At 44.4% G+C, this 461,373-nt stretch carries 363 protein-coding genes, 1 tRNA gene and 1 pseudogene (2 of these 365 cut by a window edge); 142 read left to right on the top strand and 223 right to left on the bottom strand.

Features of this window, described 5'->3' with window-relative positions:
* From yciH to L3V27_RS03455, 4 genes are all read right to left on the bottom strand, one after another.
* A protein-coding gene (gene yciH / locus L3V27_RS03470) for a stress response translation initiation inhibitor YciH (RefSeq protein WP_012842285.1) crosses the window boundary here: on the bottom strand, positions 1-92 show its 5' end (the start). It extends 220 nt beyond the left edge of the window; the window shows 92 of its 312 coding nt (coding positions 1-92); it begins with the start codon at positions 90-92; its stop codon lies off the left edge, out of view.
* Position 93: 1 nt separating this feature from the next.
* Entirely contained in the window at positions 94-480 is a 387-nt protein-coding gene (locus L3V27_RS03465; protein ID WP_237311034.1) for a DUF3319 domain-containing protein, read from the bottom strand.
* Between the two features lie 128 nt (positions 481-608).
* The gene (locus L3V27_RS03460; protein ID WP_047010388.1) at positions 609-1,598 is read right to left on the bottom strand and encodes a D-alanine--D-alanine ligase; all 990 of its coding nucleotides are present in this window, start codon (positions 1,596-1,598) and stop codon (positions 609-611) included.
* Between the two features lie 149 nt (positions 1,599-1,747).
* A complete protein-coding gene (locus L3V27_RS03455) occupies positions 1,748-2,317 on the bottom strand; it encodes an SPOR domain-containing protein (RefSeq protein WP_005390018.1) in 570 nt (189 codons plus the stop codon).
* 236 nt (positions 2,318-2,553) lie between these two features.
* On the opposite strand from L3V27_RS03455, the gene L3V27_RS03450 reads away from it, so the two are divergent.
* Positions 2,554-5,187, top strand: coding sequence for a bifunctional acetate--CoA ligase family protein/GNAT family N-acetyltransferase (locus L3V27_RS03450; protein ID WP_237311033.1), 2,634 nt, complete (start codon positions 2,554-2,556; stop codon positions 5,185-5,187).
* 76 nt (positions 5,188-5,263) lie between these two features.
* Here L3V27_RS03450 and L3V27_RS03445 read toward each other — a convergent pair whose 3' ends face one another.
* Entirely contained in the window at positions 5,264-6,151 is an 888-nt protein-coding gene (locus L3V27_RS03445; protein ID WP_005395465.1) for a LysR family transcriptional regulator, read from the bottom strand.
* Between the two features lie 232 nt (positions 6,152-6,383).
* Between L3V27_RS03445 and L3V27_RS03440 the strand changes: the two genes are divergently transcribed.
* Positions 6,384-8,522 carry a TonB-dependent hemoglobin/transferrin/lactoferrin family receptor gene (locus L3V27_RS03440; RefSeq protein ID WP_237311031.1) on the top strand — a complete coding sequence of 713 codons (2,139 nt, stop codon included), beginning with the start codon at positions 6,384-6,386 and terminating at the stop codon, positions 8,520-8,522.
* Between the two features lie 336 nt (positions 8,523-8,858).
* On the opposite strand, the gene galE is transcribed toward L3V27_RS03440, so the two are convergent.
* Together galE and L3V27_RS03430 are read right to left on the bottom strand one after the other, a co-directional pair.
* Positions 8,859-9,875, bottom strand: coding sequence for a UDP-glucose 4-epimerase GalE (gene galE / locus L3V27_RS03435; RefSeq protein WP_074190671.1), 1,017 nt, complete (start codon positions 9,873-9,875; stop codon positions 8,859-8,861).
* A gap of 54 nt (positions 9,876-9,929) precedes the next feature.
* Positions 9,930-11,888: a diguanylate cyclase gene (locus L3V27_RS03430; RefSeq protein WP_237311030.1), complete on the bottom strand. Its 1,959-nt coding sequence runs from the start codon at positions 11,886-11,888 to the stop codon at positions 9,930-9,932.
* A 319-nt stretch (positions 11,889-12,207) separates the two neighbouring features.
* Here L3V27_RS03430 and L3V27_RS03425 point away from each other — a divergent pair, with 319 nt between their 5' ends.
* The 3 genes from L3V27_RS03425 to L3V27_RS03415 are packed head-to-tail and all read left to right on the top strand — an operon-like array spanning position 12,208 to position 14,578.
* A complete protein-coding gene (locus tag L3V27_RS03425; protein ID WP_237311029.1) occupies positions 12,208-12,963 on the top strand; it encodes a 5-oxoprolinase subunit PxpA in 756 nt (251 codons plus the stop codon).
* Positions 12,963-13,646 carry an allophanate hydrolase subunit 1 gene (locus L3V27_RS03420; protein ID WP_237311028.1) on the top strand — a complete coding sequence of 228 codons (684 nt, stop codon included), beginning with the start codon at positions 12,963-12,965 and terminating at the stop codon, positions 13,644-13,646. The genes L3V27_RS03425 and L3V27_RS03420 overlap by 1 nt, the downstream gene beginning before the upstream one ends.
* The gene (locus tag L3V27_RS03415; protein ID WP_150916605.1) at positions 13,643-14,578 is read left to right on the top strand and encodes a biotin-dependent carboxyltransferase family protein; all 936 of its coding nucleotides are present in this window, start codon (positions 13,643-13,645) and stop codon (positions 14,576-14,578) included. The genes L3V27_RS03420 and L3V27_RS03415 overlap by 4 nt, the downstream gene beginning before the upstream one ends.
* Before the next feature lie 27 nt (positions 14,579-14,605).
* Here L3V27_RS03415 and L3V27_RS03410 read toward each other — a convergent pair whose 3' ends face one another.
* The 3 genes from L3V27_RS03410 to L3V27_RS03400 form a co-directional block, all read right to left on the bottom strand.
* Positions 14,606-16,045 (bottom strand): FAD-dependent oxidoreductase, encoded by a 1,440-nt coding sequence (locus L3V27_RS03410; RefSeq protein WP_237311027.1) that lies wholly within the window; start codon positions 16,043-16,045, stop codon positions 14,606-14,608.
* A 353-nt stretch (positions 16,046-16,398) separates the two neighbouring features.
* Complete coding sequence (locus L3V27_RS03405; RefSeq protein ID WP_237311026.1) at positions 16,399-18,855, bottom strand: FtsX-like permease family protein; 2,457 nt, start codon at positions 18,853-18,855, stop codon at positions 16,399-16,401.
* Entirely contained in the window at positions 18,855-19,547 is a 693-nt protein-coding gene (locus L3V27_RS03400) for an ABC transporter ATP-binding protein (protein ID WP_237311025.1), read from the bottom strand. Before L3V27_RS03400 ends, L3V27_RS03405 begins: the two co-directional genes overlap by 1 nt.
* On the opposite strand from L3V27_RS03400, the gene tesA reads away from it, so the two are divergent.
* The 4 genes from tesA (at position 19,546) to L3V27_RS03380 (ending at position 25,248) form a co-directional block, all read left to right on the top strand.
* Positions 19,546-20,148 (top strand): multifunctional acyl-CoA thioesterase I/protease I/lysophospholipase L1, encoded by a 603-nt coding sequence (gene tesA / locus L3V27_RS03395; protein WP_005395483.1) that lies wholly within the window; start codon positions 19,546-19,548, stop codon positions 20,146-20,148. The two genes, L3V27_RS03400 and tesA, sit on opposite strands and share 2 nt — an antisense overlap.
* A gap of 82 nt (positions 20,149-20,230) precedes the next feature.
* A complete protein-coding gene (gene fabV, locus L3V27_RS03390) occupies positions 20,231-21,430 on the top strand; it encodes an enoyl-ACP reductase FabV (RefSeq protein ID WP_237311024.1) in 1,200 nt (399 codons plus the stop codon).
* 180 nt (positions 21,431-21,610) lie between these two features.
* Positions 21,611-23,521: an EAL domain-containing protein gene (locus tag L3V27_RS03385; RefSeq protein WP_053808423.1), complete on the top strand. Its 1,911-nt coding sequence runs from the start codon at positions 21,611-21,613 to the stop codon at positions 23,519-23,521.
* 71 nt (positions 23,522-23,592) lie between these two features.
* A complete protein-coding gene (locus tag L3V27_RS03380; RefSeq protein ID WP_005395489.1) occupies positions 23,593-25,248 on the top strand; it encodes an ABC-ATPase domain-containing protein in 1,656 nt (551 codons plus the stop codon).
* Between the two features lie 86 nt (positions 25,249-25,334).
* Here the strand turns inward: L3V27_RS03380 and L3V27_RS03375 are convergent, their stop codons facing one another.
* Together L3V27_RS03375 and L3V27_RS03370 are read right to left on the bottom strand one after the other, a co-directional pair.
* Entirely contained in the window at positions 25,335-25,955 is a 621-nt protein-coding gene (locus L3V27_RS03375; RefSeq protein WP_012842300.1) for a DNA-J related domain-containing protein, read from the bottom strand.
* A 203-nt stretch (positions 25,956-26,158) separates the two neighbouring features.
* Complete coding sequence (locus L3V27_RS03370; RefSeq protein WP_005376329.1) at positions 26,159-26,998, bottom strand: 2OG-Fe(II) oxygenase family protein; 840 nt, start codon at positions 26,996-26,998, stop codon at positions 26,159-26,161.
* A gap of 242 nt (positions 26,999-27,240) precedes the next feature.
* On the opposite strand from L3V27_RS03370, the gene L3V27_RS03365 reads away from it, so the two are divergent.
* A complete protein-coding gene (locus L3V27_RS03365; protein ID WP_005395495.1) occupies positions 27,241-27,837 on the top strand; it encodes a DUF2238 domain-containing protein in 597 nt (198 codons plus the stop codon).
* Here L3V27_RS03365 and cutA read toward each other — a convergent pair.
* From cutA to L3V27_RS03340, 5 genes are all read right to left on the bottom strand, one after another.
* On the bottom strand, positions 27,799-28,131 hold the full coding sequence (gene cutA, locus L3V27_RS03360; RefSeq protein WP_031780471.1) for a divalent-cation tolerance protein CutA: 333 nt from the start codon (positions 28,129-28,131) through the stop codon (positions 27,799-27,801). The genes L3V27_RS03365 and cutA overlap by 39 nt on opposite strands.
* Before the next feature lie 14 nt (positions 28,132-28,145).
* Complete coding sequence (locus L3V27_RS03355; RefSeq protein WP_053349877.1) at positions 28,146-28,397, bottom strand: hypothetical protein; 252 nt, start codon at positions 28,395-28,397, stop codon at positions 28,146-28,148.
* The gene (locus L3V27_RS03350) at positions 28,381-30,090 is read right to left on the bottom strand and encodes an SgrR family transcriptional regulator (RefSeq protein WP_167427492.1); all 1,710 of its coding nucleotides are present in this window, start codon (positions 30,088-30,090) and stop codon (positions 28,381-28,383) included. The genes L3V27_RS03355 and L3V27_RS03350 overlap by 17 nt, the downstream gene beginning before the upstream one ends.
* Before the next feature lie 79 nt (positions 30,091-30,169).
* Positions 30,170-30,403, bottom strand: coding sequence for a DUF3389 domain-containing protein (locus L3V27_RS03345; protein ID WP_005395503.1), 234 nt, complete (start codon positions 30,401-30,403; stop codon positions 30,170-30,172).
* Between the two features lie 6 nt (positions 30,404-30,409).
* A complete protein-coding gene (locus L3V27_RS03340) occupies positions 30,410-30,844 on the bottom strand; it encodes a hotdog fold thioesterase (protein ID WP_012842307.1) in 435 nt (144 codons plus the stop codon).
* Between the two features lie 203 nt (positions 30,845-31,047).
* Here L3V27_RS03340 and L3V27_RS03335 point away from each other — a divergent pair, with 203 nt between their 5' ends.
* Positions 31,048-31,836 carry a M48 family metallopeptidase gene (locus L3V27_RS03335; protein ID WP_152814675.1) on the top strand — a complete coding sequence of 263 codons (789 nt, stop codon included), beginning with the start codon at positions 31,048-31,050 and terminating at the stop codon, positions 31,834-31,836.
* Between the two features lie 73 nt (positions 31,837-31,909).
* Here L3V27_RS03335 and L3V27_RS03330 read toward each other — a convergent pair whose 3' ends face one another.
* Positions 31,910-32,938, bottom strand: a complete 1,029-nt coding sequence (locus tag L3V27_RS03330; RefSeq protein WP_233059830.1) for a site-2 protease family protein — start codon at positions 32,936-32,938, stop codon at positions 31,910-31,912.
* Positions 32,939-33,361: 423 nt separating this feature from the next.
* On the opposite strand from L3V27_RS03330, the gene L3V27_RS03325 reads away from it, so the two are divergent.
* The 4 genes from L3V27_RS03325 to L3V27_RS03310 all read left to right on the top strand — a co-directional run bounded on the left by L3V27_RS03325 (position 33,362) and on the right by L3V27_RS03310 (position 38,226).
* Positions 33,362-34,606 carry an outer membrane protein transport protein gene (locus tag L3V27_RS03325; RefSeq protein ID WP_012842310.1) on the top strand — a complete coding sequence of 415 codons (1,245 nt, stop codon included), beginning with the start codon at positions 33,362-33,364 and terminating at the stop codon, positions 34,604-34,606.
* Between the two features lie 20 nt (positions 34,607-34,626).
* Complete coding sequence (locus L3V27_RS03320) at positions 34,627-37,035, top strand: VolA/Pla-1 family phospholipase (protein WP_012842311.1); 2,409 nt, start codon at positions 34,627-34,629, stop codon at positions 37,033-37,035.
* A gap of 134 nt (positions 37,036-37,169) precedes the next feature.
* On the top strand, positions 37,170-37,379 hold the full coding sequence (locus L3V27_RS03315) for a YgdI/YgdR family lipoprotein (protein ID WP_041853072.1): 210 nt from the start codon (positions 37,170-37,172) through the stop codon (positions 37,377-37,379).
* A 289-nt stretch (positions 37,380-37,668) separates the two neighbouring features.
* On the top strand, positions 37,669-38,226 hold the full coding sequence (locus tag L3V27_RS03310; RefSeq protein WP_005395511.1) for an alkylphosphonate utilization protein: 558 nt from the start codon (positions 37,669-37,671) through the stop codon (positions 38,224-38,226).
* 191 nt (positions 38,227-38,417) lie between these two features.
* On the opposite strand, the gene L3V27_RS03305 is transcribed toward L3V27_RS03310, so the two are convergent.
* The 3 genes from L3V27_RS03305 to L3V27_RS03295 all read right to left on the bottom strand — a co-directional run bounded on the left by L3V27_RS03305 (position 38,418) and on the right by L3V27_RS03295 (position 42,274).
* A complete protein-coding gene (locus L3V27_RS03305; protein ID WP_005376351.1) occupies positions 38,418-38,609 on the bottom strand; it encodes a hypothetical protein in 192 nt (63 codons plus the stop codon).
* Between the two features lie 278 nt (positions 38,610-38,887).
* Positions 38,888-39,907 (bottom strand): TerC family protein, encoded by a 1,020-nt coding sequence (locus tag L3V27_RS03300; RefSeq protein ID WP_104970688.1) that lies wholly within the window; start codon positions 39,905-39,907, stop codon positions 38,888-38,890.
* Positions 39,908-40,531: 624 nt separating this feature from the next.
* On the bottom strand, positions 40,532-42,274 hold the full coding sequence (locus tag L3V27_RS03295) for a bifunctional UDP-sugar hydrolase/5'-nucleotidase (RefSeq protein WP_237311023.1): 1,743 nt from the start codon (positions 42,272-42,274) through the stop codon (positions 40,532-40,534).
* A 271-nt stretch (positions 42,275-42,545) separates the two neighbouring features.
* On the opposite strand from L3V27_RS03295, the gene L3V27_RS03290 reads away from it, so the two are divergent.
* Positions 42,546-44,180, top strand: a complete 1,635-nt coding sequence (locus tag L3V27_RS03290; RefSeq protein ID WP_012842315.1) for an ATP-dependent endonuclease — start codon at positions 42,546-42,548, stop codon at positions 44,178-44,180.
* A 151-nt stretch (positions 44,181-44,331) separates the two neighbouring features.
* On the opposite strand, the gene L3V27_RS03285 is transcribed toward L3V27_RS03290, so the two are convergent.
* Positions 44,332-44,814 (bottom strand): DUF1097 domain-containing protein, encoded by a 483-nt coding sequence (locus L3V27_RS03285; RefSeq protein WP_005395520.1) that lies wholly within the window; start codon positions 44,812-44,814, stop codon positions 44,332-44,334.
* A 434-nt stretch (positions 44,815-45,248) separates the two neighbouring features.
* Positions 45,249-46,154 (bottom strand): LysR substrate-binding domain-containing protein, encoded by a 906-nt coding sequence (locus L3V27_RS03280; protein WP_005395522.1) that lies wholly within the window; start codon positions 46,152-46,154, stop codon positions 45,249-45,251.
* A 304-nt stretch (positions 46,155-46,458) separates the two neighbouring features.
* Between L3V27_RS03280 and focA the strand changes: the two genes are divergently transcribed.
* Positions 46,459-47,910 (top strand): formate transporter FocA, encoded by a 1,452-nt coding sequence (gene focA / locus L3V27_RS03275; protein ID WP_237311022.1) that lies wholly within the window; start codon positions 46,459-46,461, stop codon positions 47,908-47,910.
* A gap of 138 nt (positions 47,911-48,048) precedes the next feature.
* Here the strand turns inward: focA and L3V27_RS03270 are convergent, their stop codons facing one another.
* From L3V27_RS03270 to L3V27_RS03260, 3 genes are all read right to left on the bottom strand, one after another.
* Positions 48,049-48,618, bottom strand: coding sequence for a YceI family protein (locus L3V27_RS03270; protein WP_005395526.1), 570 nt, complete (start codon positions 48,616-48,618; stop codon positions 48,049-48,051).
* Positions 48,615-49,154, bottom strand: a complete 540-nt coding sequence (locus tag L3V27_RS03265; RefSeq protein WP_048625024.1) for a cytochrome b — start codon at positions 49,152-49,154, stop codon at positions 48,615-48,617. The genes L3V27_RS03270 and L3V27_RS03265 overlap by 4 nt, the downstream gene beginning before the upstream one ends.
* Before the next feature lie 174 nt (positions 49,155-49,328).
* Positions 49,329-49,571 carry a DUF2164 domain-containing protein gene (locus L3V27_RS03260; protein ID WP_005395529.1) on the bottom strand — a complete coding sequence of 81 codons (243 nt, stop codon included), beginning with the start codon at positions 49,569-49,571 and terminating at the stop codon, positions 49,329-49,331.
* Between the two features lie 186 nt (positions 49,572-49,757).
* Between L3V27_RS03260 and L3V27_RS03255 the strand changes: the two genes are divergently transcribed.
* Complete coding sequence (locus L3V27_RS03255; RefSeq protein ID WP_005395531.1) at positions 49,758-50,390, top strand: hypothetical protein; 633 nt, start codon at positions 49,758-49,760, stop codon at positions 50,388-50,390.
* A gap of 186 nt (positions 50,391-50,576) precedes the next feature.
* Positions 50,577-51,365 carry an EAL domain-containing protein gene (locus tag L3V27_RS03250; RefSeq protein WP_237311021.1) on the top strand — a complete coding sequence of 263 codons (789 nt, stop codon included), beginning with the start codon at positions 50,577-50,579 and terminating at the stop codon, positions 51,363-51,365.
* Positions 51,366-51,392: 27 nt separating this feature from the next.
* On the opposite strand, the gene L3V27_RS03245 is transcribed toward L3V27_RS03250, so the two are convergent.
* Positions 51,393-52,652, bottom strand: a complete 1,260-nt coding sequence (locus L3V27_RS03245; protein ID WP_085343685.1) for a DEAD/DEAH box helicase — start codon at positions 52,650-52,652, stop codon at positions 51,393-51,395.
* 67 nt (positions 52,653-52,719) lie between these two features.
* Complete coding sequence (locus tag L3V27_RS03240) at positions 52,720-53,322, bottom strand: ACP phosphodiesterase (protein WP_124007870.1); 603 nt, start codon at positions 53,320-53,322, stop codon at positions 52,720-52,722.
* A gap of 568 nt (positions 53,323-53,890) precedes the next feature.
* Between L3V27_RS03240 and L3V27_RS03235 the strand changes: the two genes are divergently transcribed.
* Entirely contained in the window at positions 53,891-55,321 is a 1,431-nt protein-coding gene (locus tag L3V27_RS03235; RefSeq protein ID WP_237311020.1) for a methyl-accepting chemotaxis protein, read from the top strand.
* 428 nt (positions 55,322-55,749) lie between these two features.
* Here L3V27_RS03235 and L3V27_RS03230 read toward each other — a convergent pair whose 3' ends face one another.
* Positions 55,750-56,418, bottom strand: a complete 669-nt coding sequence (locus tag L3V27_RS03230) for an HAD-IA family hydrolase (RefSeq protein ID WP_005397612.1) — start codon at positions 56,416-56,418, stop codon at positions 55,750-55,752.
* A gap of 194 nt (positions 56,419-56,612) precedes the next feature.
* Positions 56,613-57,122, bottom strand: coding sequence for a hypothetical protein (locus L3V27_RS03225; RefSeq protein ID WP_006742250.1), 510 nt, complete (start codon positions 57,120-57,122; stop codon positions 56,613-56,615).
* Between the two features lie 262 nt (positions 57,123-57,384).
* Here L3V27_RS03225 and L3V27_RS03220 point away from each other — a divergent pair, with 262 nt between their 5' ends.
* The 4 genes from L3V27_RS03220 to glgC all read left to right on the top strand — a co-directional run bounded on the left by L3V27_RS03220 (position 57,385) and on the right by glgC (position 63,005).
* Positions 57,385-57,855 (top strand): CreA family protein, encoded by a 471-nt coding sequence (locus L3V27_RS03220; protein WP_005397614.1) that lies wholly within the window; start codon positions 57,385-57,387, stop codon positions 57,853-57,855.
* Between the two features lie 232 nt (positions 57,856-58,087).
* Complete coding sequence (locus L3V27_RS03215; RefSeq protein ID WP_048625017.1) at positions 58,088-59,392, top strand: inosine/guanosine kinase; 1,305 nt, start codon at positions 58,088-58,090, stop codon at positions 59,390-59,392.
* A 236-nt stretch (positions 59,393-59,628) separates the two neighbouring features.
* Positions 59,629-61,377, top strand: a complete 1,749-nt coding sequence (locus L3V27_RS03210) for a formate--tetrahydrofolate ligase (RefSeq protein ID WP_237311018.1) — start codon at positions 59,629-59,631, stop codon at positions 61,375-61,377.
* Positions 61,378-61,787: 410 nt separating this feature from the next.
* Complete coding sequence (gene glgC / locus L3V27_RS03205; RefSeq protein WP_046876075.1) at positions 61,788-63,005, top strand: glucose-1-phosphate adenylyltransferase; 1,218 nt, start codon at positions 61,788-61,790, stop codon at positions 63,003-63,005.
* A gap of 97 nt (positions 63,006-63,102) precedes the next feature.
* On the opposite strand, the gene L3V27_RS03200 is transcribed toward glgC, so the two are convergent.
* Both L3V27_RS03200 and L3V27_RS03195 read right to left on the bottom strand, forming a co-directional pair.
* Entirely contained in the window at positions 63,103-66,267 is a 3,165-nt protein-coding gene (locus L3V27_RS03200; RefSeq protein WP_237311016.1) for a glycosyl hydrolase family 18 protein, read from the bottom strand.
* Between the two features lie 277 nt (positions 66,268-66,544).
* Complete coding sequence (locus L3V27_RS03195; RefSeq protein ID WP_053808441.1) at positions 66,545-67,426, bottom strand: AraC family transcriptional regulator; 882 nt, start codon at positions 67,424-67,426, stop codon at positions 66,545-66,547.
* A gap of 206 nt (positions 67,427-67,632) precedes the next feature.
* Here L3V27_RS03195 and L3V27_RS03190 point away from each other — a divergent pair, with 206 nt between their 5' ends.
* From L3V27_RS03190 to L3V27_RS03160, 7 genes are all read left to right on the top strand, one after another.
* Complete coding sequence (locus L3V27_RS03190) at positions 67,633-68,781, top strand: iron-containing alcohol dehydrogenase (RefSeq protein WP_006742257.1); 1,149 nt, start codon at positions 67,633-67,635, stop codon at positions 68,779-68,781.
* A gap of 296 nt (positions 68,782-69,077) precedes the next feature.
* Positions 69,078-69,725 (top strand): lysoplasmalogenase, encoded by a 648-nt coding sequence (locus L3V27_RS03185; RefSeq protein WP_104972557.1) that lies wholly within the window; start codon positions 69,078-69,080, stop codon positions 69,723-69,725.
* A 170-nt stretch (positions 69,726-69,895) separates the two neighbouring features.
* On the top strand, positions 69,896-70,630 hold the full coding sequence (locus L3V27_RS03180) for an amino acid ABC transporter ATP-binding protein (RefSeq protein WP_237311014.1): 735 nt from the start codon (positions 69,896-69,898) through the stop codon (positions 70,628-70,630).
* Positions 70,630-71,427 (top strand): amino acid ABC transporter permease, encoded by a 798-nt coding sequence (locus L3V27_RS03175; RefSeq protein WP_237311012.1) that lies wholly within the window; start codon positions 70,630-70,632, stop codon positions 71,425-71,427. The genes L3V27_RS03180 and L3V27_RS03175 overlap by 1 nt, the downstream gene beginning before the upstream one ends.
* Positions 71,428-71,436: 9 nt before the next feature.
* Complete coding sequence (locus L3V27_RS03170) at positions 71,437-72,255, top strand: transporter substrate-binding domain-containing protein (protein ID WP_025795545.1); 819 nt, start codon at positions 71,437-71,439, stop codon at positions 72,253-72,255.
* 81 nt (positions 72,256-72,336) lie between these two features.
* Positions 72,337-73,257 carry an amino acid ABC transporter permease gene (locus L3V27_RS03165; RefSeq protein ID WP_237311011.1) on the top strand — a complete coding sequence of 307 codons (921 nt, stop codon included), beginning with the start codon at positions 72,337-72,339 and terminating at the stop codon, positions 73,255-73,257.
* A 92-nt stretch (positions 73,258-73,349) separates the two neighbouring features.
* Complete coding sequence (locus L3V27_RS03160; protein WP_005397994.1) at positions 73,350-74,168, top strand: EAL domain-containing protein; 819 nt, start codon at positions 73,350-73,352, stop codon at positions 74,166-74,168.
* Positions 74,169-74,271: 103 nt separating this feature from the next.
* Here L3V27_RS03160 and L3V27_RS03155 read toward each other — a convergent pair whose 3' ends face one another.
* On the bottom strand, positions 74,272-74,805 hold the full coding sequence (locus tag L3V27_RS03155) for an RNA-binding S4 domain-containing protein (RefSeq protein ID WP_237311009.1): 534 nt from the start codon (positions 74,803-74,805) through the stop codon (positions 74,272-74,274).
* 226 nt (positions 74,806-75,031) lie between these two features.
* Here L3V27_RS03155 and L3V27_RS03150 point away from each other — a divergent pair, with 226 nt between their 5' ends.
* The gene (locus tag L3V27_RS03150) at positions 75,032-75,985 is read left to right on the top strand and encodes an endonuclease/exonuclease/phosphatase family protein (protein ID WP_237311007.1); all 954 of its coding nucleotides are present in this window, start codon (positions 75,032-75,034) and stop codon (positions 75,983-75,985) included.
* A 9-nt stretch (positions 75,986-75,994) separates the two neighbouring features.
* Here L3V27_RS03150 and cra read toward each other — a convergent pair whose 3' ends face one another.
* Positions 75,995-76,975: a catabolite repressor/activator gene (gene cra / locus L3V27_RS03145; protein ID WP_161445010.1), complete on the bottom strand. Its 981-nt coding sequence runs from the start codon at positions 76,973-76,975 to the stop codon at positions 75,995-75,997.
* 374 nt (positions 76,976-77,349) lie between these two features.
* Here cra and fruB point away from each other — a divergent pair, with 374 nt between their 5' ends.
* Genes fruB through fruA form a run of 3 tightly spaced genes read left to right on the top strand, consistent with a single transcriptional unit; the run spans position 77,350 to position 81,222 of the window.
* On the top strand, positions 77,350-78,483 hold the full coding sequence (gene fruB, locus L3V27_RS03140) for a fused PTS fructose transporter subunit IIA/HPr protein (RefSeq protein WP_237311006.1): 1,134 nt from the start codon (positions 77,350-77,352) through the stop codon (positions 78,481-78,483).
* Between the two features lie 9 nt (positions 78,484-78,492).
* Positions 78,493-79,464, top strand: a complete 972-nt coding sequence (pfkB, locus tag L3V27_RS03135; protein ID WP_237311005.1) for a 1-phosphofructokinase — start codon at positions 78,493-78,495, stop codon at positions 79,462-79,464.
* An 18-nt stretch (positions 79,465-79,482) separates the two neighbouring features.
* Entirely contained in the window at positions 79,483-81,222 is a 1,740-nt protein-coding gene (gene fruA / locus L3V27_RS03130; RefSeq protein ID WP_237311004.1) for a PTS fructose transporter subunit IIBC, read from the top strand.
* Between the two features lie 82 nt (positions 81,223-81,304).
* Here the strand turns inward: fruA and L3V27_RS03125 are convergent, their stop codons facing one another.
* The 4 genes from L3V27_RS03125 to L3V27_RS03110 all read right to left on the bottom strand — a co-directional run bounded on the left by L3V27_RS03125 (position 81,305) and on the right by L3V27_RS03110 (position 87,387).
* Positions 81,305-82,018: a hypothetical protein gene (locus L3V27_RS03125; RefSeq protein WP_237311556.1), complete on the bottom strand. Its 714-nt coding sequence runs from the start codon at positions 82,016-82,018 to the stop codon at positions 81,305-81,307.
* Between the two features lie 175 nt (positions 82,019-82,193).
* Positions 82,194-85,253: an efflux RND transporter permease subunit gene (locus L3V27_RS03120; protein ID WP_176319396.1), complete on the bottom strand. Its 3,060-nt coding sequence runs from the start codon at positions 85,251-85,253 to the stop codon at positions 82,194-82,196.
* On the bottom strand, positions 85,253-86,314 hold the full coding sequence (locus L3V27_RS03115; protein WP_237311003.1) for an efflux RND transporter periplasmic adaptor subunit: 1,062 nt from the start codon (positions 86,312-86,314) through the stop codon (positions 85,253-85,255). Before L3V27_RS03115 ends, L3V27_RS03120 begins: the two co-directional genes overlap by 1 nt.
* A complete protein-coding gene (locus L3V27_RS03110; protein WP_074190630.1) occupies positions 86,314-87,387 on the bottom strand; it encodes an efflux RND transporter periplasmic adaptor subunit in 1,074 nt (357 codons plus the stop codon). The genes L3V27_RS03115 and L3V27_RS03110 overlap by 1 nt, the downstream gene beginning before the upstream one ends.
* A gap of 161 nt (positions 87,388-87,548) precedes the next feature.
* Between L3V27_RS03110 and vdeR the strand changes: the two genes are divergently transcribed.
* On the top strand, positions 87,549-88,277 hold the full coding sequence (vdeR, locus tag L3V27_RS03105) for an efflux transporter transcriptional repressor VdeR (RefSeq protein ID WP_006742273.1): 729 nt from the start codon (positions 87,549-87,551) through the stop codon (positions 88,275-88,277).
* 133 nt (positions 88,278-88,410) lie between these two features.
* Here vdeR and gcvT read toward each other — a convergent pair whose 3' ends face one another.
* Positions 88,411-89,529 carry a glycine cleavage system aminomethyltransferase GcvT gene (gcvT, locus tag L3V27_RS03100; protein WP_104970662.1) on the bottom strand — a complete coding sequence of 373 codons (1,119 nt, stop codon included), beginning with the start codon at positions 89,527-89,529 and terminating at the stop codon, positions 88,411-88,413.
* Positions 89,530-89,789: 260 nt separating this feature from the next.
* Entirely contained in the window at positions 89,790-90,413 is a 624-nt protein-coding gene (locus L3V27_RS03095; protein ID WP_164665596.1) for an XRE family transcriptional regulator, read from the bottom strand.
* A 377-nt stretch (positions 90,414-90,790) separates the two neighbouring features.
* Here L3V27_RS03095 and L3V27_RS03090 point away from each other — a divergent pair, with 377 nt between their 5' ends.
* The 3 genes from L3V27_RS03090 to gcvP all read left to right on the top strand — a co-directional run bounded on the left by L3V27_RS03090 (position 90,791) and on the right by gcvP (position 95,513).
* Positions 90,791-92,086 carry a serine hydroxymethyltransferase gene (locus L3V27_RS03090; RefSeq protein ID WP_237311002.1) on the top strand — a complete coding sequence of 432 codons (1,296 nt, stop codon included), beginning with the start codon at positions 90,791-90,793 and terminating at the stop codon, positions 92,084-92,086.
* A 53-nt stretch (positions 92,087-92,139) separates the two neighbouring features.
* On the top strand, positions 92,140-92,520 hold the full coding sequence (gene gcvH, locus L3V27_RS03085) for a glycine cleavage system protein GcvH (RefSeq protein ID WP_046876056.1): 381 nt from the start codon (positions 92,140-92,142) through the stop codon (positions 92,518-92,520).
* A 128-nt stretch (positions 92,521-92,648) separates the two neighbouring features.
* Positions 92,649-95,513: an aminomethyl-transferring glycine dehydrogenase gene (gene gcvP / locus L3V27_RS03080; protein ID WP_237309288.1), complete on the top strand. Its 2,865-nt coding sequence runs from the start codon at positions 92,649-92,651 to the stop codon at positions 95,511-95,513.
* Positions 95,514-95,629: 116 nt separating this feature from the next.
* On the opposite strand, the gene L3V27_RS03075 is transcribed toward gcvP, so the two are convergent.
* The 8 genes from L3V27_RS03075 to L3V27_RS03040 form a co-directional block, all read right to left on the bottom strand.
* A complete protein-coding gene (locus tag L3V27_RS03075) occupies positions 95,630-95,938 on the bottom strand; it encodes a hypothetical protein (RefSeq protein ID WP_237311001.1) in 309 nt (102 codons plus the stop codon).
* On the bottom strand, positions 95,938-97,095 hold the full coding sequence (hxsC, locus tag L3V27_RS03070) for a His-Xaa-Ser system radical SAM maturase HxsC (RefSeq protein ID WP_104025930.1): 1,158 nt from the start codon (positions 97,093-97,095) through the stop codon (positions 95,938-95,940). Before hxsC ends, L3V27_RS03075 begins: the two co-directional genes overlap by 1 nt.
* Before the next feature lie 2 nt (positions 97,096-97,097).
* Positions 97,098-98,561, bottom strand: coding sequence for a His-Xaa-Ser system radical SAM maturase HxsB (hxsB, locus tag L3V27_RS03065; protein ID WP_237311000.1), 1,464 nt, complete (start codon positions 98,559-98,561; stop codon positions 97,098-97,100).
* Entirely contained in the window at positions 98,554-98,787 is a 234-nt protein-coding gene (locus tag L3V27_RS03060) for a hypothetical protein (RefSeq protein WP_025523441.1), read from the bottom strand. Before L3V27_RS03060 ends, hxsB begins: the two co-directional genes overlap by 8 nt.
* A gap of 2 nt (positions 98,788-98,789) precedes the next feature.
* A complete protein-coding gene (gene hxsD, locus L3V27_RS03055) occupies positions 98,790-99,200 on the bottom strand; it encodes a His-Xaa-Ser system protein HxsD (protein WP_237310999.1) in 411 nt (136 codons plus the stop codon).
* A 585-nt stretch (positions 99,201-99,785) separates the two neighbouring features.
* Positions 99,786-100,280, bottom strand: a complete 495-nt coding sequence (locus L3V27_RS03050; protein WP_237310998.1) for a YcxB family protein — start codon at positions 100,278-100,280, stop codon at positions 99,786-99,788.
* 240 nt (positions 100,281-100,520) lie between these two features.
* Complete coding sequence (locus L3V27_RS03045) at positions 100,521-100,781, bottom strand: DUF5062 family protein (protein WP_005376453.1); 261 nt, start codon at positions 100,779-100,781, stop codon at positions 100,521-100,523.
* Between the two features lie 194 nt (positions 100,782-100,975).
* Positions 100,976-101,836, bottom strand: a complete 861-nt coding sequence (locus L3V27_RS03040; RefSeq protein WP_104972539.1) for an immunity 49 family protein — start codon at positions 101,834-101,836, stop codon at positions 100,976-100,978.
* 356 nt (positions 101,837-102,192) lie between these two features.
* Here L3V27_RS03040 and L3V27_RS03035 point away from each other — a divergent pair, with 356 nt between their 5' ends.
* From L3V27_RS03035 to L3V27_RS03025, 3 genes are all read left to right on the top strand, one after another.
* Positions 102,193-102,807, top strand: a complete 615-nt coding sequence (locus tag L3V27_RS03035) for a 3'-5' exonuclease (RefSeq protein WP_237310996.1) — start codon at positions 102,193-102,195, stop codon at positions 102,805-102,807.
* A 167-nt stretch (positions 102,808-102,974) separates the two neighbouring features.
* Positions 102,975-104,735 (top strand): ABC transporter ATP-binding protein/permease, encoded by a 1,761-nt coding sequence (locus tag L3V27_RS03030; RefSeq protein ID WP_237310994.1) that lies wholly within the window; start codon positions 102,975-102,977, stop codon positions 104,733-104,735.
* A gap of 501 nt (positions 104,736-105,236) precedes the next feature.
* Entirely contained in the window at positions 105,237-105,629 is a 393-nt protein-coding gene (locus tag L3V27_RS03025) for a hypothetical protein (RefSeq protein WP_104970657.1), read from the top strand.
* A 41-nt stretch (positions 105,630-105,670) separates the two neighbouring features.
* Here L3V27_RS03025 and L3V27_RS03020 read toward each other — a convergent pair whose 3' ends face one another.
* The 4 genes from L3V27_RS03020 to L3V27_RS03005 all read right to left on the bottom strand — a co-directional run bounded on the left by L3V27_RS03020 (position 105,671) and on the right by L3V27_RS03005 (position 109,326).
* Positions 105,671-106,675: a metal-dependent hydrolase gene (locus tag L3V27_RS03020; protein ID WP_237310992.1), complete on the bottom strand. Its 1,005-nt coding sequence runs from the start codon at positions 106,673-106,675 to the stop codon at positions 105,671-105,673.
* Between the two features lie 333 nt (positions 106,676-107,008).
* The gene (locus L3V27_RS03015; protein ID WP_005395188.1) at positions 107,009-107,467 is read right to left on the bottom strand and encodes a hypothetical protein; all 459 of its coding nucleotides are present in this window, start codon (positions 107,465-107,467) and stop codon (positions 107,009-107,011) included.
* Between the two features lie 94 nt (positions 107,468-107,561).
* Complete coding sequence (locus tag L3V27_RS03010) at positions 107,562-108,590, bottom strand: phospholipase A (protein ID WP_006742284.1); 1,029 nt, start codon at positions 108,588-108,590, stop codon at positions 107,562-107,564.
* Positions 108,591-108,822: 232 nt separating this feature from the next.
* Complete coding sequence (locus tag L3V27_RS03005) at positions 108,823-109,326, bottom strand: DUF2938 domain-containing protein (RefSeq protein WP_124007846.1); 504 nt, start codon at positions 109,324-109,326, stop codon at positions 108,823-108,825.
* Between the two features lie 84 nt (positions 109,327-109,410).
* On the opposite strand from L3V27_RS03005, the gene L3V27_RS03000 reads away from it, so the two are divergent.
* On the top strand, positions 109,411-109,818 hold the full coding sequence (locus tag L3V27_RS03000; protein ID WP_237310990.1) for a helix-turn-helix domain-containing protein: 408 nt from the start codon (positions 109,411-109,413) through the stop codon (positions 109,816-109,818).
* A gap of 64 nt (positions 109,819-109,882) precedes the next feature.
* On the opposite strand, the gene def is transcribed toward L3V27_RS03000, so the two are convergent.
* The 7 genes from def to L3V27_RS02965 form a co-directional block, all read right to left on the bottom strand.
* Positions 109,883-110,389, bottom strand: a complete 507-nt coding sequence (gene def / locus L3V27_RS02995) for a peptide deformylase (protein ID WP_006742287.1) — start codon at positions 110,387-110,389, stop codon at positions 109,883-109,885.
* A gap of 220 nt (positions 110,390-110,609) precedes the next feature.
* On the bottom strand, positions 110,610-111,068 hold the full coding sequence (locus L3V27_RS02990) for an ABZJ_00895 family protein (protein WP_029817912.1): 459 nt from the start codon (positions 111,066-111,068) through the stop codon (positions 110,610-110,612).
* Positions 111,069-111,099: 31 nt separating this feature from the next.
* Complete coding sequence (locus tag L3V27_RS02985) at positions 111,100-111,429, bottom strand: YceK/YidQ family lipoprotein (RefSeq protein ID WP_080253353.1); 330 nt, start codon at positions 111,427-111,429, stop codon at positions 111,100-111,102.
* Positions 111,430-111,745: 316 nt separating this feature from the next.
* Positions 111,746-111,997 carry a DUF2999 family protein gene (locus tag L3V27_RS02980; RefSeq protein ID WP_005395194.1) on the bottom strand — a complete coding sequence of 84 codons (252 nt, stop codon included), beginning with the start codon at positions 111,995-111,997 and terminating at the stop codon, positions 111,746-111,748.
* 100 nt (positions 111,998-112,097) lie between these two features.
* A complete protein-coding gene (locus L3V27_RS02975) occupies positions 112,098-113,543 on the bottom strand; it encodes an N-acylglucosamine 2-epimerase (protein WP_237310988.1) in 1,446 nt (481 codons plus the stop codon).
* Between the two features lie 113 nt (positions 113,544-113,656).
* The gene (locus tag L3V27_RS02970; RefSeq protein WP_025536841.1) at positions 113,657-114,193 is read right to left on the bottom strand and encodes an AAA family ATPase; all 537 of its coding nucleotides are present in this window, start codon (positions 114,191-114,193) and stop codon (positions 113,657-113,659) included.
* A gap of 293 nt (positions 114,194-114,486) precedes the next feature.
* Positions 114,487-115,830: a magnesium transporter gene (locus L3V27_RS02965; protein WP_237310986.1), complete on the bottom strand. Its 1,344-nt coding sequence runs from the start codon at positions 115,828-115,830 to the stop codon at positions 114,487-114,489.
* Positions 115,831-116,045: 215 nt separating this feature from the next.
* On the opposite strand from L3V27_RS02965, the gene L3V27_RS02960 reads away from it, so the two are divergent.
* Positions 116,046-116,921 carry a universal stress protein gene (locus L3V27_RS02960; protein ID WP_005395202.1) on the top strand — a complete coding sequence of 292 codons (876 nt, stop codon included), beginning with the start codon at positions 116,046-116,048 and terminating at the stop codon, positions 116,919-116,921.
* Between the two features lie 45 nt (positions 116,922-116,966).
* On the opposite strand, the gene L3V27_RS02955 is transcribed toward L3V27_RS02960, so the two are convergent.
* Complete coding sequence (locus L3V27_RS02955; RefSeq protein ID WP_005395204.1) at positions 116,967-117,356, bottom strand: MazG nucleotide pyrophosphohydrolase domain-containing protein; 390 nt, start codon at positions 117,354-117,356, stop codon at positions 116,967-116,969.
* Positions 117,357-117,382: 26 nt separating this feature from the next.
* Positions 117,383-117,811 carry a PaaI family thioesterase gene (locus L3V27_RS02950; RefSeq protein ID WP_134645626.1) on the bottom strand — a complete coding sequence of 143 codons (429 nt, stop codon included), beginning with the start codon at positions 117,809-117,811 and terminating at the stop codon, positions 117,383-117,385.
* A gap of 210 nt (positions 117,812-118,021) precedes the next feature.
* Between L3V27_RS02950 and gloA the strand changes: the two genes are divergently transcribed.
* Complete coding sequence (gloA, locus tag L3V27_RS02945) at positions 118,022-118,408, top strand: lactoylglutathione lyase (protein WP_237310984.1); 387 nt, start codon at positions 118,022-118,024, stop codon at positions 118,406-118,408.
* 11 nt (positions 118,409-118,419) lie between these two features.
* Entirely contained in the window at positions 118,420-119,520 is a 1,101-nt protein-coding gene (locus L3V27_RS02940; RefSeq protein WP_237310982.1) for an alkene reductase, read from the top strand.
* A gap of 118 nt (positions 119,521-119,638) precedes the next feature.
* Here L3V27_RS02940 and L3V27_RS02935 read toward each other — a convergent pair whose 3' ends face one another.
* The gene (locus tag L3V27_RS02935; RefSeq protein ID WP_048624982.1) at positions 119,639-119,914 is read right to left on the bottom strand and encodes a nitrogenase-stabilizing/protective protein NifW; all 276 of its coding nucleotides are present in this window, start codon (positions 119,912-119,914) and stop codon (positions 119,639-119,641) included.
* Between the two features lie 241 nt (positions 119,915-120,155).
* On the opposite strand from L3V27_RS02935, the gene L3V27_RS02930 reads away from it, so the two are divergent.
* Complete coding sequence (locus tag L3V27_RS02930) at positions 120,156-122,006, top strand: acyltransferase family protein (RefSeq protein WP_237310980.1); 1,851 nt, start codon at positions 120,156-120,158, stop codon at positions 122,004-122,006.
* Positions 122,007-122,085: 79 nt separating this feature from the next.
* Here the strand turns inward: L3V27_RS02930 and L3V27_RS02925 are convergent, their stop codons facing one another.
* The 4 genes from L3V27_RS02925 to L3V27_RS02910 form a co-directional block, all read right to left on the bottom strand.
* Positions 122,086-122,556: an RES family NAD+ phosphorylase gene (locus L3V27_RS02925; protein ID WP_005376497.1), complete on the bottom strand. Its 471-nt coding sequence runs from the start codon at positions 122,554-122,556 to the stop codon at positions 122,086-122,088.
* A gap of 1 nt (position 122,557) precedes the next feature.
* A complete protein-coding gene (locus L3V27_RS02920; protein WP_006742299.1) occupies positions 122,558-123,010 on the bottom strand; it encodes an antitoxin Xre/MbcA/ParS toxin-binding domain-containing protein in 453 nt (150 codons plus the stop codon).
* Between the two features lie 177 nt (positions 123,011-123,187).
* The gene (gene katG, locus L3V27_RS02915) at positions 123,188-125,359 is read right to left on the bottom strand and encodes a catalase/peroxidase HPI (RefSeq protein ID WP_046876036.1); all 2,172 of its coding nucleotides are present in this window, start codon (positions 125,357-125,359) and stop codon (positions 123,188-123,190) included.
* A gap of 185 nt (positions 125,360-125,544) precedes the next feature.
* Positions 125,545-127,086: a glutamate synthase-related protein gene (locus tag L3V27_RS02910; protein ID WP_237310979.1), complete on the bottom strand. Its 1,542-nt coding sequence runs from the start codon at positions 127,084-127,086 to the stop codon at positions 125,545-125,547.
* 157 nt (positions 127,087-127,243) lie between these two features.
* Here L3V27_RS02910 and L3V27_RS02905 point away from each other — a divergent pair, with 157 nt between their 5' ends.
* The gene (locus L3V27_RS02905) at positions 127,244-127,723 is read left to right on the top strand and encodes a YbaK/EbsC family protein (protein ID WP_006742302.1); all 480 of its coding nucleotides are present in this window, start codon (positions 127,244-127,246) and stop codon (positions 127,721-127,723) included.
* A 168-nt stretch (positions 127,724-127,891) separates the two neighbouring features.
* Here the strand turns inward: L3V27_RS02905 and L3V27_RS02900 are convergent, their stop codons facing one another.
* The 3 genes from L3V27_RS02900 to L3V27_RS02890 all read right to left on the bottom strand — a co-directional run bounded on the left by L3V27_RS02900 (position 127,892) and on the right by L3V27_RS02890 (position 130,575).
* Positions 127,892-129,304 (bottom strand): coniferyl aldehyde dehydrogenase, encoded by a 1,413-nt coding sequence (locus tag L3V27_RS02900; protein ID WP_237310977.1) that lies wholly within the window; start codon positions 129,302-129,304, stop codon positions 127,892-127,894.
* Between the two features lie 125 nt (positions 129,305-129,429).
* Positions 129,430-130,002, bottom strand: coding sequence for a GNAT family protein (locus L3V27_RS02895; RefSeq protein WP_054867401.1), 573 nt, complete (start codon positions 130,000-130,002; stop codon positions 129,430-129,432).
* A gap of 114 nt (positions 130,003-130,116) precedes the next feature.
* Positions 130,117-130,575 (bottom strand): NUDIX domain-containing protein, encoded by a 459-nt coding sequence (locus L3V27_RS02890; protein ID WP_237310976.1) that lies wholly within the window; start codon positions 130,573-130,575, stop codon positions 130,117-130,119.
* A gap of 184 nt (positions 130,576-130,759) precedes the next feature.
* On the opposite strand from L3V27_RS02890, the gene L3V27_RS02885 reads away from it, so the two are divergent.
* A complete protein-coding gene (locus L3V27_RS02885) occupies positions 130,760-131,665 on the top strand; it encodes a DMT family transporter (RefSeq protein ID WP_005395238.1) in 906 nt (301 codons plus the stop codon).
* Between the two features lie 82 nt (positions 131,666-131,747).
* Here L3V27_RS02885 and L3V27_RS02880 read toward each other — a convergent pair whose 3' ends face one another.
* On the bottom strand, positions 131,748-132,062 hold the full coding sequence (locus tag L3V27_RS02880) for a multidrug efflux SMR transporter (RefSeq protein WP_005395239.1): 315 nt from the start codon (positions 132,060-132,062) through the stop codon (positions 131,748-131,750).
* 150 nt (positions 132,063-132,212) lie between these two features.
* Entirely contained in the window at positions 132,213-134,318 is a 2,106-nt protein-coding gene (locus tag L3V27_RS02875) for a M4 family metallopeptidase (protein ID WP_237310974.1), read from the bottom strand.
* Positions 134,319-134,670: 352 nt separating this feature from the next.
* Here L3V27_RS02875 and L3V27_RS02870 point away from each other — a divergent pair, with 352 nt between their 5' ends.
* Complete coding sequence (locus L3V27_RS02870) at positions 134,671-136,035, top strand: endonuclease/exonuclease/phosphatase family protein (protein ID WP_104972519.1); 1,365 nt, start codon at positions 134,671-134,673, stop codon at positions 136,033-136,035.
* Between the two features lie 292 nt (positions 136,036-136,327).
* Here the strand turns inward: L3V27_RS02870 and L3V27_RS02865 are convergent, their stop codons facing one another.
* The 4 genes from L3V27_RS02865 to L3V27_RS02850 form a co-directional block, all read right to left on the bottom strand.
* Positions 136,328-136,861, bottom strand: coding sequence for a DNA mismatch repair protein (locus L3V27_RS02865; protein WP_237310972.1), 534 nt, complete (start codon positions 136,859-136,861; stop codon positions 136,328-136,330).
* Positions 136,855-137,241 carry an MAPEG family protein gene (locus L3V27_RS02860; protein WP_012842326.1) on the bottom strand — a complete coding sequence of 129 codons (387 nt, stop codon included), beginning with the start codon at positions 137,239-137,241 and terminating at the stop codon, positions 136,855-136,857. The genes L3V27_RS02865 and L3V27_RS02860 overlap by 7 nt, the downstream gene beginning before the upstream one ends.
* A gap of 207 nt (positions 137,242-137,448) precedes the next feature.
* Positions 137,449-138,354, bottom strand: coding sequence for an EamA family transporter RarD (rarD, locus tag L3V27_RS02855; RefSeq protein WP_005395245.1), 906 nt, complete (start codon positions 138,352-138,354; stop codon positions 137,449-137,451).
* A 101-nt stretch (positions 138,355-138,455) separates the two neighbouring features.
* The gene (locus L3V27_RS02850) at positions 138,456-139,178 is read right to left on the bottom strand and encodes a sulfite exporter TauE/SafE family protein (protein ID WP_237310971.1); all 723 of its coding nucleotides are present in this window, start codon (positions 139,176-139,178) and stop codon (positions 138,456-138,458) included.
* Positions 139,179-139,624: 446 nt separating this feature from the next.
* Here L3V27_RS02850 and L3V27_RS02845 point away from each other — a divergent pair, with 446 nt between their 5' ends.
* Positions 139,625-140,155: a prepilin-type N-terminal cleavage/methylation domain-containing protein gene (locus L3V27_RS02845; RefSeq protein WP_170892624.1), complete on the top strand. Its 531-nt coding sequence runs from the start codon at positions 139,625-139,627 to the stop codon at positions 140,153-140,155.
* A 48-nt stretch (positions 140,156-140,203) separates the two neighbouring features.
* Here the strand turns inward: L3V27_RS02845 and L3V27_RS02840 are convergent, their stop codons facing one another.
* Positions 140,204-141,184, bottom strand: a complete 981-nt coding sequence (locus tag L3V27_RS02840) for a chemotaxis protein (protein ID WP_025998672.1) — start codon at positions 141,182-141,184, stop codon at positions 140,204-140,206.
* Between the two features lie 478 nt (positions 141,185-141,662).
* On the opposite strand from L3V27_RS02840, the gene L3V27_RS02835 reads away from it, so the two are divergent.
* A complete protein-coding gene (locus L3V27_RS02835) occupies positions 141,663-142,271 on the top strand; it encodes a response regulator transcription factor (protein ID WP_005395257.1) in 609 nt (202 codons plus the stop codon).
* On the opposite strand, the gene L3V27_RS02830 is transcribed toward L3V27_RS02835, so the two are convergent.
* The 4 genes and pseudogenes from L3V27_RS02830 to L3V27_RS02815 all read right to left on the bottom strand — a co-directional run bounded on the left by L3V27_RS02830 (position 142,268) and on the right by L3V27_RS02815 (position 145,968).
* Positions 142,268-143,155 (bottom strand): LysR family transcriptional regulator, encoded by an 888-nt coding sequence (locus L3V27_RS02830; protein ID WP_046876026.1) that lies wholly within the window; start codon positions 143,153-143,155, stop codon positions 142,268-142,270. The genes L3V27_RS02835 and L3V27_RS02830 overlap by 4 nt on opposite strands.
* Before the next feature lie 136 nt (positions 143,156-143,291).
* Positions 143,292-144,653 carry a GGDEF domain-containing protein gene (locus L3V27_RS02825; protein WP_237310970.1) on the bottom strand — a complete coding sequence of 454 codons (1,362 nt, stop codon included), beginning with the start codon at positions 144,651-144,653 and terminating at the stop codon, positions 143,292-143,294.
* A 6-nt stretch (positions 144,654-144,659) separates the two neighbouring features.
* Positions 144,660-144,761: pseudogene (locus tag L3V27_RS02820) on the bottom strand (LuxR C-terminal-related transcriptional regulator); the annotation flags it as partial.
* Between the two features lie 19 nt (positions 144,762-144,780).
* Complete coding sequence (locus L3V27_RS02815) at positions 144,781-145,968, bottom strand: EAL domain-containing response regulator (protein WP_237310969.1); 1,188 nt, start codon at positions 145,966-145,968, stop codon at positions 144,781-144,783.
* 678 nt (positions 145,969-146,646) lie between these two features.
* Between L3V27_RS02815 and ylqF the strand changes: the two genes are divergently transcribed.
* Both ylqF and cqsA read left to right on the top strand, forming a co-directional pair.
* Positions 146,647-147,591 carry a ribosome biogenesis GTPase YlqF gene (gene ylqF / locus L3V27_RS02810; RefSeq protein ID WP_237310968.1) on the top strand — a complete coding sequence of 315 codons (945 nt, stop codon included), beginning with the start codon at positions 146,647-146,649 and terminating at the stop codon, positions 147,589-147,591.
* 340 nt (positions 147,592-147,931) lie between these two features.
* A complete protein-coding gene (gene cqsA, locus L3V27_RS02805; RefSeq protein ID WP_237310967.1) occupies positions 147,932-149,113 on the top strand; it encodes an alpha-hydroxyketone-type quorum-sensing autoinducer synthase in 1,182 nt (393 codons plus the stop codon).
* Between the two features lie 103 nt (positions 149,114-149,216).
* Here the strand turns inward: cqsA and L3V27_RS02800 are convergent, their stop codons facing one another.
* The gene (locus L3V27_RS02800) at positions 149,217-151,262 is read right to left on the bottom strand and encodes a hybrid sensor histidine kinase/response regulator (RefSeq protein ID WP_237310966.1); all 2,046 of its coding nucleotides are present in this window, start codon (positions 151,260-151,262) and stop codon (positions 149,217-149,219) included.
* Positions 151,263-151,629: 367 nt separating this feature from the next.
* On the opposite strand from L3V27_RS02800, the gene L3V27_RS02795 reads away from it, so the two are divergent.
* Positions 151,630-152,247, top strand: coding sequence for an HAD family phosphatase (locus L3V27_RS02795; protein WP_237310965.1), 618 nt, complete (start codon positions 151,630-151,632; stop codon positions 152,245-152,247).
* An 87-nt stretch (positions 152,248-152,334) separates the two neighbouring features.
* On the opposite strand, the gene L3V27_RS02790 is transcribed toward L3V27_RS02795, so the two are convergent.
* Positions 152,335-152,883 (bottom strand): GNAT family N-acetyltransferase, encoded by a 549-nt coding sequence (locus L3V27_RS02790; RefSeq protein ID WP_005398196.1) that lies wholly within the window; start codon positions 152,881-152,883, stop codon positions 152,335-152,337.
* A gap of 272 nt (positions 152,884-153,155) precedes the next feature.
* Between L3V27_RS02790 and L3V27_RS02785 the strand changes: the two genes are divergently transcribed.
* The 4 genes from L3V27_RS02785 (at position 153,156) to L3V27_RS02770 (ending at position 158,709) form a co-directional block, all read left to right on the top strand.
* The gene (locus L3V27_RS02785; RefSeq protein WP_005398197.1) at positions 153,156-154,280 is read left to right on the top strand and encodes a fatty acid desaturase; all 1,125 of its coding nucleotides are present in this window, start codon (positions 153,156-153,158) and stop codon (positions 154,278-154,280) included.
* A gap of 355 nt (positions 154,281-154,635) precedes the next feature.
* Positions 154,636-156,003 (top strand): anaerobic C4-dicarboxylate transporter DcuC, encoded by a 1,368-nt coding sequence (gene dcuC / locus L3V27_RS02780; protein WP_005398199.1) that lies wholly within the window; start codon positions 154,636-154,638, stop codon positions 156,001-156,003.
* Between the two features lie 226 nt (positions 156,004-156,229).
* A complete protein-coding gene (locus L3V27_RS02775) occupies positions 156,230-156,820 on the top strand; it encodes a LemA family protein (protein ID WP_005398201.1) in 591 nt (196 codons plus the stop codon).
* On the top strand, positions 156,820-158,709 hold the full coding sequence (locus L3V27_RS02770) for a M48 family metallopeptidase (RefSeq protein WP_182036134.1): 1,890 nt from the start codon (positions 156,820-156,822) through the stop codon (positions 158,707-158,709). Before L3V27_RS02775 ends, L3V27_RS02770 begins: the two co-directional genes overlap by 1 nt.
* 67 nt (positions 158,710-158,776) lie before the next feature.
* Here the strand turns inward: L3V27_RS02770 and L3V27_RS02765 are convergent, their stop codons facing one another.
* Positions 158,777-159,133 (bottom strand): NADH:ubiquinone oxidoreductase, encoded by a 357-nt coding sequence (locus L3V27_RS02765; RefSeq protein WP_237310964.1) that lies wholly within the window; start codon positions 159,131-159,133, stop codon positions 158,777-158,779.
* Between the two features lie 576 nt (positions 159,134-159,709).
* Here L3V27_RS02765 and L3V27_RS02760 point away from each other — a divergent pair.
* The 4 genes from L3V27_RS02760 to L3V27_RS02745 all read left to right on the top strand — a co-directional run bounded on the left by L3V27_RS02760 (position 159,710) and on the right by L3V27_RS02745 (position 163,787).
* Positions 159,710-160,942, top strand: coding sequence for an OFA family MFS transporter (locus L3V27_RS02760; protein ID WP_237311555.1), 1,233 nt, complete (start codon positions 159,710-159,712; stop codon positions 160,940-160,942).
* Between the two features lie 67 nt (positions 160,943-161,009).
* Positions 161,010-162,623 carry a VRR-NUC domain-containing protein gene (locus L3V27_RS02755; RefSeq protein WP_237310963.1) on the top strand — a complete coding sequence of 538 codons (1,614 nt, stop codon included), beginning with the start codon at positions 161,010-161,012 and terminating at the stop codon, positions 162,621-162,623.
* Between the two features lie 165 nt (positions 162,624-162,788).
* Positions 162,789-163,436 carry an AcfA family outer membrane beta-barrel protein gene (locus L3V27_RS02750; RefSeq protein ID WP_237310962.1) on the top strand — a complete coding sequence of 216 codons (648 nt, stop codon included), beginning with the start codon at positions 162,789-162,791 and terminating at the stop codon, positions 163,434-163,436.
* A 15-nt stretch (positions 163,437-163,451) separates the two neighbouring features.
* Positions 163,452-163,787, top strand: coding sequence for a NirD/YgiW/YdeI family stress tolerance protein (locus L3V27_RS02745; RefSeq protein WP_237310961.1), 336 nt, complete (start codon positions 163,452-163,454; stop codon positions 163,785-163,787).
* Positions 163,788-163,864: 77 nt separating this feature from the next.
* On the opposite strand, the gene yegS is transcribed toward L3V27_RS02745, so the two are convergent.
* The 11 genes from yegS to L3V27_RS02690 all read right to left on the bottom strand — a co-directional run bounded on the left by yegS (position 163,865) and on the right by L3V27_RS02690 (position 175,994).
* A complete protein-coding gene (gene yegS / locus L3V27_RS02740) occupies positions 163,865-164,767 on the bottom strand; it encodes a lipid kinase YegS (protein WP_006742800.1) in 903 nt (300 codons plus the stop codon).
* An 8-nt stretch (positions 164,768-164,775) separates the two neighbouring features.
* Positions 164,776-165,681: a LysR family transcriptional regulator gene (locus L3V27_RS02735; RefSeq protein WP_005398148.1), complete on the bottom strand. Its 906-nt coding sequence runs from the start codon at positions 165,679-165,681 to the stop codon at positions 164,776-164,778.
* A gap of 173 nt (positions 165,682-165,854) precedes the next feature.
* Complete coding sequence (locus L3V27_RS02730) at positions 165,855-166,280, bottom strand: bifunctional diaminohydroxyphosphoribosylaminopyrimidine deaminase/5-amino-6-(5-phosphoribosylamino)uracil reductase RibD (protein ID WP_053806013.1); 426 nt, start codon at positions 166,278-166,280, stop codon at positions 165,855-165,857.
* Positions 166,281-166,329: 49 nt separating this feature from the next.
* Entirely contained in the window at positions 166,330-167,646 is a 1,317-nt protein-coding gene (locus L3V27_RS02725; RefSeq protein WP_237310960.1) for a BatD family protein, read from the bottom strand.
* Entirely contained in the window at positions 167,643-169,373 is a 1,731-nt protein-coding gene (locus L3V27_RS02720) for a VWA domain-containing protein (RefSeq protein WP_237310959.1), read from the bottom strand. The genes L3V27_RS02725 and L3V27_RS02720 overlap by 4 nt, the downstream gene beginning before the upstream one ends.
* Positions 169,366-170,436: a VWA domain-containing protein gene (locus L3V27_RS02715; protein ID WP_140313344.1), complete on the bottom strand. Its 1,071-nt coding sequence runs from the start codon at positions 170,434-170,436 to the stop codon at positions 169,366-169,368. The genes L3V27_RS02720 and L3V27_RS02715 overlap by 8 nt, the downstream gene beginning before the upstream one ends.
* Positions 170,429-171,007, bottom strand: a complete 579-nt coding sequence (locus L3V27_RS02710; protein WP_237310958.1) for a DUF4381 domain-containing protein — start codon at positions 171,005-171,007, stop codon at positions 170,429-170,431. The genes L3V27_RS02715 and L3V27_RS02710 overlap by 8 nt, the downstream gene beginning before the upstream one ends.
* Complete coding sequence (locus tag L3V27_RS02705) at positions 171,008-171,970, bottom strand: DUF58 domain-containing protein (protein ID WP_021485282.1); 963 nt, start codon at positions 171,968-171,970, stop codon at positions 171,008-171,010.
* Between the two features lie 12 nt (positions 171,971-171,982).
* Positions 171,983-172,966 (bottom strand): MoxR family ATPase, encoded by a 984-nt coding sequence (locus tag L3V27_RS02700; protein ID WP_046875997.1) that lies wholly within the window; start codon positions 172,964-172,966, stop codon positions 171,983-171,985.
* An 85-nt stretch (positions 172,967-173,051) separates the two neighbouring features.
* Complete coding sequence (locus L3V27_RS02695) at positions 173,052-174,353, bottom strand: anaerobic sulfatase maturase (protein ID WP_237310956.1); 1,302 nt, start codon at positions 174,351-174,353, stop codon at positions 173,052-173,054.
* A 114-nt stretch (positions 174,354-174,467) separates the two neighbouring features.
* Positions 174,468-175,994, bottom strand: a complete 1,527-nt coding sequence (locus tag L3V27_RS02690; RefSeq protein ID WP_237310955.1) for an arylsulfatase — start codon at positions 175,992-175,994, stop codon at positions 174,468-174,470.
* Between the two features lie 140 nt (positions 175,995-176,134).
* On the opposite strand from L3V27_RS02690, the gene L3V27_RS02685 reads away from it, so the two are divergent.
* The gene (locus L3V27_RS02685) at positions 176,135-176,992 is read left to right on the top strand and encodes a LysR family transcriptional regulator (protein WP_005396661.1); all 858 of its coding nucleotides are present in this window, start codon (positions 176,135-176,137) and stop codon (positions 176,990-176,992) included.
* A 123-nt stretch (positions 176,993-177,115) separates the two neighbouring features.
* Here the strand turns inward: L3V27_RS02685 and L3V27_RS02680 are convergent, their stop codons facing one another.
* On the bottom strand, positions 177,116-178,663 hold the full coding sequence (locus L3V27_RS02680) for an arylsulfatase (RefSeq protein ID WP_046875994.1): 1,548 nt from the start codon (positions 178,661-178,663) through the stop codon (positions 177,116-177,118).
* Positions 178,664-178,993: 330 nt separating this feature from the next.
* On the opposite strand from L3V27_RS02680, the gene L3V27_RS02675 reads away from it, so the two are divergent.
* From L3V27_RS02675 to L3V27_RS02665, 3 genes are all read left to right on the top strand, one after another.
* Positions 178,994-179,365 carry a winged helix-turn-helix domain-containing protein gene (locus L3V27_RS02675; protein WP_237310952.1) on the top strand — a complete coding sequence of 124 codons (372 nt, stop codon included), beginning with the start codon at positions 178,994-178,996 and terminating at the stop codon, positions 179,363-179,365.
* An 89-nt stretch (positions 179,366-179,454) separates the two neighbouring features.
* A complete protein-coding gene (locus L3V27_RS02670; RefSeq protein WP_237310950.1) occupies positions 179,455-181,809 on the top strand; it encodes a fatty acid cis/trans isomerase in 2,355 nt (784 codons plus the stop codon).
* A gap of 18 nt (positions 181,810-181,827) precedes the next feature.
* Positions 181,828-182,019 carry a hypothetical protein gene (locus tag L3V27_RS02665; RefSeq protein WP_005376565.1) on the top strand — a complete coding sequence of 64 codons (192 nt, stop codon included), beginning with the start codon at positions 181,828-181,830 and terminating at the stop codon, positions 182,017-182,019.
* A 49-nt stretch (positions 182,020-182,068) separates the two neighbouring features.
* On the opposite strand, the gene torS is transcribed toward L3V27_RS02665, so the two are convergent.
* On the bottom strand, positions 182,069-185,032 hold the full coding sequence (gene torS, locus L3V27_RS02660; protein ID WP_237310948.1) for a TMAO reductase system sensor histidine kinase/response regulator TorS: 2,964 nt from the start codon (positions 185,030-185,032) through the stop codon (positions 182,069-182,071).
* A 43-nt stretch (positions 185,033-185,075) separates the two neighbouring features.
* Between torS and torT the strand changes: the two genes are divergently transcribed.
* Positions 185,076-186,125, top strand: a complete 1,050-nt coding sequence (gene torT / locus L3V27_RS02655; protein ID WP_080936816.1) for a TMAO reductase system periplasmic protein TorT — start codon at positions 185,076-185,078, stop codon at positions 186,123-186,125.
* A 64-nt stretch (positions 186,126-186,189) separates the two neighbouring features.
* Positions 186,190-186,645: a methylglyoxal synthase gene (locus L3V27_RS02650; RefSeq protein ID WP_005376571.1), complete on the top strand. Its 456-nt coding sequence runs from the start codon at positions 186,190-186,192 to the stop codon at positions 186,643-186,645.
* 77 nt (positions 186,646-186,722) lie between these two features.
* Here the strand turns inward: L3V27_RS02650 and helD are convergent, their stop codons facing one another.
* Positions 186,723-188,792 (bottom strand): DNA helicase IV, encoded by a 2,070-nt coding sequence (gene helD / locus L3V27_RS02645; protein ID WP_006742784.1) that lies wholly within the window; start codon positions 188,790-188,792, stop codon positions 186,723-186,725.
* 323 nt (positions 188,793-189,115) lie between these two features.
* Between helD and yccS the strand changes: the two genes are divergently transcribed.
* The 3 genes from yccS (at position 189,116) to L3V27_RS02630 (ending at position 192,067) form a co-directional block, all read left to right on the top strand.
* Positions 189,116-191,269 carry a YccS family putative transporter gene (gene yccS, locus L3V27_RS02640; RefSeq protein WP_005396670.1) on the top strand — a complete coding sequence of 718 codons (2,154 nt, stop codon included), beginning with the start codon at positions 189,116-189,118 and terminating at the stop codon, positions 191,267-191,269.
* A gap of 184 nt (positions 191,270-191,453) precedes the next feature.
* Complete coding sequence (locus tag L3V27_RS02635; protein ID WP_046875991.1) at positions 191,454-191,684, top strand: hypothetical protein; 231 nt, start codon at positions 191,454-191,456, stop codon at positions 191,682-191,684.
* A gap of 80 nt (positions 191,685-191,764) precedes the next feature.
* Positions 191,765-192,067, top strand: coding sequence for a hypothetical protein (locus L3V27_RS02630; RefSeq protein WP_237310947.1), 303 nt, complete (start codon positions 191,765-191,767; stop codon positions 192,065-192,067).
* Between the two features lie 159 nt (positions 192,068-192,226).
* On the opposite strand, the gene L3V27_RS02625 is transcribed toward L3V27_RS02630, so the two are convergent.
* On the bottom strand, positions 192,227-207,598 hold the full coding sequence (locus L3V27_RS02625; protein WP_237310945.1) for a retention module-containing protein: 15,372 nt from the start codon (positions 207,596-207,598) through the stop codon (positions 192,227-192,229).
* Positions 207,599-208,458: 860 nt separating this feature from the next.
* On the opposite strand from L3V27_RS02625, the gene L3V27_RS02620 reads away from it, so the two are divergent.
* A complete protein-coding gene (locus L3V27_RS02620) occupies positions 208,459-208,704 on the top strand; it encodes a YgjV family protein (RefSeq protein WP_005397186.1) in 246 nt (81 codons plus the stop codon).
* A 98-nt stretch (positions 208,705-208,802) separates the two neighbouring features.
* On the opposite strand, the gene L3V27_RS02615 is transcribed toward L3V27_RS02620, so the two are convergent.
* Both L3V27_RS02615 and L3V27_RS02610 read right to left on the bottom strand, forming a co-directional pair.
* Positions 208,803-209,084: a DUF2218 domain-containing protein gene (locus tag L3V27_RS02615; RefSeq protein WP_005397185.1), complete on the bottom strand. Its 282-nt coding sequence runs from the start codon at positions 209,082-209,084 to the stop codon at positions 208,803-208,805.
* Between the two features lie 42 nt (positions 209,085-209,126).
* On the bottom strand, positions 209,127-211,133 hold the full coding sequence (locus L3V27_RS02610) for a TonB-dependent siderophore receptor (protein ID WP_237310944.1): 2,007 nt from the start codon (positions 211,131-211,133) through the stop codon (positions 209,127-209,129).
* A gap of 116 nt (positions 211,134-211,249) precedes the next feature.
* On the opposite strand from L3V27_RS02610, the gene L3V27_RS02605 reads away from it, so the two are divergent.
* Both L3V27_RS02605 and cueR read left to right on the top strand, forming a co-directional pair.
* Positions 211,250-212,218 (top strand): AraC family transcriptional regulator, encoded by a 969-nt coding sequence (locus tag L3V27_RS02605; RefSeq protein WP_046875987.1) that lies wholly within the window; start codon positions 211,250-211,252, stop codon positions 212,216-212,218.
* An 87-nt stretch (positions 212,219-212,305) separates the two neighbouring features.
* Positions 212,306-212,692, top strand: coding sequence for a Cu(I)-responsive transcriptional regulator (gene cueR, locus L3V27_RS02600; RefSeq protein WP_012842332.1), 387 nt, complete (start codon positions 212,306-212,308; stop codon positions 212,690-212,692).
* Between the two features lie 54 nt (positions 212,693-212,746).
* Here cueR and vctC read toward each other — a convergent pair whose 3' ends face one another.
* The 13 genes from vctC to rbsD form a co-directional block, all read right to left on the bottom strand.
* Complete coding sequence (gene vctC / locus L3V27_RS02595) at positions 212,747-213,502, bottom strand: iron chelate ABC transporter ATP-binding protein VctC (protein WP_005397181.1); 756 nt, start codon at positions 213,500-213,502, stop codon at positions 212,747-212,749.
* 2 nt (positions 213,503-213,504) lie between these two features.
* Positions 213,505-214,455, bottom strand: coding sequence for an iron chelate uptake ABC transporter permease subunit VctG (gene vctG / locus L3V27_RS02590; RefSeq protein WP_005397178.1), 951 nt, complete (start codon positions 214,453-214,455; stop codon positions 213,505-213,507).
* Positions 214,448-215,383 carry an iron chelate uptake ABC transporter permease subunit VctD gene (vctD, locus tag L3V27_RS02585; RefSeq protein ID WP_041853077.1) on the bottom strand — a complete coding sequence of 312 codons (936 nt, stop codon included), beginning with the start codon at positions 215,381-215,383 and terminating at the stop codon, positions 214,448-214,450. Before vctD ends, vctG begins: the two co-directional genes overlap by 8 nt.
* A 22-nt stretch (positions 215,384-215,405) precedes the next feature.
* A complete protein-coding gene (locus L3V27_RS02580) occupies positions 215,406-216,314 on the bottom strand; it encodes a siderophore ABC transporter substrate-binding protein (RefSeq protein ID WP_048624947.1) in 909 nt (302 codons plus the stop codon).
* Between the two features lie 163 nt (positions 216,315-216,477).
* Complete coding sequence (locus L3V27_RS02575; RefSeq protein ID WP_006741007.1) at positions 216,478-217,158, bottom strand: Crp/Fnr family transcriptional regulator; 681 nt, start codon at positions 217,156-217,158, stop codon at positions 216,478-216,480.
* A 132-nt stretch (positions 217,159-217,290) separates the two neighbouring features.
* Positions 217,291-218,022: a nucleoside phosphorylase gene (locus tag L3V27_RS02570; RefSeq protein WP_164665543.1), complete on the bottom strand. Its 732-nt coding sequence runs from the start codon at positions 218,020-218,022 to the stop codon at positions 217,291-217,293.
* A 10-nt stretch (positions 218,023-218,032) separates the two neighbouring features.
* A complete protein-coding gene (gene pnuC, locus L3V27_RS02565; RefSeq protein ID WP_005397168.1) occupies positions 218,033-218,764 on the bottom strand; it encodes a nicotinamide riboside transporter PnuC in 732 nt (243 codons plus the stop codon).
* Positions 218,765-219,264: 500 nt separating this feature from the next.
* Positions 219,265-220,287 (bottom strand): substrate-binding domain-containing protein, encoded by a 1,023-nt coding sequence (locus tag L3V27_RS02560; RefSeq protein WP_161442513.1) that lies wholly within the window; start codon positions 220,285-220,287, stop codon positions 219,265-219,267.
* Between the two features lie 33 nt (positions 220,288-220,320).
* Positions 220,321-221,238 carry a ribokinase gene (rbsK, locus tag L3V27_RS02555; protein WP_005397162.1) on the bottom strand — a complete coding sequence of 306 codons (918 nt, stop codon included), beginning with the start codon at positions 221,236-221,238 and terminating at the stop codon, positions 220,321-220,323.
* A gap of 225 nt (positions 221,239-221,463) precedes the next feature.
* On the bottom strand, positions 221,464-222,342 hold the full coding sequence (gene rbsB, locus L3V27_RS02550; RefSeq protein ID WP_005397160.1) for a ribose ABC transporter substrate-binding protein RbsB: 879 nt from the start codon (positions 222,340-222,342) through the stop codon (positions 221,464-221,466).
* 77 nt (positions 222,343-222,419) lie between these two features.
* Positions 222,420-223,403 carry a ribose ABC transporter permease gene (gene rbsC, locus L3V27_RS02545; protein WP_006741011.1) on the bottom strand — a complete coding sequence of 328 codons (984 nt, stop codon included), beginning with the start codon at positions 223,401-223,403 and terminating at the stop codon, positions 222,420-222,422.
* Positions 223,400-224,905 carry a ribose ABC transporter ATP-binding protein RbsA gene (rbsA, locus tag L3V27_RS02540; protein ID WP_161442518.1) on the bottom strand — a complete coding sequence of 502 codons (1,506 nt, stop codon included), beginning with the start codon at positions 224,903-224,905 and terminating at the stop codon, positions 223,400-223,402. The genes rbsC and rbsA overlap by 4 nt, the downstream gene beginning before the upstream one ends.
* A gap of 23 nt (positions 224,906-224,928) precedes the next feature.
* On the bottom strand, positions 224,929-225,348 hold the full coding sequence (gene rbsD, locus L3V27_RS02535) for a D-ribose pyranase (protein ID WP_005397153.1): 420 nt from the start codon (positions 225,346-225,348) through the stop codon (positions 224,929-224,931).
* Positions 225,349-225,820: 472 nt separating this feature from the next.
* Between rbsD and L3V27_RS02530 the strand changes: the two genes are divergently transcribed.
* The 4 genes from L3V27_RS02530 (at position 225,821) to L3V27_RS02515 (ending at position 230,876) form a co-directional block, all read left to right on the top strand.
* Positions 225,821-228,187 (top strand): EAL domain-containing protein, encoded by a 2,367-nt coding sequence (locus L3V27_RS02530; protein ID WP_237310943.1) that lies wholly within the window; start codon positions 225,821-225,823, stop codon positions 228,185-228,187.
* Between the two features lie 843 nt (positions 228,188-229,030).
* Complete coding sequence (locus tag L3V27_RS02525) at positions 229,031-229,672, top strand: murein L,D-transpeptidase catalytic domain family protein (protein WP_237310942.1); 642 nt, start codon at positions 229,031-229,033, stop codon at positions 229,670-229,672.
* Positions 229,673-230,007: 335 nt separating this feature from the next.
* A complete protein-coding gene (locus tag L3V27_RS02520; RefSeq protein ID WP_005397143.1) occupies positions 230,008-230,466 on the top strand; it encodes a hypothetical protein in 459 nt (152 codons plus the stop codon).
* An 86-nt stretch (positions 230,467-230,552) separates the two neighbouring features.
* Positions 230,553-230,876 carry a hypothetical protein gene (locus tag L3V27_RS02515; protein ID WP_237310941.1) on the top strand — a complete coding sequence of 108 codons (324 nt, stop codon included), beginning with the start codon at positions 230,553-230,555 and terminating at the stop codon, positions 230,874-230,876.
* Positions 230,877-231,001: 125 nt separating this feature from the next.
* On the opposite strand, the gene L3V27_RS02510 is transcribed toward L3V27_RS02515, so the two are convergent.
* Together L3V27_RS02510 and L3V27_RS02505 are read right to left on the bottom strand one after the other, a co-directional pair.
* On the bottom strand, positions 231,002-231,682 hold the full coding sequence (locus L3V27_RS02510; protein ID WP_237310940.1) for a DedA family protein: 681 nt from the start codon (positions 231,680-231,682) through the stop codon (positions 231,002-231,004).
* A gap of 575 nt (positions 231,683-232,257) precedes the next feature.
* Complete coding sequence (locus L3V27_RS02505; RefSeq protein WP_074190566.1) at positions 232,258-232,776, bottom strand: DUF4136 domain-containing protein; 519 nt, start codon at positions 232,774-232,776, stop codon at positions 232,258-232,260.
* A gap of 371 nt (positions 232,777-233,147) precedes the next feature.
* Here L3V27_RS02505 and L3V27_RS02500 point away from each other — a divergent pair.
* A tRNA-Gly gene (locus tag L3V27_RS02500) sits at positions 233,148-233,222 on the top strand.
* Between the two features lie 17 nt (positions 233,223-233,239).
* Here L3V27_RS02500 and L3V27_RS02495 read toward each other — a convergent pair.
* A complete protein-coding gene (locus L3V27_RS02495) occupies positions 233,240-234,097 on the bottom strand; it encodes a sterol desaturase family protein (protein WP_237310939.1) in 858 nt (285 codons plus the stop codon).
* A gap of 7 nt (positions 234,098-234,104) precedes the next feature.
* Positions 234,105-235,115: a DUF2804 domain-containing protein gene (locus L3V27_RS02490; protein WP_237310937.1), complete on the bottom strand. Its 1,011-nt coding sequence runs from the start codon at positions 235,113-235,115 to the stop codon at positions 234,105-234,107.
* Between the two features lie 302 nt (positions 235,116-235,417).
* Here L3V27_RS02490 and gdhA point away from each other — a divergent pair, with 302 nt between their 5' ends.
* Positions 235,418-236,770 carry an NADP-specific glutamate dehydrogenase gene (gene gdhA, locus L3V27_RS02485; RefSeq protein ID WP_237310936.1) on the top strand — a complete coding sequence of 451 codons (1,353 nt, stop codon included), beginning with the start codon at positions 235,418-235,420 and terminating at the stop codon, positions 236,768-236,770.
* 75 nt (positions 236,771-236,845) lie between these two features.
* Here the strand turns inward: gdhA and L3V27_RS02480 are convergent, their stop codons facing one another.
* The 3 genes from L3V27_RS02480 to L3V27_RS02470 form a co-directional block, all read right to left on the bottom strand.
* A complete protein-coding gene (locus L3V27_RS02480) occupies positions 236,846-237,313 on the bottom strand; it encodes an OsmC family protein (protein WP_237310934.1) in 468 nt (155 codons plus the stop codon).
* A 98-nt stretch (positions 237,314-237,411) separates the two neighbouring features.
* Positions 237,412-239,769, bottom strand: a complete 2,358-nt coding sequence (locus L3V27_RS02475; protein WP_237310933.1) for an ATP-binding protein — start codon at positions 239,767-239,769, stop codon at positions 237,412-237,414.
* Positions 239,762-240,730, bottom strand: a complete 969-nt coding sequence (locus L3V27_RS02470; RefSeq protein ID WP_237310931.1) for a cytochrome c peroxidase — start codon at positions 240,728-240,730, stop codon at positions 239,762-239,764. Before L3V27_RS02470 ends, L3V27_RS02475 begins: the two co-directional genes overlap by 8 nt.
* 720 nt (positions 240,731-241,450) lie before the next feature.
* Here L3V27_RS02470 and L3V27_RS02465 point away from each other — a divergent pair.
* From L3V27_RS02465 to L3V27_RS02455, 3 genes are all read left to right on the top strand, one after another.
* Entirely contained in the window at positions 241,451-244,099 is a 2,649-nt protein-coding gene (locus L3V27_RS02465; RefSeq protein WP_237310929.1) for an EAL domain-containing protein, read from the top strand.
* A gap of 255 nt (positions 244,100-244,354) precedes the next feature.
* Positions 244,355-245,731, top strand: coding sequence for a nodulation protein NfeD (locus tag L3V27_RS02460; protein WP_237310927.1), 1,377 nt, complete (start codon positions 244,355-244,357; stop codon positions 245,729-245,731).
* Between the two features lie 10 nt (positions 245,732-245,741).
* Positions 245,742-246,524 carry a slipin family protein gene (locus tag L3V27_RS02455; protein WP_005373196.1) on the top strand — a complete coding sequence of 261 codons (783 nt, stop codon included), beginning with the start codon at positions 245,742-245,744 and terminating at the stop codon, positions 246,522-246,524.
* Positions 246,525-246,608: 84 nt separating this feature from the next.
* Here L3V27_RS02455 and L3V27_RS02450 read toward each other — a convergent pair whose 3' ends face one another.
* Complete coding sequence (locus L3V27_RS02450) at positions 246,609-247,013, bottom strand: globin (protein WP_005392547.1); 405 nt, start codon at positions 247,011-247,013, stop codon at positions 246,609-246,611.
* A 238-nt stretch (positions 247,014-247,251) separates the two neighbouring features.
* Between L3V27_RS02450 and L3V27_RS02445 the strand changes: the two genes are divergently transcribed.
* Complete coding sequence (locus tag L3V27_RS02445; protein ID WP_074190712.1) at positions 247,252-247,908, top strand: NAD(P)H-dependent oxidoreductase; 657 nt, start codon at positions 247,252-247,254, stop codon at positions 247,906-247,908.
* A 102-nt stretch (positions 247,909-248,010) separates the two neighbouring features.
* Here the strand turns inward: L3V27_RS02445 and choV are convergent, their stop codons facing one another.
* The 14 genes from choV to L3V27_RS02375 all read right to left on the bottom strand — a co-directional run bounded on the left by choV (position 248,011) and on the right by L3V27_RS02375 (position 265,711).
* Positions 248,011-249,189 carry a choline ABC transporter ATP-binding protein gene (gene choV, locus L3V27_RS02440; protein WP_237310926.1) on the bottom strand — a complete coding sequence of 393 codons (1,179 nt, stop codon included), beginning with the start codon at positions 249,187-249,189 and terminating at the stop codon, positions 248,011-248,013.
* Positions 249,190-249,191: 2 nt separating this feature from the next.
* A complete protein-coding gene (choW, locus tag L3V27_RS02435) occupies positions 249,192-250,034 on the bottom strand; it encodes a choline ABC transporter permease subunit (protein WP_005392552.1) in 843 nt (280 codons plus the stop codon).
* Positions 250,035-250,112: 78 nt separating this feature from the next.
* On the bottom strand, positions 250,113-251,051 hold the full coding sequence (locus tag L3V27_RS02430; RefSeq protein ID WP_005392553.1) for a choline ABC transporter substrate-binding protein: 939 nt from the start codon (positions 251,049-251,051) through the stop codon (positions 250,113-250,115).
* Positions 251,052-251,089: 38 nt separating this feature from the next.
* The gene (gene betA / locus L3V27_RS02425; protein WP_048624935.1) at positions 251,090-252,805 is read right to left on the bottom strand and encodes a choline dehydrogenase; all 1,716 of its coding nucleotides are present in this window, start codon (positions 252,803-252,805) and stop codon (positions 251,090-251,092) included.
* Positions 252,806-252,986: 181 nt separating this feature from the next.
* The gene (gene betB / locus L3V27_RS02420; RefSeq protein ID WP_237310925.1) at positions 252,987-254,447 is read right to left on the bottom strand and encodes a betaine-aldehyde dehydrogenase; all 1,461 of its coding nucleotides are present in this window, start codon (positions 254,445-254,447) and stop codon (positions 252,987-252,989) included.
* 18 nt (positions 254,448-254,465) lie between these two features.
* A complete protein-coding gene (betI, locus tag L3V27_RS02415) occupies positions 254,466-255,065 on the bottom strand; it encodes a transcriptional regulator BetI (protein ID WP_005392557.1) in 600 nt (199 codons plus the stop codon).
* 525 nt (positions 255,066-255,590) lie between these two features.
* On the bottom strand, positions 255,591-257,639 hold the full coding sequence (locus tag L3V27_RS02410; protein WP_237310924.1) for a tetratricopeptide repeat-containing diguanylate cyclase: 2,049 nt from the start codon (positions 257,637-257,639) through the stop codon (positions 255,591-255,593).
* A 429-nt stretch (positions 257,640-258,068) separates the two neighbouring features.
* A complete protein-coding gene (locus tag L3V27_RS02405; protein WP_085344422.1) occupies positions 258,069-258,827 on the bottom strand; it encodes an SDR family oxidoreductase in 759 nt (252 codons plus the stop codon).
* A 9-nt stretch (positions 258,828-258,836) separates the two neighbouring features.
* On the bottom strand, positions 258,837-259,733 hold the full coding sequence (gene mmsB, locus L3V27_RS02400) for a 3-hydroxyisobutyrate dehydrogenase (protein ID WP_047008234.1): 897 nt from the start codon (positions 259,731-259,733) through the stop codon (positions 258,837-258,839).
* A gap of 18 nt (positions 259,734-259,751) precedes the next feature.
* Entirely contained in the window at positions 259,752-260,882 is a 1,131-nt protein-coding gene (locus L3V27_RS02395) for an enoyl-CoA hydratase/isomerase family protein (RefSeq protein ID WP_237310923.1), read from the bottom strand.
* A 10-nt stretch (positions 260,883-260,892) separates the two neighbouring features.
* Entirely contained in the window at positions 260,893-261,669 is a 777-nt protein-coding gene (locus L3V27_RS02390; RefSeq protein WP_237310922.1) for an enoyl-CoA hydratase, read from the bottom strand.
* A gap of 49 nt (positions 261,670-261,718) precedes the next feature.
* A complete protein-coding gene (locus L3V27_RS02385; RefSeq protein ID WP_005382663.1) occupies positions 261,719-262,873 on the bottom strand; it encodes an acyl-CoA dehydrogenase family protein in 1,155 nt (384 codons plus the stop codon).
* 95 nt (positions 262,874-262,968) lie between these two features.
* Positions 262,969-264,462, bottom strand: a complete 1,494-nt coding sequence (locus L3V27_RS02380) for a CoA-acylating methylmalonate-semialdehyde dehydrogenase (RefSeq protein ID WP_237310921.1) — start codon at positions 264,460-264,462, stop codon at positions 262,969-262,971.
* Positions 264,463-264,532: 70 nt separating this feature from the next.
* A complete protein-coding gene (locus tag L3V27_RS02375; protein ID WP_145472831.1) occupies positions 264,533-265,711 on the bottom strand; it encodes a thiolase family protein in 1,179 nt (392 codons plus the stop codon).
* A gap of 209 nt (positions 265,712-265,920) precedes the next feature.
* On the opposite strand from L3V27_RS02375, the gene L3V27_RS02370 reads away from it, so the two are divergent.
* The 6 genes from L3V27_RS02370 (at position 265,921) to L3V27_RS02345 (ending at position 273,069) form a co-directional block, all read left to right on the top strand.
* On the top strand, positions 265,921-266,307 hold the full coding sequence (locus L3V27_RS02370) for a MerR family DNA-binding transcriptional regulator (protein WP_237310920.1): 387 nt from the start codon (positions 265,921-265,923) through the stop codon (positions 266,305-266,307).
* Positions 266,308-266,352: 45 nt separating this feature from the next.
* Entirely contained in the window at positions 266,353-267,522 is a 1,170-nt protein-coding gene (locus L3V27_RS02365) for an isovaleryl-CoA dehydrogenase (protein WP_047008228.1), read from the top strand.
* A gap of 113 nt (positions 267,523-267,635) precedes the next feature.
* Positions 267,636-269,243: a carboxyl transferase domain-containing protein gene (locus L3V27_RS02360; protein ID WP_237310918.1), complete on the top strand. Its 1,608-nt coding sequence runs from the start codon at positions 267,636-267,638 to the stop codon at positions 269,241-269,243.
* 107 nt (positions 269,244-269,350) lie between these two features.
* On the top strand, positions 269,351-270,133 hold the full coding sequence (locus L3V27_RS02355) for an enoyl-CoA hydratase/isomerase family protein (protein WP_237310916.1): 783 nt from the start codon (positions 269,351-269,353) through the stop codon (positions 270,131-270,133).
* Positions 270,126-272,186: an acetyl/propionyl/methylcrotonyl-CoA carboxylase subunit alpha gene (locus tag L3V27_RS02350; protein ID WP_237310914.1), complete on the top strand. Its 2,061-nt coding sequence runs from the start codon at positions 270,126-270,128 to the stop codon at positions 272,184-272,186. The genes L3V27_RS02355 and L3V27_RS02350 overlap by 8 nt, the downstream gene beginning before the upstream one ends.
* Positions 272,167-273,069: a hydroxymethylglutaryl-CoA lyase gene (locus L3V27_RS02345; RefSeq protein WP_237310912.1), complete on the top strand. Its 903-nt coding sequence runs from the start codon at positions 272,167-272,169 to the stop codon at positions 273,067-273,069. Before L3V27_RS02350 ends, L3V27_RS02345 begins: the two co-directional genes overlap by 20 nt.
* An 87-nt stretch (positions 273,070-273,156) precedes the next feature.
* Here the strand turns inward: L3V27_RS02345 and L3V27_RS02340 are convergent, their stop codons facing one another.
* Positions 273,157-275,778 carry an ATP-binding protein gene (locus tag L3V27_RS02340; protein ID WP_237310911.1) on the bottom strand — a complete coding sequence of 874 codons (2,622 nt, stop codon included), beginning with the start codon at positions 275,776-275,778 and terminating at the stop codon, positions 273,157-273,159.
* Positions 275,779-275,789: 11 nt separating this feature from the next.
* Positions 275,790-276,626 carry a phosphate/phosphite/phosphonate ABC transporter substrate-binding protein gene (locus L3V27_RS02335; protein ID WP_170901800.1) on the bottom strand — a complete coding sequence of 279 codons (837 nt, stop codon included), beginning with the start codon at positions 276,624-276,626 and terminating at the stop codon, positions 275,790-275,792.
* Positions 276,627-276,758: 132 nt separating this feature from the next.
* On the opposite strand from L3V27_RS02335, the gene L3V27_RS02330 reads away from it, so the two are divergent.
* On the top strand, positions 276,759-277,079 hold the full coding sequence (locus tag L3V27_RS02330) for a DUF1840 domain-containing protein (protein ID WP_005392576.1): 321 nt from the start codon (positions 276,759-276,761) through the stop codon (positions 277,077-277,079).
* A 248-nt stretch (positions 277,080-277,327) separates the two neighbouring features.
* Positions 277,328-277,876 carry a sugar O-acetyltransferase gene (locus tag L3V27_RS02325; RefSeq protein ID WP_237310907.1) on the top strand — a complete coding sequence of 183 codons (549 nt, stop codon included), beginning with the start codon at positions 277,328-277,330 and terminating at the stop codon, positions 277,874-277,876.
* Between the two features lie 9 nt (positions 277,877-277,885).
* Here the strand turns inward: L3V27_RS02325 and L3V27_RS02320 are convergent, their stop codons facing one another.
* Positions 277,886-279,319 (bottom strand): PLP-dependent aminotransferase family protein, encoded by a 1,434-nt coding sequence (locus L3V27_RS02320; RefSeq protein WP_275949289.1) that lies wholly within the window; start codon positions 279,317-279,319, stop codon positions 277,886-277,888.
* A 136-nt stretch (positions 279,320-279,455) separates the two neighbouring features.
* Here L3V27_RS02320 and L3V27_RS02315 point away from each other — a divergent pair, with 136 nt between their 5' ends.
* The 3 genes from L3V27_RS02315 to L3V27_RS02305 are packed head-to-tail and all read left to right on the top strand — an operon-like array spanning position 279,456 to position 282,005.
* Positions 279,456-280,820 carry a cytochrome ubiquinol oxidase subunit I gene (locus tag L3V27_RS02315; RefSeq protein ID WP_237310904.1) on the top strand — a complete coding sequence of 455 codons (1,365 nt, stop codon included), beginning with the start codon at positions 279,456-279,458 and terminating at the stop codon, positions 280,818-280,820.
* A 28-nt stretch (positions 280,821-280,848) separates the two neighbouring features.
* A complete protein-coding gene (gene cydB / locus L3V27_RS02310; protein WP_140376602.1) occupies positions 280,849-281,856 on the top strand; it encodes a cytochrome d ubiquinol oxidase subunit II in 1,008 nt (335 codons plus the stop codon).
* Positions 281,857-281,876: 20 nt separating this feature from the next.
* Entirely contained in the window at positions 281,877-282,005 is a 129-nt protein-coding gene (locus tag L3V27_RS02305; RefSeq protein ID WP_015313385.1) for a DUF2474 domain-containing protein, read from the top strand.
* A 70-nt stretch (positions 282,006-282,075) separates the two neighbouring features.
* Here L3V27_RS02305 and L3V27_RS02300 read toward each other — a convergent pair whose 3' ends face one another.
* The 4 genes from L3V27_RS02300 to L3V27_RS02290 all read right to left on the bottom strand — a co-directional run bounded on the left by L3V27_RS02300 (position 282,076) and on the right by L3V27_RS02290 (position 284,911).
* On the bottom strand, positions 282,076-282,831 hold the full coding sequence (locus L3V27_RS02300) for a PhzF family phenazine biosynthesis protein (RefSeq protein WP_237310903.1): 756 nt from the start codon (positions 282,829-282,831) through the stop codon (positions 282,076-282,078).
* Between the two features lie 141 nt (positions 282,832-282,972).
* Entirely contained in the window at positions 282,973-283,053 is an 81-nt protein-coding gene (locus L3V27_RS23405) for a hypothetical protein (protein WP_309474313.1), read from the bottom strand.
* Positions 283,054-283,243: 190 nt separating this feature from the next.
* A complete protein-coding gene (gene hxpB / locus L3V27_RS02295) occupies positions 283,244-283,900 on the bottom strand; it encodes a hexitol phosphatase HxpB (protein ID WP_193447200.1) in 657 nt (218 codons plus the stop codon).
* Positions 283,901-284,029: 129 nt separating this feature from the next.
* Positions 284,030-284,911, bottom strand: a complete 882-nt coding sequence (locus tag L3V27_RS02290) for a LysR family transcriptional regulator (RefSeq protein WP_237310901.1) — start codon at positions 284,909-284,911, stop codon at positions 284,030-284,032.
* Between the two features lie 97 nt (positions 284,912-285,008).
* Here L3V27_RS02290 and budA point away from each other — a divergent pair, with 97 nt between their 5' ends.
* The 3 genes from budA to L3V27_RS02275 are packed head-to-tail and all read left to right on the top strand — an operon-like array spanning position 285,009 to position 288,282.
* Entirely contained in the window at positions 285,009-285,794 is a 786-nt protein-coding gene (budA, locus tag L3V27_RS02285) for an acetolactate decarboxylase (RefSeq protein ID WP_170901808.1), read from the top strand.
* A gap of 29 nt (positions 285,795-285,823) precedes the next feature.
* On the top strand, positions 285,824-287,527 hold the full coding sequence (gene alsS, locus L3V27_RS02280) for an acetolactate synthase AlsS (RefSeq protein ID WP_237310900.1): 1,704 nt from the start codon (positions 285,824-285,826) through the stop codon (positions 287,525-287,527).
* Positions 287,524-288,282 carry an SDR family oxidoreductase gene (locus L3V27_RS02275; protein WP_005392589.1) on the top strand — a complete coding sequence of 253 codons (759 nt, stop codon included), beginning with the start codon at positions 287,524-287,526 and terminating at the stop codon, positions 288,280-288,282. Before alsS ends, L3V27_RS02275 begins: the two co-directional genes overlap by 4 nt.
* 91 nt (positions 288,283-288,373) lie before the next feature.
* On the opposite strand, the gene L3V27_RS02270 is transcribed toward L3V27_RS02275, so the two are convergent.
* The 10 genes from L3V27_RS02270 to L3V27_RS02225 form a co-directional block, all read right to left on the bottom strand.
* The gene (locus L3V27_RS02270; RefSeq protein WP_109169837.1) at positions 288,374-290,287 is read right to left on the bottom strand and encodes a BCCT family transporter; all 1,914 of its coding nucleotides are present in this window, start codon (positions 290,285-290,287) and stop codon (positions 288,374-288,376) included.
* Positions 290,288-290,437: 150 nt separating this feature from the next.
* The gene (locus L3V27_RS02265; protein ID WP_237310898.1) at positions 290,438-291,043 is read right to left on the bottom strand and encodes a methyltransferase domain-containing protein; all 606 of its coding nucleotides are present in this window, start codon (positions 291,041-291,043) and stop codon (positions 290,438-290,440) included.
* A 124-nt stretch (positions 291,044-291,167) separates the two neighbouring features.
* Complete coding sequence (locus L3V27_RS02260; protein ID WP_237310896.1) at positions 291,168-292,370, bottom strand: AMP-binding protein; 1,203 nt, start codon at positions 292,368-292,370, stop codon at positions 291,168-291,170.
* A 9-nt stretch (positions 292,371-292,379) separates the two neighbouring features.
* A complete protein-coding gene (locus L3V27_RS02255) occupies positions 292,380-293,201 on the bottom strand; it encodes an ABC transporter ATP-binding protein (protein ID WP_005392594.1) in 822 nt (273 codons plus the stop codon).
* Between the two features lie 80 nt (positions 293,202-293,281).
* On the bottom strand, positions 293,282-294,526 hold the full coding sequence (locus L3V27_RS02250) for an ABC transporter substrate-binding protein (RefSeq protein WP_006741059.1): 1,245 nt from the start codon (positions 294,524-294,526) through the stop codon (positions 293,282-293,284).
* 45 nt (positions 294,527-294,571) lie between these two features.
* The gene (locus tag L3V27_RS02245) at positions 294,572-295,639 is read right to left on the bottom strand and encodes a branched-chain amino acid ABC transporter permease (protein ID WP_104973556.1); all 1,068 of its coding nucleotides are present in this window, start codon (positions 295,637-295,639) and stop codon (positions 294,572-294,574) included.
* 11 nt (positions 295,640-295,650) lie between these two features.
* Positions 295,651-296,544 carry a branched-chain amino acid ABC transporter permease gene (locus tag L3V27_RS02240; RefSeq protein ID WP_005392598.1) on the bottom strand — a complete coding sequence of 298 codons (894 nt, stop codon included), beginning with the start codon at positions 296,542-296,544 and terminating at the stop codon, positions 295,651-295,653.
* Entirely contained in the window at positions 296,544-298,496 is a 1,953-nt protein-coding gene (locus L3V27_RS02235; RefSeq protein WP_182018650.1) for a long-chain fatty acid--CoA ligase, read from the bottom strand. Before L3V27_RS02235 ends, L3V27_RS02240 begins: the two co-directional genes overlap by 1 nt.
* The gene (locus L3V27_RS02230; RefSeq protein WP_005392600.1) at positions 298,496-299,296 is read right to left on the bottom strand and encodes an ABC transporter ATP-binding protein; all 801 of its coding nucleotides are present in this window, start codon (positions 299,294-299,296) and stop codon (positions 298,496-298,498) included. Before L3V27_RS02230 ends, L3V27_RS02235 begins: the two co-directional genes overlap by 1 nt.
* 241 nt (positions 299,297-299,537) lie before the next feature.
* Positions 299,538-301,175, bottom strand: coding sequence for an electron transfer flavoprotein-ubiquinone oxidoreductase (locus L3V27_RS02225; protein WP_237310894.1), 1,638 nt, complete (start codon positions 301,173-301,175; stop codon positions 299,538-299,540).
* A gap of 156 nt (positions 301,176-301,331) precedes the next feature.
* Between L3V27_RS02225 and L3V27_RS02220 the strand changes: the two genes are divergently transcribed.
* The 3 genes from L3V27_RS02220 to L3V27_RS02210 all read left to right on the top strand — a co-directional run bounded on the left by L3V27_RS02220 (position 301,332) and on the right by L3V27_RS02210 (position 305,102).
* The gene (locus L3V27_RS02220) at positions 301,332-302,084 is read left to right on the top strand and encodes an electron transfer flavoprotein subunit beta/FixA family protein (RefSeq protein ID WP_005386149.1); all 753 of its coding nucleotides are present in this window, start codon (positions 301,332-301,334) and stop codon (positions 302,082-302,084) included.
* Entirely contained in the window at positions 302,081-303,007 is a 927-nt protein-coding gene (locus tag L3V27_RS02215; RefSeq protein ID WP_237310892.1) for an FAD-binding protein, read from the top strand. Before L3V27_RS02220 ends, L3V27_RS02215 begins: the two co-directional genes overlap by 4 nt.
* Positions 303,008-303,095: 88 nt before the next feature.
* Complete coding sequence (locus tag L3V27_RS02210; RefSeq protein ID WP_237310890.1) at positions 303,096-305,102, top strand: acetoacetate--CoA ligase; 2,007 nt, start codon at positions 303,096-303,098, stop codon at positions 305,100-305,102.
* A 26-nt stretch (positions 305,103-305,128) separates the two neighbouring features.
* Here the strand turns inward: L3V27_RS02210 and mnhG are convergent, their stop codons facing one another.
* The 9 genes from mnhG to L3V27_RS02165 all read right to left on the bottom strand — a co-directional run bounded on the left by mnhG (position 305,129) and on the right by L3V27_RS02165 (position 313,201).
* On the bottom strand, positions 305,129-305,422 hold the full coding sequence (gene mnhG, locus L3V27_RS02205) for a monovalent cation/H(+) antiporter subunit G (RefSeq protein WP_054867462.1): 294 nt from the start codon (positions 305,420-305,422) through the stop codon (positions 305,129-305,131).
* Positions 305,422-305,700 carry a cation:proton antiporter gene (locus L3V27_RS02200; RefSeq protein WP_237310888.1) on the bottom strand — a complete coding sequence of 93 codons (279 nt, stop codon included), beginning with the start codon at positions 305,698-305,700 and terminating at the stop codon, positions 305,422-305,424. Before L3V27_RS02200 ends, mnhG begins: the two co-directional genes overlap by 1 nt.
* On the bottom strand, positions 305,693-306,169 hold the full coding sequence (locus tag L3V27_RS02195; protein ID WP_046875929.1) for a Na+/H+ antiporter subunit E: 477 nt from the start codon (positions 306,167-306,169) through the stop codon (positions 305,693-305,695). Before L3V27_RS02195 ends, L3V27_RS02200 begins: the two co-directional genes overlap by 8 nt.
* Complete coding sequence (locus L3V27_RS02190; protein WP_237310887.1) at positions 306,166-307,662, bottom strand: Na+/H+ antiporter subunit D; 1,497 nt, start codon at positions 307,660-307,662, stop codon at positions 306,166-306,168. Before L3V27_RS02190 ends, L3V27_RS02195 begins: the two co-directional genes overlap by 4 nt.
* Positions 307,659-308,012: a Na+/H+ antiporter subunit C gene (locus tag L3V27_RS02185; RefSeq protein ID WP_109169825.1), complete on the bottom strand. Its 354-nt coding sequence runs from the start codon at positions 308,010-308,012 to the stop codon at positions 307,659-307,661. The genes L3V27_RS02190 and L3V27_RS02185 overlap by 4 nt, the downstream gene beginning before the upstream one ends.
* Positions 308,012-310,681: a hydrogen gas-evolving membrane-bound hydrogenase subunit E gene (mbhE, locus tag L3V27_RS02180; RefSeq protein ID WP_237310885.1), complete on the bottom strand. Its 2,670-nt coding sequence runs from the start codon at positions 310,679-310,681 to the stop codon at positions 308,012-308,014. The genes L3V27_RS02185 and mbhE overlap by 1 nt, the downstream gene beginning before the upstream one ends.
* Positions 310,682-310,847: 166 nt before the next feature.
* Positions 310,848-311,039: a hypothetical protein gene (locus L3V27_RS02175; protein WP_005392611.1), complete on the bottom strand. Its 192-nt coding sequence runs from the start codon at positions 311,037-311,039 to the stop codon at positions 310,848-310,850.
* 110 nt (positions 311,040-311,149) lie between these two features.
* Positions 311,150-312,085: a universal stress protein gene (locus L3V27_RS02170; RefSeq protein ID WP_046875927.1), complete on the bottom strand. Its 936-nt coding sequence runs from the start codon at positions 312,083-312,085 to the stop codon at positions 311,150-311,152.
* A 396-nt stretch (positions 312,086-312,481) separates the two neighbouring features.
* Positions 312,482-313,201, bottom strand: a complete 720-nt coding sequence (locus L3V27_RS02165) for an SDR family oxidoreductase (RefSeq protein ID WP_237310884.1) — start codon at positions 313,199-313,201, stop codon at positions 312,482-312,484.
* Between the two features lie 135 nt (positions 313,202-313,336).
* Between L3V27_RS02165 and L3V27_RS02160 the strand changes: the two genes are divergently transcribed.
* Entirely contained in the window at positions 313,337-314,245 is a 909-nt protein-coding gene (locus tag L3V27_RS02160) for a LysR family transcriptional regulator (RefSeq protein WP_237310882.1), read from the top strand.
* Positions 314,246-314,335: 90 nt separating this feature from the next.
* Here the strand turns inward: L3V27_RS02160 and L3V27_RS02155 are convergent, their stop codons facing one another.
* Positions 314,336-315,109 (bottom strand): helix-turn-helix transcriptional regulator, encoded by a 774-nt coding sequence (locus L3V27_RS02155; protein ID WP_237310880.1) that lies wholly within the window; start codon positions 315,107-315,109, stop codon positions 314,336-314,338.
* Between the two features lie 99 nt (positions 315,110-315,208).
* On the opposite strand from L3V27_RS02155, the gene L3V27_RS02150 reads away from it, so the two are divergent.
* Positions 315,209-316,345 carry a multidrug effflux MFS transporter gene (locus tag L3V27_RS02150; RefSeq protein ID WP_237310878.1) on the top strand — a complete coding sequence of 379 codons (1,137 nt, stop codon included), beginning with the start codon at positions 315,209-315,211 and terminating at the stop codon, positions 316,343-316,345.
* A 116-nt stretch (positions 316,346-316,461) separates the two neighbouring features.
* Here the strand turns inward: L3V27_RS02150 and L3V27_RS02145 are convergent, their stop codons facing one another.
* The 11 genes from L3V27_RS02145 to L3V27_RS02095 form a co-directional block, all read right to left on the bottom strand.
* Positions 316,462-317,565, bottom strand: coding sequence for an alpha/beta hydrolase (locus L3V27_RS02145; RefSeq protein ID WP_104973548.1), 1,104 nt, complete (start codon positions 317,563-317,565; stop codon positions 316,462-316,464).
* Positions 317,566-317,788: 223 nt separating this feature from the next.
* Entirely contained in the window at positions 317,789-318,199 is a 411-nt protein-coding gene (locus tag L3V27_RS02140; RefSeq protein WP_006741077.1) for a hypothetical protein, read from the bottom strand.
* 248 nt (positions 318,200-318,447) lie between these two features.
* Complete coding sequence (locus L3V27_RS02135) at positions 318,448-318,933, bottom strand: hypothetical protein (protein ID WP_237310876.1); 486 nt, start codon at positions 318,931-318,933, stop codon at positions 318,448-318,450.
* 93 nt (positions 318,934-319,026) lie between these two features.
* Positions 319,027-319,638: a hypothetical protein gene (locus L3V27_RS02130; RefSeq protein WP_114323893.1), complete on the bottom strand. Its 612-nt coding sequence runs from the start codon at positions 319,636-319,638 to the stop codon at positions 319,027-319,029.
* Positions 319,631-321,856 (bottom strand): hypothetical protein, encoded by a 2,226-nt coding sequence (locus L3V27_RS02125; RefSeq protein ID WP_237310874.1) that lies wholly within the window; start codon positions 321,854-321,856, stop codon positions 319,631-319,633. Before L3V27_RS02125 ends, L3V27_RS02130 begins: the two co-directional genes overlap by 8 nt.
* Before the next feature lie 12 nt (positions 321,857-321,868).
* A complete protein-coding gene (locus L3V27_RS02120; protein WP_237310873.1) occupies positions 321,869-323,326 on the bottom strand; it encodes a DUF4150 domain-containing protein in 1,458 nt (485 codons plus the stop codon).
* Between the two features lie 148 nt (positions 323,327-323,474).
* The gene (icmH, locus tag L3V27_RS02115) at positions 323,475-324,266 is read right to left on the bottom strand and encodes a type IVB secretion system protein IcmH/DotU (RefSeq protein ID WP_006741083.1); all 792 of its coding nucleotides are present in this window, start codon (positions 324,264-324,266) and stop codon (positions 323,475-323,477) included.
* Positions 324,263-325,588, bottom strand: coding sequence for a type VI secretion system baseplate subunit TssK (tssK, locus tag L3V27_RS02110; protein ID WP_006741084.1), 1,326 nt, complete (start codon positions 325,586-325,588; stop codon positions 324,263-324,265). The genes icmH and tssK overlap by 4 nt, the downstream gene beginning before the upstream one ends.
* An 11-nt stretch (positions 325,589-325,599) precedes the next feature.
* The gene (tssJ, locus tag L3V27_RS02105; protein WP_005392625.1) at positions 325,600-326,100 is read right to left on the bottom strand and encodes a type VI secretion system lipoprotein TssJ; all 501 of its coding nucleotides are present in this window, start codon (positions 326,098-326,100) and stop codon (positions 325,600-325,602) included.
* Positions 326,093-327,592 carry an FHA domain-containing protein gene (locus L3V27_RS02100; protein ID WP_237310871.1) on the bottom strand — a complete coding sequence of 500 codons (1,500 nt, stop codon included), beginning with the start codon at positions 327,590-327,592 and terminating at the stop codon, positions 326,093-326,095. Before L3V27_RS02100 ends, tssJ begins: the two co-directional genes overlap by 8 nt.
* A gap of 9 nt (positions 327,593-327,601) precedes the next feature.
* A complete protein-coding gene (locus L3V27_RS02095; protein ID WP_237310869.1) occupies positions 327,602-328,201 on the bottom strand; it encodes a hypothetical protein in 600 nt (199 codons plus the stop codon).
* 538 nt (positions 328,202-328,739) lie between these two features.
* Here L3V27_RS02095 and L3V27_RS02090 point away from each other — a divergent pair.
* The 3 genes from L3V27_RS02090 to L3V27_RS02080 are packed head-to-tail and all read left to right on the top strand — an operon-like array spanning position 328,740 to position 333,954.
* Complete coding sequence (locus L3V27_RS02090; RefSeq protein ID WP_109169817.1) at positions 328,740-330,053, top strand: type VI secretion system ImpA family N-terminal domain-containing protein; 1,314 nt, start codon at positions 328,740-328,742, stop codon at positions 330,051-330,053.
* 27 nt (positions 330,054-330,080) lie between these two features.
* Positions 330,081-333,473, top strand: coding sequence for a type VI secretion system membrane subunit TssM (gene tssM / locus L3V27_RS02085; RefSeq protein ID WP_145534692.1), 3,393 nt, complete (start codon positions 330,081-330,083; stop codon positions 333,471-333,473).
* A gap of 28 nt (positions 333,474-333,501) precedes the next feature.
* On the top strand, positions 333,502-333,954 hold the full coding sequence (locus L3V27_RS02080; protein ID WP_005373369.1) for an Lrp/AsnC family transcriptional regulator: 453 nt from the start codon (positions 333,502-333,504) through the stop codon (positions 333,952-333,954).
* Between the two features lie 54 nt (positions 333,955-334,008).
* On the opposite strand, the gene tssG is transcribed toward L3V27_RS02080, so the two are convergent.
* From tssG to L3V27_RS02015, 13 genes are all read right to left on the bottom strand, one after another.
* Positions 334,009-335,007 carry a type VI secretion system baseplate subunit TssG gene (gene tssG, locus L3V27_RS02075; RefSeq protein WP_237310868.1) on the bottom strand — a complete coding sequence of 333 codons (999 nt, stop codon included), beginning with the start codon at positions 335,005-335,007 and terminating at the stop codon, positions 334,009-334,011.
* Positions 335,004-336,752, bottom strand: coding sequence for a type VI secretion system baseplate subunit TssF (gene tssF, locus L3V27_RS02070; RefSeq protein ID WP_237310866.1), 1,749 nt, complete (start codon positions 336,750-336,752; stop codon positions 335,004-335,006). The genes tssG and tssF overlap by 4 nt, the downstream gene beginning before the upstream one ends.
* Positions 336,753-336,762: 10 nt before the next feature.
* Positions 336,763-337,173 carry a type VI secretion system baseplate subunit TssE gene (gene tssE / locus L3V27_RS02065; RefSeq protein WP_005392634.1) on the bottom strand — a complete coding sequence of 137 codons (411 nt, stop codon included), beginning with the start codon at positions 337,171-337,173 and terminating at the stop codon, positions 336,763-336,765.
* 61 nt (positions 337,174-337,234) lie between these two features.
* The gene (gene tssC / locus L3V27_RS02060; protein ID WP_005392635.1) at positions 337,235-338,710 is read right to left on the bottom strand and encodes a type VI secretion system contractile sheath large subunit; all 1,476 of its coding nucleotides are present in this window, start codon (positions 338,708-338,710) and stop codon (positions 337,235-337,237) included.
* Positions 338,711-338,718: 8 nt separating this feature from the next.
* Positions 338,719-339,225: a type VI secretion system contractile sheath small subunit gene (tssB, locus tag L3V27_RS02055; protein WP_005392637.1), complete on the bottom strand. Its 507-nt coding sequence runs from the start codon at positions 339,223-339,225 to the stop codon at positions 338,719-338,721.
* 26 nt (positions 339,226-339,251) lie between these two features.
* Complete coding sequence (gene tssA / locus L3V27_RS02050) at positions 339,252-340,820, bottom strand: type VI secretion system protein TssA (RefSeq protein ID WP_237310865.1); 1,569 nt, start codon at positions 340,818-340,820, stop codon at positions 339,252-339,254.
* On the bottom strand, positions 340,807-342,807 hold the full coding sequence (locus L3V27_RS02045; RefSeq protein WP_237310863.1) for a protein kinase: 2,001 nt from the start codon (positions 342,805-342,807) through the stop codon (positions 340,807-340,809). Before L3V27_RS02045 ends, tssA begins: the two co-directional genes overlap by 14 nt.
* 237 nt (positions 342,808-343,044) lie before the next feature.
* Positions 343,045-343,989: a hypothetical protein gene (locus tag L3V27_RS02040; RefSeq protein WP_203347565.1), complete on the bottom strand. Its 945-nt coding sequence runs from the start codon at positions 343,987-343,989 to the stop codon at positions 343,045-343,047.
* Positions 343,982-344,974, bottom strand: coding sequence for a DUF2169 domain-containing protein (locus L3V27_RS02035; protein ID WP_170901837.1), 993 nt, complete (start codon positions 344,972-344,974; stop codon positions 343,982-343,984). The genes L3V27_RS02040 and L3V27_RS02035 overlap by 8 nt, the downstream gene beginning before the upstream one ends.
* A complete protein-coding gene (locus L3V27_RS02030) occupies positions 344,955-346,274 on the bottom strand; it encodes a hypothetical protein (protein ID WP_237310861.1) in 1,320 nt (439 codons plus the stop codon). The genes L3V27_RS02035 and L3V27_RS02030 overlap by 20 nt, the downstream gene beginning before the upstream one ends.
* 111 nt (positions 346,275-346,385) lie before the next feature.
* On the bottom strand, positions 346,386-346,868 hold the full coding sequence (locus L3V27_RS02025; RefSeq protein WP_005392644.1) for a hypothetical protein: 483 nt from the start codon (positions 346,866-346,868) through the stop codon (positions 346,386-346,388).
* Positions 346,869-346,870: 2 nt separating this feature from the next.
* Positions 346,871-348,949, bottom strand: coding sequence for a type VI secretion system tip protein VgrG (tssI, locus tag L3V27_RS02020; protein WP_237310859.1), 2,079 nt, complete (start codon positions 348,947-348,949; stop codon positions 346,871-346,873).
* A gap of 72 nt (positions 348,950-349,021) precedes the next feature.
* The gene (locus L3V27_RS02015) at positions 349,022-349,540 is read right to left on the bottom strand and encodes an Hcp family type VI secretion system effector (RefSeq protein ID WP_005373415.1); all 519 of its coding nucleotides are present in this window, start codon (positions 349,538-349,540) and stop codon (positions 349,022-349,024) included.
* Positions 349,541-349,996: 456 nt separating this feature from the next.
* On the opposite strand from L3V27_RS02015, the gene tssH reads away from it, so the two are divergent.
* Positions 349,997-352,675, top strand: coding sequence for a type VI secretion system ATPase TssH (tssH, locus tag L3V27_RS02010; RefSeq protein ID WP_150916887.1), 2,679 nt, complete (start codon positions 349,997-349,999; stop codon positions 352,673-352,675).
* Positions 352,662-354,293: a sigma-54-dependent Fis family transcriptional regulator gene (locus tag L3V27_RS02005; protein WP_237310857.1), complete on the top strand. Its 1,632-nt coding sequence runs from the start codon at positions 352,662-352,664 to the stop codon at positions 354,291-354,293. Before tssH ends, L3V27_RS02005 begins: the two co-directional genes overlap by 14 nt.
* 81 nt (positions 354,294-354,374) lie before the next feature.
* Here the strand turns inward: L3V27_RS02005 and L3V27_RS02000 are convergent, their stop codons facing one another.
* The 4 genes from L3V27_RS02000 to L3V27_RS01985 form a co-directional block, all read right to left on the bottom strand.
* Complete coding sequence (locus tag L3V27_RS02000) at positions 354,375-359,117, bottom strand: OmpA family protein (RefSeq protein WP_237310856.1); 4,743 nt, start codon at positions 359,115-359,117, stop codon at positions 354,375-354,377.
* Positions 359,114-360,238 (bottom strand): Tricorn protease domain-containing protein, encoded by a 1,125-nt coding sequence (locus tag L3V27_RS01995; protein WP_151515697.1) that lies wholly within the window; start codon positions 360,236-360,238, stop codon positions 359,114-359,116. Before L3V27_RS01995 ends, L3V27_RS02000 begins: the two co-directional genes overlap by 4 nt.
* Before the next feature lie 72 nt (positions 360,239-360,310).
* Positions 360,311-362,062: a hypothetical protein gene (locus L3V27_RS01990; protein WP_237310855.1), complete on the bottom strand. Its 1,752-nt coding sequence runs from the start codon at positions 362,060-362,062 to the stop codon at positions 360,311-360,313.
* A 767-nt stretch (positions 362,063-362,829) separates the two neighbouring features.
* Entirely contained in the window at positions 362,830-373,242 is a 10,413-nt protein-coding gene (locus L3V27_RS01985) for a tandem large repeat (protein WP_237310854.1), read from the bottom strand.
* Positions 373,243-373,623: 381 nt separating this feature from the next.
* Here L3V27_RS01985 and L3V27_RS01980 point away from each other — a divergent pair, with 381 nt between their 5' ends.
* Positions 373,624-374,601: a peptidoglycan DD-metalloendopeptidase family protein gene (locus L3V27_RS01980; RefSeq protein WP_237310853.1), complete on the top strand. Its 978-nt coding sequence runs from the start codon at positions 373,624-373,626 to the stop codon at positions 374,599-374,601.
* Positions 374,602-374,850: 249 nt separating this feature from the next.
* Here L3V27_RS01980 and L3V27_RS01975 read toward each other — a convergent pair whose 3' ends face one another.
* Positions 374,851-375,780 (bottom strand): LysR family transcriptional regulator, encoded by a 930-nt coding sequence (locus L3V27_RS01975; RefSeq protein ID WP_006741107.1) that lies wholly within the window; start codon positions 375,778-375,780, stop codon positions 374,851-374,853.
* 266 nt (positions 375,781-376,046) lie between these two features.
* Between L3V27_RS01975 and L3V27_RS01970 the strand changes: the two genes are divergently transcribed.
* Together L3V27_RS01970 and L3V27_RS01965 are read left to right on the top strand one after the other, a co-directional pair.
* Entirely contained in the window at positions 376,047-377,888 is a 1,842-nt protein-coding gene (locus L3V27_RS01970) for a 2-oxoacid:acceptor oxidoreductase subunit alpha (protein WP_237310852.1), read from the top strand.
* Entirely contained in the window at positions 377,878-378,876 is a 999-nt protein-coding gene (locus L3V27_RS01965; RefSeq protein ID WP_237310851.1) for a 2-oxoacid:ferredoxin oxidoreductase subunit beta, read from the top strand. The genes L3V27_RS01970 and L3V27_RS01965 overlap by 11 nt, the downstream gene beginning before the upstream one ends.
* A 183-nt stretch (positions 378,877-379,059) precedes the next feature.
* On the opposite strand, the gene L3V27_RS01960 is transcribed toward L3V27_RS01965, so the two are convergent.
* Positions 379,060-379,704 (bottom strand): CatB-related O-acetyltransferase, encoded by a 645-nt coding sequence (locus L3V27_RS01960; RefSeq protein ID WP_006741110.1) that lies wholly within the window; start codon positions 379,702-379,704, stop codon positions 379,060-379,062.
* 94 nt (positions 379,705-379,798) lie between these two features.
* Positions 379,799-380,950 carry a class C beta-lactamase gene (gene ampC / locus L3V27_RS01955; protein WP_237310850.1) on the bottom strand — a complete coding sequence of 384 codons (1,152 nt, stop codon included), beginning with the start codon at positions 380,948-380,950 and terminating at the stop codon, positions 379,799-379,801.
* Between the two features lie 359 nt (positions 380,951-381,309).
* On the opposite strand from ampC, the gene L3V27_RS01950 reads away from it, so the two are divergent.
* Positions 381,310-382,713: a PLP-dependent aminotransferase family protein gene (locus tag L3V27_RS01950; protein WP_237310849.1), complete on the top strand. Its 1,404-nt coding sequence runs from the start codon at positions 381,310-381,312 to the stop codon at positions 382,711-382,713.
* Positions 382,714-383,228: 515 nt separating this feature from the next.
* Here L3V27_RS01950 and L3V27_RS01945 read toward each other — a convergent pair.
* The 4 genes from L3V27_RS01945 to L3V27_RS01930 all read right to left on the bottom strand — a co-directional run bounded on the left by L3V27_RS01945 (position 383,229) and on the right by L3V27_RS01930 (position 394,988).
* Complete coding sequence (locus L3V27_RS01945) at positions 383,229-391,943, bottom strand: Ig-like domain-containing protein (RefSeq protein WP_237310848.1); 8,715 nt, start codon at positions 391,941-391,943, stop codon at positions 383,229-383,231.
* Positions 391,944-392,063: 120 nt separating this feature from the next.
* Positions 392,064-392,678: a tail fiber protein gene (locus tag L3V27_RS01940; RefSeq protein ID WP_065645138.1), complete on the bottom strand. Its 615-nt coding sequence runs from the start codon at positions 392,676-392,678 to the stop codon at positions 392,064-392,066.
* Positions 392,679-392,734: 56 nt separating this feature from the next.
* The gene (locus L3V27_RS01935) at positions 392,735-393,682 is read right to left on the bottom strand and encodes a formyltransferase family protein (RefSeq protein ID WP_237310847.1); all 948 of its coding nucleotides are present in this window, start codon (positions 393,680-393,682) and stop codon (positions 392,735-392,737) included.
* Between the two features lie 7 nt (positions 393,683-393,689).
* A complete protein-coding gene (locus L3V27_RS01930) occupies positions 393,690-394,988 on the bottom strand; it encodes a hypothetical protein (RefSeq protein ID WP_237310846.1) in 1,299 nt (432 codons plus the stop codon).
* A gap of 869 nt (positions 394,989-395,857) precedes the next feature.
* Between L3V27_RS01930 and L3V27_RS01925 the strand changes: the two genes are divergently transcribed.
* Positions 395,858-399,031 (top strand): AAA family ATPase, encoded by a 3,174-nt coding sequence (locus L3V27_RS01925; protein ID WP_237310845.1) that lies wholly within the window; start codon positions 395,858-395,860, stop codon positions 399,029-399,031.
* Between the two features lie 134 nt (positions 399,032-399,165).
* Here the strand turns inward: L3V27_RS01925 and L3V27_RS01920 are convergent, their stop codons facing one another.
* Complete coding sequence (locus tag L3V27_RS01920) at positions 399,166-399,639, bottom strand: DUF1842 domain-containing protein (RefSeq protein ID WP_053807898.1); 474 nt, start codon at positions 399,637-399,639, stop codon at positions 399,166-399,168.
* A 283-nt stretch (positions 399,640-399,922) separates the two neighbouring features.
* Between L3V27_RS01920 and L3V27_RS01915 the strand changes: the two genes are divergently transcribed.
* The 3 genes from L3V27_RS01915 to L3V27_RS01905 all read left to right on the top strand — a co-directional run bounded on the left by L3V27_RS01915 (position 399,923) and on the right by L3V27_RS01905 (position 403,781).
* A complete protein-coding gene (locus L3V27_RS01915) occupies positions 399,923-401,614 on the top strand; it encodes an FAD-dependent oxidoreductase (RefSeq protein WP_237310844.1) in 1,692 nt (563 codons plus the stop codon).
* A gap of 88 nt (positions 401,615-401,702) precedes the next feature.
* Positions 401,703-402,029 (top strand): hypothetical protein, encoded by a 327-nt coding sequence (locus L3V27_RS01910; RefSeq protein ID WP_237310843.1) that lies wholly within the window; start codon positions 401,703-401,705, stop codon positions 402,027-402,029.
* Positions 402,030-402,494: 465 nt separating this feature from the next.
* Entirely contained in the window at positions 402,495-403,781 is a 1,287-nt protein-coding gene (locus L3V27_RS01905; protein ID WP_237308795.1) for a linear amide C-N hydrolase, read from the top strand.
* 147 nt (positions 403,782-403,928) lie between these two features.
* On the opposite strand, the gene L3V27_RS01900 is transcribed toward L3V27_RS01905, so the two are convergent.
* The 5 genes from L3V27_RS01900 to L3V27_RS01880 all read right to left on the bottom strand — a co-directional run bounded on the left by L3V27_RS01900 (position 403,929) and on the right by L3V27_RS01880 (position 409,752).
* Positions 403,929-404,972, bottom strand: coding sequence for a GMP reductase (locus L3V27_RS01900; protein WP_005396079.1), 1,044 nt, complete (start codon positions 404,970-404,972; stop codon positions 403,929-403,931).
* Between the two features lie 435 nt (positions 404,973-405,407).
* Positions 405,408-406,949: an NAD(P)H-hydrate dehydratase gene (locus L3V27_RS01895; protein ID WP_237310842.1), complete on the bottom strand. Its 1,542-nt coding sequence runs from the start codon at positions 406,947-406,949 to the stop codon at positions 405,408-405,410.
* Between the two features lie 86 nt (positions 406,950-407,035).
* Positions 407,036-407,464 (bottom strand): PAS domain-containing protein, encoded by a 429-nt coding sequence (locus tag L3V27_RS01890; protein WP_237311551.1) that lies wholly within the window; start codon positions 407,462-407,464, stop codon positions 407,036-407,038.
* A gap of 8 nt (positions 407,465-407,472) precedes the next feature.
* Positions 407,473-408,477 carry a response regulator gene (locus L3V27_RS01885; protein WP_005396082.1) on the bottom strand — a complete coding sequence of 335 codons (1,005 nt, stop codon included), beginning with the start codon at positions 408,475-408,477 and terminating at the stop codon, positions 407,473-407,475.
* 366 nt (positions 408,478-408,843) lie between these two features.
* The gene (locus L3V27_RS01880; RefSeq protein ID WP_152815540.1) at positions 408,844-409,752 is read right to left on the bottom strand and encodes an aldo/keto reductase family oxidoreductase; all 909 of its coding nucleotides are present in this window, start codon (positions 409,750-409,752) and stop codon (positions 408,844-408,846) included.
* A 95-nt stretch (positions 409,753-409,847) separates the two neighbouring features.
* Here L3V27_RS01880 and L3V27_RS01875 point away from each other — a divergent pair, with 95 nt between their 5' ends.
* Positions 409,848-410,261, top strand: coding sequence for a helix-turn-helix transcriptional regulator (locus tag L3V27_RS01875; RefSeq protein WP_005396084.1), 414 nt, complete (start codon positions 409,848-409,850; stop codon positions 410,259-410,261).
* Here L3V27_RS01875 and L3V27_RS01870 read toward each other — a convergent pair.
* Positions 410,242-410,820 carry a hypothetical protein gene (locus L3V27_RS01870; protein WP_237310841.1) on the bottom strand — a complete coding sequence of 193 codons (579 nt, stop codon included), beginning with the start codon at positions 410,818-410,820 and terminating at the stop codon, positions 410,242-410,244. The genes L3V27_RS01875 and L3V27_RS01870 overlap by 20 nt on opposite strands.
* A 489-nt stretch (positions 410,821-411,309) precedes the next feature.
* On the opposite strand from L3V27_RS01870, the gene clcA reads away from it, so the two are divergent.
* On the top strand, positions 411,310-412,713 hold the full coding sequence (gene clcA / locus L3V27_RS01865; RefSeq protein ID WP_074190503.1) for a H(+)/Cl(-) exchange transporter ClcA: 1,404 nt from the start codon (positions 411,310-411,312) through the stop codon (positions 412,711-412,713).
* A 261-nt stretch (positions 412,714-412,974) separates the two neighbouring features.
* A complete protein-coding gene (locus tag L3V27_RS01860) occupies positions 412,975-413,922 on the top strand; it encodes a TDT family transporter (RefSeq protein ID WP_074190502.1) in 948 nt (315 codons plus the stop codon).
* A 46-nt stretch (positions 413,923-413,968) separates the two neighbouring features.
* On the opposite strand, the gene L3V27_RS01855 is transcribed toward L3V27_RS01860, so the two are convergent.
* A complete protein-coding gene (locus tag L3V27_RS01855) occupies positions 413,969-415,207 on the bottom strand; it encodes an NRAMP family divalent metal transporter (protein ID WP_237310840.1) in 1,239 nt (412 codons plus the stop codon).
* Positions 415,208-415,482: 275 nt separating this feature from the next.
* Positions 415,483-416,136: a GTP cyclohydrolase I FolE gene (gene folE, locus L3V27_RS01850; RefSeq protein WP_006741127.1), complete on the bottom strand. Its 654-nt coding sequence runs from the start codon at positions 416,134-416,136 to the stop codon at positions 415,483-415,485.
* A gap of 287 nt (positions 416,137-416,423) precedes the next feature.
* On the opposite strand from folE, the gene moeA reads away from it, so the two are divergent.
* The 7 genes from moeA to L3V27_RS01815 all read left to right on the top strand — a co-directional run bounded on the left by moeA (position 416,424) and on the right by L3V27_RS01815 (position 424,807).
* Entirely contained in the window at positions 416,424-417,659 is a 1,236-nt protein-coding gene (gene moeA / locus L3V27_RS01845; RefSeq protein WP_237310839.1) for a molybdopterin molybdotransferase MoeA, read from the top strand.
* Positions 417,660-417,668: 9 nt separating this feature from the next.
* Positions 417,669-418,418 (top strand): molybdopterin-synthase adenylyltransferase MoeB, encoded by a 750-nt coding sequence (gene moeB / locus L3V27_RS01840; protein WP_237310838.1) that lies wholly within the window; start codon positions 417,669-417,671, stop codon positions 418,416-418,418.
* Positions 418,419-418,603: 185 nt separating this feature from the next.
* A complete protein-coding gene (locus tag L3V27_RS01835; protein ID WP_237310836.1) occupies positions 418,604-420,715 on the top strand; it encodes an LruC domain-containing protein in 2,112 nt (703 codons plus the stop codon).
* Between the two features lie 10 nt (positions 420,716-420,725).
* Positions 420,726-421,187 (top strand): hypothetical protein, encoded by a 462-nt coding sequence (locus L3V27_RS01830; protein ID WP_237310835.1) that lies wholly within the window; start codon positions 420,726-420,728, stop codon positions 421,185-421,187.
* 140 nt (positions 421,188-421,327) lie between these two features.
* On the top strand, positions 421,328-421,624 hold the full coding sequence (locus tag L3V27_RS01825) for a hypothetical protein (protein ID WP_176319214.1): 297 nt from the start codon (positions 421,328-421,330) through the stop codon (positions 421,622-421,624).
* Between the two features lie 39 nt (positions 421,625-421,663).
* A complete protein-coding gene (locus L3V27_RS01820) occupies positions 421,664-422,494 on the top strand; it encodes a sulfurtransferase (RefSeq protein ID WP_176319213.1) in 831 nt (276 codons plus the stop codon).
* A gap of 21 nt (positions 422,495-422,515) precedes the next feature.
* A complete protein-coding gene (locus L3V27_RS01815) occupies positions 422,516-424,807 on the top strand; it encodes an EAL domain-containing protein (protein WP_237310834.1) in 2,292 nt (763 codons plus the stop codon).
* Between the two features lie 25 nt (positions 424,808-424,832).
* On the opposite strand, the gene L3V27_RS01810 is transcribed toward L3V27_RS01815, so the two are convergent.
* Both L3V27_RS01810 and L3V27_RS01805 read right to left on the bottom strand, forming a co-directional pair.
* Complete coding sequence (locus L3V27_RS01810; protein WP_047008135.1) at positions 424,833-426,125, bottom strand: glycoside hydrolase family 18 protein; 1,293 nt, start codon at positions 426,123-426,125, stop codon at positions 424,833-424,835.
* 131 nt (positions 426,126-426,256) lie between these two features.
* Positions 426,257-427,258 (bottom strand): sugar-binding transcriptional regulator, encoded by a 1,002-nt coding sequence (locus L3V27_RS01805; RefSeq protein WP_005396112.1) that lies wholly within the window; start codon positions 427,256-427,258, stop codon positions 426,257-426,259.
* Positions 427,259-427,724: 466 nt separating this feature from the next.
* Between L3V27_RS01805 and tal the strand changes: the two genes are divergently transcribed.
* Complete coding sequence (gene tal, locus L3V27_RS01800; RefSeq protein WP_005463537.1) at positions 427,725-428,675, top strand: transaldolase; 951 nt, start codon at positions 427,725-427,727, stop codon at positions 428,673-428,675.
* A 123-nt stretch (positions 428,676-428,798) separates the two neighbouring features.
* Complete coding sequence (gene tkt / locus L3V27_RS01795; RefSeq protein WP_109168979.1) at positions 428,799-430,790, top strand: transketolase; 1,992 nt, start codon at positions 428,799-428,801, stop codon at positions 430,788-430,790.
* A gap of 141 nt (positions 430,791-430,931) precedes the next feature.
* On the opposite strand, the gene L3V27_RS01790 is transcribed toward tkt, so the two are convergent.
* The 3 genes from L3V27_RS01790 to aroG form a co-directional block, all read right to left on the bottom strand.
* Positions 430,932-432,494, bottom strand: a complete 1,563-nt coding sequence (locus tag L3V27_RS01790) for a PAS domain-containing methyl-accepting chemotaxis protein (protein WP_048624841.1) — start codon at positions 432,492-432,494, stop codon at positions 430,932-430,934.
* 211 nt (positions 432,495-432,705) lie between these two features.
* Positions 432,706-433,878: an MFS transporter gene (locus L3V27_RS01785; RefSeq protein ID WP_237310833.1), complete on the bottom strand. Its 1,173-nt coding sequence runs from the start codon at positions 433,876-433,878 to the stop codon at positions 432,706-432,708.
* Positions 433,879-434,019: 141 nt separating this feature from the next.
* The gene (gene aroG, locus L3V27_RS01780) at positions 434,020-435,072 is read right to left on the bottom strand and encodes a 3-deoxy-7-phosphoheptulonate synthase AroG (RefSeq protein ID WP_005396134.1); all 1,053 of its coding nucleotides are present in this window, start codon (positions 435,070-435,072) and stop codon (positions 434,020-434,022) included.
* Positions 435,073-435,533: 461 nt separating this feature from the next.
* Between aroG and L3V27_RS01775 the strand changes: the two genes are divergently transcribed.
* Positions 435,534-436,526 (top strand): OmpA family protein, encoded by a 993-nt coding sequence (locus L3V27_RS01775; RefSeq protein ID WP_005396135.1) that lies wholly within the window; start codon positions 435,534-435,536, stop codon positions 436,524-436,526.
* Positions 436,527-436,613: 87 nt separating this feature from the next.
* Here the strand turns inward: L3V27_RS01775 and L3V27_RS01770 are convergent, their stop codons facing one another.
* Positions 436,614-437,216, bottom strand: a complete 603-nt coding sequence (locus L3V27_RS01770) for a beta-phosphoglucomutase family hydrolase (RefSeq protein WP_031780520.1) — start codon at positions 437,214-437,216, stop codon at positions 436,614-436,616.
* Between the two features lie 76 nt (positions 437,217-437,292).
* On the opposite strand from L3V27_RS01770, the gene arfB reads away from it, so the two are divergent.
* Both arfB and L3V27_RS01760 read left to right on the top strand, forming a co-directional pair.
* Entirely contained in the window at positions 437,293-437,706 is a 414-nt protein-coding gene (gene arfB, locus L3V27_RS01765; RefSeq protein WP_005396137.1) for an alternative ribosome rescue aminoacyl-tRNA hydrolase ArfB, read from the top strand.
* Between the two features lie 101 nt (positions 437,707-437,807).
* Positions 437,808-439,577: a methyl-accepting chemotaxis protein gene (locus L3V27_RS01760; RefSeq protein ID WP_237310832.1), complete on the top strand. Its 1,770-nt coding sequence runs from the start codon at positions 437,808-437,810 to the stop codon at positions 439,575-439,577.
* Positions 439,578-439,668: 91 nt separating this feature from the next.
* Here L3V27_RS01760 and vmeZ read toward each other — a convergent pair whose 3' ends face one another.
* A complete protein-coding gene (gene vmeZ, locus L3V27_RS01755; protein ID WP_237310831.1) occupies positions 439,669-442,821 on the bottom strand; it encodes a multidrug efflux RND transporter permease subunit VmeZ in 3,153 nt (1,050 codons plus the stop codon).
* Between the two features lie 8 nt (positions 442,822-442,829).
* Positions 442,830-443,957 (bottom strand): multidrug efflux RND transporter periplasmic adaptor subunit VmeY, encoded by a 1,128-nt coding sequence (vmeY, locus tag L3V27_RS01750; protein WP_005396140.1) that lies wholly within the window; start codon positions 443,955-443,957, stop codon positions 442,830-442,832.
* 418 nt (positions 443,958-444,375) lie between these two features.
* On the opposite strand from vmeY, the gene L3V27_RS01745 reads away from it, so the two are divergent.
* On the top strand, positions 444,376-444,840 hold the full coding sequence (locus tag L3V27_RS01745) for a cytidine/deoxycytidylate deaminase family protein (protein ID WP_005373515.1): 465 nt from the start codon (positions 444,376-444,378) through the stop codon (positions 444,838-444,840).
* An 87-nt stretch (positions 444,841-444,927) separates the two neighbouring features.
* Here the strand turns inward: L3V27_RS01745 and pepT are convergent, their stop codons facing one another.
* Positions 444,928-446,157 (bottom strand): peptidase T, encoded by a 1,230-nt coding sequence (gene pepT / locus L3V27_RS01740; protein ID WP_048624837.1) that lies wholly within the window; start codon positions 446,155-446,157, stop codon positions 444,928-444,930.
* A 170-nt stretch (positions 446,158-446,327) separates the two neighbouring features.
* The gene (locus tag L3V27_RS01735; protein WP_109168973.1) at positions 446,328-447,191 is read right to left on the bottom strand and encodes a DUF6279 family lipoprotein; all 864 of its coding nucleotides are present in this window, start codon (positions 447,189-447,191) and stop codon (positions 446,328-446,330) included.
* Between the two features lie 261 nt (positions 447,192-447,452).
* On the opposite strand from L3V27_RS01735, the gene L3V27_RS01730 reads away from it, so the two are divergent.
* Positions 447,453-447,626, top strand: coding sequence for a hypothetical protein (locus tag L3V27_RS01730; protein WP_005373524.1), 174 nt, complete (start codon positions 447,453-447,455; stop codon positions 447,624-447,626).
* Between the two features lie 89 nt (positions 447,627-447,715).
* Here L3V27_RS01730 and L3V27_RS01725 read toward each other — a convergent pair whose 3' ends face one another.
* On the bottom strand, positions 447,716-448,348 hold the full coding sequence (locus L3V27_RS01725) for a response regulator (RefSeq protein ID WP_005398453.1): 633 nt from the start codon (positions 448,346-448,348) through the stop codon (positions 447,716-447,718).
* Positions 448,335-450,071 (bottom strand): nitrate/nitrite two-component system sensor histidine kinase NarQ, encoded by a 1,737-nt coding sequence (narQ, locus tag L3V27_RS01720; RefSeq protein ID WP_048625157.1) that lies wholly within the window; start codon positions 450,069-450,071, stop codon positions 448,335-448,337. The genes L3V27_RS01725 and narQ overlap by 14 nt, the downstream gene beginning before the upstream one ends.
* A 247-nt stretch (positions 450,072-450,318) precedes the next feature.
* On the opposite strand from narQ, the gene napF reads away from it, so the two are divergent.
* From napF to L3V27_RS01690, 6 genes are all read left to right on the top strand, one after another.
* Positions 450,319-450,804: a ferredoxin-type protein NapF gene (napF, locus tag L3V27_RS01715; protein ID WP_225460949.1), complete on the top strand. Its 486-nt coding sequence runs from the start codon at positions 450,319-450,321 to the stop codon at positions 450,802-450,804.
* A 41-nt stretch (positions 450,805-450,845) separates the two neighbouring features.
* Entirely contained in the window at positions 450,846-451,154 is a 309-nt protein-coding gene (locus L3V27_RS01710; RefSeq protein WP_005398456.1) for a chaperone NapD, read from the top strand.
* Entirely contained in the window at positions 451,151-453,640 is a 2,490-nt protein-coding gene (gene napA, locus L3V27_RS01705) for a periplasmic nitrate reductase subunit alpha (protein WP_006741149.1), read from the top strand. Before L3V27_RS01710 ends, napA begins: the two co-directional genes overlap by 4 nt.
* Positions 453,641-453,718: 78 nt before the next feature.
* The gene (locus L3V27_RS01700; protein WP_031780699.1) at positions 453,719-454,174 is read left to right on the top strand and encodes a nitrate reductase cytochrome c-type subunit; all 456 of its coding nucleotides are present in this window, start codon (positions 453,719-453,721) and stop codon (positions 454,172-454,174) included.
* A 28-nt stretch (positions 454,175-454,202) separates the two neighbouring features.
* Positions 454,203-454,781, top strand: coding sequence for a NapC/NirT family cytochrome c (locus tag L3V27_RS01695; protein WP_005398274.1), 579 nt, complete (start codon positions 454,203-454,205; stop codon positions 454,779-454,781).
* Positions 454,782-454,792: 11 nt separating this feature from the next.
* Complete coding sequence (locus tag L3V27_RS01690) at positions 454,793-454,927, top strand: TIGR02808 family protein (protein ID WP_005373546.1); 135 nt, start codon at positions 454,793-454,795, stop codon at positions 454,925-454,927.
* A 203-nt stretch (positions 454,928-455,130) separates the two neighbouring features.
* On the opposite strand, the gene phaC is transcribed toward L3V27_RS01690, so the two are convergent.
* The 4 genes from phaC to L3V27_RS01670 form a co-directional block, all read right to left on the bottom strand.
* Positions 455,131-456,906, bottom strand: a complete 1,776-nt coding sequence (phaC, locus tag L3V27_RS01685) for a class I poly(R)-hydroxyalkanoic acid synthase (RefSeq protein ID WP_006741150.1) — start codon at positions 456,904-456,906, stop codon at positions 455,131-455,133.
* Between the two features lie 80 nt (positions 456,907-456,986).
* Positions 456,987-457,334, bottom strand: a complete 348-nt coding sequence (locus L3V27_RS01680; protein ID WP_005398278.1) for a phasin family protein — start codon at positions 457,332-457,334, stop codon at positions 456,987-456,989.
* A gap of 44 nt (positions 457,335-457,378) precedes the next feature.
* A complete protein-coding gene (locus tag L3V27_RS01675; protein ID WP_031780700.1) occupies positions 457,379-458,587 on the bottom strand; it encodes an acetyl-CoA C-acetyltransferase in 1,209 nt (402 codons plus the stop codon).
* 12 nt (positions 458,588-458,599) lie between these two features.
* The gene (locus L3V27_RS01670) at positions 458,600-459,340 is read right to left on the bottom strand and encodes an SDR family oxidoreductase (protein WP_005398281.1); all 741 of its coding nucleotides are present in this window, start codon (positions 459,338-459,340) and stop codon (positions 458,600-458,602) included.
* A gap of 995 nt (positions 459,341-460,335) precedes the next feature.
* On the opposite strand from L3V27_RS01670, the gene L3V27_RS01665 reads away from it, so the two are divergent.
* Positions 460,336-460,956, top strand: coding sequence for a LysE family translocator (locus tag L3V27_RS01665; RefSeq protein WP_041853084.1), 621 nt, complete (start codon positions 460,336-460,338; stop codon positions 460,954-460,956).
* A 16-nt stretch (positions 460,957-460,972) separates the two neighbouring features.
* A complete protein-coding gene (locus L3V27_RS01660; RefSeq protein WP_012842361.1) occupies positions 460,973-461,239 on the top strand; it encodes a hypothetical protein in 267 nt (88 codons plus the stop codon).
* A gap of 62 nt (positions 461,240-461,301) precedes the next feature.
* Here L3V27_RS01660 and secF read toward each other — a convergent pair whose 3' ends face one another.
* On the bottom strand, positions 461,302-461,373 hold the 3' portion of the coding sequence (secF, locus tag L3V27_RS01655) for a protein translocase subunit SecF (RefSeq protein WP_005397711.1). The gene runs 831 nt beyond the window's last position; the window shows 72 of its 903 coding nt (coding positions 832-903); the start codon falls outside the window, past its right edge — the gene reads right to left on this strand; the stop codon is at positions 461,302-461,304.

Below are 461,373 nucleotides of genomic sequence, written 5' to 3'. Positions count from 1 at the left end.
TGAATTCGTACAATACCGTCGCCTTTGGGGCGAGATGTTTTCTCTTCTTCCGGCTTAATTCGACCGGTTTCTGTTGAATATACCAGAGTCATTCTATTGTTTCTTTTGTTGTTGAGCTTGCATCGCTTTTTGCTTTGCAACTAAATAAGCTTCGATATGACGTTGAATAGCAGTTTTACTACCCTTAATCAGTTTACCATTAAACATACAGTACCAAGAGTTGGGCTGACCTGTATCATTTTGAATCGTATAACCGTTAAAGACTTCTGATTTTGCACCACCAACTTGCTGCGCTCTTTGTCCAAGGGCGGCAAACTCTTTGGGATCAATAATTGATGCGGTGTCGCACCACCAATCAATGCTTTTCTTTACCGCCGTCAAACTACCTTGTAAGACGTGGTTCTTGATTTTAACCTTCCAAATACTGCCATTTGGTCCGCCTGACTGCAGGTTAAAACCTCTATAGTTTGAAATCGCCATACCACTGAGTCATCTGTTTAATGCGTTGATATAATCATAATTGCTACTGAGCAATATTCAAATACGGCTTGAATAAACCTTGCTCTAGAAAACAATTTCTATCATAAAACGCGCCTCGATAACGTTAATCACTTTGCACTGTTTATACAATCTTCCAAGAACTCATGGAATTTGTGCCCGTTATTTTGAAGCATTTTAGGGAACATCGAGATCGGAGTCATACCTGGGAAGGTGTTTACTTCGTTTAAGTAAATCTCATCATCTTCCGTTAAGAAAAAGTCGATACGAGACAAATGGCGAAGATTCATTTGCTTAAATACCCTTTCAGATGCGTGCTGAATTGCATCTAATTGTGCTTGGGTTAGATTCTTCGCTTCAACTTCGGTGAGCGAGTGACTTGAACTGCTGTACTTTTCATCGTACGAGTAAAAAGCACCGTCAGGTGCAATAACCTCGCCTGGCTTCGTTATGTGCAGCTGGCCATTCATCTCATATGCAGCAACTTCAAGCTCTCGTGGTTTTACTGATTTTTCAACCAACACTTGGTCAGAAAACCCAAACGCATCATTTACTGCATTGGAAAGTTTATCTTTTTCTGTGACGCTGTAACATCCAACAGATGACCCTTGACGAGCGGCTTTGACAAAGACTTTTCCCCATTTTTCAAACGCTTTATGAGCTTGAGCATGAGCTTCTTCATCGTTGCGCGTTAAGAATAAGTATGGCGTATTGGGAATGCCGATAGCGTCGTACCAAAGCTTAGATGTGATTTTATTGAAGCTATTGCTACTTGCTTCTGGCCCGCAACCCAGGTAAGGAATGCCTGCGATTTCAAACAGAGATTGAATATCACCTGTCTCGCCTGGAAAACCATGTATACAAGGCACAATGAAATCGATGGTTTGATTAGATTCACTTGAGCACAACTGCTTGGTATTGAGATCTAAGTAAACCAACTCACCTTGGTTGGTCATCCAACCTTCGTTTTTTATTTCTACGCGTGTAACGTGAACGTCTTCAATAAGATTTAATTGTTGTTCGACAAAGTTTGCAGACAATAATGAAATCTCGTGCTCAGAAGAGCCGCCGCCGCATAGTAGAAGAATATTTTTAATCATGAATCAATCTTTCCGTGACCTACAAAAGATACTATTTATTATGATAAACCTTTGAAGTGTGACGTACAGTAATTTTAGTGTGAGGAATTTTGTTCGAGTAGGATTTGAACAAATAAATAAGGGAGCTATTCGCTCCCTTATTTGATGTGTTAGTTTAATTTGTTAAGCGTTGGGTAAGCTGAGTTTTTAATGGCGTCAATGCTTTTAACAAATGGTCTTAACTGCTGAAATTGAGCAGGCAAAGTCGAAATCGCTTGCTTGGCTTCCGCGCTTGTTGCGTAGTCTCCGTATAAAACTGAGAACCACTTAGTACCGTTGACGACTTTGTAGTTTTCCCAAATTGGCTGTCCGTTCTGTGGCAGCTTATTTGCAAACTGATCGACTTTCGCTTGGCTACCCACAGCCGCGACTTGAATGGTATAGCCGAATCGTTGAATGCCAGCTTGCTTTTTACTCGGTGGTACGATCTTAACTGGCTTCGCCTGCTCTTTTGGCGTTAGCTTGACTACTTTCTTCTCTTCAGGCTTTGCCGTCATTTTCACAACAGTTGGTTGTACGTCTTTTTCTACTACAGCGTTTTCAGACGCCATAATTGGCTTAGAGATACGATCTGATTTGTAGTCCTCTCGATAACTTTCAGAAGTTACGTCTGTGATGTAAGTTTCAGATGCACAAGCAGAAAGCAGGACTGACAAGCCGATGATTGCGATTTTTTTCATGAAGTAACAAATGCTCTGGATAAATATTACGATAAATCATGCCGATAGCAGGGCCGTTTATCAAGCATCAAATACAATAATCTGTGATTTTGATGTGATGAATAACACAAACTCCATAAGCATCGCCCACATTTTATGCAATGTCTGGTCTGAAGGCGTTTTATCAATAAATTATTCGTTTATGATTGATATGAAACCGATAGGCAAACGTTACTTGCAAACGGCTAGGAGTCAGCATGAATAAACTACATAAACTCTTTAAACCCAACTCTGTGGCCGTTATTGGTGCATCTCAAAAAGCATTGCGAGCAGGGCATGTCGTTATGCGTAACCTTCTACAAAGTGGATTTGGTGGCGCGATTATGCCAGTAACGCCGCGATACAAAGCGGTATCCGGAGTTATAGCCTACCCGGATGTGGCTTCCCTACCCTATACGCCAGATATTGCGATTTTATGTACGAACGTTTCACGTAATGAGCAACTGCTTAAAGAGTTAGATGAGAGAGGCACGCCGTTTGCGATTGTTATCTCTGATGACGCTCAGCCTTTAAATATTTCATCATTGAATATTCGAGTTTTAGGAGCGAACAGCTTAGGTATTATCTTGCCTTGGCACAAATTTAACTGCACGTTTTCTCCTGTTGCGGCTAAGCCCGGAAAAATTGCGTTCATCTCACAATCTGCGGCGGTTTGTACCACAGTGTTAGACTGGGCAAATGATAAGAATATTGGCTTTTCTTCGTTCATTTCGATTGGACGCGGACAGGATATCGATTTTGCAGATTTGCTTGATTACTTAAGTATGGATGGGAATACGGAAGCTATTCTGCTTTATGTGGATAACATCCAGGATGCTCGACGATTTATGTCTGCTGCGCGAGCTGCTTCACGTAACCGCCGTATATTGGTATTAAAAGCGGGCCGCTCTAAAGAGATGAATACTTTCGAACAGCAAGATGGTGATACGCTTGATGTAATTTACGATTCTGCCATCCGTCGAACTGGTATGTTACGAGTCAGCAATACGCATGAGCTCTTTGCTGCGGTAGAAACACTCACGCATTCTGTGCCACTTCGTGGGGAGCGTTTAGCGATCATCACCAATGGCGGCGGCCCTGCAGTTATGTCCGTTGATACTTTGATTGAACGTGGTGGTCAGCTCGCAACACTTGATGACGCTGCCATTGAGCAATTACAAACAGTACTCCCGTCCAACTGGCGCGCTCGAAATCCGATTGATCTTTCTGGAGACGCAACAAAAAAACGCTACATTGATACCATTAACGCACTGATGAATAACGACTGTGCAGATGCGATCTTGATAATGCATAGTCCTTCTGCGGTTTCCGACCCTCTTGAAACTGCTCAAGCTGTTATTGAGGCGATCAAGGCTCACCCTCGGCATAAGCATTTTAATATCTTGACCAACTGGTCAGGTGAACAAACGTCGAGAGAGGCACGACTGGCATTTACTCAAGCTGGCATTCCAACCTATCGAACGCCGGAAAGTGCGGTCGTTGCATACATGCACTTGGTTGAGTATCGACGAAACCAGAAGCAATTAATGGAAACGCCAACGACGGCTGAACCATTGCACTCTGGAAGTGTGAGTTCTGCAAAAGAATGGGTAAATGAACGACTACTGGATAAAAATACAGTCACCTTGGATACGCATCAAACCAGCCCATTATTTAAGCTGTTCGGGTTTAATGTTCTGCCAACATGGATTGCATCTGACGAAATTGAAGCCGTGCATATGGCAGAAAATATCGGATACCCTGTTGCGGTTAAGTTGCGATCTCCAGACATTCCTCATAAATCGGATGTACACGGTGTCGCCCTGAATTTAAGAAACAGTCGAGAAGTTTCCAACGCAGCGCTATCCATTCTAGATACCGTAAAGCTCAGTTACCCTTCTGCCAATGTACACGGTCTGTTGGTGCAAGGTATGGCAAAGCTCGGCAGCGCTGAAGAGCTACGGATTAGTATTGCAGTAGATAAGGTCTTTGGACCTGTGATCTTGCTTGGTCAAGGCGGCTCGGAGTGGAATATCGCCCAAGATGCCGTCGCTGCACTTCCTCCTTTGAACATGACGCTTGCGCGCTACCTTGTCGTTGTTGCCCTAAAGTCTGGAAAGATTCGCCTGCAGAAACACAAAGATGCGCTCGATATTAGTGAGTTGTCGAAATTCTTAGTTCGTATCTCCCAAATGGCGGTTGAGTTGCCAGAAATACAAAGACTGGATATCCATCCAGTATTAGTGTCGGGAAGCGATTTAACTATCCTCGATGCGGACATCACACTGTGTAAATACGAGGGAGATGCGCAAAAACGTCTGGCGATTCGTCCTTTCCCGGCAGAATTTGTCGAAACAGTGACGCTTCGAGATGGCCAACCTATCCTGCTTCGCCCTATCCTGCCTGAAGATGAGCCACTGCATGCTCAATTCATTAATAGCGTATCGAAAGAAGATCTGTATAAGCGTTTCTTTTCTGAGGTTGGTGAGTTCAACCATGAGGCTTTGGCAAACTTCACTCAAATCGACTACGACCGCGAAATGGCGTTTGTTGCGGTAGCGTTTAATACCGACGGACCGTCTATCATAGGCGTAGCCCGCGCATTGATTACCCCAGATAATAGTGATGCTGAGTTTGCTATTTTGGTTCGTTCAGATTTGAAAGGAAAAGGCTTAGGTAAAGTGCTGATGCAGAAAATTATCAGCTATTGCAAGATTAAAGGCACAAAGCAAATGTCTGGAATGACCATGCCTACAAACAGAGGGATGTTGATGTTAGCTCAAAACCTGGGATTTGAAGTCGATGTTCAGTTTGCCGATGGTACGGCAGATATGGTGCTTCCTTTAAATTGAAAAATAAAGCATTAGCGATAACTTTACTTCTTAGATTCGATAAGCAATGGGAACCTAAGAAGTAAAAGTTACGTTGTTACTTTAGTTTCCAATTCTTTTTCAAGTATTGAATACACCAGGATTTCGCCTCACCCATGGTATTTCGGCGCCATGCTAAGATAATATCCATCGGTTGCTCTTCTGTACCTTCGATTCGCTTCAATACGCCACTATCAATCAAAGGTTGTGCAATTTGGCTTGGTAACGTACCAATGCCTAAACCTGCAGTGAGCGCATCTACTTTTGCCGTAAAGTTGGTGACGGTCAAGCGAGGCTGTTTTTGAATGATATTAATTGAGAGCGCAGGTTGTTCGCGTGCAGTGTCTGCAATGGCAATAATTCGGTACTTTTCTCGCGCCGCCTCATCAAACTTACCACTACGCTTGTGAACATAGTGATCAGCTGCCGCTACCCAAAACATGCTCATTTTACCAATTTTTTCTGATTTGACTTCTTGAGGAAGTGTATCAAGTGATGGGCAAATCAGTAAATCCGCTCTACCTGTATTCAGCGATTCCCAGCTACCAGCCAAGATCTCTTCTTGCAGTCTGACTCGTGTTGAGCTGACTTCAGCCAATGCATCAACCATAGGGAAGAAATTGGATATAGGAATAATGCCATCAAAGGCAATGGTAATATCCAGTTCCCAGCCATTCGCCAATAACGTTGCATCATTCACTAACTTTTCACTGGCTTGTAAAATGGCTCGTCCTCTTTCAAGGATGAGCTTTCCTGCTTCAGTAAAATGGGCTTTGTGGCCAGAGCGATCGAAGATAATGATGTCTAAGTCTTGCTCGAGTTTCTGGATCTGATAGCTCAGTGATGACGGGGCTCTATCTAACTCATTCGCAGCAGCTGCAAAACTCCCTCTTCGGTCAATGGCATCCAGAATATGGAGCGCTTCTAACGTAATTGGACTCTGCACATGGCCTCTCTTAATGTGATTTTTGTCACATTGATTGTATTTGGATGATCTTATCAAGAACTAACGTTAAACAATATAACACACTGATAACTAAAGACTAGAAATGCTCATAACCTAAGAGTTCTACTCAAGATAAAACCACAAATGACAATGGTAATGATAGTAATTATTATTTAGATCCATTAATATCCCGTTTGTTGTTACCTATTATGGATCTAAGGTATTGAAGCCAATGTATAAAAAAACAATTTTGTCAGCCTCTATTCTGATTGCCCTTTCCCATACTGCTTATGCGGAAGAAGCTTCTCAGTTTGAAGAAGTCGTTGTGTCGGCCACCCGTACCAACCAAACCATAAACACTGTTGCGGCTTCTGTTGCTGTTGTATCAGAGAAAGAAATCGAAGAAAACATGGTAAAGGACTTGAATGATCTATTCGAGTATACGCCAGGAGTTACTGTTAATGGCACTCAACGCCAAGGCGTTCAAAGTATTAACATTCGCGGGACGGAAGGTAAACGAGTTAAAATATTAGTAGACGGTGCATCTCAACCAGGTGTATTCAGCGGTGGACCATATTCGTTTATCAATTCTAGTGCCGTTACCGTTGACCCTGATATGCTAAAGAGTGTCGAAATTGTTAAAGGTGCAGCTTCTAGCCTACATGGTAGTGATGCAATTGGCGGTGTTGTCGCATTCGAAACAAAAGATCCGAAGGATTTCCTCAAAGATGGTAAAGACTTTGGCGGTCAAGCAAAACTTTCTTATTCATCGGAAGATAACTCTTTTAGTGAGCACGTAGCTTTAGCAAAGCGTTTCGGTAATACAGAAGCACTTGTTGCCTTTACACGACGTGATGGTGCAGAGCTACAAAATTTCTCTAAGGCGCCTTACGATAACTATTCTGTGGACAACCAAGATTATTACAAAAACGATCTATTGGTAAAACTTCAATCTCAATTGAATGACGCTCATCGCTTGGAGTTCTTGGGAGAAGTTATTTACAATGAGACTGACTCAGAGATCGCACATAAAAGTTACAAAAACTTCAACGCTGAAGACACAACCAAGCAAAATCGCATTGGGCTCAAGCACATTTGGTTTGCAGATGCAGCTATCTCGGATACGATCACGTCCAAGCTTACATGGATTGGTAAAGAAGAAAACGGCGTGTCTAATCGCTTTATCGAAGCCAGCCCAGGTTATCCACCTTACGTACCGCCTAGTGGTGACAACCAACAGAAAAAAGATTACGAATATACTGAAGACAAATTTGAATTCGAAACTCAGTTAGATAAAGAGATTCAAAATCACTATATTGTTTACGGAATATCGTATAAACATAGTGACATCAGTAATACCAATCGCGAGTTGAATTCCGATCCCGGCACGCCAGATACCGTTTACGTTTACACGCCGGATGCAAAAGAAGAAAGCTTTGGTTTATTCTTGCAAGATGAAATTTCACTTCTTAATGACAAGCTAATTCTGACTCCAGGTGTGCGTTACGATTACTTCTCTACTAATCCTTCCAACACCTCTGAAGAGTCATTCGAGAAGTTTAGCGACTCTGCATTAACTGGTCGTTTAGGAGCAACTTACTCTATATCGCAACCTGGCACGATCTTCGCGCAAGTGAGCCAAGGGTTTCGAGCGCCATCGTTCGACGAGCTTTATTACACCTACGATAATCCGTCTCATGGCTATATTAACCGCCCTAACCCAAATTTAGGCTCTGAAAAGAGTGTATCTTATGAGCTTGGTTACCGTCATAACACTGTAGCGTCGGTAACTGAAGTGGCGTTCTACTACAGCGATTACAGTGACTTTATTGAGCAAACTTCATCAAATAATGGTGGTTTAACTGAATTCACAAATATCAATATTAATGAAGCAAATATTAAAGGGGTTGAGCTCTCTAACCGTCTTGATTGGCATGCTATTACCGGTCTTCCATCAGGCGTGACAACTCGTTTTGTTGCAGCATACACAGAAGGTGAAGATGGTGATGGTAACCCATTGAACAGCGTCAACCCATGGAATGCAGTGGCAGCGGTAAATTACGATTCACCAAATGCACTTTGGGGGACAAGCCTAAAAGTAAACTACACGGCTAAGAAATCGAACAGTGATATCAACTCTGATGGTGATAAAGGCGGAATCAAAGACCAAGTTGCTTTGCCGTCTGCGACAGTCGTTGACTTAACGGCGTACTACAAACCAATGAAAGATATAACCATTCATGCTGGTGTTATGAATCTGACGAATGAAGAATACCATCTTTGGAACGATGTTCGCGGTAAGACTGAGTTAAGTCGAGATAAAACGCAAGCTGAGCGTAATTACAACATTAGTGTTAAATACGAGTTCTAAAGCCTCCGAAAACACAAAAGCCAGCTTAATGCTGGCTTTTTTTATGGCTTTCATTTCAAAAATGTAAAGAAAAGTATGAAAAATGAAAGTTTACTGTTTTGCCATCTCTTTTTTCACCATTACTGCTGCTGCAATGATAAAAGTGATGATCAGACCGAGTTCCATGAACTACCCCAATAGCTATGAGAAAATTTATAACCCAAATTAAGAGTCGGACATAGTTTAACAGCTCTATATAGACTTGCTACCTTTTAACCAGTAATTTACGATTTTTTCCGATTTGGATCAAAAAAGACGCAATTATACGTCTTTTTGTTATTATTGTGTAAATCAAAATTAGGCGTCTGGATAACCTTGAGGGTTGTTAGATTGCCAACGCCATGTATCACCCGTCATTTCTTCTAGAGTGCGAGACGCTTTCCAACCTAACTCATTCATTGCTTTTGATGGATCAGCCCAGCACTCCGCAATATCGCCTGGACGACGTTCAACAAGTTGGTATGGAACATCTTTACCACTTGCGGTTTCAAACGCTTTCACCATTTCAAGCACACTGTAGCCATTGCCAGTGCCAAGGTTGTAGACATGAAGCCCAGCTTTGTTACCTACTTTTTCCAAAGCAGCGACGTGACCATCGGATAAGTCCATCACATGAATGTAGTCACGCACGCCGGTGCCATCTTTCGTTGGGTAGTCGCTACCGAATACAGAGAGGAACTCTCGGCGGCCCACCGCAACTTGAGAAACAAACGGCATTAGGTTATTTGGAATACCTTGAGGATCTTCACCTAACTCACCTGTTGGATGTGAACCTACAGGGTTAAAGTAACGAAGAAGTGTGATGCTCCAATCTGGATTCGCCTTTTGGAAGTCTGTTAAACACTCTTCCACCATTAATTTACTGCGTCCGTAAGGGTTAGTTGCGCTAGTTGGAAAGTCTTCTGTGATTGGAACAGATGCAGGATCGCCATAGACAGTTGCTGAGGAGCTAAATACCAACGATTTAACTCCAGCTTCGCGCATTGCATCAACCAATACCAAAGTGCCATTCACATTGTTGTCATAATACTCTAGGGGTTTTGCTACGGACTCACCGACGGCCTTTAAACCTGCAAAATGGATAACCGCTTCGATATCGTGCGATTTTAGAACCTCTACCATTGTCGATTTATCTCTGATATCGGCTTGAATGAAGGTTGGCTTTACGCCACATACCTTTTCAATGCGATCTAAGACCGTAGACTTACTGTTGTACAGGTTATCTAGAATCACTGGCGTCATACCAGCTTCGATCATTTGAATACATGTATGGCTACCAATATAGCCCATACCACCCGTAACAAGTACTTTCATTTTATCATTCCTTCTGACGCGAATGGGTTTAGTTTAAAGCTTTGACGTTACGATTTAAACTGTCTCCTGCAATTCGCATCCCATTAATATTGCTTGGCCTTTTCCGGCTTTTTTAGCTTGATACATTGCAGTATCTGCACTTTTTAACACTCGAGTGGCATCTCGCTCATTAACACCGACCAATTTTACGCCGATGCTAACGCCAACCTTGAGCGAGTTACCTTTGTACTCGATTGGTGTGCATACGCTTTCGAGCAGTTGTTCTGCAATTCGGGTGACGACTTTTTGGTTGGCAGGATTAACCAACATGACAAATTCATCACCCGAAAGTCTTGCGATTAAATCACTATGTCGAGTCGCAGATGTTAGACGCTCGGCTACTTTTTTCAGAACTTCATCACCTGCGTCATGGCCATAAGTATCATTAACCTCTTTAAAACCATCGAGATCGAGGTAAAGCACCGCAAATTCGTCACGTAAGTATCCCGACCGTTGTACTAATTCTTCCAACTCTAAATGGAACTTAGAGCGATTCGCTAACCCCGTTAGTGCATCGTGATGAGCTAAGTACTCAAGTCGTTCCATCTCTTTTGCACCAGAAAGATCGGTAAGAACAATGACTAGGTCGTAGAACCCATTGTCTTCACACTTAACGATACGATTAACCCTTGCAAACATCGGCACAAACTGGCCAAGATGGTTCTGTTCAATAACTTCCCCTTGCCATACCCCGTAGTTTTCTATCGATTCAATGATGCTAGGCATCATTTCCTGCAACTTGCGCCACTTAAGTGTTTGGATAAATGACTTCCCAATAAGCTGATCCATCTCTAGTCCAACTAACTTAGTGACCGCAGGGTTAGCCATTGTGATAACACCTCGATGATTAAGAACGATGAGGCCATCTTGGCTGCTCTCAAAAACACGCCCCGCAACACGCTGCCTGCTCATGGCCTCTTCAATTTCGGTGATATCTTGAATTGAAAACAATAAGTGTCCATGTGTGGACAAACGACGACTGGTTAAACTCAACTGCTGTTCGTTGTCTGCATTTTTGAGGTGAATGTCATCGCATTCTAACCCCCTACTTAGGATTTGGCTCAGCTCATTCGGTGTTTTCGTTTTAATTAGATCACGGATATTGGCATGCTCAAGTTCCTCTGACTTTTTTTGAAATATCTGCCGAGTCGCAGTATTACAGTAAATAACACGCCCGAAGTTGTCGGTAATAACTAATGCATGTTGAATAGATTCAATGACTTCTTCTGAAAACGCCCGCTTTTGTTCTAACATTTCTAATGAATGTTGCCGCTGTTTCTCGCGTGTTGTTAACTTGTTCATCATTTGATTGAAGGAATGTGCGAGTTCTCCAATTTCATCCTTGGAGTAATAGCGAACTTGAGTATCCGTATTTTGTCCGTGTGTCACACTCTCTATCGTATGACTCAGTTCTATAACAGGTTTGAGAACAAGCCTATCGATACTTATGTAAAAGATAGTGCCACTAGCGAACAGCAACAGAAGAAGTACAGCACCATCTCGAAGTAAAGATTGTTGGGCTTCTATGATTGGACGATGGGAAAGCGTAACCCTCATACTGCCAATGACACGACCATCGTGAATAATTGGCTCTAGAACATAAAGAAATTTGGCTGATAAGGCATAACCTAGCGCGTGTAACTTGCTTCTTTCAGTTTGATTAGGTACGGGAGCTGATACCCCACTTCCTTCAAGAACAACGAAAGGCTGATCATCTTGGTCGTAAAGTTTAACCCGCGTAACATTCGGCTGGTTTAAAAAGTTGATGAGAGTAGTTTGAGCTTTTTGCTTGTTCTTTGTCGTTAGCGCATCTTTAATTGAGAAAGAAACATTGTTAATCAACTTTCTCGTTTGTTCGACCAACTCATGCTTAGACGATTGGTATGCAGTATACGAGGTATAACCTTTTGAGATAACAAAGATAGCCGTTATAAAGACCAAAATTGGCCAAATAAGCTTTGCTCGTAATGACATATGTATTCCTGTCGCAGACAACCACTAAAAATGACAGAAGCGTTGTTATGCAATCTATTACCCATTAAGGGCGACAAGATTAACACGATGCCAATGCAAAATAACCTTAAATTCTCAAAAATTGGATGGAAAAGGAACGAAATACCTTAAAATTCGGATCAACTCAAATAACGGCAACATCTTTATGGACTAAAGTGATCTTTTTCGTCAGCCATCAGATCATAAACCTCGCTTTCATGATAGAAGAATGAAGTGAGTCACTGAACCTAGATGCATTTTCCTGCATCGTGAACCCATTGCTTGTGTAGAAATAAAACGTATGACATTGAATAAACAGCAACTTACATTGAACTGTGACATGGGTGAGAGCTTTGGCTCTTGGATTATGGGGGCAGACGAAGATGTTATGCCTCATGTTGATATGGCAAACATCGCGTGTGGTTTTCATGCTTCCGATCCTAATGTCATGCACGACACTATCACTCTCGCCAACGACAACGATGTTGATATTGGAGCACACCCGGGCTACGCCGACCTCCAAGGCTTTGGCAGGCGCAGTATAAACATGACGGGTGATGAAATTACTAACATGGTTATATACCAAGTAGGCGCGTTACGGGCACTTTGTCAGGCTCAATACACAGATATCAGCTATATAAAGCCTCATGGTGCGTTATACAACGACATGATGAAAAGTGATGCGATATTTAGATCAGTTGTAAAGGCGGCAGCTTTATTCAAAGTGCCGTTAATGATTCTAGCGTCACAGGAAAACGAAAAATACTTAGAAGTCGCAGATGATTATGACGTTCCCTTGCTGTTTGAAGCATTTGCAGACCGTTTGTATCAAGATGACGGATTACTTACACCTAGGACACAGCCTAATGCCGTGTTAAAGAATGAGCATGCGATACTTGAGCAAGTCCGTACGTTAGCAGACTCTGGGCGTGTCAAAACCGCTTCTGGCGGCTACATTTTACTGGAAGCCGATACGATTTGTGTTCATGGTGACAATGAAGAGTCGATCGCTCTGATCCAAAAGATCCGTCAAAGCCTATACGCGGGAGGAAATTAATGCATAAAGAGAAATTTAGTATCTCTTTGATCTCCGAGTGCAGTATTTTCATTAAGTTTGACGAGAGTATCTCTGAAAATGCGGTCGGAGAACTTGCTCGCAACATCAAAGACACTTTAGCGTCAATCATTATGAACGTGGTCCCCTCCTATCAAACCATCCTCATTGATTACTTGCCTTTTCGAATCAATGAAAAAGATTTAGTGCATAAACTGCATCAAATGATCAGTCAGTTTGATACTCAATCGCTCAGTCTTGTTCAACCTAACCACATTACTATTCCCGTATACTACTCCGAAGAAACCGCGCTAGATTTGCCCCGCTTTCAAGATCGTGGACTATCATTAGACGCGCTCATTTCCTTACATACTCAAGCCGAGTATGCGGTTTCAGCGATTGGTTTTGCTCCAGGTTTTGCATTCCTCTCCGATGTCGATACTCAATTACATATGCCAAGGTTAGCTACACCGAGAACGCGAGTACCAGCCGGAAGCGTGGGAATCGCAGACTTTAAAACGGCCGTCTATCCATCAGATAGTCCTGGCGGATGGAACATTATCGGTAGAAGCCCACTTCCGCTTTTCTCTGATACGCCACCTTTTATACCGTTTGAGGTAGGTGACAAGGTCACGTTTAATGCCATTTCCAAACAAAAGTTTATCGAGTTAGGAGGTGTTCTATGAGTTACGCTGGATTGCTGGTGGAAAAGTCAGGGCCACTTTCTTTGATTCAAGACTTTGGTCGTTTTGGCTTAGCGCATATTGGCGTGACTCAAGGTGGCCCCGTAGATGATTACGCCTACAGTTGGGCAAACCATTTACTTGGTAACGTAGTCAATTGTGCAGCGATTGAAATTACTTTGGGTAACGCTTGCTTTGTCGCACTACATAATTGCCATCTTGCAATATGTGGTGGTGATTTGAATGCAAAAGTAGATGGTGAGCCTATCTCAAATTGGTCTGACTTTACTTTGAAGAAGGGGCAGAAGCTGCAGTTCGGAGTCGCAAAAAATGGACTTCGATCCTATCTTGCGGTTAAAGGTGGGTTCGATATTGCTCAGCACTTAGGAAGTGCCTCTACAGTCACGAGAGAATCTCTTGGTGGTTATGACTCAAATGGTGGCGCTTTAAAAGCAGGCGATATTCTTCCCTTTTTTCCTCATAACTTACCGAAACACAAACCAAGGCTGATGACGTTTCGCTTTAAGCCGGATTACAACTTACCTATCAAGCTGAGAGTGATTGAAGGCTATCAAAATGAGGACTTTGATGAAGACGCTCGCCAAGCCTTTTATAGCTACGCATTCACCATATCCCCTGATTCAAATCGTATGGGCTATCGTCTTGAGGGGAACAAAATCAAACCGCCTTACGAAGGCGTACTGTCGGAAGGAATTGCGCTAGGATCGATTCAAGTTCCTAACGATGGTAATCCCATTGTGTTGCTCAACGATCACCAAACCATCGGTGGCTATCCTAAGTTTGGCTGTGTAGCACGTATTGACCTGCCAAGGTTGGCACAGGCGAAACCCGGGCAAAAAGTCAATTTTGTGAAAGGAGATAGACAAGGCTTGCAAGAAGTATGGTGCCAATGGGCTCAGTTTTTTGGATATTAGTACAACCTCTGAGCCCATACGTAACGGTTATGCAGGTATCCCATAACGCTCTGCTAATGCTTGCGGATAGTCTCGCTCTTGAGTGAGTTTAATCGCGTACTGCTCAATTTCTTGCTCAGACCAATGCACAGCGACTGGATGTTGGGATTCCACATTTTGGTTAGGTTCAATATCAAACCAGAACTGAAGCATTTTTTGCGCTGCAAGTAGTGTTGATGACGCTTTTACCACTTCTATCCGCGCGTAATGGTTGTCTTCAAAGGTCACATCGGCTGCCCTGAGTACCGGATCCGTTCCAGGAATTTGCTGGGCACCAAACAGGGCTTTTCCCCCTTTGATAGCAGAATGATAGTCGGGAATGAACTGCGCCATGTGTTTAATAGCATTATTGGTTCGTTCTTCTAAGACTTCTTCTCGCCAACCGTTACGTATCTTTGAAAGTAAAGGTACTGGCAGTTCAGGCTGAGCAGAAGATGGCGTACTCTCAACTAAGCCATCTTCAAATAGCGTAATTCCTTTCGTCATGCCGTGAAGCTGAAAATAACCATTACCATAGGGGGTCAGTTGAGCCATTCCTTTATCAGTTCCACGCGGTCCATGGAAAATAACTTCTGGCCACAGTTGTTGACAGTCTGCCCACTTGGTTACGTAAGCGGCTTTAAACTCAACTAACCTATCACGCTTGGCACCGATGGTATTGTCAATGGATCCTGTTTCAAAACCACATGCATTGACCAAGTAGTCACATGTCATAAGATAATCAATGCCATCTCGTTCGTAACCAAGTTGCCAGTGATTACCCATCCAGTCCGCTTGTTTGAGCGTTGCTTGTGTGCATACTGAGGCGTTTGGCAGAGCGTTCAACGTTAAGTTGGCAATTGCGGCAAGGCGAAAAACACTCCAGCCATATTCCTGAACCGCCACAACTGGGTACTTTAGCGCTTCTAGATCAGCATGTTGAGCAAAAGGAATACACCACTCATCAAAGGTTGCAGGGTGACTTGGTTGAGTACGTTGTGCGAGTGCTTCTAGATCCTCTTTTGAATACAATTTGTAGTATTCGCTTGGCTCACCAAGCACTTTGTTGCTTTGATCTTTATCAACGAGAGTTTGATACGCATTTTTCACCACCTCTAGTCGAGGAATCAGTGCGGATGGATCTCCACCATCAGAATAAGGGACTGCAATGATCGTCGGGCGAATATTCAGTGAAAGCGGATATAGACGAACGGTATCAATGGATTGTGCTAACAAATCTAAACATTGTTGCTCAGAAATCTCTCGATATAAGTTGCCACCTGCATGTAAATGGCAAATGGGCGGACCATTTACCAGTGATACGCCCTTCTCTATTACGGAAACTTTAAAACCCAGCTCCGCAAAATGAATTGCTGCTGTTGCACCTGCGACACCGCCACCAACAACAGCGATGTGCTTATCTTTGTAATTTGGAAACTCAGACTTCATTGCTTCACTAAAAATTTTATAAGGAAAATTCTTTACTAACGGTGGATTCTACTCGTGTTTGGGCTTGATTAAAATCACAAAAAGTTCATGGGTTTGCGAAATATCCAACTGCGCCTTTATGGTGCGTTAAAGTAGAAAAAAATTGCAAAAAAAGTACTTGACGACATGGTTAGAAAGACACTTTTTTATGCCTATGTGAATAACAATTTCACTGTAAGACCCATGGCGCAAAGCCTGCAGAAACACCCCACTTTTTACCCCATTTAGTTATCCCAAAAGTTATCCACTGTTTTTGTGGATAACTAAAATAAAAGTGTCATGGAGTGTTCCACATTTAATAACATTTGCAGTGATTAAGTGTTTACTGGCGTTAACAATCTTTTCAACAAACTCATTACGACAAGTGCCAACGTAACAAATGTTGCTAGTGGTAAAGCTATCCACAATTCGGGGTGAATTTGTGCGTTTAGATCGAAGCCATATGTCATTACCGCGGCAACACAAACTTCCGCAGCGAATACCGCAACACCGCTAGCTATCAACGCCATAATGCCGTATTCGGCCCACAGAGTTGTATTGATCCGTTTTTTACTTGAACCTAATGTGCGATACAAACGGATCTCCTGCTGACGTTGGGATAAGCTTAATCTCAATAGCGTAAAGATAAGTAGCAACCCCGCAACCACGCCTAAAAGAGCAAGAATAGTGATTGCCGATACGATTTGTTGAATCAAATCCTGGATTTTTTCGCCCATGGTACGAATATCTAAAACAGAGACCGTTGGGTGAGCACGTGACATTGACGTCAACAACGCTTCATTTCCTTCATCAATTCTATAACTGATGAGGTAAGAACCTGGTAGATTAGCCATAACGTCGGATGAGAAAATAAAGTAAAAGTTAGGCTTCATATCACGCCATTCAACATAACGAATGGTATCTACTACCGCATCGTAGTTCTGGCTATTAATAACAAAGCGCAGTTTGTCACCAAGTTCGATGCCCAAGTCATTTGCTACATCGGCTTCTACGGAGACACTCCCCTTATTTGTCCATTCACCCGCAAGCACATCATTATACTCTGGCAGGCTGTTTCCCCACGTAAGGTTCAATTCACGACGTATTGCGTCAGAGCCTTCTCCTTCATATTCAATCTCTTTGACGTTTTGACCATTAATCTCTGTCAATCGACCACGAATAATTGGATAAGCTTGTGACCGTGTAACACCATTTTTATCTAAGGTTTCTAGGTAGCTATCGAGTTCGTAATCACCAATATTTAATGCAAAGACATTTGGTGCGTCTGCAGGTAAGGTTCTCTCCCAATCCGCGAGAATATCGCTGCGCACAAGCCAGATAATAGATAGCAGCATCAAAGACAACGCCAAAGCACCAAACTGCAGGCCACTGGTTACTGGCGTGCGGTTGATACGACTCAACGCAAGCTTCATGGCAGGTTGTGTTGAAATACGCGCAAACAATTTTGTGAGTGCGACGCTCACTGCAGCAAGCACTACAAAAAGTACTGCAATACCAATAAGAACAATCCAAACTAAGGTATTATCAGCATAAAGCAAAAGTAATGGGAGGACGGGAACTAGAACAAGCAACATTCGCTTCCAAGAACGTTGAGCTTTGCCCTGCTGTAGCACTTCTAAGGCTGGAGTTTTAATCAAACCTAGCAATGGTATGCCAAGGGCAGGAACGGTGATCAGGACTGCTGAGATAAACGACACTAGATAAGGAGTGACGCCGTAACTAGGTAGTGGCTCTGGTAATAAGTCTTTGAGTGGAATGCGCAATAAGTACTCCAGCCCACTCCCCAACAATAACCCAACGACACTGGCGCTAATGAGCAGGATTGTGACTTGAATAAACAGCCATTTTTCAATCCATCGTCGACTTGCGCCAAGGCTTTTTAGCATCACAATGGTTTGTGTTCGACTATTCACATAGTTTTGGCAAGTAAGAACCAATGTTGTCGCCGCCATAATGATGACAATCGCAACCGTTAGAGACAAATACTGCGTCGTTCGTTCAAAGACCTCATTGCTACGACTGGCAGTATCTTGCGTGCGCCAGCGATCACTAGGAGAAAGAACAGTATCTTCTTGCAGGCCTTTTAGCGTTTTATCATCGGCTTGTAGAAACAGACGGTATTGAACTCGACTCCCGACTTGAATTGCTCCTGTTTTCTCAACGTCTTTTTGATGGATGTATGCAGAAGGCATTTGCTGAAATGGGTTAAAGCTTAACCCAGGTTCCATCAGCACTGCACCTGAAACCGTAAAATCGGCATCGCCTATAGTGACGCTGTCACCCGACTTGACGTCTAGTTGAGCCATAATCCGCTCATCAAGCCAGAGTTGGTTCTCTTTAACGCGACCGGATGGGTTGTTGTTTAGTACCAGTTCTCCTATTAAAGGGTAATTGTCGTCTACTGCCCTTACGGAAATCAACTGCATACCATTGTCGCTAAATGCCATCGTGGCAAATCGTGTCATCGTCGAACGTTCTAGGTTTTCAGTCGAGGATAACAACGTGTCAGGTATAGGATTAGCAGACACAAACACCGCATCCGCTGTCAATGCATCCTTCCCCTGTTTGACGATCACCTGCTCCATTCGCTCCGCTAATGCAGAAAGCGCAAAGATGCTCGCAATCACAAGAATAAGAGCAACGCTAATAGGCCAAAGGTTCCCCTGTCTTATTTCGCCGAAACTCCAACGTATTAGGCTTTTGTTTGACGAGTGTTTTATTGCACTGCTTCTTTCTGTCGATGTTGCTTCGCTTGATGATACTGCAGACATTACACCTCCTCCTTAAGCTCACCCGCCTCCATACGATAAATACGGTCACATCGACTTGCTAGGTGACCATCGTGTGTAACTAATATCAGCGTTGTTCCATGCTGCTCATTAAGATCGAATAGCAGCTCAATCACTTTGTCTGCGGTTTGATGGTCAAGATTGCCGGTAGGCTCGTCGGCGAACAACAGTTCAGGCTTTGTCATAAAGGCACGTGCTAGCGCGACACGTTGTTGTTCACCACCAGATAATTGACTTGGTAGATGATCGACACGTTTTTCCAATCCAACAGCAGCTAATAATTCGGCGGCTCTTGCTTCATCTTCGGCTTCACCACGTAAAAGACAAGGAAGCGTGACATTGCGTAATGCACTCAAGCTCGGGATTAATAAGAAACTTTGGAAAACAAAACCTAGAGAGTCAGCGCGAATTTTTGCGCGAGCTTCATCGTCAAGTTTTGATAACTCATGACCTAACAAGGTAATTTCACCTGATGTTGGTGTATCAAGGCCAGCTAACAACGTCATCAACGTTGACTTACCCGCACCGGAAGTACCGACGATGGCGATTTTTTCTCCTTTCCTGATGTCAACATTTACATCTTTGAGGATTGTTAATTGCTCTTGATTAGTAGAGACTTGTTTAGAAACCAAATTGGCTTGAACAATAGGTGCATTAAGTACAGGTGTTTGCATGATTCGTATACTTTCCTTAGTTCTATTTTTTTGTTTTTCCGCTACTGCACATGCGAGCGAAAAGCTACTTGTCTTAGGTGATAGCCTGAGCGCGGGCTATCAGATGCCGATCGAAAAGAGTTGGCCTAGCTTACTCCCTGATGCCTTGTCAGAACATGGTCAAGATGTAACAGTTATTAATGCCAGCATTTCTGGCGATACCACAGGCAACGGCTTAGCTCGATTACCACAGCTGCTAACCCAGCACAGCCCTGATATGGTGCTCATTGAGTTAGGTGCCAACGATGGCCTAAGAGGTTTCCCTCCTAAACTTATTACGTCGAATCTCTCAAAAATGATTACCATGATAAAAGATTCAGGTGCGGACGTTGTCATGATGCAAATTCGAGTGCCACCTAATTATGGTAAGCGCTATAGCGATATGTTTTACGATATCTACCCTAAGCTTGCACAACATCAACAAGTTACCTTGATGCCATTCTTCTTGGAGCATGTGGTTATCAAACCCGAGTGGATGATGGATGATGGCCTTCACCCAAAGCCTGATGCACAGCCTTGGATTGCTGACTTTGTTGCTCAAGAATTAATTAAACATCTCTAATTTTAATGGTCTAGCTCAATAAGTTTTACTTAACTTTACGTTAATCTATTTTCAATTCCACTCATCGAGGATAGATAACAACATGCGAATAGACCCTTTAATTCAAGGTGTTGTTGCTCGCTCTGCTCACCCATACGGGTGTCATGCATCCATTAAAGAGCAAATTGAATACGTAAAACACGCCCCGCAGATCAAAAGCGGTCCAAAACGGGTTTTGATTATTGGTGCTTCCTCTGGTTTCGGGTTAGCGGCTCGTATTGCCCTCACCTTCGGAGGTGCTAAAGCTGATACCATTGGTGTCTCCTTTGAGCGCGGGCCTTCAGACAAAGGCGTTGGAAGTGCGGGTTGGTATAACAACATCTTTTTTAAACAAGAAGCAAATCACGCGGGGCGTACCGCTATCAATATTGTTGGTGACGCATTCTCTGACTCTGTCCGTAATCAAGTGATTGAAGCCATTGAAACGTACTTTGAAGGTGAAGTTGATTTAGTCATCTATAGCTTAGCGACGGGTGTTCGACCTAAACCAGAGTCTGATGAGTTTTGGCGCAGCGTAATTAAGCCTATTGGTGAGCCTGTCACTGGCGCTTCAATTATGCTGGAAAACGATCAGTGGGTAGAAACCACTTTAACTCCAGCAACAGAGGAAGAGGCCGAAGCCACTATCAAAGTGATGGGCGGTGAAGACTGGGAAAGCTGGATTGATACACTGATTAATAACGACTCGATTGCACAAGGCTGCAAAACCATCGCGTTTTCTTACATGGGACCAGACGTTACGCACCCTATCTATCTCGATGGTACGTTAGGTCGAGCGAAAATAGATTTACACCAAACAAGTCACTCGTTAAATCTAAAACTTGCCAACTTTGACGGCGGTGCTTACGCAACCGTGTGTAAGGCGTTGGTGACAAAAGCCAGTGTGTTCATTCCTGCGCTAAGTCCCTACCTATTAGCGCTTTATCGAGTGATGAAGGAAAAAGGTACTCACGAACGTTGTATTGAACAAATGCAGCGACTGTTTACCACCAAGTTATACGATCAAGATAAAGTGCCTGTTGACGGCGAACGCTTAATCCGAATAGACGACTTAGAGCTTGACCCGCAAGTACAACAAGAAGTCCATGCTCTTTTAGAGCAAATGAACGCCAATAACTTTAAAGAGATTGGTGATTACCATGGCTTTAAAGGTGAGTTTATGAAGCTAAATGGCTTTAACTTTGAAGACGTCGACTATTCGCAAGACATTTCTATTGAGTCGCTAAAATCGCTTCAACCGTAATGCTTGTTATCTGTTTCAAGTATGAGATATGTGATAACTATTCCTAGTCCTGAACACTTTTCAGGACTTTTTTTTGTTTCAAGCCCCAGCCACCCTATACTTAATTAAAAACCGAGAACAAGATAGAGCAGTCTACATTTTAAATTCACAGGAAGTGAAACCACGTAAAGGATGACCTATATGGGGAGATTGCAAACATTAGATTATGAAATCCCTGAGTCTATGCAAAAAAGCTGGCAGGAAATCGTCAACTTACTGGCTCAAATAACGCACGTACCCACCACATTAATCATGCGTATCCATCCAGATCGTATTGAAGTCAACACATCCAGTGAAACTCAAGGTAACCCCTATCGTACCGGCGATGCTGAACTGCTCGGCAACGGTTTGTATTGTGAGCATGTCATTGAGCATAAGAGCGAACTCATGGTTCCTAATGCGCTCGAGGATGAAGAATGGTGCAATAACCCTGACATCAAACTAGGCATGATATCTTATTGCGGTTTACCGTTATTCTGGCCAAACGGAGAGACGTTTGGAACCATCTGCATGCTTGATTCCAAGAAGAATGAATACAGCGACACTTACCGTCAATTGCTCGGAACTTTCAAAGACTCAATCGAAGCGCAGCTCTCCGTCGTGTATCAGCAACACAAACTCCAGCGTCTTAATAATGAACTCAAAAATCGAGTTGAGAACCGTACTACGGACCTAGCGCAGTTGAGTTACTCCCTAACAAAAGAGATTGATCGTCGTAAGGCCGCAGAAAAACAAGTGAGCTACCAAAAAACACACGATCAGGGAACCGGATTCTTAAACCGCGCAGCACTGGAAAGTGTTGTCGGAGAGACACTCGGAACGTTGGATCATAGTCAGCAATCACTGCTCGTGATAAACATTGGCTTTAGTAATGCTCGCAGTATCCAAACCCGTTATGGCTTTGAGGCCTTTGACGAGATATTAAAAGAATTTCGGTATCGCCTTGGTAAACGAGAATCGAGTTATTTTGTTACCGGAAGGCCAAGCTCGAATGACCTTGTATTACTCATTTGGGGCAACGATATTGATATGAAATTGCGTAAGCTACTGGATGATATCACCAATATTGGCTTGGGAAGCTTTTATATTAAAGACACAGAGGTTCACCTCAACTCTTATATTGGTGTTGTACAAGCCCACCAAACCAGCAATGCCAAACAACTTCTTCAAAATGCATGCTATGCCATGCTGCTGTGTAAAGAGTCTGGCGAAGCGTATAGTTATTTTTGTGAAAGTCATTCGAATGAGCTAAACAACCACAATCAATTGGAAAGCTACTTGTTGCAAGCGGTAAGAAATGACGACCTGATGCTATACTTTCAGCCCAAAGTTCATCCCCATACTCACAAATGGATTGGCGCAGAAGCATTGCTGCGCTGGAGACACCCAATACTGGGCGACGTCTCTAACGAAGCATTAATACATATGGCCGAACAAAATGGGCTTATTTTTGAAGTTGGCTCTTTTGTTCTTCGTACCGCGATAGACAAAGCTAAACAGTGGTCGGAGTTAATTGATAATTTCAAAATTGCCGTTAACGTCTCTCCAATTCAATTACAAAACGTGAACTTTGCGGAGCAAGTGCAACACCTACTCGAATCCTTCCATTTACCAGCACACTTTCTCGAACTCGAGGTGACGGAGAGCGCTTTAATTGCCGATGAAATCGTAGCACGCACAACGCTAAACAAATTGCACGAACTAGGCGTGACGTTGTCACTAGATGACTTTGGTACTGGGTACGCCTCTTTCAGCTATTTGAAGAAATACCCATTTGATGCCATCAAGATTGATAAGAGCTTTGTCCAGCAAATGGAAAAGTCGGACGATGATCGTGCGATCATTTGCTCTATCATACACATAGCTAAAAAACTGGACCTCCAAGTGGTTATTGAGGGCATTGAATCCCCCCAACAAGAGCAGTTTCTTATTGGTGAGGGTTGTGATATTGGGCAAGGCTTTCTCTATGGTAAACCGATGCCTTGTAATGAATTTGAGCAAAGTTTGTTTAATCAGCGTCTTTCAGGCGGACAATACGCCTACTCTTCCTAAGCATTCTCTTTACTAAGGTGGCGGTGGTTTCTATAATCGTCGCCCGCTTCTATTAAAAGGCCAATATCTTCATGGATCAGTTGACTGCCACGCTTAAGAAAATTGAAAAGCAGAACTACCGCGCTTATCAGCAAATCAAAGGTCAATACGACTTCACTGATTTCACTTTGTTCATCGATCACGTACAAGGAGATCCGTATGCTTCCGCGTCACGTTTTCGTGCAACTCGCGCCTGGTCCTTGACTGGTCTGGAATGGTTGAAAGACGAGTCCCCTGCTTTTCAACGAGCAGCACGTGATTTTATTGCGCGCAGTTTTGAGCAGTTTGCTAAACAAGAAAACTCCGTATCCATTTCATTGAATGGCCAAACTGTGTTGGATAGCACCGCAGTATTGTTTACCGAGGAAGGTATTGAACTGCGTTTTCGAGTTAACTTGCCTGCTGAAGGTCGTTCAGTGTTGGGGAAAAAAGCCAACAACATACTGACTTTCCATTTGCCTAAGTTTATCCGTCGAGCGACCTTAGAACGTGAACTCGACAAAGCAGCATTGATTGAGCATTGCCAAGTTGTTGAAGACCAAGACGCCCTGCGTGCACAGTTGGAAGCCAATAACCTAGTTGCGTTTGTCGCAAATGGCAGCATTCTTCCTCGAATTGCTGGCAACTGTGATCTCCCAATGAAAGAGGCGGTTGAGTTCAAGGCCCCTGAATCGCTGCAAGTGACTTTACATGCACCAAACAAAGGCCATGTCACGGGATTAGGGATTCCAAAGGGCATTACGCTAATCGTTGGTGGCGGTTTCCACGGTAAATCTACCTTACTGAATGCGATTGAGCGTTCGATTTACGACCATATTCCAGGAGATGGTCGTGAATACATCGTAGCTGATGACAAGGCAATGAAGATCCGCGCCGAAGATGGTCGATGCGTGCATCATTTGAACCTGTCGAATTACATCAACCATTTGCCAATGGGTAAAGATACAGCGGACTTTTCGACTCAAGATGCATCAGGCTCAACATCACAAGCCGCTTGGCTTCAAGAGTCTATTGAAGCGGGTGCGAGCACGTTATTGATTGATGAAGACACCTCTGCGACGAACTTCATGATTCGAGATGAACGTATGCAGGCATTGGTGGCAAAAGGTGATGAACCAATTACCCCTCTTGTCGATCGCATTGGTCAATTGCGAGATGATCTCGATATCTCTACCATTATCGTTATGGGTGGTTCAGGCGACTACTTAGACGTTGCCGACACTGTCATTCAGATGCACGACTACCAAGCGGTTGATGTGACAGAAAAAGCGAAAGAAGTGATCGCTCAGCACCCTACTCAACGTCATAACGAATCGGAAGAACGCTTACAAACCTTCCCGCCTCGCGCCCTGAATCGCGTTGCTTTGATGAATATTCTCACTGACGGTAAATTCCGTGTGAATGCGAAAGGCAAAGAGTCACTTCGATTTGGCAAAGAGTTTACTGACCTTAGCGCTTTGGAACAGATTGAGTCCGCTGATGAAGTCAACACGATTGGCTGGTTATGGTTCCAAATCGCTCAGCTTCCAGGCTGGTGTAATCATCCAGCGAAGGAAATTGAAGAAATGCTGTCTGGTGAGTGGCATGCATCGCTCCCTAAGCAAGGGGACTTAGCCAAACCACGCACACTAGACGTAATGGCTGCGCTTAACCGCATGAGAAAATCTCAGTTTAAGCCATCATGCTAGTTTTGATACGCTGATTGAGACAATCCAATGAAAAAAGGCAGCTAATAGTTAGCTGCCTTCCTTCCTTTATCTTTATTCATACCGAATCATTCGTTTCTCAGTACATTCCACGCTTCACAAAGAATTCTAAACCTTTCTGCATCACCATTCTCTCTATCTGGGTGCCAACGAAGCGCGAGCTTTCGCCACTGCTTTCTAATTTCTGCTGGTGTTGCATCAGGGTTAAGCTCAAACAGTGAGAGTGCTTTTGTTTTATCCACACTGACTGTAGACGAACCACCAATGAATTTTTGATAAGTGGTCCAAAATTCATTCAACAATCGACGCACTTCATCTTCGTCCGCTTCGTAGTTGCGCCAATCCAGATAATATTCACGCAAAGGATCGTTAATATCAACGATATGCCTCGAAGCTTCTAACGAAGACATCAGTTGGATATTCATCGCTTCAACTTGAAGCCAGGCATCTGGGTAAAGCGTTTCTTGCAGTTGGTATAGCGCGTTCATGATTAAGAAATTTCGTTTGAATAAATCCTTATCAGGAGAATCATCCAATTTCGAAATGTAGCCCTGTTCACTCAACTTGCTTGCTAAGGTGTGAACTTTCCAATCGGAAGGCTGCTTTCTAAGAATTTCTAGCATTGGCCAAAGCAACGGGTTTTCTATTGCGTGAGTCTCAATACTACTGACCGTGCGTTGTCCTTCCATTCATCCTCTCTGTTTTTAATATTGAAGCATCACACTAATCTCAGAGAAAGCTGGTCATCTGTACTGGTAAAAATGCTTGCTGACGCATATTTCAGGCCTAATTTCTGTGGCACCGAATTAAGCGTGGGTATCATTTTGTACCATAAACAACAAAAGGCCGATAGTCATCAACCATCGGCCTTTGTAAGGAGATCACGTAAAGGTTAAATAACCCCTAGTTCACGTAAACGTTCCATAAGGTAGCTATGTGCGGTGTAGCGCTCAGACAAAACCACTTCTGGCTTTGGATGCAAGAACAACGGCAATGAAATACGCGACTTTTCTTGACGGCCACCCGTTGGGTTAATTACCCGGTGAGTCGTTGAAGGAAAGTAACCGCCCGACGCTTCTTGAAGCATATCACCAATGTTGATGATTAAGTTTCCGAAGTCACATGGTACATCTATCCAATCACCTTCTTTGCTCTTTACTTGTAGTCCAGGCTCATTAGCAGCAGGCAAAACCGTTAACAGGTTAATGTCTTCATGCGCAGCAGCACGAATAGCGCCAGGCTCTTCTTCGCCTGTCATCGGTGGGTAGTGAAGAACGCGTAGTAATGTTTTGTCGCTGTTATTGATCATTTCTGACAACGCGATAGAGAACTTCTCTTGAACGTCCTTAGGTGCGTACGCTTCAACCCAGCCTAATAGCTCCTGAGCAAATGCATTCGCCCGCTCATAGTACTCTAAGATTTCAGCTTTAAGTTGCTCTGGGATCTGGCCCCAAGGGTAAACATGAAAGTACTCTTTGATGTCTTTCACTTTGTGCCCTTTCGCTACTTCAGACACAGAAGGTGGGAAGTAGCCATCTTGGGTGTCTACGTTAAAGTGAAAATCATTCTTTTGATCTGAACAGAAAAACTCATGCCAGTTTTTGTAAATTGACTCTACAAGCTCTTGTGGAATCGGGTGGTTTTTCAACACACCGAACCCTGTTTCGCGCAGAGAGGTAACGAACTGTTGAGCAGCATCGTCAGCAAGATAATCGACAGTTTCCAGTTTCATGGCTTTACTTCTTTTTTATTAGACTGAATCACGGATTCTATGGATGGGCATGTTGTAAATCAAACTTTAATGAAAAGTGCACGCGCAAACGTTTTAATGTTGAGCAGTTTGGCAATAAATCAACATTTTCAGTGATCAAAAACACCATCAAAATAACAATTGCACACCGTTCAATTAAGTGTAATCATTACCCAAGTCTATGGAGTCCCACTGTAAGATAAATTGAAGGATCAAGTAACTCTATGAAAAGCACCTCGACACTCTTAGGATTGACGATTTTTTATGCCATCGTGTTTTTATTTTCTGCGTTAGAACCTAACTCACGTGCCGTTTGGTTTGCGGAGATTATCCCAGCAATTGGTATTCTTGTTGCTATTTGGGCAATCTCGATTCGCTATCAATTCAGTAATACGGCTTACTTTTTAATGTTCATCTGGCTCTGTTTGCACACTATCGGAGCGAAATATACGTTTTCCGAAGTACCATTTGACTGGTTTAACGACATGATTGGTTCAGATAGAAACAACTTTGATCGCGTTGCGCACTTTTCGATTGGCCTTTATGCGTATCCGATAGCTGAATACTTGATACACAAGAATAAGTTCAACAAAACGTTCTCTTGCTGGTTTGCTTTGTTTGCGATCATGTCGCTTGCAGCAGGCTATGAGATTATCGAATGGTGGTATGCAGAATTGGCTGGCGGCGATGAAGGAATCGCCTTTCTGGGCTCGCAAGGTGACATATGGGACGCCCAGAAAGATATGTTGTGCGACACCGTTGGTGCAGCGTTGTCGCTGTTTTTAATGTCGGCTCAGCGTCGATTCTCTCAGCCACTCTAAATAAGGGTTAAACCCATCAACAATTGGAACCTGTACGATCTGTGCTACTTCATATTCGTGCAGGTTTTCTATTTTCTCTTCCACCAATTCATAGAGCTCTCGACGAGTTTTAATCACCAGCAACCATTCGTTGTCAGTACAAATCTCCCCTTTCCACACATAGTGACTTTCAATAGGCATCGTTTGAATACACGCGGCTAATTGGGCATCTAGCAAACCTTTAATGATCTGATCTCGATTTTTTTCGTTGCTGGTTGTGCTTAACACCATGCAGTAGTCATGTTTTATACTCATTTTCTAGCCCTTCATTATTTCATTGTCACTTTGCCGCCAATCATTTTGTAAGCGGGCGTTCCTCTCACTAGGGTATCTCTTGCAAACTCTTGCCCGCAACTGGGACAGATGCATGGGGTTTGTGTGAAATCGTCAACAATGCGCTCTTTGAAGCATTTGACCAGTGCGCCTTTTCCGCCTTTACGGTACTTGAATAGTTGAGTTTTACACTTTGAGCAATAGATATCGACAGTTTTCGTCGGCTGTTTCTTATTCGGTTTCGCCATGATTATTTTCTATATCAGGTTTTACCCATACGTTATTAAAGTCAAACCAACCTAAGGCATTACACTTTGCATTTTGTAAGGCACCGCTGTGGTCTTTATTGACACCCAACCAGCAGTGAAACATCGGAATCACCTGACAACTTTTTACCAACTGACGTCCTAGCTCACGTGCAGGGAAGTCTGGATAAACACCAGCACGCCACTGATCAACGAGCTTCGCCCATTCGCTAAAATCGTAACCAGAACTGAATTTCTCAATATCACTGTAATCCAGAAGCCAGCCAGCCAACGCGTCATTTCGATTCGTTGCAATGCCCATGGCTTTCACCCAAATATCCACTTCCTCCGGTGCGGGCGGTTGAGAATCATAACGAATAAACTCGACCTCTATACCGTGCGGTTTTAAGAGTGTCTTGATGGCCTTGGCAACTACTGGAAACATCGGATGCTTTTTCTGATACGCCACGTAAATCACCTTATCAGCCTGCGGCACGGTTCCCGCCTCTGCTGGCCTAAGGTCAATCCAACCTGGCTTAAGGCCAAAGGCTTGCAATACTCCCAGTTCCATCACTTTATCCTGAGGAACATGAGCATAAATTTGGTGACTGTTGAGAGTTTGTGATAGGAATTCTGCCCAGCGAGGGTCTTTTGCAATCCCGGTGTTTTTGTTTAGTAATAGGAATGTACAGCCAGGATCAAGCTCGACCTCATCAGATGAACCTTGTTTATCCATCTTTGGCTTAGACAAGCTTGGATAGACCATTGAAGAGTACGCTTCATCAATTACCCACACCTCAACTTGGTCCAGTAAGGGACGAAAGCCAAAGTAGCCATCAAAAGCAGTCAAAATGAGACGCTTATCATCATTCATTTTAACTTGGAACGGCCCTGTCCCTATCGGTTGTCTATCGAAGTTTTCTGAACGCAAAGCGCTTGGTAGCAAAATTTTTGCTTGCGACTCACTCAGCGCCAAAGGCAGGTAGCGATCAGGACGAACAAGTTCAATATCGACGGTCCATTCCTGTGGTGAAGATACCTTTTTTATATGAGAAAACAGGTTCAAGCTACTTAGTGCAAGCACACTTTCAAGTACACAACTGGTTGATAACGGTTCACCATTATGAAAACGCACCCCACGACGAAGATAAAAACGCCAGTGCGTATCAGAAATGGCTTCCCATGTGTGGGCTAAATCTGGCTGAAGTTGTTCATTTTCATCAAGGCGAGTTAGCCCGCTAAAAATTTGTCTGGCGATGTGCTGTTCAGAACGTCGCATCGGTTTCTGTGGGTTTAACATCGCCAATGGTCGATAATAAGGCAAACGTACCACCTGTTCGCCCTGTCGATGCTGAAGCCCTAAATAACCCTGAATAACCTGCGTTAATCGAGCCGCGTCGTTATCAAGCGCATCTAGAGCCTGGCCAATTTTCCCTTCGTCGAGATAACGTCTGGCGAGGTTTTCACTGACATCGCTACGGTTACGTTTGAAAACGAGTTTTGAGAGTTTTCCTCGACCCGCCGCTGGATGCCATTCAATCCAGCCCTCCTCTTCTAATTTATTGAGAACAATACGAGCATTACGACGTGTACAAAACAGCGCTTCGGTGATGTCTTCAAGCTGAACGTCCGTATCGTGACCGGAAAATTTTTCAAACAGTGTTTCGAACTGAACACGTAAACGAGGGCTACTCATAAAGAGGAAATTCTTATCTTATTGTTGATAAGCTAAGTTTCCTCATTTTTATCAAAAAGTGCAAACGTCACGCAGTAAATTATTGAATATCGATGCCAATTTCTCGTGCAAGATCGGCCAGTTGTTCCTCATTATCCAGCTTGATAGACCATTTACACTCTGCACCATGAGATAAAACAACGTTCGCTCCTCTACCCAGTAACTGGATAGAATCGGTTTGCGCTTGTAAGGTTACCATTGCACTGCCGGAGAGCTTAATCACGATTTCACGCTGGGTAGCAATGATTTTTCCTAATGAAAACTCAATCACCATCTTGCTTTATACCGACTTCGTTTTATGTTGCTTCACTGCGATAGTTAAGCGACTGGTACACACTAATCGGCCTCGTTCATCAGTTATGTCGATTTGCCACACTTGTGTTGAAACGCCAAGGTGTACGGGTTTTGCCGTACCAATCACATGACCACTTCGCATTGCACGTACATGGTTCGCGTTGATATCCAAACCGACACAGTAACTCCCCTCATCAACAGAGAAATTCGCAGCTAAAGAGCCTAATGTTTCTGCGAGTACAACAGAAGCGCCACCATGAAGCATTCCTAAAGGTTGATGAGTAAAACTACATACAGGCATGGTTGCTGTAAGGGAGTCATCCGTGAAATCTGTGTATTCAATTTGTAGATGCTCGATCAGGGTATTTTTTGATGTAGCATTCAGAATCTCTATGCTAACGGGCTTTTTCCATATACTCATTGTTTTACTCTTAATTTCACAAATTGGTTTGTCGGATTGTAACGATTTATTAGAGAGCTAGCATAGACTTTACTTAGGTCTAACTTCAAGGTGTAACATCTTGGCCTCCTTGCCAGTTGATGAATAATTTGATCCATGCATCGTGTTACTATTTGGGTATATACTATTGCTTCAAAACAAAAATAATTTAGATGGAGCCTATTATGAAGGTATGGATGAAAGCCTCTGCTCTTTTAACTATCGCGGGCTTAACGGCATGTAGCGCATCACCGACTGGCCGTAACCAGATCCTGATGTTTTCAGATCAAGAAATGTCATCGCTTGGCGCCAAATCTTTCGAACAAATGAAGAAAGATATCCCAATCAGCAAAGATCGCAAAACGAATGCCTACGTACAATGCGTTGCCAAACACATCACTGACACCATTCCTGCACAAGCTGGATTTAAAGATTGGGAGGTGGTTGTTTTTGATAGTGAACAAGTCAATGCGTTTGCTCTACCTGGTGGGAAGATCGGCGTTTACACCGGGCTTTTAGGTGTCGCGAAAAACCAAGATCAGTTGGCAACAGTCATTGGTCACGAAGTGGCTCACGTCCTTGCTGACCACAGTAATGAACGCCTTTCACAAAGCCAGTTAGCAAATGCGGGATTGTCTCTGGCAAACGTTGCTATAGGAGCTTCCGAGTACAAACAGTATCAGCAAATGACGATGGCGGCACTTGGTGTCGGTGTCCAATACGGTGTTATTTTGCCATACGGTCGTACACAGGAATCCGAGGCTGATATTGTCGGGCTTGAGTTTATGGCAAAAGCAGGCTTCGACCCACGTCAAAGTGTCGATTTATGGAAAAATATGAGTGCTGCATCCGGTGGCTCTCAACCTCCTGAATTCTTCTCAACTCACCCATCGCACAGTACGCGTATTAAAGATTTACAAGCAACCATAAATAAGTTGCCTGCGTATAAGGCGAAAGCGCCAAAATGTGGCTAAACTTCTGCTACCAGTGTCTATTTTTCGCAAAAAAGCTCCCTAGGGAGCTTTTTTAATGGGTATAAGGAATAGTTTAAGTACCCAGTATCTGTAGTGGCAAGCTCAACAGGCTATCTCCAAGGGTAGCAAAATACCAAATGATAGCGACAAAACCACCGACAGAAACCAAGTACCAAGCAAGTGAGAAGAGTTGTCCGTAACGGGTTAACGGCAATAAATGACTATGATGTCGACCTCTCCATTCCATGACCACTTCTAGCATCCCCATTAACAATAAAAACCCTAGCAATGTCAGCCCGAAAGAATAGCTGATAAAAATACCCAACAAGGCAGCAGCTATACTGCCGACTAATCCAACCCAAGTGTTCATTGAGAAGGTAATGCTTTTGAGTACATGACCACCATCTAGTGGCAGAATAGGCAACAGATTAAACAGGTTTAGTAACGCGTTAAACACTGCTAGGCCAGCGAAGAGCACCTCTCCAGTCATCCAATAAAGCAAAGTAAACGCGATGCTAAGAACTAAACCAAAAAATGGTCCCATAATCGAGATAACCACATCTTGCCAGCGTGTGTTGATCTTTTCATCACTCAGCGCTAAACCGCCAAGAAATGGAATCAAATAGATGCCCTTGGTCTTCATTCCAAAGTACTTCATCGCCCTAATATGGCCATACTCATGGAAAACTAAACAGGCGATCAAAGCTAACGCGAACTCGATAGAAAATAACCAAGAATATGCAGCAAGACTTGCAGATGCTAGCGCCACTTTGATTACTTTCGCACTCTTGAGTGCTTTCATTCCAAGCGATACTAGCCCTATCACACTTAAACGCTTTTCCGTTGGCGGTTCAACTTCTGGTACTTGGCGTTCGATGTCTTTTTCATTTCGGCAACCTTCGCTAATAAGCTCATCGTTAATTGTGGCCTTGTAACTCAATTCAAACGGTTGCCATGTTAATGAACACTCCAAATCGCATACCAGGACTTCCTCCCCTGCAGAGAGTCTAAACTGGTGAAGACAAGTGTCTGCAACATTATCACTGGCATCTATTTGGGACACCAAGGTGTTATCCCAATATAACTGCTGCCAACCAGCCATCGATCCTTCGAGCCTTAACGAACGACCTAAAAATTCAACATTCAGTAATTCCAACACGATTCCTATTGCGTCTATTGAATAACAACAAAGCGAGGCGCGAATTATGCCTGCTAAGTACAGAAACGGCAAAGCCCGCTATCTCTTGGTTTGAATGCCATTTAACCATAAAGCCCGTAAAACAATTCTGGTCGTACCATTCTCTTAAAAAATATAACGATAATACATGCCCTTACGAATCACCGTTTGACCTATGCATCATATTTAAAACGCAAAATACGCTCAAACTTTGACAAGTTATTAAACATACAATTAACATTACATTTACATCACGGTTGTGTTTCACGTATTAACAACTGGTGTAAGTATCACACAACAATTACAAGGACTTCGGTCCAACACTATGACACCCTAGGAGGGTCAAGGATGAACAAGAAGCACTGCTCTCTGCTTACAATTTCAATATTGTTTGCGTGTAATGCCCATTCAGCGGGCTTCCAGGTAGCTGAGCATTCAGCATCTGGTCTTGGTCGAGCATTTTCAGGTGAAGGAGCGGTCGCAGACAATGCCAGCGTTCTTGCACGAAACCCAGCAGCGATGACGCTTTTCAAAGAAGCTCAATTCTCGGGCGCGTTATCTATCATCGATCCTGAAGTCGATGTGTATGACACGGTTAACAAAGAACATGCAAAAGATGTTGCCCCTTTACAAGTCGTGCCAGCGGGTTATTACATCAGCCCTATCAACGATAACTGGGCTTGGGGTATCGGTATGTTCACAACATACGGTGTTGCTACTGATTATCCAGATGATATTTCTGCAGGTGACATGGCGGGTGACACTTCCCTACTTTCAGTAAACATTAATCCTAATGTCGCTTACCGTATTAACGAGTCTTTCAGTGTCGGTGGCGGTATCAACCTAGTGTACGCGGAAGCGGAGCTGACTCGTCACAAAGGCGCACTCGCCCGTATTTTAGGTGGTAATAAGTCCGATAACCTTGTCGGCATGGAAGGCGAAACTTTTGCTTGGGGTTGGAATATTGGCGCTTTGTACGAGCTAAATGAAAACAACCGTTTTGGCTTTGGTTACCGTTCTAAAGTTGATCTAGATTTTGACGACGGTGAGTTTAGTAGTTACGACTCAGGCCGAGCTCCATCACCAAAAGTGGATGGCCGTTTAAAAATCTCTCTCCCTTCAATTATCGAATTATCGGCTTTCCATCAACTGAATGAACAATGGGCAGTACATTACGGCTGGCAACAGACCGATTGGAGCACATTTAAAGAACTGAAAGCGACGAGTCCTCAATGTAATGATGGAACTGCTGGTCAATGTTTCTACAAACCAGAGAAATACGAAGACAACAATCGTTATTCTATTGGTGCCACTTACACCCTCAATGCGGATTGGACATTCCGTGCGGGCTTTGCATACGACGAACAAGCAGGTGAAGCCACATTGAGCATCCCTGACAGTGACCGTTTTTGGTACAGCGCGGGCCTGACTTACGCAATGAATGAGAATTTAACTTTCGATGCAGGCTTTGCACTTGTTAAGAGTAAATCAGGCTCTTTCACCGAGACAAATGCTCAGGATGAAGAGATCAAGTTCGACTCTGAAGGTACTGCTTACATCAGCGCGGTACAGATGAACTACACCTTCAAATAATGGGATTACGGAGTAAACCAATGAAACACACGTTTAAATTATCAATGCTTTGTTCTGCAATCCTTCTTGCTGGTTGTGGTGATAATACATCAAGCTCTGGTACTTCCGACAAAGTTCAATTTGAAGATGAAGTCCAAGCACTGCTCGACCGTGGAACATCTATCAGCTTTACGCTTCAAGGGGCGAATGCGGATGTACCTGCGCCCTCTTACTTATTAATGGACACAACAGATGGCACGCTTGGTCTGCCAACTGACGGTGATGATGCCTTAACCAACCCTAGAGCCTCGATGAATACGATGGATGGATGGTCAACGTCTATGCCAATCGTTCTGAACTTTAAAGGCGATGGTTTTGCAACGGGTATGCTGCCGTCTGGTATTAAAGTCATCAAGATTAATCAACGTTTGACCGAGTGGGATGGTAAGTCTAACCCAATCGAAGAAGTTCTCGTTCAGAACCAAGACTACGTTGTTCAAGCAAAAGGCAACTCTCTATATATCCAGTTCATGGATGCGCTTGATGAGTCAAGCGAGTACATTTTTGCAGTAACACAAGATGTTACTGACGTGAATGGTGAGCCAATCGGTACATCAGCCAGTTACGCGACAGGTAAATCGAAAGAAATCGTTTATGAAACTGGTGCTCTTGCTTCTATTCAAGCGGTGACACAAGCGGTGGAAGGCATTTTTGGTCTAGCTCAAGTTAACCCTGACGACATCGTTTACTCCTCATGGTTCAGCACTCAGTCTGTAGGTGATACTTTGGCGGCGGTTAAAGGTGTAACAGCAACCGGTTTCTCAACGGGTGCAAATACACTAAACGCCGTTTACAAAAACGATGCGAACGAAGGTTCAGTAGATTTATCAACAGCCTACACAATGACACTTGGTGCAACCCAAGACTTTAGCACTGCGCTAGACTCTGACGATGACTTTAGTAAGTACGTTAGTGATCTAGACGCGGCAAAAACGGCAATTAAAGGCCTTTATGCGAAGTCAGGTGCCGATGTAAATGTGACTCAAGGTGTGGTCAGACTGCCTCATTATCTAGAAAAAGGGGCAAACTGGAACATGCAGCCAATGGTATCTGCGATGCCAAGCCTAGCGAAGCTAAGTGCAGCACTGGCGGATCCGAACGAGCAAGCGAACATGGTTCAGCAGCTATCAACTGGCGTTTTCGCAAATAACCCTGTTGACGTGACAAAGCTTGCAACCGATCCTACAGAGCAGCTAAAACTGGTGGGTGCTAAACTCACATTAAGCGATGGTACCCAACTCGACAGTGAACGTATTGTGACTCGCTACTCCCCAGTTCCAGTCGTCAAATCGGTAGAAGATGTCGAAGTACTTGTCTTCACACCTAAATCTGGTGTCGCGACCGACGTTGTGATTTATCAACACGGCATCACTTCAGCAAAAGAGGATTCATATGCCTTCGCGTTTAATATGGTGAAAGCAGGTGTCGCTGTTATTGCTATCGACTTACCTATTCACGGCACACGTAGCTTAGATGAGCAACGTTCAGCTAATGCTAATATCTTGGCGTATCTAAATCTTTCTAACTTGGCAATCGCTCGTGATAACCTACGCCAAAGTGTACTGGATGTATTGGGTTTACGCGCGAGCTTAGTGGTATCGGCGCAAGGTGGTCTGTTGGCAGAAGGGCCTCTGCAAGGCTTTAACCCAATGACGGGTTCTAAAGTCAAAATGTTAGGTCATTCACTTGGCGGTATTGTGGCTACATCTGCCGTGGCAGCAGCAAATAACACGCTAGGTAGCCCCAACGCAGATGCACTTTACACATTTAGCTCTGCTTCTGTACAGAACTCTGGTGGCCAAATCGGCAATTTGTTACTAGGTTCAGAAGCCTATGGCGCTCAGATCAGGCATAACTTAGCATATGCTGCGTCTGCAGACTACGCGAGTTATGCAGATGCGTCATGTACACAATTGGAAGATAAAACGTGTTACGAAGCTTTTGAGGCCGCAGCAACAGAAACTCAGTTAGCAACACTAGAAGCTGGCTTCTCGCAGTTTATCTACGCGGCACAAACCACGCTAGATACCGTAGACCCGTTCACAAACGCGTCAGATTTAGTTGCTTCTGGTTCACTAACAACACCATTCCTGATGACCGAGGTTGATGGCGATGGCAATGTACCAAACAGCGTTCCAAATGCACCGTTTGCCGGGACTGAGCCTCTAGCAGCTAAGCTAGGTTTAACGACCGTAAACAGTGCTAATACAGCAGTGTCTCCAATGGCAAGCTTTGTGCAGTATAACGCTACTGCATCGCACATTACGTTTGTTTCTCCAAATGGCACACTTTCTGATATTGACCATCACGTTGAGATGCAAATGGAAAACACAGACTTCTTAATGGATGACACTTTAACGGGTGTGACTAATACTTCCGTTCTGAAGTAATCGTATCACCTCTCTTACCAAAGCCCAGTTTCGACTGGGCTTTTTCGTTCTCTATCATAAAAACCGTCCCGTATATCCTTTGCTATAGTTAAATCGGTGTCGTACCTAACTTACTTGTTTGAAAGGAAAACTCTATGCGCATATTCACTATAATGGCCACTGCTTTACTTCTTGCTGCATGCGGAAGTAGCCAATATCTTATGTCGACAAATGAAGGAAAAATTATTACTTCTTACGGTAAACCAGACCTTAACGAAGAAACGGGTATGTACGAGTATGAAGACATGGATGGGAAAGAAATGAGCATTTCAAAAGATCAAATTGTGCAGATTATTGAACGCTAGCAACATGCCCTCTATGTATTTAGAGGGCTCTCCCCATACTTCTGAGCGCAGTTAATACTCCCAACGAACCTCTAACTTCCTCAAGAAATGAAGCAACCAATTCATCACCCAAAGCAATCAATGCATTTTCTTATATACAGGTATTATTTGTTTAGCGAATATTTTACATCTTCACCCTAATCAGGTTGGAATATTGTAAAATCTCGGCTTTAATTCGCTAACACCCTTTTATTTCTCAGGATAAAGTGGATAATACCGCCACAAAATAACATTACTAAGGTGAGTCCTTATGTCTATTGAAGCTACTCTGCTTGCGCGCTGCGAGTCAAAATGTGAACTGTGTTCTTCTGAATCTCAACTAACAGCATACGCTGTCCCACCTCACGGTAACGTGACCGTTGATACTGCTATCATGGTTTGTGATAAGTGTCTGGGTGAGATCGATGAGCCAAAAGACATTAACCATTGGCGTTGTCTAAACGAAAGCATGTGGAGCCAGGTTCCTGCAGTACAAGTGACAGCATGGCGCCAACTCACTCGCCTAAACTCTGAAAGCTGGGCTCAAGATGCTCTTGACATGATGTACATGGAAGAAGAGCAAATGAACTGGGCGATGAAGGGTATGTCTGATGATGACAAAACGTTGGATTGCAACGGCACTGAACTTAAGAAAGGTGACGATGTAACGGTAATCAAAGACCTACCAGTTAAAGGCACTAACCAAGTAATCAAACAAGGCACAGTGATCCGTGGTATCAGCCTTGGTGATGATCCGAAACTGGTTTCGGGTAAGGCAAATGGCGGTCAGTCAATGTACGTGATCGCAGAATACTGCCGTAAGAAGTAATATCGTATTACTCTACAAGTCAAAACGGGGCACTATTAGTGCCCCGTTTTCATTTCTAATGAACACCCATTTGGAATAAGCTCCTCTACTCCGGTATTGACTCTGTATAGAGTTCTAGCTCCGTTATTCACGTTTGAGCAGCTAAAAAAATACCGGCTTATAGGCCGGTATTTTCATTCATTATTTCAAGATTAACGGTACATACCGATATCTTTTTGAATGTGGGCTGACAAATCTTCCGCATAGTAACTGCGTGGTGCAGTATTATCTACGAATAGAATGTCTAGTAAGTGAGCAATCAGTCCTTTGAAGTTAACCGCGTAGGTTTTCTTATCCATAGAGGTTGGTAAAGCTACATTTGTCATTTGCATTGCTTGTGCCATGATTGCCTCTCTTTAAAGCAGTAGTCTGTTTTGTTGGTTGTATATTAGTCAGTTTCTTATTGTTTAAGAAATGACAAATTTTACCCATTCGGATTAGATTATCTAATAAAACAAGTCCATTACAAACATCAAAAATACAAATGAATAATAACAGCATAAATAGTCATAAACTGTCTAATTATGTTGAATAACTTAACGTTACCTGCATAAACCCATCTAGACTAACAACATATTTTTAACATTAAGTTTCGTTGTTTATTTTATTTTTAGCGCTTTACTTATATTTTTTGATTAGTAATTTTAACGCTAGAGCGACTGTTCGACTTATTTTTGAGGAGCGATGCCACAACCGCTGATGTCATCACAACGATTAAGAATGTGAGTGACCACGTTGTCGGAATCTCATACTCTGTTCCCACCAATAACATCTTTACACCGATAAACATCATGATCACCGATAATGCTGGTTTTAAGTACACAAACTTGTCTAACATCGCTTGCAGAACAAAGTACAAAGATCGCAAACCCAACAGTGCAAACACGTTCGCGGCTAAGACTAAAAATGGCTCTCGTGTTACCGCGAATATGGCAGGTATAGAATCCAGTGCAAACATTACGTCCATCACTGCAATTACACCGACTACGATCAGCATTGGTGTTGCCACCCACTTACCAGCTTGCTTTAAGATTAAGTGATTTCCTTGGTAATCATCCGTAACTGGCAATATTCTGCGAATAAACTGCTCAGGGTATGGGTTAACCTCTTCTGCTTCACCTTTGTCGCGAGCAAGCTTAATACCTGTCCAAATAAGGAATGCGGCAAAGAGGTACAACACCCAGTGGTACTGCGCAAGTAACTGAGCACCAACCGCAATCATGATAGCCCGTAGAACTAACGCACCAATCACGCCCCAAAGCAGCGCTCGCGGACGCAAATGCTCCGGCACACTGTATTGTGCAAAGATGATGGCAAACACAAACAAGTTATCCACGCTTAGCGACTTCTCTAGTAAGTAGCCTGTTAAGAATGAAACCGTTGCTTTATCGTTCGTATAAGAGCTGTGCGGTGCGTAAAAGTCCCAGAATAAATAGATAGAACCTGCAAAAACAAAGGCAAGTAAGAACCAAAAAACACTCCAAAGGATGGCTTTTTTCATTGTTATAACGCCACCACGCGTTTGATAGATATCAAGCGCAACAAGAGCAAGTGTAAAAAGACCAAAAGCGCCATACATCGCTAATGACTCTTGAAGTGGTGCCGATTGGCTCAATTGGGTGGTACTTTCGATAAGAGACATGCTTCCTCCCATGGCGGAAGGACATGAGTTTGGTGACCTTCCGCAGACAATAACAACAAGCAGTCACATAGTAATCATGTGCTGCCAGTCAATGAATGCGTTGGTCTCGTTGAAGTGTCGGCGTGGATGAATCACGCAACACCTTTACTTACCGGATAAGCTGATGCTTAACGAGATGACGATAAGTAAACTTGCGCTAACTACTCCCCAAACGCCGCAATGATAACGCCGAATGTAACGCTTTCCAACAAAAAAGCTTTGTCCAATCGAAATAAAATTCTTATTAAAAATCAGAAAGAAATATAAAAACAAAGGAATTGGTTCAACCTCGTGAACTTTTGTTAGATGTAAAGATCAGCAAGTGACTCAAGGTGATACATTTAAGAGTCGGAGCGATGTCTCTGAGAGCATAGACACAAAAAAAGGAGCATAACTGCTCCTTTCCTAACTTCCGTGTTATTAGCAATTCAAAAACCGCTCAAAGGTACAAAGTAAACTAACGTTGACCAAATTGCGACCCAAGCAACCACCACTGCCGTATCTGTCCAATCTTTATTCCACATACTGCCACCCTCATCATCGCATGTAGCAATTGAAAGACAGCAAAATCGATACCAATATCTACTACCTGTGTTGCTGTGTATAAAGTTTGTGACTTTGATTCAAGCAGTTTGGCTCATCGGTCAGAAGTTCAATAAAACAGTCTGCCATGGATAAGTTGGTTACACGCCCCTCGCCTTTCATCTCCAGTAGCGCATCGTAACCTTCTTTCCCTTTCATGGTATAAGCGGAGGAAGTGCCTCGATACCAGGTGTCGTCTTGAACGTCGACCCATTGTTGACCATCAAAAATTGCTAATGACTGAATTCTTTCACCTTTAGGGGCATCAGCTCGGTACTCAAAGTTTAAATTGTAAGTGTATGGATAACTGCCAGAGCCAGTACCTTCCACATCATTGTTGAGTGCATTGTTTATGGCGCCTTCAAGTGCTCGGCGAATAGCACTGCCTTTTACGTCGTAAAAGCCGATCGGAACGGCAAAAGGCAACAACCGTCCGGCAATATCTGCCACTGTGATGTTGCCAGGATTCAATGATGTTCGCACGCCACCCGCATTATGAATCGCAAATTGAACCTCATGCCCGCGTTTATTTAGGCTGTACAAAAATGAACGAGCAACAGAAGAAGCCAGCTCGCTCTCACCAAACTCATCTGGGATTCGCACATGACGCTTTTTGGTGTCAATACTAGCAATGACTTGTGACTGTAACTGTCTTACCCGAGGGATGTATTTATCACTTAGGATTGCTTGAGTCTCCGGGTGTTTCTTACAGACCACCACATTAGGTTGGCCATGGATAAAGTCACACGCGGTTTCGAATACGCCTTGGTCAAGCTGTTGATTTAGTGTCGAGTCCCAAAAAATACGTCGGCCAAGTAACAGTTCATTTTGACCACTCAGCATGGTTGCTTTGCCGTTTTCATCAAATTCAATGACGCAGTGCCCCATAGTCAAAGCATGAAAGCCCGCTTGCACAACGTAGGTATCTTTTACTTTGATACCATAAGGGTCATCTTGCCCTAAACCTATTGATGAGAAATCGCCTTGCAGTCGGTGGCTATGTCCACCAACAATAATACCAATCCCCTCAACTTGTTCAGCTAACTCTAAATCACCTTCATAACCTAAGTGACTCAGAAGAATGACATTTTTAATGCCAGAGGAGTGAATTTGTTTTACGGTCGCCTTAGCGGTTTCAATTGCAGACTTAAATGGCGTATCTGCATCTGGGTTCGCGATATCGCTCATTTTATCAATGGATAATCCGAAAATCGCAACCTGCTCTCCATGAAACTCTTTGACGATGTATTGTGCGCTTTGTGTCTCCGTTTGATAGCTATACACATTGTTGCTATCGCTGACTCGGTGAGGCTTTTGAAGCGATTCATTTGATAGATCCCAGTTACCAGCAAGCAATGGAAACTGAGTGCGTTGACAGAATAAGGCAACAGGTTCATTACCCATATCCAATTCATGGTTGCCTAACGCCATCGCATCAATCTTTAACGCATTCAACAGATCGGCGTTGGCTTTACCTTTAAATAATGAGAAATAAAGTGTGCCTTGGAAACAGTCTCCAGCATGGAGAAATAACATCCCATGCCCTTGACGTTGAGCGTCGTCTCGTAGCTGCTCTACTCGGGTTGCGATGCGAGAAAACCCGCCAGCACTCACGTATGGCTCTAGCGTGAGTTCATTGTTGATCTTAAGCTTTAACTGTAATGACGTTGGCTCAAAGTAGGAATGTGTGTCATTGATGTGTGCCAGTTTGATTCTCACTGGCTTATGATTGTTATTCATCTTCATCTTCTCTCTTTTCATTCCTTATAATAATAAGAAGTGAATCATGACAGAATCATGAATTTTATGAAACTGTGATTTTTTGATTTCATGTTTAAGTGATCACGATGCTATCTACACTACTTTTGAAAGCAAGCGTCGCTTGTTGCGGTCTCTATTCAGTAAGGGGCTCTCGTAATTTTGTGAACTGAGCTTAACTCCAATATTTCGAATTAATATATGCTTAGGAGTAGCAAAATAACTCTCTATAATTCAAATAATTGCAAGGAGGATTGAGATGAGACTAGAACGCATCGAAATCTCCGGGTTTAGAGGCATCAAACGCCTTTCACTCTCTTTTGACGAACTCACTACGCTCATCGGTGAGAACACGTGGGGCAAATCATCATTGCTCGATGCCCTTTCTATCGCGCTACCTGCTAATGGCTCATTGTATCAATTCGAATTAAAAGATTTTCACGTTGATTATTCAATTTCTCATCCACAAACCCAACACTTGCAGATCATTGTTTGCTTTAAAGCACAAGACAAGAACGAAGTAAAAGCTGGGCGTTATCGACGGATAAAACCTGCATGGTGCACAAACGAGGATGGTGAGCAGGTCATTTACTATCGAATTAGTGCGTCTCGCGACGAGTATGATATTAAAACTGAATACGCATTTTTGGATCACAACGGTAAGCCGAAGAAACTGCACCACTCTGAGAAACTCGCCGTAGAGTTGATGACTCTTCACCCTGTTATCCGCCTACGAGACTCCCGACGCTTTCCAGATCTAAACCACGTCAACGGCGACAGCAAAAATGCTAGGATTGAAAAACGAATCAATAACACCTGTCGACGGCTATTGGCGATGCCTGGGCACGTAAACAAGGGTGAGATTCGCAGTAGTCTCGATTCAATGCAAACACTTGTCGAACACTATTTTGCGTTCCGCAGTGTCAGCAAAGGTAACCCACGAAAACCTCGTGATGGTCTTTTTTATACAAGCCCTTCCTCTGATAAAGGATTAAGTCAATTCCTTAAGGAAACAAATGATAAACAAAGCCGTTTGCTTTTAATGGGGCTTCTCAATGCTTACCTTCAAGCAAAAGGCCCTACCGATTTAAGACGCTGTGCAAGACCGATACTGATCATCGAAGATCCAGAAGGCCGACTACATCCGACTCATCTCGCTAGAGCGTGGTCATTATTGCAGTTGTTGCCAATGCAAAAGATTTTAACTACCAACAGCGGTACGTTACTTGGCTCGGTTCCACTTTATTCAATCCGACGTTTGATTCGCTTGTCAGACCGAACCATTGCCAAAAGTTTAAACTCTGCCAAGTTTGGCAGAGATGAGTTACGCCGAATTGGTTTCCACATTCGTTTTCATCGCTCAGGGGCGTTGTTTGCGAGGTGTTGGTTGCTCGTAGAAGGCGAAACTGAAGTTTGGTTATTTCATGAATTGGCTCGTCAATGCGGATATGATTTAGCTGCGGAAGGAGTTCAAATCGTTGAATTTGCGCAGTCAGGGCTGAAATCACTGATCAAAGTAGCAAAAGAGTTCGGTATCGACTGGCATGTTGTTACCGATGGTGACCCGGCAGGTAAAAAGTACGCACATGCCGTGAGAGCGCAACTCGATCATGATCAGGAAAGGCATAGACTTACAGAGTTACCTGATCGAGACATCGAACATTTTCTATACAATCATGGGTTTGAACTTTTCTTTAAGGACATCATCAAAGTTCCTCATGATCACCCTATCCCAGCTAAAAAAGTCGTAAACCGTGTTTTGAAAAAGCATGCAAAACCGGACTTAGCTTTGGCCATTGTCTCCCACTGTGAAGAGAGAGGTATGGAGTGCATTCCTGTACTTCTGCGTTGGACACTTAAGCGCGTTGTCACCATGGCAAACGGCAATACATGAGTTAGAGTATTTCACACTCACACCTTGCCTTGTAATACAAAAAAAGCACACCAAATTGGTGTGCTTGTATCAAACATCATTAATTTTGATTAAAGGTATTGAGAGGGATAAAACTCAATACACAGTGGATACAAATAAGATCGGGGGTTCACTACTGTGCTTGCTCAGCAAGCGTAGAAGAAGTAGTGCTTGATTTCGTATGCAACCAAAGTCCAGTCGCTTTCATTAGATAACCAAACACACCACCTAGCAGCAAAGATGGAATGACAAGTTGCCAGTTTCCATCAGCGGCAAATGTTGCACAGGAACCAATAAAAGTGCCTGGAATGTACGCGAGCCAAGCCTGTTTCGCTTGAATACACATGAAAAATGCCACAATAGCGGTAATCACATAACCGATAATTTCCAAACCAACGTAAGTTGAACCGTGGATAATTACCATTGCCCAGAATACACCCGTCATATTAGTGATTAAGCTGATACCAAGTCCTTTCAATCCGCTAGTTGGCGCAGCAAAGTAGCTCGTGCAACCTAAAAAACCAGCCCAAGAAAGCAAACCTAAAGAAATGGCGATCCAACCCCATACGCCAGATAAAATTCCAGTAGTGATAGAGATAGCTAAAAGTGTCGTCATGGTAGTCGTACCTGCTTGGCTATTATCGTACCCATATGGCTCAATAACTGCCTTCATACATTGAAATCAAGGACACATGTTAGATACATCAGTCTTGTTTATCGGTGATAATGATCACAATAAGGTTATAACAATTTCATGACTTGCACTAAAAGTTTGACGCAACCGATAAATCAACAGATTTAGGGAATGAGTATTTCTAGTGTTAGGTAAAAAGGATGTGTGTTGGATAGTTCCAATAGGTCACTCCAGCAAGCTTTAACGAGACTAGGAAGCTAATATCGGCGTGCAGAATCATGGATCACCAAGTGAGTGCATAAAAGCTCCTGAATCACGCTTATTCTTCGAAGTTCAGTATACTGTACATAGAAATATGCCACTCACAATTAAGCGAGTGGCATTGCTGTACTTCTAGAGTTTATTTGAGTGGTAACTTACAATACCGAAGGCTTACCTTTCATCATTCGCAGACCTTCTCGTTTAATGCAGTCGACTAGTGGGTTTTCTGCCATATCAGCTCGCCATATAAATGAAAGTGTCCTTTCCATTTTTAGCTCGGGCACATTTAACGCAACAAGATGACCCGCTTCTATATATCGCTCTACATCTAAATACGGTAAACAAGTAAGGTACTGGCCGTTAGCAACTAAGCTGCGTAACACCGGAACGTGCTCGTACTCTCGCCACACATCCAAATCTTCAATTAGATGATGAATAGAGCTATCAAATGTTTTTCGTGTGCCAGAGCCATGCTCTCTCAACACCCACTTCGCTTGTTCTAACTGCGCGAGGCTTACAGATTGATTGCGAGCAAAAGGATGATGAGAAGCAGCGACAACAGTAAGATGGTCTCGGCACCAGACTTCTTGGTGCAAACGGTTATCGTCACAACGCCCCTCGATGATCCCTAAGTCATATTTATAATCTAATACGCCATCAATAACCCCTTTTGTACTCTGCACACCAAGGGAAATACGCATTTCTGGAAAGTCATTATCAATGATACTGATAAGGTCTGGAACCAGATGCTCTGCCGGAGTTTGACTCGCGCCCATGCGAATCTCACCGCTTAACAAATGTTGCTCATAAAAGCCCATTTCTATCTGCAGTGCGTCTTGTAATAAGCGTTTTGCTTTTGGTCGTAACCACATACCCCAATGGGTTAACGCCATTTGCTTGCCTTGCCTCTCAAATAAAGGCCTGCCAAGCATTTTTTCTAATTGCGCAAGCGACATACTTGTCGCTGATTGTGTCAAAGCCAGTTTCTCTGCGGCCTGGCTTACACTGCCGGTATCTGCAACTGCGTCAAAAACCGCTAATTGCTTAAGTGAGTAGCGCAAAGTGTCCTCCATTATTGGTGAGTATTTTTCATACCCTCACAATCGTTAAAAACATGCCCCAATAAGCAATAGAGTTCATTTTACCTAGCCGCATAAAGTTATCAATTAATTTGATGAGGTTTCTAAATATTATCAATTTTACCTACCAAACCCTTCTCCTTATTCTGACTGTGCGGTTCGGGAACACCGCAAGCCTCAATGACTTTGAGACTGAAGTCATTGAGGCTTCTAAATAAAAACAACAATTTCATTTTTGAGTTAATAACCAAGGAATTTTTATGCGATTACAAATTAAGGAGTCAATATGGCGGTGACCAGCTCTCAAAATCACCAGTACTTTTCTCCAAAAGAAATGATGGCTGAAGCGGAAAAATTTGCGTTAAGTAAAGCAAACAAAACCAGCAGTATGACACTGAGTCTTGCCATCATGGCGGGCGCGTTCATTGGATTGGCGTTCTTGTTTTACATCACGGTGACTACTGGCAGCGCTGGCGCTGGTTGGGGCTTAAGCCGTCTTGCTGGCGGATTAGCATTTAGTATGGGCTTGATCCTCATCGTGATCTGCGGCGGTGAACTATTTACCAGCTCAGTTCTTTCCAGTATCTCATGGGCCAATAAGCAAATCTCGTTCGGAAAAATGCTTTCTATTTGGGGCAAGGTTTACGTTGGCAACTTCATTGGTGCGATGTTCCTACTTGCGCTAGTTACTGCAGCTGGTCTTTATCAAATGGATAGCGGTCAATGGGGGTTAAATGCGCTTAACATCGCGCAGCACAAGCTTCATCACACTCTCATTCAGGCGTTTGCGCTCGGCATCCTTTGTAACCTATTGGTCTGCCTCGCGATTTGGTTAACGTTTAGCTCTGCAAATGCAATGACAAAAGCAGCAATGACAATCATGCCTGTGGCCATGTTTGTCAGCAGTGGCTTTGAACACTGTGTCGCGAACATGTTTATGGTTCCACTTGGCATTGTTATCGCGAATTTTGCACCTGAGTCTTTTTGGTCCTCCGTCGGTGTGCCCGCTTCACAGTACGCAGACTTAAATATTGGCCACTTTATTACCGCTAACTTAATTCCTGTCACGCTTGGCAACATCGTCGGCGGAGCGGTTTTAGTTGGTCTTGCAAACTGGTGTATTTTTCGCCGACCAGAACTAAAAGCAGCGAATATCTCTTCTATCACAACGACTACAACACTCTCGTCAGTTAAGGATTTCACCATGAAAAACGCATCTTTTGTTAAAGACATTATGAACCCAAAACCAGTTACCATCAGTGCAGAAACCCCGATAGCAATCGCACTGGATGTGCTACTTGATAACAACGTAACTAGCGCACCTGTTGTAGACGTACAAAATCGATTGGTTGGCTTCTTCTCTGCTCACGATGTGATGGTAGAACTATGGTGTGAGGACTACATTCCGGTGAAAGACCAAAAAGTCGTCGACATCATGAGCCGCGATGTGGTCGCAATTGATGCTGGTGACCGTCTCGTTGATGTTGTAGAGTTCCTATGTATCGATAAAGAGCAGTTGTACCCAACGAGCAGCATGGGCATCGCCACTCGCATGACGTCTTTATCTTTAGAAGAACGCGCAAAAAGCATCAAAGTGAGCAAGCCACAAGTACTTCCTGTACTTGAAAATGGCCAGATGGTCGGTGTTGTTACTCGTACTGAAGTATTAAAAGCACTACGCCCGATTTTTGGTGAGCGTTTAAACCTAGTAGAAAAAAACGAGTTAGAAACAGCGTAATTCATTAAACGCTTGCAACGTCTGTTGGCTTTCAATCGCTGTCACTGACTGGCTTGCCAATGTTGTCGATTGTGATTGAGGTAATAAAAAAGCGCTCTTCCGTTGAAGAGCGCTTTTACTGTATCTAAAAGAAGTTCGTTACTTCTTAACGCCTTCGATATGAAGTTCCATATCAACATAGCTTGAAGCACCCATTACTGGGATATCAAAGTCAGCAAGCTCGAGGCGAGTGTTACCAACGAAGCCAGCGCGCTCACCACCCCATGGGTCACTACCTGCGCCAACAAATTCAGCTTCGATAGTAATAGGCTTAGTAACACCGTGTAGCGTTAGATCACCAGTTACATCTAGCTTGCCATTGCCTTTATCAACCACTTTTGTGCTTTTAAAGGTCGCTTCGCTGTATTTACCAGCATCAATGAAGTCACCACTACGAATGTGCTTGTCACGTTCAGCGTGGTTGGAGTCTAAGCTAGTTGTATCAACAACAACATTCACTTTTGAATCAGCAATGTTGTTCTCATCAAAAGAAAAGTCACCAGAAAATGTATTGAAACGACCTTTGATGAAGCTGTAACCCAAGTGACTAACTTTAAAGTTAATTGAAGCGTGAGCACCTTTGGTATCGATGACATAATCTGCAGCTTGCGCACCAAATGGTAGTGCCATAGCGATAGCTAATCCTGTAGCGAAGAGTGACTTTTTCATTTTGAAGCTCCTAACATTTTTCTTAATGTGTTGTCTTTATCGATAAAGTGGTGTTTTAGCGCAGCAATAGCGTGCAAACCTGCTATCAGGATGACGGCCCAAGCTGCGTAGAAGTGAATTTCACCCGCTATGTCTGATTGTCCTGGGAATAACTCTCCCGCTCCTGGCACGGTAAACCAATTAAACACTTCGATACCGCGTCCATCAGACGTTGAAATGAGGTAACCTGAAACAAAGATGGTGACCAATAGTAGGTACATAACACCATGCGCCGCTTTAGCAGCAAGCACTTCGTAAGGTTTGCCTTCTACCTTTGGTGACGACGTAACATGTTTCCATACAATGCGTGCCAAAGTTAAAATAGCGAGTAAAATACCGACAGAGCGATGGTAATGTGGCGCAGTTCGATACCATTCGCTGTAATAGCTAAGGTCGACCATCCACAAACCCACTGCAAATAGACCAATAATGCACAGCGCAGATAACCAGTGCATCACGCGTGCAGTAAGGTTGTAATTCTTTACCAGTGTATCCATCTCAAGTTCCTAGATATATTCCTAAGTTAATGTTGAGCAAGAAACACTACATTAACCTATTTACGTCATATGAAACAGATTATTTACCATCATTTACATCCAGCCAATGGCACCGTATCTATCAAGTTGTTCGAATTTTTTGAAGGAACTTTAAATCGTTTATAAAACTGAAACTTACAGCTTAACTTCTTGTTCTATCTCATACAGCTCTTCGGACACTTCTAACATTCTACGTTCAACCAGTGATTTTGCATCTTCCACCCCCTTGTTGTAATAAATTGGCCCTAGTTTTTCTGTAATGAAATCAATAAGAAATTCACTATCGAACTGGCCAATCTCAACATCTAGTTCGTCCTGCATATAATCTTGAATGGCGGTTGCCAGCGTTTCTTTTTGCGCACGTTCTAACTTTATCATCTTTGCCCTTTTTCAGAATTTTGTTCTATGTGTGCTTCTATCGTCTTGCTCTCTTAAAGAGTAGGCGCGATCATTTGTGAGAAATTTGGTGTTTAGATCAAGAAGTTGCCGAAGTAAATTAGTCTATTCTCAAAAGACTATGCTAACCTTTTGCAGTTCGTTTTGTTAATTATTAAGGGATATTCTTTGCTGCTCGACCTAGTGATTCAAAGTGTTAATGATTTTCAAGACGACTGTCTTAAGCTGTGTGAAAAGCATTACCCTGCGGTACATAACCAAGGCATGAGTGAGCATCATCTTGGTCTCGCGTTTTCAAGACGAATGGAACACACTTTCCGTCACTTCGGATACAACAGCGTGGTAAAACCAATTGAAGTTTTAAATACGCCGGATCTGCCTCATCACTATCGTATTTCATCCGAAATAGGTACGGTTTGGGTCCTGAGCCACCATATGGTCAGTGCGGGAAAATCTTGTCGAGAGAACTTACTCTCATCAATTACGGAATGGCAAAGCGAATATGGTTATGCGCTGCAACCGAATGATCTACTCTTTTTAGTTTGTGATCATTGGATCAGTCGCAGCAAAACGAGCCGAGAGTTGCTTCATTGGTGGATGGGTGAACTGCCCGATCAGATCAACGAATACACGGAGCAAGGCATCACGCTGTACACCAGCGAATCGCAGCTCACGCAATCGTTAGACACTCGATTTGGCATCAGTCCTTGTTACATTAAGTTTGGTCATCCTTTACGTCGCTCGAACAAACAACAGTTGGTCAGAAAATACTTACAACTGTATGCAGTACTACAATGGTAACATCAAATTGCAATAGGAAGATTGTCAGTCATTTCATCAATTTGTTTGATATCACTCGACAAATCTAATCATCTCTTACCATCATTCTTGCTTGAGTTCATGAGCCCACTTAGATTCAGTGCCAATGAAATAAAAAGTTAGCGCGATAGCGCTGATGTAGAAGCATTGATTTAGGTTGTTGTAACAATGATGAGCACCTCGCAACTCCTTAGTTGCATCCGCAAACAAGCCGACGGGCAATATATTGCGAAATACGCAAAGCTCACTCTTCGAAGTGTCTTTCAACCTATATATAAAAAAGATATTTCTATCGTTGGACTTGAGGCACTAGTAAGAATTACCAATGCTAATGGCGCCATGATCAGGCCAGATCAGTTTTTCCAATCAAAAACCATTGCCGCTCAAGACCTACTCAATGTCGAACGCTTAAGTCGCCTAATTCATATCAAAAACTTTGCCCAATCTCACTTTCACAATAAACAACTGTTTCTTAATGTATTACCAGAAGCAGCAAAAATACTAGCCAGAGACATCACGTACAATAGGCTGCTAAAACAAACCATTTATCAATCTCATTTAGTAAATGAACAAATCGTCATGGAGTTGCTTGAGTTGAACGTAGAAGACGAGTCCTCGTTGTCGCAAGCAGCTCGTGAATTAAGCCAAGGCGGGTTTAAATTGGCGATCGACGATTATGGCGTCAATGCCTCAACAATTGAACGAGTGAAAGGCGTTCGTCCAGACATAATAAAGATGGATCGCTCGTTAATGCTGAGATACGTAAATGGTGACTGGAAAGCTCTAGTCGATGCATTATCACTAGCAAGAACGTTGCGCTCTAAAACCGTTATCGAAGGAATTGAAACCGAGCATCAACTTAACTTAATGAAAAAACTCGGTTTCGATATGTATCAAGGATACCTACTCGCTATCCCGCAAACGTTAGACGTTTATGAAGAGGCAAAAACAGCCTGACTATGTAAGAACAAAAGTTTGTACGGTTTAGCGAGAGTTACGTGATTTACCACGGTTCTTATGAATCGCTAATTTTGCTTTTAGCTTACGCTTCTCTGATGAACGGCTTCGACGGCGCCCACTACCATTTTTCTCAGGCTCGACTTCTTCTATAAGACTTGGCTCGAAGCCTGCCAACCATTCTTGCGGTAGGCGTTGATCAAGCAAATTCTCGATAGCATGCAATAAATATTCTTCATCTCGACTCATTAGAGACACAGCTAACCCCGACTTTCCTGCACGGCCAGTACGGCCTATACGGTGGACATAATCTTCGGCTTTAAATGGCATATCAAAGTTCACCACTTGCTCTAACTCTTGAATATCCAGTCCTCGTGCTGCTACATCTGTCGCAATCAACGCACGCACCTTACCTTGCTTGAACTCATCCAACGCTCTTTGACGCGCACCCTGTGACTTATCCCCGTTAATTGAAACCGCTTTTATGCCATCTAACTTAAGCTCTTTTGCTAGCTCATCGCTACCTTGCTTAGTTTTTGTAAATACAAGCACTTGCTGCCAATTGCGCGAGCCAATCAAGTACGCCAATAATTCACGTTTACGCTTTTTGTCTACCGGATAAACCATCTGTTTTACTGTTTCAGCCGTCGTGTTTGCTGGTGACACTTCAACTTCAACCGGCGATTCCATGAGTTTGTACGCAATAGTCTTGATTCGCTTTTCAAATGTCGCAGAGAACAACAGGATCTGTTTTTCGGCGGGTAAACGTCGGAAGATGCGTTGCAAGTCAGGCCAGAATCCCATATCTAACATACGGTCGGCTTCGTCTAGAACGAGCATACTGGTTTTGGAGATGTTTACGTTGCCATTAAACAGATGATCCAAAAGGCGACCTGGTGTTGCAATCAAAATATCAGCGCCCTCTTCTAACTTCCTCTTTTGTACGCCAATGCTTGTACCACCATAAACACACACAATGCGAAGTTCGGTTTGTGCAGAGTACTGATTCAAATTATCAAATACCTGCTGCGCAAGCTCGCGTGTTGGAACCAAAACCAATGCTTGAGGCGTACCGTTGAGTTTCTTTTGCTGAACGGTTTGTATAATAGGCAAACCAAACGCAGCTGTTTTCCCCGTACCAGTTTGTGCAGCAGCAAGTAAGTTCTTTCCTTCAAGGACATGTGGAATAGACTTTTCTTGCACTGGTGTTGGCGTCACGATATTTAGATTGCTTAGCGTCTCGATTAGCTTTTGTTCAATGCCTAAGTCAGCAAAATTAACAGACATGTGTAACCTCATTATTTTTGGAGCGCAGAGTTTACCAGAGCCCCAATAGCCATACTACTTTTCTATCTCATTGGGCTGAATCAATAAGCTGTTGCTGAAAATCATACGACTGGCGTAAAACGTCTCGATAGAGTGTCGAGAACTTCTCTTCCAATTCTGTGTAATCACTCTCAATCACTTTAAATGTTGTAGTAAGGTCAGCCATTCTCGGGCTTCTTTGCGACATTCGATGTAATGCAAATTCGATACTATCCAGGTCTTGGTATGACTGAAGCCATCGACCGTGCCACATCCGGCTGTGGAGCACCAAAAAACGCGGCGGCAAATGTTCATTAACGTCACGGTTTACTCGCTCGTATGCCGAATCGACAAAGTGTTCGAGAGATACGGCATAAAAGTCGTTCCAGTGTTTTGCGAGACAATGGTCCCAGAACATATCGAGAGCGATAGGGGCAAAGCGCCGCGCAGTACCTTTGAAGTGAGGTTTGCATTCGTTAACAATAGGATGGTGATCGGTAATGCGGTCAACAAATCTATGTAATTTAATGCCGTTCGAGATATCACGTTCATACAGCTTGCTTGGATCTCCTTTTACGAAGTCTCCAAGCAAGTTTCCCAATAAATGGCTGTTACAGTGGTCTGCGATATGCAGGTGGGCTAGAAAGTTCATCCGACGCCAGTTTTGGCCTTTAAGGCTTGGTGTGACATGAACCTAGTATAACGTCAATTACGACGAGATGAGAGTGTTCCGCTATTCGGCTTCGTTGTCTGAGCCAACGTATTCCGACAAGATAATGCCAATTTCAAGCGCATCTAGCAGCTCTAGGCTCTCATCGTTTTGGTATTGGTCGCTCATTGTGACCTCCTTTATTTTAAGCTCTCTTGCTTGTACTTGCTGACGGCTTGGCCTTGCCATATCCACGTCAACAACTCCTTTTTATAGTCTTTATATGACACATTCATGACAGCGAGAAGTAAAGATTTAAAAACCTATGAGCAGAATCAAAAGTAAACGTTTGCAACCAGATTTCATATCTACTTAGCACTTCAGAGAAATAGCTCTTTTATCAATATTTATGTCAATTTAAAGATATAACATACCGTTATAGGCGTCCTTAGATCTCATTTCTTAAACTAAATTTAGTTTTCGTTACATATTTTGCTGATTAACTTCGCATATTTTGTTTCGATATAGCAATAGATTTGGTCAATATCTTTTATCTCTAATGGAGCTTTAAATGAGAGAAGTTGAGTTTAGAACGATAGACAGGCTGTTTATCAAGATGTCTATCAACGACAAAATATGGGTTATATTCCTGCTGTTTTTAGTAGCCCTCACTTCTGTGGCTGGAAGCCGCTACTTCAATGAAATACAACAATTTAAACAACAAGCGATTTCTGCTAGCGAAGCGAAACTTTCTGGTATTGTTGACGCTCAACCAGGTCATGTTCCACAAATTGACGGCGTATCGAAATCAAGTCGCGTAAGCGAGAGCTCTTTTGTTGATGGCTCTGTCACCGCTTATGCAAAGCTCTATTCTGGCGAAGTGATTAAGTTGACTCAAAACGTATCCGCGCAATACGAATCTGCAAAGTCGTCAGCCTTAACCTCTCTGTTACTCAGCTTTTTATGGGTTGTTCCTTTTGCCCTTTTCTCTTACTGGGTTGCGACCTTTATAGGAGGCGCCCTGTGGGTTTTATATACGACAACCGAAAAAATTGGTGAAGGTGATTTAACCTCTCGCCTTGGTTTTCATCCTGGCCGAGACGAGTTTGGCACCATTGGTTGCGCGTTAGATAAATCTATGGACACCTTAAGTGAACTGGTTAACAGTGTGAAAAATAATGCGGCTACATTGAGTGAGACATCTTCTGCATTCGAAAAAGATATGCAGTTGAGCGAAACGCAGATATCTCATCAATATCAAACACTCGATTCCGTCGCGACAGCAATGGAAGAAATGACAGCCTCTGCAAAAGAAGTATCCAGTATTTCCCAACAAGCGACGATGCAATCCGATCAAGATGCTCAAAAGATCGAGCTAAGCAGAAATCGCGTGCAAAATGTGATTGGAGAAATTGAGACGTTATCCAGCTATATTGAACAGGCTTCCACATCAGTAACCAATTTAAATGAAAACACGACGCAGATTAATGACGTTATCACAACGATCAATGCCATTTCAGAACAAACCAACCTATTGGCTCTGAATGCGGCAATTGAAGCGGCACGCGCCGGGGAGCAAGGTCGTGGATTTGCTGTGGTTGCTGATGAAGTGCGTACATTGGCAAGCCGAACTCAACAGGCAACAGTAGAAATTCAAGCCATGATTGAGAAACTACAAACCGAGAGCCAGAACATTGCTTCAATCACTGATCGAACCGTTCAACAAGCGCAAACCAGTAGCCAGCTTATTGATGAAATTGGTCATGATGTGACGTCCATTGCTGAATCCGCACGCTCATTGATGGACATGAGTATCCAAATTTCCACCTCAGCAGAAGAACAAAGCGCAGTCGCCAACGATATTGCATCTGAGCTTTCAGAAATTCGCAGCCAGTCGAGTACAATCAGAGAAGTTGCAGAGCAATCTACCGTAGGGGTAGCTAATCTCACTCAGGCGTCAGTGTCTCTTGGTGAGGTATTACAACGCTACCGCACAGCATAACTTTGCAGCATTTATGATCAACAAGGGCTCCTGAGGAGCCCTTTCTTTAAACCGTTTTCAGCCGTTATCGTCGATATTTTCTACTACACACAAGTGGATATTTGAAGTGAATCTCAAGTTCTCGCTGTACCTGATGAAATAATGTTCATAAACAAAGCGTTCCGCTATGCTTAATCCTGCCAATTCCAATTTGCTGCTGGAAAACAATATGAATAATTACAAAGATACGAAAGACATCGAAAACCTAAGTTGCCCTCTCTGCCAGGGGGATGAATATCTCATTTCATCGGATGGAGAGAAATTCACATGCGCTGCTTGCGGATTTCATACAAAAAGCTTCTCATCCATCCAATGCCTACATCAAACCCCTTACCTACAGTCCAAACTTAAACATATCCATAGCTTAAGTACGGTGTGCCATTAAGAGATTAAACAGAGCAGCTAAATAGCTGCTCTTTTAATTCATCTAAATGTTGAATGCGAATTACGCGTTCATCATCAACACGATTGATTGCCTCACCATTAAATAGCTGTACGGTTTTAATGCCAGCGTTTAATCCCGCTTCTACGCCTTTAGGTGTGTCATCAATATAAAGACAGTCGCTCGGTAAAAAGCCCATGCTCATTGCACTGTACATAATTAAGTCAGGTTCAGGCTTCCAACTATTCGCATCGAATGCAGAGAACACTTTCCCCTGGAAAGCATCGAGCAATCCTGTTAACTCCAATGCGTATTCTATTTTATCTTTCGGCCCATTGGACGCGACACAATATTCGATATTATGCGAATCTAAAAACTGAATTAATCGCTTTGCACCATCCATCGGCTGTAAGTGGCGAACAAAAAGAGACTGGACTTCTTCACGGTATTGCGGCTCTAAGACATCAATAGGGACTTTGATATCTTTCAGCTCTTTAGTATCTAAAAGGATGTCAGCGAGCTTTCCTCCTTTAAAATGAGAAACGCACTCTTCCATCGTTAATTCTGCGCCATGCAGGTTAAATACATTGACGAGAGCTTGGCAACACAATCGTTCACTATCGACCAACGTACCATCACAATCAAATATCACGCACTTAATATTGGTAATTGCCATAGCCATCTCCAGACATCTTAAAGGCTAATGCCCTAGCTGATTTTAAAAATGTTGGCTTAATCTTATTTAAGTTTGGGATTGTTGAAACGACGAGCTTGGCATTTCATGGAAATAGAGGGGAGCAATTACAGTTTTTCTAAGCAAGATCACCTATCGTCATCTTGCTTTGCTTTTTATGCATTTGAGTGCGCAAATTAGCTTTCAATAATCACCGAATCTAAAAGCTTGTGTTCGGTACTTAGTCTTTTAGCAAGATCCGCCACAAACGAACTCTTGTATTTTGATTCAGAAACCGCGACATCAGAGATAAGCGTGTTTCCTTCAAGGTGGCTAATAATAGCGGCACCAATTGGAGCTCCAGATTTAAAACCAACATATAATTCAAAATCTGGCGTTAGAATTATCTGAGTGAGATATTCCACAATCATATCTTTATCGTACTGTTGATCCCAACGCTGAGACTGCAGGACAGAAAACATGATAGTAAGTCGGTGAAAATCGACCAGAAAAATATCGTCAGAGCTAAATTCAGAATTACTCTCAAGTAGCGTGTCTTTGTCGACCACTTGATAGGTTGCTTGTTCTAGTGCTTTGAAATAGACATCACGCCCTTTCAGACTCTCTGGTGTTGGAAATTCAACTTCAACCAGATCATACAGCCATGTATTTTTACGCTCGATACTGGCTAACTGTTGTTCATTCATTTTGATACCTTAGTTGCAAAACGAAATGTGCAGAGTATTTCATTCTCACATAGAGTGAAGCTTAGACAGAGCGACAAGCCATATAAAGTCATATTGGGAGAAAGTATGGTCACTCTAACTCATCATTTCGTTTAGAGCAGTACATTAGCATGAAGCCCACAACAAACCTAGCGTACGTAGACCTTTCCTTGGCTAAATTTTGTTTTAGTTGCAAACCTCTGATAGATTTCATCAATATCTTTCCTAGTTAAGGACAAAAATAATGAAAAAGATGCTGTTAAGTGCATTGCTTGCTACTACGCTGGTTGGTTGTTCAGATAACGATGTTGCTGATGTAGGACTCGGTTGGTTTACTTTGAAAGACATCAAAGTAGGTGAATTAAAAGACGAGGTAGTCACGGGGGTAACGTGTCATATAGCTTCTATCGAAGCAGATTTTAGCTTAGCGGATCCAAGTGACAGCTCAATATCCTGTCGTCAGACTGGCGAAATTACGCCGGAAATGATTGCAAAAATAGATAAAAGTAAGTCTGGCGAAATTGTATTTAAGAAGTCAAAAAGTATTTTCTTCAAAACCATGAAGGTTCGCCGAATTTATGATGCAGACAACCAAACCTTACTCTACCTGTCTTACACAACAAAAGAGACAGACGGTAGCTTTAAGCACAGCCTATCGACGGTTCCACTTTGGGGCACCAAGGCTTACGTTGAGCCAACTGAAGTGAAAAAGTAACGCAGCTAATTTTGGGTAGCTCCAAGCTCGTTGTTAAAGAGAATAACCAATCAACAATCTGAAAAGCGACCAATTGCAGTACTATAAGCATCAGTAATTTAGGCTATCTTGGTCGCTATTTCTCCAGCTCGCTGATTTTTTCAGCGGGCAAACTTCTTTGTAATAAAACGCCACGATTTTCATTTTTTTGTGATACAATCCCGCCTCTTTTTTTTCTCACTCAAGAACAAGCATGAAGTTTCCTGGTCAGCGTAAATCTAAACACTACTTCCCAACTCACGCTCGAGATCCATTAGTAAACCAAATCCGACAAGCGCCTAAGCTATATCGCCCAACTATTGTTGGTGTCGGTCAAACCATCGTAGATATCGAAGCGCGTGTAGATGATGCGTTTTTAGAAAAATACAACCTAAGTAAAGGACATTCACTCGTTCTTGAAGAAAGCAAAGCAGATGCACTTTACGAAGAACTGGTTGAGCAAGGCCTGATCACACACCAATACCCAGGTGACACGATTGGCAACACGCTCCACAATTACTCAGTATTGGCGGATAGCAAATCCGTTTTGCTCGGTGTGATGTCTAAGAACATTCAAGTTGGTTCTTTTGCTTACCGTTACCTTTGCCGCACGTCTTCACGCATGAACCTCAACCACCTACAAACGGTAGATGGTCCTATTGGTCGTTGTTATACCCTGATTTCTCAAGATGGTGAACGCACATTTGCTATCAATGAAGGTCACATGAACCAACTACTTCCGGAAAGCATTCCTGAAGAGATCTTTGAGAAAGCATCAGCTCTGGTTGTTTCTTCTTACCTCATGCGCGGTAAAGAAGAGGATCCAATGCCAAAAGCGGTACAAAAAGCGATCGACTTTGCCAAGAAGCACGATGTCCCTGTTGTACTAACTTTAGGCACGAAATACGTTATCGAAGGTAACGCGCAGTGGTGGCAAGAGTACATTCGCGAGAACATATCTGTTGTTGCAATGAATGAAGAAGAAGGCGCCGCATTAACAGGCGAGACAGAACCGCTAGCGGCTGCTAATAAAGCACTTGAGTGGGTCGATCTTGTTCTATGTACTGCTGGGCCAAATGGCCTATACATGGCAGGTTACACTGACGAAAAAGTAAAACGAGAAACCACACACGACATTCTTGAAGGCTCAATTGAAGCCTTTAACCAATACGAATTTAGTCGTGCGATGCGTAAAGGAGATTGTGAGAAGCCAATGAAGGTATACTCTTACATTGGTCCTTACCTAGGTGGTCCACTAGAGATTAAGAACACCAACGGCGCAGGTGATGCGGCACTTTCTGCTTTACTGCATGATATGGCTGCAAACTCTTTCCATCAAAAAGAAGTGCCTAACTCAGAAAAGCACGAAGTACGCTGTTTGACTTACTCATCACTTTCTCAGATCTGTAAATATGCAAACCGAGTAAGCTATGAAGTGTTGACGCAACACTCTCCTCGCCTATCGCGAGCACTTCCTGAACGGGAAGATAGCTTAGAAGAAACTTACTGGGATCGTTAAGATCACAGCTTTAAAGCTAAAAATACATCAAGGTCACCATTTGGTGGCCTTTTTGTTTTGATCTGGCGCAGTAATTAGTAGATTTTGTTAGTATGTAGCACAGTATAGAGCAGTAAACTCTTTACATACCGAATCGAAACAGTACCATCACCGAGCAAACGTTTGCCCAACAATAATACTTGCTCCAACTCAGATTGTTTTTCAACACTACCTGCGAGTCACTTTAGGGATTATCCATGCAGTCAGATATTGAAATTTGCCGAAACACACCACTTTCTTCTATTGATGTTATTGCGGAAAAAGTAGGGTTATTACCCGAAGAATATGACACTCACGGGAAGCACAAAGCCAAAGTCCATCCAAAATGTTTGGAGCGGCTCAAAGAGAATAATAACGGTAAGCTTGTGCTTGTTACTGCGATCACTCCTACCCCACTTGGCGAAGGAAAAACCGTTACAACAGTCGGACTGGCGCAAGGTTTAGCTAAGCTTAGACAATCCGTTATCGCATGTATTAGACAACCTTCTATGGGGCCTGTATTCGGTATTAAAGGCGGTGCTGCTGGCGGTGGTTATTCCCAAGTTGCTCCAATGGAAGAACTGAACTTGCACCTTACTGGTGACATCCATGCGGTGACGGCGGCGCATAATCTAGCTTCAGCCGCGCTTGATGCTCGCTTGTATCATGAACAGCGCGAAGGCTATGATGCCTTTGAAGCACGTACTGGATTAAAGGCACTTAAAATCGATACGGCGAGCATTACTTGGAAACGAGTAATGGACCATAATGATCGTGCACTACGTAAAGTCAAAATTGGGTTAAATGAGCCAGGAAAAGTCATCAATGGATACGAACGCGACGAAGGGTTCGATATTTCTGCCGCGTCTGAGTTAATGGCTATCATTGCACTGGCTAAAGATTTAAAAGATTTACGTCAGCGTATTGGGAAAATTGTCGTAGCGTACGATTTGAACGGAAACCCGGTAACCACTGAGGATCTGCAAGTTGCAGGAGCAATGGCAGTGACATTAAAAGAGGCCATAGCACCGACACTGATGCAAACTCTGGAAGGTGTTCCTACGTTGATTCACGCAGGCCCGTTTGCAAACATCGCCCATGGAAATTCATCTATTATTGCCGACGATATCGCGCTAAAACTATCAAGTTACACTGTAACTGAGGCGGGGTTTGGTTCGGACATGGGATTTGAGAAAGCGTGTAACATTAAAGCTGCCGCCGCCAGCAAGGCGCCAGATTGTGTAGTGATAGTAGCGACATTACGCGGCCTCAAAGCAAATTCTGGACACTATGATTTACGACCAGGTATGGCCATTCCAGATTCCATTTTTAATCCAGACCAAGCAGCATTGGAAGCGGGATTTGAAAACTTAAAATGGCACATTAATAACGTTCATAAATATGGCATTCCAGCTGTTGTCGCTATTAACCAGTTCCCGCAAGATTGTGAGAAAGAGCTTAAAATACTTAAAGAGCTGGTTCAGCAATTTAATCCGGAAGTTAAAGTCGCTATCAGCACCGCTTTTGCGCAAGGCGGGCAAGGCACTACTCAGTTAGCTCAACATGTTATTGACGCTTGTACCCAGCCTACAGAGTTTCGTCCTTTATACAGTAAAGAACAATCGTTACACGAAAAACTTATGGCTGTGTGTGAAGCTGGCTATGGTGCCGCCAATATAGAAATGAGTTCTCTTGCTACTGAACAGCTCAACCATTTTGAAAATCTAGGTTTTAACAACTTAGCGGTTTGCATAGCGAAAACTCCACTATCGATAACAACAGATTCCGCTGTCAAAGGTGCGCCGACAGGTTTTACCGTCCCTATCCGCGAGTTACGTCTGTGTGCTGGCGCTGGGTTTGTGTATGCGTTATCAGGCACGGTGATGACAATGCCAGGTTTGCCTGATAAACCTGCATTTATGAATTTAGACCTTGATGATCAAGGAAATATCGTCGGTCTCTCTTAGTGTAACGTCAACGTATAGTTGACTATAAAGGAAGCACGTTTAAAGAGTGAGTGGTTTACTTCTATATCCACTCACTTTGAACAGACGAAGAGGCGTGCTTGATTATCTTTATCTCACTGTTTTATCCTCACTTTACATTGTAAATCCATACTTATTTTCTCCCCTTCCCTATAATCTTGCGCCAATTTGATGCACGGCCTACTTAGCACTTCACTAATGTGGTGCAATTACCTTGCGATGAACTTTTAACCCCTTTGATTTTTAAAGAGATATTCTATGGCTCGAATCTTGTACTAAAGTTTGCAGTAGTAAACACATCAGCACATGCACTTTCAAAACCTCTGCGCTGTACACCACTTCCTCCTGGTTAGCACCGTTTTGATGCATGCAAAAAAGGGAAAGGGAATAATATGGAAGACGCACTCGCCGTAATTTTAGCTGGAGGGATGGGGTCTAGACTCAGCCCACTCACCGATGATAGAACCAAGCCAGCAGTACCTTTTGGCGGAAAGTATAGAATTATAGATTTCACACTAACCAACTGTTTACACTCAGGTTTACGTAAAATCCTTGTTTTGACCCAATACAAGTCTCATTCACTTCAAAAACACTTGCGAGATGGTTGGTCAATATTCAATCCAGAGCTTGGCGAGTACATTACTGCGGTTCCACCTCAAATGCGCAAAGGTGGTGCATGGTATGAAGGAACCGCTGATGCGATTTATCACAACATGTGGTTACTATCGCGCAATGACGCGAAGTATGTGGTTGTGTTATCCGGCGATCATATCTATCGAATGGACTACGCCGCAATGCTTGAAGAGCATAAAGAGAAAGGTGCTAAGCTCACCGTTGCCTGTATGGATGTTCCCGTAGAGGATGCTTCAGCATTCGGGGTAATGGGCACCGCAGAAAACGGGCTAGTTACTTCATTTATAGAAAAACCAGAATGCCCACCTACCCTTCCAGGAAGTAAAACCAGAAGCCTCGTTTCCATGGGGATTTATATCTTTGATATGGATGTTTTAAAAGAAGCACTCGAAGACGACTCAAAACTCGATTCATCAAGCCATGACTTCGGAAAAGACATCATACCTAAGCTGATTGATACGGAATCCGTTTATGCTTATCAATTTTGTGGCAGTAAAGGGCGCGTTGATAAAGATTGCTACTGGCGCGACGTGGGTACCATTGATTCCTTCTATGAAGCGAATATGGATCTGCTAGAGCCTGTACCACCAATGAACCTATATCAATCCAATTGGGCGATTCGTACTTACGAGCCGCAGTTTCCACCAGCTCGTACCGTATCGTCAGCCACGGGCAATGAAGGTATTTTTATTAACTCCATCATTGCTACCGGTGTCATCAATTCTGGAGGCTCAGTACAGCATTCCATCATTTCCTCTAACGTACGTATTCAAGACAGTGCAACGGTTGTCGATTCCATCATTTTTGATGACGTAGAGGTCGGTGAAGGAAGTCAGCTGGTCAACTGCATAGTTGATAAACATGTTCGTATTCCGCCACATACTCAAATTGGCATCAACAAACTAGATGATGCGAAGCGATTTAAAATCTCAGACAAAGGTATTGTCGTCATACCCGAAAGTTATCAATTCGATTAAACGACAAACCATCGCAACAAAAAAGCGCACGATCATCATCGTGCGCTTTTGTTTAAGAGCCTATTAACGTTAGGCTATAACAGTTAATCAAAAACGATTAGATGTTACATACCGTTGACCAACTACCATCTGTGCCCGGCTCAGCCGCTGTCCACCAGTTCGCTTGGTAAACCACACCGTTGTGGATGATCTTATCACCTTGGTTAGCGTGGCTTGGGTTACCAGCCCAATCCGTTTGTGGTAGAGCTGGGTATGTCACTAAACCTGTCGTATCACACGTACCTGGTTCAGTAGTACCACCATCACCCGAGCCTGCATTTAGGTCGCCAATTGGTAGTTCTGGCTGTTCAAACTTGAACGCAAACTCTTTACCACCAGAAATCACTGAGTAGTTAGCCGGACCAGAGATTGGTAGGTAGTAAACCATATCAAGCTCGTAAGTACCGCCCGCAGGTAAATCTTTCCAAGCAGGTAGAGAGAACGATACGCGGTGCATTACGCCATCTAAGCCACCGATGTTGTTTGCACGAGTATGTCCAGAAGCAATGACTTTCAAACCGCCACCTGATTGATCTTTCGCGTTATCAGGAGCTGATACTGGGATATCAAACTGGAATTCAGTACCACCAGGGATCGCTTGACCAGTGTTGTTCGTAAACGTGATCTTCGGATTAATTGGGTAGTTTTGGTCGCCAACCTTAAAGCCGCCAACGCTGACTGCAATGTCTACCGCTTCTGTTGGTGTTGGACCCGTCGCGACTTTATTGCCGTAAGGTGTTGCAGACTTAAACTTGTCGTAGATAGCTTTGGTCATAGTGTTACCCATGTGGTACTCACCATTACCAGCTGCACAAGCTTGTTCAGTTGCATCTACTGCCGTACGATTACCATTTGCATCCAGTACGTAACAGTTGTAGTCGCCTGCCAGTTCCCAGAACATAATACCGCCGATTTCTTTATCGATAACGTAATCAGCTTTCACTTCGATAGAAGCTTTATCTTCCGTAGATAGGAACACGCTCTTCTCTGCGTTCCACAACCAAGGCGCTACCGCAACGCTATCGTAATGACGAGTATATGTACCAACAAACTTATCCGAAGGATCGTTAACTGGATCAAGACCGTAAGCGGCTGCGTAAGAGCCCCAGATACCATTTTCTAGGTTCTTCGCATGCCACATTGGGTTAGAGCCAGCGCCCATTTCGTTGCCTTTAGGGTCGGTATCGTGCCACATGTTGTCGATACCAATAGCACCGTGACCACAGTTGTTCTTCTCACCCTCACCGGTACCTGGTTGACACTCAGCTTGGTTTGGCAGTGCTGCTCGGCCCCACAGACCATTTTCACCACCAGTAACACCTTGCCAACCACGGGTGTAGTAAGGAACACCGATGTTGATACGACCTGCTGGCATAGAGCCACGGAAATAGTGGTAAGCCCAGTCTGTGTTCAAGTAACCGATACCACCGTATGCAGCAGTGCCGTATACGTTCCACTGGGCTAGCTCCGAGTCTTTACCTGTATCGAATAATGCTGCGTTGTGACCAACGTGATCATTCCAAGCCCCATGCAAGTCGTAAGACATGATGTTTACGTAGTCTAGGTACTTAGTTACATCGAAGGTTTCCATACCACGCAGTAGGTAACCTGAAGATGGTGCTGCGATAGTCAGCATATAATGAATGCCATCTTGCGCGGATGCGGCGTCAAGTTTCTCACGCAATACTTTCATCAGCTCTTGGTAAGACGCCCATAGATACTGACGACGCGGTTCCATGAAGTCTTTGTCGTAAGGGTTACCAGCACCAGCCATTGATGTCGGGTATTCATAGTCGATATCCAGGCCATCGAACTTGTACTGACGCATCATTTCAACGGCTGAAGTTGCGAACTTCTCGATGCCTGCATGGTTAATAGAACCATCCGCATTCGTCGTCATAGTGTAGAAGCCACCATCAGCCACACGATCGCCATTCGTATCGAAGTGACCGCCCGTTTCAGCCCAACCACCGATAGAGATTAGCGTTTTAACATCATGTTTTTGCTTGTAAGTCGCTAGCGCACCAAAGTGACCTTTAAAGCCAAGAGCAGGGTCTACCTCAACGCCAGGCCAAGTTTTACCCGTAGCAGGGTTGTTAGGGTCATTAACGTCACCAACGTTTACTTTACCATCAGAACCAATGCTCACAAACGCGTAGTTGATGTGAGTAAGTTGCTCCCAAGGAATATCTTTAACAAGGTAAGTAGATTGAGGGTCCTCACCTGCGCGCCAGCTAGTAAAGTAACCAATAACACGACGTGGGTGATCGGCACCCATTTTCTCGCGACCTTCTTCGTCATAAATAGAACAGTAAGGGACGTCTACACCCGTTGTTTGATACAAGCCATCAGGACGACAGTTAGATGTCACCGCGCCACCGTTTACCGTTAACGTAGCAAGTGCAGAATCTGCTGTTGCTCCAGCATCATCGGTTGCTCTCGCATAAACACTTAGCGAACCAGCTTGTGAAGGCATTACATCAAGCGTGTATGGTGCAGTTGTTGCGGTGCCAGCAAGGACGCCCGCCACATAGAAATCAACTTTAGCAACGGTGCCATCCGCATCTGCGGCATTCGCAGTCAGTGTGACGGAGCCACCCAAGTCAATAGAAGTCGCAGAAAGCGCAACATCCACTGTCGGCGCTTCGTTACCAGGTTGTGCTGGTGCCACAGTTAACGTCACAGCACTTGCTGTGCTCACTGCACCTGCATCATCATACGCCTTAGTAGAGAATTCGTGCTGGCCTTCAGTCGCTGTCCATGACGCAGCATAAGGCGCAGACGTTGCCTGACCAACTAATACGCCATCAACAAAGAATTCTACTTTGCTAACAGTACCATCGGTATCAGCTGCATCTGCAGCTAGGTTAACAATATCCCCCGCAGTCACAGAAGCCGACGCAGAAGGCGATGTCAGAGTAACAGTCGGGACTTCATTCTGAGGTGGATCAACCGGCCCAGTGCCATCACATGCGCCAAGTGTTTCCCACTCGCCCCACTCACCAGATTGCGCTGGGTTACTGTTTTGCGTCCAGTAACGTGCTTTGTAAGCATTACCTTCATGTTGAACTTGGTCACCACCGTTATAAACTTTTGATGATTGCCAAGTTTCTAGAGGGGCACAGTCAACCGCTGCGTAGCTATTGAAGGCCATAAGACAAGAAGCGGTGAGAGTGCTTAGTGTGAACACGCTTTTCACTGCGTTGCCGTTTTTAAGGTGCATAATCGCTCTTCCTTAAGTTATTGTTAAAACAATACTAAATGCGCTAAACAAAGCGCACTTATACTTTTATTTCGACGTAAAATAACTTAAGTACAAGTTGGTGATTTCACACTATCTATTTACGAGTTTTCCACACCGCCTCGCAACAATCCACTAAATGCTTGCAACAACGTACCTATTATTTGGCACCAGTAACTAATTTTATAAATCAAATAAATATGTCACTCGCAAATTAATAAAAAAGGCAAAAAAAGTCGTTATTTTGAAATAAAGATCACTAAGCCTTTGTTGACCTTGGCGTTTCATTAAAATGTCGCTTGTACTCACGACTAAACTGTGATGGGCTCGTGTACCCGACCAGTCTCGCGGCATCGTTGACACGTCGCCCCTCCAACTGGATCAACTCGCGCGCTTTATTAAGTCGAACTTTCTTAATGTATTGCAACGGAGATTCAAGCGTGACATTGCGAAATGCTTGATGGAAAGCAGACACACTCATGTTGGCTTCTTCAGCCAATGTTTGTACGCTCAACTGTTCATGATACGCTTGATGAACACGATTCAATGCTTTGGCCACTCTAGCGTAAGAGCCTTCTTGGTGTGCTAAGTCAAATAAAACATACCCTTCTTTGCTTACCAAAGTGCGATAAACAATTTCCTCAAGAAGTAGATCACCGAGCATGACAACATCTAGCTCATTACACAACGCGCTCATTAGTCGCTTGCATGCATCCAGCATACCTTCGCTCATGCGTACCGATTTAAGGCCGCAACGGGTAGCGTCCAGACACTTATTACTGAATTTCTCAGCCTCAAGTTTTTTAACGAGCTTATGAAGAAGCGTTGGCGAAATATCTATCGAGATGCCAAGTAAAGGCTCATTGTTTGTCGCAAACGCTTCGCACTCCAGGGGCATGGGAACTCCTACGACAAGGTAATCATCGGGCCCATATTGGACAGGTGTATCACCGATATGAATGTTCTTATGTCCTTGACCTAAAACAATAATGCCAGACTGATAGACAAACGGTTGGCGATGATTTCCTTTGCTACTGCGATAAAACCATACGCCATCTATTGCGGTTTTCTTCATACCTTCTAAGTCATGCAGTCCCTGCTTTTCAACATATTGCTGCATGATATCTGCGAGAGTGTGCATTAGAGCGCTCCATCAATGACCAACGAGTTTGGTCTCTATTATCATTTCGAGCACTATACTTCCTCTCGACTTTAACTTTCTAGCTCAAAAGCATCAATTTTGTAGAAATAGGCAAAATATTTGCAGAAATCGACCTGTTAACGAACGTTAATCAGGACTAATATGCACGTATTCAATCTCCTTTACTGGAAGCAAGAGGGCTAATAATGAACTTTTCTTATGTAAACCCAACCAAGATTTTCTTTGGTCAAAAACAAATCGCTGCAATCAAAGAAGCTATCCCATCCGACCAAAAAGTTTTAGTGGTATACGGCGGTGGCTCAATTAAAAAAAATGGCGTGTACGACCAAGTCTCAGAAGCACTAGAGGGACATGAATGGCTAGAGTTTTCAGGTGTTGAACCCAACCCAACTAAAGAAACACTCGATAAAGCGGTCGCAATGGTAAAAGAACATGGTGTTGACTTTATTCTTGCTGTAGGTGGTGGTTCAGTCATTGATGGCTCGAAATACGTAGCAGCAGCATCTAAGTATGATGGTGATGGTTGGGATATCATGATTGGTAAACACCAAGTCACTGAAGCGACGCCTCTAGCTGCAATTTTGACACTGCCAGCAACAGGCTCAGAGTCAAACATGGGCGCAGTCATCACTAAAAAAGAAACTCAAGACAAACTTCCGTTCATGTCTCCAGCAGTACAGCCTAAATTTGCTGTGTTAGACCCGGATGTAATGAAAACATTGCCAGAACGCCAGCTTATCAACGGCATTGTTGACGCATGGGTGCACGTATGTGAGCAATACTTGACGCTTCCTACCGGCGCAATGGTTCAAGATGGTTATGCAGAAACACTGCTGAAAACCTTAAAAACACTCGGAGAACAGTTTGCCGAGCGAGACGACGATATGTGGCGCGCAAACTTAATGTGGTCTGCTAACCAAGCATTGAACGGGTTAATTGGTAGTGGCGTTCCACAAGACTGGGCGACACATATGATCGGCCATGAATTAACGGCTCTATGGGGCGTCGATCATGCACGTTCTCTTGCAATCGTCCAACCATCGCTACTTCGCAACCAAATGCAATTTAAACGTCCTAAGCTAGAGCAAATGGGTCGCAACGTATTTGGACTTGAAGCTGGAGACGACCTTGCTGAACGTACCATCGAAGCGATCGAAGCGTTTTATCATCAACTTGATGTCGCAACTAAGCTAGAAAACTATGGTGAAAGTCGTGAACAAGCGATCGATGCCATCATCGAACAACTCAACAAACACGGAATGACCGTTCTCGGTGAAAACCAAGCGATTACTCTTGAACGTAGTCGTGAAATTTTAGAACTCGCTGTTGCCTAACAGCAAAAACAGTTCACTGCCCTTTCTAGGGTTTAACGGTATTGTGACTTAACGGTCACAATACCGTTTTTTTATGCTATTTTGTAAGCTTCATCACGTTCAAATTCGGGAACTCCTCAAAATAACGATTAATCCCTACAAACTCATTGATCGTGTAGGTCAGTAAAGAGACAACTGTCTAGCTTTACACAAACAAAAATAAAATTGAATTCAAAGGTCTAACTTACTCATTTAATGGACCTTTTATTTGTTGTAGTTATTCACTACATTAGCTTGTCTGTTCGAGAATCCATTTTATGTGGCTAGTTGTTGTCGTATTAGCATTCATACATATCATCAGTATCCGTAAAGGTCCTAAGTGGGTCTTCTACGTATCCAAACCATTACCAGTGCTCTGTATGTTAGGGATTTTAATCCAGTCTCCTGCCTATCATATGCCATACACGCATTGGATTTTGGTTGGCTTATCGCTCTCGTTGCTTGGTGATCTACTATTAATGCTCCCTAGAGATAAGTTTATTACCGGATTAGTGCTCTTCTGCTCTGCCCATCTTTCCTATAGCTACGGTTTTACCATCATGTCCGCTTGGCATTTTACGCCTTGGCTCCCTATTGCTTTATTTGGACTCGGTGTATGTTTCTATTGGTTGTTTCGACCGGACCTTGGTCAAGAAAAGCTCCCGGTTGCCAGCTACATATTGGTATTGATGACCATGTGTTGGGCTGCTATCGAGTATTATTTGAGTGGAAAAACACAATCGTCCTCATTTGCAGTGCTCGGAAGCTTTATCTTCATCGTTTCTGGTACCGTCTTAGCTTTTGAACGCTTCGGGGGACGATCCGTATTTTCGCGACAAGTCGTCATGGTGACCTACTATTCCGCACAAACATTGATGGTGATGTCTGTTGTTGCCATCGTTGTTCGTTATCCGTATCTCAGTTGAACTGACTTATTAGTAATAGCCTCTGTGTCTAATTCCTAAAACATTACTTTATCAAACACTAAAGTGAGCAGGTTCTTAATTTTAGAACCTGAATATAAGCTTGTTCTTAATGAAATAATGCGCACAACTTGCTATTGTAGAAGGATATTTTTCCTTTATAGCGTGCCCCTTTGAAACAGAACACTCCCGTCGTTGAATTTAGCAACGTAAACAAGTGGTATGGCGATTACCACGCTCTAAAAGATATCAACTTCTCCGTGCATTCTGGCGAGATCGTCGTTGTGTGTGGCCCTTCTGGTTCAGGAAAATCAACGCTCATTCGTTGCATCAACCATCTTGAATCGATTCAAGAAGGCCAACTTTACGTGTTCGACCAGCCTTCTCATGCAAAATCTCTCAAGCCCGGTAAAATCGGCATGGTGTTCCAGCACTTCCACCTTTTTCCTCATTTGACTGTACTGGAAAACCTCACCTTAGCGCCGATTCGCACACTCAAATTGTCAAAACAAAAAGCTGAAAAACGCGCACGACATTACCTAAAGCGAGTCAACATTGAAGAGCAAGCGAGTAAATACCCTATCCAGCTTTCTGGCGGTCAGCAGCAACGCGTCGCGATCGCCCGCTCCTTATGCATGGAACCGGACTTACTCCTCTTTGACGAACCAACTTCGGCACTTGATCCGGAAATGATCAATGAAGTGTTGGATGTCATGGTTGAGCTGGCACAAAGCGGAATGACGATGATTTGCGTCACGCACGAAATGGGATTTGCCAAAAAAGTAGCGAACCGCGTGGTATTTATGGATGAAGGCCAAATCGTGGAAATGAACTCACCGATCGCCTTATTTGAAACACCACAGCATCCACGAACCCAAGCATTTTTGAACCAAATTTTAAGTTACTGATGATAGTTCGCGTAATCAAACCTGTGCTTCAAGCTTTACTACAAATGACGCTCCTCTTCATCGCGATTGTGTGGGTGTTAGACTCTGGTGCCGATGCTATGGGCTATCAATGGCAATGGGAACGCGTACCTGATTACATCGCTTTTTATGAAGATGGCGATTGGTGGCCCGCCGAACTTATCGATGGGCTATTGGTCACGCTTAACATCTCGGCCATTAGTCTATTCTTCACCTTAGTGTTGGGGTTGGTCACCGCATTACTAAGGCTTAGCGATTCGAAAGTCGGCAATGTTATTGGCACCACTTATGTCGAGGTAATACGTAACACGCCGTTGTTGGTGCAAATCTATTTGCTCTACTTCGTGTTTGGCCCCGTGATTGGTTTGGACCGATTCAGCACCGCCGTTTTGGCTTTATCCCTTTTCCAAGGTGCTTACACTGCAGAAATACTCCGTGCAGGTTTAAACAGTATTCCTAAAGGGCAATTCGAAGCAGCACAAACTCTCGGGCTGTCGCCGTTTTACACCTACAAAGACGTGATTTTGCCTCAGGTTTTACAGCGCACATTACCGCCATTAACCAATGAAGTGGTTTCTTTGATCAAAAACTCTTCCATTGTAAGCGTGATGGCGATTTTTGATTTAACAACACAGGCACGCAACATCGTCTCTGAGACGGCGATGCCGTTTGAAATTTGGTTTACCGTGGCAGCAATTTATCTTGCTCTCACTCTATCACTTTCTGGCTTGTCTGCATGGCTTGAACACAAACTCGGAGCCAGTTGGCGCAAATTATAAGGAGATAACATGAAGTTATTCAAAGCGACCATTACTGCATTATTAGGGCTAGCCATCGCTATGCCTACAATCGCGAAAGAAGATGTTGCCACACCCAATGTAGATCAAATCAAAGAACGAGGCACTTTGCGCGTTGGTATGTCAACATTTGTCCCTTGGGCAATGCGCAACAAGCAAGGTGAGTTAATCGGTTTTGAAATCGATGTTGCCAAACGCTTAGCAGAAGATTCAGGTTTGAAAGTGGAATTTGTACCGACCGCGTGGGATGGCATTATTCCCGCACTACTGGCGAAAAAGTTCGACGTGATCATCGGTGGCATGTCGGTCACGCCCGAGCGTTCCAAAAGCGTGTTGTTTACTGAACCCTATTCACACTCCGGTGTTCAAGTAGCAGCAAATAAAGAGCTGGCTTCTGGTTTTAGCGAATTTTCGGATTTTGACTCACGACGCGTAAAAATTGCGGCTCGGCGCGGCGCATTCACCGTTCAAGTCGCCAGAGAAACCTTCCCGAAAGCGAAGATTCTGCAATTTGATGACGATGCGCAAGCGTTCCAAGAGGTGCTGAATGGTAACGCCCACGCGGTCATTGCTTCTAGCCCAAAACCAGAACATGAGACAGTGAAACACAGCGACAAGCTATTCCTTCCATTCTCTGAACGACTATCAAAAGGTAACGAAGCCTTTGCGGTTCGCTTAGGGGAGGAAGATAAAAAAGCCTTTTTCAATAAATGGATTGAAGAAAGAACCCAAGATGGATGGTTAAAACAGCGTTATGAATACTGGTTCTCGACATTAGATTGGCAAGATCAAGTCGCGCAAGGCCAGTAATCTAAAAGGCTCGTGGTCTTCGCGAGCCTATACTTTCCAATCATCCATTTTACTTTTTCATCATCTATCGGAGTCAAATTTTTGGGCGAACAAACCACCACTCGCACAGTACCCACTAATTCCAACACAGGTTCCTTTCTATCGCGGTTAAACACGCTAGATTGGGTACTGCTTATTATCTGTGGTATTGGTGGCGTTTGGCTGTACCATCGCTCCACTGTTGGTGTACATTATTTGTGGCAGTGGAAAGAGGCGTTTGAACTACTTTTTACGCCAAGAGCCGATGGTGGTTTGCCCTACTTCTTCCAAGGTTTGATTTCGACGTTAAGGCTCAGTATTTGGGGCATCAGCTTCGCGTTAGTGCTTGGCACGTTGCTAGGCTTAGCACGCTTCTCTCGCTCCGTTTGGTTGCGCACACCTGCAAACACATTTATCCAGTTGGTAAGAAACATCCCACCGTTGGTTTTTGTTTTTATTTTCTACTTTTTCATTTCTAACCAGTTGATCCCGTTACTCGGTTTGGAAGATATTCTACGAAACTATAACGGCGAACCAAATGCGCTACAGAGCTTTCTTTTTGGGCCTTATAACCTTTGGGAAAATCTTGCCTCTGGCGTGTTATGCGTCGGCCTACTCTCTTCTGCCTACGTTGCAGAAGTGGTGCGTGCAGGTTTACAAAGTATCGACCAAGGACAGTGGGAGGCGGCAGATTCATTGGGCTTGTCTCGGTGGGTGAAATACCGATTCGTTATCGCGCCACAGGTGCTTAAAGCAATAACACCTGCACTTGCCGGTCAAACTATCTCTTTGGTGAAAGACACCTCTATCGTTTCGCTAATTTCTATACAAGAAATGACTTTCGTTGGGACAGAGATGGCAAACTCATCAGGATATATCTTTGAAATTTGGCTGATTGTCGGCCTTGCTTACTTTTTGATTTGTTTCGGGTTGTCACTTATTTTTCGCTACATTGAAGCAAAATCGGAATCCATTTCAAATTAACTCAACCGTATATGTAATTAGACACATTTGAATCTTCAAATCAGAATTGCATCCTGTTACATTGAAAAGATGCTAAATTTTCGGCGTTTTTCATGGAGTTAAAGAATCAATCGGACTACGAGCGATACATTAAGCAAGATAATCTTGGTGAATATTACGTAGTTCTCAATCAATTCACTTTTCACAGTGTTTATCAGCCGATTTTTGATAAGCACCAGCGTATTATTGGAATGGAAGCTCTACTGCGAATTCGTGGCATTGATGGTTCGTTAATTCGTCCTGATGTATTTCTGGCCAACAATGGCCTCGATCCCTACTTTCGATTGTGTGTTGAGTTTTTATCCAGAGCAATGCACATTCGAAATTTTGCACGCTGTTTCGCAGGAACGCCTATCAAACTGTTTCTCAATGTCATGCCTCAAACCCTACTCACCCTAACCAAAGACATGGGCTTTAAAGACAACGGCCTGCTTTACAAGCGCCTTTCCGACCTTGGTATGAGCCCATCAGACGTGGTGTTTGAAGTAGTCGAAGAGTCCTGCGGTGATACTGATTTACTGATCAAAGCCGTGCAGTTAATGAGAGCGAATGGCTTTATCTTTGCTATCGATGATTTTGGCGCTCAACATTCTGATATCGCACGTGTTCAGCAGCTCTGCCCTGACATCATAAAAATCGATCGCTCTTATCTACTTGATTACTGCGCCGGAGAAACCTTTTCCATACATAGCGCCGTTGAGCTCGCGGCTCATATGGGAGCAAAAGTGATCATAGAAGGGGTAGAAGAAGACGTGCAGCTGCAAGCGATGTATCAACTTGATTTGGATTATTACCAAGGCTTTTACTTAGGTAAGCCTTGCGCCATTCATCACTGGACCGATAGCCTAAACATTGAGACGACAGTGCATTGACACTGCCCCCTTACGATTCAGTAAAACCAAAAAAGCGCCGATATATACTCGGCGCTTTTGGTTTTTTCTTGGCGATGATCTGCCTAGCTAGGTATTAATTTGCTTAGAAAAAGTCAATAGAGTTACGTCCGCTCTTCGGATCACGAGTCGCTTGCGGCTTTTCAGCTTTCTTACCTTTCTTCGCCGATTGCGACAGCGCGTTTTGTTGTGCTTTACGCTCTTTATGCGCTGCTTTTCGGCCTGTTGACTTAGGTCCAGAGCCTTTAGCTGGCTTGCTTTGGCGAGATTTCTCTTTACGTACAGATTGCGCTTCTTTCTTCGCTTTCTTTTCCGCTTTTTGCTCTGCCGTTTCAGGTTCAGTTACTGGCGCATCGCAAACCACAACATAATATTCCTGGTTAAACTCAAAAAAGTCACCATCATACATCTTGCGGCGCTTACGTGTTTCTAGCTCACCATTCACCGCGACGTAACCTTCTTCGATGATATGCTTTGCTTCGCCGCCACCGCTGACCAAGTTCGCGATTTTAAAAAGCTTGTACAGTTCGATCGGATGCGCATCAACATCGATGCCAATCGCTTCGATCTCAATCTCTTCGCCTTCTAAATACTCTTCGTGGTCGTAATCTTGGGTCATGTTACTTACTCTTACTATTTGATGCCCTGAAGTTTAAACGCAATGCTTAAAAATAGAAACCTCTGCCGATGCTCAATCACCGATTAGCCTTGGCATTTGAGTACCTCTTCACCCATTTAACTTGCTGCTCGTTAGCTTGTATGTCGAGGCTTGGTTCAAACGAAGCTGCAATTACGCAGTCTGAAGGTATATACTCTTCAAGTTATTGTTGAAAAGAGCGAATACTTTGTCTCAACCAAGCAGAATTACCTTTGTCACGGCTAACTTGTTTAATTTTGTCGCACCTCCTGATGCCTACTATGATTTCGAAAACATCTACTCGTTAGAGCAATGGCAAGACAAACTTGCTTGGACGCAACGCCAAATTGAAAAACTCGAAGCTGACGTGATTGGCTTACAAGAGGTGTTCAGTATTGAGCAAACTCGCGCATTCTTTTCAACCTTCGGCTACCCCTACTTTGCGACCGTTGACACCCCACATGTTGAGGATGAGTACATTTACTCAAGCCCTGTTGTGGCAATCGCATCTCGGTTTCCAATAGAAAAAGTACAAGCGGTAGAGTTTGACTTAGCAACGCTTGAGCCTTTTGGAGTAAGTGTTGCTCCAGAGTTCAGTCGCAAACCTATCTATGCCCAAGTCATACATCCTGTACTCGGTCATGTCGCCGTTTACGTGACGCACCTAAAATCTCAACGCCCAGCCGACTCAGAACAACCAGAAACGTCTAGCACGATTATTGGGCGCTGGTTATCCACCCAGCAAAGAGGTTGGGAAGCTGCGATGTTAAGAGACGCGATGCAAAAAAGGTATAGAAAGGAGCCAATGCCAACGGTGTTAATGGGTGATATGAATCAACCTATCACACCAACCAGTGTTAATAGCGCATTGGTATCCAATGCTGGTGACAGCGTCACTGAACTGCAACTCAAAGATGGATGGTCATTACAAAGTGACGCTCTGAAGGATGAACGCCCCGCTACGCATTATCATTTTTCCACTGGGAATGTGCTCGACTATATCTTGCTCTCTCAAGAGTTTGACACCTTATCAGATATATCGGTTGCCGAGATTGTTGACTATCAGGTGTCTAACCAACATCTGATCAACCCGATTTATGACAGAGATAAAAACGCCAGCGACCACGCATTTGTGGCGCTGACGGCTGAAGTAAAGCTTTGAGTAACCTGTTTAGTGACGTTTAACAATTTTACGTGGAATCAACTCAACACCCGGTTTATAACGTTTGGCGGAAGCGTTGAGTGCTAACTCCATTGCACTGTCCGCGATCAACTCAAATTGTTGAGGTAAAGAGTTGATTTTCACTGGCAAGAAGTCCAACAGTCGATTATCACCAAACGTCGCTAGGCGAACTTTGCTCATGAGTTCTGGCTTTTCGAGCATCACATCCAACACACCTTCTAACAGTGTGTATGACGTTGTGACAATGGCATCTGGCAGCTCGTTCTCTGCTAGCCATCTCTCTAAGACTTTCTTGCCTTCTTCTCGGGAGAAGTGTTGTCCATAACCCACTGTTGCCGTTTTGCCACCTTGTTGAGAAGCGGATAGAAAACCGAGCTCACGCTCTTTTGAAACTTGAAGGTCTTGCAACGCTCCAATCAAGCCTATGGACTTTATATCCTCGGACAGCACTGACTGAGTGAGTTCAAGTGCGGCGTCAAAATCTTCGCTGATGACACAACAAAAGTGCTCATCATCCATTGGACGGTCTAGCGCGATAACTGGCGTACCAGAATTTTGCAACTTAAGATAATACTCGTTTGCAGTGGGCATACCACTTGCCACAAACAACGCATCAATGCGACGACTGACTAATGCTTCCGCCACCTTTTGCTCTGTATCAGGATCATCATCAGAGCAGCCAATCAAAATTTGGTACCCCGCTTTCCGGGAGTTCTGCTCTATCAGCTTTGCAAGACGCGCATAACTGGTGTTCTCTAAGTCTGGGATGATAAGCCCAAATGAGCGTGAATTACCTGCCCGCAAGGAAGACGCCGCATGATCTGGCTTATAATTGTACTCATCTACAACGGCCATCACCTTTTTCTGAGTCTTCTCGCTGATACGGTATTTCTGCGCTTTTCCGTTAATCACATAGCTTGCAGTTGTCTTAGAAACACCCGCTAATTTGGCTATTTCATCCAGTGTCATATTCTAAACCTTATTCTGTGCGCGCGATCATATTAATACATCAACGATCTTTCGATAAGTTGAATTATAAGCTGAACCGATTCAGTATAAAAGCTGAAAGGATTCAGCAAAACTTAAAAATTGACGTAAATCACCTGAATACACAACAAACCAATTTGTAGGCTAGGCTATAGGACAGCGCCAAAGACTCATTTGTTAACGTCAGTTTTTAAAACAGTTTTTCTGAGTCTTTTAAAAAATTTACCAACAAGCTGAATCGATTTAGCTTGAAAGATAGAAAGGTTTGAGGAGTGATAAGCGCTCAGCAGAAGCAGCGTTCAACTTCTCACACAGAATACATTTTTAAATTGATACCTTAAGGCTGGAGAAGCACCATGCTTAAGCTAAATAAGAACGACATTACCCTCTCGCAATCAGCGACAGATAAGTTTGAAGCAATAAAGAGTATTGCTCATAGCCTGACTGATAAAGGCCTAGTTGAGCAAGGTTACGTTGAAGGCATGCTAAACCGTGAAAACCAAAACTCTACGTTTTTGGGGAACGGTATTGCCATACCGCACGGTACAACCGACACTCGCTCAATGGTGAAAACAACGGGTGTTGCTGTGCATCACTTTCCACAAGGTGTCGACTGGGGCGATGGTAACACGGTTTTCGTCGCTATCGGCATTGCAGCTAAATCTGATGAGCACCTTGGCATTCTTAAACAGCTAACGAAAGTGCTAGGCGCTGACGGCGTAGAAGAACGCCTACGTAATGCAAAAAATGAAGACGAGATTATTGCCCTGCTTCACGGTGATGTTCAGCTTGAAGCAGACTTTGACGCCTCTTTAATTCAACTTATGTTCCCTGCGAGCGATATGCTACAAATGAGTGCTGTTGCTGGTGGTCTTTTGAAAAACACGGGCTGTGCTGATAACGAGTTCGTCGCAGATCTCGTTACCAAAACACCAACTCACTTAGGTAATGGCCTTTGGTTAATTGGCAGTGACAAACATGTAACTCGCACAGGCGTGTCATTTGTCTCGACGGCAAACGACTGCGAATATGAAGGTCAAAAAGTGCGTGCACTTGTCGCGTTTGCGGCATGTAACAATGCTCACCAGCCTATCCTAAAAACGCTTTCTAATATCGTGTTTAACAATGAGCACGGCAAGCTTTTAGATGCATCAGTAGAACAGATTCTTGCTTTGTTTAAAGGTGAAGAAGTCACAGCCGCATCCTCAGAAGAAGGCAATACCGCTGTATTTAAAATCAAAAACTCTCATGGTTTACATGCTCGTCCGGGTGCAATGTTAGTGGCGGAAGCGAAAAAATTTGAATCCACTATTCGCGTTGCCAACCTAGACGGTGATGGCAAAACAGTAAACGCGAAGAGCCTAATGAAAGTCATTGCGCTTGGCGTTAAGCACGGTCATCAACTTCAATTTACTGCGGAAGGCCCTGATGCACCGCAAGCCTTGGAGTCTATCGGGAATGCTATCGCTTCTGGCCTTGGTGAAGGTTAAGGAGCCGATATGACGAACAAAACAAGTAAAGTTGTCACTATTACGCTCAACCCGGCATTGGATTTAACAGGTTCAGTAAATGAGCTAAACGTTGGTTCCGTGAGCCTAGTGCAGCAAAGCAATCTCCATGCTGCAGGTAAAGGTGTAAACGTAGCAAAAGTGTTGAGCGATTTAGGCGCAGATGTCACGGTTACCGGCTTTCTTGGTAAAGATAACCCTGAGCTATTCCATCAGCTTTTCAATGACATCGGCGTTAAGAATGAGTTTGTAGAAGTACAAGGTGCCACTCGTATCAACGTCAAGCTCGTTGAGGCTAGTGGCAACGTTAGTGACATTAACTTCCCTGGTGTTCAAGTAACGGCTGACGAAATTGCTCGCTTTGAGGAGACGCTATTCCGTCTCGCAGAGACTCACGATTACTTTGTGCTTGCGGGTAGCTTACCTGGAGGCGTAACCGCCGAACAATGTGCTGCGTGGATAAAAGCACTGCATCAACAAGGCAAAAAGGTGTTGTTCGACAGCAGTAAAGCCGCATTGAAATCAGGTATTGAGGCTCACCCATGGTTGATTAAGCCTAACGATGAAGAACTTGGTGATTTTGTTGGCGAACACCTAGAAACACCAGAACAATGCCAAGCCGCCGCGCAAACACTGAGTGACAAAGGCATCGAGAACATTGTTGTGTCGATGGGCGCTGACGGTGTGATGTGGCTAAACCAAGGCAAATGGCTTCGTGCACAACCCCCTCGAATGAATGTGGTAAGCACCGTTGGCGCAGGCGATACGCTAGTTGCTGGCTTGTGTTGGGGTCACATGCAACTGATGCCGAAAAAAGATTTATTGCGCTTCGCTACAGCACTTTCTGCCTTGGCAGTTAGTCAAGTCGGCGTAGGGCTAACCAGTCAGGAAGAACTGGAGAACATCAAGCTGCAAACTGAAGTTAGTGAGCTTTACCCTATTACAAACTTAGAACAAAACTAAGGAACAGAAGGTTATCGTATGAATATTGCCATTATTACTGCCTGTCCGAGCGGTGTTGCAAATAGCATCCTTGCGGCAGGGTTACTAGAACAAGCAGCCGCAAAATTAACCTGGAATGCAAAAATCGAATGTCAATCAAGTGTGGTTGAACCTACACCGCTGACGGAAGCTGACGTTGAACAAGCAGAAGTCATTATCATTGCGGCAAATACTAGCGTGGATACTTCTCGTTTCGTAGGAAAAAAGGTTTACCAAGCGGAAATCAGCGAAGTAGCAAAAGACGCAACTACGTTTCTCCAGCAAGCGGTTGAAAACGCCACTTTGCTTGAGAAAGCAACCACACTTGCAGCCCCTATCACTCCTGAAGCAACATCAGCAGCGAAGAAAATTGTCGCAATCACCGCTTGTCCTACTGGCGTTGCGCATACCTTTATGGCAGCAGAAGCGCTAGAAGAAGAAGGCAAACGCCGTGGCCATCAAATCAAGGTGGAAACTCGTGGTTCAGTTGGTGCGAAAAACCAACTGACAGATCAAGACATCGCAGACGCTGATCTAGTGATCATTGCTGCAGATATCGAAGTGCCACTTGATCGCTTTAACGGCAAAAAGATGTACCGCACGAAAACAGGCCCAGCTCTGAAGAAAACAGCCGAAGAGATGGACAAAGCATTCGAGCAAGCCACGATTTACCAACATTCAGGTTCTGCAAATTCTGCTTCGGCAGCGGACGAGAAGAAAGGCGCTTACAAACACTTGATGACAGGGGTATCGCACATGCTGCCTGTGGTTGTCGCTGGTGGTTTGATCATCGCCCTATCGTTCGTGTTCGGTATTGAAGCATTTAAAGAAGAAGGCACGCTAGCAGCAGCCTTGATGAACATTGGTGGTGGCTCTGCATTCGCATTGATGATTCCTGTGCTTGCGGGTTACATCGCGTTCTCGATTGCTGACCGTCCGGGTCTGGCTCCTGGTCTTGTTGGCGGTATGCTGGCAAGTTCAACGGGTGCTGGTTTCCTAGGAGGTATCGCAGCTGGCTTCATTGCCGGTTATGCAGCGAAGCTCCTTGCGGACAAAGTAAAACTCCCACAATCGATGGAAGCGCTTAAACCAATTCTGATCATTCCATTTGTAGCAACACTGTTCACTGGCCTTGTGATGATCTACATCGTAGGTGGCCCAGTCTCAGGCATCATGAACGGCCTAACTGACTTCCTAAACAACATGGGATCTGACAGTGCAGTTCTGCTAGGTATTATCCTTGGTGCGATGATGTGTTTCGACCTAGGTGGCCCAGTAAACAAAGCTGCTTACGCATTTGGCGTCGGTCTATTGGCTTCGCAAACTTACGCGCCAATGGCAGCAATCATGGCTGCTGGTATGGTTCCTGCGCTAGGTATGGGTTTAGCGACCTTCATTGCGAAGAACAAATTTGAACAAAATGAACGTGAGGCTGGTAAAGCATCATTTGTATTGGGCCTGTGTTTCATCTCTGAAGGTGCTATTCCATTTGCCGCGAAAGATCCAATGCGTGTGATTCCATCTTGTATGGCAGGTGGCGCGCTTACTGGTGCCCTATCAATGCTGTTCGGTGCAAAATTAATGGCACCACACGGCGGTCTGTTCGTACTGTTAATCCCTAACGCCATTTCACCAGTGTTAATGTACTTAGTGGCTATCGCAGCTGGTACAGCAGTAACTGGCTTTACTTACGCTTTCTTAAAAAGCAAAGCAGAAGCCAAACAAGAAGTCGCGGCATAAACAGAATTACACCGCTTAACAATGCCACCCTCGAATTTGGCATTCAGCACCTCCCTTTAATTCCGGTTAAGGGAGGTGTTTTTTATTCCGCAGCCGGAACGGCAACAATGTCTACTTCCCCACTGTTCATATCCACGGTAGCTTTATAAGTACTATGCGGATCACCGTAATGTTTAAAGGTGAAGTGGTATACATTGGCCGGCGTCCACAAAGCTTTCGAATCAGCGGGCATAATGTCATAGCCATCTTGCTGATAAAGCTCTGTCGCCATTACATTCGCAATTGCCGCCTGCTGGTTTGAGTCACGATCCACCTTTGGCTCTAAAGAAGGGTTACTCGGGTAAGATTCACCGTTGTAACTCATGAGTCGATATGAGCCATTACTCCAAACGATGAAATCTTGCCAGCCATTGCTGTAACTATCTGCAAGTACAATAGGCGTGCGAGTGACAGACATTCGATTGATAACGTTCCCCTCGTTATCAAACATATAAGCTGCACAACCACCGCTGCCACAGAAATAACGGTCTTGTAGTAATACAATGTGTTCTGCATCACCATCGCTGTTTAAGTCGGCGCTACCCGATATATAACGTAGATTGTCTTGTTCGAGTGAAAGCCCTTCAGGCGCTAAAACCTTGCTATCAACCCAGCTGGAGATGACTTCAGTGCTAACGCTGTTGATTTTAGGAACGGCTTGCTTAGCCTCTTCTGTAGTCATACTGTCTGTCGTAGTACAGCCGACCAAGGTGAAAGAACCGACGAAGAAGAGTCCGTGTAATACGCGCTTGTTCATGTTATCTCGCTCTTTGATGTATCGTTCCATCAGTATACGCATGATTTGCATTGCATTCGTAAGAAAATCATTAGAATCAAGTAAATGAATGGGTTGGTGTACATTGGTAAGATCAAAAAAGCCCTGAAGAAAACCTTCAGGGCTAGGCAGGAAGCTGGCAAATAGCCAGGAGTCCCTATGCAGTGGTCGGTTTTACCCTAAACAGAATCGCAAACATCACTGGCACTACAATCAGTGTCAGTACTGTAGCAAAACCAAGACCTGCCATAATCGTTATTGCCATCGATCCAAAGAAGGCATCGAAGACGAGTGGAATCATCCCCAAGATGGTCGTCAGAGCAGCCATACTTACCGGACGAACACGACTGATCGCACTATCGACAATCGCGAGGTAAGGCTCTTTCCCTGATTCCAACTCAAGGTTAATTTGATCAAGCAACACAATACCGTTTTTCAAAATCATGCCACTTAGGCTCAGCAAACCAAGGAATGCTGTAAAGCTGAACGGCATATTCGTGGTGAGCAAACCAAAGGCAACACCAATGATCGCCAACGGCACGGTGAACCAAATGACCAACGGCTTTTTAATTGAGTTAAACAGCAAAATAGTAATGATGAACATCAACAAGTAACCCATCGGCAACGAACCAAACAGACCTTCTTGCGCATCTTTCGATGATTCATACTCACCACCCCATGTGATTTCGTAACCTTCTGGAATATGCAGTGCCATCACTTTAGGCTGCACACGCGCAAATAAGCTTGCCGCCGTGTCGTCGCTCAACACATCGTGGTCAGCGAGCACAGTTAACGTGCGCTTGCGGTCACGACGCTGAATTAGCGGCTCGCTCCAATCCAATTTAACGCCATCAATCACTTGGTCGACCGGAATATACGTTTGCAGTGATGGGCTCCAAATGGTCACGTTCTGTAGTGATTCAAAGTCCACGCGTTCTTCTTCAGGAAGGCGCGTCATAATTGGCAAAGTGTGTGTACCATCGCGTAAGTAACCCAACGTGCTACCACCAAACGCCATTTGTAGTGTGCTTGAAAGATCTTCTTTCGAAATGCCCAAGCGACGAGCTTTAGACTCATTGAAAACAGGCACAAGCTCCTTAGTACGCTCTCGCCAATCGTGACGAATGTTTCGGGCACCAGGATCAGTATGAAGGATGTCTTCAACTTGCACCGCTAAATCACGTAAAACTTGCGGATCGGGACCAGTAATACGCGCTTCGATCTTAGACGCTGGTGAAGGGCCAAATTCCATCAATTTAAATTGAAATGTCGGTGCATCAAACGTCTTCGCAAGGTTAGCGTCTAACTTGTGCAACAAACCGAACATGTTCTCACGATCAGTGGCGCGAACTTGGAACTGGGCGTACGCTTCGTAGCTTTTCTCTGGCTGGTAAGTCAGAGCGAAACGCTGCAAACCCTGCCCAATTGAAGCTGAAACAAAGTCAATATCATCTTGCTGACGAATGTAGCTTTCGACCTCTTCAGCTTTTTTGATCGTTTCGCGGATGTCCGTACCTTCTGGCATCCACATATCAACGTAAAACATCGGCGTGTTCGATGGTGGGAAGAACTGCTGTTTTACATTACCAAATGCCACGACAGCACCCACTAATAGCGCGACCATGCCAGCAACCGTTAGCCAACGGAATCGCAGTGCAAATTTCAGCGATGCGCCAAATACAACAAAAAGCCAACCTTTATAGGGATCTTCTTCGTTAGTATCTTGGCCCTTGTCCTCTTCTTTCAACAATAGATCTGCGAGGAATGGCGTCAGCGTAATAGCGGTAATCCAGCTCAAAAATAGTGAGAAACACAGCACCCAGAATAGAGAGCCCATGAATTCACCCGTTGCATCTTGCGACAAACCGATAGGTGCAAAAGCCGTAATCGCAATGATGGTTGCGCCAAGCAAAGGCCATTGTGTTTGCTTTACAATATCGACGGCCGCTTGAACTTTAGTGCGCCCTTTTTTTAGGCCAACCAAGATGCCTTCCACGACCACAATCGCGTTATCAACCAGCATACCCAGAGCAATAATTAACGCGCCAAGAGAAATACGGTGCAGCTCGATATTGTTGTAGTTCATCAAGATGAAGGTACCGAACACCGTCAATAACAGCACGACGCCAATGATGACACCACTGCGTAAGCCCATCGTAAACAGCAGAACGATGATAACGATCGCCACAGCCTCTGCTAGGCTAATCACAAACGCTTTAACGGACTCATCCACTTCATTGGCTTGGTTGTAAAAGTAGTTCATATCGATGCCAGCAGGCTTGATAGACTCAAGGCTCGCAAGCTCCGCATCCAAACGTTCGCCAACCTCAACCACGTTCACACCTGACGCAAACGAGATACCGATATTAATTGCTTTTTGACCGTTAAAGAGTACGACGTTGCTTGGCTTCTCTTGGATACCACGAGAAATCGTTGCTACGTCTTTTAGACGAATTAGGTTCCCAGTGTCACGACCATGAATGATCAAGTTTTCTAGCGCTTCTACGGTGTTTAAGGTACCACTTGGACGAATGACAAGGCTTTCGCCATTGACCATCACTTCCCCTGCTGAAACCACATTATTTTGTTGGTTCAACAAGCTCGCAACCACATTCATGTCTAAGTTCAGCGCGGCAAGGCGGTCAAGAGAGATCTCAACAAACAGCATTTCTTGCTGATCGCCCGTGATATCCACTTTTCCTACGCCATCAACCAGCTCGATTTCACGAGTCAGGTAATCAGCATAGCGTTTTAGCTCGACATAATCGTAGTCATCGCCAGTGAGCATCAGCATCACGCCATAAACGTCACCGAAATCATCAATGATCTGCAAAGATTGTACGCCCTGAGGCAAAGTTGGTCGCAAGTCATTAATTTTACGGCGCATTTCATCCCAAATTTGCGGCAGTTCATCAGGACCATAGTCCATTTCCATACTGACCGTGATTTGAGACATACCATCAGAAGACGTAGAGGTAATTTTGTCTATATAAGGAAGCTTTCGAATCTCTTTTTCTAAAGGATACGTCAGCTCTTCTTCAACCTCTTTCGACGTCGCGCCAGGGTATGTTGAAATGATCATGGCATCTTTAATCGTAAATGCCGGGTCTTCTAGTCGCCCAAGCTCCAAAAACGACGTTAGACCACCAACAGCAAGGATAATAATAAACAACCAGCTGATGACTTTATTTTTTATTGAGTACTCAGCAATGTTCATTATTGTTTATTCTCCACAACATCCACATGTTTACCTTCACGTAATTTACGTAGGTTTGAATTAATCAGAACGTCGCCTTGCTTAACTCCTGACGACACAATGGCTCCGTTGCCATTCACTTGAGAAATCATCACAGGTACCTGAGTGACAACGTCACCCTCTTTTTTCCATACAAAGAACTCATTCTCTTCGCTGCCCGCTTGAAGCGCCGTCACTGGAATACTGTAACCATCTATGGAGGTAATCCCCGCTTTCACCATATCGACCAGAACACTGACGCTGGTTCCCGGTAGAATCTCTGCTTTTGGCTGTGGCATCGTCAAATACATTTCGTAAGTTTGAGTTTCGGAGTTAGGCTCACTTGTGTGCTCTAAATAGTCCAAAGCAAATGTGTCATTAATGCCGGAGAAGGTTGCTCTAGGCTTGTAACGCATGTTGTCTGAATTTGGGTCCACCATAGCGAGAACATTGTCGGAAAGCTCGATACGCACGTACACCAAATCGTTTTGGTATAGGTTCAAAACCGGCTCCCCAACTGCCACACGTTCAAAACGCTCTTTGAAAACGTCAGACACTTTACCGGCAAACGGGGCGAATAAACGGGTGTAGTTCAATTGATTGGTGGCGTTATAGAAATTAGCCTCTGCCAACTCTTTATTAGCCGTTAGCTCATCAAGCTCGGCTTTTGAGATCATCTGACGAGCGTGTAGGTCTTCGCCGCGTTTGAGCTGACGAATCGCCAGTGTATATTGCGCTTCTGCGTCATTTACGGCTTGCTTTTCTTTACTGTCATCTAGCTTTGCGATCATTTGGCCTTGCTTAACAACGTCGCCCGCTTTCACCAACACGTGTTGAATTTCTCCCGCGCGGCGGAATGCCATAGGTGTTTGCTCTGCTGGTACAACTATTCCTTTAAAAGCTCGATATTGGCTTTGTACCGGCGCATCCACAGAAATAGTCGACACAAAAAGCGGCTGCTCGACGACAGCTTGGTTTTCATTTTTGCAACCCGTTAAAACTGCAAGCGCAATTGCAGAGATCGTAAATAGAGATCGTTTCATTAAATGCCTCCTTCACGAACCCAAGCTTTCACGACTTGTCCTTCGACCAGTCGCTCAACGCCAGCAACAACAACGTAATCATTGTTATCAAGCCCTGCTTTCACACCTCCAGAGGCATCAAGAGACACAGTGACTTTATTAACTTGCTGTGTGTTTCTGTCCATTACCCACACTTCGCCTTGCGTCTCTTTTTTGTTTACCCAAGCGGATTGAGGCAACGTCATCGCGTCCGATAGATGTTGTTTAGCTATGTGTACCTGCCCCGTCATACCTGTTAGCAAATTGCGATCTTCTGGTCGAGTTATAGTTACGATCGCCTCATAACTATTGGTATCGACATTTGGCTGAGTCGAAATTTCTTTAAATTTTCCAGGGATACGTTTTCCTGGCTCGCTATCCATCGTCACCCACATATCGGAATTTTGCAGTGACTCAAGTGATACGGATTCCGCATAACTGACTGGCAGTGTGAACGACACATCTAAGGTCGTGTTATCGATAAGATTCAGGATCTCTTGCTTCTCTGCGACCACTTGAAACGGGTTAACATAGGTGTATGACACGATGCCATCAAAAGGTGCGTGAATCTTGGTATAACTCAAATCTGTTTTGGCTTGTTCGTAGTTTGCCAATGCCGCTTTATATTGAGTTTCTTTCTGGTCGTACTCATCTGTACTAATCAGCTTTTTTCCATAAAGGTTTTTCGCGCGCTCCCATTGCGTTTTTGCTAACGCGAATTGTGCTTGAGAGGCGTCTAACGCAAGCTGAAGATCTTTAGGGTCTAACGTTGCAAGCACTTCACCTTTTTTTACCTCTTGGCCCATGCGAACAAGTAATTCATCGACCTCACCACCAACCTGAAAAGAAAGCTGTGCGCGATGTGTCGCATCAATACGCGCTAAAAAGGCATGCGAGTCTTCAACTTCTAGATCTTTCACCGCCAGTAATTTTACAGGTTTGATTAAAGGTTCAGACGGCTCGGAAATGGCTTTGTTACACCCAGTTAGCATGCCAGATAGACTTAATGTCACCACAGCACCAACTAAAGTGCGCTTTAAATATTGTTTTCGCACCCGCTTTCTCCGTAGGTTTTATTTATTACACAGCCGTGCAGTATATGCAGAATTTGAAATCGATCAAGATATTTTCCAGGTGGAAAGCAAATTAATTAGTCAAAGCGTCCGGTTTCTGGTAAAAGTAAGCGCGTTGATTAATATTCGGGAAAATTCGAACTATGAATGAAAGAAAGCAGGGGCGTAGAAGTGCTGAAGCCGCAGAACAAACTAAGTGTCTGATCCTTAAGGTGGCAGCAGATATGTTTTGTGAACTTGGTTACGAGCGTGTCTCACTGCGCAATATCAGTGAAAAGGCTGGTGTTTCACATAGTTTGATCCGTCACCACTTCGGCAGCAAGGAGAAGATTTGGCAGGCGGTTAGCGACGCGATGGATGAATTCATGCAGTGCTATATGGCTGAATTAATCAATGAGATGCCTGAGAACACACCTTCGAATAGAAAAATTTATCTGTTTATGGTTCGCATGCTGGCATTTGCGCTCGTTAATCCTCACCCAGTACAGATGATCGCTGATGCTATTCGCCAAGGCGATGATGGTGCCCTGCTGCAGTATTTCTTAAAGTCAAAAGATGAGTTTGCTGCGATATTTACCGGAATTTTTGAGCAGTACAACAGTGAAAACCCTAACGCCCAATTTGATCAGTGGGAATCAAAGTGGCAGATGTTGATTTTTGCACATGGTGCAATCAGTCTTACTCCGATGATGCAAGAGACATGGCCTGACATCGCTGATAATCGCGAAAAAATGCTGATCAAACATTGGGAGTTGTTCAATACGATCATGGCGTCTCAGTTTGGGATTGCAAAAGAAGACATGATTCATCCGGAAAAACTTGAAGATATCGTTATCGACATGTGTTGTACAATCGACAAAGCGGTCGGATAAGGCTGCAGAAACTACGATAACTTCCAAGCGTATAAATAAAACCGATATACATAAAAATGCCGAGCTAGAAAGCTCGGCATTTTTGCTTGTTTCTTGCCTCGCGAATACGCGAAGAATGACAATAATGAGTAACCTAACCGCGGTAGTAACGTTGCGGTACAAACGGCATTTTCTCAACCGTCATTGGTAGCATTTTACCGCGTACTTCAGCGAACAATTCGGTACCAATCGCAGCAAGATCAGCACGCACATAACCCATTGAGACAGGCTTACCTGCATTTGGACCCGCAGTACCGCTGGTTACAACGCCAATTTTAACGCCATCAGCATCAAACAATTCCGCGCCTTCACGGACTGGTGCTTTAGTTTGGCCAACCAAACCGACACGCTTGCGCGCCACATCTTTGGTCTCGATCTGCTTAAGAATAATATCCGCACCTGGGAAACCACCTTCACGTTCACCGCCGATACGACGAACCTTTTGGATACCCCATAACAAGCTTGCTTCTACAGGCGTAGTTGTTGTGTCTAGGTCGTGACCGTATAGGCAAAGACCACACTCAAGACGAAGTGAATCACGAGCACCAAGGCCAATCCATTCAACTTCCTCTTCCGCGGTCAGTTTACGTGCGAGTTCTTCTGCCTTGTCAGCAGGAACCGAGATCTCGTAACCATCTTCGCCAGTGTAGCCACTACGAGAAACAATGCATTCGGCGCCTAAAATATCGACTTTACGAATATCCATGAACAGCATGTCAGAAACTTCTGAGGCAAAACGCGCCAATACAGCTGCCGCTTTAGGACCTTGGATCGCAAGCAGAGCACGGTCTTCGATAATGTCTAGCTCAACACCAGATGGCAAATGCGCTTGTAGGTGTGCAATGTCTTGTTCTTTGCATGCCGCGTTCACAACCACAAAAAGATGATCGCCTAGGTTCGCTACCATCAAGTCATCCATGATGCCGCCCTCTTCATTAGTGAAGAACGCATAACGCTGTTTACCAGACTCAAGATCCACAATATCCACTGGCACTAATGTTTCTAGGAACGCAGCTGCACCGTCACCAAGTAGGCGAAGTTGTCCCATATGAGAAACATCAAACAGACCTGCCGCATCACGAGTGTGTAAGTGTTCCTTTTTTACGCCTAGAGGATACTGAACAGGCATATCGTAACCCGCGAACGGGACCATTTTGGCACCAACTTCAACGTGAAGTGCGTGTAGTGGTGTTTTCAGTAGTTCTTGAGTCATTTTCGTCTCCATTTAGATAGACCCGAGAATGCTATCGGCATTCGATGTGTTTCCAATAATAAACACGGCTCATTCTATTTTGCACGAACAAGACGTAGATCGACTTGCAAAAGTGTGACTCTTAACATTTTAATCACAACAAATCGTACAAAAAAAGCGCTTTAATGAGTGTGTTCTCATCAAAAAAGCGCCTTTCCATCATAACTACCACCAACAGCAATCGTTTGCTTTCACTATAGGAAATTTACAACTATTTATCACTATTTGGCTGTCACCCACAAAATGTGCGCATCTTCCTCGCTAACACTGGTCAACATATGTCCCATGTTCGCATCGTAATAGACGCTGTCGCCCTCGCTTAGAACGACAGGTTCGTAGAACTCAGAATAGAACATGACCTCACCAGATAAGATAAGCAGAAATTCTTCACCATCATGACGAACCCAGTCTTTATATTCATCAAAACTGCGAGCACGAATTTGGCTCTTAAACGGCATCATTTTCTTATTGGAAAGTTGAGTAGCGAGCAGTTCATGTTCATAGGTTTGCGTTGGGTGTGGTTTGCCTTCATTCTTCTTGGTAACATCCCTACGCCCTGTCGCAACCTTTTTTCTAGGTGGCTCAAAGAGTTGCGGCATATCAATTTGTAAGCCAAGCGCCAATTTTTGCATAGCTTGAAATGTCGGAGAAATCTGCTCATTTTCTATTTTACTCAGTGTAGAACGAGCAAGCCCTGTTCGCTGACTGGCTTCTTCTAGTGTAATACCAAGTTTTGAGCGGATATCCTTGATACGCTGACCCAGCTTTAATGGCTCGATATTTTGCTCATTTTGCTCTTTCGCTAACGTCATCGATGGGTATTCATCGTAAATACTTTCTGCCATAAATCCCTCTATAGATATCCTTATTTTTATCCTACTAGCATTGTGCATGAAGCACATAGTGGATAAAAGTCCACCAAGTGAATTAAACCGTGCTCTTGTTAACAATTTTTGAAATCTTGTTTCCTATAGGAAATTTTTGGTTGATTGTTCCCGCTGCAGGCGCTATGTTACCAACTTGTTAGATGTAGAGATGCATATTTCCGTAAGAGATTGGTAAAGGAAACACGCAATCCGACGGAGTTTTTGCCCACATTTAGGGCCGGATGTTCACTCTGTTCTGCTATGCAGTTCAGCTGTTTTGAGGACAAATGAACCACAACCGCAAATCATAATTCATCTATTGCGGGTTCATTTTAAGATTTGGAAGGTCAACTACCATGAATAAGAGTTACCCTAACCACAGCTTGGAAAACTTTTTCTCTACCAACCTCTCTGCGACAGATGATGCTGTCTTTGCTGGAATTCAGGCGGAATCCGCTCGCCAAAACGAACAAATCGAACTTATCGCTTCTGAGAACATTGTTTCTAAAGCGGTAATGCAAGCTCAAGGCACATGCCTAACAAACAAATACGCTGAAGGTTATCCAGGTCGTCGTTACTACGGTGGTTGTGAGCACGTAGATACAGTGGAAGCCATTGCTATCGAACGCGCGAAAAAACTTTTTAATTGCGAATACGCAAACGTTCAACCTCACTCAGGCGCTCAAGCAAATGGTGCGGTGAAACTGGCTCTTCTTCAACCAGGTGACACCATTCTTGGCATGTCTTTGGACGCTGGTGGCCACCTAACACACGGTGCACGCCCAGCACTTTCTGGTAAATGGTTTAACGCAGTTCAATACGGCGTTGATCGCGAAACACTAGAAATCAACTACGACGACGTTCGTGCACTTGCAGTAGAGCACAAACCAAAGATGATCATCGCGGGTGGCAGTGCTATTCCACGCGTTATCGATTTTGCTAAGTTCCGTGAAATCGCTGACGAAGTTGGCGCAATTCTTATGGTCGATATGGCGCACATTGCTGGCCTTATCGCAACAGGTGCACACCCTAGCCCATTGCCACATGCGCATGTTGTGACAACCACAACACACAAAACATTGCGTGGCCCTCGCGGCGGTATGATTCTTACTAACCACGAAGACATCATTAAGAAAATCAACTCCGCCGTATTCCCTGGCCTACAAGGCGGCCCACTGATGCACGTTATCGCAGCAAAAGCGGTTGCATTTGGAGAAGCGCTTGGCCCTGAATTTAAAACTTATATTGATTCGGTGATCAATAACGCAAAAGTCCTAGCGGAAGTATTGCAAACTCGCGGTTGCGACATTGTAACTGGTGGCACAGACACGCACCTAATGCTGGTTGACCTTCGCCCTAAAGGCTTGAAAGGCAACAAAGCAGAAGAAGCTCTAGAACGTGCTGGGATCACATGTAACAAAAATGGCATCCCATTCGATACAGAGAAGCCTATGATTACATCGGGCATCCGTTTAGGAACGCCTGCGGGTACAAGCCGCGGCTTTGGCGCTGAAGAATTCAAACTCATCGGTAATTGGATAGGTGACGTGCTGGATGGTTTGGTGAACAACCCAGAAGGTGACGCAGACGTTGAAAAACGCGTTCGCAAAGAATTAAAAGAACTTTGCAGTCGCTTCCCTCTTTACCAATAAACGATTTTTTAAAAATCACAATAATTCCTGACAAGTTATTTGGAGATTAAGCAATGGACAAAACACTGAAGTTTACAGATAGCCACGAGTGGGTACGTGACAACGGTGACGGCACAGTAACACTTGGTATTTCTGAGCATGCGCAAGAAATGTTGGGTGACGTAGTATTCGTTGACCTACCAGACGTAGAAGACGAAGTAGAAGCAGGTGAAAGCTTCTCTTTGGTTGAGTCTGTAAAAGCAGCGTCAGATATCTACTCTCCTGTTACCGGTGAAATCGTAGAAATCAACGAAGAACTAGAAGACAGCCCAGAGCTAATCAACGAAGAACCGTACGAAGGTGGTTGGATTGTGAAAGTGAAGCTTTCAAACCCATCTGAGTTGGATGACTTAAAAGACGCGGAAGAATACCTAAACTCTATCGAAGAAGAGTAATTAGGATGTGACGAAAGCTGTTCCCTAGCCTGTTTAGAGAGCAGCTTTTTTTCTAGGTTCGGACGTATAATTAAATGTGTCACTAACGACCATTTCCGTTACCCGAGCCAAGGAGTAGGTAAAGGACAATGACTGAATTACTTCAAAGCCTCAGCACACAAAATGAGTTCGTTGGACGCCACAACGGACCAAGCAAATCAGACCAACAAAAAATGTTGGATGCCATCAACGCGGTAAGCCTTGACGCCCTCATCGAAGAAACCGTGCCTGCACAAATTCGCCTAGAACAACCAATGACGTTGGCAGAAGCGAAAAGCGAAGCAGACATGCTAGTGACGATGAAGCAGTTTGCTAAACAAAACCAAATTAAACGTACATTCATTGGCCAGGGCTACTACAACACGTTTACTCCAAACGTCATTCTACGTAACGTGCTAGAAAACCCTGGCTGGTATACCGCTTACACACCTTACCAACCTGAAATTTCTCAAGGTCGCTTGGAAGCCCTTTTAAACTTCCAACAAATGATCATCGACCTAACTGGTATGGAAATCGCGAACGCCTCATTGCTAGACGAAGCAACAGCGGCAGCAGAAGCAATGACTCTGTGTAAGCGCGCAGGTAAGAGCAAGAGCAACGTATTCTTTGTGGCTGACGATGTTCACCCACAAACACTAGAAGTAGTAAAAACTCGTGCAAAATTCATCGGCTTTGAAGTTCTGGTTGGTTCGCTAGAATCCCTACCAGAGCAAGACGTGTTCGGTGCATTAGTTCAATACCCAAGCACAACAGGTGAAGTTCGTGACCTAACGGACATCATCGCAAAAGCGCAAGCAAACAAAACGCTTGTCACTGTTGCGACTGACCTGCTTGCTTCTACCCTATTGAAGCCAGCTGGTGAAATGGGCGCAGACGTAGCAATTGGCTCTGCACAACGTTTCGGCGTTCCTATGGGTTACGGCGGTCCACACGCGGCATTCATGGCAACGCGTGACAAACACAAGCGTACCATGCCAGGTCGTGTTATCGGTGTTTCTATCGATACTAACGGTAACCAAGCACTGCGCATGGCAATGCAAACTCGTGAGCAGCATATCCGCCGCGAAAAAGCGACATCAAACATCTGTACCGCTCAAGCATTGCTTGCGAACATGGCGTCTTTTTACGCGGTTTACCACGGCGCAGAAGGTCTACGCACTATTGCTCGCCGTACACACCATATGACTGCGATTATCGCCGCTGGCCTAACCAAAGGCGGCTTTGAACTTGCTCATAACAGCTTCTTCGATACCATCACCATCAACACAGGTTCAAAAACAGAAGAGCTTTACGCAAAAGCACTTTCAGCAGACATCAACCTACGTCTACTACCTGGCAAATTAGGTATTAGCTGTGACGAAACAACCACGGTCGCTGATGTAGAAGCACTATTTGCAGTCTTTGGTGTAAAAGAAGACGTAGCAGCACTATCGACGGAAATCGCAGGCAACGAGTTTGCGGCAATTCCAGAAGCGCTACGCCGCACAACAGAATACCTGACTCACCCTGTATTCAATACGCACCATAGCGAAACGCAAATGATGCGTTACCTGAAACAGCTAGAGAACAAAGACTTCTCGCTAACGCATGGCATGATCCCACTAGGCAGCTGTACGATGAAGCTGAACGCAGCAGCAGAGATGATCCCAATCACTTGGCCTGAGTTTGGTTCTATCCACCCATTCGCGCCAGCAGAACAAGCGGCGGGCTATGCAGCACTAGCGAAAGATCTAAAAGAGAAGCTTTGTGAGATCACAGGCTACGACGCATTCTCACTTCAGCCAAACTCTGGTGCATCTGGTGAGTATGCAGGTCTTATCGCGATTCAACGCTACCACGAAAGCCGTGGCGAAGGTCACCGCAACGTATGTTTGATCCCAAGCTCTGCACACGGTACTAACCCTGCGACAGCATCTATGGTGTCAATGAAAGTTGTCGTGGTTAAGTGTGATGAAGAAGGCAACATCGACATCGACGACCTAGCAGCGAAAATCGAGAAGCACAAAGACAACCTATCAAGCATTATGATCACTTACCCTTCTACGCACGGCGTTTACGAAGAGAAAGTGAAAGAAGTGTGTGAAATGGTTCATGCCGCTGGCGGTCAGGTTTACCTAGACGGCGCTAATATGAACGCACAGGTTGGTCTAACATCACCAGGCTTCATCGGTTCAGACGTTTCTCACCTAAACCTACACAAAACCTTCTGTATCCCACATGGTGGTGGCGGTCCGGGTATGGGTCCTATCGGTGTGAAATCTCACCTAGCGCCTTTCCTACCAGGCCATATTGAAGACGGCGTAGAAGGTGAAGATTTTGCAGTATCAGCAGCAGATATGGGTAGCGCTTCTATCCTACCTATCTCTTGGGCTTACATCGCAATGATGGGCGAAGCAGGCCTAACAGATGCAACAAAAGTAGCAATTCTGAACGCAAACTACGTGATGGAAACACTTCGCCAACACTACCCTGTTCTTTACCGTGGCAAAAATGGTCGTGTAGCGCACGAATGTATTATCGACATTCGTCCACTGAAAGAAGAAACAGGCATCAGCGAAGAAGACATTGCGAAGCGTCTAATGGACTACGGTTTCCACGCACCAACTATGTCGTTCCCTGTGGCGGGCACGCTAATGGTTGAGCCAACGGAATCGGAAGATCTAGAAGAGCTAGACCGCTTCTGTGATGCGATGATCGCTATCCGCGAAGAAATGGAAAAAGTGAAAAACGGTGAATGGCCACTGGATAACAACCCACTTGTTAACGCACCACACACGCAAGTTGACCTTTCTGCTGAAGAGTGGGACCGTCCTTACTCTCGCGAGCTTGGCTGCTTCCCTTCTAAAGCGACCAAATCTTGGAAGTACTGGCCAACAGTAAACCGCGTAGATAACGTATACGGCGACCGTAACCTAATCTGCTCGTGCCCAAGCATCGATAACTACGAAGATTAATTTTTGTAGTCTCTAAATCGACAAAGGCGAACCGTTTGGTTCGCCTTTTTTATATGGGCAGCTAAGCCACCATTCCCTTCATTCTTTTAGAACTTGAACTGTATCTATATAACTGATTAGTACACGTATGAGTAGTGACTGCTGTGTGAACTATGCGAACGGTGTGAGCTATGGCTGGAGTGAGAACGGTGGCTGTAATGTGCCGCTAGTAGGTTCTCACCTTCAGTCGGAGCTAGGTTGATCACACGCGCTTGGCCGTCTACTTGTAGAGTAGATAGGATAGAACTAGCTTCAGTGATTGGCGTACTTGCTGGCGCTGCTGCTGCACCAAAAGATAGTGTAGCTGCTAGAACGCTGGTAACTAGAGTTTTGATTTTATGAATAGGTGATTTATCACCACTTTTCTTTAGAGATGGTAGTTTCATTATGCCTCCACTGGCACGATATTAATTGTATCTGTTAACAAGAACTTTTCGTTCGTTGATGAGAAGAAACCGGCACATTCCAGCTTCATACTGCACAACTCACAAGATGGGTGGTACGCAGTTTTGAAATCACTAATACTTTGACGGCAATGATTCCAAATTGATGGATCGACAAGGCAAAACGGTAGGTTGAAGACAGACACGTTCATACCAAACAGAGTGAGCATCCCAACCACACGGGATAGCTTTGCTTTATACTCAACCGGATCGATCCACAAATCTTTGTAGTTCATCTTCGCAAAACCCATGTTCTCCATCCCCATTAGGGCTACGTGGTTCACGAATGGTAAGTTGCGATGAATAAACTCAACTAATAGGTCCAACTCTTCTACAGTATGTTTGTGAAGAACGACGCGCAATTCTACTTCGATGCCTTGGCGCTTACACTCATAAATACCATTGATAGTTTGCTCAAATGCGCCTTTGGCTTGAACAATGTAATCGTGGATATCTGAAGTTGCGCCGAACAGCGGGATACCTACGAACAACTTCTTAGTCGTAGCGCCCAGCTCTTTCGTGTAGTCGCGGTAAGCAAAGAAACGGCCATTTGATAGCAGTTGGATAACTGTTTCGGGAAATTTCTCTGATGCTTTGCTAATCACCTCGATCAAGCCTTCGCGAATCATTGTCGGCTCACCGCCAGTGATCCCAAGTGATTCTGGTGCATCGCATTCACGAATCAGAGATATAATCTCTAACAAGTAATCAGTACAGTGCTCAATTGAGACCGGCTTAGGTGGTTGCGGACACATGACACAATAGTTATTACACGCGTCCGTAACGAACAGCGCATTGTTGCCCGACTCTGGGTTAAACATCACGCGGATTTTACCACTTGGTGCGATCTGCAGTACTGAACCTTCTACCAAGTAATCGTAATCAATCTTGACCACAGGTAAACTTACTTCGCCTACTGGTTGTTTGGTAACAATAAGGGAAGCCTTCTCCAACATCGTTTGATCTAGCTCACCACCTTTGTAGTAGTACAGTACGTTTTTGCCCTGATAATCGTCAGACCATGAGCATACAGCTAAACCTAGTTGTTCGCCCTGGATACCAGTCGTCTCCGACTTCAGCGCTACTTTGAACTTTTCCACAATTAACCTCGCATCCAACGCAACATGATTGCTTTTGTTTCTGCATCACCATTCAGCCACAAGTTAATAATGTGCTGGATGATAGCTTTGTTACGGTAGCAATATGAATCAGTTGGACGGTGGCCAACCACATCACCTTGAGTCTGCAGGCGACGAACCGGCTCCGAACCACAAAATGGTGCGTATGCACAATCGCTACAAGCCGGCAATGCTTCGTTCAAAGCTGCTGACGCGATTAGTTGCATTGGCTCACCAAAGAACAACTGCTCGTAGCTATCTGTCAATACATTGCCTAAGCAGAAAGTATCATCGCCAGTTTCGGCCATCATGCGGGATTCATCGCTTGGGTAAACCTTACCGTTGTAGTTGTACAGCGTTACGTTGAAGCCGGTTCCTGTTGGGCTCTGCAGATCAACAAACCCAATGCTCCAAGGTGTCATAAGCTTGCGCAGAATTAGACCAGCGAAACACTCTTCAAAAGGAATGCCTTTCTTATTTATTTCAATGACATAATCCAACATTTCCTTGTAGAACTGTAGGAATTCATCTGTTGTGTAGCCGATCTTACGCGCGGCTTTCTCCGCGAAACCGTACGGGTTAAGTTCACGGATAAAGACTTGGTGTAGGCCTTGGCGAACGTACTCGTCAATAATCTCTTTCGGGTAATTGAGTGATTCTTTGGTTGTCGTCATAAGTGCAGACAAGCGAAGTTCACCATACATCTCACGAACCATATCAAAGCTACGGATCACTTTTTCGTAGCTATTGCCGCCCGACGTAGGACGGTTCAGGTTGTGTAGCGCAGCATGACCATCAAGGGAAGTAGAGATTTCTACGTTATGCTCTTTGAAGAATTCAAGGTCTTCGCGAGTAACGTTCGTAAGATTCGTGCAGATAACAAATACGATTTCTTTACCTACGTGCTCATTCTTTTCTTTCGCCAGTAGTACCGCTTTCTTAACCTGGTTTAAAGCTAGTAGAGATTCACCGCCTTGGAATTCCATAGTGACGGACATAGATGGACTCTGCAGCATGATGTCGATAGAGCGTTCGAGAACTTCATCGCTCATGTCGTAGCAACCTTTGTCCGCATTCTCTGTCTTACGGCTAACCTGGCAGTAAGAACAGCTATGGTTACAACGTAGCGTCATACAGAAGATGTGAAGTTTGCTGAAACCGACAATAAAGTCTTTCTTGGTCTTTAGCTTAGATGCCAAGATTTCCATACCTAGCGTTATGTCACCGCTGTAAATGAAGTGCTTCGATTTCAGTTCGCGGTAAAGCTTTGATGTTGGGACCAGTTGGTTATTAACCAATGCTTGTAACGCTTCGTTGCTTAGGAGCATCCATTCACCAAAGTCATTACTGATAAGGTGCTCTTCTTCCGAGAAGCGTGATAGCTTGAAAGGCATCAAGCGGTAACTTTCCGCATCAGTGAATTCGGATAATGGTAAGAACTTAGCCATGATCGATACTTAACTTTTTAATAGCCGTAGCTTGTAGAACGTAGTTAAGAAAAGAACCAATTACTTGTTGCTTCTCTTCAGGGCCGTATTCCTGGTTCACTTGGAAATCAAGAGATACAGTGCCTTGGTTTTTCTGCACATCAACCTTAGTGTGCTCTTTAAATGCTTTGCGTGCGTCGCTGATAGCTGACATGTCGCAAGTTGTCAAAGATAGTGTGAAACTCATAACTAACCTTTTTGAGCCAAGATGTTTAGCGGATCATCTTTGTACTTATAATTAACGCCAGGTACTTGAGTTGGTTTGTTATCGATGCCCTTAGCTGCTTCAGCAAACGCAGCGGATACGATAGCTTCACGAATAGCTCCAGTTTCTTTTAGAACGATCTGGCGAACTGCTTGGTCACAAACTTCATTCATGAAGCGACCACACGTAGCAACCACATCATCTGCAGATGGATTACGGTTATCAGCAAAAGCGATGTTCACTTCGTAGTTCTCACCGTTTTCACCAATATATACGTAGAATTCGCCAGTGAAGTCATACGCTACTTTTAGCAATGCTTCAATTGGGTATGCAGTTTTGGAAAGAGTAACTTTGCCAGCTACACCTAGGTCATTGTGAAGAGTTGTAATATTCATTAGTAAAGTCTTACATGTTAAAAATCGGTCGGATTATGTACAGCGCAACGACAATTTAGAGTTCACCTCTGAGCTAATTCCACCTTAGATTCCTTTGTCATCCAACCTAAAAAATCCAACCGTAAATATCGACGCGGAAACTATCATTAACACCCTAATATTAAATTGATTGATATCAAATGATGTGGCTATGCTCCCTTTAATTGTGGGTCACATTTAACCGTAGAGGCTAATCAACTAAGTTTGCTAAGTAGTGATTCACAATAATCCGCACACCATACAGATAAGTTTTAGAATCTTCAAAAACGATATTTAATTGATTGCATAGATATTTTTATTCGTCTTCTTTATGAATTCTTACTTGACATCATTTCAATGACTTCCTAAATATTTGCTCTTTTATGTAAGATCCTGACGCGTGGTAAGTAGATTCCTAGTCTCGCTTACCCTGCTGGAATGCCCCAACTGAAACATCGAGTGTAGTGATTCAGACCTTGAGTCTGAATTAGGGCTACCCCATGAATACCAAATCCTAAGATCAAAAAAGGCGAACCACTTGGCTCGCCTTTTTTGATCTTAGGATTTTTAGCTCGCTTCCGATGCCGCGTGCTGCTCTACCATAAACGCGATCACTTCTTCGTTTAAGCAGGATTTGCTGATGTATTGGCGCTGTTTACCAAGATGAAGGATAAAGCCCAAATCAGTTTGTTCCAGTTGGTCGATTTCATTCCAAGCGAGGCTGCGGTCAACTTTACCGCTTTTGTAGCGCACGCCATCTGCATTCACTTCAAAAACCACTTTACTGCCGCGACTTGAGCTGATGGTTTGACGCCACAGCCACCAAGTTCTTTTGAAATAAACGCTACACGCTTCAATCACACTCAATACGATAAAGAACCAACCTACGTAACCGTTAGGTAGCAGTTCAAACTCTAATAAGACCACACCAAAGATAAGAAACAGTATCCCTTTTAGGTACGCCTGTGGAAACTTCGTTGGCTGGCTAGTTTGATCATAACACTCAGCAAAGAAAGGTTTGTCGAGTATGTATTCTGTAGTGAATTCGAAATCTTTAGACATGTATGGTTACTTCAAGGCTTCTGTAAATGAGTATTCTTGGTTGCACTCTCGCAACGCGTTCATTGTAGCGCTTCTTGGGACTTATCTTTAGTCCTTTTGATTCTGTTTTGTAAATCAATGATACCGAAACTCGAGGAGACCTTTTTGCACTTGCCAAGATCAAACAAGGCGAACCATTTGGCTCGCCTTGTTAATTAATGGCCTGTGTTAAGTAACGACCTATGTGACTTCTTGAGTTTTCTACTTTAGAGGGTCGTTGTCTGGCAATGCACTGTGTATCCATACTGCCAGTCGGTGCTTGATGCTTGCGCCGTCTAGCTTACTTTCCGGTAGTGGCGTTATCTGTTTTGCATCGACCAAGAATAGGTAAATCGCTTTTACTCTCAGAGGTTGTGGTGACTGTGGAAGGTCAAAGCCTTGTAGTTTCGCCATCTTCCCACCAATCTCTAGTGCCTTCTTAACCAGTTTGTCTTCATTGTGAAGCTTGGAGCTTTTTGACATTGATAAATCCTCTTCTTCGCTTCAATTAAGAATACATGAAGTGTCACGTATGGCGTGTTAGTAAGCTCGCATATTGATAAGTTTATGCCTTACTACCGAGTGGTCGATTAAAAAACAACCTTTTCGCGGCATGTTTTCTGTGTATGCTTCCGTGCAGAACATCCGAATGGGCTTGGGCGCAGACTCCGAATGATTTATTTAGAACAAAGATCATGTTCACCGTAAACGAGCCATTTCGGCAAATATGCGGTTTCTGGAATTGTCCAGCCATACTTATCGTATGCCAATGCAGCAAGACCAATCAGTTTCAAAGAAACATTCCCTTTTGGCGAATAACGAACATCTTCATTCATGTAGAACTGGTAATGCGCCTCTAACGCATCTCTTAGTGCTTTTTGATAGTGTTCCTCATCGCCATCGATAATGGCAACAAACACATTCACAAATGGAATAAACAAAGAATGGACATATGGCACTCTGGTTGACTCTAAGTATTGCGGGGAGGATTTCTCCATCACAGTTTGCAATAGCTCAGGCAACGCTGATGAATTACCAAATACACCGCTAACGAATTCGACCAGCGCAACATTAAACGGCGTCTTTATAGACACTAATGACTCATCCATGATGGTCATCAGCTCTACGCAGCGCCAATCTCTCGCAGCCATCGCTAAACAGATTTCATCCAACCAAGCATCCATTGTTCCTCCTGCAACAGAACGGTTACCCACTTCCGAAAAATGTCGGTGCCCAACGGAGAACTCAACAACTTGGTCTGAATGATTGGCCAGCAAGTACACGTTATTCAGTAACTCGAGTGCTCTTTTTATATAAGCTGGCGAGGCCTGATGTTGTCCGTATTCTGAAGCAGTGAAGAATGCATCAAGCGAATACCAAGCGTCGCCTTTCATTCTTTTGAGAGGTTGTTGATAAAAGGACTGCTTTTCATCAAGCATTTTTTCCCAAAAGCTGTAGAAACGTTCGTCTTCTTCACGAAAAATACGCAATTTTCTTTCTTCAGGTATCTCTAAATAGTGATTTTTCATTTGTTCCATCGTTCCCTAGCCTCGCATTATAAGTTGTTCTAATTTTTTGCCGTGATGACATTCATCTTCAAAATCAAGCCGTGAATGATGCCGAAGTGGATTTATAAAATCAATTTATAATCAGTATTTTATATCGAAATTTAATGCTCAATTGAAATGAGTCAAAAGGCCGAAAAACATTTGAGATATAAGGCTAACGCGCAAGCCACGATGGGTAAGCCAGAACGTACCTGTCCATAAACAGTGGACGACGAACACTGACTTTGTGGAGTAAAGATAAACAGATATTCACCATTGCGTTCGCCTTTCTTTTTCTGTCGCTTTCGATAATACTCTTGCGCAATATTACTCAGCTGGAAAATTTTATGCCTCAAGCAAACTCTGTGGTCGTACTCGACTTTGAAACCACAGGTCTCTCTCCTACTTTAGGTGATCGCGCAATAGAAATTGGTGCGGTAAAGTTAGTCGATGGCGAGGTTGTTGATAGTTTTCAGCAACTCATGAATCCCGGTTTCAGAGTGAGCTCTTTCATTGAGAACTATACCGGCATTACCAACAATATGTTACGTTCGGCACCAAGCTGCGAAGAGGTAATGGCGTCATTTAGTGAGTTCATTGCTGGCGAGAACCTTATCGCTCACAACGCGTCTTTCGATAAACGATTTTTAAATGCAGAGCTTGAGCGAATCAACTGTGGTTATTCAGGTGAGTTTGCTTGCTCCTTACTGGTGGCAAGACGGCTCATTCAAGATGCTCCGTCACACAAGCTAGGTGAACTTGTTCGCTATAAAAATATCGACAACGACGGTGTTTTTCACCGCGCACTAGCCGATGCACAAATGACGGCCAAGCTTTGGCTCTTAATGGTCGAAGGATTAGAAAACTCAGGTATCGTTAAGCCAAGTTTTCAGTTGATGCAAACGGTTAGTAAAACAGCAAAAGGAAAGGTCGACCTGCTACTCGCCAAAAGCCGTGCTTAACCCCCTCCTAGCTAAAAGCTGATTCTCGTCTCTTAGACGTTTAAGTGATTTTCGATGCAATATTGGCTATCCCAGTGAACTTCCTAATCTGAATGCGGCAGTTCGCTGGTCTCCCCTACAAAACTGGCTTACTATGCCAGTTACCTAAAACGCTTTGTGAGTCACTCATGAGCCGAAAAAATAACAAAAATCTCAGCATTCTTCTTAAACTCAACACCTTTATTGCACCCTATAAATGGCGGGTTGCAGCGGCCTTGGTTGCACTTGTCGCAACAGCAAGTTTAACGTTATCCGTTGGTTATGGAGTACGTATTCTTATCGACCAAGGGTTTGCACAGCAATCATTGCAAGAGCTCACCAATGCGATTCAGTTTATTGTCGGTGTCACACTGTGTATTGCCATTGGGACGTTCTTTCGCTTTTACCTTGTCTCTTCCGTAGGTGAGCGCGTTAGTGCGGATATTCGCCTTGCGGTGTTTAACCATGTGATTACGCTGCATCCGAGCTATTTTGAGAACAACAGTAGCGGCGATATTATGTCGCGCCTGACTACCGATACCACGTTGCTGCAAAGCATTATTGGTTCATCGTTCTCGATGGCGATGCGTAGCGCTTTGATGTGCTTTGGGGCCATCATAATGTTGTTTGCCACCAACGTTAAGCTCACACTGATTGTGCTAGCTTCTGTGCCTTTGGTTTTGGTTCCGATTTTGTTTTATGGACGACGCGTGCGTGCGCTCTCTCGCCAAAGTCAGGACTCAATGGCCGATGTCGGCAGCTACGCAGGTGAAGCGATAGAACATATTAAAACCGTGCAAAGTTTTAGCTCAGAGCCACATGAACGAGCGGCTTTCGCTGTCGAGGTGGAAAAAGCGTATGAAGTGGGCAGACAGAGAGTAAAACAACGCGCGATCCTGATCTCTGGCGTTATTGTGATTGTGTTTAGCGCAATTGCAGGCATGCTTTGGGTTGGCGGCAGCGATGTGATTCACGGAAAGATGTCTGCGGGTGACCTAGCAGCGTTTGTGTTTTACGCCATTATGGTTGCCTCATCGACTGCAACCATTTCCGAAGTCATGGGTGAACTGCAAAGAGCCGCAGGTGCTACCGAGCGACTGATTGAGATTCTTCAAGTAGACAGCGATATTAAAGCGCCAAGCAACCATTTGCCTGTCCGTCCGGATATGCCTGCTGAGGTTAACTTTAATTCGGTGAGTTTCAACTACCCTTCTCGCCCAAATCAACCAGCTATCAAAGAGTTAAATCTAACCGCAGAACAAGGCAAAGTATTGGCGTTGGTTGGCCCTTCTGGTGCAGGTAAAACAACACTATTCGAACTGCTGCAACGCTTTTACGACCCGCAGCAAGGGCAAGTGTTGTTTGGTGGTGAAGATATTCGACAGTTCGATCCAAACGAGCTTCGACGTCAAATGGCGCTCGTACCACAACAGCCAGCGCTGTTTAGCCATGATGTTTTCCATAATATTCGCTACGGTAATCCTGAAGCAACGGATGAACAAGTTATCGAAGCCGCGAAAAAAGCCCATGCCCATGAGTTTATTGAGAAGCTTCCCGAAGGCTATCACAGCTTTTTAGGCGAGCGCGGCGTTAGGCTGTCGGGCGGACAAAAGCAGCGTATTGCGATAGCTCGCGCGATTCTAAAAGATCCAAAAATCTTACTGCTAGACGAAGCTACTAGCGCCCTTGATAGTGAAAGTGAACATCACGTCCAGCAAGCACTTGAAGCTCTAATGAAAGGACGCACAACGCTGATCATTGCTCATCGTCTTTCGACCATCCAACATGCGGATAAAATTGCGGTGCTCGACAATGGCGAGTTAGTCGATGTTGGTAACCACCAATCATTAATGCAAAGCTGTGAGTTGTATCAGCGACTTGTGGCATTGCAATTTAAGCACTTAGAGTAATGCCTAGTTAAGCCCTCAAGAATAAGCAAAAACGGACCAAGTGATTTAATGCCAACAGCTTAACGATGTTTTTGTGTCATTCCAGCGAGCCTTGGCGAGACTAGGAATCTAATAGCAACGTGCTGAGTGGTTAAAGAGACAATTTTGACCATAAAGAGCTAGGATAGAAGATCCTATATCACGCACCTTCGTCGCTGTACAAGATGACGAAATATAAAAAGATGCCACTCGTAGTTAAACGAGCGGCATTAAACCAAGTGGTTCTCCTTTTAATACAGGAACTCAGGTAAGAATCCAGTAACCAGCGTACTCTTCCTTCAACTAGAAACACTCATCCCCACGTACCATATAAAAACCAATCAACTTCATTTGTAACAAGTTAGGTTTCAAAAATAGGAAATCACCACTGTAAAAGTTCACCGCATTTTATCTTGCTGCCTATGGTTACAATGTTTTTGAAATCAAAGCCTTTAAACCAAGTTATAAGTAAGCGGCACCGAGATGAACAGTGAAGCGAAACAACTTTTTTATCATTTATGTCAGCAATACGATGCGCTTTCTCAAGAACTAGAGTCTCGCGCGTTTCCTGAGTTTTCCGAGACCATCACTCATCCGCTTGGACACTGCTTTGTCCGTTGCCCTGTTGGCAGTCAGCGCTTTTCCATTGTTGCAGTCAACTTTGCGCCCTCCGTTCGCGGGCAAGGCGTGCTTACTGCATTTATCGACTACATTAAAAGCAATCCATACCATTACCAAGGCGTTGAAGTCGCTATCATTGAAAACAAAAGCTTAGCAAAACGACTGTTGTCTCTTGGATGGAAGTATAAGTCTCTGTTTGGCAAAATTTTCTTCGCTAGCAAGCCGACCCTAGTGAAGGACTTTCAGTCTGCGTAATAGTTATTACGGCACCGCATCGGTACCCAAAGTAAAAACCATCACTCAAAATCCGTAAGCATATTGAGAAAAGTTTGGCGGTCTTCCGTTGTACTACCTCGATGAGCAGTGTATTCGACGTGCACATTCGGGCTAGCGTTGGGTGATAAATTGATGCCCCACAGCGCGTTAATTTGGTTTGGAATGATGGAGTAACGCACGTCAACAATTCGCATTTCGTTATTCGGGTCTTGCGCTACAAAACCATTTGAAAACCAACGGAAACGTTCGATGTCTTTCGCTTGCTGCGATTGCGGATCGAGCCATGGAAATTGAGTCTTCACATTGAGCTTTGGTGTGGATTCGCCTGGGTAGATTTTTATTGAACGCCCCACTCTTACCGCATCCACATAGTAGTTATCTTCCGTTTCATAAATCACTTTCCAGACCAAAAGATTGCCGAAGGTTGGTTTTGCTTTTAGCTGCACAGCGCTGTGCTGTCGCTCTTGGACGATTTTCCATCCGGCCGCTTCTGCTCTATCTCGTTGAATAACCCCAAGTGTCAGGTAAGCCAGAGACCATAGAAATGCGACACGCGCGTAATTTCGATTTCGCTTCAGTGCGGCAAACAAAAGCAGGATCAAAATAGGAAATGTGAAAGCGGGGTCGATAACCGAGATTGTGTTCCAAGCATAGCGTGTGTTGCTTATCGGCCAAAAAAGCTGAGTCCCATAGCTGGTGCAAGCATCTAACAGCGCATGGGTGCTATAACCAAGGGCACAATAAAACCAACTCTGCCGGAAGCTTAGTCCTCGCTTTTTTGCTAACAACGGATACAACACTAAAGCACAGAGAAAGCTGCCAAAAGGGATAAACAACAATGAATGGGTAAAGTGTCGGTGATATTCCAAAAACAGCAATGGGTCAGTTGATGAACGGATAAGTACATCCAAATCCGGTGCCATCCCTGAAACCACGCCTAACACGCCAGCAGCCACAATGTGCCGCTTGTTACTTGCAGACTGTGGCAAAGCAGCGCCAAGTAAACCTTGCGTTAACGGGTCCATTATTTACGCCCGCAACGAAAATGTAGCCGAGATAGAAGGCATATACGCTTCAAAATAGGCTCAAATTTAAAAACCAGAACGTTCTCCGACATAAATTATCCGTATTTAAGTGGATTGGAAGACACACCTTAATGACGCATTAAAGTGTTCGAAAACAAACACTTTGATTTTAGTGTAAGAAGGAATCGCCCTATTCGCTAGTGAGAAGCGAACCTAAAGCGAGGCTTGTGGTGTACGTCAAAAGTACAAAACTGCGGATTTTACAGATGCAAAAATAAAACAAGGCGAACCGGATGGCTCGCCTTGTTTACTGAAGGATTAACGACAAAAACCTTAGTCTTGAGGGTTTTCTTTCGCGTTGATTTCAGCGTAAGTGTGCAGAAGTTCCGTCAATGTTTTTACCCAATCAAAAACATCCGAAGGTGTATTTTCGAGTAGCTTTTCCACTAGTGCACAGTGTGTTTCTAACGTGATCGCCTCTTCCAAATGGAATGAAATCGCATAGAAATGCCAAAGAACCAGTCGCGTCATTCGCTCGCTATTTTGCTTCGCATTGTCTGAGTCATCAAACGCTTGTTGAATTTCACTCAGTGCGATTGCTGTCATGCGTAACATGGCATCAAGACGTGCAGACAACATACGGTCTTCGCTATCCACTTCTTCTTGATCGAAAGTAAATAGCTCATTCATCACGTCTTCAGGCACCATTTTACTGATCATGCGAGCACTAAACTCTTCCAGTTCATGACGAGGCATGGTTACAAGACAATCGAAGGTGTAATCACGAAGCATAAAATCACTCTAGGTTGGAAATCAATTTCAGCCACGCATTCTAAATACTGAAATCTCAATTGCCAGCGTTTATTTCTAATGGGCTACCGAAAAACTACAGAACACCGTTGATCGCGATACCAACACCAATGCGCTGCTGATTATGATCATAGTCAATCAAGCTCTTACCATACCCCGTCGAGTACTGTGCGTATCCCTGAAGTTTGCCCCAGATCGGAAATGACACCCCTAATTCGGCAAAGCCTTTATGCGTTTGGAAGTTCTGGCGGCCTAAGAAGGTAAACTCATAACCATTCCATTTGTACGCACTCGATAGCTCAAAGTGCCCCATGTAATCTTCGATATCCGGGTTATCATCACCTTTAGGATCATTCGGAGATGTTTTTTCATCCTCAGGTATACGCCACCACGGTTGAAGAGAAACCGCAAAATTGTCTTTCGCAAAGGTTAAGTTGGCGTAAACACGATTCCAACTGCGCGATAACTCTTGTCTCTGCCCATTCGACTCATGCTCAATACCAAAACCTAACCAAGTCGAACCATCAAGTGGCTTCCAGTCTGTCGGGGTATAATAAAAAAGCTCAGGACGATAATTGGTTTCACGAAATGGACGCGATGCGGCTCCTGTATACACTTGCCAAAATGACTTGAGCGTCATACCAAAGAACAAACCATCCCCATCAAACAACAAATCGTCGTAGTTCATTGGCACTTTAAAACTAATTTGGAACTCCGCTTCTTCCTTACGCAGCTCATCCCCGTACTTAGTGTCCGCATAAGCACGCTTATTTACGCGATCACTGTAAGTGAACGGCAAGATGTAGTTAACACGATGCGCCACCAAACTAAATGGTTCAAAGGCGTTTTCTCGTTCTGACTCCAAACGCTTGTCGACCAAGCTTTCCTGAAGCTCCTCAGGTTCTTCAATTTCTGGATCAGCGGGCACTGTGCTTGTTACTGCATCAAGCTCACACTGCGCGCGAATGCTCTTTATGGTTTCCTCACCTTTGCTTTGCTTAATTTTGTCTAGCAAACATAAATCATAAGCACTGGCTGTTTCTCCCATCGCAACTGGCGCTGCCAATAAGCTCAGTATTGATATCCCTGCCACTTTTGAAGCCATCTGAAACCCTTAATATTCTTTATGTCAAACCAGATAATTTTAATTTTTCTTGGTAAACCGCTTGCCATTCTGGCGTTAAGGCAATGTTAAATGTTCGCTGACTTTACGTCTTGGATAAATACGACAGACCTCAAACATATCCGCCCACTATGAGCAACGCGCCAAAAACGACCAAGAGTTGAGCATCATAAATAAAAACAAAAAAGACTCGTTTGCATGATGCTCATATTCCCTATGCAAAATACTGGCTCGCCACTTTGATTGCAAACGCGGCTATGAATAAACCCAAGCCATAAGCCAAATGCGCCAATGTGCTAAGAAAACGGGCTTTCCAAGGTGTTGGGGTTTTACTGGCAGCAAAACCAAATCCTAGACAAGGTTGAATGACAAAAAATGGGAAGACCAACGTGACCACACCAGTGGCTAAGCCGGGCACTAGACTAGGCTCTACCAACCAATGATGCCCAAAAGCAGCAATGTGAGCCAAAGCGAAAAAAACACCAATGGCATAGTGCAAAAACCAACCGAGTGCTTTTTCTCCCGACATCGGGTCTGTTGCCATAATTGGCGCATGCATAAGCTTTCCTTTGGGCATGTACAAAACCCAGCGCGCGACCAATGCATAGTTTAGTGAGGGAATACCAAACACTCTCCTTTGTAGCCAAGCCCATAAATCCATTATCAAAGTCGCACCAATCCCTATTAGCGCCGCTTGTAATCCTATTAAAAACAGCATTTTTCGCTCCTCAAGTTTTTGATTTGTTAAGGTCTTAGTTGCATGCTACAACTTAAAGCCAACTTGAAGTCAATGAGGAATAATATGGATATTGCAGAAGTGGTTAAAAAATCAGGATTGCCGACCTCAACGCTCAGATACTACGAACAGTTGGGGTTAATTCGCTCGATAGGAAGGAATGGATTGAGACGTCAATATTCACCAGAGGTACTCAATAAACTCAACATCATTAGTTTGGGGCGTATCGCTGGAATATCACTTAACGAAATGGCAGAAATGTTGAATCACTCAGAAGGTTCAAAACCATACATTGATCGTGACTTACTGGCGAAAAAGGCGCTTGAAACTGATGAGCAAATAACACGTTTGAAAGCGGTGCGAGACAGCCTAAACCATGTTGCCACCTGCCCTCATGAGTCACATATGGACTGTTCTTCATTTCAGAAGCTTATGAAGATCGTGAAGCGTTATGTCCCCAAAAAAACGCGATAAAGCACTCTACTTATTCTTGATGTAAAAGGAAGTAACTCGCGGTTGTGAGTTACTTCCTTTCATATTACTTAGCTTGCGCTTTTACGTACTTCTTCACTTTTTTCATCGCCATTTTTTGCTTTAACGGTGAAAGGTAATCAATGAACAAGTTACCAGACAAGTGGTCGATTTCGTGCTGCATCACAATCGCTAAAAACTCATCGCTCTCGATTGTCATCGGGTTACCATCACGGTCCAATGCAGACACAACAACTGATGTGTAACGCTCAACATCGGCGTAGTATTCGGGAACAGATAGGCACCCTTCTTGACCAAGTGCTTTGTTTTCTCCGCTCACCACTTCTGGGTTGACCAAGATTAAAGGATCATTGCGTTCGTCAGAGATATCGATGACAACAACCGCCTCTTTTCTGCCCACTTGGGTTGAAGCTAAACCGATGCCATTGCCCGTTGCGTAAAGTGTTTCTAGCATATCGTCGATCAACGTTTGTACTGTCGATACATCAGTGACTTTTTCTGCTTTTACTTTAAGTCTTGGGTCTGGAATGGAGAGAATTTCGAGGACTGCCATACTTACCTTTCGTTATCTGTAAATCATAATTTCCGGCGAATTATACACACGTTTCGGCAGACATAAACATGTTGAGTTTTCGTGGAAAGACCGTTTCGTCTAAAACATTCGATTTTGCTAGAGACCAAAGAAGCACAAAGAAAGAGAAGACAATAACGCCAGCACGATATGGCTGGCGTCTTTTTTACGTATCTATCTTTAAGCGTTCGTTATTTGTGAGTTACGCACTCTTTTGCGCTTTTAGCAAAACCTTAATCGCCATTTTTTCACCACTCTTGAAAATAAAGTACCCGAGACAAACGGTTATTAACGTTAATACAACGATAATAATACTGAACCAGCCTAGTTCCGCTATCAATTCAAATATAGAGATGCCCAAAAACATTAAGATGAGAGAAAACACCACTAAGCTCGATAAATTCCAAAGCAGCACTGAATACCATCTCGTTGTCGAAGGCATTATATTCCCTGTTTTATAGCCAAAATAATATCCTACACTCATCGCTGGTATTAACGTCCCAAGAAAGCCGACACCGTTCATTTCCATGCCAGAAATGTACTCAATAATAAATAGCAGTATGGCCAAACAAACTGATGCCAGACACAAAAGCGACGTTACAAAGAGCACCGAGGGAGCGTTGTTTTCTGTTGAGTAATTATTTTTCGATTCCACTTTCATTTCCTTCCATTTATTTCAATAAAATCAGACTTTAGATCATGCTGCCGCTTGGACAACCTAGAGAAACAACGCCGCCATAACTCGTTGTGGGTGTAGCTACCATGACTAAATCAACAGGAAGAAACACAACGTCCGTTGCTAACGACAAAGGAATGTCAATCAATGAAAGTGGATATAACGCGATGGAAGTAATATCAGATCTTAAATAGCAAGGTTGTCGTGCGACTGATAACGCGGTGCCTGAAAACGGCTTTCCGTATCCGCCACCAGCATGCGCATCTATAGATGAACACCCCACCATTAAAGATGCTGACACCACAAGAAATACAACTTGTAGCTTTTTAAATATATTTATTTTCATTTAACCTAGATTCCAACTAACTATTATTTTTTAAAACTAAACCCTCTCTCTCAAATTGTATATTCAATGAATTTACTCATATAGGTCTAGTGCAACCATGTTAATACGTTCTATGTATTAGAAACAATTCATTTATTGCCAATAGCACCCGTGAGTTCATGCGACGTGACTAGAATCGCACTTGATTTTTTATGCAAGCACCAAGTTAAGCTCAACCTATTCGCTTTCCCGTTGGAGTCGCGTACCTTTCATCTGATGTAAAAAAGCCGCCAGAACTATTTGGCTCTGGCGGCTTTTGTTTTTATCGAAAACTCGATTACTGCTGTAGCTTAGCTTTGGCTTCTACTACTTTGGAGAAGTCCAGGCCCAGCTCTTCCACTGCTTCTTTAATCAGTACAGGATTTTGCATTACCTGCGCCATTAACGCTTGAAGCTGATCTTGTGGCAGACCTAGTTGGCTGATAGTTGCCATTGCAGCCAGAGGGTTTTGAGTTAACGCCTGAAATAGCTCGTTGATTTGCTCGTCGCTAATATTGTTTTCTTTCAACATCGCAAGAATCGGGTTCATCAAATTACCTTTAAATACTATGTAAAACAGACCCGCAGTTTACCATTGGGTTTTGTTAGTTTGCACGCAGACTTTAACCACCACACCACCATCGACCAAGTTATGGTCGAATATTGGTGAACGTTGCGGTAGTGACTCCATCACTTTGCGATGAAAGCGCTTTTATATCCGCGTTAAAGTAATATGGATTAAGTGGTATTTTACTCTCGGCTGGTCGCGCGTAGTAAAGCTTAGCGGGCTGTTTTGCCATTTGTTGCGCGTACAAATACCCGACCAACGCATGTTCAAACTGGTGGTAACCATTTCCCCAATGGAACGCTTTGGTTGATTTAGGATTCAGACCAACACCTCCGTATTGATGATCCACCCACACGTCCATAAAGGTGGGTAATGTATATTGAAGCGTTTCTTTCATCGAACCATCAACAAGAGAAACCGTCATCGCCGCTTGATCGAGTTCTGCCCATTCCCAAGACGAGCTATAGTGCTTGTGCGGTCTTGATTGCCAAGCAAGAATGCTCTCTTGCGTCCATTTACTCTGCCATTCTAGTGAGAATAGCGCTTTGACTTGCTCAAAGTTTTGCTGGTATTGCGCTTGTTTAAGCGTGTGTTTCATTCCTTTGAAACCAAACTCTGTCCAATTGTAATTCTCCAACAACTGACCAGTGAGATACGTCATCCAATACGCTTTGATGGTGTGTCCAAAATCATTGTGCTTCGCATCTGGCATCATTACCGCTTTGTGGTGTATCGCGCCATAAAAGCGCTGCTCTTTGTCGGAGTGGTAGTTATCCAGCATCACTTGCGTCAGCCACTCCAGATCTTGTTTCCACTTGGCTTGCGCTGGTTCTGGTAAAAGTGGCGCCGTTAACAACAGGTAGCCATTGATTTGGTCAAGTTGAGCGACTAACTCTTGCTGCTTCTCACTTTCTCCATCACCATCTTTCAAAACCCACGCCAGACCGCGATCATCGCTTCGTCGGTATTGTTTAAATATAAACGCTTGCTGGTCGATAAGTGCTTGTTCAACCTTTGGATCTTGCGTTAAGTAGTAGTACATCGCTAAACCCACCAAGGCGTAAGCTTGGTCTTGAGAAGTTCGCTGTTGCCACTCCATCCCCGGTTTTCCACTACGCGTAAAGCTCACAAAGCCGCCGTTTTTCTCATCTTGTAGATGATCAATCAGGTAATAAGCCCCTTTCTTTGCCAGCTCTAATGCTTGTTTGTCACCCGTAAGATGAAAAAGCACGCCATAAGCGTAAGTTTGGCGCGATTTCATGCGTGTGTATTCGCGATCGAAGTGCGGGATAATCCACCCTTTGTTTAATTCTTCACACGGCTTTTGTGGGTCGAGAATGACACCGTTATCACAACGAAATGTCGGAAAATTCCCCGCAGGTTGCCCATGCGCACTTTCCATCATCCAATATGGGGCTAGGCCATTCGTCACATGGTTTAACCAATCATCCCCCGAAGGCAGCTCCACATCAGCAAAGCTGTTCATGCTCGTCGTTGCGAGCAATAAGGTAAGATATTTAAAAGACATAATGCTCAATTAAGTTATTGAATTTTATCCAGTATAAATAACTCCCTTTACGCATATTGTCGTCGTGGTCACAATCGCCTTACGCATTTGTTTGCATTGTTCATCTGTCTGCCTTATTCGATGACTGAGTCGAGAATAAACGCCACTCTGTCTTCGACTGACATTTTGGGCACTTCGATCAATTGATAACCGAACTTGTGGTATGCATCGACCATCTGTTTATGCGTGGCGACCGCTTCAGAAAAATCTTGCTTTCGCTCTTCATCGTTGCTGAATATCGACGACCACGGTGGAAAAATGAACACTTGAGAATGATAACGAAGCGTCTGGCAATGCGTGATGAGCTCATGCGAGATTGGCAATTGTTCCAACTTGCTGTAGCCATATACGTCCACAATACTGCGATCAAAAAACACGTCCCCCTGGCGGACATTGAAAGCTCGGTAATTGCTCACTTCTGCCTTCATCATTTCGTCTCGAAAGGCTTGTTTGTCATTCCAAGGTAATGCTGAACCGTGATTCGTAACCTGCCTTTGTATTACGTGACGACCTGTTTCTGGCGAGCAGATAAAGCCTTGTGTTTTTAGTTGTTCGATTACCGAGGTTTTTCCTGCACCGGGACCACCAGTGAATACGATGAGTTTATTCAAAATTGTTTCCTTATTTTTTGTTTGAGTGAAGTAATGCGTGTACAGCCAAGAAAATTGGCATCATCTGGCGTTTGAAATTGGCATGGCATTTGGCACGCCAGCGTTAAGCGAGATCGGCAATGGAAAGTTTTGGGATAGAAATGAGCAGTGAAAAATATTGATGAAATTAAAGCTTAAACGGCGTGTTCAGCGTTTATGAAAACGGAGGAATTTTGAGTGAATCAAACTTGCCCAAAATATTGGGTTGGGAAATGGAGAGATTGGATCATCAGGTTAACGCGTCAATTGGCTTTCTATATCAAGAAGATGGCACCTAAGCCTAAGAACGCAAAGAAACCGACGACATCGGTAACGGTTGTTAATACTACCGAGCCAGCCACGGCGGGGTCAATGTTAAACTTCTTCAACGTGAATGGTATCAGCGTACCCGATGCCGCAGCCGCCAGACTATTGAGAAAAATTGCGCAGCAGATAATAAGCGCCAATGGCCAAGAGTCAAACACCATGTAGACGACACCCGCGATGACTAATCCCATGATCAAGCCATTAATGGTGGCGATTTTTAATTCCTTATTCACCAATAGCTTCAAGTTACTTTGGTGCAAATGGTTGAGTGCGATACCCCTAATGGCCACCGCTAAGGTTTGGCTACCTGCGATGCCGCCCATACTCGCCACCACGGGCATTAAGATCGCAAGCGCAACGACTTGCTCGACCACATTATCAAAAATACCAATGATGGCAGAGGCAACAAAAGCGGTCAGCAAATTAATCACCAACCAAAGTGCTCTTAGCCTTGTCGCCACAGTTAATGGTGTGAACAAATCTTCTTCGCTTCGTACGTTTTCTGCCACTACAGCTTGTAGGCTGAGTTCACGCAAGGTAATCGCGATGGTCGCCATCGACAAAACGCCCATAATTTTGCCACCAGCCATGATAGGAAACCAATGCGCGCCACCATCAATCGAGACCTGTTTACTGACGCTTTGAATCGTTTGGATATCTTCCAGAATTGGCGTGACTGCGGTCAAGTCTGTGAGTTTGGTATGGTTCTCATGCAGCAACAGGGTTTGAGGTTCTATCGTCCCAATAACGCCTCCGACATCGCGCACAATGATCAATCGCACCGGGCTTTGTCCACGTTTTAACAACTCGTTTTTGATGCCTCCTACGCTGTTTTTAGGATTTGCGACCAAAAAATACGGCTCGGCATATCTCCCCACTTTGTTATCTTCATACGACAGCGCTTGTTGAATGTGCGCGACCGACTCTTCACTTTGGTCGATAAGGTACTCATCCACAAATTCGGTCGGTAGAAAGTCTGCAAAGATGATCAGTTCCGAATCAGTGATGTACGCTAAGCGTTCATGTTGCAGCTCTTTGTTGAGTGATTGATGAATGTGCTTGGCGGTGTCGTATCGCAGCAAATTTAATACCGTCCAGTACTTCTCTGGCGGCACCGCTTCTATCACGCGTTTACGATAAGCAATGTTGACCGACTCCAAAATGTTCGCGATTTGCGCTTCCTGATAGTCTTTCAAAAAACTGAGGTCTTCGGTCGACTCTATCGCTTTAATGATCTCGGCAAGCAAATGAGGCACTTTGCGATTAATTTGTAATTGGCTGGAATCTATCATTATTGTCACCGATTTCCTTGGGCATCACGTTAATGTCAACACGATGTCTATTATCTAAAGGCATGAGATCCTGATGTTAAAATTCTAGGCAATGGCGCGCACAATTGCGGAATTTATATTTTGCTCGCAGAAACAGAACGTCTTTGTATAAGGGGATGGTATAAACTTTTAGTGTGCATTAGGCGCATTTGCCTCGTTTGATAATGGAGTAATCAATGGCACCAGTATTTTTTCTGACTCAGCAAGCCGCCTTACCAAGTCGTAAGGTGCTTCGTAAAGTGATTCAGTTTGCGACAGCGCTGGCCCAACCCATCGTGGTATTGGTGGAAGATCACCGCCGGAGTGAAGATCACGCGTTCGCGCATTTCCTTAGTTTCAACTCTGACCATATAGAAAAGAGACAAGCTGAGTTTGAAGCTTGGACATCAAAATTTAAAGACTTCGTTATCGAACTTTGTGAAGAAGAGGAAGTTGAAACGCCAACACTCTCTTACGAGCATTTCAAAGGGAGTCATTGGATTGCTCAAGTCGCGAAACGGCTTGTCGACCACACAGATTTACTGCTCGTGGGGCATTTTAACAAGCATGACATTCAAACCTTACTCACCGAGCTAGCAAAAAACGATTGTGATTTATTGCTATTAAGTGAGCGTTCATGGCCTTCTCACGCCAACATGCTTTGCGCGATAGATCCGCTTCATCGCGGAGATGCAAAATCGGTCGTAGATAAAGCCATCGTATCGCGAGGCTCAAAGCTAGAAAAAACCTTGAGCGGAAAAATGACGTTAGTTTACTGCCGCTACGTTGCGCCTTATCTATCTCGCTATCGTGCAGAGATTTTGAGCAACCAAAAAGCAGGCATTACGGACTTTATTACTGCGCAAAAGTTAACACGAGTACCACTACTGCTGCCAGAAGGAAACCCTGAAACGGCGTTACCAAAAGCAGTTAAGCAATCACAAGCGGCAATTCTGATTATGGGCGCGTGTAAGCGAAGCATGTCATCCCAATTTTGGTCTGGCAGCACTGTAGACACGTTACTTGATCAACCGCCTTGTGACCTGCTGCTCGTCAATAGCACGAAGGATTGATCAGGCTTCCCCATTCCGCCGCATCTTAAATAATATCACGCGCAGTTATTGGCTCTTCATTGTCTCTAGTTGCGCGGCTTCATGTTCCGCGTTCAAGGCTTGTTTCTGCTGCTGTTTAACCTCATCCCAACTGCGTCCCGATTCAATCGCAGATACACGCTGCTCGTATTTAGTGCAGGCTCTTTCGAGTACTTTCTCAGGATCTATGCCCTTTTCTCTTTCCAACGCTTTTAATACGTTAAGATAGTTCCACAACACATCGCCTAACTCGTCTTCCAAATGACAAAGGCGATCCTCACGAATCTCTTCACGGACTTCATCGACTTCTTTGCCAATGGCCTCCAGATAAGTCTCTACGCCTTTAAACCAAGTGTTGGTTTGGTCATATTGAGATTTTCTCGTCGCAATTGCGTACAGCTCATCAAATTTCTTCATTATCTCTCCGTAGAACGAGTTTTTATTTACGCCTCTTTAGGACGAATAAACTTCCCTTTTGCCGTCACTCTAACTTCATTATTGACCAGCAATTGAGCCACCAGTTGATATATACCGCGGCGTTCACCTTCACAGTGTGCAGTAATCATAACGTGCTCATCTAGCTCAATAGGTGCATGGTAGCGCACATCCAACTGCGCGGTAAGGGCTTGAATGTCTTTAAATAACAAACAGTGCGTCATTGCACCATCGAGCAGCGAACTCGCAATGCCACCATGCAACAGGTCGGTGTAACCTTGATGACGCGGTAAAACGTGAAACTCTCCGACAACAGAACCATCGGCTAGGCACTGGTAGTTCACAGCCAAAGAGTTCGGATTCGCATCGATGGAAGAACAAACCGCACATTGATAATGAGATTCGTGAGTGGAATGAAAGTGGCTGTTTGCGGACATGTTAAGTACTCAGCTTGTAAAAAGAGTAATTAGCATATGCCAATTATTAAAAAGAAACGGCGAGTAATCTTTGTTTGCACGTTGTAGGGCCAACAACCTCATTGTCCATAACGTTAAATAATCATTTTCATAATTAACGATAATTTCCAGTTAATTTAGAGTAGCGATAAGGTTTGCACCGTGATTACGCAATGTTATGAAAGGCGACTTATGAAGTTTCTCCACACGATGATCCGTGTTGTTGACCTAGACAAATCTATCGAATTTTATACAAACGTTCTGGGTATGAGCGTTTTGGATCGTTTTGAAAACCAAGAATACCGTTACTCACTGGTGTTTGTTGGTAGCCCTGATCAACCAGATGGCGCGACCATCGAGCTAACTTATAACTGGGATACCGGCAGTTACGACTTAGGTAACGCATTCGGGCACATAGCGCTTGGGTGTGAAGACATTTACGCAGCTTGCGAAAAAATCAAAGCGCTTGGCAGCAACGTCACTCGCGAACCCGGTCCAATGAAAGGAGGAGAAACGCACATCGCCTTCATTAAAGCTCCCGACGGCTACCCAATCGAACTGATTCAGACTAAACAATAACGAGGTTTCCTATGACGGACGCATTATTTCAACCGATTCAACTTGGCTTTCTCTCATTAAAAAACCGCATCGTTATGCCTCCGATGACGCGCTCTCGAGCCTCTCAACCGGGTAATGTTGCCAACGACATGATGGCCACCTATTACGCTCAACGCGCCGAAGCGGGATTAATCGTTGCTGAAGGCACGCAAATTTCACTAATGGGTCAAGGCTACGCGTGGACTCCGGGTATTTATAGCCCAGAGCAAATTGCTGGCTGGAAAAAAGTAACTGACGCAGTGCACGAGAAAGGCGGCGTTATCTTCGCGCAATTATGGCACGTTGGTCGTGTGACTCATCCTGACAACATCGGCGGCGAGCAACCTATTTCTTCTTCTGCGCTTAAAGCAGAAAACGTGAAAGTATTTATCGACAATGGCACAGACGAACCTGGCTTTGTCGACGTGGTTGAGCCGCGTGAGATGACCAAACAAGACATCAAGAATGTTATTGAAGAATACCGCCAAGCCGCATTAAACGCGATAAAAGCTGGGTTTGATGGTGTCGAACTTCACGCAGCAAATGGCTACTTGGTTAACCAGTTTATCGATTCTGAAGCGAACAACCGCACCGATGAATACGGCGGCTCAATTGAAAACCGTCTGCGTTTTCTGGGTGAAGTGGTCGAAGCAATGACGCAAGCCATTGGCGCAGAGCGTGTTGGTGTTCGCCTTGCACCATTCACTTCGTTAAACGGCACCGTTGATAGCACACCTGTCGATACCTACACCGCTGCTGCTGCGCTGCTTGATAAACTCAATGTGGTTTACATTCACATTGCAGAAGTGGATTGGGACGACGCGCCAGACACTCCGCACGACTTTAAAACCGCAGTTCGTGAGGCGTATAAAGGCACATTGATCTATGCCGGTCGTTACAACGCAGAAAAGGCGCAACACGCGATTGAAAGTGGTTTAGCCGATATGATCGGTTTTGGTCGTCCGTTTGTTGCAAACCCAGACTTACCAAGCCGCATCAAGCATGGCTATCCACTGGCAGAACATGACCCTGCCACATTGTTCGGCGGCGGTGAAAAAGGTTTAGTGGACTACCCTGCGTATCACGCGGGTTAATTCATCTACGTAAAGCTGATTCGCAACTCGCGACAAACCAATAGCTAACCCAAAAGAACCTTGCTCTTCCCCCTGTGAGGCCAAGATGCAGGGTTCTTTTTAGGCAAGCCACCAAGAGTTAACGTCTTTGACAAGATGTACAACCTCGGCACGCAGAGCGCGTCGTTTTACTTAGTAAACTGCGTTGTACTTTACAGTAGGCATTTTTCAGTGCGCGGCGGCCTGAAAACCAATCATCCGGTTTAGTGAGGATTAAGTAGCCATTAAATCTCTTAACCAACTCGATTCGGTTGTTTTCGATAAATCGGCTATCAAACTCGATTTCGAAGTAATCCAACGCTTCTTCGATACAAGTAAAGCTGGCAATTTTTTCCTGAATCGTATTCTCTGTCATTGTTTCTTTAGCGTTATCATTTTCAATGAAGTCTAAGAGCCTCGCGCTTTACGTTCTTTGATTTAGCGCTTCTTAACATCACTCTTTCTGGGATTTCCATATTGAAATTCAATTTGGGAATTCGTTATTTCCCCCAGCCTTTTCATTTTGATAATCACTTTAAGGCCCTGATTTAAAGCAACATTATTTCTGGTTCATATTTTGCTCTACTTCGTTAAACGGAATGTTGGAGGGACACGATATGACTTACAGAGCGGAAGTAGACGGATTAAGGGCGATTGCTGTCACGTTGGTGATTTTGTTTCATGCAGGTGTTGAGCAGTTCGCTGGTGGCTTTATTGGCGTCGACGTATTTTTTGTTATCAGCGGCTATTTGATCACCACCATCGTGATTAACGATTTGGAAAACCAGAAGTTCAGCCTCGGTGATTTTTATGAGCGACGCATTCGCCGCATACTTCCCCTGCTACTGGTGGTGATTGCCGTCAGCTACTTGATGTCTTGGTGGCTGTTTTTGCCACAAGCACACAAAGACGTTGGTCAGTTCGCAGTGTCTTCTATTCTTTCTTCATCCAACATTCTTCTGTATTTAAAAGGCCACAATTACTTCGGTTTAGAAGATCAAGCCAATCCGCTGTTTCACACTTGGAGCTTGGGCGTTGAAGAACAATACTACATTGTCATTCCTTTGCTACTCATGCTACTCGCTCGTGGCAAAAACGCGTTTTACCTGACTTTTTTCATCGCGGTATTTGCGCTGAGTTTGATGACTATTGTCTATGCGAGCAACGATCCTGATTTCGCCTTCTACATGATCTTCTCTCGTGCTTGGGAGCTGGCAACCGGTTCATTACTCGCATTAGTGATGAGAAAAGTCCAAGTTCAATCTAACGATACTCTAGCAACCATTGGCATCGTTTTGATATTGGCTTCCGCGCTTTTGTTTGAAAAATCGCAAGATGGCGCAGGCATTACGCTGCTGGTGCCGGTCATCGGTAGCGCGTTAGTGATTTTGTTTGCCTCTAAAGACAATGTCTGCGGTAAATTGCTGAGCCTCAAATGGGTCGTGTTTGTCGGCTTAATCAGCTACAGCTTGTACTTGTGGCACATTCCATTATTTGTCTTTTACCGCTACGTGTTGGACACAACACAAGACGTCAATATCCCGATTTACATTGCCGCTCTTTTTATACTGTCTTACTTCACTTGGCGCTTTGTTGAAAAGCCGTTCCGCAGCCGAAAAGCCATGAGCATGCGCACTGTGTCTGCGGTTATTGCGGTTTTGACGTTACCCTTGCTGACGTTCGGCGTTATTGGTCATCAAAACGGTGGTTTTCCAGAAAGAAGCGCATTTTTCGAGGCCATGCGCGTTAATAACGGTTACGGTTTAGATTGCAACGGCAACACTGACGTTAACGATGTGTGCTCGTCTGCGCCGCAACCCACCATTGCTGTGTTAGGCAATAGTCACAGCATGGTTTACGTGAAGCGTCTATCCGAAGTAACACCAACTGGCGTGGTGCAACTTACTCAAGATTCCTGTGCGGTCGGTTATGTCGACATCCTCGAAGCTGCTGGCTCAATTTCTTGCCGACAGTTCTTCAAACAGGCAGTCAATACCATTTTGCGTACCCCTTCTATTCGTCGCGTCGTTATCTCTTCCAACTTCAATAAAGAGCTTTCACAAGCCGATTATGAGGCATCATTAACTGGATTGTTGAATGAACTGGAAGGGAAAGAAGTGGTCGTTTTCGGCCCAACGCCTTCCGCACCGTTTGCGGTGGGTGAATGCCTTTGGAAAGCGCGTTTGTTTGGCGAGCCGGAAGAGTCCGCATGCGATTTCTCTCCCAAGCGACATCACCCTCAAAACGTGGCGAAGTTAGTGAACTACTTTGAGCAATTTGAGCACGTTGAGTTTGTCGACTTGACCGATGCCATTTGCAGAAATGGCGTATGTCGAATGAAAGTTGGTGCGAACAACGCCATGTATACCGATGACAGCCATTTATCTTACAAAGGTGCTGAGTTGGTGCTTGGGCATTACCACAACAGCACAAATGAAGCGCAACAGTTCACTTACGACCGGCAATAACCAAGAGAATAAACTTTTATGCTTCAGCGCTATCTCAGGTAAGCGCTGAATATTTTAAAGCGAGAGAAAGCCAGCGTGTTTATTTGAAAATGCGTGGGTCAAACGCGAAATCGAGCTTTTCGGCTTTCTTGATGATCTCTTTCATTTTGGGATGATTTGGGTTCACCACGTAGTTTTTATCACGAGGTGAAATCGTTGAAGGCACTTGCAGTGCGGCAAACTCGGGATGAGGATCATTTAGAAACTGGTCACCAATGTACTGTGTAGACTCGCTCGCCGGTATTGCTCGCCACGTCACTGGGAGATCTTCTTCATCTAAGGTGGCGATGAGATATTCGGGCATTTCAATACGATATAAATCGTACAGTTTGGTGATAGCTGGATCGTTATTTACGTGAACAAACACTTCCAACGAGCAAAGGGATTCCGATTCAGAGAAGTAGAGGGCTTCGGTTCCTTTTGAGTTCCATCGCCCTCCAAACAACTTTGCGCCAACGGGGCTGAATGGCGTGTCAGCAAATTTCTTTTGTGTGAGACGATAGAGCTTCATATTACGAGAACACCCCGTGCTCTAAACGGCCGATCAAATCTTTGACGATTTCAAAATCCACCGTGGTCGAGACCATGTCTAGCGGCCTTTTTCCACCTAAGCCGTACACATTCTCTCTCATCCATTTTAACGCGCGCTCTTCGTCGTCAAACAACTCTGTCGCGAGTTTCAATAACATCGCTAATCGATAGATTGCATCACTCTCTTGAGTATTAAAACGCTCATCATTTTTAAGACGACGCTTAATTGTACTAACAGGAATCAGTGTCACATGTTGGAATTCACTTTGAGAAAGCTTTACTCGATCAACAATGTTCCGGTATACCTTGGGCTCAAAGCCTTTGTGAACCGCATCAATACGACCCGTTTCAGCATCTTCAATACCTAGCATAAGCCAGAAATTGGCTTTATGAGATTGTTTCGGCTTAAAGCTTTTTAATGCTGCAGTTGCCATATCAAGCTCCTATGGTTCATATGGTCTAGTCATTATGGTTCAAATGAGCTCAATTATCAATCAAAGTAACAATCAAAGTAAAAAGACAGGTAAAGAAAAAGGCGAGCTTTGCGCCCGCCTCTCTTACTTATTCATCAACTTTGTTTACGCATCTACCGATTTGCATCGTTTGACTTATTACAAGTCAAAACGGTCGGCGTTCATGACTTTCGTCCATGCAGCGATGAAGTCGTGGATGAATTTTTCCTGATTATCATCTTGCGCATACACTTCCGCGTACGAGCGTAGAATCGAGTTTGAGCCAAAGACAAGATCCACTCGAGTTGCCGTCCATTTCACTTGGTCTGTTTTACGATCACGTATTTCGTACTGATTAGCACTTACCGGTTGCCACGTATATGACATGTCAGTAAGGTTCACGAAGAAATCATTCGACAAAGTGCCGACTCGGTCAGTAAATACGCCCTCTTTTCCACCGCCGTAGTTACTGCCTAAAACGCGCATACCACCGATAAGTACCGTCATTTCTGGCGCCGTTAGCCCCATAAGCTGAGCACGATCTAATAAAAGCTCTTCCGGCTTAACCGCGTAGTCTTTCTTCAACCAATTTCGGAAACCGTCAGCCACAGGCTCAAGAACTTCGAATGATTCAACATCCGTCATCTCTTGGGTGGCATCACCTCGGCCTGGCGCGAATGGCACAGATACATCATGACCTGCGGCACGCGCAGCCAGTTCAATACCTACGTTACCAGCAAGCACGATAGCATCTGCAACACTACAGCCCTCTTCTGCTGCTATTTTTTCTAGCACAGCAAGAACACGACTCAGACGCTCTGGCTCGTTTCCTTGCCAATCTTTTTGCGGAGACAAACGAATTCTCGCACCATTTGCGCCACCTCGGCGGTCAGAGCCACGGTAAGTACGCGCACTATCCCAAGCCGTGCTTACTAGCTCACTAATGGATAGGCCACTTGCTTCGATTTTTGTTTTCACTAAATCGACATCGTAGTCTGTCTTACCTGCAGGCGTTGGGTCTTGCCAAATAAGATCTTCGCTTGGCACATCAGGTCCGAAATAACATGATTTTGGTCCTAGATCGCGGTGTGTCAACTTAAACCAGGCACGAGCAAAAACATCATCAAAGTACGCTGGGTCATTTTGGAACTTTTCTGCAATCTTGCGATATTCAGGGTCCATTTTGAGCGCCATATCGGCGTCAGTCATGATTGGATTGTAGCGCTTAGAGCCGTCTTCAACATCGACAGGCTTGTCTTCTTCTTCAATGTCGATTGGCTCCCACTGCCACGCACCTGCTGGGCTTTTCTTCAGCTCCCAATCGTACTTAAATAGTAGGTGGAAGTATCCGTAGTCCCATTGTGTAGGGTGTGTCGTCCAAGCACCTTCAATACCACTCGTTACAGCGTCACGGCCAATGCCACGTGTTTTGTGGTTAATCCAGCCAAGACCTTGTTCATGAACGTCTGCGGCTTCGGGCTCTGGACCAAGGTTTGCGGCATCACCATTACCATGACACTTACCGACCGTGTGACCACCCGCTGTGAGCGCGACAGTTTCTTCATCGTTCATTGCCATTCGCGCAAAGGTCACACGCATGTCATGTGCTGTTTTGAGAGGATCTGGGTTCCCGTCCACCCCTTCTGGGTTGACGTAGATAAGCCCCATCATTACTGCGGCAAGTGGATTTTCTAAATCTCGCTCACCAGAGTAGCGGCTGTTATCAGCGTCACTTGTGGCTAACCATTCTTGCTCGGACCCCCAATAAGTGTCTTTTTCTGGGTGCCAAATGTCTTCTCGCCCAAAGCCAAAACCAAAGGTCTTAAAGCCCATGGATTCATACGCCATGTTACCGGCAAGGACAATCAGATCGGCCCAACTTAATTTGTTGCCATATTTTTTCTTGATGGGCCATAAAAGGCGGCGAGCCTTATCGAGGTTTGCGTTATCTGGCCAAGAGTTGAGAGGAGCAAAACGCTGGTTGCCTGTCGCAGCGCCGCCACGTCCATCCGCGATACGATAACTACCCGCTGCGTGCCATGCCATTCGGATCATTAAACCGCCGTAATGTCCCCAGTCGGCAGGCCACCAGTCTTGGCTATCAGTCATTAAGTCTTTTAAGTCTTTTTTAAGTGCTTCGACATCTAGCTTTTTCAGTTCTTCTTTGTAATTAAAGTCCTGCCCAAATGGGTTGGTTTTGGAGTCGTGTTGATGCAGGATGTCTAAGTTTAAGGCATTCGGCCACCAATCCATCACCGACTTATCTGTAGATGTTTGCCCACCATGCATAACTGGACATTTACCTACCGAACCGCCGTTTGTGTTGCTCATATAATGCTCCTTCGTATCGTGGTTGTGGTAACCACTCTTTGTTATTCAATAAATCGAATATCCACCTCAAACAGCGTAGTTCATACACTGAATTTTTAGTTAACGCCAAGTCAAAATTTCCATATCTCGGCTAATAAATAATTGTTATCAAACATGTACCTATATGCAGAAAATATGGATAGAGATCAGTTTAAGTCCATACCTGAATACTTAATCCCAGACAGCCTCGCCATGTTGTGATCCCAGGTCGCTAAATCATGGCGACTAAATTCATTCAGAGCGTGGTGACCACATGCCCTTGCCATAACTTGCATGAGCTCGACGGAGGATTCGAAGAAATTTTTCAGTTGCTGAGATGATTTTTCGATATCGAGACGCTGCCTCAAATCGGCATTTTGCGTTGCGATCCCCGCTGGGCAATTATTGGTGTTACAAATCCGGGCCGCGACGCAACCGATCGATTGCATCGCACTGTTTGCTATCGCCACTCCGTCTGCCCCAAGTGCCAACGCTTTGACAAAATCCGTAGGAACTCGCAACCCACCAGTGATGATTAATGTGACACGGTCACTTGCGCCTTTTTCATCTAAGTACTTACGCGCACGAGCTAACGCAGGAATAGTTGGCACGCTAATATGATCACGGAACATAGTTGGCGCCGCGCCCGTACCACCACCGCGACCATCTAAGATGATGTAATCGGCACCCGCATCGAGCGCAAATTGTATGTCTTGCTCAATATGGTTTGCACTGAGTTTAAAGCCAATTGGAATGCCGCCAGTGATGCCACGGACTCTGTCAGCAAACTTTCTGAAATCGTGAGTAGTATGAAGATCTTTAAATGTTGGCGGTGAGATCGCTGGTTGTCCTTCGGGGAGACCTCTCACCTGAGAGATCTTACCTACATTTTTATTTGCAGGCAGATGACCACCCGTGCCTGTTTTGGCGCCCTGCCCACCTTTAAAATGAAAAGCCTGAACATTAAGAAGCTTAGATTCATCGTAGCCAAACTGAGCACTGGCAAGCTCATAGAAATACCGCGAATTTGCAGCTTGTTCTTCAGGTAACATCCCCCCTTCACCGGAGCAAATCCCAGTCCCTGCCAACTCAGCACCTTTTGCTAGCGCAATTTTCGCCTCTTCCGAAAGTGCGCCAAAACTCATGTCCGATACCAATAAAGGGATAGCAAGTTTGAGCGGCTTACGCGCGTTTGGCCCCACAATCAACTCAGTTGATACGGGAACGTCTTCCAACAACGGTTGTGTCGCCATTTGCGCCACCATGATTTGTATAGCATCCCAATGTGGTAGCAAATGCCTAGGAACCCCCATTGCAGCCATCGGACCATGATGACCGAGTTTAGAGAGCCCTTCTCTCGCTAACTGGTGGATAAACTCTAGGGTTGGTTCTTCTTGAGTAGCGGACGCAGTCGGTTTGTCACTTTTCTCTCGTTTTTTCTCAGGGCCTTCTTTGCCGACTTGCTCAGAAGAAAAACGCTTATGTGTTCCATCACAAAATGGGGCATTAGAGGTATGCTTGCACTGGCAGAGATACGCCTCTTCATCTTTTTCCGCAGTAAAGCTCATTGGCTTTAAGCCTGTTCCCGAATGCGACCCATCGCAATAAGGTTGATTTTTAGAACGTCCACATCGGCAAAAGTAATATTCTTGCCCTTCGGTTAGATTCACTTTAATCGGCTTATTATCGGCGATGATTGGCTTGCTCATGTTGCCCCCTGTTTATTATTGTTAACCACGCTTTCTCGCTGGCTTGCAATAAGCGTAGAACAGGAGCGGAAAGAGCGTCAGCGAAACCAGAGTAAAATACGCGATTGTCGCTTGCCTCACCTATACTCTTTATGGGTCTCATACACGTGGAGGCTATATGACGATTGCAACCCGATTAGATGAATATTTGACTGAGCATAACATTCACTTTCAAACCGTGAATCACAGCCACAGTCATAGCTCGCTACAAAGTGGTGTTGCCGCAGGTGTGCCTTTAATGAATATCGCAAAAGGCGTCATTCTTGAGGATCATGAAGGGCATCATATGATGGCAGTCTTACCTGCCAACAACAAAATCAGTTTGTCGAGATTAAACGATGAATTTAACGCTACTTTCCACTTGGTGAAAGAGCGTATGGTTTACCGACTCTTCACTGATTGTGAGCACGGCGCGATTCCACCGATTGGTAGTCCTTACCACATGTCGACCGTTTGTGATGAAAGATTAGCAAACTTGGAACATGTCTATCTTGAAGCCGGCGATCATGAAACTCTGATTAAGCTAGATAGAAAGGCATTTAAAGAGCTAATGAACGACTGCAAATACTTAAGATTCAGCAGTGAAGTTCTGCATTAAACTTCCCAAAATCTGTCGACATTTCGTGAAAAGGCTCTTTCAAAAAGAGCCTTTCTTTTTCTATTGGCGGTGCGTGTCGGAAGCTTCTCGGCTTTTGGTAATCCGCAATTTAGAACGCATAGAAACCAAAAAAGCCGCCCGTTTGGGCGGTTTTTATCAATCCAACCACTATCGAACAAAGATCTTTTGTATCGCTTTTATCGCCATAGCTCTGCGACGCATTAATGCCCCCGTCCTTGGTAGCCATTTCGGCGTGTGGAGTACGGTTTTCGCGTGGCTAAAGGTTCTGAATCCTTCCACTCCGTGATAATGACCAATACCTGATTCACCAACGCCACCGAAAGGCGCATCTTCAGCGCCAACGTGTAATACCGTGTCGTTAATACCGACGCCGCCACTGTGTGTGTTGCGTACAATATGTCTGATGGTCGATTTGTCGTCCGACATAACATACAGCGCAAGTGGTCTTTGGTGTTGATTAATGTAGTCAATCGCTTCATCTACCGCTTTGTAGGGCTTGATGGGTAGAAATGGCCCAAATATTTCCTCTTGCATGATGCGCATATCTGTCGACACGTCTGTGATCAAATGAGGATACAAAAGCCTTTCCTGTTGAGGTGGCGCTTCAACAGTATGGATGCTTGCGCCCTGAGCTTTGGCGTCCTCAAGTAGCGCAGTCAAACGATCATACTGTCGTTGATTGATAATATGGGTCAGCTTTTGATTCTTGTTGGATTTCAAATAGAGTTTTTCAAAACGTTTTAAGAACAGCGTGATGAACTCTTCGACGCGTTCTTTTGGTACAAACGCGTAATCAGGCGCGACACAAATCTGGCCGGCATTGATGCATTTACCAAACAAAATCGCATCAACGGTTTTCTTCATGTCTGCATCTTCTGCAATGATCACCGGAGATTTTCCACCCAGTTCTAACGTCACTGGAGTCAGGTTTTCAGCCGCTGCTTTTGCCACAGCGCGACCAACATTTGTCGAGCCAGTAAACAAAAGATGATCGAATGGCAGTTGGCTGAATGATCGTGCAACGTCCGCTTCACCTTCAAATACTTCGACATATTCAGACAACTCGCGACAAATATTGACGATGACTTTATTGGTTTTGGGCGTAAATTCGCTGAGCTTCATCATCACACGGTTACCTGCGGCCAAAGCAGTAACTAAAGGCGCAAGGCTCAAAATGACAGGAAAATTCCACGGCGAAATGATCCCGACCACGCCGAGTGGCTGATACTGAACAGTCACTTTCGACGGAGCAAGCAACAGACCGGATTCACGCTTACTTGGTTTGCACCACTTTTTTAGCTGCTTGATGGTGTAATTGATGTGCGAGACCGTCGGCAAAACGTCGGTCATGGCGGTATCAAATTCGGAACGATAACCAAAATCGTCACTCAGCGCTTCCACCAATGCTTGTTTATTCGCAATCAGAGCTTGTTTTAGCAAGACAAGGCGCTGCTTACGCTCATCCAAACTAGGATAAGGTTCGGCGGCATACGCCGCTTTTAAGCGATCAAGGCTTTGTTGTAACAGGTTGTCCACTTCAACCTCTGCGATTGCGTTCATGATGCTTCTCCTAACCTAGTTTCAACCAATGACGCTCCAAATTAACACGAGCGCAACAATGTTACTATTGTAGCGCTCGCGAAATTAGGGGTCGAACTCTGATTAAAATATCAGTGGGTTTGGAGCTAAGTCAGACGCAACTCATAAATGCCGAGCCGTTGAGAGCGGTCAAGCGTCTCGAACTCGTGATCAATGTATTCTTTTAATGTAGCACCAGCACGCTCAGCAATATTGATGCTGGCAATGTTGTCTTCCATACAGTGGAATTGGATGAATTGCGCGTGCCCTTTCTGCTTCAAAAAAGGAATCAACACCGCGAGTACTTGGTCGATCACTCGGTGTCCTCGCCCATTGTTGGCAAGCCAATAGCCAATCTCAGTGACGCGTGTGTGCGAATCCACACCTTTAATGCCAATAACACCCGTAAACTGCCCATCAAAATAAATAGCGCACCAGTGGGCATCTAACGCTTTGCTGTTCACGCGCTGAGAGATGTAGTTCACCGCTTCTCTGCGGTTGGTCACAAAGTCCGTCCAAGGCAAATAGCCAGAGAGGCTGTTTCGATACGTGTTCACCACTTCCAGTAAAACGGTCGCGTGTTTGGTGGTAAGAGGCTCAATTGAGACCCTTTCTGAAACAGAAAAACTGGCCTGCATGCTATTTCCTTGATACGCCTTTTGGCACATGACCTCATCCATCCACATTATCCCTTTTTCAGTAAACACTACTCACAAATCCTACCGCCTCATTGCGTTGAGAACAAACTTCCATATTCGTTATGTCAAACGTGCTTAAAAGGATGGCTATCTCGTCTAGTCTGTTTGTTCAATTAACGTAAATGGCGTCAACGACTCCACATCCACGTAATGCCTCCACACATGTTCGTAAAGGTGGTGTTGATTTGCAAACGGGGCTAGTCGCTTTGCTTCTTCAAGCGTACACCAACAATACTCTGTGTGTTCTTCGTTAAGTACAACCGATTGGTTAGGTGAACAAAACATTACGAAGCATGGAATAACCATGATGCGGTTATTTTTTGCTTCGTAGAACTGTTCTAGAAAGTCTGCAGTATGTAACTCAACATCGTCAATTTGCGTCTCCTCTTTCAGTTCTCTGAGAATAGTTTGCCATCCGGTTTCACCGGCCTCTACCCCACCAGCAACATGGCACCAATAACCACCTTTAACACGTTTGAGCAACAGCATTTTATCGACGCCATCAATTTTAGAAATGACAACGCCAGAAGTATGCGTCGCTTGTACTGGGATCATGTATGCTCCTTAAATATCTAGATATTTCCTAGATGCGCTCCATGCGCGAATCAAAGATAGGGTTGCTTGAGACTCCATAGTCTACTGCTTATTCTCACTCTCGGCAGATGTGTTTGAATATCACGGATCATTTTGTGAGCTGAGTATGCTAAAGTGCGATCTGTCGCAACAAATGAGCAGTAAAATGTCTAATTCATTCAACACTCTGGTTCCCATTGGTGTGCGCTTTATGGTGCTCTCCGCATTCGGTTTCGCGCTAATGTCTGCCACAGTAAAGCATGTCAGTCTTCATGGTATCCCTGTATTTGAGATTGTTGCAGCGAGGGCACTCGTCTCACTTGTTATCAGCTATTTAGATGTTAAGCGAAAACGAATTTCTGTATGGGGCAATAATAAGCCATTACTGTTTGCGCGTGGCGCAGTGGGCACCATGGCATTGATGTGCGTATATTATTCGGTGACTACCTTACCTTTGGCAGAAGCGACCATCTTCCAATACATTCACCCAGTATTTACTGCGCTCCTAGCCGTCTTTTTCTTGAAGGAACGCATTCAACCATCGACGTTCCTTTGCATTGCCTTGTGCTTACTCGGCATCTATATAATGGTAAGTCCAGAAACAGGACAAGAAGCAGAGCGCACTTTACCTATGTTTAGCGTAATGATTGCAATCTTGGGCGCATTTGGTAGCTCAATTGCTTATGTCATTGTTAGAAAACTTAGCCAAACTGAAGATAGTTCAGTGATCATTTTCTATTTCCCTCTGGTTGCTCTACCCGCTTCACTCTTACTGATTGGCGATGATTTTGTTATGCCCGACCTGTATCTGACTTTCATGTTGGTTTTGGTTGGTGTATTCACCCAAGTTGGGCAATTGGGATTAACCAAAGCAATGCAAACTCAGCAAGCGGGCAAAGCGTCTGCTTACTCGTATATTCAGATCGTATTTTCTGTGTTGTTAGGCATCATTTTCTTCGGCGAAATCCCGCTCATTTGGACGTACATCGGTGGTGCACTAATTGTAGCGGGCGCACTCATTAACGTATTTGGTCACCATTTGCGATTGCCATTCGTTAAGCGCAGCGCTTAACCCTTCAGCCCCAAAGCGAGACAACACTAAAACGTAAAAAGCCAGAGTCGACTCTGGCTTTCTTTTTATGTTTAAACTGACGTTAAGCAGATAATTTTAATCCAGCGATACCGGCAACAATAAGCAGTAAACTCAGCAATTTTATCAGCGTCGCGGGCTCGTTAAATATGTAGATACTGACGATTGCCGTTCCAATCGCTCCTATACCTACCCAAACGCCGTAAGCGATACCGAGTGGTAGCGTCCTTAATGCAATTCCAAGTAACCAAAAGCTCAACACCATAAACGTAACGGTAAAGCCAGATGCCGCCAATTTGGTAAAACCTTGTGAGTATTTTAGTCCGACAGCCCATGCCACTTCGCATAAGCCAGCAATGAAGAGAATTCCCCAAGCCATGTCATATTTCCCAACGAGATGGGGTCGTCCCCGAGAAAAGATAGAGCGGTGAGGTCGTCCTCACTTCTTTGTGACTCGCTATTATATACAGAAAATTGAACGTAAAAAAATAAGGCCCTGATATTTCAGGGCCTATTTACATAAAAATCGCTAGGGCTTAGCGATGATAAATACGGTACCATCCGTCAACGTAAAGCTAACCTCACTGGTTTTCTTTCCGATACCGGATAAACTGCACTCGTTATCGTTATCACACGGCGTATTTGAAATAACATTCCACACGCCATTCATCAAGCCAGAACCAGTAATAATCGCCGTCCATGTTTTACCATTGTTGATTGATTGTGTAGTAACTTCATCAGATGGTGGTGGCGCTTCTTGTCCTACATAACTTGCTTCCACATTCAAATTACTGTAACTGCTGTAAGCGTACACGCCAATGTGCCACGTTCCTTCATTCGGAGAAGTAATACTACATGCTTCATTACTGTTGCTACTGTATGAGCGACAATCGTAGCTGGTTAAACTTGGTTCACTTCCCAACTTAACGTAAAGATCCGCATCGCCGTTTGCTCCCGATGTGGTAACAGTAAAATCTGAACTATTGGTAGGCACATCAATCGTAAAACAATGCCACTCACCAGTAGATGAAGAGTCTATCTTGCTGGAAACACCATTGTTTAGGGCGATAGCTTCACACGTGCTAGACGGTGGCTCGACGACTCCCCCATCAACTGAAACACCGACCTGAGCAAAAGCGTCGGTCACATCATTCGCCGCCACGCTTAAGCTTTGGGCGGCCGCCAATACACCCGCAGCTGCAGAGTCAAACGTTTCACTTGGCGTCCAGTAGTTCTGGTTAGCGTACGCAAAAACCTCGAACGCTTGTCGCGTTCCCCAATTGTACTCAACCGCCAATAGATAAAACGCTTTGTTAAACACACCACTTGAATAATGCACATCCATGCCACTCACATACTGAGACGCGTGATCAATTGAACGACCATCAAGGGGCGGATTATCCATATAGCGCAACGCCGCATTGGCAGCCTTTCTAATATCGTACCCAACTTTCCAATCGTTAGAACCACGTGAATAGAATTCAGCCGCCTCACCTGCCATATCTGAGAAAGCCTCATTGATTCCGCCAGATTGCTCTGAATAAATCAGATCAGAGTTTTGTTCTGTAAATCCATGGCTAACCTCGTGCGCTGAGACATCTAAACTCACTAAAGGATAGAAATAACTCGCACCGTCGCCAAAAGTCATGCTTGAGCCATTCCAAAAGGCGTTTTCATAGCGTTTGCGGTAATGCACTCGCATTTGAAGCTGAAACGTTAAGGGAGCGGTATTTAGCCAATCTTTGTACATGTCGTATACCACTTTGCCAAAGTAATGCGCATCGTTTAACGGGCTGTACGCTCCATTAATTTCTTTAACACTATTGGTTGGACAAACGAACGTATGTGTATTGCCAGACGTCCTACCATTCAAGTTGATGGTTTTGACCACGCCAGGAATGTCCATCAAACACGTATCACCGGATTGCTGGACTAATAGAGACTCAAAGTCCACACCATAATGATAACGACCAATTTTTTGGTTTCCTCCCGGACCATTCGCTTCTACGTGCGCTAACCCTTCATATTGCAGCAAAATGTTTCCTGTTTTAGCATCAACAAGAAAGGTGGGACGCGTAGGCTTACCACCATGCTCATTATCAGCAAAAAACTGGACAATATAAGCTAAGTGCGCCACGTCACTTTTATCGACATAAATACGCAAACCTTGGCGCTGATTATCTATTTGGTATCCGTTTTCACGGTACGACTTTTGCGTTGAAGACATTACTTGAGAAAGCGACAATCTAGGTACCATATCATTGATATCTCGGGCAATATCCTTTACGAGAGTGCCGTTGATGTGCTTGATTTGGCCCTGTTTATCACGATGTACGACAATTTGCTTGCCCCAAATCGGGACGCCTTTAAACATCTGCTGATAACGACTATGCGTACCGCCGTTTTTACCTTTGTTGGTTTTCAGCTTTTGTACACGATTTCCATTTTGTAAACCTAACACACGATCTATATTTTGTGTGGCTGCAAGGTTGCGTTTTTCTAAAGCAACAACAAGACCATGGTTTTGCTCTAGCCGTTCGGACTGAGCGGCGGATAAAGATGTTGAAAAAAGAAGTGGTGAAGCAAGCATTGCCGTGACAAATAACCTGCTCTGGTAGTTTGATACTGAACCCATCGGTTAGCCCCCTATTTTGCATCAATAGCAAAGCCAAACTGACCAGTTCTTATTTGTTTGTTTCTCACCCGAAAGTGAAGTCAAACTTATCGTAATCATCCCGCTCATTGATTTTAGCACACACAATCATACAACTTATGTTTTAGTGCCATTTCATCTATTAAAAGCGACACCGTTTTTTAACAATTTGCATATAACCTTTTGGTGTTGAAAGTGTTGCGTTTATTGCACAAATCACACAAAAACTAATTGAACATGTAAATATGAAAACGTTTGTGTGATTGATATCGCTTAAAACAATTACTGATGACTTTAATATTCAGCCGAATCAATTATAAGGTATGACGTACCCATGAAAACAATCAAAACCTCTATCGCTCTCCTGGTTGGCGCCGCTCTATTATCTGGATGTAATGACGACACTGAATACGTCAATGTTCAGCCTAAAGAAGTAAAAATAGCGACTTACAACCTCTCTTTTGACCGTGCAACTTTTGAAGCTTTAGTGAGTGAAATGCAAATTGAACCAGCGCAGCAAACTGTATTGGTTACTGCCTATTTAGACGGTTCTATCGCCGCTGAAGACAAAAACACTGCGGAAAAAGTCATTCAAATTCGTAACGTTGCAGCAATCATTCAAAAGAATCGTCCTGATGTCCTTATGATGGCGGAATACAACAACGACGGAACAGGCGAAAACAAAGCAGCCATTGAAGGCTTCCAGAAGAACTACCTGTCTGTCGCGCAAAGCATCAATGGTGCAGGCGGTGAAGCGAACCTTGAACCTATCGAATATCCTTACGCGGAGTCTTACTCTACCAACACAGGTTTGCTAAGCGAGTTTGACCTCGACAACAATGGAACAGCAGGTCAAATGCCGGGCGATGCATGGGGCTTTGGCATGTACCACGGTCAATATGCCTTTGCCCTAATGTCTAAATACAAGATTGATACGGCAAATACGCGTACGTTCCAAGCGTTTAAATGGAAAGATATGGAAGGTGCTAAGGTTCCAACCATTACTATCTGTGACGGCTCACAAAAGATTCCAGATGGCATGAAGTGTGGTGATGAGTGGTACTCTGCAGAAGAATGGGATCAAGTACGCCTATCTTCTAAAAACCACGTAGATGCACCAATTATCATTCCGACTCGCAATGGCGAGGAAGTTGTGCATCTACTGATGTCGCACCCTACTCCACCAGTATTCGACCCAGGTAAAAACAAAGCGCAAAACGCAGCCGAAGTAGAGTTCTGGCATCACTACATTCAAGGTAAAGACTATTTCTACGACGATGCTGGTAAGAAAGGCGGCTTAGCGAGCGGGGCTAAATTCGTAATGATGGGCGATCAAAACCTTGATCCCGTGGCCGGTGACGGTATTAGCTCAGTAATGCAAGAACTGCATAATGACCCATTGGTTAACCAAACCGTGATGAATGGCGATCTTTACCCGACAAGCTTTGGTGCAGCCGAACACGCTGTTGACCGCAGCTCAACTCACCCATATCCGAATCGCATCACTTCGACGTTTGGCTTAGGTGTAGATTATGCTTTGCCTTCTGCAAACCTAAATGTGGTGGACTCTGGTGTATACTGGTCAGCTTCTTATGAAGAAGGTCGTAAGCTATTTAACGATGCGCGTATCGGCAAGTATGGTGATGGCAAAGATGTGTCTTCCGACCATCGCATGATCTGGATTAAAGCACAGTTCTAAACTGTGTCATTTAAATAAAAAAAAGCCAACCACAAGGATTCGTGATTGGCTGTATATATTTGTGAACAAAGTGGTTCACTAACAACGTCAGTTGGCTAGGTGACCCTCGGCTTAGAAAGGGTCACTCATACTAAAGCATGAGACGTGCCAACTTTGTAGCGCACAAAAACAGGTTGTTATTTAATCACTTTCATTAAAACTTCACCAATAGCCACTGTTTGCTCACGCAATGAATTGCAATTTGCAAATTATAATTGGCATTTCGCAATAAACCCTACCATTAACTTTTGTTCTATGGCTTCCTAGCCAAATCACGTGCGAGGATTAATGCGAGTCCGAATACTTGCAAGAAGAGCCCGATATTCTTGTACCAAGCGATCTTTTCATCTTGCTTTGCCATTACCTCATTGAGCTCTACATTCTCAATGTAATAGTCATCAATGCGATCTCTATACGAAGCTTGTGCTTGGTTTATCTTTGACATTAGCTGAGGGAGTTTATCTATTTGTATTTCATCCGATTCGTGATGAATCCAAGAGGATAAGTGCCCTTCCAATATCTGTTCTATCTCCGAAGGTATCGCTGCGCTCTGACCTATGTGCAAGTGAAGCAGCAACGCCTCTCTTTTTCTTTCTAGAGTTTCAACGCTATTCCACGCGAGTTGGATGGAATACAAGTTTTCCGCCTTTTGCTCTGCGAGTTGCGAATACTGTTTGCCAAGCCTATCAAGGACCAAGCTAGTAAGAACGATCGCGCCAATATTCAGTACTAACCCAATCAGAACGAGTACCCATGGCGGCGGGATATAGCTACGAAGACTTACCATAACTTATCGTACGGAAGATAAATCATATTCAGCACAACCAGAGAAAGTATCACTAGGAATGTCACCTGCATGCCCCTAACACGCCTTTTTAAGTCCTCTTTCAATATACCTCGAGCATGGATAATCCGACCGATCACGAAAATAATGCCTGTGAGATGTATCCAGGTTGGATAAGCGCTATTGAATTCTAATAGTGCCATTAGAATCAGAGTAATGGGGATATATTCTGTCGCGTTACTCTGTGCACTACGAGCGATTTGGAGAGCCTCTACTCCTCCGTCAGCATAAGCAACCTGATTTAAGCGACGCTGCTTAATCACTTGAACGGCCAACCAAATAATCAGTATTGCAAGAATGCTAGCGTATAGAGCTGTGATCATATGTCGTCCTTTTTGATCCGGTTTTCATTATATAGCGTGTCACTTGGCTATAAATATAGCGGTATCCTAATGATAATGCGTCAATTAACCTCAAATTATGATTTGACTCGAATATAAGAAAACGAGCAAGAGAATACTTTATGGAACTAAAAACGCCCTCGAGTAGAGGGCGTGAGAGTGAAATCGTGAATATTCATGAATGGTGCACTATAAAGGATGATTGGCCAGCTTTTTACGCTTGTGCCCTTTGACAATACTTTCAAAGATTGTAAATAACAACCCCACCCAAATAAAGGCAAAGGTCACTGCTTTAACTTCATCAAACAGTTCACCGAAAAACATGACAGCCAAAACAAACTGCAAGCTTGGTTCAATGTATTGCATTAAACCAACTGTCGATAAGTTTGTTATACGTATCGCGATAGAATAAAAAATCAGTGGTAAAAGCGTGATCGGTGCGCTGCCAAAGTACAAAAGCAATGTTGTGATATCTACACCTGAAGCCAACTCACCCACTGTCCATTGTTTGTAAAACAAATACGCCACGGCAACTGGAGTCAATAGCAGCGCCTCAACAAATAAGGTGGTGCTCCAGTCGTATGTTATCTTCTTCTTGTACAACCCATACAAAGCAAAGAACAACCCCATCGTTAGTGCGATAACAGGTAACTGGCCATAATGAATCACTTGATACATCACGCCAATTGTTGCTAGCACAATTGCGATGAGTTTGCCTTTTGAAAGCTTATCTCCAAGAATAAACACGCCTAGCGCCACTGACACTAACGGTCCAATAAAAAAGCCTAAGCTTGCATCAATGACTCGATGGTGAGTCAAAGCCCAAGTGAACGCACTCCATGAAATACACATCAAACTGCTCGCGACAAACGTGTACCACAAAGATTTTTTGTCACACCAGATTTCTTTCCAATTCGGTCCTCGACGGGTTATACCAAGCACAATTAAAAAACCGACCGGAACTGAGCCGATGATTCGCCATGCCAGCAACTCATCCATTGAAGCATTCGGTAAATAACGATAATAAATGGGTAGCAGCCCCCAAATTACAAAGGAGAATGCTGCCATAAAAGTGCCATAACGAGTGTTATTCATAAAACTATCGCTCATCTAAACGAATAAGTCAGCGCAAACAAATCGCGCTATGCATAATAAAAGGAACGCGATATCCCTGTGAGTTTAAGATGCTGAGGGCATTACTGGTTCAACGCTTGTACTACTGCTGTAAACCCACTCACAAAACACAACATAAGTGCTCCAAACCGAATTTTTTCTTTTGGTAACGATTGGGTGGTTTTCATCGCGAGCCAATACCCAAGTGCTGCCGCAGGTAATAGCGGAATAGTAATCACCAAATGGTGTAATGCGAAGAAACCAGCGGGAATTTGAACAACGAGCGAAATGATGGAACTGAAAACAAAAAATGCCGATAGGTTACCACGTAACTGATTCGCTTCTTGATGTTGCAACAACAACGCCATCGGTGGGCCTCCAATCGCCGAACTGGTACCAAACAATCCAGAAAAGAATCCTGCTAATGTCATACGCGATGATGTGGGTTCAACCCGAAACGGTAAAACACTCACCACAACCGCGAATAACACCAAAAAACCAATCCAAAGTGTAAGGGCTTGAGTCGAGACAAAAAACAGTAGCAAGCCGCCAGCGACCGATCCGGGCACACGCCCAATCAATGCCATTTTTAAACCGCCGATTTCAACACTACTGCGGTGCTTCATCGCATTCATCAACGAAATAAATAACGCGACTAAACAGATTGGTGCAGGCACATACTCCGGCGCCCAAAGAATCAGTAAAGGTGCGGCAACAATTGCCAAGCCAAAGCCTATTGCGGTTTGTACATAAGAGCCAAGAAATATTAGCCCTATCGCAAGCAAGTTTATCGAATCGAATTCCATTTAGATTATTCTTATATTTGAAAGCCAAACACGAAACCAAAGCACATTCGCACGATGAATGCGTCGAGTGTGTTGTGATATGAATCTCGCGTAGCATTCATCAAAGTGAACAAAAAGACAATCCATTTGTGCGTTTTGCCGTCACTTCTTTTCGTCTTTCATTCAGCCGATGTACACGTATGCTTATATCTAGGCGAATTCATGCTCGACTGTTCATGCAGCATTTCTTCCACGGAATTAATGACTGCTCAAAAACGGCCGCATTAGATCTTTGACCCCTCCTCCCGCTCTATGTAGGCGTAGCCGATTCTCACTACGTCGGTATAGCACTTTATGACTCATCGCTTTATACTATTGATCATTTTGTCATTACCGTACTTATTTACACAACAACAAGTGTACGGTCAGTGTTACTTTTTCTACCTTTAACTTGCTGTGAAAATAATATGAGAAAACAAACTGGATTTACTCTAATAGAGTTAGTCGTAGTTATTGTCGTGCTCGGCATTCTTGCTGTCACTGCCGCACCACGCTTTTTAAACCTTCAAAGTGATGCGCGTGAAGCGCGTTTAGAAGGCATGAAGGGCGCAATTGCATCAGCGCTTGGTGTCGGTTATGGGAAAATGGCGATTGCAGGGTTGGAGAGCAAATCTTACGTTTCAAACTTCGTAGACAGTGCTTTAATGGCCGGTTTACCATTTGACGGTTGTAATATTGGTGGTTCAAAACGCTGTGTTTTCTTATATGGGTATCCTGATTCTGATAGCGAGTCGATGAAATTGCTTGTGCAAGGGCTGAACGAAGAAGGCTCAGATTGGAAAACATTTCATCACCCAGCGGGTTCAACAACACGAGAAATGGTCATTGCAGCAGTAGACGAAAAAAGAGCAAGCCTGACACAATGCGGGATTTTATATGGACCACCGCAGGCTCCAAACGAAAGTTACACCTTAAAAATTCTTCCATGCCCACAATAAAATAAGGCTGCCCATCGGCAGCCTTATTTTTAATCTTATCGGGTTTGTTTACGCAAAGTTAAATACGTATTTATCCATCATATTCACCATACGGCCAATCTCTGGCTTGGTAATCGTATCATTTGCGCCAAGAGACAGTGCTTTCGCTCGGTTATCCTCACTCATCAATGATGAGAACATAATGATCGGCATTTCATGAAACGCTTCAGTATCGCGTAGTCTCTTCACTAAGTGCATACCATCCATTCGAGGCATTTCTACGTCCGTAACCACCGCATCTAACAGCTCTTTAACTGGCAAGTTTTCTTCTTTCGCGACCTCGATTAAGCTCATTAATTTCTCATGAGCCTCACCACCGTCTTTACAAGTGATCACATTGTAACCTGAAGAAGCTAATGTATCTTGAATCAAAGAGCGAATAAATGCTGAGTCATCCACCACCATGATCGTTTTAGCATTACGCTTACCCACCATTCTCTGGTTTAGATCTACCGACTTATCCCCTTTCACATCGTATTTTTCCATACTCAGCTCTGGGTTAATATCCGCGATGATTTTTTCAAAGTCGAGAATCATGATCAGGTTGCCTTCTTTGCGAACAACTGCCACTACACAATCTTGTTCGCCCGCTTCCAAAAACTGACTTGGTGATTCCACATCATTCCAAGAGATACGATGAATACGTGAAATACTATCAATTAGAAAGCCATTGGTCATTTTGTTGAAATCAGTAACGATAACAAACTTACGCTCTAGGTCCTGGCGTGTTGGTACACCTAACCAACCAGCTAAATCTACTAAAGGCGTCAATACATCTCTGGACGAAAACACCCCGATCATGTGAGGTTGTGCGTTTGGATAATCGGTTGTCTCTGGTACGCGAATCACTTCTCGTACTTTCGCAACGTTGATGCCGTAATAACAAGTTTTTGTGCTGCCATCCGGCAATGTTTTTTCTAAATGAAACTCGATGATTTCAAGCTCATTGGTACCACTTTCTGTCAAAATAGTGCTGGTTACGTTACTCATAAAGCCAATTATCCAACCAAAATACGCATCAGAAAAAGTTTGATGCAAACGCCATGAGAAGCCATTCTCAGGCTAAAAATCCAAGCATCCTTTTTAGTCGTTACAACAAAGTTTGTAAACCACCAAAAGGACGGCCAACGCACATTTCCATATCAAACTGTGAAAAAATGTCTCATTTTTGAACAGGATAACATGAGTTAACTTAGTGCGACATTACCTTCCCACTTTTAGCGGCCATTTCGATAAAAAGTTTAGGGTTAATATTGATACTTTTCGTTGGCCTATCACTATTCCCACACATATGAAATCCCTCGTGTATTGGCGTATTCGACAGTATCTTATTCAATTGTGCTCAGTGAATTTCAATTATAGAAAATGTCATTTTCCTTTCCATCAGCAAGGTTTTTCCTACAATCCCTCTTAATACAATCATATTGCGTTGGGCGGTATGACAGTTCGGATAGTAGTGAGGCTCCATTTGAATAATGTTCTTATCATTGATGACCAACCACTTTACAGCGAAGCACTGACTTCTCTTGTTGAGAGCGTAATCAACACAGCCGAAGTCATTCAGTCGAAAGACAGCGCAGAAGTAATGGACTTAGTTCGAAATACAAAAATTGATTTTATTATTCTAGACGTTGTCCTTGGTGATCGAGATGGTATGCGTTTGGCGAAGAATATTTTAGCAACGGGCTATCAAGGTAAATTACTTTTCATTTCTTCACGCGACTATTCCAGCCTTTCTAAAGCGGCTTACGAGATGGGAGCTCATGGTTTCTTGAATAAAAACGAGACAAAAGAAGCGATTGCTGACGCGATTGTGAGTGTCTCACGTGGGTACTCTATGTTTAAGTCTACTCACGCTCCTTCTACTGGTGATGTCACGCTATCCAATCGCGAAGCCATGGTGTTCCACTACTTAGCTCAGGGCTATTCAAATAAACGTATTTCAGAACAACTATCGCTCAGCGCTAAAACCATCAGCACTTACAAAACTCGTATTTTGAAAAAATACCATGCAGATTCATTGATTGAATTACTGCATACGATCCCAAGCGCTGAAAACATTCAATGCGATCGTTAGTTCTTCATATATTTTGCAATGGCATCGGTTAATATCTGGTGCATTGCGTCGTGACGATGGCTTTGCTTCATCTGAAGTACAACCTTTGGCCAGCCGTTGGGGTAATAAGATTCAGGAATACGAATAAAACGGTATCCTTCGATTGGCGCCTGATACTCCAGAAAAACCGTCGCCGCCTTTTTTTGTTTGAGCAGCTTTAGCACACTACTCACGTTATCTAGCGCTGCAATTCGATTGATCACCATACCGTGATTTTCCATTGCTCGTTTTGCAAGCTGCTCTTTCTCTTTCCAACCGATAATTTCAAGCATAATAAATGGCAGTTTGGCAGCCTCTTCAAGAGTGGTGATCCCAAGCTCTTCCGGAACAACAACCACAGCAGGCGCGTAGCCAATAAATTTCTGATGGATAGATTTTGGCAATTCATCATTGAAGTAATGAAGCTGGGCATCCACTTTGCCTAAAAGGATTTCGTCCACCGTATATTCCGTGATGGTTGCGACAGTAATATGAGCTTTAGGAAACAGCGTCATTAAATCCATCGCCAACAAGTGTCCAAATGAGTACTGAGCCGTTTGGGGTAAACAGACCGTTATATCCTTACTGTATTTTTCTGGTTTGAATTCTGATCGAACTAAGCATGTTTCTAAGTTATCTAATGCATCTGCTATTTTGGGTAACTGACGCATCAGAAAGTTGGTGGGTTCTAAATGATGTGGGTGACGAATGAATAGTTCATCACCAAGCTGGATGCGTAAGCGAGCAAGATATTTACTGATCGACGCCTCACTCTTGCCCAAGGCTTTCGCTACGGGTTTAAGCTGACGATGCTTTTCTAGCAGAACCAGTATTTTTAATAGGTTTAGATCAAGGTCTTTGTTCACGATACAGTACCAGTTGGGTCTTATGCTAATCAGCAATCAAAGGAGCATTATGCATTGCTCGACTAATATAAAAGACCAAGGGTACTGCTTGGTCAAATTTATCAAACAGTTATGTCATGGTTATGTATTGTTGTCCTCAAACACGCTGTTTTTTCATTTCATATAACTCTTCATCTGCTCTCACGATCACCTCTTGCAGCGTTTCATCCTCTTCGCGCACAGCAACACCAATACTAACGCTGATCTCTATATCTAATGTATTTAAACGATTGTGTTTAACAACGCTACGGAGCTTTTTCGCTAACATGGAAGCTTTGCTCATGCTGCATCCGGGCAAAATTACAATAAACTCATCACCACCAGTCCTGACTAAGTAGTCACTGTTCCGAAAAACCTTTCTCATTGAGTCTGCAATAATAACAATGACTTCATCGCCAACATGGTGTCCGTAACGATCATTAATCTTCTTGATACGATTTCCGTCAATCGCAATGATAGAGTATGGTTCAACCTCCATTCGATGTTTAAACCGCTCTTCTTTAAATACTCGCCGATTTAATAACCCGGTTAAGTCATCTTGCGTTACATCACTCAGAGCATTTTCTAATTGAATTTTGCTCTGTTTAGATTCATTGGCTTTTCGATAATAGGCGAACGCTACGACAGAATAGATGACAAGAATAAAGCTGTAGTCCACCACTATTTTACTAAACGGATATTGGTAAATGACAAGATTATTATTGTCGGCAACATAGGATTGAGTGTAAGCAAAATGAGCTAAGGGGTAGCTCGGAAAGTAAATAATTATCTGCTTATTTCCGTTACTAACCTCTACGTCAACGGCTTTGCCTTCATTATAAAGCGATGATAAATACAGTTGTTCCGAAAATTCGCCGACAAGCTTCCCTCTATAGTAGACGGGACTCATGATACTTAATGCCATCTCATCTGAATACGTGGTTTTGAAGGGCTTAGAGATAAGAACTCGGTCGGAGAGCTGCTCTTTCCACGCGGCAAGAATACAAGCGTAATTCACTCTGCACCATTCTATATCAAACGTCTCTTTAGATCCCTCTAGAGCTGGGATTGGTCGTTCTAAGATGAGTTTGTCACTAGTATAAGAACGAAAGTACAATATGGCGTCTTCTCTATCGTAGACATTGGACAAATGAGCTTCTGCTTGGTGTAGGGCTTTACGAGCAACAGTTTCCACATAATCTAGGTTTTTATACGGCTTTAAAGCATAAATTGCATCTTGAAAACTGAAGTCAGTCAGTACTTCTATTTGTTCGATACTGAAGTTTTCATACTGCGCCAATTGAGCTTCGGTCAACAAGCCTAGCAGAATAACCTTCTGCTTTGTTTTTGCTAAATTGTTAGCGTACGTATTAAATTGCTTCTCCTCATAAGAGATGAGAACAGCACCAATCATGGTCACCGATACAATAAATAACAACATCGCAACCGCAAAAGAAGAAACAAAACTTCTTACATTCATAACACTTTATGTTCCCACTACTTTTGCAAGTTCAATAACATTATTCACATTAAACTTGTCTAGAAATCGACGTTTCTTGATACTCACGGTTTTATCACTGATAGCCATACAGATAAGCATCTGATCATCAAAGATCAAACCGTTCAATGTTTTCATATCTTTGCTTCAAAATAGTGATTACCTCTAACGGCATGGGCTTATCAATGTAAAAGCCTTGGCAGATGTCTATTCCACATTCGCGCATGGTTTTATAGGTTACTTCGTCTTCGACACCTTCGGCGACAATACGAATATTTAGGTTTTTCGCTAAAACACAAATGGCGATGACAATGCTTTTCTTTTTCAGGTCTTCACTCGCTCCGTAGACAAAAGCGCGGTCAAGTTTGATCTCGTTAAAAGGTAACTTTGCCAACTTTTCAAATGTAGATGAGCCCGTACCAAAATCATCAATTGATACCGTGACACCTTTCATTCTGAGCTTGATGAGGTTTTTGTAGATAGATGTGCTAGCTTGGAAAGCTTCTCGCTCTGTAATCTCAATGGTGATTTGTGACGGGTCGACACCGCTCTCCGAGCATTGTTGAATAAAACGATGCGAGAAGTCAGGGTCGTTCAAGTTTTCGTGGTCGACATTAATCGAGACCTTTTGGGTTAATCCCCTATTGTTGATGTCATAGATTGTATTAATCAGCACTGATTGAAAAAGTTCAGAAGACAAATGGCATCGTTTTACTATCGGAAGAAAGTGGTTTGGTAACAACACGCCATAAATGGGATGCACCCAACGCGCTAACGCTTCATAACCTAAAAGCTCACCACTGTGTGCGTCTACCAAAGGTTGGTAATAATTCTTCACTCGCCCTTCACCCAAAGCAAATAAAAACTCTTGGTCTTGCAGTACGATAGGTTGAGCAAACGCTGTTTTTCGCGTTCTTTCATCTTTTATTTGGTTGAGGAGTTTAACCACTTGCATTTCGTCGTACGGCTTAGGCAGTTCTCCTAATATCTCAAAACTAAACCCTTCGCACATTTCTCGTACTGCCGAGATGATGCTCTGCTCCAACAAACTGACTAGCACGACTTGCCCGTGATACTGAATTTGGTCGAATACTTCCAAGATGTCGATACCGCCTTTTCCCGGCATCTGGAGATCGCAAAAGATCACATCAAAATATTGCTTTTGTGCACATTGAATAGCAGTGTCCACACAATTGAATGTACTGACTGACGCGCCACTATGACCCAATATTTGGGTAAGTATCTTGGTTTGTAGAGGATGACCATCAATCACCATCACATTAAGCTGTGTATTCATTTATCTCTATCCAGTAGTCTATATTTTCGATCTCCTGCTCGATTGGTTAAATTAATCCTGCCACTCGCTGATCAAAATCGACCAGCATTACTCAGCCTCAATGTAAAACTCCGTCCGCTTGTCAGTTCTCAATAACTCTCACTATCAATGAGTTAAAAAAGAAACTACTGGCAAAAATGTGGCAACGGACAACGCTGTAATACGACTTATCGTACTGAGCATAAAGCCTTACTCAGATTGGGCAGTCAGATTAATTTGTGTCGGCTAAATGTCAAATTTCGACTAATAGCGAAATGAAATATAAATTACTGATATAAAGACAAAAATTTAAAATAAGTCAGAAAAAACCGACAAAACAATCCACCTTTGACTACACAATATTTGCGCTCAATATCTCACCAAAGTGAATACTTGTTGTAAGTCCGTTGGCGAGCATACTCAACAAATGTTTGCTTGCTCGTTTGTAAACCGTGGCTTTTTGTCTCCATCTTGAATGCTTCGCCTTCATTCCGTGATAAACTAGCTCATTAACACGAAAGAAACGCTCAACTTTGCGGTACAGAGCCACAAAAGTAAGTACGGTTTTAACACACTCTGTCTAAAACTATGCTGCTCGAAGCTCAAATTACTACTCGTACGCCCGTTGGAGCAGTAAGAAAATTAAGGTATTAAATTCAAATGGTTAATAACTCAATCCAGTGGTTTCCTGGCCACATGCACAAAGCACGTAAAGAGATCGAAGAAGCAATCCCACAAGTGGATGTGATCATCGAAGTACTGGATGCTCGTATTCCTTTCAGTAGTGAAAACCCTTTGATTTCTCAAATCCGTGGTGACAAGCCGGTCGTTAAAGTCTTGAACAAGCGTGATTTGGCCGATCCTGAGTTAACTCAATTATGGATTGAGCACTTGGAGCAAGAGCAACACGTAAAAGCAATGGCGATCACGACGTCAGAACCGCAAGAAGTGCATCGAATCATGGAGCTTTGCCGTAAACTTGCCCCACACCGTGAAGAGATCGGTAAAAACATTCGTACCATGATCATGGGGATCCCAAACGTTGGGAAATCGACAATCATCAATACTCTAGCTGGTCGAACGATCGCGGTGACTGGTAACCAGCCCGCGGTAACACGTCGTCAGCAGCGCATCAACCTGCAAAATGGCATCGTTTTATCCGATACACCAGGGATTCTGTGGCCAAAAGTGGAAAACCCACACAGTGGCTTCCGTTTAGCTGCTACTGGCGCTGTAAAAGATACTGCAATGGAATACGACGAGGTTGCGTTTTACACCATTGAGTACCTAGCAGCCCACTATGCAGACAAGCTTAAAGAACGTTACCAAATCGGAGAGCTTCCTGAATCAGATATCGAGATCATGGAAGAGATTGGTCGCCGCCGTGGTGCACTACGCGCAGGTGGACGTGTGGACTTGCACAAAGTATCAGAGATTTTGTTGCACGAACTTCGCCAAGGCACACTAGGCCAAATTACACTAGAGCGCCCAGAAATGATCACTCAAGAGCTGATTGAAGTCGAGATTGAAACCGCTCGTAAAGAAGAAGAAAAAGCGAAGCGTAAAGAAGAGCGCCGCAAGCGCTATCTACGTAATAAGCGATAAACTGATATTATCTTTTCCCAATCATATTTTAAGGCGCGATTTTCGCGCCTTTTTTGTTATCTAATGCGCCCATTTTTTCACTTTTCAAACTTTATATTCCTCATACAAAATCCAGACATGAAGCACGAAAAAAACACCGAAAAATCGCCGTATAAGCTTTAAGCACAAACTAGTTTAGACCCCGGGCCCCTATAGAGTTACAGCCACCATCCAACCCTCAAATGTCGAGTTTGCAAGGGTCTGCAAACTTATGCAACCTGGTTAGTGACACTCTCCCCAAAATCCGCAATATGCATAAGTGTCAGCGCTGGCGTTTTTCCATATGAAGAAGAGATTTATTATGAGTGAAACTATACAAAGCAAACCACTTCCTTCCTTTATTGAGGAACGCCTAGATTTTCATATTCAAGATCTAATTGAACCGAACGAGAACAAGAAACACCTTGTTCTTGGTAAACGTCCAACGTGTAATGCCATTGTTATGCAAAGCAATGATTACCTTGCACTGTCTCATAACAAGGAGATTCAAAACGCGCATCGTGATGCGATTTCTCAACACGATGACAACGTCGTGATGTCCGCGATTTTCTTGCAAGATGATGAATCAAAACCTGCATTTGAAACTCAACTAGCCAGTTTTGTCGGCATGCCTAGCTGTGTGCTTTCTCAATCGGGATGGGCTGCGAATGTCGGTTTATTACAGACTATTTGTGCACCGAACATACCTGTGTATATCGACTTCTTTGCGCATATGTCTTTATGGGAAGGTGCACGTACCGCAGGAGCACAAATTCATCCGTTCATGCATAACAACACCAACCACTTACGAAAACAGGTTTCACGCCATGGTTCGGGAATTATTGTTGTGGATTCGGTTTACAGCACTATCGGAACCATTGCTCCTCTACGTGATATCTACGAAATAGCACAAGAGTTTGACTGCGGCTTAGTTGTGGATGAATCGCACTCGTTAGGTACGCACGGTCCGCAAGGCGCGGGGCTACTGCAAGAGCTGGATTTGACTCATATGGTGGATTTTGTAACCGTAAGTCTTGCAAAGACATTTGCTTATCGTGCTGGCGCAATTTTAGGTGCAGAAAAGCTGGCGAAGACGCTTCCATTTGTCGCGTATCCTGCCATTTTCAGCTCCACCGTGTTACCGCAAGAAATTATTCGGTTAGAAAAAACACTGGACGTCATAAAAAAAGCCGATGACAAGCGGGAGATTTTGTTTAAAAGAGCGAAGTCTCTAGCCGTTGGTTTAAAACGTATTGGGTTTACTATTCGCAGTGAGTCGCAAATTATCGCGCTAGAATGTGGCAACGAAAGAAACACTGAGCGAGTTCGCGACTTTCTAGAAGAAAGGAATGTCTTTGGTGCAGTTTTCTGTCGCCCTGCAACAGGAAGAAACAAGAACATCATTCGTTTTTCTGTCAATGCGGACATGACTGCCGCCGAAGTCGATCACGTTCTTTCCGCCTGCCAAGAAGCGTTTGTTCATCCCGATCTAGAGTTTGTATAAGCTAGAGTGTAGGTAAAAATAAAGAGCTCAGCAGTTTTGCTGAGCTCTTTATCCGTATTCGCGTTATGATCAACTCGTCTCAAGATAACACAGTTGCGAGTGATTAAATCCAGTTTGCGATTTTGTCGAATAAGCGATTTTTATCCGCTGGTTTCACGATAAAGTCAGACATGCCAGAAGAGCCTATTTTGTCCAGCGTAACAGGTGAGCTATCCCCAGTATGCGCAATAATAGGTACCGACGCATAGTTTTTATCCGAGCTTCGAATTCGCCTTGAAGCTTCTACACCATCCATGATGGGCATCTCGATATCCATAAGAATGAGGTCAACGTTCTCTTGCTCTAATGTATCCAGTGCTTGCTGCCCGTCTTCTTTCTGAATCACTTCAAAGCCCTGCTTTTCGAGTAACATCGCGGTAAATTTTCGCAAAGATTCGTTATCATCCACGACCATAATTGTCCGCTTATTTGACGTATCCAAAGCCACTGAGGCCGTTGGTGTCGATACATAGCTTGAATCATACAAGAGACGGTCAATGGTTGGCTTAGTATTCAATAACCAGGCTTGAGTCTCGACCCAAATAGGCTCATATGCCGCTTTGCATGCTCTCTGTGTCGGGTGATGCTCAAAAAGATAAACGATACGAGCTTCCGTGAAAGACAAAAGAGATTCTAATCTATCCAATTGGTTTGCTCTTGCATCCAAGCTCTCAAGATCGATAAAAATCAGGTCGAATTCGAACTCATACTCTTTCTTTTTGAGCACTTGATTAACATCTAAGATCGTTGATTCAAAACCCATAAAACGGCTAATGTCCGTCACTTTCGACACAAGAATATCTTGATTAGTCACCGTTAGGATGGTTTTGAGTTTGGTCAAATCGTTTTTAATTTCAGTCACGATATCAGATGTGATCGGCGGGAAAGTTAACGTGAACTGAGACCACTCACCTAGCTGAGACTGGCATTCAATATTACCTCCAAAAGAACGCATCACTTTTTTACAAAATGGCAAACCCAAACCATAGCTGCCTGACTTACCAGTTGTGTAAAAGTCCTGAAATATATTACGTAGGACATCAGGAGCAATACCAGCACCATTATCGGTTACAACGATTTGGTTTGAGTGCTCCGTGCTCGTCATGGACACATGTATGTGGAACTCTTCAGATGTGCGGTGATGGAAGGCGTTCTTAAAAAGGTTATACATAACGTATTTAAGTAAGGTATCGCTACCAAGAAAGTCAAACTCACTTCTCGCATCTAGGGATATAGCAAAGCGATCCGTCGCACGCTTATAACTAAAGCTTTCAATCGCTTTTTCAACCACAGAGTGAGCAGAATGCTTTTGAAAACTGGATCGCGAGACACGGTTTTCGTCTATCGATGTCAGAAGTAAATCTATCGTCTCGTTGCCCGACTGGATGATGTTCATCGCATCCTCACTAACTTCACGCAGCAGGGTGACATCCTCTCCGCTCATCAGATATTGGTCTTTCTCGGCTTCTTTTTTATTGGGTAAGACTGATTGGATAACATCGATTGACGTGCAAAGGCCACTTAAAGGGTTACGCATTTCATGCGCAATTCCGGCCCCGAATGACTTGGCCAACGACACTTTCGCTTCGTGCTCTACTTGGTTCCGAAAGTAGAATAAATTACCAAATACATAAATAAAGAGAAAGATTGGCACATGCGTCCAGTCCATTGTTAAATCGAGATGAAACCCTTTCGCCACCCAAGCAAAGAATGTCGCTAAACCTATTCCGGCAAAAGTTTGAGCGAACATAACTCTTGTGACATGAACCAATAGAATGTGCAAGAAAATCGCGGACATAAAGGACATGACCCAAACATTGGACCAGTCATTCATCAGTAACATATAGAAAAAGAAAAACGGTAAGCAGATCGTTATCGTCACTTGGTAGTAAATATGGATATATTTTCGCCACGTTGACGACAGGCGATTTCTAAAAATGATGCCAAAGAACAATAGTGAACAAAACAGTCTGAGCGGCAAGTTTTCATAAGCCTGTGGGAAAACAAAATCCCAAACAAAGTAGTACAGCGGAAAGCCAAGAAACCCCATCCAACCAACGAGAGTCAGGTTGGGTTCTGCATATTGATAAACCTTACGTATCGAGTCCATATTATCTATTTTGCCTACTCCGCCTGACGTCCCAATAGTGTGATTTGCATTCATTCTTATCGTTTTATTATTAAGTAATTATATATTACTTAACGCTTATAAGCAGCGCGAAATGGCGCAAATATTTCGCGACGCTTGTCTTTAATTTCAATCTTTTAAGATAGCGACACTTGATTTACAACCAAATAAATGAAGTTGCATATAGTTTAGTGTAATTTTGCGATAATCGCGTTGTATCCTCAGGGATGTTAATCTCATATACGTTCGAGACATTTAAACAGCGCCTTTGGCTCGAACTTCCAAAGATTTAAAGACAGCACTCACTGTGGATGTAACGCGGTGATGAACAATTGGCTTGGGGTGTGTTATGGAAACTTTACAAATAAAAAACGTAATTTTTGATGTGGGAAATGTATTAGTACGCTGGTCTCCGGTAGAGATTGCTCGCTTAACATTTGGTCACTCAGTAGAAGCGGAAAAAATGGCCCAGTTGCTGTTTTCATCACAAATCTGGAAAGACTTGAACAAAGGAATCATTTCCGAAAAGGAAGCCAAACTGTGCTATCAACGTGAGCATCAGGTGACAGCGGAAGAAATGGACCGCTTTTTTTACTACGTCAAACATACACAAATATTACTTTACGGCAGTGTCGAACTGCTAAAAAGAATAAAAAGTGCAGGATATAGCGTTTATGCGCTCACAGACAACGTCAACGAAATTGTTGAGCATCTTCGTGCTAACTATGAATTCTGGCCGCTGTTTGACGGTGCAATCATCTCTTCTGAAGTGCAGTTACTAAAACCACAAGCTGAGATCTACCAAGCCCTACTTTCAACGTATCAGCTTCAGGCTGAGGAAACGGTATTTCTTGATGATATGCCATACAACGTCGAAGGGGCCCGAACGGTAGGCATGTCTGCCATTCAATTTGAAAATGCTCAGCAATGCGAGTCAGAGCTAAAAGCCATGGGGCTTTGCTTTTGAGTCGCCCACTGAAACACAATACTTTAGGTACAGGCACAAAAAAGAGCAGCGTTGATGCTGCTCTTATTGTTAAGCTAAAACGTCAGACTAGGAGTAAATAACGTTTTCTTCTATCCCACTGACTAGTGACTGAGCATTCTTCCAACGGAATACCTTCTCCAATACTTCTGTTCCACCAGGCGCACGCCAAGTTCGTTCTTGACATTCTTGACCTCCAATATGGCGGTAGAATTCAATTGCAGAAATGTTTTGCGATACGACTTCTAGATAAAGACCAGTGTCTTTAAAGTACTGTTGCTGCCATTCTGCGACAGCAAGTAATAGCTGCTTGCCAATACCACGACCACGGTAGCTGTCATCAACATGCAGTGCGTCAATAAAGGTTCCACGCTCGAAGTCATGGTTGCCAAACACACAAACGAAGCCGAGCAACAAACCACCCTCTTCCGCCAAGACAATGTGCTGGTTGAATGGTGGGTTGGTCAGACGGGTTTGCCAGATCAGTAGTTTGTCGTCAATCGCCTCTTTATCAAGATAGTTATCACTAAGAATGCCACGGTAATGACGCTTCCAACTATCCGCATGAAGATGCGCAATGCGCTCGTAGTCCTTATATTCCGCTAATCGTAAATCCATTACGTATTCCTATTTTCTTACATTTTTTGCTTCTTTATAGAGTCTCGGCATATTCCACCTTTATAACACTTGTTTCTTGGCAGATTTTATACACCTTAAGCCAGAGCTCATTTTTTAATACTACTCATTATTCAATTAAAAGCAAAATATCCCATCAAGTTCCTTAATGTACATCCAAAGGAACAGTCACATTTGTCTAACTTTAATTTGACTTACACGTGTACGCTGATATTCTGGCGAACAGTTGTTAGCTCAAAGTTAGGAATACACCTGTGACTCAAAACAAACCACCCATTATCTGGTTGAATACATTGATATTTTCTTCCAGTTTTGTTCTGACTTTTATTGTAATGCCTTGGTATGCATATCATTTTGGACTGGGTTGGGAGCATCTAGTTTGGGGAGTGATGGCATTCAGTTTTACGAATCTTTCTATTACCGCAGGCTATCACCGACTCTGGAGCCACAAAACATACGAAGCTCATCCAATTTTACGTGCTATTTTTGCGATTGGAGGAGCATTTTCTTTGCAAAATAGTGCATTACACTGGTCTTCTGATCATCGTGTACACCACAAGCATGTCGACAATAACGACAAAGATCCTTACTCAGCGAAACGTGGCTTTTGGTATTCTCACATTGGCTGGATGTTACGCGACTACAACAAATCGCAGGAAAACGAATACACCAACTGTCGCGATTTAAAACGTGACAAAATCGTCATGTGGCAACATAAGTACTATGTTCCACTTGCTCTACTCACCAATATTGGCTTTCCGGTCGCTCTTGGTATTATCTACGGCGATATTTGGGGTATGTTATTAGTAGTTGGTGCCGCTAGACTCTTTATGAGCCACCACACGACCTTTTTCATTAACTCACTTGCGCATGTTTGGGGAAAACAGACTTTCACGGACAAAAACACCGCTCGCGACAACGGCGTGTTAGCCTTTTTCACATTTGGTGAGGGCTACCACAATTTCCATCATATCTTCGAGAATGACTATCGTAATGGTGTGTATTGGTGGCATTACGACCCGACCAAGTGGTTGATTAAGTCTTGTTCTTGGCTTGGACTCACATCTAAGTTGCGCACAACGCCTACATTTAGAATTGAAAAAGCTCGCGCAACTCAACTCTTGAAGAAAGCAAAAGAAAAACTGGGAGCAAAACCGAATACGCAGACGATTCTCGATCAGTTACAACACGAGTTTGATGCGCTAGTTCATCACATGCAGGAATATTATGAGATGCGAAAGGAAGTACTCGGTGCAAAAACAGCCAGTGTAGTAAAAAAATACGAGTGCTCTGTGACCAAGATAAAGTATCAGCAAATCAAAGCGGAGTTCGAGCGGCAACAACGCAGTTGGAACCTCATGGTGCGCCGATACGCTTAACTTAACCCATCCTTACGATTTAGCTTCGCTTCGGCGAAGCTTTTTTGTTGCAAGGATTATTACCCTCTTCCAACTCACTGAGTTGTTTCTTTTTCTCATTTTGAATCAATTCCCTCACTATTTATTCAAATTTCTGGTCATATTTTCCTTCCTGCAAACAGCTTCAAACCAGCACATAACACTTAGAAAACCAAATTCCAACAATACAATCTAACGAAATTAATTATTAAATTATTATTTGTCTCAGATCATGCAAGCCCCATATTTGTCTCGTGCCACAGTTAAGAATTCTGTAAATTCCTTGTCATAAACTGAAACAGTTTCTTTCTTTTTTTCATAACATTCGGAGATCCCTATGTTAGAGCTCTTAATTGGCTTAGTTGTCACCATTGCTGTGGGTTACTTTATCGTCAAAGGCTATAAAGCAGCGGGCGTGTTACTGACGGCTGGTATTGCTTTACTTCTTATGACTGGCGTATTGGGGCATGACGTGCTGCCCTCAAAAATCACCTCAACCGGTAACATGGTGACAGACGCGCTAGAATACGTGAAATACATGCTACAATACCGCGGCGGCGGCCTTGGTATGCAAATCATGTTGCTATGTGGCTTCGCTTCCTATATGACTCACATCGGCGCGAATAACGTTGTAGTGAAACAGTTTTCTAAACCGCTTTCTGTTATCAAGTCTCCTTATGTCCTTTTGGTAGCGGCTTACATTGTGGCGTGTTTGATGTCTCTTGCAGTAAGTTCTGCAACCGGCCTTGGCGTACTATTAATGGCGACATTATTCCCAATGATGGTCGCGATGGGGATCTCTCGTCCAGCAGCGGTTGCAGTTTGTGCCTCTCCTGCGGCAATCATTCTTTCTCCAACCTCTGGTGATGTGGTGATCGCCGCCGAAAAATCTGGCTTGGCGCTTGATGTATTTGCGGTACAAACAGTGTTGCCTGTTTCTATTTGCGCAATCATCGTGATGGCTGCCGCGGCTTTCTTCTGGAACAAATACTTAGATAAGAAAGAAAATACGCCAATGGAAAAAATTGACGTATCAGAGATCAAAGCCGATGCACCAGCGTTTTATGCGGCACTGCCATTTCTACCTATCATCGGCGTGTTCCTATTCAACGGTCGTACCATTCCAGGACTTAGCCTAGACATTTACACTATTGTGGTCGGTTCGATTTTCCTTGGTGCTCTGATCCATTACGTTGTAAATAAGTTTGATGGTAAGAAATCACTGGAAGATTTAGATTCTTGTTACGCTGGCATGGCTGACGCGTTCAAAGGCGTTGTGATGCTTTTGGTTGCAGCGGGGGTTTTTGCGCAAGGTCTAATGTCTATCGGCGCTATCGATAACCTACTTCACCTTGCAGACAATGCAGGTGCAGGCGGTGTTGCTTTAATGCTTATCCTTACTGCATTGACAGTTGCAGCAGCAATTGCAACGGGGTCTGGTAACGCGCCTTTCTATGCATTTGTAGAGTTGGCACCATCTTTGGCTGCGAAAATGGGACTAAACCCAGCGTTCCTAATTATCCCGATGCTTCAAGCATCAAACCTAGGTCGTACTATCTCACCGGTGTCTGGCGTAATCGTTGCGACATCCGGTATGGCAAACATCAGCCCGTTTGAGGTTGTAAAACGAACATCTGTTCCGGTTCTTGCAGGTCTTATCACAGTTATTATTGGCACTATGGTACTTGTTCCAATGAGTGCCTAACGGCATCGCCAATATTGCTTATCGACAAGGCCCGGCTTCTAGCTGGGCCTATTTCTTTCATCTCTCCAGTGCCATTATTCTTTCTGTATTGCTTTGTAAATGCATTTTAATTGTTACTCAACTCGTGACATATTTCTCGGTTATTACATCGCTTCTTCAGAAGCATTTGCTTAATATCTCAACAGTTTATATAAGAACTGAATACATTAAGAAAATGGGATTTATTATGACTGCATTTATTGTCTTTATCGTTATTGTCCTGCTCATTGTGGTGTACGCCGTCAGTATCTACAACAAGCTCGTTACTCTACAAAACCGTTTCAAAAACAGCTTCGCTCAAATAGAGGTTCAATTAAAACGTCGATACGATTTGATTCCGAACTTAGTTAATACTGCAAAAGGCTATATGGAACACGAAAAAGAAACATTTGAACGTGTCATCCAAGCTCGTAATCAAGCAATTGCTGGCCTGAAAGCAGCCAGTGACGCACCTGGTAGTGATGCGGCAATTAGCCAACTAAACCAAGCAGAAGGCATGCTGCAAAGTGCGTTGGGCAAACTTAATGTTGTAGTGGAAGCCTACCCTGAGCTTAAAGCGAATGAAACCATGAGTCAGCTTCAAGAAGAATTAACCAGCACTGAGAACAAAGTTGCGTTTGCTCGCCAAGCATTTAATGATGCGGTAACCAGCTACAACACATACAAACAAACGTTCCCGCCAGTGTTGTTTTCCAACGCATTCGGATTCCAAGATGGCAAACTGTTAGAGTTTTCTGACAGTGCTGAAATACAAGCGGCCCCGAAGGTTGAGTTCTAATGGATTTCTTTGACCATCAAGATACCGCGCGTCAACGCACTGGGCTTTTGGTGTTCCTGTTTTCCTTAGCAGTTGTCACCATCACTGGTTTGGTAAGCGTATTATCGATTGGTATCTATTACGGAGTAACAGGCGAACACTTTGATCAAGAAACCGCACTTACCTACGTCTTGTTGTGCTTTGCCGGTGTATTGCTGGTTGTTGCGATAAGTTCAACGGTTCGCTTATCCGCCCTCACCTCCAATGGAGGCCGAGGTGTTGCTGAGAGCATAGGCGGCAAGCTGATTTCCTCAAACACCTTAGATGCAAAACATAGACAACTGCTCAACGTTGTGGAAGAGATGGCAATTGCATCTGGTATTCCGGTTCCTCCCGTCTATGTGATGCAGGAAGAGCGCGGTATCAATGCTTTCGCAGCAGGCATGAGCATTGATGATGCCGTCATCGGCGTCACACAAGGCGCACTGGATAGCTTCACGCGAGATGAACTACAAGGTGTCATTGCTCATGAATTCAGCCATATCTTAAACGGAGATATGCGTTTAAATACACGTCTTATCGGCGTACTGTTTGGCATCACTTGCATTGCACATTTTGGACACTTGGTCTTAGATAACACTCATCATACGAGCCGCGTATCAAGAAGTTCTTCCGATTCCGATAAAGGCTTTGCGGTTATCATGCTGATTGCGATTATCTGTTTGGTTCTGGGCTGGATTGGCACCTTGTTTGGCTCGATGATCAAAGCTGCAATCTCTCGTCAACGTGAATTTCTCGCTGATGCCAGTGCCGTTCAATTTACTCGAAACGATCAAGGCATTGCTGGTGCACTCAAGAAAATTGGTAGCCATATGGCGGGTTCTTCATTGAATACAAAAGCAAGCGATGAGATGAGCCATATGATGTTTGGTCAAAGCAAACTCTCCGGCTTTTCTGGCCTATTTGCTACTCACCCTCCACTAGAAGAACGGATTCGCCGAATTGAACCTGGTTGGGATGGAAGTTTTTCTCAAAGTTCGCATCGTCCAACGACAAGCTTTGAGAATGATAACGTTAGTGGATTCTCATCAGGGACGTCGACACAACCTGAGAAACCAACCACCGCAGAACTCAGCGAAGTAGGTCAACAACTACTTAACCAACTTCCTTCCGAACTTGTCGACATCGCTCGTGAACCATACAGTGCGCGCTTTATTGCTTTTGCCTTGATATTTGATGGCAGTGAACTCCAGCGAGAGATGATAAAAAGTCATATCCCAAATGTGTCTCAAGCACAATTATTACCATGGCTGGATTATGATTTGCCTCTTCATCTACGCTTTCCATTACTCGAACTCTCCATTCCTGCCTTGAAATCGCTAAGTGAGGGTCAGAAAAACAGACTGTGCCAGGTGCTACGTGAACTCTCTCAAACTGATGACCACTACTCACTCGCAGAATGGTGTGTCATCAACTTATTGGAGAAGCAACTACTCGAATCGTATGGATGTACAAAACAGTTCCAATCTTTAAAGCAATTAAAAGAGAGTGTGTTTTGGCTACTGCGCGAATTGGCTTGGGTTAGTCACTCTCAACCGGAAGACGCTCAACGTGCATTTAGCAGCGCCCTAACCTGTTTGGGCTTTAATGATGCAGAGTTACAACCCGCAAATAAGAACTGGGGCCTAAATCGCGCCGCTTTAGAGCTCCTACTGCAGCTCAAACCGAAAAGTCGTCGCTTGTTCGTAAAAGCGTGTCGATTAGCGATTGAATCGGATGGAAAGGTTACCGTTGCGGAAGGAGAACTCTATAGAGTAATCGCCTGCTTCTTAGAAGTTCCAGAGCCGCCACTAACAGTATCAGTCAATACTGGACAAACCCTACCGAGCCAAACACAACAAGCTAACTGACTTAGCTTTAAACAAAAACGCCAGCAAAAGTGCTGGCGTTTTTCATTATGTGTTCTTATTTGACGATTTACGCTGACTTAAATCGATCAGGGATCTTAGTAATACTCTCTCGATAACTAAACCATAAGTAGGTCACGGCGAGAGAGAAGAATAAATACGAAAGTGCGAATACGATTGGAGACGTAATTAATTCAGCCGACATTCCCCACATCACACCAACAACCGTTATCGTCAACTTAGAAAGCATGCCGCAAATTAGTAAGAATAAAGCAAGCGGTGGAAAGCGCGAGCTACGGAATGCAAAGAAATAACAGCTCCCTACCGCTAGAGAAGCAATAGATAGACCCAACATAAATGAATGGATGTGGTCTGCAGATGCGACACCAGCAGATACCGAAGCCATGAGTAATAGGAACAGTTTCATAAGTCACCTCACAACAAGTCTAAAAAAGCATCCCTTCATAAATGAAATCTCATTTTTCGCTATATTCTGCTCCTATAATCTGCAATTACAAGTGACTTTTTTGTTCACTTAATGCACAAAAAACCTAATCAGCTCTAGTTGTTACAAAAGGTTAACAATTTAAATTTAAGAAACCCTTTACATCCAATACTTACGGCGATAAGACGATATTTCAGTCATTTTTGTTACAGAGAGTTAACACGGTAACATTTTGAAATTTTTTATATGAAATGTGAGCTGTGCACCCAACTGCGCACTGAATTCTCTGTTTTGACTAGTTCCTCGTTCCTTACAACAAAAATCATCACTTTTGATAACACTCCAACCACATACAAAACCATGAATTCACATCCGCTTTTAATGTTTCAAATTATTTTATCAGTAACGGTAAAAAGAGATTCCAATCACATATTTATTGGTTATAATCCGCGCTCATTGCGTTAATCGTTGAAAAACGCAAACTAATTTTGAGAAAAAACATCTTTAAACCAACCCTCTTTGCGGCATTGCCAACAAGAGGAAAAACTGAGAATGAAAATGAGCAAGATTGATAAAGCTATGCGCATCCTGTTAGCAGGGTTCTGTATCAACCTTTGTCTTGGCATCCTGTATGCTTGGAGTGTATTCAACAAGGCACTGGTAACTGAATCAGGCTGGAGTGCTGCAGAAGCTTCTGCACCTTATGCAACTGCAACCATCACTTTCTCTATCTGTCTTCTTGTTGCAGGTATTCTTCAAGACCGCATGGGTCCACGTATGATCCTTATCCTAGGTACTGTTCTTACAGGTCTAGGCATGATCGCGTCTGGCTTTGTTGACACTCCACTCATGCTGAACATTACCTTCGGTGTGATCACAGGTGCAGGTATCGGTTTTGGCTACGCATGCCTATCACCTTCTGCAATGAAATGGTTCCACGCTTCGAAGAAAGGCATGGTTAACGGCATTATTGCGGCTGGTTTCGGTCTAGCGGCTATCTACCTAGCACCAGTAACATCATCATTGATCGACAGCATGGGCATTCAAACGAGCTTTATGGTTCTTGGTGTTGGTATCCTAGCAATTGCAGTTCCTCTTGCAGCAACCATCAATAACCCACCAGCAGACTACACGCCTGCAGAGCCTAAAGTAAAAGAAGGTCAAGCACCTAAAGCGGTTAAAAAGTCAGATGACCTAACTTGGAAAGCAATGCTGAAGACGCCACAGTTCTACTCTCTATGGATCATGTACGCGTTCGCAGCTTCTGTTGGTCTAATGATCATCGGTAACATCACGACAATCGCAAGCGTTCAAGCAAACTTACCAAACGCGGTTTACCTAGCGTCCATTCTTGCTGTATTCAACTCTGGCGGTCGTGTTGCTGCGGGTATGCTTGCAGATAAAATCGGCGGTGTTCGTACGCTTCTACTTGCGTTCGTCCTACAAGGCGTAAACATGGTGCTGTTCGCAACGTTCAACTCTGAGTTCACTCTGATCATTGGTACTGCGATCGCAGCGGTCGGTTACGGTACACTTCTAGCGGTATTCCCTACGCTAACGGCCGAGTTCTACGGTTTGAAAAACTACGGTACTAACTACGGTGTGCTTTACACGGCATGGGGTATCGGTGGTGCAATCGGCGCAGCAGTTGTTGGCTTCTCTATGACGAACGGCGAAAGCTACACCTTGGCTTACACTATTTCTTCAGCAATGATGGCAGTATGTATCGTACTTGCGTTCATCACTAAGCCACTGTCTGAAGCGAAAGTAGCGCAGCTAAAAAACGCATAATTGCGAATTGATTTGATAGCGAAAAGGCTTAACCTATGGGTTAAGCCTTTTTTGTTATCGGTCGTTTATGGAAAGCCCTATCGAACTTGCACCAGACTACTATCTAGAAAACTTCTTTAAGCTGACTCACCACGCAGTAACCTGGTACAGCGATTTACTGGCCGAGGATGAACACGCTTGGCTTTGCTCGTTTGATTCCTTGAGCAAACACGCCCAATGCCTGTTGGTGCGTTTATACAGCCGAAAAGGGTGTTGGTTTCGAAGTGATAAGCTGAGTTATCAAGAAATACCTTCTATCAATGAAGCACTGGCAGAATTGAGTCAACATGAGTTTGTGGCCCTTTCCCCAACACTCTCTCATCAAGAGTTAGCGTCTAACTTACTGACGAAACCGGAGATCTCTGCACTTTACCCAGAGCTACCGAAGTCATTAAAGAAAGATGCCCTTGTAGAGCGTTTAAGCAACACGGAATTTGATCGTTTTGAGCAGCTTGAGTTTACGATCATCAAACTCAATTCAGCTCACATGATCGACGTATTACTCACCCTGTTTTTTGCCAACACTCATCAAGACTTAAGTCAGTTTGTGCTTGATGACTTAGGTCTACATCAGTTCGAGCAATACCAATTGAGTAAAGTGCGCCGTTTCTTTGATTCACGTGGGCAAATAGACCGCTTAATTGAACTAAGCCAACTGGCCAACCTGTACTGGCAATTTGATCGAAAAGACAAAGCGAACCTCGACTTATTAATTGAGGCAATGCCTCATCCAGTTAGTCACCATTACGTAGATCGTAAACGCGAACACATGTTGAATGACATTGCGCGAGACTATGAGCGTATTAATGAGCTAGAGACCGCCCTATCTCTATTTAGCCAAACTCAGCTCGCTCCGAGCCGAGAACGACGTGCACGTATCTATGACAAACTAAACCAAGATGATTTATTTAGTGACATTGTCACAGAGATGCTGCAGTCGCCAATTGATGTGTCTGAGCTCGAAGTCGCACAAAAACTTGAGCAACGGTTGAAGCGAAAACAAGGCGCGAAAATGCCAAGAGTAGCAAAGCCACTCTGCTCCGAATACCATATTGAACTGGATTTATCTCAACAACGAGTCGAGCTTGCCAGTAAAGCGTATTTTGAGTCCTTAGGCTGGAATGTGTTTTACGCTGAAAATGCGTTGCTCAACTCGCTACTGGGGCTTACATTCTGGGATGCGATTTTTGCTCCTATTGAAGGGGCATTCATTAACGCTTATCAACACCGTCCTTTAGATTTATATCACTCAGATTTTGTTACCAAGCGCCAAGCTTTGATAGACACCGCTTTTGCCGAACTAGAAGCGGGCAACACCCAGACGTTATTGACAAAATACGATGAGAAGTTTGGCATTAGTAATCCATTTGTACATTGGAATTTAATAAGTAAAGAGCTACTCGAAACAGCGCTCAACACTATCCCAACCAATATGCTGATGGCTCTGTTCAAAATACAATTGAGCGACCTTAAGCTTTACCGCAATGGGATGCCGGATCTCATTGCTTTTAAAGAAAATGAGTTCGAGTGGATTGAAGTGAAAGGCCCTGGCGATAAACTCCAGGATAACCAATGGCGTTGGATCAAAGAGTTTACTCGCCTTAATGTCCCGTTTGCGGTGTGTTACGTCGCAGCAACTTAACTTACTCTATATAAAGAGCTTGGTGTTTGTTCACTCAAACCGCCCCTCGGTTATCGCCCCTTGCTCTTTTTTCTAAACATTTTTTCGTTTCTTCACGATCGCTTCACGCTTCTTCACACAAAATGCGCTTCTACTCACTAAGTTGATTTGAAGAGGCAAAATAAAATGAACAAAACACTTCTTGCGTTACTTGTTACCTGCTCAGTTTCGGTATCTGCGGCTCCTTATGTAGGTCTGGAATATGGACTAGGCACCACTGACCATGATTTGGAACCTCACTTTTCAACTGACAACGTAACACTCAACCCTGAGCTTGAAGACGGTATTTTCTCAGGTTTTGTCGGTTACGCGTTCAATGACAACTGGGCGCTAGAGTTGGGCTACAGCCAATTTGACCTTGATGATAATCGTTCAAAGAACCTTGGTATCAAACAAATTGATGGCAAAGATTACCATCATGAAATGGATTGGGATGCGTCAATCAAAGCCAAGCAAGTGTCGTTGGAACCTGTGTTTAACTATACATTAAATGATAAATGGACAACAAAATTCAAAGCGGGTCTAACGTACACGCAATACGACGCCAAAGTTTCGAAACATCAAGAATATGAGCTTGTCGCGAATGACGATGTGGAAATGAACAACACGCTTTTCCATAGCACGGAGAAAAACAACGAGCTAGGCGCAATATTCTCAGTGGGTGCGGAATACCGAATTTTCCCGCAGTTCACCATTGGTGCAAACGCAAAATATCAACTAGACAGCTACGCAAACACGGCATCCTTTAACATAGGCACAACTTACTACTTCTAATTTAAGGAGACGATAATGAAAAAAATGATTATAGCATCCATGTTTGCCCTACTTTCAAGCTCAGCTTTCGCCGCGTTTAATGGTCCAGAAATAAGCGTAATTAATTCGGTGAAAGAGGCGCACAACGCAACCGACGACAGCGCCGTCATGTTAACCGGGCACATTGTTCAATCTCTTGGTAACGAGACTTACTTGTTCAAAGATGAGACTGGTGAAATCGAAGTGGAAATCGACAATGAAGATTGGATGGGGCTAGACGTTGGTCCAAACGATAAAGTGACGATTCGAGGCGAAGTTGACTCAGAGTGGACAACCACGCAGATTGACGTAGAAACCATTCAAAAGCTTTAATTCGCCTGACACCTCAACACAAACAACACAGCCACATATTGGAGGCTGTGTTGTTTATGGGCCTTGAAACTACTCGTTTAGCTGACCAAGCAAGGACAATCTTGCGGCAAGACTAATCGTATACTCTTAGGCTGAACATCAAACCGTATTGTTCTCGAATGATATGGTTCGCCATCTAAATTGAGCGGAAGTGGATTTGGAAAGTCTATCTCCAACCAGCTTGCTCTTGTGTGTTTTACAAACTCACCTTTCTCGCTAGGATTATTGATCTCTTCGATAACTTTCGGCAGTTCATGAGGTAAGAATGGACGCACCAATGTTAGATCCATCAAGCCATCATTAATCATCGCTTTCGATGCTAACTCTTGCCCACCTCCAGCTAAGCGACCATTGCAAAAAGCGCCAAGCAACATTTCTCCCTGATAAGCCCCGCCTTCAATTGTTATTGTTCCGTCATAAGGTTTAAAGCCGAGCGCTTTTACAACACCAGTTAGTGTATAAGCGCCGCCACCAAGAAAGTTTTTAAGTTCAACAGGCGTTTCTGCCGTAACTTCTGCGCCAAACCCTGCTGTTGCCACGTTAATAAAGTAGCGATCGTTAGCCTTGACACAATCAACCAAAGCAGACTGCCCTTCTACGGCGAGAGATAAAGACGCCTTGATAGAAGCTGGCACTTGAATCGCGGTGGCAAAATCATTTGCGGTACCAAGAGGGATAATGGCTAACTCAGGGCGTTTTTCTTCTTCAATTTGGATAATCGCAGAAGCCGCCTCATTGACGGTCCCATCGCCACCAGCGACAACAATACGTTCAATCCCTTCATCAACCGCTTCTTTCACCAAGCGCGGCATGTCTTGAGATTCCCAAGTAACTCGCACTTGCACATCGACGCCCTTGTCTCTCATTTTCATGATTGCATCTCTTAACTCTGGGTTCCCAGCTTTTTTGCCGTTAAGGATGGCACGTATTGTTTTCTTCATTGCACTTCCTATTGGTTGATGGTTTTCCCTGCTTGTTTAATCTGTGATCGCAACCATTGATGGGCACTGTCGTTTGTCCGACTAGGATGCCATATTGTGCAGAGCTCATAGGTTTGTTCATCAAATGGCATAGATAAAGATTTAACATGATAGGTGTTGTTGAACAAGTTGATCATAGACTCGGGCATTAAACCAATATATTCACTACCGCAGATAACAGGTAGCATTTCCAACACGCCAGAAGCTCGATACTTTATCTTTCTTTTGTCCAAGTCGACAATATCATCGGCGTTTAACAAGCTCTTACGACTCTGCCACTGCGAAACCACCACATGTTCTTCTTCAAAAAATTGTTCAGCCGTAATCTCGTCCTTTAAGCGTGGGTGCTCCTCGCTACACACCACCACCAAGCGCTCAGTAAGTACAGTTTCAACTTTTAAAACTGTTCTTGCTCTTGGCGCGATATCAATGATCAAGTCGTAACGTTGCAAACGCAGATCGCTTTCAAAATCTTCTGTAAAGAGTGGATGAACCTCTAAAGCAATATGTGGTGCCAACTCACGGATCTGTTTCATAACTTGAGGGAGCAACTCAAAACTTGCAACAGAGACACAAGCAATGGAAAACACTCGATTCGACACTTTAGGGTCAAATTCGCTAGAAGCCGTCAGAGTTGAAGTAAAGTTTTGCACCGAAGTAAGCAGCGCAGGGTAAATATCCATAGCAAAAGAGGTAGGTTCTACCCCCTTGGTACAGCGATGAAATAAAGGTTCGTCATAAATATCACGAAGGCGTGCCAACGCTTTGCTGACTGCGGGCTGCGTGATGCTGAGACGTGCTGCTGCTTTAGATAAGTTCCCCTCTTCATAAATGGCAATAAAGATGGGGATAAGATTCAGATCGGTCGGTTTCATGCTATTAAATTTTTCGAAAATCACTTTTTCTATTTTAATCTAACAGCATGATAGTTAACGCAGCCAAGTACAAGAAATGGGCGGTACGACCTGTTTTAATGAGTTTTAACTCAATTTTGACGTACTCAATTCACCGCATAAGTGAGTAGCTATAGTGCAAGCCAAAGCTTACATTAAGATTTGCCTAAATATGGGGTAAGAAACTCGCTGACTTCCTCGCCGCATAAACCAATTTCTACCTCAATACCGGCTTGTTTTAGAATCTCGATACCTCGACCACTGTTGCGCGGATCTGGATCCAACATGGCTACGACGACTTTGCCAATACCGGATTTTACTAATGTCACCGCGCAAGCTGGCGTACGACCTACAAACGAACACGGTTCGAGCGTAACGTATGCCGTCACCGCTTCTAACGAGCCTTGATATGCATTCAGCGCTTCTACTTCCGCGTGGTTGCCACCAATAGCTTGAGTATGACCTTCTGAAACGATTTGATTGTCTTTCACTAACACGCAGCCAACCGGCGGGTTGGGTTGACATTCAGGAAGCGCATTTTTGGACACTTCCAATGCGCGGCGCATAAACTCTTGGCTCATTTGAACTCTATTCTCTAATAAAAACGAGGCGCTATATTAGCGCCCCGTTTTATTCATTGCCATCTCTTCCAATGACTTTGTCCAGTTCTGGTAACGCTCGCGGTATACGGAATTTAAAGCGTTGTTGTTTGGTCTGGATCTTGCGCCACATCGACTTCATTAAATGAGCGCTATTTTCACCATTTTGCATTCGCGACGCACTTTTTTGCCACGATTCACTCGTATCGGCTTTGGTCATTTGCAGCTCTGCCGTATTTAAACGCAATTGTTTGTACAATACGGTCCTTGCTTCAGACCAACGTTTAGCCTTTAACAAACGGTGGAACGTCAACCATGCTGGTGTCGGTCTGTTGCGGTAGTAACGTTTAATGGCTACCAATGAAACAGTCACAAAACCCAACAATACAAGCGTGGAAACAATCCATGCAAAGTACGTTTTGATGAAGGATTTCAACGTGTGCTTCGCGGCAAATGTTTTGCCCTCTAACACCACCGTTTCCACTTGCTGAGTCTTACTGTTCCACCAACGGAACTCATAACCTGGCAGGGTTAATTCACCACCTTGTTGAATCACGTACACGCTCTCTTCTGTGCGTGTTGACTGGTAATCACCACGTGTTTGCGTATCTGTCAGACGGTGCGGTTGAGGATACGCTTGGTAACGGGTTGTTGATTCTCCTTTCAAAAAGTCTGGTAGCAACACAGATAGCGAATCTTGAGCTGAGATAGTGATTTTACGCGTGATTGCATCCCCAACTTTGAGTGACTCAGTGGAGGTTTCCCACTCTTGTTTTACGTCTACGTGCGTTGCCGAAAACCAAGGCGTGTCACCGCTTAACAATCCCGATGGCAAGGCGGTTTTGAACTTAATCGGCTGCGTGTAAAGTGTGCCTGACACCTTCTCGCCGTCCGGCGCCGACACCTGAACGCCCACTGCGACAGGTGGAATCACAAAATCACCAGATGCTTGCGGATACAAAGTCACTTCCCAGCGTTGACGCGACCAAGTTTGTCCGCCCTTGTGCTCCGTGAAGTTAGTGGCTAACTGATTACGCTGTTTGGCGATAACATTGGGCATTTCAATACTGCCAATTCGCGTCCCACCCGTAAACCAGCGCGGCGTTGCCACTTCGATGGTTAAAATGACTTGCTCGTTGACACTAAAACTTGGCGTTTTACGCTTTTCTCCAGCCGTTGGTTGTTGACCAACCCACGCTTGCAACTCAACACCATGATTGCGTTGAAGATCGTAAATATCCTGAGCGAAAACGTGACGACTTACGAGCAGACTCAAACAAACCACTAACCATGCTACTATCCGTGCAGGAAGTACAAAAGAGGTAACGCGATGGACATTCATCATCATTGGGCAGCCTCCTCTGTATTGTGTTCCGTTGTCGTAGTTGAGCTACCCGTTGTTGGCGAGCGTAATTGAATTTGAAATTTAGCGCGTAAGAAATACTTCGGATCCGCTTCGACTCGCTTTAGCCACTTGTCGGCTAATTCTTGGCTACCTAAGATGTCGTCTGCGCTTAACGTCTCTTTAATCATCAACTCTGCTGACGTTTGTTCATCCGCTCCTTCTGCGGTTTGAGGGTTGTCGCCTAGCTCGGTTGACGCCTCTTGCTCTGTTCCGGCTTGACTTTCACTCATCTGATTTATCTCATCGACAATGCCAGCAATCACTTTCAAGTTGTGCTCAACATCAGGTCTTAACGACTCGTTCAACGTTGGCTTGCTGGCTAAGGATTTTAACAAGTCGCGAGCAGCCAAATATTCACGCTGGCGCGCCAACGCGCTCGCCGCATTGTAAAGACCGTAATCTCGAACCTCTTCGGACGGGTCGTTTTGCATTTCCAAAAACGCACTGTGCGCGAGCTCAAACTCGCTAGCGTAGTAGTACGCCGTGCCTTTGCGTAATGGATCGACAAAGTGTTTTGCAGCTTCTAAATACGCTTGTTGGTTGAACAAACGCTGTCCTTGTTGGTCTGGCGTCAGCCACAAATCCCACCACCATTGCGCCACTTTGTCGAAGGTCGTCACTTTTTTCACAACTTGTGGCTGTTCGGCTTTAACAGAAATGTTCTCCGCCATTGCACTGGTCGGCATCAACAGTGTACCGCTCACCATTGCAATCACGCACCACTGCACTAACCACCCTTTTCTAAACCACAGCATCATGATTAACGCGATTGGGAACAGCAGTTGATAACCCATGTCTTTCCAAGGCATTGAGGATTCGCCATTAAGCTGCATATTGCGCTCAACGTATCGATTCAGTTGTTCGACATCACTGTTATCGACCGTCACTTCCACCAATCGACCGTTGGTTTGGCTGGCCAGTTTTTGCAGAGAATCCAAATCCATCGGGTTGTTACTCACGATGTCTGTATTCCCCGCAGCAAGAATTAACAGTTGGTAAGGTTTGCCTGCAAAATACGCTTGGTATTGCTTAATCGTGGCCGGGTTCACGCCGTCGCTCACCAACAAAACGGTGGAGCCTAGTTGACCTTGCAATTGTTGATCAATTAACGGCAAGGCTTTTTCAGCAAGCTTACCTTGCACGGGCATGATTTCTGGCGTAATAGCCGCCAAAAATGGGTCAAATACTTTGCTGTCTTGAGTCACAGGCATCGCCACATGAGCACTGCCCGCAAACACGACTAAACCCGTTTTTCCGCCTTTTCGCGCAACTAACAAATCGCGTATTTTCTGTTTGGAACGCTCAAGGCGGCTTGGTGGGAGATCTTTTTGCAGCATCGAGTCGCTGTTATCAAGCACCACAAGCAGAGAGGCTTTATCTTCACCAAAGGGAGAAGATTCACGTTGCCACGTTGGGCCTGCACAAATCACAATGGCAATGAACACAATCAGCATCAAGAGCTTAAGCGGTAGTTGCTTACGCCAACCTCGCTCGCCTATCGTCAAAGCATTGCGTAAATGTTCGGGCAGAATATCCTTCCAGCTTGGTTTGCTTTCTTCTCGCCAGCGCAACCACACCAAGAAAAACATAGGGATCAAAGCCAGTAACCACAGCGGTCGAATAAAATGAAACTGCGTAAAGAATTGCGTCCAACTAAGAGAATCAAACATCGCTCTCTCCTAATGATGATCGTGTTGCAGCCCTTCTTTTGAGTGTCGCGACGCTGAACGCGAGTAAATGCATGATGACCACTAACGCCATCAAGTAATGGTGAAGACTTTGTTTTGGGCGGTATGTGGTGCTTTCGTAAAGTTGAGGTTCCAGTTTGCCAATCTCGTCGTAGGCAGCCGACAGTTCATCACGGTTGAGTGCTTCAAACGCTTCACCGCCGGATTCTTTTGCAATGCGATGAATCGTGTCCATATCCAACGCGGTTTCACCTATCGTTTCCGGATCGCCCATCGCAATCACGTGCACTCGCACGCCTTTGGCTTTCGCAACTTTCGCCGCATCAATCGGTTCGACAAAGCTGCCCGTGTCGTTACCATCGGTTAATACAATCGCGACTTTTTCACGGTTTTGATCTTGTTCTAAAGCACCACGCGACTTATCGCTTTGCTCAAAAACTTTAATCGCTAAGCCAATCGCATCACCAAGATGGGTACTCTGCCCTGCCATCGCCACATCGGTTTGGTTAAGCAGTTCGAGCCACACTTTTTGATCTGCGGTAAATGGCGTTTGCACAAAAGCGGCATCACCAAAAAGAACCAAGCCTAATCGGTCACCTTTACGAGACTGAACAAACTCCGTCAGCACTTCTTTTGCCGCATCAAGGCGAGAAATTTTTTCACCTGTACGAGACGTGAAATCAGGCTCAGCCATGGAACCCGAAAGATCCACCACCACCATAACATCGCGCCCTAAACTCTCGCGAACTTGAGGCTCGCCTAACACGGTGGGTTTTGCCATCGCACACACCACCAAAAGCCATGAGAGAATTAACGTTGCTCGTTGCCACCAGCTTGGGGTTAACTGGCTTGCACCTTCTGACGGCGTCTCGCCAATCGCTTCCACAAGCTGACTAAAAAACGGCACTTTGATCGCCATTTGCTTAGTGCGATACGCAGGCACCAAGTAGGACACCACCAATGGCAGCGGCAAAATCAGAAACCATATTGGGTGAGCAAATTCAAAACCAGACAAACCAGTTAGCGATGCAAGAAGATCATTCATGTTGACCTCCCTGATTTGCTTTGCGTTTCAATAATGGATATTTCTTTGCCGCGCTTTTTTGAACATCACAACGGTGTTCACTCACCCAGTTTTTCGCACGAGCAATAAGCGTTACTCGTTCTTCGTTGGTTAGCGTAACGCTTGGGTCAACAATACTTTGTAGCCAGCGCTTTGAAAGCTCATCGTTAAAGACCACTTGCGAGTTTGCTTGAGAATCTCCGGTTTGCGGATATAGCGCATCGAGCTTGCGCAAAAAGGCGGTATCAAACAATTTCGCGTTACGGCTATCAACATGAATCAACACAATTTTAAGCACAGAGAACAATGCTTTAGGCATGCCTTTGTCGCTCGGTTTGATTTGCGAAATCGTCAACAGAGCTTCTTGTCGGTAGCGGTTACACCACCACTGTTGAGCCAAACGATACGCGACATACACTAATGCAATGAGCGCAACCGCCGCTAAAATTTTCCAGCCAATAGTTTGCGGATACCAACTCACGCTTGGTGGCACGGCCACATCATGTAGCTCTCTGAGTATGTAAGTACTCGGAGGCGTAGGAAGACCACTCATTTAACGCCCTCCTACCAGTTTTTGAAATTGTTTAATGTGCTCGCCTGTCGTATCGAGTTCGATGTGCGGAAGGTGTTTCATCGCCATAAGTTGAGAGAGTGATTGACGCTGTAAGCTAGTTCGAGCCTCAAGCTTTGCGCTCGCGGCTTCTACCTTTGCTTGGCTGTCTAAATTGAGTTGATACTGCCCATCACCAACCACCCATTTCGATTTTGCCAAATCGTCTGGTAGCGCTTGTTCTAATGGGTCACTGACCATCACTGCAAGAACATCGTTGTGCTGTTGTAGCTGTTTAAGGTGATCAAGGTGGTGCTCCTCGCAGTCGCTCCAGTCGCTGATAAAAATCAGTGTGGATTGTTTGAGCTTCATGCGTTTAATGAGCTCAATCCATTGACTGAACGTCACTTTTTCGGAATTGCGGGAGTCCACATTGAGCGATTGATTGGCTTTAGCGAGACGCTTAAGTTGAGCCAGAAGATCGTTTTGCGAACGCTGCGCCTTGCTGTGAAACAACGCCTGTTGGGATGCGATGACAAAACCAACTCGGTCGCCATCTTTTAACACGCGCCACCCGCACATGGCCGCGATTTCTGCCGCGACAACCGATTTCATTACTTGCGTCGAAGCAAAAAACATTGCGCTGCGCTGGTCGACACACACGATCACGTTGCGATCTTTTTCTTCGGTGTAGCTGCGCACGTGCGGCTTGCCTGTGCGCATCGTGACTTTCCAATCCAGGTTACGAATGTCGTCACCCAATTGATAATGGCGCAGCTCTTCGAAGTTCAATCCACGACCGCGAAACAGCGAATTGTGGCGGCCTGAGAGTACGCTGCCCGCTTTTAGATGAGGAAGTAAACTGAATGATTCTGCTTGTGCTTGCAAACGTACTAAACGAGCGTAATCGCAGTACAAACGGGGATCCATCCCCTGTGATTTTGGCGCAAGAGTTGGCTTAGCCATAATGCCTCCCGCTTATCCAATTTCTACACAATCTAGCAGCTCTTGCACGACGCGTTGGTGATCGACTCCGTCTGCTAGTGCATCGTAGGTCAAAGAAAAACGGTGGCCCAGTACAGACGGAACCATGGCTCGCACATCGTCAGGAGTGACATGGTCACGTCCTTGCATCCACGCATACGCACGAGCGCATTTGTCTAGTGCGATGGAAGCACGAGGACTAGAGCCAATCTCAATCCATTTTGCTAAGTTTGAATCGGCATAACGCTCTGGCTTACGAGTCGCCATCACTAACGCGACAATGTAGTTTTCCACTAGATCTGACACAACAATATCAGGTAGTTGACGACGTGCTTCTAGCACCACATCTGGCTCGATGTGTTTTGGCGTAATAATTTCGCTGCTGGTTTCCGCACCTAATTCTTCACTGCGCACCAAACGAATGATGTCACGTTCGGCTTCATCTTCTGGATAGTCGACAGTAACCTTCATGATAAAACGGTCCATTTGCGCTTCTGGCAGCGGGTACGTGCCCTCTTGCTCTACTGGGTTTTGCGTTGCAAGCACCATAAATAAGTCTGGCAATACGTGAGTTTTATCGCCTACCGTAATTGTGCCTTCGGCCATGGCTTCAAGCAGTGCCGCTTGTACTTTGGCTGGCGCACGGTTGACCTCATCGGCAAGCACTATGCTGTTAAAAATTGGCCCTGGTTGAAAATGAAGTTGCGGCTTGCCATCCAACTCTTGATAAACCTCGGTCCCCGTCACGTCCGATGGCAAAAGATCCGGCGTAAACTGGACTCGACCAAAACTGGTGTTTAGCAAGTTCGCCAACGATTTTACAGAACGTGTTTTTGCCGTTCCCGGCAAACCTTCTAGAAGAATGTGCCCGTTCGTTAATAACCCGATGACTAAAGCTCGAACCACGTGGCTTTGTCCAATGACGCTTTTTTCTGTTTGTTCGATGAGTTCTTTTATCGCTTGTTGTGCGTGGTTCATAGGGTACCTTTTCAGTGGTTTAAGCCGTCTTTTCAATAGTTAAGTATAAGAACAAATGAAATAACTTAAGGTTATATTCACTATGTTATCTTTGTGGTTCTTCAGATTGGAGCAGCTGCGCAAGACCAACCAACATCGGTAATGCGTAATCAAAGAACATTTTGATTCCCGAACACAGATAGTTTAGTCCAGCCTCGCCATTCGGCGTTTTGATCAAACGGTTTTTCGGACACTCGCCCCAGCAATAAGGCAAGTAGGGACACTGCTTACAATACGTCGGCAAAGATTCGCGTTTTGCCATGCCAAAGGTGTATTGTCGTGTAGAGAAGGCCATGTCATTCAATGAGTGTTCATGAATGTTGGCGAGTTTGTATTCTGGGTACACATAGTGGTCGCAACTGAACACGTCGCCATTGTGCTCAATCGCCAAGCCTTTGCCACAAAACTCAGCCGTCACGCAAAGCTGAGACGGTTTCCCCATTACTTGCGCTACCGCGGTTTCAAACAGGTTAACCAGTACACGGCCAAGATCGTTATTCACCCATTCTTCAAAGGTCGCCATTAAAAAGCGCCCCCAATCTTCAGGATCGACCGACCAATCCGTCACAACAGACATTGGATGACCCGGTTTCGCCAGATCACTGCCTTTGGTTGGGATCATCTGTTCGTTCCAAAACTGCGGTGCGGTTGTTTGGAAGTCGTTCGCTTCAACCACCGGTGCAAACTGAATATATGTCACACCCAATTCTTGGGTTAAAAATCGATACACTTCGAGCGGGTATTTCGCATTGTGACGATTCACCGTCACCAACGCGTTGAATTTCACGCCATGCGCTTGGAGCTTATCTACCGCTTTCATCACCAGATCAAACGTCGGCTTACCGCTACGGGTTTTGCGATATTTGTCGTGCAGCTCTCGTGGCCCATCAATCGACAAGCCAACTAGGAAGTTGTGTTCTTTTAAAAACGCACACCACTCATCGTTTAGCAAAATGCCGTTGGTCTGAAGGTCGTTTTCAATGCGAACGCCTTTCGGCTGATGTTTCTTTTGCAGAGCTACGACATTGCGGAAGTAGTCCAACCCAAGCAGCGTTGGCTCCCCACCCTGCCATGAGAAAACAATTTCTTCGCCATCCTGACTTTCGATGTAGCTTTTCACGAACGCTTCCAATGTTGCGTCGTCCATTTTTGGCTGCTTTTCTTGGTGCAGTAAATTTTCTTTATGCAGATAAAAACAGTACTGACAATCGATGTTGCATTTTGCTCCGCCCGGCTTTGCCATCACATGGAATCGACGGTCGTACGCACCCGGAACCGTTGCTTTAGACGCCGTTTTAAGAGGAACAATAGGCATGGTAGTAGAATGGCGAGGGGAAATCTTACTCATACGTTTCTCACTATTAAATATACCCAAATAACCTCGTGAGCTTTGTACAACAAGAGTGAAGCTATTTGGGTATATAGCGCTCCGAAAAGCGCTATGGATTATCGATGTTCTTTATTACTTAGAAGACTTAGGTACGAATGAACCTGCTTCCATGCGAGGTGGGAACTCTTTAAACGTACCCATTACCTCTTTCACTTTCTCTACCGCTGGCATCATTAGGAATGAACGCTCGTACATCCAACGAGAGTAACCCATACCTTGGTCACCACGTTCGAATGGGTCGATACTCAAGTCGAAGATCAATGGAACACGAAGTTTAGTAAACGGCTTGCGCCATACATCCATGCCCGTTTCATTCTCTTGAATCATAAAGTGGAACTTGTACTTTCCTTGGCGTAATGCCACAAGATCGCCGTCATCGCTCCAGTAAACGAACTCATTACGAGCAGATTTGTCTGATTTACCCGTTAGATATGGCAGTTGGTTATAACCATCTAGGTGAACTTTATAGTCCATATCACCAACTTTCTTGCCTTTTAGTAATTCATCTTTAACTTTGGTGTCACCCGCTGCAGCAACCAATGTTGGGAAGAAGTCTTCAAGAGACATCATGCCATTAAAGGTTTCGCCAGCTTTGATGTGACCAGGCCATTTGATAAGAGCAGGAACACGGAAGCTTCCTTCCCAGCCAGTGTTTTTCTCAGAGCGGAATGGTGTCATCCCTGCATCAGGCCACAAATCAACCATAGGGCCGTTGTCAGTGGTGTAAACAATGATTGTATTGTCATCCACACCTAACTCTTTGATCTTGTTAAGTAGCTGACCGATTTGATCATCGTGCTGCTTAACACCATCCGCGTAGAAACCAGCACCTGTTTTACCTTTGTATTCTTCAGGAACATGCGTGAAGTTGTGCATGCGAGTGGTGTTAAACCAAGTAAAGAACGGCTTATCCGCTTTTACTTGTTTTTCTATGAAGGTTTCCGCAGCATCAAGGAATTCACCGTCAACATTTTCCATACGCTTACGCGTAAGTGGACCGGTATCTTCAATTTTGCCGTCAGCGTAAGAGTGGATTACGCCACGAGGGCCAAATTTCTTCTTGAACTCTGGATCTTTAGGATAATCCACGTTCTCTGGCTCTTCTTCCGCGTTCAAGTGATATAGGTTGCCGAAAAACTCATCAAAACCGTGGTTGGTAGGAAGGTGTTCGTCTCGGTCGCCTAAATGGTTCTTACCAAATTGTCCGGTTGCATAACCCATTTGCTTAAGCACGGTTGCAATCGTTGGATCTTTTTCCGAGATACCTTGCGGAGCGCCTGGTAAGCCCACTTTTGATAGACCAGTACGTTTTGGCATTTGACCAGTAATGAATGCAGAACGGCCTGCTGTCGAACTTTGCTGTGCGTAGAAGTTAGTGAACTTCGCACCTTCTTTAGCAATGCTATCGATGTTCGGCGTGTTGTACGCCATCATGCCTTGGTTGTAGGTACTAAGGTTCCAGTAACCAACATCATCACCAAAGATGACAAGAATGTTGGGTTTGTCCGCTGCGTGTGCAACTGCAGATGCAGCGCCTAATGCTAACGTACATGCGTTAAGTACGAGTTTTTTACTGCTCGTTTTGGTCGCATTTTTCATATTATCTCCAAGAGTTCGCTAGTGCGTAAAAATGGTATTCGCTTTTCAATACCATTGTTGATATAAGATAAAGCACTAATTTCAGGCGATAAATGCAGTCAGAATTAGTTAACCTATAAATTAAATTTATGAGTAACGTTATGGACTTGAATTTGATCCAAACTTTTCTTGTTGTCGCGGAGTTCCAATCTTATACGAAAGCCGCGGAACAATTGGGGCTGACACAACCTGCTGTGAGCGCTGCAATAAAGCGTTTAGAACAAGTGGTCGATAAGCAATTATTTGTCAAAAAAGGGCGAGGTATTGCACTAACATCCACCGCCTATCAACTGCTACCGCAATTCCAGCAAGCGGTTAATATCATTGACAATGCGATATCCGATAAGAATCATTTTGAAGTGTGTTGTTCCGAAATTTTATTGCACATTATGGACCCGATAAAGAACACTATTTTTTATGAATCGCCACCCGAAAAGTTCTTATTATTTGAGCTTCTAAGACAACAAAAAGTCGATCTTGTCATTGATACTGTTATCACAAAAGATGCCGCATTTATTATTGAAGATGCCTACGAAGAAGAGGCGGTGATTATCTGTCGTGAGAATCATCCCCGCGTGCAAGGCTCGCTCTCAAAAGAACAGTTTTATGAGGAAACTCACTGTTTGTTTTCAGGGAAATGGAACAACATGAGCGGTTTTGAACAGCTATCCCAAGAAACTATTCAAGAGAGAAAAGTCGATTTGATCACATCTTCGCTTGCAGGTATGGCGTTGTACGTCGCGCAACGCGATTGTTTAGGCTTAGTGTCTCAATCTTTTGCAAACAAATGGAGTAAAGCCCTTAAGCTTCAAGTTCTGCAATGCCCTATTTCTATATGCGCTATCCCTTACAAGTTTGTTTACCACAAGCGAGAGATGAACAACCCTGCTCATATTGCGCTACGTGAAAAAATTAAAGCGAACTTAACGGCAGCCCACTACGAGCCAGTTTCCTTGTAGGCCTTGTTGATTCGCATTTTCTTTGCCATTCGTTGCTCTAAAAGCTTTTATTAGACGAAAAAAAGAGGCTCATATGAGCCTCTTTTCTATATGGTTGCATCGTATTGCTTACGTAGCACTAGCCTACTTATTTGGGTTCTCTTTTAATTTCTCCATCACCTGATCGAGTGAGAAGCTTGCCGCTTTTTGCCTTGGTGGGAACTCTTTAAATGTTTCGAGGAATCTGCCTACGTAAGCTTGCGCAGGAACAAGCATGTAAGCACGGTCTAGCATCCAATCATAGTAGGTGTTGGAAGTGATATCTGCCACTTCGTAAGGGTCCATACGTAAATTGAAGATCTTAGGAACTCGAAGTGTGGTGAATGGTTCCGCCCAAATGCGCAGCGTACCTTTTGCTCGTTGCTCCATGAAAACCAGTTTCCACTTGTTATAACGAAGTGCGGTTAAGTCTCCATCATCCGAGAAGTAAAAAATCTCTTCACGCGGTGCTTTCTCTTCTTTGCCAGTTAAATATGGCAGGAAGTTGTAACCATCGAGATGAACTTTGAATTTCTTACCATTCGCACTATAGCCTTTGAGTAATTTCTCTTTGATACTGTCATCACCCGCGGCAGCAACGAAAGTTGGCATCCAGTCCATATGGTGCATGATATCATTCGAGACAGAGCCAGCTTTAATTTTACCCGGCCAACGCACCATCGCAGGGACTCGATACGCACCTTCCCAGTTGGTATTTTTCTCTCCACGGAATGGCGTGGTACCTGCATCTGGCCACGAGTTCATGTGTGGACCATTATCGGTTGAATAAAAGACTATCGTGTTGTCTTTTATGCCCAAATCGTCCACTTTTTTCAGTAGTTGGCCGACATGATTATCATGCTCAACCATGCCATCTGCATACTCACTGATGCCTGTTTTTCCCGAATTCTCTTCTTTCACGTGGGTGCGGAAATGCATACGCGTTGCGTTCCACCAAACGAAGAAAGGTTTTTCAGCTTTGACGGCACGATCCATAAAATCGAGAGCCGCATCCAACGTCTCTTCATCCACGGTTTCCATACGCTTGCGAGTCAGAGGCCCGGTGTCCTCGATTTTGCCGTCAGCGTACGAGCGAATAACGCCTCGTGGACCAAACTTTTTACGAAACTCTGGATCTTTAGGGTAATCGACGTTTTCTGGTTCTTCCTCGGCGTTCAAGTGATAAAGGTTGCCAAAAAATTCATCGAAGCCGTGGTTAGTAGGCAGGTGTTCGTCTTTGTCGCCTAAATGATTTTTACCAAATTGACCCGTCATATAGCCCATCGGCTTCAACATTTCGGCAATGGTGGCATCTTCTTCCTTCAAGCCAAGATCTGCGCCAGGAAGCCCTACTTTACTTAAACCCGTTCTAAGGACGGTCTGGCCGGTGATAAAAGTAGAACGGCCCGCAGTACAAGATTGTTCACCGTAATAATCCGTGAACATCATGCCCTCTTTCGCGATGCTGTCTATGTTTGGTGTTTTGTATCCCATCAAGCCGAAGGTGTAAGCACTGAGATTGGACTGGCCAATATCATCACCCCAAATGACGAGAATGTTAGGTTTCTCTGCCGCGATACTGCTACTTGTCGCGCCAATTAAGGCGGCGGCAAGAATCGCTAATCGACGTTTTACGCCATATTTCGCTGTCATATAAACCTCTATGTGTATTAGAAAAGAGCTTCCTGCAACAGAATGTATAGTCTAGAAATAGTGGATAAGCGAATCTTAGAAATAAGAACTTTAGAGACATTAACAGCTGCTCTAGTCTCCAAAATAGCTGATTATTTGCTTTAGAAATTGTGGTAATACTTATTGATTTGGCGATTTAAATTGGTGCTCTTTCCGTCGTAGAGTTATTTCTTCCATATCAGAATTTTGATATGACTCAGACATATTGCATTACAAATAAAATACAGCATTGATTTCACGCCAACATTAATGATAATAGTTTTTACTATCATTAATAATTAAAATGCCAATATGTTTGAGTCTACCCTTTCGTCTGCTCCTAAGACGGCAGCTTCCGATTACGGTCTCAATAATGAATATGAGCTCGTACTGGACAAGCACAGCCATACTGTGATGATAAATCGTCCGCCAGACAAAAAGTTAGTTCAGCTTACAAGCGTTCAATTCGAGCTGCTCCGTACTCTGACTCATTATCAAGATCAAGTACTTAGCAAACCTTTCCTTTATGAAACGGTACTGAAGCGCACGTTCTCAGAGCATGACCGCGCACTCGATATGCACATTAGTAGAATAAGAAAACGACTGGTTAGCGAAGGGATTAATGCGGATCGAATTCAGACCGTTCATCGACAAGGTTATGTATTTAAGCATGCGAAAAAGTAAAGAAATCGCGGCGAATTGCTCCAACTTTTGGTAATTGACCGCTTATTTTGCTTTAATTAATGCAAATTCTAATCACGTAAAATAACTCAATGAATTTGCGCTTAATTTTTATACTTTGCATTGCTACATTGTTTGCTGGCTGCGCAACCTATGCAGGCCTTAACTATGACCAACTGTTTGGTCCACAGCTCGTTCGTGAACGTACGGCGGACGTAGCTACACCTCAAGCAAACTTCTTCCAAAGCGAAGTCAAACCCATTATGGATAACCGCTGTGTCGTCTGTCATGCGTGCTACGATGCACCATGTCAGCTTAAGCTTTCTTCCGTTGAGGGTATTGACCGTGGCGCGAGCAAAGCACTGGTATATGAAGGAACAAGACTTACTGCCGCCGCGCCAACACGCTTATTCGAAGATGCAGAAACAACCCAAGAGTGGCGCGATGCGGGTTTTCATCCGGTACTTAACGAACGTGATCAGAGCATGGCGGCTAACATTGATGCAGGCCTCATTGCACGTTTGCTACAACAAAAAGAACGCCACCCGCTGCCTGATCAAGTCCAGTTAGAAGGTTTTGATTTTTCGATAGACCGAGAACAAACCTGTCCAACAATTGAAGAGTACAAACAGTACGAAAAAGATAACCCAACCTGGGGAATGCCTTTTGGTATGCCAAACCTATCAAATAGTGAATACCACACACTGATGACTTGGCTGGAAAACGGCGCGATAATGAACGTTCACCAACCAATTAGTGAACAAGAGCAAGCTCAAATTGACAAGTATGAAACTTTGCTCAATCGCGCTGATCTAAAAAATCAACTGATGGCTCGCTATATTTACGAGCATTTGTTTTTGTCTCACCTCTACTTTTCAGAACTCACTGAAGATCCTCGATTTTTTACGTTAGTTCGTTCTTCTACTCCACCGGGGCAACCAGTAAAACGTATTTCAACACGTCGCCCGTACGATGATCCCGGGGTTGAGCGCGTGTTTTATCGAATTATTCCAGAACAAGGGACGATTGTAGATAAAACGCACATGCCGTTCGCGTTAAACAAGCAACGTATTGAAAACTGGAACACATGGTTTATCGATGCTGATTACACGGTTAATCAACTACCGAGTTATGAACCTGAAGTTGCTGCAAACCCGATGACATCATTTATCGATCTTCCGGTTAAATCACGCTTCAAGTTTATGTTGGACAATGCGCAAAACACGATCATGGCTTACATTAAAGGGCCTGTTTGTCGTGGCCAACTTGCACTGAATGTTATCAATGATCGCTTTTGGATATTCTTTCTAGATCCAGATAAAGCAGATATCCCTGAAGTAAATGAGTTTTACCGATCTCAGGCTGATAACCTAAGACTGCCAGCAGAGCAGGAAAGCAACACGCTGCCTGTTACCAACTGGGTTAAATACGCGCGTCAGCAAGCTCGCTACCTAGAAGCCAAGTCTGAATTTACCAATAACTGGTTTAAGGAAGGCGAAAACCTATCCACCGACGTAATTTGGGACGGTAATGGCACCAACCACAATGCGGCATTAACGATTTTCCGCCACTTTGACAGCGCGTCTGTCGTACAAGGGTTAGTTGGCGAGCAGCCGAAAACGGTATGGATTCTTGACTACGCGTTACTAGAACGCATCCACTATTTGCTCGTTGCTGGGTTTGATGTGTATGGCAACTTCGGCCACCAACTCATGACACGAATGTTCATGGACTTCTTGCGTCTGGAAGGCGAAAGTAACTTTATCTCGTTGCTGCCAACCGACATGCGTCATGAACTGCAATCAAGCTGGTATAAAGATCAAAGTCCACAGTTAAGTGACTTTTTACAACGCAACGTGAAGCCATTTAACCAACCAACCAGCGTCGAGTTCAAAACTGACGATCCAAAAACAGAGTTAGTCGAGTTGCTTAGAGAACGAGTTTCAGATGTTCTTCTTCCGCGCTACGAGGTTAAAGATACTGAGCTTTCTGCTCAAAGTGAACAACAGCTCCAACGTATTGGCCAAGTTCGTGGAGAAGGCCTGAAAACCGTTCCGCAAATCACCATGCTTATGGTGAGAAGCCAGTCTGGAAAAGATGAGTTATTCACCCTACTTCACAATAATGCACACACGAATATTTCTAGCTTGTTTGATGAAGAAAGCAACCGCGACTTTGCTAACGATGATATGACCATCGTACGTGGCGTTGTGGGGAGCTACCCAGCGGCATTTTTCTCGATCAACGAAAATCAAGTAAAAGAATTTGTCGATCAATTTAGTGCCATCCAAAATGAATCCGATTACGTTAAGTTGTTGGATAATTTTGCGATTCGCAGAAGCTCAGACAAATTCTGGCCGTTTAGCGATCGTCTGCACAATTGGTACCGTACAAAACAACCGATCGAATTTGGATTACTTGACTATAATCGTTTTGAGAATCGATGATGATTTAAGGGGGTTCTCATGGGTATCCGAGATAACATTGCCGCTCTTGAACAACAGATTTACGTTGCTTGTTCTGAGGGAGACTACGAAACGGTCAACATGCTTGAGCATCAACTCGAATACTTGCGTGGCAAAGTGGAGCATCCTTTTGATGACGACCCTTATGCCCTAGACACTCGATTCGAGTGGGAAGATGACATGACCGAATAGAAAAAACCTCCGGCTTGCCGGAGGTTTTTGTTTTTGGGATGCAATTGATTTACTTCGCCATCAACTCATCAAGAGCTTGAATTGATTCAGACACTTGAGACGCCAATTGATCTTTAGTCGCCATATAGGTTTCTAAAGGTTGAGGCGCAGCTTCAATTGCTTGGCAAGAGTTCATTAATGCCGTAAGCCCTAAACTCCCTGCGCTGCCTTTTAGTTTGTGAGCAAGGTTCTTCACTTCTTTACTGTCATTACCACCAGCAGACGCTTGCAGCTTGCTTAGTACATCGGCACTGGTCGTTCTAAACAGATTAATGATGTGCAACATCTTCTCTCTGCCCAAGATTTTCATATCGGACTCAATCACGCTCGGGTTAATGATGACCACATCTGATTCCTCTGTTTTAGGGACTTGAACAACCTTTGATTGTATCGCTTGTTCTTGAGGCGAAGTTTGATCAAACGGGGTACAGTCGGCATTTTGTGGCAACAACAACGGTTTTCCATCCAGCACGTCCTGAATCAATGCCGCTAGAGCTTCTTTTGCCAATGGTTTAGGTAAATACCCGTCAAAACCTGCAGCTAAATAGCGCTCAACTTCTTCGGCAAAAACGTGCGCAGACACTGCGATCATAGGCGTAGCAGCAAGGGCTTTATTGGCTGGTTTGTTACATTCAATTTGTTTTAAACGTTGGATTAACTCGGTTCCATCACAGTCTGGCAAGTTGATGTCGACTAAAGCGATATCAAAATCCTGCGTGCTGATCAGTTGCTCTGCCTGTGAGCCGTTTTCTGCCATCACGACCTGGTGGCCCATGCTTTCTAAAAAGCCTTCCGCAACCACTCGGTTTACTTCATTGTCTTCTACCAACAAGACTTTCGCTTTCACTTTGCAGCGCGCGGTTGCCACTGCACCGGTTTCAACAGGCTCACTTTCCTCTAATGGAATGGAAAACCAGAATCGACTGCCATCTCCTTCTTCAGAATCGACTTCTAAAATACCGCCCATCGCTTCAATGATTCGTTTACTGATGGCCAAGCCAAGCCCCGTTCCTCCAGTTTGACTCATCCCACCTTCGGCTTGCGTGAAGGCATCAAACAACGTTCTCTGATCTTTTTTGGCAATACCTATCCCGGTGTCTGATACTTCAAATAGGACTTGCGACTCATCCTCTGGGTTGAGGCTAACGTAGATATCAATTTCACCTTCGTCAGTAAATTTAATCGCGTTTCCGACAAGGTTGTTAAGCACTTGACTGATTCTGGTGACATCCCCTTTCCAATAGCGACTTACATCACTTTCAATATGATAGGAAAACAACAGCTTCTTCTCTTGAGCTCGGCTGTTCATTAACTGGAAAGTGTCTTCAACCATTTGGTGTAAATCGAAGCCCATGTGGCGAATCTCTAAATGCCCTGCTTCAATCTTGGAGTAGTCCAGCACATCATTCAGAATCGCGAGCAACGTTTTACCACTGCGGTTGATGATTTCCGCATAACGCTTTTGAATAGGGTTGAGGCCGGAGTCAATCAACAGACGTGCTGTTCCGAGCACTCCATTCATCGGCGTTCTGATCTCATGGCTCATGGTCGCCAAGAATGCTGATTTAGCTCGACTCGCTTGCTCTGCTTGCTTACGAGCTTTCGCGTGATTCAAAACCTCTTCATTCAAACGGCGGTTCGCTTGTTTTAACTGTGAAGTGCGTTGCTCAACGAGCTCTTCCAAATGCTCTTTGTGCTCTTCGAGCTCTCGCTTGGCTTGAGCTTCTCCCTCTGCGACCACTTTTAGCGCTTGCGCTGTATTTCGAGCCGTGATGATAGCTTGCCCCATATGCGCTAGCTCGTCTTTGCCTTTTACCTCCAGCTCGACGGCTAAGTTACCCTGCGCCACAGAAAGCAGCGCGGCAGAGTACTCTGCCAATCGCTTAACCACAGAAAGGTATACAACACGCCATAAAATCAGCACCAACACAATCAAACCAACAATTGAAATCACCGTTAGAGACCACTGAGCGAATTTCAGCGTGCTCGTCAATTCATCCACAGCAACGGTTGTCGTTTTGTTTGAATCATCAACCAATTTGTTTACGGTGCCATTCAGCTCCGAAAACAATTCCAGTGTCTTTTGCATAAGTTGTTGAGATTGTTCGTTATTCTCATACTGCTGCATCAAAATAGTGAACACGACCTGACGCTTACCGAGCTCTGTTAGTAGTTGGCTCATTTGTTTAGAGCGAGTGGGATCTTCTACGGCAAGCACACGGCGCTTCATGATTTTGAGATTACTTTCAAAATCACTTTGCACCTGCTGGATTCGCTCAATATTGGTTAATGTGCGAGCTTCTTCAATTTGATTCAGCATTTTAAAAGCCAATAAGTGCAGCTCATGCAATCTCTCTGTCAGATCTAGATCCACTTCCACCAGCGCATCTAGTGCCTGATAAACTTGCGATTTTTTATTCGATTCTAATAAATCATAGATATGTGTGACGTTAGCAACGGCAATGGTGCTCGTGTTCTGAACTTGCGTGCGAGTTAGCTGTTCCAACTCTTCACTCAGTAAGCGCATCTCTTCGACACGAGTATCAATCTCTTTTGCCAGCCACAGCTTTCTTTCAACCGAAACACCAAGTTCTGCCAAGTTGTCGATAACGTTCTGGACGTTACTCTCGAGATCTTCTAGCAATTGAGAATCAAACGACTCACTCCCCAGCTCTTTGATATGAGTAAGCAATGATTCGAGCTGTTCGAAAAGCACACGCCCAGACTCTTTTCTTTCCTGCTCGTTTCTTGCGTTTGATAACAGTTGTACAGACGAAATGATGCGAGTACTCAACTCAGAGACTTGCCTCGCTTCAATCATGGCGGGAATTGCAGAATCCACGACATTTCTTTCCGTCTTGGCAACTAAAGAAAATCCAGACACACCAATAAGTGCCGATAACATAACCAGCATTGCCATCGCAATGAAAGACAACAAGAGTTTACGACCGATGCTTGCGGTTGCTAGCAACATATTTTCATGACCTTAATGTTCGTGTTCAGCGACATATTACGTTATATTTTGCAGTGTTTACTTAATCTATGCCAACGAACTTCATTTCATGGTTAAAAATCAACACGCATTTCGCACAATTTTCAAACATTCTGCAGTCACATTAGCCCTTGTCGCTTCTTTACCAGTGGTTGCAGCAGAAAAAGTATGTGCCATCTACCCTCACCTAAAGGATTCATACTGGTTATCCGTAAACTATGGAATGGTGTCCGAAGCGAAAAAAGAAGGCGTCGAGCTGAGAGTCCTTGAAGCGGGTGGCTACCCAAACAAAACGCGTCAAGAACAACAACTCGCACTGTGCAGCCAATGGGGAGCAGATGCGATTGTCCTTGGGACCGTGGACCCACAAGCCTATGAACATTCGCTTAAGAATTGGGTCGGGAACATTCCTGTCTTTGCTACTGTAAACCAACTCGATCTGGATGAAGAGCAAAGTGAGCTGTTAAAAGGTACGGTCGGTGTTGACTGGCACTGGATGGGATACGAAGCAGGAAAATATCTGGCTGCTCGCCATCCAAAGGGATCAGGAAAAACAAACATTGCCTTACTTTTGGGGCCGCGTACTCGTGGAGGTACGAAGCCCGTGACTGCCGGATTTTATGAAGCGATCCAAGGAAGTGATATCAACATCGTTGACTCGTTTTGGGCAGACAACGACAAAGAGTTACAACGTAACTTGGTTCAACGTGTGATTGATATGGGAAATATAGATTATATCGTTGGCAGCGCGGTGGCGATTGAAGCCGCTATCAGTGAACTGCGTAGCGCAGGCAAAGCTGAGGAGATCGGTTTGGTTTCTGTGTACTTAAGTCATGGTGTTTACCGAGGACTATTGCGTAACAAAGTGCTCTTCGCACCAACAGATAAAATGGTGCAGCAAGGCAGGCTTTCCGTCATGCAAGCAGCGCATTACTTAAGGGGTGAAGAGTATGACAAACATGCCTCACCAACCATCAAACCACTGACTCCCAAGACGCTTCATGACGATACGATCGAAGAATCGTTATCTCCGTCAGAATATAGGCCAACATTCCGTGTTAAGGCTGTTGATTGAAAGACAAAAAACGTGTTCTATTAAATAACAACAATTTTAAAATCATACAAACGGAAACATCTTGATGCAAAAAACCATTCGTACCATGCCAACCCACAAACATGTGGCTTTGGTTGCCCATGACAACTGCAAACCTGAGCTACTTCGCTGGGTAAAAGAAAACAAAGAAAAACTGCAGAGTCACTTTCTTTACGCGACTGGCACAACCGGACACATGCTGAGCAAAGAAACTGGACTGGCGATTAAGAGCATGATCAGTGGCCCTATGGGCGGTGACCAACAACTTGGCGCGCTCATTTCAGAAGGTAAGATCGACGTTCTCGTTTTCTTCTGGGATCCGCTAAACGCCGTACCTCACGACCCAGACGTTAAAGCGCTTCTTCGTATTGCTAGCGTTTGGAATATTCCTGTGGCAACGAACCGAGCCACCGCTAAGTTCCTGTTTAACTCCCCTCTTCTTGAGCAAGAAGTAGATATTGAAGTACCGGATTACGAAGCGTATCTTGCTGAACGCATGTAAGCTTTGATTCCAACCGAATAACGTAAAGGCGATACTGAGTATCGCCTTTATTGTTTCTAAAATTCAGAACTCTGCCTTCAACGCGAAGTGATGATCGGATAATCACCATTGACGAGCTCTTGAACAAATGCGGACCCAGCGCCAGTGTGCGTAATCCAAACTTTCTCTTTCGCACGCGTAATCGCCACGTAAAACAGCCTGCGCTCTTCTGCGTGAGGGAATTTGTCTTTGGACTCGGTCAATGCGCCATCAATGTGAATTTGCTTCTTCTTCGCAGGGAACTGCCCCTCATCCACAGAAAGAATAATGACAAAATCAGCCTCTCGCCCTTTACTCGCATGGCAAGTCATAAAACGAATATCGAGATTAGGAAAACGTCGCAACCAATCGTCATACAAGTCGGGCTTATGATAATGATTACGTCCTAACAATAAGACTGACTTGGTTTGCTTGGCTTGTTGATTCAATTGATCCAAGATCTTTTCAACTTGGTTACTCGGTGCGGTATGCACACTCTTCTGCTTACGTTGCTTGTGGCTATTTAGTGTTTTCGGCAATTGCGATGGGTTTTGCTGCACAAAAGTGTTTGCCACATCACCAATCTGATTGTTGAAACGATAAGTCGTATCTAGATGATGAACGGTAGAGTGAGCAAAGCGCTCTTTAAACCCAGTGATAAGATCGACGTCCGCACCAGCAAACTGATAGATGGCCTGCCAGTCATCACCAACCGCAAACAACGTCGCACCCGCTTGTTTCTGAGTGGATTCACACAGTGCTTCAATCAGCGCTAAACGGTCTGGAGAGATATCTTGGTACTCATCGACCATAATGAAGCGCCATGGAGAGACAAATTTCCCTTTATTTACATAATCTGTCGCACGACTGATCATGGTAGGGAAATCCACTTGATTGCTTTCTTTAAGCATTTTCTGCCACGCCGTAAAACATGGCCAACACAAGGCGAGTTCGCTGTTTAAACGAGTATAGTCTTGGTGATTTACCAACTTTTCTTGCACTTGCTTTTTGGTTAGCCCTACCGCAGCTAAGTGAGACAACTGAGAGTCTAGCCACGCGATCAGTTTTGGGTTTTCTGAGTGACTTCCTAACTCATCGTCCCCTTTTAAATAGGCAATCGGCCATTTGTCTAAATGTTTTTGCCAACGTTTAAAGTTAGTAGGCGTCATCCAATGCTTTTTCAGCCAATCTACACACCATGCCGTTCGCTGGTTGTCATCTAACGCCAACGGACTGATCTCAACAGGCTGTTGCTCAACTTGATTAAGTATATATAAGCCTAGTTGATGGAACGTATTCACACGCACACCGTCTGCGGCCATGCCTACTTTATCCACTAAACGCTCTTTCATTTCAGTCGCGGCATCACGACCGAAAGCCAGCATAAGCAACTCTTCTGCTTGAGCCTGGTGGCTTTGCAACAAGTATGCAACTCGAGCCGTTAAAACACTGGTTTTGCCAGAGCCTGCGCCAGCAAGGACTAAGTTGTGATCATCGTTGAGCAACACCGCATATTGCTGGGATAAGTTTAAAGGCGAAGATTCTATGCGATTAAACAGCACTTCCCAATTCGGACGCTCTTCCTCAAGCCAATCACGATTACGCTCACCAAGCGTCGCAGACGTATCAATAAGCCAAGGTTCGATTTCCGCCATGCGATTCGGCATCCGCATTTTGGCTTCTTCTAGAGTGGTTTTCATTTCGCTTAACTCTTGGTTAAGACTTTCCACCCAGGAGACCACTTGAGAGTGCGATAGATAGGCAGGAAGATGCTTAAGTTTGTAGAGCTCTTCTTCCCACTTAGGTAGATACTCAGCCAGTTTTCGGCACTGAGTATTGTGCCATTCTTGATACTGACGAACAGCTTCAAGAGCAAACTTACGGCATTGTGGCCACGGTAGCCCTTGTACTAGCCAGCTTTGTTGTTTGCCTTCGTGCTCATGAGCAAAAAACTGCAAAGAGCTCCATAACAACCCACGCTTTACGCTAACTTTGCCATTCCAGATCGTAAAAGGAATATGTTCTTCACTGCCTATTGAGCTTAATAAAACACTGTTCTCTTTTATTTCGACGTGATGGTACTCATTTTGAATAAAAAACTGTGCTTTGCTAGTGGCAGTGAGCTGCATGAAACGTGCGCCTTTTAATTTAGAAGTTGTCGATTTATATCATTTTAAGGCGCCAAATTGTAGCAATGGCGAGCACCTAAGTAAGCATCTTCTTTTATTCTTTAATAAAATTCACATTACTGTCGATTTAGTAACCTAAAGCTCATTCTATTTGAAGCTGACTTTACAATTATAGACACATTGCGTGGCTGCTTTAGTATAAGTCAATGACATCCCTGTTGATTTTATCAGCAACAACGAATTTTTCTTAAAGTAAATCATAAACGCGCTATAGTGGGTTTGGTAGTATTCCCCCGTTCTTCATCGGAAACATAAGGCGCATTGTGCAAGCAACTTCTAAATTTCGGCTCTACTGGGCAAACAAGACCATAAATTACAGCGTTCTTATCCTAATCACCTTACTGGGTGTGGTTATCCCGACTTGGTACTTCGAGCAAAACACGCTGATCACGCCTCTAATATTGGGCGTTATTGCAGCTGCTTTGGCAGAGAGTGATGATAGTTTCACTGGACGCATCAAGGCGCTGATTCTGACCTTTCTCTGTTTTGCGCTCGCCGCTTTCTCAATTGAAATCTTGTTCGACACCCCTTGGGCATTTGCATTAGGGTTATTTATCTCAACCTTTGGTTTTATCATTCTTGGAGCGATAGGTCCTAAATACGCGAGCATTGCTTTTGGCTCTTTGCTGATCGCCATTTACACCATGCTTGGTGCGCATGAAAGTACTAACATTTGGTTTCAGCCACTACTGCTTTTAACTGGTGCTGCTTGGTATTACTTCATGTCGATGATTTGGCAGATATTTTGGCCTCTTCAGCCTGTGCAACAAAGCTTAGCCAATGTGTTCTTCCAAATGGCAAATTATCTCGATGCGAAAGCCAAGCTCTTTCACCCTGTCACCAACCTAACGCCACAGCCACTTCGGATTGAAGCCGCCAAGTGCAACGCAGCGACGGTGATGGCGCTAAACGCTTGCAAAGCCACATTACTAAACCGCTCGAAACGCGGCCACATTGATGGCCCCAGTGACCGATTCTTAAATATCTACTTCATCGCTCAAGACATCCACGAACGAGTCAGCTCTAGCCATTACCGCTATCAAGATTTAGCAACTGAATTTGAACGTTCTGATGTGCTGTTTCGTTTTAAATATCTTTTGGAATCTCAAGCCCAAGCGTGTCGTGATATTGCATTAGCGATTCAGCTAGGGAATGAATACTCACATACCGATCAGTCCATCTTGGCCTTAGCTGAAGTGCAAAATTCACTTGCTTACTTAGAAGAACAAAAGCAAGGACACTGGAAACGTCTGCTAATGCAGTTAACATATTTATTCAATAACTTAGCGACGGTAGAAAAGCAACTGAATAACATTAACAACCCAGATGTTGAGGGCCTAGAGGAAGATACGCTCGCCGATACTAACCCGCACACATTAAAAGCCATGTGGCAGCGTATATCCGCGAATTTACACAAAGATTCGATGCTGTTTCGACACGCATTGCGTATGTCGATTGCCTTGACGATTGGTTATGGAATCATTCAAGTATTCAACATCGACCGAGGTTACTGGATACTCTTAACCACTCTCTTCGTGTGTCAGCCAAACTACAGTGCAACGCGTCAAAAGCTGACAGCGCGAGTCATAGGCACATTAGCCGGCTTGTTAATTGGCGTACCATTACTGACTTTCTTTCCTTCTCAAGAAAGCCAGTTAGTATTCATCGTTATTTCTGGCGTGATGTTTTTCGCCTTTCGGATGAACAATTACGGATACGCAACCGGATTTATAACGCTACTGGTCCTCTTCTTATTCAACCAGTTAGGTGAAGGTTACGCGGTTGTGCTTCCTCGACTAGCTGATACCCTCATCGGGTGTGTGCTTGCTGTAGGAGCCGTACTGGTTATTTTGCCAGATTGGCAATCGAGAAGGCTGCACAAAGTCATGTCGGATGCGATAGATGCTAACAAACAGTATCTCGATCAGATCATTGGTCAGTATCGAATTGGTAAAAAGGACAACTTGAGCTATCGCATTGCTCGTCGTCAGGCCCATAACAGTGATGCCTCACTTTCTTCTGCTATCAGTACAATGCTTGCGGAACCTGGTAAATATCGTGCTGCCGTTGATGAGAGCTTCCGCTTCTTAACGTTAAATCACGCAATGCTGAACTATATTTCTGCTCTTGGCGCGCACCGAACTCGCATTGAAGATGAGTCTATTCATAAGCTCGTTTTAGATGCACACCGCTGTATTCATCAGCATTTAGACGTCCTCCATAAACAGCTTCACCAGCATTGCGAAGAGTGCGATTTATCTAATATTGACGACGCGGGACTTGAGCAACGCTTGAATGAGTGGCGAGATGAAGATGATAGTTCCGCTCGCATGGTATTGCAGCAACTTCACCTTATCTATCGCATGCTCCCAGAGCTACATTCACTCGCCAGTAAGTTTGCAGTGAGGGTTAACTAGTAACACACGCATATAAATGGGAAGCGGATTGTCGCTTCCTTTTTTCTTTCTACTTTTCTATCTACCCCAAAGTGGGTAATTATGTACCTTCATAGGAAAAATCTGACGTATCACTTAACACACCTTGACAATATTCGGACAAAAAGCAATCGATCAAATTCTAATCTATCTAGGTTGAATAAATATGTTGTATCCAAAGGACGAAGAACTTCGGGAAATGAAGGATAAACCGAATTACAACGAGGGTATTGAGATGAACGCACAACAATTTAATGAACTTAAACAAAAGCTCAGCGATTTAACGGCGAGTCAGTTGAAATCATTACAGGGTGAGATAAGCGTAAAGTTAAACAAAACGCAAAACCCAGTACTTTCAGTTGAAGAGCGAGAAATGCTTTCTAAACTGTTTGCTTAATCAAATCATTGATATAAAACACTTGAACGTTTTATAATCTCCACCTATGCTCTCATTAGCATAGTATTGGGAGTGGTGATATGCCTGTATCAGGAATTCAATCTGGGCAACAAATTGTTCAGATGTCACAGCAGATGGCTGAAAAAGCCGCGCATGGCATTAATAATAATTTAGGTAAAGTGAAAGAAGAGATCGCTTCTCACAACATCGATTTGGCTAAAGTGGCAGATGTCGCAATAACCGCTTCAACTCCTAGCCTCCCCTCTCAAAAAGTTGAATCACTCATCAACCTGACGCAAGCTGCAGGTTACAACCGAGTGGGTGCATCCGTCATTGAGAAAAACAATGAAGTCATTGGCAGCTTACTCGATATTCACGTCTAAAACTTCTTAGTTCCGACCTGTCACTACAAATCCGTAACAAGCCCTCTTTTGCTATCTAATGTTGTGCTATTTCGATTCAATAAGTCTCGATAAAAATCAATAACTCCCAATAAAAACGGACGCCTTGTTAAAGCCGCCCGTTTTATGTTGAATCCAGATTTATCCGTTATCAATAACACCGTGATTCAGCAATGACTCTACAATCTCATTGGAGCTAAGACCGTTGAAGTCTATCGATGTACCTAAGTTTTCCACAACAATGGTTTGCTGGACATTTGCATCCGTCGTAATGTTCAGAGAAACATTTTCTGTTGATGCGTCGTAATCGGCTTGAATGTGCGCAAGTAAATCATCAATACCTGCCGTTGGATCATTCAAATCAGCGATCACGTCTTTGAGGTCAATGGTGTCCTCATTAACGCTAAAGTCAGTGATGGTGTCAATCGCACCATTATCCACCGTGTCTTCTGTCCATTTAAAGATATCGCTACCCGCACCACCAGTCAGAATATCAGAGCCTAGTCCACCGATAAGCACGTCGTCTCCATCTCCTCCTAGGATATAATCATCTCCCGTACCTGCTGCTAAAGTAATGCCTGCATCACTACCAATAAGATAGCTGTCTTCACTTTCAGCGGACTGATCAATATCTTGATTATTTAGCGTAACGTTTAGATTAATATCTAATGGCGTTGAATACGCTTGATCACCATTTGATGCAGTAGAAACCGCAGTCAATGTAATATCGTAATCTCCCGGGATCGCATTATTGATGTGTAGCGTATCAATTTCATCTTCTGGAACAGTCCATGTTGTACCATCAAAGCTGATATTCGATGTTGTGGCCTCACTCGTGATCGTGGCTCCTCTTGGTACGCCTGTGAGCTCTAAGGCCAGTACTTCATCGACATCTGTCAACGCAGCCATAATACCCACCAGCGCGATGCCTTGACGGCTTGCACTTTGACTCGCACTAATTCTTTGAATGTAACTAAAGTTCTGATCAATGGCCAGGTTTGGTACGTCAGCGACCGGCGTTACGTTAATATCAAACGTTTCTGATGTTTGTAATGAGGAACCCGTTAAGTTGTCATAGAAGATACCGTTGTCATCAGCGGTAACGGTAAGCGCAATAGAGTTGCTGTTCACGTCACTGGCATCAATAAATACACCGACATCCGGATCCGTCGAAGCGAAAAGACTATTAAGCTGAGACAAAGTCCCCATCAGTACAGTTTCACCTGCTAAACCAACGCCTTGAGTAATGCCACTCCCCGCTGGGACAACGACACTTATATCACCCTCATCGATGCTGAGTGACACCGTCATGATTTCATTCTCATGAACACCTGCAAAATCAACATCGGTAATTTCGATACCTGAGACTTTTTGATCCGATGACTCCACAATCGTATTTGTGACCATTGAGCCATCAATCTCCGGAGCATCGTTAATCGCCTGCACTGTCATCACGGCTGAGCCACTGACGGTCTTCGGATCCGAGACGCCATTGGTCATGCCATCATCCGTAATATCGTAATTAAAGCTTACATCCCCGTAAAAATCAGGAGCAGGTTCAAAGCTCCACTCCGTTGAGCTCAGTTGAGTAAGTGTCCCTGCTGCAGGATCGACAAGCGTAACATTGCTAACGGTTAAATTGTCCGACTCAATATCAACCGCATTAACCAGCAAGTCTGCTGCGGTAACAATAACAGCGCCACTGTCTTCATCAATACTTGTTAACGTCACTTCAGATGTTGTTGGTGCATCGTTCACCTCTGTGACTTCAATTACAAATTGGCTGCTATTTGAATTGAGTGTTTCATCGACACCGCTAATCACAATCCCTTCGTTGCCTTGGTCATCGACAGTGATATCGACATTGACGTTACCAAAGAAGTTAAGCGCTGGGTTAAACTCCACTAAACCATCAGCGATAGCGGCGTTAAGGTCAGATACGGTTCCTTTCAGTTCAATTGAACCCGTGCCGTCTCCAGAAATCGTCAATCCGTAATTGGCAATAATCGATGGTTCGAGCGCCAAGTAACCGCTATCGACAGCAATATTCAAGACATACTCTGCGGTAGGATCATCAAGTACCGCATCCACATCCGAAATACCAAATGTATCCAGCAGGATAGCGTTGTCTTCTGGTGTTTCAACGTCAATGACATTCACGAACTCCGGTCGATCATTCACCGCCTCAACATCAACAGCTACGTCAAACTCCTCGGCTGAACCTAAACTTTGGCGACCATCGAGCCCGGTATCAACCGCTTGCACTTTGAAATGCAGTGACCCACCCCATGAGTTATCGTTGCGATCACCAGAATTAAAGACCACTTGATCCAAATCTTGAGCATCGATTTCTAATACGAAGACGCCATTTCCTTGGTCAGTAAACACCGTTCCATCAGGTAATGAAACACTCGCCCCATCAGGGACATTTGAAACCTCAACTCTCAGCGTCTCTGGATCATTTTCCTGGTAGGTTGCGCCATCTCCGATGGACTCTTTGTTATCAACCACCAGCGCATTGACGTTGATAACAATATCTTCTCCCTCATTCCCCGCAGCTGAAGTATCAGGATTCACATCAACATCATCGCCAATAGGATTCACAACCAGCGTAAAGTTATTAGTTCGCTCAGTTGGTACTTGTAACAATTCTTCTTGGATGAACACGGTAATGCCAATCTCTGCCTCACCACTGAAGTTTTTCGGCGGTTTGATTTGGATGTCACTCAAATCAACGGATGTCTGAGTAAGGTCTTTTAGCTGAATACTCCATTCTCCTCCGCCGTTGTTCTTAACAACATAATCAGAGGAATTGGATTGCACGACAAAATCATCAGGGATCCCTGTTAACTTGAGTGAAACGAAACTTTCAGAGCCATCATTATCGTTTAAGCTGATCGAAACCCCAGAGCCTGATTGATTCAACGAAATTAAAGTATCTTCGTCACCAACCACGGTAATTGGCTTCGTAGGATCGGCACCTGTAATCGTAATATCGTCCACCACTGGCGTAACTTCGAATGTCACGTCATCAGTAAAAGTTCTTATATCGATATTATCGCCAGGGTTATTTAGGATAGACTGATCAAATACAGCCTCGTCCGTGATCTCTCCTTCGATATTAATCTTGACGGTGTTTTGTCCCCCACCTACGGGATAATTTTCTTTCGGCTTAAACAGAACATTATCAAGCGCACCCGCTAAAATCTCAGCTTCATTAAACTCAATACTTGTCCCTAAGCTATTGCCATTTGCGTCAACAAACTCCCCCAGTGTTGCGTCATCGAGTGCTAACTTGATGTTCGTTAGCGTTTCCTGACCACCTTGGATATTGTTATAACGGTCAGCAAAATCGACATTTAGATTAAGTTGGATTAAACCATCTTCATAACCCACACCATCCGCCGTTGGTACATCGTTATTGAGGTCATTAACTGGTTGTTTGTTAGCGTCTAAACCGAGAGTACCTGTGATATCCACTGTCACATTTGGTGTAACATCACCATCTAGTGGCTGATCACCCGCCGAACTCGGAACATCTGCAATCGGTAAAACCTGGACTGGAATTCGCACGTTGTTTTCTTTTTCGTCGCCAGACTCTGTGTCTTTAGTGACAAACCTCACAGGCAATTCGAAATCACCAGCGTAATCTTCAGCCAAGTGCATCGTTAAACCGTCCAAACCTGTGATATTGCCACTAGCATCAATATCTGCTTGGAAAACGTATTTACCATTGACAAAATCGATATCAGTGCCTGTTATCACCAAGCCTGGAGGAATACCGGGTGCAGATGGATCAATAACAACAGTCAAAACATCTTCCACACCATCCGCATTAATCGCATCGACTTTCGACGTCAATTGAGTGCCAAGGTCGATCGCATTATCTTCCGATGCTTCAATTTGGACGTCATCAGCCACCTGAATTTCAGCTGCAACACTTGTTTGCGGCGTGAGAACCGTCGGAAACTCAAGTGTCACGTCAGTCTCTCTTACTACTGTTGCGTCTTTTTCAACGGCATCTTCACCTAAATCGTTGACCTCGGCATAGATGGTTAACCCAATTTGAGATAGACCGCCGTTGTCACCATCATCGCTGTCGTCGTTTGGCGTTAAATCAAGACCCGAAGGCGCTTTAATCGAGAAGTTTTCTTCGTCAATGACTGTCCATCGACCGCCGCCTTCGTTCAATGCACCAACAATGACCAATTGATTGAGAATCTCAGGGTCGACATTGTGGAACTGAACAACAAGCTGAGTCACCACTTCATCTGAAGAGGCGTCAAACTCTTGGTATTTGATGATATTCGCACCAGACTCCCCACCCGTTGAAGTATTGATCGTAAAATCAATGTTCCCTTGACCGTCTGACTTCACGATGTCAGTGACAACGCCAGTGCTTTCAGTAACAAGCAAACGTGTCTGGGCGTCTAGCGATCCTGTTGTATTTTCTGGCTCAACGATTGGATTGACTTGGACATGCACCATGCCATTGATGGTTTTTTCTGCAATTCCCTGCCCTGGATTAGAAGCATCGACATATTCGTGGTCAATCTCTTTCACCGTCACCGTAGTATTCAAATCAAAGTCAGTACTAGAGTCTTGCTCTAATTGCACCTGGACATACCCGCTTTGAGAGATTCGAGCAGAAAAGTCTTGCTCCGACTCGTTCGCTAGTGGCGAAAGTATTAATGTTCCAGAAACCAATGTTTGTGCTACACCATCGACATAAACCGTGCTGCCTGGAGGAAATCCAGAAATCGTCACATCACTAAAGAACTCGTCTGTATCAGGGCTTTGAGCCAACGTTGGCTTCCAATCAATATTAAAGCGTGTATCTTCATCACCTTCTGATTGAACCGTGTAGTTATCTTGCGCATCAATGACAGGAGCGACAATAATTCGGATCTCACCCGATGAGGTTCGACTGTGACCATCATTCTCTGTGACGATCGTCGTCGCTGTAATATGAATGTTCTCCGTCGATGACGCTTCCGGTTTAATAACAATTCCAGAATTAATATTCGCCGTGGTGATATTGGCTTCATAGATTGGCTGATTTTGCGCGTCATAGCCTACAAAGGTCAGATCGACGGATGCACCATCGCTATCAAATACCTCGACACCTTCCGGAATATTGGACAGCAGAACCGTAACCGACTCTGAGTGATCATTCGGGTTATCTGGTAACTCGCCAGAGATGACACTAAAGCCCAACTCTACTTGACCATTCTCATCGATATTAGTCTCAATACCTCTTACATTGCCGTCATTAAACTCATGCCAGATCCCTGATTTATCATTAAGCTCAATAAATGGTATGTCAGCTACGCCTTTCACACCGACGATCACTGTTTTGCTGCCTAGTGACAACATATCTTCGGCAACCCCACTAGATAACGATGCCGTATCTTTTACGATACCTTCAACGTTGAAAGTAAAGTCATCATTGCTGTGCAACGGAGGAAGCACTTCGACGTTGGCTAACTCAGATTCTGGCACTTCGTAATAGAGTACATTGCCGCTTGAATCGGTCACTTCCACTATTTGGCTTGGGTTTGCTGAATCAAGCCACACTAACGTAACGCCATCAATTGAGAAGTCAGAAATACGCACAAACAGTGCTTCAGAACCATCTAAATCCGCAGACGGCTTCATGGTAATCACTTCACTTAACTGAAGTGGATCATGATCCGTGACAGGATTGACGGTGTCTTGAGTTCGAGCGTTATCCTCAAAGACATTGATTCGGTTGACTGTAAAACTACCTGGGTCCGCGATTGGGTTAACATCAATGATGATAGTTTCTGTCTCTGAACGTGCCGTTTCCTTCCCTGATAACGGATTATTGTTTTCTGTTGTAATCGCGGTTACATCAATCTTGATTTCGCCCGAGAAATTATCGATTGGGTCAATTTGAACGTCACCAATTCGGCTGGCATCTACGAGATAAACACCACCAGTTTGTGGAATCGCACTACCATCCGAATATACTAACTCTGCGTTACCTTCCCCTTGTGTAAAGACGAGCTCGTACACTATATCTTCAGGATTACTAGTATCCTGAGTTTCCGCCGTGATATTAAGTGCGACGTTGTTTCCGTCTTCATCGACAGAATAGTTAAACTCGCTGCTCGTCGTCCAAGTCGCAATATCTGCAACGGCAGCAACTTCAATGTCTAAACGACTATTAATCGTATGATCTGACGTACCATTGTTAAGAATTTCCACACGGATACGAGGATCGATACCAGAAGCATCGGTTGATGTATGACGATCTGGTACGAAGTACAAGTTATCTAACGAGACAAACTCACCATTGAATGACTGCTCGACATTTGATGCGTCGAGAACAACCGTATTGCCCACAGATGTTAATTCAATGAAGTTACCGCTGCCATCTCGGTAATAGAAAGTACCGTTGTGAGTATCAGCATCTCGAATCGTGATGTCACCTAAGCTTTCGTTACGATCGATATCATGCAAATCGATAACCAAATCGACTTTCGCCGGCGTCACATCCAGCGTCGACAAGTTATCCTGAGTATTTGCAGAGTCAACGCCCACAACGACACCGTCACGCCCTTGGTCCTCGAACGCAGTAACGGTAGACGTGTCAATTTGCGCATTACGGTCTCTTATCGAGATATCCACATCGGCATCAGCAATGTCGCCATCACCATCGGTTGCAACAACGTTGATGGTGAAATCAATCGAGTCGGTTTCTGTATGGTCAAGATCGTCATTCGGACGGAATGACACACGGCCATCAGTTCGAACAATCAGACGACCGATTTCAGTATCCATTCCGTCAAGAACCTTGTGAACGTACACAACTTGGTCGCTGCCGTTCAAATCGACAGAATCAGAATCAACACCGTTTTGCTTAAAGTAAATGCCTGAATCATCAGCCGAAAATGAAGTCACTTGTGCGCCGTCAGCACCAAGATCGTCATCACCTTCTACAGGGTCTTGGAATAAGTGAACCGTGCGGCTGCCTTGTCCCTCAACACGCGAAATAGATGCATCGTACAAGGTTGGAACATCATCGGTGATCGTCACTGGTAAGTTGATATCAGCCGTATCGCCATCAACATCGGTCGCGAAGACTGGGAGATCAAGTATAAGTGTATCTTCGCCTTGGATTGAGTGGTCTAGCACACCCTCAAGCGTAAACTTGTAAGAGCCGTCAGCGTTCAAAACTAGCGTGAATACTGAGTTACCATCAGGTGTTTGACCTTGATAAGTAAAGTTGTTGTTGCTTACCGCGGTTTGAACTAACGTCACCGCAAGACCACCTGAAGTGACTCCTGGGATCGGGTTAGAAGTAAGATCCAACTGGTAAGAGACAACGGTATCTGCCCCTTCCACCGTATCGAAATTGCCCGTTGCTTCTAGGCTGTCTTTGTTGGTTGCCTGAGAGCCATTGGCAAGGTCATCCTCATCAACAGCCAAAGCATCTGCTGATTTAATTTCGGGAGTGTCATCAACCACGGTAATTGGAAGATTCAGTGATGATGACGTGTCACCATCAAAATCTGTGACTGTAATTGGGATATCAATGACAAGGTTGTTTTCACCTTGAACAGCGTCATGGTCGATTGGTCCCAACAGTTCAAATTGGTAACTGTCATTATTCGCATCAAGAGACAGCGTGAAGATCTTAGTTGATGTGCCAGTAATCACCGCTTCGTAACTGGTTACACCACCAACCGAGCTCACCACATTCAACTCGATACTGCTGCCGTTCGAAGTTAAGCCAGACACAACTGCATTGAGATCAGAAATTTGGTAGCTGACAATCTCATCTGCGCCATCAACGACTTCAAATCCGCCAGTCAGTACCGTCGAATCGCCACTTGTCGTGTCAGAGCCACCAGCAATATCATCTTCATCTACCGTTTGCTGACTAGAGTCTGTCAATTTCACAATCGCTGGAACATCGTCCACAACTGTGATTGGCAAAGTGATGTTGTTTGATACATCACCGTCAAAATCGGTCGCGTTGACTGGGAAGTTGATGACTAACGAGTTTTCATCGTTACCTGCAGGATGATCAAGTGCACCCAACAGTTCAAATTCATAGCTGTCTGCTGAACCATTTAGCGTCAGTTTAAAGACGGTATCCGTCGTACCTTGTACATAAGCTCGGTACTCAATCACACCGTTTGAATTTGAAAACTCAACCAATTCAAGCGGCTGACCACCTGAGGTAAGTCCAGAAACAGGCGACGTCAAGCTATCCAACTGGAAGCTAACGATAGAATCAGCACCATCCGTAACGTCAAAGTTGCCGCCAATGATATTGGATTCTGGCGTGTCGTCCGAACCTTGGCTTGGAATATCATCCTCATCCACAGACAAGGTACTACCAGAGCTAATAGCATCAATGGTTGGCTTGTCATCTACGATGGTCACTGGCAAGGTCGCAGTGATGGTATCGTTGTCGCCATCTGTAATCTTCACAGGTAGATTCAACAAAATCTCATCAGAGTTAACCGCGTGATCTAACTGACCAGATAACTCAAAGTCGTATTTACCATCTTGATGAAGTGTCAGCGTAAAAACAGTCACTCCGCTCGGAGTTTGTCCCACGTAAACAAGCGCGTCAGCAGTTGAAGCACTAACGTCTTGAGAAAGCGTGACGTCTTCCCCACCCGATTTCAGATTCGGGATAGGATTTGAGCTCAGATCCAATTCGAAAGCATCAATACCATCTGCGCTAGTGACTTCAAATTCACCTGATACCGTTAATGGCTCTTTAGTGCCATCAGAACCGAGAGGTAAGTCATCTTCGTCTACACGTAGACTTTCAATATTGGTAACAACTGGAACATCGTCCACAACGGTAATTGGCAATGTGAAGGCTGGTGAAGTATCACCATCATTATCTGTCGCCGTCACAGGGAGATTAATAATGATCTCGTTTTGCTGGTTACCATCTGGGTGATCAAGCGGCTTTTGTAAATCGAACTCGTAGGTGTTGTTCGTTGCATCCAACGTCAGTTCGAACACCACTTCAGCAGGATTGCCAGCGAGACCTTGGTATACGTTCACGCCATTTGCGCTAGAAGACAGAACTAAGGTGATAGCGTCACCATCTGAAGTCAGTGACGCAACAGGCGTGGTCAGGTCACTAAGCTGAATAGAAGCAACTTGGTCAGCACCTTCGGTTATATCAAAAGTACCTGAAATAACAGTATCTTCTGCACTTGCAGCATCCGTACCTGCTGGTAGGTTATCTTCATCAACGGTTTGTTCGCTGCCTGCTAGTAAACCATCAATGGTCGGAACATCATCCACAACCGTAATTGGTAAGGTGATGTTGTTCGACACGTCTCCATCAAAGTCAGTCGCGTTTATCGGCAAATTGATGACCAGTTCATTTTGGCCATCAGCATTTGGATGATCGAGAGGAGCGAGCAAATCGAACGTGTAGCTGTCATCAGAGGCATCAAGGGTCACTCGGAATACTGGTGTCGTCGTGCCATCAATACGCGCTTCGTAAACTGAAACGCCACCTGCGTTTGATACTTCAACCATGACCAGTGATTGACCACCAGAGGTCAGGCCTTGTACTGGCGTCGTTAGGTCAGAAACACCGTACTCGACAATGCCATCAGAGCCATCAGTCGCGATGAAGTTACCTGCAATGCTGTTCGACTGCGTACCATCAGATCCGACCGTTGGGATATCGTCCTCATCAACCGTTTGCACACTTATTGCTTCGATGCCACCAAGTGTCGGCTTGTCATCAATGATCTTGACCGAAATTGTCTCAGCAGAGGTATCGCCATCAAAGTCTGTTGCAATGATTGGGAAGTTGAGCGTCAACTCGTCACTATCTACTGCGTGATCGATTGGACCTTCAAGCGTGAAGTTATAGCTACCATCAGTATTCACTGTCAGCGTAAAGACCGCTTCAGTACCCGCTGTCGCCTCGTACGTAAAGCTGCCGTCGCCATTTGCGGTTTCAATCAGCGTGACCGCCACGCCTTGTGATGTAAGACCATCAACTGGTGTTGCAGAAGCGTCGAGCTGATAGCTTACCACTCGGTCAGAGCCTTGCGTTGTGGTGAAGTTGCCATCGATTGATATTGGATCGTTTTGATCCGAGCCAATCGTGGCTAAATCATCTTCATCAACGGTAATCGCATCAACATCAGTAATAGTCGGCTTGTCATCGACGATGGTGACTGGGATCGTTTCTGTGGTGGTATCACCATCAAAATCCGTCGCGATGATTGGGAAGTTGAGCGTCAGCTCATCACTACCTGTTGCATGGTCAATTGGACCTTCAAGCGTGAAGTTATAACTGCCGTCGCTGTTCACCGTCAAGGTAAATACGGCTTCTGATCCTGCGGTAGCGGTATAGGTGAAACTGCCATCCGCATTCGCGCTTTCCGTAATTGTCACCACAACCCCGTGTGAGGTTAAGCCATCAACAGGGTTAGAGGACGCGTCTAACTGATAACGCACAACATGATCAGAGCCCATCGTGACAAAGTGACCATCAATCGACACGGACTCGTTTTGATCAGAGCCAATCGTCGCCAAGTCATCTTCATCCACGCTGATCGCATCGACATTAGTGATGCTTGGCTGATCATCAACAATAGTGACAGGCAGTATTTTAGTTGAAGTGTCGCCATCAAAGTCTGTTGCGATAATCGGGAAATCGATTTGTAGGCTGTCGCTATTCATCGCATGGTCTAATGGACCTTGCAGAGTAAAGGTGTAGCTGCCATCTGGCTTCAGCACTAATTCAAATACGGCATTGCCATCTGCTGTGGCAGTGTAAGTAAAGCTACCATCACCGTTTGCCGTCTCAGCAAGCACGACAGGTTCACCATGAGAGGTCAACCCTGCTACTGGATCTGCTGTTGCATCAAGCTGGTATTTAACAACACTGTCCGAACCTTCAGTTGTGCTGAAAGAACCCGACATAAACGCATCATCGTTTTGGTCTGAGCCAATTGTGGCGAGATCATCTTCGTCTACTGTCAGTGGAACAACGTTGTCGATGCTTGGAACGTCATCAGTAATCGTGACTGGAATGGTCGCCGTCGTCGTATCGCCATCAAAGTCTGTTGCAATGATTGGGAAGTTCAGAACTAATTCATCGCTGTTTAACGCGTGATCGACTGGCCCTTCCAGACGGAAGTTGTATGTGCCATCAGCATTCACATTCATGGTGAAGACCGGGTTACCATCCGCGGTAGCAACGTAAGTAAAGCTGCCATCGGCATTCGCAGTCTCTACCAAGGTAACAGGCTCACCTTGCGAAGTTAACCCCGAAACAGGATCAGCCGTTGAGTCAAGTTGGTAGCTCACCACACGGTCTGACCCTTGAGTGGTCGTGAACGCACCTTCTACATAAACAGCGTCGCTTTGGTCTGAGCCAATACCTGAGAGATCATCTTCATCCACAGCCAGCGGCACGACGTTATCGATAACTGGTGCATCATCCGTGATCGTGACTGGAATAGTTGCCGTAGCCGTATCACCATCAAAATCGGTGGCAATAATTGGGAAATCAATCGTTAGGCTGTCGCTATTTACTGCATGGTCAATCGGGCCTTGCAGCGTAAAGTCGTAAGTACCATCTGTTGCGACGTTTAACGTGAATACTGGATTGCCATCTGCGGTCGCAACATAGGTAAAGCTGCCGTCACCATTAGCCGTTTCGACCAAGGTAATCGCCTCACCTTGAGACGTCAGGCCCGCGACAGGATCAGAGGTTGAATCCAGTTGGTAGCTCACCACTCGGTCAGAGCCTTGTGTGGTGGTAAACGCGCCTTTAACGAACAGATCGCCGCCTGGGTCGGAACCTACAACGTTAAGGTCATCCTCATCAACATTCAGCGCATCAACCGCTGTAATAGTCGGTACATCATCAACAATCGTGACTGGAATGGATTCAGTGACGGTGTCGCCATCAAAGTCGGTGGCTATAACTGGGAAGTTCAGTGTCAACTCATCACTATCAACCGCGTGATCAATTGGACCTTCTAGCGTGAAGTTGTAAGAGCCATCAGTATCTACTGTCAGAGTAAATACTGGGTTGCCACCCGCTGTCGCTTCATAAGTGAAACTGCCGTCAGCGTTTGCGGTTTCTGCCAGTGTGACAGCCACACCTTGCGATGTTAAACCGTCCACTGGTGTTGCTGAAGTATCGAGTTGGTAACTCACCACTCGGTCAGAGCCTTGTGTGGTAGTAAAGTTGCCATCAATAGAAATCGGATTGCTTTGGTCTGAACCGATTGATGCTAGATCATCTTCATCAACCGTAATGGCATCCACGTCAGTACTCACTGGCTTATCGTCCACGATGGTGACAGGGATAGTCGCGTTTGTGGTGTCACCATCAAAGTCTGTTGCGATAATTGGAAAGTTGAGCGTTAACTCATCGCTATCAACAGCATGATCAATTGGCCCTTCAAGCTTGAAGTTATAAGAGCCATCGGTATTCACTGTAAGCGTAAAGACCGCTTCACTACCCGCTGTTGCTTTATAAGTAAAGCTGCCATCACCGTTTGCGGTTTCAGTCAGCGTGACTGCCACGCCTTGCGAAGTAAGGCCGTCAACTGGTGTTGCAGAAGCATCAAGCTGATAGCTCACCACTCGATCAGAGCCTTGTGTGGTAGTGAAGGTGCCATCAATTGAAATCGGGTCAGTCTGGTCTGAGCCAATTGTTGCTAAGTCATCTTCATCAACGGTAATCGCATCGACATCGGTAATGGTTGGCTTATCATCCACGATAGTAACTGGCAACACGATTTGGCTTGTATCACCATCGAAGTCTGTCGCAATAACGCTAAAATCAAGAGTTAAACTGTCGCTATTTGCCGCATGGTCGATTGGACCTTGCAACTCAAAACTGTACGAGCCGTCGGTATTCAAAATTAATGTGAAAACTGCACTGCCATTTGCCGTTGCGCTGTAGGTGTAACTGCCGTCTGCATTTTGCGTTTCGGCAATGGAGACGGTTTGACCTTGAGATTGCAGGCCATTTAAAGGATCAGCGTTTACATCCAACTGATACTGTACGACGCCATCTGAGCCCTGAGTCGTCGTGAACTGACCTTCAACCAGCGTTGGCTGTGATTGGTCAGAGCCTACCGAACTTAAGTCATCTTCATCGACGGTAAGAGCAACAACGTCGTTAATGGTTGGCACATCATCAGCAATGGTCACTGGTAGAACAAGTGAACTGGTGTCACCGTCAAAGTCCGTTGCGACAATATTGAAGTCTAAAGTTAAGCTATCGCTACCCACAGCATGATCGATTGGACCTTCAAGGATAAATGAATAAGAACCGTCAGGGTTCACTTGTAAGGTGAAGATAGCGTCCCCTTCTGCCGTTGCAGAATAGGTAAAGCTGCCATCTGAGTTGGCTGTTTCCGTCAGAGAAATAGATCGACCCTGTGATTCCAACCCATTGAGTGGATCAGTTCCGCTCTCTAATTGATAACTTACAACTCGGTCTGAGCCCTGAGTCGTCGTGAAGCTACCTTGCGCGAGCACAGAGTCGCTTTGATCGGAGCCAATGCTTGATAAATCGTCTTCATCGACGGCTAGCGCATCAACGCCATCAATCGAAGGAACGTCATCTTGAACTTGAATGACAATTTGCGCCGCTTCTGGTGTGTTCGAGCCGTCGGTAATCGAGGAGCGGTCGCCATCCGCATCTACCGCGTAAACTGGCAGTGAGAAAGTGAGCGAGTCATCGTTAGCACCCGTATGGTCGAGTTGTTCATACAAGTTGAATTGGTATTCGCCCAATACAGGGGTATCAATCGCCACATCAAATACTGTGATACGCACGCCATCCAGCTCGATGAAGCCCTCGTAAGTACGCACGCCGTTACTCTCGGACGCTAATTCTAGTTGAACAACCTGCCCTTGAGATTGAAGTCCTCCACCAACATTAAACTCTGTAGGTTCCAACTCATAGTGATCAATGATGTCACTACCGACCGCTGTCGTGATCGACCCAGCGCCACTTGTTACTACCGCGCCTTCCTGTGAACCTTGGTCAACACCCGCTTCGTCTAAAGACAATCCCGTCACGTTTTCAATCACTGGATTATCGCCATCAAGGATGGTCATCGTAAAGGTGTTACTTGCCGTATCTTGGTCAAAGTCGACGATTGTGGTTGGTAAAGAGAGCTCAATCGTATCTTCACCGTTTGTTTGTTCTAACGGCTTAAATTGCTCAAATTGGTAAGTACCATCAGTATTCAGACTGATGGTTAAAACGATTTCATTAGCGCCCGAAATGGACAGGGTGATAGTGCTGCCGTCTTCAGAGAGTACCGCCTCTGTTGCCTGATTATCACTCAATAGGCCATCAAATTGACTAAGTCCTTCTTGATTAAATGTGACCGTTGCCAATTGATCACTACCAATATCAACAAAGGTGCCAGTAATCGGAGTAGAAGAAGATTCAACGTTTTCGAAAGTAACGTTTTGCGGCGCCGGATCATCGCCATCAATAACGGTTGTCGTAAAATCAATAGGGGCTTGAATACTGTTACCACCAATATCTGCGCCTGTAATATCAAAAGCAATATTGATTTGATCACCGACGATAGATACTTGGCCATCAGCGATGGACGCCACATGGTCAATACCCTGGCTAATCGTGGTAACGACCTCTAACTCTAAATCACGGCCTAAAGATGTCGCTTCGATCTCGATACGAAGCACTTCGTTACCACCTTGAGTGCCGATAATGGCATTTTGCGCTTCGTCGTAAACGAACGCCACAGGCTGACCACCAGAGGTAATGTCACTATTTAACTCGGTTAACAAAGACTCTAAAGAAGACGTTTCTGGTACAAATGAAGCGGTATCAAGTGCGAGATCCCCTGCTTCAACCAGCACACTAGACGAAATGGTTTGCGGATAGCTTGATAGAGAAATTGAGCCTTCTGTTACGCTAGATTGCAATGATTGTCCGCCATCGGCAAAGATAGTGACATCCAAATCATCAGCTTCATCGCGTTCTTCTACACCGCTACGAGTCGCTGACGTCTCAAAAAAGGTGGAGGCAAGTACTTCCGGATTATTATATTCAACGGTCACATAGCCAGCATTGGCTGAGCCTTCAGCGCCAGCACCAGCAGCCGTTGCTTCCAAAATAGCAGTCGGGTCAGCACCATCTAAAATGGCCTGTTGGATAGCCGCGACATCATTAGCGTCAAAGTTAGCACCTTCGATAGCTGTTGGATCGAAAGTAACCTGGCCATTAACTGGAGTTTGCAGCAAGGTTTCTGGTTGTTCAAAAGAAGGTTCTGGAAGGCACGCGACACAATTAGCATCAACCAGATACAGCTCATTATGTATCTGTACATCAAGAGAAGCGTTATTTTCAGTAATGATCACTTCGCCAGATATTAACTCATCCCCCGCTTTTATAGACCTGACTTTTCCATCCAGACCTAAAACCAAGACTTCACCTTTGACAGCATTTACAATCGCGTTCTGCGGCACGGTTTGCGTACTCATCTGACCTCCGCTAATGGCCTACGTTTCCCATTAACCTTTTTAGATAGTTTTTAAATGATTTAGTGCGGCATACTGCACACCTTTAGACGATTAGACTAAGTATCAACTCATTAAACAATCGATAAATGGCGCACTAATGAGCAAAGTAAGTAAAACTTACTAGTAGTCACAGAAATGTGACACATGTCCTAACGCCGCAATATCGATTAATTATATGAAATTGATATCTTATTCCGTATAAGTGTAGTCGTTTTAAAAAAGAAGATAGATGAAAACGCTCAGCTAAACGCCAAACTACCGGTTGCAATCAATAATGGAAGAAAAGCAATAAGAATGTTGTATACACCTGAACGTGATGACAACTTAATCAATATTGGTGACGAGAAAAACGTGACGATTAAATATTGAATGACATAAATCGTTGGACAAAATATAACCATGAAAATGTGGCTCACAATATGAATTCCCGAGCACCACGAATTCGGCTTTGTCCTGATATACAGTAAAAAAAATACGAGCAAGCTAATAAGAAAATACATAAACATCACACTTGAAAATAATTATCATTTTCAATCATATGTAAATATTCCCCCACTTTCAATGATGTGAGAGCTATTAATACCATCGTTATTATCAATCAACACAATAAGTAAAATTATCAGTAATTCCCGTCCTAAACGTTTGCGTAATCGCTAACCTTCTCTTAACCTTGATTTGAGGCTTTTATCACGGTTTTTCCATTGATATAGTGCGTCCATACAACAAAAAAAGACCATTCGAGGCATGGAGCTTCCTCATTAATCTCAAGATGAGAAGAATTGGTACCGACAAAATTCGGCAGATTTTAAGAGGGTCAAAAAATGGACATGAATATGGTTGAGATTTTAGGTTATGCAGCTTCAATCATGGTCGCAATTTCGCTAACTATGAAAGATATTGTTAAGCTTCGTATCCTTAACTTTATTGGTTGTGCGCTATTTACTGCTTACGGACTAATGATTGATTCTTGGCCTGTAGTATTAACTAACGGCTTTATTGCTTGCGTTAATATCTACTTCCTAGCAAAAATGCAACAGGAAAAAAAAAGCCTAGAATCTAGAGCCTAAAAAGCAATAGCATTCGAACAATAAAAGCCCGCGAATGATAAGATCGCGGGCTTTTTGCTTTTAATGCGCTCTCATTTTCTGCACATTCATCAATAGCTCTAGCGAACCCAGTTAAGTGCTAATGTTTCTCGACGAGAGAACATGTCTACATGTGATGAGATTATCGCCTTCACTTTGCCCAGTTTTTCTTCGGAATCCGCCTCACAAATAATGGTCAAGCTAGACTCGCAAAGAGCAAACTCCGCTTTTCCCGTCGGAAATGTCACCAAACCGCTGTTTTCATTCCAAGTAGCAGGAACCTTTCGTCCAAAATGCCGACAAAGTGTCACTAAGTATTTGTCAGCGTGTTCGCTATCTATTCGGGTGCTTTCTTTAATCATGAATTTACTCGTGTTTTGAAGCGCCCCCTCTCGGGAGCCCTATTAGAATTTATAAGCAGCAGAAAGTTTGAAGTTGCGACCCGGCTCGTAGTCATCAAGCGTGAAGCCACGTGCCGTACCCGAACGAGACGCATGAGAGCTGTACAACTCGTCAAATACATTATCAATACCAAAGGTCACCGACAGTCCATCAATATCAGACGGCACCCATTGAGCATATAGATTATGTACATCATAACTTGCTTTCTTTGGCTGACCATCAAAGACGTTGTCTTCCTCTAGAACAAACATTGAGTTCCACCCGAAGATCGTTTCTAAAGCGTCTGACTGGTAATCCAAAGTTAGAGCAATACTATCACCCATATCAATGCTACGCCCATTACCCCCAGCAACAGGGCCACCAGTATTCTTGTTTTTGGTGTCCGACTTAGAGTAAGAAAGTTTGCTGTTAAACTTGTCGTAGCCATAAGAAGCACTTGCCTCAAAGCCTTTAATCTCGACATCACCTAAGTTGTAAATCAGGTAAGTTTGAGTCGCGTTTTGGTACTGGTCTGCAATGTAATCATCAATTTCCGTTTGGAATGCCGTAATATTCGCTCCAAAGAAATGCTTATCAAAGGTTTTATCAAAACGGACACCACCCTGTGTGTTCAACCCCGTTTCTGGCTTTAGTCCATCCTCTAAAAATGCAACGTCTTGGTAAGCAATAAAGGTTTCCATCAGCTCAGGGCCTTTGAATAGAGAGCGTGCGCTCGCAAACAACGTCCAATCCTGAGTGACTGCCCATTCTGCTGCTAGGGCCCAGGTCACATCATCATAGTTACTCGTCCCCGTTTCAGCTTCACGTTTGTAATCATCAAAACGCATACCTGCGGTAACAAAGAAAGCATCAGAGAAGAAGAACTGGTCTTCTACAAACAATGCGGTTGAAATGGCCGATTCATCCATGAACTTACGACTACCGTAGTAACTTGAAGATGTCTTATCCATGTAGTCGAAACCATAGGTGATTCGATTATCAAACTCACCTAACATAACATCCGACTGGAACTTACCATTCAAACCAAAGTTTTGGTTTTTAGCGGTGTTCTTCGATAAACGGTTCGAAGGCCAGCGAGGAGCCATAACGCTCTCATCCCGTTTAATTTCTGTCTCGGTATTATAAAGTGTGACGTTACCTTTATGCTGTTCGCCTCGCAGCTCGTAACTCAAGGTAACGGTATCTCGGTCATAATCCGTAGGAATAAGTAACGTGCTCGATAAGCCATTGTTCGCACTACCCGACATATCAGGACGCGGACTGTAATCACCACTGTCTCGGTACATGTCATAAGAGAGCTCAAAACGATGGATGTCGTTTAGTTCATACCCCAACTTAGCCAGAATGTTGTAAACATCACCCGCAGCGCCATAGGTTTTGTTGCCGTCACCATCTTCAAAGTCATCGCGCGTAACGTAATGGCCATAAACCATCGCATCAATGTTTTCGGACAAAAGCCCGTACAGTGTCAACGAGCCTTGTTGGTTGTCGTTGGATGCATAACCGCCATAAACACGAGCGCCAAACGTTTCATCGTAACGAAGTAAATCGCGAGCGTCTTTCGTTTCAAAATAAACCGAGCCGCCTAAGCCATTTTGAGTCACAGAGTTATTACCTACCTGGATATCGGCAGATTTGAGAATGTCAGGGTTTAGCGTCAAGTTCCCAATGTGATGGAACATGCTCGCATGCTGAGAAGCACCATCAAGACGAATGTCCAAATCGGTTTCGCTCAAACCACGAATGGTAATACGTTGATTCACAGAGTGTGTTCCACCAACATCCACACCGGGAATATCGCGCAGTAAATCAGACATATGATCCGCTTGCTTCAGTGACATATCGTCTGCAAACATCGACTCGGTATTGCTAGAAACTTTTGTTCCCCATACAACGACTTCTTCAAAATGTGACTCGGTATCTTGAGCTAAAACAGGGGTTGATAGCGCCATTCCCACTGCAAGGCAAAGGCTTGAAAGCTTGATAGATGAACAAGCAGGGCTTTCCATAACTTCATTCCTAAATATTAATGATAATGATTCTCAGGTATAATAAGCATGAGTTTTATAAATACAAAGGCGATTTGATTATGCGAAATCGCACAAGTGTTATGAGGAAGTGTCAAATGCAGGAAGTCACACCAAAACGAACTAGAATTGCCAAGATCGCTTTAACCCAAAAACTGGAAGCCACAGAAAAGCAGTGGATCGTCACGCAAGGTCAACCTTGTCAAACTCAACTGGCAGAAGGCAAATTCCTATCATATCAGTACAATGATCAAATCTTTGTTCATGGTGGACGCTGCCTAGAGCTTGTTGATTCACATATTGTTTCTACTGCACACGCCTCACTGTTGGTCACTATTCTTTTAGAAGGTAAGCTCTCGTTTGGCTATGACGATTTGCAATTTGATTTAGACGCAAGCGACGGCCCTAAAGGTGTCGTGGTAAACCTACTCAAACCTGCAAACTTTCGTCGTTCACTGCTCAAAGATAACCTCATTAATAAGATCAACATATTGGTTAAGCCCCAGTGGCTAGAGGCTCGCCTTGACCAAACCTGTCGTCATCGGTCCTTTTTTAACTCTCATCAGGCGTTTCATCCTCTAGAGCTTAACCAGGCGTTATGCGAACTGGCTGAAACGCTGACAAGCCGAGAAACACCACAAGAATTCCAAGATAAGTTGGAAGTTGAAAGCTTGATCTATCAAATTTTGCATCAAGCGACTGAGCAAATCCCCAAGCACTTCAGTGCTAATAAAAATAACCTTGAACGGCACACAGATGGTCGAATAGAGGATATTGTTAGCTATATAGAAACTCACCTTGAGCAAGAACTAGGCTTAGAAAAGTTGGCAAGCGTGTTTTCAATGAGCGTTTCAAACCTGCAGCGCCGATTTAAACAATCACTGAATATGACCGTAAATGGTTATATTCGCTTTCGTCGCCTTGAGATTGCGAGGCAGCACTTGGAACGTGGCCTAGTGACGATCACGGAAGCTGCTTATGAAGCCGGATACCACCACCCTTCCAACTTCACCTGCGCTTTCAAAAAGGCATTTGGTGTACCACCGCATGAAGTGATAAAAGAGTAAAGAGGCCCCAGGTAACTGACTGTTATTTAGGAGTGTCTTATCCACAACATCGGTATATACTCGCCTTAAACGTTATGGAGGTTGAACATGAATATTGGTGCTGTCGCAAAGCTTACTGGGCTTTCATCTAAGTCGATTCGATTGTATGAAGACAAAGGGATCATATCTCCACCAGCGCGCAGCGACTCTGGCTATCGCGAATATTCAGATAATCATATTCAAGAGCTTAACTTAGTATCACGCGCAAAAAACGCTGGCTTTTCACTGCAAGAATGCAAAGAGTTTGTGCAGCTTGCCCATAATCCCAACCGAAAAAGCAGCGAAGTAAAAGCAAGAACCATGGATAAGCTGAGAGAGGTTGAAGAAAAAATCGCGCACCTTATGGAGATCAAAACGCAACTTGAAGGTTGGGTTTCTTCTTGTCCGGGAGACGCTGAAAGCCGATGCCCAATCATAGACGAGCTCACCAAGTAAACTCGCCTATCTATCCTCATTGAGGAATCGCTTTCATTAAGCCCTGAGGTCGGATTAGTGGTAAGTACACATGCGCTTGCCGTTTAATTCGATAATGTTAAATGGCGTTTCGTAGATATCCTCTAGCGTAGACGCCTGAATCACCTCTTCAACCGCACCACTTGCCACAACTTTGCCTTGCTTAAGCGCCAATATGACATCCGAGTAGCACGCTGCGAAATTAATATCATGAATAACCACCACCATGGCTTTGTTCATGTCATGAGCTAACCGCTGCACGACTTTCATGATCTGAAGAGAGTGTTTGATATCTAGATTGTTAAGTGGTTCATCAAGAAAAACGTAGTCTGTATCTTGTGCAATCACCATGGCAATAAACGCAAGCTGTCGCTGACCACCACTTAATTCATCCAAATATTTGTCTTGGATACCTTGTAAATCTAGGTAGTCGATCGCTTGTTCAATCACCGCATGATCTTCTTTGGTCAGATTTCCTTTGGAGTATGGGAAACGGCCAAAAGAGACCAACTCCTTCACGGTAAATCGCATGGTAATAGAGTTGGCTTGACGAAGTACCGCCAGCTTTTTCGCTAACTCTTTAGTGTCCCATTCCGCAATTTCCTTACAATCAATGATAACACTACCACCATCCCGCTCCGTTAAGCGCGAAGCCATAGATAACAGCGTGCTCTTTCCCGCGCCATTAGGGCCAATAATCGATGTTACCTTGCCCTTTTCAAACTGAGTATTGGCCTCATCAACCACTTTATTTGAACCGAAGGCCTTCGTTAATTTGTCTATCACTATCATATTTATACAACTTTGTTTTTCAGTAGTAGATATAAGAAATACGCACCACCAATAAAGTTAATAACGACACTCAACGTCGTCTCAAAACTGAACACGTTCTCGATAATCCATTGCCCAGCCAGTAACGAGCTGATGGAGAGAAACGAACAACCAACCAATAGCGTTTTGTGTTGGTAACTTCGGAACATTTCTCGGCTTAAGTTGGTCACCAGCAAACCAAAGAACATGATTGGTCCCACTAGAGCCGTAGAAATAGCAATCAGAACCGCCGAGATAATGAATACATTTCGCGTCACCTTAGGTACGTCGACGCCCAAACTTTTCGCATTGTCTTGGTCGAGCCAAAACACATCTAAAGTGCGATGCATACTAAATAGCAACCAACATGCAAACATCAAAGCTGGAGCACTAAAGTAAACCAAATTCACTTTGACATTATTAAAGCTGGCGTAAAGCTTCGATTGAACGATTGCAAACGTATTTGGGTCCATCAGCAAAGAGAAAAATGACGCCGCATTGGAAAATAGCTGACCAAAGATCAAGCCGACCAATAGCAACGTAATCAAGTTCTTGCTTCCTTTAGAAAAGTAAAAACCAAACAACAATAACGAAAACGACACCATTACAATTACGGCAATCGCGAAATTGACGTACAAGTTAAGAACTAAAGTACTCAAACCACCAAAAATCAGCACGATCAAAATTTGCGTCAACACATACAACGCATCAAACCCCATGATACTTGGCGTTAAAATTCGGTTGTGTGTAATGGTTTGAAATACAAGTGAAGACTGAGCAATAGCCACACCCGCTAGCACTATCGCCAATACTTTAGGAACTCTACGAGATAAAAAATATTGGTAGTTGTCAGCTGTTAGCCCAATACCAATAAACAAACATGCGAAAAGTACCGCAATGCCGCCTAGCAGTAGGATTTTCGTTGAATCACGCATGTTGCTTACCTCGCAACAACATCGCGATGAATACCACGCCACCCAATATGCTGATCACGATAGAGATTGGCATTTCATGAGGGAAGATAATCAAACGACTCACCAAGTCGCAACACAGCACTAGAGTCGCCCCATACATGGCCGTAAGCGGAATGTTCTTTTTGAGGTTATCACCATAAAAGTGACTAACGAGGTTCGGCACAATCAGACCCAGGAATGGCAGCTGCCCCACAATCATCACGACACTTGCTGACATGATTGACACCAATAGAACGCCAATCGTGACAACCTGCTGATAATTTAACCCCAAGTTAACCGCGAAATCTTTTCCGATACCCACGGCTGAAATCCGTGCGGCAAAAAGATAGCTGAGAATAGCCATTGGTACCGCGATGTACAGCAGTTCAAAATCACCACGCAAGATGTTGGCGAAGTTTGCGACTGTCCAAGCATTCAGACTTTGAAGTGCATCGTATTTGTAAGCGATAAACGTGGTCATGGATTGGATGACATTGCCGAAAATAATCCCGACAAGAGGCACAAAAACCACACTCTTAAATTGAATGCGCTGAATAAAGAAAATAAACGCCAGCGTCCCAAATACCGAGATGCCGAATACGAGCCAAAGGTGATTGTCGTTGCCAAAGAAAACCACGCTCAGTACATAGCCCAGCATGGCGCATTCGATCGTACCGGTTGTAGAAGGTGCAGCAAATCGGTTCTGGCTGATTTGCTGCATAATAAGGCCTGCAATACTTAAGCCTGCACCAGCAAGCAGTATGGCGAATAAACGTGGTATACGGCTGGTAAAGAAAAGCTCTAACGCTTTCTCATCACCCGAAAATAACTGTTGGGGCGTCATGTTTGCCACCCCAACAAACAACGAAACCGTGCTTAAAACCACAAGGGTTAGCAATAACTTTTTCAAAGTTAACCTCTGCTATCTTGGATTACAGTTCAACGGTTTGCTTGATCTCACTGACCATTTTTTCTGTTGCAGTCACACCAGACATCGACAAGTACCACGCGTCCACATCTAAATAAGTGATTTTGTGATTCTTATATGCGGCGGTTGCTTTGACTAAGTCGTTATCCATGGACTTACGAATATCGTTATCTGGCGTGCCTTTTAACGAATTGCGGTCAACTACGAGTATATTTTTCGGGTTAGCTTCACGAATAAATTCATAAGAAATAACATCTCCGTGAGTGCCCGTTTTCACGTGTTCAACCGTTTCCAAGAAACCGAAATCGTTATAAATCACACCAAATCGCGATTGAGATCCAAACGCACTGATGTTGTCACCCATGCTTAAAATCGTTAACGCATCATTGTTATTTGATTGGTTGTAGTCACGAATTGCTTTGAATTGAGCATCTAGCGCTTCAATTTTCTGCTCTACTTTTTCTTCGATATTGAAGATTTTACCAATATTGCGCCACTGTGCTTGCGTACCTTCCCAGTAACCTTGATTCTCTTTCGCAGCAAAAACGACAGTAGGAGCAATTTCACTCAGCTCTTCATATTTCGCAGACGCTCGCGGACCAACCAATATCAAATCTGGTTTTTGCATGTAAATGGTTTCAAAGTCAGGTTCAAACAAACTACCCGCAGAGGTGTAGTTATCTTTGCTGTATTTTGAAAGGTAGCTAGGCAGATTAGAAGAGTTAGAAACTGCAACAGGATCGATACCAAAGTTGTCCAGCGCATCTAGCGGTCCAAAGCCAATCACAACCACGCGTTCTGGTGATTGCTCTAGCTCGGTTTGACCCATGTAATGGTCAATCACAACCTTAGCAGCGAAAGAAGGAGAAACAGTAAATAGCGACAACATAGCCGCACCGACGAATTTTTTCATTTTGTTAAGCCTTAATGAGATCTATTATCATGCGCGTTCGCAATATAACGTTACTCTTTACTGCATTCAACAAAATTTAAGGTACTTTACATTAGTTACGCTTATTCGAGCTTCAACTATATCAAAGACTTATAAAAACCATTCATTGCAATATCTAGGTGTATCATTCATGCGCTTCGATAAATGCTTTGAGTGCAAGCTCATCAATAATCTCCAACCCGTTTTCCGTTTTTGCAATCAATCCCTTTTCAATCAAATCTTTAACTGCACGTCGATAAACACGACCAGAAGTACCAAATCGCTCAGCTTCTTGATTTACTTTGTCAAAGCCACCGAGCAATGTGTTGGTTTGATTACGGACGAAAAGATCATACGCAATATTATAAGTAATGGGATGCAATAACCGATTGGTATAGATATCCATAGAGTCTTGATAATCTTCTGCCAACGCTGAAGCAAAGAACACCATCATTTCTGGATGCTTTTGTAGCGCTTCAGTTAGTTTTTGGATGCAGATGACATCAACCTGCATGTGCTCGTCTGCAATCACGTTCCATTGGCAAGGAGTCTGAGTGAAGTACTCCATTTCACCATAGATATGGTAGTCGCAGTTTGCCTCTCCTAATTGAAAGCGTCGCCCATTCGCGGCCAATATGCTCATTGAAACTCGACCTACCGGCACAACATATAAGTACTGAAGTTGCTCACCTTGGCGGAGAATTTCTTCCCCAGCATCAAAGTAACGCGTACTAATTTGACACTGATAGATCATCTCACGAAAGGCAACGCTCTTTTTTTCAAGGTATGTTTTGAAGCGGCCAGTTGGATACGGGCTGATTTTCATTCTCTGCTCTCTCAGAAAAGTTACTGATAACTATCTCAGGTGGATTGTACCCCGTAACACCAAATAAAAAAGCGACAGTGGCCTGTCGCTTTACATTCATTGATTTATAAGAGTTACTGAAGTTCGTACGGACTAGCTCTGAGCGATCAGCGCTTCTAACGCCGTCGTTGCAGCAAGCTTCTCACCTTGCATCATTACTTTCGCTTCATCAACGTACTGACTAACCCCTTCTTTCACATCTTGTTGGTACAGAACGACGTTATTTAAGATCGAAGCCACATGAAGACCACGTAATCGGCCAACGGCAAACAAAGCTGAGGTTTCCATATCGGCACCTAAGACGCCCTTCTTGTTCCAGTATTGGCATATCGCATCTTCGTCATCGGTATAGAAACTGTCGTGAGAACGTACCACACCAAAATGATAACGTACCTCTTGTACTGACAGGTAACGCTCAACTTCCTTTAATAAGGAAAAACTTGCGTACGCCGGATAAGCCGAATCCACATACGCTTTGGAGCCGCCTTCATCTCTTACCGCACCTTCGGCAATGATTAGCTCGCCAAGCTGAATCCCAGATTGCATCGCACCTGCCGATCCGACACGTACCACATGAGTCACACCGCACTGTTTTAGCTCTTCAACTGCGATGATCATTGATGGCGCGCCGATGCCTGTGCTGCATACTGAAACAGGCTGGTCCTTGTATTTGCCAGTAAAAACACGGTACTCGCGATTTTCCGAGATCATTTCTGCATCATCCAATAATGCGGCAATACGATTAGCTCGGTCTGGCTCACCACATACAATGACGAGAGGAGCGACTTGTGTTTCATCAACACCAATATGAGGTTGTTTCGCCATTTTTCGTTCCTTAAGCTGCAGCTTGAGCTAAGGTTTTATCGCCATTGCGCTTGGCGCTACGGGCCCATTCACGCGTACCATTGGCAGCAATGAACATCAAAATCGCATACTGAACGGACATCGCATAAACACCCTGTGTCGCGTAGATGCCAACACTGATGATGTTAATCACAACCCAAAGAATCCAGTTTTCCACATATTTACGTGTCATCAGAATTTGTGCAACAACAGAAAGTACTGTCATGGTTGCATCCCAAAACGGGAACGCATCAGGTTCAAGTACCGGATCAGCCAAACCTGCACCAAAGAGATTCAAGCTATCAACAGCAATGTTTGCTAATGCAAAGAAAAAAGGGTCGATGTAGATGGTTAACAACGCGATAGACACAACGCTAATAGAAGCAGTGGCGATGAGTTTCTGTTTGTTTAACCAGCGTACTTCCAGCGTTTCACCTTCCGCGTTTGGACGAGTCCACGCATACCAACCGTAAATGTTCGCACAGAAGAAAAACAGTTGAAGAAGTAATAATCCGTATAACTGAATTTGGAAAAAGATAACGGCAAAAAGAGTGACATTCAGCAAACCGAATAAGTAGTTGATGGTTTTTTCTTGGCTAGCAAACCAAATGCAAAGCAATCCAAAAACCGTACCGAAAGCTTCGATCCAACTCATTGCGTAACCGCCGCCAATTGGAATGTTAACCAGGGTGTTGTTTATATCGAGTAAGGCAAGTAGGTCCATGTCGATGTCCTTTATTATTTTGTTTGGGAATATGCCTATATTAGGGCGTGACACCTAACAAAAAGGAGGACATTTGTCCCCCTCTTGATGCACTCGATCATAATTCAGTTCAATATTTGCTTGAAAGCAATAAATGACTCAATTGAACCGCTTGGAAATTAACACGCCTAAGAATCCAAACCTAAATAGCGCTTTTTGAATGCGGAAGCTGATGCAAATAAAGCTGACGCCAAAAGTGTAATAACAAACCCAATTGCGTACTCGAATGCTTCATTCACCAAGAGCTGATAACAGCTCACAAAAAAAATCAGTATGACCGCAATAACATTAACTCGGTGAAACCAAGGATGCTTTACGGAGAACTTAGCGTAACCTTTTGATAACATTTAACTAATCCGCCAGACAACAATTAATATTTTTATTTATAATCAATGGTGATAGTAAGGCTTTATAGTATAAAGAGAAACGACTTTTTTGATTTTTTAGCTCAACATCACAGGTCATCTAGTGCTGCTTGACTTTAATATCTTGACACTTTTTCGTTCAACTAAGGTAGGTTCTAATTGCACGACTTGCGCTTCTGTTGATTTATCATCCAGTTTTCGGACAAGCGTTTCCACGGCAGCTTGCCCAAGACGGTATTTAGGCTGGTGAATTGTGGTGAGTGATGGCGACATGAACTTCGCGATATGTATGTCATCGTAACCGATGATTGAAATCTGTTCCGGGACTTTAATATTGAGCTCATTTGCGGCGTTAATCACACCCATCGCCATCATATCATTGGAAACGAAAATCGAGCTGGGTAAGATGCCTCGCTGCGCCATTTTCATAAATGCTTGATATCCGCCTTCACATTCGAAGTCCGATTCAATGATCCAGTTGGCATTAAATTCCAAGCCTGCTTCGTTCATCGCACGTTTGTAACCTTCGTATCGCATTTGCGCTTGGTGTTTAATCAAAGGGCCAGTGATACATCCTATTTCTGTGTGGCCACAATCAATCAGGTATTTCGCCGCTAGGTAACCGCCACGAAGCGAGTTATCTTGAATTTTATCGCTCGTAAACAGCATCGGCCCCCAATCCATCACCACGACAGGGATATCAGGATAACGCTCAAATACATCGATACGCTCCCCTTCTAGCGAGGAGCACATCAAGATCAAACCATCGACACGCTTTTGCAAAAGCGTATTAATGGACTGGCGCATGCGTTCGTTGTCACCTTCGGTGTTACATAGAATGAGACTATAGCCTTTGTGATAGCAACTGCGTTCGACGCCTTTTACGACTTCGCCAAAGAATGGGTTGGTTGAAGTTGTCACTAGCATACCAATGGTTTTGGTACGATTGACTTTGAGGCTACGCGCCAAAGCTGATGGCGCATAGTAGTTGAGTTCTTTTGCGGCATTATTGACGCGTTCGGAGATCTCTTCACTCACAAAACGCGTCTTGTTAATAACATGGCTCACTGTTGAAGTGGAAACCCCTGCCAGTTTTGCGATGTCTTTCATCGTCGCCATGTTATTACTCCTAATTAATGAGGCGTTTAAGCCCTATTGTGCAGCGAGAAACGCGTCCACCTCTTCGCGAGTTGGGATCGACGTCTGCGCGCCAAAGCGGGTCACAGAAATTGCAGCCGCCGCATGTGCAAACTTAATTGCTGATTCTAAAGGTAAATCCTCTAACAGGCCAGTGACGAATGCCCCATTAAACGTATCCCCTGCTGCGGTGGTATCAGTCGCGTCAACACGGAACCCCGGGATGAGCTCGCCTCTACCATTTTGACTTAACCAAACACCCTTCGCACCGAGAGTGATCATGACAATTTCGATACCTTTGCTATGAAGCACATTCGCCGCTTCTTGCGCGCTGTCATTATCCGTTACCGTTACCCCCGTCAGGACTTCAGCTTCGGTTTCATTTGGTGTAATGACATCAATACAAGCAAGCAGTTCGTCTGACAGTTCACGAGCAGGGGCAGGGTTTAAAATGACGTTAGTTTTTGCATCTTTCGCCACTCGCGCGGCTTTCTCAATGCCGCACATCGGCGTTTCCAATTGCATCAGTAGGTAATCCGCTTGGCGAATGCGATCTAAATCTGGCTCAATCGCTTCTGCTGTCAATTTGGCATTCGCTTCTGCTGAAATACAAATGCTGTTTTCACCACTATCCGACACTTGAATCATCGCAATGCCAGTTGGGCAGTTTGGTTGCATCTTCACACCTGTGATGTCGATGCCGTCCATATTGAAGTTTTCACGAATATTGATGCCGAACGAGTCATCGCCTACACAAGCAATAAAGCCAATATCAGCCTTGAGTCGAGCTGCAGCAACAGCTTGGTTGGCACCTTTGCCACCTGGGATAACTTGATAGTTGCGACCATGTAGCGTTTCGCCAGGGCGAGGGAAAGAAGGCACTTGAAGAACATGGTCAGCGTTTACACTACCTAACACCACTAACTTATTCATACGGTTATCCTCGGTTCTGAATGAACCCTTTTTTTGAAAAACTATTTTGGAAAATACATTAGATGACTTTAACTTCTCTTCCTAACGAAGGAGTCACGATAAAAAGTCAAAGGCATCTATACCCTGCATTTTTAAGTCTCTTTGGTATGTTTGCCCTCTCCTCCTAAACGACAGATATAAACGGAGGAGAGAGCAAAAATTAGGACGCTTTATTGAACGTCAAACTTATTTAGTCACTACTTTTAGTGGTACCGGAATGTATTCTTCTACTTTTTCACCTTTCAAGACTTTGTCAGCCGTTTCAACACCTAAAGCACCGATAAGATCTGGCTGCTGCGCGATGGTTGCTGCTAGTTTGCCACGGTTAACTGCCGCAATGCCGTCTTCCGTGCCATCAAAACCAACGATAACGACGTCTTTGCCAGATGCTTGAACTGCGCGAAGTGCACCTAGCGCCATTTCATCATTCTGTGCGAACACCGCTTGCACATCAGGGTTAGCCGCGAGTAGGTTTTCCATCACGTTTAGGCCTTTAGTACGGTCAAAGTCTGCTGGCTGGCTGGCAAGAAGATCCATATCGCTGCCCTTCACGGCATTCATGAAACCTTCACCACGCTCGCGCGCCGCCGATGTGCCCGCAATACCTTCAAGCTGAATTACTTTTGCTTTTTCGCCAACTTTTTCCATGATGTAGTGGCCTGCCATTTCACCACCGATCACGTTGTCGGACGCGATGTGGCTCACGACTTCACCACGGCTTGCGCCACGGTCTAGTGTCAATACAGGGATCTTAGAACGGTTCGCCATACGAATCGCATTAGACACAGCATCAGAATCCGTTGGGTTGATAAGAATTGCTTTTACGCCGCGAATACTTAAATCCTCGATGTTCGACAGTTCTTTGCTCGGGTCATTTTGCGAGTCCAGTACAATTAAGTCGTACCCCAATTCTTTCGCTTTAGCTTCCGCACCGTCTTTCATCGTTACGAAGAACGGGTTGTTTAGCGTCGAAACCACAATCGCCATCGTATCTTGGGCTTGTGCCGCTACTGATACAGTGGAAGAAAGAAGTGCAGCAGAGATAAGAGTTGCAAGTTTTTTCATCGTTCTAGTCCTTTGTGTAGGGTGAGCCAGCACACGCCCACTGGCTCGGTTTGTATTCAGGATTTAATGGTTATGGATTATTTGTTTTTGTTGTCTACCAGTACTGCGAGCAAGATAACCACTGCTTTGGCAATCATTTGGTAGTAAGAGGAAACGTCTAGTAGGTTAAGAGCGTTGTTTAAGAAACCGATGATCAGCGCACCAATTAGCGTACCCATGATGCGGCCTTTACCGCCCATCAAGCTGGTACCGCCAAGTACAACCGCAGCAATCGCATCTAACTCGTAACCCATACCCGCTGTTGGCTGCGCCGAAGACAGACGAGAAGTCACGATGATGCCTGCAAGCGCTGCCAGCATACCGCAGATGGCGTACACACCAATCTTCACTCGGTCTACATTGATACCAGATAGGCGAGTCGCTGATTCGTTGCCACCTAGTGCATAAACGTAGCGACCAAAGCGAGTGTGGTTAAGTAGGTACCAAGCCGCAGCGAATACAACTACCATCAACCAAACAGGTACTGGAATACCTAGCGCGTAGCCGGTACCAAACCATGCAAACGCATCAGCTGTGTCAGTAAAACCTGTCGAGATTGGACGACCTTCGGTGTACACCATAGTCACACCGCGTAGTAACGTCATGGTAACCAGCGTAGCGATAAAGGCCTGTACTTTGCCCTTCGCAATGATGATGCCGCTAATTGCACCTAACGCTGCACCTGCGACTAAAGCAGTCGGAACCGCCACCAGCACCGGGACTTCAAGCGCAATCATGCTTGCCGCAAAGGCACCACATAGCGCCAGTACGGAACCAACACTCAAGTCGATGCCTGCGGTTAAAATAACCAGTGTCATACCTACCGCGATAATGGCATTCACTGAGGTTTGACGAAGAATGTTGAGAATGTTGTCGACCGTAAAGAAGTTCGGGTTCAAAAATGACACAACAACAATCAAAAAAATCAGTGCTATCAGTGATTTTTGCTCAATCAACCACTCTTTTGTGAACAACTTCTTGTTGCTAGCTTCGGTTGGTTTGCTCATGGTATTAGTACTCATGCTGCTTCCTCATTGATCTTTTTGCCTACGGCACAGGCGAGTAATTTTTCTTGATCGGCGTCTTTCGCATCGAATTCGCCAGTAATACGACCTTCATGCATAACCAGAATGCGGTCACTCATACCGAGCACTTCTGGCATCTCGGAAGACACCAAGATGATGCTCATGCCTTCGGCTTTGAACTTGTTGATGAGTTGATAAATTTCTTTTTTCGCACCGACATCGACGCCACGTGTTGGCTCATCGAGAATCAGAACTTTAGGTTTGGTCATTAACCCTTTCGCGATCGCCACTTTTTGCTGGTTACCGCCGGATAAGTTACCAATGATTTGGTCGCGCGTAGGGGTTTTGATATTAAATAGCTTGATAAAATCTTCCACGGCAATCACTTCGTCGCTATGTTGGATTTGGAAGCCTTTAGTCAACTGGTTGAGAGAACAAAGTGACATGTTCTCCTTAACCGAGAGACCTAACACCAAGCCATCGCCTTTGCGGTCTTCAGAGATATAAGCGATGCCATTTGCTAAGCCATCTTGTGGGCTAACCGGGTTAATGGTTTTGTTATCGAGGTTGATAACACCATGTTCACTTGGCAACGCGCCGTAAATCACTTTCATCAGTTCGGTGCGGCCAGCCCCCATCAAACCAGAAATACCCAAAATCTCACCGCGTTTCAGCGTGAAGCTCACATCGTGAACGCCAGATCCGGTCAGGCCAATCACTTCAAGGCAAGTTTCGCCATGTTGTACATCAATACGTGGGTATTGCTCTTCTAACTTACGACCAACCATCATTTCGATCAGGCCGTCTTCATCAGTGTCGGACACCTTGCACTCACCGATAAATTTACCGTCACGAAGCACCGTAATATCGTCACAGATTTCAAAGATTTCTTTAAGACGGTGTGAGATGTAAACGATGCCGCAGCCCTGCTCTCGAAGCTCGTTGATCACTTTAAATAGTGACTCCGTCTCGGTATCAGTCAGCGCGTCAGTTGGCTCATCCATAATGATGACTTTCGATTCAAACGAAAGCGCTTTCGCGATCTCCACCATTTGCTGTTCACCTAGGCTCAAATCACCAAGCAACGTTTTCGATGAGTGCTTTACGTTAAGGCGTTGAAGCAACTTATCTGCTTCTTCATACATCTTGCCCCACTGAATACGCCCCATCGTGCCGGTAAATTCACGACCTAGATAGATGTTTTCAGCAATCGTTAGTTCAGGGATCAAGTTCAATTCTTGGTGAATGATGCTGATGCCCGCTTCCTGTGAGTCACGCGGACCTTTAAACGCGGCAGGTTGGCCTTGATATTGGATGCTACCCGCATCCATGTGATAGATGCCAGTCAGCACCTTCATCAATGTTGACTTGCCTGCTCCATTTTCTCCCATGAGCGCCATGACACGGCCTGGGTAAACATTCAGGCTCGCTTTGTCCAGTGCTTTTACGCCCGGGAACGCTTTCTCAATGTCGCTCAGTTGTAGAATGGCTTGAGTCATAATCTGTCCTCAATATCTCTGGCTTAAAAAACCACGCCCGCTTGAAAGATAACGTTCGCGTATGGCGAGCATTCGCCAGTTCGAACGACAGCGCGGCTTTGTGCCGTGCGTGCTTTAAATGCTTCATGTGACACGTAGCTGATCTCGATAGATTTACCCGTTTCTTCGCTCTCTTTGCTCAGTTCGTTAAGCAATGCTTGATGTAAAACAGGGCTTACATCAGAAAACTCTTCCGCAATAATGACCCCTTCGATTTGCGACTCAGATAGAATCACGCGAACAGTATCAAGAAAACTTGGTACGCCATGCGTTAGCGCCAAATCAATTCGCTGTACATGCTCAGGGATTGGCAGGCCAGCGTCGCATATCGTGATCTCATCGGTGTGGCCTAGCGTCGCCACCAAGTAAGAAATATCTGAGTTAATTAGGGTACTTTTTTTCATCTCATCGACCTTTCGGTTACACGTTCATACAACCATGAGCGCCTGTTTTAAAGTGTTTTCGTTATTAACAGAAAACTCATCGAAACGTTTCGATGAAATAATAATTCGTTGTGGTAATTTGACCAGAGTGAGATTGATAAGGTGTGAGAATGATCCGTAATTAACGGGTCATCGAATAGTAAAAAGGTACATGAGTCACACTTTACCATCGAAACGTTTCGATGACTAGTTTAATCGACACTTGAAGTGAGGTTTTTAAAGACAGTTGAAAAAGAGGTACGTCCCATTACTGAGAAACACTCTAGTTAATGAGATGGAAACCTTACACATCATCACAGTTCTTGGATGGTTGTCTGATTTTGGAGAACGCTCACCTTACAATCTGGTTACAATTTGCAAAACACATCATCCGTTCAGTACCTTATATGGTATGCGACGTTTGTAGGGACACAAACGGAAACTAAAAGCCATAATGAAGTTAAGCAATCGAGTCATCTTGCTTGTCGCGCCAGTGATCTTATTAAGCGCGCTGGTATCAAGTTATATTATTTACAGCATTCAAAAAGTAACGCTCATCAAGCGAGAAGACAGCTATATCCAATTACAAATGGAAAAGCTCGCAGGGCAGTTCCGACAAGCCAACATATTCCTCAATAGTTATGCATACACATTAAGCAAAAGTGATGTATTGCAAGACTACTTGGTGAATCATAGCAATCCGTATCGTGAACGCGTGTTATTTAACCGACTCGATGAAACCGCAGATGTGTTAAGCCATGGCTATACAGGCGATGCAAGCATGGCGATTCTTGACGGGAAACAAAACCTTCTTTATTACACAGAAAATAAATACTACGAATCATCAGGTGTAGTCGACCCTAAGGTATTGGATTACATCTCGCGAAGCTTTAGTACGAGAGAAGCGTTTAACCATACTGGCTTTATTTACAATTCCAGCGGACAAAGTATTCTTCTGCAATACGAACTCATCGACAAACGAACAGGGACACAACCTCTAAGTTTTGATCCGCAAAATGTCTTTTTCGTGGTGGTATCGGTATCGCTCGAAGCCTTCAATGAGATCAAACACGAAATCGAGTTCGACACGCATAGCGTGATAACTTTTGCCGACAAGCCTATTTATCTCGATATTCCTCTCGCTCAGACGATTGAACTATTGCCACACTTTTATGCGGTACTCTCCCCCGCTGAATATTTGATGTGGAATAAAGTCGATAAAGTGTGGCTAGAACTGGCCCTTTCCTTTGGTGTGGCGGCGTTTTGCACCATCACCTTAATTGTTTTGGTTTTGTATCGTTATGTATTACACCCCGTTTCTCGCCTCGATAAACAGCTACAAGAGCTGGAAACAAATCAATGCGGCAACATTGAAAAGCTAGAAACAAACGATGAAATAGGACGCTTATCCTCACGCTTTTTTGATATGTATGAAGAGCTCAACGTCATATATAAGAAGACAAAACGCCTAGCTGAGACGGATCACCTAACGCAACTCGCTAATCGCCATCGTTTCCATGAACTTGCAACTCGTGAACTCGTCTCCCCTTCGCAGCATTTATGGGTCATTTATGTCGATCTCGATAACTTCAAGTACGTTAATGACAAATACGGGCATGAACTGGGAGACAACTTATTAAAGGTGTTTTCATCACACATCAAAAATGTCTGTCAAAAATTCTCGCACGACTACGATAGTCCCTGTTTTGCAGCAAGATTGTCTGGTGACGAATTTGCTATTTTATTGAGCTCAAATCAGGATGCACAACGCCTACCTGACTTGCTGGCCTCAGAGTTGCTAAAACCGATTGGCAATCTCAGTCCATCTTGGAGTAATTCATTCCCCGTGACTGCAAGCGTAGGTATCGCTCAGTACCCTCAAGACGGTACAGACGTCGCGAAATTACTCTCCAGTGCCGATGCGGCAATGTATCAAGCCAAACGAGCCGGGAAAAACCAGTACGCTTATTACTCAGCAGCTCTCAATGTTGAGTCTCAAAGACGCAGTCAGCTTGAGCGAGCGCTCAGAAAAAGCAACGTGGAAGAAGAGTTCCATCTCGTTTTTCAACCCTATATGAATAATCGGGACAACGAGATTGAAGGACTAGAGGTATTATTGCGCTGGGAAGCGGAAGGCATTGGTCCCGTGCCTCCGAAAGAGTTTATCCCAATCGCGGAACAGGCGGGCTTATTTGATAAAATTGATCGCTGGGTTTTCGCCAACGCTACAGCGGAATATCACCAATTAAGAAATATTTTTGGCAAAGACATTGTCCTTTCGATCAACCTCTCTTCAGCAGAGCTTAACTCCATCGAAATGGCGAATTATATTCATGACCAAGCAAGCAAAAACGGTGTGAAACCAGAATGTATTGAATTAGAAATAACAGAAACCTTTGCCGCAGAACAACAAGGTACAGCATTACTTGATGAGCTGTCGAAGCGTGGCTATCGTCTCGCCATTGATGACTTTGGCTCTGGCTATACATCGCTGACTCAACTTGTTCAATATCCAGTTCAAAAGATCAAGTTTGACCGAGAGTTCCTCGTTACATTGATGAAAACCAACAACGGTCATGTGATCAAACCCATCATCGATCTATGCCACGCTCAAAATAAAACGGTCACCGCAGAAGGTATTGAGCACAATGTTATGCATGAATGGTTATCGGCCTACCGCTGTGACTATATGCAAGGCTATTTATTTGGTAAGCCAATGAGTAAGGAACAACTGAATTTGTGGTGGCAATCCGCAAATGACGATAGCCGCTTCGATGGTTCCATAGTTGGTTCAATTACTGTTCAAGGGACATCTTATTAAAGATTAAGTACAGAAGCCATGTATGTGGCTGCTGTACTTATATAATATAGAAACAAGACTTTACCCTTAGTTTCAATAATATAAGCAACCACATAAGTTCGTACGTTAATTTTTGGTATTATTATTTTTCGATGAAACCTCACAGTTATTTAAATATTTAATCAAAACGATAGAATTACTTTTTGGTAAGTTTAGTTCAGATTTTATGTATTTAATTGAAAACATGAGGAAATAAGTAAAAGCTGACAAACTTTACTTTTGTACTGCTGATCACCGACTTAAATGATTCGTGTAGAAGCTCATTTGTCGGCTCCACTTAGACTTAGCTTTATCACTTGTGAACAGGAAATGCCCTTCTTCTCGGTATTTCTCTACCTTTCTTATCCATCTTGTTGTTTACCCACTCACTTAAAATGCACTAACACACATAACGAGTTGACGTTACGATTTGTTACGAGTCAAATCACAAATCTAAACGCAGGCTGAATAGACGTACAAAAGACAAACACATTGAAATAAAAAGAGTTTCTAATCTAGAAAAAATAAAACATCGTTTTTATAAATTCGCCATCTCACAAATATCCTTAAACACAGTTTTATTAATTACGCATATCAGATATTATTTATGCCGAAGTTTATCGAAACAATCGATTAACTTCATAATTTATTTGAGTTTCAAACAGTTAGTTTTTAACTTGAAAACTTATCGTTAACCCAATATTAAGTACCTAAGCGTACAATAAGAAACATTGGGAATAGAATTATATTGATGTGCATGTTGTTTTAACGAATGCATGAAGCAATCGGTAAATTTGTAACACCATAGAGTTTTATTTAGCCAAGATGAAAAAGTTAATTTTATTATTTATATGGACATTTCTGTCTGCCTCTCCTTTTGCCTTTGCAAAACAAGCAGATAACGAAGTCAAAAGTCACATACCACAGAATAAAATTGAACAAGTGTTCAAACAAGCAAAGTTAGATGGCGTAGTAGACTTTAAATTGTTTCGTGACGCTTACATCGCGTACCAAAAAACACCTGATAGAAAGAAATCAGTACTAACCATCATCGACTATAGTAAACCATCGACTGAAAAACGCTTTTATGTGGTTGATTTAGATAAAAAGAAGCTTATCTACAATACTTATGTTTCTCACGGTGTGAACAGTGGAAAGAAAACAGCGACGCAGTTTTCAAACGTGGTGAACTCGCGTAAAACATCGCTGGGTACGTTTTTGACTGACACCACCTACTACGGATCAAATGGTTATTCACTTCGATTAGATGGTCTAAGCTCAGGGTTGAACGATAAAGCTCGCGAGCGTTATATCGTTGTGCACGGTGCCGACTATGCTAACCCTTCTTTTATCAAGAAGAATGGTTACCTTGGGCGCAGTTGGGGTTGCCCCGCACTGCCAAAGAAGTTGTCTCGTGAGATCATTGACACCATAAAAGGCGGCAGTGTTATTTACGCAAGCGCATAACACGGGTGCAAATCATGTGGGGAAGAATGCTCTATTTCTTCCCCAACAAATAATCGGATTGACTCAAGCTTCCAGGCCTCATGACTCTCTTTCTTTACCTATTTTTCGAGTTTTCGCTTGCTTCAACGCTAAAATTATTTAGGTATTAGCTTATACCTAAATAACATCAGAAAACTCTGTTCATCCCTCTTCCATCTCGTTAGTATACGCTGAGTTGGTCAGACACCGATTTTCATTGTTATCATAGTGTCACTAAGATTCCGTAGTCATAGTGATAGTCTATGACGTTATATGTTTAGGGTTACTTCTTGCGTTATCTACACCGTATATTATTGATGCTTTCATTGTCCCTATTTTCAGGGTTCATCGCTGCCTCATATGCGCATACGTATCACCACACTAAACATTACACCTCTGAACGCTTGCTTAAACTCGCGCAACAAGACGATTTTGAACTAGCACACAGCGAATTCCATACATTTGCCTCTCCAAGTTCTTGGGGCTCAGAAGGTTATTATCTGCACATAAAGCGCGAGTTGTTAGCGCTGGTTTCCTGCCGCCGAACATCCGCCACTGATGGTGTTTTATCATCAGATTTTACTCCTGATTATTTTTTACTTGTTGCTTTCTCTTCCCCACCACTATTGGAATTGGCAAAACAAGCATCTCGCTTACCTCTTGATGGTTATGGCGGGCTGATGAGTAAACGCTCTCTCTATCGACTCTCAGGAAGAAAAGAAGCCAATTTGATGTACGTCTTTACTCATGGTCGCAACGCCTTCCCTGTTGTTTAACTTTTTATGACATACAGAGAACACGGAAATGTAACGATGACAACCAATACGCTCATTGTTACTAGAACCAATTTGAGGTCCATATAATGACAAAATTCGCTACGACTATCGCACTCGCATTACTATTTACAACGGGCTCTGCCTTCGCTAACACAGAAGCAAAGCCAGAAGAAATGAGCAATGAGACTCTGCTAGAGTGTGCCAACGTTTCTAATGCACGTATTGCGGTTCCTGAACACAGAGCGATGTTCAGACACTACCTAATGTCTGAAAGAAACTATAGTTTCAGCCAGTTATCTTCTGCTGAGCTTGAATTTAAAGCAGCAGATAAGAATGAATCCGAAGTAGAAAATATCTACAAGTCTCAATGTAAAGAGGTTGGCGAGTATCTATATAGCATTGGCTATTAAATTCGAAACCCTAACGACACTCAAAAAGAAAGGCGCATACATTGCGCCTTTCTTTTTACTGATAAAAACCAGCCGATTAGATGTCTAATCTGTATACAAGCTTAAAAGTGCAAATCAAAGTAAACTTACTGGGAAAACTCTGACACATCCTTGGATTTACAGAACGTTCGACGTGCTTTAACAAACAAGAAACTAAGCACCCCAATCACGAGAGTAATTATTGGGGCCGCCATTAATAGCATTGTGATCGTTCTGCTCATATTCTCTGGTAACAAGGGAAGCAATAAACCAAAACCGCATAATATCAGCGTCCATAAAATCGCACTCAGCCATGCAAAGTAATGGAATTTACTAATACCTTTCACTCGCAACCCCATCATTAATGGCAATAGGGAACGAACAACCGGAATAAACCGCGCACAAAAAAGCGCAATCAATCCATGTTTACTGAGTAATACGTCGACCTGTTCCAAACGCTTTTGAGGAACCGCGCTCACCCAACCTTGAACCTTAGGTAAGCGATTTAGCCACTTGCCTTGTAAGTAAGCCGCCCAACTTCCCAATCCCGCACTAACAGCTATCACCAACATAATCATAATGGGATCAAGGACGCCAACCGCCGCCAGCGTACCGGATAATACGACGACACTGTCGCATGGGAATGGCGCAGCAGGAATAAAACCACTTTCCAAAAAGATAAGCGCAGCAACAACAAAATAAACCAATCCTGCACCGCCTGGCGCCATTAACGCCGTGAAATCTTGATGCCAAAAGGCACTCAAGACCTGAATTATCGAATCAAACATAAACCGCTCCTAAGCATAACTAACCAAAAATTGTAAAAACATGGAATGTGTTAGCGAGCATGTATAAAGCGGTATATGAGATTCGATTCTTTCCTCGCACCGATTCTGTATTTAGAATGAGTAAAAATACTTTCAACACAACGACCTAAAGCTTCATTGCCGATGCGTTTTAGCGGCCCCATCGAGTGAAATGCCGAACGATGTGTCCGCCATACTACAGCAAGCGTTTCAAAGCATTCGAGCTCTACATCGTCGTTCGAGCTCGTTTCCTTAGAATGGCTAACCCTCAATATATTCCGGCTGTTTAAACTCGGATAGTCTTGTTGTATTGGAGAGACAGGGTGTTCTGAAAAGTGCTTCGACTTAGCGTCAACAGCAATATTCTGGTTATGAAAGGAAAGAAAATTTGGGTATGAGTGCGCCAGACTCATGCTCGGAGCCAACAAGCAGAAAAGTAGTCCGAGTAAAGCAATCAGAGTCGTACGCACAAAGGTAACCAAAACCAAAATAATAAGTTCTTTTAACCCTGTGCGTAACGATTGGCAATTAGTATTCTTAATCGTTAAGAATACTAATTATTTTTCACCGTAAGGGTAGTTTTCAAACATTTTCGCAATTTCTTCTTCAATCAGAGACTCTCTTTTCTCAGAACTCATAGACTCAGATAGTTTCCTGCTTGAAACACCTTTCCACACAACCTGATTAGCCTTTGCATCAACAAGCTCTACCACCAGTTTGCCATACTTACGTTCTTTGTATCGTTCCGGGCTTGAAGTGATCACGCCAAAGCTATTCCAACCATAACCGAAACTCACCGAAGACCCAGAAGAGACAAGCTCGGACTCTTCGACGATATCATGATGAACGTAAAGGTCCCCACCACTATTCACTTTAATTAGGCCCTTGTCTTCAAGCTGTTCAGCCAATCCTTGTTCAATACGTCGACCATCAATACTCGTAGGGGTTTCTGCTTGGGCACCGAAATCAAACGTTCTGTAAGCTGAAAAATCGGCTTGCTTATCAACATCCGTCGTTACGGTTGTACAAGCAGACACGAGCATCATCACCGCCCCTAATATCAAACCTTTCCACATGTTAAATCTCCTTTGGTTAAGCTGACTGTTTCAGCGGAATTACGCTAGTGCTATACATACGCTTCAGCAGTAAAAAGTAATCATTTCAATATCTAGTCTTGACCATGAAACCTGACTGTTCAATAAACGCGATTAACCTTTACACTGACAATCTTGAATATCATCAATGCCTAAACGCTAGTAGACAGTGTGTTTGCCCTTAATTAGCAGCCATCGATTTTAGAAGCGGAATCGCTGACCCTCCTGAAAAACAGAGACAATGGACACTTTAACACCAAGACGCTACTTTTTTAGGCATCTGACAAACAATTGATGAGAAAAGACTTTTCTTTTTCGTTCAGTGTGGCATATTAACTGAGTCCTATTGATGCGCGGGCATCGTATAATGGCTATTACCTCAGCCTTCCAAGCTGATGATGCGGGTTCGATTCCCGCTGCCCGCTCCAATCTCTTTTATCTCAATCTACTCAAAAGAATCCGATGGCGGAGCAAATAGACAGCGCCAACGTTGTTTCCACGTTAAATTTGGTCGTGTTACGTCATAAAACATATCTTTCCATTCTGCAAACGTCACACGAATGGGATTAAAGCTGTTTACAGGTTTAGAAATTCCATACCTAACGGTTTCCACTTCTGGTTCAAACGTTCCAAACATCCGATCCCAGATAATCAACACTCCCGCGTAATTTTTGTCGATGTACTGACGGTTTATACCATGATGAACACGATGATGAGATGGCGTATTAAATACCCACTCTAGCGGTCCAAGCGAGCGAATTGATTGAGTATGAACAAAAAACTGTAAGCCCAGATTAAACAGCACAACGAAGACGACCCACTTGGGATCAAAGCCAATAATCACCAAAGGCAACCAGAAAATCCACATTCCCGCTAACGGATACATCAAGCTTTGACGAAACGCGGTGCTGAAATTCATTCTCTCCGAGCTGTGATGGACCACGTGCGCAGCCCACATCCAACGAATACGGTGGCTAGCTCGATGAAACCAGTAATAGAAAAAGTCTTGCAGAACGACAAGTAGCAAAAACGCTGAAACGCTCATTTCGATATCAAACAATCGCCAATCAAACCACCACAAATATAACTGAGCAATCAGTAAACCCGTGAGTATGTCTGTCGCTTGGTGTAAGCCTGCAAGTACAAAATTACATACAACTTCCGGAATATAATACGTCGCGCTTTCAGGCAAACCTCCCCTTCGTTGTCCAAACCAGTACTCTGCAACCATACATAAAAAGAAAACTGGCGCCAAAATCATCAGAAGTAATTCAGGGCGTTCCATCAACTGTGTCCAATCCATTGTGTTTCTACCATTTTGCATAGTGATCTTCAGTAAGACCTATGACTTCTTCTAACTGATGTTTGATACCATTCCCATCAACGATGTAGCCAGAGAAATAGCCGATATATTGACGAAAATTGCTTTTGAGAAACCAAAAGTTTTTCTTTTCTGAACGTCGGTTTAAAGGCGTGAACACTAGGTCAATCCGTTTATCTTCCGACGTGATATGCCATCTTTGTCCTTCATCATTTCGTGAAAATTGAAAATGAACAGACTGTAAAAAATGCCGTTCACCATTAATCCAGAATACATTTTCACAGCAGCCCGTTTCATTGACGCCTGCAGCTAAGTTCAGCCCCAATCGTCTGCCGCTTTCAAAGCAATTAATACTCGTCCAGCGCCAGCTTGTCTCCCGTCGCATGTACCCAGCGGAAAAGTCATAACCAGCAGCCACTTCTGAGAGTTCTTGTTCCTTTCCTAATATGAATAAGTTGCCATCTACCGTTAACGCATTATGCTTCTGCGTATAAGTCCAACCCGCATAACCGGTTGGTGTACACAACATTAATGGCAAACTCATACTTTCTGGACGTAAGTAGAGATCAGCATTGACAGATTTCGTCACAAAGTGGACGTGCCAAATACCATTCTGAATAGAAAACTGAATACTTTTGTCAGCAAGATGGGCATGACTAGACCAACTGGAAGGCTGAGTTTGATAATCAATATTAAAAGGCTTTAACCACTGCTGCTCCACTAACTCATTATTTTGAATGTCAAACAGATAGCAAAAACCAGATGCTAAATACCTAATATCCGCAATCGCAACCCCAATCACGTAGTTAGGTGTGACCAAATTAACGAACTGAAACTGCTTATAGTCACAGTAACGGCGCCACTTAGACGCTGGCTTATCCATCTCATCAAGGTAAGTAAACTTATCTAACTGTAAAGATGTGGGAATCCCATCAAGATGGCCAAACACTGGTAGACCGTTTTGCTGCATAAACGAGTCCAGAGTCTTAAGCTCATGCATATTTTTATCTTTTTCGAGTCAACACGCTCAAATGTTAACACCGAGTTAACAAAAACAGTTTGCGTGACAGCACAACAATATCGACTAATTTGGCTTCTGCTCGCTATATGTGAAACCGATCACTCAACTATCCACTCATATCACTCACTTAATCTTCCTCATCAATACGAACAGAAGTTGGAAATTGAGCGTTCTCATCCGCAGGAAAGACCATTATAGCCATTGAGAATTGGTCAAAATCACTATTTAATGGGAATAAATTCATATAAACTGATTGCTTATTCATATCAAGGAAGAGATCTATGTCACACATACACGATACTATTGTTGCGTTGCAACACAGTAGCCCGGCTCAAAAAGAGTTTTACCAAGCCGTAGAAGAAGTATTAACTTCTCTCGCTCCAGTCATAGAAAGCAATAATAAATATAAAGAACAAGCGATTATCCAAAGAATCGTAGAACCAGAACGTCAAATCATGTTTCGAGTTCCTTGGGTCGATGACGCAGGGAATGTGCAAGTAAACAAAGGCTACCGCGTCGAGTTTAACTCCGCGTTAGGTCCATACAAAGGCGGACTGAGGTTCCATCATTCAGTGAACGCGAGCATCATAAAGTTCCTCGGCTTTGAACAGATTTTTAAAAACGCGCTTACTGGCCTTCCAATTGGTGGCGGAAAAGGCGGTTCAAACTTCGATCCTAAAGGAAAATCTGACGGTGAAATCATGCGATTTTGCCAATCATTTATGAACGAGTTATACCGCCACATTGGCCCTGCTACCGATGTTCCTGCTGGCGATATCGGCGTCGGTGCGCGTGAAATTGGTTATATGTTTGGTCAATATAAGCGATTGACGGGCCGCTACGAAGGAGTACTTACAGGCAAGAGCCTTCTTTGGGGGGGCTCACTTGTTAGAAAAGAAGCAACGGGATACGGAACCGTATATTTTGCGGAATGCATGCTCAATGACCGTAATGATTCACTAAAAGGCAAAACTTGCCTCGTTTCAGGCGCAGGTAACGTCGCTATCTATGCAATTGAAAAGCTATACCACATGGGAGCAACCCCAGTAACATGCAGCGATTCTAGAGGCACGATTTATCATGAGCACGGTATTGATCTGCAGCTCCTCAAGCAACTTAAAGAAGTGAAAAGAGCAAGTTTAGAAGAGTATTTAGACACTTACCCTGAAGCAGAGTATACGCCGTTGGGTGACTATCCTAATAAAGGGCATGCTGTATGGCGATATCAAGCTGACGCCGCATTCCCTTGCGCGACCCAAAACGAACTGACGTCAAACGATGCTCTTGCTCTTATCGATAATGGGTGTGTTTTGATTAGTGAAGGCGCAAACATGCCAACCACTCGTGATGCGGCCAATATCATCGTGGATTCCGAAATGGCTTATGGGCCAGCGAAAGCAGCCAATGCAGGCGGCGTTGCAACCAGTCAGCTTGAAATGGCACAAAATGCCAGCATGCAAAACTGGACCTTTGAGCAAGTCGATAGCCAGTTGCAGACCATCATGAAAAACATCTTTATTAACGCAAACGAAACCAGTCGAGAGTTTGGTCAGCCTGGTAATTTAGTTTTAGGCGCAAACATTGCCGGCTTTAGAAGAGTCGCTGATGCGATGATCGAGCAAGGCATCGTTTAGTTCACAATAGCCAGCAGCCGGACTGCTGGCTTAACACTATTCGGTGATACACTGCGCTTTAACACAGAGTTTCATTTAATCCGCAATAAGCGTCGTCACTTCAGTTTTAACCGAATTGGCGATAAAACAATTCTCATGAGCCATGTGGTGCATTTTTTCTAATTGAGATCGTGTCGGTTGTTCATCACCAGCAAATGTTATCTTAGGGTTTAGTGTTACCTTAGACACCCATTCTTTTCCATTTTCACCTTTTGTCAGCTCTCCTACTGCTTCATCTAGGTAGCGATCGACAACGTAACGTCGTTTCGCCGCAATAGAGAGAAAAACAAGCATGTGACAACTGGAAAGTGCCGCAACAAATGCTTCCTCCGGGTCAACGTTTTCTTCGACAGATAGCGGCAACGGCACTACGTGTGGAGATGGTGACGCAGGGACTTGCAACCCGCCATCAAACTTCCAAATGTGCGCCCGACTATACTGGTTATCACTGAATATTTCGTCAGCTTCGCGATGCCATTCGATTAAAGCGGAATGCTTACTCATTCTAACTCCCTGATTTTCTCATTGACGAATCAACACATCCATTCACGTCATAGTAAACCATAACGAAACAAGGTAAGGAACGTATGAACTCAGAGAGGTTACAAAATTTGTTGAGGATCGACGTTTTTTTTCTGTATGTCATCCAGAAGTCGATTAGCCTGATGGATGTTGACTTGTAATCGGTTGATTAGCATCTGTAACCGCTCAATTTCAGGAGTTTGCTTCGCTTTGAGCGTGTTTTCTAGCGCCTCCGTTTGTCCAGCTAAAATCGGCAAACCAAGGTTCAATGCCATACCTTTTGTTTTATGCAACGTGTCTTCTAGAGACGCGAAATCTTCAGCCATAAAATAATCAATAAGTTCATCAACCGATGATTCAAAATCGACAATAATACTTTTTAGTAGCTCATCTATCGCTTCCGGCGCTTCTTGCAAAGAAATGAGCATCTCTGAACTGGATAACTCTTCTTCTGTCAGCCGTAACTTCTCTATTGGCTTGCGCTGCAACTGGAGAACGTTGTTGTCATTCGTTAATGGTAAATTCTCTTTTGGTTCGAGCCTCGCAGCAAACTGTTTAAGAGCGTCCGAAAAGCTCTCTTGCTGTAGCGGTTTTGTAAGCACATGATCCGCTCCGGCTTCAATAAAGCTATCATGCGCCTCACGAAAGACATCTGCCGTATACGCAAAGAGTAATGTTTTGATACCTAACTCTTGTCGAATCACACGCGTCGCTTCAACACCATTCATCTCAGGCATGTGATTGTCCATTAGAATCAGGTCATATTCGTTATCTCTCGCCTTTTTAACCGCCACCAATCCGTTTTCAGCAACATCCACTTCATGTCCCAACTTTTCGCAAAACCCTTTCGCCACAATGGCGTTCACTCGGTTATCTTCAGCAAGCAATATCTGCAAATTGTGTGTTTTCTTGCGCGTTTTTGGTGGCTCTTGTGCCTTTGGAAGTTCGCATTCAACCCAAGGAATGGGCAGTTCGACGATGAATTGACTTCCGACGCCCTCCACACTTTTCAATTTAATCTTGCCATCCATCAAGCCAGTTAATTTTTTAACTATTGCCAAACCAAGCCCTGTGCCTCCAAATTTTCGGGTAGTTGAAGAATCGGCTTGCTCAAACGAGTTGAAAACATGTTCTTGCTTGTCTAGCGCGATACCAATACCAGTATCACTCACAATCATCACCAAGCAATGATTTACCTTATCAAGTTCTGTTCTGATTAACACATGCCCCTCACTGGTAAACTTCACCGCGTTGCCAGCAAGATTAAACAAGATCTGTCGTAAACGTGCGCAGTCTCCGGTAAGTTCAACGTATTCAGGCACTTCATTTTCCACGATCAATTCGATATTTTTTTCATCGATGAGCGGTTTTATTGCGCTACACACAGGAGAAATGACTTGGTCTAAATTGAACTTAGCCTGCTCAAATTCCAGTTTGTTTTCTTCAACTTTGGAGAAATCCAAAATATCGTTGAGAATCGTCATCAAGTGTTGGCCAGAATCAAGAATGACTTTCACGTACTCTTTAGTCGTCGGCTCTTTGGTTTCCTCTGCAATCATTTGAGAAAGACCTAATACACCATTCATCGGCGTTCTTAATTCGTGACTCATTGCGGCGAGAAAACTTGATTTGGCTTTTGCCGCTCGCTCGGCTTTATTTCGCGCCTCCTCGATTTCGAGGTTCAATTGTTTCAAGTTGTACATTCGATATTGCGATTGATACAAGAATGCACTGACTAACAACATCACGGCAATAAAAACAAACAACCAAGTGAAACGCGCTTCACTTTGGGCAATATTGAGCAGCCGATGCTCCGCATCCTCGATAAAAACAAAGTATCCATGATCAAGCAGTTCATTCGTGAGTAGTTCTATCCTTTTATCGCTCGCTTGAAGCCGATCTAAGAAATTGGCTTCACTTTCACTCTCAACTACGTTTTGTGTCAAAAGCAGTTGGTTGAGAAACTCAAAATAGTGATGCCCACTCAACGTCTTTCCGGTATCGGTAGAAATATCTTGCTGATATAAGTTGAATAGCATTAATAACGCGTATTGATTCTCCACCTGTACGCCAATCAACATATCAAGCTTCAGAGTTGTATCAAGCACACGGTTTTTAAACAGGTTGAGCGTATCCTCAACTTTTTTATGATTGGGCGTCACAGGGAACCAAACTGACTCCCTTGATGAATTTAGCAAGTTCTCAGCTGCGACTTCTATATCCACTAAAGATGTCGTCAGTTCATAATTCTTCCTATCTTCAACCGCATATCGATTCACTATAACATCGCGCTCTTCAATCAACTTGTGCCCAATATCCGTCAACTCCGCGTGGAATTCTTGTGCACTTTTTGAATTCACATGTGACATGTACGCCAATACACAACACGTCAGCATGGCAATAAAAAAGCAGATATTAACCAGTTTGAATTTACTCATTTTCCAACACCTCTAAAATCACGGGTCTGGGTGCGGTCAAGGACTGTAAGAACGCTTCAATATCAGCGACACTTTCATCGCTCATCGTAATACCGAGCTGCGTTTTCGCCATAATCTGTATCGCCTCGGATAACTGGTCAACTCGTCCGTTATGAAAATAAGGACTTGTTAGGGCGACATTACGTAAACTGGCGACTCTAAAATAGAATTGTTCTTCACTTTCCGTCGTAATCAGGTGCCGTCCCGAGTCCTCTACTACTGGCTTATCTTTGAAATAGGCGAACCTTTGTATCATCGATCCGCCAATGTTTTTGCCCTGATGACACTGTACGCAACCTGAAGACTGAAATGTTTTCCACCCCCTAATTTGCTGCTCACTGAGGACATGGGTGTAACCCAGTAAGTAGGCATCGAATGGTGCACCTGGAGTTTGGAGCCCTTCGACAAACTCCACAATGGCGGACTTAATATTGTTAATATTAATCGGTAGCTCACCATCACGACTAAATAGTGCTTGATAACGTTCGCTTCCTTTCACGTACTGCTCTATTGTTTGCCAGTTTGAGTCCATTTCTATTGGATTGTGGATTGGCCCATCAATCTGAGCCATTAAGGTGTTTTCGGTACCATCCCATAAAAAACGATAATTTAACGCTGCATTAAACACTGTGATGGAGTTTCGAGTTCCATCACCTTTCACCCCTGTAGAAACTGGTGTATTTTCAGCGCCATTGGTTTGCAAGTTGTGGCACGTCGCACAACTGACGCTACCGTTTGAAGATAGCTGAGGATCACGAAAGAGATGCCAGCCAATTCTCGCCAGCTTAATATCTACGACAGGGTCACCTTCTATCGGCTGAACTAACGAAATATCACCTAGCACCTTAGCATTTCTTGCGATTGTTGCTTGGCTCAAAATGAGTGCCACAACAACTAATGTGATTATGCTGAATTGCCTCATCAACTGCATACCTTACACTTGCCATTAGTATGAAGTTAGTTGCATTTTTAGGTTTTTTCCATTAATGGAAAACGGTTACCAGAGCTGCACGTGGAGGGACTTTTATTTAAAGCTCAGATAAGGAGCAAATGACGAAGGCGAGTAACGAAGAATTGACTCGCTTCGTGGAGTTATGTGTGCATATTGAATTCTAGATTTAGCTTATAGAAGCCAGCAACCTTTGAACCCAAGTAATCTCACCATAGGAGGTGAGATCGAAGATAGTAAAGAAAATGGCACAGATAATGGCCAGTTTGACCAAGCGTTGAACAATAAACATCATAATTACCCATCATTTTTTCGCAGTTTACTATTACAAAAGAAGTTTAGATACAGAAGAAAAGCACTAGTTACACTAATAGACTGTTTTATAAAAAGATTTATACCTTTACTAGCTGCACGATTAAACCGTAATTTGAATGCGCGGTACGTTATTGAGCATTTTAATTGCAAACACGAAAATCTAGTAATTAGAGCAAACGTTTCACTTACCATATCAGCTCAGCAAATCCTTCATTTTATCTCTATAATTTGAATCTATATCAACAATTTCTGTTAGAACATGTCGTACACTTTCAGTGAATTAACATCTATAACTATTTTTTAATGAAAACACTTCGCTTGTTTAACTTGAATCTTCGCTATAAAACCGCCTTATACTTTTCATTAGGACTGCTGGGCATGGTCATCAGCTTCCTTTTTATTAGCCGTTATTTTTTCCTGTATAGCTTAGATGAGCTCGAAGACATGGAAATTAACCATGCGAATCAGCAAGCACTCGCTGTCATCGACATGATGGTGAGCCAGCAAGAAAGCGCCTCATACGACTGGGCGTACTGGGACGAAACGTACGATCTGTTTGTTGATCGTGATATTGCGAAATATACCGAGCGAAACCTTTACACAGAGAGCATTGATGCGTTAAACCTCGATATGATGGCGTTTATCACGACTAATGGGCAAACCCTGCTCTCCTTAACTCGTGAGGATAACCCCGACACTTCTTCAGAACTCACCGCTAAAATGGCGAATCAACCTACTCTTCAAGATTACATCAAGTCCATGAATCACAAGCTTGATATCCATAGAGAGAGCATCTCAGGGTTGTTTAAAATCAACGATACTATTTGGGGTCTTAGCCTCAGCCCAGTTAGAAATAGTGAAGGCGACCGCCCTTCTAACGGATGGATGCTTTGGGGAAGAAACCTATCTTTGCGCTTTCCTGGAGACTTTAAATCCATTTTAACTGCGGAAAACTCATTAGAGACGCAGATGGTAAGTGGATCAGACAGTAGTGAGATGCGGGATATAGAGAAGACCTCGCGGTCAATAACAAAATGGGCCTCACTCTCTGATTTATCTGGTGAACCAATCGCATGGCTAAAAACGAAAACACAGCGAGAGCATTATGCGAAAGGTAATACGCTATTCATGTACCTGTTTGCAACGGTTGGCGTTGTGGCATCAATCATCGCTGCGGGTACCTACATCACGTTTAAAAATAAGGTCGCCACTCGCTTTAATCATTTTGCTGAAGGAATAAGCGAAATCGCCTCTCAATACCAGCTTGAAGGCTTGCACTCTGTAAAAGTAGACGAATTAGAGTTAGCGACAAAACTGGTACAAAAGCTCTCTGAAAATACATCGTTAACCCAACTGCAATTGAAAGACTCGATGGAAAAGTTTGGTGCTCTGTACCATAGCTCCTCACTGGGCATGCTAATTGTTATCGATCGTAAAATTGTCGATGTCAACCAACGCGCGTTAGATCTGTTGAGCTACAGCAAATCGCAATTGATAGATCGTCCTCTAGACACCTTGTGCCCATCGGAGGACGATGAATGTCGAGTTGACGCAATGTTCAGAGAGCTGAAAAACGGTAAAACACAATTCGAAGCGCAGGTGCTCGATAGCAATACAGAAGAAATCGACTGTTTGATAGAAGCCACGCTCATTCAACATCATGGTCAAAGTGCACTGATGTTATTGCTTCAGGATATGAGAGAGACAAAACAGCAAGCAGAAATGATCCAAAAACTCACCGACTTTGATCCGGTATCCGGTTTCTGTAACCGTCCTGTCATTCTCAATGCTCTGCACGAACTCGTAGAGACACGGCCAAACCATTTTTCGTTTGTGTACATTAACAGTAAGACTCTCAAACAAATTGCAGGGGTATACGGTCACCTCATTTTTGATGAAGTGATTCAATACATCGCATCCGCTATACGCGAGCAATTAGGGGCATTCCAAATAGGCCGAATTAGTGAGCATGAATTTATCGTTTTGATTCCAGATATCGAGCACCACCAAAAAGCGATAGATGCTACCAATCGATTACTGAATCATTTGTCACATAAGGTCCAGCTCTCCGGGATCATGATGTCATTAGACAGCAAAGCGGTGATGATGGATCTAAACATTACTCACCAGTCTGTCGAGCATTTGCTGCTTGCAGCACGTTTCTCATCGCAATCCGCTAAGGGTCGTCACTCTCACGAAGTATTAGTCATTGATGAAGAACTATCAGAGCAAGCGGAAACCTCTATGGTGATCAATCGCGATTTAGAAAATGCCATTAGACAAGATGCGATTAAACCTTTTTTCCAGCCTATCGTGGATGCTAAAACCACTGAAGTCATTAGCTTCGAAGCACTTGCTCGTTGGCAACATCCAACATTAGGGATGATTTCACCAGAAGTATTTATTCCGATGGCAGAACAAGGAAAACTTATCGTCGAATTGGGAGAGTCCATTCTCAAACAATCGTGCGAATTTATCAGTCGGCTCAATGGAGTTCGTCATGCGCAAGGTTTGTCGATGTTAAGCGTGCATGTGAATTTAAGCGCGCAGCACTTTTATCATTCAGGACTGATGCCCTACCTAAAAAAAGTGATGGCTCAATACAACCTCTCCGCGGGCCAGCTTGTGCTTGAAATTACCGAAAGTATGTTGATGGGCGGAGAAGTAGAATCTATCCAAAGCATTCAAGACATCAAGCGACTTGGTGTTGGACTCGCTTTGGATGATTTTGGTACTGGATACGCATCATTCAGTAGTGTATGTAATTTTCCATTGGATATTGTGAAGCTGGATAAATCTTATATTGACGAGATTGAAACCAATGACAGAGCGAAAACACTGGTAAGAAACATTGCCAACATGTCTCAAGAGTTAGGCTTAACGATTGTCGCCGAAGGTGTTGAAACCGCGAGCCAAGTACGCAAGCTTAAAGTTTGGAATATTGATGAGTTGCAAGGGTTTTACTTCCACAAACCGATGCCTGCCGAGCAAGCACTCGTTCAATTTTCTCGCCACGTAAACAGTTAGTCTCTCTCCTCTAAGACACATTAGGAAGGCAAAGTGATTACCGTCACTTTGCCTTTTTGTTGAACCTTTTCACACCAGACGCCCCACGATTAGTGACTACCGATATTCATATTAAGGCCCGTAGCCTCAGATGTGCCATGATAAATGCTGATATGACTAATTCGAGTGATCAATTACTTATTTGCACTAGTATTACTGCGTATATACTTGAATTAGGTTTTCAAAAAGTCCCTGTGACCGCACAAGGAGGACTGCATGAAACGACTATGGATATGGGTCTTACCTTTACTTTTGTTTGCTAGTCAAGCACTGGCCAATACTGTCTGGATTGTTCCCGTCAAAGGCGCTATCGGTCCTGCTACCAGCGACTACTTGTCTCGTGAGATAGAAGAGGCACAACTCAACGGTGTCAGTTTAGTGATCTTAGAGATGGACACTCCTGGCGGCTTAGACAGCGCAATGAGAGATATTATTCACGCGATTACCACCTCCTCCACTCCAGTTGCGACTTGGGTTGGCCCGTCAGGATCTAGAGCGGCTAGCGCAGGGACATACATTTTACTCGCCAGCCACGTTGCTGCCATGGCTGAAGCCACCAACCTTGGCGCGGCAACACCCGTCGCGTTAGGTGGTGCTCCTCAGCCCCCTTCATCGGATGATGGCAAAGATCAAAACGCGGAAGAAACGTCAGAAGGAACCAACGAAAGTTCAGAGAAAGTTCCCGCGAAAACCGCGATGGAGAAAAAGGTGATTAATGATGCTAGAGCCTATATTAAAGGCTTAGCAAAGCTTCATGGCCGAAATGCAGATTGGGCAGAGAAAGCAGTGAGCGAAGCAGCGAGTTTGGACGCCACAGAGGCATTGGAGTTAAACGTTATTGATTATATAGCCAACTCACCAGAGGATTTAGTCAAAGCCATTGATGGACAAACTGTTAAAGTTAACAATCGCGATGTGACATTGTCACTGAAAAATCCCGTATGGATTGAAAGAACACCCGATTGGCGAGCAGAAATGCTAGCCGTTATCACAAACCCAAACGTCGCCTACATCCTGATGCTCATTGGCATCTACGGTTTGCTTCTTGAGTTTTACAACCCAGGCATTGGCTTACCCGGCGTGTTGGGTGGTATTTGTTTGATCCTCGCCATGTACGCATTACAAATGATGCCTGTGAACTACGCTGGGCTTGGTCTGCTGTTACTCGGAATTGCACTGATGATCGCGGAAGCATTCAGCCCGAGCTTTGGCATTTTGGGCTTAGGTGGCGTTGTCGCCTTTGTGCTCGGTTCCATCTTCCTCATGGACAGTGAGTTACCAGGATTTCAGATCGCCCTTCCTTTAATTTTCGGTATTTCTATCTTTTCTGTCGCGCTGATCGTGTTGACGGTCGGCCTGCTGCTCAAAATACGCCGACGACGTGTGACAACAGGTTTAGAAACTTACCCTGGGAAAATCGCTGTCGTGAGCGATGACTTTATCGATGGCGAAGGGCGCGTTCAACTTGACGGTGCGCTATGGAGAGCCAAAACCAAAGACCATCATCAACTCAAACAAGGTGATCATGTCACCATTGTGAATGTGAAAGGGCTGACCTTAACCGTGATGCCTGATGACCGCCAAAATAAATAGGAGGCGCTTTATGATGCTCTATACTGTTGCGGTGATCGTGGTGCTGTTGTTCGCACTTGCGACCCAAATGTTTAAGGTTTTGAGAGAGTATGAACGTGGGGTTGTATTCTTTCTTGGTCGCTTTCAAGAAGTAAAAGGCCCTGGCTTAATCATTCTTATCCCATTTATCCAACAAATGGTACGGGTGGATTTACGTACTGTCGTTTTGGATGTGCCGACACAAGACTTGATAACCAAAGATAACGTGTCTGTGCGCGTCAATGCGGTTGTTTATTTTCGCGTAGTCGATCCTCAAATGGCAATTAACAACATTGAAAGTTACAGCGATGCCACCAGTCAGTTAGCGCAAACCACGCTGCGATCAGTATTAGGTCAACATGAACTGGATGAATTACTATCAGAGCGCGAGCGTCTCAATAAGGATTTACAATCCATCCTCGATCAACAGACTGATGACTGGGGCATCAAGATTGCCACGGTTGAAGTCAAACATGTTGATTTAAATGACAGCATGGTCAGAGCGCTAGCGCGTCAGGCTGAGGCAGAACGTAACCGTCGTGCGAAAATCATTCACGCTACTGGTGAGTTAGAAGCTTCTAATAAATTAAAAGAGGCAGCTCAAATGCTCAACGAAGCGCCGAATGCGCTGCAATTGCGTTACATGCAGACACTCACGGAAATCACGACAGACAAAACATCGACTATTATCTTCCCTATGCCGATCAACCTTGTCGAAGCCGTCAGTGATATCGCCGAAGCGGTAAAAAAGAATAAAGAGACACAAGACAAATAAAAGCCATACTCAAGGAAGTAAGCTGTTTACACGTTACTTCCTTGCTTTAACTTGCTTGTTTTCGAAGAGCATTTAGTTTCTCTTTTAGTGTTTGGAGCACTCCCGCTTCATTACCGACAAACCTGTGTTAAAACAAGCTCTCCACGCTGTTTCGACATCATCGTCGTATTCAAAATCACACTCTTGAACCGTTTCGATAAGGCTTTCAAACCAAACATCAATATCCTGTGGTTCAATGCCAATATCGGAACTCGCATGCTTCTTACCATATTTCTCCACCATCTTGTGCGCCTCGTTAGAGGTATCGGCCATCATAAAAAACACGATAGATCCTCTAAGCATTCGCACCTGTTGGTGCATGTCGACACCATCAAACTTTTGTCTAAAGCTTGTACTTTTTGACCATAAATTCTTGTAAAACAAGTCGAAAAAGCCTTGGTTCGCGATACAACGTTCATAACTATCGTTGAAAACTTGAATCACGTTCATGTTGCTCTCCATTACTCTCTTAATATGAGTGTAATTTAATAATCATCAAAAGCATCTAAATGATGATGCCTAACCCTATGAAGCACGCCAATTTTCAATAAAAAGTAAAAAGTGATTCAAATAAACGTCCTCTTATCAATGAAAAAATATCCCGTATTATGAATCCATATTCGAGGTACGCATGGTTGTCGATGCTAAGCGCATCCTCATTCGTCACAAAAATAAAAAGGATACAAACGTGTCTCATCAAATCATTACAGATCTAAACAGCCGCTACACTGCTAAAAAATACGACGAAACTAAACGCGTTTCTCAAGAAGATATGACAATCATCAAAGAAGCACTCCGTCTTTCAGCGTCTTCGATTAACTCGCAACCGTGGAAATTCATCGTGATTGAAAGTGATGAGGCCAAGCAACGTTTCCACGATACATTTGCAAATATGCACCAATTTAACCAGCCACATGCTAAAGCCGCGTCACATACGATTCTGTTTGCGTACGATCCAAACTTCACCAAAGAGAAGTTCGCGAAACGTGTGGATGCCGAAGTAACGTCTGGTCACCTACCGGCGGAAATGTACAACAACTTTATGGGCGCCTACGCTTTTGCCGATGCCAATACGGACGAAAATGGCTTCAACGGAAACTGGACAAAAGCGCAAGTCTATTTGGCACTAGGCAACCTACTACACACATTGGCTCGTCTGGGTATTGACTCAACGCCGATGGAAGGCGTAGATCCAACACTGATTGGAGAAGTATTCAAAGAAGAATTAGAAGGCCATGTCTGTGAAGTTGCACTGGCGATTGGCTACCACAAAGACGGGGAAGATTATAATCATGGTCTACCAAAAGCTCGCCTTGCGATGGATGATGTAATTACGACGCTATAGTCGCCCGTTTCCTTAGCTTAACTACTGAACTCATTGTTTAAACCAAAAAGAGCCGCACTAATGTGCGGCTCTTTTTTGCTTGGCTTCAACTCTACTCTAACTTTATGCCACTTGCTCGGACTTAAAGTTACCAAGCAATGCATCGTAAAGCTCGTGGTCGCTTAACACACCAACTAACTGGTTGTCCTCCACCATAAGCAGAGGCTGATTACTGCGCTGCTTAAGCTCAATCGCTTCTCGCATACTGATTTCCGGGCTAACCTGAACCAGAGAATTTTCGTTTACCTCATCAAGATTCGAAGAATCGCTCTTCCATTGAACCAACGACTTATCTGTACCCGCTAAGCTTAAGCCTTTGCTCTCTTGGGTCACCCAAATATCTTTGTCAGGGCAAATTAGAACACGCTCATCTTCACGAACTAAGTCGTCACGCATCAAAGAGCGTCCCTTAAGTACGTTCAATGGATTAGTGTGGGCTACAAAGTCAGCCACATAATCGTTTTCTGGAGCAAGAATGATCTGTTCGGGCTTGCCGTGTTGAATCAGTTTTCCTGATTCCATAATGGCGATGTTATTACCGATTTTTAGCGCTTCATCTAAGTCGTGGCTCACAAAAAGAATGGTTTTGTTTAGCTTTTCTTGAAGCAGAATCAATTCATCTTGAAGCTGAGCACGAATCAATGGGTCAAGCGCTGAAAACGGCTCATCCATTAACAAGATATCTGTGTCCATCGCGAACGCTCGCGCTAGGCCAACACGCTGCTGCATACCACCAGAGAGCTCGTGCGGGAATTTCGTTTCCCACTCAGACAAACCGACCATTTCGAGCTGTTCACGCGCTTTTTTACGGCGCTCTGCTTTGCCAATGCCTTGCATTTCTAGACCAAACGCAACGTTATCTAATACCGTTAACCATGGCATCAATGCAAACTTCTGAAACACCATGGATACGCGGTGAGTACGAAGGTGGCGCAACTTCTGTTCGTCACAGTTAGAGAGCTCAACCATGTCGTCGCCGTCTTTAATTTTCAGAGAGCCACGAGAAATTTCGTTCAGCCCGTTAACTGTTCGCAGCAAACTTGATTTACCCGAGCCTGAAAGCCCCATCAAAACACAGATCTCACCCTGTTTCACGTTCAGCGAAACATTATCAACCCCAACCACTTGGCCAGTTTCGTCGATGATTTCTTGTCGAGACTTGCCTTGGTCTAGTAGTGCTAACGCTTGTGACTGCTGCTGACCAAAAACCACATCAAGATTTTGAATAGTAATAGCGTCCATGATTAAGCCTCCTTCTGGTTTGGTGCTTTACACAAGCGGTCAAGAATGATGGCGACCAGTACAATCGCTAAACCCGCTTCAAAACCTTGCGAGATGTTTACGGTATTCAGTGCACGTACGACTGGCTTACCAAGTCCATCAGCACCAACAAGTGCCGCAATGACCACCATAGAGAGAGACAACATAATACATTGCGTAACACCGGCCATAATACTTGGTAATGCCGCAGGTAATTCTACCTTAAACAGCAGCTTCATGCGGCTTGCACCAAATGCTTTGCCCGCTTCAAGTAGCTCCTCCGGCACTTTAATAATACCGAGGTACGTCAATCGAATTGGCGCAGCGATAGCGAAAATGATGGTCGAGATTAGGCCAGGGACAATACCTAAGCCAAACAGAACCAAAGTTGGAATTAGGTAAACGAATGTCGGTACGGTCTGCATCAAATCGAGGATTGGTCGCAACAAGGTGTATAACCAAGGACGGTGTGCCGCCATAATGCCCAACGGCACGCCAATTAATACGGAAATCGTTGTCGCTGCAAACACAAGGACAAAGGTTTCCAGCATTTCTTGCCAGTAACCAAGGTTGAGAATTGCGAGCAAGGCCAACACGATGAATACAACAAGCGGAATGCTGCGGTGTAAGAACCAAGCAATTGCCGCCGTCATAATGATTGGCGCTGCAGGTGGCATCCATTTAAAAATGTCCACCACGAAAAGAATAATCGTTTCAAGTGTAATAGAGATTGCATCGAAGAAACCCGATGCATTGATGGTTAACCAATCGACGCCAGTTTCCATCCATTGGCCCAACGGTAGTTTGTTGTCCGTAATAAAATTCAAAATAAAACCTTTGTGTTAATGAAGCGGGCATGACTGCCCACTTTCTTTTTCAAAAAAACGCGCTTAAAAACTGCTTAATTAAGCGTTAGTTTTTAAATAGTTTGTAATTGCTGTTACTGCGTCTTGACCATCCACCGTCTTAACGCCTTCTAGCCACGCTTCAATTTGTTCTTGGTTTGCGTTCAACCATGCTTGCGCTGCTTTCGACGGTTTCTGCTTCTGGTTGAGAATCGCTTCCATCAATTCGTTTTCCATTTCTAGGTTGAATTCTAGGTTTTTCACTAGCTGACCTACATTTGGACACTCAGCAAGGTAGTTTTTACGTACGTTTGTGTACACATTCGCGCCGCCGTAGTTAGGGCCGAAGAAGTCGTCACCACCCGCTAGGTATTCCATTTCAACGTTGCTGTTCATTGGGTGCGGGGCCCAACCTAGGTACACAATCCATTGGTTGCGGCGCGCAGCACGTGATACTTGAGACACCATGCCAGCTTCACTGGATTCAACTAGGCTGAAGTCTTTTAGGCCGAATGCGTTGCTATCAATCATTGATTGAATTAAGCGGTTACCATCGTTACCTGGTTCAATGCCGTAAATGCGGTCTTTAAATTTGTCGGCATGTTTTACTAGGTCAGCGAAGTTGGTCACGCCTGCGTCATAAACGTACTTTGGAACCGCGAGTGTGTATTTTGCGCCGACGAGGTTCGCTCGTACGGTTTCAACGGTACCTGCATCACGGTATTTCGCGATGTCACCTTCCATTGTTGGCATCCAGTTACCTAGGAAAATGTCGATATCGCCATTGGCCATAGAGGAGTAAGTTACAGGCACTGACAGAAGATCGGTCTTCGTTTTGTACCCCAACCCTTTTAGCAGCTCAGATGTCACGGCGGTGGTCGCCGTAATGTCAGTCCAACCTACATCTGCAAAACGTACCGTTTCACATTGGTTGGCATAAGCGCCTGTTGCTAAAGTACTTAGTGCGATTGTTGAGAAGATTTTTGTCATCTTAGACATATTGAATTCCTTGTAATGATTACTGACTTTTTTCGTTTTTATGAGATCGAATCGAGATCTCTTTTTGGCGGATGCATTCGTTGCATCTCTTGCCAGTTCGGTGCAATCCAAACTGGTGCGTTGTTCGACGTTTCCAGGGCGTTATCCAAAATCATGTCCGCGGCGCGTTCTGCCACCATAATAGTTGGCGCATTTAAATTACCGTTCGGAATGGTTGGGAAAATAGAAGAGTCCACCACACGTAAGCCTTGAATACCGCGTACTTGGCATCGCTCATTCAAAACCGCTAATGGGTCATTGTCTGCGCCCATTTTGCAGGTACAAGATGGATGGTAAGCACTCTCGACATTCTGCTTCACCCATTCATCAATTTGCTCATCCGTTGTGATATTCAGACCCGGCTGGATCTCATCACCACGAAACTCATCCATGGCTGGCTGATTGAGGATCTCGCGAGTAAGGCGAATACAATCACGCCAATCCTGCTTATCTTGTTCAGTGGAAATGTAGTTAAACTCAATCTTCGGCTTATCATTCGGATTCGCAGATACAACTTCGACCGAGCCGCGACTTTCGGGCTTGTTAGGTCCAACGTGCACTTGGAAGCCATGACCGTCAAAAGCAGCTTGTCCGTCATAACGCATTGCCGCTGGCAAAAAGTGATATTGAATATTTGGCCACTTTAGTCCCTCACGAGAACGAATAAACGCACATGATTCAAAGTGGTTAGTAGCCCCAAGGCCTTTGCGAGTTAATATCCACTCAGTGCCAATCAAGCCCTTGCTCACCAAACCTAATTTGCTGTTGAGCGTGATAGGTTGCTTACAGTGATATTGGAAGTACACTTCTAAGTGATCTTGCAGGTTTTTACCTACCCCTTCCAACGGATGTTTCACCTCAATGCCTGCTTTTTCTAATACTTCTTTAGGGCCAATGCCTGAAAGCTGCAACAGCTGAACTGAGCCAACCGAACCAGCACTCGAAATCACTTCATGATTCGCAAAACATTGCTGAACTGAACCTGACTTTTCGAATTCAACACCAACCGCTTTCTTGCCTTCTGCGCCTGTTTCTTCTAGTAATACGCGATGAACTGTCACTCGCTTCATTAGGGTGAAGTTTTTGCGTTTTTTAGCACGGCTTAAGTATGCATTAGAGGTTGAAGCGCGTACGCCTTTGTCAACGGTCATGTGCATTGGGCCAAAGCCTTCTTGCTGATAACCGTTGTAATCTTTTGTTTCTGGGTAGCCCGCTTCTTTGCCTGCATCAATAAAAGCTTGATACAGCGGATTGAGCTTCATATCGTTGCCGTTACATGTGCCGACTGGACCGTTATCGCCTCGGTATTCATCAGCACCACCAATCCAAGACTCTGCCTTACGGAAATAAGGCAAACACGATTGATAATTCCAGCCTTTCGCGCCTTCCTCTTCCCACTGGTCAAAGTCACAAGCGTGTCCACGAACGTAAACCATGCCATTGATAGACGAACTACCGCCCAGAACTTTCCCGCGAGGACAATGAAGTTGACGGCCATCCAACCCTTGCTCTTCAACTGTCTCAAACTGCCACGCGTATTTTTCAGTGTTCATAGGGTAAGAAAGCGCCGTTGGCATTTGGATAAAAATACTTTTATCCGACCCACCCGCTTCGAGTAATAGGACCGAATATTGACCACTTTCACTTAAGCGATCCGCTAACACACAGCCGGCCGAACCCGCACCGACGATGATATAATCGTAGTGTTGTTGCATTTTGATTCTCCTAGGAGTTAATACCAATCACAGTAGGTAAGTGAACGAAATTAGCGTAGGAAAAATGCTTGAGAACAAGGCGGAAATTTTCGATAAGTAGTTAGCCTACAATCAAAATTGACAACGCAGTTATCGAGCATTTTAACAAGCTAAAGTGGTCAGTTATCTACTACGATTGGTATCATTTGTAAGGGCTTTCGAAGTCGCTTAGCTGAACCAGAACACTCTTCGTTTGCGTGTAATGTTTAAGGGTTTCGACACCGTTTTCACGGCCAACACCTGATTGTTTGTAGCCACCAACTGGCATTTCCGCAGGTGAGTCGCCCCATGTATTCACCCAACAAATACCAGCTTGAATTTGATGAATCACGCGGTGGGCACGAGATAGGTTTTGAGTAAATACGCCTGCAGCCAAGCCATAATCGGTGCCATTTGCACGCGCAATCACTTCCGACTCATCACGGAATTTCAGCACTGACATTACCGGACCAAAGATTTCTTGCTGAACGTGGCTCATGTCATCATCGCAATCGACAAATACGGTTGGAGCAACAAAGTTACCATTGGCTAAGCCATTCTCTGTTACTTTGTAGCCACCAGTCAGTAACGTCGCGCCACTCGCTTTCGCGGCTTCAATCGCTCCTAGTACTTTCGATTCATGATCTTTAGAGATCAGCGCGCCAATTTGCGTGTTCTCATCAAGCGGATCGCCGACAACTAACAATTCAGTTCGAGCTTTAAGTTGTGCGACAAAGTCATCATAAATACCTTCATGAACAAACACGCGTGTACCGTGCGTACAAACTTCACCTTGCGTGTAGAAGTTCGCCACCATGGCCGCAGAAACGGCATCGTTTAACTTTGCATCATCAAAAATAATCAGTGGAGACTTACCACCCAGCTCCATCGTTACTTGTTTTAGTGTCTTAGCGCTGTCACTCATGACGACTTTACCGGTGCCTGATTCGCCCGTGAACGATACTTTTGCGATGTCAGGATGCGCCGTTAGCATCTGCCCTACTCGGTAATCCCCTTGTACGACATTAAATACGCCATCTGGCATGCCCGCTTCTGAATAAATTTCTGCTAGCTTAAGCGCTGTTAATGGTGTTTCTTCTGATGGTTTGAAGATCATAGCGTTGCCCGCAGCCAGTGCTGGCGCCGATTTCCACATCGCAATTTGGATTGGATAATTCCAAGCGCCAATACCTGCGCAAATGCCCAAGGGCTCGCGACGTGTGTAGAAAAACTGGTCTTCGCTGAGTGGCTGCTGCTCACCTTGCAAGCTTGGAGCAAGACCCGCATAGTACTCAAGAACATCGGCACCTGTTGTTATATCAACCGCGACAGCTTCTTGAATTGGCTTACCAGTATCTGCCACTTCCAATACCGCCAGCTCGTCATTACGCTCACGTAAAATGGCAACGGCTTTGTGTAAAATACGGCTACGCTCGATCGCAGTCATTGCTGACCATGCAGCAAAACCTTTCTTTGCCGACTCAATCGCCGCTTCGAGATCGTCTTGGTTCGCTTGTTTAATGTTGGCCAATGGCTCACCATTCGCCGGATTGTAAGTGGTGAAGTGCTCATCTGAACACCCGTTGTACATCGCACCATTGATATAGTGTGCTTTCATTTCCATTTTGAAGACCTGTGACTTTTATATTTTTTCAGAATAAAACGTAAGTTGTTTGTCGAGATAGTCGTTGATGATGATTCTCGCTCTTTCTGCATCAATGCCTTGCGGGTTGAGCGTTCCGCGCAGCCAAATACCATCGATAAGTGACGCAATACCATGAGCAACCAGTTCGGCCTGCTCTGCATTTAATAATGCTTTGAGTTCTTTTCTTAGGTGGGACAATAAACGTCGTTCATTGACACGCTGCAAACGCTTAAGCTGCTCGTCATGCATTGAGTACGACCAGAACGCTAGCCAAGTCTTCGCAACTTGGTTTTCTGCCTGATAGCCGACAAAGTTACCGTCAATGATGGCATTAATTCTTTGGTGATGAGCATCGCTTGGCAGCTCACGTAACTTCTGTGTGATAGTGGACGAAAGCTGACGCAAGATCTCTCGCATCGTTTCCTCCAACAACCCATGCTTACCACCAAAATAGTGATTGATAATTCCCGTTGATACACCTGCTTCTTTACTGATCAACGAAATACTCGCAGCGTGTAAACCGACTCTATCAATCACTGACATTGTCGCTTTCACCAGCTGTGGTTTTCTGATTTCAGGCATCCCCACCTTTGGCATTTTGCGTCCTTGTTATTTTTAATTGAACGGTTAGTTAAATATAAAATGCCTGAAAATTAGTTCGAACTCAAATCATTTTTTAAGAAAAAGGTTATTAACAAAGGAAGGAAAGTTGATGGTGTACGCAAAATTTCTATGCGATAACTTGTCGTAAAAGTCAAAGATGCGTTTAAAAACCCAAATAAAAACACAAACAAACCAATAACTTATTGAATAATCATTTTTTAACACACCTTTAAGAGAATTGTTTTTCGTGCCACAAAAATCCACACCAGAAAAATTTTACATCGACCACTAATCATTTCACCTGTATCGGCTTTGTTTGTATAAAAAACAGACACACTCGTGTGTTATAGTTTCGTATACACAAGTGACATTAGTACTTTGAAAATGGGGGAGATAAAACGAGTAGAAAATACTGAACGCTATGAGTATGTAATTCGATACTCTTAAGTGATTTTGAAGTAATCAGTAGGAAGGATGAGTTCAGGCTCACCGTTTGATGAGCCTGCATTCTTGATTTTATTAGGTCAGCTTGCGCCCTTTCACGCAGTTGCGTCCATCCGCTTTAGCTTGATAAAGTAATTTATCTGCCTGATCACAGAGTGATTTAAAATTCATCTCACTATCTTCAGTCGTCACAACACCAAAACTACAGGTCACTCTCACTTCTTCATTCTGTTCCGTGACGAACCCATGTAAGGATAAAGCGCTACGTAATCGTTCAGCGGTAATGAGAGAGTCTTCATGATCGGTATTGGGCATCACAACAACAAACTCCTCACCACCAAAGCGTGCAACAATGTCATTTTCACGCACCGTCTCTTCTAGCACTTTGGCAACGCCTGTTAGTACGGCATCACCGAACACATGTCCATAGGTATCATTTACCTGTTTAAAATAATCTACATCGATTAGCGCTAAACTTACCGGCCCCGACTGCGGCTTCTTTGGCACCATTTTCTGTTTATCGAGCTTGCTATCCACCCATTTGTTTAAAGCTAGGTAGCCGTACTTAACTTGCTCGACTTGCTCAGACACAAAATGCTGCACCTTTTCTTGCTTAGATTGAGGCGTCGGCTTTTCTTTGCGTTCACGTTTCGTCTCTACGGGTTTAGTAAACCAATCTTCTAAAAAACGGCGATTGAATAACCCTGTCAACGTATCTGTCTTTGCTAGGCGGCGCATTCTTAAACGTGATCGATTCACAACAAGGAATACCACTGCCATCAAAAAGAGAACACCAATGAGTGCTAGTAGCGCTTCACCCAATAGATAAAAGATACGACGGTTATTTTCCAGTTCCATACGCTGCAACACGTTGTTCCAGTTGAGATCTTCGTTCTCATATTCAAGTCTTTCTAGCTCAAATAGCGTCTGCTGACGCTCAAGATTTTCAACTTCTCTTTGGTTGCTAAATTGGATGAATTTATCGTGATAGTTGCCGTAAGTTTTATACGCTAATTTAAAGTCATTGCTTCCCGCGTAGGCCATGGCAGCCACTTTTAGTAGTTCCATTTGCTGTTGCTTAACATATCGGCTCTCGATAATTTCCGGCAACATAGGCGCGATCATCGCTAGAAGTGTCTCAAACTGCTTCTGTTCTAGCATATATTCGGCTTGCAACAGCTTAAATGTAGCTAAGTAGGCGCTAGAGGTTTCTCTATACTGTAAGTTCTCCGCCAATTTTAAGTGGCGAACCATCTTATTTTCTTGGTTCGTCTCACGGTATAACGCAGCAAGCTCGAGGTTAACTCGAAACCTAAAGCGCCCGTCACCAATGATTTGCGCGAGCTTTAGCGCTCTCTGATACGATACAATCGCCTCTTCGTATTGGAACTGTGCCTTATGAAGCTTTGCTATCGTTAAGACGCTCAGCAGCTCATTGAACGACATGCGTCTATCCCTAAAATAACGGTACGCTTGTTCCAACAATGCTTCTGAACGGTCATAGCCCTGAATTTTGACCAGTACGTCACCAAGCTCTAGCGCCGCCCGTTCGACCAATCCTTGAACGCCAGAGGACTCAGCCGCATCCATTGACGACATAATTGCGGCATAGGATTTTTTAAACTCGCCCTGCTCATCGTAGTAACGTCCTTTTAGCAACAGGATCTCCGACTCGAGCTGCTTATCGCCATTTTCACGCGATGTTTCCAACAAACTATCCAACGATGACAGCGCGGTATCGATATCGCTCTTTCCGACCATAGTTCGCATCTGAATCAACTTAAATAAGAGATACTCATGGCTTTGTGGACGCACAAGTTCCAACCCTTTTTGTGCGACGTTTTGGCTCTCTTCCGCGCGTCCAAGTAGCTCTAGAACCGTGGACTTTGCAAGCCAATAACGTACCAGTAGCTCTGTTGGTTGATTTTGTAGTAGAGAGTCTTCTTCTAACGCCTCAATCAAAGCCAAAGAGCTCTGAGGTAATGCGTAAATTTGATTTTCAATGCCTTCTAGCGACTGTAAAAACTTACCTTCTTGTTCAACCTTTTCTGCGGATGCCTGAATAGAAAGACACAGACACCCCAATAGTAGTGGCATCGTCCTAAGCGAATGAAATAGTGACATTATTGCTCTTCCCTAATGGGTAGTTACTTCAGTGTAATAGAGAATTCTGGTTATTTTATTATTAAGGTAGCTGAAGGTTATTCAGCCAGCCTCATATTCCCATGTATTTTGCGCTGAATAATAAATCACCATCTTTAGATGTCGAAATGGTTTTCGGTCACAATATAATCAATAAGAGTGTTTTTCATACCCCAAGAAGCAAAATCTCATCAATGAGACAAATAATTGTCTTGATTGTGAATTAATGCATTTACATAAAAATTAACACGAGAGAACTTATTCATACCAAAAATACAAAAGAGTTGTAAATGTAATCGGTACAGCAGCCGTTGCTAAAACATCCATTAAAAATTATCGATAGAAACAATATAAGAAAGGAGGAAGGAAGCGGACAATCAAGCTCGCTCCCCTTTTTAATATGAGGAGGGGCTACATTCGCATTCCGCCATCGACTTCGAATACTCTTCCAGTCACGAACTCATTGGTTAACACGTATTTGATGGTCGAAGAAATTTCATCAGCAAGACCTAAGCGTCCGACAGGAATCATTTTAACTAAACGCTCCATCGCTTCAGGTTTTATTTGGTCCGTCATGGCAGTCTTGATGACACCCGGAGCAATCGCTACTGAGCGAATTCCGAAACGCCCTAACTCTTTCGCCCACACCGTCGCCATGGTGGCTACCGCCGCTTTGGATGCAGAATAGTTAGTTTGACCAATATTCCCCGCACGCGCGACGCTCGATATGTTGATCAACACGCCTTTACTGTCGGTGTTCAGCATTACCTTGCTTGCTTCGCGGCCACAAAGAAAAGTGCCTGTCACATTCACATCCATAACAGACCGAAATTGTTCCAGCGACATCGCGTTAACCTGACCATCTTTAACTTTGATGAACATGCCATCGCGCATAATGCCTGCGTTATTGATCACGCCATTGAGCTGTTTGAAATCCGCTTCAATTTGCTCAAAAGCAGCGCACACTTCTTGTTCTTCCGTCACGTTCGCTACATAAAAACGAGTAGTGACGCCGAAAGATTCACACTCCGCTTTCGTTTCAGCCAGTTGGTCTGAATTGAGGTCTATAAGCGCAAGGTGAACACCGCTTTCCGCTAGCGACAGCGCCATTTGTTTACCAAGCCCCTGCCCGGCCCCCGTGATCGCAATAACCTTATTTGCTAGATCCATAAGCACTCCTTAGGCCTGATTTTGCTTTTGGTAGAACTCAAACAAGCTTGAAAAATCTTTTTGTCCGTTGCCCTGACCGTTGTGAAAATTAAACAGGTTACGAGCCAAGCTGCCCATTGGTGTTGATGTTTGACTGGCAACCGCCGCTTCCATCGCAAGACCGAGATCTTTCGCCATTAAGTGACTCATAAAGCCGCCCTGATAACCATTGCTTGCAGGCGTGTTTTCCATCACACCTGGGCACGGGTTGTAAAGCTCTAGCGCCCAGTTACGGCCTGAACTTTGCAGCATGATGTCAGACAGCACTTTGGGATCGAGTCCGTTTTCCATGCCTAAATTGAGTGCTTCACAAGTGCCGCTCATCAAAATGCCCAACATCATGTTATTGCAGATCTTCGCCACCTGACCGGCTCCGGCATCCCCTGCATGGAAAATGTTTTTGCCCATGCGGCTAAGCACCACCTTGGCTTGAACAAAGTTCTCTTGTGAGCCGCCAACAATAAAGGTCAACGTGCCTGCTGCTGCGCCCGCAACCCCGCCAGACACCGGTGCATCAACAAAGCTGATGCCAAGCTGCAGCGCCTTTTCGCCAACCAAACGAGCGGTCGCTGGATCGATGGTCGAAGAGTCGATTAGCAGCGTTCCAGAATCTACGCTATCTAATATCCCGTCTTGACCAAGATAAACACTTTGAACGTGTTGGCTAGCAGGTAGCATGGTGACCACCACGCTCGCACCTTGAACGGCTTGTTTTACCGAATCTGCACTCGACGCACCAAGTGCGGTAAGTTCTGCTACAGCGTTTGGATTCAAATCATACACTTCGACGTTCAAGCCCGCTGTGAGTAGGTTCTTAGCCATAGGCGCGCCCATGTTGCCAAGGCCAATAAATGCAATTTTATCCATGTCGTATTTCTTCCTTGTCTAAAGTGCCACAGTGGTAACCGAGGATGCGGTCAGTGGGTATTCTGCTGAATCAATTGGCGCGAAGAAGCGTTCCAAAACTTGTGGCGTTACGTCAGAAACCGTGCGATGTTGCCAAGTCGGTTGATTGGTTTTATCGATAATCAGCGCACGAACCCCTTCTCTAAAATCACCTTCTAAGCCGCAACGTAACGTCAGATTAAATTCCATATCAAAACACGCTTTCAAAGAGAGGTTTTGATACTGCGTTAGCTGCTGATAAGTGATATTGAGCGACAACGGACTGCCATAATTCAATGCTTTTTGCGCATTGATGAACCACTTATCATCAACGTCGGCACTGCTGATTGCGCGAACAATCGAATCTAAATCACCCGAACAAAGCTGCTCAATCAATCCCGCATATGGCATCAACATCCCTTCGCTTGGCTCGTCCACTTGTACCGAACGTAGCGTAGTGGCGATTTTTTCGTTGATGTTCGCTTCACCTTTCCAACTTACCGATGCGAGCAGATCCAACAGTGCTTGTTTGCTTTCTGGCTTTGCAATCCATTGGCTTAACCCCAACGCTTTCATGTCTGTCGCGTTGATTTGGCAAGCCGTCAAACTCAGGAAAAGTGCCAAGTGTTTTGGCAGCTGATTTAGGAAGTACGTCGCGCCTACGTCTGGGTAGAGGCCAATTTTTATTTCTGGCATCGCAAAGCGTGTGGTCGTTTCTGCAACGCGATGGCTGGCGCCCATAAATAAGCCCACACCGCCGCCCATCAGATAACCATGCCCCCACGCGATGATCGGTTTTGGATAAGTGTGAATAAGATGATCACAGCGATATTCGAGGTCAAAGAAGGTTTCCATGGCTGAAAACGCAGAATCAAAGTCTTGCTCTTTGTTTTCAAGTGCACGGTAGATCGCTTGAATATCACCACCAGCACAAAACGCTTTTTCACCTTGAGCATGCAAGAATACCGCGACGACGCTGTCGTCCGTTTGCCATTCATTAAGCTGTTTGTACAACTTCTCAATCATCACGTAACTCAACGCGTTGAGAGCTACTGGATTATCAAGCTCCAGCACACCAATAACAGATCCATCAGCGCACTTAAGCTTTGAAACATTTACTGTACCTGTCATTTGGCCTCCGCTAGCTGTTTGTCCATTGTGGCTTGCGCTTTTGCAAGAACGCATTCACACCCTCAGTCTGATCTTGTGTATTGAACAGCTGTAAAAACAGTTCACGCTCTAAAACCAATCCAGCTGCGTGAGTTTGGCTGCGTCGACCTTGAATGAGCGTTTTGCACGCAGAAATGGATTTCGGTGATTGGCCCGCAACACGCTGTGCTAGCTCCATAGCCGCTTCTAGTGCTTGGCCTTTCGCCACCACTTCTTCGACTAAACCAATTTTTTCCGCTCTCTCGGCCGTCACTCGTTCGCCACACAGAATCATGCGCTTCGCCCAACCTTCACCTACCAACGCGGTCAGGTTTTGCGTTCCGCCCGCGCAAGGCAACAAGCCGACCGATGCTTCAGGAAGTGCCATTTGTACTTGTTCTTCTGCGATGCGAATGTCACACGCCATCGCCACTTCCAGACCACCACCCATCGCATAGCCATTAACCGCTGCGATAGAAACGCCATCGAACGCAGACAACGCTTCAAAGGCTTCACCAAAAGCGAACGCCATATCTGCTGCTTGCGATTTATCGCCGGATGCAAAGTTGTTGAGATCCGCTCCAGCAGAAAAGAATTTCTCACCTTCGCCCGTCAGTACCAACGCATAAATAGAGCGATCATTACTGAGTTCAATCGCCAACTCTTTGAGCTGATTTAGGGATTCAAGCGTCCAAGTGTTCGCTGGCGGATTACTAATCGTGAGTTTGGCGATATGCGCTTCGCGCTCCAATTTGATTTGTGCCGTCATAATCTTTCAGTCCTTTGTTATTCCTTTAGGTAAGGCTATGTCTCGCTGACTAAAGCAGTTCAACGCCTTCCGTTAGTAATCGTCTTGCGACGATCAGACGCATGATTTCGTTGGTGCCTTCAAGGATTTGGTGAACACGAACGTCTCTAAAATGGCGCTCAACAGGATATTCTTTGATGTAGCCATACCCACCATGAATTTGTAGCGCCTGGTCACAGACCTTAAAGCCCACATCAGTGGCAAAGCGTTTTGCCATGGCACAGTACGCACTTTTTTCTGCGTGCTGGGCATCGAGTTTAGCGGCAGCGAGTCGCACCATTTGACGTGCAGCAACCAGCTCAGTCGCCATATCGGCCAACTTGAATTGCAACGCTTGGAATTGCGCTAGCGAACGGCCGAACTGTTTACGCTCGGTCATGTATTGCTTGGCTTCGTTCAGTGCTTGTTGTGCTGTACCAACTGAACAAGTAGCGATGTTGATTCGGCCGCCATCCAGACCAAGCATGGCGAACTTAAAGCCTTCGCCCTCTTCACCCAACAGATAGTCAGCCGGAATGCGGACATTTTCAAAGGTGATCATGCGCGTTGGTTGGCAGTTCCAACCCATTTTGGCTTCTTTCTTACCGTAGCTAATACCTTCGCAATCAGCAGGAACAACGAATGCAGAAACACCACCCGCCCCTTCGCCGCATGAACGCGCCATCACGACCAATACATCTGTATCACCCGCGCCAGAGATAAACACTTTTGCGCCATTCAGGACAAACTCATCGCCGTCACGCACTGCACTTGTCGTCAGTGAAGCGGCATCAGAGCCGGCATTAGGTTCGGTTAAGCAGTAGGAAGCGAGCTTTTCACCCGAAATTAGATCCGCGCTAAATTGTTGCGCCACTTCCGCTTTGGCAAAGCTGGTGATCATCCACGTCGCCATGTTGTGAATGGTCATAAACGCAGTAGTCGCGGTACAACCCATAGCCAACTGCTCGAAAATGATCGCCGCATCCAAACGAGACAATCCCAAACCACCATGCTCTGGCGGTGTATAGATGCTCAAAAAGCCAAGCTCACCCGCTTGACGCAGTACATCTTTAGGGAAGTGATGGTTTTCATCCCACTCGGCCGCATGCGGCGCTAACATTTGGTCTGCAAACTGCTTTGCTACTTCGGCAAACGCGAGTTGATCTTCGTTTAATTCAAAATCCATCTTGAAGTCCTAAGGTCTAATTCGTTGCATTTGTATCCGAGCCAAACCCTCTAAAGGGATGAAGAGCTTGGCTAGAGGTATCGCTAATCCATTAATTAGCTAAGTTGAATGGTCATGTTTGGACCGCTTGGGATGTCATCTTCAAACCAACGCGCGGTGACGGTTTTCGTTTCGGTGTAGAAGCGAACCGCTTGTTTGCCGTAAGCATGCAGGTCGCCGTAGAAGCTGCCTTTCCACCCCGTAAATGAGAAGAACGGCAAAGGCACTGGAATCGGCACGTTAACGCCTACGTTACCCACTTCGATGTTGTGCTGATACTTTCTCGCGGCTGCACCGTTCGCCGTGAAAATAGACGTACCATTACCAAAGCGGTTTGCATTGATCAGTTCAATCGCTTCATCTAGGTCATCCACTTCCATTGTCAGCAGCACTGGGCCAAAAATCTCTTCCTGATAAATCGACATGTCTGTGGTCACGTTGGTAAACAGTGTTGGTCCCACCCAGTTACCGTTCGGGAAGCCAGGTACTTGGCAATCTGTACCGTCCAGAACACAATTCGCGCCTGACGCTTTGCCTTCATTAATCAGATTAACCACTCGCTGCTTCGCTTGAGGGCTAATCAGCGGACCATAACCGGCGGTTTCATCATCCCACGCGCCAGGTTGAACCTGAGCTAACGCCTCTTTAAGCTCTGGAATCCATTCTTTGGTTTCGCCGACAAATACCGCCACTGAAATCGCCATACAGCGTTGGCCTGCGGCACCGACTGACGCGCCAACTAGGTTATTGATGACTTGCTGCTTGTTTGCATCTGGCATGATGACCATGTGGTTCTTAGCACCCGCAAAGGATTGAACGCGCTTTAGGTTGTCCGTACCCGTTTTGTAGATGTACTCACCAACTGGCACTGAGCCGACAAAAGAGATCGCACGAACGACTGGATCAGTCAGAATACGGTCGACTTGCTCTTTGGTGCCGTGGACAATTTGCAACACGCCTTTTGGTGCGCCTGCCTGTTCAAACAGCTCCGCCAATTTCATTGCAGTCAGCGGAACTTGTTCCGACGGCTTCAAAATAAAGGTGTTGCCGCAAGCGATCGCCATTGGGAACATCCACAATGGAATCATCGCTGGGAAGTTAAAGGGTGTGATACCAGCACAAACACCAAGCGGTTGAATGTAAGAGTAACCATCAATATTGGTCGCGACGTTTTCAACCGTTTCGCCCATCATTGAGCTACAAATGTTCGCCGCTTGTTCCACCACTTCAATCCCGCGCCAAACATCACCTTTCGCATCAGCGAGAGTTTTGCCTGTCTCACTTGAAAGCAGTATCGCCAACTCATCGTGTTGCTCTTTTAGCAAGTGTTGGTAGCGCAGCATCAATCTCGCACGCTCCGGAGCGGCAACTTCTTTCCAACGCTTGAACGTTTCCGTTGCGCTAGCAATCGCCGCATTCATTTCTGATTCCGTGGCACAAGGCACTTTCGCAATCACTTCGTTGGTTGCCGGGTTAGTTACATCTAGCCATTGTTTTGAGTCGGAGATGGCAAATTCACCACCGATATACTGCTTTACTTGTTCTGTCATGATGACATCCTTGTATTTTTCAGCTTGTTACTGACTACTGTTATGTAAGTGAAACTTTGTTGAGAATGAATTAGCAGATTTCAATCGCGATGGCGGTTGCCTCGCCGCCACCAATACAAAGCGATGCAACGCCACGTTTACCGCCTGTTTGTTTAAGAGCGTGAATCAAAGTCACGAGGATTCGGTTACCACTCGCACCAATTGGATGCCCCAACGCACAAGCGCCGCCGCGAGGGTTCACTTTGCTCTCGTCCAATTCGAGTGCTTTCACCGCGTATTGAGCGACAACGGCAAAGGCTTCATTGATTTCCCAAAGATCCACGTCTGATTTGTCCCAGCCCGTTTTTTCCAGCAGCGTTTCAATCGCGAATACGGGTGCGATGGTGAACTCATCAGGCTGTCTTGCATGCGTGCTGTACGCGACAATTTTGGCTAGAGGTTGAAGGTTTTCCTGACGGCCAAATTCACTATCAACCAATACCATTGCCGATGCACCATCAGAAATAGAACTGGAATTTGCTGCCGTTACGCCGCCATCTTTGGCAAACGCAGGTCGTAAGGTGGGAATTTTATTGACGTCGAGTTTGCTCGGTTGCTCATCGTCTACCACCAAGGTTTCGTCGCGTCGACTTTTTACGTTAACAGGCACGATCTCTTCTTTGAACAAACCTTGCTCAATCGCTTGCTGCGCACGAGTCACCGACTGCTGCGCCCAGATATCCATACTTTCACGGCTGAACTGATACTTTTGCGCGGTTTGTTCGGCAAAGACACCCATCAATTCGCCTTGGTAGGCATCCTGCAAACCGTCATAAAACATATGATCAAGCACTTGCTCATGGCCTAAGCGGAAACCATCACGCGCTTTCTTAAGTAGATAAGGAGAAGAGGACATGTTTTCCATACCGCCAGCGATAACCGCGTGCGCGTTACCAGATTGAATAAGATCATGTCCCAGCATGACGGTTTTCATACCCGAACCACAGACTTTGTTCAGTGTCGTACAACCGATCGATTGTGGCATTTCTGCTTTAAGACTTGCTTGTCTTGCTGGCGCTTGCCCCACGCCAGCAGGTAAAACGCATCCCATCAACACTTCGTCTATTTTTTGCACATCGAGTTGGCTTTCGGCTAGTGCACCTTGGATGGCTTTCGCACCGAGTTCCGTGACATCTGTTGAAGCTAATGCACCTTGAAAAGAGCCGATAGGCGTTCGCTTGGCGGCAACAATCCATGTTTCATTTTTCATTCCATTAACCTTTTGTTGACGTTTACGTCATAACTATACTAACATTTACGTTAACGTCAAGTTTGAGGTTATTGTTTGTTCGAGTGATTATTTTATTTCGAGTAAATGCGAGTGATATCAAGGCTCAAGAGTGGATGTTGTTTGTTTACTTTAACGTTAACGAATTGTATATTCGTATGAATGTTATACGAAAGTCGTAAGGTTAAGGAATGAACACATTTAAGATCAGCGAGCTCGCGAAAGAGTTCGACATTACTACCCGAAGTATTCGCTTCTACGAAGATTTAGGTCTCCTAACTCCAGAACGTATAGGCAACACACGAATCTACAATGGTCGCGATCGAATTCGACTAAAACTGATTTTGCGAGGTAAGCGATTGGGCTTTTCTCTTGCAGATATCAAAGAGTTATTTGAACTCTACGATACCGATCAAAGTACTGAGCAGTTGAACTATATGATTCGGTTGATCGAAGAGAAGAAGGCAGCATTGCAACAGCAAGCAAACGACATTCAAGCGGTAATGATGGAGTTAAATGCTGCGCAGTTGCGATGCCAAAACACACTGAGATCCATGAAAGGCGAAAAAGTCACCTAACACCTCAACTCTGGGATGTAGGTGACGTAAAGGCAAGGACACGCAATGAAATCTACCTACTCTTCCCTGAACTTTGTTTATGACGAAAATACCGATTTGCTTCGCGAGCAAATCAATAGTTTTGCTGCAAGAGAAATTGCGCCGCTAGCGCAATCTATCGACCAATCTAACGACTTTCCAAACCATCTTTGGTCCAAACTGGGTGACATGGGTCTTTTAGGCGTGACCACCAGCGAAGAGTTTGGTGGTGCAGACATGGGCTATCTCGCCCACGTTGTCGCTATGGAAGAGATCAGCCGAGCTTCCGCTTCGGTTGCGTTAAGTTACGGCGCTCACTCCAACCTTTGTGTCAACCAAATCCACCGCAACGGCACACAAGCACAAAAAGAGAAATACCTACCAAAGCTCATCTCTGGAGAACATATTGGCGCACTAGCGATGAGTGAGCCCGGCGCAGGTTCCGATGTGGTTTCAATGCAGCTTAAAGCGGAACGTAAAGGCGATATATTCCTGTTAAATGGCAACAAAATGTGGATCACGAACGGCCCAGATGCACACACCTATGTTGTCTACGCTAAAACCGATCCAAGCCAGCACTCCAAAGGCATCACGGCGTTTATTGTGGAACGCGGATTCCCTGGATTTACACAGGCGCAAAAACTCGACAAGTTGGGTATGCGCGGCTCGAATACGTGTGAGCTGGTCTTCCAAAACTGCGAAGTCCCTGCGGAAAACATTCTCGGTGAAGAAAACCAAGGCGTAAAAGTGTTGATGAGCGGTCTCGACTACGAACGCGTGGTACTTGCCGGTGGCCCGCTTGGCATCATGCAGGCGTGTATGGATATCGTTGTGCCTTACATTCACGACCGCAAACAGTTTGGAAAATCCATCGGTGAATTCCAGCTTGTGCAAGCAAAAATTGCTGATATGTACACGCAAATGAATGCTGCTAAAGCGTACGTTTACGCAGTGGCCGCTGCTTGTGATCGCGGTGAAACCACACGTAAAGATTCTGCTGGCGCGATCCTCTACAGCGCAGAACTGGCAACCAAAATGGCGTTGGATGCGATTCAACTACTTGGCGGTAACGGCTATATCAATGAGTTTGATACCGGTCGTTTACTTCGTGATGCCAAGCTGTATGAAATCGGTGCGGGCACTTCAGAAATTCGCCGTATGCTTATTGGTCGCGAATTGTTTAACGAAAGCGCCTAATCATCATACCTAGGCGTTCTAACTCGAAACAATTTCTGATTCAACCTAAATCTTATTCAACATAGATAAAGACGGGGTTTGTCACCCGTCTACCGAATGGAGATCGGCTATTTATGGCTTGTTTGACGACCAATATTAATACCCATTCAGAGCAGTATCAGGAAAACTACCGCTCTATGGCATCACTCGTGGATCAACTCTATACCGTGACTGCACAAATCGAAGATGGCGGCGGTGAGAAAGCCCGCGAGCATCAGCAGAAGAAAGGCAAACTTCCAGTACGTGAGCGCATTCTTGCCCTACTCGACCCCGGTTCATCTTTTTTAGAAATCGGTCAGTTTGCTGGCTGGGATGTGTACCCTGATTACGTTCCATGTGCTGGAGTGGTTGCGGGTGTCGGGGTGATTGACGGCACCGAGTGCATGATCGTCGCCAACGACGTGACGGTAAAAGGCGGCAGTTACTACCCACTTACGGTTAAAAAACACTTACGCGCACAGGAAATTGCAGAAAAGTGCCAACTGCCGTGTGTTTACTTAGTCGATTCTGGCGGCGCTAACCTACCCCGCCAAGATGAGGTCTTCCCAGACAAAGACCACTTCGGTCGTATTTTCTATAACCAAGCCCGTATGTCGGCCAAGGGTATCCCGCAAATTGCTGTGGTCATGGGGCTATGTACCGCTGGCGGCGCTTATGTTCCTGCGATGTGCGACGTATCCATCATAGTCAAAGAACAAGGCACGATTTTCTTGGCAGGTCCACCGCTCGTTAAAGCGGCGACAGGTGAAGAAGTCAGCGCTGAAGATCTTGGTGGCGCAGACGTTCACTGCCGTACCTCTGGTGTGGCGGACTATTACGCAGAAAGTGATCACCACGCGTTAGAGTTGGCAAGACAAGCTGTCTCTCAAATCAACCACTTGAAACCCGTCCAACTTAAGCAAAAAGCACCACAGGAACCACGCTTTCCTGCGCAAGAACTGTACGGCATCGTCGGTACCGATCTTAAAAAACCGTTTGATGTTAAAGAAGTCATTGCCCGAATTGTTGATGACTCACAATTTGATGAATTTAAAGCCTTGTTCGGTGAAACCTTGGTCTGTGGCTTTGCTCATATTCACGGAATGCCGATTGGCATTGTCGCTAACAACGGCATTCTATTTTCGGAATCGGCGCAGAAAGGTGCGCATTTTATTGAGCTGTGCGCACAGCGTAAAATTCCTCTGCTTTTCTTGCAGAACATCACTGGCTTTATGGTCGGTCAGAAGTACGAAGCCGAAGGCATCGCTAAACATGGTGCGAAAATGGTAACTGCTGTTGCGTGTGCAGACGTGCCAAAGTTTACCGTGGTTATTGGTGGTTCGTATGGCGCAGGCAACTACGGCATGTGTGGTCGCGCTTATGATCCAACCATGATGTGGATGTGGCCAAACGCACGTATTTCCGTAATGGGTGGTGAGCAAGCAGCAGGCGTAATGGCGCAAGTGACTCGAGATATCAAAACGCGCAGAGGTGAAAACTGGAGCACTGAAGAAGAAGAAACATTTAAGCGTCCGATAGCTGAACAGTACCAAACTCAAAGCCATGCGTATTACGCCAGTGCTCGTTTGTGGGACGACGGCATTATTGATCCTGCGAAAACCCGTGATGTTGTGGGTATTGCTCTGTCTTCTGCGCTTAATGCACCAATACCAGACAGCAAATTTGGCATCTTCCGTATGTAGTCAGATGCAAGGCAAGCCTTAACTCCTCGCTATCCATCAATGATGAATAAAGTGCTGATTAGCGAGTATTGGAATATCAGACTGAAATGTCAGACAAAGGAAGTCACATGACCGGACTACTGCTTGAAAAAGACAGCAATGGCGTTGCCTGGTTGAGCCTGAATCGGCCAGAAAAACACAACGCGTTTAATGACGTATTGATTGCCTCACTAATTGAGACACTAGAACAGCTCGAAAAGGACGATTCTCTCCGTGCACTGGTGTTAACTGCACAGGGAAAACACTTTTCTGCGGGTGCGGATCTCGGCTGGATGCAGTCAATGGCCGCCAAAAGCGAGAGTGAAAACCTTCAAGATGCACAGCAACTAGCAAAACTTTTGCATACGCTGGATACCTTTAGCAAACCAACCATTGCTATGGTGCATGGCGCTGCATTTGGTGGTGCACTGGGGCTTATCTGCTGCTGCGATATAGCTATCGGTACACCTGAAAGTCGCTTCTGTTTGAGTGAAGTGAAACTCGGCTTATTGCCCGCGACCATCGGACCCTACGTAATTCGAGCGATTGGACAACGACAAAGCCGACGCTACTTTTTGACTGCGGAAATGATCGATGCCGAAACCGCGCTATCGATGAATATTCTTCATCAGATAGCTCCTCAACCACGTGAAGCCGTCAATCGCACCATTGATCACCTACTCAACAACGGTCCACAAGCCATGCAGGCAGCAAAAGAACTCTGCTTACGTTGTGACAACCAACCTATTGATCACTCATTAATTGAATACACCAGCCAAGCCATTGCAACCGCCCGCGTGTCCAGCGAAGGACAGGAAGGATTGAGTGCATTTTTTGAAAAGCGCACCGCCAATTGGAGGAATCATGTTTAAAAGAATACTGATCGCGAACCGCGGTGAAATTGCATGCCGAATCATTAAAACCGCAAAAAGCATGGCTATAGAGACGGTTGCCGTCTATTCCGAAGCGGATCGCAGCAGCTTACATGTTAAACAAGCAGATTTCGCTGAATTTATCGGCCCTGCTCCGGCGAGTGAGTCGTATCTTGATATCGATGCGATTATCGGCGCTGCGAAAAAATGGCAAGCCGATGCTATCCACCCTGGGTATGGCTTTCTTTCCGAGAATCCGAAACTAGCCAAAGCGTGCAGCGAAAATGGCCTCGTCTTTATTGGCCCTTCCACCAGCGCAATTGAGGCAATGGGTTCTAAATCTCAAGCCAAGGCAATCATGTCAGAGGCGAACGTGCCCTTGCTTCCCGGCTATCACGGCACAGACAACAGCGTTGAGCACTTATTGGCTGAAGCAGAGAAAATCGGTTATCCAGTGATGCTCAAAGCAACCCAAGGGGGCGGCGGTAAAGGCATGCGAGTGGTCAACAGCGCCGCCGAAATGCCCTTGGCCATCGACGGTGCGCAGCGTGAAGCGCTTTCAAGCTTTGGCGATAAGCAGCTTCTAATCGAAAAATGCATATTGCAGCCTCGCCACGTTGAAGTTCAGGTATTTGCTGACCAACATGGCAACTGTGTTTACCTGTCTGACCGCGACTGTTCCATTCAGCGTCGTCACCAAAAAGTAGTCGAAGAAGCGCCTGCTCCCGGTCTTAGTGATGAACTGCGTAAACAAATGGGTAAAGCCGCGGTTCAGGCCGCTCAAGCGATCGACTATGTTGGCGCTGGCACGGTGGAGTTCTTACTCGATAGCCGAGGTCAATTCTACTTCATGGAGATGAATACCCGTCTGCAAGTTGAACACCCTGTCACTGAATTGATCACCGGCGTTGATTTGGTGGAGTGGCAATTAAAAGTCGCAGCAGGTGAGCATTTACCGATCTCGCAATCTGAAATCACCCACAACGGTCATTCAATCGAGCTACGAATTTACGCCGAAGATGCAGACAACGACTTTATGCCGTCGACGGGCCGCATTGATTACTTAAAAGAACCATTATCAGACAAGGATGTGCGCCTAGCTTGTGTACGTGTTGATAGTGGTGTTGCTCAAGGCGATACCATCAGCGAATACTACGATCCGATGATCAGCAAACTGATCGTCTGGGGCCAAACACGTGATATCGCGCTCAAACAGCTTAAACAGGCGTTAACTCAATATCACGTACGTGGAGTAACGACAAACATTGGTTATCTGCACAGCATTATTTCGCAGCCAGCCTTTGCCAATATCGAACTTGATACCGACTTCCTAGTTAAACATCAGCAAGGCATTAGCGCGCAGCAAAATGTGTCAGATTCTATCTGGTTAACGTTGGCTGCCGTTGCTCGCTGGAATGCTCTCACTGCTAAATCAGACAGCTCAACGTTACCCGCGCCAACCTCACAAGGTTTTAGGCTGTCAGTTGACAACGTTTATCGATTTAACTTCACGGATGCCAATGCCAACCATCAAGTACGCTTGCAACAATCATCGCAAGATACAGGGGCTCAGCATCTTAACCACTTCACTGTCCGATGCGGCGAGGAATTGCATCAGGTCATCCTGCTTGAAAGTGGCAACCAGTTTATCGTCGATATTGATAATGTGCGTTACACCTCTAATGTACTTAGCGACGAGCAACAGACAACGCTGTTTTATCTTGGTCAGCAGCGCACGTTTGCTCATCAACCTAACTTTGACTCTGCAAAAGATGCAGACGATGAACTAAGTCCAACCGCACCACTGAACGGCGTTATCTCGGCGGTCATGGTGAATAAGGGAGATAAAGTAGCGGCTGGTGATCCGTTGTTAGTGCTCGAAGCGATGAAGATGGAATACACCATTACCGCTCCGGTAGCAGCGACCGTTGATGAAGTGTTTTATCAACATGGAGACCAAGTACAGCACGGTTCCATCCTGCTGAATTTGGCTTTGATATCGGATAACGTCAGTGAAGATAAGGAGCACGAATATGCTACCAGCGAAGGTTAATATCGTCGAAGTTGGCGCTCGCGACGGCCTGCAAAATGAAACGGCAGTGACGCTGGTTGATAAAATCCGTTTGATTAATCTGCTGAGCAACAGTGGCTTAAAGCACATTGAAGCAGGCTCTTTTGTCTCTCCAAAGTGGGTACCACAAATGGCCGATTCCGATCAGGTGTTTGCGGGTATCACGCAAAAGCCTGACGTGGTTTACAGCGCGCTCACACCAAATCTCGCAGGATTAGAGCGTGCGCTGGAAAGTGGTGTAAAGCAAATTGCGGTGTTTGGCTCCGCTTCAGAAGCGTTCAGCCAGAAGAACATTAACTGCAGCATTGCCGAAAGCCTCTCTCGTTTTGAGCCCGTTATCGAATTGGTGAACCAGCACAACATTCCTGTGCGCGGATACTTGTCTTGCACTATGGTTTGCCCCTACGAGGGAGAAATAAAACCAGAACAAACCACCGCGGTAGCGAATGCGCTGTTTGATATGGGATGTTATGAAATATCTCTGGGTGATACTGTCGGCAAAGCAACGCCTAATCGCGTTATCGCCATGCTGGACTCTCTGCTAACACAGCTACCCAAAGATGCGTTAGCCGTGCACTTCCACGACACGTACGGACAAGCGTTAGTCAATATCTACCAAGCCTTGCTGATGGGGATCAATACCATTGATAGTGCCGTTGCAGGTTTGGGGGGCTGCCCTTACGCGAAAGGTGCCAGTGGGAATGTTGCAACAGAAGATGTGATTTATTTGTGTGAACAGCTTGGTATTGAAACTGGGATTAATCTCAACATCATCAATCAAGCAGGTTGGCAAATTTGCCATGCATTAGGTAAACGTCCGTCTTCCAAAGTAGCACTCGCTTTGGGTGACCCAAACAGCTTGTAAATTGCTCAACCCACGATAAACAACTACAAACGAGCATGTTTCATAACATGCTCGTTTTCTTTGAGCCGATTTAATCTAACCGAAACACTAAACAGAAGCGTGCTTTTCCTCTGCAAGGGTGCGACATCCCCACTTCGCAATCATATTAAGCAAATCACTTTTCTGAACTGGTTTTGTCAGGTAATCATCCATACCTAATGCGATACTTTTTTGTTGCTGCTCTTGCATCGCATGTGCGGAAAACGCAACGATTGGACACCAAGGAAACGCACCACTTTCCTGTAACTCACGAATGTCTTTTGTCACGCCAAAACCATCTTTGTTTGGCATAGAAATATCGGTAATCACCAAGTCCGGAGAAAGCTGTTTATAAAGTTCAACGGCTTCAACACCATCTTCCGCCAACGTCAGTTTAACACCTGTGTCTTGCAACATTTTTTCAATCAATATTCGATTGATATGGCTGTCTTCTGCGACTAATAGGTGCAGGCTAGAAAAGTCAGGGGTCTCATCTGAGGAAAGTTCTCGACGCTTTTGTGTCTTAGTAGAAAACAGAGCTTGCAGTTTATGCTGCGTGACCGGTTGCGGCAATAAACGATCCCGCTCGCACGACCAAGCATGCCCTTCCTCCATCACGCAAGGTGCAAGAAACATTACCCGTTTGGCGGCGGATTCTGTCGCATCAAGCTCATAGAGCGCATCTCTATCTTGAGCATTGTTTACACTCGCGAGGATACGATCAAAACCATCCAATTTTTTACCCAAAGACTGCGCAGTTGACCAATCGTTGGCATGAGTAACTTCAATGCCAATCTCTTGAGCTAAATGTATCAAGTGTTGCACGCGCGGTTGATAATCATCAATCAACAATAGTCGATTTGCACTCAGCTCTATCGGATCGGCAAGAAACTGACTTTGCTTAGGCAACTGCAAACTAAAGCTAAAACACGACCCTTTGCCAAAATCCGAATGCACACAAAGCTCGCCGTTATACATGCTGATCAAACGTTTTGAGATTGCCAACCCCAAGCCTGTACCTTCATGGCGTCTTGTCGCGGAGGTATCGACCTGCTCAAACTTATCCATAATATGAGCCAATCGATCTTCGGGAATACCAATGCCCGTATCACTCACGGAAAAATCAAAACCGTGCTCACTTTCTCTGACTTTGAGTAGCACATGGCCTTCATCCGTGAATTTCACCGCATTACCGATCAAGTTAAGCAAGATTTGATTAATCCGACCTTTATCACCGACCACGACCGTATTCATGGCCAATGGCATATCAACCAACAACTTGAGGTTCTTTTTATCCGCCTGATAGGCACATAAAGCGGTGCAGCTCTCGACGAGTGAACGCAAGTCAAACTCCTCTTCAACTAACGTCAACTTGCCCGCTTCTACTTTGCTGTAGTCGAGGATGTCGTTAATGATGGTCACAAGGTTGTTGGCAGATTTGTGCAGCAAGAGTAATAACTCCCTTGGCTCTCGACGGTTTTCGTTCTCAAGCAATATCTCGCTGATCCCCATGATCGCGTTCATTGGGGTACGAATCTCATGGCTCATGTTCGCCAAAAATTCCGATTTGGCTTGCATCGCCTTTTTCGATTTATCTAAAGCAGACGACAGACGCCTCTCCATCCTGCGCCTGTCGGTGATGTCACGCTCTACCGCAATAAAACGTAACAGCCCGCCATCTTCATCAAACACAGGAGAGAGCTCCAACTCGACCCAATACGGGTGCTTCGACTTGGTATAGTTGAGTATTTCAACCCTAATAGGAGAGTGCTTACGGACACTTTTTGAGAGCAATGCCACCGTATTTGGGTCTGTGTCTGGCCCTTGGAGTAACTCGCCCGGAGATTTGCCAATAACTTCTTCCAACGTATATTCGGTTAGCTGCTCAAACGCAGGGTTTACCCATGCAATAGTGCCGTCAGGGTGAGTAATGATGATGGTATCACGCGCATGTTCAGCAACCTCAGCAAGCTGCGATATTTTGGCCGATAACTGTTGCTGGGTTTGATGCTCTTGCTGAAGTTTAGTTTGCGCTTGCGCTAAAGAGCGTGACATTTGGTTAAACGCTTCGCCAACACGTGTAACTTCGTCATTGCCTGAAATCGAAATTTGCGAACCTGGACCTTGCTGTGAAACCTTGATTACCCCAGTACGAAGAAGATCGAGCCGCTTCATCAAATAGCTACCGAGAGCATACGAAAACATGGCCACCAGCGACATTTCAATAAAGGCGATAACCAAACTTGCATGAGTCGCAAATGAAAGTACTTGATGTACATGTTCAACATTCACACCCATTTCAACCTTACCGAAAGCCTGCTCTCCAAGAGTAATCTCTTGCGCAACATCGTAAACTCCATCGGTCACATCAAACGGTCTCACACCAGTATCAACACCGCTGTAATCCCCCTGTAACGTCAGTTCGACACCATCTTGATTAACAATACGAATATAAGCCAGCCCGTGTTCACTTACGACAGAACGAGCAAAACTGTCTAGATAGGCTAAGTCCGTCGCAATCACCGCATCTCTCGACGCCTGAGCAAATACACTCACCAAGTGTTGGCTCCCAACCTCGAGGCTAGTCTCGTTGGAACTTTCCAACCAATTAAGCCCACTAATGATGAGTACACCGAGCGCAAGGGCCTCAATAAGAGCAATGCCAAGTATCGTTTTCGAACGCAGCGTCATAGGACAACCATTTATCTTGAGATTCCCAATTGAACAACATCTTGCCAATCTTGGTCTTGTGCAAGCTGTAACCCGTCAATGTTGAGTAAAGTAAAACTCTCCTGTGCTTTTGGATCATCATTAAGTTGCGAAATTGCCTTTCGTAAGGCAAGAGTAATCTCTTCATCGACATTATTTGAAACCGCAATAGCATGAGGCGTATAACCAGCAGTTGTATAAATGATGCTAAGTTGGTCTTTTATTTCACTCGGTAAGCTCTCAAATGTACGCTTCACGCCACCACCAGCAATGTACAAACCTTTAAGTACCCCCAAATAGACTGAGTCGTGCGAACCGACGTATTTAGGCGTAAACTTGATGCCTTTCTGCGCCAACTCTGATTGTGTGATGATAGAAGCAGCAAATGCTCGTGGGGCAGGAAAAGCGATGGTCTTTTCTTGCAGCTCATCAAGGGAAACCGACTTCCCTCGCCTTGCTACAATAATGCCTGTGATCCGCTTATTTTTCGCTCTTGCTAACGCCGTATAACCTGGGTTTTGATTCACCAACGTAAAGTGATATGGGTTCATGTATGCAATGTCGTAGGCTCCAGCCATCAAGCGAGCTTCGAATGTGGGAATATCACGTGCCGTGGCAAACTTAATCTCAACGCCAGCAAGATCTCCCCAGCGTTGCAGTAATGGCTGCCATTGTTGCACTAGTTTGGTCGCCGACTGTTGCGGTACGACACCAAAAACAATGGAAGGTTGAGCAACGACAGAAGGTGACCATATGCATAACACCATAAGCAACGTAAATATTCGCTTGTGAAGCCGCCAAATCAACGTCTTTAATTGGGAGTTCAACAAAATCATCTCCTTATGTTTGTCTTTCGTTAAAGATAGATAGCTATCTGAAAGATTGCGAATTATCGGATTAAATTGCCTCGTGTCTCAGATACCATTTATACTCAAATGAACACCTACAACAGGAGCAGGTAAATGCTTATTACATTTCGTTGCCATAGCCACTCGAACGTCACTATGTTTGGCGATATTGCGATAAAGATGATCAAAATGATGGGGCATAGTGGCTCAGTACCAGGGTCTATTTCCGCTCAAGACATCCCTGATGCTCTATCTAGATTGACCTCCGCTCTCGCAGCACAAGAAGCGATAGAGAAGAACAACAGTCAAGCAATGGAAGAAGATGAGGAGCAAGAGGAACAAACGGTCAGTTTAGGACGCAGAGCATTTCCACTTATTGAGCTTTTAAAATCGGCTATTAAAGAAGAGTGCGAAGTGATGTGGGACAGCCAATAAATGCTCCAAATCAAGCTGTGGAGAGGAAAGCAACATCCAATCTATACTTCCTCCCCTGCTAAAAGGAACTTACCCAATTCACTTCACTTCTCTATTTGAATGACTCTTAACGAGTGCTTACTCAAACCTAACCTATTGAATATAAATCAGTGATAAACATCTGATTTAATAATAAAAATCTCCTATTGACTGAAACACTCACTTATCATTGTGGCCTCAACTGCAAAACCATTAATGGAATGATTGTTATGTCAGAACTGACTCGGATGCGCTCTGGAAAAACCTATAATTGTCTGGATGAAGAACTAAAGCTAATGCGCGCCAAAACCGCGCAGCTTGTCTTCCAGTTTAATCACGAGCCAAACCCAATTATCCGTAGGCAACTGCTGGCGGAAATGGGCGTCCAATTAGAAAACAGCGCCTGTATAGAGCCACCGCTTCAACTTACCTACGGTTGCCACTTGTCCATCGGGGAAAACACCTACATCAACTGGGATGCCATTATTCTGGACAATGGACAGGTTGAGATTGGTGCGAACGTCATGATTGGGCCTAGAGTGCAAATTTACACAGCCGCTCATTCACTCGATACACAAAGACGCTTAGCCGGAGATGAGCTCGCCAAACCGGTCAAAATCGGCAATAACGTTTGGATTGGTGGGGGCGCAATCATACTGCCAGGCGTGACTATTGGCGATGAGGCCGTCGTCGGCGCTGGCTCTGTCGTAACCAAAGACGTTGCGCCAGGCGATCGAGTTGCTGGAAATCCGGCGCGCTCCATTAAACCAAAAAACTGAAGAAAGTCGCTATTTTGCCAAATGTTCGCGAATAATGTTGGCAAGCAGATTGAGAGCATGGACGTATTTGTCATTAAGCTCAAAAGAAGCGTTAAGACGAATACAGTGATCGTATTGTTCTGTCAGGCTGAACATCTTTCCCGGTGCGATGCTGATATTATCTTTTAGCGCTTCTCGATATATCTGCAAGGCGTCGATATGCTTGGGAAGCTCTAACCAAATAAAGTACCCGCCGCTTTGGCTTAACACTTTGACTTCTTCAGGTAACAGCTCATTAAGCAGATTCGTCATCTTACTTTTACGTTCAAACAGCTTTTTCCGTAACTGCTTCAAATGCGATTCATAATTGCGGCTTGTTAAATAGTGCACCAATGTCATTTGCACTGGTGCACTCGTCGCTAATGTACTCATTAGCTGTAACTTTTGTACCTCTAGCGCCCGCTTTCCCGCCGCAACCCAACCAATACGTAGCCCTGCGATTAATGATTTTGAAAACGACGAGCACAACATGGTATTGCCCGTGTCATCAAACATTCTTAGTGGGTAAACCGAGTCATTCCCGGCATGCAGCTCGCTGTACACATCATCTTCAATCACTGGCACGTTATATCGCTGTGTCAGCTCAATCAGCTTTTGTTTTTTCTCGTTGGAAAGCGTAAAACCCAGAGGATTCTGGAAGTTCGACATCAGCCAACATGCTTTCACATCGTGTGTTTGCAGCGCTCGTTCCAATGAATCTAGGTCAATACCCGTGACTGGGTCTGTTCTTACTGAGAGCGCTTTCAAACCTAACCGCTCTAAGGATTGCAATGCGCCATAGAATGCAGGCGACTCCACAACCACCCAATCTCCCGGTCTTGTGCAGGCTTGCAAACTGAGCGTTAACGCCTCCAGCGCGCCTGCCGTAATGACAATTTCATCGGGTGAAATTTCAATGCCTTTCGCAGCATAACGCTTCGCGATGATGGTGCGTAATTGTTCGTTTCCCGGCGGTAAGTTATCAAAGGTGGTGGAAATCGGCATATTGCGAGCGGCTGCGCTCATCGCCCGATTCACGTGATAGCGTGGGTACAAACTTGGGTCTGGATAGGCAAAGCCAAAATTGATCATGGATGGATTTTTACTCGCCTGCAGCACATCAAAGATAAACTCATTGATGTCTACCTGCTCTGTCCCCGAAACCGCGGCTGGCGCTTGGGGTTCATTTGAACTCTTAATATTGGGAGCGACTCGATAACCAGAGCGCGGCTGTGACGTCACCCAGCCTTGAGATTCCAGAATTTGATAAGCGTGCAATACCGTCATCAAGCTCAAACCCGAGTGTTCAGATTGGCGACGCAGAGAAGGCAGTTTGTCACCCGGGTGCCATATCCCCGATTTTATCTGCCTTTTAAGCTGTTCCACTAACTCTTGATACTTCGCCAAACGCAAATCCCCCTCCATAAAGCTGAACTCAAAATAATAACACTTCAACATTTAATCTGTTATAGGTTTATAGTCACTGTCTGTACCTACTTCCCCTACTCCGCTCCTTTTAAAATAGCTCTCTCATAAAACTTAAAAGATCAAAGGAAGTTTAATGTTTGGCCTCGACGCATTTATGCTTGCACGGATACAGTTCGCCTTTACGGTATCCTTTCATATTATTTTCCCCGCTATCACCATAGGTTTGGCCACCTATCTCGCCGTGCTGGAAGGCTTATGGCTAAAAACACGTAATCCCGATTACCAAAAGCTCTATCACTTCTGGTCGAAAATTTTTGCGGTTAACTTTGGAATGGGTGTTGTATCTGGTCTTGTCATGGCCTATCAATTCGGCACCAACTGGAGTGGTTTCTCCGACTTCGCTGGTTCTATCACTGGCCCATTACTGACTTATGAAGTGTTAACGGCTTTCTTTCTCGAAGCCGGATTTCTTGGCGTAATGCTGTTTGGGTGGCGTCGCGTCGGCGAAAAGCTGCACTTTTTTGCAACCTCGATGGTGGCGTTAGGCACGATCATTTCGACGTTCTGGATTCTCGCCTCCAACAGTTGGATGCAAACGCCACAAGGCTATGAAATTGTTGACGGACGCGTGGTGCCAACCGACTGGTTTGCTATCGTTTTCAATCCTTCATTTCCTTATCGTTTGGCGCACATGAGCGTCGCGGCTTTCGTTAGTTCCGCACTCTTTGTAAGCGCGTCAGCCGCTTGGCATTTATTGAGAGGCAATCAATCAACTGCGGTAAAAACGATGTTTTCGATGTCGCTCGGGATCTTAGTGTTCCTTGCGCCACTCCAAGCCGTGATTGGCGATGTGCACGGGTTAAACACCTTGGAATACCAGCCCGCCAAAATCGCTGCCATCGAAGGACATTGGGATAACAGTGATGGCAAACCAACCCCATTGATTTTGTTCGGAATGCCAAACATGGAACAAGAACGCACAGACTATGCCTTAGAAATTCCTGTTCTAGGAAGTTTGATCCTACGCCACAGTTTAACTGAACCGATCCCGGCGCTGAAAGACTTCCCGAAAGAGGAACGACCGAACTCACCTATCGTCTTTTGGTCATTTCGAATCATGGTCGGTCTAGGACTTCTGATGATTTTTCAAAGCTTCTACAGCATGTGGTTACGAAAAAAGAACACGCTTTATACCTCGCGTTGGTTCCTTAAGTTTTCATTATTTATGGGACCATCTGGTCTTATCGCAATACTCGCTGGCTGGTTTACGACAGAGGTTGGTCGGCAACCTTGGGTCGTGTATGGCGTACAAAAAACGCGTGATGCGGTTTCTGCACATGGAGACCTACAAATGAGCATCAGCCTGCTGTGTTTCCTTGTTGTGTACAGCTTGGTGTTTGGTTTTGGGTATTACTACATGATCCACCAAATCAAGAAAGGCCCCGATGCAATCGAGCACGATGAGCACGACATGACGACCGTTTCAGGCCGCATCTAGAATTTGTCACAAAGTGAAGGTAAAGAATATGCATTTTGATTTATCCGTGATTTGGTTCGCGATCATCGTTTTTGCCACTTTGATGTACATCATCATGGATGGCTTTGATTTGGGTATTGGAATACTGATGCCATTCATCAAGGATGAAAAACAAAAAGACGTCATGGTCAACAGTGTCGCGCCAGTTTGGGACGGCAACGAAACTTGGATTGTGCTTGGAGGCGCATCTCTATTTGGCGCTTTTCCGATGGCTTACGCGGTAATTATTGAAGCGCTAACCATCCCTTTGACGTTGATGTTGATTGCTTTGATCTTTCGTGGCGTAGCGTTTGAGTTTCGCTTTAAAGCATTGGAAAACCACTTAAAGTTCTGGGATCGCTCTTTTATGGTCGGCTCGATTTTAACCACGTTTTTCCAAGGCATCGTTGTTGGCGCGGTAATTCAAGGCTTTGCGGTGGAAAACCGCGTTTTCGTAGGTAGCCAACTAGACTGGCTCACCCCTTTTCCCATCTTTTGTGGTTTGGGTTTAGTCGCAACGTACGCACTGCTTGGTAGCACATGGCTCATCATGAAAACGGAAGGTGCACTGCAAAACACGATGTACCGCTTCACTAACAAAACACTACTGGCGATGATCTCCGCATTAGTCATTGTGAGCGCTTGGACCCCACTTGCTTACCCTGCCATTGCGGAAAGATGGTTTTCTCTGCCTAATTTGTTCTACTTACTGCCCGTACCTGTCATTACTGGGCTGGTATGTTTGAAGATTGCCGACTCCGTTAAAAAGCGAAAAGAGCGCAGCCCTTTCGTGATGGCATTGGTGATCGTGATTCTCGGGTTCGCAGGGCTTGGCATCAGTATCTGGCCAAATATCATTCCTCCTAGCATATCAATATGGGAAGCAGCCGCTCCTGCAAGCAGTCAGCGCTTTATGCTCGTTGGAGCGGTGATCATCATCCCGATCATTCTGGCTTACACCTTTTGGAGTTATTACGTCTTCTCCGGAAAAGTGAAAGAAGACGAAGCGTACCATTAACGAGTTGATAAGGAGTGAGTATGAAAATCAAAAATTGGTGCCGCCAATGGGCGTGGATGGTTGGGATCTGGGCGGCCAGTGTGCTAGCTCTGGGGTTCGTATCAATGCTGTTTCGCGTCATGATGACCGCTGCAGGGTTAAAATCTTAGCTCTGCACTTATAGGACAATCAAAAAATCGACCGCCTCCGGTTCTTGGTCAGAGCTAGAGGCGTTTAAAGTTAAGTGCGACTTTTTACGTGTGCAGACAATACGATAGTAGATTCTGAACCGAGCGCCACTTCAAAATAACCACCAGCGCGAGATAGCTGGCGAGCCATCAGTTTTTCTTTGCCCAGCTTTTCAAACCAATAAGGCGCTAATGAGCACTGAGCCGAACCTGTGGCAAGATCTTCTGAAATACCGATTTTAGGTGCAAAGTAACGCAACACATAGCCACTATCAGAACTTTGAGCCGTCACGATGACAGCATGAAACTCATCAATTTTAATCAGCTCATCAAAGTTAGGTTTATAGTGAGCAACATCATCTTCGGACTCGAGAACAACAACCAAATCACGCGTTGTAAAAGCATCTACAGGGCGATTGGAAAAGCCTGAAATATCCAAGGGGATTACATGAGGCTTTGCTTGCCAACTTGGCATCACGATCCTGTACATTCCATCCAGTTCAGTAACGGTAATATGACCATATTGGCTTTTTAGAATGACCTCATTCTGATGATAGTTGGAAATGATTGCAGCGCCTGCGCCCAAACTTCCGTGTCCGCATAGGTTGATCTCTCCTTCTAGGCTAAACCAGCGAATGTGGTAGTCACTGCCAGCCTGAACCACAAATGATGTGACAGGTTGAGCGACCTGATGAGTGATTTGAAGTAACTCAGAATCACTCAGCCAGTGATTTAGTTCGACAACGCCACAAGGGTTACCTTGAGCCAATTCATCACAAAATACATCATATACTTGCGCTTTAATCATCCATCATCCTTGCGGTTTAACGCTGCACTAAGTTGTGAACAACGCTATCATTAACCCGAAACCAAAAACGAAACCTAAAAATGACAAGCCTCGGGAGTCCCTCTTAAATGCTTTGTTAGTCTTTTTATGCATCTATCTTGGCTAGTTCAACCGTAAACCCATGTTTTGTAACCGTCTACTGTGATGACGCAGGTTTACTTTTGAAAAAAAGGGCAAGTGCACTTCACCTTTCTTCTTGTTTCTTAGAGTTGATTACATCGGCCTCTTCGTAGCCTTCTTTGATCAAATATGCAACGACATTAAGCTTCATTTCATCCCTCACCACTCCTACACATAAGCAACTAATATCTCATTAAAGTTCTCCATATGGTATGACATCTGTCATAAATATTACCAATCGTAATGAATAGCTTTATCCTATTAAATCCACTAAATGGCTTTCATTAAACTCTGATAGCTTTTGCAGCTTTAGACTGGCTTCATTAAACTCTTGGTAGAACTTATCAGGTTGAGGTATCACGACTGTTTTTATGTTTGCTCGTGTTGCCGCAAGCATACCCGAATAAGAGTCTTCAAAGGCAATACAGTTACTTGAATCTACACCTAGTTTATTGATTGTTGAAAGGTAGACATCTGGCTCTGGCTTGCCCTTTTCTACATCGTCTGACGATGATATCGCGTCAAAGTAACTGGCAATACCGAGTTTGTTCAAAATGGTGGGAATGAGTTGATAAGGTGAATTAGTAGACAGCCCTATCTTAAACCCTTTTTCCTTAAGCAATTTGAGTGTTTCTGTAACACCCTCTAATTCGCATCCTTTTTCAATTATTAATGCCTCCACTTTATCCACAACAGCATTCTCTACTTCCTCTAGGCTCTTTTCTTGCCAAGGATTACGTTCATACCAAAACCTTGTTACTTCACCTGTCGTCATCGTCGCAGTCTGCTTTGATAATACTTCGGTCACTTGGACGCCAACTGATGAAAACACCTGCTTTTCCGCTTCCTTCCACAAAGGTTCTGAATCAATCAGCAACCCGTCCATATCAAAGACCGCAGCGTATATCATTGGTACATCCTCAGTAAGTTCTATTCGTTGAGTAAGATTTGTCTATTCAACCAAAGCATAGCTTTGCATATAACGAGGGAGAGTATCACATTTGCCTGTAGCTATCAGAGCCAGTTCGATGACTCATCTTTAAACCTCAACATGACCGATGTTCATGGCTACTTTTAACGCCAGCTTATTGAGATTAGACGCCTCCCAAGCAACAACAACACGACTGGTTAGGGGGATATCATCAATCTCGGCGACTGTCGCAGAATCATCGAGATGTTCAGCCAGTGAACGCGGAACGAGAGCAATACCTAACCCAGCCTGCGCCATGGCGATCGTCGTACGAAGTTGCGGTGCTGCGAACTGTGGTTCGAGCCTTACTCCTGCGTCGGCAAAAAGTGTGCTCATGCCATCAAACAATGCGGGTCCAGTCTCTCGTGGAAACAGTAAAATTTTATGGCCTCTCAACTGTTTCATCTGGATACAGGGATACTTTGCCAGCTCGTGCCCCGCCGGAATCACAGCGACAAACGGGTCGTTAAACAACACCTTGTGCTCAAAAGGCTCACTGGCGTAGCAGGGTAGCCGCATGATTGCGAGATCAAGTTGTTTGCTTTTTAACTGAGCGGCAAGCTCTGGCATTGACAGTTCCGCCGCCTGTAAATGAACCCCATTCTCTTGAATACGCCCCACCCTCTCTAATACCTTAATGCAGGTTGATGTTGACGTTGCGAACCCGATTTTAACCTGCGTATTTTCACCACGAGCAATCTGTCGGGCTTTTGCTTTAGCGCGTTCCACATCAGCAAGAATATTTACCGCATCCGTATAGAAGACTTGCCCAGCATGGGTCAGTTCTACCCCTCTAGACAAGCGCTTAAATAGGTCCACACCAAGCTCGTGCTCTAACTTTTTGATTTGTTGACTTAAAGGAGGTTGCGCAATCCCTAACTGTTCAGCGGCTCGGGTAAAGTGACGAGTCTCGGCGACCGCGACAAAATACTTCAGGTAGCGAAATTCCATATATTTTCCATATCAAAATAAATCTTTTTTATATTGGATTTAGCACCGTGTAGAAGTCAATCTAAATATACTCTTCATTGCATAACTGGTCTTACTCATGCGTGGATTTTATAACCCTCTATGTGCTTGTTCGCTTGAAGTAGCGAAAGAATTTTCTGAATACCATCACGTTACCGGAGATGGTGAGATTTATCAGACTTCGTTGATGAGTGCTTTGATCGCTGGTGTTTACGAAGGCTCAACAACCATAGAAGAACTGCTGAAACATGGGGATTTTGGTTTAGGTACGTTCAATGAATTGGATGGTGAGTTGATTGCTTTTGATAAGGAAGTTTTTCAACTCAAGTCGGATGGCTCCGCAAACCCGGCAGACCTGGCGCAAAAAACGCCCTTTGCTGTCATGACTTTTTTTAAGCCTGATATCGAGCTGCCACTGACATCGCGCATGTCACGTCATGAAGTCCATAGCCTCATAGACGACATGGTTCCAAGCGATAACCTATTTTGCGCAGTGCGCATTGATGGCGTTTTCGATTCAGTTCGTACTCGCACCGTACCTAAACAAACACGCCCTTATCGGCCAATGCTTGAAGTGGTCAAAGAACAACCAACGTTCCGCTTCACGCATAAGCAAGGCGTGGTCGCCGGCTTTCGCAGTCCTAAATATACGACTGGCATCAATGTACCCGGCTATCACGAACACTTTATTACCGATGACCGCCAAGGAGGTGGTCATATCCAGGATTACAGCATTTCGTCAGGATTTCTCCAGATTGGCAAAGTCTCGCGGCTAGTGATTGATACACCAGTATCGACAGACTTCCTCACTGCCAATTTGGCTCCGGAAGATATAAATACCGCTATAGAAAAGGCGGAAAAGTAACAAAGTCAGGCAAATAATAAGGACAACAAATGCAATCCAAACCTTCAAATAAGAATGGAGCTCAGTTGATCGCTCAACAGCTAGAGTCTCTCGGCATTAAGTACATATTCGGTATTCCCGGTGCAAAAATCGATCGACTGTTCGATGCGATTGAAGACACTAACATCCAAATGATTCCGGTACGCCACGAGGCTAACGGCGCATTTATGGCGGGCGTTATGGGAAGACTAACCGGCAAAGCAGGCGTCACAATGGTTACGTCAGGTCCAGGCTGTGGCAATCTAGTTACGGGGGTTGCAACAGCAAACTCCGAAGGCGATCCGCTGATTGCTATCGGTGGTGCGGTGAAACGAACTGACCAGCAAAAACAAACACACCAGAGCATGGATACCGTCAGTATTTTTCGCTCTATAACTAAGTTCAGTGCTGAAGTGCAGCATGTGGACGCCGCAAGCGAGATCATGGCGAACGCATTTCGTATCGCAGAGTCAGGTCGTCCTGGGGCTTGCTTTTTGAGTCTCCCTCAAGATGTTTTATCCGAGCAAACCCAAACGGACATTATTGTCCCCTCGCCTTACACACAGCCTGGTTGCGCAGACATCGCAGCAATCGAAGAAGCGGTCAGTCGAATCAGTAAAGCAAAGCGCTGTGTAGTTTTACTTGGCCTTCACGCGAGCCGCAGTCAAAACGCTGCTGCTATCGCCCGATTTCTTCAAAATACGCAGCTACCCGTTGTCGGCACTTACCAGGCCGCCGGCACGGTAGACATCAATTACTATCACCACTTTGCTGGGCGTGTCGGTTTATTTAATAACCAACCTGGCGATGTTTTACTGCGGGACGCCGATTTAATTCTCACCATCGGCTTTAGCCCAATAGAGTATGACCCTGAGCTTTGGAACAGCCACCGCAACCCAGTGATTCACCTCGATATTGAACCGGCAGAATACCAACTGAATTATCAGCCTTGTGTTGAAATCGTCGGAAACATTGCGCAGTCATTAGACAAAATGGGCAGCTACATCTCTGAATATGCTCGCCTTTCCCCAACGGCACTTTCAGTACTGGAAGAGGTAGCACTGCAACGGCAAGTGATCAAAACCTATCCCAATGTCTATAACAAGCAAGGATTTCATCCACTGGCACTGATTAAAGCCATGCAATCTATCATCACACCAGATACCACGTTATGTCTTGATATGGGGAGCTTCCACATCTGGATCGCTCGTTACTTAAGTTGTTTTCGAGCTCGCCAAATGCTGGTGTCTAACGGCCAACAAACGATGGGCGTTGCACTGCCATGGGCCATTGGTGCCAGCCTACTGAAACCTGGCAGCAAAGTGGTATCGATATCGGGAGACGGCGGTTTTATGCAATCGAGCATGGAGTTAGAAACCGCGGTTAGACTGAACTGCAATATCGTCCATATTGTGTGGGTTGATAACGCCTACAACATGGTAGAAATGCAAGAGATCAACAAATATCAGCGCTGCTCTGGTGTGAAATTTGGTCCAATTGACTTCAAAGCGTACGCCGAAGCATTTGGCGCGAAAGGCTTCGCAGTGACTAGTCAACACGAATTGCTACCGACATTGAATAAAGCCATGGACGTTGAAGGACCAGCAGTGGTGGCTATCCCCGTAGATTACAGCGACAACGACAAACTGATGTTGCCGCGCACAGAGAAAAATCAAGATCCCGTTTTTGTAAGTTTCGAAGGAGAAATCGCATGAGAGGATTAAAAAATAAAGTCGCACTCGTCACTGGTTCTGCCAATGGTATTGGTTTGGCCATCGCAAAACGTCTGTATGAAGAAGGCGCAAACGTCGCTCTTGCCGATTGGAATGAAGAGCAGTTGGCAAACGCCGTTGAGGGCTTTGATAAACAGCGCGTGTCTGCGCATTCCATTGATGTTTCTGATCCAGATAAAGTCGCAGCACTGATTTCTGATGTTGTTACCCGTTTCGGTAAACTGGATATTTTAGTAAACAATGCTGGCGTACATGTCCCAGGTTCAGTGATTGAAGGTAGTGTGGAAGACTGGAAGAAGATCTCTGGTGTAAACATTGACGGCGTCGTTTATTGCGCGAAGTTTGCGTTACCTGAACTCTTAAAAACGAAAGGTTGTATGGTGAATACCGCGTCCGTTTCTGGTTTGGGTGGTGACTGGGGTGCCGCATTCTATTGCGCGAGTAAAGGCGCTGTGGTCAACCTTACTAGAGCGATGGCATTGGACCATGGTGCGGAGGGTGTAAGAATTAACGCCGTATGCCCAAGCTTAGTAAAAACCAACATGACGAACGGCTGGCCGCAGGAAATCCGCGATAAATTCAATGAGCGCATTGCGCTTGGCCGAGCAGCCGAACCTGAAGAAATTGCGTCTGTCGTGACTTTCTTGGCAAGTGATGACGCATCTTTCATTAATGGCGTAAACCTACCTGTAGACGGCGGTGCCACCGCATCAGATGGTCAACCTAAAATAGTATAAGCATTAACACTGACTGAGCAGAATTTTTAACTGTAAGGTATCCACGCCAAAAAAAGAGCCGAGTTTGTACTCGGCTCTTGTGTGTCTGTTCTTAAGCCTGCGACGTTGCTAAACCTGCCGACGCGCCGCCTAATAACACATGATTAAACTCCATTCGAGATTCTTGGGCTTGTTCAGACAGTTCTTGTTTCTTCTGTTGAGCCAACTCAAGCGCTTCGGTTAGTTGCTGTAGCTCTGCTTGCATCTCTTCTGGTAAATGATGGTCCGAAAACCCAGATTCACAGCTATGTTCTAAGGCAAATGCGCGAATTCTCTTACGCATGCTCATCAGGGCTGCCATTGCTTCGCGCTCTTCTTCAGCCGCCTGTTGAGCTAAGTCTTTAAAGCGCTCAAATTTCGCCAAAGCCATTCCCTCTGTTGACCAAGGGTCAATTTCCGGCAGTTCTTCAATGTTAATGGTTGGCTCTTCGTATTCTGCTTGATGTTTAATATCTAGGCTCGCCGCGCGAACAAAGGACACCATCAACATCACCGAGATAACTAACAACGGTAAACCTCCCACGATCGCAGCGGTTTGTAATGTCGATAAACCTCCCATGAACATTAGGACGGTTGGCAGAAAAGACAAAGTAAACGCCCAGAACAAACGGTTCCAGCGCATCGGTTCTTCCGTCACATCATTTTGAACCACAGACGCAAGAATGTACGAGATAGAGTCAAACGAAGTCGCCGTAAAAATGATACACAATAGTGTAAAAACACCAATAACGATTGGCCCTAACGGTAATGTGTCTAACGTTGCAAAAATAGCCGCTGGTGCGCCTGATTCGTTGAGGATTGCGATGACATCAAGCTCACCCGTCAATTGCAACGATAAACCATAGTTACCTAAAACAATGAAGAATAAGAAACAACCTAAAGAACCGTAAAATATAGAACCTACGACCATCTGTTTGATCGTTCTTCCACGCGAGATACGCGCAACAAACAATCCCATGCAAGGAGCAAAGACCAACCACCATGCCCAGTAGAAAATAGTCCAGTCTTGCGGGAAGTGTGTATCTGTAAACTCACCATAACCACCAAACGGCTCCGCCCAGGTTGCCATAACAAAGAAGTTAGACAACATACGACCAATAGAATCTAAGCCCGTTTCTAACATGAACACGGTTGGCCCAACGGCAAGTACAAAGAGTAACAAGCCCATCGCACCCCAGAAGTTAATGTTACTAAGGAATTTGATCCCCTTCTCAAGCCCTGCATACGCGGAGTAACCAAAAATCGCAGTACAGAGAAGTAATACAGCCACTTGGCTGAAGGTATTGTTTGGAAGACCGAAGATATGATGTAGACCACCGTTGATAAGAGGCGCTGCTAAGCCAAGCGTAGTCGCCGCGCCACCCAACATACCAAAAATAAACAGCACATCGATAAACTTGCCAATACCACCGTTTGCGCGCTTTTCTCCTAATACAGGCATTAACGCACTAGAGATTTTCAAAACAGGTTGTTTGCGTACATAAAAGAAGTAAGCGATAGGCAGAGCAGGAATAAGGTAAATTGACCAAGCGATCGGTCCCCAGTGAAACAGACCATAAGTCGCGGCCCAGCGAATGGCTTCTTCACTGCCTGCTTCCAACTGAAATGGAGGTGATTGATAGTAGTATGCCCACTCGATACACCCCCAATACAGAATACTTGCGCCAATACCTCCACAAAATAGCATTGCAGCCCATGAGGCGTTACCAAATTCTGGTTGCTCGTCGGCTTCACCAAGTTTGATTTGGCCAAGATCGCTGAACACGGTGTAAATCATAAAACACATTGCTGCGATACCCAGTGCGAGGTATAACACACCAAGCTTATCGGTCATGAAAAATTTGGCCGAAGCTATCCAATCCGCACCTTGTGTGGGAAATAAAATTAAAGGTATAACGACGCTGAGTAAAAGAAAGAGTGAGCCTAAGAAGGTAGGCTTATCGATGAGAGAAAATGATTTATCCATATTATATATCCTTATGTTTTCAAAGGACATGATCTACATTTCTCACAACTTCGCCAATTCACAACACTTATCGTTACCACAAGAATAATTGTCTTTAAAATATGCATTATGTGACGCTGATTTTGTATTCATTATTTGATGCCATAGCGTTTAAATACGGCAACTTTTCTGCCACACCATCCAGCGCTCTCTGCCTTTAAAAACCTCAACACTGTTTGCCACCACTGAGGATTCCACAAGCTTAAACGTCGGTTCTAGATAACCCTCCAACTCCCCACTTCGCAAACAAAATGGAGGGAAGCGAGAGTGGTAATCATCATCTATAACGAAATAACCAATTAACAAACCGTCTCTTGGCAGCAATTTATCCACCATAGCAAAGTAATCTGGCCACTGGTCTCTCGGTAGTGCAGCGAGAAAGGCACGCTCGTAAATCACATCAAATGAGTGCGTAGAGTCAGCGTTAAATACATCCCCCAGCACGACTTTATCTTTGTGCTTGCCTAACGTCGATTGCGCCATTTTTACTGCTTGTTGGCTGTAATCCATCGCGATCACATCATGCCCATATTGAATAAAAGAGCTGAGTTCATAAGCAGCACCACAGCCAGGGATAAATACAGACTGACCGCTATGAAGCGCTTTTTCTAGGTAAGCTTTTAGCTCTTGAGGTGTGGTTTTGGCATCCCACGGCATGGTGCCTTGGGTAAACAAATTATCCCAAAACTGTTGATTGATGGTCGGTGCCTGCTTCATTTATCGCCCTCCTAATTGTACTGGCACAAAAAGAAAGGGATACGCAGCACAATGTGGTATCCCCTCTCCTAGCCTTTGATTTTTACGTTGTTAGCTTTTTATAAATGCGTTTTACAATGATGGGTTAACTGCGCAGGTCATTGATTAACGGCTGCTCCGCTTGGTTCGGTACAAACTGGACATTGCCTTTCAGTTTGGTGACAGACTGGAGTGTCGCTTGAATGTCCTCTGCCGAGACATGAACATCATGACAGCAGAAAGTAATGGTATCGTTGAAGCCATCACGCTCAATTTTCAAGGAGCCTTTAATATCGTGGCGACGACAGACTTCTTGGATCTGATGCGGATAAACAAACAGGCCTTTCACTTTCACCGCTGAGTCCGCACGCCCCATCCAGCCTTTAATTCGCGCATTCGTGCGTGGCGAATCCGAGCCCGTTTCTAGGTATGCCGATAAATCTCCCGTTGCGTAGCGAATCAGCGGAAACTTCTCATCGAGCGATGTCACGACCACTTCGCCGACTTCTCCCAGTTGTACAGGAATGCCATCAGGATTAACGATTTCAACGATAATATCTTCGGCAACCACCAAGCCTTGCTCGCCAGACACTTGATAAGCAATCAAACCAAGCTCAGCACTTGCGTAGGCTTGAGAGACTGCAATTCCTTTAACCTCAAACATCTGTTGCATGTCTGCAGTGACTGCTTCACCAGAGACTAGCGCTTTGGTAAAACTCGGCGACTCACCATATTTCTCTTGGTACTTTTGTAGCAACGTCAGCAAGTAAGAAGGCGTGCCCGTATAACCCGTTGGCTGCAGCTGTTTAATCGCTTCAATTTGTGCTTCGGTATTCCCGACACCCGCCGGAAATACCGCGCAGCCACAAGCTCTTGCGCCACCATCCATAATAAATCCACCAGGCGAGAAATGATAAGAGAGCGTGTTATGCACTAAATCGCCCGCACTAAATCCAGCCGCGTGAAACGCGCGCCCCATACGCCAGAAATCCACCTCATCCGTTTGTGCCTCATACAACGGCCCCGGTGATTGGAATACACGCGCCATCTGACCAATCGCAACACTATTTAAACCACCAAACGGCGGTTTAAGTTGCTGCTGGTTTGGAATATTGAATTTGCGCGTAATTGGAAACTGGGTAAGCCCTTCACGATTATTCGCCAATGTAGGATCTAACTCAGCAAAATGCGCCGCATAATGTTCGCTGTTGGCTTTTGCATTTTCAATCAACGTTGGCAGACGTTGAAACAGCGATTCTTCTCGTGCCTGCGGAGATAACGATTCTTTCGCATCAAATAGTTCGTTCATCCTTGCTCCTTATAACCAACGCTTACGACGTTTGTAAGATTTCAGATTCTTGAAGCTCTTGCGATCTTCATCGCCGCCGCCAAGGTAGAACTCTTTCACATCTTCATTGTTTAGCAGTTCGTGCTTGCTGCCATCCAGTACGATTTTGCCTGATTCCATGATGTAACCGTAATCGGCCGCTTGAAGGGCAAAGTTGGCATTCTGCTCAACCAAAAGCATGGTAATGCCTTGATCTTTATTAATCTTGTTAATAATGCTGAACACCTCCTTCACCAACAGCGGCGAAAGCCCCATCGAAGGTTCATCCAACAAGATCATTTTTGGACGAGCCATCAGTGCACGACCAATCGCTAGCATTTGCTGCTCACCACCTGACAAATAACCCGCTAGACCGGTGCGCTCTTTAAGGCGAGGGAAATAATCAAACACCATTTCGATGTCTTGCTCGACTTCGTTGTCCGTACGCGTGTAAGCCCCTAAGCGAAGATTTTCTATTACCGTCATATCTTCAACAATTCGGCGCCCTTCCATAACTTGGAAGATGCCCGAACGGACGATCTCTTCCGGGCTTTTGTTGTCTATGCGCTCGCCCATGAAGTTGATTTCGCCGCGCGTCACTTCACCATCTTCGGTTTTCAACAAACCAGAAATGGCTTTCAACGTCGTTGATTTACCCGCACCGTTGGCACCCAGTAAGGTCACTATCTGCCCTTTTGGAACTTCTAAGCTCACACCGCGAAGTACTAGTATTACTTCGTCGTAGACGACTTCAATGTTGTTCACTGAAAGCAGTATTTCTGCCGGTTCGATATTCGTTGCTAATTCAGCCATCAAGCTACTCCTTGCTAGGGTGAGAGTGTCCTCTCACCCATCCTTATTTTCAGTAAGCTTTGTTATTAATAAGTCGTCGATTAGTAACCTAGCCAATCGTCACGACGTGACAATGTCACCTGAGATACTTTCTTAATATCAACTGCGCCGCCGTTGTTGTTACCCATAAACACGTTCACGGTTGTTGTGCCACGGTGATCTTCCGGTTTCCAGTTCGCAGGTACACAAACACCTTCTAAGCCTTGTGGGACCCAGTTGTCATGGACATACATGCCCTTCTTGATGTTTTCACCCGTGATGCCACCGTTGTCTTTCGCCCACTCCATCGCTTCTTTCATGTAGAACGCAGAACAAATGCCGCGAATGTAGTGGTGAGTTCTAAACTCGCCAGGCTCTGATTCAGACTGCTTAGAAATCTCACGAACCAGTTTCATGCCTTCGTTATCGTCTCCCCAAAACGCCGTCATGCCAGGAAAAACGTAATCTTTAAGGCCATCGCCCGCCGCTTCAAGTACTGGTTTGTCACCGCCCCAAATGTTCGCCATGTACTGGAACTCTGTACCAACCGTGTTACAAGACTTCACGAGTGAGATTACCGAGCTACCGATATTGGCAATGTAACCGTAGTTGGTGCCAGACTCTTTGAGTGACAGACATTGTGCTTTGAAGTCCCCTGGTTTTAGTGACACAACGACTGGGTTTTGCACCTCAAAACCAAGCTCTTCAGCATATTCTGCACACGCTTCTTTTGGCGCATTCGGGAATGGGTGGTTATCGCCAATGTGGGTAAATTTCGGCGCACCTTGGTTGCCCTTTGATTCCCAATCTTCTTTCGCCCACTTCACTAGTGCACGACACGCATCTGAGTACGACGCACCATAGAAGAAGTTATAAGGCGCTGGTTTCGCGGTTTTTGGGTTCTTGCCGGTTGGGTCCGTTAAGTGACCTGAATAAGAGGCAGAGAACACTGGCACTTTGTCTTTGGTCACAAACGAGATGAGTGCTTCGGTATCTGCCGTGCCCCAACCTTGTAGCGCAACCATGTCTTTACGCGCCACCCAACGTTTGTAGTTGGAAATGGCTACTGGCACTTTATACGCCATGTCTACCGTTTCAAATTCGAGCTCAGTACCGTTAATGCCGCCGTTTTGGTTGATCCAGCGTAATGCGTCTCGCACACCAGAACCATAAGGCTTACTCACGTAGGCTGTTGGTCCAGAAAAGTCGACCAATTGCCCGACAAATACAGAGTCTTTTGCCCAAGTGGCGGTAGTAAACAGTGCCGAAGATAGCACCAACGTTGTCGCTAAATGTCCTTTGTTCATAACTCGTTGTCCTTGTTATTGAGGTATATTCCACTTAATTCCACGTTAATATGAGAACGGATAGTGTTTCCAATATGCTCGAATCTGTTGCCAGCGATGCGATAACCCTTGAGGTTCGAAAATGAGGAACAGCATGATGACTAAACCAATCGCCATTTCTTTGAAGTAAGCCAGGCCATCAATGAACGAAGTGTTATTGCTAAACTCAGCCAACCCCGTCACGCCAAACTCCAAAACTTCAGGCAGCAATACGATAAATATCGTACCCATCAATGTGCCTTTGACTGAACCCAAGCCACCAATGATGATCATTGCCAAAAACTGGATAGACATCATGATGGTGAAACCTTCTGCTGATACAAAACCTAGATAATGTCCGTAGAGTGCGCCCCCGATGCCCGCATAGAATGCGCATACACCAAATGAGAGCAGACGATACTTAGTTAGGTTGATGCCCATGATTTCTGCCGACAGATAGTGATCTCGTACCGATACAAACGCGCGACCATCACGAGAACGGATCAAGTTCGATGCCCACATATACATGAAGATCAGCGCAAATAGAGCGATGTAGAAGAAACTTTCGTCGGTCGTAAACTCAAAGCCAAACAGATTGATAGGGTTTGCACCAGCACCATATGAGCCGCCACTGAACCAGTCTGCACGAGCAAAGAAGTCCTCTAAAATAAACTGCGCCGCCAACGTTGCGATAGCTAGATATAAACCTTTAATTCGAGCAGCTGGCAGACCAAACAGCATCCCGACAATCATGGTTAAGTAACCCGCGAGCGGAATCGCAAACACGACTGGAATGTTGAACTGGTTATTCAGCCAAGCCGATGCAAAGGCACCAAAGCCAAAGAACGCACCGTGACCTAGGGAAATTTGTCCGGTAAAACCAACCAGAATGTTTAAACCCAGCGCCGCGATACCGAGATACGCAATCTGAATAAACAGGTTTAGGAAGTAAATATCCAAGACCAGCGGTGCTGCCAGCATGGCGATGACACCTGCAATCGCAAGGCTTCTGATGGTTTTGGTTTCAAAAATTGGCGTATCGCTTTTGTATGTGGTTCGAAAATCCCCACATGGGCGCATGCTAAGTTGAGCCATGTTATTTCTCCTTAAATACGCTCGATATCTTTGGTACCAAACAGGCCGTATGGCTTGAAGGCAAGAATGATTAACAGCACATAGAATGGTGCGATGTTGTACAGGTTACCCACTTGCAGGTATTGGCTATCAAAAAACTCAGCTAAGTTCTCTAGCACCCCGATGGTGATACCACCGACAATTGCACCGACTACAGAATCTAAGCCACCTAAAATAACGGCTGGAAAAACTTTGATACCAATAATGGATAGCGCGTCAGATACGCCGTTAACGATCCCGATAACAATCCCTGCTGTTGCAGATACCATTGCCGAAATAGCCCAACTAATGGCGAACACTTTCTTGATGGAAATGCCAAGACTCTGGGCTACTTGCTGGTTAAATGCCGTTGCGCGCATTGCCAGACCCATTTTGCTGAATTTGAAGAACCAGTAGAACGCGCCCATGATGAGCATCGAGAAGATCAAACTCAGAATGTAAGCGAACTCAACGTTCAAACCACCAATATTCACCACGTTTGTTTCGAACACTTGCGGATACGACACAGCTGAGACACCAAATATCCATTTCATCAATGCTTGGAAGAACATAGACAGACCGATGGTCACCATGATCACAGAGATAATCGGTTCACCAATTAACGGCCTGAGCACAATGGTTTGCACCGCAATACCGAACACCATCATGAACGCGAGCGTGAGTAAAAAGCCGATAAAAAATGGCAGTTGCAGATGAACAAGCGCCGCCCAGCATACCCATGCGCCAATCAACAAGAACTCACCCTGAGCGAAGTTGACCACCTGAGTCGATTTGTATATCAGTACAAAGCACATGGCGACCACGCCATACAACATGCCAACGATCACGCCATTAATGACGAGTTGCAGTAATAAATCCGTATTCACTATGCGATCCTCCGTTGTTCGCTATCCACCAGTGTTGGCTCATGTTCAATAAGCGTTTCAATCACTAGCGACGTTTGAATGCGTGTTTTGGTGCCATCCTGATAAGTGATCACCGTATCCACATCGACTTTTGGATCGTCGCTGTAGATGGTTTCGATGATGTCTCCGTATTTCTCCGCAACCACACCACGACGCACTTTACGCGTACGAGTTAGCTCGCCATCGTCGGCATCCAGCTCTTTGTAAAGTAGAATGAATTTGCTGATCTTCTGTGCATCTGGCAGTGATTCGTTCACTTTCAGCACTTCTTCACGAATCGCTTGATACACTTCTGGCTGAGCGGATAAGTTGGTGTAGTTAGTAAATGCCAAACCACGCTGCTCTGCCCACTTCGCAACAATCGCGTAGCGAATACAGATGATGGCGGATAGCCAAGGTCGACCTTTGCCCACCACTACGGCTTCTGCAATAAACGGCGAGAACTTGAGTTTGTTTTCAATGAACTGCGGAGAGTAGCGGTCGCCATGGCTGGTTTCCGACATATCTTTCAGACGATCAATCACCACCAAGTGGCCAGAGTCTTTAAAATAGCCCGCATCGCCTGTGTGCATCCATCCGTCTTGTACGTCTTCGTCATACGCTTCCTGGTTGTTCAGGTAGCCAGTAAACATGCCCGTACTTTTCGCGATGATCTCACCCACGCCATTGCTGTCTGGGTTGATGACTTTCACTTCTGCATTGTCAAACGCGACGCCGACGGAATCGTAATCCACGTCATCGGCTTGGTGGACGGTGTACGCACCACACATTTCGGTTTGACCGTAAAGCTGCTTGAGTGGTACGCCGATCGCTTGCAGATAACGGAAAGTATCAGGTCCCATCGCCGCACCACCCGTCGCAGCAGATGCTAGATTCGAGAAACCTAAGCGGTCACGCAGAGCACGTAGCAAAATCCATTCAGCGAGTTTTGAACGTTTACCCTGCTCCAACGCTTTATTCGCTAAGCTCATGCCCAGTTTGTACATCTTCTGCTTAAACGGTGTGGAATCCATCATTCGTGCAGACACGTCTGCCACAATGTTTTCCCACACTCGCGGCGCAAGCAGCACGAAGTTCGGGCCAATTTCGCGCAAGTCAGACATCATGGTTTCTTGTTCTTCCACGAAGTTAACGATTTGACGAGAAATCAACGCCTGACCAACCACATACACCTGCTCCATAATCCAAGGCAAAGGCAGAACAGAAACGTAGTTGTCGCCTGGAGAGCGCGGGTCGGCACGCAGATAAGCCGCACAGTGATCTAAGAAAGTGCCGCTGTGTAGCTGAGCCAACTTTGGTTTGGAAGTCGTACCCGACGTGGTACAAAGAATCGAAAGATCACTGCCTTTGGTTGCCGCAACCATATTGAGATATTTACCCGGATCCGCTTTGTCGATCAGTTGACCTTTTTTATAGACCTGCTCAACATCAATCAGTCGTGGGTCGTCGTACTTGCGCATTCCACGCGGGTCACAATAGATAATGAATTCTACGCTTGGGATCTCATCACCGAGTTCAAGTAGTTTGTCGCATTGTTCTTCATCTTCGGCAACCACGACTTTTGCTTTGGCATAGTTGATGAGGTACGCCACTTCTTCGTGCATGGAATCTTGATAGATGCCCAGCGAGAAACCTTTGATCGCATGTGCGGCCAACTCGCCCCATACCCATTCCGGGCGGTTATCACCCAGCAAACCAACAACGTCTTGCTCACCAACACCTAAATCTTGCAGTGCCAGAGCCATCCACTTCACTCGATTTTCATAATCTTGCCAAGTGAACTCTCGCCAAATACCAAACTCCTTTTCACGCATTGCGACTTGCTCGGGCCATTTCTTGGCATTGTGCTGCAACACTTTTGGAAAGGTATCTAAGCGGGTTATATCTGCCCAATCATTATGTTGCTGTGCCATTATGCACTCTCCTCTAATGTCGGTAGCTCTTCGCCTAAGTACGCTTGTTTCACATGTGGGTTGGCCATCACTTCTTCTGGCTCGCCCATCGCAATGTGTTTACCAAAATCCAACACCAATACGCGGTTAGAGATATCCATCACCACGCCCATATCGTGCTCGATCATGATGATGGTGATGTCTAACTCTTCGTTTAAATCCATGATGTAACGCGCCATGTCTTCCTTTTCTTCCAAGTTCATGCCTGCCATTGGTTCATCAAGCAGCAGTAACTTAGGTTTTAAGGCAATGGCACGAGCAAGCTCTACACGTTTACGTAAACCGTAAGAAAGTGTGCCAGCGGTGGCTTTGCGAATGTGCTGAATTTCAAGAAAATCGATTACGTCTTCTACGTATTTACGGTGCGCCATTTCTTCTTTCTGCGCGTTAGAGAACCAGTAAAGTGGTCCTGTGACGAAGTTGTTTTTCAGTAGGTGATGTCGACCAACCATAATGTTGTCGAGTACCGACATATGAGAAAAGAGTGCTAAGTTCTGGAAGGTCCTTCCCAACCCTAACTCAGCTCGTTGGCTAGGTGTTCGTTTGGTTACATCATCTCCAGCGAAGATTACAGAGCCTTTGTTTGGTGTGTATCGACCAGAGATGCAATTGAGCATTGAGGTTTTACCTGCACCGTTTGGACCAATGATTGAAAAGATTTCCTTTTCATTCACATGGAAGCTCACGTCAGTTAGAGCTTTCACCCCACCAAAAGCCAATGAAATATCGTTTACCTGCAACAGAGGCGATTCCGATACCATAGTTGATCTCCCTTTCGTTATTTAAGTGCGTTCCATTGAGCACTATTTGATCAAACCTAACTTTGATACTGGTAACCGCTTTTACACCTATGCATCAACTTTGTATTCAGTTTACGTAAACGTCAATTTAAAATCAGAATAGTGCTTGAAAGATTAAGTTGCAATCGAGTTCATCGAGAAAGATTTGAACTAACGCAAACTTTAAGTAAATAAATTGTTAATAAAAATTATTCTCAGACGACTACATATTCGGATAGTTAGGGCCACCACCACCTTCCGGCGGTGTCCAAGTAATATTTTGACTTGGATCTTTGATGTCGCAGGTCTTACAGTGGATACAGTTCGCCGCATTTATTTGTAGTTCTGGCTGCTGATCCCCCTGTACGATTTCATAAACGCCAGCCGGGCAATAGCGCTGTGCTGGCTCTGCATATAATTCAAGATTCTGCTCGATGGGAATCCGCTGGTTCGTCAAACGTAAGTGGCACGGCTGATCTTCCTCATGGAAGATATTGGATAGATAAACAGAAGAGAGGCGATCGAAACTTAACACGCCATCAGGCTTCGGATAGACAATTTCATTGCTGTTTTCCGCCAATAACAGAGACTGATGATCGGGCTTATCACAGCGGATATGCCACTTAGCTTTACCTTTTAACACGTTATGTTCCAGCAGCGCTAAGCCACCGCCCAGCCACGATCCAAAGCGGTGAATGCCACTTGAGAAGTTACGTGCTTGATAAAGCTCTTCATACAGCCAAGACTGTTTGAAGAGCTTTTGATAATCAGCAGTAACTGACTGACTCTCAAGGGCTTCACATACTGCTTCGGCGGCAAGCATGCCTGATTTCATTGCGGTGTGCGTGCCTTTAATTTTAGCGCCGTTAAGCGTTCCTGCATCACAGCCAATCAACAAGCCACCAGCAAACTGTTGCGTGGGAAGCGAATGAAAGCCGCCCTTGGTAATCGCTCTCGCGCCATAACTAATGCGTTTACCATTTTTGAGGTATTGCTCAATCATCGGATGATGTTTAAAACGCTGAAATTCATCGAATGGACTCAAGTGCGGATTCTTATAGTTCAAGTTAACAATCAACCCGACGGCAACTTGGTTTCCCTCTAAATGGTAGAGGTAACTGCCACCTGTGGCTTCGTTCGCTAACGGCCAGCCTAAGCCGTGAACCACTAACCCTTGTTGATGCTGCTCTGGTGGTATTTCCCACAACTCTTTAAAGCCAATAGCGTAATGTTGAGGCGTTTTATCTTCAGCGAGATTAAATCGGTTAATCAATTGCTTACCAATATGACCCCGCGCGCCTTCAGCAAACAGGGTAAACTTCGCTCGCAGTTCAATACCAGGTTCGAAATTGGCTTTTTGTTCGCCATTTTTATCTAACCCCATATCGCCCGTGATAACGCCACAAACACGGTTGTCTTCATCAATGATGGCTTGGCTGGCGGTAAAGCCTGGGTAGATCTCCACCCCTAAGTTCTCGGCCTGCAACGCCATCCATCGGCATAGATTGCCCAAGCTGATAATGTAATTACTGTCGTTATGTAACGTGTTAGGCACAGCCCAAGAAGGCAGCTCATGACCATTAATTTCATTGCCTAGATAGTAGGTTTTATCTTCGTTTACTTTGGTATTGAGTGGAGCGCCCTTCTCTTCCCAGTCGGGAAACAGTTCATCCAAACTTCGCGTTTCAAACACCGCACCCGATAAAATATGCGCTCCAACTTCAGAGCCTTTTTCTACCACGCAAACAGAGAGGTCTTGTTCTTTTTCTGCTGCTAATTGTTTGATTCGGCATGCCGCAGACAAACCTGCGGGACCAGCGCCTACAATCAGAACATCAAATTCCATGCAGTCTCTTTCCATGATTGCATTCCTTTTTCTTTGCATGTTGCCAACTTGTTAAGCAACAATATATTTAAAGTTGACGCAAACGTAAAGGTAAATTAACATCATTTTAAAGACGTCATCACATCGTCTTCACTGTAAACACATAGTCTTCACTGTAAAAAGGAATCTAACGTGAAAATACTAGTGCCAATCAAAAGGGTCATTGATCCCTACGTTAAAGTTCGTGTGAAAGCGGACCATAGCGATGTTGAAACCAATAACGTCAAGATGACGATTAATCCATTTTGCGAAATAGCCGTTGAAGAAGCCGTACGACTAAAAGAGCAAGGTATTGCAGATGAAGTCATCGTTGTCAGTGCTGGCGGTAGCCAATGTCAGGAGCAACTACGTACCGCGCTTGCATTAGGTGCCGATCGCGCTATTCATGTCGATACTGAAGACAAAATAGAGCCATTAGTTGTCGCTAAGCTGCTCAAAGCTCTGGTTGAGCAAGAACAAGCACAGCTTGTGATTACGGGTAAACAATCCATTGATACTGACAACAACCAAGTGGCTCAGATGCTGGCAGCCCTACTTGACTGGCCTCAAGCAACTTTCGCTTCCGACGTGAAGATAGAAGATCAAAAAGTTCAGGTCGTGAGAGAAGTGGACGGCGGCTTGATGACGGTTGCGATGAACTTACCTGCTGTGATCAGTACTGACTTACGCCTGAATGAACCGCGTTTTGCCTCTTTGCCTAATATTATGAAAGCTAAGCGCAAGCCGTTAGATACAATCACACCTGACAGTCTGGGTGTTGAAGTGGTATTTAGCCAAACCATTCAAGAAGTCACACCACCAGCGCAGAGAAAAGGTGGCATCAAGGTTGAATCTGTATCAGAGCTTCTCGATAAGCTGCGTAACGAAGCGAAGGTGATTTCATGAAGAACTTAATCATAGCAGAACATGACAATAACCAATTACATGCGGACACACTCAAAGTAGTTAATGCAGCAAAACAAGTCAGCCAAGACAATGTTTTGATCGTAGTGGGCCACCAGTGTGAAGAAGTCGCTCAGCAAGCTTGTCGCGTTGATGGTATATCAAACGTAATTTGTGTCGATGATGAGCAACTTAAGCATCAATTTGCCGAGAGTATCGCACCTATTGTGGTGAGTATTGCTGAAGGTTTTGACGCAATCTGGGCTAGCTCATCATCAAAAGGGAAAGATCTTGCACCGCGAATAGCAGCGAAGTTTGGCGTTGGGCAAATTTCCGATATTGTCCAAGTTATCGATGAAAACACCTTTATTCGACCTATTTACGCAGGGAACGCATTTGCCAAAGTGACCACCAGCGACGACGTTCGCATCGTCACAGTGCGCCCGTCTGCGTTTGAGCCGGTTACTTGTCACAACCAAGCTGATATCGAGCATCAGCAGGTCACCATCTCAGATCCAATGGTTGAATTGGTTTCTGTCGATAAAACCGTATCAGAGCGTCCTGAATTAAGCGCGGCAGAGGTGGTTGTGTCAGGTGGGCGCGGAGTCGGTAGCAAAGAGAACTTCGCATTGATAGAACAAGTCGCCGATAAACTGGGGGCTGCCATTGGCGCTTCTCGCGCGGCGGTTGATGCTGGGTTTGTAGCCAACGATTTACAAGTGGGTCAAACCGGTAAAATCGTTGCACCTAAGCTTTATATTGCGGTCGGGATCTCTGGAGCCATCCAACACCTTGCAGGAATGAAAGAGTCCAAAGTGATTGTCGCGATCAACAAAGATCCTGAATCTCCTATCTTCGAAGTTGCCGACTATGGATTGGTTGGTGATTTGTTTGAGGTATTGCCTCAGCTTGCCGAGCAACTTTAAGCAATCGAAACGAGGGGTGAGCATTACGATGTTCGCCCCTTTATTTTGTTTTTAGCCATATTCAAACGGATTGAAATTAGAGGGACCTATGCCAAATTCTGCACCTATTTGGTCACCATCTGCTGAGCGCGTCAGCAATAGCAATTTATTGCGGTTCATCGAAAAGATTAATAAAGACAAAGCCGAAGGTACCGTAATCAACAATTACACGTCTCTACACCAGTGGTCCATTGACCACAATGACGAATTTTGGCGACATACCTGGCATTTCTGTAACGTCATTGGAAATATTGGCTCGCAAGTCAAAAGCCTTGGTGCTCCCAAGTGGACACAGACAGATTCTACTCAGAGCCATGTAAATAGGGACACAGTATGGTTTGCTGACGCCACGCTTAACTACGCAGAGAACCTCCTATCTCAGGCCGAACAAACACCTGAGCGTGAGTTTATCGTTTTTACTAATGAACGCGGTGAACACAGGCAGCTCACTGGTACACAGTTGCTCGAACAAGTGTCTGTCGTTCAGCAATGGCTACTCAATTGTGGTGTTGGCAAAGGCGATGTCGTTGCGGGTTATTTGCCCTACCTTCCAGAAACCGTTATTGCCATGCTGGCCACCACCAGTCTTGGTGCCATTTGGACTTCAACCTCGCCTGATTTTGGTATCGATAGCGTCGTAGAGCGTTTTGGCCAGGTCAAGCCGAAAGTTCTTTTTTGCTGTGATGGCTACCAGTTCGGAGGCAAAGCTTTCGATATGACGGACAAAAACACCACTCTTAGTAATAAGCTAAGCAGTACCTCCGAAGACGCTACTATTAGCGTATGCCAAATCGAATATTTACAAAACGCTAAGAATGCTAGCACTTCTGACTTTGTGTATTGGTCTGATATTACTCACCACTTTTCTCCACAATCAATTCAATATCAACCAACGCTGTTTAATGACCCGTTATTCATTTTGTATTCTTCTGGCACAACGGGGCAACCAAAGTGTATTGTCCATTCCGTGGGCGGCACCCTACTCAATCACCTCAAAGAGCATCAACTACATTGCGATATCAAACCACAAGACAAGGTTTTCTACTACACAACATGTGGTTGGATGATGTGGAACTGGCATGTTTCAGCACTTGCGAGTGGTGCTACCTTAGTGATTTACGATGGGAGCCCGGTTTACCCTGATCACTCCGTCTTATGGCGATTAGCAGAAGAACATAGCGTGTCACTGTTTGGTACGTCAGCGAAATATTTAGAGGCGCTAGAGCAAGCGAATTACTCTCCCAAGTCAGAACACGACCTGAAGTCACTCACAACCCTGTGCTCGACCGGCTCAGTGCTTTACCCAGAACAATTTAATTATGTCTATCAGCACATCAAGCAGGATTTACATTTGGCTTCCATTGCTGGCGGCACGGATATTTGTGGGTGTTTTGTACTTGGAAACCCTATTTCACCGGTGTACAAAGGCGAATGCCAAGGTTCAGGGCTTGGAATCGACGTGCGTGTTTTGAACGACGAGGGCAATGCGATTACACAGCAACGCGGCGAACTGACTTGCAATAACTCACTACCTAACTTCCCTATCGGTTTTTGGCACGACAACGGCGAACGCTATCACAACGCTTATTGGAGCAAGTTTACCGATATCTGGCACCATGGCGACGATGTGATGCAAACCGAACATGGCGGCTTCATTTTTTATGGCCGTAGTGACGCAACCTTAAATCCAGGCGGCGTACGCATCGGTACCGCTGAAATCTACCAGCAAGTGAACGCGTTACCCGAGGTCGAGGACTCCATCGCTGTCGGCAGGTTAAACCAGCAGTCTGAAGAAATCTGGTTACTAGTAAAACTCGCTCACGACGTCGAGTTAACCCAACAACTCACCGATTCAATTCGCCAAACACTAAAATCAAAATGTTCACCTCGCCATGTGCCACGACAAATTTTTGCTATCAGTGATATTCCTAAAACGCGCTCAGGAAAACTGGTTGAACTAGCCGTGAAACAACTGGTTAACGGGCAAGCTATAAAAAACATTGGTGCTATTGCTAACCCAGAAGTGCTGGAAGAAATTAGCCAGCTTAATCAATAGTGACAATTGGTTAAACAAGAAAAAACTTAATCATTGCGCCAAATCTTATATCCGACCTCTCGCATTGCTCTTCCGAGTAGGTGGGAGGCAACTGGCGCAGTGAGAACGATAAACAACATCGTACCGATAACTCGGGAGATCACGGTGACTTCAGGAATTGAGAGGGCAACCGCTAGTAGTAAGCAACTAACTCCGACGGTACCGGCTTTGGTTGCGGCATGCATTCGGGTATATAGATCTGGCAACCGCAACACACCTAAACTAGCGCTTAGGATCAATAACGTCCCTAAACATAAAAACAGCCCAATCAACACATCCATTATTCTCTATCCTTCCTTTTAACGATCAAACGCGCAAATGCGATTGTGCCAAGAAATGCGACCAAACCTAATGTAATGGCGATATCTAACAAGGCATCCTCACCACTGTCTAAGGTGTAAACCGTAATAAAACCGATGGTGATAAATGAAATCAAATCTAACGCCACAACTCGGTCAGCCAGCGTTGGTCCTAAAATTAAACGGAAGAAAGCCATAACAAAACTGAGTAATAGCCCTGCATAGGCAAAAGTGACACTTATTTGCAGCCAACTATCCACGCGTCACCTCCAAAATTCGATGCTCTAATCCGTTTTTAATTCCACGAATAACTGCTTCATGCTCAGGTGCAAACATGGCATGAACGATAAGATGCTTTTTATCAGGCGTAACATCCAAACTGAGTGTGCCTGGTGTTAAAGAAACCATATTCGCAAGTAAGGTGATTTCAAGGTCTGAATCGACGTCCAAAGGGACGTAGACGATATCTGGCTGGCTCAAATGCGTTGGCGTCACGACATCCCACACGACTCTTGCAACCGATATGATCATTTCATAAGCGAAGTACACCAGTAACTTTAATGCCGACGCAAAACGTCGAAAGTAGCTGGTTTTTAATCCAAATGGTTGGCTCAACCGTAAGGCAAAAAAACCGACCGTAAATCCGACAATAAAATTCAAACTCGAATAGCTGCCGTTTAACATCATCCATGCTAATGCTAAGAAAAGATTGAGGAATAGATAGATCATGGATTTCCTCCCAATACCGCTCGAATGTAATCATTCGGATTTAACAGTTGTTCAGCGGCTTGAACAGAAAACTGATAAAAAGGCTCCGCCACCAAGCCTATCATCAACGTGAACATGGTCAATACGGCAATTGGAACGCAATACAACCAATGTACTTTGACCTGCAGAGTCTGTTCTGTTTTCTCCCTAAACGGCTTTTTCCAGAATGCCTCACTCCAAATTTTCGTCATCGAATAGACGGTAAGCAGCCCCACCAATAGCGCGGTACCGGCTAACCAGTAATATTCAGCCTGTAAACTCGATTTGATCACCAAAAATTTGCCCCAGAAACCAGAGAGCGGCGGAAATCCTGCCAGAGAAAACGCAGGGACAAGAAACAAGAACGCTAACCAAGGCATTGCTTTATATACCCCGCCCAAATGTTCAAGTTGACTAGAGCCATATTTGCGCTCAATAAAGCCACCGATTAAGAACAAATTCGCTTTTACAATGATGTGATGAACAATGTAGAAAATAGCGCCAGCCAAAGCTAAAGGAGTGTAAATCGCTAATCCCATTATCATGTAACCTATTTGGCTAATGATGTGAAAAGAAAGAATTTTCTTAATGTCGAATTGACTTGCCGCCCCCAAAACGCCCGTTAACATGGTGAGGCCAGCAATCCAAATCAACGTCGGCTGCCAACCACTCTCGGCGAGCGGAAATACTAATGTGAAGACTCGTATTAACGCGTATACGCCGACTTTAGTAAGCAACGCAGCAAACAGCGCAACCACACCACTTGGTAAGGTGTGATAAGAAGCTGGCAACCAAGCAAATAAAGGAAATAGTGCCGCTTTGATAGAAAAGGCAAACAAAAACAAGGCGGACAACATCATGTTGATGCTCAGTTCGCTCTCTCCCGCTTTGGTATAGAGATCGGCCAAGTTCAAGGTGCCAGTTGCACCATACAACAAACCGATGGCAAGTAAGAACACTAGCGTCGAAATCAGGTTCAACATCACATACTTCACTGCCCCATCAATTTGAGTTTTCGTTGCATCTAATACCATTAAACCAAATGACGCGATGAGCATGACCTCGAACCAAACATACAGATTAAAAATATCTCCGGTGAGGAACGCGCCATAAACACCAGCAAGCAACACGTGCGTCAACGCATGGTAATTGCTATAGGAAGGTTTTCGGTGAAGGTCCGCCATGGCATAGAAAACACATATCGCACCAATCACTGCCGTAATCATCACCATGGCAACGCTGAAGTAATCTGCGACAAAAACGATACCAAATGGTGCTTGCCACTGGCCAAAAGCAACGGCTTGAATACCATTACTTATGATGTTTTCTGTGAGAAGGCCTGCGACGACAAGGTTCAAAATCACACTCGCGCCACTTAACCACTCAGCACTTTTTGTTGAGCGACGTACAAAGAAAATGGTCAGCGCCGTACTCAATGAAAGAACAACAGGTAACGTCAGCAAAATCGAACTCATTGACCCTCCTCAGAACGTTGCATTTCGTCGACGTCTGCGGTTCCAGAATCTTTATAAGCTCGATAGAACAGCATTAAAGCAAAAATAAGTAGCCCAAAACCGATGACTATCGCGGTTAAAATCAGTGCTTGAGGTAATGGGTTTGCCGCGCCATCTGGTGGCAAAAGTGCATTATCGCCAATCAATGGCGGCTCTCCAGGAGTCAGCCTTCCCGCGGTAAAAATAGCAAGGTTAACCGCACTACTGAGTAACATGATACCGAACAAAAGACGCAAGATATGTTTTTCTAGCATTAAGTAAATGCCTGCAGCGACAAATACTCCAACGACAACACTCCAGACTATTTCCATCACTCTAGCTCCTCATTAATACGAAGCAGCATCCCCATCACGCCACCTATAACGGCAAGATAAACACCAACATCAAAAACCAACGGCGTACCTAGTGGTATCACATCTTTCCACCACAGTCCGGTCAAAAACGGTTTATCAAACGCAAAGCTCAAAGCACCAGATACTAAGCTCAATGCAATGCCAGATAACGCAATGAAAAACGGCTTGAAATACAATCTAGAACGAACGTATTTCGGTGATTCCGCGAACATGAGAAGCGATAAGCCAATAACGGCAATCAATGCACCAATGAAGCCACCACCCGGTTCGTTATGACCACGTAATAACAGATACACTGAGAACACAAGCATGAGCGCCGCGACGATATGTGCCGTGGTTGCAAAAATTAATGATTGAATACGGTTTTGCTTTTTCGCTCTTGTCTTAAGCAAGCTCACTGCTGCAATCCCAGCAATGACAACGACGACAACCTCTCCCAATGTATCAAACGCACGAAAGTCGACGAGAATGACGTTGACAATATTGCGCCCATGCCCGCCTGGGACACTATTTTCCGCAAAGAATTCCGACACCGATGAATCCATCGGCTGGGACGTGATTCCTAACAAGAGGAAAGTAATCGAAACACCTATCACGCCCGCTATACAAACATTCGCCAATTTGCGTTTTATTGAATGCTTGGGTACGGTGGTTAAACGCGGCATATGACGCATTAACAATGCTAAAAAGACCACCATTAATGTTTCCACTAACAGTAAAGTCTTCGCGACGTCCGGAGCACTGTAGATCATAAAAACAAGCGTGGTCATAAAACCAATCATACCTAGCGCAGAAATCGCAAGAAGCCTTGAGTGAGACAACGTACATACGATCGCTGCACCAATCAGCAATAAGGCAATGCCAATCTCATAGAAAGCCACGTTTGAAAGCTGCTCTAATAAAGGCAGAGGAATAAATGCTACCTGACCAAGTAAAGCGACGGCGAGTACCGCGAAAAATAGCAGGACATAACGACTCAACTTCTTTTGCTGCAACAGCGCCGTTTGCCACTTCGCCAGTGTCATCATGCCATCTAATAGTCGTTCAAAAACATTCTCCGCTTTGGGGACGAATAGATGTAACCGCTGAAAAAATGCAGACACAGTAGGATAAACACGGTACACCACATACCCCAATACTAACGTGATAACGCTTAGGACCAGCGGTACATTCACACCATGCCATAATGATGTCGCTTTAATATCGGCTGCAGGCAGAATGTCGGCAGAGCCAGGAAAGATGATATTGTGATCTAACCAATTTAAACCGACTAGCGGAACGATGAGACTGCCAAGTGCCAAGAGCAAAGGCGAGAACCACATGGCTTTTTTTGTCTCAACTGGCTTCATTTCAATCGGCATGAGATCACGGCGAGCAAAGAATGGTCTCGCTATAAGCATAATGGTTAGCGCAACCATCAGTATATTCACGATTAAAAGTACAAAGGCGATCCAGTTATTGAGCTCTACGGCGGCTTTGTACATGTATTCTTTGCTCAAAAAGCCTAACAACGGCGGAAACCCAGCTTTCGACAATGCAGCCAAACTCCCCGCAACCATGCTGATGACGAGCACTGACTTCAAGCCGTACAGTTGATCGATATCTCGTGTTCCTGTCGCTTTGTCGATATTCCCCACCACCATAAACAGCGCTGCTTTATAGAAAGAGTGAGCGAGAATAAACATCAATACTGCACTCACGGCCAAATCTGTGCCCATACCTAGTAATAATGTTAATTTACCCAAAGCAACATTCGTGCTGTAGGCTAGCATCAGCTTCAAGTCAGTTTGTTTTAATGCGACAAACGTGCACCAAACGGCGGTGATACTCCCTGTGATCACTAAGGCATAAAACCAAACCTCGCTATGAGCATAAACTGGCGATAAACGCGCTAACAAGTAAATGCCTGCCTTTACCATTGTTGCAGAGTGTAAATACGCACTGACTGGAGTGGGCGCTGCCATCGCGTTAGGTAGCCAAAAATGAAACGGGAACTGCGCAGATTTAGTAAATGCACCAAGTAGTATGAGCACTAGAGATGGCATAAACCATTCGTGCTGCGCAATCGTGTCTGCCTGATCGATAATGGTATTTAGCTCATAACTCCCTGCCATTGCTCCCAGCAAGATAAGACCAGCTAGCAACGCTAGCCCACCAGCACCGGTAACAATCAGCGACTGCAAGGCGTTTTTCCGTGACGTTTTATTTTCGTGATTAAACCCAATCAGCAAGTAAGAAGTGATGGTAGTGAGTTCCCAGAAAACAAATAACAACAGGATGTTATCGCTCATCACAATCCCTAGCATGGCAAGCATGAATAGGGTTAGGTATAAATGAAAGGAAAATCGGCTATCACTCTCTCGTAAGTAAGCCAAAGCGTATATTTGGATCAGTGCGCCAATCCCACTGATCAGCCCGGCAAAAAGGAACGACAAACCATCTAACCTAAAGCTGAAGTTAATATCGAGGCCTGGTATCCATTCCGCATTCCAGCTTACGCCTGCGGGTGTATAGATGTAAAAAAGAAAAGAGAAGATTAAAATTGGCAGCACAGGGAAAATCAGTAAGACCAACTGATTATCGGGATTTTTCGGCAGGTTTTCTTTACCCGTTATGCTATTTAACATCGCAGCCCATTCATTTTTATAAGAAAGTTCGCCCTATTTGGCGCAAAGATAAAAAGCTCCACTTGATTGTTTTAGCCCAAGTATTTCAAAAAAGATCATAAAACCAAGGGATAAGTAGCAAACAGCGATCACTGAATGCTACTTAAAGGAACGTTAATACAAACAGCTACTTGCTGTCCGCTACGGTGTAAGAACGTAGATCACTACTTACGTGTTCTCGACTGAATGTGTATGGATTATCGTCATCAGTTAACTCGAACGCATCGTAGGTGCAGTCACCGATATCATTTCTCGGACAAACATAAACGTTCGAACGTTCTATCATTTCTGTGTGGCATTTCGGGCATAGGTTTTTCATGTCACTCTCCTCTGATAACTTATTGATACACTGATAATTCCATGTTCTAGAACTCCGTCTCCCTCCTTTACCTAAAACAACCACTTAAACCCAGGTTTGTTACACACCAATTACTGAATCGGCGATACAAAACCATCGGGCTTAAGAGCGACCAAACTACAGTTTATAGATTGCAAAATGTTTTCAGCCGTATTACCAATGACGTAGCCAGATATCCCTGTTCTCGCTAAGGTACCCATGACTAGAACGTCCACTTCTATGCTTTCTACGTAATCCGGGATTTTTTCATCAGGCTTTCCGTGTAAATGATGAATCACAATTTCACCCGTAATCCCCGACTCTTCCAGCAGTTGTTGTAGAGCTTGTTTATGATCGGCTTTTGCTTTGTCGAGTTCATGTTTCAACTCAGCATCGTCGACTTGAATCCAAGCATTGTCATGTAGGTAGTTCTCTAAGTAATATTCCCAGCAAGAAATCACATGTAAACGACTGTCACAGGTGTCGGCTATTGAACGAGATAATTCAAGCAAACGCACCGCTAATGAGTGCTGTTCATCGCTCGCCGTTAACGGATCTATAGCAACAGCCACGCGGCGTTTGTCTCTCGGCTTATCAATCGGTCGGTGTAACCATAATGGACAAGGACATTTGCGTAACAGTGTCATATCAATAGCTTTGAAGCCTTCAGCGCCTTCACCGAGTGGTTCAGCTTCTTTGATGATAAGATCTTTGTTGTCAGCTAATGCTTCTTTAATGATACAGACAGCGGGTTTTTCACTGCTTTTCACAGTAAGAGGAAATGCCAGATCATCTTCAGAAAGATCGAGCTTCTGTCTGTATTCCTGAATGCTTTGTTTGAGGGAGTCTTGTAGCGATTGCTCATAACTTTGCTGATACTGGAGCATATCCGCGGGGAAGTCGGGGCACGCAATTAGCCCTGAAACAGGCACTTTGTTGCTGGATGCGATCCTCATCGCTTGTTCGAGCGCCTCACTATGACCAGGCAATCCTTGTGTTGCAAAAAGTATGTTCGCGAATCGTTTCATACACACCTCCTTGTTTGGTTAAATATTAACCACCCACAAAGTATAATACCTAACGGATAATTGTAACGGCTTGTGACGTTGATGAAATCAATTCTCATTAAGCTATGGATATTGCTTCATTTTGCTTTACGTCACCTTCTCCTTTTCTTTACGACTGTGGCCCGCTGACCCCAATAGAGCGACATACTAAAAATTGAGACCAAATAAAAACCCAAATTACTCAAAGTTTTTTCTCACCTTGAGTAACTTGGGTATAAGCAATAACACACTTAGGCTACGGACTTAAATGGGTAACCTAAATTTTCATACGACTTAGTTGAAAGATGCCATATCAATCACGAATCGGTGTGCAAATATTCACAGCCCTAATGATCCAGAAGTCGCTGTAAATTAATGTTAAGGTTGCTGTTTTGTCGGTGCCAAAGCAATTTCGCGAACACATACACCTTGCGGTTGCTGATAAGCAAACAGCACTGCTCGTGCAATATCGTCGGCTGCCAACACGCCCCCCATATCCTCTTTCCAAGCATCATAGCCATCTTTAATATCTTGAGACGTAGTATGTGAAAGTAATTCAGTTTCCACTGCGCCAGGTGCAATAGTCGTAACACGAACATTCGATGATGCGACTTCTTCACGTACGTTTTCAGAAATCGCATGAACCGCAAATTTGGTACCACTGTAAGCGGCATGATCAGGAAATGTTTTCTTGCCCGCAATAGAGCTGATATTAATGATCGTACCACTGTTACGCGCTTTCATCGGTGCTAAAACGGACTGCATGCCATTTAGCAAGCCAAGTACGTTCACATCAAACATGCGCTTCCACTCCGATGCGTCCTGAGTATCTATCTGGCCTAGAAGCATAACGCCTGCGTTATTTACAAGTGCATCTACCGGACCATACAACGCTTCTGCTTTCTCAATTGCCGCTTCAAAAGAAGCTTTATCGGTCACATCTACCTTTTCGCAAAGCGTATTTGGTAAGTTTAATGCTTCTAAACGTTCTACACGTCTTGCTAACAAAAGAAGAGCATGGCCCTGTTCGCTGAAATGACGTGCAATCGCTTCACCAATGCCTGAACTAGCGCCTGTAATAACAATTAACTTTTTCATTTTGAATCCTTAATAGAACGGTTTACCTCAATGGCGATAAGTTTAAGAAAACTTTGTTTGTTGATATATACCGACCTAGTTGAAACACTGTTGTTATACTGCAACAATACTTTTTTGAATTACGCAGAAGTCATCATGCAAACACACATCAACCTTGCGGATATCCGCTCTTTCGTCCTAATCGCTCAACTAGGAAACTTCACGAAAGCAGCAGAGCAACTTGGCGTTTCTCGCTCACACGTTTCACGTCAAATAACAAATCTGGAACAACAGATTGGTGCCACTTTGCTACAAAGGACCACTCGAACACTGAACCTCACCGAAGCAGGCAAGGTTCTGTATAAACAGTGTGAAACCGCCCTTCACAATATTGATCAAGCTGTTATGGCAGTGGTTGATGATGTAGAAGAATTAAGAGGCGAAATTCGTATCAACTGCGTGGGGGGTTATTTAGGGGAAGACGTTGTCGCAGATATCGTTGCTCAGTTTCTAATCCAACACCCACAAGTGAACATTAACTTAGATTTTAGCAGCCATCGTGTCGATTTAATCGCGGATGAATTCGACATCGCTTTTCGAATGGGAAAGTTAGACGACTCCAACTTTATCGCTCGCAAACTGATTGATGTGGAAATGGGGACGTACGCAAGCCCAAGTTATTTAGAAACACATGGCTACCCTTCGCATCCAAAAGACTTAGAAAAACACATTTGTTTGACAGGTAGTGTGACACGCTGGGCATTCGAGAACACAAATACAAAGCAGTCAACGGAACACCAGATACGTGGACAGTTACGATGTAAGAGTGGCAGAGTAATGATAAAAGCAGCGTTGGCGGGAAATGGTATCATCCGTGTACCAGCACTTTATTGCCAACAAGAACTCCAGACAGGCAAGCTAAAAGAAGTGTTTACCGACTGGAGCATTCCGAGTGTGGAGTTTTCACTCCTTTACCATCACGACCGACATCAACCAAAACGCATCCGAGCCTTTGTTGATTTTACCACGCAATACTTTCGCAAACTGCAGAGTAAAGACAAGTAACCTGCACGTTGGTACCTGTCTATGTATGCTTTATAGGCTGAGCCTGTGAACCTGGGGTTTGTTCTAGAAAGAGTGTGAGCATTTTGACGCTTAAGGCTTGGTTTTCATAAACGTCAGAGGTGTTTGTCCAGTTTGCTTTTTGAAAAATGCAATAAAAGCACTGTCTGACGAAAACTCCAGCCAATCAGCAACGGCGCTGACTTGCATTCCCGTAGATAACAATTCAACTGCTTTTAAGAGCCTCCACTGTTGACGCCAATCTTGATAATTCATACCCGTTTCCGACTTAAATAATCGTGTTACCGTCTTGGTGCTTGCCCCAACTTTGCTTGCAAGAGTAGTAAGCGAAGGAGCGAGAAATGAAGGTTCAACCAACTCTCGACGAAACGTTGTTAAGCGCCGATGCGATGGCAAAGGCAACTGAAACGAATAACGTTTCGCAGCATAAAACTCCTCCCAAAAAAGCGCCGTCGTATTTACCATCTCGCTGCTAGGCTTATCCCACTCCCAAAATGACATTTTATCAATGAGGGCTTGGAGTAAATTATTCACTTCTATCATCGTGATCTTACTCGGACAGGCAAACTCCTCACAATCAAAATACAAAGATCGATACGCCACCACATTCGTCATTAGTGCGCGATGCGGCGTATTAGGTGGGATCCAAACCGCCTTTGTCGGTGGCAAAATACAAATCGAGTCTTCCAGAGCAAAACTCATACAACCTTGAGGTGCGTACAACAATTGCCCTTTCTTGTGCTGATGCATACCCGAGTCGTGCTTGCCAATATCCGCAGCAATTCCCACTACACAATTAGAAATTTTGTCTGCGTCAAACTGTGTTTCTTCGTCAATAAGTGCCATTTTGTCCGAATATTGATGTATTTGGTTTTTATGTTGTTATTGGCTCAATCATAGCCTCATTTATACTGCCCGCCAACTTCATTAACAATGGGTAACAATATGAATACTAAGCCCTCTTTATGGCTCATGCTGGTTATGTTGATGTTTCCGCAAATTGTAGAAACCATCTATAGCCCAGCGTTGAGCTCAATCGCTCTATCATTTGATGTAAACCACGCACAAGCAGCACAAACACTGTCGATTTACTTCCTAGCGTTTGCCATTGGTGTTGTAGTTTGGGGAGTGCTCGCAGATAAACTGGGAAGAAGGCCTACCATGTTAATTGGGCTCTTTATCTATGGTTTTGCGTCTTTACTCGCAACTCAAACCGAGAGTTTTGCTGTTGTCATGGCTGCGCGAGCTCTGAGCGCATTTGGTATCGCGGTAGGTTCCGTTGTCACACAGACCATGCTTCGTGACGCGTTTGACGGTCAAGAACTGAGTAAAGTCTTCAGCTTAATGGGGATGGGTATATCAATCAGCCCGGTAGTAGGCATGCTATTAGGCGGGCAGCTTACAGGGCTTGGTGGATATCGTTATGTGTTTTTCGCTTTATTTTTAATCGCGTTAGTATTGCTCGCTTATAACGTTATTAAACTTCCTGAAACACAGAAGGAACAGACACCAGTACGGTTGCGTCAACTTAGCTGGAAAATGGTAAGAGACGCGCGAATTTGGCGCTCAGGATTACTGGTTGCTTTGTATAACATTGCTCTATTTTCTTATTACCAGCTTGGCGCATTTACTTTCTCAGCACTTGGGTATAGCTCCGAACAATTTGGATACAGTGGCATGGTACTGGGGTTAGGCACTCTGCTTGGGAGTTATTTAAACAAATCCCTAGTGTCTAAAAATGTTCGAAAAAACCAACTACTTTGGCTCTCCGCAGTATTGCTTAGTTTGGGATCAGTCGGTGTGTTGATTCTGAGCCAATCAATCTGGTTTGTTGCTCCAATGATGTTAGTCGTCATGTCGTATGGGATTGCGATACCCAACATACTCAGTGACGCACTCGTTGATTATAAACAACAGGTAGGTAGCGCAGGTGCTTTATTTGGGCTCATGTACTACATCATGATCGGGACGGGATTAGCGATGGCTGGAACAGTACAAAACTTAGGTGTCGTTCTATTAGCATGTAGCTGTTTAGCGATTTTATTAGCGTTTTCTACAAAACAAGTTCATACCGACTTGTGAGTATAATAATGAAATACTCTCCGTAATGGTTCACCGAGAATCTAGAGAATTTTTCAATCAATAGGAACTGAGGAGCACAATAGTAACCGCTCCTCAGTTGTCTTCTAGAGGGCGATCTAAACTAAATTAACCTTAAAGAAGCTCTCTAATTTATCAAATGGGATCACATCCAATTGATCGTAGAGATCCGTATGATTCGCATTTGGAATGATCATCAATTCTTTAGGCTCTGCCGCCGCTTCATACGCCGTTTCACTGAAATAGCGAGAGTGCGCCTTTTCGCCATGAATGAACAACACTGGGCGTGGAGATATCTCTTCAATGTAGGTCAGAATTGGCATATTCATAAACGACAGCGGCGTTGTGAGTGTCCATGCAGCATTTGAGTTAATCGCTCGTGGATGAAAGCCACGTTCAGGAGACTTGTAATAGGCTGCATACTCAATAACAAATTGGGGCTCACCTCCAACTAACTCAAGCGATACTGGCCCGTAAGTAGGTGTTCCATTTTCGGCATCTTCCCATCGTTGCAGGCTTAGCTGCTCTAACGTTTGCGTGCGCTGCTCAAACGTCGTACTGTCGTTATAGCCTTTAGACATTACACGGGTCATATCATACATCGTACTGGTTGCGACTGCTTTGACGCGTTTATCTGCAGCAACTGCGTTTAACGCCATGCCGCCCCAACCACATATGCCTATCACACCAATTTTCTGACGATCAACGTCTTTCTGTAGGCCAATAAAGTCCACAGCTGCGCTAAAGTCCTCTGTATTGATATCAGGTGATGCAACGTTTCTTGGTTCACCACCACTCTCTCCGGTATACGACGGATCAAACGCTAAAGTAATGAAGCCTCGCTCGGCTAATGTTTGAGCATATAACCCTGAAGACTGCTCTTTCACAGCGCCAAATGGACCACTAATGACGATAGCCGCAAGCTTGCCACTTTTATTTTTAGGTCGATAAAGATCCGCTGCCAACGTGATGCCATAACGGTTTTTAAAACTCACTTTGCGATGTTGAACTTGGTTACTTTTCGTAAATGTTTTATCCCAGGTGTCACCAAGATTTATTTGCGTCTCAGCTTGAACGGAACTCGTTGAGAGCGATCCGACTCCCATAGCAACCACGCTGGCACCCGTCATTTTCATCATATTGCGACGACCTTCATCAGGTTCATCTTGGTAACTTGCTTGATTGTCGTTCTGGCTTTTCATGGTAGACACTCCTAATTAACGTAACACACGATGAGTACAGTACGCGGATGCTTTATCGCTCCTACTTTACTGACACGTACATTGTTGCAACTTTTGTATTTTTTCGTTAACCAGATACTACGCATTGCTTGCCTAATCTTCCGAAGATTGGTCTAAACCTCTTCTAACGTTAATTAAGGCGTAAATAAAAAGCGCCTGTCGGCGCTTTAATTATCCATAGATCTTATTGCCATGTTGGCTCGCCAAACTCTTCACAACGTTGCTTGTCGTAATTTTCAATGCGCCCGCGTTTACCTACAAACTGAACCTGAACAACCATTCCAGCTTCAACATATTCACTGAAATAATCGCAAGAAACACGAAAACTAGTATCGCGTATCACAATTGGTACCCATTCATAGCCGCCGCTGCGTGGTAAGTAAGACTTGAAGGTAATGACCCCATCATCTGAAACGTTGATTTCTTCATCATATTCATTCAACTTATAAAAGCGTTGTCCATCAAACTCTGCCTTTGCTTTTTCAATTATTTCCTTCGTTGCTGTCGATTGCATCGGCGTATTTGACACCAGTTGACACCCAACAACAGATGTCAATACGGACAAAGCCAAAGCGAGTTTAGTTATTTTATTCATTTACCTAACCACTGTATAATTATTCAACACTTACCATTTTAAAAGGAGGGAGACCATACTTTATTTTAAAGAAAATAAAAAGCGCCTTTCGGCGCTTTTTATCTGAACATTTCTTATCCACACGTCTCGAGTAAATTTTCTAGAAAAGCTAACTCTTTATTACAATGAATTTTATTTAGGCTCTCACTGGAATATATTGCTATTTAATCCCAAGCTTCAAACTCATTAGGCTTTACGTGTTTTATTTTTTATCTAACGTTAGGACCCAGAGCTGTTTCAGTTCCCAATTCACAGTAGTACTCAACAGCATTTTCATCTTCAATCATGTCAACGGAGTTAGCAACGACACTCAACCGTCCACCACCTCTTGTCAATGAAAAGTACGCATTCTTGTTTTCATTTACTTCAAATTTCAAAGGAATGTATTCAGGTTCTTTAAGAGAAATATCTACCCATTTATAGCTATCTAAACTCTTCCCTTGTCGTGGGGCATAAACTGTTTTCAACCCATTTTCGTCAACAACGAAGTACATCGAATTCTCGGCTTGATTAAAACAAGCTTTCAAGCCACCACCTTGATTTTCCAAATCACATGTAAATACAACAGAGTCTTGTTCGCAGCATGCATTTACAAAAAATGGTAATGGCAAAATAAATAAAAAACTCACTACCTTAATAAATTTATAAACCATATTAAACTTAAGTGTATCGACTGGATTTAAAAATAAAGACAATACAGAGCCTTGTCAAAATAGAGATCGCGAATATACATCGGACATTCCCAAAATGAAACATTCATCAACATCTACTCTAGTCTTCTATACTGTTCATAAGTTAATGTCGATCGTCATATCTTGTACAGATTTATATAAATTGTTAACTATAAAATCAGAGAGTGCTCTTCTATCATAATTTTCCAAATTAATAATACTCTCTGGAGACTGTACATTGACTTTATATATCGTGTTTTCACCTTCTCTTTTATCAAAATTCTCTTCGAGATATAAAACATCGGTTAGAACAATTTTATTATTTTTGTAAGAATAAACCAAAATAAAACTATAATTAGAATTATCTTCCTGTGTTGTTGTTAATATAATATTATTTCCAACATTTTGGTTGGCTGAATAACCCAATTTCTTCACTAGAGTATTTGATATAATCAATTTGTAATTAATATCATTTTCTAACACATCAGGATAATTACTCTCATTGCCTGAAATCGTTGATATTTGATTATCACCAAGCAATATATCTTGACCTAAAAAACGTTGCTCAGATTTTGAAAAGTAATAATCTCCATCAATTTTATTTACCTCAATTTCAACTTTTTTATTTTTAAGATCTATTAAAAATAAATCTTCAACTTGAGAAAAAGAACTAAAGCTCAATAAAGCTGAGGATATAAACACGATCAACCTTACTAAAAATTTATTCATTACATAAAACCTCATATATATCCAAAAAATACTTTGTTCTTTTTTCTTTGTGAGAACGTGGAAGGCGTGAGTTAACAACATTAGTGATACTATTTGTACTAGCTATACTTCCGGACACTTTCTCATTCAAATTATTAACATCCCAAAAGCCAAGAGCAGCTAAAAACCCTTCTTTGGTTTTCAAAACCGAGTAAGGGTCATCTGAAATATTAAAACCCAAGTCTTGAATTTTATTTTCCAATCTAGTTTGAACAGCGTCATAGTTATATTTCCAAGTTAACTGTATAAACCCCTTCCCCTTATACCTCAATCCAGAAACGTCTCCTCCCTTGACGAGTACAAAATGGCCATCTGGTGAGTCACAAGAATAAACACGTTTCGCTATCTCATCTTCCTGAGGAAGCTGGCTATAATAATAGCTTCTTCTTCTCACATACTTTTTCTTATCCGCCTGTGAAAGTGCTTTGTATTCACTTTCATCAATTCGTATGTAGCCAAGACTAGCTGCTTCTTCAGGGTATTTATTGAAGTAACGCTTAAACATTTCTTTTAACCTATCGACAGAATACCATAAGTCCTCTTCATTACCTTCTAGTTTCGAACCAACTTCAGCTCTTATCTGAGCAAAAAATTGTGCTGCTCGTTCATTGGTATTTATTTCAAAGCTACTGGCATATTTATTAAATAAGTCACGCACTTCTTCTCTTTTACTGAGGGAAGAATCTGGAAACATCAGATTCATTTGCTTTTGAGTCACGTAGTAACCCGAAACAAAAGAATTAACAAAAGGCCAATAATGCCAAAGACTCTTGTCACCGCTTAGTTGCAAATCACCTTGTAAATCCTGCATCCATGAGAACTTATCTGCTCTTTCCAGTTCGAATTGCGAGAAAAGATCAAAGCTATCCATCACTTGATCGCGCCATGGGGAGTTGCGGTAGTCTTCTTCAGTCACAAAACCAGCGGAGCACTTAATATCTAGAGCTTCCTTCGCGGTCTGATGGATTGATTCATAAAGACTTTGTGACGATTCTGTATGCCAATCTGTAGGGTGTTTCACAATAAATCGCTCAAAGTGTTTACGCTTACCATCTAAGTATACTTTGGCGTCGCGAGCAGTGAACGAGGAAAAATCCGTTACTTGATCTTCTGTCACAGATTCAAGTAACTGCTGAATAAACAAATTACTCATATCAACGGCACCACTACTATCGGATCCATCGAGAACGACCAGTGGATTTTCTTCCGCATTTTTGGGAGAAATCTGTTTTTTGAAAAATTCGGGCGGCTCCTCAAAAGAAAACATCTCGATATGCACGCGATTATCGTCTTTCTTAGTTCCTATTGCATCGTTGCTGTACTCGTGCAGTCCCATGTAGCCGATATCTTCCCCAGCTGAAACTTTTATTCCCTCTCTAAATAAGATCGAGAGTAAAGAAACCACACTACCGTCCCTAATCATTGCCGCGTTGTCCGCCATCCATTTAGGTTCTGAAACCGATTCTGATAGGACAGCAGAGGAATCTTCCAAAATGTCAAAGTCACTATTGAGACCCGAAGCAAACCAAACAATCTTGTTTAACAGTGCTTTTTCGCTACCACTTGGCGATTCACCATTCTCTACCACACGGCACTTTATCATTTTGTAGGTATTTTTGCCGATCTGGTATGGGTGGGTTTCCTTCTCTTCAGCATACAAGTATTCAAGTAATGTCCCTTTAGACATCGACCGTTTTTTTACTTTTACGCTAGAGTTAGTAGGCACATCACTATGTTCGAAAATGCGTACATTACGCCTTTCTTGTAAGCGATAACGCGTGTTTATTGATGAATTGGCGCCAATATCTGAAGGTGGCGCAAGGTGCATATAAAGTGTATAGAATTTAAATACATCTTCACTGTCTTCGGGGTTTGCAGCCTCATGCTCGATAAGCACAAAGTTATTACTGTATTTAAACTCTTGCTCTTGGTACGTTGATGTTAGGTAATCAGGATTTATGCGAAATGCCACTATTTTTCCATCAAGCATCGCTTGAATAGGTCTGAGCCCTTTCCCCCACGGTAACATTTTTGATGTTAAGTGAACGCCACTATGCCAACCATATCCTTGTCCTATTAAGTAACGACCACTCTTAGCTTGAGCAAACAATTTCGTAAAATCACTGAGCGTGTAGTAAGCGTCACCTTCTCGTTGCGCTATCGGAAAAACTGCATCCATGATTTAAATGTCCTAGTCAGAAAAGTTATCGTCAAAAGTGACAAATGATGGGCGGTTCAAGTTGTTTGACTTCGTGTACACCACCGCATTAACCCTACCTAAATTAGTAGCAAAGCTAGATTGGCTCGCTATGTTAACGGTGCTCCCAAGGGCCATTGCCGATATAGAAATTAGGGTGTCATTTTTGGTTTCGAAAATTTGGCTAATGACGTCAGGAAGTGCTTGTTTGAAGTGGTTAAGTGCTTTTTTATAACCGTTTATACCCTCTTCAACAGAACTCAACGATCTTGCAGAAGCTTGGCTTTGTATGAAATCTAAACGACCGATGATTTCACTGTTTAGCTCATCGATGTATGAACAGATTTGATTGTTTATCAACGTCCATAAAACAAACTGCAAATACTTCACAGTATTCCCAGTCCCTAAAAAGCGAAGCTTCGCTAATAATTCATAGGGAGGCTCAAACACATCAGCTTGATATAAGACTCTCAATATATCGCCATTTTCGTGCACTTGCTCCAAGAGCAGTTCAACTAAAGGTTTATATTTCTCTAGCGCAGTAGTATCAGTTTGGATGTGATAAAGTGCCGAAACATAAGCATCAGAAAAATCTTTAGAGTGATTTTGACTAATCGTATAAGGAGACGATATACGGCTTTGCTCTAACACAATATCTTTAAAGTCATCATCACTGAAGGATGGGGACATCAATATCCCCCAGTCATTAGCAACCCCAACACGATCTTCCCAAAATGGCGAGCGGCGACCTGCGACAAACGTACAAAAATCATTCGGATCAGGGTAAGTTTCCGTCACAATATTTTCAGCTAAAGATTGGTTCGGCGTATAAGAGTCTTGAGTTTCGCTGAGCACTAACTTGCATTCTTTTAGAGCGAGACCATTAACAGATGCTTTTCCGCTAGAATCCAGCACTCCACTCCCAATGACAGCACCTGAAGGTTCGACTAAAGAAAATTGTGCATTAGAGTAAGGGAGCCCATTTGGATATTTGCATTCTATATCCAACGTATACGTCCCTTCCTGCTCTTCAGTCACAGAAACCGATGGGTTTTGTGCCCCACCCAAACACATGGTGTTGGCTTTGTTCATGGTCATTTGATCGGACAGGCGACATACGCCCTTACCTTCAAACTTAACCGTTGGTGAAGCTGAAATGAATTTTGCTTCGGCTTCTATCGTGCCTGAGGCAACGCCTTTTCTGTCACCGCCCGCATCGCCAGTACTTTTTGAGAACGTACTGCCCTTGATAGCGACACTGTTACCGCCATCCATAGAGACCGTCGTAGTCCCACCTGCAAGGTCTGCTGATTTAGCATTGTTGCCATAAGGGATAGGAACGACTGGCTTGCCGACCTTAGTTAAACAAACATCTGGGAGCGTTGCATTCGCTTCACCACCTGAGCCTTTATGAACTATCGAAAGTCCATTCGCACCAACTGTTACGCCCATAACCAATCCATTTGAATTTTATTGATTGAATGATAAAAGAGATCGCACATTGCAATCTCTCTAAATGACTAGTGAATTTCACTAAAAGACCAGTGATATTCACAGCAAACCTTAAAACTGGCAGAAGATCTCATTTTTAGATTTCTGGTTATCTATACACTTCAAGCAGTTGCTGGAATTTTAAGTCTATGACGATGTAGGTTGCCGCATACATAAGCGCAAACGTAATCGCACTAAGACTCAAGATCAGCTTGGGTGAAATTACCCTTTTTAACGGCTTCTTTAGGTATTTAGCTTTAAGGTTGATTAAAGAAACTTTTTCTTGTTCTGCTAGGCGGTCATCTCGCACTAATCGATAAATGGTGCTGCCAATTTCCGCTAACTTTTCGTTACCACGCTCTTCACGGCCGTACTTGCCTTGGAAACCAAGTTGAAGCAATAAATAGAGAAACTCTATAACGTGACGGTATTTGCGAGGGTCGGCTTTTAAGCGGTCGAGAATAACGAAAAACTTGTCACCACCAGATGTTTCGTTGTGGAATTCAGACAGTAAGCTGTTCTGGCTCCAGTGACTATTTGCCCCCCATTCTTGCCGACAAACAGATTCATCAATCGCCGCACACAAGCAGTAACGAATAACAAGAACCGAAGCACGATCGAGCTCCATTTCATTAAGTTTTCGTTCACCTTTTCGAATCTCACGTGCCACTTGTTCACGAAATGGCATCGGGTCATCAAGCCAAGGGATCGAAGACATACAAGACAGACTGGCGATCAACCATGAGAATTGATCCACCAGCGGGTTAATACCCATGTTGTCGATAGATAGATCTTGTACTGCGATGTTTCTCGATAAGTCAGGCGCTGGCATTACCTCCATTGGTTTGCCAGGCTCTGGTTGGAATAAGACTACGGTGACGTCTGTTTCTGCGTAACTCATAGACGAACGGCCCAAAGTTGCAATGATAAGTTAGCGAAATCGCCCGCAACGTGAATCGCAATCGCAGCAGTGTTCTTCAATGCCATCCACTCTTCACCCGTTTTATCGAGCTCGAAATAGGTATAGCCAGCGTGATACGGCAGCGCGCGTGGCACAACTGGCATTGGTTTGATCTCAATCCCTGGCAGTTGAAGGTTAATCAAGTCGCGAATGTTATCGATTGAACCGATCTTCGTTTGGCTGACAAACTGCGTATGCAGGACATCCAAGGTAACGTCGGCTTTAACTGCAAGAATAAAGGTCGTCGTATCAATGATCTTATTGTCAGGGATCGCTGCCGTTCTGATGCCATAGTTCTGATCTTTTAAGGTCAGTGGAATTGCTCTTTGTTCAGACATCACGCTCAATGTCATTTTCGCACTGTCTAGAACGCGAGAAAGACAGCTAGTAAGATCACCATGATTGTATTTAGTAAACTCAATAGGTCGGCGTGTCGTCGAGCACAGCGTCGAAAGCTCGCCCTCTGCCTGAAGAAGAATTCGATACAAAGACTCAGGGTGTACAGCTTCTGTGTTTGCAAAATGCCAAAACAAGGGTTCGTATCTATTGAGCGCTTGCAATAGCATAAAGTCAGAAACTGATGATACGCCTTGTTGATCCACCACTCCCAGTCGCTGAACTATGGATTCTGCGCGGTGCTTGAGCATAGAAGCAAACTCCGTCGCGAACTTATTAAGTACCGTAGATGCGTGAATATCAATACAGGTAGGAATGAAACTATCATCTAAGATCACGCTGCCATCTGGCTTCACTTCCGAGATCTTGAGGATCGGAATAGACGTGTAAGCACTTTTATCTTCATGGTCGTACATTAAGCAAAAGTTAAGCTTACCGACGACGATATTTGCCATGTCTTCCGAATCATAACAAGCATCAACCGCTTCTTGAGATTCCATCGTATAACGTGCACCGTCTTTTTTAGTGCCAAATAACTCAGAACGTTCCGATGGTAACGGACAGCACAAATAAACCACTTTATCGGCAATCGAAGGATCCACATCTTTCACTTCTGGTAGTTCAGCGAGCAGTGGAAGCTCAAATGGCGTGCGGTCCTGTAGGATGCCTTCTGCACGCGTAATACCAATTTTACCGAGGGCTAGCAGTTGTGAATTTATTTCCAAACGCTTAATCCCCCAATGTAAAGGAGATGCGTTGTTGCTCAACATGCTCGACAGTTTACTTTGCGAACGATCGAGTTGTTGAAAATGCTGCGGCTTCATGAACATTCCATCTTGCCAAACAACTGGATTGTATAAAGACATGTTTCTATCCCTTAAAAGTAAACCTGTTCAATGCCGCGAGTGTTATCAGAAATTAACTCACTGCCCTCTAACTTGAGCTTGATGTAGTACTCGCTCTTCTCTTCAATAACTTCCACTTTTCGCCATGACGAACCATCAATATCACGAAAGGCCACAGAAAAACCGACGGCACGAGTGTCAGGGTCTAGCGTTAGCATTTCATGAACTTTTCCACCTGGCTGTATTTGATATTCATAACGTTTGATGTACTCATCACCCAACGACGCTTTATCGTTTTCAAACAGCGCAAAAAAATCTAAGCTTCGGAATAAAACTGGCGAATTTAATTCGTGAAGGCGGAGAATGACCGGAGATGACTGCCCCCCATCTCTCACATTGAGTACAGGTGACGCCTCAATAACCAATTCAATGGACGAAGTTTCTGGTGTGATACCCGTGGACTCTTTAAATTGATCCCACATGGAACAACCGGACAACATGGCAAATCCGAGTAATACGGCGATACTACGCATGGTTTCCCTTAATCACTTTGTTATAGTTTTTCTTAATCAGCCCTTTTAAGGATGTTTCGTTGAGCAGGCGACGATTGTTAGAGTAGAAATCTAAATATTCGCCCCACAGTTTTGACTTCGTTGAGAACAAAGATTGACTCGCCACTTTGTTAGCAAATGCAACGGGATCGTTCGTCTCTGATTGTTCTAAAATGAGCTCATTCAGCGCTTTATTAAACGTGACTTGGTGGTCATTCAACTCATCCAGCATTTGTTCTACCAGTTCATTTGGAGCCAGTAGATGTTGGCTATTGAGAGTCAGCATCAGCTCCGCAATGTTAGAGTTAGACTCACTCGTACTCTGCTCTTCTTTCAAGGACTCTACTTCGTGTAATTCTTTCTGCAGGTTATCAATACATAAGCGCAAACAAGTGCCCATTTGTTTGAACAACTGAGCTTCATTCGTCATTAGCTCAGGATTTCGAATACCCAAACCATCAAAAAACGCTTGTGCTATATCTTGAGAACAGGCGGTTGCTTCGATACCCGCTTGCTCTTTAGTCGTACTGTTTATCTTAGGTTCTGCAGCAGGCATTTGAAGTTGCGGATTAGTTTGAGAAGAAGGGGTAAATGACTGTGTCATCTCTTCCCATTTTGAGCCCGTAGCAGTATGTTCGACGATCGCCTCTGTGGAGTTAGGTGCACGATGTTGTCTTTGAACTGCCCTATCTAGAATCGTCGTTTGGGGTTGAACCGTCTCTTCTGAGACAATATCTTCTCTATGTGGCGTACCGTTCTCTACCTCTATCCCTAACGAACCATTTATTGATGCGTTACTCTTGGTCTCCGTAGCCATCCAATCTTCAGGTATGAGGCTTGGCTGATCAAACTCGGAGTATATGCTGAAACTGTCATCGACCACCTGACGTGTGCTTTCCACCGTTTTAGGCTGTTCAGGTTCTGGATGCTCATCGTCACGAATTAAATAATCATCATCTCGCTGCATTGAAAAGTTAAGGTGCGCAACAGGATCATGACAATCAATGTCATCCTGTTTAGTCTCCATAAACAAATCTTCTAAAGCGCCTACTTTTTCTTCTTCTTCGACAACTGCGTCTCCGAGGCTAACCAAAGGATCATTGGATACTCGCTCAGGGGCTATATCAGCGGCAATGTCTTGTGTCGAGGTAACATGCTCCAGAGAAACGCCAATTTCATATTGTCCTAAAGAAATAATATCGCCATCGACTATCGCAACAGGTTGATTTTTGAGTATTTTGTTTCCGTTAACCATAGTGCCATTAGTGGATACGTCACTAATATAGTAGGTATCTCCATACACACTGATCAGGCAATGAGTGCCTGATATAAAGCGGTTGTGATCGGTTAAAGACACACTACAACTTGGTGAACGCCCCATTGAACCACCATTCTCAGGCATTTCAATGTGCTTTACACCTGTGTATTCCTCTGGGCATTTAGAAATAAATAGAACTAGCTGATTTGAGTGCATCTATATACCTCAAAATAGCATAGAAACAGACAGTTCAAGCCCACCTATCCCATCATTGATAACTGGGAGAATATAAGAGGCTTGAGGAATGATTTGTATATGAGCATCTGGGTTACTACCTAGCTTAATGACTGTACCAACGGCGATAACTGCACCCAGCTCGAACTGATCGATGTCCTCGACACTCTTATAGCGGTAACCTTCTGGGTCAACTTGCCAACGGTTTGAATATTGTGAGTAACCTGCAGATAAACCAGCACCTACGTACGGTGTGAAAACGCCCCAAGAAGCCAGCGCATATTGCGGTACAACACGAAGTTCATAGTTAGTTACTTCTTGATATAGACCGCTAGCTGGCGCTTCGATATCTTCTGCTAGGTAGTTAAGCCCTAACCACCAGCGCCAACGGTTATTATTTTCATCAATAGGGCGAGAATGAACCAAGCCAAACCTCAGAGTGTCTTGTTCACCACTGTTACCTTCTTCGTAATTAATGCTATCGATAGTCAACATACTGGCAGAGAGTCCATAACGCTCTCCCTTTGCGACTGCAAAAGAAGAAAATAGACACATGGCTGAAATCAGCCCGATTTGACTTGGTTTTAGCATTTCGTCCCTCTAGGAAAACCGATATTCTACTTAGAGGCGAAAGATATCAATTATATTCTCTTTTTCAATAAGCCTAAAAAAACACCTATAACTTAATACATTTCAACTATAGGGTTGGTTATTTTACCTACAAACAAAAACTAATGGACCGAACTGGGTTAAAGCAATGAGCCTGTAAACCTATTTAATTAAATAAAAATTAAGAAGGCTCTACCACCAATTTAAGAGGGCTAATTTAAAGAACACAGGCGAACAAAAAACAGACAAAGCTAACAATTTAGTCACATTTATTAACTCAAAAGATCGACTTCGTCATATATAAGGCTCTCCTTAAAAACAAATCGAACTATTGACATTAATATTATGAACAAAGATCACACTAAGGATAATTTAATTTATTTTTTAAGTGTTTTTATTATCTAAACAACTTCTTTTATCTATAGAATCACTTCGGTAATGCACTGCTTACAATTTAATATAACAGCAGTGGAGTCCTATATACCTTAATACTTCTATATGATCAGTTGGAATTTGCCTTATGTTTTTTAGCGACTTCGCTCGAAGACCAATCGATGAAAATAACCCAAGCGGCTCTAACCCTAATGGCTCTGAAGACTTTGACGAAATAAAACGTCAAATAAATAATCTTAATAAAGTCACCGGAAGAGTCTCTTGGAAAACGGTTCAAACACTCTCAAAAAAAATCTTGAGCACTCACGCTAAAGACTTACGTTGTTGCTGCTACTTCACGGTCGCATCAACATATAACGATGGTCTAAGAGGCCTTGTTGAAGGGTTAAATTCATTGCTTGATGTGTGTGTGGTCTATTGGAACACCGCATACCCTGAACATTCAAAGTCAAAAGCACGAATGAGCGCAATTGAATGGATGGTGGAGCATACTGAAAAACGTATTAATAAGCACCGTGCGTTGCCGGAAGAACTTCCACTGATTGAAGCTGCGCACCAGTTGTGTTTAAGAATAGAGGAAGAGCTTCGCCTTCATTACGGTATTCAAGCGCCTTCATTTGGTCGCATTCGTCGTATCTTAAATCAATGGGCTGAACAGATAAAAGAACAACAACATGCCATAGAGTTACGCGAGAAAAAACAAGCAAATACTAACGCTGCTGCTTCCGCACAGGCAACACCTGAAATTAAAGTGAATGTATCTCCCTCTCCTGCCCCGGACTCGCCATCCCACCTCAATAACAGTGAAAAAACGACCCCAACAAAGTCCGGCCGATTTATGATCTACTTCATCATTGGCTTGATTGTTACGGCGATATGTTCACATTTTGTGTACGAACAACAACGCTATCGAACGCTGGAGCAAAAAATTAGTCAAGCTTCACTTAATGAACTTGTAAAGTTGGTCGCCTCGTTAGATTACGAAAATAAAAAATATGCCCAGTCACTGAAAACACCAACTATTAATCGCGTAGATATTATGATGAATAACTGGTTTTTAGACTCGGCCAAAGTAAGTAACGTCAGCGAGCTCGATAGCTTGACCAATGAATTAATCGCAATCTATCCAGATTCATCTTCTGCCCAGCAGCTACGTCAAAACTTTTTGACACAGAGCGCCCATTTAGAAGACCAGTTTATGGATGTGTATAAGCGATTCTCAGACGCAAGAACGGTGTTTGCCAACGTAGCTAGACAGAATGTAGATAAGAACTCTAAAACGGCGTACGAATATAGTAACTCACTATTCCCGCTTCTAGGTCGTATTGAATACGCTGAAAAGTATTCACAGCAAAAGGAAATTGACCGCGCAACCCTTTTACTGAACATCTACCTATATAAATTGAGTCAGCTACAAGCTGAAAAAACTGACAATAAATAACAATACAATTAAAGAAGTTTTAGGCTTATGTTCAAACAAAAACTGTTTAGAAATCCAGTTGTGATTTCTACTATATTAACGCTTTTAGTGGCGATAACCATTACCGCTATTTATCTTCTTTTTCTAAAAGATGCAGATAAACTGTATCTTTGGCTGAGCCTTGGTGTTATCGCCATTTTCTACGTCACTTTTCAATTCACACTATGGTTGAAAAAAAAGAACAGCGCTAAAGCTCAAAATTTGGAAACTGAGGAAGAAGCTCTTTCTATGGTTATCCAACCTCTTCTTGCTAACTCAGGGAAGAAACCAATTTATCTGATGCTTGGTAATAAAGGGTCAGGGCGACGTCAATTTTTATTTAATTCTAGTGCAATTAAACCAATGGATCGCACGAGAACCGCTAAGAATGATTTTTTTGAATGGTACGAATCTGACAGCGCTGTATACATCAAACCTGACCAACGCTTAGTGTTTCAAGAAATATCAAGCAGTGATGCTTCTTTATGGAATACATTCATCGAAGAAGTGATTCGCCACCGACCTAGAAAACCATTTTCTGGCTGTTTATTCTTCATCGACTTCGAGTTCATGATCGTCTCTGAGCCAGAACAAAAAGAGTACACTATTTCGTCGTTATTGGAGCGCTTGAGCACTATCAACTCTAAAACGTCGTCAGCATTACCCATTTATCTAATTATGTCGAAGCTAGACAAGTTAGATGGATTTAAAGAATACATGCACTTTAGCTCTCTTAAGACACGTGTAGAGTTCCTTTCTATCCCGCTGAAAGAGGCCAAAGGTGTTTTTTCAGAATACTATCGTGATAGCTACCGAAATCTAGTTAAAGTGCTTGAAAGTAACGCGCTAGATGCATCAGCTAACTCAACAGATATCGACGAGAAACAGGCAATTCTCGCTTTCCCTAAGCAGTTTGAGCTATGTCAGTCTGAAGTCAGCTATGTTCTAGAGCGTCTGTGTGATGTTAACAACGGTGTTTATTCGCTAGATATCCGTGAAATTTTCTTTAGCTCAAGTTTACAAGGCGGTCGTAAATACAATTTACTAGCAAAAAGTTGTAGTAACTACTTCAACTTACCAATTATCGCTTCTGAGCATACCCAGTTGACGGAAACACCGTATTTTTCTCGCTTTCTGATTGATTCGCAAATATTGCCTGAAAGCGATTTTGCGGGAGAAAACAAGACGTATCTTCGTCTAATTCAGAGACAAAGCCGTTTAGCCATACTCGGCTCCATTATTCTGCTTGCTGGCGGTAGTTACTTTTTTGCAACTACGTTAGACAGTAACTTACATGTGATGAATCAACTATTAAGTATTGATGACAAATCACAAGCAGAGCACGATGCAAGATTTAGTGAGCTTTTAGAAAATGCAACCAAAGCGATAGAACCGTCTTATGGGGCATGGCTTAAAGGTTCTAAGGCTTTAGATGAGGAAATATTACCACTCAATATTAGCCGTTTGGATCAAAGCACTCGCATTGCCTACGAAGCGTTACTTAAGGAAGTCGCTCAGCAGCTAATACCTCTGATTGAGAAAGGTTACCGGCTACAATTGGCACAAAATCAAAACGCTTTCACGCGCGCTTTACCTCTATTGAAGGGGTATTTAATGCTTAACGATCCATCTAAGCGTGATATCCGTTTTTTACGTCATCAAACACTCCAAATGATGAGTGATTTGAGTAACCAAAGTGACGTCGTTGATCAGGCCATGCGCTACTTAGACGCCTACTTTCGCACACAATTTGCTCCAATCGATATCAACATGGATCTTGTTCGTGCAACACGTCGCTCATTACTTGCAAATTCGAATGTCGACCTCGTGTATGCAGGCATTTTAAACGAAGCAAGCTCTATTGATTTAGGAACATTAGATCTGCAACGAGCCGTCGGTTTTGAGTTTAGCAATGTATTTAACACGCCAATCGATAGCGAACGCTTAATCGTTGATAAGATCTATACCTCCACAGGTTTTAGCACCTTTTATCGACCACGCGTGGACTTAATGTCACAACGAGTAATCAGCGACAACTGGGTTCTAGGTCTATCGCAACATGTCATCCCTACCAACGAAGAGCAAGAAGCCTTTAAAGAAGAAGTGCGAAAAAAATATACTGATGACTACATCAATAACTGGCGTAATGCGCTGAGTGAGCTCAAAGTCCAAAACTATGACAACGTTGGTGACCTGACCAACGCGATAGACTTAATCTCTGGGCCTTCTTCACCAATGACAACGGTATTGAAGCAGGTCTATGCCAACACACAATTTTCACCCGTTGGCGAAAAAAGCGCTCTAATTTCAAAACTGGACCCGAAACTCGCGGCAGCAGCGGATTCTGCATCAGATGCCGTAGAAGAAGTGGTAAAGCCTGATTACTTGCTAATGCAACGTGTTGAGCAAGCCTTTCACTTATTAAACCAGCTTCAAGTGAGTGAGACACCAAACTCCCCTACTCCTTGGGATGAGACCGTTGCAGCGTTGAGCCGTGTTCGCACCTACATGAAGGACATCGCCGACGCGCCAGATCCACAAATGGCGGCGCTAGCAGCAGCACAGCATCGAATGAACAGTACTGAGGCGGACCCATTAATCAAGCTTAAACAGATTGCACAAAAATCACCAGAACCCGTTCGCAGCTGGTTACTAGATGTGGTTCAGCAAAGCTGGTCAGTAATGATTACAGAGTCCGCAAAAGGCATCCAAACTCAGTGGTACAGTGAAATTTATACCAAGTTTAAAGAGATTGGATTAGGGAAATATCCATTTGACCTAACAGCGACCGAGGAAATCTCAATTGAAGATTTCGAATTGCTATTTGCTTCAGGTGGCTTGTTAGACACATTTATTCAGAAAAACTTTGCACCGTTCTACGATACGAACTTGTGGACGCCAAAGCAGGTAGATGGTGAGACGATGCCAATCTCTCCAGCTCTGCTAGTGCAACTACGCAACTATAATGTCATTCGAGATACATTAATTAATAAAAGCACCAACCGAGTTCATATTCCGTTTAGTGCAAGAGTACTCGACCTTGACTCTAGTGCAATTAGAGCCAGTTTAAAAATTGCAGATACCAATATGAGTTACTACCACGGTCCAAGCCGAATTCGTGAAATGGCCTGGCCACCGCAAAATGGTGACTTCAATATTAGTATCACGCTCCAGGATGTAACAGACGAAGGTAGACAGCACGTTTTAAATAAGAGTGGTCAATGGGCGATATACAGATTGCTAGGTGACTCGACCTTGACAAACACTCATAACGGCAGCTTTGTCAGTGACATAAAAGTGTCAGGGAGGGACTTAAGCTTACGCATCACTCCATTGACGCAGAAAAACCCATTCACTCTTGCTGAGCTATATAACTTTACGCTCCCAGAGTCGATTAAATAACAATATAAAAACAAAATAGGCAGAACACATGATTTCAAACATGACTTTACAAGGTTTAGATAAATTAGATCGAAAAATACTTTCAAGTCTATTGTCAAACGGGCGTGAGTCTATTGCGAATCTATCTCGAAACATTGGTTTGTCTCGTACAGCAGTAGCAGAAAGGATTAATCGTTTAGAAAAGACCGGTATTATCAAAGGCTATACCGCACAAATTCGTGTAGAAAACGAAGGGCGCAAAGCCGCAAGCTATCTATTGATATCTTGTGAAAAGGGTAAGAAAAATGATGTAACAAATGCGCTTAAAGAAATCCCTGAGGTTCGCTTAACAAGCGTTGTTGGTGGCAACTTTGATATTATTGCCCTAATTGAAGCTCCCGATCTGCAGTCTATTCATCATCTTTGTAACGAAATTGAGTCATTTAACGGGATTCAAAGGCTTGATACTACCGTCGTACTTCACCAGCCGATCAGTCGTTAAGCTTTTCTGACCTTTTTGATGACAACATAAAAAGCCGCTCGTAGAGCGGCTTTCTTATATGCTTCCGATGACTCGGATTTTGGCATCTTTATCACTTGGGTTACCTAACCAGAATGTTTGTCCTAAGTGGTTCCCTTCCCCATTACCTAGCTTATTCTCTGGAATACTATCTAAGTTAACTGTCAACTTTAAGTCCCACGACATCGGGTCACGCAAAATGAAACGCATCAGGCCAACCAGTGTTTTGTGTAACTCACCATCGTAGGAAAACTGCTTAAATGTTTCAAAATCGATGCTGTCGATGCAGAGATTAAATTTGCCGTTTAAGTCCGCAATGCTTTGTCCTAAGTGCAAATTTTGCCCTAATATGCAATTAGCACGGTTGAGTTTATTCCGTTGGCTTTCTGCGATTTCTACGCGGCGATATACCCACTCTTCAATACGCACGCTAGGCAACGAGAAGTAATGCGAAACAATACCGGAAATCAGCTTCGGCGAACGCGTACGCGTAGAAAGTTGGTTTACATAAGACAGTATTTTCGCTCGATCTAACTCTGCGACCTTACTATCTTGCATTACGCTAGTTAGGCCTGCCAAGTGCAGAATACGTCCAGAGAAGGCATCACTTGCCCCGCTTTGGTACTGCACGTGATATCGGTATTTCTTCCAAACCCGATACAACAAACTGGTGTACCGATTATGGAAAAAATCAAAGAAATCTTTTACCGGATTGTCTTCAGGATCTCGCCCTGCCAGTTTCTCAGTATAAGAAGCAGGAAGTGGTGAGCTTGAACCATGCAAGCCAAGAAAGTTAGTTTCGACTCTAGAATACTGCTGGCCATTTCTCTCCATATGAGCAATAAAGTCCATATCGCTCTTTGGAAAAGATAAGTTTGGCGAAACGCTGAACTCAATACGTTCTTGGTGGAAGTACTTGTTCTCACCGACGGCGACAAAGTTAGAGTTCGGCTCTAGTTGATAATGCTTCTCTAGCAGCAAGACTGCTTGATAGAAACTAAACTCATTCGACTTATCAGAAAGTGTATTAATCATAGTATCGTCTGCTGTCCGATAAGACTTGCCCAGTTATAAACCTCGCCTGTCGCTTCATCAAACACTTCCAGTTCGGTAAAGGAGTTCACACTCGAATACAAACGGATGAATTCGTTAAGCACAGTCGCCATCAAGAACATGTCGCCTTCATTGACAAAAAATTTGGAATTGGTGACCAACTTAAACTGATTGCCGCGTACCGAAACGCCACGAAACACACGGTCGATTGGTTTCATTTCCGAAGAGATAACCCCATCAAGCCGATGAATGGATGCACGGTGCGCTTGTCTGTCAACACGAGAGTGGAAATCATAGGTAGAGAGAAGCACTTTAAGTACATCAATATTTGCCAGCGATAAGTAGTTGAGTGACATATTCGCAATTAGCTGCCACTGAAGCTCACCATTCACTTGCGGACTGACCGATTGAGTGGGCTTGGTAATATTCCTAAACGTCGCATAGGTCGGTGATTTATGGGTCGCGTAAGTGATGTCCCCCACTGACAAACGTTCCGCCAAATCTGCGTTACTACATTGCAGTTTCATGAGTACCGTTTCTGTCCCCAGTTCCGCAATGTCCCCATTATGAGTATGAAATGATATGTAGCGCTCAAGACCTCTACCGCTTACACGCTCAGCGACTTTAGATTTGTAAAACTCGCGCTTATCTCGTTGGTTAATTTGATGCTCAAATGATTCAAATTCAATCAGAGACTTTCGACGACGCTCGTCTTTACACCAGCTTTCCACTTGCTCAATGGAATAGACTTCGTAATGCTCCTGAGTGTTGCTTTGCGGACGTACCTTGTACTCGTTACGTCGGTGCTCTAAACGAATTGGATCGCCATCTTTTTCAAATAAATTAACGGCAGGCGTACAGTGCAATTTCAAGTGCTTATCTTTAAGCACCACTTCTGACGGTAATGCACGCTTAAAGTGGAATTTGATTTTGACCGTGCTACGTTGTGGAATGCCTTTTAGCCACTCTAAGCCTTTAATGTCGAAGAACATGAACTTATCTGGCAAAGAGAAGAATTCTTGCAGCAAACGGTAGCCTGCAAATGAATTTTTGCTGTAAGGCAGGAGCGCTTCGTTCTCTTCATGCCCAACTGGCTTAACGTATTCTGGCCCTAAGCGATGTTTGTAACCACCACCAACATCTAATTCGACATAATCTAGGTAACGGAACAGCCATAAGAAGACAGTTCGAGTAATATGAATCTCGCCATGCAGGTGTAATCGCAGCGTGTCTAAACCGATCCGAGACAGTTCAAGACCATGCTCCGTCGATAAAGTCACATCAATCATCGAACTGGTGCGGCTGTTGGTCTGTTCGATGTTAGTGATCGTAATTGGGTACAGATTGACGTCGTAACAAGTACGGAACAAACATTGCGTGCCCTCTACCTGTTCACTCGCCATTTCTGCGCCACGTTTCACCACAGTTTTCTCAGTAACACTTCCGGTATGCGGTTTTAGTTCGCTAATGCACAAAGACGGAATCGAACGCATGTAATGTGGCCACAGCAAAGTCATCAGAGATTGCGTCAGCTCAGGCAGTTCATCATCAATCTTCTCGCGGATTCGACCTGTCAGAAAGGCAAAACCTTCGAGCAGTCGTTCGACATCTGGGTCAAAGGTTCCCTCAGAGAGAAAGTGAGTTAACTTCGGATGATATTTGGCAAACTCACTACCCGACTCACGCAAATACGTGAGTTCATCTTGAAAGTATTTACTGTTACTCAAGTGGCACCTACTAAACGTTAAATTGGCCGTCGGTTCCCATGTAGACGTCTATCGACATTGGGACTTTACCGCCGTTATGGGAAACTTCGCCGCGAATACCAAAGCCGAGTTGTAGCGGGTTATGGTGATCTTCACGGTAATTAACCTCGACATTCAACAGTCGCGGTTCAAAGCGCTCTATGGTTGACGTGATATTTTTTTGAATGTGGCGAACTAGGTTCGTGTTGTTAGAAAGTACGTCATTAAAATCTGGTAAACCATACTCATTGTCGATCATTGCATTCCCAGAATGGGTATTCAGCAAGTCTGCGAGATGAGAATGAATAGATTCAATCAAATGCTTGTGAGAAACGACTTTCTCGTAACAGTTTTTGGGTTCACCAAGCTCAATCCGCTCTAAAAGGCGATAACCTTTTTCCATCTTCACTCCTACGAAAAAAGCAGCCAGTCTTTACTGGCTGCTTTATGGTTTCAGCAATGGGTTATTGGTCTAACTTACCAACTAGAGACAAGTCGAAGCTTGCACCCATGTACTTGAAGTGAGGACGTACAGACATTGATACTTTGTACCAACCTGGGTCGCCTTCTACGTCTGATACTTCAACCTTAGCAGCACGTAGTGGACGACGACCACGGACTTCTGCTGGCGGATTTTCCTGGTCAGAAACGTATTGACGAATCCACTTGTTCAGTTCAATTTCTAGGTCTGAACGCTCTTTCCACGAACCAATTTGCTCACGCTGTAGCACTTTGATGTAGTGTGCTAGACGGTTGATGATGAACATGTAAGGAAGCTGAGTACCTAGCTTGTAGTTCATCTCTGCTTGTTTGCCTTCTGGCGTGTTCGCAAACACTTTCGGTTTTTGAACTGAGTTTGCAGAGAAGAACGCCGCATTGTCAGAACCCTTGCGCATGGTTAGCGCAATGAAGCCTTCTTCTGCTAGCTCGTACTCACGACGGTCAGAGACAAGAATCTCAGTTGGGATCTTAGTTTCGATTTGACCCATGGCTTCAAAGTTGTAAACCGGTAAGTCATGCACAGTACCACCGCTTTGAGGACCAATGATGTTTGGACACCAACGGTACTTAGCGAAAGACTCACTAATTTTTGATGCCATCGCGTACGCAGAGTTACCCCATAGGTAGTTGTCATGGCTGTCTGTTACTTGCTCATCGTAGTCAAACGCCTTAATTGGGTTATCTTCTACAGAGTAAGGTGTACGTAGCATAAAGCGAGACGTACATAGACCTAGGTAACGTGCATCTTCGTGTTCACGTAGACTACGCCATTTAGTATATTGTGGGCCTTCAAATACTGACTTAAGATCTTTTAGATTCGGTAGCTCTTCATAGCTATCTAAACCAAAGAACTTCGCAGACGCCGATGTAATAAATGGTGCATGAGACATTGCACCCACGTTTGCCATGTACTCCATCAGTTTGATGTCTGGAGACGAAGCCGACATATCGTAGTCACAAATGACTGCGCCAACAGGTTTACCACCAAATTGGCCATATTCACGCGTATAGATTTGTTTGTACAAACCAGACTTCACCACTTCTGGTGCGTCTTCGAAGTCATCAAGAACTTCATCTTTCTTTGCAGAGATCAATTCAATTTGAATGTTCTCACGGAAGTCAGTGTGGTCAACCAGGTACTTAAGGCCACGCCACGTTGATTCAATCGCTTGAACTTCTTCGTTGTGAAGAATTGCATCAACTTGCTTAGACAGTTTTTGGTCAATTTCTGAGATCATCAGATCAACTAAAGACTGATCCACTTTCTCTGTGTTCGAGCTGCTTAGTAGCTCACTGATGAATGCTTCTACGCCGCGTTTTGCAACATCAAAACCTTCATCACTTGGCTTTAAACGAGTTTCGTTAAGAATGCTATCCAGAAGTGAGCCTGATTCAACTAAGGCTGCTTCTTGTTCTGGCGCTTGTGCTTCTGCAGACATGATATCCCTTACTCTTCTTTCGCGTCTTGGTCGTTACCAATGCTTAGTTCATCCAACAGTTTCTTTCTCGCGTCTTCATCTTGAAGTACTGATGCGATCTTCTTGCGGAACGCAGGAACATTACCTAGAGGGCCTTTCAGCGCCACCAAGGCTTCGCGAAGTTCAAGCAGGCTGTTTAGTTCAGGCACGCTTTTCGCGATCGCTTCTGGAGAGAAGTCCTTCATGTTTTGGAACGTTAGATCAACACCGATTTGGCCGCCTTCTTCATCAGAAAGACGGTTTTCAACGTTCACTTTAACGTTTGGAGACATGCCTTCTAGCACTTCGTTAAAGTTGTCTTTATCGATATTGATTGGAGTGCGTTCTTCAATTGGCGTCTCATCTGCACGTGCAGTAAAGTCGCCAACCACCATCATGCTTAGCGGCAGTTCTACGTCTTCTTGCGTATCGCCAGTTGCTGGAACATAACGGATATTAATTCGCTCTTTAGGAGCCACCGAGCCGTCACGTGACATAATTCGTTCCTTATCTAACTCTTTAATTAGTCATAAATTGCTTTCCACTCTTCATACTTCTCAGGTAAAAGATCCTTACTTCTGAATAACTGATGGAGTGTTTTTCGAATCAGGTCTTCTAACTGCGACGATAAGTGGGGTTCCCAGCTCGCGAGATTAAACGCATTTTGTACTTCCCACCCCTTCTCAAGATACGGCAAACACAACGGGTATAATCCAACAGACTGGTAAGCTGCTATCAATTGTAAATACAGCATGAACTGTCCACGCCCTGAGCCATCAAGCTCAAGCTTGCGGGCGAGTTCTGCGGCATATTCCCCTAGATTTTCTAGAGTGATATCCTCCACCAGCAATGAATCTTCTTCAGCGATCACAACCGTCTGTACAACAGTTTGTGCTGCCGATGAAGTAGCATCTTGAGTAGACAACCAACTCAATGTTGCTTCATCTGCAAATGGTATAGAATTCTTAAAAGAGAGGCGTTCGATGCCCTCCAATGACTCAACAAACCGCTTTACTTCTTGTTTCACGGCAAGTGCTGCGTCATCAAAACCTAAGTTAGTAAGCATCAAATACACGAAATGGTGGCCTGTGAGCCAAAATGGCGCGTCAGTTAGCGTGCGCTCCAAACGTTTAATCGTGTCGATGTCACTTTCCTGATTGGCTTTGTCGCGGTATTCCGCTTGCTGATCGGACGATACCGCCAAGCTCAATGGCGTTTGATCGTTTTGGTGGTCAGGTAGACCATCAATGTCATCCCAAGTCAGATGACGATAAATTCGGTAAGCCAGCGGATCACTTGGATTCGCATGAAGCATGACTTCCGCGACTTTTTTTAACGTGCGTTTTGAAGCCGTAGGCGACGAGAAATCTGTATCGACATCGACTTCTTTTGCTACGGCTTTCTTAACTGGCGCAGGTTTAGGCGTCGGCGGAACCGTCTTCGCTGAAGCGGTTTGAACGTCGTTCTGTGCTGGCGTTTCTACCGCGGCAGGCTGCGTAGCTGGTGCCGCTTGTTCGATGGTAGCTATTGCGTCATCGCTCTGGTCATCGGCAGCTGCTTGTTGAGATAAAACATTGAGCTGCGTGCGAATCTCAAAGAAGTCAGCTTCGGAATCTTGGTAAACATCGTCGTACTGACGCTGCACTTCTTCAATCGCCGAAATACAGCCTGAAACTAATTCCCAAGATTGCGCACTGTCCGCAAGCTTAGTGCTCATCAATTTAAATTGATGGTTCAACCACTCCACCGCACCGTCTCTACCGCGTTTCCGTGACGGGTAAAGATCATTACCGAAGCAAGATAACGCCTCATTAAGCAGCTTCAGACCTTGCTCAAAACCTTTGAGCCCGGATTCCTCTGCAAGCGCTCGTACTAAATAGCAAAGTGCTTTTAAATCTTTACTATGATGCTCGAGCACTTCAATCGCATTGGTTTTTACTACATTCCAGTCGACTGTTTCGCCAAATAGAGAACCGAACTTTTTTACCTCGGCTTCCATCATTTCATAGCAAAACTCGTAACGAGCATCGTTACCCGCAGGAGATTCATCAGAAATCGGTTTAAGAAGGTGATCAGTATCAGTGTTGGACAAAATTCGCATCTCCTTCAGTCAAGTAGTCTCTCAATGCACGGGCTACGGCAATGGCACCATTTGCAGGCTTAGAAAACTGATGACTCTGATTAATCGCATCCGACGCCATGCTATCTAGAATTTTTGTGATTTCTGTAAATTTTCTTGGCGCATTTCGTTCTAAATCAGCAAGGGACTCATGCAATTTCTGTTTGTCGAAAATGGATTGCTCCATCACCGTACTAAACAGAATAAATTCGCTTCTTGCGATGATTAAGTCTGTTATTTTTTTTTCTAGTTCTGGCGTATTACCGAAGTAGGCTTTGGCTAATTCAGCTTCTTCAATCGCTTTGGTATAAAAGTGCGCTTCTGCATGTTTATCAATGGAGTCATTAATATTTTCCATTACTCTCTTTGGTAAGATTTGGCTATAGAAATATGCCTGTGACTGGTTTAATAACCATGCTTCTTTCACTTCTTCTTCTGCGAGCTTAGCTTCACCGCTTAAAATTAAGCGAGCAATCTGCTTATCTCGACTGCCAGCTATGGCAGATATTTTCATGGAATCGATAGAAGCGACATTTAACCCAGACATCACTTTAGTCAGTGTTTCGTCCGCATAGGGAAACAATGCACCATCACGAACGAGTTCCTCTCGCAACGTGACAAGCTCCTTACGTAAATCCACTAATGTCTGTGGTAGTCCATCAGCTAAAGCTTGGTAAGACTTCAACTGAGTCTGTTTTTCATTATATAAACCCGAAAGGCTTAGTTGCTGAACTCGATACGCTTCTCGGTAGGCTTCAGTCGTATCAACGCCCTGCTCAGTTTTTGCTAATACTTCTTTGATTTTCCATGGCGGCTCAGCCAAAAAAGAAGCAGTATCTGTGGGCGTGATTGTGTGACTTAAAGGTGTCGTTTCTTTGGCAAAAATAGCATCCAATGCATCCGAATTTTGCTGATACAAATAACTTCCTGTCATTGCCACCACACTCAACACTAAACTCGCCTCCAATAGTTTGAAGCGTCCGTACGCTGTTTTATCATTCGACTTACAGTGTGTAAGCAGAAGATCCGCATTACGCAAGCTACTGAAAATTGGTGCGTTAGAATTTGAGTTAATCGATTGAGTATCGATTCGTGCTAACTGCTGGGCGAAAGAAATAGCGGTATAGCCATGCCCTCTTGGTTTATTGATGACTTGTTTCAACAACTTCCAAATATGAGCCGGGATCAATGCAGGACGCTTTCGGTCTTTTAATTGTTTATTCCAAGTATCACCAAATATTGAACCCAAAAATAAATGTCCAGCGAGCAAAGCAAGGGAGTAAACATCATCTTGCGGTTCCGCGATGCCAGTTTCGATATAAAGAGGTGAAGCGTAGTTCAAGCTTGCTTCTGCGTAAGGTTCCGTTTCTCCAATATAACGAGCAGCACCGAAATCGATGAGTTTAACGTAATCGCCTTCACTCACTAGTACGTTGGATGGCTTAATATCAAGATGGCAGATGCCTCTTGTGTGCATAAACTCTAAGGCACCAGCGAGTTGATATACCAACCAAGCGATATGGTCGTGGCGGAAACCTTTAGAAGAGTGGCGCTCCATCTTTTCTGCGAGTGATTCACCTTGGATCCACTCGTACATCAAATATGGGCGTTCGAATTCGTTGCCGATTTTTATGAAGTTAGCCACGCTCGGATGTTGGGAAAGCTCTAATCGACTCGCTTCGTTAACCAACATTTTGCTCGCAAATTCTGGCGAGTCATCATTGATAACTTTGCAACAGATCTGCTTTTCTGGCTGCCCTTTTTTTGCGAGATGATAAACGGTTGTTTTACCATTTTTAGAGGGAAGCTTGTCTAATACATCAAATTGTGAAAAAAGCACGTACTCAAGCTTTGGCTTATTTTTTTCTGCTAGCCTTTGCTCATTCAGTTTCTTTTTCTCAATAGCTTTCACAACCAACTGATCGATATATCCTTTGGCTGTACTCTGATTATTAGACACTTAGTACTCTTTCATAGAATAAATATTATTAGAGTTGAATAATATTTTCTTGAACATACTTGTATCAAGGCTAGTATTTAAAACAAACAGTAAGCCTATTATTTTAGTTATTATTACTAACTTATTAGAGTTTTTTACTTACGCTTTCACTGCATGAGTTATACGCTTTTTCATGTTACAAACGTAAACCTAATAATATGAGTGTATTTTCATTGCCATTTGATCGATGAGTGCCTACTAACATTGCAGCAACTGGAGAATCCCCTTGTCACCATGAAAGTCAAACATTAACAACGTGGTTGGTTGCCTAAAATGGTGATCTCTGACCGCAAAGGCGATTAAGGCTAGAGAAGAGCAACTGCCCAACGTGCCCCACAATTCGTTAATAAGCTGTGGCTGTTCTGGATTCGTGAACCGTTCCGCTTTAGCCCCCAGAGCAAAGCCGTAATCTTCCGTGTGCATGCGAAGGTTCGTCATATCGGAATATACTTCACCAAATGAATCGAGCTTTTTGCTCGCACGTTGAACAAGTCGAAACATACCTCTTCGGTCTGAAGTATTTAATTCCGTATCAATATAGCCAAGTTGCGCTTGAGGCTTAAGTTTCAATGTCTCTATGGTATTTCTACGACAAAGAATTAAACCTGCCCCACCCTCGCTCGGAATAACGCCCCATGGATTATTCGTACTCATTACCATCGCATCGTCGATGAGTGTTTGCATCGAATTCACCAAGGAATCGACACTGATACACATCATGGCATCGTATTTATCCAATGATTTCATGGCCTGGAGAACGAAACTAGGCCCACTGGCATGAACTGCATTCACCACAGAGACAAACTCAGCATAGTTACTTTCACCAAGCCATTCTTGCACCTTTACTAGTGAAACAGACGTAGGCACCGCTATAAGTAACGGAATCGGCTTTAAAGAACGCGGCAATTGTTCCAACAATGAATCAAGCAAGCGGGTTATTAACTCACACGTTTTCTCAAACTGTTCCATTTCTTTGGTGTATTCGATTTTTGCGTAAGTAAACCGCTCGATACCATCATCTCCTACACATTGGTCGAATCTTCCTAAATCAGCATACGAAACTGCACTGGCAATATCTAAGTTCATACCAGTTGGTGTCATCACTTCCATACCCAACACATAGCGACCTGTTGAATTATGCATGCTCGCTTACCTCTTCCAACTTAGTGATCGATGTCGACACCAACAAATGCTCTTTACCCTGACAAGGAAACGCAGCGGTGTAACTGATTGATATGGTTTTCTTTTCAGCATCAACGAATAAGGTGTACATCGCCATATCAACTTGATAGCTATCGTTATTAAAAACGGCAGTTGCTCGATATTTCTCTTTAGGAATGCGGAATGAAAGCGTGTCATCATGACAAAAGCCACTCATCATCAAACGCTCTCCCCCATGAAGAAAGCCTTTGCACTGCTGATCAATAGGCGCGCTTTGGAAGAACCGCTTATCAAAATCGAGTGGCAACATTGGCTTGCGGTTCTCAATCCAATCGTCATCGAACGTGCCGGCCAGCTTCTGGCGCGACTCAAAGAACGGAGGGACTGGCCCGAACCCCGCAACGCGTAGTTTTTTCGCGGCGGCACTCCAGTCCTCTCGAGGATAAAAAACCGAGGGTACTTTCTGTTCAAGCAATTCTTTGTTGGAGTCGGCAACCCCACCACCTATTCGGTTACGTAAATCACCGCCTACCGCGCAAGTGTAATCAATGTCTTTTTCAATAAATGGGATTGGATTACTCAGCGTGATACTGCCAGCATGCTCAACCCATACGCGTTCCCCGTAAATAGCGAGAGTCTTATCGATATGACCATCAATCAACACGCGACACTCTTGGTATGTCACTGGCTTTTTCGCGTAGCTGCGTGCTTTGCCGTAAACAAGTACATCTGTGTTGTCTTTGGTATACGCGAACTCGTGGTCAACTTTCATCGCAGAGAAGCCTTCTTCGCCCAAATATTGAGGATCATCGAAGATTTCACTTTCACCTAATTCGTGCCAAACCACACCATCGAATTGCCATGTGCGTTTGGCGACCACAACCCAGACTTCATCGCCGTTTTCGTCACGTTGAAAACGACCTTTAAGTGACAGCTCAGGGTGCGCCTCAATATCCCATAACTGCATTGCTATTCCTTAAGTTGAATCGTTCGCTCGCAGAAGGTGCGGCCTTTAAATTGTTAAAGTTCCAGTCTTGTTGATGAATCGGCATTGCCATATCCCAAGGCACGTAGGCTCTGGATTGAATACAGAGTTGACGCCATAGCCAATCGCGGAACAGCACATCAACGTTAGCATCTTGCATCGCAGCTAACGTAGACTCGAAGCTCAATGCGTAACCCAAGCGGCTTGGTAGATTTTGGATATATTTTTCATCTTCCACCCACTCATTGAGAAGATCGACGATATCTTCCCATTCATACTCGACACCAACATCTTGCGGAGTCAGAGGAAGAAGTTTTCCGTAGACGACATACAAGGCTTGAAGCCAAATTTCACCCTCCGCTTCCTCCAGACTTTCCAAGTGCTCGATGATTGGGGGCATCAACTTCCAATCACCACTCAGCGCAAAATCAACAGGTGCTAATGGAGAAGAGATATCAAACGCCTCAAACTCTTTTAACTCAAGCAACTTGGCATAAGTGAGCACTTGCGCTGATGGTAATCCATTTGGTTCGATGCCAAAGCTCTGACGGAACCAAGTGCCTCTGTCACGTTTGGTAATCAAACGTTCAAATAGATATTGTTCGCTGCCTGCATTGTCATTGAGCCAATCAATCCCCTCTTTCACGTCTTGTAAAGCGAGTAGTGGCAAAGCAACATGAGAGCTAATGATGCTGGCTTTGTTCCAGCGCTTGATGAGAGAGACGCTTAGTGTTTGACGTACACGTAAGCATTCAAAGTAAAACGCACTGGATGTCGCATTACCCTCAATAAGCTCCGAAAGCGTGCTATCCATAGATTCAACCGGAGATTGCACGGCAACGACCATTGCAGTTTTAGCGTCAATATCTTCGAGCAAACTCAGTCCACACAAAAGGTTATCAAGATCTGAACCTAGCTCTCCTTGTAACATGAGCCAGATATAGATTTCTGGCTCTTTGCTTCTTAATTGATGGAGTAAGCCCGGCGCTAATCGATAAAACGACAAGTACACCTGCTCCAGTTCTTCAATTTGGCGTTCGATCAGTTTGAGATACTCCAACTCACGACTTGGATAACCCCTTTTGTGAATTTGAACTCGCTGCCTGATTAAAAACCCGATACTTTCAGAAGCAATGGACAGCTTTTCATTACAGAAATCCAGCCATGTTACTGGCAACTGGGAAAGGTCATTCACAGCGCGCTCAGCTTTTGCTAACGCGCCTTCGACTTCTTGATTGGTTATGGGTGCCTTTAGGTGCTCGGCACCGATTCTTTGTCGCATCTAGTTGTCCGTTATTAGCGTGCCATAACGCGATTGCAATTAGTTAACTCGAAGTAATTAGCTCACTCGGCGTGACTTGTTAACACAAAACCATTAGCTAACGCGATGTAACTAGTTAATTGCTATCGTTCCGCCTTGAATTTTTTGTGCTTTTTCTGCTTGAGAAGTGACGTACTTCGCTTTAGTGGTAATTCGTCCATCGCGCCCGCTATAGCGAGTTTCTGTCTCACCACTTTTGACTACCAACTCTTGTTCTGTCTCGATAACCATCTTCTTCGCTCGCAATACAAACTCATCAGAGTCATCCAGAATGGAGAAAAAAATGTCCGTCACAAGAGGCAAGCTTAAGTCGTCGTTCAAAAACTCAATTCGACAACTTAATCGATTATCGATAGCCATTTGCAGTTCAGAACGACGAAAGCCACGTCCTAGTCTCGCAGTGAGTGGCTGCTTAAATGGATTACCATCAAAATCAACTCGTACACTGCCCGTAGACTCATTGATAGCCACTATTATTCCAAAACGCGAAAAGCAAGCCGTTGATTCGGCTTGCTGCTCTGATATTACTTCTGTTGTAAGAGGTTGTTTTTCCATTGTTAGTTAACCACTACGTTGCCACCTTTCACGACGACTTTGTCACTGCCTTCGATCGTAATAGCCGAGCCTGATAACTTTATTGAACCATCACTGTTCATCACTAAAGAGGAACCACCCGTTTTCAATACAATTTTGTCGCCACTGATGATTTGCGTCGCACCATCGGCTTTATAAGCGGTGTTACCTTTCACTGATACCGTTAAGTTGCCACCAACCGTCTGGTTATCATCAGCACCAATGTCTGAACTCTTAGACGCACCGATAGTAAGGTTACTGTTTTCACCAATATCTAAGTCATCATTTTTGCCGATCTTAGTCGTACGGTTATCACCAATTTCTAAGTCAGAATTGTTTTTCACATACTGAGCTTCATTCGCGTTGTATGTGACGGTAACGTCTTGCTCGACTGTCTCGGTAAACGTACTGTTTACTTGTGTCGTTTTATGCCCATGAATGGTTTCTTTATGGTCACCATGAACTTCATTCGTTTGGTGACGTGCAACCTTTAAGAATTCATCTTGACCGATATCACGGTAACGGTTGTTGAGCACCTTGGTAGACATGTCTTTTTGAGCGTGAATATAGACTTCTTCTTGGTTCGCTTCGTCTTCAAAACTCAACTCGTTGTAACCTGTTCCTTTATGCGTTTGCGTGCGGAACGTGGTACGAGTTTTGTTTTCTGGCAAAGAGTACGGTGGGAAATGCAAACCGTTGTAAACTGCGCCCGTAACTAACGGACGATCTGGATCCCCCTCAAGGAAAGTCACCACGACTTCATGGCCAATACGCGGCAAGTACACTGCGCCCCATGTTGGTGCCGCCATGGATTGGCTTACACGAATCCAACAGCTTGAATGTTCGTTGTTATCACCGTAGCGATCCCAATGGAACTGTACTTTCACTCGACCAAGCTTATCGGTGTAAATCTCTTCACCTTCTGGTCCTACAACAACCGCCGTTTGCGGGCCATCCACTACTGGTGCCGCTAGTTTAGGCGCTTTAAATACCACATCACGTGGAATACATGAGAACTGGTTGTAGTAAGTGGTTGGCATACCACTCGCTTCATCTTCATGCACTTGCGGATCTTGCCCTGTGTGCATTACAGACAACATGAGGTAATCGCGGTTGATCTCGGAGCGCGGATGGTCACTGACGTTAAAGCTGTAACCAGATGCTAAGCGCATTACGTCACTGGTTGCTTCCACTTGTTGATTATCGACAATGTGTTCCGACATCCATTCCGTGGTTCTCACCTGACCCATCAGTGGGTCAACGTATCGTCCAGGATAATCAAACTGCTTGAGATCTTGGTCTAGCTCACCAGCCTGTGTCATCTCTTGTGGAATTTTAGGGTGTTCGTAGTTGTAATCTGTGTACGTAACCTGTCCCGTTCTAACGCGGTTAACTAACTCGAGATCAGAGATATGTTCGCGATCGGCAACACCGCCACCATCGGCATGATAAACAATCGGCCCAATGTATGAAGCATTTAGTGGCGAGCTTATCAAAGGTGCAATCGCGTCATTACTGTCGACAATGACCATCGTATGATTTGAATTGCTATGGTCAAAGTAATACCACATACCGTGTTCAGCCATCATGCGCTGCACGAAGTGCAAGTCAGACTCACGATATTGCAGAACGTATTCTTTTGGAGGATAAGTACCCGACACTTCAAATCGGTAATCGGTGACTGCCCCATCATCGAGTACTTCTGTGATGATGTCTTGCGCTGACTTTTGCTGGAAAATACGACAATCTTGGCGCTGAGATAAGAACCAAGCTTGAGGAACCAATACTAATTGATAACGAGAAAAACGACGTCCAGTCCCTAAGTAACGAACTTCATTCACCACGCCGTTGAACACACGCGCAGCCCCAACACCTTGTCCGTAAAGTGTCAATGTTCCTGCTTTACGTATTAACTCATCGAACGAGATATCTGGATCAAGTGAAAGTAATGAGAGATTGATGTGGAAAGGCTTAGATAACTCTTCATGAACATGAAAGCTCTCAACCCGAAATTCATGCCCACATCCAGGCACTTCAAATTTAAATTCTACGTCATTCACCATATCTTTTACCTGATACAAATAATCGAATTAGGGCCAACAATCGTTGGCCCTGAATCTTTACGCGACGAGCAATTAAGCTTCGCGTGGAGCACGCCAGTCGTCGTTACCCGCAGTACCACAGTTTTCGTGAGTTACTTCGATCGCACGGTAAGTGAACTTAAGCACTTCTTCTGTCACGCGGTCAGCTGTTGCTGCGTCTTGACAGTGGTTCATACGAGTTTGGATATCGACAAGTAGCGCATCAATCAATTTGATTGAGTAGTAGTGCTCTTGTTTACCTTGAACTGAAGTACGGTAGAAGCGGATCACACACTCAGGAAGTTTTTCGCCAGATACTAGTGCGTTGAATAGTAGTGGAGATGAGCGATCTTGAACTTTAGTTACAACAAGTGGACGGTGTACACGTTGACCAGTTGGCTGACCACTTTGTGGATCACGTGGAACTGTTAGCACGTGATCAAGTTCTTGTACTAGGAACTCATCAACGTGAGCTTCTTGCCATGTGTTACCTACTGAATCTGCAGAGTAAGTATCTTTAGTAATATGGCCTTGAGTCTCACCTTGGATAGACATATATGCTGGAGTCGGCATCGCTATTTCCTTTTCTAAAATCTGTTTTGTTTAAATCACCAAATCGCTTATCACCGCGACCACTTGGTATAATCAAAGTCCGTGCCAACTTTTAAAGCACAATAAAAACAATGACTTAAATAAACCAAGGCATTATTCACTAATATCTTGAGTACAATTTATTGGATAAAAAACCAAAAAGTTGGATTAAGATAATAATAAATTGTTCTAACTTTAAAAAGTGAAAATAACCATATAAAACTTTGTAAATAAAGTCATTAAAACTAATAAATCCGACACTTTTACTATCAATTAATTTAGAATAACAACGCCATTAAAATAACCACAAACATTAATGTCACAATAATAATTAAAAATAACCAACAAACGATAGTCAAAATATCTTGATAAAAAAAGAACGCAATCACTTTTAGTATAATAGCCTCTACCTCTTTTCCTCTAAAGAATAAAATGGCTATGATAAATATAAACCTTTCTTCATTAATTCAGCGTCTACACCCGATTGCAAAAGTAGCATTAGAAGACGCCGCTGCACTTGCAGTCTCTGAAAAAGCAAACGAAGTTCAAATTGAGCATTATTTACTGAGTCTATTAGAAAGGCCAAATAGTGATTTTGACGTCTTATTAAGTCATTTTGATTGTTCTGAGAACTTATTAAGACAATCGGTTCGATCCACACTCGACACCAACGCCAAAGGAAATGGCAGCAAACCTGTTTTTTCTGCTTTATTAATCGAATGGTTGCAAGAAAGCTGGCTGGTTTCTTCTTTAGATCTATCCGAAACACAAATCCGCTCTGGCGCCCTACTCCTTACTCTTGTTAGCAACCCTCTCCGTTACGGCCAACATGGTTACGCCTCTATCCTTGAAGCGGTAAACCCTGACAGCCTTAAGCGTAACTTTGCGGAGCTAACAAGCCAATCTATTGAGGCGCAAGTCGCGACTTCAGAGAAAACACAAGCTCGTGAAGATGGTTCAGCACTGAGCAAGTTCACAACCGACTTCACTGGTAAAGCACGCAAAGGCGAAATCGACCCTGTTTTCTGCCGCGACCAAGAAATCCGCCAAATCGTGGACATTCTTGCTCGTCGCCGTAAAAACAACCCTATTGCTGTTGGTGAACCGGGCGTTGGTAAAACCGCAGTAGTAGAAGGCTTGGCACTTAAGATTGTACAAGGTGACGTACCAGACAACCTCAAAGGTGTTGAGCTTTACGGCCTGGACATGGGTCTTCTGCAAGCTGGTGCAAGCGTAAAAGGCGAATTCGAAAAACGCCTAAACGCAGTATTGGATGAAGTGAAAAATTCGCCAACCCCTATCATTCTTTTCATCGATGAAGCACACACCCTTGTTGGTGGTGGCAACCAAGCGGGCGGCAGCGACGCTGCAAACTTGTTAAAACCTGCCCTAGCACGTGGTGAAGTGAAAACCATCGCTGCGACAACATGGTCGGAATACAAGAAGTACTTCGAGAAAGATCCTGCCCTTGCGCGTCGTTTCCAATTGGTAAAACTTGACGAGCCGTCTCCTGAACAAGCAGCATTGATCATTCGTGGTCTTCGCCCTGCATACGAGAAGTCACACAACGTTTACGTGCGTGATGACGCCATCACTGCTGCGGCAACGCTTTCTGCGCGCTACATCTCTGGCCGTCAACTACCAGACAAAGCGATCGATGTACTAGATACGGCGTGTGCACGAGTGAACATCAGCCTTAATGCTATTCCTGCTTCTGTAGAGACCCTGCAACAAGAACTTGCAGCTCAACAGCGCGAGCTTGAAGCACTTGAGCGTGATGCTCTGCAGCAAACTGGCGACAAGCACAGCCTTGCTAACATTCCAGACCTAAAACTGGCAATGGAAACAACGAAAGAAGAGCTAGCAGAACAAGAAACGCAATGGCACAAAGAAAAAGAGCAGATCCAAGAGATGATTGCTCTACGCTCTCGCTTACATGAACTGGTCTTCGGCGAAACAAATGAAGAAGAGCTTGCTGCAGACGAAGATTCAGAACAAGATCAAGACGTTTCTCCATATGCAGAAATGAATGAAGAAGCGGTTCGCATTGCGATTTCAGCCTGCCAAGAACAGTTAGACGCGATCCGCAATGACAATCCATTGGTTCACTTTGAAGTGGGCCCAGATGAAGTCAGCCACGTGATCTCGGATTGGACTGGTATTCCAATGGGTAAGATGCTTCAAGACGAAGCAGAAACCACGCTAAAACTGAAAGGAAGCCTAACACAAAGCATCAAAGGCCAAGAATACGCTATCGATGCACTGTCTGAAGGCATTCAAACTGCAAAAGCCGGCCTAGGTAACCCAGACGCACCGACGGGCGTATTCCTGCTGGTTGGTCCAAGTGGTGTGGGTAAAACCGAAACTGCTCGAGCGATTGCTGACCAAATGTTTGGTGGCGAGCGCTTTATGACGACCATCAACATGTCTGAGTTCCAAGAGAAGCACACCGTATCTCGCCTAATTGGTTCACCTCCGGGTTACGTAGGTTACGGTGAAGGAGGCATGCTGACAGAAGCGGTTCGTCAACGTCCATATTCTGTTGTTCTTCTTGATGAAGTGGAAAAAGCCGACCCTGAAGTGTTGAACCTATTCTACCAAGTGTTCGACAAAGGCACGCTGAACGACGGCGAAGGCCGCACCATCGACTTCAAAAACACGCTGATCATCATGACCAGTAACCTTGCGACGCACGAGATTGAATCTTTGGTTCATCAATCAAAAGACATCGATGCAAACATCATCGCAGAAGCTATCCGTCCTACTTTGAACCAACATTTCAAACCGGCGCTGTTGGCACGTATGTCAGTACTGCCATTTGTTCCGCTGTCTGATGAAGCAATGACAGAAATTATTCACCACAAACTGAACAAAGTTTCTCTGCGTCTACAGAGCCATCACAAGTTGTCGCTAAGCTACGAAGAAAGCTTGGTTGAGTTCGTACTAGGTAACTGTCGCCTTGCTGAAACAGGCGCGCGTAATATCGACGCGGTCATCAACCGTCAGTTGCTGCCGCAACTATCGACTCAGCTATTAGTGCATGACAAGGATGATTCACATACGCAAATCGAAGTGTCTGTCGATGAGCAAGGAACACTAACCTATGCGTTCAGCTAACCATAGCGAACTTAGTAACGCCCTACTTGCGATCAGTCAGTCTTTGGCTGATCGCAGCCAGCTTACCCAAACATTGGATGCTGTGTTGACCGCGGCGAGACAAATGACCCTCGCAAAGCACGGCATCATTTATGTTTTGGACCAGACTGGGCAAGCGTTGATTCCAAGTACCGCTCACCATAACGATAAAACGATTGTTTCCCACCCTTGGGAAGCATTACAGTTAGACTCAGCCAGTGAGAACGACCCATTTAACTTTGCCATTCGTAATGGTGAAGTGGTGTTGATTAACGAGTTGTATAAGTACAACGGCTATGACTGCGAAAGCATCTATCAAACTGAGCAGACACTGGGATTAAAAAGCGAGAACTTACTGGCTTGGCCTTTGATTGATAGCGAAAGCAAAACCATTGGACTGTTAGTCTTACTCGATTTGAACGTCATCGACAACGAGGCAGCCTTGACTGAGTTTTGTCGTATGGCTGCGAGTAATATTCGCCAAGCCGTTTGGTTAGAGCAATACGGGCAAGTAATAAAAAATCTCAATGCCGACAATCAAGCCCTAGTACGCGAGAACACTCAGCTCAAAAAGCGTACCCAGAAAGCCTATCAAGGTCCTATTGCAGAGAGCGAAGAAATGCTCAATGTCTTGAATCGTCTTGATAAGGTGCTATCTCTTCCTGTCGATGTGCTGTTGCGTGGTGAAACGGGCGCTGGTAAAGAGGTGATCGCGAAATACATTCACGAAAACTCTAATCGTTCAGAACAACCTTTGATCGTACAGAACTGTGCCGCAATCCCAGAGCAGTTATTAGAGTCAGAACTCTTTGGCCATAAGAAAGGCTCATTTACGGGCGCAGACAAAGACAAAGTCGGTTTGTTTGAAGCAGCCAACGGCGGCACGCTTTTCCTAGATGAAATTGGCGATATGCCAATGCTACTACAAGCGAAGTTACTGCGTGTACTGCAAGAGCGTAAAGTTCGCCCAATCGGCACTAGCAAAGAGATTGAAGTGGACGTTCGCGTTATCGCCGCAACCCACTGTAATCTTATGCAGCAAATCAAAGATGGCGGATTCCGTGCCGATTTGTTCTATCGTTTGAATGTGTTCCCTATTACATTACCACCACTGAGAGCACGCAAGTCGGACATTATTCCCCTTGCTGAGCATTTCGTGCAACACACAACCAACACGCTAGGTTTGCCGCAAGCGCCAGGGTTAAGTGCCAACGTACGTAAACAGCTCCTTGCCTATCAATACCCAGGGAACGTGCGTGAGCTTAAGAACATCATTGAGCGCTCGGTGCTACTGTCCGATTTTGAAACCATTACTCACATTGAGTTTGGCGAACAAATCCCAGAAGATGTGCCAAATATCGGCATGAAAGCAGCCGCACCTACCCCAGACCAACCTGCTTACGAGCGGCAGGCACAAGCGGATTTAGAAGACGCTTCAAAGAGCCTTAAGGACGTCGTTAGCCAATACGAGCGTACAGTGATCATCGATTGCTTAAATGCGTGTAATTGGCACACCAAGAAGGCCGCTGAACAATTGGCACTTCCAATGAGCACTCTCAACCATAAGATGAAGAAATACGATATTTCTGCAGCGGGTTGATGGGGCTTAAAAAGAAAATTCTAAATTCAGTATGAAGTCATAAGAAAAGAAAAACCGCCCGAAGGCGGTTTTTTTTTGCATCTAGGAAGGGTTATCAAGTGACTTTTCCAAGGGCTTGGGTGCTTGAGTTACCGCAGGTTGTTTCTCAATCCAATCTTTCAGCCATTTCTTGCGTTGAGATTCGTTATACTGCTTCCAAGTTTCAGCCGCAGACTTGTCTACGCCTTCCTCTGTCGACTCTTTCTCAATTAACCAAGGCATATCACTAAAGAAATTACCAGCCAAAGCACTATCCGCATTTAAAGAAGGAATAGAAATTACAGCATCACGACCAATATCATAGTCATCAACTCCATTTAATCCGACTTGTTTTAGATGAGCAACCGAAAGCTCCAAGTTCGCTTTACCACCAATTACACCACCAAACGGTCTTAGGCCTTTTAACCTAACTCCCGTTGGTGCAACATATTCCAAGTTAAACCTCATGCAGTACATCGTATAGTTTTTGCTCTTAGATAGTTCATTCTCTTTAGTGAGACTACCTACAGCTTCACCTATAAACTCACTCATGGCATCAACTTGTTCTCGATGGTTTTCTGAAATAGATTCAGTAAACATCCACTCTTCGTTTTTATGAACAAACTCACCAATATGATACATATCGGTGAAGTAAAGAGGACCTTTAACTGGCTTACCATCATTTCCGTCGAGCGCCAGTTGAATACACATATTCACTGCTTCCCACGACATACCCAAACGTTCATAAAGTGCTTTTTCATGACTTTCACCCAAAATCAGTACATAAATACTGGCAGGATCGTCTTTCTTTTTGTTTCCCCATGAGAAACCATCACGCCAGATATTATCAGCCGATTGGTACCATTTTCTTTCACTGAAAAAGTTCAAACCAGACGCTTTGGTGTCTATAGCCACCACTTGCTGTTTAATGCCATGAAGTATAGGGATGGTATTTTTGTCTCCCTCACTTGCCATTAAGGTAAAGCTCTCTACCATAAGGTCCTGTTCACGTAGACGCAGTTGCTGCTCTCCCAAATAGGTATCAAGCAAAACCAGTCTAGTTTCTGTACTTAAAGCGCCAATTTGCAACTCATCTTCGGCATCATCAAACTTCTGCCCCAGACTGTACTCTTGTGGTAAGTAAAAACTATGTTGCCCTTGATTCGTTCTAATTCCCAAGCAGTAACGCATATTTTGGAAGCCTCCGCCTTTTACATAGCGCTTAAAGGAATCCGCTTCTGCAAAATAGTCGCTTGGCTGACCCGATATCGCTGCTCCGGAAACTGCCATACTGAACATTGCATCAGAGAATATTAGCTTTGCTTTAGAGGTCATTGGTTTCATACCGTCGATCATCACATCACCGAAGCGGAATGAGGGAATATGCTCAATAGCAATCAACGTAGCGCCGTCATCAATCCCCTGTTGCTTGTAAAAAGCACTTATTCGCCCATCAGGATCAGCTTTGAAGTCACTAACCTTCATTGGCAACATCCAGTCACTGAAAGCTGGGCCTTTAATATTTTCGAGCCCGTCGACGCGATCGTAGCCAATAGTAACTGGTTTCGCATACTTGTTTTCTTTTTTAAGTACCAACTGCACTTTCACTTTATCGTATGGACCTAGACGACTGTTGCTAGATTGCTGAATCCAACTATCGTATGACATCCATTCCGGTTCATCACTTTCAGCATAGCGAGCTGACTGAACTAGTATTCGACAATAGCCGATTTCATCTTTCTTTAACTCACTTCCCTGCGGGTTAAATGACTCGGTAAAGTTATCAAACATCGTTTCATTTGGATGTTCAAACAACATAGTTTGTATCGGGAAGATTTGATTAAATGCACCTGCCGCTTTAAGGCTATCCCTGTTTTCGGTTATAGAGAGATGAGAAACTTTGCTATTAGTTGTTATTGGAGCAGGCCAATGATGTGCACCTTGTGGCATATTTGTCGATAATTCGATGTAGTACTCGTTATCACAACGGTTCTTCCAGTTAGCCGCTAAGGTGTTTCCTTTGATCGTATGTACAGACCAATCATCGCTCAAAATGTAATTCTCAATGTATTCCTTCACCTTGTAACGCTCAACCAAAAACCTAAACGAGATATTAGAATTCCGTTTGGTTTGAGATCCTAGGTCAGCAAGTAATAACACTAAGCCATTAATAGCAAGCGCTCGTAGTTGGTAGCGTTTTAACACCTCCTTACGAACTTCTTCGCTCTCAAGGTGAGTAATGAGTTCCTGATAAGACCTACATTCAATACCTACATCTACCTTACTGCGTCGCAAATCGTTAAGTAACTCGATATGTATTTTTGCTAGCCTTTCAAGCTCACTGACAACCTCATGGCTTTGCTTTAACTCTTCTAGGAAGGAGTCCAACATTAAACTATCAATCACTTTCACCGCAGATATTGCTGTCTTTGACCCCTCTATGGCAAGCATAAACCCTCTTGCCGCAGGAGCTATAGCAGGAATATAGGAAGCGACGTCAACGACACTGTCAAAAATCGCCATTCGCAGTGCGACTTCTGCTTTATCTTGCGCAACCATCTCAGCTTCTAGAGCAAGCCTAGAGCGTTCCATTGCATGCGAGCCATAGCGACTGGGATGAAAGAATATGTTCAGGGATTGCAGGTAAATACGGATTACAACCCGACGGTTTTGTCTTAGATTAGGGTTGTTGCGGTCGACTTTTTCACCTTGTTTGGGAACATAGACAGGTTTACTTTCACCAAAAGCGGCTACCGAAACACGACCTTCAAAAACAGGGAACTCCTTCATGAGCAGTTTTTTCGCATATTCTGCGCGCTCTGCCGATACCTGCATATTTGCTTTCTCGGTACCGACTTGGCAAGCATGCCCTTCTATCTCTACTCTAAGGTTTGGCTCATTCTCTAAAACGTTGGCAAGAGAAGCAGCAAGCTGTTTAAATATAGATGCATGATCCTTTAACTCTTTTTCACGCGAGTTAAAGGCAAATTCTATTTTTATTCCTGCGCCTCTAGAGCTATTTACGAGAATGGCGTCAATCTGATTGCCAGATTGATCACGCGCATCTTTTAAAGCCTGTTCTAGTTTTTCTTCCTGGATATGGTTAGCTGTCTTCCAAACTGGAATTTGAGCAAGGTAGTCTTTTGTAACTTCTTCTGTTCCTTGCTCTGCTTTATCAACCTTTTTATTTTGATTAACCAGCTGTTTAGCTTTTTTATACAAACTAAGTGCTGTCAGTCCCGTTCCGAAGCCATTAAAACCAACGGCTTTACCACCAGAAAGCCAAGCTTCCGCAACTCGCCCGGCAACCACACGTCGGTTACCCAGACGTGATTCTAAAGAAAGTGCTAGTGCGCTTGCCCGAGCTTCATTGGTGTTAAAAACCTTATCGTGAAATAGCGCCTTCCAACCAACACCCGCGATAGCTGGTGTGTGGAGTTCCTGCAACTTATCAAGCGCTTCTTTCGTACTGTAAATACCGTAATACAATTCGCCTGCCGCTTTCATCGCAGGCGGCATCTCGGACTTAACTGCATCCCAATACAGTTTCGAGACGTTATTAAACACCGCTTGGCGGCCATCACGGTCTAAAGTGTCTTGCAAGCTACCGCTCAGCAGCCCTGCTCCTAGCTGAGCAGACACATCTCGGATATTCTTGAGTAACGCAATACTCCTTGAAGCTGGCGTATTGGCTGTTACACCTTGTACATTACCGTGAAGGTAATGTTTCATATTTCCAAAGTACTGAGGGTATTGATAAATCAAGGATTCCTCAAGGGAGATCATATCGCCACTGACAATGGCAAATTTCCCTAACGGAGTGCTTGAAGAAAAGGTAATCTGTTCACGTAGCTCGTAAGTGTAGACTGTATCTAAGCCTTCAGAAAATTGCTGAATATGAGCGTCTTTAATGAACTGTGGAACACCATTTTTCATCTGGCTTGGAATAAATTCGACACGGATACTGTATAAGCCTTCTTTAAAATCAGCAGGATCAACGTGAAACATCGCGCATGGATATTGCTTAGCATTTTCTTCTGAATGCTCATCTTCAGGTAATGCCGCTTGTACTGAAGAGCCTATCGTTTTGTATTCCCCACCTTCTTTGGTTGAATCAAACTTTTGCAAAGTAACCGTCGCACTTTCATAGCCTTGATCAGAAAAAACCACAGCGCAACTCGCCACAACAGGTAAAACGAAGCCTTTTAGTGTCTCTCCCGATTCACTTACATCTTCATACCACTTATTATATTCTGCCTGTTCTTCGCTGAGCCCCCCGTTCGCAGCTGGTTCGTAAGGCTTAGCCAATTGTTCAATGCTGACCTCTGTCAAGGTGAGTTTTGCTTCGCTGTTTTCCAACTGGCTACTCAACTCTGCAACTTTTGTAGCTAACTCTTTGGGGTTTAACTCAGAAAGTGAAGCTATTAAAGGCAAGGGCGGAAAGCGGAAAGTGAAGGTCTGCTCACCCTCTTTGGGTAGATCCCTACCTAACGCATGAATTGTGTGCTCTGGTGTCAGGACCTCAAAAGTCCCATATTGATCGGGCTTTCCATTACCCAGTGAACATAACTTAAATTTATGGTCGGTAGCCCAAAGCTTAGGCCTATCGCTATCGGTGACGTTAAGCATCGGCACTTTCGCTAAAGGGCGAAGATTAGTCACGTCTTTATTTTTAAGCAAGCTAGGCTCTTCGTGCCAAGTTGGATAGACGTTTTTTCTACCCTCCTGAGTAGCAGGAAAATAAGCACCAAACAAATAGTAATTGGCACGCAAAGGTATCGCGTTACAGGTATCATGAGTGCTCACAGTTCATCCCCTTTAACAAAATCACCATTGTTGGCAAAGGCATTGTAAAGAGAAGAATTACTGGCACTGTGGCCCGTCCCTATTTGCTCCCATTTTAAATAAGAACCAAATTCTTTATTTTCTTTTAGTTTACTGAGGATGGCCCGTGCCGCTCCATCCCGAGCATAATTCGCATCTTTACTCAAAATCTCAAAATAGCGCAGTTTACCTACCGCTCGCGGTACGATTTCTTCTGATTGGAAGGTTCTACTTTGGGTATCAATAAGATAACGGTGCGTTCTAGTTTCGGCCCAAGAATAGCGCCCCGTTGGGCTAATTGATTTCTTACGAAAACGGGCTTCATCTGCAGAACGTGAACTATCCGGCACTATCGAGTAAAGCTCCTTTCCCGTGCGCTCATCAAAGACACCAACCCCATATTCATCGACCATATAACGCTTGCCATCATAAATCACGGAGTACTCATTAAACTCTGTGTCTACTTGCTGTTTGTCGCCTGTCGCTAAGGTGTACTTCCAGTCTTTAAACTTGTCTACGTAGTAAAGATAGCTGCTGTCTTCTGCCCATAGAAACTCTGGGTAGCCACGTGAACGACCTAGTTCAATATACTCACCCGTCTTAAGATCTTTAATTACTTTAAACATCCCTTCTGAGGCCGAATAGGCCAAAGCCAAGTAGCGATTATTTGGAGAGACACGCATTAGACGAACTTTGCCAACAAACTCATCTGCGACCAGACGTAAGTCTGTCCCATCCGTTTTGATACTCCACACTTTATCCCTTTGATCATAGTGGTCTTTCGCTTCATTTCGGGCGTTATCCCAACGAAACACTACACGTGGTAAATCATAAGAGCCTTCATTGGTGAGATCTTCACGTGGCCATTCTTTAGCTTTAAAAATAAAGTGTTTAGGTTTACCCGTCTCTTTGTCATAAATAACGTAATTGTTTTCTGTGATATAAACACGACCATCTTCCCACTGTTGAGCATTTTTTTCTGCGATTCGGTCTTGAACCGTCTGAGGTTTTGGCGCGTGTTGTTCAGGTTCCTTGGCCGATTCTTGATTACAGCCAGATAAGACCGCTAAAGTAATCAAGCATAATGTATGACGTAGATTCATCTTATATTCTCTTCGTTATCTTTCTCGATCGCGTTTAATAGTGTGACAACGCAACCCGAATAAGTTGTTTTGTTAACTTGGCTGATCTTTTTTCTTATAAGCCAGTAAATCCGCAATGGGTGTTTGAGCAAAAATGACCGTTTTATTATCTCTTTCGTGATGACTATTGCCCTGATAACCACGGAGAAGATCCACTTCTTTAACCTCTGCAGGCCAACCAGTAAAACGAATCAACCTAGAACCATTCTCTTTTTTTATACATTGGCGCAAGCACACTCGCTGCGACCAATCACCATCGCTTTGCCTTAACTCAAAGTAATCATCTGACTCGTCCAGCGTCGTATAGCCCGGATATTCGAAAACTATCTCGACAGATTTAAGTAAATACACGACCGCTACATTTTTATTTACCTGGCTTCGTAACATTGCGTATTTTTCAGGTTTTGAGGTCGCAGCACTTGGTAATACTGAGAGCAGGCGAACAGAACCGTTTCCAATTTTAAAGCTTTTCTCACTGCTGTAATGGTTAAGATCAGTGACTTTTATGGCCTTGGTTCCGGGATCACTCTCTAGTTCAGATAGTTCACTCTCGCTCAATCGTTTACTGTTATAAGCCAAATATACTTCTTGAGGCTCACCTTTAATCTTGTAAGGAAGCCATATATGCGGGAGAGGGTAACCTTGCGCGCTCCGCTTCACTGGGCTAGAAGCATTAATAGGGCTCAAATTTGTTTCAATCTTTTCTTTGATTTGTGGCTCATAGCCGGTCATGACTATCTCAACTTCTTCCTCAACTAAGTTGAACACTCGAGCCTCTCCAGAACCATTCAAAGAGCCTTCACTTACCACCTTGCCGTTCTGCACGATTTGGAAAGGCTCATAAGCGAAAACACCGCCTGTTTCAGGATTGGTCATATAGATATCGGCGTGCCTTTTGCGTCTAGAGCCTTCACGAACACTATTAATGTCCGTATCTGAAAAGTAACCATTTTCCGTAATTGCCACTTCGCGCCAAATTTTATTGTTCCAAACAACATACACGTAGCCTGATGTAAACACTTCTGCAGCTTCATCTGATTTATCGCTACTAGGGAAGTGCAGCGGAACCACAGGCACCAACACGTTATCCCACTCATCCATCTGAGTATCTTTATCAACGGGTTGCAAGTCTTCGGCGAGTTTAAGCAAAATTGGCTGAGGCTGGTCAGTGCAAGGGATTTTGATATAGAGCGTTTTGCCCTCAGCTTCGAGATCTTTAAATGTCGCGAGGCTGCGGTGTTTGTTTTCTGTATCAGCCTTGCCTACAGTCACTTTTTCTTTTTGAGTTTCCGTTTTTCCCAACATCAAACATGCCGCGTTGCTAGACCACTGCCCTGCAAACTCGACAACAATTTTTTGGTCTGGGCTTGGCTCAGAAGGTACATGCGTGTAACTGCGAACTAGAGCAACATCGTCAGTAACCTGCTTGTAACCCGCTTTAAAAACTTTGCTTTCATTCGAAGCAGATACAGAGTCAACGAGTGTTTTAAGTCTAGGGAAGCTTTGCAGCTGAGAGTCCGTCAATGGCGACCGACGAGCAACGGTAGATAATGACACCCAATTGCCTTTTCCCAATTCGATTCTTATAGCAGCTAGCAATGCGCTGGTCGTTTTTTTGGCAGAGATGGAAATCTTTTGCGCCAATTCTTTAGGGAGGTTTCTAAGGATGTCATCTGAATTTCGCAAACGCGAAAGCTGTCCTATACACTCGTCCGGTGTAAGAACATAAGATAGCTCGTTGGAGGATAGCTTCGAGCTAGGTATAAATTTGCAAACTAAATGCATTTGAATTCTCCACAACCAACATCGTAAATATGGCTGCGGTGACAATTAAGCTGATAAGGCTTACAAGTACGATTTGGTCTGCTTATCCTACTTACTTAGCCATTTATTTTCAACGAGATAGAAAAATCGCCCGAAATAAAAAACACCAAAAAAACGGTGATTTTTGCTATCAAAACATGCGATTTGACCACAATAAAAGCCAGTAACATCACCCACTCTGTCAAAATGGTAAAATCTTACTCTCTAAAAAAATTTAATTTATGGACTGAAGTTAACAAAAATCATAGTAACGTGCGCTTCAGGTAAGCACGAGGAAATTCAGAAGTTTATGAGGTGCCCTCCTCAGCAACAAACAACAAATTGACTGTTACTGAGGAAGTTTAAATAAAAAGGTGAGCGCATTACGCACTCACAAAAGTAACTGCTCTGAAGCTTGCTAGGATTAAATTTGCTTCATCGCGAGTTAAAGAGGCGAGGTATTACCCATCGACCTCATGCAGAACACTATACTCAGAGTATAGAAACGAGCGTAAATATATAATATTTAAAAAGATTTTCAACGCGACACATTCACCACAGCACCTGCCGAGCGACCATCACAATCACGTCATACACACCTAAAAGCAACATTGGCCTAGTTATTATAGTTATTCAGACTTGTATTAAGACGATTCATTAATTCGAGTAACTTATCAATAAAGGCAATTATTTTGATAAATATCACAAAAAGTCCCTAATAAATAAAGCGAGCTAAACGCTCGCTTTATTTATGCCGCATTTTTTAAAGTTTTGTTCTCACTAAAATATCGGTTGTAGACAGCACCTAAGGAGGCTGTACTTGCGAAACGATCATAGTTCAATGTTGCTTGGACCTCTTCGGCAGAGGCAGACAGCTTGTTGGTACCATTCACATAAATCGTTACGGCTCCGTCCTTCAGTCCTGAAAGATCTAAATCAGTTGTCCATGAGTCTGAAAACACGGTAGCCATGCCTGTGGCTTCTGTACCATCAGCGTCGACTGCTTTGATATCTATATACTCACCATCTTCAAACCGTTCACTGCTACCACTTACTGTCACGCTTTCCACTCCAGTAACATCGTTGATAGCATCTAGATGTATTGTTGGTGTGATTGGCAAGGAGTAAGTCGTGTTCTGGCTACCTGTATTCCCTGATAAGTCTTGGTAGTCACGAACCAGCAACGCCACATTGAGCTCTGACGTGCTTGGTACCACCACATCACCAGTCCAAACGCTTGGGTCCGCTGTTGCCACTAATGAGGTGATCGTCGTGCCACCTAACTCCGCTGCGGCGGATTGCAGATCTTTATCGAATTCCAGCGTTACCGTCACGCTTTGGCCGATGGCTTGATGCTCAGGAGTAAACGTCACGTTAGTCAGCGTTGGCAGAGACTGCGCGAGTGTAAAGCTCTGGCTTTCACTCACTTCAATGCCCGCTGAGTTCGTCCCTGTCACAATCACGGTATAAGTGCCGTTGGTTTGGTGACTAATGTCCATTGCGTCACTGGTCCAAGTGCCACCGGCTTGTACTGTCGCACTGCCGCTTTTTAGTACCGTCGCGCTGCCTTGGGCTTTCACTTCAAGACGAAGGGACTGGCCGTCAAAACGTGTCGACGTGCCTTCGAATTGTAACGTGGCGGCTTGCATTTCATCCACACTGCCCACTGGAGTGATAGCTAAGGTCGGCGTGATCGGCATGGAGTAAGCCGTGTTCTGGCTACCGGTATTCCCTGATAAGTCTTGGTAGTCACGAACAAGCAACGCCACATTGAGCTCTGACGTGCTTGGTACCACCACATCACCAGTCCAAACGCTTGGGTCCGCGGTTGGCATTAATGAAGTGATCGTTGTACCACCTAACGCCGCCGCTGCGGATTGCAGATCTTTATCGAATTCCAGCGCCACCGTCACGCTTTGGCCGATGGCTTGGTGCTCAGGAGTAAACGTCACGTTAGTCAACGTTGGCAGAGACTGTGCGAGCGTAAAGCTCTGGCTTTCACTCACTTCAATGCCCGCTGAGTTCGTCCCCGTCACAATCACGGTATAAGTGCCATTGGTTTGGTGACTCATATCCATTGCGTCACTGGTCCAAGTGCCACCAGCTTGTACCGTTGCACTGCTGCTTTTCAATATGGCAGCGCTGCCTTGTGCTTTCACTTCAAGACGCAGGGACTGTCCGTCAAAACGTGTTGACGTACCTTCGAATTGTAACGTGGCGGCTTGCATTTCATTCACACTGCCCACTGGAGTGATGGCTAAGGTCGGCGTGATCGGCATAGAGTAGGCTGTGTTCTGGCTACCTGTATTCCCTAATAAGTCTTGGTAGTCACGAACCAGCAACGCCACATTGAGCTCTGACGTGCTTGGTACCACCACATCACCAGTCCAAACGCTTGGGTCCGCGGTTGGCATTAATGAAGTGATAGTTGTACCACCTAACGCCGCCGCTGCGGATTGCAGATCTTTATCGAATTCCAGCGTTACCGTCACGCTTTGGCCGATGGCTTGATGCTCAGGCGTAAACGTCACATTAGTCAGCGTTGGCAGAGACTGCGCGAGTGTAAAGCTCTGGCTTTCACTCACTTCAATGCCCGCTGAGTTTGTCCCCGTCACCATCACAGTATAAGTGCCATTGGTTTGGTGACTCATATCCATTGCGTCACTGGTCCAAGTGCCACCAGCTTGTACCATTGCACTGCTGCTTTTTAGTACCGTCGCGCTGCCTTGTGCTTTCACTTCAAGACGCAGGGACTGGCCGTCAAAACGTGTCGACGTACCTTCGAATTGTAGCGTGGCGGCTTGCATTTCATTCACACTGCCCACCGGCGTAATAGCTAAGGTCGGCGTGATCGGCATGGAGTAAGCCGTGTTCTGGCTACCGGTATTTCCTGATAAGTCTTGGTAGTCACGAACAAGCAACGCCACATTGAGCTCTGACGTACTTGGTACCACCACATCACCAGTCCAAACGCTTGGATCCCCGGTTGCCACTAATGAGGTGATCGTGGTACCACCTAACTCCGCAGCGGCGGATTGCAAATCTTTATCGAATTCCAGCGCCACCGTCACGCTTTGGCCGATGGCTTGGTGCTCAGGAGTAAACGTCACGTTAGTCAACGTTGGCAGAGACTGTGCGAGCGTAAAGCTCTGGCTTTCACTCACTTCAATGCCCGCTGAGTTCGTCCCCGTCACAATCACGGTATAAGTGCCATTGGTTTGGTGACTCATATCCATTGCGTCACTGGTCCAAGTGCCACCAGCTTGTACCGTTGCACTGCTGCTTTTCAATATGGCAGCGCTGCCTTGTGCTTTCACTTCAAGACGAAGGGACTGGCCGTCAAAGCGTGTCGACGTACCTTCGAATTCTAACGTGGCGGCTTGCATTTCATTCACACTGCCCACTGGAGTGATGGCTAAGGTCGGCGTGATCGGTAATTCGTGAGCGGTGTTATCCTCCCCTATGTTACCAGTCAAATCTTTAAACTGACTAACAACCAAGTCGACACTTAACAGCGTAGTGCTCGGAACTTGTACATCACCAACCCAGACCTTTTTATCTGCCGTTGCGGACAGAGAACTGATGCGATTGCCGCCAAGCGTAGCGGTCGCCTCTTGGAGCTCTTTATCAAACTCAAGCGAGACACTCACACTTTGCCCCACGCTCTGATGCTCGGGGTTAAATGTCACATTAGTCAGTTTTGGTAAGGTTCCTTCAACCGCGATACTTAAGCTGCTTCCCTTTCCTGGAATGGTGTTGGTACTTTGATAGCTATTATCTTCTACCTGAATAGTGATATTTTTATCTTGTTTTTCTGGGCTGATGTAATTAACCGTCCACGTAATATTGTCTGAAGTCGACCAAGTATCTTGTTTTAACGTTCCTGTTGCACCGCTATCACTAGCGACAAGATGGACATCTGAGATATCAAAGCTCGTAACTTCTTCTGTAAAGTTAAACGCGAGCGTAATCTCTTCGCCTCCAAAAAGAGGGGCGCTTGAGGCGGTAGAGATACTTAGCCCGGGAACGGTTGCCGCTTCCACATGCGCGTCAATAGAACTTTCACTATTGTTATCCACCTTGTCTGTTGCTGCCACCGTGATCGTATGATCGCCTTTAGGTAACAAATAGCTTATGACATAAGGCCCCGCTTCGGTTGTCGGCTTAGTAATCGCTTGAGGAGCCACAGTGCTGCCACCACTCACCGCTTTTGAAGTGACGAGATTTAAATTTTTATCTGTAATGTATGCACTAATTTCTAGCTGATACTTATCGTTTGTCGGTATCTTAGAGATTTGATTAGCACTTAAGCCAGAAATACTTGGAACGTCATAATCAACAATAGACTCGATAACTTGTCCATCATAACTTTTGCCTAGTAATTCAAAGCTTGTATTCTCTCTTCCAACTGAGTCCGTCACCGTCACCTTAAGGGTATATGACCCTTGATTATCGACGGCAAAGTTCATCATTCCATTACCACTAGATGAGATAACATCACCTGAGTAACGCAAGGAATCACCGAGGCTTGGAATAAGCTCCACAGAATATTGTGAAGCTTTCACTCTTTCTCCTTCCACCGTAGATAGCGTAAACGGCTGGCTCGCCTTGGTTAAAAACAGTTTCCCACCCTGCAAACTCGTAATTCCATCGAAATCAACCGTGACTTTAGGAACACTAATATCAATGACTTTTCTGATATCAGAATACAGTCCGACGCTATCTGTCGCTTTGATGTCTACTGTGATTGAACCACGCCCCTCTAACTGAGATTTCGGTAGTTCAAAGTACGTAGATGAACCATTCCCATCCTCTACTCTTTCTTCTTGATAACTCGGGTTTAAAACCGAGTAGTTTACTTTTGCGAGGCTGCTACCAGTGTCCGTTATGTCGAAACGAAAACGAACATTATCTGGATTTGTTGGCGATTCAGTTACGATAATCTCATCGCCAACACTTGGAGGTGTGTTGTCAACTTTAATATCAACGGTCGCTTCACCGACTCTCGACCACACATCCGTTGCGGTAATAATTGTCCTGATCGTTTTTCCATCAGCATCGCTAGGAAGTTCACTCGTAAATGTTGAACACTTGTAGGTTGGGTCATCTGCACACACTTCCAATTGCGCAAACTTCTCCGGATTATCTTTATAGTTGTAGGATTCCGTTCCAAATCTGGCCATCACATTGTCTAGCCTAGAGTTTTCATACAACTTAATTCTGAATTTAGCGACAAGCTGCTGGCCATTAATGGTTGTGTTTCCGACCGGATCAGTAATTTCAACGACTACCGAACCTTTAGGTAATTCAAGCAGTAGATCATGCTCTGGCGTCAAGTTTCCTGCTAAGTCAGATACGTTTTTGATTTTGTATTCTTGAGTTGTACTCAGACCATCAATAATATCGGCGTAGGATTCAGAGTACGTACACTTGATATTTCCAACACCTTTGGCACAGGTCGTTGGTGTATAAGCTTTGTTGCCAAGATTACGAACCAACTTTGGATATTTATCTGAACTTTCAGTATTCACGCCTGATAAAGCATCATTGAAAGAGAGCTCAAATGTGAGCATCTTCTTCTTCAAAGCTTCATCAAACCAAACATCACTTCCTTTAAAACTGTATGAGTTACCATCAACGACTGTTGGTGCATCAATATCCACCATCGAAAAATTGAACTTGTTGATCGTTTCACGCCCATTTGTACCCAAGGTTTTAGTGATCAAAGTGACAGGTGCTTTCGTCATGTTTTGCCCAACATTGACACTACAACTGTAAGGTTCTTGCGATACGTTGATAACACCAGAAGTTGGTTGCTCATTAGTTGGTGGCGCATCTAGAGAGCTGTATTCTTCACGAACCCAACACTCTAACGTTTTGGCTTTGACCGCACTCAATGTAGTAAAGGTGACATCAAGAACACCATCAGATAAGTAGTTTTGGAAGTCCAGCGGACTTGCAACCGAGAGAACCACGCCTTCACGCTGTACGCTAAAGGTTTGATTTACTTTTCCAACCTTCCTGTCTTTTTCATCAAGGTAACGAACTTTGTTGTAAACCTTTATATCAAGTTCATAATTACCATCTTTGGCAATTTGTGTAGAAAGCAGCGTTGCCGTCCACGTGCCATCTGCGGCTTCTGAGAACGTAAAGTTAGTCCCGTTTTGCTCTCCAGAAAATCTATACGTTGAGTCAATTCGATCAACGCCACTGTCATCAACAATATCAAGCGTAAGTACGATATTCCCATCTTGATAGATGGTGCTGTTTGTAATTGGCGTTCCATCCGTGTAACTCATCGCTAGGGTTACCTGCGGGATGGAATTGTACACTTTAACGGTAAAATCTTGCTCACCACTGGTTAAGGTTGTGTTGCCACGAACATCAGACCCTTTTAAACGAACCTTGTGTGTACCCGTACCTAAATCACCAAGGCTCACTTTGAGATCTTCATTGATTTTTTTACCTGGAGAGCCAGGTAATGGCTCCAGATCGCTAAACGTCCAATACTCTAAGCTTTCTCGGTTTACACCATTAATTGAAATATCACCGTTTGCATTTAGGTCTAGCGCCGTTAGGTCAAAGACATAGTTTCCTAAGTAGTAGTCATTCGCATTGAAACCACTTAACCCTAATGTTGGCCCATCACGATCAAGAATAACCTTGTGCGTGTTAGAACTAGACTCAAAACCGTAAATATCGGTTGCTTTTACATACAGTGACGTGGTTTTTTCATCTTCAAAAATGTCTATTTTATCTGTGTCACTCTTAATGAGAGACATTGCAAACTCTTTAGATGAATCCGTTGGCACAATTGTCTTAATTGGCGAATCTTTACCATTTTGATACAGCGAGACTTGCTCAATGTCTGAATCGTCTATTACGGATTTAAATCGCACGTTGAACTCACGCCCGACAACATAGTTCTCTTTGGACAATGTGTCTTCAACCCAAGGCGTATTTAGGATGATTTCTGGACCTTTGTTATCGACTTGGAATGTGAATTTCCCTGTTGTACTAACATTGGCAGGGTAAGCGTTGTCCGTCGCTGTGACATAAAATTCATTCCATTCATCGTAATCAAATGCTTTTGAAACCAGTTGGACTTTGACGTCAGGTTGTTCACCAACTAGGTATGGTACGTCACACGTCTCTGTTAGAGGGTCACAGCTTTCTAATGTCAGTGCCTGACCAGACCCTCGGCGAAGATCTATTTTTACATTATTGCCGGGGCTTAACGTCCCCCAATCAATGACAGGTGTCCATTGGTTGTTACCGCCTAAACGGCTTTGAACCTGCTCACTTTTTACAATAGGAGCTTCAGAGTCGATACGAATATTGAATCTCGGAGCCGTGCTAGTTAACTCTGAAACGGAGTTACCTAAATTATCCTCTGCCGCTGCAACGACTAGCCAATCACCATCACCCGGGTAAATCGTCGCGCCTTGATTTGAACAAAGCTCCCCCGTACATAATTTGACTTTAAAGGCGTCTTTCGAGTTATTCGAAAAGTCCTCTGGTGTGTATGTGACTTTTTCACCCGTTTGCTGGTAGAAAACAAGACCTCTTGAAGAAAGCTTGTCACCCACAACATCTTCAACCTTGAAGGTCAATTCATGGGTATTTTTGGCATTTAAATAAATACCGCCTTCTACAGGTTTACCGTCGACGTCATTAGGTGGGAGGTAACTCGTTTTAGGGAAATCATTATCAATAAATACCGTTTCTATAAACGGAGCTTTGCCATCGTAACCATACGCATTGCCATGTGGGTCCATGGCACTGGTTTCCACAGCAAACTCTACAATATCTTTTAGTTCACTAGACTGAGAGTTAAGGGTAAAGAGGTACTCTTTTCGATAAGCATTGCTGTTGCCAGGGTTCTCTACAATGTTGATGTCCAGCGGTATTTCAATGTTTGGCTCACTGGCTTGATACCACATCGTGCTAAACTTCGGACCATAAGCGTCGGTTTCTACAATACCAGAAGGATCGTCTAGGACAATTTTAGAAACAACTTCACCAGCAATATAAAGCTTATTGCCAACCATCGTCTCTCGACCGCTTTCAATCGTTAATTTTGGCTGTGGAGGCAAGATATCGATACTGCTACCCTCTGTATCAAAAATGTTCTTACCATTTAAGTTAGGATTAGCCATCGAAATATCATCAGCATAGAGCTGCGCGATATTGGTCTCAATACCGTATTTGCTCGCCATGATTTCGTAATACGATTGCGCTAAATCCTTTCGATAAGTATCGGAACCGAATTGATAAGAATCGAGCATAACCTGACGTCCACCAACACCAATACCATTCGCTTTTCCATCAAAGCTCAAATCATCGTAAATAGCGGAGGCAAAATCTAATGAGTTATTTCTCGGCATTCCTTGAGCAATACTATCGATAGCTTCGACAAGAAATCGGTGTAGATAATCGTTTGATGGCTTTTCTGGAATCGCTTTGGTAGCAAGCATTTCGTTCGTTGCATAAGGCACAACCGTTGGATCAAATCCAAAGAATGAGCTGTTGTTCGTGCCTGATAACGCGTAGCGCACCTCATCAAGAATTTGAATCGCACGCTCAGAAGTTTTCTCTCCGGCAGTGACTTGATCCCACTGGAAATCAAACAAGCTAGTCTGATATGTCGATAGTTCAGTAATATAGTAAGTCTGAGAGCCATTGAGCTTAAAGTACACGCCAATATTGGCCTTGTTTAAATCAACCGTTACTTTTTTGGTTCCTGGATCTCTTTTCCATTGATAGTAGTATGGCTCGCTGCCTTCGATACCAATTAAACGAACACGCATGAAGTCATAATTCACAACATCAGTTGTGGTTTCACAACTCGCGACGTCAAGAGCCATTGATTGGTCACTTTCCAATTGTTGGATAGTGGTACAACTCGCAAGTGAAGTGAATTCACCATTTGGACTCAATCCTTCAAGTTGAGCTCGCGCACCAATAAATGGTGTCACCACTTTTATAGTTGGCAGATCAAAGCTACTTCTAAAATATACTTCTCTTGGAGTGCTTTCGTTATCAGACTCATCGACGGTTTGAATGACTAACTTTTGACTACTGTTTTCTGATACCGATTTAAAGCTGTCACCCAAAATATCTCTTACAAATGGAATGTAATAGATGACATCTTCTACACGCCCATTGCTGTCTAACAGCGTTTCGTGCGGAATTTTTGCGATGTAGTCGTCATCCGATGCGGTTGTATCAATAACTTGCTGAAGTGAGTAGTTGTTATCGTTGTTTTGGCTTACGTAGTACTTGACGACGAGCTTAAGTTTATTGGCGTTGGAGCCTAAAACCGTATCGGTATTTACGTCTGACACTTTCACACGAACATAAGGAATTTTATTCTCTTTCAACAAGTTAGCGTTGAAGTTACTAAAATCTACCCCTTTTAATGAATTCTGAATGCCTATACTCGCGTACGCATAGTCTATCTTTAGGTAATCACGGCTCGCTTGAACATTGTCTGGGGTATACGTATCTTGAGAGTAGATACCATCGTAAGTGGTTCGTTCACCATCTAAACCGACATTTACGTACGTCATTGACGCACCTTCAGGATAAGTAATCGTTTGTGCTGGCGCTTGATCGTCACGACTTACTGCATGCTGAGCGGTGCCCGTATTGCCTTTGCTATCCTTCGCTCGAACCTCAAAGACCGTCGTAGATAGGAATTCATCAGTTGGGTAAGCCTTACTAAACTCACAAGCATTTCCAGACTCTACAGTTACAGGAGAACATGTGACGTCCTCATGTAAGCCATCTTTAAATGAAATACTGACCGAACTGATCTCTTGCGAGCTTTCTTTTACAACCCCTTTCAGAACGTATTCTTTAAGTTGGTTATTAATTGCACTCGCCGATGTAATATCGATAACAGGCGCATCGTTGTCCCACTCAAAATCGATATGAAGACCCGAATGGCTGCCTGGAATTAACTCATTACCCAGTACATCCGCTGTATATAAGACTAATCGTGCTGCTGTTACGTTTGAGAGCCCTGTGGCAGGGTTCATATCTACACTATCGATCTCTTTGGTATTAATGTTAACTTTAACGTTGGTCTCTCGAAGGCCAACTTCAAAATCATCAAATTCAACCGAACAGAATGTGCTTCCAAAATCTTGTATGTCGTTACACTGAAATTCACCAGACCAAGAGCCATTAATCTGATACTGAATAAAGGCGGATACGTCTTCTACACCGATATCATCAACAATTTTTAGATCAACTTTATCGGTGCCAGCAAGTACATCACTGTCCGTACGAGTAACTATTGGCGCATCTGTATCGATATCCGTACCATCTCGCGGCGGAATGACGCCATCAGTACTGCCATATGTACCTAAGTCATTAAGCTTCTTACTAAAGTCGACATAGTCTGCGGCATCAGTACCAGAGATATTGACACTTGGATCGTTTACCACGATCAGAACATGCTGAGATAAATCACGTGTATAAATGTCGCTATTTATCTTTTTCTGTCCAAAGCTGAGGGGAGTCACTGCTCCTGAAGTCTGGCTCACTTCAAGACCATCAAGAACACCATCGGCAATAACATCCCGATATTGGATGTCAGCGAAATGCATTGAAGTGTAGACGTTATCGCTGTTGCCGTATTTTTTTATAAGATCGTAAGAGTAAGACGAGTATGCAGTTAATAAAGCGCCGTATTGATGCCCAGCACTAGCAAAACTGCTTTGCCCACCTTTGGTTATATCAATAGGTTTGGTCTCATTTACGTCAAACCCATACATGCTATTGATACTATCCAAAGCGGTTGAAAAGGCACTCTCATCTGTGGATCCTTGAGAAATTTTGTACTTTGCCAAGCCTGCTGCCAAGTTCGACAGCGGAGTAAGCATTAACTTTTGCTCACTCCCCTCTTTAAAGTTCACAACACCTTCAAATTTAAGTGTCTTCGCATTGCTCACTGATACCGTTTCATTCGTAAACGGGTCGGTATAACTCCCCTCTTTTGCAACAACAAAAAGAGGCATTGAAGACGATTCAAACTCTAGCAGATAGTTTCCGAACGCATCAGACGTCGTGTTAGCCAACTTCCGGCCTAAGTTTCCATTTTTGAATTCGAAAACCTCAATCTTTGCGCCATTTACAGGGGCGTCAAAAACCATACCAGAAATGCTTCCTTTGCTTCTAGCTGGAGGTGTGTTGTCTCCTCCATCACCACCACCACATGCACTCAATAAAAGAGATGTAAGCGTAAGACCTAATGTTAATTTCAGCGTATTTTTAGCGAACATAGTAATTTGGCAAAATATATTTTACCGAGATTATATTATTGTAAAATATTTTCTCAACGTGACAATAACACCACTTAAAAAGCCAAAAACACCAGACCAACCGTCACTTTTACTAAATTATCAAATTAAAATCATCACCTATAATTATTCACTTAGTTAAAACGGAGGAATTAGCCATACTTTAATGCTAGGTTTTGTTTAAAATATTATACTCTACGCACAACTGTCAGCCTTGATAAAGCACCAAAACTAATGACTATTTTAATAATAAAAAGGAGTGTGCGAACTCCTACCGCAACCCTTCTCACCATTGCCTTACTCATTTTTATTAGCGTGTCGCTTTCTCACCACATCCTCACTCCCATGGATAGACTGCCTACCGTTAAGCCTTTGGAGTTCAAGAATGAGGGAGTTCAAGCACCTTTTGAGGGGGGGACTCTTAGACAAAAAATCACCATAGGTGTGGTTGAGTACTCGTTTGTCGCTTCATTGTTAAAATCAGGGATAAATCAAAAAGAGATTAATTTGCTATTGGCCCTTATTAAAAGTAACTTTAATATTATTGATTCAGTTAAGAGAGATGACCATTTTATCTTAAGAACTAAGTTAAATAGTAGAAATGAAACCTATATTAGTTCTTTTTACTATTTAGGTAGTAAAACCGATTTATTTATTATCAATGATGGGCAAGGCAACATATTTGATGAGCATGGCGTGTCAATAAAAAATAAACTCCGATTTTCAGATCCCTTTGATAAAAGCTACAGAGTAAGCTCTGGCTATGACTTAAAACGAACACACCCAGTAACCAATATAACGACTCCACACTTAGGCACTGACTATGCAACACCAGTAGGCACACCGATTCGTAGTATTGCTGATGGTATCGTTTTAAAGTCTCGTTACAACCGTTTTGCGGGCAACTACATTAATATCCGCCACACAAATGGTGCGGTATCACGGTACCTACACTTATCTCAACGCCACGTCCACGTTGGCGAGAAGATCAGCCGAGGACAAGTGATAGGAAAAACGGGTAACACAGGAAGAACAACAGGGCCGCATTTACATCTTGAACTGCACATCAATGGCATTCCGGTTGATTACGAGCGATACATTCAAAAGCACCCAAACACTGACGTTAATATAGAAATGCTGATTGCAGCGAGAAAAGAAAAAGCTGAATTAACAGCGGAATGGCAACGGTATAGGCAGTCAAACCGGCAATAAAATACTTCGGTTCGATCTTTCTTCATTTATCTGAAGCGAGTCCTCGTAACCCTCTGAGCGCTTCAAGACCTGTCGCCACTTTCCAAGTTCAGGACAAAAAAGAGCCGCTATATGCGGCTCTTAATGATGCAAATCTTTGTTTACAGACCCATGAGTTAATATTTTTGTGGGCACAACTGAATGTAGCAAACTTGCTGGCACGTAACACGCTTAGACTTCAGAAAAAGCTATCATCCTCAAGCAAGAGCTTTAATGGTTCAGCATCCAACTGCTGTTGATCGCCTCTCCCTGCTCATCCAGTTTATGAATAATATAGTCGATAAATACTTTTACTTTCGCGGGCACAAACTTACGACTTGGATAGTATATATAGACACCTTGACCATCGGTTCTTTGAGGTTCAGAAACCAACATCAGCTTACCTTGCTGCACTAAGTCTCGAGCAAGATATTGGGGCATCAGAGCAATCCCTGCTCCTAAACTCGCTAAAGAGGCCATCGCATAACCATTGTCTACTGTCACTTGATGTGTAGGACTAAATTCTACTAATTGCCCATCTAAAGGCATCGTCAAGGTAAGCAAGCGCCCCGATTGTTTATAGCGGTACATTATCCATTTGTGCTGGTTAAGCGCTTCAACACTCTGAGGCCGACCAAACTTCTTTATGTACTCCGGACTGGCAAACATACCCATATCAATAGGACATAATCGCCTCGCAATCAGGTTGCTGTCATTTAGTCTCCCGCTTCGAATAGCAACGTCCATCCCACTCTCCAATATACTGGTGTATTCATCGGAAAAGCTAAGATCCAACTTCACTTCAGGGTAACGTTCGCAAAACTCTGGAATCAGCGGAGTTATATAGTTTTGCCCGAACGATAAAGGAAGGCTGACACGAAGTGTACCAAACGGAGATGCAATACTTTGATGAAGCTGCTCTTCACTACTTTTGAGCAAGTTGATGACTTCTCTTGCCGTCTCAAGGTAGTTAAACCCCGCTTCAGTGAGCTGGAGTTGACGTGTTGTACGGTGAACTAAACGAACACCCAAATCCTGTTCTAGGCGAGCAATCGCTTTACTAACAGTAGAAGGCGACTGCCCTAATTGATTCGCGACTGCTGTAAAGTTCCCTAAGTCCACAACAGATACAAACAACTTTATTAATGACAGCTTATCCATAACGCTCACAATTAATGAAAAATAATCACATCTAATATGACAGAAAAAGTATTTTTGTGTCATGCAAACTTTTCTAGTATTTCGGAAAAGCATACCTAGCTATGGATATTTCTACTGACCTCAGAGACGACAAATAAAGCCAACACCATTAACTCTACACTCAGAATGCTCGGGCTTACGGCATTTTCTCCAACCTTTAATTCCATTGCATCTCATTAAGTGCAATGAAACATACTGAACTTGCTCTAACATGGTAAGAGGTTTTAATGACAATAATTCAACTTAAACGCGAAGTGATCTGTTTTGCTGGCGATTCTGGAGATGGTATCCAATTACTTGGAGAACGCTTTTCAGACAACTCGTCGAAACAAGGAAACAATGTCATGACGTTACCTGATTATCCTGCTGAGATACGGGCTCCGGCAGGAACCACATCTGGAGTATCGGCTTTTCAGATGCAATTTGCCTCAACAGAGATTTATACTCCTGGCGACGATTTTTCAGTCTTAATCGCTCTGAATGCCGCTGCATTAAAAACCAAAATCTCACAACTCGTTGAAGGCGGTTTGGTGCTTATTGATCTCGATGGTTTTAATAAAAAAAACCTTGAGCTTGCTGGCTATGAATCTAACCCATTGAGCGATGGTAGCCTCGCAAATTACCGAGTGATTAGTGACAGTTTTACGCGTTTAACCGTTCAATCTCTTTCTCAGTTAAACATAGCGCCTAAAGTAGTGAAGCGAAGCAAAAACTTTTTTATGCTTGGTATTGTTTTATGGATTTACAGCCGTCCACTAGAACCGACCATTGAATGGCTAAATAATAAATTCGCTGACAATCCGCAAGCGAGAGAGGCAAATACTTTAGCCATAAAGTCGGGATTTAATTATGCCGAAACAACCGAAATATTCAGCGACTGTTTTCAGGTTGCTCCCGTAGCAGATAAAGCTGGCTTGTATCGTACTGTTTCAGGGAACGAAGCATTATCGCTTGGGTTAATATGCGCAGCAGAAAAACTCCAACGCCAGCTATTTTTGGGCTCTTACCCCATAACACCCGCCTCAGATATTCTACACACGCTATCAACCTATCAACACTTGGGGGTCACGACATTCCAAGCAGAAGATGAGATTGCAGCGGCTTGTTCAGCTTTAGGTGCATCTTATGCTGGCGGTTTAGGAGTCACATCAACGTCTGGCCCTGGATTATGTTTGAAAGCAGAGACCATTAACCTTGCCGTAATGGCGGAGTTGCCAATGGTTGTTATCAACGTACAACGTGGAGGGCCCTCAACTGGTCTACCGACTAAAACAGAGCAATCAGACTTGCTTTTGTCTTTGTATGGTAGAAATGGGGATTCACCACTCCCAGTGTTGGCTCCTGCTTCTCCCGCAGACTGCTTTGACATGGCAATCGAGGCCTGTCGAATTGCTACTACATTTATGACGCCAGTGATCTTATTGAGTGACGGCTACTTAGCAAACGGCTCCGAATCTTGGCTCGTGCCCAACCCTGATGAGATTAAGCTCACTGCCGAGGCAGCAAAAGCAAACATAAGCCCGTTTTATCCCTATGCCCGTGATGACGTGTATTACAGCAGAGAGTGGGTCACGCCTGGTACAAAAGAGAAAATGCACCGCATTGGAGGATTGGAAAAGCAAGCGATTACAGGCAACCCTTCTCATGATCCTGAAAACCACCAGCGCATGACTGATGAAAGAGCAAAAAAAATAAATAACATCTGCCATTTCATCCCTAAACAAACGCTAACAGGCAGTACTCAAGACTCACTGCTAGTGCTAAGTTGGGGAGGCACGCAAGGTTCTGTGTCGACCGCAATTGAGCATCTGAGAAAGCAAGGCGCATCGGTTGCTCACGCCCATATTAAGTATCTAAACCCGTTTCCAATCAATTTGGAAGAGATCATTAGCCAATTCAAACATGTGCTTGTTTTTGAGTTGAATAACCAGCAACTCGTTAAAGTGATTCGCTCACAATATGCCATTTCGGCACGCTCCGTAACCCAAGTTAAGGGGTTACCATTCAAAGTTCACGAGGTCATTGAGTCTATCAACCACCACCTGAAGGAAATTAAAAATGACGACTAAGGTACTCAACCGCAAAGATTTCGTTTCTGATGTTGAAGTCAAATGGTGTCGAGGCTGTGGTGATTTTAACGTATTAAAAACGATGCAATCCGTTCTAGCACGATTAGGTCGGACTAAAGAGAACACCGTATTCATCTCAGGGATCGGCTGCTCATCTCGTTTTCCTTATTATCTCGATACTTATGGATTTCATACGATTCACGGCCGTGCCCCTGCCATCGCTACTGGTGTAAAAGCTAGCAATCCAGAGTTAGATGTTTGGGTTGTAACTGGCGATGGTGACGCACTGAGTATTGGCGGTAATCACTTTATTCACGCGATTCGACGCAACCAAGACATTAAAATTTTGCTTTTTAATAATGCAGTCTATGGACTGACCAAAGGCCAATTTTCCCCGACAAGCGAACAGGGCTTCATTTCTAAGTCGAGTCCTGAAGGTTCTCCCGATCAAGCGCTTAAACCTTTGGCATTGGCAGCATCCGCAGGTGCTACGTTCATAGCACGAACATCAGACAATGATCCTACACACATGACGATGGTGTTAGAGGCAGCCGCAGCGCATTCCGGCACTGCTGTGGTTGAAATCCTACAAAACTGTGTCATTTTTAACGATAAAGTGCACGAACCTTACAACGGCCCAGCTAATAGAAGCGAACATCTACTTTATCTCTCAGATAATGAACCGTTATTGTTTGGTAAAACACACTCAAAAGCGTTGATCAATAGAGGGTTTGGTTTCGAGATTGTCGAATCAGAGGCCCCGAACCTTTTGCTCCACTCCAGTCAATGCGAGGAGTCATACTATGCTTATGCGCTTGCTAACTTGAGCTATCCAGACTTTCCCGTACCCGTGGGCGTTTTTCGTTCAGTGACTCGACCTACTTTTGATCAGGTCATTCTACATCAAAAACACCAAGCAACTCTAAAGTATGGTCAAGGCGACTTAACCGAATTACTCAAACAAAACAGTTATGAGCGTCTCTGCTAACAATTGAAAGAGCCAACTATTGAGGTAACCTTTCCTGCAAAGATGAAACTAAAAAGTTTCCGATTCTAGTTGGCGACTTGCTGAATGATGAGTTGATAAGGAAGTGTGGTGGTTGCAGATATCCATCACACTAAAAAGAGGCTCTATAATGAGCCTCTTCTGTTTTTTAAAATAGTGACATCGTCACTCTACTGAATGGTTTCTATCGTATTCAGCGCTTGCCTTTTTCAGCCCTTCTAAATCGTCTGAACATAACAACCTCTTCAGGCTGTCAATTTTCTTATCAGGCCAATCATATATCCTAAGAGCGAGCAGTTCGTCTATCGTCTCTCGAGAAAAGCGATATTTGACATGCTTAGCTGGTGAGCCTGCAACCATGCTGTAAGGCTCAACATCTTTCGTCACCACACTGTTTGCCGCAACGATTGCTCCTTCTCCGATAGTCACACCCGGCATTATCATGGATCGCATACCGAGCCAGGCGCCATCGCCAATGTGAGTATCTCCTTTCCCTACGTACGCTTCTTCAATAAAGTCCATAAATGGGTACAAGGAGAACCAATCAGCTCTATGTGTACTGTTTCCCCCCATAACAATCACAACTTCCGCTGCAATGCAGACAAAGTCACCTATATGTAACTTATCAATCTTCCATTTTGGTTCCCAATCTCGGCTGAACTCATCGCCTTGTAGATATCTTACAACGGACTCCTCAAAACCGGCGTCCCAACAATCACTGTAATAACTATGTTTACCTTTAATCGTTATATTTGGATTCGTAACAACTTCATGTAGCAAAGTCACCTTAGACCAATGCTTAGTTTTCATGAATACTCCTATAAATACTATCGAATAAAACAATGCAGATAGTATGTATCTAAATAAGCGCTAATAATTACATAGTGCCTATTACCACTAAATTTTACTTCACCACCGAGCTAATAATATTGTAAGCAGCCTCTACTCTTTCTGCATTAGGGTAGTTTTTATTCGCCAGAATCACTATGCCTATTTTTTCAGAGGGTACATACGCGACATATGCCCCAAAGCCACCTGTTGAGCCCGTTTTGTTATACCAAACGTCACGACCGAGAGTACCGGATTCACTTGCTTGAACCGGTTTAGCGTTGAGAATTACGTCGCTGGAGTTACCCTTCAATAATTGCGAAAGTGAAACGGGGTAATCATAACCTTCCCACCCTACGGCTTGCGTAAACGTGTCGGTATCAAAATACTTAGTATGAGTTCGCTCTAGCGCATTTTCTATATCAGTATTAAGTTGCGCTTGACCCATATTTGCTTCGATATATTGAAGCATATCTAAGCTTGTTGATTTAATACCATAGGCTTGTGCATCAAGAATACCTGGATTAACTCTAACGGGTTTTCCCTCAGAACTATAACCAAAAGCATAGTTGTTAAGCTTATCCTTTGGTACATCGACAAACGTATTAGTCATACCGAGCTTAGGCAGGATGAGGGTCTCTATCATTTCCGTATAGTCTGACTTCATGCTCAAGGCACCGATGTAGCCAAATAGACCAATACTAGGGTTTGAGTACTTCCTCTTAGTACCGGCTTCGTACTCCGGCTTCCACGTTTTGTAGTACTGCATCATTTCGGCGTCGTTCGTTACTTCGCTAGGGAATTGTAATGGTAGACCACCTGCAGTGTAGGTTGCGACATGAACTAGCTTGGTATTTCCCAGAATACTATTTTCTAATTCTGGAATATAATCCTTAACCTTGTCATCCATGTTCAGCTTACCTTTTGCTTGGGCGTACCCAGTCAAAGTAGCGGCAAAAGTTTTACTGATAGAGCCGAGTTCAAAAATTGTGTCGTTAGTGACTAAACTCCCCTTACTTTCGTCAGCGAAACCGTAATTGTAAAAATAACGCTTACCATCAATCGTTACTGCAACAGCCAACCCCGGAATGTCGTATTCGTTCATTAATCCTTTAGCACATTCATCAACCACGCTCTTTAATTGACTGCTAACCGTTGACTCCGTTTTCGCAAACGTGACGAAAGAAGTGAGCGATAAAATGGCCACCAAGGCATTGTTTAATTTCATTGAACCCTCAATTTTTAATTTTCACTTATAATTAATTTCTAGTTTATTCCAAGGCTTTTAGCTTTTTATATAAAAGTAATCCTGACTTGAAGAACTCCAATCGTTAACCCCCGATGAATAACACTGTGTCTTCAAATTTTTAGTGCGATATAAACAGGTTTAAACCTGATCACCGTTGATAGGTAGGCCGATTAGATACGAATGTAAGTAACATCCGTTTGCAAAATGGGGAAATAGTGTACTCAAATGCGCTTTTTCCATACCAAGATAACGGTATACTAGGCAGATATACTTGGTATATACAGATCCACATCCTCACAACGCTTTAGAACCACTTTTCAACGTCTACAGAGAAAACGATGCCATTTTCACTACACTTCGAAACTGGAAAAGTCACCAGCCAACAGCTTTATTCCGAGATATACCAAGGGATATTAGAAGGCAGATTACGATCAAATGAGAGATTACCGTCGACTCGCATGTTGTCAAAAAAGTTAGGCATAGCAAGAAACACTGTCATTTCGGTGTATGAGCGACTTCAGTTCGAGGGGTGGATAGTAAAAAAGGCAGGGTCTGGCACGTACGTAAGTAATGCTCTAGAGCAAACGGTGAATCAAGATAAGAGACCAATAAAACACTACCAACTAGGGATGTTTGGCACTAACGCAGCGAAGAAGCCAGAGATCATCGCACCAAAGAATCTAGACTATGACTTCACTTTAGGCGTTCCTGATCATCAGAGAATAGCAAAGCATATTTGGCGACACTCAAGACTGAGTAGGCTCAATGCATTAACTCCAGAGTTTGCACATGGTGGTGATTTGCAAGGACTAGCTTGTTTACGAGAGTCTATCTGCGAGTATGTAAGACATTCGAGAGGCGTAATCTGTGATCCTGAAGACATCATCATTACGCAAGGGTGCCAGCAGGCAATAATGACGACTCTCCTTACATTACTCTCTCCCGGGGATCTCGTGTCGACGGAAGATCCAGGATATCCTGTTTTTCGAAATCAAGCTCGATTACTTGGCGCGCAAATAGGCACCGTACCGATGGACAACCAAGGCGTTGTCGTTGAATCAATCCCTTCTAATACCAAAATTATTTATACAACGCCTAGTCATCAGTTCCCTTTAGGCTTTAGCTACTCCGTCGAAAGAAAGTTAGAACTGTTGAGGTGGGCAGAATTTAATAACGCAATCATTATCGAAGATGATTATGATGCGGAATATCACTATCTCAATACCAGTAAGCAAGCTCTGAAGTCACAAGACAAAAATGACTGCGTCATAATGATAGGCAGTTTCTCTAAAATACTATTTCCCGGCATACGCATTGGATATATGATTCCACCAAAGTCTTTAATAGAGCCAATTTCAAATATGTTATGGCACTTGGGAAGAAGTACATCTGTAGTGTCTCAAATCCTACTTGACGAATTCATGCGTGACGGTCATTTCTCTCACCATTTACTCAATATGAATAAAATCTATAGCGAAAGGTATCATAAACTCACTCAATTAATTGACAACATAGATTGCTTACAACGTATTCCAAGCCAAGGTGGATTGCATATAGCAGCTGAAGTATCGGGATGCGCGACACAAATGATGAATAAGCTTGCTTCATCCAATGTAGCGGTTTACCCATCATCGCATTTTTCTATCAACAATCATTCTAATGCCCTCTTATTTGGGTTTGGCATTATCCCTACCCCAAAAATAGAAAAAGCATTTGATATTATTCAATCAGTATTGGATTAAAGCAGATATAAAATTATCGTTTTGATAGGTATCAATTTATCGTCGTGTTATCACCAGCAGAGTCAGAGCAACTGCGAGCTTGGAACGCTTTTCAACTCAATAAGGGTTTACTACGAATTGTGTCGCTATAACCCGCTTGGTTTGCTTCAGCCCCAAAACTATATTTCTTCGACTGTAAACGTACTAGGTTCAAAGTAAAGCGACGTATCACGCTGACATTTTCAGCGCCCCCAGCAACACTATTACGTAAATCATCTTCTTTTAAGTTCACATCTAGTATTCAATGAACCTTATTTTTCTAATATCGAACGGATAGTAAGTTCTGCTTAACACTCTATCAATCACTATCTTTCCCTAGATGTTAAAGAAGAAAAGACCTCAAGATAATTAAGGATTTTTCATGGACTATTGATCTACATAATAAAGAGCACAATCACGCATTAATCTCCAGTAATTTACCATACCGCTTCATGATCACTTGGGATACAAATTATCGAAAAATACCAAACCATAAATTAATACACTGATAACGGCTCAAAAAAATAACGAAGTTGTAGCGCAATTATATCAACATCATTTTCATGTAAAAAATAACGAGCGCCTTGGACACCGATCTCCCAATTATCTGAGAGGTTGTAGCCAACTTCTGCACCAATATATCCATCAAAACCATCCACTTCCGTCGTTATCTTGCTGCCTTGATACGTACTTTCAATATCGGTATCCCAGAACAAGCCCCCCAAACTCAGTTTTGCGGACCATGAATTGTATTGCCAGAACTTATAACCGATGTCGAAGCCTATGCCCTTAACAAGGAGTGGTGCTATAGATGCGACACTAACGTGATAGTCTTCTGGTGAAGTAGTAGCACTACGCAATGTTGCACTACCTTCACCCATATCAATATAACGGATAGTTCCTGACCATTGCTCAGAAAAAGCATATCCAAACCCGATAGAACGGTAGAGCCCGGTGTTGTCAGTAGAAATTACGTTATCACCTTTAACAGCATCACGCTCATCTGCATGGCTTGACCCCATTTGAACATCAACATACCAACCCGCTTGACTACTAAAACTAAACACAGCAATTAGTGCTAGAGCACTGTTTCTTCCATAACGTTTCATGGCTCCTAACAAAATCAAAAGCATCAACACCATGCCACCCAATGATCCTGCTGAAGTATTTTCAACCTTTACATCTCTTACCAACTTAACTGTCACTATAACTTTCCCTGTGTCTTGCAGGCCTTGGCTATCTTGAATGATATATGTCAACACATCATTGCCTTCAAACCCTGAGGTAGGGGTATAGGTCACGCTCTGATCTGCATTCATGACCGCCTGCCCATACTGCGCTTGGACTGAAACCAACTTCAATGTGTCGTTATCCGGATCGGTATCGTTAGCAAGGACATAAACCGTGACAGGGGTACGATCATCGGTGGTAATATTATCGTCCACCGCATTCGGATTCTGACTGTTTACCACATTTACCGTCACCTTCGCCGATCCCGTTCCACCATTACCATCCGTTACGCTATAAGTGATCAAAGCCTCCCCGTAGTACTGTGGTTGAGTGACATAACTTAGTTTGTTATCAACCACACTAACACTACCAATATCTACAGAAGCGCGACTTACCTTCAGCCCATCACCATCAGCATCGGTATCATTGCTCAATACATCGAGCGTCACCGTACCATTGAGACTAACAAACGCATTGTCGTCAATCGCTTGAGGGAGTGCATTATTGTTTACACGAGCGGCAACGACGCCAGGGTCAACGACACTGCCATTAGCCAATCCGTCATCATCGTTCGGACCACCGTCTTCAATGGTAAGTTGTACACACCAGTCACCTTCAGTCAGACCCTGTGACCATGAACTGTGCCCTGGTGGCGGACAATAACCAGCCTCGCCAGCACTAGAAGAAACTGTGTTTTGAGCATCCTCAATAAAGTCTATCCACCCCTGTTCAGCGTTATACTTTCGGTACACTGCATTTGCTGGAACAGGTAAACGCTGAGGCAAAACTAATTGATAGCTTTGACCGGGCAGCGGCAAATTAGTTACTACAAAATCAAAGATTCCACCTATGCTCTTCATGTTGATATCTTTAGGAAGCTCCTCATCTAGCAATAAAGCTCCTCCTGTTGTGTTAGTCAGAATGGTTATTCCTTTGCGTAAACAGACACCAGGTTGCCCCTCAATGAGGAAGCGATCTTTTTCTGACACAACCTGTTGAATTACGTTACAGTCAGAAATTGCATCAAGATAGTCAGGAATGCCATCACCATCACTATCATTATGACCTTCTTGATCATCAGGGATTAAGTCGCCATCACTATCTTCACTTCCGAGCGCCGCCAATGTTTGTACCACTTCTAAATAGACATTCCGTGTCACTGATAATGGTGGAGTGCCATTGTCAGTCACTGTCAATTGCAAATTGTAAATTGCTGAACTCAGTAATTGCGGAGAGAAAGTCAATGTTTCGCTGTACATCTGCCCCGCAATCGCTTGGTTAAGTACATCGCTATCACTACTCCATCTGAAACTGTGTATATCGGACATATTGGCATCATTAACACTGCTTGTGATTGTGACCGGTTCAACACCATTTTCAATTTGGCTCCGCTGCTCCCCCGCCTGAGATACACTTACCGAGACCTTCGGAGCCACATTCTCTTCAAAGATTGTCAAGGTGTAACGACTCTTACTACCTAGATTAAGGGTGCTGTCCAAATCAATCACTAAGGTTTCAACGCCTTCACTTTGTCCATCATTAAGTAGTTCGAACGAAAGTTTGCCTTCGGTACCACTAGTTATCACCACTTCGCCAGAGGTGAGTGTGTGGTCATCACTGTCTGTGCTTCCTGAAACCGTGTAAGGTACGACTACTGGGTAACTCGGCGAAGGGCCGTTAAGGTGTATCGTTACGCTATGGTTGGTGCCTTCCGTGGTTTGCGCATCTTTGGAGATACTTATCAGTGGATACACTGTTACCGTTTGACTAGCCTCAGCAACGTTTCCATCAGAGTCTTGAGTGCGCCAATAGACCGTATTAGTTCCAGGTCGGAAGAAGGTTGTGCTGTCCACCAATGAAACAGGTAATAGCTTGCCTGTGCTATCTCGGGCCACGGCAGAGCCTAATGCAACTTTAGTAAAGAGCGAAGTTGCTTTCACTTCAATATCTGAAGGTGCGGTTATTGTTGGTGCGTCCAATTTCGCACTTTTAATTGTCACGATTGCTTTCGCGGTGGCCTTTCCACCATTACCATCTTTCACACTGTATTGCACTGTCACTGTACCAATTGAGGTCGTTACCAATTGGATTTGACTGCCCATAATCGTTGCCGTTCCAGATGTAGGTTTAACCCATTCCAGTTGTAATGTGTCTAGATCAATATCGCTGTCGTTGCTGAGTACATCCAATAAGTAGCTACCATCGTTACTCTCGGTAAAGACATAGGTATCATTAACTGCCATTGGTTCATCATTGACGTTGATTACCGTGATGCTAAACGCTGCTAGAGAAGCGCTTAGCTCACCGTCAGAGACACTAATAACAATATTATTGGTGCTGCCAACATGCTCATTTTCCGGCGTACCACTTAGCAACCCAGTTGCTCTATCAAAGGTTGCCCATGATGGTTTATTGCGGATTGAAAAGCTCAAGCTACTACTATCAACATCCGATGCCTGCAGCGCAAAGCGATACGTACTGCCTTCGTTGACAGTAAGAGCAGGAGTGCCACTGATCACTGGCGCGTCATTGACATTGTTAACCACAATACTGAATCTATTGAGCATTGTGGTCGTGAGACCATCAGAAACCGAGATAACAATGCCTTGATATTTGCCAACATCACCATTATCTGGTGTACCACTGAGCGTGCCTGTTGATGCATCAAAGCTAGCCCAAGATGGCTTGTTCACGATACTGAAAGTAAAGGCTTGGCTGTCAACATCTGACACTTGTGGCGTGAACAGATAGGCGCTGTCTTCATTCACTTGTGTTGCTGGTGAGCCAGATATAACGGGTGCATCGTTAACGTTATTCACAGTAATCGAAAACGCTGACAATGAGGAAGAAATAGTACCATCGGATACGCTAATCACGATATCTGGATAAGTCCCCACATCACTGTTACTTGGCGTACCAGAAAGTGCTCCTGTTGTCTTGTCAAATGTAGCCCAAGGTGGCTTGTTAGCTATCAAGTAGGTCAGAGTATCCGCTGGGTCATTATCCAATGCGGCGGGCACAAACTGATACACACTATCTTCATCCACTTGCGCCGATGGGGTACCCGTAATCACTGGCGAGTCATTAACGTTATTCACCGTGATGGTCACTAACGCCACTCCAGAGGTAAGTTCTCCGTCACTTACGCTGTAAGTGAAACTGTCCTGACCAAAGAAGTTACTGTTACCCGTATAAACCGCGTGATTGCCTGTGACGGTAACATTACCGTTGACTGGCGATGTTACAATTTGATAGCTCAAAGATGAGCCTTCTGCATCGTTACCATTTAAAGTAATGGTCAGCGGTATCTCTTCCTCTCCCGTAGCACTGATATCGGTCGCGGTTGGTGTATCGTTGACTGGATTAACCGTCAAATCGACACGAACCTCTGTCGAGTCTAGATCACCGTCGTTGACCTTGAACAAGAAGAAGTCGGAGCCATTGAAGTTCGCTTCTGGTGTATAGCGCCAACCATTATTGGTCAACTGCTCTAGCACGCCATGACTGACTTGCTCAGTGATAAGATACTGCAGAGTGTCATCATCGTTATCAATATCTGAACCAACCAGCGTGATCACCAAACTATTGTCTTCATCAAGCGTTTGTGACTGTGCTTGCGCCATTGGTGCGTCGTTGACTGGTGTTACCGTCATGGTCACTGTTGCGACGTTAGATACAGCACCTGCTAAGTCTGCCACCGTATAGGTGAAGCTGTCTTCACCGAAGTAGTTCTCATTGGGGTTGTAAACAATCGCTCCTGACGCCGTCACGTTCACACTGCCATATGCTGGCGTATCGACGACTGTGACACTAGTGAGTTCAAAACTGTCTCCAGCATCGGCATCACTATCATTGCCTAATACGTTGACTTCAAAGGAGCCTCCCTCCAGTAGTTGTGCACTGTTATCAACAGCAACGGGGGCATCATTCACTGGCGTAATATTGAGCGTGACAGTTGCTGGCACGGAGACTGCTTGACCACTATCGGTTAACGTGTAGGTAAAGCTATGTTGACCATTAACGTTCGCTGTTGGCACAATCTTTAGGGTCCCATCGGCATTAACACTGACCGAGGCAAAACTGTATCCCCCCTCTCCTTGACCAAGATCTTGCAGGGTAATACTACTCGCGGTGAATGACCCATCTTCAATATCACTGTCGTTACTTAAAACATCGAGTATCGATGTGACATCTTCATCAAAGGTAAAACTGTCTGCCTCCGCCACTGGTGAGTCATTGACGGAACCGATATTGACGCTGACTGTGGCCGCAAGAGAAACGCCGCCTTCACTGTCTGCGATCGTGTAAGTAAAACTGTCGCTACCATTTTCATTCGCATTCGGCGTATATACAAAAGTGCCTACAGTTTGATCAATGGCGACTTGTCCTTTTTGAGGCGAACTAACTAACGCTAAATCACCCGTTGGGATGCCATCTTCAACATCCTTCGCTTGACTACGCGCGGTGACTGCTGCGCTTGCGGTATCTTCGTCAGTGTTAATGGTCAGCGCTTTCGCGACTGGCGCATCATTTATAGCCTTGATAGTGACGGTTACTGTCGCGCCTTGTGACTCCTGTAACAGGGCATCTTTCACGGTATAGGTAAAGCTATCCGTGCCTGTCTCATTACTATTTGGCGTATAGGTAACAACGCCGTTGCTGATCGACACCTGACCTTTAATTGGTTGTGTTTTAACCGTTGCAGAAGAAGCGACCATGTCATCATTTATATCGGAATCGTTGGCTAACAGATCAAACTGTTTCGCCGTATCTTCCTCAGTCGAGAAGCTATCATCAACTGCCGTTGGCGCGACATCGTAGCGTTTAGTCACGGTATCCGTCACTGCATCAGATGCGTTGCCTGCGGCATCGGTTACCACCACGCTTACTGTCAACGTCCCCTCTTGCAAACCAGTGACGTCAATGCCCGTTACTTGCATGGTCTCCGAGGAGATTGTTTGACTAGCGCCGTCAATGGTCGTGGTACCGTCGGTCACGCGATAAGTGAACATCGCGTTCACTTCAGCTGCTGCGAAGGTAAAGCTCATCGCCTGTTCGTTGGTTTTGTTAATGCTCTCCTGATCAATGCTGATGCTATGTCCAGTCGGGATCCCCGTATCCACTGAGATCAACAACTGAGTCGCTGCAGTATTGAGGTTGCCAGCTGCATCGCTAAATTGCTCTGCTGCAACATCAATAGTTGCATCCTCAGTGCTTTCTTCTGCAGGTGTAAAGGTAGCCGTGTAACTGGCGCCACTGCCCGCAAAGTTAGAAAGAGTTCCGCCAGCAACGGTCACATCGGCTTCGGCAAAATCAGTTGCGGCTTCACTCAAGGTAAACGTGAGTGTTGCCGTTTCACCCGCTTTCAGCGCAGCGCTGGAGCTAGTGATACTGACGGTTGGAAGCATAGTATCGACGCTGATGGAAAGTGGTGTTGCTGCACTATTGCTGTTACCAGAGGCATCGGTAAATGTGCCGGTGGCAACATCAATGGTGCCGCTCGCCACACTCTCTTCCGTTGGTGTAAAGGTCGCCGTGTAGCTGCTACCACTGCCCGCAAAGTTGGACAAACTGCCGCCAGTGACGGTGACATCTGACTCAGCAAAGTCACTTGATGACTCACTTAAGGTGAACGTGATACTCGCCGTTTCGCCAGAGATCAAATCGAGGTCTGAGCTGCTCAAAGAAACAGTTGGCTGCACGTTATCTAACGTAAATGTTTTGCTAGCTGCACTGGAGGTGTTGCCTGCAGCATCGCTCTGGCTAGCCGCGACCGTCAGGGTGCCGTTGTTAAACGCACTTACATCAAGCTCACTGCCGCTCAACGTCCAGTTGCCTGAGTTGTCGGCCGTCACCGTACGACTGGCATAATTGCTGTAGTCCGTGATGGTCACGGTCACGCTATTGCCTGCTTCCGCGCCGGAGCCAGCAATCAGCACGTCGTTGTCTTCTGCCGCGTTGACGATGCCATCAGTTTCAATCGGCGTGGTGATGGTCACAGCTGATGGTGCGGCGTTATCCAGGGTAATGCTCTGGGTAGCGGCGGTGGAAGTATTACCTGCTATATCTGCTTGGGTTGCAGACACCGTCAGGGGGCCATTGTTAAACGCACTTACATCAAGCTCGCTGCCGCTCAACGTCCAGTTGCCTGAGTTGTCGGCCGTCACCGTACGACTGACAAAGCTGTTATTGTCCGTGATGGTCACGGTCACGCTGTTGCCTGCTTCCGCGCCGGAGCCAGCGATCAACACATCGTTATCTTCTGTCGCATTGACGATACCGTCGGTTTCAATCGGCGTGGTGATGGTCACTGCTGATGGGGCAGCATTGTCCAGGGTAATGCTCTGTGTGGCTGCGGTGGAGATATTACCTGCTATATCAGCTTGGGTTGCAGACACAGTCAGGGTGCCATTGTTCAGGCCACTGATATCCAGCTCGCTGCCGCTCAGCGTCCAGTTGCCTGAGTTGTCGGCCGTCACCGTACGACTGACAGAGCTGTTATTGTCTGTGATAGTCACGGTCACGCTGTTGCCTGCTTCCGCGCCGGAGCCAGCGATAAGCACATCGTTGTCTTCTGCAGCGTTGACGATACTGTCAGTCTCAATCGGCGTGGTAATGCTCACTACGGATGGTGCTACTGTATCAATGGTGACACTTAACGCGTTGGATGCCGAGCTAACATTATCATCGCTATCAGACGCTTTAGCACTTATTGCATGTGTAATACCAGACGCCAACTCATTGGTTGTTATCTTCCAGTTTCCTCCAGTAGCAGTGCCTGTGCCAATAACCGTTGCACCTCCACCGACTTGATCACTGTATAAAGTAACGATCGATCCACTCTCGGAAATCCCACTAAACGTTGGAGTAGTGTCACTGGTAATATTATCAGTATTTAATGATCCGGTATCCGAACTAGCATCTAAATCGGGTGTAGATGGCGCATTTGGCGTGGTATCGACCGTAGTAAAGTTAAATGTGGCATCATCGCTGATCCCAGCAAAGCTATTATTTGCGGTGTCAGCCACGGCACTGGATTCAATATGAATGGCGTAAGTCCGGTTTCCTATCAGATCACTGGTTGGGTTTAAATAAACTTTATCATTGGTAACACTGATGCGGCCAGCACCTGGTGAAGTTGTTGTGCCATCACTTTCGGTGGCAACATTAAATACTTCAAAATCGCGACTGTCTGTAACATTACGAATGGTAATATTGCCGCTCTTCAGCTCAATATTCTCATCAAAGGCAATCTCGATGTTGTTGCTAACAGAAACATTGGTTGCATCATCAGTGGGGGTTGAGCTCGCACTGACAAAAGTAGGCGCGGTTGAGTCTGAAACCGCAGCGTCATCAATCTTGATACTTTTGATAAGATAACGAGAGTCAGCACCCGGACTTCGGGTAAACGCCATAGTCACTGTATCAACGTCCTGCCATGCAGAATCAGTAAAGTCTGTACCACGGGTCAGGGTAAACAAATCCTGTAACCCTGAGTTTGCTTCACCACCTTTTGGCAAGGTGACAGTTTCGGTCACTGTTTGAGTATTATTAGAGAAGCCAGTTAACACAAGTTGATACGTTTTATCTGAGTCTCGGGCCGACCCCTGCATAAAGGTAATTTCGTCGAAACTGAAGTTAGTACTTGATCTCTCAAAAAAGCGGAAGCCACGATTGTTGAACTCATTAATCATGGTATTTGAGAAAAAAACACCAGCTACAAACCCGAGGTCATTTAGGCCAGTAAACGGAGTGCTATCAGTGCTATTGCCGGCATCTAATACCATAGACACAGCACCTGTATTGGTAAGAGTGACCGAGGGCATACCCCCAGTGACGCCTGTCTCCACCTCACTAAAATTGGAACCTGAACCATTAGAGTAGTTAATCGTTTGCTGTGCGGCCCAGGCTTCACCGGAAAAAAACGCTGAGGACACCCATGCTGTTGTAATTGCGATCGCTACCTGACGACGTAATCTCATTTTCCTCTCCTGAAGATGACGGCCTTATCAACATAGCCGGGTTATCATAATCAACTTAAATGTTTAATTTTTTTATAGGAAAGGATTAGCGAAAGTTTCAGCCAATTCTTTCTTGGTTGATTAGCTGCGCGGTGGGTATACTCCCGCAGTGGCAATTAACCAATTAATCGGCAATACCGGGCTCAAAATATTAAGTGGCTCTGAACCGCCTGTTTCAGTCACAGTTACAGTACCTCCTTCCGAGCCACCACCAGACACACTTAAGCCTTCGATCTCAGTCAAATCTGGTTGCTGAAACGTCGGTTTATAGAACCCAGGGGTAGAGTTTTGCGCTATATACGAATTACTATCGGGTACCTGTGTATTTGCAGCATTGGTAGCAACCTGCATCCTGCCTGTTACAGGTGCAGCAGTGCCAAGAGGGGTAAAAATTGCCGTATGTAAGTGTGTTGGCATTTGGGTTATATCAATAGTTACCAGTTCAGTACCCAATCTTTCTCCCTGATGATAATCCATCCCCCCAGGTCGTGTGCCTACACCAACTGGACTGCGGCCACGCAAATCAGGTAAACCAAAGGTAGTTCGGGCGTCACCTCCGTATAGAGTGCTAACTAGAGAGAAGAGTGCTGGATTATCTTCAATTGCCTGCATTTGCCCCGAGCACATTGCCCAATTTCTAATTGCAAAATTGCCGCCAAATGCGGTTAGTGTCCCAAGATACGGTTCTGTAGCCATACTGTTCTTCCTTTTAACGTATACACTTAAGTTAAAACCAACCCATAACGTAATCTTTACTCGCAGGCTGAAGCGTGCTGAAGCAATGACATCCCAGCGTCCAGCCCAGCCATTTGCGCGTAGCGATAACCCGAAAACACGCCTTGCTGTGTAGCAATAACATCTATTGATATGGCGCTATCTAACGTTTTCACTTGTAACCCATGCTGTGGGCTGATCTCGAGAATGCTCCCCGCCTCAACACCGACTAAAGAAGTCTCCATTGCGCTTGCTTGCAAAACATTGGCGACACCATTTGGCAAGCTCAACATCGCACCACCGAAGTTATGATTGCCTGCTCGCACTAAATTGACGATTTCGCGACTCGTTTGCACGTTCCAACGAATGTGCAGATCATGTTGGTTTACTGCTCGTGCCACTTCGTTGAGGTTTGATACTTGCTCACGCCAAACCAGCCCTTTCTTTTGTTGCGCGATGAGGAAGTCATACATCAGCTTAGCCGTCATTTGTGACGCTTTTTGCTGAGCACTGGTTAAGGTCTCAAACGGGTGAAATGGTACCTCTAACTCCATTCCTATAGCGCCGGAATCAGCCGATGCCTCAAGACGATGCAGGGTGAGGCTAAAGGTGTCTAAACCCTCTCTTAATTGCCAATATAGAGGCATCGGGCCTCGATACTCGGGCAGCTTTCCCGGATGAATGTTGTACAAGTTTCCGTTGAAAAACTGACACAGCGAGGAATGAACTATGTGCCTGAACAAATAGATGACGCCATCCGTGACTCGCCAAGCATCGAGTTGCGCTATCAAAGCACTGCTGTCATTGGCGGTATACTGAGCAATATGAATCGATTGAGCGCTCAGATAGCTCTGTAGCTGCTGTAAGTCAGGATTTAGTTCTCCTTCCGGTACTACCACGCCCGCCAATTTATGCTGTTGTGCCAACAACTGAATGATGGGCAAGGCGTAACAACTTCCTGTAAAAACGACGTATTTTTGCTGCATATCGAAATCATCCTTGGGTGGCGACAAAACCTGGCAATCCGGTTAACTGATAATAGAAACTGACCTTATCCCCTCCCTTCGCTTCAAAGTAATGGTGTTCAACAGCTGTGGGCTTGGCATCCACATAAAAAGTCATGTCGGGTTTAGGATGGGTAATACCAGAGTCGTATTGTCCGACCATCGCATCTCCGTAAGTATCGATATGGCTGTAAATGGCGAGGATACGTTTTGCCATATCTGGCACATCTTTCGGCAGCTCAATGGTGTTGCCTTGCAGCATTTTTATTCCACCATCTAGCTCAAAAATCTCGCTTTTGAGCAACATGGCTTTATTGACGTTAAGAATTTCTCCCAGATCAATTCGATCATCTATCGCTTCCGGTTGGCAATGGTTGGAATGTGCATACTCTGCTTTTTCCCATTGTTGATTAAATTTCGTCTCCCCGATGACCATCATGGCGCGCACAGATACCTGATTGGGGATCATTTCGCCTTGAATATGTAAATATTGAACCAAATGTTTCGCGATGCTGAGGAACCCTTCCCGACTAAAGCCATGCTGCATCGCTTCAAGTATCAGGAGATCAAACGTTTGAGTTGGCGAAAATTGGGTAGCATCTTCTTCCACTAAGGCTTCAATGTAGTCTGCGATATCAAGATCCGCGATCAATTGATTGAGTGCTTTAATCGCTCCGGGGTGAATATCTACTAATGTCACCTGAAGCTGCTCTGCGCTAATCCGATCACTTTGTTTGTAGTGAGCAAGTAAAGGCAGCAGCAACGGTGCAAAGGGGCCGCAAGCTGGATAAAGCACTTTAACCTGTGGCTTGTTGGCAAGCATTTGTTGGATAGCTTTGTTTGTACCACACGCAAAGCCTTTAATTCGGTACACATCTTTGATGGTGTGTTTACAGTTAAGTGGAGACATCACCAGCCCAGATGTGGAAATGTACTGTCGGGTCAGTTCCTCTTGAGTGAGTTTAGCCAGAGAAAGAGATTGGCAAGCGTTGCCATACATGCTCTGAAAGGCTTGCACCAGTGTTCGGTGCTCAACTTTCGTCTCCTTCAATACGAGCTCAACTGCCGCAGCGAAACTCTCTTTCAGTTGCCGCTGGCGTTCAGCCGTGCTGAGTTGGTTTTGGAGCATAGCCTCAAGTTGAGTCCGTAATGAGTACTTAAGCAGCTCATCCATTTCGGGTTCAGCAAAACCAAACTGTTGAGTTTGTTGCTGCACTTCTTCAACACCGACCGTCTCACGAGATTGAGGACGTTGCTGGTAGAATTCTATAGGTGAGCCCTTTTGCATAATTCATGAACCTCAATTGCCGCTGTAGCAGTAGTTAATGATGTAAACAAGCCTGTACTTGAGAAAAACATACGCCATAAGCTCGGCGTTATAATATCTGAGCTCACGGATCTAATTTCATAAACCGTACTGACAAAATTGGGCAGAAAAATTGAGATAAAAACAGTTCCAATTCTGGAAATTCAGAGAGTAGTAAATAGTTAGGGTAATAGGCCTTTCGATAGGATTCTTCTAAAGCAAGCGCTTGCCAATCCCCTCGATAACAAGATCGTTTGACATGTGGCAGCCACGCAGTCTCCTTGATAGAGGTAAGCGCGGCATTCAAGTGTGGTGTGATATGAAATCCTTTTAACAGGCAGAAAAAGCCAATATCCATTGTATAAAGCCAACTATTTATAATATTGAAATTAAAATTATTTTTATCGGCAGTTATTTAGAAAATGCCGATGTTTAATTTATAGACTAGAAAAACTTAACTCGCCAGAATAGAAATAAAAAAAACACTAAAAATAAAATTGTCAATTTATATCTTTAAAATTAAAGGATTTGATTGTTAAGGTTTAATATAATCCAATATAAGTTGAAGGTGTTCAATCTTTCAAAATATATACATTTAAAGATATTTCAAAAAACTTATTAAGAAAAACATGAATTCACAACAATAATTATCAAAATTATTAATAACAAAAACACGACTAATACAACAATGAATTAAGGTAGTTTGAAGATTAAAATGCCCATTTCATTTTCGTATATAACATTTTAACTACTAGTATTATATGTGGTGAAATAAGATAAATTTGTTCACTCAACATATCCAATCGATTCAGGTTTACTGGGAAAAGCTATACGTTACAACGGAGTGAAATATGGCAAATAGGGATGGAAGAATTCCACTCAACGTATTACGACTCAAAGAACTGAGAAAGAAATTAGGACTGAGCCAAGAAAGACTGGCGGAAGAATGCTTTCAACAGGGTTTTGTCGTATCTATTGCTTCCATAAAGCGAGCAGAGTCTGGGGCGAATGTGCTGTATCGTACCGCATCCAACCTCGCGGAATACTTTTCTGTCCCCGTAGAGGACCTCTTAATAGATCGCGCCTCAGAACCATTACTTACAAATGTGTCTTCATCACCACCATATTTTTTTATTTTTGCAATCGAAGCAAAGTGTGATTTGACCGCAAAGACTCTGCAAACATTACTTTTCAGCCAAAACACTACACCCATAATAAAAAACCGGACGTTTGTTCTTACTTGGTCTATACAGGAATCGGACGAATATGTTTTTGAACGAATTCGACAACTAGCCCTTCAATTACAGGTTGCTCTTTCGGCTTCGATTCGGTCTTTTATCAATGTAAAATACAAGCATCGAGTCACTGAGCTATCGGAACATCCGAATGCGATAACCCCAATCAATGAAATCCTAGTTAATATCCCTTGGGGAGAAATAGCTGCTTGTCCTTGCTTTATCTCGTCCAATTGTGCCAGACCAATAAAACCGTTTCTAACAGGAGAGCCAGACTTCAACAACTGGCATCTTGTATCCTTACACCAAAGCCATACTGACTGTTTTGTAGGGCGTAAACTTGAACTAGAAACATTAAATAGCGGAATCAAGCGATGGCAAAAACAAGAAGCAGGCCAAACGTATTGTATTACTGGTACCGCAGGGATAGGAAAGACCAGCCTACTCAACCAGGTCATTGCGTCTTTGAATCGATCCTCGTGTTTAACCACAGAGATTCAAATCCTGAATCATGGTAGTGCTGATCTCTTATCCCCTCAAAATATATTCACTCGGGCAATTTGTTCATTTACTCGTGAAGATACCGATGATTCTATTCGTCAGCAAACTGTCGAGTCATCAATTCCCTCCTCTTTCCACCTCTGCCTTTATTGGTTAATGGGGGTAGCACTCAACGAATCAGAAAAGCAGTTGCTGAACTTAATGGAGTTCCAAACGCTGAAACAAACGATAGAGCAATCTATCCCTTTCTTAATTCAACAACGGCAGACCAGCAAACCGCACTTGATTATTGTTGAAGATGTCCATTGGGCCGACGAGGTAATGTTGGCGTTTCTTGAGACACTGCTACCTCATATTACAAACACCAATATTTTGCTCTTTCTGACGTTTAGGCAGCAAAAACGACTTAGTTCCAAACAATCTTGGTTTACCAACGTGAATCTAATCGAACTTAGGGAGTTATCATCTGAAGAGTCTTACGAGTTAGCTTGCTCAATCACATGCCAACAGAATAAACATATCAATGACTGTATAAAGCTTGCGAAAGGCCATCCTTTATACTTGCGCCAAACACTGCTTTGCTCTCAGTTTGATAAAGACGTTCCGGAGTCATTGGAGCATTTAGTTTCGATACAATTAGCTCAACTTCCAGCCCAAGATCGCCAAGCTCTCTGTACTGCCTCTGTGTTGGGGCAGTGCTTTCAACTGGAGCAACTGCGTGAAATCACTCGAATTCCCGGCTACGTACCAGATAAGTTAGTCGACGCTGGCTTAGTAAAACTCAATGGCGATCAATACCTTTTCCATCATGATTTGATTTGCAATGCTGTTTTCCGTCAAATAGACAAGTCACAGTGTTCAAAAATACACATGGCCTGTGCAAAATGGTATGAGAACCGGGATCGATTCTTATATGCCGTCCATATTAATCATGCCAAGGTCGAAGGTGTATTTACTGTTCTTGAACAGACCGCCAAACATTACTTAAGTAATTATCAGTTTGAAAAAGCACTGACACTTATTGAGTTCGCTATTAAAGAGTCACCTAAAGAACAGATGGCGTATGCACTAAATATGAAAGGAAACTGCCTGTATTCAATGGGACGCATCAAAGAGAGTATTGAGGTTCTTGAGCAAGCGGTTCATCACACAGAAAATGATCCTGAACGTGTTCAATACTATTTAGACCTCATTAACCCCTACCGCTTAACCGACAACTTTGTACAAGCGATGTCGATTTTAGACCAAGCCCAAGCCCTGTGCGAAAAGCTGACGTTAAATAAATCTTTGTGTGAAATCCACTCGATGAGAGGTAATATGCTGTTCCCTACTGGGCAGCTAGACGAATGTGAGAAAGAACATTTACTTGCATTAGATTACAGTCAGCGAGCAAACTGTTTTCGCGCGAAAGCAAAATCGCTTGGCGGCCTCGGTGATTGTGCCTACGCACAAGGAAAAATGGCTCGCTCATACGAGCACTTAACCGAGTGTTTGCAACTGTGTGAAGAGCATCAGTTGCTTTCGATTGAAACTGCCAATCGCTACATGCTGGCAACAGTGATGATCTATCAACTGCAATCTGACGAAGCACTAAAACAGGCTCAGCATGCCTCGAATCTTGCCTATCTCACGGCAAACCGCCGAGCAGAAATTGTTTCCAGGCTTACGGCAGCATGGATCTTTCTCGACCGTAATGTATTGGTGCAAGCTGAAAACGAAATCTCGACCGCTCTGCAACTTTCAAAACAGCTTAATGCTCATCGATTTGTCGCTTTTCTTTTGGAGTCCAGTGCAAGATTGCACTGGTATCAGGGAAAAGAGGAGAAAGCCCTTTCGGACATCGACACGGCTCTAGAGCTTGTTTATATCAATAAGCTACACAATTTTATTGGTCCTTGGCTCGTATCTACCAAAGCACTTATTTGTGGCGATGAATCAACGGCCCTCTCCGCTTTGCGCACTGGTGAGGCTTGGCTAGAATCTACCTGTGTTGGTCATAACTATTTACGCTTTTACCAACAAGGAATCCAAGTAGCGTGGCAGTATAAGCAGCCTACGCTACTTCGAAAATATCGCGATAAGCTGTCTAACTTCACCCAAGAAGATCCGCATCCATGGGGTGATTTTTATATTGAACAAGCGAATCTGATGCTTGCCTTACTCGACCAGTCCAGCTCCGTCTCTGAGTTGTTAAACTTCAATCAGGCCGCGCGTAAGCATCAACTGAACCAGGCTCAAATAAGTGTTGATGAGCTCGACCATTGGCTCTTCACATCTACTCAACCATGAAATATTCAATAAACGAAGAAAGTCGACTAATTGCACCGTCAAATCATCTTGTTTGCTCGATTTACCTCATCAAACACAGATATTCGAAACCATCGAATATCTGTGTTTTGGCACAGTGTCATCGCTGATTAGATTTATGCTGGCGCAAGATCACTTTGCTCCACCTTAAAGTTTTCGATGCTAGGAACATGCTCAGGTAAAAGTAGAGTAACGCGTTGATTTGCTACTTCAATCCATTTACCTGAACTATTTTTATATCGATAGAATGCCACGCCTGACTTCCAATCATCATTAAGTAGGATGTTGAGCGTTACGTTGTGAAGATCTGCTCCTAGAGGAGCAATGCCTAGGTAAGGCTGGTAGCCCTGCAACGTCACCATGATATGACAATCACGCATCGTGCATTGATAGTTGAAACTGCCATTGAGATCAGACACCACATTTAACGGTGGGTTAATGGACTGGAAGATATGTCCTTTACCCACTATTGATTTGTCTTCGCTGGCCACGAGTAGATTAACATCGAAGTTCACTCCTCCAGGTAAGCCGTTACCAATTTGATAATGAGCAGTAAAAATTGCTTGTGATTCTTTTGATTCCATTTTCATTGTGTTCTCCAACTGAATTTATTGTCGTTAGTGACCCATTCAATGTAGATAACACGTCATTCAAGTTCAGTATCACTTTAGGCTCAGATCTACTTGACTACATAAATTATCTACGGTCACGCAGATGCCGCTCGTTCTTTTCATCAACCAGATATTATTGCTCTCTCGCTGATGCTTTTGGCGATTTGTACAGAACAACTGATACCAAACTGATATGGCGAACATATGCATTCGAGTTAATACTTAAACAACTATTCAATACATAAGCCAAATGGAAAAAATAATGGAACAAGAATGGATGCAGGGAACTAAAGAAAACCAAGTGGTAGAACAGCACCCTAACCCTCAAATACAACGCCTCGCTGTACTTAACGCGTACTCAATCTCAATCAATAATGCCAAACTGTTTATTCAGAAAATGGATAAATGCGGTTTTCCTAAAGAGCGACTACTGACACCTCTTGAAAACACGGTTTCACCGGTTCCCGGTTTGAACCAATATCAAGTCGAGTCACTCATCTTCAATACTCGCTATCAACACCAACCCTTTGTCATTGTCATGTGCGAAAGTACGCAAGAAGTTCAGCAAGCCTATCTAACAGCAACTCGATTCAGTCTCCCGATTCGTGTTCGCTCAGGAGGGCATGATCACGCAGGTGAATGCAGTGGTGACAACGTCATTTTGATTGACGTGAGCAGAATTAAGACCTTCCAACTGTGTGACAATATTGCCACCATTGGTGCTGGCTATCGCTTCTATCAACTGACACCAAAACTTGCAGAGCATGATCGAATGATTGCACATGGAACCTGTGCCACAGTTGGGTTGACTGGCTATATTCAAGGCGGAGGATGGGGCCCTTGGACACGAAAATACGGCATGTGTTGTGAGCATCTAGTGAGTGCAACCGTGGTATTGGGTGATGGTACGATCACAGAAGTCTCAGCAGAGTCCAACCCTCACCTATTTTGGGCACTAAGAGGCGGCGGAGGCATGAGTTATGGCATTGTTACCGAGCTACGCGTAAAAACATTCCCTTTACCCAAAGAGATCCACCGCTTCGAGCTTCAGTGGAACCTCTATCCAAAAATCAACGGTATGCTTCAGCCAATACCAACGCACCCTACCATAGATGTGCTAAAAAATTGGGAGCAGGCTATAAAAAGCCTCGATACGCCTAAACTTCTTGGCACCAACTTGCAAATTGATGCTCTGCCTGAATCATCTAACCACTGTGATCTCGAAACCATCAGCCATCACTGCACTATGTACGGTTACTGGGAAGGAACAGTGCAAGATCTTGACCAATTTATAGCCGTTCAATTTGGCGCCTGCTCCCCTGATTTAGTTCAAGTCTATGAAGCACATGGCACTGATTTTGACGGGAAGAAATACGATCACTCCCTGATGAGCACATGGGGGCGCGATTCTTTGTGTCAAAGCGGTTCTCCTTTCCCTCCAGATTATGACGCCCCAGCACCTCACAAAATCACTTCGCGATTGGTGTCAGAGCGAGGTCTTAAAGCAGAAGGCTATACTGCACTTTTGCAAAGCTTAACTTCGCCTTTGATAAAGCCAGAAAACCGCGATCAAGGGCTATTTAGTTACGTAACCTTAGGTGCGATCACTGGTGGCTTTTATCATCACTCAGACGACCTTGAAGACATATCTTTCCCCTACCGCCAGTGTCAATATACAGTCCAATACCAAACTTGGTGGAATGAAGAGATAAAGCAAAAACTAGAACTACAAAATAACCCAGTACTTGTTGATGTAAACAGAGCCATGGACTGGATTGATAAAGCCAGAGAAGCTGATATACCGGGAACCTATGGTGCCTTCATCAGCTTTAAAGATCCGGCAATTCCCACAAGCGTTTATTTTGATCGAAGCTACCGCGACTTAATCGGTATAAAAGAGAAATACGCTAAGGATAAGTTTAATCATCTTAGAACTAATAAGACCATCATTTAACATCAATATGCATCTTAAGAAGCATATATTAACAGACCGTCATTTGGCCGTTCTATTACGTATAGAAATTAAAAAAAGAGGAAAAATTATGACAACTAAGGGTTCATTTTACGTTAAAAATAACTCCAGCGATAAAATCACCGGATATGTGAGATTTAAAGACTCTCCGGAAATGGAGGTCCGTTTCGACTTGAATACTGGCGAACAATCTGAATTTGCTAGTTTTGAATCCGGTGCCGCTACCCATGACTCCTGGTACTACAGTTTCAAAAAGGCAGGTGAAACCTATACTGGGAACAAGTCCTGTGCATTCTATGCAAAAGACGAAAATAAAGGCCCCGTCGCTGTGGAAATCTTTAATGATAATTTAAAAATATCTCCACCACTTAGCGGTTCTTGTGAGAAAACTTTATAGCCGCTTACCCGATTCATCACTTCGCCCGAGACAGTTGCACAACTTCTCGGGCAGTTTCATTTCTCGGTATTTGGATTGAAGACTCTCCCTATTTTCAATCATAATCTGAAATTGTTAACTTTATGTTCTCACTTTATATCACCACTGCAAGATAATCGAATCAATAAAAATCACTTTTAAAACCAACTTTAAATCTAGAGTAACCAAGATTGAAAAAATAAATATATTATTGAGCTCTAAGATCAAAGAGTTTGACTTAATACATCACTTTTTATTTTAACTCTATCAACTGATACTAAACTGCTACTGACGTTTTTTGATTGAATGCTTAACTTAATAGCATGTGCTTATCTCAATGGCTAAAACCATTATTAAAGCGCAATTCTTCTATATCCACGTAATCTCTAAGCATTTGATTCAGAGAGTTTCTTGGATATGCATCATTCAAAATAAACAACGGAAAGCATGGCTATGTGTACAGATGTGAATATCAATTATGGTTGCAACAACCAAACCTTATCCGCTAGAACCATGGAGTTTGCAGTTAACCTTCAGACCGAGATTTGGTTTAGAGCCCAACAAACTTACCAAATTACGACCGTTACTTCCGACGGAAAAGCCGACCGTGTTTTCAATGGTCAGCCGCCAAAACGTCACAGTAAAGAATGTGAGTTTCGAGCAAATTGGCAGGGAGAGTTGAGCTTCATACACTGCAACGCCATTACCCACCCTCTTTTAACAGCTGATGGCATTAATGAATCTGGCCTTTCTGTTGGGTCACTGTACTTGCCCATTCTCAATCAAAATGTATCGACCTCTCACATCCCTGATGATGCCTTTGCATTAGGCAGCGGCCTGTTTGGTACTTTTATCTTGTCTACGTTTAATACTGTGGACGAGATGGTGACGTACTTCACTACTCACCCCGTTTACGTGTTTAACTCGACTATTTCAACTGGTGAAACAGAGAGTGACAATATGACGTTGGATCAGCATTTCGTGATTCACGATGCAAATAATGACAGTGCAGTCATTGAGTTTCTTAACGGTAATATGCATATCTATCGAGCATTTAAAGAAAGCGATATGTTCAGCAAAGAGGAAAATCAGCAAGCACGCTATCAATGTACCGAATATGACTTTGATGATTATAAAGTGGTTGTGGACCACTCCTACGTAGGAGTAATGACTAACTGCCCAAATTACCATTGGCATGTCAATCACCTCTCATATTTTTCCAATTTGCGCAACTACAACCCAGAACCGAACAATGAAGTAACCATGCAACGTCATGTCCAAGTGCCTGGCCCACTTCAATCAATCAATGGCGCTGGCTTGATGGGCCTACCCGCCGACCCAACACCGCCGTCTCGATTTGTACAAACCTATGCAATTAAGCAGTTAAGCGAACAACCAACTAACTTCGACGAAGCCTTCTCACTCGGACAAAAGCTACTTAATCGCGTTGATATACCTTTGGGCATCATGGCGAATGAGTTTGAGACATCCGATAACCCTGAAGTCTTTTTTAGTGATATCACCCAATGGAGCGTTATTAGACATAACAGTCATCAGTCACCCGCGTTCTATCTGCGTACTTACGGAGACATGACTTGGCGAGTAGCCAATGTCAAAGACTATATTGGATTAAATAGAGACTGTCAGATTTCAAGCGTTTTACAGCTCATGCCAGTTACAACATCATTACCGTTTGAACAAGTCGAATCTCGACCAACTATTAAAATCGCTTAGAGTTAATTTTGAAGCGCAAACAAATGAGAAGCAAAAAAGCCAGAGTAAGAAATCAATCTCACTCTGGCTCATAGCTGCATATAGTATAGTTTTATCTGCTATAGATATAACGTATGGTTGCTTTTACACTTGTTACATTCAGTCGATTTACTCTTTACCGAACACGTTGTTCTCTTGTTCTTGAACGCGGATGAATGTAGTACGCTTGGTTAGCTCTTTAAGCTTTGCTGCACCCACGTATGTACAAGTTGAGCGAACGCCACCAAGGATGTCTTGAATAGTGCCGTGAACGCTGCCACGGTATGGCAATAACACGGTTTTGCCTTCGGCTGCGCGGTAACCAGCAACACCACCTGAGTGCTTCTCCATCGCGCTCTTCGACGACATTCCATAGAACTTCATGAACTTCTCGCCGTCTTTCTCGATCACTTCGCCGCCTGACTCTTCGTGGCCCGCTAACATGCCGCCTAGCATAACAAAGTCCGCACCGCCGCCGAATGCTTTGGATACATCACCTGCGCATGAGCAACCGCCGTCACCGATGATCATGCCACCAAGGCCGTGCGCTGCATCGCCACACTCGATGATTGCAGAAAGCTGCGGGTAACCAACACCCGTTTTTACACGAGTTGTACAAACTGAGCCAGGGCCAATGCCTACTTTCACGATGTCTGCACCAGCGAGGATCAACTCTTCACACATATCACCAGTAACCACGTTACCCGCAGAAATCACCTTGTCTGGGAACTCTGCTCGCACGCGTTCAACATACTCGACTAAATGCTCTGAGTAACCATTTGCAATGTCGATACAGATGAAAATAAATTCATCTGAAAGCGCCATAATATCTTTGGTTTTTTGGAAGTCTGCGTCAGATGTTCCCGTAGACACCATTACGTTATTCAGGGTTGCTTTATCAGCTGATTTAGCAAACTCAGCCCAATCTTCTACCGTGTAATGTTTGTGAACTGCAGTCATTACACCATGCTCAGCTAGCGCTTTAGCCATTGCAAAGCTACCAACCGAATCCATGTTTGCTGCGATTACAGGCACACCAGACCATTGACGACCACTATGCTTGAATGTAAAATCGCGGGTTAAATTTACTTGAGAACGGCTCTTAAGGGTAGAACGTTTCGGGCGAAACAGTACATCTTTAAAACCTAACTTAAGTTCTTGTTCGATACGCATTGTGTAATTCCTTGATTCATATGTATATGTGTCATCTCAGAGTGCGTAGTGATTTCGTTGGCAGACGAGTTCACTGTTCTTCGGACACAAAAAAACCGGAGCGTTGGCAGACGCTCCGGTTTTCAGCATTATAGGCTGTGATTTATTTCCTACAAGTCTGATATTTGAATTTTTTTTGTGATACCATCTTGATAATCGCATATCAAAAACACTCCTCAAGTCGTTATTTTTTCTCATTATTTATAATTATCAACAACTTAAGAAAACGTTTAAGTTAACCTATTGCGCAAACCTTTGCGTCATACCTTTAAAATGAAAACGCACAACCTCTCAAATCTGCCTAAAACTCAATCACCTAATACTAAGATGCGCTGCTAATTCGGAAAAAGTACCCAAAAAAATCGATCATTTTTCTCAACAATGCATGAAATCTAATTAAGTTTGATAGAGCTCTTGGGTGATAGCGGTACGAAGTGTGCTAACTACATCACTTGCCAAAAGACCAATTTGACCATGCTGATTCACGTTTATATCCGCAGCATGACTGTGGAGTACCACACCTAAACGTGCCGCAATGGAAATGGGTAACCCTTTAGCTAGCAACGCACCAATAACACCAGATAGCACATCTCCCATTCCGCCCGTCGCCATTCCGGCGTTACCCGCTAGGCAGACGTACATTCTCGTTCCATCGTAAATAAGTGTTCCCGCGCCTTTTAAAACCACCACACCGCCATAACGCTCTTGCAGTTGTCTTGCAGCAGAATATCGGTCACTTTCTATTTGTTGAGTGGTCACATTTAATAGTCGAGCTGCCTCTCCAGGATGCGGCGTGATCACTCGCTGGTTGTCGCACACCAAAGTGCCATCACATCGTTGGCTTAGCATCGCTAGAATATTGAGCCCATCAGCATCAACAACTTTAGGTTTCTGTTCTTGAGCCAGATATTGATAGGCTTGATAAGCCCACTCATCATCACCAAAACCTGGACCAAACACCAATACTTCAGCCCAGCGAATGCGTTTGGTTAAGTCGTTCTCAGTATCCCTGAGTAAGTCAGCGGTGATGCTTTGGCTCATTACTTCTGGGCAGCCAATCTGTAGTGGAATAAGGCTACTCGGGTGAGTAATTGCGGCAGTTAAACCCGCTCCGGCTCTAACCGCAGCGGAGGAACATAAACGAATCGCTCCTGACATACCTTGGTTACCACCGACGCAAAGTAGTTTGCCATTGTCACCTTTGTGTGCTGTCGGGTTTGGCTTGAGCATTAACCTTGAAACAACCTGATTATCAATACCTAGTGCACTTTCTACTTCGATAGAATCAAACTCAATATTTACACCCAATCCACAAAAGTGGAGTTCACCAACTCGATCTCTCGCTTGTCCGGTGCACAAGCCTTGCTTAACACCAATGAAGGTTACAGTATGCTCAGCATGAATGGCATCGCCTAAAATAGCACCTGTATTTGCACACAACCCGGAAGGAATATCGACTGCAATCACTGGGGTGTGAATTTGATTGATTTGCTCAATGTAGCGACGGTACTCCGAACGAACCTCACCACTTAAACCAGTGCCTAACATGGCATCAATGATCACATCGGCTTCTAGCAATGCGGTATTCCACTCATCCCAATCATTGTTAACACCATCGATGGACTGCCAATCTTGATATGCGCGTAAAGCATCACCTTTGAGCGCAGTCACATCACCAAGTTGGAAAACCTGTACATTGAGTTGCGCTTGTTTAGCAAGCGAGGCAAATACGTATCCGTCACCACCATTATTCCCTTTGCCACAAATGACTAAGATATTTTTTGATTTGGGATATAAGTGTAAAAAACGCTCATACACAGCCATACCTGCGCGTTGCATTAGGCTATACATAGAAACACCAGCCATTTGCGCTGCCAGCGTTTCACCGTTTTTTACTTGTTCTGCGGTGTAGAGTTTTAGGGCGAGATTAAAGTCCATCTTCACGTTCTGCGCATTAGGAAACACAATTATAAGTATACAAAAAAGCCAAGGCGAACCTTGGCTTTTGAGAAAGTTTTTTATCGCTACTGACTCTGAGACATCAATGCTTCAGCCGTCGCGTCTTGTATAGATAAAAACAACGAATTGATTTTCCCAGTCGGGGTACGCATGGGGTTCAGCGTAACGTTCTGGTACATAAACTCCGCTTGCTGAGTAACAGGACGTACGTTACGGCAGCGGAACAAGTAAGGACGCTGGCGCCACGTAATAAAGCTGCGACAACCTAAATCATACACTGGCTTTGTTTTTAACTTAAACCATTCCTGCGGGATTTCAGGGAAAATATCAAAGATAGAACGACCAATTGCATCATGAGATTGCAAACCACTGTGATGAGTCATAAACCCATTCCACACTTGCACATTATAATCTCGGTCAATGACGACGAGCCCCATGTCGACGTTTTGTACCATGTCGACCATCCAATGGAATTGTTCAAACTCTGCTGGCATATTCAACTTTAGAACTCCTCCATTAGATATGACAGTTTGTTATCGAGCAGCGGCAAAGATTCATCGACGAACATAAACAATAAATCACAACGGATTGACGTTCCCTCAATGTTGTAGCTCACCTCGAATGTCATGGTGCGGCTGAATGCGCCCGTCGTAGACTCAATGATCGAATCAATTGATATATGCTGACCAAGAAGCACTGGAGGGCTTTGGAAGAATCGCACTTCAGATTGTTCGCCCAAGCCATTTAAGAATGACCCCACCAAGATATTGGAAATATCCATGAGCAGCTCAAGCTCTTCCAGTTCGTCGCTGTCAGCCGGCACTTTCATCAATTTCTTGAGATCCGATACGCTCGAATCGCTCAAAATCACCAGCGCTTCACCCGCAATACCTTCGCCACAAAAACCCTGACAAACGCCCGATACGTTGTCATGCGACGCTAAGTCACGGAGAGCCATGTGTAGTTCACTCACTTCGAAGATATTAACGTTCGGAAGCGGTAACTGCACAAACACATCAAAGTGACGCGCCAATGCATCTGCGGCTCGACCAATAGAGACGTTCGCCACTTCCATGTAAATATCGCGACGACGTAAAATCGGTAACTCAATAGAAACAGGCGTGATAATTTGAGGACGAGGCTCTGGCTCAACTAACTCTTTAAGCGCATTCTTGAGTTCATCTTTGGCGATCGGTTTTTGAATAAACGCTTTTGCGCCAAGTGCGAACACACGTTCTTTCGCTTTAGGTTGGATATCCCCCGACACCACAACCACGGGAGTTTTATTCCCTAACCGCTGCATGTTTTCTAGTGTTTCAAAGCCATCCATTTCTGGCATGGTCAAATCAAGAAACATCAATTTAAACTCGTTCTTTTCGAGTTCTTCTAGCGCATTTTTTCCGTGGATAGCAAACGTAATATCGGCATTCAATGTGGCTGGTAGTGATCTCGCCATCTGTTTGCGTGCTAACGCTGAATCATCACAGATGAGTACGGGAAAAGACATTCAATCACCTTTTTATATTCCACAATCTGCGCCGGAGTCTAACAGATTGTTACAGCATGTAATACGAGAAAACTGACGAGTTTTTATTTCTTTTTTATTCAATAAGCATACGCAATATGAATGGATGAGTGAACAAAATGGCGAAAAAGCAAACATCCCATTCGCTGTTTAGTGACATGAAACAAACATGGATAAAACGCCTCCATTAAAAATAAGCACAAAGTTGCATTTTAAATTAAAAATCCGTTTTTACTTACACTCTATCCGCTCAGTATGAGTGCTGGGGAAATCGGTATCACGTAGCAATAAAAAAGCACCCTTTCATAGGGTGCCTTGAATAATGTATTCATCAATAAAATGTCACGTCTATGGCACACCGTGACCTTTAGAAGCCACCCATACGCGATACCATTGCTCTCGAGTCAATTCGATATTCAGCGCATTTACTGCCGTTTGCACACGCTCAATCTTACCAGAGCCAATGATTGGAATTGGGTTAGATGGCAAACGACGTACCCAAGCGTAAATCACTTGGTCAATGCTAGTCGCCCCCACTTCTTCGCGAATCGCTTCTAATTCGTTGCGAACACGAACGGCTTGCTCACTGTCACCACTGAAGATTGAGCCACCACCGAGGCAAGACCAAGCCATTGGGCGCGTACGCAACATTTGCATTTGATCAAGCGTTCCATCGTGTGCAACTTCAAAATTAAGCGGGTTGATTTCCACTTGGTTAGTCACAAGAGGCTTACCCAAACGAGATTGCAACAATTCGAACTGACGTGGAGTAAAGTTAGACACACCAAAGTGCTTCACTTTACCCACTTTGTGTAGCTCTGAGAATGCTTCAGCCACTTCATCGGCATCCATTAACACGTCAGGGCGATGGATTAAAAGCACATCGATTTCGTCCACATTCAAACGCTCAAGCGAGTTATTCACCGATTGGTAGATGTGAGCGGAACTCGTATCATAGTGATTGATCTTACGCTCTGGTGTTTTATCTCCGCACAGATTGATATCACACTTTGTGACGATCTGAATCTGCTCTCGCACGCTCTTATCGAGAACAAGTGCTTCACCAAACAACTTCTCACACTCGTAATTACCGTATATGTCTGCGTGATCGACCGTGGTAATGCCTAACTCAATATGTTGCTTGAGGAATGACAAACGCTCTTGAGCAGTCATGCCCCAATCAACTGCACGCCAATATCCTTGGACCAGCTCTGAGAGCTCAGGGCCTTTTGGTGCAGTCACAACTTTTGCAACCATGGTTTTTCTCCTTCAATTGATCTGCATTCATCGTAGTCTTGTTTTCACATCGGCTCAACGGGTAAACTTTGGCAATTCGAACTGGAGTACGAAATATGTCTTTTGCCCAACGCCTAGCCACCTTGATCGGAGAAGAAAGCATCAGCGGATTTGCACGACGCGTTGATGTGTCTGAAGCTTTAATACGCAAATATTTAAAAGGCAGTGAACCGAGCCTAACGAAAGCAAATCAAATTGCGATGCGAGCCAACTGCTCTCTTGAATGGTTAGCGACCGGATGTGGTTATTTATATCGCCGCGCTGAAGTCGTAGATATGGATGCGTACAAACTTGCATTTCAACACGTTATGAATCAGCCGTTGCCAGATGAGGCAGAAGAACAGCACCGTAAGCTCATTGCTGGCTATCAATACCTGCGCGCGCACAAAAAATCGGATGGATTTTTGGACGAGTCTGCGATGGCGACCTTCCTATCTCTCCATAAAGAATCTAAAAACGAGTCACTTTAACATCGATAATTTCGCCATCGCTGTGCAATTCCACATTTAAAGACGGTGATGGCGACGCAAACTCGTCCGGTTTTACCCAAAATAAGCTTCGAATCGTTTCTTGCGGATAGCGGTTTATCAACAAGGTAACTTCTTTATCGACGAGCTCAGAAGATTTCTTTTCCAGCGCTTCAAAGACGTCATAGTGCTCTTGTCCGATAGTTATACTACGTAAAACCAACCCGTCTTTTCTTAAATTGAGGATTAAGTCATTGAGACTTTGCCATTGATATTCGGTCAAAAAAGAGAACTGAGCACTGTCCTTTCCCAAAACAACTTCACCATACAGATGCTGCTGATAGTACGAAAAATCGTCCAAACAAAATGTGCTGAAATACGTTGAAGCATCTTGCTGCTGCACGTCACAGCGATACCAGCCTCCCCTTGTTTCTATACGCTCTTTTAAATTGGAGTACGGCATTGCAGACAACGTGTCCTGCCACCAACTCGGCGTCGAAAATGCTGGAAACGTTACCGAAAAACAACATAAAGAAAACAGGACTCGAGGATAAAAGCGCATGAATTACTCTGGTTGATTAACATCGACCCCAGACATTACCGACTAGTAGAAATTGTTCAAGATAAAAATAGTGGCAAGTAGTGCGGAAAGTTGTAGAGCAGAAATTAAGAAGGCGCACATTTGCGTGCGCCTCTACCTCGTTACTCAATCGTGAGTGTGCGAATCGGAGATGTCTACTGATGCATCCCGAACATAAAACGAGGACTTACCGTAGGGTTTGAATCCATCCAAATTGTGTAAAACCTCACATCCCTCCTTCTGAAGCAGTCATGTTGCTTTACACCTAAAGCATGGTTCATTTTGCTCAAAAAACAAGTTTTTTATCGCAAATTATGAGAGCAATAGCACAGTCTTGGTGAATGAATTATATCGCGACACTTCGAACACTCAATAGTGAAAAGCTAAATTGCATCTTTATTGATTAGGTCTAGACTCTGCGAAGCGTATACTTTCTCGCGTCCCTTCCACCAGCAACAGGAGAACTTGTTAATGACCAAACGAGAGAGAATTGTGAAATCTGTGTTAGCGCACGTACCGAAAGATGCGATTAACCAGTTTGTCTCTCGAGGGTCCACACCATTTTCTGTCCTGATTATGGCCGCAATCGTTGGCACACTAGCTGGTTTTGTCGGCACTTACTTCGAACTTGCGGTTCATTTTGTTTCTGAAACCCGTACCGAATGGCTAAGAAGCGAAATCGGTAGCGTACTTCCTCTTTGGCTTGCTGCGGTGCTGATCAGCGCGTTGCTTGCTTTTATTGGCTACTTTCTTGTTCACCGCTTTGCCCCAGAGGCGGCGGGCTCAGGTATCCCTGAAATTGAAGGCGCGATGGACAACATTCGCCCTGTGCGTTGGTGGCGAGTCCTGCCAGTAAAATTCTTCGGCGGCATGGGCGCACTTGGCTCCGGAATGGTGCTCGGTCGTGAAGGCCCAACGGTGCAAATGGGCGGTGCTGTCGGTCGAATGGTGACCGATATTTTCCGTGTAAAAGATGACGATACTCGTCATTCCCTACTCGCTTCAGGTGCCGCTGGTGGTTTGGCTGCCGCCTTTAATGCCCCACTCGCTGGCATTATGTTCGTTGTGGAGGAAATGCGACCTCAGTTTCGCTATTCTCTGATCTCAATTCGCGCGGTGATCATCTCTGCTATTATGGCCAATATTGTGTTTCGTGCCATCAACGGGCAAGACGCTGTCATCACAATGCCGCAATATCACTCTCCAGAGCTTCAGTCCCTTTGGTTATTTTTATTGCTTGGCGCATTGTTTGGCGTATTCGGAGTGATCTTCAATAAATTGATTACCGTGGCACAAGACAGTTTTGTCGCAATTCACAAAAACGATCGTAAACGCTATTTAATCGTGGGTTCACTACTTGGTGGCATTTTTGGTCTGCTTCTCTTATACGTGCCACAGCTAACTGGCGGTGGCATCGGCCTTATTCCTGACATTACCAATGGCAACTACTCGGTATCCGTTTTAGTTCTGCTTTTCTTTGGTCGCGTCATCACGACGTTGCTATGCTTTGGCTCTGGTGCGCCGGGCGGTATCTTTGCACCGATGCTTGCTCTGGGGACCTTGTTTGGCTATGCATTCGGAGCGAGTGCTGATGTGTTGCTTCCTACGCTTGATATCGAACCTGGCGTATTTGCTATTGCGGGCATGGGGGCCCTGTTTGCTGCAACGGTACGCGCACCGATCACGGGCATTTTGTTGGTGATTGAAATGACCAATAACTACTACTTAATTCTACCACTTATCATTACTTGTTTAGGTGCCGTGATTATTGCTCAGTTGTTTGGCGGACAACCGATTTACAGCCAGTTGCTACATCGTACAATCAAAAACGATAAGTTACGTCAGCAGGATCTTCCTGAAAACCAATCGACATAATTCTCGCTTTGTTATTATTTCGCTCCAAACTATCGAAGGGTTTGGAGCGATAAACTCTACATTTTTACATCTTTTCCAAAATATTCGATACCAAACTCACAAAAACACCATTCTCTGATATTTCCTCACCACCTTTCATGAGTAAGCACTCTCTAAACTTGCTAGTATTCGCTACTCAAATAGAGCATTTCATCCAAATCATCACGTTTCGTTTCATTCAGGCAAAAATCAAATGGAGTAGATTTGAACTGGAGAAGACTTGTGCAGTTTTATAGCGTTCCGCCGTCTCAAGCCGCGTTAGCGCTAGGTATGATAGGTTTAGGACAAGCTTGGGCACTCTATGTCCCTGAAATTGGTGAACCAATACGCCCATTTTTAGCGTCACTCGGCGCGCTTTTACTCGCCCCTGTGCTGATAAAATATGCCACGAATCCACGATTATTTATGGTCGACATTCGTCACCCATTGAGCGGTAGCTTAATGGCCCCCATGAGTATGGCGTTACTGATCCTTGCAGATTATCTTGCTTCTGTAGCGCCAATCATTGCTTATCCACTCTGGTTTATGGCACTTTTGCTGCATTTTACTATGATGGTACTGTTTTTTAGCTTTCAGCTAATGAACTTCAAAATGTCGAATATTGTACCTAGCTGGTTTCTCTATCCAGTGGGACTGATCAGCAGCTCATTAGCAGGCTCCCAATTGGGTCACAACCTATTCTCTGAAACCTTAGCGATGATGTGCATTGGCATTTATTTCTTTATGTTACCGCTGGTGCTCTATCGTTTGGTGTTTTTCGGATCTCTACCGAGACGAGCCAGGCCGACCCTCGCAATTATGGCCGCACCGGTAAACTTGTCATTGGCGGCATACTTGGTGAACTTTCCCCTGCCCGATCCGATACTGACTGGCGCATTAGCAGGGATTGCTATCACAATGACGTTATTGATCTACCTGTGTTACTTCCGCTTACTTCGATTGAAGTTTCAACCTTCTATCGCGGCGGTAACCTTTCCTTCCGTGATCAGTGCCATTGCGATGCACCGCTTAACCTCCTTTTTTGCCGAATCGCATCCACATTGGCACTGGCTACACGATTTTGGCTTTTTAGAGCTCAGCATTGCGACTGTGTTGGTGGTTTGGGTATCGGCAGGTTACGTCAAAATGTATTGGCCAGAAATCGTTAAGTCGCCCTCTAAACAAGCATAAAAAACGGCCTCATCTGAGGCCGCTGTTTATCTCTATCAATAAGACATCAACCCACAAACTTCGCCATGAAGTTCCCAATGTTAGTCAAACTCGATGCCGCCATTACGATAACAATCGCTGCTCCAGTTAGCGTTAAGTACATTGGGTGTTGGTAGTCACCGACGATATCTTTGCGTTTTGTCGCAACCAATACAGTGCCCAAAACGATAGGAAGAATAATGCTGTTCACTAGGCCTGCTAGCATCAAAAGAAGAATTGGCATATCCATGGTTACCGTGCCTAACGAGGTTAGGATGATGAAACCAACACACCAAGCTTTCTCGTTTCGCGCGACAACTGGGAAAAGCGTCTTAATTAATGAGATAGCCATGTAAGAGTTGCCAACCACAGACGTGATGGAAGCTACAAACAGTACTAAGCCAAAGATGAAGTAACCAAGCTGGCCAGCACCTTGACGGAAAGCATCCGCCGCAGGGTTAGCCGTATCCAGCGTTGCGCCTGTCGCGATAACGCCAAACACCGCCAAAAACAGTAGGATTCGAATAACCACCGCGATAGAAATACCAGCCCACGCTGTTGAGGTGATGGAAGGCACGTTCTCTTTGCCTTTCAAGCCGATGTCTACTAGGCGTTGTGCACCCGTGTAGTAACCGCCAACTGCACCGCCAACGATAGTCAACGTAGGCAGAAGCAAACTACCAACATCCATAGGCATCACCGCTGCACTTAGTGTCTCTCCCATCGGAGGTAAGCTCGTCATAGCCACGTATGCGATCAGAACGATCATGAACAAGCCAAGGTAGCGGGCCATTTGGTCCATTCGTTTGGAGGCGTTATGAACCGCAAACAACAAACAGCCAACGACACCGGTAAACAGTGCGCCCCATGTTGTGTCCACGCCCGTTAGCACATTGATGCCTAACGCTGCGCCACTCACGTTGCCAAAGTTAAACGCCACTGCACCAAGCGCAAGGAGAATACCAACACCATAACCCATGCCGGGTGCCACTTTGTTCGCAATGTCTTGGATTCGCATGCCAGAAACGCCGACAATACGCCACAAGTTCATCACAATACCAAACGTGATAAAAATGGAAGCCAAAACTGGAAATGCCATGTCGACTTTGTAGATATTTGTGAAGACTGCGGTTTGAGTTAAAAAGCCGGGACCCACAGAGGTTGTCGCCATCAAAAAAGCGACACTGAGCATGGCTTTCTTTTGCCAACTGCTTTCTGTAACTGGAGCTGAAATAGAGGAGGTGCTGATAGTGCTTTGTGTAGTCATGCCGAGTCCCAAATTTGTTGTCTTTCTATTATTAGAAAAAAGAAAGACAACTGACCGAGATCAGCTGAACTTAGAGAAATATCTCTTTTTAAAACAAACGATTACAAGTTGTAGTCGTTCATTGGGCGCATATATTAAGAGCAACGAATGTGACTGTCAATACACAATTGCATAATTACTATTTATTGCGACTCACTTGACTATGATTTGGATATAAAAGATATAAAAAAGGATGGCAACTCGCCATCCTCTCTCAATTTTATTTGTCGATTTGATTAACGCAGGCCATGCAGAAATTCAGCACGGGTCGCTGGGTTGCTCTTAAAAATACCACCTAACGCTGTAGTCGTGGTTTCACTGGTGGCATCCATCACACCGCGTGATTTCACACAGTAATGCGTCGCGTCGATAGTCACCGCTACATCGTCAGACTCAAGCAATGTTTGCAAAGCAACAAGGATTTGCTGGGTCATACGCTCTTGAACTTGAGGGCGTTGCGCAAAGAAACGAACAATACGGTTGATCTTAGACAGGCCAATGATCTTACCGCGAGGAATATAAGCAACAGCGGCTTTTCCGTCGATTGTCACAAGATGGTGTTCGCACGTACTGGTCACAGTAATGTCTTTCACGCGAACCATTTCGCTCACGTTCATCTTGTTTTCGATAACTGTGATCTTGGGGAAGTTGGAGTAATCCAAACCAGAGAAAATCTCGTCCACGTACATTTTTGCAATACGGTGTGGCGTTTCCTCTAAGCTATCATCCGTAAGGTCGAGCTGAAGCAGACCAAGAATCTCACGCATGTGGTATTCAATCTTTTCCTTCTTCTCTTCACGGCTAACGGCATTAGGGCGCATTGGTGTTTCTAACCCGCGTTGCTCTAGCGCTTCTTTCACTAACTTTGCTGACTCGCTAAGACCTGACATTCCACTTCCTCTTTTGTAACTACCACTCTCGGTGTGAAATACAATTGCCGTGTTTTCATCCCGTAGCGTTAAAGTCGCTCAGTCCGATGTTTATAACGCCAAGGCACATAACAAGAATACACTGAGCTATTTTCTCATGCTCCGTAGGAACTTTACCCCTTTCGGATGGGTGACAAGGATACTCGGATTTTTGAATAATTACACCCATATTTTATAGGTGGACATTCTTACTCAGTCCTCTTTTATGGTAGAGTTGCCACAAAACAAAAGAACATAGGATTATCTCAATGGGCTGCTGCGACGCACCTGGCTTGATGCCAATTGAAGAAGCGATGGATAAGATGCTATCGCGAATCAAACCTATCCAAACGACACTTTCTCTTCCTCTTGCTGACGCTCTGGGTTTTGTGCTGGCTGAAGATATTTTATCACCAATTCACGTGCCCCCTTTCGACAATTCAGCAATGGACGGTTATGCCATTCGTATTCAAGACCTAGAAGTGTCTACAGTGTTGCCTCTGGCAGGTAAATCCTTCGCAGGTCAGCCTTTTAAGGGTGAATGGCCGGCAGGCACTTGTGTTCGAATCATGACTGGCGCGAAAATTCCGGAAGGCTGTGATGCCGTTATCATGCAAGAAAATACGGAAGTGACCGACGCTGGTATTCAGTTCACCCAAACGGATGTGAAGCCGCAAAATAACATCCGCCCTACGGGTGACGACATCAAGCAAGGCGATATCGTATTGGCAAAAGGCGCGCGCCTAACACCACGCGATATTCCAATGATTGCCTCTCTTGGTGTCAGCCATGTCACCGTCGTGCGTAAGCCAAAGGTGGCATTTTTCTCCACAGGTGATGAACTTAAACCATTGGGTGAGCCACTCAAGGCGGGTCAAATCTACGACAGTAATCGTTACGGTATTAAGCCGCTGATTGAAAACTTTGGTTGTGAAGCGATTGATCTTGGCATTATCCCTGACTGCCCAGAAACACTAAAAGCAACATTCGAAAAAGCACAAACTCTCGCGGATGTAGTTGTAACGTCTGGCGGCGTCAGCGTTGGTGAAGCAGATTACACCAAAGACATTCTTGAAGAACTTGGAGAAATCGGTTTCTGGAAACTGGCAATCAAGCCGGGCAAACCTTTCGCATTTGGCAAGTTAAGTACTGCTTGGTTCTGTGGGCTACCAGGTAACCCTGTATCTGCGGTGCTAACCATGTACGTACTTGTTCAACCAATGTTGGCTAAATTGGCTGGCCACACTGAATGGAAAGCACCTGAGTCTATCCCTGCGACGACTAAAACCGCATTTAAGAAAGCGCCGGGACGTACAGACTACCAACGCGGTATCTATACTCTAGAAAACGGTAAATTTGTCGTTGAAACCACTGGCAACCAAAGTTCAGGAGCCTTTCGCTCAATGAGTTTGGCAAACTGCTTTGTTGTGTTGGAACGTGAGCGTGGCCGTGTGGAAGTTGGCGAAACGGTTCAAATCCAACTGTTTAACTCAACGTTATACTAGGAACATACCGTGGATATTCTTTCCGACCAGGAGATGCTGCGCTATAACCGCCAGATCATTCTTCGTCAGTTCGATTTCGAGGGGCAAGAAGCGCTCAAACAAAGCTCGGTGCTTATTTTGGGTGCTGGCGGTTTAGGTTGCGCTTCTAGCCAATATCTTGCCACGGCTGGTGTTGGCAATATTACTTTTATCGATGACGATATTGTTGAGCTCTCCAATTTACAACGCCAAGTATTGCACCACGACGCCGATATTGGCCGTAAAAAGGTTGATTCCGCGGCGGATGCGTTGCGGGAACTTAATCCTCATATCGAAGTAAACACCGTTGCTAAACGTCTCGATGATGCTCAACTTCAAGCTTTGATTGAACAACACTCTGTGGTGGTCGATGCTTCAGATAACGTCGACACTCGCAATCAACTCAACCGACTCTGCTTTGCAACAAAAACACCGCTTATTTCTGGTGCAGCCATTCGTATGGAAGGCCAAGTGAGTGTGTTTACGTACGACGACCCAACTCAACCGTGCTATCAGTGTTTGAGCGCGCTATTCGGCAGCAATGCATTAAGTTGCGTTGAAGCTGGCGTCATGGCGCCTGTTGTGGGTATTGTTGGCGCTGTACAAGCGATGGAAACCATCAAGGTGATTGCAAATTACGGCCAACCCAAAAAAGGGAAGATCCTCATTCTCGATGCGTTTAGCATGTCCTGGCGGGAAATGAATTTGATGAAAATGCCGACCTGCCCTGTTTGTGGCTAAGTAACGCTGTCAGCTTATCAATGAAGATTCTCAAAAAGCTCAACGTAACGTTGAGCTTTTTCTTATTCTGAGATTCATATTTCGAACCAAATAACTTACCGATATAAAATTCATTATAAACAGTAAGTTAAAAACTGGCACATTCCTTTCATTGCATATCATACAAACCAATGAGAGGGCGAATCATGAAAAGGACATCACTATTACTTGGATCTCTGTTCGCAAGCGCATACGTAAGCGCAGCGCCATTCGACACTTGTCCGAGCAAAGCATATTTATTCCAATCGACCCCAGTGCAAGTTTACGGCGTTAATCTGGTTACCGGATCAACCAAGTTACTGACCGACGATGTGGGCTTAGCATCAGGTATTAACGGCGTCGGTTTCAACTTCACTGATCGATACATCTATGGTTACGATACAACCAACTTGAAAATCGTACGTTTAGGCCAGGACTTTCAAGCAGAAACTCTCAACGTACAAGGGCTTCCTAGCCATACGTTTTTTGTCGGTGACGTGTACAACCACGTCTACTACTTGTATCGCAAAGGTAAAGGGCTGTTTTCCATTGATCTGTCGCCGTTAGATACGGACCCAAATGCTACCTTAACCCTGAATAAAATCACATCAAATGCAAGCGTGAGTTTAACCGATTTTGCGTTCCACCCTGGCGACGGTGCGCTCTATGGTATCGATAATGGGTCTGGCGTATTGTATAAATTCGATACAAAAACAGGCCAAGCAACCGCGATCGGCAATACAGGGGAAACGGGTACCTTTGGTGCAGGCTACTTTGATGTAAACGGAAACTACTACGTATCGCGTAATCAGGACGGCAAAATTTATCGCGTCGACTTATCAGAAAACAATGCAGCCAATATCGCTGCGGGCATTGTTCCTGCTGTAGAGTTTGTGTCTAACGGTCCAAGTTCCAGCCAAAATGACGGTGCCCGATGCGCGAACGCTCCTGTTATTGACGAAGACGAGCCAATTGACTTTGGTGATGCACCTGACACTTACGCTACCTTGCTCTCTTCTAACGGACCACGCCACGCTGTTGATGGTATAACTTGGCTTGGCACCATTGCGCCAGATGGTGATGCCGATGGACAAGTGGCTCCGTCTGGAGATAACAAAGTTGGTACAGCAGATGAAGATGGCGTCGGCTTTGTTGCCGCACTCGACCCAGGGTTAAGTTCACTGGTGAACGTAACTGCATCGACATCCGGCTACTTGTCAGCTTGGTTTGACTGGAACCGAGATGGTGACTTTGCTGACGAAGGTGAGCAAGTATTCACTGATGAGTTACTCTCTGCAGGCAGCAATACGCTTCCATTTGTCGTCTCTGAACTGGCAACCGCAGGTCCTAGCTGGAGCCGATTCCGCTTTAGCCAACAAACTGGTCTGAACTTTGATGGCGGATCAACATCGGGTGAAGTAGAAGATTACCCAATCACAATCACTGAAAACGGCGTATCCGTACAGCACTTCCCAAGTGCAGATTCCTATGCAACGGTCGCGTATGAAGACAACTGGCCTTACACCGCTGACTACGACATGAATGACGTAGTCATTAAGTTCCGTATGACTGAAACACGTATGGACGGCACGGTGGAAAATATCCAGATTAGCGGAGATCTGGCCGCCTATGGGGCTGGCTATAAAAATGGCTTTGCTATTCGTCTACCTGGCGTTTCGAAAGCGAGCATTGAAAACGGCTTAACAAAGCTAACGTTTAATGGCAAAGAACAACCGACCAACGGTCTAGAAGCGATATCAGAAGAAGCCATCTTCATTATCAGTGACGACCTCAGTCAGTATGCGCAAAGTCAATGTGCGTATTTTAGAACCCAAACGGGTTGTAATGATAACGTCGCGTTGTCTTTCACACTGACCATCTACTTTAAGGAAGGCTCCGACCGCTCAGCGTTACAGGCCATGCCTTATGACCCATTTATCTTTGCCACACCCAATACATATCACGGCGATGGCATCACCTTTCAACCAGGTAGAAAATGGGAAGTACATTTGCCAGACCAAGCACCAACTGAGCAGTTTGATGACGCAAACCTATATGGCGTGGGCGTAGACGCAAGTGACCCGACTCGAGGCGTGTACTTCAAAACAGCGAACAATCTTCCTTGGGCATTGCTTATCGTCGAAGAGTGGAATTGGCCGCTAGAGAAAGTTGACTTAGTTGACGCTTACCCAGAGTTTGCCACCTACGCCGAGTCTGGTGGGCGAGAAGGAGCAAACTGGCATACCCAACCTAAAGCAAACAAACGTTACATTCCATAGGAGAAGCATCATGAAAAACTTAATCACAATCATCATGGGATTAGCGTTAACAGCCTGCGGCGGTGGCGGTGGCGGTGGCGGCGGTGGAGACAAAAGCAACGATAGCGCTACTCCACCTCCAGCTCAAACTACCGTTATTGTTGAAGAGCCAAGCATGCAAAATTTAGACGTACCAGATGGGTTCGATTATGACCCAAGGTTAGAAAGCTCACTTGCGGTAGATATTAGTGGTTACTCTTTACAGCGCGCACATCTGAGCATTTATAAGGAGTACCGTGAAGATGCCTCTGGAACCTACCAAGCGAAATATTCGAGCAATGTTGCTTCTGCTGCGCTGACGAGTGGGAAAGCTAACTTAGACTTCTCCACCTCGGATAGCCAAGATAACCTGTTAGTCGAAATTTGGTTCTACGATGGCTCAGAACCTCTGCAAAAAGTCGTCTCAACCGGAAATACGACATGGCGCATGTAAGATGCTCTATTGGTGAGCATTGATACTCGGGACTGGCGCAAGCCACAGGTTTTAAGACAAAATCGCATCGTTCTTTGAACATGCGATTTTTTTGTTGTAAAACAAAATGATTACTTGAAACAATAGCAATAGAGCGCAAATTGGATAATCCCAAAACCTATATGTTGGTCTTCAGCAGTTTCATTGCCCTACTTGTGCTCTTGTTGCTCATTAAGCAGACGGATGAAAACACGGTTTCAGCCACCGTCATTAGCAACACTTTAACTCAGTCCCTTGATGGTCAACGTCGGTACCTCACTATCAATTCACCTGAGATAGAGCAACAACGAGTGACGGTTCCAGTGTCCGCATCTTGTCCAGTGGGCTCTATTGCGTTGTTCCACCAAGCATCCCACTCAAGTTTTGACTCATCCCTTTCATTCATTCGCTGTGAGTAAAGATACTGTGCGAACTTCCCAAATCAGAAGGATTTAACCATGCAAGCATTGATCGATGCCAAAGAACTTCATGCTTTATTAGACCAACCAAATGTAAAACTTCTAGACGCGAGTATTCGTTTTCAAATTCCTTCCGAAGGGAAAAAGATCACCAATAAGTGGATTCCAGGCTCATTGCGTTTCGACTACGACAATGACTTTTGTCTCCCAGATACCAATCTCCCTCATATGATGCCAACAGAAGAGGGATTTAATAACAGCGCTCAGAAACTTGGCCTGAACAACGAAGACCTTATTGTTGTTTATGACAACTCAGGAACACTCGCCTCTCCGCGCGCATGGTGGATGTTCAAGGCGATGGGGCACGATAATGTCAAAGTGCTTAATGGTGGCCTCCCGGCTTGGATTGAGGCTGGACTGCCTGTCACGGATGTCTTGTCAGAAGCTAAGCAGCTTGGAAACTTTACCGGGAAATTAAATAAACATGCTTTTTTGGACGCAAATGCAATATTAGAGTACTCAAACAATTGCAGTGCAAACATTGTTGACGCTCGCTCACGTGCACGTTTTTTAGGCGAGGTACCAGAGCCAAGAGAAGGACTGCGTTCTGGTCATATTCCTAATTCTGTTTGCCTCCCTTTTCAAACATTATTGAGTAATGGCTTTATAAAGGCAGACTCGGAATTGAAACAAGCATTTAGTGCACTAACGTTATATAATGATAAATCAATCATTTTCAGTTGTGGCTCAGGTGTAACGGCCTGTATTTTGCTGCTAGCAGCATACCAGTTAGGTTGGCGTGATTTATCGGTCTATGACGGGTCATGGACAGAATGGGGCGCAGACCACTCATTACCCATTACTCGCTAATCTAGGAGCTATCGAAGCGGCATGGTCAGGTTAAAGAAGAACATTTGGACACTATACATGGCGCTACTTACGATAAGCGCCGTGCTGTTCGTGTTGTTTGGCCGCTACCATTATGAGTCAACCCTGAATAAGTACAAAGATAAGCAGCTCCTACAATTGGAGCTGTTTGCCTCTTCTGTCGAATCACTTCTGAAAGGACAAGAATCGTTACTTGAAGTCATTGGTCATCAGTTGGTCGAGAGAAATGACTTTACTCGTACAGCAGCAGTTCAAACTCGCCCGATGCTGGACAAACTGCTCAGTATCCATCCGGCGATTATTGGATTCGGCCTAACCAACCCCGATGGAGACTACATCGCCGTAAGCTCCAACTTGATCTTGGCAAAGCTGCATAATCTAAAACAAGATCCATTGACTCGTGATACCTTTTTGGCAGCGCTCAACTCCGACCGAATGATTATAGGTCGAACGTATTTTATGCCAGCTCAAGATTCACTTGTGATTCCGATCCGAAAAGCAATTCCAAATAAAGATGGTGTTGTACAAGCAGTGATGACGGCTGGCTTTAATATGAATTCATCTTCGGTTTTTCGTAACGACATCCATGCCAATGAGCACAACCGGGTCACATTGATCCGCAGTGATGGCTACCTTACTTTTAGCTCGTCAGAAGACACAACCCTAGAAGATTACCTAAAACCTGCCAATGATTTAGATATAAAAGCCGTTATGGCTCAAATCACAAAAGATTCAGGCTGGGATATAGCGCAACTAAAAAAGCTCACACGAGCGCTAAATATTGTTGTCGACAATTCTCGCCTGAGTGAGTTAATCACATTGAGATACCTTCCTGATTATCATCTTTGGGCCTCTTCCTCGACAGATTTGAATTTTATTAAGCGCGGATTTTACGAACAGTTTGCACTGTACTCGATTGTTTTTCTTATCGTCCAAGGTGCTTTTTACGCTTTATTCCGCTCCATTGCGAATAATGAACATAAAACAAAACTGCGTTTGCTCTATCAAGCGAACCACGATCACCTCACTGGATTACCAAACCGAGAGTACCTACGCGCAAACATTCGACACTGGCTTTCTGGGAAAGGGAACCCTTTTTCTTTGATGTTTATCGATATTGATAATTTCAAATCAGTCAACGACACACATGGTCATGACTTTGGCGACGAAGTTCTAAAACAAATATCTATCCGCTTAAACACCTTTGTTAACGATGGCCGATTAATCATCCGTGAAGCCAGTGACGAGTTTATTTTTCTAACAAATCGAATTGATGAAGTAAGCGTTAAAAGACTAGCGAGCGACTTAATAACGGCGCTATCAGAACCCTACGAAGTCAATGACAGTCAGTTCCTGCTCAGTTGCAGTATTGGTATTGCCTGCTATCCACACCATGGTGAAACATTAGATGAACTGCTCCTGTCAGCCGATATTGCGATGTATCAAGCGAAAAAACAACGCAACGTATACAGCCTGTTCAATCAGCAGATGCAAGCTACACACCTGCGTAAAATGAAAATTGAGCAACGCCTGAGGCTCGCGATAGATAAGCAAGCGCTTCATATGGTTTATCAACCTCAGTTAAACCTAGAAGGCGATATTTATGGTGTCGAAGCGCTTATTCGTTGGAGTGATGATGAGCTCGGCTTAGTCCCACCAAGTGAATTTATTCCCGTCGCAGAAAGCACTGGGTTGATGGTTCGTATTGGTGAACAAATCATTGAAAATAGCCTGACAGATATGGCTAAACTGACTGGTAATATTGATACATCTATCCAGATGTCTATTAACATCTCGGTCAAACAGTTTGTTCACGCCAAATTCATTACTAATCTTATGAATGCTATTGAGAAACGCGGCATCGAATGTTCAAAGATTACCCTAGAGATCACCGAAAACCTGTTTATTGAAGATCTTGAAAAGTTCGCACCAATTTGCGAGCGCTTGCATGCTCTTGGCTTTAAAATCTCGCTCGATGATTTCGGGACTGGCTACTCTTCATTAAGCATGTTGCGTACGCTACCTATTGATGAGGTGAAGATTGACAAGAGCTTTGTCGATCACATTGAGCATGACAAAAAAGCACTGAATATGGTTAAGAATATCATTTCTATCGGCAAAAACTTTGAAATGAAAGTACTGGCTGAAGGAGTAGAAACGCTGCAACAGCTAAATGAGTTAAAAGCTTGCGGTTGTGATTTGATTCAGGGCTACTTCTACTCTAAACCTTTATCGCTTGAAGACCTGATCGCTTTTACGAAGCAGAACCAAAGCAAAGAAACCGTAGTTGAATAATTACGATCGCTTTGCTTAGAAGGTTTTATTTATTCATTTCTTGGTACATCACCTCCACCAACTCTCCTTTCGGATCGCCTGACAATTCCCAAGTAAAAATACCGCCTAAGTTCGCCTGTTTAGCCCAATTTGCTTTGGCTTTGATCGAGCGTTGATCCTCGTAAGAGATAAAGACTTTCTTTACAGGATGCCACAAGTAAGGCGCTTGAGATTGCTCATCATACTTGTACTCGTAGCCCTGCTCCGCTCCATAGTTCTTCACCAAATCCCAAAACATGAAATAGCCGTTCTCACCCGTACCAAACTGCGCTCCTTGCTCGGAGACAAGATCTTGCGTTGGTAAGCCACCCGAGAAGTCTTTGGTGCCTTGCCAGCCACGCCCGTAAAACGCAGCGCCAATCACCAGTTTCTCACTTGGAATACCGAGCTCGATCATCTGGTTGATGAACACGTCTGCGCCCATGCCCCACCAGCTTCGCTCAGTCGCATGCAAGTTGGTAGTATGCCCGGTTTGCTGCCCCCAACCACCAAGGAAGTCATACGTCATTGCAAACATGTTAGTTAGGTACGGCTCCGCGGCTTTCCAATCGATACCTGCTGCTTTTGGACCAACGCCTACCGCTGTAGAGAGCTCGTATTCACGTTTGGTTTGATTTGTGAGTTCATCTAACTCTGCACGCATGGTTTTTACCAAATAGGTAAAGGCCTCACGCTCAGATGCTTTTTGTTCATCAGAAAGCTTGGTGTCAGGGTTCCAAGGCGACGTTGTTAAACCGCCACCACCTGGGTATTCCCAATCCAGATCAATACCATCAAAGAAATCATATTGAGCAATCAACTTAACGGCAGTTTTTGAGAATTGATCCATCGCTTGTTTGCTTTTCGCCATAGCATGGAACGGTTCGGACATTGTCCAACCACCAAAAGAAGGGAGAATTTTGAGATCAGGATGTTGTTTCTTCATCTCAGCAAGTTGAGCGAAGTGGCCTTTGTATGGCACGTTAACGGAGACATCGCCAAAGTCCTTTTCTAATGCTGCTTCGGTATCGACAATGATCGCCGTATACGGATCTTTTCCTTCACATTGTTCGGCAACCAGTTTTTGTACCGTTTCAGAAGCACCGGCATGAGGGCCGCACATACTAAGAAACGCATAAATCACATGCGTCAGCTTATCGGCGGGAATATCGTTCACCGTGTATGGGTTTTCTGCATTTGCATACTGCCAATCCGCAAAGTAACCCGCTACGACTTTTTGCTCGGCGTGCACCGCACCAGTTAGCCCCATAATCAGTGCAGCAAGAAGTGTCTTTTTCATTGTGTTCTCCAGAGTAGATGTACAAATTTAAAGCTACTCCTAGAGAATATTTTTAACTTGAAAACGAAATCAGGCTGCGAGTCATTTATAACTCCTCGCAGCCTGATTACATAAATTGCATATTATTTGTGCTAACTCTCAGATGCCGCGTTGCCGTGCATTTGCTCATCTAAGTTGAGCACCGTTAATGCGTTGCTGACGCTCGTGGCGATCACGTCTATCGCTCCGGTTCTTAATGCTCCAAGTAAGGCGAGCGGCTTGCTGTTCTCCGCTGCAATCGCGATGACTTCCGATATTGGGCGAAACTCTTCAATACCAAGACCAATCACTCGGTCACTCATTACGGTGTTGGCAACATTACCGTGAATATCAAAGAAATCATAACCTGCAAAGTCCCCGACCACGCCTTGTTGAAGTCTCGACTGAACCACTTCATCAGGCGTAAACCAACCTAAGTCCACCATGTAACTGTTTTCGCTCATGTCACCAATACCGACCAAAGCGACATCGGCTTTACGTGCCAAATCGAGCGTTTGTTTCACGGTTGCATTTTGCATGAAAGCCAACTTCTGTTCTCTGTTCTCTGCATAAGCCGGCGCATAGAGAGTTTCGGACGTTCCACCGTACTTTTTCGCTAACTGACGACAAATGTGATCGGCGTTATACATACCACCACGTGGGTGAATACCGCCGATACCACATACAAATTTACAGTCACGCGGCGTAATAACACCAATATGGTGAGCGACAGAAGATACGTTACGCCCTTGTCCAACGGTCACCACCATGCCGTTTTTAAGCGTGCTGGTGAGATAATTGGACACCAATCCCGACACCTGTAGTCGCTGTGCCTCTTCATTTGGCTGATCAAGAGCAACAAGCGCGCGCTTAACGCCGAATCGCTCGATCAAACGTTGTTCAATCTTAGCGCTAAACACCGGGTGGTATTTAACGGTGATTTCAACGATGCCCTCATCACGCGCCTGCTTGAGCATTCGCCCGACCTTTGCGCGTGATATGGCAAATTTTCTCGATATCTCTTCCTGAGTCGCACCGTCTTGATAATACGCGACGGAAATCTCTGTCAACAAATCCGTGTTTTCAATGGAAATATCTTGATTAGAACTGCTCATGGTTTCTCTCGCCCTTTAAGAGGATCGATATTGTATGCAATAAGTGAGCATATGCTCATTGACTTAGCATATGTTCTTTATCAATTTAAACGCTACATTTGCTCATCGCAATAACATTTTCTCACTACAATTTTTTACCCTCACGTACAACGCTCAACCTTTGAACAATAAGGGCAAACGTTTATTTGGGTTAACCACTAAACACACAGTAAAAAAACGTTGATGAAGTTCACTATAAGTCGATTTCAGCGATTGACTTTCAGCATAGATAGGATAAATATGGACACATCATTTACTCAGCTATCGATCAAATGTTCATTGCATTTGTTCGGTAACGAAATTTTCCGTAGTTGGCTGAGCAGATGTCTCATTAAATGCGATGAGACGATTAGCTAACTCGCTTGCAAATGCACAAGCTGTGATAACAAAAATCACGCTTAAGCCCATTTAAATAGGATGATCGATTATGAGCAACAAGTTAGAGCAACTTCGTAAACTAACGACTGTAGTAGCAGACACTGGCGAAATTGATGCAATCAAAAAGTATCAACCAGAAGACGCAACAACTAACCCTTCTCTTATCCTGAAAGCCGCTCAAATCGCAGAGTACGCACCTCTAATCGATGCTTCAATCGAATATGCTAAAGCACAGAGCAACGACAAAGCTCAACAAGTTCAAGACACTTGTGACATGCTTGCAGTAAACATCGGTAAAGAAATCCTAAAAACTATTCCAGGTCGTATCTCTACAGAAGTTGACGCGCGCCTATCTTACGATATGGAAGGCAGCGTAGCGAAAGCACGTCAACTAGTAAAAATGTACAACGATGCAGGCATCACTAACGACCGCATCCTTATCAAACTAGCGTCTACTTGGGAAGGTATCCGCGCAGCAGAAATCCTAGAGAAAGAAGGCATCAACTGTAACCTAACGCTTCTATTCTCATTCGCTCAAGCGCGTGCTTGTGCAGAAGCTGGCGTATTCCTAATCTCTCCATTCGTTGGCCGTATTATGGACTGGTACAAAGCGAAAGAAGGCCGTGACTTCGAAGCTTCAGAAGATCCAGGCGTACTGTCTGTAACTAAGATCTACAACTACTACAAAGAGTACGGCTACAAAACTGTCGTAATGGGCGCAAGCTTCCGTAACATCGGTGAGATCCTAGAACTGGCTGGCTGTGACCGTCTAACTATCGCTCCTGCTCTACTTGCAGAACTAGAAGCTGCAGAAGGCGAAGTGGTTGAGAAGCTAGTTGATTCTAAAGGCGCAGCTGAGCGTCCAGCACCAATGACTCACGCTGAGTTCCTATGGGAACACAACCAAGACCCAATGGCGGTTGAGAAACTGGCAGAAGGCATCCGCAACTTCGCCGTTGACCAAGGCAAACTAGAAGCGATGATCGAAGCTAAGCTTTAATTGCTTACCAAGAGCGAGTAGCCCGTCTACTCGCTTTTAGCATCAGCGCTCATTCAAGATTTTCTATTTGAACTTGTTTATACGAGTTCCCTCTATTTAAACACTTATCGAGAAGTAATCACTATGGATCGTAAATACCTAGCAAATGCAATCCGTGCGCTAAGCATGGACGGTGTTCAACAAGCTAACTCTGGCCACCCAGGCGCACCTATGGGTATGGCTGATATCGCTGAAGTTCTTTGGCGTTCTCACCTAAACCACAACCCATCAAACCCTGAATGGGCAGACCGCGACCGTTTCGTACTGTCTAACGGCCACGGCTCAATGCTAATTTACTCACTACTGCACTTGAGCGGTTACGAGCTATCTATCGATGATCTGAAAAACTTCCGTCAGCTTCACTCTAAGACTCCAGGTCACCCAGAGTACGGCTACGCTCCTGGTATCGAGACAACAACGGGCCCTCTAGGTCAAGGCATCACCAACGCTGTTGGTATGGCAATGGCTGAGAAAGCGCTAGCAGCGCAATTCAACAAAGAAGGCCACGACATCGTTGACCACTTCACTTACGTGTTCATGGGCGACGGCTGTCTAATGGAAGGTATCTCGCACGAAGCATGCTCTCTAGCTGGTACTCTAGGTCTAGGCAAACTGATCGCATTCTGGGATGACAACGGCATCTCTATCGATGGTCACGTTGAAGGTTGGTTCTCTGACGACACGCCTAAGCGTTTTGAAGCTTACGGCTGGCACGTAATCCCAGCAGTAGACGGTCACGATTCTGAAGCGATCAACGCAGCAATCGAAGCGGCGAAAGCGGATCCTCGCCCTACACTTATCTGTACTAAGACAATCATCGGTTTTGGTTCACCAAACAAGTCTGGTTCACACGATTGTCACGGTGCACCACTAGGTGCAGAAGAAATCGCAGCAACACGCAAAGAACTAGGTTGGGAGCACGGTCCTTTTGAAATTCCGCAAGAAGTCTACGCAGAATGGTCAGCGAAAGAAACAGGCGCAGCTAAGGAAGCAGCGTGGAACGAGAAATTTGCAGCTTATGAAGCAGCGTACCCTGAGCTGGCAGCTGAATTTAAACGCCGCGTAAACGGTGAGCTTCCTGCACAGTGGGAAGAGAAAGCAAGCCAAATCATTGCCGATCTTCAAGCAAACCCAGCAAATATTGCATCACGTAAAGCATCTCAAAACGCTCTAGAGGCATTTGGTGCTCTACTACCTGAGTTCATGGGCGGCTCTGCTGACCTAGCGCCTTCTAACCTAACCATGTGGTCTGGTTCTAAGTCTCTAGAAGCAAGTGACTTCTCTGGTAACTACATCCACTACGGTGTACGTGAATTCGGTATGACGGCGATCATGAACGGTATTGCGCTACACGGTGGTTTCGTTCCTTACGGCGCGACATTCCTAATGTTCATGGAATACGCTCGTAACGCAATGCGTATGGCGGCTCTGATGAAGATTCAGAACATCCAAGTATACACGCATGACTCTATCGGTCTTGGCGAAGATGGCCCAACTCACCAACCGGTTGAGCAAATGGCATCGCTACGTCTAACGCCAAACATGAGCACATGGCGTCCATGTGACCAAGTTGAATCAGCAGTGGCTTGGAAACTAGCGATTGAACGTAAAGATGCACCAACTGCGCTTATCTTCTCTCGTCAAAACCTAGCGCAACAAGAGCGTGATGCTGAGCAAGTTGCGGACATCGCGAAAGGTGGTTACATCCTGAAAGATTGCGAAGGCAAGCCAGAGCTAATCCTTATCGCAACAGGTTCAGAAGTTGAGCTAGCAGTAGAAGCAGCAGCACAGCTAACTGCTGAAGGTAAGAAAGTACGCGTTGTTTCAATGCCATCAACAGATGCATTCGACAAACAAGACGCCGCTTACCGTGAAGCCGTTCTACCATCAGACGTAACAGCTCGTATCGCTATCGAAGCAGGTATTGCTGACTTCTGGTACAAGTACGTAGGCTTCGACGGTCGCATCATCGGTATGACTTCATTCGGTGAATCTGCACCTGCTGGTGAACTGTTCAAAATGTTCGGTTTCACTACGGAAAACGTAGTAAATACAGCAAAAGAACTACTAGCGTAATGGCAGTAAAAAGATAATCAGTTTTCTCTATTGCGAATGTGAAAACTGAAAAGCCCCGCCAGCAATGGCGGGGCTTTCTTTTATCTGGCCCCTATTTCTGTAAACACAGCCAGAAAGTGAACACAACGACTTTCGTTACGGCTATTTGTCTTCAAATCGAAGCGCGAGCTGATAGAAATCTTGTACTTGCTCTTTCAACTGACGGCTGTTTTGCTCTACGGAGTGCGTTGCTGCCAAGTTTTGCTCTGCCGTAGAAGCAATAGAGTGAATATGCTGATTTACATCGCTGGATAGCTTCAGCTGGTTATTCGCCGCTTCCGCCACATCGACCATCAACCCACTCATGCTTTGCATCATCTGTTCAACCTCAGACAAACGAAGCGCGCTTTGTTCGGCAACCTGAGAACATGTATCCGTTTGCTCTTTGTTTGCCAGAATGTCTTTTTGCCAACTTTGTATCGTCGCCAACATAGCAGAGATAGACGCTTGGATTTGTTCAGTTGCATTGGATGTGCGACCAGAGAGAGCGCGCACCTCATCGGCAACAACAGCAAAACCACGACCTTGCTCACCCGCCCTCGCCGCTTCAATTGCCGCGTTAAGTGCCAGTAAATTGGTTTGTTCTGCGATCCCACCAATCTCTTCCATCAAATGATTCACTTTCTGCGCCTGATCACTCAGCTGATACGTCGTTTCCGTCGCTTTTTCAGCTTGAAGGCTCAACTGCGTTAGATTGGTGTGTGTTTGATCGATGGTTTCCTTCGCCATCAAGCATGACTTCAAGGTGTCATCAATTAGCATATGGGCATCATTGGTACTAGAAGAGACTGAATTCGCCGAAGACTCCACCTCTTGAGTCGCATCACGTACGCGATGAATATCGGTGTTTTGCTGATTTAATGCAGCCGAAACTTCTGCTGTGGTTTGGCTCAACTCTTCAGCACAATGCTGCAACGGCAGTGCGGAGTCAGTCATTCTTCCCAACACGGTTCGAATTCTTGCGGACAGCATTTTGATATGGAAATCGGCAATCGAAAATGCCGTATTACCGGAATAGATCAAGCGACTCACGCTGTCGTATTGCTTTTGTAACTTTTTCAGTTGTTGAGGCGTATCAATTAATTCTTGGCGGAATAACAACGCTAGAACACTCGCAGGTAGTGCACTTGCAAGCCAAGCCAATGGACCTTCAATAGACAATGCATATGCGGCAGCAGGTGCGGTCAATGCGCCAAGTAGAATCGCATAGCGAATGGTTTCATTGAGTTTCAACGACCAAGTACGACCTGATTTCTCGGCGGCGCGCATACTCTTGTAGGCTTTCGTGGCTATATCAACCCACTCTCGCTTTGGCTTAACGCGCACAGATTGATAACCAACAACGTGGTTATTTTCATAAATAGGGGTGACATAGGCATCAACCCAATAGTAACCACCCGACTTAGTAGCATTCTTAACCATGCCGCGCCAGGCTTTGCCTTGCTTAAGACGTGCCCACATATCGCCGAAAGCGGCTTTAGGCATGTCATTGTGGCGAACGATATTGTGGTTCTGGCCGACGAGTTCTTCGTGAGTGTACTCAGCAACACGGCAAAAGGCTTCGTTACAATACGTAATAACACCTTGTAGGTTCGTTGTTGAGACGAGTTCCTCAGACTCCCTCACGAGAGTTTCTTGAGCTTTATGAGAAATATTGGCTGACATAGACGAAACTTCTGTAGTTTTTATTGATTTTCGGCAAGATATATACAGGATTTTTATTTTTATTACAAAAAGTTAGATAAAAAGTCTTATCAAATCGACATTTTTAGTGTGGGAATTCACATTATCAATAAAAATATAAAGAAGAAGTTGTGGAGTTGAGCTAATAAACAAAACCCGACACGTTATGCCGGGCTATGTATAGAAGATCTAATCAAGCAGTTTGGGATTCCGTTTCTTTGTCCGTTTTCAAAGCAAACATCACGATGACGAGTAACACAAAAGGAAGAACGTACAAATTAAGGTTTTGCCAACCTACGGTGGATTCAAGCCAGCCAGATAGTAATGCAGTGATAGTGACACAACTGAACACGAAGAATTCATTAAATGCTTGAGCCTTGCTCCTGTTTTTCGCTTCATAGCTTTGACTAAATAACCCAGTTGCCGCGATAAACATAAAGTTCCAACCAACGCCTAACAGAACTAAAGCAAGACTAAAGTGCCAAATGGACACTCCGTGTATGTTAATTCCAATACAAGCAACAAATAGCAATCCACCGGCTAAAATCATATTCTTCGCGCCAAACCGCTCTATCACCCGTCCCGTGACAAACGCTGGTGCAAACATGCCCAGCACATGCCATTCGATCACTCCTGCCGCTTTGTCAAAATCAAAGCCACAACCAATCATCGCCAGAGGCGTTGCTGTCATTAAAATGTTCATCACCGCATACGCAACCATTGCGGCGATAACCGCTAGCATGAAATTAGGTCGACGGATAATATGCCCCACTTTATCCGCTTTAGTATGTAGAACTTGCGTGTGTGCTGGTGGAAAACGAATCGTTTGCAGCACGATCAACGCAGTTATATAAAGTCCAATAAGCACGGCAAAAGCACTAATGTACAAACCATCATCTGACCATTGCTGTGAATACACCGCCAAATTAGGGCCAAGTATCGCCGCGAGTACCCCTCCCGCCATAGATATCGAAATCGCCCTGTGTCTTGCCGACTCTTCACACACTTCAATAGCAGCAAATCTGTATAGCGTACCGAAGCCAATACCAACACCGAGCAAAAAGGTAGAAACACAGAATAGATAGAAGTTCTGTTGACTTAACGCATACGTCGCTAAGCTGGCACCCAAAATGCCAATAACATTACCGAGACTAAACCCAAGGCGACGTCCTAACTTGCCCATAATCAGTGATGCTGGGATCGTCGCAGCCATCAGTCCTAAAAATTGCAGCGCAACGGGCAACGTAATAAAACTTGATGACGGCGCAAGTGTTTTGCCAATAAGGGCAATAACAGATATGAGTAAAATATTCCCTGTCATTAATAGGGCTTGGCAAAGGGATAACAACCATACATTACGATTCAATTCCAAATTCCTTTTGGTTACAGCGCATACAGATAACATATAGGAAAGCAGAAACAATAGAAAGAGATGCGAGTAATTCTCAATAAAAAGAGCCAGAGGCACAATGCCTCTGGCTCTTTAAAAAAGTTCTTTCTGTTGAGCTTATTTGTTACGGCGCGCTTTTACTGCATCAGAAAGCTGACGAAGTACGGTTTCCGTATCTTCCCAACCGATACATGCATCGGTAATCGACTGACCATAAGTGGCCGCTTTGCCATCCACTAAGTCTTGGCGACCTTCAACTAAATGAGACTCAATCATCACGCCAAAAATTGCTTCTTCGCCACCAGCGATTTGCTCTGATACGTCATCAGATACCAACATTTGACGTTTGAACTGCTTCGAGCTGTTAGCGTGGCTAAAATCAATCATCACTTTTTTCGGTAGCCCTGCACCATCTAACTCGTCTTTAATTTGAGCAACATGCGCTGCACTGTAGTTTGGCTCTTTACCACCACGGAGAATGATATGGCAATCAGGATTGCCAGCGGTTTCTACGATCGCAGAATGACCGTATTTTGTTACTGATAAGAAGTGGTGAGAAGCACTTGCAGAACGAATCGCGTCGCTCGCGATCTTAATGTTCCCGTCTGTACCATTTTTAAACCCAACAGGGCAAGAAAGACCAGAAGCAAGCTCACGGTGAACCTGAGATTCTGTCGTACGAGCACCGATAGCCCCCCAACTAATCAGATCCGCCACGTACTGAGGCGTGATCATATCTAGGAACTCACTCGCGGTCGGCAAGCCCATATCGGTAAGATCAAGAAGAAGCTTACGTCCAATACGCAGACCATCATTCAGCTTGTAGGTATCATTTAGGTAAGGGTCGTTGATCAGACCTTTCCATCCTACCGTTGTACGCGGTTTCTCAAAATAAACTCGCATCACAACTTCTAGTTGTTCACCAAGTTCATCACGTAATACTTTTAGCTTTTTACCATATTCAACCGCAGCAGCAGGATCGTGAATGGAACACGGGCCAACAATTACAAGCAATCGGTCATCTTTTCCTTCAAGAATATTGTGAATGGCATTACGGCAATCGAAAGTGGTCGAAGAAGCGGTTTCAGTCGCTGGGAACTTCTCTAATACTGCTACAGGTGGCAATAACTCTTTTACTCTATTTATTCTTACATCATCAGTTTGAAACATTACTTCTACTTCCTGGTTTTTATTTCCGACCCAATTTTTTGCCAACTGAACTCATTGCAACATTGTTCACAAAGCGAGCAGCATCAAGGGCTCTGGTCATTTTCTGTCTAGCGTTTAAGTAACTTATCGGCTTAGGCGTAGACTTGCAATCAGTTTTTGCAAATAAATGCAAATAAAAACCACCTGTTAACCACCGCGCACAATGTAAAATAAAGTTTACGAAAAAAAGTTCAAAATAATCATCAATTTTCTTATGACCCTAAAAATCTTTACTACAATGTAAGAAATATCAGAAGTTTGTGAGGTGTTATTGGTTAGTAAATGTTGATCAAGTTCAAAGATATTGTTGCTTGATATGAAATGATTAGAATATTAAACTAATTTCTTATAAACGCTGGTTTTTTCTAATTTTTTGATAAAACGAAGTAGAAGTTAATATGCAATCAATACAAGGAAACATTATGAACAAAGTAGCAATTGCAGTAGCAGCAGTGGTAGCTGGTAGTAGCGCGCTTTTAAACTCTGCTCAAGCTGAAATGTATATCGGGGGCAAAGTAGGCATGACTACACTTGACGATGCTTGCTATCTAAATAGCCCTTGTGATGATGAAGCTTTTGGTGCTGGACTACATATCGGTTATGACTTCACCGATATCATCGGGCTAGAGTATGGTGTCGACTTCTTAGGCGATTACAAAGCTAACTTTAAGTCAGGGGCTAATACAGTTAATACGATCGACGGCAATTTAACGGCTTTAACTCTCGCACCTAAATTCAACTGGCACTTGAACGAATCTTGGAATTTATTCGCTAAGATCGGTGGTGCTTACATGATGTCTGATGACGAAAAAGATTTCGTTCCAACTGGCTCGCTAGGTGCTGAATACACTATCGACAGAAACTGGAGCGTACGCGCAGAATATCAACGCTATCAAGATCTGTCTGATGACGTATGGGACGACATGGACGCTAACTTCTTCGGTATCGGCTTTAACTACAAATTTGCGGCTGCGCCAGTGGTTGCGGCAGTTGTAACAGAAGAAGTGGTTGAGCCAGATCCAGAACCAGTGATGATGAGCAAAGTGCACAAAGAAGAGTACGGTACAGGTACGTTTGAATTCGACAGTGCTAAGCTAACAGACTCTGTTTCGGAGCGTCTAGACAACTTCGTATCATTCTTGAACGAATACCCTCAAGCTCAAGTAGAGATCACTGGCTACACGGATAGCTCTGGTCCTGCGACTTACAACCAAAAACTGTCTGAGCGTCGTGCTCAATCTGTTGCGGATTACCTAACTGCTGCAGGCATTGACTCAGATCGTTTAACTGTGAAAGGCATGGGTGAAGAAAACCCAGTTGCCGACAACAGCACTCGTGAAGGTCGTGAGAAAAACCGTCGCGTAGAGGTTGTGGTTCCTTCGTTTGAATACCAAGAGCTAGTTCAACCTGAATAAACATTTATGATACTTTATCTATGATGTTGTAAAAGTTAATGGGGTGCGTTTGCACCCCATTTTGATCTCGCTTTATCGCTCTTTTTACTATGGTTTTGGAAAAAAGATTAACTCGTTATCTTGCACCATAACGCAATCCATACCCGCTGCATGCGCCGCTCGTTTACCTAGCTCGGTATCCTCGAATACAAGACATTGTGACGCTTCCAACCCAAGATGCTCGGCCGCCACCAAAAAGGTATCCGGAAAAGGCTTATGATTCTCTACATCACTTGCTGTTACCACAACATCCAACTTGTCCAATAAACCGGAGTGGCTCAGTAAGCGCATTGCACTTTCTCGTTGACTGCCAGTTCCGACCGCTATTTTCTTGTGGCCTAAATATTCTTCTAACACGATATTAGTGCACGGAATAACGTCCCCGTGCAGCTCCATAGCAGCGAACGTTTCCATTTTAAATGTAGCGACGGTTTTAGGATCTAATGAAAGCTCATGCACACGGTTTAGCTCCTCAACAATTTTAAAGCTTGGCATGCCTCCTAAACTGTGAAACCACTCCTGACAAAACGGAAAATCAAAGCGATCTGCGGTTGCTTGCCAAGCAGCCAAATGGGCTGGCATGGTATCTATTAAAGTACCATCCATATCAAATATGAATCCCTCATAGGGCCTAAAATCAATCGTGCTCATGTCTTTTCTTCTATTTGTACATCTGTGATGTTAATTTATCAGCTCTTTCAATCGTCCTTACCGGCATTTACTTATCATGCTCAAAATTTCGAACTCCGTCACAATTCAAGAGTGGGAAATTCAATTATCCCCAATTAGAGCTCAAGGAAATGGTGGCCAGAACGTTAACAAGGTAGCGTCCGCTATACATTTACGCTTTGATATCCGACATTCCAGCTTACCTGACTTCTACAAAGAACGATTACTTGCTCTTTCTGACAGTCGTATAACTAAAGATGGCGTGATCATCATCAAAGCGCAACAATTTCGCACGCAAGAACAAAATAAGGAAGACGCCCTGAATCGGCTTCAAGCTTTAATTAAAGCTGCCGCCTTACAGGAGAAGAAGCGTATTAAAACGAAACCAACCCGCGCTTCTCAACGCCGAAGACTTGATACCAAGAACAAGCATGGAGCGAAAAAGCAGCAACGTAAGAAAGTGCTGTATTAATGCATGTCGTTTTCTCGACATGTTAGTTGAACAACGTTTGCTAGCCCTTGGGAAATCTCATTGGATTTCTCTTTTTAGTTACTTATTCAGGAAACAACAATATGACTATTAGGCAAAAACTCTACTTCCTCGGAGTTATCGCCATTTTAGGCATCGTGGCCCTTTTGGGTACGTCATCCCATTTCGCCAATAAGAGCAATGAACTTAACCACGCCATCAAACTCGTTGGCGATCTAGAAATACGTTTACTCAACTTACGCAGAAACGAGAAAGATTTCTTACTGCGTAGTAATGACAAATACCTAAACAAATTTGATGCGAATGTTGATAAGTTTCTAAATACAGAAAGAGAGCTTGCGAGCATACTCACGAGCAATGAATTACCTTCCAGTCAACGATTCAAACAAGACCTCCTTGCATACCAAAAGGGCTTTCAGAATCTGGTCAGTGCTTACCAACGCTACGGACTTGATGCAAAGAGTGGCCTTCTTTCTGGTTACGAGCAAGCACTGTTAGAAGCCAAGCAACGCTCCGACCACCAGCAATTGCTGGCGTTGGTTCGTTTTGACTCTGCGGTAAAATCAGGTCAATTAAATAGTGATTTGCTTGTTGGTCTATATGCTCCGGAGCTCATCAAAACAGGTAAGCTAGTAGCGGCACAAAAACAAGTTGTAGGGGTCGCTTACGACCAAGGCCTACTTGGTGAAACTCGCGCATTATCTCATGCCGTAGAAGAGCAATTTGAAACCTTTTCGACAGCCCTTAGCTCTGCTGCTGCAAAGCGTGATGAACAAATGTCGACCATCAAGCAAGTCATTACTGCCCTGATCTTAGGTGTTATTTTCGCATTGATTTGGCAGATCTCTCGCTCAATCAATACACGAGTAAACAGCTTGCTTGGCACCATTCGAAGCATTAGCGAAACAAACAACATGGGACTGCGCTCTGACTTGAAAGGCAAAGATGAGCTATTTGATATCAGCCACCACCTCAATGATCTGTTGGATAAGCTTGAGCAGTTAATTAGTGGCACCCAAGAAAAATCGGCGCAGTTAACGGCCAGTACCGATAATATGCATCGTGAGCTAGAAGGGGTTATGGAGCAGTTCCATACTCAAACGGACCACACTGCATCGATGGCTACTGCGGTTCAGCAAATGGTGGCAACGATAGGCGAAATATCGGAAAGCACGTCGGTTGCGGTAGAGGGTGTACATCAAGCCGCGAATAATGCCGAACAAGGCCGAAGTGTTGTTGAAACCACCGTAACCAACATTGGTCAATTGACCAGTATTTTATCGAACAGTCAGCAGTCGATTGGCTCGTTGAACCAACATGTAGATAAAATTGGTGGTGCGGTGAACATCATCCAAGAAATTGCGGAACAAACTAACTTACTGGCTCTCAATGCAGCAATTGAAGCCGCGCGAGCGGGCGAGCAAGGTCGTGGCTTCGCCGTTGTTGCCGATGAAGTACGTGCCCTAGCTAGCCGAACTCATCAATCTACCGAGGAAATCACGCGAGTTGTTGTTGATATTCAAGCTCAAATGTCGACGGTCGTGGCGGATATTGATCAATGTAACGATCAAGGACAACAAACGCTTAATGCCTCTGAAAAACTGGATTCTAGCCTGCAGCAGATCATCACTGACATGCATGCAATTCAAGGCAATTCGGAGCGCATTGCTTCTGCGATTGAAGAGCAAGGTATCGTGATGAACCAAGTTAGCGGCTCAATTACCGAGCTTAACGCGATATCTGAAAACAACATGCAATCCGCTCAGGAATGCTTGCACGAGGTGAACTCTGTTTCTGCTCAAGCTCATGATATGGACGAAGCCGTTGCACAATTTAAAACCGCGCTAAAATAGCCTTCCCTACAAATAAAAAGCCCGAGGCAGTCATTGCTTCGGGCTTTTTTTTGACTTTAACTTCGTGCTCTACTGTGCACAGCGGGTGTGATTACTCATCATCAAGAGGAACCAACTTGGTGTTGCCGCCATGAACTTTCTCACGCTGTCTTTGCACCAGAGCGTAGAAGCCAGGGATCAAGAATGTACCTGCTAGAAGCACACACAATAGACCACCAATCAGCGACACGCCGAGCGAGTTTTGGCTCACGTGCCCTGCACCTGCGGCGAAGATCAGCGGGAAGATACCCAGGATAAACGACCAAGATGTCATATTCACAGCGCGGAAACGTAACGTGCCTCCTTTAACCGCTGCACTATCGATATCAGCATCTTTTTCTTCACGTTCTTGCTTGGCGAACTCCACAATCAAAATTGCGTTTTTCGCCGCCAAGGCTATGAGCAAGACAAGACCAATTTGCGCATACAAGTTAAGCGGTGTCCCAGTCAGATTCAACGCCAAGAAGGAGCCTAACGTTGCTACTGGCACCACCAAAATGATGGCTAATGGAATACTCCAGCTCTCATATTGTGCCACCATGAACAAGTAAATGAAGATCAAAGCCAGCGCAAACGCATAAATGGCTTGGTTACCCGCAAGTACTTCCTGATAAGCCATACCTGTCCATTCATACGTGTATCCCTGCGGGAGAACTTCAGCAGCAACGCGTTCCATTGCAGCAATCGCATCACCACTAGAGTAACCCGGTGCTGGTTGGCCTTGAATGATAGCACTGCGGTACATGTTGTAACGCCATGCCACATCAGGCTCAAACACTTGCTCGTAGCTCACTAGCGTACTTAACGGAACCATATCACCGTTCGAAGAACGAACATGGAAACGCTCTAGATCTTCCATGCTGCTACGGTGCTGGCTATCAGCTTGCATGGTTACGCGGAAGTTCTTACCAAACATGGTGAAGTCATTCACATAAAGCGAACCTAAGTTGCCTTGCAAGGTTTGGAAAATAGACGATAGCGAAATACCCAACTGCTGCGCTTTCTCACGGTCGATATCAACGTAGTAGTGCGGAACATTCGCGCGGAACGTGCTAAACGTGTAGGCAATTTCAGGGGCTTGGTTGGCCGCTTGGATCATTTCTCCCATGACCATCGACAAATCGGTACGGCTTCGCCCTAGCGTATCTTCAAGCACAAACTCAAAACCAGACGCTGCCCCCATACCAGGAACCGCTGGTGGCCCCATCGCAAACACAACCGCTTGAGGCAACTCTGTTGCAGCACGACCGTTAATACGCGCCGCGATGGCATTGGCAGAGTGTTCCCCTTGCAACGAGTTACGAGTATCCCAGTCATGCAGTTTGATAAACACAGATGCACCGTTTGATGCCGCTGCGCCTGTCATAAACGAGTAACCGTTCGCAACCGTCACGCCATCCACACCAGGTTCTTCACCAATCATGTTCATTAAATCATTGGTGACTTCTTCAGTACGAGATAAAGATGCTGAATCTGGTAGCTGAACGTTAACCAGCAAAATGCCTTTATCTTCTTGAGGAACAAACGCTGTTGAGGTGGTTTTCGCAAAGAAAGTGACCGCCGCGATAGCGACTATAAAGAACGTCACGAGTAGCAAAGATTTCTTCACCAAGAAACCAGCGACCTGACCATAACGCGTTGTGATACGCTCTAAGCCTCGGTTGAAAGCCTGGAACCAGTTAGCCGTGTTGCCCCCACCCTGCTTCAATACCAAAGAACAAAGTGCTGGAGACAGCGTCAATGCGTTAATGGATGAGATCACAACCGAAATACAGATGGTCAAAGCGAACTGGCGATACATGATTCCAGTGATACCCGGCAGCATCGCGACTGGTATGAATACCGCAAGTAGAACCAAGGTCGACGTGATGATTGGGCCCGTTACTTCTTTCATCGCTAGCAATGTCGCTTTACGCGGTGAAATGGTTGGGTCTTTCGCCATGGTGGTATCGACGTTTTCGATAACCAGAATCGCATCGTCCACCACGATACCAATCGCGAGGATCAAGCCAAACAAAGTGACCGTATTGATGGTGAAGCCCGTCGCCTGCATGATGGCAAACGTACCAATCAGAGAAACGGGGATCGCAACAACAGGAATCAAAGTTGCGCGCGCACTACCCAAAAACAAGTAAGTTACAGCAATCACCAATAGAATCGCTTCAATCAGTGTTTTGACTACCCCTTTGATCGATTCAGATACGAACACGGTTGTATCGTAGCTGGTCTCATACGCCATGCCCTCAGGGAAGTTTTTACTCAAGTCCTCAAGCAGCTCCATGACGGCCTGACCACTTTCTAACGCGTTCGCATCCGATTGAAGAGACAATGCAACAATTGACGCGTCCTGACCACGGAATTTACCGTTACCATCGTAGAACTTTTTACCTAGTTCGACACGAGCGACATCTTTCAGATAAACCGTGGAACCATTTTGATTAGCTCGAAGGACAACGTTCTCAAACTCGCTCACGCTTTCCAAGCGACCTTTGGTCACAAGGTTAAACTGAACTTCTTGTGGATTGTTGTATGGTGCTGCACCTACACGCCCTGCCGCAACTTGAACGTTCTGTTCAGCCAAAGCGGCGTATACGTCTGACGTAGTTAGCTTAAGGTTGGCCATTTTTTCCGGATCTAACCAAACACGCATTGCGTATTCGCCACCACCAATCACGTTAACTTCACTGATGCCTTTCGCACGAGCCAGCTGATCTTTTACATTCAAGTTAATGTAGTTAATCAAGAACTGATCATCGTATTTGCCATCAGGTGAATAGAAGTTAAGTACCATCAGCAAGTCAGGTGAACGCTTTTTCACCGTCACACCAACCATGCGCACTTCTTGAGGCAGTTTTGACTCGATCTGTGACACACGGTTTTGCACGTTTACTTGCGCCATGTCTGGATCGGTCCCGACATCGAACGTGACATTTAGGCTGTATGAGCCATCGTTCGCGCTCTTTGAAGACATGTAGATCATGTCCTCAACACCATTGACCGACGTCTCTATGGGGTCCGCAATGGCCTGCTCGACAACTTCCGCACTCGCACCGGTGTAGTATGCCGAAACGCTGACTGATGGCGGACTTATCTGTGGGTACTCCGCCACTGGCAAAATCGCCAGTGAGATCGCGCCTGCTAGCGTTAATATGATCGAAATAACCAGCGCGAATTTAGGTCTCTGAATAAAGAAACGACTTAACATAGTGCCCCCTACTGCTTATCTTCAGCAGGTGTTTGAATGCGCACTTCTACACCATTACGCACACGCTGTAGGCCCTGTGTAATAACCGTATCTTCCTGTTCGAGGCCTTCTCGAATGATAATGCCTTGTTCAACCTGAGGTCCAAGCTCGACGTTACGACGCTCTGCCACACTTCCCTCAGCCATCACCATCACAAAGTCACCTTCTAAGTCAGTCTGTACGGCACGTCGTGGGATAACAATAACGTCTTTCGTGTTCTTATCTCTCAAGTTCACTTTGATGTGCTGACCCGGAAGTAACTTCTGCTCTGGGTTTGGCACTAGCGCACGCATTGCAATCGTACCAGTTTTGGTATCAATACGATTACCTAAGAAATCGAGCTTACCGAGATGCTCAAAAAACTGGCCATTTTCCAGCTCAAGCTGAACTTCAACTCTGTTTGATTCTGCTGAGCCGTCGCCTTTGACTTGATCCATACCCATGGCTAAGCGCTCGCGCTCACTCACACTAAATGAAGTATGCACTGGGTCTAAGCTCACCAATGTCGTCAGCACGCCAGATGAAGGGGAAACAAGATCACCGGTACTCACTTTAGTATCGCTAATACGACCGCTGAACGGAGCTCGGATTTGAGTATAGGAAAGGTTAACTTCAGCAAGCTTAAGCTGAGCGTTTGCTGCTTCTAGCTCGGCTTTCGCACCAAGAAGTGCCGCAGTTAAGGCGTCAAACTCAGATTGAGAGATACTACCGCGAGGCAACAAGTTTTTACCTCGGGTGTGGTCTAGTTCCGCTTTTTTTAGCGCGGCTTTTGCTTGTGCAAGTGCCGCTTTAGCGCTCGCGACTTGTGCTTCAAAAGAAGATGGCTCGATAGAATAAAGAAGCTGCCCTTTTTCTACCATTTGCCCCTCTTCAAAGTGACGAGCTTTTAAATAGCCAGAAATCTGCGCGGTAATATTGGTATCTTCTACTGCTTCAATGCGACCGATATAAGACTTGCTCGGTTGGTAGTCGATAACCGTGACATCCTGAGTCACTACGAGAGGCGCTTGGCCTTCCCTTTGGGCATTATTAGCTTCCCCGCATCCAGCGAGGATTGCTGTAGCCGCCATTAGTGCGACAAGTGGTTTCTTTTGCATGTATTTACCGTCTTTATAGAACAGGATATTGTTGAATTCCCATCAACCTTACTCCTTGCTGCAACTGAAAACTTCACTCAGAAGCCCCCAAAATGTTTCTAAATGTAAACATGAGAAACAAAAAGAAAATAAAGTAATTTAGTTAACAGTGATATTTAATGAACAATATACAAACAGATCAATCATAACTATTTGATATACACTCTCACGCATCGTGCATTTAGAGGCGCTAGGAAACGCTAATTGAGATATCGTAATAAAGACGGAAAGTGAGATTCGGTGCTCAAGATAAGAACGTTTTATGGTTAAAAAGACAAAAAATGACGCCTTCATACTCAAGACCCCGATTTTGACTATTTTTTTAATATAAATGGGTTATCATTCAATTAATTCAACGCCTTCGACAGAGAGGATAACTATGATTTCTAAATGGGCGAAACGCTTTTACCAGATGGCAGAACTAGTGGCGTCTTGGAGTAAGGACCCATCAACACAAGTCGGTGCAGTTATCACTAAACAGAATCGCATTGTATCTGTTGGATTTAATGGCTACCCGCACGGTGTTTCTGACAGTGTCGATACCGATGAACGCGAGTTGAAATACCTTAAAACACTACACGCGGAAGAGAACGCAATTTTGTTCTCAAAACGTGATTTAGACGGATGTGATATTTGGGTGACGCATTTTCCATGTCCTAACTGCGCGGCAAAGATCATTCAAACAGGGATCTCACACGTGCACTGCCCTGAGCAATCTGAAGACTTTCTATCTCGCTGGGGAGATAAAATCCAAGTCAGCCAAGACATGTTCGATCAAGCGGGTGTGAAAGTCGACTGGCTACCACTAGAAGACATTGAAATTGAAGACAAAGACGTACGTTAATGTTTCGTTTTTGAATTTAAAAATAGCCCAGATGACTCTGGGCTATTTTTCCCCATTCAATCGACAAGAACCGCTCGACCTGGTCTGTTAACCGTGTTTTTTCGCGGTGATTTCAGCAATTTTGACGATGACAAGCACTGACTTCTCCATCATTTCAACCGAAATAAACTCATGAATCCCATGGAAGTTAAAACCACCAGTGAAGATATTCGGGCACGGCAACCCCATAAAAGATAAACGAGCGCCATCTGTACCACCACGAATAGGTTTTATAATCGGCTCCACATCACACGCTTCCATCGCTTGCTTCGCTAGCTCAATGATATGCGGGTAAGGCTCAACCATTTCTCTCATATTGTAATAGCTGTCTGTTATTTTCAGTTCTACAGAACCATGGCGTAAGCCCGCGTTCATGTCATCAACGAGTTTCTGCATAAAGGCTTTTCGCTCTTCAAGGCCCTGACGATCAAAGTCTCGGATAATGTAACCAAGTTCGCTTCGCGCCACGCCCATTTCTGCCGATTTTAAATGGAAGAACCCTTCGTAGCCTTCTGTTGTTTCGGGAGTTTGATCTTGAGGCATTTGAACCTGAAATTTCGCAGCCAAGTTCATCGCATTAACCATTTTACCTTTTGCAGTACCAGGGTGAACGCTGACACCATGAAAAATCACATCGGCGTTTGCCGCATTAAAATTTTCGTATTCCAGCTCACCTTGCGGGCCACCATCAATAGTGTATGCCCATTTCGCGCCAAACTTTTCAACATCAAATAAATCTGCGCCCCGGCCAATCTCTTCATCTGGTGTAAAGCCGATACAAATGTCGCCGTGTGGAATGTCTGGATTTTCTAGTAACAGCGCGACTGCAGAGAGAATCTCAGCAATACCAGCTTTGTTATCCGCGCCAAGTAATGTAGTGCCATCGGTAGTGATAAGATTGTGGCCATGTAGATGATGTAAATCTGGGTATTGCACCGGAGATAACACTTCATCCCCCAACCCTAGCGCAATATCGCCGCCTTGGTAATCTTCAATAAATTGCGGTTTTACGTTTTTTCCTGAGGCGTCAGGCGCGGTATCCATATGGGCAATAAAGCCGATAGGCGGCACCTCATAATCAACGTTAGCTGGCAGTCTAGCCATCAAGTAGCCATTTTTATCTAATGTCACATCACTTAAGCCAAGTTCGATCATCTCTTTCTTAAGCAACTCAGCAAACACAAGCTGACCAGGCGAGCTTGGGCAAAGCGTAACATGTGGATTTGATTGGGTATCGAACGTGACGTAGCGAAGAAATCTTTCAACTAAATGTTTCATATTTATTCTCATTGTTTTTATACGATGAGGCTTTATCAACCATCAGCAAGCTGACCTTACCTCATCAAACCTCAAGCTATGTTACGCTCTTAGCTCAATAAGAATTTGCTTTGAATCATTTTTTCATAAGAAAGGCTACTGCACATCCCCTCGTCAATTGAAGCATGAATCTAATCTAATAATTCCTCAGCTAGTACTCGCCACTCTTTTACCTTACCGCGAAAATGAAGCCATTGTTTATCGGTCATAGATTGAGAAATATCTAATGTCAGTTGATCGACCAGCACAAAGTTAGAATCAATATTTTTAGAAAGCTGCTCACTGTAATAGCTCTCTGGCTCGAACAACAGGCGCATAAATATATCCTGATAAGTGACAGCATTGGACTTGTTGTCGAACAGATATTCGAGCTCTTGATATATCGTTGCTCGATAACCTCTCCATAAAGGACTGTTAAGAGTGACTTGTTGAGAAAACGTTTGAGCTAATTGGCGCTGACTTTCTGATAGGCTTCCCAACCACTCTTCCATCCATTCTTCTGTGTTATCTAGAATAATTTCACGTATTTCATCTTCCGTTTTATCCGCATATTTTGCGTTTCGCTCTTGATAATGCTCTTGTACATTACTCAGAAATTCCCGTTCTTGATCTTTAGTTAACTGTAAACTCAAAGCAAAAAGGTCTGGTGCCGCTTTGCTTACCACTCTATCGTAATGCGCTCGCATTCTATCTCGATTTTCCTGCAAATAATTTAGGGTTATATCGCTCGCTTTTAATCTCTCAAGCTCTTTTAAATGATCGATATATAACGGTAACTCTTCTTTCTTATGCCATTCTGCTAACAATAATAAGCGTTCTTCGACCAAGACTTCTTGTTCACCTTGCAGAGAAACATAATCCTCTATGTAATCGATAACGAACCAATCGATATTGCTGTATAGAAACTTCTTCGTACATCCGGCAAGAAGAAATACGAAACAAAATAGAAGGCCATAACCAAGCACCTTATTAGATACACCCTGTAATTTAGTCACTTATTCGTATTCCCTTTTCTATTGATTAAGTTCTATACTCAACTTGTATCACTTAATATTGCGGCAAACTTACACCAGTGTGACAAATATTGATTGCCACCTTAATAATATATAGAGTTTGAAATTAACTTTTTGATCACAGCTATCCGCAAAAAAGTGAGTTAGAGCGCAATTATCGGCTAAAAAATACACCGAACGACGCTCCCTATAACGGCATATAATTTGCATGGATGTTTTTTGGATGGTTTATGGAGGCGAAGTATGGCAGCCGCTGAGCAACTTGATACCAGTGTAGAATATGAGATTCGATATTTTGAACAGGGGAAAATGCACTGCATGAGAGTCATTGCTGAAAGCAAAAAAGTGGCTTATCAGTACTATTTAGAGTGCGGTAAGCACAACAGTGACTTGTACTCTATTCGCCCAGACAAATAAAAAAACCGCCTTTAAGGCGGTTTTTTTATTATTAAAATCACGCTAAACAATTGATTCTATTCGTGGTTTTGGATTGTTCTTCAACTGTATTATTTGATGTCGCCAAAGCGCTCAAGATAAAGAACGGTTGCCGCAGTACGAGAAGGAACTTGAAGCTTTTTAAGTAAACTCTTCATATGCACTTTAACCGTTGATTCAGAAATAAAAAGACGATCGGCAATCTGCTTGTTGCGGAAACCTCTTGCCACCTCTCTTAAGATCTGCGTTTCGCGATCCGTCAGCGTATCAAAAACGTCCTCTTGTCCTGAACGCTCACTCAAATACTTAGAAACTTCTTGGCTGTAAGCTTTGTCACCTTGATGCGCTTGTTTTAGCAACTCAACCAGCTCATCAGGCTCAGTATCTTTCAATAAATAGCCATCTGCGCCACTTCGAACTATTGCTTCTATGTCAGCAGGACTATCCGATACGGTTAAGATAACAATTCGAGCTTCACAACCATCAGCACGTAGCGCTTGTAAGGTATCGAGGCCTGACATGCCTTTCATATTGAGATCAAGAAGTACAAGATCCAGTTCCAGCTCATGCGCTTTCGCTACCGCATCTGCGCCATTACTTGCTTCTGCAACGACTTCAAACTCAGGCTCAAAGCTTAAAAGTTGATGAATACCTCGTCGCATGAGTGGATGATCATCCACCAGCATTACTTTACACACTGTCACTGTTTACTTCCTTACTATGTTGGAATTCTAGTTTTACGGTACAGCCTTTGTTGATCGATGCTTCAATATGAAGATCGGCATGCAGCCTAGCGGCTCGCTCTTGCATGATACTCATACCGTAATGATTTAATTTTTCGTCTTGATGTTCAAAGCCTATTCCATCATCGGTAACGGTTACTGTGACTTTTCCATCATTATCAAGACATTGAATGTGAATATTATCTGCTTGCGCATGCTTGATGGCATTAATTGCCGCTTCTCTTATCAACTGTAGTAAATGAACCTGCTGGTGTGCATCCAGTTCAGTTGAAGAAAGTCTATTTTTTAACGTAATGTCAGCGACGGTTTGTTCGTTGAGCGTTTCGACCATATCTTGCAATGCTTGGCCAAAACTGCCCTCTTTAATCGTAAGACGAAACGTCGTCAGTAATTCGCGTAGTTGGGTATAAGCAGCAGATAAGCCCGTATCCAACTCGGCAATGACTTGATTCGCCTGAGCTATCGCTTTTTCATCAGGCAAGTTCTTTACGCTTCTCTTTAATAAAGCGACCTGAATTTTTAAATAAGAGAGTGCTTGAGCTAATGAATCATGCAGTTCCCGAGCAATGGTGGCTCGCTCTTCCATCAGTAGGATTTGTTCTGCTTGGCGTTGGGCTCGATTGTAATACACGGCACGCGATAAAATCTGCACAAAGTTGTCAATAAGAGCTTCGTTCGGACAAGGTAACCCGGCCTTCCAATACAAATAGCCTAAGTGCTCACCGTCCAACGTTAGAGCCTTACTGTGGCAATCTTCATCACAGTCGTGGCAGCACTCTTCCCCTTCCATCAATATCCAACTCGGTTCTCCCAATTGCTCTATTTCAAGTTTGACCGCTTTAATGCCCTCAAGACTTGCAATATGTTGCAATATGGCTTGGAAGTTATCCTGATTAATACGTGAAGCCGTTAACTCTTTCGACGAGTCATACAATACTTCTAAAGACTGATTCGCATGCTGTAATTTACGCGTTTTTTCATCAACCGCTTGTTCTAGCCCTCGGTATAACTTACCAAGGTCCGTCGCCATCCGATTAAAGGTTCGAGTCAGGATCCCCATTTCATTATCGCTGGATACATCAAGCGATATATTAAATGAGCGATTCTTAATTTGCTCGCTAGCAAAAACTAAAGCACGCAAAGGCCGTACAACTTCGAGGCGCACAAAATGGACAACAAACATACTGACACAAAGGATACCGCCTAACCCTAACCCGCCAATCCAAGCTAAGTTAATCAGCTTTTGCTCCGAAAAGCTTTGCAGCTTAAATACAAACTCATCGATCTGCTTTACAAAACCAGCCACTAGGAGTTGGTACTCCGCCGGGTTGTCTCCTCTCAACACCGACTTGAGTTCATGCCATCTCATAATAAGACGGTAGTAATCATGAGTAATGTCTTCTGGCACTGACCAATGCTGGAGTGCTTTCATGGAAGGTGAGTATATCGAATGTTCAAATGCGTCAATATGTGAAGAGTAATCAACAGATTTAATCTGAATATCATGTGCCAAACGATAACTTTGCATTCGCATTGAGCCAGCAACATTGACGGCTTCTGCATCATTCAAGCTTGACGCTAACGTAAAAATTGCAAAACCAGTCGTAGCAACTGAAAGCAGCAAAATAAGAAGCATCGCGGACGCAATCGTGCGCGTCACTGACTTTTTCACATTTTTAAACAATCTGAGTTCCTCGCCCATTAACAACCCTATTTGTACGTGCAATGAACCCATTACCTTTCAACTTTATCAATATGTGATCACCTGCGACGGAATTTATTGATCCAAAACAATATTGCATCCCATTTACCTCCTAAGAGGTATTTATACAAATATGTCAAAAACTACAATTTCGTTAGTTTAAATGACAGTTTATTAATGAAAATTGTGGACTATGCTTAGTTTGGGTTCCAAGTTTCGAGGTGACTAAGTGGTAGACCTTTCCAGAAGAAGACTCTTTGCAAGAAAAGCGCACCCCGACAACGCCGTACGTTTGCCTTGGTTAACCAAGCCAGAACAGTTTACGGACGATTGCACTCGCTGCGGTAAATGCATTGAGGCCTGCGAAACAAAGATTATAACTAAAAGTGATGGCGGATTCCCTGCGGTCGATTTTTCTATTGATGAGTGCACATTTTGTTATCAGTGTGCAGACGCCTGTCCTGAGCCCCTTTTCTTGCCAAAAACAGAGCAACCTTGGCAAGCGAAAGCAAGCATCAATGATAGCTGCTTAGCAAAACAAAATGTCGAATGCCGAAGCTGTGGGGATATGTGCGACCCGATGGCAATTCAGTTCAAATTAGAGCTGGGGAAAGTAGCACAACCCAATTTAGACCTTGATGAGTGTAACGGCTGCGGCGCCTGTGTTTCAGTGTGCCCGACTTCATCCATCAATGTGAGCAATATAACAGCCTAAGCCGTATGTCGTCGGCCAAAGGCAATAAATGAGAGAGCTATATGTCACTAAATGAAGTGCATATTTCAAGTTTGGTAGTACACGTACTGCCAGAACATCTGGACGAAATCAAACAACAGATCGAAGCACATGAAAATGCGGAAATCTATGGTGACAGTCCAGAAGGCAAGATTATCGTCGTGCTTGAAACCGAGAACCAAGGTTTTATCACAGACACTATCGATGCCATTAACAATTTACCAAATGTCTTGAGCACGGTATTGGTTTATCACCAAATCGAAACTGGGCTTGAAGAAACGGATGAAGAAGACACTGGAACACAACATTCCCAAATCGAGGGTGAAGTATGAAAATGACAAGACGTGCGTTTGTGAAAGCAAACGCGGCTGCATCAGCTGCTGCTGTCGCAGGTGTGACACTACCAGCATCTGCAGCCAACCTGATTGCAAGCTCTGATCAAACCAAAATCACATGGGACAAAGCACCTTGTCGTTTCTGTGGTACAGGCTGTTCTGTTCTTGTTGGTACTCAAAATGGCAAAGTGGTAGCAACACAGGGTGACCCAGAAGCACCAGTAAACAAAGGGCTAAATTGTATTAAAGGCTACTTCCTTTCTAAGATCATGTACGGTCAAGACCGTCTGACTCAGCCGATGCTGAGAATGAAAGATGGCAAATTCCACAAAGACGGTGAATTTACACCTATCTCTTGGGATGACGCTTTCGACATCATGGCTGAGAAATGGAAAGCTTCCCTCGAGAAAAAAGGTCCAACAAGCGTAGGTATGTTTGGCTCAGGCCAATGGACAGTAATGGAAGGCTACGCTGCGTCAAAGCTAATGAAAGCGGGCTTCCGTTCAAATAACATTGATCCAAACGCGCGTCACTGTATGGCTTCTGCTGTAGTTGGCTTTATGCGCGCATTCGGTATCGATGAGCCGATGGGTTGTTACGATGACTTTGAGAACGCAGACGCATTCGTTCTATGGGGCTCGAACATGGCAGAGATGCACCCTGTTCTATGGACTCGTATTACTGACCGTCGCCTAAGTCACCCTCACGTTAAAGTGAACGTGCTTTCTACTTACTACCACCGTTCATTTGAGTTGGCAGATCACGGCTACATTTTTAATCCACAGTCTGACCTAGCGATTGCTAACTTCATCGCGAACTACATCATCGAAAACGATGCGGTAAACTGGGACTTCGTGAACAAGCACACTAACTTCACTCAAGCAGATACCGACATCGGTTACGGCCTACGTGACGATGATCCGCTACAAAAAGCAGCGAAGAATCCTAACTCAGGCAAACTAACGTCTATCTCTTTCGAAGAGTACAAAAAGTCTGTTGCACCTTACACAGCTGAGAAAGCCTCTGAAATCTCTGGTGTTGAAAAAGAAAAGCTTATCGAGCTTGCGAAGCAATACGCCAATCCAAATACGAAAGTAATGTCACTTTGGACAATGGGTATGAACCAACATACTCGTGGCGTGTGGATGAATAACTTGGTTTACAACATCCACCTACTAACCGGTAAGATCTCAACTCCAGGTAACAGCCCATTCTCACTAACGGGTCAACCATCTGCGTGTGGTACGGCTCGTGAGGTTGGTACTTTCGCTCACCGTCTACCTGCAGACATGGTGGTTGCTAACCCTAAACACCGTAAGATTGCAGAAGACATCTGGAAACTGCCAGAAGGTACGATTCCACCAAAACCTGGCTTCCACGCCGTATTGCAAGACCGTATGCTGAATGACGGCGTTCTGAACTGTTACTGGGTTCAATGTAACAACAACATGCAAGCAGGTCCAAACATCAACACAGAACGTCTTCCAGGTTACCGCAACCCAGAAAACTTCATCGTTGTGTCTGACCCATACCCGACGGCAACAGCGCAAGCAGCAGACCTTATTCTTCCAACAGCAATGTGGATTGAGAAAGAAGGTGCTTACGGTAACGCAGAGCGTCGTACTCAAGCTTGGTACCAACAAGTGGGCACGGTCGGTCAGGCAAAATCTGACCTATGGCAGCTAATGGAGTTCTCGAAACGCTTCAAAATGGAAGAGGTGTGGCCTGAAGAGCTACTAGCGAAAGCGCCTCAGTACCGTGGTAAAACCATGTACGACGTACTATACCGCAATGGTAATGTCGACAAGTTCCCTATCGAAGAAGCACGCGAACTGAATGACGATGCCCACCACTTCGGTTTCTATGTTCAAAAAGGTCTGTTTGAGGAATACGCAACATTTGGCCGTGGTCACGGGCATGATTTAGCACCATACGACCGTTACCATGAAGTGCGTGGTCTACGTTGGCCAGTTGTTGATGGTAAGGAAACACAATGGCGCTTTAAAGAAGGTTCTGACCCATACGCAAAAGAAGGTTCTGGTTGGGATTTCTACGGCAATGCTGACGGCAAAGCGAAGATTATCTCTGCACCATATGAAGCGCCACCAGAAGTGCCAAACGATGAGTTTGATATGTGGCTATGTACTGGTCGTGTTCTTGAACATTGGCACACAGGCACCATGACTCGTCGTGTACCTGAGCTATACAAAGCAGTACCAGACGCAGTGTGTTACATGCACCCTGAAGACGCAAAAGCGCGTAACGTTCGTCGTGGTGAAGAAGTACTCATGGCAAACAAACGCGGCGAAGTACGCGTTCGTGTTGAAACTCGCGGTCGTAACCGTCCGCCAAAAGGTTTGGTATTCGTACCGTTCTTTGATGCACGTATTTTGATTAACAAGCTCATCCTAGATGCGACTGACCCACTGTCTAAACAGACAGACTTTAAGAAGTGTCCAGTCAAAATCACTAAGATTGCTTAACCTTCAGATACCGAATGCTACGGCCGTCACTATGGCGGCCTAATAAAGAATTTAAGCCATAAAGGCGGAGATGAAATGATGAAAAAATTACTTGTCGCACTTTTATCTGTAGGTGCTTTAGTGACAGGCATTGCGCAAGCTGAGTTAGATAATCCAGGTGGCATTGGTGGTCTAGAGTCTCTACGTGGAATGTCTCAATTGGAAGACACACGCCCAGCAGATGAGTTCAAAGACTTCCCTAAAGACCAGATTGTTGAAGATAGCTTTGTTTATCAACCACCGTTGATCCCACACAGCATCCGTCACTACGAAGTGTCGTTAAATGCTAATAAGTGTCTTGCGTGCCACAGCTGGAAAAATGCAAAAGAGTCAGGCGCGACTAAAATTAGCGTAACGCACTATGTAAACCGAGAAGATGCTGTATTGGCGGATATGTCTCCTCGTCGTTACTTCTGTTTGCAATGCCACGTGCCACAAACTAATGCTAAGCCACTAGTTGAAAACAAGTTCGAGGCAGTTGATTCGCTTCAGTAATTGAAACGCGAGTACGAAGAGGTTATTTATGAAAATACTTAAAGCGTTTTGGAAAAGACTGAAGAACCCAAGTAAAGCTGCCGCTGGTGTGGTTTTGTTCTTAGGTTTTGCTGGCGGTCTTTTGTTTTGGGGCGCATTCAACACAGGTATGGAGGCAACCAACACAGAAGAGTTCTGTTCTGGCTGTCACGCACCAATCGTTGCTGAAATTCAAGAAACAATTCACTACTCTAACCGTTCTGGTGTTCGTGCCATCTGCTCAGACTGTCACGTTCCTCATGAATGGACAGATAAGATCGTTCGTAAAGTACAAGCATCCAAAGAGCTATTCGCTCACTATGTTCTGCGTACTATCGATACACCAGAGAAGTTCCAAGAGCGTCGAGGACACCTTGCTGAGCGAGAGTGGGCACGAATGAAAAAGAATGACTCTCTTGAGTGTCGTAACTGTCACGAGTTTGATTATATGGATTACTCTCAACAAGGCTCACGAGCAGCGGAACAGCACTCTACTGCGCTAGCTTCTGGAGAGAAAACCTGCGTTGATTGTCACAAAGGCATCGCGCACAAACTACCGGACATGAGCGGCGTTGAAGGCTGGCACTAAGGAGACTTCCCATGAGTACTTTAGAATCTGTAATTTGGCATATCCTTGGCTATAGCGCCATGCCTGTGATTATTCTTTCCGGCTTTGTGGCAGTAGCAGCAATCTCTCTCTGGCTGCTGTCATTTGGTAAGGATAAAGAGGTGTAACGTAACGCACCTCTACCCGTCAACTTGCCTATTTGTTGACACTAAGCGCTGAGTATCTACTCGGCGCTTTTTTATTCACCGTCACTTTCGGCCCAAAATGTCCTCAACCGATACATATACTCAATCGGTATAATAAGGTAGTCAGTAACGACCAAAAAAAGCGACCATAAAGGTCGCTAAAATTTACTGCTATAGGGAGTTGTTTAAGATTCTTTTACTGGCAGAACCTGCTTGACGTATTGCCCTGGCGCTTCATCGATTGCTGGGTGGTCTTCCGAGCCAATAGGGAATGGTTCGACTTGCTCTTTTGGATTGAATTGAAGTAGCCATTCATTCCAATGTGTCCACCACGATCCCTCTTTGTGCTCGGCATTATTCAACCACTCGTCAGCCGAATCATCCAAAGTATCGTTCAACCAATAACCATACTTATTTTTCGCTGGAGGGTTCACGATACCCGCAATATGACCCGACTCACCGAGAACAAACGTTTTGTTGCCACCAGTGTTCAGGGCACCACGATAAGTTCCCTGCCATAACGCTATATGGTCTTCTTTCGTTGATACAAAATAGCTAGGAATTTTGATCTTGTTTAGGTCAATCCATACCCCACCAATTTTGACGCCTTTGTCTTGCACTAGCTTATTCTCTAAATAGAGCTCACGAAGCAAGAAGTTATGGGAGGCAGCACTCACGTTGGTACTGTCACTATTCCAGTACAACAAGTCAAAATCGACTGGGCTGTTGCCCTTCAAGTAGTTGTCGACATAGTAGTTCCAGTACAAGCTGTTTTCACGCAGTAAGCTGAATGTGACGCTTAATGAACGACCGTCCATATACCCTTTTGCGTTGTTTTGCGCCTCAATTGCACTCACAATGGTGTCATTGATGTACGCGCCAACTTCGCCTGGCTGAGAAAAGTCGAGCAATGTGGTGAAGAAAGTCGCTGATTTAATACGCTTCTTCATACGTTTTGCCGCATAGTACGCAACCGTGCTCGCCAGAACCGTACCACCGATACAGTAACCAGCCGCGTTGATTTGCTCTTGGCCCGTTATATCTTCAATTGCGGCGACGGCTTTGACGACGCCTTCTGTCACATAGTCACCAAACTCTACATGCGCTTGTGCCTTGCCTGGGTTGCGCCAAGACATCATAAATACGCTATGTCCCTGCTCTAGCAACCATCGAACCATTGAGTTCTTCGCTGTTAAGTCAAGGATGTAGTATTTATTAATGAAAGGAGGAACGATGAGCAGTGGCGTCGCATTCACTTTCTCTGTTAGAGGTCGATATTGAATCAACTCAAACAATTCGTTTTGAAAAACCACATCGCCCGGAGTGGTCGCAACGTCATCACCCACGCGGAATGCATTGTTATTCGTCATACGAATTTTCAAAATGTCCGCGCTGGACTCAACGTCTTCTTTTAACTGCTCTAAGCCAGCCAGCAGGTTTTGACCGTTTTGCTCAAGTGTCAGTTTCAAGAGTTCTGGGTTCGTCGCGATGAAATTCGAGGGGGAAAGTGCATTGATGGCTTGACGAGAAAAGAAAAGTATTCGCTCTTTAGATTTTTCATCCAAACCTTCGAGTGACTCAATTGTATCTAAATAAGTCTTGCTGAATAACAGGTAGGATTGCTTAATGAAGCTATACATCACCTCATTTTGCCACGCTTCATTAGAAAAACGCTTGTCCCCTTTTTCTGCTTCAATGATCTGTTTTTGGTTACCCGCCAACGCGACATTCTGCCAAATTTGTAGCTGCTGTTCCCACCATTCTGCTTGCAGTTTTAAGATCGCAGCAGGCTGATTTACAGCTTGTTCGAAGAGTTTGGCAGTGTCTTCCAAGTTCACTTCTTGCATGGCCTTATTTAAAGGAGAGTTCACGACTGCCTTGTTCACTTCGAAATCATGCCACCACTGTTGATTGGTTTGTTGAAGCTGTACAAGATAGTCCGAAAAGAAGTGCTGAAACATAGTCTTACTCCTATATTCGGAAAAAACAACGCCGCCCAAATTAGGGTCTAGAGACCCTAAGGCGGCGAGAATCGGACAAATTACGCTGGAGTAACAGTCTTTAGATTTTCCGAAGTCATTTTCTCAACGTCTTCTTTGAACTCTTTTGCAATAGCTTGAAGCTTGTTGCTGTCGTCCATCATTTGTTGAGAAAGCTTAGTAAGAACGCTTAGTTGCTGGCTGTTGAAAGCAGTCAATGACGTTACGTCTTTGATTTCTGATGCCGCTTTCATTTGGTTCAGACCCACTTCGCTGTAAGTACGAATTGCGTTCAGTTGAAGCTCAGTCAACACTTCTACGTTTTTTGTCACTAGCTTGTTGAACTTCAAGTAAGGTTCTAGATTTTTTTCAGTTTGATCGCTAAAGGTTTTGAAGAAATCTGTGTACATGGTTTATCTCCTAGAGAAAGAATTAAAAATGTCCGTTTAAATAATTACTTAACTGCTTTTATAACCACAGCCGTCCCCATGCCGCCGCCCACACAAAGTGATGCGACACCATATTGACCATTTTGCTTATGAAGCTCGTGAACAAGCGTCACTAAGATTCGGTTGCCCGAAGCACCAAGTGGGTGACCTAGCGCGATAGCACCACCATTAAAGTTCGCTTTATCTTGAATCGCGTTAACGGGAACTTGGTTGGTTTCCGCCAACTGATGAATCACGCCAAGTGCTTGCGCAGCAAATGCTTCGTTCAACTCGTAAACGTCAATGTCGTTTACCGTTAATTCCGCTTTTGCTAATGCTTTATTGACTGACTCCACTGGACCTAGACCCATGATTTTCGGATCAAGTCCCGATTGCGCATAGCTTACGATCTCAGCAATAGGCGTGAGTCCATGTGCTTTAACTGCGCTCTCAGACGCGACGATAATTGCACTCGCACCATCGTTAATACCTGATGCATTCCCCGCAGTCACAGTGCCTTCACGGTCAAAAGCAGGGCGCAGCTTGCTTAACGCTTCCATAGTCGCATTAGCCTTTGGGTATTCGTCGGTATCGAATAGCACCGTTTCACGGCGTTGCTTTACTTCTACAGGCACAATTTCGTCTTTGAATTTGCCCGCTTCGATTGCCGCCACCGCTTTCTGTTGGCTAGACAGCGCATACTCGTCTTGCTGTTGACGGGTTAGGCCGATTTCTTTTGCAACGTTTTCTGCCGTCACACCCATGTGATATTGGTTGTAAACGTCGGTTAAACCGTCCGCTACGAGCAGGTCTTTCAGCTCTAGGTTGCCCATTTTGTTGCCATCACGAATACTGCTTGGTGCGGCAAACGGTATCTGAGACATGACCTCAACACCTGCTGCAACAACAATCTCTGCATCGCCACTACGGATATGTGAAACCGCATCCATGACGGTTTTCATGCCACTGCCGCAAACCATGTTTACACCATACGCAGGAACCGCGTCCGGAATCCCAGCGAACAATGCCGCCTGACGACCGACTCCCATGCCTTGACCTGCGCCGACAACGTTGCCAACAATGACTTCGTCAATCTTGTCGGCATTCAACTTCGCCGCTTCCAATGCGCCCTTAATCGCTACTGCTGCCAAATTGCCAGCAGAGGTATTTTTCAGACTGCCACCAAAGGCGCCAATTGGAGTGCGCTTCGCTGCTACGATAAACACTTTTTCCATCATCTTATCTCCTTAGTGCATGTATAGGCCGCCGTTCACCGACAAAGTCTCACCGGTGATATAGGCTCCTGCATCGCTGACCAAGAAGCTGACTGATGCTGCAATTTCTTCTGGTGTAGCAAGGCGTTTCATTGGGATTTGATTCGTGATGGATTCCAATACTTCTGGCTTCATTTGCTCAACCATTGGTGTACCAGTGTAACCTGGCGCAATAACATTTACTGTCACACCCGAACGAGCACCTTCATACGCCAACGCTTTAGAGAAACCTATCATCCCAGCTTTCGCCGCCGAGTAGTTTGCTTGACCAAACTGCCCTTTTAGGCCATTGACTGAAGAGATGTTAATAACACGACCACCGCCTTTTTCGCACATCGCAGCGAACAGAGGTTGCGTAACGTTGAATAGACTATTGAGGTTGGTATTAATGACGTCATTCCAAGCTTGCGCAGTCATCTTTTTAAACACGCCATCACGTGTGATACCTGCGTTGTTGATAACGACATCAATGGTCCCTTCTTCCTCAAGCAATTGCGCTAACTTTGCTGCACACTCTGCAGTGTTTGTTACGTCCAACTCAAAAAGGCGAACCTGATCTTTGGTAAACCCTTTACTGTTGAACCACTCCAACGCACATTCATAGTTGCCTGTGAAATACGTAGCGATTACACGGTAACCATCATTCACTAATTGAGAGGAAATAGCAGAACCAATTCCGCCTTTTGATCCGGTGATCAAAGCGACTTTCTTCATCGAAGACTCCATTCTTAACGGCATTTAAAAAAGCAAACTAAATACACTGATGAAATAAATCACCAACTGACGTGTTTATTTATTCTTTTGGCTATCAATCCTGTGATGCCTTTTATTTTAAGTTAAACCAGAAATATTACATTTCAAATAAAAAACTAATCCATTTGCATAAGATTGATTTAGATCTCATTAAACATGAAATGTTATAAAATGGTTAACTATTTATAAGTCATTGTTTTAAATAAAATAAAGTTAAACACAAGCTTATCAGAACATAAATTTAATCATTGTTTATCAATAAGTTACATACCGAACAGTGGACGTTACATCATCTCATGATTTCAGATACTACTCTCATGATCAGAGTTGTTATCTATAAATACGATTAGAATAATAATTCAAATATCAATATAAGCAATTGTGAGTAATATCATTTAATTACTAACTTAAATGATATTACTGACAGTATAACCTTAATTTTATATTTATAGTTTTACTTATGAAAACTGGTATATTTAGAATGTAAAAAATAGAAGAAAACGTCTCATTTTGGTGCAGTTCGCACTATTATGACGCAGCAATTAAAAAATAATTTCAGTTTTATTTTAAATATCCAAATAACATCAATTAACTAGCATTTAACGTATCGAATCACTTTTTATCTATTGAAGTACCGGTACGGTGCAATATTCGATAGTGCCATCTCCTAAAGCAATCATCTAGATTCTTTAACCCAGTAAATTGATGTTATACCCAAATGACGTCAAGATGCAGAAATCGTGTCAGTGACATGCTCCGCAGGGCGAGTTTCCTTATCCCACAGCCTTTGTTAACGATTTTTGATTTAGAACCACTAGATCTTCAAATCGTTGCCGTGCCTGTGAGCCAAGTCATTCTCGCTGAACCTAGCACCTTGAGGTTATTTGGGGATAGTATCCTTTATCAATTTGCACTATCTTTGTGGCTTCTATCAAATCACTTAGTTATCAACAAACATGAATCTTGCATTGCTCAGTATGTTCATCCCTACCTTCTTTTTTGTCTCAATTACACCAGGAATGTGCATGACGCTCGCCTTAACGCTAGGAATGAGTATCGGTTATCGCCGCACATTATGGATGATGATTGGTGAACTCGTCGGTGTCGCGCTGGTTTCAGTCTCGGCAGTACTAGGGATCGCAGCGATCATGCTCAACTATCCTTGGATGTTTATCGCACTAAAGTTTATTGGTGGCGGCTACTTACTCTATCTTGGTGTAGAAATGTGGCGATCTCGAGGTAAGTTAGCAATAAATGTCGATAATTTGGAGACACCCAGAAGTGGTAATGTCGCGCTCATCATGCAAGGCTTCGTTACCGCTATCGCAAACCCAAAAGGCTGGGCATTTATGATTTCTCTGCTGCCGCCTTTTATCGATCAAAATGCGGCTCTTGCTCCACAGCTGATCGTGCTTGTCTCCATCATTCTTCTTTTTGAGTTCATTTGTATGTCTCTGTATGCCACGGGTGGTAAAGGACTGAAACGCGTGTTGGGTCAATCAAAGAATGTGCGCCTGATGAACCGTATCGCGGGCACTTTAATGATGGGGGTTGGTGTTTGGCTATTACTGAGCTAAAGCAACGCTGGAAATGATGAAAAATATCCTAAGAAAAATTACGCGAAACATAAGTGAAGTATTAGATTTTCAGGCCCGGGTTTGGGTCGTAAACGTTTATGCTGGAGAACACAAAGGCGAATCTTACGTTGTAAACGAAGACAGCTTTTCCGAGCCATTGCAATGGATGAAAAAGAAAGGTTATCACACATCCATGCTGCGCCTGGTTGAATCGATGAAGCGCTCTCAAATCATTGAGTTCGATTTAGGTCACGTCAAACACCGCCTGATGCGTGTGAAATAGCACAAAGTAAAACGCCACTCAAACTGAGTGGCGCAAGCACTTTTTACCTTCAACACCTCGCATTACGGCGCGGTATCAATCTCAACAGGCAAGTAATGCTTCGGTTCTAGTTTGAACAGTTCAGGTAATACGGT

Origin of the sequence: Vibrio sp. J2-3(2022), assembly GCF_021725735.1 — a bacterium.
GTDB classification, from domain to species: domain Bacteria; phylum Pseudomonadota; class Gammaproteobacteria; order Enterobacterales; family Vibrionaceae; genus Vibrio; species Vibrio diabolicus.
The sequence above is the reverse complement of the archived record's forward strand: the minus strand, read 5'-3'. Positions and strand labels throughout refer to the sequence as shown.

Coding starts and splice junctions, on each gene's coding strand:
- L3V27_RS03200 (WP_237311016.1), bottom strand. CDS start 66,267: ATGCACCTTAAAAACGGCAACGCAGTGAAAAGCGTGTTCACACTAAGC.
- dcuC (WP_005398199.1), top strand. CDS start 154,636: ATGTTAGAGCTCTTAATTGGCTTAGTTGTCACCATTGCTGTGGGTTAC.
- L3V27_RS01975 (WP_006741107.1), bottom strand. CDS start 375,780: ATGGATAAGCTGTCATTAATAAAGTTGTTTGTATCTGTTGTGGACTTA.
- L3V27_RS03405 (WP_237311026.1), bottom strand. CDS start 18,855: ATGTCTGCAGTATCATCAAGCGAAGCAACATCGACAGAAAGAAGCAGT.
- tal (WP_005463537.1), top strand. CDS start 427,725: ATGAGCAACAAGTTAGAGCAACTTCGTAAACTAACGACTGTAGTAGCA.
- L3V27_RS02495 (WP_237310939.1), bottom strand. CDS start 234,097: ATGGATTGGACACAGTTGATGGAACGCCCTGAATTACTTCTGATGATT.
- L3V27_RS03270 (WP_005395526.1), bottom strand. CDS start 48,618: ATGAAAAAGTCACTCTTCGCTACAGGATTAGCTATCGCTATGGCACTA.
- L3V27_RS02695 (WP_237310956.1), bottom strand. CDS start 174,353: ATGAGTAAGATTTCCCCTCGCCATTCTACTACCATGCCTATTGTTCCT.
- arfB (WP_005396137.1), top strand. CDS start 437,293: ATGCTCAAAATTTCGAACTCCGTCACAATTCAAGAGTGGGAAATTCAA.
- L3V27_RS01760 (WP_237310832.1), top strand. CDS start 437,808: ATGACTATTAGGCAAAAACTCTACTTCCTCGGAGTTATCGCCATTTTA.
- L3V27_RS02520 (WP_005397143.1), top strand. CDS start 230,008: ATGCTTTCATTGTCCCTATTTTCAGGGTTCATCGCTGCCTCATATGCG.
- fruA (WP_237311004.1), top strand. CDS start 79,483: ATGAATATTGCCATTATTACTGCCTGTCCGAGCGGTGTTGCAAATAGC.
- L3V27_RS02980 (WP_005395194.1), bottom strand. CDS start 111,997: ATGAACCCGATTCTTGCGATGTTGAAAGAAAACAATATTAGCGACGAG.
- L3V27_RS02430 (WP_005392553.1), bottom strand. CDS start 251,051: ATGTCTAAGATGACAAAAATCTTCTCAACAATCGCACTAAGTACTTTA.
- L3V27_RS03450 (WP_237311033.1), top strand. CDS start 2,554: ATGAATAAACTACATAAACTCTTTAAACCCAACTCTGTGGCCGTTATT.
- L3V27_RS01980 (WP_237310853.1), top strand. CDS start 373,624: ATGACTATTTTAATAATAAAAAGGAGTGTGCGAACTCCTACCGCAACC.
- L3V27_RS02955 (WP_005395204.1), bottom strand. CDS start 117,356: ATGAAGAAATTTGATGAGCTGTACGCAATTGCGACGAGAAAATCTCAA.
- L3V27_RS03285 (WP_005395520.1), bottom strand. CDS start 44,814: ATGACGACACTTTTAGCTATCTCTATCACTACTGGAATTTTATCTGGC.
- L3V27_RS03250 (WP_237311021.1), top strand. CDS start 50,577: ATGATGAGCACCTCGCAACTCCTTAGTTGCATCCGCAAACAAGCCGAC.
- L3V27_RS02155 (WP_237310880.1), bottom strand. CDS start 315,109: ATGGCACTTATTGACGAAGAAACACAGTTTGACGCAGACAAAATTTCT.
- moeA (WP_237310839.1), top strand. CDS start 416,424: ATGGGCTGCTGCGACGCACCTGGCTTGATGCCAATTGAAGAAGCGATG.
- L3V27_RS02470 (WP_237310931.1), bottom strand. CDS start 240,730: ATGAGGCAATTCAGCATAATCACATTAGTTGTTGTGGCACTCATTTTG.
- L3V27_RS02790 (WP_005398196.1), bottom strand. CDS start 152,883: ATGGATTTACGATTAGCGGAATATAAGGACTACGAGCGCATTGCGCAT.
- L3V27_RS03415 (WP_150916605.1), top strand. CDS start 13,643: ATGAGTTACGCTGGATTGCTGGTGGAAAAGTCAGGGCCACTTTCTTTG.
- L3V27_RS02925 (WP_005376497.1), bottom strand. CDS start 122,556: ATGAAGCTCTATCGTCTCACACAAAAGAAATTTGCTGACACGCCATTC.
- folE (WP_006741127.1), bottom strand. CDS start 416,136: ATGTCAGGTCTTAGCGAGTCAGCAAAGTTAGTGAAAGAAGCGCTAGAG.
- L3V27_RS02290 (WP_237310901.1), bottom strand. CDS start 284,911: ATGGAATTTCGCTACCTGAAGTATTTTGTCGCGGTCGCCGAGACTCGT.
- L3V27_RS02320 (WP_275949289.1), bottom strand. CDS start 279,319: ATGGAGGGGGATTTGCGTTTGGCGAAGTATCAAGAGTTAGTGGAACAG.
- L3V27_RS03265 (WP_048625024.1), bottom strand. CDS start 49,154: ATGGATACACTGGTAAAGAATTACAACCTTACTGCACGCGTGATGCAC.
- L3V27_RS01990 (WP_237310855.1), bottom strand. CDS start 362,062: ATGCATTTAGTTTGCAAATTTATACCTAGCTCGAAGCTATCCTCCAAC.
- L3V27_RS02390 (WP_237310922.1), bottom strand. CDS start 261,669: ATGACGGCACAAATCAAATTGGAGCGCGAAGCGCATATCGCCAAACTC.
- L3V27_RS03210 (WP_237311018.1), top strand. CDS start 59,629: ATGCAGTCAGATATTGAAATTTGCCGAAACACACCACTTTCTTCTATT.
- L3V27_RS02715 (WP_140313344.1), bottom strand. CDS start 170,436: ATGAATGATCTTCTTGCATCGCTAACTGGTTTGTCTGGTTTTGAATTT.
- L3V27_RS02265 (WP_237310898.1), bottom strand. CDS start 291,043: ATGAAGCAGGCACCGACCATCAATCAACAGTTTTGGGATAATTTGTTT.
- L3V27_RS03170 (WP_025795545.1), top strand. CDS start 71,437: ATGAAGTTATTCAAAGCGACCATTACTGCATTATTAGGGCTAGCCATC.
- ylqF (WP_237310968.1), top strand. CDS start 146,647: ATGGTTAATAACTCAATCCAGTGGTTTCCTGGCCACATGCACAAAGCA.
- L3V27_RS03225 (WP_006742250.1), bottom strand. CDS start 57,122: ATGAATGAACAACAGTTAGCCAGTATCGAGCGTAAAAATACATGGCTG.
- betA (WP_048624935.1), bottom strand. CDS start 252,805: ATGCAACAACACTACGATTATATCATCGTCGGTGCGGGTTCGGCCGGC.
- gcvH (WP_046876056.1), top strand. CDS start 92,140: ATGGACAAAACACTGAAGTTTACAGATAGCCACGAGTGGGTACGTGAC.
- L3V27_RS02515 (WP_237310941.1), top strand. CDS start 230,553: ATGACAAAATTCGCTACGACTATCGCACTCGCATTACTATTTACAACG.
- L3V27_RS02700 (WP_046875997.1), bottom strand. CDS start 172,966: ATGAACCACGCACAACAAGCGATAAAAGAACTCATCGAACAAACAGAA.
- L3V27_RS01835 (WP_237310836.1), top strand. CDS start 418,604: ATGAAAAGGACATCACTATTACTTGGATCTCTGTTCGCAAGCGCATAC.
- L3V27_RS02920 (WP_006742299.1), bottom strand. CDS start 123,010: ATGGCAACTGCAGCATTAAAAAGCTTTAAGCCGAAACAATCTCATAAA.
- L3V27_RS02885 (WP_005395238.1), top strand. CDS start 130,760: ATGTCTAATTCATTCAACACTCTGGTTCCCATTGGTGTGCGCTTTATG.
- L3V27_RS03385 (WP_053808423.1), top strand. CDS start 21,611: ATGGGGAGATTGCAAACATTAGATTATGAAATCCCTGAGTCTATGCAA.
- L3V27_RS02255 (WP_005392594.1), bottom strand. CDS start 293,201: ATGGCTGAATTAGCAACGAATATCGAACCGGCAGAAATACTGCTTTCA.
- focA (WP_237311022.1), top strand. CDS start 46,459: ATGGCGGTGACCAGCTCTCAAAATCACCAGTACTTTTCTCCAAAAGAA.
- torS (WP_237310948.1), bottom strand. CDS start 185,032: ATGTTGCTAGCAACCGCAAGCATCGGTCGTAAACTCTTGTTGTCTTTC.
- L3V27_RS03430 (WP_237311030.1), bottom strand. CDS start 11,888: ATGTCATTACGAGCAAAGCTTATTTGGCCAATTTTGGTCTTTATAACG.
- L3V27_RS03350 (WP_167427492.1), bottom strand. CDS start 30,090: ATGAGTAGCCCTCGTTTACGTGTTCAGTTCGAAACACTGTTTGAAAAA.
- L3V27_RS01970 (WP_237310852.1), top strand. CDS start 376,047: ATGACAATAATTCAACTTAAACGCGAAGTGATCTGTTTTGCTGGCGAT.
- L3V27_RS03295 (WP_237311023.1), bottom strand. CDS start 42,274: ATGAAGATGAATAACAATCATAAGCCAGTGAGAATCAAACTGGCACAC.
- L3V27_RS01950 (WP_237310849.1), top strand. CDS start 381,310: ATGCCATTTTCACTACACTTCGAAACTGGAAAAGTCACCAGCCAACAG.
- L3V27_RS03190 (WP_006742257.1), top strand. CDS start 67,633: ATGAACTTTTCTTATGTAAACCCAACCAAGATTTTCTTTGGTCAAAAA.
- L3V27_RS01710 (WP_005398456.1), top strand. CDS start 450,846: ATGTCACTAAATGAAGTGCATATTTCAAGTTTGGTAGTACACGTACTG.
- L3V27_RS02030 (WP_237310861.1), bottom strand. CDS start 346,274: ATGCGACAAAGAATCGGTGCCGAGCACCTAAAGGCACCCATAACCAAT.
- L3V27_RS02705 (WP_021485282.1), bottom strand. CDS start 171,970: ATGGCTAAGCCAACTCTTGCGCCAAAATCACAGGGGATGGATCCCCGT.
- tssI (WP_237310859.1), bottom strand. CDS start 348,949: ATGGTGAATGACGTAGAATTTAAATTTGAAGTGCCTGGATGTGGGCAT.
- L3V27_RS02895 (WP_054867401.1), bottom strand. CDS start 130,002: ATGGATGAGGTCATGTGCCAAAAGGCGTATCAAGGAAATAGCATGCAG.
- L3V27_RS03305 (WP_005376351.1), bottom strand. CDS start 38,609: ATGGCACAAGCAATGCAAATGACAAATGTAGCTTTACCAACCTCTATG.
- L3V27_RS03025 (WP_104970657.1), top strand. CDS start 105,237: ATGAACAGTGAAGCGAAACAACTTTTTTATCATTTATGTCAGCAATAC.
- L3V27_RS03185 (WP_104972557.1), top strand. CDS start 69,078: ATGTGGCTAGTTGTTGTCGTATTAGCATTCATACATATCATCAGTATC.
- gcvT (WP_104970662.1), bottom strand. CDS start 89,529: ATGACTCAAGAACTACTGAAAACACCACTACACGCACTTCACGTTGAA.
- betB (WP_237310925.1), bottom strand. CDS start 254,447: ATGGAAATGAAAGCACACTATATCAATGGTGCGATGTACAACGGGTGT.
- L3V27_RS02365 (WP_047008228.1), top strand. CDS start 266,353: ATGAAATCTACCTACTCTTCCCTGAACTTTGTTTATGACGAAAATACC.
- L3V27_RS02795 (WP_237310965.1), top strand. CDS start 151,630: ATGGAAACTTTACAAATAAAAAACGTAATTTTTGATGTGGGAAATGTA.
- L3V27_RS02730 (WP_053806013.1), bottom strand. CDS start 166,280: ATGAGCCAAGAGTTTATGCGCCGCGCATTGGAAGTGTCCAAAAATGCG.
- L3V27_RS03075 (WP_237311001.1), bottom strand. CDS start 95,938: ATGAAACTACCATCTCTAAAGAAAAGTGGTGATAAATCACCTATTCAT.
- L3V27_RS02750 (WP_237310962.1), top strand. CDS start 162,789: ATGAACAAAACACTTCTTGCGTTACTTGTTACCTGCTCAGTTTCGGTA.
- L3V27_RS02530 (WP_237310943.1), top strand. CDS start 225,821: ATGAAGTTAAGCAATCGAGTCATCTTGCTTGTCGCGCCAGTGATCTTA.
- aroG (WP_005396134.1), bottom strand. CDS start 435,072: ATGTTTCAAACTGATGATGTAAGAATAAATAGAGTAAAAGAGTTATTG.
- tssK (WP_006741084.1), bottom strand. CDS start 325,588: ATGTCTTTATACAATCCAGTTGTTTGGCAAGATGGAATGTTCATGAAG.
- L3V27_RS03370 (WP_005376329.1), bottom strand. CDS start 26,998: ATGAAACTGGAAACTGTCGATTATCTTGCTGACGATGCTGCTCAACAG.
- L3V27_RS01855 (WP_237310840.1), bottom strand. CDS start 415,207: ATGACTACACAAAGCACTATCAGCACCTCCTCTATTTCAGCTCCAGTT.
- L3V27_RS03015 (WP_005395188.1), bottom strand. CDS start 107,467: ATGCTTCGTGATTACACCTTCGATTGTCTTGTAACCATGCCTCGTCAT.
- L3V27_RS03325 (WP_012842310.1), top strand. CDS start 33,362: ATGAACAAGAAGCACTGCTCTCTGCTTACAATTTCAATATTGTTTGCG.
- L3V27_RS02360 (WP_237310918.1), top strand. CDS start 267,636: ATGGCTTGTTTGACGACCAATATTAATACCCATTCAGAGCAGTATCAG.
- L3V27_RS02195 (WP_046875929.1), bottom strand. CDS start 306,169: ATGATCTATCTATTCCTCAATCTTTTCTTAGCATTAGCATGGATGATG.
- L3V27_RS01880 (WP_152815540.1), bottom strand. CDS start 409,752: ATGGTTGCAAAAGTTGTGACTGCACCAAAAGGCCCTGAGCTCTCAGAG.
- L3V27_RS03010 (WP_006742284.1), bottom strand. CDS start 108,590: ATGGCTTCAAAAGTGGCAGGGATATCAATACTGAGCTTATTGGCAGCG.
- L3V27_RS02330 (WP_005392576.1), top strand. CDS start 276,759: ATGCTTATTACATTTCGTTGCCATAGCCACTCGAACGTCACTATGTTT.
- tssH (WP_150916887.1), top strand. CDS start 349,997: ATGATAAATATAAACCTTTCTTCATTAATTCAGCGTCTACACCCGATT.
- L3V27_RS03035 (WP_237310996.1), top strand. CDS start 102,193: ATGCCTCAAGCAAACTCTGTGGTCGTACTCGACTTTGAAACCACAGGT.
- L3V27_RS02125 (WP_237310874.1), bottom strand. CDS start 321,856: ATGGATGCAGTTTTTCCGATAGCGCAACGAGAAGGTGACGCTTACTAC.
- L3V27_RS02775 (WP_005398201.1), top strand. CDS start 156,230: ATGACTGCATTTATTGTCTTTATCGTTATTGTCCTGCTCATTGTGGTG.
- L3V27_RS03300 (WP_104970688.1), bottom strand. CDS start 39,907: ATGTCTCTTATCGAAAGTACCACCCAATTGAGCCAATCGGCACCACTT.
- L3V27_RS02735 (WP_005398148.1), bottom strand. CDS start 165,681: ATGAAACCGACCGATCTGAATCTTATCCCCATCTTTATTGCCATTTAT.
- vctG (WP_005397178.1), bottom strand. CDS start 214,455: ATGCGTGATTCAACGAAAATCCTACTGCTAGGCGGCATTGCGGTACTT.
- L3V27_RS02615 (WP_005397185.1), bottom strand. CDS start 209,084: ATGATTAAAGAAAGCACCCGAATAGATAGCGAACACGCTGACAAATAC.
- vmeZ (WP_237310831.1), bottom strand. CDS start 442,821: ATGTTAAGTCGTTTCTTTATTCAGAGACCTAAATTCGCGCTGGTTATT.
- L3V27_RS02300 (WP_237310903.1), bottom strand. CDS start 282,831: ATGATTAAAGCGCAAGTATATGATGTATTTTGTGATGAATTGGCTCAA.
- L3V27_RS02260 (WP_237310896.1), bottom strand. CDS start 292,370: ATGAACGAACTATTTGATGCGAAAGAATCGTTATCTCCGCAGGCACGA.
- L3V27_RS02475 (WP_237310933.1), bottom strand. CDS start 239,769: ATGAGTAAATTCAAACTGGTTAATATCTGCTTTTTTATTGCCATGCTG.
- gloA (WP_237310984.1), top strand. CDS start 118,022: ATGAAGTTTCTCCACACGATGATCCGTGTTGTTGACCTAGACAAATCT.
- L3V27_RS03365 (WP_005395495.1), top strand. CDS start 27,241: ATGAAAAGCACCTCGACACTCTTAGGATTGACGATTTTTTATGCCATC.
- alsS (WP_237310900.1), top strand. CDS start 285,824: ATGCAATCCAAACCTTCAAATAAGAATGGAGCTCAGTTGATCGCTCAA.
- L3V27_RS03000 (WP_237310990.1), top strand. CDS start 109,411: ATGGATATTGCAGAAGTGGTTAAAAAATCAGGATTGCCGACCTCAACG.
- L3V27_RS01985 (WP_237310854.1), bottom strand. CDS start 373,242: ATGGTTTTTGACGCCCCTGTAAATGGCGCAAAGATTGAGGTTTTCGAA.
- L3V27_RS02575 (WP_006741007.1), bottom strand. CDS start 217,158: ATGAAAATCAGCCCGTATCCAACTGGCCGCTTCAAAACATACCTTGAA.
- tssC (WP_005392635.1), bottom strand. CDS start 338,710: ATGTCTGCAGAAGCACAAGCGCCAGAACAAGAAGCAGCCTTAGTTGAA.
- tssB (WP_005392637.1), bottom strand. CDS start 339,225: ATGTCACGTGACGGCTCGGTGGCTCCTAAAGAGCGAATTAATATCCGT.
- mmsB (WP_047008234.1), bottom strand. CDS start 259,733: ATGGATAAAATTGCATTTATTGGCCTTGGCAACATGGGCGCGCCTATG.
- rbsK (WP_005397162.1), bottom strand. CDS start 221,238: ATGAATAAGTTAGTGGTGTTAGGTAGTGTAAACGCTGACCATGTTCTT.
- L3V27_RS03455 (WP_005390018.1), bottom strand. CDS start 2,317: ATGAAAAAAATCGCAATCATCGGCTTGTCAGTCCTGCTTTCTGCTTGT.
- L3V27_RS02610 (WP_237310944.1), bottom strand. CDS start 211,133: ATGGAAAGCCCTGCTTGTTCATCTATCAAGCTTTCAAGCCTTTGCCTT.
- L3V27_RS02245 (WP_104973556.1), bottom strand. CDS start 295,639: ATGGCTCAACTTAGCATGCGCCCATGTGGGGATTTTCGAACCACATAC.
- L3V27_RS01875 (WP_005396084.1), top strand. CDS start 409,848: ATGTCTTTTGCCCAACGCCTAGCCACCTTGATCGGAGAAGAAAGCATC.
- cutA (WP_031780471.1), bottom strand. CDS start 28,131: ATGAGTATAAAACATGACTACTGCATGGTGTTAAGCACAACCAGCAAC.
- L3V27_RS03175 (WP_237311012.1), top strand. CDS start 70,630: ATGATAGTTCGCGTAATCAAACCTGTGCTTCAAGCTTTACTACAAATG.
- L3V27_RS03115 (WP_237311003.1), bottom strand. CDS start 86,314: ATGAAACGATCTCTATTTACGATCTCTGCAATTGCGCTTGCAGTTTTA.
- L3V27_RS02975 (WP_237310988.1), bottom strand. CDS start 113,543: ATGTCTTTTAAATATCTTACCTTATTGCTCGCAACGACGAGCATGAAC.
- budA (WP_170901808.1), top strand. CDS start 285,009: ATGCGTGGATTTTATAACCCTCTATGTGCTTGTTCGCTTGAAGTAGCG.
- L3V27_RS01775 (WP_005396135.1), top strand. CDS start 435,534: ATGAACAAAGTAGCAATTGCAGTAGCAGCAGTGGTAGCTGGTAGTAGC.
- gcvP (WP_237309288.1), top strand. CDS start 92,649: ATGACTGAATTACTTCAAAGCCTCAGCACACAAAATGAGTTCGTTGGA.
- hxpB (WP_193447200.1), bottom strand. CDS start 283,900: ATGATATACGCTGCGGTCTTTGATATGGACGGGTTGCTGATTGATTCA.
- L3V27_RS02710 (WP_237310958.1), bottom strand. CDS start 171,007: ATGAGTGGTCTTCCTACGCCTCCGAGTACTTACATACTCAGAGAGCTA.
- tesA (WP_005395483.1), top strand. CDS start 19,546: ATGATTCGTATACTTTCCTTAGTTCTATTTTTTTGTTTTTCCGCTACT.
- L3V27_RS01745 (WP_005373515.1), top strand. CDS start 444,376: ATGATTTCTAAATGGGCGAAACGCTTTTACCAGATGGCAGAACTAGTG.
- L3V27_RS01670 (WP_005398281.1), bottom strand. CDS start 459,340: ATGAAGAAAGTCGCTTTGATCACCGGATCAAAAGGCGGAATTGGTTCT.
- hxsD (WP_237310999.1), bottom strand. CDS start 99,200: ATGAATATTACAACTCTTCACAATGACCTAGGTGTAGCTGGCAAAGTT.
- L3V27_RS02815 (WP_237310969.1), bottom strand. CDS start 145,968: ATGAATACACAGCTTAATGTGATGGTGATTGATGGTCATCCTCTACAA.
- L3V27_RS02510 (WP_237310940.1), bottom strand. CDS start 231,682: ATGTTTGATTCGATAATTCAGGTCTTGAGTGCCTTTTGGCATCAAGAT.
- L3V27_RS02910 (WP_237310979.1), bottom strand. CDS start 127,086: ATGAGCAAGCCAATCATCGCCGATAATAAGCCGATTAAAGTGAATCTA.
- cra (WP_161445010.1), bottom strand. CDS start 76,975: ATGACACTGGATGAAATAGCCAAATTAGCGGGTGTTTCTAAGACAACT.
- L3V27_RS03375 (WP_012842300.1), bottom strand. CDS start 25,955: ATGGAAGGACAACGCACGGTCAGTAGTATTGAGACTCACGCAATAGAA.
- pfkB (WP_237311005.1), top strand. CDS start 78,493: ATGACGAACAAAACAAGTAAAGTTGTCACTATTACGCTCAACCCGGCA.
- rarD (WP_005395245.1), bottom strand. CDS start 138,354: ATGAATAACACTCGTTATGGCACTTTTATGGCAGCATTCTCCTTTGTA.
- mnhG (WP_054867462.1), bottom strand. CDS start 305,422: ATGGATGTGTTGATTGGGCTGTTTTTATGTTTAGGGACGTTATTGATC.
- L3V27_RS02275 (WP_005392589.1), top strand. CDS start 287,524: ATGAGAGGATTAAAAAATAAAGTCGCACTCGTCACTGGTTCTGCCAAT.
- L3V27_RS01965 (WP_237310851.1), top strand. CDS start 377,878: ATGACGACTAAGGTACTCAACCGCAAAGATTTCGTTTCTGATGTTGAA.
- L3V27_RS02465 (WP_237310929.1), top strand. CDS start 241,451: ATGGTCATCAGCTTCCTTTTTATTAGCCGTTATTTTTTCCTGTATAGC.
- L3V27_RS02760 (WP_237311555.1), top strand. CDS start 159,710: ATGAGCAAGATTGATAAAGCTATGCGCATCCTGTTAGCAGGGTTCTGT.
- L3V27_RS03020 (WP_237310992.1), bottom strand. CDS start 106,675: ATGGACCCGTTAACGCAAGGTTTACTTGGCGCTGCTTTGCCACAGTCT.
- cydB (WP_140376602.1), top strand. CDS start 280,849: ATGCATTTTGATTTATCCGTGATTTGGTTCGCGATCATCGTTTTTGCC.
- L3V27_RS01695 (WP_005398274.1), top strand. CDS start 454,203: ATGAAAATACTTAAAGCGTTTTGGAAAAGACTGAAGAACCCAAGTAAA.
- L3V27_RS03355 (WP_053349877.1), bottom strand. CDS start 28,397: ATGGCGAAACCGAATAAGAAACAGCCGACGAAAACTGTCGATATCTAT.
- L3V27_RS02720 (WP_237310959.1), bottom strand. CDS start 169,373: ATGTTTGATTCTCTTAGTTGGACGCAATTCTTTACGCAGTTTCATTTT.
- L3V27_RS03245 (WP_085343685.1), bottom strand. CDS start 52,652: ATGTCTGTTAATTTTGCTGACTTAGGCATTGAACAAAAGCTAATCGAG.
- L3V27_RS03030 (WP_237310994.1), top strand. CDS start 102,975: ATGAGCCGAAAAAATAACAAAAATCTCAGCATTCTTCTTAAACTCAAC.
- L3V27_RS02480 (WP_237310934.1), bottom strand. CDS start 237,313: ATGAGTAAGCATTCCGCTTTAATCGAATGGCATCGCGAAGCTGACGAA.
- phaC (WP_006741150.1), bottom strand. CDS start 456,906: ATGTTTCAGCACTTCTTTTCGGACTATCTTGTACAGCTTCAACAAACC.
- L3V27_RS02130 (WP_114323893.1), bottom strand. CDS start 319,638: ATGAATAAATTTTTAGTAAGGTTGATCGTGTTTATATCCTCAGCTTTA.
- fruB (WP_237311006.1), top strand. CDS start 77,350: ATGCTTAAGCTAAATAAGAACGACATTACCCTCTCGCAATCAGCGACA.
- helD (WP_006742784.1), bottom strand. CDS start 188,792: ATGCAGCTCACTGCCACTAGCAAAGCACAGTTTTTTATTCAAAATGAG.
- L3V27_RS02250 (WP_006741059.1), bottom strand. CDS start 294,526: ATGAACAAAGGACATTTAGCGACAACGTTGGTGCTATCTTCGGCACTG.
- L3V27_RS03425 (WP_237311029.1), top strand. CDS start 12,208: ATGACATTGAATAAACAGCAACTTACATTGAACTGTGACATGGGTGAG.
- L3V27_RS02770 (WP_182036134.1), top strand. CDS start 156,820: ATGGATTTCTTTGACCATCAAGATACCGCGCGTCAACGCACTGGGCTT.
- L3V27_RS02570 (WP_164665543.1), bottom strand. CDS start 218,022: ATGGCGAAACAACCTCATATTGGTGTTGATGAAACACAAGTCGCTCCT.
- vctC (WP_005397181.1), bottom strand. CDS start 213,502: ATGATAGTGATAGACAAATTAACGAAGGCCTTCGGTTCAAATAAAGTG.
- L3V27_RS03330 (WP_233059830.1), bottom strand. CDS start 32,938: ATGGCTGGTTGGCAGCAGTTATATTGGGATAACACCTTGGTGTCCCAA.
- L3V27_RS01940 (WP_065645138.1), bottom strand. CDS start 392,678: ATGGCTACAGAACCGTATCTTGGGACACTAACCGCATTTGGCGGCAAT.
- L3V27_RS01890 (WP_237311551.1), bottom strand. CDS start 407,464: ATGCCAGCAGAGTTTGAACAATTCCATTGGATGGTCGACATGGTACAA.
- L3V27_RS02225 (WP_237310894.1), bottom strand. CDS start 301,175: ATGGAAAGAGACTGCATGGAATTTGATGTTCTGATTGTAGGCGCTGGT.
- L3V27_RS02120 (WP_237310873.1), bottom strand. CDS start 323,326: ATGGGCGTAACAGTTGGTGCGAATGGACTTTCGATAGTTCATAAAGGC.
- L3V27_RS02355 (WP_237310916.1), top strand. CDS start 269,351: ATGACCGGACTACTGCTTGAAAAAGACAGCAATGGCGTTGCCTGGTTG.
- L3V27_RS02840 (WP_025998672.1), bottom strand. CDS start 141,184: ATGAGTAACGTAACCAGCACTATTTTGACAGAAAGTGGTACCAATGAG.
- L3V27_RS02410 (WP_237310924.1), bottom strand. CDS start 257,639: ATGTCACTATTTCATTCGCTTAGGACGATGCCACTACTATTGGGGTGT.
- L3V27_RS03215 (WP_048625017.1), top strand. CDS start 58,088: ATGAAGTTTCCTGGTCAGCGTAAATCTAAACACTACTTCCCAACTCAC.
- L3V27_RS01830 (WP_237310835.1), top strand. CDS start 420,726: ATGAAAAACTTAATCACAATCATCATGGGATTAGCGTTAACAGCCTGC.
- L3V27_RS02215 (WP_237310892.1), top strand. CDS start 302,081: ATGAAGAACTTAATCATAGCAGAACATGACAATAACCAATTACATGCG.
- L3V27_RS02890 (WP_237310976.1), bottom strand. CDS start 130,575: ATGATCCCAGTACAAGCGACGCATACTTCTGGCGTTGTCATTTCTAAA.
- choV (WP_237310926.1), bottom strand. CDS start 249,189: ATGGACGCTATTACTATTCAAAATCTTGATGTGGTTTTTGGTCAGCAG.
- L3V27_RS01905 (WP_237308795.1), top strand. CDS start 402,495: ATGGCTATGTGTACAGATGTGAATATCAATTATGGTTGCAACAACCAA.
- cueR (WP_012842332.1), top strand. CDS start 212,306: ATGAATATTGGTGCTGTCGCAAAGCTTACTGGGCTTTCATCTAAGTCG.
- L3V27_RS02630 (WP_237310947.1), top strand. CDS start 191,765: ATGCCTGTATCAGGAATTCAATCTGGGCAACAAATTGTTCAGATGTCA.
- katG (WP_046876036.1), bottom strand. CDS start 125,359: ATGAGCAACACAAACGGCGGTTCGGTAGGTAAATGTCCAGTTATGCAT.
- galE (WP_074190671.1), bottom strand. CDS start 9,875: ATGAAAGTACTTGTTACGGGTGGTATGGGCTATATTGGTAGCCATACA.
- clcA (WP_074190503.1), top strand. CDS start 411,310: ATGACCAAACGAGAGAGAATTGTGAAATCTGTGTTAGCGCACGTACCG.
- L3V27_RS02670 (WP_237310950.1), top strand. CDS start 179,455: ATGAATTTGCGCTTAATTTTTATACTTTGCATTGCTACATTGTTTGCT.
- L3V27_RS01945 (WP_237310848.1), bottom strand. CDS start 391,943: ATGAGATTACGTCGTCAGGTAGCGATCGCAATTACAACAGCATGGGTG.
- L3V27_RS03400 (WP_237311025.1), bottom strand. CDS start 19,547: ATGCAAACACCTGTACTTAATGCACCTATTGTTCAAGCCAATTTGGTT.
- L3V27_RS02560 (WP_161442513.1), bottom strand. CDS start 220,287: ATGGCGACGATGAAAGACATCGCAAAACTGGCAGGGGTTTCCACTTCA.
- L3V27_RS02625 (WP_237310945.1), bottom strand. CDS start 207,598: ATGAGTACGCAAACCGTGCCGCAGAACGCGATTGTAAATGCTGTCAAA.
- L3V27_RS01805 (WP_005396112.1), bottom strand. CDS start 427,258: ATGAGCAGTTCTAATCAAGATATTTCCATTGAAAACACGGATTTGTTG.
- L3V27_RS03380 (WP_005395489.1), top strand. CDS start 23,593: ATGGATCAGTTGACTGCCACGCTTAAGAAAATTGAAAAGCAGAACTAC.
- L3V27_RS02095 (WP_237310869.1), bottom strand. CDS start 328,201: ATGCTAAAACCAAGTCAAATCGGGCTGATTTCAGCCATGTGTCTATTT.
- L3V27_RS02650 (WP_005376571.1), top strand. CDS start 186,190: ATGCAAAAAACCATTCGTACCATGCCAACCCACAAACATGTGGCTTTG.
- L3V27_RS02040 (WP_203347565.1), bottom strand. CDS start 343,989: ATGCATAATTCAACAGGTCGCTATGTGTTGGGTATGGAAGTGATGACA.
- L3V27_RS02345 (WP_237310912.1), top strand. CDS start 272,167: ATGCTACCAGCGAAGGTTAATATCGTCGAAGTTGGCGCTCGCGACGGC.
- L3V27_RS01690 (WP_005373546.1), top strand. CDS start 454,793: ATGAGTACTTTAGAATCTGTAATTTGGCATATCCTTGGCTATAGCGCC.
- tssE (WP_005392634.1), bottom strand. CDS start 337,173: ATGGAAAAAGGTTATCGCCTTTTAGAGCGGATTGAGCTTGGTGAACCC.
- L3V27_RS01790 (WP_048624841.1), bottom strand. CDS start 432,494: ATGTCAGCCAATATTTCTCATAAAGCTCAAGAAACTCTCGTGAGGGAG.
- L3V27_RS01730 (WP_005373524.1), top strand. CDS start 447,453: ATGGCAGCCGCTGAGCAACTTGATACCAGTGTAGAATATGAGATTCGA.
- L3V27_RS02080 (WP_005373369.1), top strand. CDS start 333,502: ATGATTTCAAACATGACTTTACAAGGTTTAGATAAATTAGATCGAAAA.
- cqsA (WP_237310967.1), top strand. CDS start 147,932: ATGAGTGAAACTATACAAAGCAAACCACTTCCTTCCTTTATTGAGGAA.
- L3V27_RS02635 (WP_046875991.1), top strand. CDS start 191,454: ATGTTGTATCCAAAGGACGAAGAACTTCGGGAAATGAAGGATAAACCG.
- L3V27_RS03320 (WP_012842311.1), top strand. CDS start 34,627: ATGAAACACACGTTTAAATTATCAATGCTTTGTTCTGCAATCCTTCTT.
- L3V27_RS01900 (WP_005396079.1), bottom strand. CDS start 404,972: ATGCGTATCGAACAAGAACTTAAGTTAGGTTTTAAAGATGTACTGTTT.
- L3V27_RS03290 (WP_012842315.1), top strand. CDS start 42,546: ATGAGACTAGAACGCATCGAAATCTCCGGGTTTAGAGGCATCAAACGC.
- L3V27_RS02270 (WP_109169837.1), bottom strand. CDS start 290,287: ATGGATAAATCATTTTCTCTCATCGATAAGCCTACCTTCTTAGGCTCA.
- L3V27_RS02405 (WP_085344422.1), bottom strand. CDS start 258,827: ATGGATCTAGCAAATAAGGTTATTGCGATCACGGGGGCCGGGCAGGGG.
- L3V27_RS01680 (WP_005398278.1), bottom strand. CDS start 457,334: ATGTACACAGATTTCTTCAAAACCTTTAGCGATCAAACTGAAAAAAAT.
- L3V27_RS03410 (WP_237311027.1), bottom strand. CDS start 16,045: ATGAAGTCTGAGTTTCCAAATTACAAAGATAAGCACATCGCTGTTGTT.
- L3V27_RS03440 (WP_237311031.1), top strand. CDS start 6,384: ATGTATAAAAAAACAATTTTGTCAGCCTCTATTCTGATTGCCCTTTCC.
- L3V27_RS01770 (WP_031780520.1), bottom strand. CDS start 437,216: ATGAGCACGATTGATTTTAGGCCCTATGAGGGATTCATATTTGATATG.
- L3V27_RS01895 (WP_237310842.1), bottom strand. CDS start 406,949: ATGGACTTTAATCTCGCCCTAAAACTCTACACCGCAGAACAAGTAAAA.
- L3V27_RS01915 (WP_237310844.1), top strand. CDS start 399,923: ATGGAACAAGAATGGATGCAGGGAACTAAAGAAAACCAAGTGGTAGAA.
- L3V27_RS02005 (WP_237310857.1), top strand. CDS start 352,662: ATGCGTTCAGCTAACCATAGCGAACTTAGTAACGCCCTACTTGCGATC.
- L3V27_RS02370 (WP_237310920.1), top strand. CDS start 265,921: ATGAACACATTTAAGATCAGCGAGCTCGCGAAAGAGTTCGACATTACT.
- L3V27_RS01700 (WP_031780699.1), top strand. CDS start 453,719: ATGAAAAAATTACTTGTCGCACTTTTATCTGTAGGTGCTTTAGTGACA.
- L3V27_RS02150 (WP_237310878.1), top strand. CDS start 315,209: ATGAATACTAAGCCCTCTTTATGGCTCATGCTGGTTATGTTGATGTTT.
- L3V27_RS02380 (WP_237310921.1), bottom strand. CDS start 264,462: ATGACAGAACAAGTAAAGCAGTATATCGGTGGTGAATTTGCCATCTCC.
- L3V27_RS02620 (WP_005397186.1), top strand. CDS start 208,459: ATGGACATGAATATGGTTGAGATTTTAGGTTATGCAGCTTCAATCATG.
- L3V27_RS02160 (WP_237310882.1), top strand. CDS start 313,337: ATGCAAACACACATCAACCTTGCGGATATCCGCTCTTTCGTCCTAATC.
- L3V27_RS02505 (WP_074190566.1), bottom strand. CDS start 232,776: ATGTGGAAAGGTTTGATATTAGGGGCGGTGATGATGCTCGTGTCTGCT.
- L3V27_RS01995 (WP_151515697.1), bottom strand. CDS start 360,238: ATGAATCTACGTCATACATTATGCTTGATTACTTTAGCGGTCTTATCT.
- L3V27_RS02690 (WP_237310955.1), bottom strand. CDS start 175,994: ATGAAAAATGCGACCAAAACGAGCAGTAAAAAACTCGTACTTAACGCA.
- L3V27_RS02450 (WP_005392547.1), bottom strand. CDS start 247,013: ATGAACGTGATTCAAGTTTTCAACGATAGTTATGAACGTTGTATCGCG.
- rbsC (WP_006741011.1), bottom strand. CDS start 223,403: ATGAGTACTAATACCATGAGCAAACCAACCGAAGCTAGCAACAAGAAG.
- L3V27_RS03005 (WP_124007846.1), bottom strand. CDS start 109,326: ATGCTGTTTTTAATAGGATTACAAGCGGCGCTAATAGGGATTGGTGCG.
- L3V27_RS03465 (WP_237311034.1), bottom strand. CDS start 480: ATGGCGATTTCAAACTATAGAGGTTTTAACCTGCAGTCAGGCGGACCA.
- mbhE (WP_237310885.1), bottom strand. CDS start 310,681: ATGTTAAATAGCATAACGGGTAAAGAAAACCTGCCGAAAAATCCCGAT.
- L3V27_RS03460 (WP_047010388.1), bottom strand. CDS start 1,598: ATGATTAAAAATATTCTTCTACTATGCGGCGGCGGCTCTTCTGAGCAC.
- L3V27_RS02325 (WP_237310907.1), top strand. CDS start 277,328: ATGTCAGAACTGACTCGGATGCGCTCTGGAAAAACCTATAATTGTCTG.
- L3V27_RS02185 (WP_109169825.1), bottom strand. CDS start 308,012: ATGGAAATAGTCTGGAGTGTTGTCGTTGGAGTATTTGTCGCTGCAGGC.
- L3V27_RS02210 (WP_237310890.1), top strand. CDS start 303,096: ATGCCAAATTCTGCACCTATTTGGTCACCATCTGCTGAGCGCGTCAGC.
- fabV (WP_237311024.1), top strand. CDS start 20,231: ATGCGAATAGACCCTTTAATTCAAGGTGTTGTTGCTCGCTCTGCTCAC.
- L3V27_RS03125 (WP_237311556.1), bottom strand. CDS start 82,018: ATGAACAAGCGCGTATTACACGGACTCTTCTTCGTCGGTTCTTTCACC.
- gdhA (WP_237310936.1), top strand. CDS start 235,418: ATGTCACACATACACGATACTATTGTTGCGTTGCAACACAGTAGCCCG.
- tkt (WP_109168979.1), top strand. CDS start 428,799: ATGGATCGTAAATACCTAGCAAATGCAATCCGTGCGCTAAGCATGGAC.
- L3V27_RS02165 (WP_237310884.1), bottom strand. CDS start 313,201: ATGAAAAAGTTAATTGTTATTACAGGCGCTAGTTCAGGCATTGGTGAA.
- L3V27_RS03340 (WP_012842307.1), bottom strand. CDS start 30,844: ATGAGTATATGGAAAAAGCCCGTTAGCATAGAGATTCTGAATGCTACA.
- L3V27_RS02965 (WP_237310986.1), bottom strand. CDS start 115,830: ATGATAGATTCCAGCCAATTACAAATTAATCGCAAAGTGCCTCATTTG.
- L3V27_RS02900 (WP_237310977.1), bottom strand. CDS start 129,304: ATGAACGCAATCGCAGAGGTTGAAGTGGACAACCTGTTACAACAAAGC.
- tssJ (WP_005392625.1), bottom strand. CDS start 326,100: ATGCGTAGTATCGCCGTATTACTCGGATTTGCCATGTTGTCCGGTTGT.
- L3V27_RS02825 (WP_237310970.1), bottom strand. CDS start 144,653: ATGAATGTAAGAAGTTTTGTTTCTTCTTTTGCGGTTGCGATGTTGTTA.
- L3V27_RS02745 (WP_237310961.1), top strand. CDS start 163,452: ATGAAAAAAATGATTATAGCATCCATGTTTGCCCTACTTTCAAGCTCA.
- L3V27_RS03260 (WP_005395529.1), bottom strand. CDS start 49,571: ATGATAAAGTTAGAACGTGCGCAAAAAGAAACGCTGGCAACCGCCATT.
- L3V27_RS01925 (WP_237310845.1), top strand. CDS start 395,858: ATGGCAAATAGGGATGGAAGAATTCCACTCAACGTATTACGACTCAAA.
- L3V27_RS02140 (WP_006741077.1), bottom strand. CDS start 318,199: ATGAATAAAATAACTAAACTCGCTTTGGCTTTGTCCGTATTGACATCT.
- napA (WP_006741149.1), top strand. CDS start 451,151: ATGAAAATGACAAGACGTGCGTTTGTGAAAGCAAACGCGGCTGCATCA.
- L3V27_RS02605 (WP_046875987.1), top strand. CDS start 211,250: ATGCAGGAAGTCACACCAAAACGAACTAGAATTGCCAAGATCGCTTTA.
- L3V27_RS01815 (WP_237310834.1), top strand. CDS start 422,516: ATGGTCAGGTTAAAGAAGAACATTTGGACACTATACATGGCGCTACTT.
- L3V27_RS02685 (WP_005396661.1), top strand. CDS start 176,135: ATGGACTTGAATTTGATCCAAACTTTTCTTGTTGTCGCGGAGTTCCAA.
- L3V27_RS02765 (WP_237310964.1), bottom strand. CDS start 159,133: ATGAAACTGTTCCTATTACTCATGGCTTCGGTATCTGCTGGTGTCGCA.
- L3V27_RS02860 (WP_012842326.1), bottom strand. CDS start 137,241: ATGATCACAGCTCTATACGCTAGCATTCTTGCAATACTGATTATTTGG.
- L3V27_RS02990 (WP_029817912.1), bottom strand. CDS start 111,068: ATGAAAGTGGAATCGAAAAATAATTACTCAACAGAAAACAACGCTCCC.
- L3V27_RS03315 (WP_041853072.1), top strand. CDS start 37,170: ATGCGCATATTCACTATAATGGCCACTGCTTTACTTCTTGCTGCATGC.
- L3V27_RS03195 (WP_053808441.1), bottom strand. CDS start 67,426: ATGCACACTCTCGCAGATATCATGCAGCAATATGTTGAAAAGCAGGGA.
- L3V27_RS02930 (WP_237310980.1), top strand. CDS start 120,156: ATGACTTACAGAGCGGAAGTAGACGGATTAAGGGCGATTGCTGTCACG.
- betI (WP_005392557.1), bottom strand. CDS start 255,065: ATGCCAAAGGTGGGGATGCCTGAAATCAGAAAACCACAGCTGGTGAAA.
- L3V27_RS01675 (WP_031780700.1), bottom strand. CDS start 458,587: ATGGAAAAAGTGTTTATCGTAGCAGCGAAGCGCACTCCAATTGGCGCC.
- L3V27_RS02755 (WP_237310963.1), top strand. CDS start 161,010: ATGGAAAGCCCTATCGAACTTGCACCAGACTACTATCTAGAAAACTTC.
- L3V27_RS01960 (WP_006741110.1), bottom strand. CDS start 379,704: ATGAAAACTAAGCATTGGTCTAAGGTGACTTTGCTACATGAAGTTGTT.
- L3V27_RS03040 (WP_104972539.1), bottom strand. CDS start 101,836: ATGGAACAAATGAAAAATCACTATTTAGAGATACCTGAAGAAAGAAAA.
- L3V27_RS03155 (WP_237311009.1), bottom strand. CDS start 74,805: ATGACCCAAGATTACGACCACGAAGAGTATTTAGAAGGCGAAGAGATT.
- L3V27_RS01910 (WP_237310843.1), top strand. CDS start 401,703: ATGACAACTAAGGGTTCATTTTACGTTAAAAATAACTCCAGCGATAAA.
- L3V27_RS02385 (WP_005382663.1), bottom strand. CDS start 262,873: ATGGATTTTGAATTAAACGAAGATCAACTCGCGTTTGCCGAAGTAGCA.
- L3V27_RS02175 (WP_005392611.1), bottom strand. CDS start 311,039: ATGAAAAACCTATGCCCGAAATGCCACACAGAAATGATAGAACGTTCG.
- L3V27_RS02580 (WP_048624947.1), bottom strand. CDS start 216,314: ATGAAAAAATTCGTCGGTGCGGCTATGTTGTCGCTATTTACTGTTTCT.
- L3V27_RS02940 (WP_237310982.1), top strand. CDS start 118,420: ATGACGGACGCATTATTTCAACCGATTCAACTTGGCTTTCTCTCATTA.
- L3V27_RS02015 (WP_005373415.1), bottom strand. CDS start 349,540: ATGCCGACTCCAGCATATATGTCTATCCAAGGTGAGACTCAAGGCCAT.
- L3V27_RS03095 (WP_164665596.1), bottom strand. CDS start 90,413: ATGGCAGAAAGTATTTACGATGAATACCCATCGATGACGTTAGCGAAA.
- L3V27_RS02845 (WP_170892624.1), top strand. CDS start 139,625: ATGAGAAAACAAACTGGATTTACTCTAATAGAGTTAGTCGTAGTTATT.
- L3V27_RS01660 (WP_012842361.1), top strand. CDS start 460,973: ATGAAAAATATCCTAAGAAAAATTACGCGAAACATAAGTGAAGTATTA.
- L3V27_RS02680 (WP_046875994.1), bottom strand. CDS start 178,663: ATGACAGCGAAATATGGCGTAAAACGTCGATTAGCGATTCTTGCCGCC.
- L3V27_RS03120 (WP_176319396.1), bottom strand. CDS start 85,253: ATGAACATTGCTGAGTACTCAATAAAAAATAAAGTCATCAGCTGGTTG.
- L3V27_RS02230 (WP_005392600.1), bottom strand. CDS start 299,296: ATGGTATCGGAATCGCCTCTGTTGCAGGTAAACGATATTTCATTGGCT.
- L3V27_RS02035 (WP_170901837.1), bottom strand. CDS start 344,974: ATGCAGTTATGGGATATTGAGGCGCACCCTGAGCTGTCACTTAAAGGT.
- pepT (WP_048624837.1), bottom strand. CDS start 446,157: ATGAAACATTTAGTTGAAAGATTTCTTCGCTACGTCACGTTCGATACC.
- L3V27_RS03045 (WP_005376453.1), bottom strand. CDS start 100,781: ATGTCAAAAAGCTCCAAGCTTCACAATGAAGACAAACTGGTTAAGAAG.
- L3V27_RS03050 (WP_237310998.1), bottom strand. CDS start 100,280: ATGTCTAAAGATTTCGAATTCACTACAGAATACATACTCGACAAACCT.
- L3V27_RS02100 (WP_237310871.1), bottom strand. CDS start 327,592: ATGCACTCAAATCAGCTAGTTCTATTTATTTCTAAATGCCCAGAGGAA.
- L3V27_RS03090 (WP_237311002.1), top strand. CDS start 90,791: ATGAATAAGAGTTACCCTAACCACAGCTTGGAAAACTTTTTCTCTACC.
- glgC (WP_046876075.1), top strand. CDS start 61,788: ATGGAAGACGCACTCGCCGTAATTTTAGCTGGAGGGATGGGGTCTAGA.
- tssG (WP_237310868.1), bottom strand. CDS start 335,007: ATGATTAATACACTTTCTGATAAGTCGAATGAGTTTAGTTTCTATCAA.
- yegS (WP_006742800.1), bottom strand. CDS start 164,767: ATGAAGAAAACAATACGTGCCATCCTTAACGGCAAAAAAGCTGGGAAC.
- L3V27_RS02870 (WP_104972519.1), top strand. CDS start 134,671: ATGAAAACAATCAAAACCTCTATCGCTCTCCTGGTTGGCGCCGCTCTA.
- L3V27_RS02375 (WP_145472831.1), bottom strand. CDS start 265,711: ATGAAAAATGAAACATGGATTGTTGCCGCCAAGCGAACGCCTATCGGC.
- L3V27_RS02865 (WP_237310972.1), bottom strand. CDS start 136,861: ATGGTAAGTCTTCGTAGCTATATCCCGCCGCCATGGGTACTCGTTCTG.
- ampC (WP_237310850.1), bottom strand. CDS start 380,950: ATGAAATTAAACAATGCCTTGGTGGCCATTTTATCGCTCACTTCTTTC.
- vmeY (WP_005396140.1), bottom strand. CDS start 443,957: ATGCAAAAGAAACCACTTGTCGCACTAATGGCGGCTACAGCAATCCTC.
- L3V27_RS03420 (WP_237311028.1), top strand. CDS start 12,963: ATGCATAAAGAGAAATTTAGTATCTCTTTGATCTCCGAGTGCAGTATT.
- L3V27_RS01870 (WP_237310841.1), bottom strand. CDS start 410,820: ATGCGCTTTTATCCTCGAGTCCTGTTTTCTTTATGTTGTTTTTCGGTA.
- L3V27_RS02675 (WP_237310952.1), top strand. CDS start 178,994: ATGTTTGAGTCTACCCTTTCGTCTGCTCCTAAGACGGCAGCTTCCGAT.
- hxsB (WP_237311000.1), bottom strand. CDS start 98,561: ATGGCTAAGTTCTTACCATTATCCGAATTCACTGATGCGGAAAGTTAC.
- L3V27_RS02905 (WP_006742302.1), top strand. CDS start 127,244: ATGACGATTGCAACCCGATTAGATGAATATTTGACTGAGCATAACATT.
- L3V27_RS03230 (WP_005397612.1), bottom strand. CDS start 56,418: ATGGCAATTACCAATATTAAGTGCGTGATATTTGATTGTGATGGTACG.
- L3V27_RS02800 (WP_237310966.1), bottom strand. CDS start 151,262: ATGGACTCGATACGTAAGGTTTATCAATATGCAGAACCCAACCTGACT.
- L3V27_RS02025 (WP_005392644.1), bottom strand. CDS start 346,868: ATGGAAAAACAACCTCTTACAACAGAAGTAATATCAGAGCAGCAAGCC.
- L3V27_RS02455 (WP_005373196.1), top strand. CDS start 245,742: ATGATGCTCTATACTGTTGCGGTGATCGTGGTGCTGTTGTTCGCACTT.
- rbsD (WP_005397153.1), bottom strand. CDS start 225,348: ATGAAAAAAAGTACCCTAATTAACTCAGATATTTCTTACTTGGTGGCG.
- L3V27_RS03240 (WP_124007870.1), bottom strand. CDS start 53,322: ATGAACTTTCTAGCCCACCTGCATATCGCAGACCACTGTAACAGCCAT.
- L3V27_RS02235 (WP_182018650.1), bottom strand. CDS start 298,496: ATGGCACAGCAACATAATGATTGGGCAGATATAACCCGCTTAGATACC.
- L3V27_RS02960 (WP_005395202.1), top strand. CDS start 116,046: ATGGCACCAGTATTTTTTCTGACTCAGCAAGCCGCCTTACCAAGTCGT.
- L3V27_RS02460 (WP_237310927.1), top strand. CDS start 244,355: ATGAAACGACTATGGATATGGGTCTTACCTTTACTTTTGTTTGCTAGT.
- L3V27_RS02935 (WP_048624982.1), bottom strand. CDS start 119,914: ATGACAGAGAATACGATTCAGGAAAAAATTGCCAGCTTTACTTGTATC.
- icmH (WP_006741083.1), bottom strand. CDS start 324,266: ATGAGTTACGCAGAAACAGACGTCACCGTAGTCTTATTCCAACCAGAG.
- L3V27_RS01885 (WP_005396082.1), bottom strand. CDS start 408,477: ATGTCTTTTCCCGTACTCATCTGTGATGATTCAGCGTTAGCACGCAAA.
- L3V27_RS02395 (WP_237310923.1), bottom strand. CDS start 260,882: ATGACAGGTACAGTAAATGTTTCAAAGCTTAAGTGCGCTGATGGATCT.
- L3V27_RS01665 (WP_041853084.1), top strand. CDS start 460,336: ATGAATCTTGCATTGCTCAGTATGTTCATCCCTACCTTCTTTTTTGTC.
- L3V27_RS02315 (WP_237310904.1), top strand. CDS start 279,456: ATGTTTGGCCTCGACGCATTTATGCTTGCACGGATACAGTTCGCCTTT.
- L3V27_RS02490 (WP_237310937.1), bottom strand. CDS start 235,115: ATGCATGAGCTTAAGACTCTGGACTCGTTTATGCAGCAAAACGGTCTA.
- L3V27_RS02340 (WP_237310911.1), bottom strand. CDS start 275,778: ATGACGCTGCGTTCGAAAACGATACTTGGCATTGCTCTTATTGAGGCC.
- L3V27_RS01820 (WP_176319213.1), top strand. CDS start 421,664: ATGCAAGCATTGATCGATGCCAAAGAACTTCATGCTTTATTAGACCAA.
- L3V27_RS03345 (WP_005395503.1), bottom strand. CDS start 30,403: ATGGTGATTGAGTTTTCATTAGGAAAAATCATTGCTACCCAGCGTGAA.
- L3V27_RS03235 (WP_237311020.1), top strand. CDS start 53,891: ATGAGAGAAGTTGAGTTTAGAACGATAGACAGGCTGTTTATCAAGATG.
- L3V27_RS02950 (WP_134645626.1), bottom strand. CDS start 117,811: ATGTCCGCAAACAGCCACTTTCATTCCACTCACGAATCTCATTATCAA.
- L3V27_RS03060 (WP_025523441.1), bottom strand. CDS start 98,787: ATGAGTTTCACACTATCTTTGACAACTTGCGACATGTCAGCTATCAGC.
- L3V27_RS03220 (WP_005397614.1), top strand. CDS start 57,385: ATGAAAAAGATGCTGTTAAGTGCATTGCTTGCTACTACGCTGGTTGGT.
- L3V27_RS02875 (WP_237310974.1), bottom strand. CDS start 134,318: ATGGGTTCAGTATCAAACTACCAGAGCAGGTTATTTGTCACGGCAATG.
- pnuC (WP_005397168.1), bottom strand. CDS start 218,764: ATGGACCTACTTGCCTTACTCGATATAAACAACACCCTGGTTAACATT.
- L3V27_RS01935 (WP_237310847.1), bottom strand. CDS start 393,682: ATGCAGCAAAAATACGTCGTTTTTACAGGAAGTTGTTACGCCTTGCCC.
- L3V27_RS02145 (WP_104973548.1), bottom strand. CDS start 317,565: ATGAAAAGCCAGAACGACAATCAAGCAAGTTACCAAGATGAACCTGAT.
- vdeR (WP_006742273.1), top strand. CDS start 87,549: ATGAATGAAAGAAAGCAGGGGCGTAGAAGTGCTGAAGCCGCAGAACAA.
- L3V27_RS02170 (WP_046875927.1), bottom strand. CDS start 312,085: ATGAAACGATTCGCGAACATACTTTTTGCAACACAAGGATTGCCTGGT.
- L3V27_RS01810 (WP_047008135.1), bottom strand. CDS start 426,125: ATGAAAAAGACACTTCTTGCTGCACTGATTATGGGGCTAACTGGTGCG.
- L3V27_RS02305 (WP_015313385.1), top strand. CDS start 281,877: ATGAAAATCAAAAATTGGTGCCGCCAATGGGCGTGGATGGTTGGGATC.
- tssM (WP_145534692.1), top strand. CDS start 330,081: ATGTTCAAACAAAAACTGTTTAGAAATCCAGTTGTGATTTCTACTATA.
- L3V27_RS02850 (WP_237310971.1), bottom strand. CDS start 139,178: ATGGAATTCGATTCGATAAACTTGCTTGCGATAGGGCTAATATTTCTT.
- L3V27_RS03310 (WP_005395511.1), top strand. CDS start 37,669: ATGTCTATTGAAGCTACTCTGCTTGCGCGCTGCGAGTCAAAATGTGAA.
- L3V27_RS02350 (WP_237310914.1), top strand. CDS start 270,126: ATGTTTAAAAGAATACTGATCGCGAACCGCGGTGAAATTGCATGCCGA.
- L3V27_RS02090 (WP_109169817.1), top strand. CDS start 328,740: ATGTTTTTTAGCGACTTCGCTCGAAGACCAATCGATGAAAATAACCCA.
- def (WP_006742287.1), bottom strand. CDS start 110,389: ATGGCAGTCCTCGAAATTCTCTCCATTCCAGACCCAAGACTTAAAGTA.
- L3V27_RS03160 (WP_005397994.1), top strand. CDS start 73,350: ATGGAGTTAAAGAATCAATCGGACTACGAGCGATACATTAAGCAAGAT.
- L3V27_RS03335 (WP_152814675.1), top strand. CDS start 31,048: ATGAAGGTATGGATGAAAGCCTCTGCTCTTTTAACTATCGCGGGCTTA.
- L3V27_RS02725 (WP_237310960.1), bottom strand. CDS start 167,646: ATGATGATGAATGTCCATCGCGTTACCTCTTTTGTACTTCCTGCACGG.
- L3V27_RS01930 (WP_237310846.1), bottom strand. CDS start 394,988: ATGCAAAAGGGCTCACCTATAGAATTCTACCAGCAACGTCCTCAATCT.
- L3V27_RS02880 (WP_005395239.1), bottom strand. CDS start 132,062: ATGGCTTGGGGAATTCTCTTCATTGCTGGCTTATGCGAAGTGGCATGG.
- rbsB (WP_005397160.1), bottom strand. CDS start 222,342: ATGAAAAAACTTGCAACTCTTATCTCTGCTGCACTTCTTTCTTCCACT.
- L3V27_RS02525 (WP_237310942.1), top strand. CDS start 229,031: ATGAAAAAGTTAATTTTATTATTTATATGGACATTTCTGTCTGCCTCT.
- L3V27_RS02190 (WP_237310887.1), bottom strand. CDS start 307,662: ATGAGTTCGATTTTGCTGACGTTACCTGTTGTTCTTTCATTGAGTACG.
- rbsA (WP_161442518.1), bottom strand. CDS start 224,905: ATGACTCAAGCCATTCTACAACTGAGCGACATTGAGAAAGCGTTCCCG.
- L3V27_RS02985 (WP_080253353.1), bottom strand. CDS start 111,429: ATGAAAATAAATATATTTAAAAAGCTACAAGTTGTATTTCTTGTGGTG.
- L3V27_RS02665 (WP_005376565.1), top strand. CDS start 181,828: ATGGGTATCCGAGATAACATTGCCGCTCTTGAACAACAGATTTACGTT.
- L3V27_RS01920 (WP_053807898.1), bottom strand. CDS start 399,639: ATGAAAATGGAATCAAAAGAATCACAAGCAATTTTTACTGCTCATTAT.